A 323,991-nucleotide genomic window follows, 5' to 3' on the forward strand; every position below is an offset into this window, starting at 1 on the left:
GCCGGAGCCGGCTTCGCGGCCGGCTCCGGCGGCGCAGCCGCGTCCGCCGGCGCCTCACCGGGCGCGGCGGGCTGCATGCCCGGCTGCGCCATCGCGAGGCTCGCGAGCTGGTTGAACTGCGACTGCAGCAGGTTCCACCAGCCCGATGGGTCGAAGGCCTGCTGCGCGGCGTCGCCCGCCGCCGCATCCGACGCGTCGGCATCCGCGGCCGGCGGTGCGTCGCCCGATGCCTGTTTCGCCGCATGCGCGGCCGCGACGGCCGCTTCCTCGGCCGCTGACATCGAGCTCTGCGCAAACGCGCCGAACGCACGCAGCGTCGCGAGCGTCGCGCGCTGCACCTCGAGCGCCTGGATCGCGGACTGCAGCATCCCGAGATTGAGCTTCAGCCACTGCTCGACCGCGCGCAGGTCGGTGATCCGCTTGTCGAGCTCCTCGACGCTCGTGAGCGGCGCCATCATGTCGGACATGCTCGACAGCGACGGCGGCAACCCGTGCGTGGCGCCCGGAAACGACGTCATCCCGCCGAACGGCGACATCCGCATCATGTCCCACATGCGGTCCATCATGTCGGCGGGCTTGAAGCCGGCAAAGCCGGCGAAAGGGTTGGAGCCGGGGGCATCGGTCGTCATACGGGCATCCTGGTTGACTGGGTGAGGGCAAGGCGGCCGCCATGCATCGCGCGAGCCGCGCCTGGGTCGATCATAGCGCCGGCGCGCATCAGAACGGCGCGTCGCCGGGAAACTCGGGCGGGCGCCGCTCGCGCAGCGAGCGGATGCCTTCCTGCACGTCGGGCCCCGAGAAGCCCATGAATTCGAGCGCAAGCGACGTATCGAAAGTCGGCCCGGCCGTGCGCAGCCAGTTGTTCAACGCGTACTTGGTCCAGCGGATCGCCGACTGCGAACCGTGCGCGAGCCGCTCGGCCACTTCGTACGCCTTCGGCAGCAGGTCGGCCGGCTCGACCGCGAGCGAGACCAGCCCGATCCGCTCGGCCTCCTCGCCGCTCACGGGCTCGCACAGCATCAGGTAGTACTTCGCCTTCGCCATCCCGCACAGCAGCGGCCACACGATCGCCGCGTGGTCGCCCGCCGCGACGCCGAGCCGCGTGTGGCCGTCGATAATGCGCGCATCCTTCGCGGCGATCGAGATGTCCGCGAGCAGCCCCGCGACGAGCCCGGCGCCGACGGCCGGGCCATGCATCGCCGACACGATCGGCTTGCTGCAGTTGATCACGTTGTAGACGAGGTCGCGCGCCTCGCGCCACACGCGGGCGCGCACGTCGAAGTCGTTCGCCATGTCCTCGACGAGCGCGAGATCGCCGCCTGCCGAGAAGCCCTTGCCTTCGCCGCGGATCACCGCGACGCGCGTGTCGGGATCACGGTCGACGTCGCGCCAGATGTCGGCGAGCTCGCGATGCATGCGTGCGTTCGCGGTCGCGAGGCCGCTGCGGTTCGCGCCCTCGCCGCTCATCACGACGTCGAGCACGCCATGGTCGCGGCGCGTCACCTTCAGTGCTTCGTAACCGCTGTACGCGGCGAGATTGGCCATGCCAGCTCCTTGCTCGAGGCTCTCGAGCCCCTGAATCGAGTGTAGCCAAGCCCGCGCGGGCAAACATCAGGCGAAACCCGGCGCGCGGGCCGGGCCCGGGTTTCGCGACGGCGGAGCTGCGTGCCCCGCGTGACTTACGCCGCGCCGTCGGGCGGGGCGACCGACTGCTCGATCGCGCCGAAGATCGACTTGCCGGCCGTGTCGAACATCTCGATGCGCACGGTATCGCCGTAGCGCATGAACCCGGTCTGCGGCGCGCCGTGCTCGATCGTCTCGAGGCAGCGTTTCTCGGCGATGCAGCAGTAGCCGCGCTTCGCGTCCTTGTTCGACACCGTGCCCGAGCCGACGATCGAGCCGGCGCGCAGGTTGCGCGTCTTCGCCGCGTGCGCGATCAGCTGGCCGAAGTGGAACACCATGTCGGTGCCCGCATCGGGCTGGCCGACCTTCTTGCCGTTCCAGTGGACGATCATCGGCCGGTGCACGCGGCCTTCGCGCCATTCGTCGCCGAGCTCGTCGGGCGTCACGGCGACCGGTGCAAATGCGGTGGCCGGCTTGCTCTGGAAGAAGCCGAAACCCTTCGCGAGCTCGGCCGGAATCAGGTTGCGCAGCGACACGTCGTTCACGAGCGTGACGAGCCGCACGGCCTTCAGCGCTTCGTCGGGCGTCGCGCTCATCCGCACGTCGCCGGTGATCACCGCGACTTCCGCCTCGAAATCGATACCCCATTCCTCGGACGGGCACACGACGTCGTCGCGCGGCCCCAGAAAATCGTCGCTGCCGCCCTGGTACATCAGCGGGTCGGTCCAGCATTCGGGCGGCATCTCCGCGCCGCGCGCGCGGCGCACGAGCTCGACATGGTTCACGTAGGCGGAGCCGTCGGCCCACTGGAACGCGCGCGGCAACGGCGCCATGCAGTTGGCCGGATCGAACGCGAACGCATTGCGCGCGCGGCCGTGGTTCAGCGCGTCGTACAGGTCGCGCAGCTGCGGCGCGTAGAACGCCCAGTCGTCGAGAACGCGCTGCAGCGTCGGCGCGATCGCATCGGCGATCGCCGCGGTGTGCAGGTCGCGCGACACGACGATCAGCTGGCCGTCGCGCGTGCCGTCCTTCAGCGAAGCAAGTTTCATAAGGGGGACTCAGCCGTTGTAGTGACGATGGAGGGAATCTATTTTACGATGGTGAATCCCTGCGGCGCGCCGCGATTGTGCGCGCCGTTTTCGCCCCGATTTTCCAGCCCGACTCCTGCCGCACTTTCGCGCACCTGCCGCCCATGCCTGCCAGCCCGCTTCCCGACGACGATCTCGCCGACTCCGACGACGCCGCTTCCGGCGAGCACGGCGAGAAGGTCCGTTCCGGCATCCAGTCGATCGAGGTCGGCTTCCGCCTGCTCGATGTGCTGACGAGCGAGCCGCGCGCGATGATGCTGCGCGACCTCGCTCAGCGCGCGGGCATGAGTCCTGCGAAGGCACACCGCTACCTGGTCAGCTTCGCGCGGCTCGGCGTGGTGTCGCAGGATCCCGTCTCGGGCCGTTACGAGCTCGGCGGCTTCGCGCTGCAGATGGGGCTCGCGCGGCTCGCGCGCGTCGACGGCGTGAAGCTCGCGCGGATCGCGCTGACCGAATTCCGCGACCGGCTCGACCAGACGGTCGGCATCGCCGTGTGGGGCAACCAGGGGCCGACGATCGTCCACTGGATGGAATCGAGCCACCCGGCGAAGGCGTCGCTGAAGCTCGGCGACGTGATGCCGCTGCTCGGCTCCGCGACGGGGCTGCTGTTCGCCGCGTACCTGCCGCGCAGCAAGACCGCCGCGATGCTCGAGCGCGAACTCGCCGATACCCGCCGCTCGCCGAACCACGGCGGCCCGCGCACGCTCGACGAGGTCGACGCGGTGCTCGCCGACGTGCGCAAGCACGAGGCCGCGCGCGTCGAGGGAATGCTGCTGCCGACGATCCACGCGTTCTGCATGCCCGTGTTCGATGCGGTCGGCGAACTCGCGCTCGCGATCGTCGCGCTCGGCCAGGAAGGCTCGTTCGACATTGCATGGGGCGGCGAGATCGACACCGCGCTGCGCGCCTGCGCGCGGAAACTGTCTTACGAACTCGGCTATAGTCCCGACGCACGCGACGCCTGACGCATCCTGCACCCGCCCCGTCACGCAGCGCGAACGCGCGGCGCATTCGACAGTCCGATTCCTGTGGCGCGCGCGGCGCGCCCGACGCCATGCGAACGCTCCGATCCTGTTCCGATGCCCATGCAGCCTGCCGACACCCGCCCGAGTCACGCTTTGCCCCGCCACTGGCTGCGCGTGGGCATTGCGCTCGTCGTCGTGCTGGTGCTGCACGCGCTCGCCGCGTTCTGGCTGATGCGCAACCGCGACGCATTCACGCCGCCCGCGCCCGCCGAAGTCCCCGTGCAGATCGAGCTGCTGAAACCGCAACCGATCGAGCGCCAGCCCGCGCCGCCTGCACCGAAGCCGGTCGAGCGTCCGGCCGCGCCCGCACCGGCTGCCCCGAAGGCCGCCGCACCGAAACCCGCGCCTGAGCCGGTCCTCACGTCGACGCAAACGGCCGAGCACGGCGAGCCGCCGGCCGCCGCGTCCGCGGCGAGTGGCGTGCCGGGCGCATCGGGCGCCGATGCCGCGTCGGCTGCCGGCGCCGCCAGCGCCGCGACGCCGGGCCCCGCGACGAACGGCGTGAAATTCGCCGCGCCGCCGTCCGGCGACCTGCAGTACGACACGTTCTACAACGGCATGCAGAACATGATCGGCACGATCCACTGGCGCACCGACGGGCACACCTACGACCTGTCGGTGTCGATGCCCGTGCCGTTCGTCGGCCCGTTCACCTACCGCAGCGAAGGCCGCATCGACGCGTTCGGCGTCGCGCCCGACCGCTACGTCGAGAAGCGCGGCAAGCGGCCGGAAGACATCGCGATCTTCAACCGCGAAATCCGCCAGGTCGTGTTTACGCGCACGCCGAACAACGCGCCGCTGCCCGACGGCGTGCAGGACCGCTTCAGCATGCTGATGCAGTTGTCGGGGCTCGTGCGCGGCAATCCGTCTGCCTACAAGCCGGGCGTCACGCAGCAATTCTTCGTGATCGACAACAACAGCGGCGAGACCTGGCCGATCACCGTGATCGGCGACGAGCAGGTGCAGACGCAAACCGGTATCATCAGCGCGCGGCACTTCATGCGCCTGCCGCGGCGCGACGGCGACACGCGCCGCATCGACATGTGGCTCGCGCCGTCGCTCGGCTGGCTGCCCGCGCGACTCGTGCAGACCGAACCGAACGGCGCGCAGATCGAGCTGTTGTGGCATGGCCGGCTCGCGGCGCCGGGCGCGCCGTCCGACGAAGAACCCGCAGGCGGTGCAATACATGCGCCCGCCGGTGCACCGACGCCCGACGCATCGGCTGCTCCCGCCGCGGAACCGGCACAACCCGCGCCGCCGGCCGCCGCGCAACCACCGGCACAACCGGCTGCGCCGCCCGCGTCCTCGCCTGTCACATCGCCTGTCACACAGTGAACTCGCGCGTGGACGCGCGCGATTCGGCAATTTCGACCGATTACAGATTTCCGCGAAATGGCCGATGACACTCTTTAACAACTATTTCCGTCCACCGGTCGACAATGGGAAACGTTTCATAGACATCGGCTTCTAACCGATACACCCTACACAACGGGAACAGGGTGTGCAGCGCAAGCCCCTTGAATCCGGCAAGGCTCGCCCCACCTAGGGGACAACAAGGCCAGATGCCACTGCGAAGAGGAGTGCCGCCATGCAAATGATCTACAACAGCCCCAACTACTGCGTCGTCGAATTCGCGCCGCAGGCCGGCCACCACCTGATGAACGCCGGCGGATATGAAATCGTCGACAAGAACGCGCAGCGCGAAATCTTCATCGACGGCGAACTTGCCGAACGATTCCGCGCGCACGTGAAGCAGTTGATCGAGGATGAACCGTCGCTCGACGAAGTCGACGAATTCCTCGGACAATTCGACAGCCTGATGATGATGCCCGTCGTGCTGCACTGACGACCCGCGGCCCGGCGCCTCGCGCGGCCGGGCCATTCGCCGCGCATCGACGCGGCACCCGCGAGCACTCCGATCATGCCCCCGTCCGGTTCGCCGGCGGGGGTTTTCATTTGGCGGCCCGGCCGGCGCGGCGCGAGGCCGGGCGGCGCCCATGCGCACCGGCTACAATGACGGTTTTCCCGTCTTCGCCGGTCTTTCGCCCATGTCTGCGACTCCTCTCGCCGCTTCCGTCCCGCTCGACGCGCCCTACACGCGCGGCGCCGCACTGCCTGCGCTGCTCAAATCGCGCATCCTGATCCTCGACGGCGCGATGGGCACGATGATCCAGCGCTACAAGCTCGACGAAGCCGCGTATCGCGGCGAGCGCTTCAAGGATTTCCCGCGCGACATCAAGGGCAACAACGAGTTGCTGTCGATCACGCAGCCGCAGATCATCCGCGAGATCCACGACCAGTACTTCGCGGCCGGCGCCGACATCGTCGAGACCAACACGTTCGGCGCGACGACCGTCGCGCAATCCGACTACGAGATGGAGGATCTCGTCGTCGAGATGAACATCGAATCGGCGAAGCTCGCACGCGAAGCGGCCGAAAAATACGCGACGCCCGACAAGCCGCGCTTCGTCGCGGGCGCGATCGGACCAACGCCGAAGACGGCCAGCATCTCGCCGGACGTCAACGACCCGGGCGCACGCAACGTCACGTTCGACGAGCTGCGCGCGTCGTACTACCAGCAGGCGAAGGCGCTGCTCGACGGCGGCGTCGACCTGTTCCTCGTCGAGACGATCTTCGACACGCTGAACGCAAAGGCCGCGCTGTTCGCGCTCGACGAGCTGTTCGAGGACACCGGCGAACGCCTGCCGATCATGATCTCGGGCACCGTCACCGATGCGTCGGGCCGGATCCTGTCGGGCCAGACGGTCGAGGCGTTCTGGAATTCGCTGCGCCATGCGAAGCCGCTCACGTTCGGCCTGAACTGCGCGCTCGGCGCGGCGCTGATGCGCCCGTACATCGCCGAGCTCGCGAAGCTGTGCGACACGTACGTGTCGTGCTACCCGAACGCGGGCCTGCCGAACCCGATGGCCGAGACGGGCTTCGACGAGACGCCGGACGTCACGTCGGGGCTCCTGAAGGAATTCGCGCAAGCCGGGCTCGTGAACCTCGCCGGCGGCTGCTGCGGCACGACGCCCGAACACATCGCCGAGATCGCGAAGGCGCTCGCCAACGTGAAGCCGCGCCGCTGGCCGAACCAGTACAGTGACAACGCCTGACCCGACCGCCCTACGTCCTTCATCACCAGAATTCGCACCGCCATGACCGATCACACGATGCGCCTCGCCGGCCTCGAGCCTTTCAACGTCACGCCCGGGACGCTCTTCATCAACGTCGGTGAGCGCACCAACGTCACCGGCTCGAAGGCGTTCGCACGGATGATCCTCAACGGCCAGTTCGACGAGGCGCTCGCGGTCGCGCGCCAGCAGGTCGAGAACGGCGCGCAGGTGATCGACATCAACATGGACGAGGCGATGCTCGATTCGAAAGCGGCGATGGTGCGCTTCCTGAATCTCATCGCATCGGAGCCGGACATCGCGCGCGTGCCGATCATGATCGACTCGTCGAAGTGGGAGGTGATCGAGGCGGGCCTGAAGTGCGTGCAGGGCAAGGCGATCGTGAACTCGATCTCGCTGAAGGAAGGCGAGGACGCGTTCCGCCACCACGCGCACCTGATCCGCCGCTACGGCGCGGCGGCCGTCGTGATGGCGTTCGACGAAACCGGCCAGGCCGACACCTACGCGCGCAAGATCGAGATCTGCACACGCTCGTACAACTTCCTCGTGAACGAAGTCGGCTTCCCGCCGGAAGACATCATCTTCGACCCGAACATCTTCGCCGTCGCGACCGGCATCGAGGAGCACAACAACTACGCGGTCGACTTCATCGAGGCGACCCGCTGGATCAAGCAGAACCTGCCGTACGCGAAGGTGAGCGGCGGCGTGTCGAACGTGTCGTTCTCGTTCCGCGGCAACGACCCGGTGCGCGAGGCGATCCACACTGTGTTCCTGTACCACGCGATCCAGGCGGGGATGGACATGGGCATCGTCAACGCGGGCCAGCTCGGCGTGTACGCCGACCTCGACCCGGAGCTGCGCGAGCGCGTCGAGGACGTGATCCTGAACCGCCGTGACGATTCGACCGACCGCCTGCTCGAGATCGCCGACAAGTTCAAGACCGGCGCCGCGAAGAAGGAAGAGAACCTCGAGTGGCGCAACCAGCCGGTCGAGAAGCGGCTCGCGCACGCACTCGTGCACGGCATCACGAACTTCATCGTCGAGGATACCGAAGAAGCGCGCGCGAAGATCGCCGCGGCCGGCGGCCGGCCGATCAACGTGATCGAAGGGCCGCTGATGGACGGGATGAACGTCGTCGGCGACCTGTTCGGCCAGGGCAAGATGTTCCTGCCGCAGGTCGTGAAATCGGCGCGCGTGATGAAGCAGGCCGTCGCGCACCTGATTCCGTTCATCGAGGAAGAAAAGCGCCTGCTCGCGGAAGCGGGCGGCGACGTGCGCGCGAAGGGCAAGATCGTCATCGCGACCGTGAAGGGCGACGTGCACGACATCGGCAAGAACATCGTGTCGGTCGTGCTCCAGTGCAACAACTTCGAAGTCGTCAACATGGGCGTGATGGTCCCGTGCAACGAGATCCTCGCGAAGGCGAAGGTCGAGGGCGCGGACATCATCGGGCTGTCGGGCCTCATCACGCCGAGCCTCGAGGAAATGGCGTACGTCGCGTCCGAAATGCAGCGCGACGACTACTTCCGCGTGAAGAAGATCCCGCTGCTGATCGGCGGCGCGACCACCTCGCGCGTGCACACGGCCGTGAAGATCGCACCGCACTACGAAGGCCCGGTGGTCTACGTGCCGGACGCGTCGCGCTCGGTGTCGGTCGCCTCCAGCCTGCTGTCCGACGAAGGCGCGGCGAAATACCTCGACGAGCTGAAGTCCGACTACGAACGCATCCGCGACCAGCACGCGAACCGCAAGGCGCAGCCGATGGTCACGCTCGCCGAAGCGCGCGCGAACAAGACCAGGATCGACTGGGCGGGCTACCAGCCGGTCAAGCCGAAGTTCATCGGCCGCCGCGTGTTCAAGAACTACGATCTGAACGAGCTCGCGCAGTACATCGACTGGGGCCCGTTCTTCCAGACCTGGGATCTCGCGGGCCCGTACCCGGCGATCCTGAACGACGAGATCGTCGGCGAATCGGCGCGACGCGTGTTCTCCGACGCGAAATCGATGCTCGCGCGCCTGATTCAGGGCCGCTGGCTGACCGCGAGCGGCGTGATCTCGCTGCTGCCGGCGAATACCGTCAACGACGACGACATCGAGATCTACAGCGACGAGTCGCGCTCGGAAGTGCTGCTCACGTGGCGCAACCTGCGCCAGCAGAGCGTGCGCCCGGTGGTCGACGGCGTGATGCGGCCGAACCGCTCGCTCGCCGACTTCATCGCGCCGAAGGAATCGGGCGTCGCCGACTACATCGGGATGTTCGCGGTGACGGCCGGCCTCGGCGTCGACGCGAAGGAAAAGCAGTTCGAAGCCGACCACGACGACTACAGCGCGATCATGCTGAAGGCGCTCGCCGACCGCTTCGCGGAAGCCTTCGCGGAAGCGATGCACGCACGCGTGCGGCGCGAGCTGTGGGGCTACGCGAGCGGCGAAACGCTCGACAACGAGGCGCTGATCGCGGAAAAGTACGCGGGCATCCGCCCGGCGCCCGGCTACCCGGCCTGCCCGGATCACCTCGTGAAGCGCGACATGTTCGACGTGCTGCGCGCGGACGAGATCGGCATGAGCGTGACCGACTCGCTGGCGATGCTGCCGGCCGCGAGCGTATCGGGCTTCTATCTCGCGCATCCGGACAGCCGCTATTTCTCGGTCGGCAAAATCGGGCAGGATCAGCTCGAGGACTACGCGCGGCGCATGGCGCTGTCGCTCGACGACGCGCGCCGCGCGCTCGCGCCGCAGCTCTGATCGAAGCGAACGGGCCACCGGCCGCCCGTTTGGTCAGACAAAACGAAAAAGCCCGCTCGGAAGCGGGCTTTTTCTTGTCTTACTTGACCTTTCTTACTGCCGGGCAAGGAAGCTCAGAAGCCCCAGTGCACGTCGGCTTCGCCGGCTTTCGCCTCGCGCAGCATCGTGAGGAACGGCGCGACGCGCTGGGCCAGGCTCGGCGGCACTTCGTGGTGCGCGTGGTCGGCTTCGTCCTCGTGGAAATGGCCGGCGTGCTCGGCGCGCTCCTGCTTCGCCTGCGCGACTGCGCCTTCCAGCTTCGCGATCGCGTGGTCCAGTTCGTCGTGCGTAATCACACCGCGCTCGCCCAGCTGCTTGCCGACGAGACCCAGCACATACACGGCGAAATCCTTCAGCACGTCGAGATCCTGTGCCGCCTTGCTCTTGAACGTAATCATGACAATTCCCTTTTCATCTTGTTGTGCCTGCGCGGCGAGGTTGGGGAACGCCGGCAGACCGGCGTCCGGCCTCGCGGACGCGGGCCGCCTGAGCGGCATATTAGCACCTGTTAAAATTCTGCGATCCCTGAAACGCGCGCTTAAAAAGCGCGCCGGCGGGCCGGCGTTTCCGGCCGCCACCAACGAAGCCTTCTACCAGCATGCTGCCAGCACACAAACAGACCCTCGAAGCCCTGCTCGCGGATAGCGTCAAGCAGGTCGCACACGCGCTGAAAGGCGCCGACGCAGCGTTCGTCGCCCCGACCATCACGCTGGAGCGCCCGAAGGTCGCCGCGCACGGCGACGTCGCGTGCAACGTCGCGATGCAGCTCGCGAAGCCGCTCGGCACGAATCCGCGCCAGCTCGCCGAGCAGATCGTCGCCGCACTCACCGCCCAGCCGGGCGCGCAAGGCCTCGTCGAAGCCGCCGAGATCGCCGGCCCCGGCTTCATCAACCTGCGCCTGTCGGCCGCCGCGAAGCAGGCGGTGATCGCCGCCGTGTTCGACCAGGGCCGCGCGTTCGGCACGTCGGATCGCGAGAAAGGCAAGCAGGTGCTGCTCGAATTCGTGTCGGCGAACCCGACCGGCCCGCTGCACGTCGGCCACGGCCGCCAGGCCGCGCTCGGCGACGTGCTCGCGAACGTGATCGCGAGCCAGGGCTATGCGGTGCACCGCGAGTTCTACTACAACGACGCGGGCGTGCAGATCGGCAACCTCGCGATCTCGACGCAGGCGCGCGCGCGCGGCCTGAAGCCGGGCGACGCGGGCTGGCCGGAAGCCGCGTACAACGGCGAATACATCGCCGACATCGCACGCGACTACCTGAACGGCGAAACGGTCGCCGCGTCGGATGGCGAGCCGGTCAAGGGCGCGGGCGACGTCGAGGATCTCGACGCGATCCGCAAGTTCGCGGTCACGTACCTGCGTCGCGAGCAGGACATGGACCTGCAGGCGTTCGGCGTGAAGTTCGACCAGTACTACCTCGAGTCGTCGCTGTACAGCGAAGGCCGTGTCGAGAAGACGGTCGACGCGCTGATCAAGGCCGGCATGACCTACGAGCAGGACGGCGCGCTGTGGCTGCGCACGACCGACGAAGGCGACGACAAGGATCGCGTGATGCGCAAGTCGGACGGCACGTACACGTACTTCGTGCCGGACGTCGCGTACCACGTGACGAAGTGGGAGCGCGGCTTCACGAAGGTGATCAACATCCAGGGTTCGGACCACCACGGCACGATCGCGCGCGTGCGCGCCGGCCTGCAGGGCCTGCACATCGGGATTCCGAAGGGCTACCCCGACTACGTGCTGCACAAGATGGTCACCGTGATGCGCGACGGCCAGGAAGTGAAGATCTCGAAGCGCGCGGGCAGCTACGTGACGGTGCGCGACCTGATCGAATGGTCGGGTGGCGCGGCGGCGGGCCAGGAAGCGGCGCCCGACCTGATCGACGAGGCGACCATCACGCGCGGCCGCGACGCGGTGCGGTTCTTCCTGATCTCGCGCAAGGCCGATACCGAGTTCGTGTTCGACATCGACCTCGCGCTGAAACAGAACGACGAAAACCCGGTCTATTACGTCCAGTACGCGCATGCACGGATCTGCTCGGTGCTCAATGAGCTGAAATCGCGCTACAACGTCGACGTTGCGCAGTTGCCGGGCGCCGACCTGTCACAGCTGACGAGCGCGCAAGCGGCGTCGCTGATGCAGAAGCTGGCCGAATACCCGGACATGCTCACGCACGCGGCGAACGAGCTGGCGCCGCACGCGGTCGCGTTCTACCTGCGCGATCTCGCTGGCGAATTCCACTCGTTCTACAATGCGGAGCGCGTGCTGGTCGACGACGAAGCGCCCCGCAATGCGCGCGCCGCGCTGCTCGCCGCGACCCGGCAGGTGCTCGAAAACGGTCTGGCGGTGCTCGGCGTGTCCGCGCCCGCCAAGATGTAAGGACGCAAGCGGCCCGAACCGGGCAGCGAATGGCCGCGGCAGCGCCCGCCGTCGGATAGCCCGCCGTCGGATAGCCCGCCGCGGCCTTTTCACGATTCTTTTTGCAGGTGACTCAAGCAATGGCACAACCACGCCGCACTTCGAAACAATCGAAACAAGCCGGAGGAACATTTCTTGGAATCGTGCTGGGCCTGATCGTCGGCCTCGCGATCGCGGTGGTGGTGGCGCTCTACATCACGCGTTCGCCGTCGCCGTTCGTGTCGAAGGTCGCGCCGCCGCCGGCCGACAACGGCGCGAGCCAGCCGCAGCAGTTCGATCCGAACCGCGCGCTGCAGGGCAAGACGCCGGGCCAGCCGGTGCCGCAGGCCGCGCAGTCGGCGCCGCCGAACACCGCGCCGGGCCAGGCCGCGAACCAGACCCAGGGCGGCCTGCTGCCCGAACCGCAGATCGTCGAAGTGCCGCCGCAGGCCAACGGGTCGAGCGGCTCGAACAGCACCGGCAGCGCGAACAACAAGACCGCGTCGAACACTACGTCGTCGAGCAATGGCGTCGCCGTCGCGCCGAAGCCGGCCGACACCACGCCGCCGCCGAAGAAGACGCAGCAAGCGCAGCAGCAACAGCAGCAAGGCGGCGAGGACGACCTCGCACGCTTCGCCGCGCAGAAGCAGGCGCAGCAAGCCGCCGCGCAAAAGCAGCAACAACAGCAACTGGCCGCGAACACGCCGAAGCCGACCTCGTCGGCCACGGCCGCCGCCGCAGCGAAGCCGCCGACCGCGAACGACGCGAATACCGGCTACTTCCTGCAGGTTGGCGCGTACAAGACGGAAGGCGACGCCGAGCAGCAGCGCGCGCGCCTCGGCTTCCAGGGCTTCGAGTCGAAGGTGTCGAAGCGCGATGTCAGCGGCGTGACGTATTTCCGCGTGCGGGTCGGCCCGTTCTCGAAGTTCGAGGATATGAACTCGGCCCGCCAGCGCCTGTCCGATGCAGGTGTCGACACGGCGGTGATCCGTTTCACGAAGCAGTAAGCAACCGGCCGAGCCCACCCAGAACCCGTTACGTCCCGTAACCCGAGCAACTGATTCGACGTTCACAACATGAAAAAACTGCTTAGCACGCTCCTTCTGTCCCTGGGCCTGGCCGCCGGCCTCGCGCAGGCTTCGCCCGCCGCGCCGGTCGCCGGCAAGGACTTCGAGGTGATGAAGTCGCCGCAGCCGGTGTCCGCGCCGGCCGGCAAGGTCGAGGTGATCGAGTTCTTCTGGTACGGCTGCCCGCACTGCTACGAATTCGAGCCGACGATCGAGGCCTGGGTGAAGAAGCAAGGCAACAACATCGACTTCAAGCGCGTCCCGGTCGCATTCCGTGACGATTTCGTCCCGCACTCGAAGCTGTTCTACGCGGTGTCCGCGCTCGGCATCTCCGAGAAGGTCACGCCGGCGATCTTCAACGCGATCCACAAGCAGAAGAACTACCTGCTGACGCCGCAGGCGCAGGCCGATTTCCTGGCCACGCAAGGCGTCGACAAGAAGCAGTTCATGGACGCGTACAACTCGTTCAGCGTGCAGGGCGAAGTGAACCAGTCGGCCAAGCTGCTGAAGGACTACGCGATCGACGGCGTGCCGACGGTCGTCGTCCAGGGCAAGTACAAGACGGGCCCCGCTTACGCGAACAGCATCCCGGGCACGGCCCAGGTGCTCGACTTCCTCGTGAAGCAGGTTCAGGACAAGAAGCTCTGATCCCCGCCCGCGCGCCGGCATGACTACTCCGCTGAAGGTCTTCATCACCGGCGCATCGAGCGGCCTCGGCCTCGCGATGGCCGAGGAATACGCCCGCCAGGGCGCCACGCTTGCACTCGTCGCGCGACGCACCGATGCCCTCGATGCGTTCGCGCGGCGCTTCCCGAAGCTGCCCATCTCCGTCTATTCCGCCGACGTGCGCGACGCCGACGCGCTCGCGACGGCCGCCGCGTCGTTCATCGCAACGCACGGCTGCCCCGACGTCGTGATCGCGAACGCGGGTATCAGCCAGGGCGCCGTCACGGGCCAGGGCGATCTCGCGACGTTCCGCGACGTGATGGACATCAACTACTACGGGATGGTCGCGACGTTCGAGCCGTTCGTCGGCCCGATGACGGCCACGCGCCACGGAACGCTGGTCGGGGTCGCAAGCGTCGCCGGCGTGCGCGGCCTGCCCGGTTCCGGCGCGTACAGCGCGTCGAAATCGGCCGCGATCAAGTACCTCGAAGCGCTGCGCGTCGAGCTGCGGCCGGCCGGTGTCGGCGTCGTGACGATCGCGCCCGGCTACATCCGCACGCCGATGACCGCGCACAACCCGTACCGGATGCCGTTCCTGATGGACGCCGACCGCTTCGCCGCACGGGCGGCCCAGGCGATCGCGCGGCAGCACGCGTTCCGCGTGATTCCGTGGCAGATGGGCGTCGTCGCGAAGGTGCTGCACGTGCTGCCGCGCTGGCTGTACGACCGCCTGTTCGAGAAGGCGCCGCGCAAGCCGAAGGCCGGGGCGCACTGACACTCCGGCGAGCGCCGGCCCGCGCGAAGCATCGCGGGCCGTCTCTCCGTCTCTCCGTCTCTCCGTCTCTCCGTCTCTCCGCCTCCCTGCCTCTCCGCCTTCCGCACCGACGTCGACACCTGGCCGCTTCGACACTTCGATTGGCAGACCGCTCCCCCGCCGCACCGCTGTCCATTGCCCCCAGCGCCAGCTCTCCCCTTCCCGCCGCCCGAACACCCGTTCCGTCGCGAACGCAGCCGTTTTTCGGTCAATTCGCCGCGTTCAGGCGCTTTTTTCACGCGTCGCGCGCTTTGACGGTATGCTATTCGCCAGCCGCGCCGGCCCTGCCCGCTTCCGGGCCGCGCCCGCATCCCGTCACCCAGCAAAAAACACAAGCCACGTGGGAGATCCTATGCAGGTCAAGCTGTTCGCCGCGGCCACGCTCGCCGCCGCCCTCGCCGCCCCCGGCCTCGCCGCCGCCAAGCCGCTCACCGTGTGCACGGAATCGAGCCCGGACGGCTTCGACGTCGTGCAGTACAACTCGCTCGTCACGACCAACGCGTCGGCCGACGTAATCTTCAACACGCTCGTGTCGTACGACGAAGCCGCGAAGAAGGTCGTGCCCGCGCTCGCCGACAAATGGGAGGCGAGCGCCGACGGCCTCACGTACACGTTCCACCTGCGCCCGAACGTCGCGTTCCAGACCACCGACTACTTCAAGCCGAGCCGCGCGCTCGACGCGGACGACGTCGTGTTCACGTTCTCGCGGATGCTCGACGACTCGAACCCGTGGCACAAGGTGGCGGGTGCGAGCGGCTTCCCGCACGCGCAGTCGATGGGCCTCGTGAAGCTCGTGAAATCGGTCACGAAGGTCGACGACAGCACCGTGAAGTTCGTGCTGAACGAACCGAACGCGACGTTCGTGCCGATCCTGACGATGGGCTTCGCGTCGATCTACTCGGCCGAATACGCGGACCAGTTGCTGAAGGCCGGCAAGCAGGCCGACCTGAACGCGAAGCCGGTCGGCACCGGCCCGTTCGTGCTGAAGAGCTACACGAAGGACGCACTGATCCGCTACGACGTGAATCCGACCTACTGGGGCACGAAGCCGAAGGTCGACCGGCTGATCTACGCGATCACGCCCGACCCGTCGGTGCGCCTGCAGAAGGTAAAGGCCGGCGAATGCCAGATCGCGCTGTCGCCGAAGCCGCAGGACGTGCTCGCCGCGAAGGGCGAAAGCGCGCTGAAGGTCGTGCAGACGCCCGCGTTCATGACCGCGTTCGTTGCACTGAACACGCAGAAGAAGCCGCTCGACAACGACAAGGTGCGCGAAGCGCTGAACCTCGCGTTCGACCGCGCGACCTACCTGAAGGTCGTGTTCGACAACACCGCGACGGCCGCGAACAACCCGTATCCGCCGAACACGTGGAGCTATGCGAAGGACGTCGCGCCGTATCCGTACGATCCGGCGAAGGCGAAGCAGCTGCTCGCGCAGGCCGGCTTCCCGAACGGCTTCTCGACGACGATCTGGACGCGCCCGACCGGCAGCGTGCTGAACCCGAACCCGAAGGTCGGCGCGGAGCTGCTGCAGGCCGACCTCGCGAAGATCGGCGTGAAGGCCGAGGTCAAGGTGATCGAATGGGGCGAGCTGATCAAGCAGGCGAAGCTCGGCCAGCATGACATGCTGTTCATGGGCTGGGCCGGCGACAACGGCGATCCGGACAACTACCTGACGCCGCAGTTCAGCTGCAATGCGGTGAAATCGGGCATCAACTTCGCGCGCTTCTGCGACGCGCAGCTCGACAAGCTGATCACCGACGGCAAGTCGACCGCCGACCAGGCCAAGCGCGCGAAGCTGTACGAAGCCGCGCAGAAGATCATCCACGACCAGGCGCTGTGGATCCCGCTCGGTTACCCCACCGCGGCCGCGCTGACGCGCACGAACGTGAGCGGCTATCGCGTGAGCCCGTTCGGACGGCAGAACTTCACGACGGTCGCCGTGCAGTAACGCGTCCGCCCCGAACGGGCGTCACGCCGCCGCCGTGTTGCCTGCATCGCGTTACGCGGTGGTGTTGATCAGGCTGCCGAGCGCGTCGCCGGCGAGCGAATAGGTCGACGCCGTGCCGTTCGCGGTGCCCGTCGACGACGTCGTGCTGTCGGTCGAGCTCGACGACACGGCCTCGGCGCCATGATGATGGCCGTGCATGTGCTTCGTCCGCTCCGGGGACGACGTGGACGTGGTGTTGCCGGTGCGCTGCGCGGCATTGCCCTGAAACGTCGGGGACGTGATGCCGCTGGTCGAGACGCTGGAAATGGACATGGAATTCCTCTGGGTTGAATGAACGGACGCCCGCCGCGATGCGTTGCTTTGCGAGCGCCATCGCAGCGTGCCGCAAGCACACGCCGTTCAATCGGTCGATTAGAGGCGGAAACGACGCGGTCGGGCGGTGCCGCGTTACGACCCATTACGTCGGCGGCTTGCGGTAATCGCCGGTAAATTTCCGGAGTGAGGGAGCGATCGGAACGGATCGGCGCGCTGCTATCTTCCGGGCGTTCGTTCCGTCCGGCCGGGGTCTTCCCGGCTTTCGCCCAACCGCACCGCAAGCGTCGTGTCATCCGGCCGCGTGCGGCATGCCGCCATCATGTCCATCGATCACGCCCTTTCACTCGCGTCCTCTTGCCGGCAGGCGGGCCATCTCGACCAGGCCAAACACCATTACCGCGATGCGCTCGCGCTCGAGCCCGGCCACTGGGACGCGTGCTTCGGCCTCGCGCTGGTGCTGATCCGGCAGGACCGCTTCGACGAAGCCATCGGCTGGCTGACGCCGCTGCTGGAGCGCCCCGGCGATCACGCCGCCGTCAGCCGCCAGCTCGGCCTCGCCGAGACCTGCGCGGGCCGCCACGCACGCGGGCTCGCATATTTCCGGCGCGCGCTCGAACACGATCCCGACGATCCCTCGCTCGCGCATACCGTCGCGAATCTCGAGCAGGCGCTGGGGCTCGCGCGCGAAGCCGACGCGAGCTTCCGCCGCGCGCTGAAACTGAAGCCGCTTGTCACGATCCCGGCCGCCGTCGCGCCGGCGGACTTCCGCGTATTGTTCGTGTTCGCGCCCGGCGCCGGCAACACACCGTTCGAATTCCTGATCGATCGGGCGCGCTTCGAAAGCAACATCATCACGCTGCTGCCCGACATGGAGTACGACGTCGACCGGTTGCGCATCCATGCGGACGTGGTCGTCAATCTGGTGTCCGACGTCGATCGCGGGCGGGCGCTGCTCGCGCCGGCACAGGCGCTCGTCACGAGCGTCGGCCGGCCCGTCGTGAATGCGCCGGCCGTGATCGCGCAAACGAGCCGGGACGCGGTGGCGCGGCAACTGGCGGAGATGCCGGGCTGCCGTGTGCCGCAGACGTCGCTTCACCGGAAAGCCGCGCTGCTCGCGAGGCCGGCCGGCGCGCACGGCGGCGATGATTTCGAACGGATGGAACACGCGGCGCAACTGCTGGCGTTCGTCGACAGGTTCGATACGGACGATTTCTATCTGACGCCGTACGTCGACTACCGGTCCGCCGACGGCTATTTCCGCAAGTACCGTTTCGTCTATGTCGACGGCGAGATCCTGCCGTATCACCTCGCGATCGACAGCCAGTGGAAGGTCCATCACGCGACGACCGACATGGCGCACCACGCGTGGATGCAGGACGAGGAGCGCGCGTTCCTCGACGATCCGTGGCAAGCGTTCGGCGCCGCGCAGCGCAACGGACTGCAGGCGATCCGCGACGCGATCGGGCTGGACTATTTCGGCATCGACTGCGGGCTCGACCGCGACGGAGCGGTCGTCGTGTTCGAGGTCAATGCGAGCATGCTGGTGCACGGGAACAACGAACGATTCCCGTACAAGACAGCCGCCGTCGAGCGCATCCGGCAAACGTTCCACGCGCTGCTCGAGCGGCGCGCAACGACGGCGCCGCGCGCTGCGGGCTGACCCAGGCACGCGCACGAACGAACGCGATGCTCGATGCCATCGCGCTCACCCGCACGAACGCGGGCCGCTGTCGCGTGAGCCCGTGCGGACGGCAGACCTTCTCGATCGCCGCGGTGCGGTACGCGGCCGCCGCGCGTCGCGCGCAAGCGACGACGCGTCGGGCCGTCGCTTGCGGCCCGCGCGCCGCGCTTGCTACACTGCGCGCTCATTCCTCATACCGGACGCCAGCCAAAGTGAACAACTAAGCCTTCCCGAAATGTTTTCGCCGCCGTGCCACGCACGCCGCGCGCGAAGGTCTTCACGCATTTTCGGAGGTGCTTATGGCTGCCGCCACGCCCACCGGCGCGCTTGTCGCGCTTCATCACGTTTCCTTCCGCTTCGACGACGGCGTCACGCTGTTCGATTCGCTCGACCTTTCGATCGACCGCACGCCGACCGGCATCGTCGGCCGCAACGGCGTCGGCAAGAGCCAGCTCGCGCAACTGATCGCGGGCCGCTGCGCGCCGAGTGCGGGGACGATCGACCGGCGCACGCCAGTCGTCTACGTCGCGCAGCAGCATGACGACGCAGCAGCCGGCCCGCGAACCGTCGCGCAGGTTGCCGCGCTCGATGCGCCGCTCGACGCGCTCGCGCGTCTCGCCGACGGCCGCGCGGAACCGCACGACTTCGACCTGATCGGCGATCGCTGGGATCTCGCGGAGCGGTTGCGCACCGCGCTCGACGCGGCCGGCCTGCACGACGTGCGCGCCGAAACGCCGGCGCAGGCGCTGAGCGGCGGGCAACTCGCGCGCGTCGCACTGATCGGTGCCCTGCTGTCCGGCGCCGGCCTTCTGGTGCTCGACGAACCGACCAACCATCTCGACGCGCAGGGCCGCGCATGGCTGCGGGCGGCGCTCGACGGCTGGCGCGGCGGCCTCGTCATCGTGAGCCACGACCGTGCGCTGCTCGCCGACGTGCAGCGCATCGTCGAGCTGACGCCGCAAGGCGTGCGCTCGTATGGTGGCAACTTCGCGCTCTACCGTGCGCAGCGCGACGCTGAACAGGATGCCGCGCAGTCCGCACTCGACAACGCGCGTACCGAGCGCGGACGCGTCAGGCGCAGGCTCCAACAGGAGCACGACACGATCCAGCGTCACGCGGCCGCGTCGCTGCGCGAGGCGAAGACAGCCAACCTGTCGTCGGGCGCGCGCCAGAGCCGCAAGGGCGCGGCGCGCAACATCATGGGGCAGGTCCGGCGCCACCAGAGCGAATTCAAGACGACGCTCGACGAACGCGTGCAGGAGACGGCCGCGCGCGTCGCAGCCGATGCGCCCGTGCTTGTGTCGCTGCCGGGCACCGGGGTCAGCGCGCGCCGCCAGCTGTTCACGCTCGACCGCGCGCAACCGCCGTGGCGCATCGCCTGCGATGCCGACGCGATCACATGGTCGGCAAGCGGCCCGGTGCGCATCGCGCTGACCGGCCCGAACGGCTGCGGCAAATCGACGTTGCTGCGCATGCTCGCCGGCGAGCTTTCGCCGCGTTCAGGCGCATGCACGACGCACGTCAGCGCCGCGTATCTCGACCAGCGGCTCGCGCTGCTCGATCCCGATCGTTCGATCGTCGAGCAACTGGGGCTGCTCGATACGCCGCTCGCCGAAGGCGACCTGCGCAGCCGGCTCGCGCTGTTGCAGCTCGACGCGGCGCGCGCGACGCAGCCGGCACGGCAGCTGAGCGGCGGCGAACGGCTGAAGGCCGCACTCGCGTGCGCGTTGTGGCGCGGCACGCCCGCGCAACTGCTGCTGCTCGACGAGCCGACCAACCACCTCGATCTCGAATCGGTGCGTGCGATCGAGGCCGCACTGGCCGGCTTCCCAGGCGCGATCGTGGTCGCGTCGCACGACACCGCATTTCTCGCGGCGCTCGACCCGACGCACACGATGCAATGGCATCGCGACGGGTGGCGCTACGAACCCGTCGCGTGAGGAAACCGCAGCGGTGTCAGCCGGCGGTACGGAACCGCAGCACGCCGTCGTCGCCCTGCTCGCGCACGAGTTCGCCCGCGAGCCACAGCAGGTTCAGGTGGGCGAGCGCCTCGCCGAGCGCGAACGTCATCTGGTGGATGTCAAGCTCGCGGCGGCGGAACATGATCGGCACGATGTCGGCCGCGCTCATCGGCTTTTCCGTGCACGCGACGCGCACTTCGGCCAGGCGCGCGTCGTGGTGTTCGCGCAGTTGCGTGATGCGCGTGCGCACGCCACGGAACGGCTTGCCGTGCGACGGCAGCACCAGCGTATCGGGCGCCATCGTCTCGTAGCGGCCGAGCGACTGCAGGTACAGCGCGAGCGGATTCGCTTCCGGTTCGAGGTCGAACACGGACACGTTCGTCGAGATGCGCGGCAGCACCATGTCGCCGGAGATCAGCACGGCGTCCGCTTCGCTGTGCAGCGCGCAATGTTCAGGCGAATGGCCGAAGCCGGTCACGACGCGCCAGGTGCGTGCGCCGATCGTCACCGCGTCGCCTTCGCGCAGGCGCCGGTAGCGCGGCGGCACGGCCGGCACGAGATCCGAGTAGTAGTGGCGGCGGTTGCGCAGCTTGTCGAGCGCGGCCGGATCGGTCAGCCCGTGGCGCGCGAAGTGATCGGCGGCAGCCGCGCCGCCCGCGTTCGAGCCATTGCCGGCCGCCATCAGGCAGCCGAACATGTACTCGCCGAGCGTCATCCACAGCCGCACGTTCCAGCGCCCCTTGTCGCCGCCTTCGCACAGCCAGTTCGCGAGGCCGAAGTGATCGGGGTGGCAGTGCGTGACCAGCACGCGCAGCACGGGCAGGCCGTCGAGATGCGAGTCGAAGATCTGCTCCCAGTGCGTGCGGATCGCATCCGACGAGATCCCGCAATCGACGATCGTCCAGCCGGCCTGCCCGTCGATCTCGTCACGCAGCAGCCACAGGTTGATGTGATCGAGCGAGAACGGCAGCGGCATGCGCAGCCAGCGCACGCCGGGCGCGACCTCGAACGTGTCGCCCGCGGCGGGCAGCGTGTCGGCGAAGGGATAGTCGAGTTGGTGTTCCAGTGCGTTCATCGGTGGGGCGTCTCGTCGTTATCGGTACGAATGCGCGCCGGCGGCAGGCCGCGGCGGGCGGTGCGTCGATTCTATCGCCGTCGCGCGGAACACGCGCCCGGCGGCTTGCCGCCCGTCAAAAAAAGTTCGTGCCAGAATCGGCTCCGTACCCGTATCTTTACGCGAAGATGCACCGAACGGCATCCAACGGCGGACAACCTGCCGCCTGCCTGCCGGCCGCTCATTGCCGCAAAGCCCTTGAACCGCCCGCTTGGGCGCTAAAATGGCGAGTGCTTACAGCCCCTCCCGAACGAGCCTGCACGCGATGAATCACTTCCCCAAACTGCTGTCTTCGCAGATCGGTTTCGACGTCGCGCAGACGATGCTCGAGAACTTCGACCGCCACTACCGGATCTTCCGCGAGGCGGCCGTCGAAGCGAAGACGCTGTTCGAGCGCGGCGACTGGCACGGGCTGCAGCGGCTCGCGCGCGAGCGGATCACGTCGTACGACGATCGCGTGAAGGAATGCGTCGAGGTGCTGGAAGACGAATACGACGCGGAGAACATCGACGACGAAGTGTGGCAGCAGATCAAGCTGCACTACATCGGCCTGCTCACGTCGCACCGCCAGCCCGAGTGCGCGGAGACCTTCTTCAATTCGGTGTGCTGCAAGATCCTGCATCGCTCGTACTTCAGCAACGATTTCATCTTCGTGCGCCCGGCGATCTCGACCGAGTATCTCGAGAACGACGAGCCGGCCGCGAAGCCGACCTACCGCGCGTACTATCCGGGCACCGACGGGCTCGCGGCCACGCTCGAGCGGATCGTCACGAACTTCCAGCTCGAGCCTGCGTTCGACGATCTCCCGCGCGACATCGCATGCGTGATGCAGGCGATCCATGACGAGTTCGGCCACTTCGACGAAGCGCCGAATTTCCAGATCCACGTGCTGTCGTCGCTGTTCTTCCGCAACAAGAGCGCGTACATCGTCGGCCGCATCATCAACGCCGACCGCGTGCTGCCGTTCGCGGTGCCGATCCGCCACGTGCGCCCGGGCGTGCTCTCGCTCGACACCGTGCTGCTGCGCCGCGACCAGCTGATGATCATCTTCGGCTTCTCGCATTCGTATTTCCTCGTCGACATGGGCGTGCCTTCCGCGTACGTCGACTTCCTGTGCACGATCATGCCCGGCAAGCCGAAGGCGGAGATCTACACGTCGGTCGGCCTGCAGAAGCAGGGCAAGAACCTGTTCTATCGCGACCTGCTGCACCACCTGTCGCATTCGAGCGACCGCTTCATCATCGCGCCCGGGATCAAGGGCCTCGTGATGCTGGTGTTCACGCTGCCGTCGTTCCCGTACGTGTTCAAGATCATCAAGGATCAGTTCCCGCCGCCGAAGGAAACGACGCGCGCGCAGATCATGGAGAAGTACCAGCTCGTGAAGCGCCACGACCGCCTCGGGCGGATGGCCGACACGCTCGAGTATTCGAGCGTCGCGCTGCCGCTCGCGCGGCTCGACCATGCGCTCGTGCGCGAGCTCGAGAAGGAAGTGCCGTCGCTGCTCGAATACGAGGACGACAATCTCGTGATCAAGCACCTGTACATCGAGCGCCGGATGACACCGCTGAACCTGTATCTGCAGAACGGCACCGACACGGACATCGAGCACGGCGTGAAGGAATACGGCAACGCGGTGAAGGAGCTGATGAAGGCGAACATCTTCCCCGGCGACATGCTGTACAAGAACTTCGGCGTCACGCGCCACGGCCGCGTCGTGTTCTACGACTACGACGAGATCGAGTACCTGACCGACTGCAACGTGCGCCGCGTGCCGCCGCCGCGCAACGAGGAAGACGAGCTGTCCGGCGAACCGTGGTATACCGTCGGCCCGCACGACATCTTTCCGGAGACCTACGGGCCGTTCCTGCTCGGCGACCCGCGCGTGCGCGACGTCTTCATGAAGCATCACGCGGACTTTTTCGATCCCGCGCTGTGGCAGGCCAGCAAGGACAAGCTGATGCAGGGCGAATTGCCCGATTTTTACCCGTACGACGCCGCGCTGCGCTTCAGCGTGCGCTACCCGGCGCGCTTCGGCGCGACGGACCAGAACGACGGCGAAGGCGACGCGCAGCGCGCCGCCTGACGCCGGTCACACCGAACCCGCTATCGACCTGATTGCCGAAAACGGAATCCAACCCGATGAACACCCCAGTCAACCCGCTCTCGCACCTGTTCGACAACAACGACGCCTGGGTCAAGCGCCAGCTCGCCGACGATCCCGAGTTCTTCACGCGCCTCGCCGACCAGCAGGCGCCGGAATACCTGTGGATCGGCTGCTCGGATTCGCGCGTGCCCGCGAACCAGATCATCGGCCTGCCGCCGGGCGAAGTGTTCGTCCACCGCAATATCGCGAACGTGGTCGTGCACAGCGACCTGAACTGCCTGTCGGTGATCCAGTTCGCGGTCGACATCCTGCGCGTGAAGCACATCATGGTCGTCGGCCACTACGGCTGCTCGGGCGTCAACGCCGCGCTGCTCAACCGCCGCGTCGGTCTCGCCGACAACTGGCTGCATCACGTGCAGGACGTGCGCGAGCGCCACGCGGCGCTGCTCGACGGATGGCCGGTGGGCGAAGCGCGCTATCGCCGCCTGATCGAGCTGAACGCGATCGAGCAGGTCGTCAACGTCTGCCGCACGACGATCGTCAACGACGCGTGGGCGCGCGGCCAGTCGCTCACCGTGCACGGGCTCGTGTACGGCGTGCACGACGGCCGGATGCGCAACCTCGGGATGGCCGTGTCGAACTTCGACGCGCTCGACGAGACCTACAAACGTTGCGTGGCCGCGCTCACCGCCGGCGGCAAGCATGCGCCGGACAACGACATGGTCGCCGCCGATGCCGCGCAAATGAACGAAGTCGCGCAGGCGGTGGTCGATACCCTGAAGCCCTGCCCGGACGCCGGGTAAGCACGCGAGCCGCGCCGGCTGCGACGCAACGGCGGCAACCTCCATCGAACTGACCTGACGCCGTCACCACGGCACTGCAAAGGAGCGGCGAACATGAAAACCGTATTGATCGTCGGTGCATCGCGCGGCCTCGGCCGCGAATTCGTCCGCCAATACCGGCGCGACGGCTGGAACGTGATCGCCACCGCGCGCGACGACGCGTCGCTCGACGCGCTGCGCGCGCTCGGCGCGCATGCGCATGCGCTCGACATCACGCAGCCCGAGCAGATCGCGGCGCTCGGCTGGAAGCTCGACGGCGAGCGGCTCGATGCGGCCGTGCTGGTGTCGGGTGTGTACGGGCCGCGCACCGAGGGCGTCGAGACGGTCACCGCCGAGGATTTCGACGCGGTGATGCACACGAACGTGCGCGGGCCGATGCAGCTGCTGCCGATCGTGCTGCCGCTCGTCGAGGACGCGCGCGGCGTACTGGCCGTCGTGTCGAGCCGGATGGGCAGCATCGCCGAGGCAACCGGCACGACCGGCTGGCTGTACCGCGCGAGCAAGGCCGCGCTGAACGACGCGCTGCGCATCGCGTCGCTGCAGACGCGCCACGCCGCGTGCATCTCGCTGCATCCCGGCTGGGTGCGCACCGACATGGGCGGCGCGCAGGCCGCGATCGATCCGGAAACCAGCGTGACCGGCATGCGCCGCGTGATCGCCGAATCCGGCGCCGACGTGTCGCAGGCAAACGGCCGTTTCTTCCAGTACGACGGTATCGAGCTGAGCTGGTAGGCAGCCGACAACCTTGCGTCGTTAATTCCCGTTTCGCATGATTTTGAACCGACCTGACGCGTGCCCGTGCGGCGGCGCGTCCCCCGCTCCCGCCGACAAAGCGCCGGCGCCCCGCTATGCGGCCTGCTGCGGCCGCTTCATCGACGACGGCGAAGCCGCGCCGACCGCGCTCGAGTTGATGCGCTCGCGGTACAGCGCCTACGTGCTCGGCGCGACCGACTACCTGCGCGCGACCTGGGCCGCGCGCACCTGCCCGCCGGATCTCGACACCGACCCCGAAGCGCCCGACGCGCCGCGCTGGCTCGGGCTGGCGGTCAAACGCCACGCGCCGCTCGACGAACGGCACGCGGAGGTCGAATTCGTGGCCCGCTACAAGGTCGGCGGACGCGCTTACCGGCTTCACGAGACGAGCCGTTTCGAGCGCGACGAGCATGGTTTCTGGCGCTACGTCGACGGCGAAGTAAGTGAACGCTGACAAATAGTTGCCATGTCAGACGCCGGGTAATTCCCGCATTGCACAACCCCATTTTGTCCGGCTACGATGACCTCGAATTGGTCATGTTGCATGGCAGGGCTTACGAATGGCGTTCAGCAAGGGTTTGGTGGGATGGATGGCGGCCTGCGCGCTGTCGGCCGCTCAGGCCGGTACGCTGCCGAACGCCGATACGGGGACGGGTGCCGGCGCCAGCGGGTCGCTCGCCCACGCCGAACGCTTCGACTACGGCGATTCGAACCTGCCGCAGGTCGCCGCCGACCTGAACGAACAGATCCTCCGCATTCCGGCCGACGCATCGGGCTCCGTCACGCTCGAGGCCACGCTCTTCAAGCCGAACGGCCCCGGCCCGTTCCCGCTCGTCGTCTTCAACCACGGCAAGAACACCGGCGATCTCCACCTGCAGCCGCGCAGCCGGCCGCTCGCGTTCGCGCGCGAATTCGTGCGCCGCGGCTATGCGGTGATCGCGCCGAACCGCCAGGGCTTCGCGGGCTCGGACGGCACGTACCAGCAGGAAGGCTGCAACGTCGGCAAGAACGGCCTCGCGCAGGCGGCCGACGTCGACGCGACGGTGCGCTACATGTCGCGCCAGCCGTATGTCGATGCGTCGCGCATCGTCGTCGCCGGCACGTCGCACGGCGGCCTCGTATCGGTCGCGTACGGCACCGAAGCCGCACCGGGCGTGCGCGGCATCATCAACTTCTCCGGCGGGCTGCGCCAGGATCTCTGCGACGGCTGGCAGAAAAACCTCGTCGACGCGTTCGACCAGTACGGCGCGCATACGGCCGTGCGGTCGCTGTGGCTGTATGGCGACAACGACTCGGTGTGGACGCCCGGGCTCGTCTCGCAAATGCACGACGCGTACGTTTCGCACGGCACGCAGGCCCAGTTCATCGATTTCGGCCGCTACAAGGACGACGCGCACCGGCTGATCGTCGACCGCGACGGCGTGCCCGTGTGGTGGCCGGCCGTCAACGCGTTCCTCGCGCAGCTGAACCTGCCGACTTCCGTGCGCTACGCGGTCGCGAACCCGCACGAGCCGAAGGCGAGCGGCTATGCGTCGATCGACTCGGTCGACGCGGTGCCGTATGTCGACGAAGCCGGCCGCGAAGGCTATCGCCGCTTCCTGAACCAGCATCCGAGCCGTGCGTTCGCGGTGTCGTCGGAAGGCGCATGGTCGTGGGCCGAAGGCGGCGACGACCCGATGGCGCTCGCGCTCGACAACTGCGCGAAGCAGGGCGCCGGTTCGTGCCGGCTGTACGCGGTCAACGACCGCGTCGTGTGGAACACGACGCAGACGGCCGACAACGACGACAGCAACGCACGCGACACCGGTACGCCGGCGCTGGCTTCGCGTTGACGAGCGGCGGCCTTCGCCGCCGTTTTTCGTTCTCCTCCCCGCCTCCCGTTCGTCGCTGCGCGCAGCGTTCGCGGCGGATGTCGCACACGTGGCACGGCACGCACGCCGGCATGAATGCGCCGTGTCGCAACCCCACGCTCGCGTTCTCTCCGTCCCCGCTTGCCGTCAAACGCGATCCGCTCACGTGGGGGCCACATCATTCCCCGCCACCCGCCTTCGCCCTCCGATTTTTCACCCCGCCGCCCCGCCCGGCCCACGATTTTTTTCGGTTGGGGGGGCTCACTCGAACGTCGTCATCTGCGGTCATTTCGGGACATCTGAACCGTACCGTCACGAGCCGCCCCGATCTGCGCCGAACTCCCGCCCGGCAAGGCTTTGCGGCGTTTGTAACCGGTAGTGCAACGGGTCGCGGAACACGCTAATCTCAGCGCGTTTCGTGTCTCGCCGCGCGGCATCCCATCGATGCCGCGCGGCCGTTTTATCCCCCGGAGCCGCCTTGAGTACGCCAGCCACCGACGACTGGGTCGCGCGCAGCCTGCGCGCGGTCTGGCATCCCTGCACCCAGATGAAGCATCACGAGCGCCTGCCGCTCATCCCCGTCGCGCGTGGCGCGGGCCTGTGGCTGTACGACCGTGACGGCCGCCGCTACTTCGACGCGATCAGCTCGTGGTGGGTCAACCTGTTCGGTCATGCGAACCCGGACATCAACGCGGCGCTGAAGGACCAGCTCGACACGCTCGAGCACGCGATGCTCGCCGGCTGCACGCACGAGCCCGCGATCGAGCTCGCGGAGCGGCTGCACGCACTCACCGCGCGCACGCTCGGCCATGCGTTCTTCGCGTCGGATGGGGCGTCGGCGGTCGAGATCGCGCTGAAGATGAGCTTCCACGCGTGGCGCAACCGCGGCCGCGCGAACAAGCAGGAATTCGTCTGCGTCGCGAACAGCTATCACGGCGAGACGATCGGCGCGCTCGGCGTGACCGACGTCGCGCTGTTCAAGGACGCGTACGACCCGCTGATCCGCCACGCGCATGTCGTCGCATCACCCGACGCACGCGGCGCGCTGGCCGGCGAAACGGCCGCCGACGTCGCGGGCCGCGCGCTTGCGGACGTGCGGCGCCTGTTCGTCGAACGCGGCGAGCGGATCGCCGCGCTGATCGTCGAGCCGCTCGTGCAATGCGCGGCCGGCATGGCGATGCACGATCCGTCGTACGTACGCGGGCTGCGCGCGCTGTGCGACGAATTCGGCGTGCACCTGATCGCCGACGAGATCGCGGTCGGCTGCGGCCGCACCGGCACCTTCTTCGCGTGCGAGCAGGCCGGTGTCTGGCCCGATTTCCTTTGCCTGTCGAAAGGCATCAGCGGCGGCTACCTGCCGCTGTCGCTCGTGCTCACGCGCGACGACGTGTTCGCCGCGTTCTACGACGACGACACGACGCGCGGCTTCCTGCACTCGCATTCGTACACCGGCAACCCGCTCGCGTGCCGCGCGGCGGTCGCGACGCTCGACCTGTTCGCCCGCGACGACGTGCTCGCGGCCAACGCCCGCAAGTCGGCCACGATGCGCGCGGCGCTCGCGCCGCTCGATGCGCACCCGCAGGTGCGCCACCTGCGCGAGCGCGGCACGCTGTTCGCGTTCGACGTCGCGCTCGACGGCGACGCGGCGCGCGGCTTCTCGCGGCGCTTTTTCGAACGCGCGCTGGAACGCGAGCTGCTGCTGCGCCCGATCGGCACGACCGTGTACCTGATGCCGCCGTACGTGATGAGCGACGACGACATCGCGTGGCTCGCGCAACGCACGCGCGACACGCTCGATGCAACGCTCGCGGAGATCATTGGATGACGAACCCTCTGCTCGATCACCTGCGGCGCGGCCTCGCCGATCTCGACGCGCAAGGGCTGCGCCGCGTGCGCCGCACCGCCGACACCGCGTGCGATGCGCGCATGACCGTCGACGGTCGCAAGATCATCGGCTTCGCGAGCAACGACTATCTCGGCCTCGCCGCGCACCCGGCGCTCGTCGCCGCGTTCGCCGAAGGCGCGCGGCGCTACGGCGCCGGCAGCGGCGGCTCGCACCTGCTCGGCGGCCATTCGCGTGCGCACGCGACGCTCGAGGAAGAACTCGCAGCCTTCTCGGGCGGCTTCTCCGACGCGCCGCGCGCGCTGTACTTCAGCACCGGCTACATGGCGAACCTTGCCGCGATGATGGCGCTCGCCGGCAAGGGCGCCACGATCTTCTCCGACGCGCTGAACCACGCGTCGCTGATCGACGGCATGCGGCTGTCGCGCGCGAACGTCCAGGTCTATCCGCATGCGGACACGGCCGCGCTCGCCGCGCTGCTCGATGCATCGGAGGCCGAAACGAAGCTGATCGTCAGCGACACCGTGTTCAGCATGGACGGCGATCTCGCGCCGCTCGCCGAACTCGTCGCACTGGCCGAACGCCACGGCGCATGGCTCGTCGTCGACGATGCGCACGGCTTCGGCGTGCTCGGCCCGCAGGGCCGCGGCGCACTCGCGGCCGCCGCGCTGCGCTCCCCGCATCTCGTGTACGTCGGCACGCTCGGCAAGGCCGCCGGCGTCGCGGGCGCATTCGTGATCGCGCACGAGACCGTGATCGAATGGATGATCCAGCGCGCGCGCAGCTACATCTTCACGACGGCCGCGCCGCCGGCCGTCGCGCACGCGGTATCGGCCAGCCTGAAAGTGATCGCGGGCGACGAAGGCGACGCGCGACGCGCGCATCTCGCCGCGCTGATCGAACGCACGCGCGCGCTGCTGCGCAACACGCGCTGGCAACCGGTCGATTCGCACACGGCCGTGCAACCGCTCGTGATCGGCAGCAACGACGCGACGCTCGCGGCAATGCGCGCGCTCGACGCGCACGGCCTGTGGGTGCCCGCGATCCGTCCGCCGACGGTGCCCGCCGGCACGTCGCGGCTGCGCGTGTCGCTGTCGGCCGCGCATTCGTTCGACGATCTCGCGCGGCTCGAAGCGGCGCTGATCGAAGCCGGCGAGGGCGCTGCCGCCTCCGTTGACGCGGTTCCGCAGGAGGCCGCGGCATGACCGCCCCGCTCTCGCTGTTCGTCACCGGCACCGACACCGAAATCGGCAAGACCTTCGTGTCGGCCGCGATGCTGCACGGCTTCGCGCGGCACGGCCTGCGCGCGGCCGCGCTGAAGCCCGTCGCGGCCGGCGCGTATGAGCGCGACGGCGTGTGGCGCAACGAGGACGCCGACCAGCTCGACGCGGCCGCGAACGTCGTGCTGCCGCCCGAGCTGCGCACGCCGTTCCTGCTGAAAGCACCGGCCGCGCCGCATATCGTCGCCGCGCAGGAAGGCGTGACGCTCGACATCGACACGATCGTCGCGTGCCATCGCGAAGCGCTGGCGCGCGCGGATATCGTCGTCGTCGAAGGCGCCGGCGGCTTTCGCGTGCCGATGAACGACACGCAGGACATGGCCGATCTCGCGGTTTCGCTCGGCGTGCCGGTCGTGCTCGTGGTCGGCGTGCGGCTCGGCTGCATCAACCACGCGCTGTTGACCGCCGACGCGATTGCCGCGCGCGGCCTTAAGCTCGCCGGCTGGGTCGCGAACCACGTCGACCCGGCCATGTCGTTCCCCGACGAAAACATCGCGACGATGCGCGACTGGCTCGCCCGCGAGCACGGCGCGCCGCTGCTCGGCCGCATTCCGCACCTGCGTCCGGCCGCCCCCGAATCCGCCGCGGCGATGCTCGACATCGCCGCGCTCGTCGAGACGCTGCGCGCCGCGCAGCCTTGACCCAATCGAAAACAGATCCTCCGATCCCTCATCCCCGACCAGGACAGGAAAACGATATGACCCAAGCCCAGACTGCCGCCACCGTGCAACCCGACGCGATTCCCGTGGCCGCTCCGGCCTCGCCGCGCTGGCGCGTCGCCGACGTCGTCGCGCTGTTCGAGCTGCCGTTCAACGACCTGATCTTCCGCGCGCAGCAGGTGCACCGCGAACACTTCGACGCGAATGCGGTGCAGTTGTCGACGCTGCTGTCGATCAAGACGGGCGGCTGCGAGGAAGATTGCGGCTACTGCTCGCAGTCGTCGCACCACGACACGGGCCTGAAGGCCGAGAAGCTGATGGACGTCGACGTGGTGCTCGACGCCGCACGCGCGGCGAAGGCGAACGGCGCGAGCCGCTTCTGCATGGGCGCCGCATGGCGCAACCCGAAGGAGCGCCACATGCCGGCGCTGACCGAGATGGTGCGCGGCGTGAAGGAACTCGGCCTCGAGACCTGCATGACGCTCGGCATGCTGGAGGACGAGCAGGCGCAGGAACTCGCGAACGCGGGCCTCGACTACTACAACCACAACCTCGACACGTCGCCGGAGTTCTACGGCCAGGTCATCTCGACGCGCACCTACCAGGATCGCCTCGACACGCTCGATCGCGTGCGTGACGCGGGCATCAACGTGTGCTGCGGCGGCATCATCGGGATGGGCGAATCGCGCCGCGAACGCGCGGGCCTGATCTCGCAGCTCGCGAACCTGAACCCGTATCCGGATTCGGTGCCGATCAACAACCTCGTCGCGATCGAAGGCACGCCGCTCGAAGGCACCGCACCGCTCGACCCGTTCGAATTCGTGCGCACGATCGCGGTCGCGCGGATCACGATGCCGAAGGCCGTCGTGCGCCTGTCGGCCGGCCGCGAGCAGCTCGACGACGGGCTGCAGGCGCTGTGCTTCCTCGCCGGCGCGAACTCGATGTTCTACGGCGACCAGCTGCTGACGACGAGCAACCCGCAGTCGCAGAAGGACCGGGCGCTGTTCGAGCGCCTCGGCATCCGTTCGAGCGATGCAGACGCGATGTCGGCGAACGCGTAAGCTCAACGCACGGCGGATTCGTTCCGCCGCATGAAAAAGCCGGGATAGGTCCCGGCTTTTTTACCTGGTTCGTACGCAATACGCGACGGGCCGCCCGCGCGCCGACGCGCGTCATCCGATCGTCTGCACCGCGTTGCCCTGTGCATCGCGGATCACGGTCTTCTCCACGCGCCAGCGCACGCCGTCGAGACCGTCGAGCGCATACTCGCCGGCGCGCGGCTGCAGTGTGCGCGCCAGCGCCTGCACGGTCGCATCCGTGAGCCGCAGCGTCAGCGTGCCGTCCTCGTCGGTCACGCCATTCGCATCGCCGCGCACGAACCGCACCGCGCCGTCATGGCCGACCAGGCCGAACGGCCGGTCGAACGGCAACCGCAGCGGCAGCAGCGTGACGAGTTCGTCGACCTGTCGTGCGCCGACGGTAATCTCGATCACGGGCGCACGCAGCAGCCGCTTGCGGGTTTCCCATCGGAGCACGTCGGTGAACAGGTAGCCGCTCGACGAGCCGTCGCGCTGCGTACCGGCGTCGACCTCGGCGCGCACGTCCGCGCGCTCGAGCAGCGATGCGCGGCCGAGATCGGTCACCCATAGCGGCATGTGCGGCAGCAGCGTGTCGAGCAGTGCGCGCGTGCGCCAGCGCTTCGCGGCGCGCTCCTCGTCGAGCGTCAGCCCGACGATCTGCAGGAACGCCAGGCTGCCGTGCGGCGTATCGATCGCCGGCAGTTCCGGATCGAACGCGAAACCCATCGAGCAGAGCTGCGTACCGGTATCGAGCGCAATCGGGCCGTTGGCCGTCATCCAGTGGCCGTCGTCGAACGCGTTGCCGCTCTGGAATACGTAGCGCGCGAGGTTCTGCAGGAAGCTGAACACCCAGTTCGGCGGTGCTTCGTCGGCGCCGCCGCGGGCGACTCGCATCGTCAGCTCGAATCCGAAGCCGCTGACGGCCGGATCCTCCGATTCCTTCGCATACAGTTCGGAGAGCCCGTACGTGACGAAATGCCAGTGCGGCACGGGTTCCGCGCGCCTCCACACGCTGATCCCGTCGAGCGGATCGCGGCCGCCGAGCCGCCACTTGAGCAGCGTGGCGTAGTGCTTCGGCGCCTGCCCCGGATAGACGCGCGCGAGCGCGCCGTCGATCGCGTCCCAGCCCGGCGCGCTGTCATCGGTTGCGCGGTCCTGCGGATCGTGCGTCGCGTCCGTCATTGGGCCCTCTCTCCCGGCTGGTGTCCCGGTGGGTGGTGTCGGTGCGTGCGGCGGCGGCCTGCAGGCCGCCGAGTGCGTCACACGTGTGCCGCCGCGCCGTCGATCGCCGCGCGCACGCGCTCGACGAGTTGCTGATCGACCGGCGCGAGCACCTCGCCGCGCGGCCGCACGCCCGAACCGAAATGCACCGCGCGCACGCCCGTGGCGCGGACAAAATCGCCGACCGCATCGATCGTGAGCCCCGAGCCGGCCAGCACCGTGCAGGTCGAGCCCGCCGCCTGCCGCACCAGCCGCGTGATCGTCGCGGCCGCGTCGAGCACCGACGGATGGCCGCCCGACGTCAGCACCGACGTGACGGCCGGCACGCGCAACAGCGCGTCGAATGCGGCGTTGAGGTCGCGCGACACGTCGAAGGCGCGGTGGAACGTCAGCGCGCGGCCGTCCGCCGCGGCCGCGATGCGGGCCAGTGCGTCGAGATCGACGTCGCCGCGCGCGTCGAGTGCGCCGAACACGACGCCGTTCGCCCCGGCCGCGACGGCTGCACGCACGTCGCGCTCGATCACGCGCAAGTCGTCGGCGTCGTACACGAACGACCGGCTGTGCGATCGCACGATCACGTTGACGGGAATCGGCACGGCGGCCACGACGGCTTCGATCAGGCCGACACTCGGCGTCAGCCCGCCTTCGGTGATGGCGGTCACGAGTTCGAGGCGGTCGGCGCCCGCCCGGGCGGCGGCCCTGGCATCGCCGACGGTCGTGGCGATCACTTCGAGGAGAATGGAAGAGGCGGCGTTTCGGTTCATGGGCGGCCCGCGAATCGTCAGGACAATTCGCGCATCCTAGCCGAGCCGCGTGACGGACGCCAGCGTGCCGGCCGCGGCGCCGTCGGTCGCACCGTCAGCCGCGGCGCGCGAGCCACACGCCGACGAGCGCGGACAGGCCGGTCACCGCGGCGCCGGGCACGACCCGGAACATCCGCACGTTCATGTCCACGCCTTGCTGCTGCAATACGTCGACGATCCCCGGCGCCATCAGCATCGTCGCCCAGCCGATCATCCCGAACGCGGTGGTCGCGGTCGCGATGAGGAGCGCGATGCCCGCGCCGCGCGCGCGTGGCCGGAACGCGCCGGCGAACGCGCCCACGGCCAGGAGCACGGCCGACAACACGCACAGCACGGTGACGAACACGAACATCGCCCCCGTATGGCCGAGCTTCATGAACGCCATCATCTGCGCAGTGATCACGCACATGCCCGCGAGCGCGAACAGCCCGATCGCGATGGCGTTGCGCGCGAAGCTCATGCGTTCGCCTGGAAATACGCGGTCGCGGGGCGCCGGAACATCAGGTAGACGAACAGCGCGAACAGCAGGACGCCCGGAATCAGCACCGCATACATCGACGCCGGCATGTTGACGAACGAGAACGCGAAGCTGAACACGGAGATCGCGATGTAGGTCTTGCGGGACCATTCGCGGCCCTTGAGGATCGCGATGCCGATCACGACGTTCACGACTTCGAGAATCACGCTGATGCCGAGCGTCGCCCAGACGGGCAGCAGGTAGTGCGACAGCAGCGCCTGGGTGGTCGGCATGCCGATCGTGAATGGCGTATAGACGCACGTTATCGCGTTGGTCACGATGATGATCCACGCGAGAATGGTCAGCGAAATCGGTCTTTTCATTGTGTTTTCCTTGTTATTCGCCGCCATGGTGGCCCCCGGGACGGCGCGCTCGCGGTCACGATGGCCGCGGTCGGGCCATTGTCGGGGAAGCTCGCGGCGAACGCAACGGCCGGCCCGCCCCACTCGCCCCACTCGCCGTCTGCCGTCTGCCGTCTGCCGTCTGCCGCTTGCGGCGCTAGCCGGCGTCCGCTTCGTCGTCACCCCAGTCGATATCGCCGCACAGCACGCGCTGCGCATCGCCGACGCGCACGGCCACCGACAGCGTCACGCATGGCTGCGCCTCGTTGATCGACAGGTACGGCCGCGTGACCTGCACGCGCCCCGGCTCGGCGATCGCCGAGCGGAAATACGGCCGGCGCAGCCAGTTCGCGCCCTGCGCGTCCGCCAGCGGCGAAAAGCGCGCCTCGGCGAGCGCACGGTCGGCGCGCAGCACGACGTTGCGGCCCGACTGGCGGCCGTGCGCGTCGAGCAGGAAGCAGCGCGCGGCCGAGTCGAGCGCAAGGAAGTTCCAGCACACCTCGTCGAGCGGCTCGCCGGCCGCGAGACGCTCGGCCGCACGCTCGAACGCGCGCAGGTAAGGCGCGAGCCGCTGCGCATCGCGCCGCTCGCGCGCGTCGGTCTGCTGCCGGAAACGCTCGGTCAGCTCGCCGATGCAGCCCGTCGCGGCCGCGCTGTCGGGCAGCCCCGGCGCCGGCCGGCCGAAGTAGTAGCCCTGCACGAAATCGGCCTCGCATGACAGCGCGATCTGCGCCTCGTGTTCGGTCTCGATGCCCTCGACGAGCACCAGCTTGCCGGCCTCGTGCAGCAGCGTCACGAGCCCGTGCAGGATCGCGGTGAGCCCGGTACGGTGCGCCGCGTGCGACAGCATGATCCGGTCGAGCTTCACGATGTCGGGGTTCAGTTGCCAGATCCGCTCGAGATTCGAATGGCCCGCGCCGAAATCGTCGAGCGCGATCAGGAAACCGTGCGTGCGGAATTCACGCACGGCCTCGGCGAGCCGCTCGACGTCTTCCGCGCGCTGTTCGAGCACTTCGAGCACGATGCGGCGCGGCGGCATGCCGAGCCGCTTCAGGTTCGCGAGCAGCGCGGCCGCCTGGAACGGGTCGGTAAGCACGCCCGGATGGACGTTGAGGAACAGCCACTCGCGCTCGGCGCCGAGCAGCATGAAGTTCTCGAGATGCAGCGCCTGCGCGAGCCGGTCGAGCTGCAGCAGCTCGCCCTGGCGCGCGGCTTCGCCGAACACGTCGAGCGGCGACACGGCGCGGTCGAGTGCATCGTGCGCGCGCAGCAGCGCCTCGTAGCCCACCGCGCGCTGGTGCGACAGGCTGAAAATCGGCTGGAACACGGTCGTGAGCGTCAGGTCGCGGTGCTGCGTCGCCAGACGTTCGAGGCCGGAACTCACTTCCCGCTCGAAGCGGTACGGCGACGCGGCGGCCGGACGCTCCTGTTGCACGATCGTCATGCCTTCCTCCTGGTAGTGCCTTCGAACGCGGCGTCCGACGAAGCGAACGGCGCGTGCAATGTCATGGTTGGACCCTCGGTTGCCCGGTCGACGCCGGACGGCTGGCCAACATCAAGCAAGCTCCGTGCAAGGCGCGGGCAACCCGTGCGCAGCACCGCTTGCGCCGTGCTGCCGCACCAACGCGGCGCATGTCTCGCGCACCATTTTCGTGCGCGCGCACCGGCCGCTCGAACGCACCCGTCACGCTGTCACGCTACACTCCGTACGATCGTTTCATTCCCCGTATTCGCCGTATCGATGGAAATCGTCTTCACCGTCCTGATCCTGCTGCTGACCGTTGCGCTGTCCGGCGCCGTCACGCGCATCCTGCCGTTCCAGCTGCCGTTGCCGCTGATGCAGATCGCGTTCGGCGCGATGCTCGCGTGGCCGAAGCTGAACCTGCACGTCACGTTCGATCCCGAAATCTTCATGCTGCTGTTCATTCCGCCGCTGCTGTTCGCGGACGGCTGGCGGATTCCGAAGCGCGAGCTGTACCTGCAGCGCCGCGCGATCCTGATGCTCGCATTCGGGCTCGTGTTCATGACGGTACTCGCAGTGGGCTACTTCGCGCACTGGCTGATACCCGAGTTGCCGCTGCCGATCGCGTTCGCGCTCGCGGCCGTGCTGTCGCCGACCGACGCGGTCGCGCTGTCGGGCATCGCCGGCAAGGGTCGAATCCCGCCGCAGCTGATGCACATCCTCGAAGGCGAGGCGCTGATGAACGACGCGTCGGGCCTCGTCGCACTGAAATTCGCGATCGCGGCCGCGCTGACGGGCATGTTCTCGCTGCGCGACGCCTCGGTCACGTTCGTGATCGTCGCGGCCGGCGGGCTCGCGACGGGCGCGATCGTATCGTGGGCCTTCAGTGCGCTGTCGACGCGCTTCCTGAACGCCGAGCAGGAAGGCGATCCGGCCCCCGGCATCGTGATGACGCTGCTCGTGCCGTTCGCGGCCTACCTGTTCGCCGAGCACCTCGACCTGTCGGGCGTGCTGGCGGCCGTGTCGGCCGGGATGATGATGAATTACACGAGCTTCTCGCGCAAAAGCACCGTCGCGTCGCGCGTGCGCGCCGAAAGCACGTGGGCGATGATCGAGTTCGTGTTCAACGGCATGGTGTTCATCATGCTCGGGCTGCAGTTGCCGCACATCATCGGCCGCACGCTCGTCGACGCGCACCACACGAGCGACGCACTCGTCGGCCGGATGATCTTCAACGTCTGCGCGATGATGCTCGCGCTGTATGCGATCCGCTTCCTGTGGGTCTGGCTGCTGCGCTGGTTCGCAAGCCGTCGCGCCGCGCGCCAGGGCCTCGCGGGCACGATGGCCGGCGTGCGCACGATCGCGGTGATGACGGTCGGCGGCGTGCGCGGCGCGGTCACGCTCGCCGGCGTGCTGTCGATTCCGGTCGCGCTGTCCGACGGCGTGCCGCTGCCGGGCCGCGACACGGCGATCTTCGTGGCATCGGCCGTGATCCTCGGCTCGCTCGTCGTCGCGGTGATCGGCCTGCCGCTGCTGCTGCGCGGCGTGCGTTCGTCGCGCAGCCCGCTCGGCGACGAGGAACGCGCCGCACGCGCGGCCGCCGCGCAGGCCGCGATCCGTGCGATCGACTCGTCGCACGACGCGATCTCGGCCGATCTCGACGAATCGGGCGCCGCGCGCTGCGCGGATATCTCCGCACGCGTGATGGACCAGTACCGCCGCCGCCTCGCGACGCTCGCCGAGGACGGCCCCACGCCGCGCGCGGAAGCGAAGCAGGCCGAAACGATGGAACTGCAGATGCGGATCGCGGCCGTGCGCGCGGAACGCTCCGCGCTTTATCGGCTGCGCAGCGAAAGCAGGATTTCCGACGAGACGCTGACGAAGCTGCTCCGCGAGATCGACCTGTCGGAGACCGCGCTGTCGACGCGCAAGAAAGGCATTCTCTAAACGGCCGGCCACTGCCTTTGCGCAGCCGCCGCCCCATCAAAAACGGCGACGCACACGCGTCGCCGTTTTCACTTCCGCCCGCGTTCGCGTCACTTCGCGACGACGACCGGAATCCCCTTCAGCATCCCCGCGCCCTTCATCTCGTCGAGCGCGTGCTGCACGGCCGCGCTCGTCGCCGCTTCGATGCCGAGCTGCAGTGCAAGCTCGCGCTCCGCGCGCTTCACGCCGGCCAGGTTGCGCACCTTCACGTGCCCGAAGCCGCGCACGCGGGCGTGCAGGTCGGCCAGTTGCGTGACCTGCGCCGCATTGCCGGCGGTCGTCGCGGCGAGCGCACGCGTGAGCGTCGTCTCGTAGTCGTCGGCGAGCGCACGCTCCATCTTGCGCTCGACGGTACGGCCGAACGGATCGAGCCACGTACCGCGCAGGCTGCGCACGCGCGCCAGCATGCCGAACACCGGCCACATCCACTGGCCGAACACGCGCTTCTTCGGCGCGCTGCCGTCGCGGCCGGCCTTCGCGACCGTCGGCGGCGCCAGGTTGAACTTCACGCGATAAGCCTGCCCCGGCACGCCTTCGAACTGCGCTTCAAGCGCGGTGCGGAATGCCTCGTCCGTGTAAAGCCGCGCGACCTCGTATTCGTCCTTCACCGCGAGCAGCCGGTAGAACGTCGTCGCGACCGCACGCGTCAGCGCATCGTCGCCCTTCGCGCGCGCCGCGTTCACGAGCGCACGGTAGCGTTCGACATAGCGTGCGCCGCCGTACGCATCGAGACGCGCCTCGCGATCGGCGATCAGTTCGGCAAGCGTTTCCGGTGCGGCGTGTGTGGCCACCGCGTGACGCGCGTTCCACAACGCATCGAGGCCCGCCGCGTCGCCGGCCGCCATCCGGCCGATCGAGAACGCGAGCTTGTTCATCGGCACCGCGACGTTGTTCAGCTCGATCGCGCGCATCATCGCGGCGAGCGACACCGGCACGAGGCCGAGCTGCCACGCGTAGCCGAGCATCAGGATGTTCGCGCCGATCGAGTCGCCGAGGAACTTCGCGGCGAGCGCCTGCGCGTCGCAGCTCGACAGGTAGCCGTCGCCGGCCGCGTGACGCATCTTCTCGAGCAGCGCATCCGCATGCAGGTTCGCGTCGGGGTTCTGCACGAACGACGCGTTCGGGATCCGGTGCGTGTTGACGACGATCCGCGAACGCTCGTGACGCACCGTCTGCAGCGCCTCGGCGCTCGCGCCGACCACCATGTCGCACGCGAGCAGCACGTCGGCCTGCTGCGTGTCGATACGCACCTGGTTCAGCCACCGGTCGCTCGATGCGATCCGCACGAACGACAGCACCGAGCCGCCCTTCTGCGCGAAGCCCATGAAGTCGAGCACCGACGCGCTCTTGCCTTCGAGGTGCGCGGCCATGCTGATCAGCGCGCCGACCGTCACGACGCCCGTGCCGCCGACGCCCGTCACGAGCATGTCGAACGGCGCCGCGTCGAGATGCGTGGCCGGCACCGGCAGCGCGTCGACGCGCGCGGCGAGCGCGGCTTCGTCGAACGCGGCGCCGGCGGCCTTCTTCAGCGCCGCGCCTTCGACCGTCACGAAGCTCGGGCAGAAGCCGTTCACGCACGAATAGTCCTTGTTGCACGACGACTGGTCGATGCGGCGCTTGCGGCCGAGCGGCGTCTCCAGCGGCTCGACCGACAGGCAGTTCGACTGCACGCCGCAATCGCCACAGCCTTCGCACACCGCGTCGTTGATGAACAGGCGCTTGTCCGGATCGGGGAATTCGCCCTTCTTGCGGCGGCGGCGCTTCTCGGCCGCGCAGGTCTGGTCGTAGATCAGCACGGTGACGCCCGGCGTCTCGCGCAGCTCGCGCTGCACCGCGTCGAGCTCGCTGCGGTGATGGAACGTCGTGCCCTTCGGGAACAGCCCGTGATGGCCGTCGTACTTCTCCGGTTCGTCGGACACGACGACGAAGCGCGACACGCCTTCCGCCTCGACCTGCCGCGCGATCTGCGGCACCGAGATGCTGCCGTCGACCGGCTGGCCGCCCGTCATCGCGACCGCGTCGTTGTAGAGGATCTTGTACGTGATGTTCGCTTTCGCGGCCACGGCCTGGCGGATCGCGAGGATGCCCGAGTGGAAGTAGGTGCCGTCGCCGAGGTTCTGGAACACGTGCTTCGTGTTGGTGAACATCGCGTGCGCGGCCCAGTCGACGCCCTCGCCGCCCATCTGGATCAGCCCGGTCGTGTCGCGCTCCATCCACGACGCCATGAAGTGGCAGCCGATGCCGGCCTGCGCGATCGAGCCTTCCGGCACCTTCGTCGACGTGTTGTGCGGGCAGCCCGAGCAGAAGTACGGCGTGCGCTTCACCGCGTCCGCCTCGTTCGACAGGATCTGCGGCGCGACGAGATCGACGACGCGCTCGCGGCGGTCGAGCGCCGGCTTGTGGCGCGCGAGCCAGTCGGCGAACACCGGCAGGATGCGCGACGGGCGCAGCTCACCAAGCTCGGACAGCAGGCAGGCGCCGGCGGCGTCATGCTTGCCGAGCACGCGCGGGCGCGCGCCTTCCGTGCGGTTGTACAGGTAGTCCTTGATCTGCTGCTCGATCACCGGGCCCTTCTCCTCGATGACGAGCACTTCCGACAAGCCTTCGACGAAGGTTTCGATGCGCGTCATCTCGAGCGGATACGACAGGCCGACCTTGTAGATCCGCACGCCGGCCGCGTCGAGGTCGGCCACCGTCAGGTCGAGGCGGCGCAGCGCCTCCATCAGGTCGAGGTGCGCCTTGCCGCAGGTCACGATGCCGACGTTTGCCCGCGCGCTCGGCGCGATCCACTTGTCGATGCTGTTGGTGCGCGCGAAATGACGCACCGCGTCGAGCTTCGCGGCGAGGCGCGCCTCGATCGTGAGGCTCGGCAGGTCGGGCCAGCGATTGTGCAGGCCGCCCGCCGGCGGCGTGTAGCCTTCCGGCGCCGGCCACTGCGTCTGCAATGCGTCGAGGTCGACGGTCGAGCCCGATTCGACCGTTTCGGAAATCGCCTTGAAACCGACCCACGCGCCCGAGTAGCGCGACAGCGCCCAGCCGTACAGGCCGAATTCGAGCATGTCGGCGATGTTCGCCGGGTTCACGACCGGCATGTGCCACGCGATCATCGCGAAGTCGCTCTGGTGCGGCATCGACGACGACACGCAGCCGTGGTCGTCGCCCGCGACGACCAGCACGCCGCCATGCGGCGACGAACCGTACGCGTTGCCGTGCTTCAGCGCGTCGCCCGCGCGATCGACGCCCGGGCCCTTGCCGTACCACATCGCATACACGCCCTCGACCGTGCGCTCGGGATCGGCCTCGACCCGCTGCGTGCCGAGCACGGCCGTGCCGCCGAGTTCCTCGTTGATCGCGGGCAGGAAGCGCACGCCGCCGGCGTCGAGCAGTTTCTTCGCCTTCCACAGCTGCTGGTCGACCATGCCGAGCGGCGAACCGCGATAGCCGCTGACGAAGCCGGCCGTGTTGAGCCCCTGTTCGGTGTCGACCGTGCGCTGCATCAGCAGCAGGCGGACCAGCGCCTGCGTGCCGGTCAGGAAGATCCGGCCGCGCGTCGCGGTCAGGTTGTCGGTCAGGCGGTAGTCGGACAGGGCAGGCGTGCCGTCGATGGGCAAGCGGGCGGTCATGGGGGATGTCTCCGGATCGTGTTGTTCTGGGCTGCTCGGTGGGGCGTCGGACGACGCGTGACCGGCGGCAGCGAATGGCTCTATTTTTTCGCGCGCAGCCGAGAATGTTTTTTCTCATCTTGCTCGGGCGGGCCCTCAGTGAGAAAAACTGCGCAGCTTTTTGCCAGGATTTGAGAGAGTTTTCGCGCACGGCGGCCGGGCGGGATGGGCGACGTGTCGGGACCGGTGGGTCGTCTGCCGGGGAAACACGTGGCTGCCCGACGGTGGCCCGGGCAGGTGGCGGATGGCGCTCGCGCTCCGTGTGACAAGGGTTTCAGCGGCTCGATGCGGTGAGCCTCACCGATGAAATGCACAGCATTGCGATTGGTCGGTGGGGCGGGATGTCCACAATGCCGCGCCCCTCGGCCGACGGGGCTCGCGCGCTCACCGTTCGATTGCACAGCGTTTCGAGTGGCGTGGAAGCCGGGATGTCCACACCGTTGACGGCATGCGTCCCGCGCTTGCCTCGACGCTCACCGTTGAAATGCACAGCGCGGCGAGTGGGTTTGAACCGTGGATATCCACATCGATGGGGAGGTATTGCATCGATCCACGGCTCGCCTTCGGTGCTCGAATACTCAGGGCCGCAAGCGGGTTTGTCGGCCGGAAAGGCGTGCCGGAACACGCATGCCGGGCAATCGCCGGATCGCATTCACCGTTGAAACACGCGAGGTTGATCGTCCGGACAGGCGCGCGGTTACTCGCGTGCGCCACGATCGCGGGCCCGCACTCACCGCGGAAATACGCCGGGACGCGAGTGGTTTAGGGGCCGGGCATACACACCCGAACGCGCATGCGGCACAATCGCGGGCTCACGCTCACCATTGAAATACACAGGGCTTCGAGTGTCTGCAACGGCGGTTATCCACGCCCGTTCCGGCATTGCCGTGCGGCCACGCGGGCACCCTCACCGTCGAAAACCACAGCCCTTCGAGTGCTTCCGCGCGCAGGATATCCACATGGACGAGCATCCGCCGAGGCGATGACGGATGCGCGCCGCGGCAGGTGCGGCAGGCCGGCGATTCATGCTGCACGCGGCTCATCGGCCGATCGGGCACGGACACTCACCGTCGAAATGCACAGTGTCGCGAGTCGTTTCCGCGGCCGGATATCCACACGGGGGCCCGTGTGCTCCTCGTTCGCATGCTCGCGCACGAGCCCGAGATACACGATGCGCCAGACGCCGCCGGCGGCCGAATGATCGTATCTTGGTGCGCTGAGCGCCGATCTCGTGTTCACGCTCGCCCTTGCATCGCGCAGCGCTTCGAATCGCTTGCGAACGCGGCGATGCGCAACGAAATCCGCGGATTGCAGACCACGCACCCGTGCTCGCCGTTAAAATGCACGGCCTTTCGAGCGACAGCCGGAACCGGATCTCCCCGTCGCGGCACCCGCGCGGTTGCGCCGCGCACGCGCGCGTTCGGCTAGAATGCGCGACGCTTCGAACCACGGCAACGATCGGAAAACCTCGCCAGGACAGGCGTATCGCCCGATCGGGCGCCGACCCTCACCGCTGAATTTCACAGCATTTCGCGTCGTTTCGCGGGCGAGTTGTCCACACCCTGCTTCACGCATACCGCATCATCCGGTGACCCTCACCTGTGAAATGCACAGGGCGCCGAGTCGTTTCGGCGTGAGGATATCCACAACCGACCGCGCGGCGCGACCTTCGTCGGACCATCGCCAGGTGCGGCTCACGCATCTGCCGGCGGCTATCGGGCAGTCACCGGAAAGCCCCGCCCGGACGGCCTCGGCGGCACCCTCACCGATCAAATGCACAGCATTTCGAGTCGCCTCGATGGCGGGTTATCCACATCCGTCCCGCCCGGCTGCATCGAGCGGGCACGCACCCGCGGGTCGCGTTACGGGGCAATCGACCGGATGACCGATGCCGGATTACCCCCGACCAGCACATTCGGCGGGACATCGCGCGTGACGACGGCCCCGGCCGCGACCACCGAGTTCTCGCCCACCGTCACACCGCCGACGATCGTCGCGCCGGCGCCGATCCACACGTTCCGTTCGATCACGATCGGCTTCGCGACGACGAAGTCGCGCCGCCGCGAAGGTTCGACGGGATGGCCCGACGTGATGAGGCTGACGTTCGGCCCGATCATCGCGTCGTCGCCGATTTCGAGCCCGCCGAGATCGTAGAACGTGCAGTTCTGGTTGATGAACACGTTGCGCCCGAGCTTCATGCCGGTGCCGCCCGTCGCATGGAACGGCGGGATCAATACGAAGGCGTCGTCCACCTGCGTGCCGATCAGTTCTCCGAACAATGCGCGAACCTCGGCGGCATCGTCGAACGTCAGGCGATTGATCCGCGCGGCGATCGACATCGCCCGCTTGACCTCGGCCACCATCGCCGCAGATTCCGGCGTTCTTCTCGGAATGATCGTGGTGCGATCGTCGTTTGCCATGCGTGAGTTGTCTCCCATGATTTCCCTGTTTCGTGATGCATCGGCGATTGCGGAAGGATGCCAGTGCTGCCGTGTGTGCAGGCGCCGCGGACTCCGTGATGCCGTGCGCGGCATGCCGGTTCACGACGGGATTTCGATGCTTTTTATAACTAGTATTGATATGACTAGTCATTAGCCTACAACCTTGTTCCATAAGACTTTTCCGGCTTTGTGCCTGATTCACGCACGGCACACGACGTATCCGGCCATCATATGCAGATAGCCGCCCCTAGCCGGGCGCCCCTGTCCGATCCTGCGGCGCTCGGGTACGCTTGAGCATCCACCGGACCGACGGCTGCACCCAAACGCGGAGGCACGATGAAGCTCTACTACTGGCCGAAGACCCGGGCATTCCGGGCGTTGTGGATGCTCGAGGAGCTCGGCGTGGTGTACGAACTCGTGCCGATCGACTTGCGCTCGCACGAACAGGGCAGCGACGCGTTCGTGCAGGTCAACCCGATGGCCAAGCTACCCGCGCTCGACGACGGCAGCGTGCCGTTCGCCGAATCGGGCGCCGTGCTGCTCTATCTTGCCGACCGCTGCCCGGGCGCCGGGCTCGGCGTCGCGCCCGACCATCCGCTGCGTGGCCGCTTCCTCCAATGGATGTTCTTCACGCCGACCTGCCTCGAACCGGCGATGGCCGAAAAATTCACCGGCGCGTCGGGCAATCCGGTCGCGTTCGGCTGGGGCAACATCACACGCGTGCAGCGCGCCCTTGCGCAAGCGCTCGCCCACAGCCCATGGCTCGTCGGCGATCGCTTCACCGCGGCCGACCTGCTGCTCGCCAGCACGCTGAAGATCGCGCTCGACGCGCATCTGCTGCCGCACGAAGGCGTGCTCGGCGACTACGTCGCCCGCGCCGAGGATCGCGACGCCTTCCGCCGCGCGGTCGCGATCGAACAGCGCGAAGCGGCGCGCCTGCTGCATGCGTGACGTGTAGACGCGTAGCACGTGGGCGGCGCGACCCGCCGCCCGCGAGCGCACCTACGCGGCCGGGCCCGGCGTCGCGGCGCCGGCAGCGACCACCACACCCGGCGAGCCGCGCTCGTCGGTATCGGCGTCGACCGGCACCACGTCGTGAAAATGCGTGTAGTCGATGTGCGTGACGCCGCCTTCGTCGTGCATCAGGTCGACATAGCGGTGACGCCAGCGGATCTCGCCATGCACCCACGAGTGACGCGCCTGCATCACCTGCGCGGTCGTCTCGTCCGAGCCTTCGATCGTGATCAGCAACGACGCGTCGCGCGCGGCAAGCGATTCGGGCGTCTCGCCGAACAGCGCGCTCGATTCGTCGATCACGTGCATCAGGTTCCAGCCGAGCAGGAAAATCGGATGCTCGCTGCGCACGAGCGGCAGGTCGTGGATCTTGCGCAGCGTGTAGCCCTCGTGCGTCCCTTCGACGCGCATCAGCCGCAGCTTCGCCTGCGCCTCGGCAATCACGTTCTGGCGCGCATTCGCGGCGCGCACCATCAGCGTCATCCGGCCGTTCAACGGCCGGACGATCGCGTAGCGCGCGAACAGGATCTTCGCCTGCGGCCGCGAAAACCGCGCGAATACGAGCCCGGTGGCCAGCGCGATGCCCGACATCCCGATGAAGATCTCGAACGTCGCGACCAGGTGCGCATAGACGGTCTGCGGATGCATGTCGCCATAGCCGACGGTCGCGAGCGTCTCGACGCTGAAGAAGAACGCGCCGCCGAATCCTGCGGGCGACTGGTTCGCGATCGACGCATGGCCAAGCAGGTAGAGGGTCGCAAAAGCGCCGTTGAGCAGCAGGAACAGCACGGCGAGCGACAGGAAGAACACGGGCCAGCTCACCGTCAGCGCGCGATGATAGAGATCGCGCCAGCCGAGCGGCGGCATTCCGTACGCGATGACCGGGCGCGTGCCCGACCAGATCTTGCGGCCACGGCCGCGGGAGGATGGGGAGGACGAATCGACGTTCATCGCGCGGCGCCGGAAGCAGGGAGGCGATGAGCGTAGCACGCGCGGCGACCGCCGGGTATGCGTGCCGGTTCGGAACGGGAATCCGCCGCGCCGCCGGCCGCGCGGCGCAAAAAAACGGCCGCGGAAGCGGCCGGCTGCGTCGTCAGCGCGTGGGCAAGCGCGCGATGCGCGCGGCGCTCACTTGCGGTCGACGATCACCTGGTCGAACGTGCCGCCGTCCGCGAAATGCGTCTTCTGCGCGTTCGCCCAACTGCCGAAAACCTGCTCGACGCTGAACGTCTTCAGCGGCTTGAATTCGGCCGCATGCTTCTTCAGCACGTTCGCGTCGCGCGGGCGCAGATGGTGCTGCGCGATGATCTCCTGCGCTTGTGGCGTGTACAGGTAGTCGAGATACGCCTGCGCGACCTTGCGCGTGCCCTTCTTGTCGACGACCTTGTCGACCACGGCGACGGGCGGCTCCGCGAGGATGCTGGCCGACGGATACACCGCGTCGAACTGCGCGCCCGATGCGCCGGTGTCCATCAGCGCGACTTCGTTCTCGAACGTGACCAGCACGTCGCCGATGCCGCGCTGCGTGAACGTCGTCGTCGCGCCGCGACCGCCGGAGTCGAGCACCGGCACGTTGCGGAAAATCGCCTTCTCGAAGTCGATCGCCTGCTGATCGGTCGCGCCCTTCTGCTTCTGGAAGCCCCACGCGGCGAGATACGCATAGCGGCCGTTGCCTGAAGTCTTCGGGTTCGCGATGATCACCTGGACACCCGGCTTCGCGAGATCGCTCCAGTCCTTGATCGCCTTCGGGTTGCCCTTGCGGACCAGGAACACCATCGTGGTCGAGTACGGCGAACTGTTGTCCGGGAAGCGCGCGCGCCAGTCCTTCGGCAGCAACTGGCCACGCTCGGCGAGCAGGTCGATGTCGTTCGGCTGGTTCATCGTCACGACATCGGCCTGCAGCCCTTGCAGCACCGACAGCGCCTGCGCGCTCGACGCGCCGTGCGACTGCTTGATCGCGATCGTCTCGCCGGTTTTCTGCTTGTAGGCCGCGGCAAAACCCGCGTTGATGTCCTTGTACAGTTCGCGCGTCACGTCGTACGACACGTTCAGGATCGACGTATCCGCGTGCGCGGCCGTTGCCGCCACGACCAGCGCCGCCGCCGCGCCCGTGTGCAGCCAGCGGCCGATCCCCTTCATGCTTGCCATCGTGATATGCCCCGTTTCCAGTGTGGGTGAATGTGCATGACGGCACGCATACGCGCTGTCATCGAAACGTAAGCGGGCATTCTAGCGGCCGGGCGCGGCGCGCTTTCCAATCAGTCGTGGAAAGCAAATCTCGAATCCTGCTAAACGGCGGCGCGCACTCGCGCACGGATCGGGTCCGGTGTTAAGATCGCCGCTCAGCCCAATCACGGTTTCTCCATGTCCGCTCCCCTGCGCTCGCTTCCGATCCTCGCCGCCGTCGCGGCAGGTGCGCGCGCGGCCGGGCTGAAACTGAAAAAACGACTCCTCGACTGACGGGGATGTCGCGTCCCGTCAGGCGAATGCCGGACGGGATGCCCGCAGGTCGTTTCTTTCTCCTTGCTCGCACGCCTCGCTCCGGCTCTCCGCCGGCGGAACGGTTCTTTCCCACTCCGTTTCCACCATGAGGCTTTGCATGAACACACGTTTCGAAGGTATCTGGCTGCCGATCATCACGCCGTTCCACGACGGCGAAGTCGACCATGCCGCGCTCGCGCGGCTCGCGCGCCACTATGCGGCCGCGGGCATCGCGGGCTTCGTCGCGGGCGCGACGACCGGTGAAGGCGTGCTGCTCGACGCGCGCGAACAGGACGCGGTGTTCGCGACGCTGCGCGACGCGGCGCCCGGGCTGCCGATCGTCGTCGGGCTGACCGCGAGCGCGACGCATGTCGCGGCCGCCCGCGCGCGCGAACTCGCGGCATTGCGGCCCGACGGGCTGCTCGTCACGCCGCCCGTCTATGTGCGGCCGACGCAGGACGGCATCCGCCGCCACGTCGAGGCGATCGTCGACGCGGCCGACCTGCCGGTGCTCGTCTACAACATCCCGTACCGCACCGGCGTGAACGTCGAACTGGACACGCTGCAGGCGCTGGCCCGCGACCCGCGCGTCGCGGGCATCAAGGAATGCGGCGGCACGCTCGACCGGATGAGCCGGCTCGTGCACGACACGCCGCTCGCGATCCTGTCCGGCGACGACAACCAGAACTTCGCGGCGATGTGCGCCGGCGCGCACGGCGCGATCGCGAGCAGCGCGCACGTGCTGCCCGAATGGCATGTGCGCATCCATGCGCTGCTGCGCGACAGCCGGCTCGCCGATGCGCGGCGCGTGTCGGTTGCGCTGCAGCCGCTCGTCGCGGCGCTGTTCGCGGAGCCGAACCCGGCGCCAGTGAAGGCCCTGCTGGCCGCGCAAGGGTGGTGCGAGGACGGGTTGCGGCTGCCGTTCGTGCCGGCGAGCGAAGGGTTGCGGGCGCGACTGGCGGCGATCCGTGCGGCACTGAGCGAGGTCGAGCCGGACATCGCCGCGATATAAATCCCGACGTCACATGTCACGGGGGCAACCGACGGATAGCGCGCCGAGAGATTGCTTCAAACTGTCAGAACAGGTGGTCGGCCATACCGCACAAGAAGGGTATCGGCCGTCATGAGCTGAAGCGGCTCGAGCCGGGCCTGTGCAACCAGCAAGCGATCGAATGGATCACGATGGTGATGCGGCAAATCATGGACCGCGGCCCCATGCACGGCCCGCACCGGTAGTTCACGAATCCCGCTTGAACCGATCGAGCCGATCAGCTTGCCGACGTCGATATCGAGCTTCCCCAGGCCGACCTTGATCGCCGCCTCCCAGATACTCGCGCTGCTGACGAAACGTTCGTCGGCGGCCGAGATCAACCTGCGCGCCCGCGCGCTGAGCCTGGGGTCGTTGGTCACGATCCACAAAAAGATGTGCGTATCGAGCAACAGCCGCATCAGCGCCCTTCGAAAGCATCCAGCAGGTAATCGGGCAGCGGGGCGTCAAAATCGTCCGCGATCCAAGCCTGCCCTTGCAGCACGCCGAACCGAACGGGCGGATCGGCTGAAGCCCTGTCACTGCGAATCGCGGCATCTGTCCTTTGGGGCGGATCGACCTCACTACCGCCGGGTGTATGGGCGTTTTGCACGATGACCTCCATTTCAAGTGATCACCACTGTAGTCAGGTTCACCCGATCGATCCATTCGACCGATCGGCAGAGGGATTGCCGAACCGCCCCCCGCACGGCGGCGATCGAACGTTTCGTCACGCCGCCAGCGCCGCCCCCTCCGTCGCATCCCGCACCGCCTGCGTCACGATCCGCGCAAGCCGATCGACGGTCGGCGTCGCCGACGACGTGCGTCGCAGCAAGATCAGCGGCAGGCTCGGCAGTGCCGGCAGCCCGCACGAAGCCGCGTCGAGCACGCGCACCGACGCGGGCAGCCCGTAGTGCGAGCGCACCGTCAGCCCGAGGCCGGCCGCCGCCGCGGCCCATAGCCCGGCAAGACTCGGTGTCGTGAACGCGACGCGCCACGGCACGCCCGCGCGGTCGAGCGCATCGGTCGCCGCACCGAAGAACCGGCATGGCCGGTCGAACACGACGAGCGGCAGCGGCTCGCCCGGCGCGGCCACCGCGCCGATGCCCGTTGCGCCGCGCGGCACTTCCGTGTCGTCGGCCTCCGTGCCGCCCCCGCCCAGCGTGCCGAAACCGCCCGCGCCCGGGCTCGCCGCCCCGACCCACTGCATCGGCACCTGCGCGATCGCTTCGCCGTCGATTCCCGCGCGCGCCACCAGCGCCGCCGACGCCGGATCGCCCCACACCAGCGCGAGATCGAGCTGGTTCGCGTCGAGCCGGTCGAGCAGATCGGCATTGCGCGCCACGCGCGCCTCGATCCGCACCTTCGGATGCGCGCGCGCGAACCGCCCGAGCACGTCGGGCAGGATCGCCTCGCCGAAATCCTCCTGCAGCCCGACACGCACCCAGCCGTCGAGATTCATGCCGCGCACGGCCGCGGCCGCCTCGTCGTTCAGCTCGATCATCCGCCGCGCATAGCGCAGCATCGCTTCGCCGGCATCGGTCAGCGCGAGCCCGCGCCCGGCCTTCATGAACAGCGGCGTGCCGGCCTGCTCCTCGAGCTTGCGGATCTGCGCGCTCACCGCCGACGACGAGCGCGCGACGCGGTCGGCCGCCTTCGCGAAACTGCCGAGATCCACGCCCGCGACGAGGCTGCGCAGCGCCGCCACGTCGAAGTTGGGCCGGGCCTGCGCGGCATCGGCCATTGCAAGCGGCTCGCCGTCGCCACGGGGAATATCGTGTTCGGACACGTCAATCATCCTGTTTTATCGAACGATTCATCAAAAACTTTCCGATTTTCAGGATGAATGTAGGCGGCCAGACTGTCGATGTCAATTTCCAACCGGGCCTGCCGCCATGGATACCACCTGCATCGATTCCCCCACCTCGCCCGCCCGCGACGCGTGCGGCCCGGCCCATCGCTGGCGCGTGCTCGCGGCCGGCGTCGCCGCGAACATGAGCTTTTCGGCCGCCGCGGCCGGCATTCCGACCACGGCCGTGTGGATGCGTGCGGCCTATCATCTCGACAACGGCGCGCTCGGCCTCGTGCTCGGCGCGCTCGGCTTCGGCGTCGCGTTGTCCGAGCTGCCGTGGGGCATGGCCGCCGACCGCTTCGGCGATCGCCGCGTGCTGCTGACCGGGCTCGTCGCGACGGCCGCGATGCTCGCGCTGATGGTGTGCACGATCGTCCCGACCGCGCACGCGGTGCCGCCGCTGATGCGCGTCGTCGCGGCGATGAGCTGTGTCGGCCTGCTTGGCGGCAGCGTGAACGGGTCAAGCGGGCGCGCGGTGATGCGCTGGTTCGGCGAGCGCGAACGCGGGCTCGCGATGAGCATCCGCCAGACGGCCGTGCCGCTCGGCGGCGGCGGCGGCGCGGCGCTGCTGCCGTCGCTCGCGTCGCATCTGGGCTTTGCCGCAGTGTTCGGTGCGCTGATGCTGTTGTGCGCGGGATCGGCCGCGCTGACCTGGCGCTGGCTGCACGAGCCGCCCGCCGCGCCGGCCCCCGAGCACGGCATCGTGCATCGCTCCGTCGAGCAGCAGCAACCCGCCCGGCATGCGCGCGGCCCGCTCGCGAGCGGCCGCGTATGGCGCATCGTGCTCGGCATGGGCCTGCTGTGCGCGCCGCAGTTCGCGGTGCTCACGTTCGCGACGGTGTTCCTGCACGACTTCGGCCGGCTCGGCCTCGCCGGCATCAGCGCGGCGATGGTCGCGCTGCAGCTCGGCGCGATGGTGATGCGCGTCTGGAGCGGCCGTCATACCGACCGGCACGGCAACCGGCGCGCGTACCTGCGCGGTTCGGTGCTCGTCGCGGCCGGGTCGTTCGCGCTGCTTGCAGCCGCGACGGCAGGCAGCCCGCACGTGCCGCTCGCGGCGATCGTCGCGATTCTCGTGTTCGCGGGCGTCTGCGTATCGGCGTGGCACGGCGTCGCGTACACGGAGCTCGCGACGCTCGCGGGCGCGAACCACGCGGGCACCGCGCTCGGGATGGCGAACACGATCGTCTACCTCGGGCTGTTCGCGACGCCGCTCGCGATTCCGCCGCTGCTCGCCGTCAGTTCGTGGAGCGTGGTCTGGCTCGCGACTGCGCTGATCGCGGGCGCGACCTATCCGTTGTTCGCCGTGCGATAGCGGCCACGCGTCGCGCGCGGGCGTCGTCCGCGGGCGTCGTTGTCTGCGCCGCGACGCCCGCGCATCCGTCAGCCCGCCTCGCGCGCCAGCGCACGCTGCGCAGCCGGTCGTTCGGCCTCGCGCTGAGCATGGGCCGTCCACGCAGGATGCCGCGTCATGTCGAGTCCGATCGCGACGCCCCAGCGATAGAGCACGAACAGGAACGGATCGACGATCGAATGCGCGCCCGGCTCGGCCCACGGGCGGCCGTCGGCGAGCGCGGCTTCGATCGCCTCGTTCGCTGCATCGATCGTGCCGCGCCCGTGCGTGCTGACCGCACCGTGCAGGGCCGGATCGTCGATGAAGCGGCCCGGCCGCCACAGCGCGCCGTAGCCGACGCCATGCACCCAGCCGACCAGCCAGGCGAGCCATTCGTGGCACCGCGCCTCGCGCAACGGATCGTCGAGCGGCAGCAATCGCGCATCCGGATAACGGCGCGCGAGATACGTGAGGATCGCCGGCGTTTCGGTGAGCACGCGCGGCTCGCCCGGAATCGCGAGCACCGGCACGCGCGCCTTCGCGTTGATCGCGAGATAGCGCGCTTCGAGGTTCTGCCGCTTCTGCACGGAGACGATCTCGACCTCGAACGGCGCGCCGGTTTCCTCCAGCGCGATGTGGGCGGCAAGCGAGCAGGCGCCCGGCGAAAGATAGAGACGATAGGCGTTCATGGTGGTGTGGCCCGACGGGGCTGTGGAAGACGGAACCGAGTGTAGGAACGCGTGCCTGCCCGCCGCAAACGATGAATTGTCGTGCCTGGACATTAGTGTTACTAATACCCGAATGCGACGCATCCACCTTCCTCCGCTGCAGACGCTGCGTGCGTTCGAGACCGCCGTGCGGCTGCAGAGCTTCACGCGTGCGGCCGACGCACTCGCACTCACGCAAGGCGCCGTCAGCCAGCACATCCGCGCGCTCGAGGCGCAGCTCGGCTATCCGCTCTTCACGCGCGAGCGCAACGGCGCGACGCCGACGCACGCCGCGCACGCGCTCGCGCTGCAGGTGCGCCAGGGCCTCAGCGTGCTCGAACGCGCATTCGAGCCGGCACTCGCCGTGCGCAGCCGCCCGCGCACGTGCGACGTCACGCTGAACGTCAGCGTGCTGCCGAGCGTCGCCGAGCGCTGGCTCGCACCGCGCCTGCCGCGCTTCACGGCCGCGCATCCCCACATCGCGATCGCGCTGCACCCGGACGTCGCGCTCGCGCCGCTGCGCAAGCGCGACCGCATCGACGTCGCGCTGCGCTACGGGCCCGGCACGTGGCCGGGCGTCGTCGCCGAGAAGCTGATGAACGAGACGATCTTTCCGGTCGCGAGCCCCGCGTACCGCAATCGCGACGGCGTCGCACCGCGTGCGCCGGCCGATCTCGTGCGCGCGACGCTGCTGCGCCATCCCGCGCAGCCGTGGGAACCGTGGTTCCAGGCCGCGCGGCTCGACCTCACCGAATCCGCACGCGCGCCGCGCTTTACCGATGCGAATGCGCTGATCGACGCGACGCTGAAGGGGCGCGGCGTTGCACTCGCGCGCCGCTCGCTGATCGAGCGAGAACTCGCGGACGGCACGCTCGTGCGCGTATCGACGGTGCGCGTGACCGACGTGTACGCGCACTACGTCGTGTGGCGCCCGGGCCATCCGCACGAAGCGGCGATCCGCACCTGGCTCGACTGGCTGCGCAGCGAGGTCCGGCGACGCACGCCGCGCCGCTGAAGCAACGCGATCGGCTGCACGCGTTCGTCATGAACGGCCACGCGGCCATCGACGCGCTCGTGCATCGCGTCGCGTGCCCGGGTAAAAGTGCCCGGCCCGCATCACCCACCGGGAAATATTGCATCCCCTCGATCGCACGAAAGCACTTGGTCAGGATATCGAAAGCATTTCGCGATCATGCTCCGGTCGCAAACGATTCACCGAAACGTCGCATCGCGTCGGCATACTCGAAAACGTTTCCCGATCAGCCAGCCAGGAGAGAAGTCATGCGTCGCGTTTCCGTCGCCGTTCTTTGTGCCGCCGCTTTCGTCGCCGCCTGCAGTGACGACGCGCCGCACGACGCACACGCGACCGACGCTTCGCAGCAGGCCGGCGCATCGGCCGGCTCCGCGAGCGCATTCAACAACGATGCAGTCGCCAGCACCGCCGCGTCCGATGCCGCGCCGCTCGCGCCGCCCGTCGTGCACTACCCGCCCGATGACGACGACGATGCGAAGCCCACGGCAAATGCGGCCGCGTCGAGTGCGGCAGCGTCGTCACCCGGCTGATCCCGCCGCTTCCGTCCCCTGACCGCAGCAGAACCGAGGTGAAATAACATGACGTCATCGAGCCGCCGCCGTTTCCTGCATACCGTCGCACAATCCGCGGGCGCCGCCGTCGCGCTCAACGCCTTCCCCGAATCGATCCGGCGCGCGCTCGCGATTCCCGCCGCGCGCGGCACCGGCACGATCCGCGATGTCGAGCACATCGTCGTGTTCATGCAGGAAAACCGCTCGTTCGATCATTACTTCGGACACCTGCGCGGCGTGCGCGGCTACAACGACCGCTTCCCGATCCCGCTGCCGAACGGCAAGCCGGTGTGGTACCAGCCGTCGAAGGCCGATCCGACAAAGCCTGTATTGCCGTTCCGGCTGAACACGCTGACGACGAGCGCGCAGTGCGTCGGCGACCTCGACCACTCGTGGTACAAGACGCACGCGGCGATCGACGGCGGCCGCTACGACCAGTGGCCCGCGAACAAGACCGACATGACGATGGGCTATCACGTGCGCGAGGACATCCCGTTCCACTACGCGCTCGCCGATGCGTTCACCGTGTGCGACCACTACTTCTGCTCGCTGCCGGGGCCGACGCACCCGAACCGCTCGTACCTGATGACGGGCACCGTCGACCCGACCGGCAAGTTCGGCGGCCCGCTGCTCGACAACAGCGACTATGTCGACGGCGACGGGCCGCCCGCCTATCAGCTGCTGTCGTGGACGACCTTTCCGGAGCGACTCGAAGCGCACGGCGTGTCGTGGCAGATCTACCAGCAGGGCACGACGGGCAACGATCCGTACAACGGCAACTACGGCACGAACGTGCTGCAGAACTTCGCGAACTTCATCAACGCGAAACCCGGTTCGTCGCTGTACCAGCGCGCGCAGACGGTGCGCACGCTCGACAACCTGAAGGACGACGTGATCAACGACCGGCTGCCGCAGGTGTCGTGGCTGTGCCCGCCCGCGGCGTTCTCCGAGCATCCGAAATACACGCCCGCGTACGGTGCGAACTACACGTCGCAGATCCTCGATGCGCTCACGTCGAACCCGGACGTATGGCGCAAGACCGTGCTGTTCATCATGTACGACGAGAACGACGGCTTCTTCGACCACATCGTGCCGCCGCAGCCGCCGACGTCGGCCGCGCAGGGCGCGTCGACCGTGACGACCGACGGCGAGCTGCACACCGTCGTGAACCCCGGCCGAGGCGGCAGCTACACGGCCGACGGCCTGCCGTACGGCCTCGGGCCGCGCGTGCCGATGACGGTCGTGTCGCCGTGGACGAAAGGCGGCTTCGTGTGCTCGCAGGTGTTCGACCACACGTCGGTGATCCGCTTCATCGGCGAGCGCTTCGGCATCGACGAACCGAACATCACGCCGTGGCGCCGCACGGTGTGCGGCGACCTCACCGCCGCATTCGACTTCCGCTCGTCCGACGCGTCGTTCCCGCCGCTGCCCGACACGAGCCAGTACCGCTCGATCGCCGACCAGCAATGCACGTCGCAGCCCGCGCCGACCGTGCCCGCGACGCCGTCGCCGGTCGACCCGCAGGAGCCCGGCGTGCGGCCGGCACGTGCGCTGCCGTACGAACTGCACGTGAACGCGAGCATCGATGGCGGGACCAGGCTGCGCATCGAGTTCGCGAACCGCGGCAACCAGGGCGCGCACTTCCACGTGTACGCGACGAACCGCACCGACGGCCCGTGGCGCTATACGGTCGGCGCGCGCCGCGTGCTGCATGCGGATTTCGACCTGACGGTGACAAACGGGGCGTACACGTTCGCGGTGTACGGGCCGAACGGCTTCGTGCGCGTGTTCTCGGGCAACGTGTCGGCCCCGGCCGCGCCGCACCGCAACCCCGCGCGACCGGAAGTGAAGGCCGGCTACGACGTCGCGAACGGGAACCTGTACCTGAAGCTGCGCAACCATGGCGGAGCGCACGTCACGCTGACGCTGACCGACAACGCATACGGCGCGCCGTCGCGGCAGGTGACGCTGCATGGCGGTGACGAGCGCGTCGAGCAGTGGGCGCTCGCATCGAGCCACCAATGGTATGACGTGACGGTGAGCGACGGCGCGAACGGCACCTTCTCGCGCCGTTTCGCGGGCCACGTCGAGAACGGCCGGCCGAGCTATTCGGATCCGGCGGCGGTGCGGCCCGTCTCCGCGGCGTAAGCGCGACGGCGCGGCGTGGCACGGCACTCGCCGTGCCGCCCGCCCCGCTCGTCAGATCGCGTGCGCGAGCGCGCGGTCGACGCGTGCGGCGTCGAAGCCGTCGTCCGCGTCGCGAAAGCGCAGCGGCGCCGCGCAGTGGACGAGCGTGTCGACGAAGTACTTCGCGCGCGGCCACGGCCCGAAGCCGGCTGCGGTGTTGATGTGCCCGGCGTCGCCGAGGTTCACGAACGCGCTGCCCAGGTGCTGCGCGAGCGTGCGTGCGTCGGCGAGCGGCATCCACGGATCGGTCTCGCTGCCGATCACGATCGACGGCACGGCGAGCCGACGCGCGTCGAACGGCCCGGCAAACGTGAATTTCTTCGGACTGGCGGGCGCGACGAGCAACACGCCCGCGACATCGCCCGGATGCGGCCACTGCGCGAGCGCATGCGCGGCCGCGAGGCAGCCGAAGCTGTGCGCGGCCAGCACGAACGGGCCGCGTTCGCGGTCGAGCAAGGTGCGCACCGATTGCGCCCAGCGCGCGAGATCGGGCGCGTCCCAGTCGTCCTGCTCGACGCGCAGCGAGCGCGGGAACTGCCGTTCGAGCCAGGTCTGCCAGTGAGCGCCTTCGCTGCCGTGCAGGCCCGGAACGGTCACGAGCCGCGGCGGCCACGCCGATTTGCTGCATGCGCGCATGATTGCCCTCGCTTGCCTGAAGACGGGATTCGATTGTGGCGCGGCGTCCCCGGCGGACGAACCAATATTTTGTGCTTTGCATTTGCGGCGGACGGCGCGCCGGGGGTCGGCTATCCGGCGAACCGCGCCCGGGGGCCGGCGCCCCGGAGCGGCCCCTCCACGCCGATCACCCGCCCCGCGCACCGGCGCGCGATGCGCCGCGAGACCGTAGAATGTGGGCTTCCCGTCAGCTTCACACGGAACCGGGGCCGGGCGCCGACGCGCCGGGCGCCCGGTCGTCAGGAGACGCCCGATGTCCGCTACGCCCGCCGGCGCGCTGCGCCCGGCCCTGCTCGCCGTGCCCGTGACGCGCCTCGCCGGCGCGCGCGCCGTCATCCAATGAAGATCCTGTTCCATTCCCCGCACCAGGAAGCCGGCGCGTGGCGCGACGAGATCGCGCATGCGTTGCCGGAGGCCGAACTGCGCGCGTGGCAGCCGGGCGACACGGCCGCCGCCGATTACGCGCTCGTGTGGCGCGCGCCGCGCGAATTCTTCACCCCGCGCGACGGCCTGCGCGCGATCTTCAACCTCGGCGCCGGCGTCGACGCGCTACTCGCGCTCGAGCGCGCGCATCCGGGCACGCTGCCGCGGCACGTGCCGCTCGTGCGGCTGGAAGATTCGGGCATGGCGCGGCAGATGGTCGAATACGTGACGCACGCGGTGCTGCGCTACCTGCGCCGCTTCGACGAATACGAAGCGTTGCAGCGCGAGCGCCGCTGGCGGCCGCTCGAACCGCATGCGCGCGCAAGCTTCACCGTCGCCGTGCTCGGCCTCGGCGTGCTCGGCGCGCAGGTCGCGCTCGCGCTCGCCGCGCTCGGCCTGCCCGTGCGCGGCTACAGCCGCAGCGCGAAGCAGCTCGACGGCATTGCGACCTTCGCCGGTGACGGCGCGTTCGATGCGTGCATCGACGGCGCGAAGGTGCTCGTCAACCTGCTGCCGAGCACGCCCGACACCGACGGCATCCTGTCGTCGCGCACCTTCGCGCGGCTCGCGCCCGGTGCGTATGTCGTCAACGTCGCGCGCGGCGCGCATCTTGTCGAGGCCGATCTGCTCGACGCGCTCTCGAGCGGCCAGGTGGCCGCCGCGACGCTCGACGTATTCCAGCGCGAGCCGCTGCCCGAAGACCATCCGTTCTGGCACGCGCCGCGCATCACGATCACGCCGCACAGCTCGGCCGAGACGCTGCGCGACGAAGCCGTCGCGCAGATCGCCGGCAAGATCCGCGCGCTCGAGCGCGGCGAGCGCGTCGGCGGCATCGTCGACTACGCACGCGGCTACTGAACCTACAAGCAAACCAGGAGACAACCATGACGTTCCCCTCCGCCGTCAAGATCGTCGAAGTCGGCCCGCGCGACGGGCTGCAGAACGAGAAGACCTTCGTGCCGACCGACGTGAAAATCGCGCTCGTCGACCGGCTGTCGCGCGCCGGCTTCCGCAACGTCGAGGCCGCGTCGTTCGTGTCGCCGAAATGGGTGCCGCAGATGGCCGACGGCGCCGACGTGATGGCCGGCATCGAGCGCCGCGCGGGCACCGTGTACTCGGTGCTCACGCCGAACCTGAAGGGCTTCGAGAATGCGCTCGCCGCGCGCGCCGACGAAGTCGTGATCTTCGGCGCGGCGAGCGAGGCGTTCTCGCAGCGCAACATCAACTGCAGCATCGCCGAGAGCATCGCGCGCTTCGAGCCCGTCGCGAAGGCGGCGAAGGACGCGGGCCTACGGCTGCGCGGCAGCGTGTCGTGCACGCTCGGCTGCCCGTACCAGGGCGAGGTGCCGGTCGCGTCTGTCGTCGATGTCGTCGAGCGCTTCGCGGCACTCGGCTGCGACGAGATCGACATCGCCGACACGATCGGCGTCGGCACGCCGAAGCGCACGCGCGAAGTGCTCGCGGCCGTCACGCGCGTGTTCCCGCGCGAACGCCTGTCGGGCCACTTCCACGACACCTACGGACAGGCGCTCGCGAACATCTACGCGGCGCTGTTCGAGGGGATCGAGATTTTCCACGCGTCGGTCGCGGGCCTCGGCGGTTGCCCATACGCGAAGGGCGCGACCGGCAACGTCGCGACCGAGGACGTGCTGTACCTGATGCAGGGCCTCGGCATCAACACCGGTATCGATCTCGCGCAAGTGGTCGCCGCCGGCGACTTCATCTCGAACGCGATCGGCCGCGCGAACGTGTCGCGCGCCGGTCGCGCACTGCTCGCCAAGGCGCAGAGCGCGGCCGACGCCGCGAACTGCGTGTGACCCCGGTATTCCATGGATTCCTCAACATGACGACACCCGCTTCATTCGATTCCCTCCCCGATTCCGCGCGACGCGTCGCGCTGCTGCTGCGCGAGCGCGGCCATGCGAAAGGCATCGTGATGCTCGCCGAAACCGGCAAGACTTCGGCCGAAGCCGCAGCCGGGCTCGGCTGCTCGGTCGCGCAGATCGCGAAGTCGATCCTGTTTCGCCGCCAGTCGGACGGCGCGCCGGTGCTCGTGGTCGCGAGCGGCGTCAATCGCGTCGACGAGAAGAAGGTGGCCGCGCAAGTCGGCGCGGTCGGCCGCGCGGACGCGAAGTTCGTGCGCGACAATACCGGCTATGCGATCGGCGGCGTCTGCCCGATCGGCCATCTCGTCGAACCCGTCACGCTGATCGACGCCGACCTGCTCGAGCTCGACAGCCTGTGGGCGGCCGCCGGCCATCCGCACGCGGTGTTCAACCTGTCGCCGAACGAACTCGTATCGCTGACGGGCGCGCCGGTGGCGGACATCGCATTGCGGGAGCCCGCATGAGCGACGTGCCGGTGACGGCGCCGGGCGCCACGGTCGCGTCGCCGTGCACCGACGTATGCCGGATCGATCCGCGCACCGACTGGTGCGCGGGTTGCCTGCGCACGCGCGACGAGATCAAGGGGTGGCGTGCGTCGGACGACGACGCGAGGCGCGCGTTGCTCGCGCGGCTCGATGCGCGGCGGCGTCTGCTGGCGAGAAGCGGCGCATAAAAAAAAGCCGTTCAGCCTGACAGGCGAACGGCATGAGATCGGAATCCTGTGAACGTGATCAACGTCACAGCCCGCATCATACGAGCGACGCGGCCGCATCGCATCGGGTGTTTCCCTACAACTTCTTACAGCGTCTTCCACGCGTGCGCGCGCAGCGCTTTCGCTCGCCATGGACACGCCATCCGCGCGCCATGCTCGCTCCTGAAATGCGCATTCGACGCGCCGCTGCGCTGCCCGCGGCGGCGCCGAATCGCACGACCGTTTCAGTTGCCGACAGCCGCGCGACGGGCGGGCACGATGCGCCAGCCGAGATTCACGCCGGCCGCCGCGAGCAGGATCAGCAGCGCGCCGAACACCTGCGTCCACGCGAGCGTCTGCCCGAACGCAACGTGATCGACGACGATCGCGACGACCGGATAGACGAACGACAGCGCACCGGTCATCGCGGTCGGCAACTTCTGGATCGCGCCGTACAGCAGCACATACATCAGACCGGTGTTCACGACGCCGAGCACGACGAGGTCGAGCCACTGCCCGGCGGTCGCCGGCAATGTGCCGAAGTGCGCGAACGGCGCGAGCAGCAGGACCCCGAGGCCGGCCTGCAGCAGCGCGAGCAGATGCGGCGGCGTGCCCTTCAGGTGCTTCGTGACGATCGACGAGATCGCATACAGAAAGGCTGCGCCGAGCGACAGCGCGACGCCTTCCAGATATTCGCCCGGCACCGCGAGCACGGCCGGCTCGACGCGCACCACGGCGACGAGCCCGACGAATGCGAGCGCGAGCCACGCGAGCGTCGACGCGGTGATCCGCTCGCGGAACACGATCGCGCCGAGCGCGACGAGCATGAACGGCTGCGTGTTGTAGACGGCGGTCGCCATCGAGATCGACGCGCGCGAGTAGGCGGCGAACAGCAGCAGCCAGTTCGCGACGATCGCGACGCTGCCGAGCATCGCAAGCGCAAGCATCCGCGGCGAGAACAGCGCGCGGCGCAGGAACCCGAACGCCGCGCAGACGATCGCGAGCGTCGCGGCGCCGAACAGGCAGCGAAAGAACACGACGTTCGTCAGCGGCTGACGCGACGACATTACGAGCCAGCCGATCGTGCCGGACATCATCATTGCGACGACCATCTCGGCGGCGCCGCGGCGAATTTCATTCGAAGCCATGGTGAACTCCGTTCAGAAGCGTGGATGACTTCGATTCTAGAAACTTGCTTTCGCGACAACCACGGCTAAACTGAAGTGAATCGACCGATTTACCTTCGAAAGCAAAGCGATCATGCCGAAACGCCTTCCCCCGCCTGCCGTCGCGTCGCTCGACGCGACCGACCGCGCGATCGTCGCGGCGCTGGCCGACGACGCGCGCATCGCGACCAGCGAGCTCGCCCGGCAGATCGGGCTGTCGGCGCCCGCGACCGCGGACCGCGTGCGGCGGCTCGAAGCGCAGGGCGTGATTGCCGCGTTCACCGTCGAGCTCGACCCGCGCGCGCTCGGCTACACGCTGCAGGCAATCGTCCGCGTGAAGCCGCTGCCCGGCCAGTTGCATCTCGTCGAGGAGATGCTGCGGCGGATTCCCGAATTCGTCGAGTGCGACAAGGTCACCGGCGACGACTGCTTCATCTGCCGGCTCTACCTGCGCACGATCGAGCACCTCGACGACATCCTGTCGAAAGTGACTGAGCGCGCCGAGACGAGCACCGCGATCGTCAAATCGACGCCGGTGCCGCGCCGGCTGCCGCCGCTCATCGAGGACGACGGCGCGCACCGCTGAGCAGCCGGGTCGCGCGCCGCCCGCGCATCGTCAGGCAGCCGCGTCGCGCGCGTCGAAGAACGCCAGCAGTTCGTCGATCAGCGCGACGGGCGCCTCTTCCGGAATGTAGTGCCCGCACTCGAGCGCGCGGCCGCTGACGTCGCGCGCCACGCGGCGCCATTCCTCGAGCGGTTCGAAGCAGCGGCCGACGATCCCGTGCTCGCCCCACAGCACGCGCAGCGGACACGCAACCTTGTTGCCGCGCTCGAGATCCGCACGATCGTGCTCGAGATCGATCGTCGCGGATGCGCGGTAGTCCTCGCACATCGCATGCACGGCGCCCGGCTGCGCGAGCGCGGCCCGGTACGCGGCGAGCGCCTCGGGCGCGAACGGTGCGAGCCCGGCGGACCGGTTGCCCATCACGCGCTCGATGTACGCATCGGTATGCGCGCCGACCAGCGTCTCGGGCAGCGGCTCCGGCTGGATCAGGAAGAACCAGTGGAAATACGCGGTCGCGAACGCGCGATCGGTTTTCTCGTACATCGCGAGCGTCGGTGCGATGTCGAGCAGCATCATCCGCTCGACGGCGTCTGCATGATCGAGCGCAAGCCGGTGGGCGACCCGCGCGCCGCGATCGTGCGCGCACACGTGGAAGTGCTCGAAGCCGAAATGCCGCATCACGGCGACCTGGTCGGCCGCCATCGCACGTTTCGAATACGGCGCATGCCGCGCGTCGCTCGGCGGCTTGCCCGACGCGCCGTAACCGCGCAGGTCGGTGGCGATCACCGTGAAATGATCCGCGAGCGTCGCGGCAACGCGATGCCAGATCATGTGGGTTTGCGGATGTCCGTGCAGCAACAGGAGCGGCGGACCCGCGCCTCCTTTGACACCGAAGATGTCGGTGTCCTGCACCGTCACGCGAAACGGTGCAAACGCCTCAAACGACATGGTTTGTTTCTCGTTGGTTTGTTATGGCGGCTATTTTAGGAGCGCTTGCCCATCTCCACAGCGGGGCGACAGCCGGAATCCGTAGAAAGAGAACACTCACTCGATTGCCGGCACACCGCGCATTTTGTTAAGCTCGCGTAGAATCGCACGATCGTTCGTATTAATATGAACGACCTCGTTTCGCAGCTACACTCGAATCATCATCACCGTTCGACCGCAAAGCATGGCGGCGTCGGCGCGACCGCGCGGCCGCCCCCTGGAGACTGGAGACATCACATGGCCTTGCCCACCGTCCTGCAGAACTTGACGCTGCCCGTCATCGCGTCGCCGATGTTCATCGTCAGCTACCCCGAACTCGTGCTCGCGCAATGCAAGGCGGGCATCGTCGGTTCGTTCCCCGCGCTCAACGCCCGTCCGGCCGAACTGCTCGACGAGTGGCTCACGCAGATCCAGTCCGAGCTCGCCGACCACCAGGCAAAAAATCCCGACGCGGTGATCGGCCCGATCGCGGTCAACCAGATCGTCCACCAGTCGAATGCGCGGCTCGAACACGACGTGCGCGTGTGCGTCGAGCACAAGGTGCCGATCTTCATCACGAGCCTGCGCGCTCCGGCGCGCGAGATCGTCGACGCGGTGCACAGCTACGGCGGCATCGTGCTGCACGACGTGATCAATCTGCGTCATGCGCAGAAGGCGCTCGAAGCCGGTGTCGACGGGCTGATCCTCGTCGCGGCCGGCGCAGGCGGCCACGCGGGCACGACGTCGCCGTTCGCGCTCGTCGGCGAAGTCCGCAAGATCTTCGACGGCCCGATCGTGCTGTCCGGCGCGATCGCGAACGGCGGCTCGATCCTCGCGGCGCAGGCGATGGGCGCCGACTTCGCGTACATGGGCACGCGCTTCATCGCGACGCAGGAAGCGCACGCGATCGACGACTACAAGCACGCGATCGTGAACGCGAAATCGTCGGACATCATCTACACGAACCTCTTCACGGGCGTGCACGGCAACTACATCCGCGAGAGCATCGAGAAGGCCGGCCTCGATCCGGAAGCGCTGCCGGAATCCGACAAGACCAAGATGAATTTCGGCAGCGACAAGACGAAGGCGTGGAAGGACATCTGGGGTGCCGGCCAGGGCGTCGGCCTGATGGACGACCTGCCGAGCGTGGGCGCGCTCGTCGAGCGCCTGAAGCGCGAGTACGACGACGCGAAGGCGCGGCTCGGCATCCCGCGCTGACGGATGCGGCGGCCATGGCGGCCGCCGCCGGCGCGAGTTCCATCCGACAAAACAAAAAGCGCGAACCGCTTCGGTTCGCGCTTTTTAATTGCCCCGCTTCCGCGGGAAAGACGGCTCAGACCGCGCGCTTCATCCGCGTCATCGGCAGCACGCGCAGGCGCGATTCGATCGACGGGCACAGCGACTGCCCTTCGAAACGCGCCGCCAGGAAGTCGACGAACGAACGCACCTTCGCGGACACGTGACGACGGCTCGCGTAGACCGCATAGATCGGCGCCTCGTGCGGCGGCACCGCATCGAGCAGCACCGGCACGAGCCGGCCGGACTCGATGTCGTCGCCGACCACCTCGGTGCCGAGCAGCGCGATGCCCGCGCCCGCGAGCACGGCCGCACGCAGCCCTTCGAGATGATTCACGATCAGGTTGCCGTTGAGGTTCACGCGCGACGCGGCGGCCGCATCGATCACCAGCGAATCGAGCATCGTCGAATTCGAGTCGCGCCGCAGATAGTTGTGGTGCGCGAGATCGGCGATCGTCGCGGGCGTGCCGTGCTTCTCGAGATACTCGGGCGACGCGACCAGCAGGATGTGCGCGGTCGCGATCTGCCGCGCGACCAGCGACGACGATTTCAATCCGTTCGGCGCCGCACGCACCGCGACGTCGTAGCCTTCCTCGATCAGGTCGACCACGCGATCGGACAGCGTCATGTCGACGGTCACGTCCGGAAACCGGCCCGCATAATCGGTGACGGCCTGCATCACGTGCCGCAGCCCGAACGCCGATAGCGACGTCACGCGCAGCCTGCCTTGCGGCACCACGCTCGCGGCGCCGACGGCCTGCCCGGCTTCGTCGAGTTCAGACAGCGCCTGCACGAGGCGCTCATAGTATTCGCGTCCCGCCTCGGTAGGGGCGACGCGTCGTGTCGTGCGATGCAGCAGCCGCGCACCGAGCTGCTGCTCGAGATGCATCACGTGCTTGCTCGCCATCGCAGCCGACATCTGCATGCGCTCGGCCGCGCCGACGAAGCTGCCCACTTCGACGACGTAGCGAAACACATTCATGCTGACGAGGGTATCCATCGAACTCGCTCGTAATGACGGGGGAATGGTCCAATTACGAGATAGGGTAACAAAGGCGGGGAAACAGAAAGGTCAAGAAAGGCAAAACGGCGCCGCGGGGTCGCGGCGCCGTTTTGGCGGGAAAACATGCAGTCCGGCCGCGCTTTTGGCGCGCGGCCGGCGCACCGGTCGCGCGTGCGCGTCAGAACTTCGCGCGGATGCCGGCGCCGAACGTGTTGCCGGTCGACAGGCCGCTGATGTGGTCGTTCATGTACGCAGCGTAGACGTCCGTGCGCTTGGAGAGCGGATAGTCGTAGCCGACGGCCCAGGTCTGGCGCGTCTGATCGAGGCCGCCCGCATCGCGCGAGTACGCGTACGACGCCATCGCGCTGCCGACGCCGAGCGGCACCGACACGCCGCCCTGCGCGGTATTCACGTGCCAGCTGCCCGCGACCTGGTCGTTCTTCGTATACATGTACTGGCCGAACAGCTTCACGTACTTCAGGTCGTAGGTCGCGCCGACTTGCGCGATGCCCTGGCTCTTCATGCCGGCCACCAGCGCGCTCAGGTCACGCGGGCCGTTGTTGAAGTTCACGTACTGGTAGACCGCGGTCGCCGCGAACGGGCCGTTCGCATAGTTGAACTGCGCGCTCCACTTCTTCGAGCCGTTGTCGCCGGCCTGGTTGCCGAGCGCGTACATCGCGCCGAAATTCAGGCCACCGAACGATGGCGACGTGTACGACAGCGCGTTGTTCCAGCCCGAATCGCCGACGGCACCCTGATCGCTCGGGTAGGTCGGGAACGTGCCGAGGCCGAGGAACACGTGGTACACCATCGGCGAGAAGGTGTACGAGTCGTAGAACGGGTTGAACAGGATCGTCGACAGGAACAGGTGCGTCGTCAGGCGGCCGGCCGTCACCGTGCCGTACGGCGAATCGATGCCGACGTAGGCGTTGCGTGCGAAGAACGTGTCACCCTGGAAGCGGCCGAACTGGCCGTTCTGCGCGCGGAAGAAGCTTTCCAGCGTAAAGATCGCCTTGTAGCCGTTGCCGAGATCCTCGGCGCCGTGCAAGCCCCAGTACGACGTCGACATCCCGCCGCCGCTCACGTTCCACGCGCGGTCGCCGCCCGGGAACTTGGTTGCGCCGACCCATTCGTCGACCTGACCGTAGAGCGACACGCTCGACTGTGCATGGACGGGAGCGGCAGCCGCCACGCAGGCGGCCGCGGCGATCAGCTTGACGGACGTGCGCGACGCACGGCGAGCGAGTGCTTTCATGGGATCTCCAGGTTTTGTCGAATAGTCGATAAGTGGCGCCAGCGTTGTTTTTGGGAGCCGAGTGCTTGCGTCGTATGGGGCGCAGCCATCTTTACGGATCATTCGTCCGGTCAAAATTGCGCACACTTATTGCGGGTATAGCGGCGGCATTAACTTCGCGGAATGGATGCATGGCCGGGCAGCCCGGCGTGAACGCGATCACACGGCGGGACGGCAGCGTGGCGCACGCGAACCGGGCGCGAAAGATAGCGCAATGCGACGGGAAAATCAGCGGAAATCTGTGCGCGACTGTGGCGAATTCGCATCAGCCGGCGGAGGGACGAGCGTGCAGGCGCTCAGTTTCGGTAGAACGGGGAGAAAAACGGCGAGTGCGCAGGCTCTTCCTGCGAGCGGGGCGGCGGCATCGGACGTCCGCCGCGCTCCTCGTTATAGCGCGCGACATCGGCGCGGATCGACCCGGCGCGCAGCGGCACGTTGCCGCCGCCCGGCGGGCGCGGCATCTGGCGCACGTCGGTGCTGATCGGGCGATACGGGCTTTGCGCGGCGTAATGGCCATACGATGGCGTCGGCCGCAGCCCCCAGCGGGAGCCGTAGCCGTTCACGCCGCCGACGCGTGCACCGGCGGGCGGCGCAGCGCGGCGCCAGACCGCCCCCCCGCCAGCCGGCTGACCGTACGCGCGCATGTCGCCGCCGCCGAAGCCGTGGCCACCGAACGCATGACCACCGTGGGGCGGTTGCGCGAGCGCGAGCGGCATCAGCAGCGCGCCGAGCACGCCTGCCACCCATCGTCCGATCTTCCGTTTCACCCGTTCCGTCATCGTTCAGTGCCTGTCCATGCCCGTTGCCGGCCGCTTTTTGGCCGACGCAAGGCTTTCAGCAGTAATTTATGAGCGGGCCGAAAGCGTGTCGAGCCAAAAAGTGTTATGTCGCCGGCATCGGTGTAACACCATGTTACTGCTAGGTTTTTTCACTTCTGCAAGGGACCGGGACAGAACATTCTTCTGCCGTTTTGCGCATGGCCGGGCCGGTGCGGTGAGCACTATTACATGAGACTGGCTCATCAATCGATTCCCACAATGAATTTGTGTAGTGAATCGCCAACCGGGACAATGGCGCCATCCGCGCGCGCGACGCGCGCCTCCGTCGTTTCCGAATCGAGTTCCCGATGGCCCGTCCCCGTTTTCTTCCCGACAACTTCACGCTCGCGCTCGTCGGCACCGTCGTGCTCGCGAGCCTCCTGCCGTGCCGCGGCCCGGCCGCCCACGCGTTCAACTGGGCGACCAACATCGCCGTCGGCCTGCTGTTCTTCCTGCACGGCGCGAAGCTGTCGCGCGAAGCCGTCGTCGCGGGCGCGACCCACTGGCGGCTGCACGCAGTCGTGCTGCTCAGCACGTTCGCGCTGTTCCCGCTGCTCGGTCTCGCGCTGAAACCCGTGCTGCAACCGCTCGTCACGCCGACGTTGTATGCGGGCGTGCTGTTCCTGTGCACGCTGCCGTCGACGGTCCAGTCGTCGATCGCGTTCACGTCGATCGCGAAGGGCAACGTGCCTGCCGCCGTGTGCGCGGCATCCGCGTCGAGCCTGCTCGGAATCTTCGTCACGCCGGCGCTCGTCGGGCTGATGATCACGTCGCAGTCGGCAGCCGCCGCGTCGCCGTGGAGCACCGTCGGCAGCATCGTGATGCAGTTGCTCGTGCCGTTCATCGCCGGCCAGTTGCTGCGGCCGGTGATCGGCGGCTGGATCGACCGCAACCGCGGCGTACTGCGCTTCGTCGACCAGGGTTCGATCCTGCTCGTCGTCTACGTCGCCTTCAGCGAGGCCGTCAACGAAGGCCTGTGGCACCAGATCCCGCCGCGCGCGCTCGGCGGCCTGCTCGTCGTCAATCTCGTGCTGCTCGCGATCGCGCTGCTGCTGACCGCGTTCGTCAGCAAACGGCTCGGCTTCAACCGCGCCGACCAGATCACGATCATCTTCTGCGGATCGAAGAAGAGCCTCGCGGCCGGCGTGCCGATGGCGAAGGTGATCTTCTCGGCAAACGCGGTCGGCGCGATCGTGCTGCCGTTGATGCTGTTCCACCAGATTCAGCTGATGGCCTGCGCGGCACTCGCGCAGCGTTGGGGCGCGCGCGACATGAGCGGCGAGCACGACGAGGGCGACGCGACATCGGCGCCGGGCGCGCTGAGCGCGGGCAAGCGCTGACGATCCGCGCGGCGGGACGGTCATCGAGGGGGGCCGTCCCGACGTTCTCGCGTTCTCGCGTTCTCGCGTTCTCGCGTTCTCGCGTTCTCGCGTTCTCGCGTTCTCGCGTTCTCGCGTTCTCGCGTTCCGGGTTCCGGGTTCCGGGTTCCGGGTTCCGCGTCCCGCCTTCCCGCCTCCCCGCCACACCGCCCTCCCCAACGCACACCGATGCGCCCCAAGCGCGATGCACCGGCAGCGCCCATCGCGTCACGAAATCTTCATTCAATTATCCGCGAGCGGTGCCGTTAAATCGGGCGTCCCGTCGATTCGGCTGTCCTCGCCCATGCCCGCGCCCCACTCCGACTCCGCTGCCGCCAGCATCACGCGCCTGATCGCGGATCGCGCGCTCGCCGCCGTGTTCCAGCCGATCGTCGATCTCGGGTCGGGAACGGTCGTCGGATACGAGGGCCTGATCCGCGGCCCAAGGGGCACCGATCTCGAGCCGCCCGTCGCGCTGTTCGCGCAGGCCGCGCGCGAAGGCGAAACCATCGCGCTCGAACAGGCGGCCGCGCTCACCTGCCTCGACGCGTTCGCGGCGCTCGGCTGCGACGGCAAGCTGTTCCTCAATTTCAGCGCCGGGACGATCCTGAAGCTCGCCAGCGAACGCGAGCGCGTACGCCAGCACCTCGACCGCGCGCGGATCGGCGCCGAGCGCATCGTGATCGAGCTGACCGAACAGAACGCGACGACGGACATTGCCCAGATCGGGCCAGCGGTCGCGTCGCTGCGCGACGCCGGCGTCCAGTTCGCGCTCGACGACTACGGCACCGCGAACGCGAGCATGAATCTGTGGCTGCGCCTGCAGCCGGACGTCGTGAAGATCGACCGCTTCTTCATCCACGACATCGCCCGCGACCCGCTGAAGTTCGAGGCCGTGAAGGCGATGCAGCACTTCGCGCGGGCGAGCGGCGCGCAACTGATCGCGGAAGGCATCGAGAACGAATGCGACCTGATCGTCGTGCGCGACATGGGCATCTGCTGCGTGCAGGGCTTCCTGCTCGGCCGGCCGAACGCGCAGCCGTCGCGGGTCGTCGCGCCGGCCGCGCGCGATGCGATCCGCGCGCCGCACATCGCGGTGTTTCCCGGCGCGACGCGCTCGGTGCGGCCGGCCGGCACGATCGCCGGAAAGATGCTGGTGCCGGCGCCGGCGCTGCCGCGCGACGCGACCAGCAACGACGTGCTCGACCTGTTCAACCGCATGCCCGACCTGCATGCGGTCGCGCTCGTCGAACGCGGGCGGCCCGTCGCGCTCGTGAATCGCCGCGGCTTCATCGACCGCTTCGCGCTGCCGTACCACCGCGAGGTGTTCGGGAAGAAGCCGTGCCTCCAGTTCGCGAACGATGCGCCGCTGATGATCGACAACGCGACGACGCTCGAGCAGCTCGCGACGCTGCTCGCGAGCCACGACCAGCGCTATCTCGCGGACGGCTTCGTGATCACCGAACACGGCCGCTACGTCGGGCTCGGCACCGGCGAGAGCCTCGTTCGCACGGTGACCGAGATGCGCATCGAGGCCGCGCGCTACGCGAATCCGCTGACGTTCCTGCCCGGCAACATCCCGATCAGCGCGCACATCGACCGCCTGCTCCAGCGCGACGCGGGCTTTCATGCGTGCTACGTCGACCTGAACCTGTTCAAGCCGTTCAACGACCAGTACGGCTACTGGCAGGGCGACGAGGTGCTGAAGTTCGCGGCGACGGTGCTGGCCGGCGTGTGCGACCCGCAGCGCGACTTTCTCGGGCACGTCGGCGGCGACGATTTCCTCGTGCTGTTCCAGCGCGCCGACTGGCGCGAGCGCGCCGCGGACGCGATCGCCCGCTTCAACGACGGCGCGCAGCTGTTCTACACGCAGGCCGACCGGCAGGCAGGCGGGCTGCGTGGCGAGGACCGCCACGGCAACCCGGCGTTCTTCGGCTTCGTGACGATGGCGATCGGCGCGGTCGGCGTGCCGGCCGGCGCGCACGGCGCGAAGCGCTACGGCAGCGACGAGATCGCGTCGGTCGCAGCGCTCGCGAAGCGGCGCGCGAAACAGCAGCCGGACGGGCTCGCGGTCGTCGACCTCGACGCGGGGCGCGCCGCGCTGCGCCATCGCGGCGAACCGCCGGCCGTGGCGATACGCTGAGCGGCGGGCGGCCGGCGGCTGGCGCTTGCAGACATGGCGACGCCCGGTGCGGCGGCGGCGCGCAAGCGCCCGACAGGCAGCCGGACCGTTAGTTGCACACCGACCTCCCGGTGGTCGGCGGAGGCAGTCGGGCACGGTTCGCGCTGACGCGTGAAGCCAGTCCGTTTGCCCCCATTTCCTGCTCGCCAGGCGCCCGCACGTCCACCTTGCCTTTTTCGCGTTTTGTTTAGTATTTTTAGTAACGGCGTTTTCGCAGATTAGCGCTTAAAAACCGGGATTTCACGGGTATTCCCCGGTTATCCGACCCGAATTCCGCGACACGTTTTACTATACAATCGCTTTCACCCTAAACAAACCGGACCCCGAACGATGGGTACGACCATTCGCGATGTGGCGCGGGCGGCAGAGGTTTCGATCGGCACCGTCTCCCGCGCGCTGAAAAACCAGCCGGGCCTGTCCGAAGCGACGCGTGCGCGCATCGTCGAGATCGCGCAGCGGCTCGGCTACGATCCCGCGCAGTTGCGGCCGCGCATCCGCCGGCTCACCTTCCTGCTGCACCGCCAGCACAACCGCTTTCCGGCCAGCCCGTTCTTCTCGCACGTGCTGCACGGCGTCGAGGACGCGTGCCGGGAGCGCGGCATCGTGCCGACGCTGCTCACGGTCGGGCCGAACGACGACGTGCTGCGCCAGATGCGCCCGCACGCGCCCGACGCGATCGCGGTGGCCGGCTTCATCGAGCCGGAAACGATCGAGGCGCTCGCCGCGACCGGCCGGCCGCTCGTGCTGATCGACCTGTGGGCGCCCGGGTTGCGCTCGGTGAACATCGACAACGCGACGGGCGCGGCGCTCGCGATGCGCCACCTGCTCGCCACCGGCCGCACGCGGATCGCGTTCATCGGCGGCTCGCCCGCGCACTACAGCATCGCGCAGCGCGCGATCGGCTACCGGCGCGCGTTCTTCGAGGCCGGGCGGCTGTTCGATCCCGCGTACGAAGTAACGATCGATGCAGGGCTCGATCCCGACACCGGCGCCGCGCGTGCGATGGAGCAGCTGCTCGACGCGCCGGGCCCGCGCCCGGAAGCCGTCTTCGCGTACAACGACGCAGCCGCGCTCGCCGCGCAGCGCGTCTGCACCGCGCGCGGGCTGCGCATTCCCGACGACATCGCGATCGTCGGCTTCGACAACATCCCGGCTGCCGCACACGCAAGCCCGCCGCTCACGACGCTCGCGGTCGACAAGGAAGCGCTCGGCCGCCGCGGCGTCGAGCTGCTGCTCGCGGAAGCACCCGAGCGCACCGAGATTTCCCTGCCCGTCGAGCTGATCGTGCGGGCCAGCAGTCAGCCCGCCGGCTCCCCGGCACTCGATACCGCCACGGTCACCGAATCATCATGAACATGCCCCCGGTCCAACCCTGCACGGCCGCGCCGGCCGCCCACACGCAAGCCGCGCCGTTCGTCGCGAGTTTCCGCGATCCGTCGTTCCTGCTGTCGCACATCGAGGACACGCTGCGCTTCTACGCAACGAATGCGTTCGACCCGACGGGTGGCTTCCATCACTACTTCCGCGACGACGGCAGCCTCTACAACCGCACGTCGCGCCACCTCGTCAGCAGTTGCCGATTCGTCTTCAACTACGCGATGGCGTACCGGCATTTCGGCGATCCGCGCCACCTGGAATATGCGCGCCACGGGCTGCGCTTCCTGCGCGACGCGCACTGGGACGACGAACTGCAGGGCTACGACTGGGAACTCGACTGGCGCGACGGCGCGAAGCGCGCGACGCTCGACGGCACGCGCCACTGCTACGGGCTCGCGTTCGTGCTGCTCGCGGCCGCGCACGCGACGATGGCCGGCATCGACGAGGCGCGAGCGCTGATCGCGGCGACTTACGAGCTCGCCGAGCACCGCTTCTGGGATGCGGCCGCGGGCCTCTATGCGGACGACGCGACGCCGAACTGGGTCGTGTCGTCGTACCGCGGCCAGAACGCGAACATGCACATGACGGAGGCACTGCTCGCGGCCTACGAGGCGACCGGCCACCTCACGTACCTCGATCGCGCAGAGAAAATCGCGAGCCACGTCACGCAGCGCCAGGCCGCGCTGTCGGGCGGCCTCGTGTGGGAGCACTACCATGCGGACTGGTCGGTCGACTGGGACTACAACAAGGAAGACAGCTCGAACATCTTCCGTCCGTGGGGCTTCCAGCCCGGGCACCAGACCGAATGGGCGAAGCTGCTGCTGATCCTCGAGCGGCACCGCCCGCTCGACTGGCTCGTGCCGCGCGCGACCGAACTGTTCGACGCGGCGCTCGCGCACGCGTGGGACGCCGATCACGGCGGCCTGTGCTACGGCTTCGGCCCCGACTTCACGATCTGCGACCACAACAAGTATTTCTGGGTGCAGGCGGAAACCTTCGCGGCGGCCGCGATGCTCGGCGCGCGCACCGGCAGCGAGCGCTTCTGGGACTGGTACGACGAGATCTGGCGCTATAGCTGGGCGCATTTCGTCGATCACCGCTACGGCGCGTGGTACCGCATCCTCACCTGCGACAACCGCAAGTACGGCGACGAGAAGAGCCCGGCCGGCAAGACCGACTACCACACGATGGGCGCATGCTACGACGTGCTCGCGACCCTTGCGCGCGCGCAGCGCAGCGAGCCGACGCAATGAGCGGCGGCACGTTTCCGGCTTTCGTGTCGGCGGGCGACATCCTGACCGACATGGTGCGTGCGGGCGACGCGCAATGGACCTCGGTGCCGGGTGGCGCCGGCTGGAACGTCGCGCGCGCGGTCGCGCGGCTCGGCGTGCCGAGCGCGCTCGCGGGCTCGATTGGCGAAGACTGCTTCTCCGACGTGCTGTGGCGCACGAGCGAAGCGGCCGGGCTCGACCTGCGCTTCCTGCAGCGCGTCGCGCGGCCGCCGCTGCTCGCGATCGTCCACGAGACCCGCCCGCCCGCGTACTTCTTCATCGGCGAAGCGAGCGCCGACCTCGCGTTCGATCCGGCGCAACTGCCGGCCGGCTGGACCGACCATGTGAAATGGGCGCATTTCGGCTGCATCAGCCTCGTGCGCGAACCGCTCGCCGGCACGCTGGCTGCGCTCGCGGCCGACCTGCACGCGCGTGGCGTGAAGATCAGCTTCGACCCGAACGTCCGGAACCTGATGACGGCCGCATACCGGCCGACGCTGGAAAAGATGGCCGCGCTCGCCGACCTGATCAAGGTGTCCGACGAGGACCTGCGGCACCTGTTCGGCGGCGACGGCCCCGACGCGATTGGCGCGGTGCGCGCGCTGAACCCGCACGCGGCGGTGCTCGTCACGCGCGGCGCGCAGGCGGCGACGCTCTACGCGGACGGCGACGTGCATGAAGCCAGCCCGCCGCGCGTCGAAGTGGCCGACACGGTTGGCGCGGGCGACGCGTCGATCGGCGGCATGCTGTTCAGCCTGATGGCCGCGCCGCAGCGATCGTGGCGCGAGCATCTCGCGTTCGCGCTGGCGGCGGGCGCCGCGGCGTGCCGGCATACGGGCGCGCACGCGCCGACGCTCGACGAGGTCGTCGCGCTGATCGAAGGCTGACCGAGGGTCGATCGAACGCGGCCGGGCGCGCGCCGGCCGCCGTTCGGTCACCGATAAGCCGCGCTGTACATGCTGCGCCGCAGTGCTACGATGAGGTGTCCTTTTGCGGGAGAGGCACGATGGACACGAACACGTTCACGAAGGGCATCTACACGGCCAAGGCGCATACCCAGCATTCGGCCAACGGTCAGTTCCAGGGTTACGTGATCCTCTCGCGGGACGACGGAGACGACACCGAGAACACGCGCTACGACGTCCACTCGACGAGCCCCAGCGAGGAAGAAGCGTTCGACGAGGCGAAGGCGCTCGCGCACCGGATCCTCGGCGAGATCGAGCTGTAACGCGCCGCCGTTCAGGCGCGGCTCAGAGGAGCCGCGCCACCATCGATACCAGCATCGTCAGCACCAGCGTCGACATGAACGGGAACGGGTAGCGCCGCCCGCCGAGCGTCAGCGTGACGTCGCCCGGCATCCGCCCGATGCCGAGCTTGCCGAGCCACGGCCAGCAGCGCGTCAGGATCATCACCGCGACGAACGACGTCATCAGCCAGCGCAGCATGTCGGCTCCCGTCAGAGTGCGTGCGAGCGGTCGCCGCGCGCGAACGCGTCGAGCGTGCCGTCGATGCCGCGCGAGAACGCGATCACCTTGAACAGCTCGCCCATCTCGGCTTCCGAGATCAGCTTCTGCACCGCGTTCGCGGCCGGCAGGAACGCGTGGATGTCCGACGGATCGATCGCGGCCAGCGCGTCGGTAATGCCTGCGTTCAGCAGGAAGCGCGCCTGCGACGTGTAGCCGAGCAGGTCGGCGCCGGCGGCAATGGCCGCGTCGTAGATGCCGGTGAATTCGACGTGCGCGGTGATGTCCTGCAGCCCCGGGTACAGGAACGGATCGTCGTGCGCGTGATGGCGATAGTGGCACATCAGCGTGCCGCGGTCGCGCTGCGGATGGTAGTACTCGTGCGCGGGAAAGCCGTAGTCGACCAGCAGCACCGCGCCGCGCCCGAGCATCGCGCAGACGGTGCGCGTGAACGCCAGCGCGGCCTCGTGCGTCTCGGTCACGTAGCCGTCGGCGACATCGGCGGTGAGCCGCGCGAGCACCGGCGGCTGGCTGTTAGGCGCGGCGGGCCGATCCTCGAACACGAACGCCTGTCGCGCGTCGAGCGCGACGCCGCGCTCGTGCCACGCGCCGCCCGCCTTCGCGAACAGCCGCACGGGCATCGCATCGAGCACCTCGTTGCCGACGACGACGCCGTCGAACCGCTCGGGCAGCGCGTCGAGCCAGCGCACCTTCGCGGCAAGCGCCGGTGCGGCGGCCGTGATCGTGTCGCGCTGCCGTTCGCGCAGCTCGCCGGACAGGTCGACGATCAGGTATTCGTCGAGCCCGGCGCCGAGCGCGTCGAGCGCCGCGAGCAGCCCGGCCGCGAGCTTGCCCGTGCCAGCGCCGAATTCCATCACGCGACGCGTGCCGCTCGCCGCGAGCGCTTGCGCGACCGGTTGCGCGAGCGTCTGCGCGAACAGCGGCGACAGCTCGGGCGCGGTGACGAAGTCGCTGCCGTCGTCGGCGCGACGCCCGAACTTGCGCGCGCCGCCGCTGTAGTAGCCGAGGCCGGGCGCATACAGCGCGCGCTCCATGAAGCGGTCGAACGGCAGCCAGCCGCCGGCAGCCGCGATCTCGTCGCGCAGTTGCGCGGCAAGGGTTTCGGACTGCGCGAGCGCGTCAGGGCCGGGAGCGGGTAAACTAGCGGGTTCGTGAGCTTTCGGGTTCATCCCGGCATTGTAAATGCTCCCTCAGGATTTGCCGGGACAGTAGAGAATTGCTGACGACAACAAATTCAACGGGTTACGTCAGCAGAGCTTCAGCTCTTTATCGCCGAGTTTCTTGAATTTACAGCGCCGTTGTGCCGCCAGTGTGCCAGGGCGCCCGTCGTCGTACAAGAACGTCGTTGCAGCATATTTGAGTCTATCTTTTCTCGGGAAGCGCGGCGTTTCGCGGACGTTTTCGCGTGCCTGACCAAAGTTAAATGGCCGTTGAGGGCCTGATTTGGCCCTGATAAAATGACGATACGGCCGAAAAACCGCTCACACACCGGTTTTCGGCTCGCCGCTCGCGCCGCAGCGCATGCCTGAGCGAATCCGCAAGAATTTTTGCCGGATTTTCGCCTCACTTTCTCCCTCTGATCTGCCCGAAATGTCCGATGCCGCTTGGCAGGCGTTGCTGCGCGCTTTTTTTTGCCCTCTGAGGAGTTGAATCCATGCCTGTCCTTCCGACTGGAGTCGAGAGCACGCCGACGACTTTCACGCCTGCGTTTCCGTTTGTGGCGCAGACTAACGATTTTGATGACGTCTTCGCGTGTGCCGCAATGCTCTCGGGCAAGACGATCGAGGAGGTGAGGGATCTCGCCATCGCCAAGACGAAACATCCTGCTCGGGGACCGTATTACCTTGGGGAAACGCGTATTGCGCTACTCATGGCACAACTAGGGCTCGTGGCGACCGTGTACAAGGAGGTTTCCCGTGTATCGGATATCCCCGACGTCGCGCTGATCTTGGTCGACTACAACGAGGACATGGAGGTCGGGCGGCACATCCTGTTTCACAGAGCGAAGGCGAGCCACGCTTCGGGCACCATCATTGAGTACGCCCTCGATCCTGCGCCGTGGTGTAAGCCGGCCGACCGCGTCCGCACCAACTTCAAGAACATAGCCGGTCATTGGGTGATTGGCCTCCATGCGACGAACGGCAAGAACGGCGCGGGCAAGTAATCCCGCGCGTCAGACCCAAAGCTATCCGTCGCCAAAGCATCAAGAGCCAGTGTTTGCAGCACTGGCTTTTGTGCGTTTACGACCCGCGACGGTTGTCACCCGAACGGAGTTTCCATGACCTGTATTTACCCGAACGCGGTTCCACGCAACCAGTCGACCACACCGCTGTTTGCCTTGGGCCAGATCGTCGCGACACCCGGCGCGCTCGATCTGCTCGACCGTCACGGCATCGCCGCCGACCAGTTTCTCCGTCGGCATATGACGGGCGACTGGGGCGACGTACCACCCGAAGACGCGAAATCGAACTGGCTGGCTGTGCGCCACGGCTCGCGCATCTTGTCGAGCTTCAGCGTTGGCGGCGAACGCTGCTGGATCATCACCGAGGCCGACCGTAGCGTAACCACCTTACTGCTGCCCTCGGAGTATTGACGATGCCGAGCACCCCAACTACCGTCCGCGTGACCAAAACCGGCTTCGAACCCGCGTTCCGGCGCGTGCAGCAGATCGGCGACTTCGACTGCGCGTTTGCCGTGGTTGCCATGATCGCAAATACCACTCTCGAGGCGGTGCGCGGCGTGGCTATCGCGCGGTTTCATCATCCGGCGCATGGCCCATACCGGATCACCGGCGAGTTTATCGCGAATCTTCTCGAACACTACGGATATGAAACGGGCATGTACGAGGAGCCCGCGTCGGTCGCCGATATCCCCGATCTGGCTATTGCCCTCGTGGACTACGACGATCACATTAATCTCGGCCGGCATGTGCTCTTCCACCGCGCCCGCGCCGGTCACGACCCAGGCAGCACGGTTGAGTACGTGATCGACCCGGCTTACTGGGTGCCGCCACAGGAGCATGTGCGTACCTGTTTGCCGACGATCCAATGGTTTCTTGAGGTTCGCCCAATGCGCGGAGCATGATGCCCCGCCCGGGTCAATCTTCCCGGTCGATGCGACCTTTCTTTTTTCTGGGCGACTTCGGCGGCGGCGCGCCGAAGTCGAGCAGTGCCGAGGGCGCGACGCCGAGCGTATCGGCCAACTCACAGATGTTGATGAGCGCGATGTTGCGCTTGCCGCGTTCAACCTCGCCCAAGTAGGAGCGGGCGAGGCCGCTTTCGAGCGAAAGGTGCTCCTGCGACCAGTTGAGTTCCTTGCGAAGCTCAATCAGACGCTTTCCAAATAGCACACGCGGGTCGTAATCCATCGGGGTTTCATATCGAAAGATGCCCTAGCGTATGGGTTTGACCTGTTTGATGACACGCTCTATAGTTACCCGCGATATAAGTGACAATCGCGGCAACTGGAGTGAGCACATTGATGGTTGTGCCGACGCGATCCGTGCGGGCCAGTCGCGACCATGCCGTCGGCGCATTAACGGGGAACCACTATGAAAATGGACAGGGAATCGCACGATTTCCCGGGGGAAGACTTGCCGTACACCATGGAGAAGCTGAAAAGGCGCGGCATCGTGGCCCGGCTGTACTATGGCGCGGGGTTAAGGAAGCTTGAGGACGATTATCTGAACCCGAAACGCGGCGACGTGCTTGCCTCGCAACGGAGGTATCGCCGCTACCTCGCAGGGGATAAGCGCGTAGTGAAAGAGGCGAGTCTGGCGGTATGGTCACCGGTGATCCTCGCTGCCGTGACGCCGGTTCTGATTGGCGTGACCATGATCGGCGCGTTTGCTTGGCAGCAGGTTTCGCCCTATCTCAAGGCGGCAAGCCAATCGGTATCAAGCCGGGACTCCGCTCGCGACACCGGTGCTGGTTCGTCGCCGGCGACAACCGCCGCAAGCCCGGACAGTGCGGCAGGGAGTGCAGCCCAATCCGCCGTTGTGGCAGCTCCGGCAGACAGCCCGGCAAGCGATGCCGTAGCGTCCCAGCAATCGCCGGGTCAGACGCCGGTAGCTGCGCCGACCGCAGACGCGGGCGGTCCGACGAATGGCAATGACCAGGACGCGCAGGTCGGGCAGGATTCATCCTCGAAGCTGGAGGCGCAGCTGGCACAAGCAGAGCAGCAGTTTGACGCCGGCCAATACGAGAATGCCGCAGCCACAACCGCAGCGATACTGGCAGTCGAGCCGGGCAATGTCAGCGCCCAGCGGTTGCACGCTGCTTCGCTTCGCAACCTTGCCACCGTGACGGCGGTTGATTCGGCCGAAGCGCGGGGCGTCCGGCCTGTGCCGTCAGGCCCGACGACGCAAGCCACTTTGTTCCCAGCGCAAATACCGCATCACCAGGCAATGGCCGCATATGGAAACTCACCATACGGTCGGCGTGGGGGCGGCCGATAACACGGTCGACTGGCGCAAACACATGGAACAATAAATTAGCCCATGGAGAGTCACATGAAACGCCTTTGCTGCGCAGTGACAGCCTTCCTCATTGCCTCCTATGGGCACGCGGCCCCGCTCGATCATGGCGACCTCGTGACATTCCCGACGCGGGATGGTGTGACGCAAAGCCTCTTCATCGAATCGCCGTCGCCGAATCCGCCACTGGTCGTCATCCTGTACAGCGGTGGCGACGGAACCACCCGGCTCGATCAGAATGGCGCGACGAGTCAGCACGGAAACTTTATCGTACGGACCGCCCACTTCTGGGTTCAGCACGGTTACGCTGCGGTTCTAACTGACGCGCCGTCCGACATGCAACGGGATGGCATGAACGACTACTGGCGGCGCAGCAAGGATACGCTCGTCGATCAGCGGGCGATCATCGCACAGGTGCGCCAGCGTTTTCCCAACTCGAAAATCGCTCTGGTCAGTACGAGTCGCGGGACCGTCACGGTTGGCAACGTGCTGGAGCACGCACCAGAGCTGGCTGACGGGTACGTGCTGACCTCGCCCGAGTCGGTTGCCATCAAGCATCCCGGCATCTCCGACCTCGACGTGCCGGAGCACGACCGCGGCAAGGTGCTGATCGTCTCCAACAAGAATGACGTCTGCCCCGTCGCCAGCTATGCTGGCGGCAAGCGCCTAGCCTCGCGCAACAACGTTGCGTTCATCACCGAGGAATCGAACGACGGAGGCGGCGATAGGCAATCTGACTGCGGCGGTCACTCTCCGCACGGCTTTCTCGGCATCGAAGGCGACACGCTAAAAGACATCAACAACTGGATCGGCCAGAAGCTGGAAGGCGCGATCGCCACAGATTAGATCCCGCTACAAACCCACACGCGACGCCACAGCCTATCCGCATTGAAGCGTATCGGCTACGAGAAGCTTCCCGCCTGATGTAACCGCCGACGCACAACGCGCCGCTCCGCCAAACACCGATCAACGAAACCGAAGCCAGGACATCGCGCCCTGGCTTTTTGCATTTCAAGGAGAATTCATGACCGCTGGCCGATTTCCCGTTTCACCTGCCATGGCCCGGCCCGAACAGAGGATTTGCCGCCCGCTCCGCGATCTCATCGAGGGGCTAACGCTACTGCCAGTCGGGCCGTACGGTGAACCCGACTACGCCGAAGCCGATTCCGATGTGTTGGTCAAACTGGCGGAGGCGGCAGGAATGGCGATCCAGATTGTCCATGACGGGCTGGCCTCCGTCGGGATACTGCACGCGCACTCGACTCAGCAGATCAACGACGGACATCCTCGTATCGTGCATGCCGTGGCACTGGGTCGATTGCAGATTGAACTGTGCGAGCTGCTTTCACATGCGTACGGGCTGGGGATTGATTGTCGCCGATATACCGCCGACTACGTTGCACCGGAGGGCGGGCAGCCATGAGCGTCATTTCGTATCTGCGTGTGTCGACTGCTGGGCAGACGGTCGAGAATCAGCGGCAGGCCATCATTGCCGCTGGCTGGAGGATCGAGAAAGAATTCCGCGATGAGGCGACGAGCGGCACCACAACGGCCGACAGCCGTCCGGGTTGGGCCGAATGCGCCAAGTATCTGCGAGACGGCGACACCCTCGTTGTCTACGCGCTCGACCGGCTCGGCCGTAGCACCGTTGACGTGCTATCGACCATCAATGTACTTGATGCGCGTGGCGTGCGGCTGGTGATCCTGCAGCAACAGTTCGATACCGGCACGCCAGCGGGTAAGCTGGCGTTGACCATGTTCGCGGCGTTCGCCGAATTCGAGAACGGTATCAGGAAGGCGCGTCAGCGGGAGGGTATCGCCCGCGCGCGAATGGAGGGCGAAAAGTATCAGGGGCGCAAGCCAAAGCTTACGGCTGAGCAACAGGCCGAGTTAAGGCAACGGTTCGAGGCGGGCGAGAACCGCAGCGCGCTCGCGCGGGCATTCGGCATCGACCGTGTAACTGTCCACAGATACTGCTCGGACACTGGCCGCTACCGACGCGATCTTCCGGCTCAGCCGTAAGCGAACGTTGCGCCCAACATGAGCGCTCCTGTATCCCTCCGTGGCCTGTACTAACCTATCCACGACGGCGCCCCGTTTAATCACACGCTGCGAGGTGTATCGTGGCCGGCGTTAGAATGCCGTGTTAGAAGGATGCGATGACTACACAATAGGACGGGAGAAGGGGCATGGCGGCGAAACAGTACGCGGTTGAAGTCCAGCCGGATTTCCTTGAAAAGATCACGCGTGCAAAGCCCGTCCCGGCGCTGTCTGAGCTGATCTGGAACGCTTTCGACGCCGACGCAAAAACGGTTGAAGTGTCGTTCGAGTACAACGACCTTGAATCGCTCGATGCGATCGTTGTGAAGGACGATGGCGAGGGCCTTCCGCGTTCCGAAGCGGAAGCCTGTTTCACGTCGCTCGGCGGGTCCTGGAAGAAGTCCAAATCGCAGACGGCCTTGGGTCGATTTCTACATGGGCAGGAAGGCCGAGGGCGCTTCAAGGCGTTCGCGCTGGGCCGTGTGGCGGAGTGGGCTGTCGTCTACAAGCGGGACGACAAGCTCTGGACGTACACCATCCGCATGTCAGCGATCGACATCCGTCACGTCAACATAAGCGACGAGACCGAAGTGAAAGGCCCGGAGAGCACCGGCATAACGCTCACGATTGCCGAGCCCATTAAGGATTTCCGAACGTTCACGACCGAGGACGGGCGACAGGAACTAACTGAGGTGTTCGCTCTGTACCTGGCCGATTACGAAGATGCGAAGATCGTGCTCGACGGTACACCGATCGACCCAAGCGCGGCCATTGCCGGGCGCAAGTTTTTCAACCTCACCGACATGGTGATCGATAACAAGCACCACAGCGTGCGTTTGGAGGTGGTGGAGTGGAAAGCGGCCGGGAACCGCGCGCTGTACCTTTGCAACCAGCAGCGTTTTCCGTTGTTGCAGGTCGATCGTCGGTTTCATATCCTCGGGCAGTTCCAGTTCTCCGGTTACATCGCGTCGCCTTACCTTGACCAGGCACAGAAGGAAGGCACGGTCGATCTCGCAGAAATGCAGCCTGGCGTCATCACGGCTATCAGCGAAGCTCAGCAGACGATTAAGGACCATTTCCGGGCACGTGCGGCCGAGGAGGCGCGCACCGTAGTTGAGGAATGGAAAGATCAGGCGGTCTACCCCTTCAGCGGCGAGCCTGCGACTCCAGTGGAGAAGGCCGAGCGCCAAGTTTTCGACATTGTGGCGGTCAACGTAGCGCGCCACCTGCCGGATTTCAGTACCAGCCAACCGAAGAATCGCAAGTTTCAACTCCGCATGTTGCGCCAGGCGATCGAGAGCAGCCCCGAGGACTTGCAGGTGATCCTGGACGAGGTATTGCTTTTGCCCAAGAGGCAGCGCGAGGAGCTGGCACAACTACTGCGGGACACGTCGCTGTCGTCGATCATCAGCGCCGCGAAGGTGGTGTCCGACCGGTTGAAGTTCCTGACCGGCCTCGAAGCCGTGCTTTTCGATCCCGAGCCGAAGAAACGGTTGAAGGAGCGGTCGCAGTTGCATCAGATCATCGCGCAAAACTGCTGGCTTTTCGGCGAGGAGTTCAGTCTATCGGTCAATGACCAGTCCCTGACGACGGCCCTGATCGAGCACAAGCGCGAACTGGGCACCGATGTTGTGATCGACGAGCCGGTCAAACACATCTATCAGACACGAGGCATCGTGGATCTCATGTTGTCGCGGGCGACGAAGCGCCACGTTGCCAACCAGTTGACGCATCTCGTGGTCGAACTCAAAGCACCGAAGGTGAAGATCGGTCCAGAGGAAGTCACGCAGATCCAAGGCTACGCGTTCAGCGTTATCAAGGACCCGCGTTTTTCGAAGGTCGGGGTGACGTGGAACTTCTGGATCATCAGCGATGAACTGACGCCCTATGTCGAGGAGTTGGTTGGCGAGGCGGGCTTGCTGCACTCGAAGCCGAACGTCAACATCTATGCGAAGACATGGGCGCAGGTCCTAGACGAGAATCGCGCGCGATTGAAGTTCTTCCAGGACAGCCTGCAAGTGCAGGTTGACAAGCCGTCGTCGTTGAAATACCTCCAAGAGCGCTACGCGACCTACCTCGAAGGTGTGTTCGAGGTGAACGACGCGGATGCCGATGCCGAGGAAGAGGCGGAAACTGAAACCGACGCGGAAGGTACCGCATAGCCCTGGCCGTTGCGGATTGGTTTGCACGATCCCGTGCTGCCTCCCCTTCCCGACAGTCGGACTCAGCGCCTCACGCCGTGTATCGCCCGGACACCGCGACAGTAAGAGCGATCACCTGCTGACCAGCTTGCCGGTCTCTCGGTCATAGACCTTGTTCAGGATCGTGCCGTTCAGGATGCTTTGCACCGCTTCATCGATAATCGGTAGCGGAACCAGGAACCACTCGCAAGGTCTGACTGGCTTGCCGAAGCGGTCGAGGATTTCCAGGTCGAGCTGGGCGCTCGCGAAAATCTTATGAATCAGGTTCTCCACCTTGGTCCGATTGACGCCCGCGAGCTTGTAGGTGGTCACGACTTCCACCTTGGCGAGCAGGTACGTCGCATCGTTCTCGGCATCGGCGATCCTAGTCTCGACCTTACCGCCCGTCACGCCAATCTTGTGAATGACCTGCCGGTACGGGGCGATGCGTGGATCGTTGGACAGGGAGCGCAGCACGTAGATGGTGCCGCTCTGAATGTCGTCGTCTTGCCATTCGTCGCTGAAGAGTGATCCCACGTCTTTCTTGCGCAGACGACGCGGTGTGTCGTCGCGGTAGAGCGCCTTCTGGAACGAACGCTGCAACAGATCGCTTTCGGTTTCGTTGTCGTAAATGACACGAAGCCGCGCATCTGGCCGGTCGGTGACGGACGTTTTGATTTCCTCGCCCATGCCGGCGATGTAGGCAATCTGCCCGTTCAGGATGTAGAAGTCGCCTTGCTGGATGCTTTCCAGCTTGATTTCAGCATCGTGAGCAAACGGCAACGCTTCCCAAGTGCCATCCTTCAGTCCGGTCTTGGCTTCGTCGAACAGATGCTTGAACTTGTCGAAGTCGACGCAAGGCGTGCGGTCGGCGATTTGCTCGGCCGCTGCCTTTTCCGCAGCGGATCGGACGTGCCGAAGCACCGTGATGTCGTCGTCACCTTTGGCTTCAACCCCGAGTTCGGCGAGCAGGTCGTCGTCGCCCAGTTGATCCAGATCGACCGGAGCCTCGGTCGCCGACTGCGTAAGCAGACCTTGGGTGTCCAAGGGAGCCAGCAACGCCAGCGCGGCCGTGTTGCGGCGCAGTTGGTCCAGGCGAACAGCGTAAAGGCGCTCGAAGATGTCGAAACCCTCGCCGTGACGAGGCGCGTAACCGTGCTGCTCGACGAAGCGCTGGATTTCCTCGAAGCCCGCAATGATGCGCTCTTCCTGGGCCGTGCGACCTCCCGTTACCTCGACATCGACCGAGATACCCAACTGCTCAAGCAGGTCGTCGTCGGACACGTCGTCCAGCACTTGGCTTTTTTTACGCGTTGCCATTGCCTTCCTTCCTCTTCTCGGCGGCCTTGAAGCGGGCGAGGACGGCGATGCCTTCGGCCATGCGTTTCTCCCAGGGATCTGCAGCGTTGATGTCCGGCAGGCGACCTCGATCATGCTTGAACGCCAGCGCACGTTTCGCCAGTTCGCGCGCTTCTTCGATCGGGATGTTGACCTTGCGCGCCGCGATCACGGCTTGCACCTGTTTCAGGGTCTTCTCATCCATGGCCTTCGCAAGAATCGCGTAGGCGGTATCGAACGGGTTGATCCGGTCGATCAGGTCGATGTCCAGTTCCTTGACGCTCATCGCAAACTGCTTCACGCCCTGGAGGAGGACCAGGTTCGGTTTCGGCGTATCGTCGTCGGTGCCGCCAGTTGCGCCGTCGGTACCTGGCATTTCGACTTGCTTGGCCTGTTGCGTGAAGGCGAGCGCCGCGACCGCATACTGTCGCACGGCCTCCTGGTCGTCCTCCTCGAGGTGCGGGTATTTCTCGCGCACGATCTTTCCCATTTGGAGGATCGTCAGTTCCTCGGGGATCGTGTTGTCGTGGTCGAACAAGCCGCGTTCGAGCGTTTTGTTGTTCTGCACGAAGGAGGCGAGCACTTCGTTGATGTCCTCGCGGCAGATACGCGCCGCTTCCTCGGACTTCGGCTCAACCAATCCCTTGACCTCGACGTGTACGCGCCCGTCGTCATGGTTCACACCGATGTTCAGTTGGCCTTCCTTGTAGCCGTCGGGGCCGTAATCGAAGCCAGGTTGCTCGCCGGCATTCTTGGGCGTGAACTCGAAGCGCGGTGCTAAGACTTGCTCCATGAGCAGGCTCGCGGCGATCGCCTTCAGGGTGTCGTTGATCGCGTCGGCCACCATGTCCTCGGACGCGTCCGGTTCAGCGATCAGATTCGTAAAGCGCGCGCTTTCCTTGCCCGGAGCGTCGCGGGTGGCACGACCGATGATCTGAACGATTTCGGTCAAGCTGTTGCGGTAGCCGATGGTCAACGCGTGCTCGCACCAAATCCAGTCGAACCCTTCCTTCGCCATGCCTAGTGCGATGATGATGTCAACGTGATCGCGGTTGTTCTTCTGCTTGGGGTCCTTCAATGCGGACAGAACAGCGGAACGGCGCTCACCGTCGTCCACAAGATCGGCCACCTTGACCACGCGACCCTCGGACAACTCGACAAGTTGAAAACCGGTTTGGGGATCGGTGCCCTTCCAGGTGCCGAGGCTGTCCATGATCTCCTCGACCTCCTTGTGCTTCTCCTTGACGTTTTCCCGGGAGTTCACGTTAGGGATGTGAACGATTGTCTTCAACGACGGATCAAGCACTCGTATGACCGAATCGAGGTACTTGCCGGTGTAGAAGTAATAGCCGATTTCAAGCGACTTCAGATACTCGTACCCGTTTAACTGTTCGTAGTAGGTGTACGTCACCGTTTCGAAGCGCGCTTCGTCGTCTGGCGCCAGCACGGCTTCGGCATCACCGCGGAAATAAGAGCCGGTCATCGCGACCATGTGCACCTTGTCCCGCTGAATCAACTCGGTCAACTGACGACCCAGGATGTTGTCCTGGTCGCTGCTGACGTGGTGGAACTCGTCCACCGCGATCAACCGGTCGTCGAAAGCGGCCGGCCCAAGTTCCTGGTAAGCGAAGCGGAACGTGGCGTGCGTGCAAACCAGCACCCTGTCGTCGCTGGCAAGGAACTCGCCAACGGCCTTGACCTTGGACGGTGCCACCTTCACGTCGTCCGCGCCCGGCGCGTTGCACAAGTTCCACTGCGGCTTCACCACCCAATCGGCGAAGAAGCCATACTTGGACAGCGGTTCGTCGGCAAAACTACCGCCGATCGAGCGCTCTGGCACCACAATCAGCGCCTGCTTGATGCCCTGGTTTGCCAGTTTGTCGAGCGCGATGAACATCAACGCACGCGACTTGCCGGAGGCCGGCGGCGACTTGATCAGCAGGTATTGCTCGCCCCGTTTGGCATAAGCGCGTTCCTGCATGGGACGCATGCCCAATGCGTTCGACTTGCTGGACGCTCCGGTCCGATTCGTCTTGATCGAGACGGTCGGTATGGAATAGGAGGTCTTGGCAGACTTGTCGTTCATTTTAATTTATGGTCCTTTCCGTAAGCCTTTTCAAACCAGTCTGGCACGTTTACTTCATCTGCCAACGGGATGATCGCGGGAACCGATATCCAAAAATTGGAAATCGCGTCGACGAACCGTTTTATTTGGTCATCTGTAACCTGCAAATCCGCGTAGCCAAAAAAATCAAGTGGCCAGTCGATCTGGCGACGAGTCTCGGGGGCCAAATATTCTGGATGCAGTGACTTGAGGTCTTCCAAAGATTTACCATCGCCATGCTTGAAGACGTTGACTACCAAACGCATGGCGTTCAAGTTACTAAACGTTTCTAAGGACCGAGGATTCCACCCAAACGAGGCCAAGAGATCCATGATCCGAGGAAAATCTTGCTGCCAGATCGCCTTCTTTACGTGTTCTCCATGATGCCAATGGCGCATCTCGCTGACGATCCAGTCACGGAGTTGTTTATCCCATTGATGGAACATGTCTGCAATAACACTTAGTCGCGTGGCTGTGCGCATTTCATTCAGCATCTGGTAAAACTCTATGCCCTTTTCATGGGCTGACTCGTAAAAATCTCCTACATCATGACAGTCGGGGTCAAAGTGCATACCAATTCTTTCCAGGTATGCTTCTGCCGCTGCGTCAGCCTCTTCTTCCATTCGGTCAAACTGTGAAAGGAGACGCGTTCTTGCCTGCTCAACGTAAAAGCCGTGTTTCGCCAAGAGCGACTGACGGAAGGGTTCCCACATTTGGAATGCAACGTCGGTCACTTTGATCTTCCTTTCGTTCTCGGCTTGGCGATCGTCTTGCCTGCCTCTCCCGTCATCTTCGTATACAAATCGAACAGTTTTTCCAGTCGCTCGGTGTCGTTGCGAAACCGGCGCCCGATGTAGATGCGTTCGAGCACTTCGTCGTTTCGCTCGTGGGCACGACGTAGATCCTCAGGCATGGCGTTGGGATCGTACAGATCAGCAAGCGTCGCCGGAAAATGGGACTCACGTGCGAGCAGGATGTCTTCGGCACATCGGGTCAACTCTGCTTTGTTCTGCTCGGTGAGTAGCGGCACCGGGAAGGTATTCCAGCACAACGTGTTCGAGTAGCGATAGTCCGTCTTGATTCGTCCACCAACAGTAGCAACCCAAGCGAGGTGCAGTTTTGACGACAAGATCGCCAAATCCCAAATCGACGACCCATAAATCGCTGCCGCCGAATCAGCGATAATCACCCGCTCACCGTCAACCAAACCGGCTGTAATGTACTCTCTAGACTCCGAAAAGTGCCGAGGGACAATGATGTTCCACGCATCGCGGTGAGGGGCGTAAACGAACTGGTGCGGGACGTCGATATAAGCTTTAGCTTGCACGCCACCACCGTTTACCCTTGCCTCTCGAACTTTATTAAACCTTTCCTGTAGATCCTCGAAACTACTTGCGTGTTTGATCTCGTCATCGGTAATCCAGAGGCACCAACGGCTATACCCCTGTATAAACTCCCTCGATCCAACGTATTCACGGACATACCTCTCAGCCCCGCGATTTCTGGCGAGTAGACGCTCCTTTTCGTCAAACGTACTGATAAGGAGATTCCCGCCGTCCGTCGGCATGTTTCCTTTTGACATCAAAGGCAGGTCCGATATAGGCTTCGATACCTTGGAAACGATGATTTCATCACCTTCGATGAGATATGGAGAAATTTTAGAAACCTTTCTCTCGGTATCACCGTCAAAAATGCGTCGCTGCTCGGCAGGTGCGGTGCTGAGCCCAATAATGACGCAGGTGACGACAGCCTTGTTGGTGGCAAGATTGGACCACTTGAATGATCTATGTGCGAAAGATATGTGATTGTCTTGGCCGAAGATAAGCGGCCAGAGCATCGCTACTTGCTCACCTTGCGTAACTGAGTTGGTAGATACGAAGGCACTTTTTGAGCCGGCAATCTTGTTGTGGCATGCAGCCTTATAAATGAAGGCGGCGGCATAATCCAGATCTTTATATTTTGGTTGGACGCGCGCAAACACCCTCAACATGTCTTGCTTCTGTTCTTTCGTTTGCTGGACACTGCCCGAAAACGGAGGGTTTCCGCAGATGTATGTTTCCCCCCCTTCGCTCTCGAAATCGATCTCAGCCTGATCCTGTGAGGTGCCAAACAAGTCACTTGTCCGCACTTTCACGCCCGTTTTCTTTGGCGGGAAAATACCTAACCAGTCGAGTTCAAGCGCGTTATGGCACGTAATCCAGTTCTCTGCTTCAAGAGGAAGAAAGTCCTGAACGGCCTGCATTTGACCGCGATAGAGAACATCGCACTGATACTCAGCGATGATGAGCGCGAGACGCGCAATCTCGGCCGGAAAGCTACGAAGCTCGATTCCACGGAAGTTGGTTAGTGGGATAACGGACCGTAGATCAAGCTCTTCGCGACGCCGATTGACTTCGGCTTCGATTTCGCGCATCTGCTTGTACGCGATGACCAGGAAGTTGCCCGAACCACACGCCGGATCGAACACGCGGATCCGAGCCATGCGCTTTCGCAGGTTCAGCAACTTGGCCTTATTGTCTCCGGCGGCTTCCAGTTGGGCACGAAGATCGTCGAGGAACAGCGGATTGAGCACCTTCAGGATGTTCGGCACGCTCGTGTAGTGCATGCCGAGCGCGCCACGCTCTTCGTCGTCGGCGACCGCCTGGATCATCGAGCCGAAGATATCGGGATTGATTTCGTGCCAGTCGAGATTTCCAGCATGAAGCAAATACTGCCTTGCCATGCGGGTGAAGCGCGGTACCTCGTTGCTGCCGCCGAACAAGCCACCGTTCACATACGGGAACACATCAGCCCACCCCGGGATTTTCGCTTTCGCACGGGCGCTGCCATCCTTGGTCGGGACGTTCATCGCGTGGAAAATCGTGCTGATCACATCGTGGGTATTGCCCGATGCCGCATCGCTCATGCGATCGACGGTCTTTGTGAATAGACCTCTACCGTCGAAGATCCCGGTGTCTTCGGCGAAGAAACAGAAGATCAGGCGGGCCATGAAGTGATTCATATCCTGTCGGCGCTCGTCCGTCGCCCAATCAGGGTTCTCGCGCAGCAGTTCCAAATAGAGCTTGTTCAGCCGGCCGGTTGCCCGGACATCAACCGCGCTGTCCTTGATTTCCTTGATCGTCGAGATGCCGGCGAGCGGCAGGAAGAAGCCGAAGTGGCCGGCAAACTTTGCGTACTCGCAGGCAATCGTTTCGCCGCTTGCCATTTCCTCGGCTTCGAGCGTGTCGCCGTCCGTCGCCAAGATGAACTTGACCTTGCCTTTCGCGGTCTCCAGGCTCGCGCGTAGCGCGTTCAACGTGGCATTGACCTGACCGGGCGAGCAGGTGGCGAGATGGATGTTGTTGCGCTGCAGGACGCCGCCAGGGACATCCGATTTGTTCGTGTCGCCCTTGCGGAGGCGAGCGATCGTCGTATCTTTGTTCCCGAAGGCCGCAAGGAAGGCGTAAGGAAAGTCCTCAGGGTCAAACGGTGCTTCGGCCAGGTCGGAGACGGCGGCCTCGATTTCGACTGCGTTCATGTGTGTGGCAGGTGGGGTGTTTGCCCGAGATTATGCCAAGGCCCGAGGACATCTTGGGGCCGGCATCGGCCACAACTTGAAGTTCGCGCGAGAAGCATCGGCATCACGGCACATGTCGCCCCCAAGCCACCGCCATCGGGGCTACGGAGAACCAGTCGGCTATTGTGGTCCTTCACCCACACAGAGGCGCCACCGAAAAATGACGCGACCGTTGCCAATTGGACAAGGTTTACCCGACGAACGCCGCTGCTTTTGGCTGGGCGATTGTTGCAATAGGATTGTGCACCGTTTTGCTACTGTATCGTGGCGATATGCAACAGCCAGCGACATACTTTCGTACCGTGTTTTGAACGCCGGGGGACGCTGCGCACGGGTTTAGCCAAATGCAACCGCTACCGGAGAGGCGGTTCGTTTTCGATTAGACAACTGTTGCAAGAGTAAGCGGACAAGCCGTCGTTCAGACGAACTCGACCTTGAGCACCTGCCCCGGCGGCACTGGTGTGTTCTCTCCATCAAAGCACCATACGGCACCGTGTCCAGGGATGCCTTCTCGAACGCAGGATTGCAGGTAACACAGCGCCACTCGCACAGCGAACTCCGCTGAGTTTTCCGCTGGCGCCACGAACTTCACGATGGCCGGTCGCCAACGTTCCTGGAAGACTGGCAACAAATTAAGGCCGCTGGCAAGCTCCACCTCTTCGCACAGGTCTTCGATAATCTCCGGCATTGCCAGATAGTCATGCTGCCCCAAGCTGTTTGCATATGAGGCGACCTCTCGTACCAAGATAGCGTATGGCCCCCAGTGCAGTGAATCCGTGAGCTTGTTGCCGAAGTGAAAGGCGAGACCACCGTCGCGGGCAAAAGCCTGCTCGACTTCGCGTTTCGCCGAAGAATCATCAAGTGAATCCAGCAGCGCACGCTGCAGCAGGGAACGTACTTGTCCTAGCGGAAGGATGCCCGCGTCAAACGTCGTGCCTTCGGGAACTCTGGTGCAGTGAAACCAGCAAAGCCTAGTGGGCAGCCGAGGATTACCTAGCACCTCGCAGGCGCGTTCATACAGAAATCGGTCATACTCGGGCAGAGAGTTCCAGTGCTCGTTAAAGTACGCTTCGTGACGAGGGTCGGCCAGAAAGCGCTGAAGGCTCACCGAAGAGCAGCCAAATATTTCGAGCAGCGAAGATTCGGCCGACATACGAGTCTCGCAATCGAGCAGAAGGTTTGTCATTTCGTCGAAAACTATTCCAAGTCATCGACCTACGAATTCATTCCAGTTGAAACCTGCCGCCGCTGGCAGGTACGGTCGCCAGTCCACGCCGACCTTCTTCCGTCATCCTCTGAATATATGCTCACGATGCCATGCCAGAAATGGCTTCAAGTCGTCAAACTCTCTGAGCCTCAACCGGGTATTCTGGTTGATACCAAGATGATGCCTTTGCGCAACTGATAGCATCGGACTGATCAGAATCTTAAAGCTGTTGTCGAAGGTAATGTAGCCGCGGTCAAACAGGCGGTCGAGCGTGGGCACAAGCAACAGGCCATTCGAGACGCTGATGCGCTCCTTCGCGGTTTCGCATTGGCTCCACGGCTTGATGTGGCTCGCGACAAGAACCTCCTTCATGCTCACATCGGTTACTGAGCAGCCCTTCCACCGCTCAAAAAGGGCATCGCGATACGGACCCTGACCCACGCGAGCCTTTATAACTGCATCGCGCTCCGTTTGGTCGAGATTTTCCACAAACGACTGCAGAATCGGGTCATCACCAAGGTCCGGGATGCCAGCATCTTCGTTATCTTCGCGCTTTTCCGGTGGCTCGACACCTTGCACAATGCGATACACGCCGGTGGAGAAGTCGTAACTATGGACCCACCACGTCTCCGCGTCCAAAGATCTCGCCGAAACGGTCGAAGCCAGATCTGCCTGCGCCTCGTCCTTCTGATCGCCATCGACGAGAATCAGGCGTACCGGCTGGCGACGTCTGAATGCCGCTTGAATGGCAAAATCCAATTCTCGCGAGCGTCTCGTCCATGCCCGGAGGCGGTTGCGTACGTCGTTGCGTATCTCGCCTTTGTCAAGGTCGAGTAGCCGTTGCCGATAAGCCCGGTCGTTCCCGTCGTAGAACGCCAGCTGCTCCGTAATCGTTAATCCGCTGAACCAAATACAAGCGACAAGTGGCTCGTCCCCTGTACCTGGGAACGACCACGCGGTATTTCGCGAGATGTTGTCGTTCGGGTTGAGCAGTTTTGTGCCGTCGCTCTTTATCTCCCAGTCGGACACGTCATGGCCGGCCTCTATCAGCAGTAGGCGTACAGGACGCTTAGCAATGGGGCGCGTTGGCAGAGGCATATTATATTGACGGGCTTTTGTTTGCTTCGGTTGGATTGACTAACATAACATACTGGCTGTTGTGAACTAGCTCAACAAAATCCTGTTTCGTGGAACCTAGGCGTAAGCACTCTGCGTCGCTGCAAGTGTCTGAGCGATCCACCGCTATGCTGCACGTGCCGAATTAGTAACCTGATCTGCAATGTCTATGGAAAGATAATATGCCGGTCATCAGAATTGCTTGCAACGCGAACGACCCGAACTCAGGCGTTGCTGCAGCCGCCGTCTTCGCTAGGACACTGGGCATGCTGTCCCAGCCCGTCGCCGAGCTGTCAGTGAAGGGCAGCCGGCCGGAAAAGACACAGCCGAAGAATCCGAACAAGCTGACGATCAAGCAACATGTCTTTCCCGTGCGCTGCATAGAGCCCTTTGCCGGACAGCGCCGCCAAGTGGCCGTGTTCGACATGCTCAGGGGCAAGCCTCGCCATGCGAAGCCCGGTGACCACATCTTCTGTGCGATGCGAGCTTGGGATCAGCCGACCGAAACGCACATGAAGCATATCGAGGACAGGTTTCAGGCGATCGTCCGGCCGATTCTTCACGGCAAGGTCAACTCAGTCACTGCCTCGCAAAAGCGCGACATCGATAGCATGTTCGCGCTTTGGTATATGCGGGCGCGCTACCGACGGCTCGACGTGCAGGAAGTCCAGTTGAACGGAGTTGAGGGCAACGAGCTAACGCTGGCCGAGGAGGAAAATCTCGAGAAAAACGGTTACCTGTTCGCGCGCGCGGGAGGAAAAATGCCGGCCCGTCAACTCAATGGCGTGCAACTCCGCAAGCGTATGGCCGACTATGCGCGCGACCTTGCCGCCGTCGACGTATGGGGCGTCATTCACGCGCAGAGCGGAGAGTTCATTGTGCCGGACATTCCTGTGCGCACGATTATCCCCCTCTCCCCGCGCCTAGCCCTCGTAGCGCCTGCCCCGGATGGGACCATCCGTAAAGCGAACGTCGCCGAGATTAACAGCGCTGTAAGGGCGGGATGTCTTGAGTATTATTTCGCCCGCGATCTGTCGGTGTGCCCGTTTGCAAATTGATTACGCGGATATCTATTCGAGACCATCCATGGTGCAGCGAAGGGCCGCTCCAGCCTCACCGAAAGCAGCCCCCGTCACTAGGTTCATTCGGACGACCGGAGAGGGTCGTCGATCTCCGGCCGCGTCGAACGGGTGGCAGTTGCATTTGGCTAAACGCCAGCGCTACGGCTGAAATCCAGACAAGTCACGTGTCGAAAACTGTAGCGTAATTCGACATAGCCGTAACGAAACGATGGCTTAGCCAAATGCAACGGCTACTTCCTCCCGACGCGGCCAACAGTAGATGACCCTCGTCGGCAGTTCAATGTTCTTCGAAGCCGGCATTACGGCTATGCTGGCGTAACCAGAAGCGTTAGCGAACGATGACGGTCGACGGAAACATCCCCGGAAGCACGTCGTCTCCGTAGTCGGGGATGAAACTCATCGAACTCTCTATGAAATCGGGTGCGCCGTGTTCGAGCGGTCGGGGATAGAGCCTGATGATTCGCCCGAGAGGCACGCGTATGTTCGCCGGATGGCTGCACCCTTTCAACCACTCTGTGAAGTTGAACGTCCGCATGTCGGCGATCGTGCTGCGCGCTCCCTCTTGATACGCGATAAAGGGAATTCCAAATTCCCCTGGCGGGATCTGTTCGATAGCTTCGTTTAGCGTCGACATCGGTCCCCATGACCGCTTCTTAATCGCTTGTTCGCTGCTATTAACCCACAGAAGTCCAACGGGCTCCTCGGCAATATTGACGATAGACTCTGCGTGGTTTCCAACGCGGCAGACAAGACCGTCCCATTCGGCGAGATCAGAATTCCATGCGAAAAGTGCGTTGAGCAACACCGGCGAATACATTCGCGTGGGGCCGCCAATATCGACGAGACGAGCTGATTCTTCATAGGCTGCCGATCCCCATCGTTTGGTGACTGCCTCGTCGCTATAGGGTGCGAAGCGCAATTGCAATAAGGTGGTGACGATTTCATCGATCGGGGCGTTCTTCGACTCGATCGATAGGTGTAGCGAGAACGTTCCCCACATCCCAGCCTTTCTCGCCCCTATCTCTAACTTGCTGAAGAGTTCCCGCATGACGCGCTCTTCGGTGATCTCATATTCCGTGAGAACCCGCTTGCGTTTGCATTCAATGACAAGAGGGTAAGGATCATGACACCGTAAATCAGGTGTCTTCCCTCCTAGCGGCTCCAAAAATTCTACTGACCGGCCCGCTACCGCACACCCAGTGGCGACCAGCAGTTCAAACATTGTCGAATCTACGTCCTTGGATGGCCCCCGCCAGAGCGAACGGAGGCGCTTCGTAGCCCCGGGAATTTGCGACAACAAATCAAGTCGATCAGCTAGTCTAGCAATCTGAGGTATCAGGCTTGCACCGGCAAACATATCGTAGCCGGGGTCGTTTTCCAGCAGAGCACGGCACACGCCGATGCATTGTGCAAAACGATGTATGGGCGGATATTCACTTTCCGGAACAACCCCTTTGACGATAGAGAGCAGGCCGTCAGTTCTCTCGCGCCAAGGCGCACCCGACTGCGCAGCAGGGTATTCCTCCAATGTTGACGCTGGCATCAACCTAAGCAGGCTCTCGTACGATCGCGCAAGTAGGTCATCCACTTGCCCGTCTGATGCCACCTGATCAACGGTCAATTCCTCACGCCGATACCGGGGAGAAGCGTCTCCGGTCTTCCCTGCGCTGTCGATAATTTGGATTTCGTCGTCAGTTAGCTCAAGCAGAGCCGCCATTCGGCCCACGATATCGTGAAGTCGCCCATGAGCCAGTGCAGCCTGTTGTTCGATTTGCTCTAAATCCCGACGGGTCTCGTCCGAAGGGTTTCGGGCGAAGTTACGCCTTGCTTCGGCGATGCGTGGCACGATGGAAGATAGTTCCCCCTTCGCGATATCTGCGGCTGCGGTCAGAGCTTGGAATGCATCTCTATCACGATCATTCAGCGATTTCATTGTTCGTCTCAGTTTTCGCCAAGGCATTGCTTCAAAATGTCATCGACTTGCCGAATGCGGTCGAATGACCTTTCGAGGCCGGTCACCGCTTTGTGCAAACAGCATACTGTCGGCTTTGGTGGCTGGCAGAACGCGACTCACAACGGCTAGGCAGTCGCGTAGCTCTTAGTTGTTACAGAGCCTTTGCCCTCTTCCTATATTCGTGTTTCAGAACGAAGTCTTCGCCGTGAACAAGCACTGCAACTCCCGGCACCTTTTGAAAGACGCCCGTGATTCGAAGAATGGGCACGCCTTCGATCTCCAGCAAGTTACCAGAATCCTTGCTTGAAGCCACGATGTTGGGGATAGCAACCGAATTCCCCGAAGTCCCCTTCACCTCAAAGTCCATCTGATCTTCGACGTTGATGTAAGGGTCACGAATAGCCAAGTCCGCACCAGGCGCTTGCGGGACGAAGGTACAACCAGGATACAGGTCTTCGAGGAAAAGCCTTGCGATATACGCCGCACGGTCTCCTGTTGTGTGGTTGCTGGCTTTGGCTCCTGACGACGGGTACTTCTCGTTCAAGTAGGCAAACTGTTCGTCGGTCAGGAAAATCGGTTCAGGCACAATGCGTCGCCCCATATGTCACCTCATAGTTCTTAGCGTTGATAGGTATAGTCTGTGGCTACGCGCACGTAACTATTGGAGGCGCTGTCATTTATGACTAGAAGCTCCGGCGATGACTGAGCGCGATCCCGGACACGGAGCCCAATACACGCTGAGGCCGCTCACACCCTTGTTCCCCCCCTTCTTCGATGCAAGACATTCGCTGTTAGGCAAACGTCTTCTTGATGAGGATTCCGCCGTCTTCGAATACTTTCAGTGAGCGCGGTTCGTCATCGAGGATTTCACGAACAAAGGTCTCCGCGCACGATACGGCGATCGTAGCTCCCGTCAACAGCATTGCGTACGTCAGTGCCGTAGTGGAGGACGACCCTACTTCATACCCGCTGATGTTTCGCAAATTCATTAGACCTAGATCTCCGTGAGCAAGCGAGTCGAGCACATGTGCGTTTTCGGTATCTATACCGAGACGGCTCTGTTCCCCTTTCTTCGCCGCATGAATGCGTTTTAACAACGGCTTCAGGGTTAGGGCCAGGCGCTCGACGCTCCCCCCGCGTTTCGGAGCTACAAACCTGTCGATTTCATGTGGAGTTGCGACGCACGCCAACCAGAACCCGCGAGCGTAATTTTCGACGACGCTTCTGGCCAACACATGGATCGCAGATCTGCTACCAATTGCTGCAAGCGCACACATACTATCGTGCAGATCGAGAGCGAGAGCAAGCGAAGAGCCGGCGAGGCGTTTCCGAAGATTGGGCTTTGGTACCTCGATGCCGTGAATAAACGATCGTGCCCATACGGCAATCTCCGGTGCTCTTGCCGCCGCATTGCGATATTTGATCTCATCAGCTTCATGCTGCTGCTTAATGTTGACGGGCATCGCTAGGTCGAAACGTTTTTTGGATATTACGAGTGAGACGCTCAGTTTTCACACTTGGGAAGTACGGCGAGCGAGACGCCAACAAATTGGACAAAAACAAATGGTGGGGGCGCGCTTGGGTGTGATTGTCGGCGATCTGGCCGCCTCTGTCGAATGTCTCAAATTGGCCTGCTATCTCAGGTTGATTCGAGCGTAGCCGTTGCATTTCAGTGACGACATACGAAATGCCTAGGGCGAGCGCATCAAATGTGTTCCCAAGCAACGCGTGGCAGATGAATTTCCGCCCGGTTCACCGGCGCGTCCAGTTCGTGTCTTTCTAGGTAGCATTTGCCAAGCCAAGGTTCGACCGCCACAACGTCGGGGTGGATGCACACGGGCCCTCGTCGGATGCGGCTTGAGGCCACTGGTCTCGCTCCAACGAAGCGTTTCGCACTAGCCGCGGTCGACTCTTGGTTCCTCGTGGCTTTCATTCACGCTAATCCGCGCGGGGGGCGACGTGCACACTGCCAATTCCGCGGGGGGTGATGGCTCGTACCTTCTGTTTCAGCAGCGGAAGCACACGCGCTACGCTCTTCGGTGAATAAACGTGATCCGCCAGATGAGGCGGCGGGGTGTACCGGTTTGCAAATTGCAGGAGTTCGGCGAGGCGATGCGAGTACGCCGTACTCTGCGCGGCCCATGGTATCGAGATGTCCACGCGGCACTTCCCATAGACGCGAGCCTTGACGTCGGCAAAGAACCGGTTCCGGGCATCGCCGTCCGTGTAGCTAAGCACTCGTGGATGCCGGCGCGGATTATTGCCTTCGAGGTGCCAGCGCAGTATTTTCTGGTCTTCAACATATAGCTTCGCGATATCGGTCTCCTTCGGGCGTCGCTGGCGCAGCCCTTCATCGAGACGAAGCTTCTTGCGAATCATCGTCATCCCGATTTCGTAGGGGTCAGACTTGCCTGGTCGCGTTACCCATGAATCGACGCGATCAAGGTTCTTTTCCCGCAGCCAGCCCCCTTTGAAACGCTGTTCCACGCGCAGACATTTTTCAGCTACAGGGCGGATCAGTTGCTCGATTTCGGGCGATGGGAATCGGACGAATGCATCGGAATTTTCCCCGTCCTTTACATATGCCGAAGCCTCTCCGTCACGGTCCTCAACGTACGTGTTGACGTTTCCGGCTCCAATCCAGCGGACGGGTTTTTTGCTGGCGCGGGGGCGGGCGAGGTAACGCTGGTTCAACATGCCGTCCGCGTGCATGGCGAATTCCCAGCGTGCCTCCTGTGCTTCTTCGAGGCTACGCAGCATGAATAGATAGGTGAGGGTGACGGATTTGATGCTCGCGGTGGCAAGTCGCAAGGAGAATGCGCCATGACGGCGGCCCCCTTGCGAGAGCAGCCAGTGCTGGAGCAGCAACAGGGCAAGTTCTGCGGCCCTCGGAACGCCGTTAACGAGCAGCAGATTATTACCGACAGTGCAGGCGGGAACGTTGATGTCAACGAGGTAACCCGCGATGCGAAGCTCGGAGTCTGCCCCTGGCATGCCGACTGGTTTGACAGCGAAACCAGCTCCCGTGAGGACGGACTTCGGATACATCCAGTCGTACTTGGTCTTCCTGTCTTTGACGCCATCCTGATTGAACGGCAGCAGGCCATTTAGGCGAAGACTGGCGTGCTCATACTCGTGATCCGTGAGGGGATCGAGCGGAAAGTAGATTAATAGTGAATCTGCCATGATTAAGCTTCGTTATTTCCCAGTTCCATGATTTGTTTGCCGCCCTCCGCCAGCCCCCGAGTAGCATCGGCATACGATCCGGGATCGGGCGAGAACACGCGGAGCTTTAAAGGTCTGATCCGGGCGCTGACTAGCAACGACCATGTAGAGGCCTGATTACGACTGAGCTACGATTGGCGGTGAAGCGTATGAGTTATATAAGTGCATTTTTCGGTGCGTTTGCCTATTTCTGCATTCGGCGTGAAGCCGCTTTTGCTTAGGGGCTACCGGTTCGTAAGCCTGCTCGGGGGCCGTGCTCGACATTCAATCTGTGCGACGTAACCTGCAGACTTATGTGCGGCCTTGGCGACCGAAAAAAACGTGATTTGTCGTTTCTAAGGCGCTGCGACTGCTGCTGATCTGCGTGCGAAATTGACTCCACACTGCTGCTGCCGTCACGAGCGACCGGTGAGCCACTGGAGTTGATCGACCATGCATGGCACCCCGGTCGGGGCGACAGTGTTATCGGATCAGCCTTGCGCAGATCCCTTCCCTTGCAACCAACGTTCGAATTGCTCCGCGTCGATCAGTACGCGCCGCGCGCCTTGCGGGCGAACGATGCAAGCCAGAAAGCCATTAGATTTCAGCCCGTCTTTGGGGTACTTCGCATACTGCTCGGCCTGAAAGACAAGATGACGCAACGCGCCCTCCGTGTACGGATAGCGTTTGGCGGTTTCCGTGATCGTGAGCCAGCGGCGGTCTTCGAGCGGGATCGGCGCAGTCTCCGCCTTAGGCGTGCTGTGGCGGCGCTGGCGCGGTTTCTCGAGGGGCGTGGTCCCTGCCGCTGACACTGCCGCGGGGACCGTCGTAGGAGCCAGGGCCGCGCGATTGTGCGCTGGCGTGTCGGCTTTGGCCTGTTCGCCCTTTGTTTCGGGGGCGAGCGGGCTCGGACGGCGTTGGCCGGGATGCAACATCTGTCCGGTCATCACGTCCCACGCCGGGCCAGTCCAGTACCTCGCGGCTTCTCGCGTAGCCGTCCGGTGAAAGTCGCCTTTTACGGTGAGGACTGCGCCGGGGGTAGGCGGCGTGTTCGTCTCGGTCCTTTGCATACTGATACTCCGTGCCCATGAAAAGCCAGAAATTTGGCCTCGCAAGGAGTATCGCGGCTTATCAACGGTGCTCCTACCGTGCTAGAGAGGCGATTTTGATGGTGCGGATGAAGGGGAAATACAGCCCTTGGCTGGCTTGCGTGCTGCGCATTTTTGTGTTTGTTTCGGCGTGTCTGGCTTCTGGGTGTAGATCAGCCAGCGATAATCTCCGCCAACAAAGCGCTGGGCACGGTCGATATAGCCGGTGATTCGATCGATCCGCTTGGCAAGCCACTCGTCCAACGATTCCGGGAGTTCGTCCCGTTGCTCGTTGTTTGCAGGGTAAGAGCGTTCCTTGATGACGTGCTCGATTTCGGCAGGTATGAGATCGCGCCCAGCGATTTGCCGGAGTTCTGCAATGACGGCATACGCTTTCAGACTATGCCCGTCGGTAAGCACAACGTCGTCGGTCTTCCTTGGCGCAGACAATTCATGACGGAAACGCTCCCAGGGCGAATTGATCGCAACGCCATCGGCTACCAGTTTTTCATGCTTCTTGGTCAACTGTTCCCGGATGACGCCGATGTTTTCTTTGAGCGGTACCCGAAAATCGAGTTTTACGACGCTCCAGGTCGAGCCAGCATTGCACGGCTTCGCACCTGGGGCTAGGGGCGGTACCATTCGGCGCAAAGACGGAAAGGCAAGAGCGTGCCTCTCGTTGAGCGCTTCAACGGTCGCCTGTGTCCTACGCCCCCGGAAGGGAGGTGGTGCGGTGCAGACCGAGTTGACCATCCGTTTGCGGATATAGCCGACGAATTTTTCGATTTCAAGCAGTTGCCCGGTAGGCGGTATGCTGGAATCGACCAAAAAAAAGAGATGCGGACGCTGGTATCGTAGCGGGTCACCGGTTATGTTTTCGACGTTGTGTTTTTCCGGACGGCCGAACACCCCGCTGGTGACGACATAGAACGCCATTTCGGTGTGCGCGGGATCGATGCGTAGAGCACTAAGGTGCGGGGGGATGTGCGAGGGAACTAAGCTCACATGCGTGGATGTGATGTCTATCGGGCTGAGCGGGGAAAACCAGGATTCGCCCCGATCAAGCTCCGGCAACCGGATCTGATTCGGGTCAAGCCATGTACTCAACCCGAAGCTAGCTCGGCAAATGTCCTCGTCGGCGAGAATACTTCGGCAAGCGTGTTGCATGACGATGCGCCCTGGTTGGCGTGTTTCGCTGTCTGTCGCATGTTGTTGTTTTTCCTGGGCTGTCCTGTATGCCGTCCGGTAATCGTCGTTTAGACGCAGAAACTGCCATGCCCAGTCTTCGGGGCGGAGCCGAGTTTCCTTCCCGAGCAGATCGAACGGCACATCGCCACGTGCGATCGTCAGGCTCAACGGTTCTTTTAGCAGGCGCTCATCGAGGTTCATCTTTCTTTTGATCGTTGGCGTTATCTAGCGGTGTGACCAGGCTGCCCGAACCACCGAGACGGGCAGTATTAACGCGCGTCAGTACGCTCGCAATGTGATCCTTGCCGAAGTGGGCGTAGCGTTTCACCATATTGAGCGTCTTGTGTCCAAGAATCTCGGCGATCTCTGGCGCTGTCGCGCCTCCCATCGCGAGATAACTTGCGGTCGTGTGTCGGAGGTCGTGAAACCGAAAATCTTCGATGCCAGCCCGCCGAAGCGCCGCATACCACGCCGGACGTATATTTATCGGTAGGTCGGGCTCTCGGTCGCTCGGAAAGAGTAGCGCGCCCGGATCAACGCTTCCCGTGCCGATTCTTGCGAATCTGCCATTCAGATGCTTGATTTCCTGCAGCGCCACGCCGGTCAGGGGCACGCTGCGTCGCTCACCATTCTTGGTGCGGTTCAGCAGGACAAGGCCGTAGTCGCCGTCTTTCTCGGGCAACGTTATGTCACGCCAGCGCAGGTGCATGATTTCGCCGTACCGCATGCCGGTCGAGATCGCGGTGACGACAACGACGTATAGATAGCGGTTGGTGGAAACTGCCGCAGCAGCGAGCAGCCGGTCGCGCTCGTCGTCGCTCAGATGGCGTACGCGTTCGTTGTTGACGCGTGGCTTGGCCACCCTGGTCATCGGCGAGGTTTCGAGCCACGCCCATTCCTTCACAGCCACGCTCAGCACGTGCGAAAATGTTGCGAGAGCGCGGACGACAGTGGCGGCAGCGCGCGGCCTGCCGCTGGGAGTGGGCGTGCTGGCCAGTTCGTCGCGGCAGGAGCCGATCAACGCAGGTGTCAGCTCGGCAAGGCTGTAGACGCCGAGGCGGGATGACCACCAGTCGAGAACCCGGCCTTGATCTGCCTCACGTTGCGGCTTGCGGGTCAACAGGACCTCGTTGCGATACCTGTCGATCATCTCATGCACGGTATGGCGCTCGGCCTCGATGCGCTGCATGTAGCGTCCCGCGCGCAAATCGGTCTCCACTTGCGCGGCCCACTGTTTGGCGAGGGTCTTGCTATCGAAAGTTCGGGTCTGCGGCGGGAAGCCTCGTAGCCGGATCTGCACGTGGTACGACTTGTTCCCCTGGGCATCCTTGCGTTCACGGATCGTTGCCATATTGTTCTTACCCCGCCACTGTCAGGTTAGGAGCCGTGTGGCGAGCGGAATCGATTATCGCTGGTTGTCGTGGCTCTTTATACCAGTTGTGCCACGCGTGTGCCAAACGGCGAAAATCGCGCTCGGAGATTCGGTTAAAATGCTGATTTTTATGGATTTTGCTGTGCGTAGTGGACTGCATTGTAAATGACCGCTTCAGCCGATACGTCGACCCAGCGCGTGGCGCTCGTCACAGGTGCCTTGGGCAGCGCGGCCGACGCCGCGTCGATCGGTCGCGCGCTCGCGACGGGATTCGCCCGGCGCGGCTGGGACGTCGCGCTGCAGCGCAGCCACGGCACGCCGCATGCGGCCGCCGACGCACTCGTCGCCGAAGTCGCGGCGCTCGGCCGCCGCGCGGTCGTGCTCGACGCCGATCTGGCCCTGGAAGCCGACGCCGCCGGACTCGTCGCCGCGTGCGGCGCGGCGCTCGGCCGGCCCGCGTGCGCGGTGTTCGTGAGCGCCAGCGCAGGCGCCGACGATGCCCACACGGTGGACGGCGCGTCGCTCGCCGGCGCACTCGCGCGCAACGTGACGGCCCCGCTCGCGCTGGCCCGCGCGCTCGCCGATGCGACGCCCGACGCCGCGCGCGAGCACGAAGCGCTGCGCGCCTGCGCGATCCACGTGCTGGATCAGGCACTGTTTCACCCTGCGCCGGCGCAGATGTCGCACGCGCTGATGCAGGCCGCGCTGAACCGCGCGACGGCGGCGCTGGCGCTGGCGCTCGCGCCGAAGGTGCGGGTCGCGGCGCTCGTGCGCGGCCACGCGCCGCACGCGGACGACATCGCGGCGGCCGCCTGCTATCTCGCGAGCGCACCGGGCGTCACCGGCGCGACGCTGACCGTCGACGGCGGCGAGCACCTCGTGCCGCCCGCCGCCGGCCCGAATGAATGAACTGCGCGGATCGCGCGGCCTGACTGCCGCCACCCGCGCCGCTTTGCGTGTGCGCACGCCAATTTGACTGGGACGACCATGTTTTCCGCTCTCCTGCACCCCCGCCTCGCGGACTGCCGCAGGCTCTACCTGCGCGACTACGAAGTGCACATCAACATCGGTGCCTTCGAACACGAGAAGCGCGGCGAGCAGCGCGTCGTCATCAATGTCGACCTGTTCGTGCCGCTCGCGCTGTCCACCCCCGTCGACGACCGGCTGCATGAAATCGTCGACTACGATCTGATGAAGCAGAGCGTCACGCAATGCCTGGCGCGCGGCCACATCCACCTGCAGGAAACGCTGTGCGACGCGATCGCCGCGCGCCTGCTGGCGCACGATGCCGTGCGCGCGGTACGCGTCTGTACCGAGAAACCGGACGCTTATCCGGACTGCGACGCCGTCGGCGTCGAAGTCTTTCGCATCAAGGACGAGGAGCGCGCATGAACGCCCCCCACATGAATGACACGGCGGCCGATGCCGCCACCCTCGACGCGACCGCCGCCCCGGCCGCCCGCCCGGTGCTGACGCGCCGCGAACAGAAGGACGCGTACGAGAACAACAAGCTGTTCAAGCGGATCGTGCGTCAGGTCGGCCAGGCGATCGGCGACTTCAACATGATCGAGCAAGGCGACAAGGTGATGGTCTGCCTGTCGGGCGGCAAGGACAGCTACGCGATGCTCGACGTGCTGCTGCGCCTGCGCGAGCGTGCGCCGATCGACTTCGACATCGTCGCGGTGAACCTCGACCAGAAGCAGCCGGGCTTCCCCGAGCACGTGCTGCCGGAATACCTGAAGCAGGTCGGCGTGCCGTTCCACATCGAGAACCAGGACACCTACAGCATCGTCAAGCGGCTCGTGCCCGAGGGCAAGACGACCTGCTCGCTGTGCTCGCGGCTGCGCCGCGGGATCCTGTACCGCGTGGCCGGCGAGCTCGGCGCGACCAAGATCGCGCTCGGCCACCACCGCGACGACATCGTGCAGACGCTGCTGCTGAACATGTTCTACGGCGGCAAGCTGAAGGGAATGCCACCGAAGCTGCAGTCGGACGACGGCAGGAACATCGTGATCCGCCCGCTCGCCTACGTGAAGGAAACCGATCTGGAGAAATACGCGGAACTGCGCGAATTCCCGATCATCCCGTGCAACCTGTGCGGCAGCCAGCCGAACCTGAAGCGCGCGGAAATGAAGGCGCTGATCCGCGAATGGGACAAACGCTTCCCGGGCCGCGTCGACAACATGTTCAACGCGCTCGCGAAGGTCGTGCCGTCGCACCTGATGGACACGACGCTGTACCCGTTCCAGTCGCTGCGCGCGACCGGCGTTGCCGATCCGCAGGGCGACATCGCGTTCGACGAGGAACCGTGCGCGTCGGGCGACGACAGCGCCGCACCGGATGGCGCCCGGCCGATCTCGATCGTCCAGTTCGACGACCTGTAAGCAGGGCCCGAACACCTGCCGGAACGGGGCCGCAACGCCTCTTTCCGGCGCTGTCGCCCCGCCGCGACAGGCCCGGAACGGCGGGGGCCGCATGCTAAAATGGACGGCTTCGAACTCCTCTGACAAGCTGGCGCCATGAATATCGTGATTTTGGCGGCAGGCACCGGCAAGCGCATGCGTTCCGCGCTGCCGAAAGTGCTTCATCCCCTGGCCGGCAGGCCGCTCCTCTCCCACGTCATCGACACCGCGCGCACGCTGCAGCCGTCCCGGCTCGTCGTCGTCGTCGGTCATGGCGGCGAGCAGGTCCAGGCCGCCGTCGCCGCACCCGACGTCCAGTTCGCGGTGCAGGCCGAGCAGCTCGGCACCGGCCACGCGGTGCGCCAGGCGCTGCCGCTCCTCGATCCCGCGCAACCGACGCTCGTGCTGTACGGCGACGTGCCGCTCACCCGCGCATCGACGCTGCAACGCCTCGTCGACGCCGCGCGCGAAGGCCGCTACGGGATCCTGACGGTCACGCTCGACGATCCGACCGGCTACGGCCGCATCGTGCGCGACGCGGCCGGCTTCGTCACGCGCATCGTCGAACAGAAGGACGCGTCGCCCGAACAGCTGAAGATCGCCGAGATCAACACCGGCATCATCGTCACGCCCACGGCCCAGCTGTCGATGTGGCTCGGCGCGCTGAAGAACGAGAACGCACAGGGCGAGTACTACCTGACCGACGTCGTCGAACTCGCGATCGAGGCCGGTTTCGAGGTCGTCACCGCGCAGCCCGACGAGGAATGGGAAACGCTCGGCGTGAACAGCAAGGCGCAGCTCGCCGAGCTCGAACGCATCCACCAGCGCAATATCGCCGACGCGCTGCTCGTCGACGGCGTCACGCTCGCCGATCCGGCGCGCGTCGACGTGCGCGGCACGCTGCGCTGCGGCCGCGACGTGTCGATCGACGTGAACTGCGTGTTCGAAGGCAACGTGACGCTCGCCGACAACGTGACGATCGGCGCGAACTGCGTGATCCGCAACGCGTCGGTCGGCCCCGGCACGCGCATCGACGCATTCACGCACATCGAGGGCGCCGAGCTCGGCGCGCACACCGTGATCGGCCCGTACGCGCGGCTGCGCCCCGGCACGCAACTCGCGGACGAAGCGCACGTCGGCAACTTCGTCGAGGTGAAGAACGCGGTGATCGGCCACGGCTCGAAGGCAAACCACCTCACGTACATCGGCGACGCCGACATCGGCGCGCGCGTGAACATCGGCGCGGGCACGATCACCTGCAACTACGACGGCGCGAACAAGTTCCGCACCGTGATCGAGGACGACGTGTTCGTCGGCTCCGATACGCAGCTCGTCGCGCCCGTGCGGGTCGGCCGCGGCGTGACGATCGCCGCCGGCACGACGATCTGGAAGGACGTGGCCGACGGCCTGCTCGCGTTGAACGAGAAGACCCAGACCGCGAAGAGCGGCTATGTCCGCCCGGTCAAGAAGAAAACTTAACATCACGCGGGTGCCATGAGGCGCCCGCTTCCATATAGAAGGTAGATTTCATGTGCGGCATTGTCGGCGCAGTTGCGCAGCGTAATATCGTTCCGGTGCTGATCGAAGGATTGCGGCGCCTCGAATACCGTGGCTACGATTCGTGCGGCGTCGCCGTGCTCGAGCCGGGCGCACCGAAGCGCGCGCGCAGCGTCGCGCGCGTCGCCGATCTCGACGCGCAGGTGCGCGAATCGCACCTCGAAGGCACCACCGGCGTCGCGCATACGCGCTGGGCGACGCACGGCGCGCCCGTCACGCACAACGCGCACCCGATCTTCTCGTCGAACGCGCTGGCGCTCGTCCACAACGGCATCATCGAGAACTTCGAATCGCTGCGCGAAGCGCTGCGCGCGAAGGGCTACGAATTCGTGTCGCAGACCGACACCGAAGTGATCGCCCACCTCGTGCACAGCCTGTATCGCGGCAACCTGTTCGACGCGGTGCGCGAAGCGGTGGGGCAGCTGCACGGCGCGTATGCGATCGCCGTGATCCACAAGGACCAGCCGCACACCGTCGTCGGCGCGCGCCAGGGTTCGCCGCTCGTGGTCGGCCACGGCGACGGCGAGAACTTCCTCGCGTCCGACGCGCTCGCGCTCGCGGGCAGCACCGACCGCTTCACGTTCCTCGAGGAAGGCGACGTGTGCGAGCTGTCGCTCGGCGGCGTGAAGATCGTCGACCGGAACGGCGCGCTCGCGCAGCGCGAGATCCGCGTGGTGAGCGCCTACGGCGGCGCGGTCGAACTCGGGCCGTATCGCCACTTCATGCAGAAGGAAATCTTCGAGCAGCCGCGCGCGATCAGCGACACCGTGCCGCAAACCGAAGCCTTCGACGCAACGCTGTTCGGCGACGCCGCGCCCGCCGCCTTCGCGGAAATCGACAGCCTGCTGATCCTCGCGTGCGGCACGAGCTACTACTCGGGCCTGACCGCGAAATACTGGCTCGAATCGATCGCGAAGATCCCGACGCAGGTCGAGATCGCGAGCGAATACCGCTACCGCGAATCGGTGCCGAACCCGCGGCAGCTCGTGCTGGTGATCTCGCAGTCGGGCGAGACGGCCGACACGCTCGCCGCGCTCAAGCACGCGCAGTCGCTCGGCCATACGCATACGCTCGCGGTCTGCAACGTCGCGACGAGCGCGATGGTGCGCCTCACCGAAATGCAGTTCCTGACGCACGCGGGCACCGAGATCGGCGTCGCGTCGACGAAGGCGTTCACGACGCAACTCGTCGCGCTGTTCGTACTCGCGGCCACGCTCGGCAAGCTGCGCGGGCACGTCGATGCCGCTCAGGAAGCCGAATTCCTGAAGCAGTTGCGCCACCTGCCGGCCGCGCTGAACAGCGTGCTCGCGCTGGAGCCGCAGATCATCGCGTGGTCGGAGGAATTCGCACGCAAGGAAAACGCGCTGTTCCTCGGCCGCGGGCTGCACTACCCGATCGCGCTCGAAGGCGCGCTGAAGCTGAAGGAAATCTCGTACATCCACGCCGAGGCCTATCCGGCCGGCGAACTGAAGCACGGGCCGCTCGCGCTCGTCACGGAAGCGATGCCGGTCGTCACGGTCGCGCCGAACGACACGCTGCTCGAGAAGCTGAAGTCGAACATGCAGGAAGTGCGTGCGCGCGGCGGCGAACTGTACGTGTTCGCCGATGCGGACACGCAGATCGTCAACGACGACGGCCTGCACGTGATCCGGATGCCGGAACACTACGGGCAGCTGTCGCCGATCCTGCACGTCGTGCCGCTGCAATTGCTCGCGTATCACACCGCGTGTGCGCGCGGCACCGACGTCGACAAGCCGCGGAATCTCGCGAAATCGGTGACGGTGGAGTAACGCGGGACGACCGGGATGGTCCTTGCCGGGCCGTCCCGACCGCGTATCGGCGGGCAGCGGGCCATTCGGCCAGGTCGAAATATGTACCACGTAGTGGTATATAATCCTGTGCTAACTCGACCGGTCCGACATGCCTGCCTCCGTACGACGCGTCTTCAAGACGAAGTGGTTTCACAAGGCAGCCAGAAAAGCAGGAATCGCCGATGCCGAACTCTGCCGCGCCGCGCGGGAACTGGCGCGCGGCCAGGCAACGTCTGGAAAAAGCGCCTGGACGGGAATCGGCAGCGCGGGATCGTGCTGAGCAAGGTCGGGCAGGCGTGGGTTTTCGTGTTCCTGTTCGCAAAACGCGACAGGGACGACATCGACGAACGCGAACTGCGCGCCTTCAGAAAGCTCGCCGCGGATGTCGGGCGCCGCACCGACGCCGATATCGCGACGCTGATCGCACTGAAAGAGCTGGTGGAGATTTGCAATGGCTAAGAGTCGATTCAAGAGCGACGCAACGGAGGCGATCCACAGCGCCGCGTCGGGCCTCTATCGCGCAAACCTGATCGACAAGAAAACGATGCGCGAATACGACAATCTCTGCATCGAAGCCGCCCCGCAGTTCGATCCGCAAGCGATCGCCCGCATCCGCAAATCCGTCAACGTCAGCCAGAGCGTGTTCGCGCTCTACCTGAACACGACGACGTCGACGATCCGCCAATGGGAACAGGGCGACAAGCGGCCGAGCGGCATCGCGGCCCGGATGCTCCAGATCGTCGAGAAGCATGGGCTCGAGGTGTTCTCCTGAGCCGCTGCCCCGAATGCGCATGCACGGCCGGCCGAACGCGGGTCGCAAGGAATATGACGGAGAGACAATGGTAAGACTGATTGGATGCGGTGTGCTGGCGCTGACGTTCGCGTCGACGGGCTGGGCCGCCGAGCATTACGTCGAGGTCTGGAACCCGCCCGAGGCGCGGCAGCCGGCGGCCCACGCGCCGGAAGCCCGTACCCCGGCCGCGCACACGGGCGCCGACGCGCGCGCCGTCAAGAGCGCGGAGAAGCACGCGAATGCCACGCCCAAAGCCGCGGTGAAGCCGCACAAGCGCCGCGTCGCGCAGGCCGTGAAAACCGGTTCGCATCGTTCGCCCGCGACCGCCGCCGAGAGGCCGGCCGCTCCGCGCCCCGTCGCGCAGCCCGCGCCGGGACGCCTGACGGTGATGCAGCCGGCTGCGCCCGATGCGCAGCACGCCCTGAATGACTCCAACATCCCGCGGCAATACACGCCGGACGGCAACGTGCTGCAGGTCGGCACGCACGGCCGCTCCGCGGAGGTGACTCGATAATGGAAGCGCAAACCTACCACGGCTACCAGATCTGGGGCCACGCGATCCTGCAGCAGGACGAAATCCTGCAGCCCGAGCGCTTCGCGGCAAGCGGCACGATCACGCAGAACAACAAGCTGGTCGAGGCATCCGGCGTACTCGGCGTGTTCGACACCGAGGACGACGCACGTGAAGCGGGGCTCGAATGGGCTCGCGCCTGGATCGACAGCCACCGCTGACCGCCCTCGGCCGCCCGGCCCGCCTGCCGCCCCTTCTCACCCGTTCGCACGGCGGCATGCGGCCCGCCCGCTGCCTGCCCGGCACCGCGCCGCCCGATCGCTCATCCCGCAACCGCACGAGCACACATGACGGCGCTTGACCTTCCCACCGTGGCAAGCTTCATGCTGTCGATGCTTGTCAATCGTCAACCCAGGAGAACACGATGGAATTCGAAGTCCAGGACATGACCTGCGGCGGCTGCGCCAACGCCATCACGCGCGCGGTGACGGCCGCCGATCCCGCCGCGAAGCTCGACATCGACGTCGCGGCGAAGATCGTCAAGGTCGAATCGGCACAAGGCGCGCAGCGCGTGCAGTCGATCATCGAAGCCGCCGGCTTCCACCCCGCGCTGCGCGCCGCATAACGCACACGCACCGCGACCCGCGGGCACACCGCCGTACGGCGCTGCGCCCGCGGCCGATTTCGCGTCAGCGCAGCCTGATCAGCGTCGACTTCAGCTCGGTGTACTTCTCGAGCGCGTGCAGCGACTTGTCGCGGCCGTTGCCCGACTGCTTGTAGCCGCCGAACGGGAAGTTCATGTCGCCGCCCTCGTCGTAGCAGTTCACCCAGACGGTGCCCGCACGCAGCCGGCGCGACACGTCGTGCGCGGTCGTCAGGTTCGATGTCCACACGGCCGCGGCCAACCCGTATTCGGTGTCGTTCGCGATCCGCACGGCCTCGTCGACGTCGTCGAACACGATCACCGACAGCACGGGCCCGAAGATCTCCTCACGCGCGATCCTCGCATCGGGCTTCACCTCGAACACCGTCGGCTCCACGTAGAAGCCGCCCGTTTCCTCCTTCACGCGCGCCCCGCCCGTGACGAGCCTGCCTTCGCCGCGCCCGGCCTCGATATAGCCGAGCACGCGCTCGAGCTGGATGCCGTCGACGATCGCGCCCATCGACACCGACGGATCGAGCGGGTTGCCGGGCACGTATGCGCGCGCGGCCGCGACGAGTTTCTCGATGAACGCGTCCTTGATGTCGCCATGCACGAGCAGCCGCGAACCCGCCGTGCACATCTCGCCCATGTTGTAGAAGATCGCGCCGGCGGCGGCCTGCGCCGCGCGGTCGAGATCGGGACAATCGGGCAGCACGATGTTCGGCGACTTGCCGCCGAGTTCGAGCCACGCGCGCTTCAGGTTCGACTGCGCGGCGTATTGCATGATCAGCTTGCCGACCGCCGTCGAGCCCGTGAACGCGATGCAGTCGACGTCGCGATGCAGCGCGAGCAGCTTGCCCGGCTCGCCCGCGCCCGGCACGACGTTGAACACGCCGGCCGGAATGCCGGCCTCGTGCGCGAGCTGCGCGACACGGATCGCGGTCAACGGCGATTTCTCCGACGGCTTCAGCACCACGCTGTTGCCGGCCGCGAGCGCCGGCCCGAATTTCCACGCGGCCATCAGGATCGGGAAGTTCCACGGCACGACCGCCGCCACCACGCCGACCGGCTCGCGCGTGACGAGACCGACAAGATGATGATCGGCCGGCGCGACCTCGCCGCCGACCTTGTCGATCGCTTCCGCGAACCATTCGACGCAGTACGCGGCGCCCGGCACGTCGACCGTCGTCGTGTCGCCGATCGGCTTGCCGGCGTCGAGCGTCTCGAGCAGCGACAGCTCGTCGAGATGCTCGCGCATCAGCGCGGCCCAGCGCAGCAGCACGGCCTTGCGCGCACGCGGGTTCAGCCCCGCCCACACGCCCGCGTCGAACGCGCGGCGCGCGGCGGCGACGGCCGCGTTCACGTCGGCTTCGCCGCAATCGGCGACCTTCGCGAGCACGCGGCCGTCGATCGGGCTCACGCAGTCGAACGTCTTGCCGCCGTGCGCATCGCGCGATGCGCCGTCGATGAATGCGCGCCCTTCGATCTTGAGCGACGCCGCCTTGTCCTGCCAGTCAGCCAAAGTCAACTTGTTCATCAGGATGCCTCAGTTTTTTGGCATTCGCGATGCGGCACGCCGCTGCGCATGACGCGCAGCCGGCCGGCAGCGAATGCAGTGACGCGCGGTGCGAAGGTCAGAAGGTCGCCGGCGAATTGGCCGAGACGACCTCGCAGATCTGTTCCGCGCTGGGATTGCGAAAACGGTGCGGCAAACGGCTTTCGAAGTAGTAGCCGTCTCCGGGGTCGAGCAGCCATGTCGCGCCGTCGACGGTCAGCTCGAGCCGGCCCGACACGACGACCCCGCCCTCGTGCCCTGCGTGCACGAGCATCTCGGGCCCTGTGTCGGCCTGCGGCTGGTAGACCTCGCGCAGGATGCACATATTGCGGTCCTTCATGCTCGCGCCGACCAGGTGAAACGCGAGCGTGTCGTTGCCGAGGTTCGGCATCTCGTCGCGACGCGACACGACCGAACGCGATTCGACGAGCTCGAACGTGAAGAACTCCGCGAGACTCATCGGGATGCATTCGAGCAGCTTCTTCAGCGAGCCGACCGACGGGCTCACGCGGCCCTGTTCGATCAGCGAGATCGTGCCGTTGGTCACGCCGGCCCGCTTCGCGAGTTCGCGCTGCGACAGGCCTTGCTTGTTGCGCACGAAACGCAGGCGCTCGGCGACTTCGGTGGACATCGATTCGGTTTCGGACACGGTAAGTGCGATGGCAAAGTGAAACGACGCGGTGGACAGCCGTTGAATATTCTAATCACTTTATGCCGAGCATTAGCGGGGAAAACCCTGAAAGGCGTTCGAAATAATGAACACCTCGCACATTATTCCGTTTGCGAATCTTTTGTTCGCACTGCTCGGGAAAGCCCTGATGCAGCACCGTTAAAAAACATTTGACGCCGTTTTTGGCTCGTATATGCTGGCTCTCAGGTTAGCGTCATCACGCTTTCATGGGCAGCAAAAAACGTTATTGCAACGCAAAAATTGATGCCCATCAATGTAAATAACGTGTAACCGGCACCTCGATTATTTTAAACGCCCAGCGCGTCGAAACGGTCAGGTGTTCAATACTTTCAACAACCCAGTCGAGTGTAATCGTGAGAGTCCGTGGCCCTCTGGTGAGGTGGGATCGAGGCGATGTGCGAAGTTTGCGCAGCGCGGCGTCCGCTTCCGACGACGGCAGTTGCGGCTGGCATAGTCCTCGCCTGCTTCACCTGTCGATCTACACCATCCTGTCCCGTCGTTCCGTTCGGCGTCACAACGCCGTTTCCGCACGCGCATTCGTCGCCGTCGATACGGACGAAGTGGCGTCGCTGTTGCCGTAGCGCCTCTCCCTTCTTTACGTCGTTCGTTTCGTCTGCTGATTCGTCAACCGCATCGTCCGTGCGGTGACGGAACGCGTTCGCGCATTCGTTGCCGCGTCGCGTCTCGCAATGAAACGAACGACGGCCTGATCGTCGCGCGCAGCGCGGATCGCCACGCCATCCCGTTGCGCCCATTCACCAGCGGCCCTGCGTCTCACGCAAGGCTGCGGGGCTGTTGCACGCCGGCGTTTCGCCCCATCCGGCAAGCAAGACGCAACAACCCTCCGGATAACTGATTGACGTCATGGATAGAAGGAAACCCCTCGTCGGCCTCACCGCCGACCACACGCAAATCGGCGCACACGCATCGCACACGGTCGGCGACAAGTATGTCGCCGCGATCGTCGACGGCGCGCAGGCGTTCGCCATGGTGCTGCCCGCGCTCGGCGAGCGCCAGTCGGTCGACGACGTACTCGACGCGGTCGACGGCCTGCTGTTTACCGGCAGCTACTCGAACGTCGAGCCACACCTGTACGGCGGCGAACCGAGCGCACCGGGCACGAAGCACGACCCGGCCCGCGACGCGACCACGCTGCCGCTGCTGCGCGCGGCGATCGCCGCGGGCGTGCCCGTGCTGGCCGTCTGCCGCGGCTTCCAGGAACTGAACGTCGCCTGCGGCGGCACGCTGCACCAGCGCGTGCATGAAGTGCCGGGCCTCGCCGATCACCGCGAGGACGACGATGCGCCGATGGACACGCAATACGGCCCCGCGCACGTCGTGCGCCTGACGCCCGGCGGCAAGCTGCACGCGCTCGCCGGCGGCCGCGACGACGTGCAGGTGAACTCGCTGCACAAGCAGGGCATCGCCCAGCTCGGCGCCGGCCTCGCCGTCGAGGCCGTCGCGCCGGACGGGCTGATCGAAGCCGTGAGCGTCGTCGATGCACCGGCTTTCGCCCTCGCCGTGCAGTGGCATCCGGAATGGCGCCATGCGCAGGACCCGCTGTCGAGCGCGATCTTCCGCGCCTTCGGCGATGCCTGCCGCGCCCGCCGCGCTGCCCGCACGCGTGCCATGGCCGCCGCCGCGCTCGCCTGAGCGCGCCGACCAAACCAACGAGAACAGACATGCAAGACATCGAAAGTTTTCTGAAGCAACACCGGATCACCGAAGTCGAGGCGATCATTCCCGACATGGCCGGCATCGCGCGCGGCAAGATCACGCCGCGCAACAAGTTCACGTCCGGCGAATCGATGCGGCTGCCGCAGGCCGTGATGGTGCAGACCGTCACCGGCGAATATCCGGAAGACGGCTCGCTGACCGGCGTGACCGACCCCGACATGGTGTGCGTGCCCGACGAGTCGACGATCCGCCTGATCCCGTGGGCCGTCGACCCGACCGCTCAGGTGATCCACGACTGCGTGCACTTCGACGGCTCGCCGGTCGAGATCTCGCCGCGCTACGTGCTGCGCCGCGTGCTCGAGCTGTACAAGGCGAAGGGCTGGAAGCCCGTCGTCGCACCGGAGCTCGAGTTTTACCTGGTCGACATGAACAAGGACCCCGACCTGCCGCTGCGCCCGCCGGTCGGCCGCACGGGCCGCCCCGAAACGGGCCGCCAGTCGTATTCGATCGAGGCCGTCAACGAGTTCGATCCGCTGTTCGAGGACATCTACGAGTACTGCGAAGCACAGAACCTCGACATCGACACGCTGATCCACGAGGTCGGCGCCGCGCAGATGGAGATCAACTTCATGCACGGCGACGCGCTGTCGCTGGCCGACCAGGTGTTCCTGTTCAAGCGCACCGTGCGCGAGGCCGCGCTGCGTCACAACATGTACGCGACGTTCATGGCCAAGCCGATGGAAGACGAGCCGGGTTCGGCGATGCACGTGCACCAGAGCATCGTCGACGAGGAAACGGGCCAGAACCTGTTCACGTCGCCGGAAACCGGCGGCGCGACGTCGATGTTCTACAACTACCTCGCGGGGCTGCAGAAGTACACGCCGGCACTGATGCCGATCTTCGCGCCGTACATCAACTCGTATCGCCGCCTGTCGCGCTTCATGGCCGCGCCGATCAACGTGCAGTGGGGCTACGACAACCGTACGGTCGGCTTCCGCATCCCGCACTCGGGCCCGTCCGCGCGCCGGATCGAGAACCGCATTCCGGGCGTCGACTGCAACCCGTACCTCGCGCTCGCCGCGACGCTCGCGGCCGGCTATCTCGGCATGACGCAGCGCCTGGAGCCGACCGAGCCGCTCGTCAGCGACGGCTACGAACTGCCGTACCAGTTGCCGCGCAACCTCGAGGAAGGGCTGACGCTGATGGCCGCCTGCGAGCCGCTCGGCGAGATCCTCGGCCACAAGTTCCTGAAGGCGTATTTCGCGCTGAAGGAAACCGAATACGAAGCGTTCTTCCGCGTGATCAGCTCGTGGGAACGCCGCCATCTGCTGCTGCACGTCTGAGCGTGCACACAACCGAATACGGAATCACGGAGGAAACATGACTTACCGCAACGACTCTGCCTGGATCCAGCCGGCCGCGCCGAGCGCCACGGCCGCAGCGCCCCGCGCGACGCAGGCGCGTACGACCGCCGAATACCGCGCGCTCGATGCCGCGCACCACATTCACCCGTTCTCCGACATGGGCGCGCTGAACCGCGCGGGCAGCCGCGTGATCGTGAAGGCCGATGGCGTCTACCTGTGGGACTCAGACGGCAACAAGATCATCGACGGGATGGCCGGCCTCTGGTGCGTGAACGTCGGCTACGGCCGCAAGGAACTCGCCGATGCCGCGTATCGCCAGTTGCAGGAACTGCCGTTCTACAACACGTTCTTCAAGACGACGCACCCGCCGGTGATCGAGCTTTCCGCGATGCTCGCGGAAGTCACGCCCGCCGGCTTCAACCACTTCTTCTATTGCAACAGCGGCTCGGAAGGCAACGATACCGTGCTGCGCCTCGTGCATCAGTACTGGCGCGTGCAGGGCCAGCCGCAGAAGAAATATGTGATCTCGCGCAAGAACGGCTATCACGGCTCGACGATCGCCGGCGGCACGCTCGGCGGGATGGGCTACATGCACGAGCAGATGCCGTCGAAGGTCGAGCACATCGTGCATATCGACCAGCCGTATTTCTTCGGCGAGGCAGCGGCCGGTGAAACGCCGGAAGCGTTCGGCCTGGCCCGCGCGCAGCAGCTCGAAGCGAAGATCCTCGAACTCGGCGCGGAGAACGTCGCCGCGTTCATCGGCGAGCCGTTCCAGGGCGCGGGCGGCGTGATCTTCCCGCCATCGACGTACTGGCCGGAAATCCAGCGGATCTGCCGCAAGTACGACATCTTGCTGGTGGCCGACGAAGTGATCGGCGGCTTCGGCCGCACCGGCGAATGGTTCGCACACCAGCATTTCGGCTTCGAGCCCGATCTGATCACGATGGCGAAGGGCCTCACGTCGGGCTACGTGCCGATGGGCGCCGTCGGCATTCACGAGCGCGTGGCGCGACCGATCATCGACAACGGCGAATTCAACCACGGCCTCACGTACTCGGGCCACCCGGTGGCAGCGGCCGTCGCGGTCGCGAACCTGAAGCTGCTGCGCGACGAAGGGATCGTCGAGCGCGTGAAGAACGACACGGGCCCGTACTTCCAGGCGCTGATGCGCGAAACCTTCGCGCGTCACCCGATCGTCGGCGAAGTGCACGGCCACGGCCTCGTCGCGAGCCTGCAACTCGCCGAGGCGCCGGCCGAACGCCGCCGCTTCGCGAACGGCGGCGACGTCGGCACGATCTGCCGCGACTTCTGCTTCAACGGCAACCTGATCATGCGTGCGACCGGCGACCGGATGCTGCTGTCGCCGCCGCTCGTGATCTCGCGTCCGGAAATTGATGAACTCGTATCGAAGGCGAAAAAAGCAGTCGATGCAACCGCCCAGCAATTGGGTATTTCGTAACGGTTTTGCCTACAGGCGTGCGGCGGGCGCCGCACGTCGCCATAACCAGGGGAACTCCACCATGCGTGCCTGCTTTCTTCGCCAAGCCTGCTCCGTTGCCGCCCTTGCCGCCGCGGCAGCATTCACGTCGGTCGCCAGCCCGTCGGCGCATGCCGAAGAGCTGAATGTCTACAACTGGTCCGACTACATCGCACCGGACACGATCCCGAACTTCCAGAAGCAGACGGGCATCCACGTCAAGTACGACAACTACGACAGCGACGACACGCTTCAGGCGAAGCTGCTTGCCGGCAGTTCGGGCTACGACATCGTCGTGCCGACGTCGAACTACATGGCCAAGCAGATCCAGGCCGGCGTGTACCAGAAGCTCGACAAGTCGAAGCTGCCGAACCTCGCGAACCTCGACCCGCTGCTGATGAAGATGATCTCGGATGCCGATCCGGGCAACCAGTACGGCGTGCCCTGGGCCTACGGCACGGACGGCATCGGCTACAACGCGCAGGCGGTGAAGAAGGCGCTCGGCGACAAGGCGCCGGTCGACAGCTGGGCGCTGGTATTCGACCCGGCGAACATGGAGAAGCTGAAGGGCTGCGGCGTGTCGTTCCTCGACCAGGCCGTCGACGTGTTCGCCGCCACGCTGCAGTACATGGGCAAGGATCCGAACAGCAAGAACCCCGGCGACTACCAGGCTGCATTCGAAGTCCTGAAGAAAGTCCGCCCGTACATCACCCAGTTCAACTCGTCCGGCTACATCAACGACCTCGCGAACAACGACGTGTGCGTCGCGCTCGGCTGGTCGGGCGACGTCGGCATCGCGCATCGCCGCTCGGCCGAAGCGAAGCGTTCGTACGACATCAAGTTCTCGAACCCGAAGGAAGGCGGCCTGCTGTGGTTCGACGTGATGGTGATCCCGAAGGATGCACCGCACCCCGAGGCCGCGCTGAAGTGGATCAACTACATTTCCGATCCGAAGGTCAACGCGGCGATCACCAACACGGTGTTCTACCCGACCGCGAACAAGGCCGCGCACCAGTTCGTCACGCCGTCCGTCGCGCAGGACCCGACCGTCTACCCGCCCGAAGACGTGCTGAAGAAGATGGTGCTGATGAAGCCGATGCCGGCCGACATCCTGCGCCTCCAGAACCGCCTGTGGGCGCAATTGAAGACCGGCCACTGATCGCCCTGCATTCCGGCGGCGCAGGCATCGCTCGACGCCTGCCCGCCTGAGATCCGCGGACCTCCGTCCGCCCGCGCGCGTCGCGCGCACTGTTCCATCCGGCACGAGCCGTCGTCCGTGAGTCGCATTTGCGCCTCGCGCGGGGACGCTCACGCCTGCAATCCGTGAAGAACGAATGGTGAATCCCATGCAATCGATACCCCCTTCCGCTGCTGCACGACAGACCCAACCGGCCTCCGCGGCCCGTACGCAAAACGACGCCTTCGTGCGCATCGAGAACGTCGTGAAGAAATTCGGCGACAGCACGGCCGTCGACAACGTGAACCTGACGATCGCGAAAAACGAACTGTTCGCGCTGCTCGGCAGCTCGGGCTGCGGCAAGTCGACGCTGCTGCGCATGCTCGCCGGGCTGGAAACGGCCACCTCCGGCAAGATCTTCGTCGACGGCGAGGATCTCGCCGCGCTGCCGCCGTACCGCCGCCCGGTGAACATGATGTTCCAGTCGTACGCGCTGTTCCCGCACATGACGGTCGAATCGAACGTCGCGTTCGGCCTGAAGCAGGAAGGCACGCCGAAAAACGAGATCAAGGAGCGCGTGGCCGACGCGCTCGCGCTCGTGCAGATGAGCAAGTACGCGAAGCGCAAGCCGCACCAGCTCTCCGGCGGCCAGCAGCAGCGCGTCGCGCTGGCCCGCTCGCTGGTCAAGCGCCCGAAGCTGCTGCTGCTCGACGAGCCGATGTCCGCGCTCGACAAGAAGATCCGCCAGAAGACCCAGCTCGAACTCGTGAACATCATCGAGAAGGTCGACGTGACCTGCGTGATGGTCACGCACGACCAGGAAGAGGCGATGACGATGGCGAGCCGCCTCGCGGTGATGAGCGAAGGCAAGATCGTGCAGATCGGCTCGCCCGGCGAAGTCTACGAATACCCGAACAGCCGCTTCTCGGCCGAATTCATCGGCTCGACCAACCTGTTCGAGGGGCGCGTGGTCGAGGACGAGCCCGATCACATCTTCGTCGAGAGCGACGACCTCGAGGCGCGCATGTACGTGAGCCACGGCGTGACGGGCCCGCTCGGGATGCCGGTGGGCATCTCGGTGCGCCCGGAGCGCGTGCACGTGTCGCGCGAGAAGCCGGGTTCGAAACACAACTGGGCGCGCGGCGTCGTGACCGACATCGCGTACATGGGCAGCTACTCGCTGTATCACGTGCGCCTGCCGAGCGGCAAGACGGTGGTGTCGAACCTGTCGAGCTCGCACCTGATGAACGACGGTGCGCCGGCGTGGAACGACGACGTGTTCGTGTCGTGGTCGCCGGCCAGCGGCGTCGTGCTGACGCAGTGAGGACGCCATAATGAGAACCTCCGCTTCCACGCCTTCCGCGCCGGTGTCTGCCGGCGCCGCGGGCGCCGGCGCCGGCCGCGCCCGCCCGGGCCGCTTCGCCGCGCTGTCGCGCTTGTTGCCGTCGGGTCGCAGCGTCGCGATCGGCGTGCCGTTCATGTGGCTCGCCGTATTCTTCGCGCTGCCGTTCGTGCTGGTGCTGAAGATCAGCTTCGCCGACCAGGTGATGGGCATTCCGCCGTACACGTCGCTCGTCGAGATCAAGGACGGCGTCGTGCACTTCGCGTTACAGCTGTCGCACTACGCGTTCCTGCTGCAGGACGACCTGTACATCGCGACCTACCTTAGCTCGCTGAAGATGGCCGCCGTGTCGACAGTGCTGTGCCTGCTGATCGGCTATCCGATGGCGTACTACATCGCGCGCTCGGAACCGAATCGCCGCAACGTGCTGATGATGGCCGTGATGCTGCCGTTCTGGACGTCGTTCCTGATCCGCGTGTACGCATGGATCGGCATCCTGAAGGACGACGGCCTGCTGAACCACACGCTGATCGCGCTCGGCATCATCCACACACCGCTGCGGCTGTATCACAGCGACGCGGGCGTCTACATCGGGATGGTCTATTCGTACCTGCCGTTCATGGTGATGCCGCTGTACGCACACCTGGTGAAGATGGACCTGACACTGCTCGAAGCCGCGTACGACCTCGGCGCGAAACCGTGGGTCGCGTTCACGCGCATCACGCTGCCGCTGTCGAAGAACGGGATCATCGCCGGCAGCCTGCTGGTGTTCATCCCGGCGGTGGGCGAGTACGTGATTCCGGAGCTGCTCGGCGGCGCCGACACGCTGATGATCGGCCGCGTGATGTGGGATGAATTCTTCAACAACATGGACTGGCCGATGGCGTCCGCGGTGACGGTCGCGATGGTGATGCTGCTGCTGGTGCCGATGGCGCTGTTCCAGTACTACCAGGTCAAGGAACTGGAGGACGCGAAATGATCAAGCCGAGCAAACCGCTGTCGACGGGCGTCCTCGCCTTCGGCTTCCTGTTCCTGTACATCCCGATCATCAGCCTGGTCGTGTACTCGTTCAACGAGTCGAAGCTGGTGACGGTGTGGTCGGGCTTCTCGCTGAAGTGGTACGCGGCGCTGCTGGACGACGACGAGCTGCTGAGCGCGGCGTGGCTGTCGCTGAAGATCGGCCTGCTGACCGCGACCGCGTCGGTCGTGATCGGCACGTGGGCGGGCTTCGTGCTCGCGCGCTTCGGCCGCTTCAGGGGCTTCACGCTGTACACGGGGATGATCAACGCGCCGCTGGTGATTCCGGAAGTGATCCAGGGCATCTCGCTGCTGCTGCTGTTCGTCGCGCTGGAACAGATGTTCGGCTGGCCGAAGGGCCGCGGGATGGTGACGATCTGGATCGGTCACGTGATGCTGTGCGTGTCGTACGTGGCGATCATCGTGCAGTCGCGCGTGAAGGAGATGAACAAGTCGCTGGAAGAGGCGGCGCTGGACCTGGGTGCGACGCCGCTGAAGGTGTTCTTCGTGGTGACGCTGCCGCTGATCTCGCAGGCGCTGCTGTCGGGCTGGCTGCTGTCGTTCACGCTGTCGATCGACGACCTGGTGCTGTCGGCGTTCCTGTCCGGGCCGGGCTCGACGACGCTGCCGCTGGTGGTGTTCTCTCGCGTGCGGCTGGGGCTGAACCCGGAGATGAACGCACTGGCGACGCTGTTCATCACGGCGGTGACGATCGGCGTGATCGTCGTGAACCGGATGATGATCGCGCGCGAACGGCGCCGCGTGGCGGACATGAAGGCGGCGTTCGCGGTGGCGTGACGCCCCGCCTGCTTCAAGGATAACAAGCACTGCAGACAAGCACGATGCGCTGCCCCAGGGGGGGCGCGCGATTCGATTCCGATTTGACAGGCCCACGACAAGGAGAATCCGCAATGAAGAAGAAACTGATCTGCCTGCTGGTGGCCGGCGCGTTGCCGGGCATCGCGCTGGCCGGTTCGACATCCGCCGAGATCAAGGCGCTGCAGGCGCAGGTCGCGGCGTTGCAGAAACAGATGAAGGCGATGCAGGCGCAGCTGTCGGCGAAGGGCGGCGCCGCGCCCCTCCAGGCCGGCACGAAGGCGGGGGCGGGCGCCGGTGCGGCGCCGGTCGCCGTGGCCGTCGATCCGAGCTCGCCGGACTACGGCAAGGCGCAGGCCACGCTGACCAACGACGAGGTCGGCGAGATGAAGCAGCAGATCGCGAACCAGCAGCTGAAGGTCGACTCGCTGACGGACGCGGCCAATACGGGCCCGCTCGCCGGCCTGTCGGTGACGGGCTACATCGACCCGACCTACATCTACAACCGCGCGGCCGGCACGTCGTCGTTCCTGTTCGCGAACCACGAGAACGCGTACAACTACTTCAACAGCACGTTCGGCGACCTGTACCTCGACATCAAGAAGACGTTCGGCGTCGGCCCGATGGCGCCGTCGGCGGAAATCACGCTGATGCCGAACCGCGGCAACGGCATCACGCTGCTGCAGAACTCGCGCGGCTCGATCACCGACAACCTGCTGAACACCGCGGTCGTCAACGTGCCCATCACCGCCGAAACGACGCTGGTCGCCGGCCTGATCCCGAGCTTCGGCGGCTACGAGGTGCAGCAGTCGAACCAGATGCTCACGCTCACGCACAACCTGCTGTACGACTTCTCGGATCCGGGCAGCTACGTGGGTGCCGGGGCGAACTACACGAAGGGCAACTGGGCGTGGAAGTTCTTCGTCGGCAACGAGCAGTACCGCACGTACGGGTCGGTCACGCAGACGGGCACCAATGCGCTCGGCGATCCGATCACGACCAGCAACAAGGTGCCGACCTTCACCGCGCGAGCCGACTACACGTGGTCGAGCGCGCTCGACATCGGCGGATCGTTCAACATCGGCCGCCAGACGCTCTCGAGCTCGATCGATTCGAACGGCGTCGTGCACTACGGCCCGGGCGCCAACGCACCGAGCGGCTATGGCACGTTCTTCTTCGCGGAAGCCGATGCGACCTATACGCTCGCCGACGTCCAGTACAACGCCGAACTCGACTACGGCCAGCAGCAGCATGCGGCGTACAACGGCGGGCTCGCGCAGTGGTACGGCCTGTCGCTGCTCGCGCACCGCAAGTTCAACGCGCCGGTGGTCGGCCGCATGGGCGTGACGCTGCGCTACGATGCGCTCGTGAACAGCAAGAACGGCGGCGGCGGCGGCGGCATCGCACTGAACGGCAACGGGATGGATCCGAACAATGGCTTCGGCATCGATTCGGACTGCCTCGCGACGTCGAAGGCCGGCGGTGGCCTCGGCTTCGAGTGCAAGGGCGCGATCCGTCAGGACGTTGCGCTCGACCTGCTGTTCTATCCGACCCAACAGATCACCGTGAAGGTCGAATACCGCCACGACTGGGCGAACAACAAGGTGTTCCTGCGCAACGACGGGTCGTACGGCAAGTCCAACGACCTGCTCGCGACGCAGTTCATCTATTCGTTCTGACGCAGCGCGCGCGGGACGCCGTGCCGCGCGCACGGCGTCCCGCGCCGTTTTTACCGGCCGGATGACGGTGCGCGACGCGCCGCCGCCGGCTGCAACGAGGGAGTCGGATTCATGACGCAGTCTTTCACCCGCCGCGCCGATGCGCTCGCGCGAGACTCGTACTACGAAGCGACGGCCGTGCGGCCCGTGGATGACGATCCCGGGCTCGACGCCACGATCGATGTCGACGTCTGCGTGATCGGCGCCGGCTTCGCGGGCCTGTCGACCGCGCTCGACTGCCGCGCTCGCGGGCTGTCCGTCGCGGTGATCGACGCGCACCGGCCCGGCTGGGGCGCATCGGGCCGCAATGGCGGCCAGGCGATCACCGGCTTCGCGAAGGACGAAGAGATCGAGCGGCAGCTCGGCGCCGACGGCGCGCGTGCCGCGTGGTCGCTGTCGCTCGACGGCGTCGCACTGATCGCCGAGCGGATCGCGCGCTACGGGATCGACTGCGACTTCACACGCGGCTACCTGACGGTCGCGACGAAGCCGCGCCGCGTCGACGACCTGCACGCCTGGATGGACGCCGCGACCCGGCGCTGGGGCCATCCGTCGCTGTCATGGCTCGACACCGGCGAGATCCGCGCGCGCATCGCGTCGACCCGCTATCTCGCAGGGGTCTACGATCCGCTGTCGGGCCACCTGCATCCGCTCAAGTACTGCCTCGGCCTCGCCGACGCCGCCCGGCGCGAAGGCGTCGCGCTGTATGCGCATACGCCGGCGCTCGACATCGTGCGCGGCGCGCGGCCCGTCGTGCGCACGCCGTCGGGCGAGGTGCGCTGCCGCTTCGTCGTGTCGTGCTGCAACGCGGGCCCCGGCGGTGTGCTGCCAGCCGCGACGGCCGCGCGCATCGCGCCGGTCGCGTCGACCATCATCGCGACCGAACCGCTCGGCCAGGCGCGCGCCGACGCGCTGATCGCGCGGCGCGAAGCCGTGTGCGACAACAACTTCTTCCTCGACTATTTCCGGCTGTCGGCCGACCACCGGATGCTGTTCGGCGGCCGCGCGAATTCGGCCGGTGCATCGCCCGCCACGCTCGCCGAAACGATCCGGCGGCGCATGGTCGGCGTGTTTCCGCAGCTCGACGACGTGCGCGTCGACCACGCGTGGGGCGGCTTCGTCGACGTCACACGCAATCGCGCGCCGGATTTCGGCGCACTCGACCCGAACTTCTTCTACGTCCAGGGCTTCAGCGGCCACGGCGTCGCACTCACCGGCATCGCCGGACGCGCGGTCGCCGGCGCGATCGCGGGCGACACGCGCGCGTTCGACCTGTTCGCGCGCATACGTCACCGGCGCTTCCCCGGCGGCGACGCATGGCGGCAACCCGCGCTCGAACTCGGGATGCTGTACCACCGCGTGCGCGAGCTGTTCTGAGCCCACTTTCTCCGTTCTCCTGATCATGCAGACATTCGCCAACCAGCCGCACGTCGCGTCCTACTACGCGGCGACCGCCAACGATACGACCCGCCACGCGCCGCTCGCCGGCACGATCGATGCCGACGTGTGCGTGATCGGCGCGGGCCTCACGGGCCTGTCCGCCGCGCTCAACCTCGCCGAGCGCGGCCATTCGGTGACCGTGCTCGAAGCGTCGCGGGTCGGATGGGCGGCGAGCGGCCGCAACGGCGGCCAGTTGATCGGCGGGTTTGCATGCGACATCGACACGTTCGGGCAATTCATGCCTGAAAGCGACGTGAAGCGCATCTGGGACATGGGGCTCGAAACGCTGTCGCTCGTGAAGTCGCGCATCGCACGGCACCACATCGACTGCGCGCTGGTGCCCGGCTACCTGACCGCCGCGAACACCGAACGCGATGCCGACGCGCTGAAACGCTGGCGCGACGAAGCCGCGAAGCGCTTCGGCTACGACCGCTTCCACTTCGTCGAAGCCGACGAACTCGGCGACTACGTACAGTCCGAGCGCTATTGCGGCGGCCTGTACGACCCGGACAGCGGCCACCTCCATCCGCTCAACTACACGCTCGGCCTCGCCCGCGCGGCGATCGACGCGGGCGTGCGCATTCACGAGGACAGCTGCGTGACGCGCGTGCGCGACGTCGCGGGCGGCCATGTCGTCGAGACGAGCGGCGGCAACGTGCGCGCCCGCTTCGTCGTGCTCGCCTGCAATACCTTCGTCGGCACGCTGGCGCCCGCGCTGTCGAAGAAGATCATGCCGGTCGGCACGTATGTGATCGCGACCGAGCCGCTCGGCGACGCGCGCGCCGCCGCGCTGATGCCCGCACGCGCGGCGATCTGCGACAGCCGCTTCGTGCTCGACTATTTCCGGCCGGCGCCCGACACGCGGCTCGTGTGGGGCGGCAAGGTCAGCTATTCGACGCGGGAGCCGCGCGATCTCGCAGCGGCGATGCGCGCGGACATGTTGAAGACGTTCCCGCAGCTCGCGGACGTGAAGGTCGACTACGCATGGGGCGGCTTCGTCGACATCACGATGAATCGCGCGCCGCACTTCGGCCGCATCGCGCCGACGATGTATTTCGCGCAGGGGTTCTCGGGGCACGGCGTGAACACGACCGCGCTCGCAGGCAAGCTGATCGCCGAGGCGATCGATGGACAGGCGAGCCGCTTCGACCTGTTCGACAAGATCCGCCATCGCGACTTCCCGGGCGGCGAGGCATTGCGCACGCCGGCGCTCGTGCTCGCGATGAGCTGGTACCGGCTCCTCGACGCGTTCGGCGTGCATTGAACCGTCACGCGTGCGCCGGCTTCCCGGCGCCGTATCCATGCAAAACGGCTGCGCATCGACGCAGCCGTTTTGCGTTGATGGCGCGCGCGACGCGCGTCAGTCGGTGCCGTACTTCGGCGAGTGCGGCCCGTACAGCAGGCCGGTCGGCGGCCCCGCCGTCAGCAGCCGGCCGCTCGTGAACGCCGCTACGTCGTGGCTCTGGTCCATCAGCGTGTTCGCAACCTGCTTGACCGCGGCCATCACGAGCATGCCGATCAGGCTGCCGCCGTTGTTGCCGCCCTCGTCGCTGGCCGCGCTGGCCTGGCCTTGCCACAGCACGTCGCCGGTACGCAGGTCGACGAGCTTGGTCGACGCGGACACGACCGTCGCGCTCGCGATGATCCGGTATACGGTGCCGTACTGCGAAACCTTCGTGTACAGCGCGGCATCCGCGCCGAAGATTTCGCGCAGTTTCGCGGGCGGCGTCTCCTGGATCTCGGCCGCGTTGGTCAGGCCGTTCTGCTTGAAGGTCTCGTCCATCACCGCGACCGGCACGACGTAATAGCCGGATTCGGCGAGCGGCAACGTCATCTGCGACAGCATCCCGTAGGTCGCGCCGACCTCGGACGTTTCGTTGACCGGCGGCAGCACGAGGATCGAGCGCGGCTGGCTCTTCTTGAACGCCGTGTAGTCAGGGCGTTTCACCGGCTGCGCGCACGCGCTCAGCAGCGCGACGAGCGACAGCACGGACATCAGCTTGAATGAGAGGGTCTTGAACATGGCGGGCGCGTCACTGTTTGGCGGAGGTCGGATCGGCATTCTTCTGGCCGGCGATCGTCTGGCCGGCGCCCTGCTGCGCGGCGGCCTTCGGATCCGCCGCCTTCGGCGCACCGGTTTTCTTCTTCAGCAGGAAATCCATGTAGGTCGCGGATTCCGGGAACAGCTGCTTCTCGGCCTGCAATTCCTGCTCGGCCTGCTGCTCGTTGCCGACGCTCGCGTACAGCATCCCCAGATGCGCATGGAAACCCGGCGGCGGCGTATGGCCCTTGCCGCGGATGTCCTGCAGCGCCTTTTCGAGCGCGTCGATCTGTTCCTGCGGCGACTTCTGCCCCTTGAAGTACTCGTACACCTGCGGCTGATAGCCCGTCCACTGATACAGCGGCGGCGTGGAGCTCGCGCAACCGGCGAGCAGCAATGCGGCGGCCGTCGCCGGCAGCCAGTTACCCCGTTTCATGGTCTTGTCTCGTTTGATGTCGTGGTGAATCGATCGGCCCGTGCGCCGGCCCCGGCGCACGCGGCACTCACTGCGCCGCCTTCAGCGCACCGGCGTCGACCTGGTCGACAAGGTGATTCACGGCTTCCTGGATCGCGAGGTCCAGTACCTTGCCGTTCAGCGTCGAGTCGTAGCCGGCCGTGCCGCCGAAACCGATCACTTCGCGGTTCGACAGGCTGAATTCGCCCGCGCCCTGGCTCGATGCGATGACTTCCGACGTCGTCGTGTCGACGATGTTCAGGTTGACCTTCGCGTATGCGACCTGCGTCTTGCCGCGGCCGAGAATGCCGAACAGCTGGTGATCGCCGACGTCCTTGCGGCCGAACTCGGTCACGTCGCCCGTCACTACGTAGTTCGCGCCCTTCACGGCCTGCGCCTTCTTCATGAAGCCGGCTTCCTGCTTGATCTCGTCGAGATTCTCGCGATCGAGCACGTTGAAGCGCCGGCTCTGCTGCAGGCGCGTGACGAGGATCGTCTTCGCCTGCCCGCCCAGGCGGTCGATGCCGTCCGAGAAGATGCCGCGCATGTAGCTCGAGCGGTTGTCGAACTTGCCGACGGCGATCGCGACAGGCTTGCCCGCATACGGCTTCTGCGCGCTGCTGACGGGCGGCACGTCGAGCGTGCGCGACGATTCGGTCGCGCAGCCGGACAGCGCTGCGACGACCGCTGCCGCCACGAGAACGGTGCGTCGTGTCTGAATGTTCACTGCTGGTCTCCTTGCATGGAAAGATGGCCCTGAGCGGGCGCGCCGGCTCGCGGACGATCCGGCGGTCGAAACGGCTACGGTGCGAACGGGCATGCGCGCATCGGTGCGACGCGCGCGCGCATTCATCGCCGGGTTGGCGATCGTGTCAGGTGACAGGCAGGTGCGTGCAACGGACGTGTTGCGGCACAAAGCGGATGGGCGACGCGATACGCGACTGATTCGCGTACGTGCGCCATGTCTTGATTCTGGTTACTGCGCTGTTGATCGCGCATGGCCGGCCCCGGATATGATTTTTCGCGATCATATCAAGCCTTGTTATCGAGACGAGGTGTCTTGATAATAATTGACGATTTTCTTACATTTATATGAATAACGCCTGCAACTCCGCCCTGAGACCCTGCCGGACAATGCCTTTCCGACATCGGAACGGAGCATCTTGATTACTCGCTTTTGCCACGGCGCATCGCGCGCCGGCCCGCCAATATCGACGCATATTGCCGGCGACGCTCGTCCGAATTGCGAATGCATTGAAAACAATCGTCGAGAATGATCCGGCTTTATTGCGCCAGCAAAGGGCTCGTCGGCGCATTCCCGATCCGGCAATCCCGCGCACATTCGACGCGCATCCGGCGCACGCGCGCGCAAACGCGCGCGTGCCCGCTCCTGCTAGCCGGCCACCTTCTGCCGCATCGTCACGAACTCCTCGGCCGCGGTCGGGTGAATGCCGATCGTGTCGTCGAACTGCGCCTTCGTCGCGCCCGCGCGAATCGCGATCGCGATCCCCTGGATGATCTCGCCCGCGTCGCGGCCGACCATGTGCGCGCCGACCACGCGCTGGCTGTCGCGCGCGACGACGAGCTTCATCAGCGTGCGCTCGTCGCGGCCCGACAGCGTATGACGCAGCGCCTTGAACGACGTGCGGTAGATGTCGACGTCGCCATCGTACAGGTCGCGCGCGGTCGACTCGGTGAGGCCGACCGTCGCGACCTCGGGCTGGCTGAACACCGCCGACGGCACCCATTCGTGATCGGCCGCGACGCGCGACCCGCCGAACAACGTGCGCGCGAGCAACCCGCCGTCGCGCGTCGCGACAGGCGTGAGCTGCGGCCGCGACGTGACGTCGCCGATCGCATGGATCGAAGGCACCGACGTCGCCGAATACGCATCGACGGCGATCGCGCCGCGCGCATCGAGCGCCACCCCCGCCTGTTCAAGCCCGAGCCCGTCGACGTTCGGCACGCGGCCGGTCGCATAGAGCACTGCGTCGTACGGCCCGTGCCGCGCAGCGCCGACGCGCACGCTCAGCGTGCCGTCGTCCGCGCGCTCGATCGACTCGACCACCGCGCGCGCGTGGATCGTGACGCCCTGCTTCGTCATCTCGTCGGTCAGGAACTGGCGCACGTCGTCGTCGAAGCCGCGCAGGATCTTCTCGCCGCGATAGAACAGGTCGACGTGGCTGCCGAAGCCGTTGAAGATGCCCGCGAACTCGACCGCGATATAACCGCCGCCGACCACCGCGATGCGTTTGGGCAACGCGGCAAGCGACAGCGCCTCGCGCGACGTGATCGCATGCTCGATGCCGGGCCGCGCCGGCAGCGACGGACGCGAACCGGTCGCGATCGCGATGTGGCGCGCGCGGATCGTGCGTTCGCCGATCGCGACCGTATGCGCATCGACGAGCGTCGCGCGCCCCGCGTGCATCTCGACGCCCGATTGCCGCAGCAGGTTGATGTAGATGTCGCTGAGCCGGTTGATCTCGCGATCCTTCGCGGCGATCAGCGCGGGCCAGTCGAGCGCGCCGGCGCCGAAGGTCCAGCCGAAGCCCTTCGCGTCCTCGACTTCATGCGGGTAGTGCGATGCGTAGACGAGCAGCTTCTTCGGAATGCAGCCGCGCAGCACGCAGGTGCCGCCGATCTGCTCTTGTTCCGCTATGCCGACGCGCGCGCCGTAAGACGCGGACATGCGCGCAAGCCGCACGCCGCCCGAGCCGGCGCCGATGACGAACAGGTCGTAATCGAAATCCATCGCATCCCCTCATCGCAGTTCGGATGAAGGCACGATAGCAAGATTCCGGAATTCCTGCGGCGCACGGCGCCGCCACGCGTGCCCAATAAAAAACGGCGAGAGACGTCGCCTCTCGCCGGTCAAACCGGTTGCCGGGTGTGCCATGCGTCACCGATCGACCGCATGCCCGACCTGCCGGCCGCGCGGCACCGATCCGCCCGGGCGCGCGAAGGGCGCGCCCACGGCCGGACCAGCCGCCATGCTCATGCCTGCGACGTGTCGCTGCCGTCCGTCGCCTGCGTGTCGTCTGCCTGCTGCGGCTGCTCTTCCTTCTTCTCGAGCATGCCTTCGACTGCTTCCGCACCCTTGAAGCCGGCGACGGCGGCTGCCGCCTTGGTCAGCAGGCCCGCATCCGGATCCAGCTTTTCCGCGCCTTCGACAGCCGCGACTGCGCCAGCGATTTCACCCACGGTGTTCAGGATACCCATCGTCATCCCCTTTCAAGAAAATCGTGAGACCGATCGTCCCACGAAAAAAACCGGCAGACCGTGTCTGTCATCACCGGATACACAAGTTACGCACCAGGCCGGCCACGCTCGACGAGCGCCACCGGAACGACGCACGCGCGTGCGCGACGGCACGCAGCGGGCAATGCACGCAGCGTAGCGGAAAGCCTTCGCGCGTACTGTAAAAGTATGTTCTGGAATGCCGACGGATCGCTTACGGCGCGGGGATTCCGTGATGAAGCGATTGCCGAATAGTCGTGTGCGCGTATGAAGGTCGCGTGACGAAAAAAAGAGGCGCCTGGCGGCGCCCCTTCGATGCCTGCCGGACGACTGCCGGCGCATGCGTTCCGACGTTCGTCAGAAGATATTGCGCAGGCCGATCGCGATGCCGGTCTGGTTGCTGCGGCCCGGCAGCTCGACGTTCGCCGCGCCGTTCGTCTTGTTGAAGTCGACGGTGCCGTAGACTTCCGTGCGCTTGCTGAGTGCGTACTCGGCGATGCCGACGACCGCGTAGCGGTTGCCGCTCGCGAGCGTGCCGTTCGTGGTCATCGCATTGCGCATGTGGTCGTAGTAGAACGCGCCCGTCAGCGTCAGCGGCGCGCTGACCTGCCAGCTCACGCCCGCGAACGGACCGTCATCGATCCGGCCGGTGCCCTTCGCGACCGGAATCGTCTGCTGCGCGAGCAGGCTGTCGACGAAGCCCGTATCGTCCTTCGAGCGCAGGTAGCCCGCGTAGATCTTCGCCTTGCTGAACGCATACACGACGTTCGCGTGGTAGATCGTCTGCTTGCGCGCCGAGTTGTCGCTGTTCTGCTGCGCGCCGGCCGCGATGCTGAGCGGACCCATCACGTACGACAGCGACACGCCCCACGCATTGCCCTTGCCGAGCGAACCCGGGATCTGGCCCGAGAAGCCGCCGGCGCCGGTCGATTCGTAGTTGGTGCCGGTCGAGTACATCGCCTTCGCGGTCAGCCCGTCGAACTTGCCCGTGTACTTGATCTGGTTGTCCGCATACAGGCCGCCGCCGAGTGCGACCGGCAGCCACGCGTTTTCGAGGTAGTTGCCGACCGTCAGCGGATCGTAGGTGTCCGACAGCAGGTCGAACAGCGGCGTCTTCTGGCGGCCGAGGGTCACCGTGCCGTACGGGCTCTGCAGGCCGACGTACGCTGCGCGGTTGAACAGGCGGCCGCTGTCGGCGAAGGCGCCGTTCTGCAGGTTCACGCCGCTCTCGAGGTTGAACACGGCCTTCAGGCCGCCGCCGAGGTCTTCCGTGCCGTAGATGCCGAAGCGGCTGTTCGTGATCGCGCCGTTGGTCATCGACAGCAGGCCGTCGTTCTTGGCGTTGGCGTTGGTCAGGTAGCGGATGCTGGCGTCAGCGACGCCCCAGAGCGTCACGGAACTTTGTGCGGCCGCGTACTGGCTGGCAAATGCGAGCGCGGCGCCCCCTGCGATGGCTGCGAGTCGGGTGGTCTGCTTCACGAGCTTTCCTTTTTGTAGGTGTCTCCGTTCATGGCCGGCCGCGTGCGCAGCCGGGTGGCGATCGCTCACGCTCCTGGCGCGCGCGATGTGGGCTGAATCATATGACGAGTGCAATCGCTGAAAGAAATTGAAATGCGCGGTAACGGCGGAACTGTCGCCCGCGCACAACGCCGCGCGCGCGAGGCTTGCCCGGCGGGCGTCAGGCACCGCACGGCAGCGACCGCTCGCGCGGCTTACGGCATGTCGGATCTGTAAGGATCGCGCGGCAGGCGCCGCGGATCGGACGCAGGCCCGGGGCGCACGCAACGGTGCGTCCGCGGGATACGCGGCTACGCCGCCGCCGGGCCGCCGTCGGCCGTGTGCCGGCGCCATGCGCGCCGCACGATTTCCGCGAACGCGCCAACCAGCAGCAGCACGGCGCCCCACAGCGCGCCTTCCGGCACGAGCCGCGTCACGAGGCCGCCCGCCACCGCGCCGGCCAGGAAGCAGAAGCTGATCGTCGCGAGCAGCGCCGAGTCGTGCAGCGCGCCCGCGTCGTAGCGCGGGATCAGCCCGACGAACAGCTTCTGCGCGGCGCGCCGCAGGTTGCCGGTGGTCATCACCGACGTGTACGACAGTTCCTCGAGATGGGTGAACGACAGCGTCTGCAGCGTCGCGACGAACGAAATGCCCGGAATCAGCCACGCGCTCGACGCGCCGACGAGGCCGCTCGCGGCGACGCCGAGAAAGGCGATCTCGACGAGCAGGCACGCGAACGCCGTGTGCTTCATCCAGCCGCGCTGCGCGGCGAGGCCGAGCAGGTGCGCGACGAATACCGCGATCACGAAGCCGACGAGCGGCGGCACGTGATGCAGCGCGGCGGCCCAGTCGCCGGCCGACAGGTTGATGCCGAGCAGCGCGACGTTGCCGGTCATCGTGTTCGCGAACACGTGGCCATGGCCGACATACGTGTACGCGTCGAGATAGCCGCCGGACAGCGTCAGCAACGCGGCGACAGTGAGATTGCGGCTGGCGCCGTCGAGATCCATCGAGCCTCCCGTGAAGATTCGCGCCAGTATGGCGCACGGGCGGTCAGTGTGCGCGGGTCACTGCCCGATGCCCGTGAGCCCGATCAGCGCGCCGCCCGCGAGCAGCCACAGCGGATGGATGCGCGTGCGCCACGCGAGCACCGCGCACGCGGCCGTGATGCCCCACTGGATCGCCGTGCGGTTCGACGCCTCGGAGATCAGCACCGCGCTTGCCGCAACGAGCCCGGCGGTGACGGGCATCATCCCCTGCTGCACGTAGCGGCGCCACGGCCGGTCGCGAAAGCGCTCCCACGCATGCAGCGCGAGCACGGTGACGATCGACGACGGCCCGAACTTCGCGAGCGACGCGACCAGCAGCCCGCTCCAGCCGGCCACATGCCAGCCGACCAGCGACACGATCATCATGTTCGGCCCGGGCGCCGCCTGCGCCAGCGCGAACAGCGCGGTGAACTCGTGCGCGCTCATCCAGTGATGGACGTCGACGACCTGCCGCTGCATCTCCGGCAGGATCGTGTTGCCGCCGCCGAACGCGAGCAGCGACAACTGGCTGAAGATCGTCGCGATGGCGATCAGCGTGTCGTTCATGGCCGGCCCCCTGGCTGCGTGTCGCGCGCCGCGGCAGGCGCCGGCTGCGGCGAGTCCGCGTCGCGGCGCCGCGACGCGAGCCAGATGCTGAGCGGCGTCAGCACGAGCATCGCGGTCAGCAGCGGGATGCGCAGCACCGCGATCGCGACGAACGCGAGCGCCGCGATGCCGGCCGCCGCACGCGCGTGCCGCAGCGGCTTCAAGACCTTCACGGCCATCGCGACGAGCAGCCCGGCCGCCGCCGCGGCGAGCCCCGCGAACAGGTGCTGCACGCGCGGATCGTTCTGCGTCTTCGCGTACAGCACGCCGAGCGCGACGACGACGAGCGTCGGCCCCGCGATCAGCCCGAGAATGCCGGCGAACGCGCCGGCGACACCGCGAAAGCGCATGCCGACGGCCACCGACAGGTTGATCACGTTGCCCCCCGGCAGGAACTGGCACAGCCCGAGCAGATCGGTGAATTCGTCGGCGGAAAGCCACTTGCGCTCTTCCACGATGGTGCGCCGCGCGAACGGCAGCGCACCGCCGAACGACATGAGGCCAAGCGACAGGAAACCGGTGAACAGCTCGGCGAGGCCGATGCTGCGGGGGGAAGCGGCCGGCGGCGGTGCGGCAGGCGGAGAAGCGGATTGCATGGGGTTCCTTATCAAACGGTGACCCGAGGTTACCGCCGTTCGGCATGCCGGCAAAACGATTTTATCGGCGCGCCTTTGTGATCTAGAATCACAAGCATGGCACGCGACCTCCCGCCCTTTTCCGCGCTTCGGGCCTTTGAAGCCGCGGCACGACATGAAAGCTTCAGCGCCGCCGGCGACGAGCTGCATGTGACTCACGGTGCCATCAGCCGGCAGATTGCCGGGTTCGAGGCCTGGCTCGGCAAGCCGGTGTTCCACCGCTACGGCAAGCGCGTGAAGCTCACCGACGAAGGCCGCCGCTACCTGGATACCGTGCGCGCGGCGTTCGACAGCATCGCGCTCGCGACCGAGCAGCTGCGCAACACGGGCGCGGCACGCGTGCTGCGCATCAATGCGCTGCCGACCTTCGCGATGAAATGGCTGCTGCCGCGCCTGTCGCGGTTCCAGCGCGACGTGCCGAACGTCGAGCTGAAGCTGTCGACGTCGAATGCGCCGCTCGACACGCTCGACGGCTTCGATGTCGCGATCCGCCGCGGCCCCGGCCACTGGCCGAACTGCACGAGCGGCCACTTCCTCGACGAAAGCGTGATTCCCGTCTGCAGCCCCGCGCTGCTCAAGCGCGTGCCGATCGCGCGCGCGGACGATCTCGCGCGCCATGTGCTGCTGCATTCGGATACGCGGCCGGAAGGCTGGCGCGACTGGTTCGCGGCGGCCGGCGTGGCGATGAAGGGGCGCAAGCGGCAGTCGTTCGACCACTTCTACCTGGCGCTGCAGGCGGCCGTCGACGGGCTCGGCGTCGCGCTCGGCCCGTTGCCGCTGATCGACGACGAGCTCGCGAGCGGCCGGCTCGTGATGCCGCTGGAGGGGCCGCGCATCGCGACGCGCAGCTACTGGTGGATCGCGCCGCGCGCGCCGGCCGACGATCCGCTCGTCGCGCAGTTCTGCGCGTGGCTGCAAACGCAGTCGAACGTCGGCGCGTAGCGCGTCGACGTTCGACGCAAAAGATGACGCGGGCGGCAGGGCGCCGCCCGCCGGAAGCTCAGACCACCGGGCCCGGTTCCTTTTCCTTGCGCAGGATCGCGTACAGGATGATCGCGCCGAACGTCGCGGTGCCGATCCCGCCGAGCCCGAAGCCGCCGATCTTCAGCGAGAAGTCGCCGGCGCCGAGCACCAGCGTGACGGCCGCGACGATCAGGTTGCGGTTGTCGGAGAAGTCGACCTTGTTGACGACCCAGATCCGCGCGCCCGTCACCGCGATCAGCCCGAACACGACGATCGACACGCCGCCGAGCACGGGGCCCGGAATCGTCTGGATCACCGCACCGAACTTCGGCGAGAAGCCGAGCACGATCGCGATCAGCGCGGCGACCGCGAACACGAGCGTCGAGTAGATCCGCGTGACGGCCATCACGCCGATGTTCTCCGCGTAGGTCGTCACGCCCGTGCCGCCGACGCTGCCCGACACGATCGTCGCGAGCCCGTCGCCGATGAACGCGCGGCCCACGTAGCGATCGAGGTTCGCGCCCGTCATCGCGCTGACGGCCTTGATGTGGCCGAGGTTTTCCGCAACCAGGATCACCGCGATCGGCGCCAGCATCAGCATCGCGTGCGGATCGAACACCGGCGCGCGGAAGCTCGGCACCCCGAACCAGGCCGCATGCTCGACGATCGAGAAATCGATCGGCTTGCCGAGCCCCATCCCGTTGGTCGCGACCGCGTAGATCGCGTAGGCGATCACCAGCCCGACCAGGATCAGCAGGCGCTGCACCATCCCGCGCGAGAACACCGCGACGCCGCCGACGCACAGCACCGTGACGAGCGCCATCACCGATTCGAAGGTCGACCCGGACACGCCCTTGACCGCGATCGGCGCCAGGTTCAGCCCGATCACCGCGACCACCGCGCCGGTCACGACGGGCGGCATCAGCGTCTCGATCCAGTTCGTGCCGATCGCCTGCACCAGCGCGCCGATCGCGACGTACACGACGCCGCACGCGACGATCCCGCCGAGCGCGACCGGGATGTTCGGGTTCGGGCCGCTGCCGCCGTAGCCGGTCACCGCGATCACGAGGCCGATGAACGCGAAGCTCGAGCCGAGGTAGCTCGGCACGCGGCCGCCGACCAGCACGAAGAACAGCAGCGTGCCGATCCCCGACATGAAGATGCAAAGGTTCGGGTCGAAGCCCATCAGCAGCGGCGCGAGCACGGTCGAGCCGAACATCGCGACGACGTGCTGCACGCCCATCGCGACCATCTGCGGCCACGCGAGGCGCTCGTCGGGGCCGACCACGCGCGACGCCGCGCCGGTCGATTGCACCCGCCAGCGCGGGAAGTAGGAATCGGACATGGGGAAAAGGGCTCCTGTCGGTCGCCGGCTGCGGAGGATGCGCCGGTCTGGAATCTGGCGCGAGTTTACGGAGCGGAAATGGGGCTGGCAAGCGGACTGGCAAGCGGACTGGCGAGCGGGCCGATGCGCGGGCCGGCGAGCGGGGCCGGCAAGGCCGAAGCGCGGCTTGCCGCGTGGGTGAAACGGGGCCGGATGAATGGGGCGCGATGGCGCGACCCGGTGCAGCGCCCGTCCGCGCGGGGCCATGCGCGGGCGGTGATCGACGCCGGCCGCGACGCCGAGCGTGCGCTCACGTCGCGGCCGGCGCGTCGTGCATCAGGGATTGATGTACTGGAACAGCGACAGGTTCTGCAACTGCGCGTAAGCCTTCTGCGAGCCCGTCAGCGCGTTCTGCATCTGCAGGAACTGGCTGATCGTCGACACCATGTCGGTGCTCGTCAGGTCGGCCAGGTTGCTGCTGACCTGCAGCGTGTTGGTCTGGTTCACCGTCTGCATCGCCTTGATTTCCTGCGTGCGGCCGCCGACCGACGCCTGCACGGTGAGGACGTTCGTCATCATGTTGTTCAGCTTCGTCGTGCCGGTGGTCATCGCGTTCTGGAGCGCGGCGGCGGCGGTCGTGTTGCTGCTGACCGGCACCTTCAGCGCGGCGATCATCGAGTCGAGCGCGGCGAACACGTCGGTGCCGGCCTGCGGCGCCGGCGTGACCGTGAACGTGTCGCCAGCGGCCGGCGTTCCCGACACCGGCACCGACAGGCCGTTGCCGAGCGCAATCCCGGCGCCGGCCGAATACGGCTGCGCGGCGGTCGTGGTCGGCGGCACGACGGTGTTGTCGGTGACGGTATAGGTCGGCGCGGCGGCCGTGCCGCCGAACGTGATCGTGAACTGGTGCGTGTTGGTCGCGGCCGACGGGCTCGTGATCGACACCGAGCCGATCGTGCCCGTGCCCGTGTTGCCCGCGCCGGCGACCGGCACCGGCTGGCTGCCGAGCATCGGCACCGACAGGAACACGCTCACGCCGTTGTCGCCCTGCGAGATCGAGCGCGTATCGGCGATCTGCACCTGCCGCGAACCGGTGTCGCCGCTGTAGGTCACGCCGCCGCCCGGCGCGTTCGAAAACGGCGCCGTGGCCGTCTGGAAACCCGCGAACAGGTAGTTGCCCGCGCCGTCCGTCGAGTTCGCGAGCGTCAGCAGCTGGTTGCGATAGCCCTGCAGCTGCGTCGACAGCGCCGAGCGGTCGCTGTCGGACAGCGAGCCGTCGCCGGCCTGGATCACGACCGTATGAATGCTGTTCAGCAGGTTGTTGACGCTGATGAGCGACTGGTCTTCCGCCTGCAGCGACGACAGCGCGGTGTTCTGGTTCGCCGAATACTGCGACAGCGTCGCCGACGTCATCGACAACTGCACGGCCTGCGCCGCGCCGAGCGGGTTGTCGGCCGGGGTCGACAGGCTCACGCCGCTCGAGATCTGCTGGTACAGCTGCGAGAGCTGCGCCTGCTGATCGTTCATCTGCGCGACATTCATCTGGTAGAACTGGGCAGTGGAAATCCGCATCGCTTCTATCCCCGAAATCAGTTGAACAGGCCGAGCACGGTCTGGAACAGCGTCGACGCGGTCTGGATCACCTTCGCGTTCGCCTGGTAGAGCTGCTGGTACTGCATCAGGTTGGCCGCTTCCTCGTTCTGGTTCACGCCCGACACCGACTGCTGCGCTTGTGTGATCTGGCCGATCAGCGAGGTCTGCGCGGCGCTCGACGACTTCAGCTGGCTCGTCGTGTTGCCGATGTTGTTCACGTAGTTCGCATACGCGCCCGTCAGCGTGGTCGTGCCGTTGCCGAACGATTTCGCGCTGACGAGCTTCGACAGCGCGAGCGCGTTGCTGCCGTCGTTCGTGCCGCCCGTGTTCGGCGCGACCGTGAACGTGTCGCCCGCTGACGGCGCGCCCGACACCGTGACCGTGACGCCGGCCGTCAGCGTGATCGGCGAGCCGGACTGGTAATTCTGCGGCGCGCTCGTGGTCACCGGGTTGGCGGAGTTGTCGGTGACCGTGTACTGCAGATTGCCGGCGGTGCCGGTCATCGTGATCGTGTAGTTGTGCGGGTTGGCCGCGGCCGCCGCGCTCGTGACCGACAGGCCGCCGATCGTGCCGGTGCCGGTGTTCGTCGTGGTCGCCGACGGCACGAACGGCGCCGCCGCCGCGATCGCCGAGCCGTTCGACGTGGTGAGACCGAAGCCGTTCAGCGCGCCGCGCGTCGGCTGCACGGTGAACTTGTCGCCGGCGTTCATCGTGCCGGACAGCGAGAAGTTGAGGCCGCCGATCTGGCCCGGCATCTGGTTTTGTTGCAGCGGCGTGCCGACCACCGCACCGGTGGCGTTGTCGGTCAACGTGTATTGCGTGCCGTCGAACGAAAGCGTGTAGTCGCTCGTGGTCGGCTGCGACGCGTTCGCGAACGACACGGACAGCGCCGCGTTGCCGGTATTGCCCTGGTTCGCGTACGTGATCGGGCTACCGGTCGTGAACAGGTTGCCGCCGACGTTGCCCGACAGGTCGATGCCGAGCGCGTTCTGCGCGTTGACCTGCGCGGCGAAGCTGGTCGCGATCGCGCCGAGCTGCGCTTCGGCCGGGTCGAGCGTCTGGCTGCGGAACGCGAGCAGGCCGCCGAGCGTGCCGCCCGACAGCGACGCGTCCGACAGGAACTGGTTCGGCCCCTGCGGGTTCGCGCCGGCGATGCCCTGCGACACGACGGTCAGCTCGCTCGGGTCGGACGGCGACGCGACGGTCGCGAGCTGGTAGCTGGTGTTCGAGACGACGAGCGGCGTGCCGCCCGCCAGAAACACGCTGTAGCCGTCGCTGTTGCGCACGACCTGCACGCCGGCGAGGTTCGACAGGTTCGACACCGCGAGGTCGCGCTGGTCCATCAGCTGGTTAGGCGGCTGCCCCTGGCTGCTCGCGGATGCGATCTGCTGGTTCAGCTGCGCGATCTGCGCGGTGTACGCGTTGATCTGCGTGACGGTGCTCGTCAGCTGCGTGTTCACGCTCTGGCGCAGCGCGTCGTACTGCTGGCCGGCCGCCGTGATCTGGTTCGCGAGCGTCTGCGCATTGCTCATCGCGGTCTGCCGCACCGACGAGTCGGCCGCGCTGTTCGCGACGTTCTGCAGCCCGGTGAAGTAGCTCGTGATCGCGGTCGAGATGCCCGACGTCGGGCTGCCGACGTAGTTGTTCAGCTGCGTGACGAGCGAATACCACGTCGACAGCGCGCCGCTCTGCGTCTGCGCGCCGTTCAGCTGGTCGCTCAGGTACTGGCTGTACTGCCGCTGCACGGTGACGGTGTTCACGCCCTGCGGCATGTAGCCGCTGCTCGTGTACTGGCCGCTCGCCTCGGCATAGACCGGGCGTTCGACCGAATAGCCCGGCGTCGCCGAGTTGCTGATGTTCTGGCCGGTCGTCGTGAGGCCCCAGAGCGCGGCATTCAGGCCGCTGACGCCGAGGTTCATGAGTGTGTTGGACATGCGCGATCCTGATGAGCCGGCCGCGCTGCGGCCGCCGGGTTGCGTGACTCCCGGTATAACGGCCGCGATTTCAGAAAATTGAGGAAAAAATGCACGCGCGACGCGCATGCGCGCGACGCCGGTTCGAGCGTGCGGCCGAGGGTGCCGCGAACGCCGCGCGGGCCGCCCCGGGCGGGGCCGGCCGGCGCTTGCGCGTCAGGCCCGCGCGAGCGAACGGCGCTTCATTTCGAGCTGCGTGATCAGCCGCTGCAGCGTGTTCTCCGCGCTGCCCGGCAGCGACATGTAGCGGAAGCCGAGCTGGTAGCGCCGCGACCCGTTCGGCATCTGCGTCGAACGCTGCGACACGAGCTGCAGGTCGAGCGACAGCTTGCCATGGCCGGTCAGGTCGAGCTCGACGTCGGGCAGCAGCGTGCCGACCTCGAGCGCCTCGACGCGTTCGTCGGCCGTGCGCAGCCCCACGCCGCCGAGCGACAGGTTGTGCACCTCGAACAGGAAGCTCTCGCCGTCCGGCAGCTTGCCGCGGCACAGGAACGGATCGACGATCGGCGCATCGACGCGGAAATATTCGCGGCGCTGGATGCACATCAGCACGTCGGGGAAATCGGCGACGAACGCGGGCAGCCCCTCGAAGCGCGTCTCGCGCGGCGTGCCCGTGGTGAATTCGACGCGCACGCCCTCCGGCGCGGCCGCGAACGTGCAGTGCGACGCACCGAGGATGCCGGCGTTCTGCTCGGCCAGCGCACCCCAGTCGAACGTGAACGTCCGCGCGCCGACATCCACCTCGAGCAGGCGCGTGACGAGCTGGCCACCCGGATACTGGACGGTCAGGAAATCGCCGCGATTGACGAGGTTGCGCAGCTGCACGCCGATTTCCAGCGGATTGCGGCGGGCGTAGTCGGGCCCGGAGTGGCCTGCATCCAGGCTGGGGTCCGTCGACGTTTCGATATTCATGGCTAGCCGGTCTGTCTTTTCATGGGCGCCCGGGCAACCGGTGCGCAATAAAACCGGGCCAGAACGGGGGCCCGGTCGCAGGTCTCTCACACTTAGCGGCAGTGCTGACCGAAAGTTTAGATCGAATTGGGGATTTTTTTCGCGCAAACGTTGAAACCGCGCGCGGCGGGCTGCCGGGCGCGGTCCAGAGGGTACGACGGCGGTCGCCGACGGGTCGTCAGCCGATCTGCTGCATGATCGAAATCAGCTTCTTCGCGTAGTTCGGGTCGGTCGCGTAGCCGGCCTTCTGCATCCCGTGCGCGAAGCCTTCGACGCTGCGGCTCGCGCTCAGCACGCCCGCGTAGCGCGGATTGTTCTTCAGCAGGTTCGCGTAATCGGTCATCGCGTGCTCGTACGAATCGTACGCGCGGAACTTCGCGACCACGCGGCGCGGCGCGCCGTTCACGTATTCCGTCGTCAGCGCGGACACCGTGCGGCCGGTCCAGCCCTTGGTCGCCTTGATGCCGAACACGTTGTAGCTCGTCGAGCCGTCGCCCGCGCGGATCTCGCGCTTGCCCCAGCCCGATTCGAGCGCGGCCTGGCCGACGATGAAGCGCGCCGGGATGCCGGTCGACGCGCTGGCCGCCTGCGCGGGGCCCGCGAGCCGGTCGACGAACGCGTCGGCGTCCTGCACGCCGCTCGCGCCCTTCAACGGCGGCGTCAGCGCGCTGCCGGCCGAATAGCCGCGCGTGCCGGCGAGCCCGCCGTTGTTCGCCGCGTTCGCGTAGGCCTTCGCCATCGCGTTCATCGCGGCGAGGCCGCCTTCGTTGCCGGACGCGCCGAAGCCGTCCGCGCCCAGCCCGGCCGCGCCGACGTCGGCCGCCGTGTCGCTGCCCGCGCCCTGCCCCGCGTTGCGCAGCAGCTGCTTCATCAGTGCGTCGGCGACGCCGATCCCGCGCGTCGACATCTGCTGCGCGAGCTGCTGGTCGAGCATCGACGTGTACATCTTCGACGTATGCGAATCGAACAGCCCGCCGTCGGGCGACGCGTCGCGCATGCTCTTGAGCATCATCTGCGTGAACATCGCGTCGAACTGGCCGGCGACCGCCTTCGCGCCGGCCTGCGGCGACTGCCTCGCCTGCGCGCGCAGTGCATCGAAACCCTGCACGTCGAGCGCAAAGCGCTGCGTGAGGTCGTTCGCGTTCGGGAGACTGGCTGCCATTTAGATGATCTCCAGGTCGGCGCGCAGCGCGCCGGCGGCCTTCATCGCCTGCAGGATCGACATCAGGTCCGCGGGCGTTGCGCCGAGCGTGTTCAGCGCCTTCACGACGTCGGCGAGATTCGCGCCGGCCGTCACCATCTTCAGCGCGCCGTTGTCCTGCTTCAGCTGGATCTGCGACTGCTGCGCCACCACCGTCTGCCCGTTCGAGAACGGGCCCGGCTGCGACACGACCGGCTGCGTGTTGACGACGACCGACAGGTTGCCGTGCGCGACCGCGCAGCTCTGCAGCGTCACCATCTGGTTCATCACGATCGAGCCGGTGCGCGCGTTCAGGATCACCTTCGCCGCGGCCTTGTCCGGGCTGACGTCGAGGTTCTGCAGCCGCGCCATGAACGCGACCTGCTGCGCCGAGTCGGCCGGCGCGGCAAGCTGGATCGTGCGGCCGTCGAGCGCCGTCGCGGTGCCCGGGCCGAAGCTCGAATTGACCGCGGACACGATCCGCTGCGCGGTGCCGTAGTCCATGTCGTTCAGTTGCAGCTGCAGCACGCCGTTCATCTGCGCGATCGCGTTCGGCACCGAACGCTCGACGATCGCGCCGCCGACGATCCGGCCGGCCGCGAGCTGGTTCACCTGCACGCGGCTGCCGTTCGCGCTGGCGCCGGCGCCGCCGACCGCCATGTTGCCCTGCGCGAGCGCATAGACCTGGCCGTCCGCGCCTTTCAGCGGCGTCAGCAGCAGCGTGCCGCCGCGCAGGCTCTTCGCGTTGCCGAGCGACGACACGGTGACGTCGAGCGCCTCGCCCGGCCGCGCGAACGGCGGCAGCGTGGCGGTCACCATCACGGCCGCGACGTTCTTCAGCTGCATGTTGCTCAGCTGCGACGCGCCGCCGTTGGCCGAGCCGTTGTTGATCGAGATGCCGAGGTTCGCGAGCATGTTCGCGAGCGTCTGCGTCGTGAACGGGGTCTGCATCGTCTGGTCGCCCGTGCCGTCGAGGCCGACGACGAGGCCATAGCCGATCAGCGGGTTGTCGCGCACGCCCTGGATCTGCGCGAGATCCTTCAGGCGTTCCGCGTGCGCGGGCGCCGCGCCGAACCCGCAGGCCAAGGCCACGAACGCGACGGCGAGCCGCACGAAGGCTTGCGCGTGGAACGACGGGCGGTTGAACGGGGGCTTCTGCATCGTCATCACCACGGCGCGATGTTGAGGAAGAAGCGCTGCAGCCAGCCCATCGTCTCGGCTTCGTTGATGTAGCCCTTCGACGAGTATTCGATCTTCGCGTCGGCAACCTGCGTCGAGTAGACGGAGTTCGCGCCCGAGATCGTGTTCGGGTTGACGACCCCCGAGAAGCGCACGAATTCGTTGCCCTGGTTGATCAGCATCTGCTTCTCGCCGCTGACCACGAGATTGCCGTTCGGCAGCACGTTGGTGACGGTCACCGTGATCGTGCCGTTGAACGTGTTCGCCGCGCTCGCGCCGCCGGTCGCCGCGAACTTGTTGTTGCCGGTCGCCGACAGGTTCGCCTTCGCGAACAGGCCGCCGAGGAAGCCGGCCGTCGGCACGTTGAAGTCGGTGTTGCCCTGCCGGTTCGTGTTCGCGCCCGACGACTTGGTCGCGTTGATGTTCTCCGCGATCATGATCGTCAGGATGTCGCCGATGTTGCGCGGACGCTGATCCTCGAACAGCGGCCGCCCCGCGTAGCCGGGGTTGTAGATCGAGCCGGGCGCCTGCATCGACATCGGCATCGGCGGCTGCGCCGTCATCGGCTGCTGGATGATCGGATCGCGCGGAATCTGCGCGCAACCGGCGGCGAACGCCGCCACCGCGACCGCGCATGCGGCGCGGACGGTGGCTGACGGGAGGAGGCGAACCTGCTTCATGGCGACGACGGGTATTCCGGTTAGCTCTTCATCTGCGTGACGGTCTGCAGCATCTGGTCGGACGTCGTCACGGCCTTGCTGTTGATCTCGTAGGCACGCTGCGTCTGGATCATGTTCACGAGCTCCTGCACGACGTTCACGTTCGACGCCTCGACATAGCCCTGGTTGAGCGAGCCCGCGCCGTTCAGGCCCGGCTGCGACACGTTCGGCGCGCCCGACGACGTCGTCTCGGAGAACAGGTTCTCGCCGCGCGCTTCGAGACCGGCCGGGTTGATGAAGGTCGCGACCTGCAGCGAGCCGATCTGCACCGAATTGGTCGAGCCCGCCTGCGTGATCGTCACGACGCCGTCCTTGCCGATCGTCAGCGACGTCGCGTTCTGCGGGATCGTGATCGCCGGCAGGACCTGGTAGCCGCTCGACGTGACGAGCTGGCCCTGCGCGTTGGTCTGGAACGAGCCGTCGCGCGTGTATGCATTCGTGCCGTCCGGCATCAGCACCTGGAAGAAGCCCGCGCCGTTGATCGCGACGTCCTTCGAGTTGCCGGTCTGCGTGAGGCCGCCCTGCGTGTACAGGCGCTCGGTGGCGACCTGCTGCACGCCGGTGCCGAGCTGCAGGCCCGACGGCAGCTCGGTCTGCTGCGTCGAGTTCGCGCCGGGCTGGCGGATGGTCTGGTACAGCAGATCCTCGAACACCGCGCGCGACGCCTTGAAGCCGTTCGTGCTGGTGTTCGCGAGGTTGTTCGAAATCACGTCCATCTGCGCCTGCTGCGCATTCATGCCGGTGGCGGCGATGTAGAGAGAACGGTTCACTTGTAAGGTCTCCTGCGTAGGCTGGCGCGGGCGCTCAGCTGAAGTTGAGCAGCTGGTTCGCCGACTGCTCGTTCTGGTCGGCCGTCTGGATCAGCTTCGACTGAAGCTGGAACGCGCGCGCGTTGTCGATCATCGCGACCATCGCGGTCACCGGGTTGACGTTGCTGCCTTCGAGCGAATTCGGCGTGACGACCACGTTCGGGTCGGCATCGGCCGGATTACCGTCGGCGGTGCGGAACAACCCGTCGTTGCCGCGCGTAAGCGTGGCCGGATCGGGATTGACGAGCTTCATCTGGTCGACGATCGCGACCGCCGTCGGCGGGTCGCCCGGCATCAGCGCGGAAATCGTGCCGTCCTTGCCGATCGTCACTTCCGCGTTCGGCGGCACCGAGATCGGGCCGCCATTGCCGACCACCGGCAGGTTGCTCGCGTTGACCAGCTGGCCGTTCTCGTCGACGTGCAGGTTGCCGGCGCGCGTGTACGCCTCGCTGCCGTCGGCCGCCTGCACCGCCAGCCAGCCCGCGCCCTGCACGGCGACGTCGAGCGGGTTGCCGGTGCGCGTGATCGGACCCGGCGCGTAATCGGCGCCGGGCGTCGACGCGAGCACGTAGGTGCGCGTCGTCGTCGGGTCGATCGTGCTGCCGTCGCCGAAATTCATCGGCACCGCGCGATACGTCGCGAGTTGCGCGCGAAAGCCCGTCGTCGACGCGTTCGCGAGGTTGTTCGCGACGATCGCCTGCTGGTCGAGCGACTGCGACGCACCCGTCATCGCCGTGTAGATCAGTCGGTCCATGGCTGCCCGTTATCCGCGCTTACAGGTTGATGAGCGTCTGGTCGACGGTCTGCTGCGTCTTGATCGTCTGCGCGTTCGCCTGGTAGTTGCGCTGCGCGGTGATCAGGTTCACGAGCTCCGACGTGAGGTCGACGTTCGAGTTTTCCAGCGCGCTGCCCTGCAGCGTGCCGTGGTTCGTGCTGCCCGGCGCCGAGATCTGCGGCACGCCCGATGCGGAGCTTTCCGCATACTGGTTGCCGCCGAGGTTCACCAGCCCGTTCGGGTTGTTGAAGTTCGCGAGCGCGATCTGGCCGAGCACGGCGGTCTGGCCGTTCGAGTAGTTGCCGGTCAGCTTGCCGTCGGTGCCGATCGTGTAGGTCGTCAGCGTGCCGCTCGCGTAGCCGTCCTGCGCGAGGTTGTTCACGCCGTCCTTGCCGCCGTACTGCGTCGTGCCGGTCAGGTCGAGCGTGAGGCTCTGCGGCGTCGCCGAGCCGTCGGTGTTCGGCACCGTGAACTGGAACTGGCCGACCGACGCGGTCGGCACGGGCGGCGTGCCCGTCGTCGTGCTCTGGATCGCGCCCGACGAATTGAAGTTGACCGTGCCGAGATCCGTCGTGGCGCCGCCCTGCACGCCCGCGTACGCTTCCCACGTGCCGGCCGCCGACTTCACGAAGTACATGTTGACCGCCTGCGAACCGCCGAGCGAGTCGTACACCTGGATCGACGTCGAGTAGTTGTAGGTCGTGTTGTCGGTCGCGCTGAACGGCGTCTTGGCCGGCACCGTGTCCTGCGAGTTCAGGTTGAACTGGGCCGAGATCTTGGTCGTCGCGGTCGGCGCGATGTTGGTCGTCGGCGCCTGCAGCGGCACGGTCTGCGCGGTGTTGATCACGCCGCCCGCGTTGGCTGCGTAGCCCATCAGGTTGCGGCCTTGCGAGTCGACGATGTAGCCGTTCTTGTCGCGCTGGAACGTGCCGTCGCGCGAGTACGTCGTCACGCCGTTGTTCGACATCTGGAAGAAGCCGTTGCCGTTGATCGCGACGTCGAGCGACGAGTTCGTCGTGTTGATCGTGCCCTGGCCGAAGTTCTGCTCGACCGCGTTCAGCGCGGTGCCGATGCCGATCTGCGTGTTGGTCGACGTCGCGACCGAGTTCGCGTACATGTCGGCGAACTGCGCGGTGCTCGACTTGAAGCCGACCGTGTTCGCGTTCGCGATGTTGTTGCCGATCACGTCGAGCGCGTTCGATGCACCCGAGAGGCCGCTCAGACCCTGTTGATAACCCATTTCGGTCTCCGTTTCGAGATTGCTCGATCAGTATCAGTTGGAGGGGGTGCCGCTGCCGGACGAAGCCGATGCGGTCGACGTCGTGTTCGGGAAAATCGACGCGACCTGGGTCAGCCCCACCGTCGTGCCGTTCGACAGCACCAGCCCCGCCGTGCCGTCCGCCTGCTTGATCACGCTCTGCACGGTCGACGCCGCAAGCGTCGTGGCCGGCTGCGGCGTGCCGTTGCTGTCGGTGTACGACGCGCTGACGGTGTACTGGCCGTCCGGCAGTGCGTTGCCCGCCGAGTCGGTCGGCGTCCAGTTGAACGGCACGGTGCCGGCCGACTGCGCGCCCGCGTTGATCGTGTTCACCACGGTGCCCGCCGAGTTCTTCACGGTGATCGTCAGGTTCGACACCGCGCTCGACAGCGACACGCCGAACGGCGATGCCGCGCCGCTCTTCACCGCGACCGCGTTGCCCGGCGCGAGCACGTTGGTGCCGATCAGCAGCGCGGCCTGCGTCTGCTGGCCGGCCGTGAGCTGCGTCGACAGCGACGTGAGCGACGTGTTCAGCTGCGCGATGCCGCTCACCGTGTTGATCTGCGCGAGCTGCGACGTCATCTGCGAGCTGTCGACCGGGCTGGTCGGGTCCTGGTTCTGCAGTTGCGTGACGAGCAGCTTCAGGAACGTCGCCTGCAGGTCGCTCGCCGACGTGCCGTTGGTGTTCGACACGTTGTTGGTGTTCATCGTGTCGGTCGGCAGGTTCGACACGGTGGTGCCGTTGCTGCCGATCGTGGTGCTGGAGGAAGTCATCCTGGGTGGCCTTCTGTCGGAACTGTCGAGTCTGTAAGGTCGGTCGGCGCGCGGCTTACGAGCCGATCGTCAGCGTCTTGAGCATCAGCGTCTTCGCGGTGTTCAGCGTCTCGACGTTGGCTTGGTACGAGCGCGACGCCGAGATCATGTTCACCATCTCCTGCACCGGATCGACGTTCGGCATCTGCACGTAGCCGTTCGCGTCGGCGGCCGGGTTCGACGGGTCGTAGGTCGACTTCATCGGCGACGGGTCGTCCATCACCTTCGTCACGCGCACGCCGCCCACGCCCTGGCCGGACGCGGTGCGCGCGCCGCCGATCGGGTCGGTCGCGAACACGACCTGCTTGGCCTTGTACGGCTTGCCGTCGGGGCCGGTCGCGCTGTCGGCGTTCGCGAGGTTCGACGCGGTGACGTTCAGGCGCTGCGACTGTGCGGACAGCGCCGAGCCGGCGACGCCGAAGATGTTCATCAACGAAGGCATGGAAGCTCCTTTTGCTCGGATTCGGAGGCGGCGCGCGCCGTCACTGGTTCGTCGTGATCGCGGCGATCATCGCCTTGATCTGCTGGGTCATCACGGTCATCCCGGTCTGGTAGTGCAGCGCGTTGTCCGCGAACTGCACGCGCTCGACGTCGAGATCGACCGTGTTGCCGTCGAGCGCCGGCTGCAGCGGCATCCGGTATTGCGCACGGCCGTAGTCGTCCGACGGGCCGCCCGTCGGGATCAGCTTCGCGGTGCCGGCCATGTGGCCCGCCGCCGTCGACACCATCGACATCCCGCTCGTCACGCCGGCCGGCTGCGTCATCGGCAGTTGCGCCGCGTTGCTCGGCGCGAGGCCGCCGCCCGCCTGCTTCAGCGAGCGTGCGAGCGTCGACGCGAAATCGACGTCGCGGGCCTGGTAGCCGGGCGTGTCGGAGTTCGCGATGTTCGACGACAGCAGTTCCTGCCGGTAGGCGCGCACGTCCAGCGCCTGGCGGCCGAACGCGAATTCCGCATCGAGTTTGTCCAGCATGTGTGCGTCTCTCCGTATGAAGCGCTGCACGCCCCTCGCGCCGGATGGCGACCCGAGAGGCTTTTTTCCATGACAGCGATGGTAGGCGTCGGACGCAACCGGCAATCGGGCGAATAACGCGGCAAAGGCCCCCTCTATTCATCGTTTGCGCGACGGCCCGGCTCCCTAGAATGCGAAGCGGGGCAACGGATCGGGGATACGGCGATGACTGGCAGCGCACTTCGCGGAAGGAACGGGCGGCTCACGCACGTCCGGCGTGCGTTTGCGCTCGCCGCGGCGCTGTGGATCGCCGCCCCGGCCGCGCACGCGGACGACGCGATGATCGTGATTCCGGGGCGCGGCGAGACGGCCGAAACCGCGCTCGCGCATGCCAATGCGGCAAGCGGCGGGCAGCTCGGCGGGAATGCGGCGATGGCGCCGGGTTCGGGCCTCGCGCCGGACACGGGGCGCGCAGCGAGCAGCACAGGCGCCGCCGGCGCGTCCGGCCCCGGCTACGCGGCGCAACCGGCGGGCACGATGGTCGTGACGACCGTCCCGCCGCCGGCTCCCGCACCGGCCCCCGCGCCTCGCCCCGTCTACGCAGCCGCCCGCATGAATGCCGGAACCGGATATGGCGCGCCGCGCGCCGCCGATCCGAACGCGATCGCGACGGTCGTCGCCGGCACGGCCGAACCCGCGTCGAATCCCGTACGGCCGGCCCCGCAGCCGGCCATGGCCGCGCGCCTGGCGGCGGCCCGCGCCGCGTCTGCCGCGCCGGCGCCGCGCGCCGTCCCGGTTTCCGCGAACCCGGCCGCGGCGGTCAATGCCGCCAATGCGGCCCAACCCGCGACGCCGCCCGGCCAGCAGGATCCCGAGTCGATCCGCCGCACGGCCCTCTCGTTCCTGCAGCAGCAGATCGCGGGGCTGCCCGGCAAGACCACCGCCACGGTCACGACCGCGTTTCCGCGCGGGCTCGCCGCGTGCACGACGCTCGAACCGTTCATGCCGACGGGCGCGCGCCTGTGGGGCCGCACGACGGTCGGCGTGCGCTGCGCAGGCGAGCGCCCGTGGACCGTCTACCTGCAGGCGAAAGTCACCGTGCAGGCCACCTATTACGTCGCCGCGCGCCAGATCGCGCCCGGCGAGCCGCTCTCCGCGGCCGACCTGGTCGCCCGCGACGGCGACCTGACGGTGCTGCCGCTCGCGGTGGTCACCGATCCGGCGCAGGCGATCGGCGCGACCGCGCTCGCGCGCATCTCGGCCGGGCTGCCGCTGCGGCAGGACATGCTGAAGAGCGCGGCGTCGGTGTCGGCCGGCCAGACGGTGCGGGTGGTCGCGGCCGGGCCCGGTTTCACGATTTCGGCCGAGGGCAGCGCGCTGGCGAACGCGGCGCCCGGCCAGTCGGTGCGGGTGCGGATGGCGGCGGGCCAGATCGTCACGGCGATCGTCAAGGACGCCGGCACCGTGGAAATTCCGCTGTAGGGCCGGATCACTCGGCAAGAATGTAAAGAATTGTTTATTCGGAGCATTTCGGGCTCGCGATGCTAAAGTTCGGGCCGACCCGGCCGTTATCTGGGTCAAACCGAACAGGAAACCCATCGTGAAGATCGATTCCACTCCGAACCCGAGCCCCCTGGCGCCGACCGGCAACGGCGCGACCCGTGCGCAATCCGGCGCGGCCTCGTCCTCGTCCGCGCAGGCGGCCGACGCGGGGTCGACCGGCGGCGACACGACCGTGAACCTGTCGGGTCTGTCCGGCCAGTTGCGTTCGGTCTCCGCGTCCGCGAACGGCGATATCGACACGGGCCTGGTCCAGTCGATCAAGGACGCGCTGAACAACGGCACGCTGACGATCGATGCGAACAAGATCGCCGACGGCGTATTGAATACCGCCCGCGAGCTGCTGCAGCAGCAGCGCCCGGGCAACTGAAGCCGGCCCTGGCCGGTCCCCCGGTTTGCCGGCGCGTCCACCCGCGCCGGCGCGACGAGCATGACGCGATGAGAGAAGAGCTGCTGGCCACGGTCAACGACGAACACGCGACGGTCGAAGCGTTCGCGTCCCTGCTCGCCTACGAGGAAAAGGCGCTGACGATGGCCCAGCCGCTCGAGATGCTGCCCGGGATCGTCGAAAGGAAAAGCGAGCTGATCGACCGGCTCGCGCAGCTCGAACGCACGCGCGACACGCAGCTTTCCGCACTCGGCTTTCCGGCCGGCAAGAAGGGGATGGACCAGGCCGCCGAGCGCGATGCCCGCCTCGCCGGCCGCTGGCAGTTGCTGCAGCAGTCCGCCGAACGCGCGCGCCAGGCCAATGCGAACAACGGGATGCTGATCCGGATCCGGATGGACTACAACGAGCGCGCGCTCGCGGTACTGCGCTCGGCCCCCGCACCGGCCGGCGTCTACGGCCCCGACGGGCGCGTGTCGGCACTCATGCGCTGAAGCACTGACTGACCGGCGGCCGCGCCGCCACCGTACGTTCCGCCTCTCGCCGCCATGCGCGGCATCTCTCGTTTCGACAGACCGGGCCCGAGCCCGGCACTCACGGTCCCTTCCGATACACGGCCGCGCAGCCGCGCCGCCGTCCCGTCACGACAATCAGAAGAGGGCCGCATGCCAGTTTTCCGCATTCCGTTTTCATCCCGCGTCACCGCCGCTTCCGCCATCGCGGCACTCGGCGCCGCATTGACGCTCCCCGCGGCGCAGGCCGCCGACCCCGCGCCGCTGCCCACGCCGACGGGCGACATGTCGCTGTCGCCGGCCGGCCCCGACATCGTGCCGCCGGCCGCATCGACCCCGCCGGGCGCCGCGCCGCGCGCCTCGCGCCGCGGCTCCGACACCTACACGTACTTGCGCTGCTGGTACCGGATCGACGCCGATCCGCTGAAGCCGGCCGCGACCTACGAATGGGCGCGCAACCCCGCCGGCGGCGACTGGTATCGCGTGTCCGGCTACTGGTGGGCGGACGGCATCACGCAGTGGAAGAACATGTTCTACAGCACGACGACGCAGGACACGCTCGCCGACGTGTGCCGCAAGACGCTCTCCGCGAAAGGCATCAGGACCGAGCTCGTGCAGGCGGTCGCGGCCAACAACGCGCTGTCGTTCAACTACACGGTGTGGACCATCGACGCCGCGCAGCAGGACGCGCGCGTCAACAAGCTGATCGTGTTCGGCGACAGCCTGTCCGACACGCAGAACATGTTCAACGCGAGCCAGTGGAAGCTGCCGAACGGCACGAGCTGGCAGGCGGGACGCTTCAGCAACGGCCCGGTGTGGGCCGAATATCTCGCGAACGCGCTGCGGCTGCCGTTCTACAACTGGGCGATCGGCGGCGCGGCGACCGACCAGTACCTCGTCGTGCCGGGCCTCGTGCAGCAGGTCGATTCGTGGCGCGAATACATGGATCGCGCGCCGGACTACCGGCCCGCCAACACGCTATTCGCGGTGTTCGCGGGCGGCAACGACCTGGTGAACTACGGGCGCTCCCCCGAGCAGGCGGCGAATGCGGTGCGCGACAGCCTCGAGCGGCTCGCCGCGGCCGGCGCGACGCGGATCATGCTCGTCACGCTGCCGGACGTGTCGCGCGCGCCGGTGTTCGCGACCCGCACCGACACCGCGAGCGTCGCCGCGCAGGTCAAGGACTACAACCGGCGCCTCACCGACGCGGCCGCCGCGCTGCGCGCCCGCTACGGCGCGACGCTGCGGCTCGAGGTCTTCGATGCGTCCGCGCTGTTCGACGACCTGCTGAGCCATCCGGCCCAGTACGGCTTCGACGACGCGAAGCGTTCGTGCCTCGACATCCCGAAGCCGTCCTCGCTCACCTACCTGAGCGCCCAGACACCGCGTGCGGACTGCCGCGATCCGGCGCGCTTCGTGTTCTGGGACACGCTGCACCCGACCACGCGCACGCACGCGTGGCTCGCCGAGCGGATCGCGCCGTTCGTGCGCGCACGCCTGCTGAACTGACCGGTGCGGGCGGCGGCGCTTACAGCAGCGGACACGCGGTGACCTGCGTGCCGCGCGCCACGCACAGCCGCTCGTAGTCGCGCAGGTACGCGCGCTCGTCGTCGTCGAGCAGGTCGAGATCGATCAGGTCCCAGTCGTAGCCGACCGTCACGATGTTCTCGAACGTGACGGTATCCGGCTGCGCGTCGTCCTGGCGGATGATCACGATGTTCTCGATCCGCACGCCGCCCTTGCCCGGCACGTAGATGCCCGGCTCGATCGAAATCACCGCATTCGGCACGAGCCCGTATTTCGCGCCCGGCGCGAACCGCACGCCGCCTTCGTGCACGTGAATTCCGACACCGTGCCCGGTGCCGTGGCCGAAATCGTGGCCGTGGTCGCGGCACACCTGCCGCACGAGCGCATCGACGTCGCCGCCCTTTGCGGTGCTCGGGAAGCGCGTGACGAGCCCCTTGATGCAGGCCTTCAGCGCGACCGTGTAGATCTCGCGCTGCCACGGCTGCGCGACCGTATCCGGCCGGGTCCGGCGCAGCACCACGCGCGTGCAGTCCGTCGCGAAGCCGGCTTCGTAGTAGGCGCCGCTGTCGAGCAGCACGAGTTCGCCCTCCGTCAGCTCGACGTCGGCGCTCGCCGCCGTGTAATGCGCGAACGCGCTGTTCGCGCCGTTCGCCGCGATCGACGGAAACGTCAGCGCAACCGCCGAACGCGCGCCGTACGCGTCGTTGATCGTGCGCGCCAGGTCGTATTCGGTGTGGCGCGTGCCCGGCTCGCCGGTCTTCGCCCAGCGCATCGTCTCGGCGATCGCCGCGGAACTGCGCGCGAACGCGTCGCGGAACCGGTCGAGCACCGCCGGCGTCTTGCCGGCCCGCATCGCCTCGACCGGGTTGAAGTCGGCATGCCGCGCGTGCGGCCACACCCGCTTCACCGCGTCGACGAGCGCGCAGTTCACCGATTCGAAGCCGTAGCACACGTGCTCGACGTCGAACTGGGCAAGGAAGCGCTCGAGCGCCGCGACATCGCGCCGGATCACGTGCAGCGCCGGATACGACTCGAGCGTGACCTCGCAGCGGTCGCAGCCTTCCGGCAGGAACAACGCCACCTCGGCGCCGACCGCGAACAGGAAACCGAGGTGCGACGACGCATTCGGGATGTGATAGCCGCGGCTGTTCAGCAGATACGCAAGATCGTCCGACGCGCAGGTGAAGAACGCGGTCTTGCCGTCCGGCGCGCCGGTATGCGCGGCGAGCTTGCGGTTCAGCGTGTCGAGGTTCTGCGCGACGCTCAGGCCGGTCGCCGATTCCGGCACCTCGAAGATCGGCCGCTCGACGACCCAGCCCGGCAACGCGATCGCACGATCGATTTCCCGGTCGGCGAGGCTCGTCCAGTCGAGCGACGCGGCCTGCGTCTGTTCGAACAGACGATCGCGCTGCGCGACGCTGATCCGCCGCGCGTCGTAGCCGACCCGGGCGAGCCGGCTGCCGTGCGCGAGCAGCCAGTCGGCCATCGCCTGCCAGATCGTCACGTTCATCCCGAGCTTCTCGATACGCACGCGCGCCGGATCGCACTGCTGTTCGGCCTGCAGGTGATAGCGGCCGTCGACGAACAGCACGAACGGGGGCAGATCGAGCGCCTGCGCGGTCGCCGCGCTCAGGAAGATCCCGCAACCGGCCGAGCCGTCGAAGCCCGATACCGCGTAGCGCGGATTGTTGGCGAGCGGCAGGTACTCGGTCACGTATTCGTCCTGCGACGTGACCAGCACCGCGTCGAGCCGCGCGGCATCGAGCAGGCGCGACAGGCCCGCCTGCGTGTCGACGACGGATGCGTCGTACGGTGGCAGGCCGGAGAAGCTGTATTTCAGTCGATCGATCATCGGAAGCCCGTTATGCATTGTTGTCGGCGGCCGGCGGTGACGCGGCGGGGTGCAGGCCCGAGGCAGGCCTGACGCGGCACGGCGCCGCTGCGGGTGGACGCTCGGCCCGGCGCGGTGCGGTGCCGCAATGCCGTTCCGGCAGCAGGCCTTTAAAAAAATTTCGTCTCACTTAACTTTTTTTGATACTCGCGACAGAATCTAGAGCACGCCGAAATTGAGGTCAAGCTGAAATTTTCGTAGGGCTAAAATCAGCGCGGCGCATGCGCATCCCGGCACAACGAGCCTTCCCCCGGCGACACCGCGCGGTACAATTCGTCGGCATCGCCGTCCCGACGGCCATGCTTCGTGCGATGCGCGGAAATCACCGCCCAGCGACTGCACCGCCCGTCCGCCCGCCTCCCGACTCGTTGCCACGAAAGAGATTCATGGATTCAGACATGATGCGTATCGGCCAGCGCATTCGCCGCCTGCGCCGGGAAGCGAAGAAGACGCTGCTGGAAGTCGCGACCGAAGCGAAACTCTCGGTCGGGTTCCTGTCCCAGGTCGAGCGCCACCTCACGGGCATCTCGCTGACGTCGCTCGTCAACGTCGCGAAGGCACTCGACGTGCCGCTCGGCGCGCTGATCGACCAGCCGCGCCAGGCCCAGCCCGATTCGCGCGCGGGCCGCCGCAGGCCGTACGCGCTCGACGCGTCGTCGCAGTGGTACGAACGCCTCTCCACCACGTTCGACGGCAGCCAGATCAACGCGCTCAAGGTGCAGATGATGGAAGGCTACCGATCGGAATGGGTCGCGCACGGCGGCGACGAATTCGTGTACGTGCTGGCCGGCCGGATCTGCTACACGGTCGGCAAGAAGGATTACCCGCTGTCGCCCGGCGACTCGCTGCACTTCGACGCGCGCAAGCGGCACCGGGTCGCCAACGTGGGCGACGGGCCGGCCGAGGTGATCGCGGTCGGCACGCTGCCGCTGTTCGACGACGGTGGCGCCGGGTTCGTGTCCGCGACGATGGATCTCGGGAAACCGGCGCCCGTCGCGCGCGCGACGCCGGGCGAGCCGCGCACGAGCCGCCGCGGGCCGGCGCCCAAGCGGGCGGAGCGCGATCGCGACGCCGGCGCGGCAGGAAAAGACAAGAAGGCAGCGGCCAAGCCGCGCGCATCCGCCGGCAAACGTCCGGCGGCCGCCAAGCCGGCGAGCAAGAAGAAGTCGAAACGGTCGGCGTGAGGAAGGCGCGCGACGCGCCCCCTTCCCGTCCCCCCTATTCGCCGATCTCGAGCACCTGCGCGACGGCCTCGATCCGCGCGCGATGCACGGCGTCCCGGATCTTCTCCGTGTCATTGCCGATGCCGCGCGCGATTGCGCCGGCATCGACGCTGCGCGCGGCCGCGAGCGCGACGCGCAGCCGCTCGGCCTGCGGATACGGCTGGGCTTCGAGCCCGAGCCGCCCGCGCGCATCCGATTCGCATGCCTGCAGCATCTCGGCGAAACGCGCCGGCTTGCGCAGTGCGTCGCTGCGCTCGAACAGCCGCACCAGCGCGGCCGCGCCCATCTCCATCACGCGATGCAGGTTGCCGTGCTCGCGCGCGACCACGAGCGCGAGATCGCGGCATTCGTTCGGCACGCGCAGCCGCTCGCACAACGGCTTGAGCAGGTCGACACTGCGGCCCTCGTGGCCGATGTGGCGCGGCAGCACGTCGGCGGGCGTCGTCGCCTTGCCGAGATCGTGCGTGAGCGCCGCGAAGCGCACCGGCAGCGAATAACCCTGCTTCGCCGCATGGTCCACCACCATCATCACGTGCACGCCGGTGTCGACCTCCGGGTGGTAGTCGGCGCGCTGCGGCACGCCCCACAACGCATCGACTTCGGGCAGCACGCGCGCGAGCGCGCCGCATTCGCGCAGCACCGCGAACATCCGCGACGGCTTCGCCTCCATCAGCCCGCGCGCGATTTCCTGCCACACGCGCTCGGGCACGAGCGCGTCGACCTCGCCCGCGTCGACCATCCGCCGCATCAGCGCGAGCGTTTCATCCGCGACCGTGAAATCCGCGAACCGCGCGGCGAAGCGCGCGATGCGCAGGATCCGCACCGGATCCTCGACGAACGCATCGCTCACATGCCGGAACACGCGCGCGCGCAGGTCGGCCTGCCCGTCGAACGGATCGATCACGGGCCCGACCAGTTCGCCCTCCGGGCTCACCTCGCGCGCCATCGCGTTGATCGTCAGGTCGCGCCGCGCGAGATCCTCGTCGAGCGTCACGTCCGGCGCGTAGTGGAACTGGAAGCCGTGATAGCCGGCCGCCGTCTTGCGCTCGGTGCGCGCGAGCGCGTACTCCTCCTGCGTCCGCGGATGCAGGAATACCGGGAAATCCTTGCCGACCGGCCGGAAACCCTGCGCGGCCATCTGCTCGGGGGTCGCGCCCACCACCACGTAGTCGCGGTCCTGCACGGGCATGCCGAGCAATGCGTCGCGGATGGCGCCGCCTACAGCGTAGATATTCATGGCGTCGGCTCGTACTCGGCAATCACGTTCGTTTCGCGGCGCGCGGCGTCGATCCAGCGCTGGACGGCCGGCAGCGCCGTCACGCGGGCCGCATAACCGGCCGCTTCCGGCGACAGGCCCGGCGCGTACGTATTGAAGCGCATCACGACGGGCGCGTACATGGCATCGGCGATCCCGAATTCGCCGAACAGGAACGGGCCGCCCGACGCCTCGAGACACGCGCTCCACAGCGCATCGATGCGTGCGACATCGGCGAGCGCGTCGGGCGTCGCACCGCGCCCCGGCATCGACGCGCGCACGTTCATGCCCATCTGCGTGCGCAGCGCCGCGAAACCCGAATGCATCTCGGCCGCGACGCAGCGCGCATGCGCGCGCTCGAGCGGGTCGGCCGGCCACATCGGAAACTGCGGATAGCGTTCGGCGAGCGTCTCGGCGATCGCGAGCGAATCCCAGATCGCGACGCCGTGGTCGTCGACCAGGCACGGCACCTTGCCGGACGGCGAATACTCGCGGATGCGTGCGGCCGTGTCATCGCGGCGCAGCTCGATCGCGATCTCGTCGAACGGGATGCCGAAATGCGCGAGCAGCAGCCACGGGCGCATCGACCACGACGAGTAGTTCTTGTCTCCAATGACGAGTTTCATGACGGTGTTCCGGATAACGCGAAGGTGGAAAGGAAGACGCTGCCGGGCTAGCGGCGCGAGCGGAACCAGTCGAACCGGGAGCGCTGCGCGGCCTGGCCGAGATACGCGGGCGCGATGCTTTCGAGACTCGCGGGCGAGATCCCGAGCTCCGGCGCGAGCGGCCCCGACAGCACGTTCGGCACCGACATCGTCGCGAGGTTGTCGCGCGTGAGCACCGGCTCGCCGGGCAGGCATTCGAACACGCTCGCCTGCAGCCGCGCGAGCGCGTCTGGCAGCCGTACGATGCGTGCCTGCCGGCCGACCAGCGTGCCGCAATAGCGCACCAGCTGCTCGAGCGTGTAGACGGTCGGGCCGCCGAGTTCGTAGGTCTTGCCGTGTGCGGCCGCGAGATCGAGCGTGTTGACGAACGCGCGCACGACATCGCCGACGAAGACGGGCTGGAAGCGTGCGTCGGGCATCGCGAGCGGCAGCACGGGCACGGTGCGCTGCAGGTTCGCGAACGTGTTGAGGAACGTATCGCCGGGGCCGAACACGACCGACGGGCGGAAGATGGTCAGCGCGAGCGAGTCGGTCGCCGCGATCGCATGCAGCGCGGCCTCGCCGTCGCCCTTCGAGCGCTGGTACATGCTCGCGCCGCGCGAATCGGCGCCGAGCGCGCTCATGTGCAGTACGCGCTGCACGCCCACCTCGGTGCAGGCGGTCGCGAGCGCGGCCGGCAGCGTGACATGCGCGCGCTCGAAGCCGGGCCCGTACGGCGTACCGCGGCCGCCGTGCAGCACGCCGACCAGGTTGATCGCCGCGTGCGCACCGGCGACGAAGCGTGCGAGCGTGCGCGTGTCGAGCGCTTCGAGCTCGACGATTTCGACCGGCAGCATCTGCAGGTGGCGCGCGTGGTCGCGCCGGCGCGTGCCGATCCGTACCTGCTTGCCGGATTCGATCAGCGCATTGACGAGCCGGCTGCCGATGAAGCCGGTGCCGCCCAGCAGCGCGACGGTCTGGCGATCCATGTTCGAGGCCTCGAAAGAACACTGCCGCGTCTCGCGCGGCAGTGTGAAGTTGCGTATCAGGGCGAGATCATGCCTAGACGTTTCTTCAACGACTGCGGCTTGCCCTCGAAGAGCGCCGCGTAATAGACGGTGTTCGACAGCACGTTCTTCACGTAGTCGCGCGTCTCGTTGAACGGAATCGTTTCTGCGAAGATCGCGCCTTCGACCGGCTGCGTCAACACCTGGCGCCACTGGCGCGGCCGGCCCGGGCCCGCGTTGTAGCCGGCCGTGGCGAGCACCGGCGAGCTGTCGAAGTTGTTGTAGATGTCCGCCAGGTACCAGGTGCCGAGCTGGATGTTGGTATCGATGTCGTGCATCTGCGTGCGCGAGATCGTGCCCAGGCCGAGCTTTTTCGCGACCATCTGCGCGGTGGCCGGCATCAGCTGCATCAGGCCGCCCGCGCCCACCGACGAACGCGCGCTCGTGATGAAGCGCGACTCCTGGCGGATCAGCCCGTACGCCCATTCGGTGTCGAGGCCCGTCGACTGCGCGTAGCGTTCGACGATATTGCGGTACGGCGACGGGTAGCGCAGCGTGAAGTCGTGCTCGGCTTTCGTGCGGTCGGCCGTGTTGACCGTGCGGTCGAGCAGGTCGACGCGCTTGCCGTATTCGGCCGCGGCCAGCAACTGGCGATCGGTCATCCCGCGCAGCGGCCAGTTCCATTCGCGGTTGCCTTCGAGGCGCAGGTTCAGCGCATAGAAACGCTGCGCAAGCGCGAAGCCCGGAATCTTGCTCATCGCGTCGATCTCGGCGTCGCTCACCTTCGTGCGCGGCGGGATCGTCGTGCGCTGGCCGAGCTCTTCGCCGGCGAGCTGCCCGTAGAAGTTGAACTGGCCCGCCACCTGCTCGAATTCCTGGTTCGCCTGCAGCGTGTCGCCGCTCTGCTTGAGCGCGCGCGCGTGCCAGTAGATCCAGGCCGGATCGTCGCGCAGCGACGGCGGCATCTGCTCGATCGACCAGCGCACCATCGGCCAGTTGCCGGCGAGCAGCGCGGCGCGCGTGCGCCATTCGTAGCCCGGGTTCGACAGCGGCGCATTCGCGGATTTCGCATACCAGACCGATGCGAGCGGCGAGCGCTTGATCGCGCCCTGGTAGCCGATCGCGCCCCACGCGATCGCCTGCTCCTGCTTGGTCAGCGACGCGGCGACCGACGTCAGCATCCCGGCTGCCGCGTCCGGATCGTTGCGCGCCATGCGGCCGAGCGCGATCAGCGCGAGCTGGTGCGAGGCCGCGTCGGGGCCGACGCCGCGCGCGAGGTACAGCGGCGGCGCGCTCGTCGCCTGGTCGAAGCCGACCGGGCGCGGGCCGAGCGCATCGACGATCTTGCCGCCGAGCGTCGTGTAGTTCTGCTCGTACGCGAGGCGCGCCTGCTGCCACACGTCGTCGCTCGTGAACTGCTGGTTGACCGTCAGCGCGGTGATCAGGTCGACGCACGCGTCGCCGTAATTCTTCGGCTCGACGAGCAGCGCGCGTGCCGCATCGGCGACGTTCTCGCCGCGCGCCGCGCGCGATTCGAGCGCATAGCACTTGACCTGCGTGTCGTCGTCGAGCACGAAGCGCTTGTATTGCTCGTCGAAGTTGCGCCAGTCGTGGCGCGCGCCGAGCACGAGCAGGTAGTCGTTGCGCAGGCGGTCGGCGATCGCCTGGCCGTCGTAGCGCTGCAGGAACGACTGCACGGGCGCGTCCGGCGCGTCCACGCGCGCGCGGCCCGTCGAATCGAACAGCTGCGGCTTGATCTGGAAATACTCGACGTAGGACGGTACCGGATAGTTCGGGATCATCGACGCGAGCTGCGCGGCTTTCGCAGCGTCGTTGCGACGCGCGGCTTCACGAAGCTGCACGAAGGTCTGGTCGTCCCCGGCGACCGTATCGTCGTTCGGCGCGGCGCACGCGGCCGTGCCCGCGACGAGCGCGGCGGCCGAAAGCGTCAGCGCGACCGCGCGATATACTCGGAAAAGGCTGTTCGACATCGATTTGAATGGAGCACGAAGTGAGCGAAAGCATAGCACGCAACCCTGTGCCAAACCCGAAGGTTGCGCTACGCAAAACGCTGTCCGGCGCACGGCGCGACGCCGCGTCGCAACCCGCCGCGAACGGCGCGCTCGACGCGCGGCTGCGCACGCTGCTCGAGCGGCTCGCGCCGCGCACGGTCGGGTTCTACTGGCCGCTGCCGGGCGAATTCGATGCGCGCGATGCGGTGCTCGCCTGGTGTGCGGCCGGCGCCGGCAGGCAGGCCGCGCTGCCCGTGATCGACGAGCGGCACACGCCGCTCGAGTTCCATGCGTGGGACGCGCACACGCCGATGCGCGAAGGTCATCACCGGATTCCGGAACCGGCGTCGGGAATCGTCGTCGTGCCCGACCTTTTGCTGATTCCCTGCGTGGGATTCGATCTGCAGCGCTACCGGCTCGGCTATGGCGGCGGCTACTACGACCGCACGCTCGCCGCATGGCCGGGCAGCGAGCCGCCCGTGACGGTCGGCATCGCCTATGAAGCGTGCCGGGTCGAGGCGCTGCCGGCCGAAGCGCACGATCTCGCGCTGCGCTGGATCGTGACCGACGGCGCGCTGTACCCGGCCGCCGGATGATACGGCGGGCGGCGCCGCATCGGTCGTCGCCCCGCCCGTCCGCGCACCGCCGCGCGCCCCCGACGCAACCGTTTACAGCGACGCCGCCGCGCGCGCGGCCGTGTCGTAGAGGCCCGATGCGTGGCGCAGCAACTGCGCCGCGTCGCCGATCTGCTCGTTGGTGAGCCCGCTGTCCTTCAGCGTCTCGATCAGGCAGTGCTCGCGCACCTCGCGGTACTTCAGGCACAGGTCGCGGCCCGCGTCGGTCGCGAAGAAGAACACTTCCTTGCCGCTCTTCTCACTCTTCACATAGCCGCGGGCGATCAGTTTTTTCAGCGCATAGGTCGCGACGTGCGTATCCTCGATGTTGAGCACGAAGCAAATGTCGGCGAGCTTCTTCTTGCGTTCGCGATGGCTGACGTGATGCAGCAGCGACACCTCGACCGCCGTCATGTCCTTCGCGCCGGCCGCCGACATGCAGCGCACCATCCACCGGTTGAACGCGTTGCCTGCCATGATGAGCCCGTATTCGAGTTCCGACAGCTCCGCGCTCGAATCGGAAACGAGGTGTTCGGATGACACGATCTTGGTCGCAGGACGCTTCATGGAAAGGCGGAGCAAGCCGGTTGACAGGGTGTGCCGAGTGTACGCCAGAAGCCCCGGCATACGGGCTAGGCGAAAACGCTTATTGGGAAGTTGTCGATATTTTATTGACAATGTGCGCTAACATTGCCGTCCGAACCGTGCCAGTCCGATGACGCAACCCCGCATTTATCCGCTCGGCGATGCCGCCCTCGTCTGCGAGGTGCCGCCGCCCGCCACGCTCGATTGCCAGCGCCGCGTCTGGGCCGTTGCCGCGGTCGCGCGCGCGTGGCCCGACGTGATCGACGTCGTGCCCGGCATGAACAACCTGACGATCGTATTCGACCCGCTCGCCACGACGGCCGAGTCGCTCACGCCGGCGCTGCGCGACGCGTGGGAGACCGCCGACGTCGAACACGCGGACGGCCGCGAGGTCGAGATCCCGGTCGAGTACGGCGGCGCCGCCGGCCCCGATCTGCCGGCCGTCGCCGCCCATACCGGCCTGTCGGCCGACGAGGTCGTCGCGCGCCACGCGGCCGGCGCCTACGTCGTGTTCTTCGTCGGGTTCCAGCCGGGCTTCGCGTATCTCGGCGGGCTCGACGCCGCGCTGCACATGCCGCGCCGCGCGGCGCCGCGCCTCGAGGTGCCGGCCGGCTCGGTCGGCATCGGCGGTGCGCAGACGGGCATCTACCCGACCACGTCGCCCGGCGGCTGGCAACTGATCGGCCGCACGTCGCACGTGCTGTTCGATCCGGCGCGGCCGCAGCCGACGCTGCTGCTGCCCGGCGACCGAGTCCGCTTCACCATCGCGGGAGTCGACGCACGATGACCCAGAGCAACGCACCGGGCACCATCGAGGTGGTGCGAGCCGGCCCGCTGACCACCGTGCAGGATCTCGGGCGCCGCGGCGCGCGCCATCTCGGCGTCGCGCAGGGTGGCGCGCTCGACGGCCTCGCGCTCGAAGTCGGCAACCGGCTGGTCGGCAACCGCCCCGATGCGGCGGCCATCGAGATCACGATCGGTCCGGCCGCCTTCCGCTTCACACGCGCGACCCGCATCGCGATCACCGGCACCGAGTTCGGTGCAACACTCGACGGCCGGCGCGTATATTCATGGTGGAGCCTGCCGGTCGAGGCCGGGCAGACGCTCGTGCTGCCCGCCGCGAAACGCGGGATGCGCGGCTACCTGTGCATCGCCGGCGGCATCGACGTGCTGCCGATGCTCGGCTCGCGCAGCACCGATCTCGCATCGCGCTTCGGGGGCCTCGGCGGCCGCGCGCTGCGCGACGGCGATCGCCTCCCGGTCGGCGTGCTTCCGGCCGGGATGGGTTGCCTCGCGGCCGACGCACCCGAATTCGGCGTCAAGGCGCCGGCATGGTGCGCGTTCGTGCGCGTCGACGAGCCGCCGCGCCGTCACCGCCCTGCGCATGCGCCGTGGGCGATGCCGGTGCGCGTGCTGCCGGGCCCCGACTACGCGTCGTTCGCCGCCGATTCGCAGCAGGCGTTCTGGGACGAGGAATGGCTTGTCACGGCAAACAGCAACCGCATGGGCTATCGGCTTGCCGGCGTCGAACTCGTGCGCGAGCGGCCGGCCGAGTTGCTGTCGCACGCGGTGCTGCCCGGCACGATCCAGGTGCCGCCGAACGGCCAGCCGATCGTGCTGATGCACGATGCGCAGACCACCGGCGGCTACCCGAAGATCGGCACGGTGATCCGTGCGGACCTGTGGAAACTCGCGCAGGCGCGGCTCAACCTGCCGATCCGCTTCGTGCGCACGACACCCGACGCCGCGCGCGCCGCGCTGGCCGCGGAACGTGCCTATCTGCGGCAGATCGACGTCGCGATCGACATGCGCGAGGAAGCGCGCCGCCGCGCCCAGTCGCGTGCGGCGTGACAATAGCGGTAGCAATACCGAACGCAGTTGCAGTAGAGAGGACGGGCCACGCAATCCGTGGACGAGGAACATCATGGAAATCGATCTGAATGCCGATCTCGGCGAAGGATGCGGTTCGGACGAGGCGCTGCTCGACCTCGTGACGTCCGCGAACATCGCATGCGGGTGGCATGCGGGCGGGGCGAACGCGATGCGCGATTGCGTGCGCTGGGCCGTGCAGAAAGGCGTGGCGATCGGCGCGCACCCGAGCTTTCACGATCCGGAGAATTTCGGCCGCAAGGAAATGCAGCTGCCGGCCAGCGACATTTACACGGGCGTGCTGTACCAGCTCGGCGCGCTGTCGGCGATCACGCAGGCCGAAGGCGGGCGCATCGCGCACGTGAAACCGCACGGCGCGCTGTACAACCAGGCCGCGCGCGACCCGATGATCGCCGATGCGGTGGTGTCCGCGATCCGCGATTTCGATCCGTCGCTCGCGGTGTTCGGGCTCGCGAACAGCGTGTTCGTCGCGGCCGCGCGGCACGCGGGGCTCGCCGCGGTGGAGGAAGTGTTCGCCGATCGCGGCTACCGCGCGGACGGCTCGCTCGTGCCGCGCAACCAGCCCGGCGCACTGATCGACGACGAGGACACGATGATCGCGCGCACGCTGGACATGGTGCGCAGCCGGCAGGTGCGTGCGATCGACGGCGAATGGGTGATGCTCAATGCGCAGACCGTCTGCCTGCACGGTGACGGGCCGCATGCGCTGGTATTCGCGAAACGGATTCGCGCCGCGCTCGAGGCGGTGGGCGTCGACGTGGTCGCGCCCGGCATGCTGCAGGCCGACGAACGGGCGTGATCCGGCCGATCGCGCAAGCGGGCGCACCATCCGTCGTACAAAAGAAAAAAGCGCCCTCGTGGCGCTTTTCCGTTGGCGCAATCGCTGCGGCTTCGCCGTCTGTCGATTCGCCCCCCGAAACCGTCTTGCGACGGTGACCGGAAATATATTCCGGATTAAAAAACGTCCGCCGCCGCCCGATTACTGCCTTTCCCCGGTGGGACGACGGAACGTCGATTATCCCGCAAGTCGGCCTGCATGCCTTGTTGTTGTCCGACGATGATTGGCCCCGCCGTGCATGCAGACACTTCCGCGGCCGGCACGTGCATCACGTGCCGGCAACGCGCTAACCCCGCGCTTTATTTTCTGCTACCCCGTAGAACTTTTTCTATTCTTTTCATTTTTTCAACTTGTGGATCGAAGGATAGATATTGGCAGATCGGGATGTCAATCGTTTGAAACGCTATTTTCTGACGATTTGAGGGTTTTCCTTATCGAACGGCGTGCCCATACAGGCGTTTGAGCCGGGCGCACGACGTCAATCAAACAGGGGAAGATCGGTTCGGGCGCGGCGGCGGCGATCAGTTCGCGTCGACGCTGTAACCTTGTTGACGCAACAATTCGAGCACGCCGCGCGGGCCGCCCAGATGCAGCGCGCCGATCGCGACGAACAGCGGCCGGTTCGGTGCGGCGATTGCCGTCATGCGTGCAACGAAGCGGCGGTTGCGCTCGTACACGATCTTGTTGTCGATCGACGCCGACAACGCCTTCGAACGCGCGAGCCGCTCGCCCTTCGCGACCGCCCACGCCGAGATCGCATCGGCGTCGCCAATTCGCCACAGTCGGTGCAGCGCCTTGATGTCGTCGGCGTTCTGCGCGGGCGTCTGCACCATGTCCTGCGCGAGCATCTCGCGCTGCTCGGCAAGCGTCAGCCCGGTGAACGCGCGCATCTGTTCGGCGAGCGTCTCGAGCCCGATCACGCGGCCGCCCTTCTTCTTCAGGAACACGTTCTGCAACTGCGCCTCGGTGCCGTATTCGGTCTGCAGGCCGGCCGACAGCGAATCGTAGGTCTCGACGACGAGCGCCGCGAGCCATGGCCGCATCTTGCGGATCTCGGCGAGCGCGGCCGGATTGCCGCGCAGGCGCGCCGCGAGCCGCTGCCACAGCGGCTCGGGCAGCAGGCGCTGCAGGCACGGGTAGCGGCATACGCCGTACTTCGACACGTCGTCCTGCGATTCGAGCAGGTCGTCGGGCGACAGTTCGAGCGCGAGCGTCGGCGACGCGGCGAGCGCGGCGAGGATGCGCGGCCGGAACGGCTGCGCGCTCGGGTAATCGGATGGGTCGCCCGTGTGCAGCGTGCCGAGCACGTAGAGCGTGACCTTGCCCTTGGTCGCCACGTAAAACGGCATGCGCGCGGGCTGCACGCGCACGGTGCCGCGCGACACCGTGCCGTCCGATACGGCGGGCGCGTGGAAGCCCGGCAGGCTCATGCCGGGCGGCGGGACTTGCGACGGATGGATCGGTGAAGTGGCCGGCGCGCGCCCTTCGGCGCGCGCGGATTCGACGGGAACCACGAGGCTGGCCGCCACGCACGCGCCGGCCAGCGCCGCGCCCGTGACGGTACGCACGCTCCAGCGCCGCGCGTAGCGGTACGCGCGCATCACGCGTGCGCTGCTTGCCCCCGCACGGCGCACGCCGGACGCGCGCGCCGCCAACGCTTCAGGCATTCGCCTCCCCTACCTCCTCGGCCCGATGGCAGGCTACGCGCCGGCCGTCGACCTCGCGCAACTGCGGCTCCTCCGCACGGCAGCGCTCGACCGCATACGGGCAGCGCTGGTGGAACGCGCAGCCTGACGGCGGATTGAGCGGCGACGGCAGTTCGCCCTGCAGCTTGATCTGCACGCGGCGGTCTTCCTCGAAGATCGCCGGCGTCGCCGACATCAGCGCGCGTGTGTACGGATGACGCGGCCGGGCGTAGATCGTTGCCTTGTCGCCCAGCTCCGCGACGCTGCCGAAGTACATCACCATCACGTCGTCCGCAACGTGCTCGACCACCGACAGGTTGTGCGAGATGAACACGTAGCTCGTCTTGAACTGCTCCTGCAGATCCATGAACAGGTTCAGGATCTGCGCCTGGATCGACACGTCGAGCGCGGACACCGGCTCGTCGGCGACGACGATGCGCGGATCGAGGATCATCGCGCGCGCGATCGCGACACGCTGGCGCTGGCCGCCCGAGAACATGTGCGGATAACGCTTCGCGTGCTCGGGCCGCAGGCCGACCGTGCGCATGATCTGCGCGATGCGCTGCGCGCGTTCGGCGGCCGTCAGGTTCGCGTTGATCTCGAGCGGCTCGGAAAGCGTCTGTTCGACGGTCTTGCGCGGGTTGAGCGACGCGAACGGGTTCTGGAACACCATCTGCACGCGGCGGCGCAGGTCGGCGACCGTCTCGCGGCTTGCGCCGGCCACGTTCTTGCCGTCGATCGTCAGGCTGCCCGACGTCGGCGTTTCGATCATCGTCAGCTGGCGGGCGAGCGTCGACTTCCCGCAGCCCGATTCGCCGACGACGGCGAGCGTCTTGCCGCGCTTGAGCGAGAACGACACGCCGTTCAGCGCCTTCACCGTGCCCTGCCCGAACATCCCGCGCTTCACCGAATAGTGTTTCGCGAGTCCGTCGGCCACCAGCACGGCTTCCTCGTCGTGCGGCGTGGCACGCGTTTGATTGACTGCATTCATCGTGCGCCTCCCGTCAGGTCGAGGTTGGAAACGTTGAGCGGCTTGATGCAGCGTGCGCGCATCGCATCGTTGCCGGACACCAGCGTGTCGAGCGCCGGCCGCGCCTTGCGGCAGTCGTCGACGACGTACTTGCAGCGCGGCGCGAACAGGCACCCGGACGGGCGATCATCGCGGCCCGGCACCATGCCGGGCAATGCGGCAAGGCGACGCGCCCCCTTATTGTGCTCGGGAATCGCCGCGAGCAGCGCTTCGGTGTACGGATGATGCGGCGCGCGGAAGATGTCGGGCACGCTGTTCGTCTCGATCACCTCGCCCGCGTACATCACCGCCACGCGCTGCGCGACCTCCGACACCACGGCCAGGTCGTGCGAGATCAGCACGAGCGCCATCCCGCGCTCCTTCTGCAGCTTCACGAGCAGGTCCATGATCTGCGCCTGGATCGTCACGTCGAGCGCGGTGGTCGGCTCGTCGGCGATCAGGAGCTTCGGGTTGCACGCCACCGCCATCGCGATCATCACGCGCTGGTTCATCCCGCCCGACATCTGGTGCGGGAACGACGCGATGCGGTTCTTCGCATCGGGAATGCCGACCTGGTCGAGCAGCTCGAGCGCGCGCCGGTGCAGCGCGTCGCCGCGCAGGCCCTCGTGCAGCTTCAGCACTTCCTTGATCTGGTAGCCGACCGTATAGCTCGGGTTCAGGCTCGTCAGCGCGTCCTGGAACACCATCGCGATGTCCTTGCCGACGATCTTGCGGCGCGCTTTCGGCGACGCCTTCAGCAGGTCGACACCGTTGAAGGTGACCTCGTCGGCCGTCACCTTGCCCGGCGCGTCGATCAGGCCCATCAGCGCCATCATCGTCACGCTCTTGCCCGAGCCCGATTCGCCGACGACGCCCACCACCTCGCCCGGCGCGATCGACAGGTTGATCCGGTCGACCGCGGGCAGGCCGTTGAAGTTCACCGCGAGATTGCGGATCGTCAGAAGATTGTTCATGGTCACGCCATCCGTTTCAGCTTGGGGTCGAGCGCGTCACGCAGCCCGTCGCCGAGCAGGTTGATCGCGAGCACCGAAATCAGGATCGACAGGCCCGGCATCGTCACGATCCACCATGCGTTGTCGATGTAGTCGCGCGCGGAAGCCAGCATCGCGCCCCACTCCGCGGTCGGCGGTTGCACGCCGAGGCCGAGGAAGCCGAGCGCGGCCGCGTCGAGGATCGCCGACGAGAAGCCGAGCGTCGCCTGCACGATCAGCGGCGCCGTGCAGTTCGGCAGCACCTGCGAGAACATCAGGCGCAGCGTGCCGGCACCGGCCACGCGCGACGCCGTCACGTACTCCTTCTGCAGCTCGCCGAGCGCCGACGCGCGCGTCAGACGCACGTAGGCCGGCAGCGCGACGATCGCGATCGCGAACATCGTGTTGGTGAGGCCCGGGCCGATGATCGCGACGACCGCGACCGCGAGCAGCAGCGACGGCAGCGCGAGCAGCACGTCCATGATGCGCATCACCGGCGTGTCGGCCCACTTCTGGAAGAACGCGGCGACGAGCCCGAGCACGATGCCGGGGATCAGCGCGAGCACGACCGACACGAAGCCGATCCAGAACGACATCCGCGCGCCGAACATCAGCCGCGAAAGAATGTCGCGGCCCGCTTCGTCGGTGCCTAGGATGAATTTCCAGTTGCCGCCTTCGAGCCACGCGGGCGGGATCTTCACGAAGTCGCGGTATTGCTCGACCGGGCTGTGCGGCGCGAGCAGCGGGGCAAGCAGCGCGACCAGGATCAGCACGAGCACGACGATGCCGGCGCCGACGGCGCCGCGGTTGCGAGAGAAGTTGGCCCAGAACTCGCGCAGCGCGAGCGCACGGCCGCCGGCCGGCGCGGATTCGGTCGGCAGGGTATTTTGCAGATTGCTCATGGGATTACCTCGTGTGGCGGATGCGCGGATTCAGCACGCCGTACAGCAGGTCGACGACCAGGTTCACGACGATCACGAGCGTCGCGATCAGCAGGATGCCGCCCTGCACGACCGGATAGTCGCGGCGGCCGATCGCATCGATCAGCCACTTGCCGACACCGGGCCACGAAAAGAGCGTCTCGGTCAGCACGGCGCCCGCGAGCAGCGTGCCGATCTGCAGGCCGATCACGGTGACGACCGGGATCAGCGCATTGCGCAGCGCATGCACGACGACCACGCGCGCGGGCGACAGCCCCTTCGCGCGCGCGGTGCGGATGTAGTCCTCGCGCAGCACTTCGAGCATCGACGAGCGCGTCATCCGCGCGATCACCGCGAGCGGGATCGTGCCGAGCACGATCGCGGGCAGGATCAGGTGACTGACCGCCGACTTGAACGAGCCTTCGTCCGGCGCGAGCAGCGCGTCGATCAGCATGAAACCCGTCGGGTGCGGGAAGTCGTATTCGACGGCGATGCGCCCCGACACGGGCGTCCAGCCGAGGTATGACGAAAACACCATGATGAGGATCAGCCCCCACCAGAAGATCGGCATCGAGTAGCCGGTGAGCGCGGTGCCCATCACGCCATGGTCGACGACCGAGCCGCGCCGCAATGCGGCGATCACGCCGGCCGGCAGCCCGACCGCGAGCGCGAACACGAGTGCGCACAGCGACAGCTCGACGGTCGCCGGGAAGCGCGCGAAGAACTCGCCCGCCACGCTCGTGTTGGTGATGATCGACGTGCCGAGGTCGCCATGCAGCGCCCGGCCGATGTAGTGGAGGTACTGCATGGGCAGCGGCTGGTCGAGCCCGAGGCGTTTCATCGCCTCCGCGTGCATCGCGGGATCGACGCCGCGCTCGCCCATCATCACTTCGATGGGGTCGCCCGGTATCAGGTGAATCAGCGCAAACGCCAGGATGGTGATACCGATGAAGGTCGGGATCACCATCCCCACGCGGCGCAACACGAATGTGAACATGATGCGTCTCGTATTTTCTTGTGGGAAATGTGCGACCGGCGACGGGAAGCTTTTGGCCTCCCGCCGCCGGATGAATTAGCCGGTCTTCGCGACAGCTTACGACAGGCGTGTTACTTCACGCTAACACCGTCGAAGCGAGCATAGCCAAGCGGCTCGATACGCATGTCGACCACGTTCTTGCGAACCGGCTGGTAGACCGTCGAGTTCGCGATCGGCGAGAACGGCAGCTGTTGCGCGAAGATCTGCTGAGCCTGCGTGTAGAGCTTCGTCCGCGCATCCTGGCCCGTCGTCGTGCGACCCTTCTGGATCAGCTCGTCGAACGGCTTGTAGCACCAGTGCGAGAAGTTGTTGCCCTTGATCGCCTCGCAGCCGAGCAGCGTGCCGAGCCAGTTGTCCGGATCGCCGTTGTCGCCGGTCCAGCCGATCAGCATCGTGTCCTGCTCGCCCGAGTGCGCGCGCTTGATGTACTCGCCCCACTCGTACGTGACGATCTTCGCCTTCACGCCGATCTTCGCCCAGTCGGCCTGGATCATCTCGGCCATCAGGCGGGCGTTCGGGTTGTACGCGCGCTGCACGGGCATCGCCCACAGCGTGATCTCGAAACCGTTCGGGAAGCCGGCCTTCGCGAGCAGCGCCTTCGCCTTCGCGGTGTCGTACGCGGGCATCTTCAGGTTCTTGTCGTACGACCATTGGGTCGGCGGCATCGGCGCGGAAGCAGCCTGACCGGCGCCCTGGTAGACGGACTCGAGGATCGCCTTCTTGTTGATCGCCATGTCGAGTGCCTGACGCACCTCGAGCTTGTCGACCGGCTTGTGCTCGACGTTGTACGCGAGATAGCCGAGGTTGAAGCCTGCCTGCGACGGCATGTCGACGCCCGTATCGGCCTTCAGCGTCGCGATGTCGGCCGGACGCGGATAGCTCATCACCTGGCATTCGTTGCGCTTGATCTTCTGCACGCGCACGCCCGGATCAGGCGTGATCGAGAAGATCAGCTTCGAGATCTTCACTTCGCCCTTCTTCCAGTAATCAGGATTGCCATCGAATCGGATCGTCGCGTCCTTCGTGTAGCTGCGGAAGATGAACGGGCCCGTGCCGATCGGCTTCTGGTTGATGTCGGCGGCCTTGCCGGCCTTCATCAGCTGGTCGCCGTATTCGGCCGACAGGATCGACGCGAATTCCATCGCCATGTTCTGGATGAACGGCGCATTCGGCTCGGCGAGCGTGAACTTCACGGTGTACGGATCGACCTTCTCGACCTTCGTGATCAGCTTGTCGAGGCCCATGTCGGTGAAGTACGGGAACGACACCGGGTACGCCTTGCGGAACGCCTGGTTCGGATCGAGCATGCGCTGGAACGTGAACAGCACGTCGTCAGCGTTGAATTCACGCGTCGGCTTGAAGAAGTCGGTCGTGTGAAACTTCACGCCATGGCGCAGGTGGAACGTGTACACCTTGCCGTCCGGCGACACATCCCACTTCTCGGCAAGACCCGGCTCGACCTTCGTGCCGCCGCGCTCGAATTCGACGAGGCGGTTGTAGACGGTGAACGTGGCGGCGGTGAAATCGACGCCGGTCGTGAATTGCGCGGAATCGAAACCCGCCGGGCTGCCTTCTGAGCAGTAGACGAGCGTTTTGTTCGGGATCTGTGCGAATGCAGAACCCGCGACGCCGAGCGATGCCGCTGCCACGCCTGCCATGGCGGTAACACGCAGGGTGTGCAACAGACGGTTGTATTCCATGTTTCCTCCAGGTCTCCAGATCGGAACCGGCCGCCCGGGGCCGGTGTACGCGGATATTACTTGAGCTAACGATGTGGCAACAAGCTGGAGAAAAAACTCTTCTAGATGCCCGCGCGGGTTTTTGCGGATGTTTAGTGTGGGTAAAAAATGCGACAACGCGCGCGAACGACAATTCCGTTCATCTCGCGCAAGTTTCGTTCGACAACTAAACAATTCGGGCGCGAACACGAAGGCTCGATGCCCCGTTTTCCCGTGTCCCGCAGCACATCATTGCGTTTTACGAAACGATCCGTTGATCGTCTTCAAATCGTCATGTCGTCACGCCGGCGCGTCGAGATCGGCGCTGCGCGCGGGCACGAACGCGACCGCGACGATCGACAGCGCGATCCCGGCCATCACATAGTAGGTCGGCGCGAGCGGCGTGCCGGTGACCTTGATCAGCCACGTGACGATGAACTGCCCGAAGCCGCCGAACAGCATCACCGCGACGTTGTATGCGATCGACAGCCCGGTCGAGCGCACGTTGGCCGGAAACAGCTCGGCGATCATCGCGCCGAACGGCCCGTAGTAGCCCGCGAGCGTGACCGACAGCACGGCCTGCACCGCGATCAGCCGCGCGATGCTCGGCGCCGCGTCGAGCCATGCGAACAGCGGATACATCAGCGCGAGCGTCAGCACCAGCGACCACAGCGACAGCCCCTTGCGGCCGATGCGATCCGACCACGCGCCTGCGATCGGCGACAGCACCATCAGCAGCAGGTTGCCGACGATCACCGCGTAGAACGATTCCGCGTAGGGCAGCTTCAGCTGCTTCACCGCGAAGGTCGGCAGATAGCTGATCAGCACGTAGATCGTCACCGTCAGCGCGATCACGGAGCCGAGCCCGCACAGCACTTCGCGCGGGTGGCGCGTGAACACTTCGCCGAGCGTCGCGCGGCGCGCGCTTTGCTGCGCATGCAGGAACGCTTCGGAATCGGCGAGATGGCGGCGGATGTAGAAACCGATCGGGCCGATCACGAGCCCGAGGATGAACGGCACGCGCCAGCCCCAGCTGCGCAGCGCGTCGTGCGACAGCCCGCGCGTGACGGCCGCGCCGACGAGCGCGCCGATCAGCAGCGCGGCCGCCTGGCTCGCCATCTGCCAGCTGCCGTAGAAGCCGCGTTTCGAGAATGGCGCCGCCTCGATCAGCAGCGCCGTCGCGCTGCCGAATTCGCCGCCCGCGGAGAAGCCTTGCAGCAGACGGCCGAGCACGATCAGGATCGGGCCGCCGATGCCGATCGCCGCATACGGCGGCGCGACCGCGAGCAGGAAGATGCCGGCCGTCATCAGCAGGATCACGAGCGACAGCGCGGCCTTGCGGCCGGCGCGATCCGCGTACAGCCCGAACACGATGCCGCCGATCGGGCGCATGAAGAACGCGACGCCGAACGTCGCGGTGGTCAGCAGCAGCGACGAATATTCGCTGGAGGTCGGGAAGAACAGCTCGGCGATCACGACCGTCATGAAGCCGAACACCGTGAAGTCGTACCACTCGAGCGCGTTGCCGATCACGGCGGCCGCGACCGCTCGCCGGTTCAGCGCACGCTCGGGCCGCGTCGTTTTCGTTGAATTCGCAATCGTCGCCATGCGTGCCTCGTTCTCGTCAGTTCGCCGTGTCGGGCTGCGCGGCGCGCAGGGTGCCCGCGGCGCGCTGGTTTGCAGCGAGTGTAGAAAGCGACGGAACCGTTTTCAAGCAATAAAAAACGCCCGCCATCCATCGACGGCGGGCGTTTTGCGGTTTTCGCCACAATGCGGCATCGCACGATGCCGCATGGCCCTCAACCCATCTTCGAGAAGGCGCTGCACCAGCCCTTCGCCGACACCTGCTTGCCGGGGAAGGCGCCGCACGGGCCCGAGGCCGAGCCCTTCTTGCCCTGGTACAGCATGCAGGCCGCGCAATCCTGGCCTGCCGCGTATTTCGGGTACTTCGCCTTGTCGACCTTCGTGGCATCGGCCTTGTAGCCGAGTGCCGTCGCGGTCGGGTCGCTCTCCGTGAGCATCGGCGCATCGGCCAGCGCTTCGCGCGACAGCGCCAGCGCGGACACGGCACCAATGCTCGTGATCAGGAAACTCCGACGGGATGTTTTCATGGGGGACTCGCTCCAACGTTATCGGTTTGAAAGCTGTTCTGGCGACAGCCGTTCGACAGAATAACGCTCAAGCGAATGGTTGTGCGCGCCGAAATGTCATAGATAAGAAATTCGACACGCCGGGCGAGTGCGCGCCGCGTCAGCGGTAGGCCGCCATGTCGCCCACGCGCTGTGCAAGCGCGAGCGACGCGGTGAGCCCCGGCGACTCGATGCCGAACAGGTTCACGAGACCGCGCACGCCATGCTGCGCGGCGCCCTGCACGATGAAATCGGCCGGCGGCTCGCCGGGCCCCGCGACTTTCGGCCGGATGCCCGCGTATGCCGGCTGCAGCGCGTCGTCGGGCAAGCCCGGCCAGAATGCGCGAATCGACGCGTAGAACGCGGTCGCGCGCGCGGGATCGACTTCGTAGCACAGCGTATCGACCCATTCGACGTCCGGGCCGAAGCGCGCCTGCCCGCCGAGATCGAGCGTCAGGTGCACGCCGAGCCCCGCGCGGTCGGGCATCGGGTAGATCAGGTGCGAAAACGGTGCGCGCCCCGACAGGCTGAAGTAGTTGCCGCGCGCGAGATAGAGCGGCGGCACCCAGCGCGGGTCGAGGCCGCGCGTGCGGCGCGCCAGCGCCTGGGCGCCGAGGCCCGCGCTGTTGATCACGCAGGCGGCCTCGATCTCGGTCGGCGCGTCGCCGCCCGTGCGCACGACGAAGCGCCCGCCGCGCAGCACGTCGATCGATTCGACCGGGGATTTCAGCGCACACACCGCGCCGTCGCGCTCCGCGTCGCCGAGCAGCGCGAGCATCAGCTGGTGGCTGTCGACGATGCCGGTGGACGGCGAGAACAGCGCCTCGACGCATTCGAGCGCGGGCTCGAGCGTCTGCGCCTCGGCGCGCGTGAGCGGCATCAGGTCGAGCACGCCGTTTTCGGCCGCGCGTGCGGCGATTGCCTTCAACTGCTTCACCTGCGCGGCGCTCGTGGCGACGAGCAGCTTGCCGGCACGCCGGTGCGGCACGTGATGCGTCTCGCAGAATTCGTACAGCAGGTCGCGCCCGTGCACGCACGACGTCGCCTTCAGCGACCCGCGCGGATAGTAGAGCCCCGCATGGATCACTTCGCTGTTGCGCGAACTCGTACCGGTGCCGATTGCATCGGCAGCCTCGAGCACGAGCGTTTCGCGCCCGCGCGCGGCCAGTTCGCGCGCAATCGCAAGACCGACGACACCCGCGCCGATCACGACACAATCCATCTGCTCCATGACGTTTCGCGCCGCTAGCGCGTCGAGGGGAGAGAAGAGAATTGTACGTCCCGGTTCATCCGCTTGCCGAAGGTCGTGCGGCGTATCGCGACGACGCCGTGCATGACGTACGACGCACGGCACGGCGCGCGCCGGCTGCCACCGTGCGCGCGCCGCTCGCTCAGAAGCCGATCGGCCGGCGCTTCGCGGCCCCCTCGTCGGCGCGGATGTCACGCGGCCCGATTGCATCGCGGCCGTCGAGCCGCGCGGCGCCGAATGCGTGCAACAGCGCGCGGCGCATCGTGCGCGGCGGGGTCGCGGCCAGCACGTCGAGCGCATCGTCGCCGAGGGTGTCCGGGAAGCGCCGCCCCCACGCATGCGACGTGCGGATCTCGTCGTAGATCGTCTGCGCGATCCGGCGCGCGCCGGCCGCATCGGGCGGCTCGATCTCGTACACGTTCATCCGGTTCAGCAGCGGCTCCGGAATCGCGTGTGCGTCGTTCGCGGTCGCGACCCAGATCACGTTGCCCGCATCGATCGGCACTTCCGCGAATTCGTCGATGAACGCACGCGCGGTGTCGTGCTCGAGCAACGCGTACAGCGCGCCGAGCGGATCGTACTGCGCATCGCTGCCGGCCTTGTCGATCTCGTCGACCGCGATCACCGGGTTCGCGTAGCTGCCGTTCACGAGCGCATCGAACACCTTGCCGGGCTTCGCGTTCTTCCATTGCGACGATGCCCCCGACAGGATCCAGCCGGCCGTCAGCGAACTCATCGGTACGTAGTGGTACGCGGTGCCGAGCAGTTGCGCGAGCGCCTTCGCGAAGTGCGTCTTGCCGATGCCCGGGGGCCCGAGCAACAGGATCGGCATCAGTTCGAGCCGGTCGTCCGTTTCGAGGCACAGCGCGACCTGCTTGCGCACGTCGTCGAGCGGCTCGGCGAAATTGGGCAATGTCTCGCCGAGCGCGTCGAACGACGGCATCCGGTTCGGCTTCACACAGAAGCGCAGGTTGCCCGTCTTGAGCATCTTTTCGTAGGTCGCGCGCAGTGCGTCGCTCGCGCTCTCGTTCAGGTCGCTCAGCGCCGTCTCGACCTGTTCGAGGTCGTACACCGTGCTGAAGGACGCCACCGCCAGTTCCTGTTTCACCATCGCCGTCGTCATACCAACCTCGCTGCCGCTTGCTGTCACATGACCATCAGACCCTTACGATTTCAGTGTAGCGATCCCGCATCCCCGCGCAAGCAAGCAGCCGCGCGCGTCTGCTGCTAACACCCGCGCGCGCTGCATGCCGGCGCGCCGCGGCGTATCATCGTCGGTTCACCCACCCGCCGCACCGGCCTCGCCGACGGCGCCCGCGCGGCGCATCGGCCCGTCCCGAAGGTATGCCGATGTCCGTCCCCACTGCTTTCCCGCGCGTCGATGCCGATACGATCGACGCCGTCGACGCGGCGCTCACGTCGCGCCGCGCGATCCGTGCATTCCTGCCGACACCCGTGCCGCGCGACACGATCGAGGCGATCCTCGAAACCGCGAGTCGCGCGCCGTCGGGCACCAACATCCAGCCGTGGCGCGTGTACGTCGCGACCGGCGCCACGCGCGATGCACTCGCCGCCGCGCTTACCGCGGCCCACGACGATCCCGCGCGCGACGAAAAATATGTCGCCGAGTACGACTACTACCCGCGCGAATGGGTGTCGCCCTATATCGACCGGCGCCGCAAGGTCGGCTGGGACCTGTACGGCCTGTTGAACATCGGCCGCGACGAGAAGGCGCGCATGCATGCGCAGCACGCACGCAACTTCCGCTTCTTCGATGCACCGGTCGCACTGTTCTTCACGCTCGACCGCGTGATGACCTACGGCGCATGGCTCGACTGCGGGATGTTCCTGCAGGGCGTGATGACGGCCGCACGTGCACGCGGGCTCGATACCTGCCCGCAAGCCGCGTTCGTGCCGTTTCACCGGATCGTCACCGAACACCTCGGCATTCCCGCCAACGAACAGCTGGTCTGCGGGATGTCGCTCGGCCATGCGGACCCCGACGCGATCGAGAACCGCCTCGTCACCGAGCGCGCGCCGGTCGCCGAGTTCACGCGCTTTTTCGCTTGAAAACGCATGACGCGCCCCTACCTTTCGAACAGGACCGCATCGTGCGGCGAACCTGCCGCGGCGCGTCCTGTCACATCGCGATCGAAATCGATCGGGCGTAAGATGTGCGTCCGTTCCCCGCTATTCCGCGTTTCCGGAGACGTTTCATGCTGAAACACGGCCTGGCCATCCTGCTCGCGAGCGTCGCGCTCGCCGCCCATGCGCAGAGCCCCGCGCCGGCTTCCGTCGCGTGGGAGATCCAGGTCGTGCGCGACGGTCAGACCATCGACACATTCCAGCAGCGCACCACCGTGGGTCAGGCCCGTACCGATACCCATCGCTATCCGTCCGCCGTGCCGGTCGGCTGCGGCAATGCCGCGCGCGTCGTGCCGACCGAGCGCTCGCGCTCGGTGACGGTCGCGCCGCTCGCCGTCGATGCCGGCGCGAACACGGTGTCGCTCGCGCTCGACGTGCAGGAAACGATCGACGACGAAGGCGCGAAGCCGGCCGATCCGTGCGTGCCCGCTTCGCCGCGGCAAATCGTCGCGAGTCACCCGGGCCTGACGGTCGGCGGCGACGCGTGGACCGACTGGACGCTCGTCGAACAGCATCCGCACCTCGTGTACCGCGTGCGTGCGCACGTCGCGAAGGATTGAGCGTCATGTCCGCCGATGCCCTGTCCCTGCCGTTCGCCGAACCGCACGCCGCACCCGACGAAATCACCGCGGTGAGCTGGAACCTGCACAAGGGTCGCTCGCCGCTCGGCTTCACCGCGTGGAACGCGATGCGCAACTGGATGCAGTCGACGCACGCCGACGTGTATTTCCTGCAGGAAGCGATGGCGCGCCGCATGCCGCGCCCGATGCTCGCGCCCGGCTTCGGCGCGCCGATGGACGACGCGGTCGACGACGTCTGGCACTGCCAGGCCACCGAGATCGCGCATGCGCTCGACTGGCAGATCGCGCTCGGGCCGAACGTGTTCAAGCCGTCGTGGCGGCACGGCAATGCGATCCTGTCGCCGCACCCGCTCGATCTCGGCGGCCGCTGGGACATCTCCGCGCACCGCTTCGAGCGGCGCGGGCTGCTGGTCGCGCGCGCGACGCTCGCGGGCGCGCGCCCGGTCACGCTGCTGTGCGCGCACCTCGCGCTCACCCGCGCCGCGCGGCTGCGCCAGATGCACTGGATCGCGCACTGGATCGTGCGCAACGCAGGCGACGGCCCGCTGATGCTCGCCGGCGACTTCAACGACTGGCGCAACGACTCGGTCGCACTGTTCGGCGAGATCGGGCTGTCCGAGGTCGCGACGCTGCTCGGCGAATCGGGCCGCACGTTCCCCGCGTTCTCGCCGGCGCTCGCGCTCGACAAGATGTTCGTGCGCGGGCTGACGCCGCTCGAATGGCGCGCCCCGTCCGGCGAGGCCGCGTGGCTGTCGGACCACCTGCCGTACATCGCGCGGCTGCGCCTCGATCCGCAATAACGTTCCCGGCCTCGGCCCGCGATCAGCCGGATTGCGCACCGCCAAAGCGCGGCGGCACGGCGCGCGCTACATTGACGCGTTGCCCATTCCGCCAAGCCCCGCCGCCGCGCCGCCATGACCTACCTGCCGATCCTGCTGCAAATCGCCGCCGTCTATCTCGTCGCGGCGATCACCCCCGGCCCGAATTTCTTCATGATTTCGCAACTGTCGCTCGCAGGTCGGCGCAGCCTCGGCGCCGCATCGGCGCTCGGCGTCGGCACCGCGTCGGTCGCGTGGGCGACGCTCGCGATGCTCGGACTCGCGGCTGTGCTGCACCAGGTCGAATGGCTATACGAGGCGATCCGGATCGGCGGCGCCGTGTACCTCGTGTATTTCGGCTTCAAGCTGCTGCGCTCGGGCGTGCGCCGCGATCCGGCGCCGGCCGACGCGCCCGACGAACGCGCGCCGCTGGCCGCGCCGCACGCGCGCGACTATCTGCGCGCCTATCGCAGCGGGCTGTTCACGTGCCTGACGAACCCGAAATCGTGCGCGTTCTGGACCAGCGTGTTCGCGGCGATGCTGCCCGCGCACGTGCCGCTGTGGTTCAACGGTGCGGTGCTGGTGACGATCGGCGGGCTGTCGGCCGGCTGGTATTCGTGCGTCGCCTACCTGTTCGCGAGCCCGCGCGCGCAACGCGGCTACCGGCGCGTGCGGCGCCCGCTCGACGCGCTGTGCGGCGTGGCGCTCGTCGGCCTGGGCGCGAAACTCGCGGCCGAGCGCTGACAAACCGAAAGCTGATTGAAATGATTCGTTGCGCCAAATCCGCGCGGCCACGGGGGTCAAGCCCGCGATCCGCGTCAACAGGGTAAAATAACGAGTTCCTCAATCGTCTGTCATCGAGAAGGCGCGTGTCCGACGCGCCGGCCGGCCGATCCGTGATCGGGCCGTCGCACTCGGTTTTTTGCCCGTTTTTGGGCCCGTTACTCGCGTTCGCTACGCGCGTCCGTTTTCAAAGCCATGAGCAAATACGACACCGCCACCGTCCAATCCGTCCATCACTGGACCGACACGCTGTTCAGCTTCACCTGCACCCGTGAGGCGAGCCTGCGCTTCAACAACGGCGAATTCACGATGGTCGGCCTCGAGGTCGACGGCAAGCCGCTCGCGCGTGCCTACTCGATCGTCAGCCCGAACTACGAAGAGCATCTCGAATTCTTCAGCATCAAGGTGCAGAACGGCCCGCTGACGTCGCGCCTGCAGCACCTGAAGGTGGGCGACACGGTGCTGATCGGCAAGAAGCCGACGGGCACGCTGGTCGCCGACAACCTGCTGCCGGGCAAGACGCTGTGGATGCTGTCGACGGGCACGGGCCTCGCGCCGTTCATGTCGATCATCCGCGATCCGGACATCTACGAGCGCTTCGACAAGGTGATCCTGACGCACACGTGCCGCCTGAAGGGCGAACTCGCGTACATGGACTACATCAAGCATGACCTGCCGGGCCACGAGTACCTTGGCGACATCATCAAGGAAAAGCTCGTCTACTACCCGACGGTCACGCGCGAAGCGTTCGACAACGAAGGCCGGATCACCGACCTGATCGCAACGGGCAAGCTGTTCACGGATCTCGGCGTCCCGCCGTTCTCGCCGGAAAACGACCGCGTGATGCTGTGCGGCAGCACCGCGATGCTGAAGGATACGACCGACCTGCTGAAGCAGGCCGGCCTCGTCGAAGGCAAGAACAGCGCGCCGGGCCACTACGTGATCGAGCGCGCGTTCGTGGACTGATCGATCCCCAAATTTGCGCACCATCAAGAACCGGAGCGAAAGCTCCGGTTTTTTTTCGTCCCTACTTGGCGAATTCGTAACAAGTTGGGATCATCTCATCTCAAATAGTTACATTTGGATACGTCATCGTCCGGTGCTCGGGTGTCAGTGTTTTTCCTACAACACGTTCATTCCGATTGTTCACATTTACCCTTAAATGTCCGCCCGACATGACCTTTTCAGAAATTTTGAGATATTATTCGCCGCGCGTGGTTGCCGTTCGGATGACAGTGAAAGGGTCGGATGCAAGTGTTACAAGACGTAACTTTTGTTACCTCGGCAGGGGGCAATTCTCTGGCGGCGACCGTCATCGAAACGGCAGCCGATCCACGCAGCCAGCCGGTGTCTGAACCGCTTCTGACAGCAGGGAGAGTCATGGATACGTCGCTTAACGCGCCCTTGGGCGCCCACGCCCCGTTCCCGTCGCAACAGCGCATGCCAGGCTGCGTCGCGACTCCGCCCATTACCGACGCCGCGTCGAAACGCGACGCCCGCGCCGCGCGGATCGCAGCGCTGTCTGCCCAGTTGCTCGCCGCCGACGAAGCGGCCCGCCGTCATCTGGCCGGCGAGTTGCACGACGGGCTCGGCGCCGAACTCACCGCCGCGCGTTTCGCGCTCGCAAACGTTCAAGCGTGGCTGCCGGCCGATGCGCCGGAGGGTTGCCTGCGCGCGCTGGCGCTTGCGCAGCAGGCGCTCGACGCCGCGACCGACGCGAATCGCCGGCTGATCGACGAGCGCGACACGCCGGCGCTCGACGCAGGCTTGGTCGGCGCGCTCTCGTCGTGGGCCGACACCCACGCGGCACGCACGGGCCTGCACACCAGCTTCGTCTGTGCGGCCGACGCGCGCCTGACGCAAATCGCCGGCGCCAGCGCGCTCGCGGTGTTCCGCGTCGCGCAGGAAGCGTTGTCGAACGTCGCGAAGCACGCACGCGCGACGTCGGTCGACGTGCGGATCGCCACCGACGGCACGCACCTGTCACTGATTGTCTCCGACGATGGGACCGGTTTCTCCCGGCGCCGCCGCCCCGGCTACGGTCTCGCCGGCATGCGCGCCCGCTGCGAGGCGTTCGGCGGCAGCTTCGAGACGGCCACGCCGGAAACCGGCCACGGCACGCGCGTCACCGCGCGCTTCGCTTGGGATTCGCTGCTCGCGGTGCCCGTCGCGGCCCGCCGCGCGTCGCTTTCGTGAGGTCGTCATGAGCCTGAACATCCTGCTCGTGGACGATCACGCGATCGTCCGGCAAGGGATCCGCCAGTTGCTGATCGACCGTGGCGTCGCTCGCGACGTCACCGAGGCCGAGAACGGCGGCGACGCCATGGCCGCCGTCGACAAGCAGGAATTCGACGTGATCCTGCTCGACATCTCGCTGCCGGACACGAACGGCATCGAAGTGCTCAAGCGCCTCAAGCGCAAGCTGCCGCGCACGCCGGTGCTGATGTTCTCGATGTACCGCGAGGATCAGTACGCGGTACGCGCGCTGAAGGCCGGCGCCGCCGGCTATCTGTCGAAGACGGTCAACGCCGCGCAGATGATCTGCGCGATCCAGCAGGTCGCGGCCGGCCGCAAGTACGTGAGCCCCGCGATGGCCGAGGCGCTCGCCGAATACGTGTCGTTCGAGAACGAGCCGCTTCCGCACGAGAAGCTGTCCGACCGCGAATACCAGACGCTGTGCATGCTCGCGTCGGGCAAGCGGCTCACCGACATCGCGAACACGCTGTCGCTGTCCGTGAAGACGGTGAGCGTGTACCGGTCGCGGCTGCTCGAGAAGATGCGGCTGTCGAACAATGCGGAACTCACGTTCTACGTGATGAGCAACCGGCTCGTCGACATGGCGCCCACGGCCGGCGCCTGATTTCGCCGCCCTGCCCGATTCGTCCGGCCCGGCGACGCGGCGCATGCCGCGCCGCCGCCCGCTGCCGCCCGTCTGGCGCGCAAGCGCTTGTTTTATCGGACGATTTCTCGAGGCGCCGCTGCGCCGCAACGGGTTTTGCGCGCCAAATCGGCTAAAATCGCGGGTTTTCACTCAGTCAGCGCTATCGCGCCCGCGCGCGCTGGCGATTCATCCGCAATGTCACTCTTCCGCAAGAAAAACGTCGATCGCATGATCGCCGGCGCGCATGCCGCCGGGCTCAAGAAAGCGCTCGGCGCGATCGACCTCACCTTCCTCGGCATCGGCGCGATCATCGGCACCGGCATCTTCGTGCTGACCGGTACCGGCGCCGTGCAGGCCGGCCCCGCGCTGATGCTGTCGTTCGTGATCGCCGCGATCGCGTGCGGCCTCGCGGCGCTGTCGTACGCGGAATTCGCGTCGACGATCCCCGTCGCCGGTTCGATCTACACGTATTCGTATGCCACCCTCGGCGAACTCGTCGCGTGGATCATCGGCTGGGACCTGATGCTCGAATACGGCCTCGCGTCGTCGGCCGTGTCGGTCGGCTGGTCGGGCTACCTGCAGTCGCTGCTGCAGGGCTTCGGGCTGTCGCTGCCCACCGTGCTGACGGCGGCGCCCGGCGCGGTGCCGGGCGTCGTCACGTGGTTCAACCTGCCCGCGTTCCTCGTGATGATCGTGATCACGACGCTGCTGTCGATCGGCATCCGCGAGTCGACCCGCATCAACAACATCATGGTGTTCATCAAGGTGTCGGTCGTGCTGCTCGTGATCGCGGTCGGCCTGTTCCACGTGACGCCCGCGAACTGGAAGCCGTTCATGCCGCACGGCTGGAACGGCGTGTTCGGCGCGGCGGCCGTGATGTTCTTCGCGTTCATCGGCTTCGACGCGGTGTCGTCCGCCGCCGAGGAAGTGAAGAATCCGAAACGCGACCTGCCGATCGGCATCATCGCGTCGCTCGCGGTGTGCGCGGTGCTGTACGTAACGGTCGCCGCGGTCGCGACCGGCATCGTGCCATCGGCCCAGTACGCGAACATCTCGCACCCGATCTCGTACGCGCTGCAGATGGCCGGCGAGACGTGGGTCGCGGGCTTCATCGATCTCGGCGCCGTGCTCGGCATGCTGACCGTGATCCTCGTGATGAGCTACGGCCAGACGCGCGTGATCTTCGCGATGTCGCGCGACGGGCTGCTGCCCGCGGCGCTGTCGCGCGTGCACCCGCGCTACGCGACGCCGTTCCTGACGACCTGGCTCGTCGGCCTGTTCTTCGGGCTGATCGCCGCGCTCGTGCCGCTCAACGTGCTCGCCGAACTGATCAACATCGGCACGCTCGCGGCGTTCTCGATGGTGTCGATCGCCGTGCTCGTGCTGCGTCGCACGCACCCCGACCTGCCGCGTGCGTTCCGCTGCCCCGGCGTGCCCGTGGTGCCGATCCTCGCGGTCGCGTCGTGCCTGTTCCTGATGCTGAACCTGCGACCCGTCACGTGGGCCGCGTTCGGCATCTGGCTCGTGATCGGCCTCGTGATCTACTTCGTGTACTCCCGCCACCACTCGAAGCTCGCGCACGGTCACCACGACGCGCACTGAGCGCCGCCGTGCCGCACGCGGCACGGTGCGCAGCCGCGGGGCCGGATACCGGCCCCGCCCCCTCCCCGCCCTTCCTTCACGCGTCACGCCGCCACGTTGCCTTTCCTGCAACGATCCGCGCGTCAATTCCCGTTCCCATTGGCTGTTTTTCGAATGCCGGCATATTCGATTCAGATCAGAGAATTAATCGATTAAAAACGTAATGCGATTGAATTGAATATGAATAGCACAAAATAATCGCGCGACCGACATTGAACTCTTGCATCCGCCAAACTAGTATTCAGGTCGGCTGACCGCACGAATCCGCCCAGCCCACGCCAGACGGGGATTGCGCCGCAGCACGAGCGCTGCGCGATGCACTCGATTTCATCTAAGCGCATTTCCATTAAATATAAATTCACCGTGCATTCATAAACGAATTTTCAGCATCTCATTAATTAATAAAAATCAAAACCGGATAATCCGGTCGCCGGTATTGTATTGCCTCCGTCCGGAGGCATGTCGCTGCACCTGTCCGAAGTTCAACAAGAACCAGAGAGGTCTGTCATGAGCAATACATTGGTCAACGTCACGGCGAAGGTCGAAATCAACGCGGCCAACCAGACGATCGCGGGGCTCAGGGATTATCAAAGCAAGAACTGGGCGATCGGGCTGAACGGGGATACGCTGGCGCCGGACGGTTTCCTGACGTTCTTCACCGAACGCAACCTGCCGTTCAGCTACTACGTCCGCGCACGTGGCGTCTCGGTCGGCGAGCCGAGCGCATACCAGGCGAACATCGAGACGCTGACGCAGCGCATCGCCGCGATTCGCGCGTCGGAGACGAACCTGGTCCAGGCGACGATCCGCGAGCTCGAGCTGTACAAGTCGAGGAACTGGGCGATCGGCCTGAACGGCACGACGCTGCAACCGGACAATTTCCTGCCGTTCTTCGGCACCCGCTCCGTGCCGTTCGAGTACTACGTGCGCAGCGGCGGCGTCGAGCTTGGCACGTCGAACGCGTATGACAACAACATCCGCGCCCTGACGCAGTACCTGGGCTCGCTCTGACGGAGCGCCCCGCCGGGCGGATCTGTCCGCCCGGCGACCTGCCGGCGGCCCGTCCCGGGCCGCCCTGCCCGCCTTCCTCGCCGCTGCGTCTCCCCCTGTCCCGTTTTGCGCGTTCCCCGTCGCCTGCACGCTTGCCGCGGCCGGTTCATAATCGCGCCATCGAACGGCGGCCCGCATCGGCGGTGTCGCCCGGCAACAGGAAGAAGATGATGGAAAGCGTCGATCTCGATGTATTGAAATCCAGCGCGCGCTGGCTCGAAGAAGGGCGCCGCGTGCTGCTGGTGACGGTCGTGAAGACGTGGGGCTCGTCGCCCCGCCCCGAAGGCGCGATGCTCGCGGTGCGCGAGGACGGGCTCGTGGTCGGCTCCGTGTCTGGCGGGTGTATCGAGGACGACCTGATCGCCCGCGTGCACGCGAGCGGGATCGCGGCCGACGCGCGCCCGGAAGCGCTCAAGTACGGCGTGACGGCCGAGGAGGCGCACCGCTTCGGGCTGCCGTGCGGCGGCACGATCCAGCTCGTGCTCGAGCCGCTCACGCGCGACAGCGGGATTGCCGCGCTGTGTGCGGAAGTCGAGGCCGGCCGCCTCGTCACGCGCACGATGACGCTCGCGACGGGCCGCGCATCGCTGTCGCCCGCGCAGGCGGCCGACGGGCTCGCGTTCGACGGAGAGCGGCTCGTGACGATCCACGGGCCGCGCTATCGAATGCTCGTGATCGGCGCCGGCCAGTTGTCGCGGTATCTGTGCCAGATCGCGGTCGGGCTCGACTACCAGGTGACGGTGTGCGATCCGCGCGAGGAATACACGGATGCGTGGGATGTGCCGGGTACGCGTGTCGTGCATACGATGCCCGACGATACGGTGCTCGACATGAATCTCGATGCACGTTCGGCCGTGATCGCGCTCACGCACGATCCGAAGCTCGACGATCTCGCGCTGATGGAGGCGCTGAAGACGCCCGCGTTCTACGTGGGCGCGCTCGGTTCGCGGCGCAACAACGCGGCGCGGCGCGAGCGGTTGCGCGAATTCGACCTGAGCGAAGCGGAACTGGGCCGGCTGCACGGGCCGGCCGGCATTTATATCGGCAGCCGGACGCCGCCGGAAATCGCGATCTCGATCCTCGCCGAGATCACCGCCGCGAAGAACAACGTGTCGCTGCCGACGATCCTGCAGGTCGAGGGTGCGAAGGCCGCGCGCGAAATCGCGGCGAACAGCGGCGCGGCCTGCGGCCTCTGATCGCTAACGGCTCCGGCACGCGGTCGCGCCGGGCACGCCTTCCCGACGAGCGAAGCGGACGAAACCAATGAAACGGCACGCGCCGGCGCCAGGCCGACGCGTGCCGCCGATCAGGTCAGGCCCGCGGCCAGCGCCGCGGCGACCGAACCGACCACCAGCACGACGCCCACCGTGCGGCGCTTGTTCAGCTCGGTCCACAGCAGCACGCCGGTCAGCGACAGCAGGATCAGCGAGCCTGCAATCGTGTCCATCAGCAGCACCCAGCCGAGATTCATCCCGACGCCGCGATGCAGGTTGTTCAGCGTGGTCAGGAACGTGTTGCCCGTGCGCTTCACCGCGACGTAGCCGTTGCCGACCCAGTATTCGGCCTGCAGGTTCTGGTGCGGGCCGAACAGGCCCATCTGCCAGTGCTCCGGCTGCATCACGCGTTTGTCGCCCCACGCGACGGGCTGCGCGGGTTCCTTGCGCATGCGGCCCGGCTTGCCGTCGAAATGCAGTTCGTGCTGCAGCCACTTCGTCATCGCGGCGGGCGTCTTCGGCGCCGGATCGGGCAGCGCGATCTGCATCTCCTCGACCTGCGGCTCGCCGGTCGAAATCTTCAGCGGCGGCGCGCGGTGGTTGAGCAGCACGCCCGTCACGCCGAACAGCAGCCCGAGCACCGCGCCCCACAGGCCGACCCAGCCATGCACTTTGCGCAGCCACTTGATGAAGGTTGCGCGACGCGAACGCTGGCGGCGCGCGGCCAGTTCGTCGTCAGTCAGCGGGCGGGCCGCCGGGTGCAGCACGGTGACACCCGCGCGGGCAGTACCCGTCTGGGGCGGATTGATCGTTTCGGGCGCGTTCACGCGAAAGGGTCCATTCGTTCAAAACAACGGGCGGCGCGCAGAGCCTGCGCGCCGCCCGAGCGGCATGAAAATGAGAATGGATATCATTACACAAATCGAAAGCCGGCTCAATCCGCCCGGTTACATGGCGGCGAGCCCCGCGACAGGGCGAATTCCGACGAAGCGGACACACTGCCTCATGATGCAGGAAGATAGGAGAGGAATATCGACAAAATGACCTTGCAAGGCCAAGACGGCATTTCGTAAGAAATCGCGCGATGCCGAGCCGTTCAACGCAGCGGCGGCAGCGGAAAGCGCGGTGCGGCGTCGTCCGGCGCGGGTTCGGTACGGTCGAGCGCGTACAGCCACGCGAGCAGATCCGCGACTGCCTGGTAGAGCTGCGGCGGAATCCGGTCGTCGAGGTCGACCTGCATCAGCAGGGACACCATCTCCGGCGCCGTATGCACGTACAACCCCGCATCGTGCGCGCGCGCGACGATCATCTCGGCGAGCGCGCCGTAGCCCTTCGCGACCACGCGCGGCGCGGCATCACCGCCCTTCGGATCGTAGACGAGCGCGGCTGCGCGCTTGCGGGACGCCATGCTCATTGCAACGTCTCCTCGTCGGTATCGGGCGCACGTGTCGTCGGGCCGCCGGCCGAGGCTGAACCGCGTGCATACGCGGCCGCCGCCGCCTGGGCCGCAAACAGGTCGAAGCCGTCCGGGCCGTCGTCGACCGCGCGGATCGACAGCCCGCCCACCTTGAGCCCCGACACTTCGAGCCGCTGCCGCAGTGCCGCCTCGTGCCGGGTGAGACGGTCGGCCCCTGTCTGGTTCGCACGCAGCCGCGCGACGAGTTGCGTGCCGTTCAGCACCAGCTCCGCGTCGACCGTGCCGAGCGACGGCAACGTCAGCGTGAGGCGCGTGCGCCAGGCGATGCCGTCGCCCGAGTCGCCGTCGCCGCGCGGCGCGCGGCTGCCCGGATCGTCGGGCTCGATCGTCCAGTCGAGCCGCGCGCCGGGCCATGCCTCGCCGGCCCAGCGAAACTGGTCGGTCGCGAGCGCGTCGAGCTGCTGCCTGACGAGCGGCACCGCGGCCGGATGCACGGGCGCAAGCGTCTGCGCCTGGGAATCGGACGATGCGGCGGCCAGTTCGGCTCGCGCGGGCGTCCAGCGTGCATCGGGCCGATCGCCGAGCAGATCGGCCGTATCGGGCGGCAGCGACGCCCCTTGCCGCGCGCCCGACGGCAGGGCCGGTGCGGGATCGCGAGCCGCCGCGCCGCCCTGGGCGGGCGTGCCCGGCTGCGCCGCTGCGCGCGCGGTCGCCGGCAACGGCGGGCGCTGCGCGAGCAGCTCGTCGAGCGGGTCGGTCGAGCCGTGCTGTGCGGCATCCGGGTCAGCCGGCGCGAGCGCGTCCGCGAGGCGTGCCTGCGGCTCTCGCATCAGCGCCGCGAGCGGACGCTGGCCGGCCAGCCACTGCGCGAGATGGGATTCATAGAAGAGGCCGCTTTCGCTCACCGCCTGCGCGAGCGCTGCGCGCAGCGCGGCAACCGGCAAAGTCGCAGTCGCTTCGCGCGCCGCGGCAGCCGGCGACGCCGCGGCGGAAGCCGGCGTGGAAGACACAGCCGGATCGGGGGCGGCCGGCGCGGCCGCGTCGGTCAGCAGCACGGTGGGGTCAGCCAGCAGCGGCGCGCGCCCGGCAATGGCCGGCGTCGAGTCGCCGCCCGCGCGCGAGATCGCGTCGAGCACGCGCCCGACATCGGACAGCGCAGTCTGGGTGGAAGCGGGCGGCGCGGCAGGCGGACTGCCGGGCGAAGGCGTGGACGGCGCGCCGGTGCCCGGCGTGCCGACCTGTGAGGTCGCGCCGCCGCCGGCGGGCGCCGACACGGTGCCGGTCAGCAAGCTGTCGAGGCGACTCGCCAGCAGTGCGGCCGCAACGGGGTCGATACCGGTCATGATCGGAGCCTGGTCACCTCAGCCACATCGTGGCGAATCCGGGAACGACACACCGGTGCCGTCCGCGGGAACTGCGCGTCTGCCGCAACGGGCTCGTGCGCCCCGCGCCCGTTTCCCCGGAAACGGGCCCTACCCGCGCGCGCGGTAGAGATCGGTCAATACCTGGGTCGAGCGCCGCGCCTCGAACAGCGCGGACAGCCGCGCGACGTCCGGGCTCGCGAGATCGCGGATCGCGGCGTCGTCGGCCAGGATGCGGCGGATCAGGTCAAGCTTGCGGCCGAGATCCGATTCGTCGAGCACGACGCCCGGGTCGGCTTCCTTCAGCCCGTCGACCAGCTGCATGAATTCGGCCTGCAACCCCGGCAACGCGCTCCAGTCGGCGCTGCGGGCGGCGCCCAGCATCCGGCCCGACACGGCGGCAAGCGCCTCGTAACGTTCGAAGTATTCGGCCTTGCGATTCATCTCGATGCTTCCACTGCCTGTTGCGCGGCCATCCGCGCGACTTCCGGGGCGATTCCCGTCCATGCTTCCTCGAGCGTCGCGAGCAGCCCGTCGACCTCGACCAGCATCGCGTCGCTCGCCTGCGCATTGGCCTCGAGCAGACGCCGGCTGATATACGCATACAGCGCGTCCAGCCGCTCCGCGATCTCGCCGCCCGCGTCGCGGTTCAGCGACGCCTTCAGCCCGCTGTCGACGATCCGGATCGCCTTGCCGATCGCTTCACCGCGCGCGGATACATTGCCCTGCTGCAAATGCATGCGCGCCAGCGCAACCGCCTGCCGCGCGCCCTGGTACAGCATCGCGATCAACCGGTGCGGGGAGGCGCCCATCACCCCCGTCTCGACGCCGACACGCGCGTATGCACTGGCTCCAGCGTGTCCTGGGGAAAACATGCGCTTCTCCTTGTTGTGCGTTGGCTATACGGGAACCGCCGCCGTGCATTGCACGACGCGGCCTTCACCGGAGTTATCGGAAGGGATTTGGAAAGCTTTAGGCAAGCGGAGCATGCCGCCTGGCGCGGCAAGGCCGGCCCGCAGGCCCGCCCGGATGGCCGTGCGCGGAGCGCTTTCCCCGGATAGCCGTCCTGTCAGACCGACATCTGCATGATGTCGTTGTAAGCGCTCACTAGCTTGTTGCGGACCTGGAGCCCGAACTGGAAGCCGATGTTGGCTTTCTGCATGTCGACCATCACGTCGTTCAGCGACACGTTCGGCGCGCCGACCTCGAACGCCTGCGCCTCGCCGAGCGCGTGCTGCTGGTCGCCGCTGATCTTGTCGAGCGACGCCTTCATCGCGCTCGCGAAGGTGCTGGCCGTCGCCGCGCCCGAGCCGGCCAGCGCCGCCGTCGGGCTCGCGACGCCGCCGGACGCCTGCGCGGCCATCGACTGCATCTGTTGCAACACCGAACCGATTCCGCTGACGTTCGCAGTCATGCTGTCCCCAAAACTGAGAGAAGAGACCCGGACGCACCGGGAGATCCGCCGGCGCCGCACCACGCGCACCATGCCGGATTCCGAAAAAGGATAGCAGCGCGCCGCGCGTCAAAGCCGAGAAAGTACGGGGGAAACCCCGCTCTTTTCGGTCGATCGGAATACGGCCCGGATCACGATAATCGCATCGTGTCATTGTCCGCCCGCTCGTCCGAGCGAGCTCAGTCGTCCCGCTCCGGAGAAACTCGACGCATGGATTCGCAGGCCAACTCGCTGATCAACCCAGACGCCCGCGCGGGCCTCGCCAGCCCGGCGCCCGGCGCCGCCGCGGCCGCCGCGTTGCCGGGCGCGGGTGGCGCAGGCGCGGACTTCGGGCTTGGCGGCTTCGCGGAACGCATCCCCGGCATCTCGCGGATGAAGGGCAACCCGAAGCTGCCGTTCCTGATCGCCGTCGCGTTCGCGGTCGCCGTCATCACCGCGCTCGTGCTGTGGAGCCGCGCGCCCGACTACCGCGTGCTGTACAGCAACCTGTCGGATCGCGACGGCGGTGCCATCATCGCCGCGCTCCAGCAAGCAAACGTTCCCTACAAGTTCGCCGATGCCGGCGGCGCGATCCTCGTGCCGTCGAACCAGGTGCATGAAACGCGCCTGAAGCTCGCCGCGATGGGGCTGCCCAAGGGCGGCTCGGTCGGCTTCGAGCTGATGGACAACCAGAAATTCGGCATCAGCCAGTTCGCCGAACAGATCAACTACCAGCGCGCGCTCGAAGGCGAGCTGCAGCGCACCATCGAATCGATCAACGCCGTGCGCGGCGCGCGCGTGCATCTCGCGATCCCGAAGCCGTCGGTGTTCGTGCGTGACAAGGAAGCGCCGAGCGCGTCGGTGTTCGTCGACCTCTACCCGGGCCGCGTGCTCGACGAGGGCCAGGTTCAGGCCATCACGCGAATGGTGTCGTCCGGCGTGCCCGACATGCCCGCGAAAAACGTGACGATCGTCGACCAGGACGGCAACCTGCTGACCCAGACTGCGTCGGCATCCGGCCTCGACGCGAGCCAGCTCAAGTACGTGCAGCAGGTCGAGCACAACACGCAGAAGCGCATCGACGCGATCCTCGGGCCGATCTTCGGCGCCGGCAACGCGCGCTCGCAGGTCAGCGCGGACCTCGATTTCTCGAAGGTCGAGCAGACGTCGGAAAGCTACGGCCCGAACGGCGTGCCGCAGCAGGCCGCGATCCGCAGCCAGCAGACCAGCAGCTCGACCGAGCTCGCGCAGGGCGGCGCGTCGGGCGTGCCGGGCGCGCTGTCGAACACGCCGCCGCAGCCGGCTTCCGCGCCGATCGTCGCCGGCAACGGCCCGAACGCGCCGCAGGCGACGCCGGTGAGCGACCGCAAGGACCAGACGACCAACTACGAGCTCGACAAGACGATCCGCCATCTCGAGCAGCCGATGGGCAGCGTGAAGCGGCTGTCGGTCGCGGTCGTCGTCAACTACCAGCCGGTCGCCGACGCGAAGGGCCACGTGACGATGCAGCCGCTGCCGCCCGCGAAGCTCGCGCAGGTCGAACAGCTCGTGAAGGACGCGATGGGCTACGACGAGAAGCGCGGCGACTCGGTGAACGTCGTGAACAGCGCGTTCTCGACCGCGAGCGACCCGTACGCCGACCTGCCGTGGTGGCGCCAGCCGGACATGATCGCGATGGCGAAGGAAGCGGCGAAGTGGCTCGGCATCGCGGCGGCCGCGGCGGCGCTCTACTTCATGTTCGTGCGCCCGGCGATGCGCCGCGCGTTCCCGCCGCCCGAGCCGGTCGCCCCGGCGCTCGCCGCGCCGGAAGATCCGGTCGCGCTCGACGGCCTGCCGGCGCCGGAAAAGGCCGAGGAACCCGACGCGCTGCTGCTCGGGTTCGAGAGCGAGAAGAACCGTTACGAACGCAACCTCGACTACGCGCGCACGATCGCCCGCCAGGATCCGAAGATCGTCGCCACCGTCGTGAAGAACTGGGTGTCCGATGAACGCTGAAGGCTTGACCAAGAGCGCGCTCCTGCTGATGTCGATCGGCGAGGAAGAGGCCGCGCAGGTATTCAAGTTCCTCGCGCCGCGCGAGGTCCAGAAGATCGGCGCCGCGATGGCCGCGCTGAAGAACGTCACGCGCGAGCAGGTCGAGGACGTGCTGCACGAATTCGCGAAGGAAGCGGAGCAGCACACCGCGCTGTCGCTCGATTCGAGCGACTACATCCGCTCGGTGCTGACCAAGGCGCTCGGCGAGGACAAGGCCGGCGTGCTGATCGACCGCATCCTGCAGGGCAGCGACACGAGCGGCATCGAGGGCCTGAAGTGGATGGATTCCGGCGCCGTGGCCGAGCTGATCAAGAACGAGCATCCGCAGATCATCGCGACGATCCTCGTGCACCTCGACCGCGACCAGGCGTCGGAAATCGCGTCGTGCTTCACCGAGCGGCTGCGTAACGACGTGATCCTGCGGATCGCGACGCTCGACGGCATCCAGCCGGCCGCGCTGCGCGAGCTCGACGACGTGCTGACGGGCCTGCTGTCCGGCAGCGACAACCTGAAGCGCAGCCCGATGGGCGGCATCCGCACCGCGGCCGAGATCCTGAACTTCATGACGAGCGTGCATGAGGAAGGCGTGCTCGAAAGCGTGCGCCAGTACGACGCCGAGCTCGCGCAGAAGATCATCGACCAGATGTTCGTGTTCGAGAACCTGCTCGACCTCGAGGACCGCGCGATCCAGATGGTGCTCAAGGAAGTCGAGTCGGAAACGCTGATCATCGCGCTGAAGGGCGCGCCGCCGGCGCTGCGCCAGAAGTTCCTCGCGAACATGTCGCAGCGCGCGGCCGAACTGCTCGCCGAGGATCTCGACGCGCGCGGCCCGGTACGCGTGTCCGACGTCGAGACGCAGCAGCGCCGCATCCTGCAGATCGTGCGTAACCTGGCCGAGAGCGGCGCGATCGCGATCGGCGGCAAGGCGGAAGACGCGTATGTCTGATTCGGCGAGCGATCGCGCGGGCACCCTCACCGCGTACCAGCGGTGGGAGATGGCGTCGTTCGACCCGCCGCCGCCCCCGCCGCCGCCCGACGACGCGGCGGCGGCCGCCGCCGCGCTCGCCGAGGAACTGCAGCGCGTGCGCGACGCCGCACATGCCGAAGGCCATGCTGCCGGCCACGTCGAAGGCCAGGCGCTCGGCTACCAGGCCGGTTTCGAGCAGGGTCGCGCACAGGGTTTCGAGGCCGGCCAGGCCGACGCACGCGAACAGGCCGCGCAGCTCGCGGCGCTCGCCGCGTCGTTCCGCGAGGCCGTGTCGGCCGTCGAACACGATCTTGCCGCCGACATCGCGCAGCTCGCGCTCGACATCGCGCAGCAGGTCGTGCGCCAGCACGTGAAGCACGACCCGGCCGCGCTGGTTGCCGCCGTGCGCGACGTGCTCGCCGCCGAACCCGCGCTGTCCGGCGCGCCGCATCTCGCGGTGAACCCGGCCGACCTGCCCGTCGTCGAAGCCTACCTGCAGGACGATCTCGATGCGCTCGGCTGGAACGTGCGCACCGACGCGTCGATCGAGCGCGGCGGCTGCCGCGCGCACGCCGCGACCGGCGAGGTCGACGCGACGCTGCCCACGCGCTGGCAGCGCGTCGCCGCCGCGATCGGCAAGGTGAGCACGTGGTGACGCGGCCGCCCGAGGCGCTCGCGCACGACGGCATGACGCCGCTGGAGCGCGAACTCGCGCTCGCGTCGTTCGGCCCGCACGCGCACGACGCCGCGCCGGACACCGCACAACACCCCACCCCGCACGCCACCGCTGCAGCGGCCGATGCCCCCGGCGCCGCACCGCGCGCACCGCACAACCCGCATCTCGCGCACTGGCGCAGCCACCTGAACGGGCTCGCCGCGCGCAGCCACCGCGCGTTGCCGCTGCGGCCGTGCGGGCGCCTGACGCGCGCGGCCGGCCTCGTGCTCGAGGCGATCGGGCTGCGCCTGTCGGTCGGCGCCGAATGCACGATCGAACTGCCGCCCGGCAGCACGCTGCCGCACGCGCAAGCCGAAGTCGTCGGCTTCGCCGGCGATCGCCTGTTCCTGATGCCGACCACCGACGTCGCGGGCGTGCTGCCCGGCGCGCGCGTGTGGCCGCTCGAAAGCGCGCCCGTCGCCGATCCGCTCGCGGGCGCGAAGCGGCTGCCGGTCGGCTGGGAAATGCTCGGGCGCGTCGTCGACGCGTCGGGCCGCCCGCTCGACGGCCTCGGCCCGCTCGCATCGAAGGTCGACGCGCCGCTGTCGGCGCCGTCGATCAACCCGCTCGAGCGCGAACCGATCCACCACGTGCTCGACGTCGGCGTGCGCGCGATCAACGCGCTGCTCACCGTCGGTCGCGGGCAGCGGATGGGCCTGTTCGCGGGCTCGGGCGTCGGCAAGTCGGTGCTGCTCGGCACGATGGCGCGCTACACGAGCGCGGAAGTGATCGTGATCGGGCTGATCGGCGAACGCGGCCGCGAAGTGAAGGAATTCATCGAACAGATCCTCGGCGAGGACGGGCTCGCGCGCTCGGTCGTCGTCGCGGCGCCGGCCGACGTGTCGCCGCTGCTGCGGATGCAGGGCGCGGCCTACGCGACGTCGCTCGCCGAGTATTTCCGCGACCAGGGCAAGCACGTGCTGCTGCTGATGGATTCGCTCACGCGCTACGCGATGGCGCAGCGCGAGATCGCGCTGGCGATCGGCGAGCCGCCCGCGACGAAGGGCTACCCGCCGTCGGTGTTCGCGAAGCTGCCCGCGCTCGTCGAGCGCACCGGCAACGGGCCGGAAGGCGGCGGCTCGATCACCGCGTTCTACACGGTGCTGACCGAAGGCGACGACCAGCAGGACCCGATCGCCGATTCGGCGCGCGCGATCCTCGACGGCCACATCGTGCTGTCACGCACGCTCGCCGAGGCCGGCCACTACCCGGCGATCGACATCGAGGCGTCGATCAGCCGCGCGATGACCGCGCTGATCGACGAAACGCATCTCGACCACGTCCGGCAGTTCAAGCAGATGCTGTCGCGCTACCAGCGCAATCGCGACCTGATCGCGGTCGGCGCGTATGCGCCCGGCCGCGACGCGCAGCTCGACCGCGCGATCGCGCTCTATCCGCGCATCGAGGCGTTCCTGCAGCAGGGCTTTCGCGAATGCGCGCCGTTCGCGTCGAGCCTTGCCGGACTCGATGCCCTGTTCGACGCTTACGGAGGCTGATCCAGATGGCACACGGCTTTCCCCTTCAGTTGCTGCTCGACCGCGCGCAGGAGGATCTCGACTCCGCCGCGAAGCAGCTCGGCACCGCGCAACGCGACCGCACCGCGGCCGCCGAGCAGCTCGACGCGCTGCTGCGCTACCGCGACGAATACCATGCGCGCTTCTCGCAATCCGCGCAGCACGGGATGCCGGCCGGCAACTGGCGCAATTTCCAGGCGTTCATCGACACGCTCGAGGCCGCGATCGCGCAGCAGCGCAGCGTGCTGGCCGCGGCCGAAGTCCGCATCGACGAGGCACGCCCGAACTGGCAACAGAAGAAACGCACCGTCGGTTCGTTTGAAATCCTGCAGGCGCGCGGCGTCGCGCAGGAAGCGAAGCGCGACGCCCGGCGCGAACAGCGCGACGCCGACGAACACGCCGCGAAGATCCTGCGCATGCGGGCCGATGCGGCCCGTTCGTCGTAACCGACCACCGCATTCGAACGAGAGAACCGACATGCCTCCCCTGCCCCTGCTCGGCGCGCTGCTCGACACCGCCGGCGCCGCACTCAAGGCCGCCCGCGGCTCGGGTCCGTCCGGCGCCGCCGGCAACGATGCCGCGAACGCCGCGACCGCCGCGCCGTTCGCACAGACGCTGAAGCAAAGCGTCACCGCCCGTCGCGATGCGTCGGATTCCGGCGTGCCGGACGCTTCGGCGAACCCGGCTTCGTCGAAGCTGGCCGCCGGCACGAAGCCGTCCGCTAACGATGACGACGACGCGACCGACGATACGACCACGAACGCCGCCACCAACCCTGACGCCGCCGCGCTCGCGGCTGCCGTGGCCGTGCAGGCGCAACTGCAGGCGCGCACGGACAACGCGACGCCGGCCGATGCGGCAGCCGCCGCGGCCGCCGCGCAAAAGACGGCCGTGTCCGGCCAACCCGATGCCACGGCTACGCTGGCGGATCACGCGGCCACCCAGCCGGCCACGCCGGCATCGAGCCGCGATGCGCTGCAGGAAGCGCTCGCCAAGCTGACGGGCGGCTCGGTTGCGATCGCCATGCCCGCGACCGGCACGACGGCGTCGACACCCGCCTCGACCGCAGCGACCGGCACCGCCGCGCCGCTGACACCGAAGGTGCCGACCTTCGACCGCACGCTCGCCGACGCGAAGGGCGCGCTCGCCCCCCAGCAAACGCCGGTGCAAGCCACCGCGCAAGCGCTGCAGGCCAACGCGAACGCGCAGTCGGGTGAGCAGCACGCGCTCGCGGCAGCCGGCGACGCGGCGGACCCGGCCGCCAGCGCGACGCTCGCGGCCGGCGCCACGGCTGCGGCCGCGGCCCAGGCGAACCTGCAGCTGTCGCCGGCCGCGAGTGCGATCGCCGCCGCAAACGCGCACGTGCTCGCGCCGCACGTCGGCACGCCGGACTGGACGGACGCGCTGAGCCAGAAGGTCGTGTTCCTGTCGAATGCGCACCAGCAGAGCGCCGAGCTGACGCTCAATCCGGCCGATCTCGGGCCGCTGCAGGTCGTGCTGCGCGTCGCGGACAACAACGCGCACGCGCTGTTCGTGTCGCAGCACGCGCAGGTGCGCGAAGCGGTCGAAGCCGCGCTGCCGAAGCTGCGCGAGGCAATGGAAGCGGGCGGGCTCGGGCTCGGCAGCGCAACCGTCAGCGACGGCGGCTTCGCCTCGCAGCAGCAGAACCCGCAACAAACCTTCGCCGGCGGCCAGTCGTCCCGGCGCGGGAGCGGCGGATCGTCAGCCGCCGATGCACCGGTCGACGTTGTGCAATCCGCACCGGGCGCAGCGAGCGTGAGCCGCGCCGGCCTCGTCGATACGTTTGCCTGAGCATGACCCGGTGCACGCCGCTCAGCGGCCGTGCACCGCCGCGGCTGCCTCGCCGCGCGGCGCCGCGCCCTTGCGCGCGGCGACGATGAAGTCCGCCGCGCGTTCGCCGATCATCACCGACGGCGCATTCGTGTTCCCGCCGACCAGCGTCGGCATCACCGACGCATCCACCACGCGCAACCCTTCGACGCCGCGCACGCGCAATTGCGGATCGACGACCGCGCGCGCGTCCGAACCCATCCGGCAGGTGCCGACAGGGTGGTAGATCGTGTCCGCATGCTCGACGATCGTCTTGCGCAGCTCCGCCTCGCTCTGGTCGGCCCGCGTGTACAGCTCGCGCCCGCCCTGCGACGCGAGCGGCGCCTGCGACAGGATCTTGCGCATCGCCTGCGTGCCGCGCACGAGCAGGTCGAGATCGCGCGAATCGCTGAAGAAGCGCGGATCGATCAGCGGCGCGTCGCGCGCATCGCCGCTCGCGAGCGCCACCGTGCCGCGGCTGAACGGCCGCAGCGCGCACACGTGCAGCGAATAGCCGAAGCCCCAGTGCATCTTGCGGTTGTGGTCGTCCACGAGCGCCGTGCAGAAATGCAGTTGCAGGTCGGGACGCTCGAGCGACGGATCGCTCTTGATGAAGCCGCCGGCCTCCGCGACGTTGCTCGTCATCATCCCCGTGCGGCTCGAGAAATAGCGCGCGAGCGCGGGGGTCATCTTCGCGATCCCGCGCAGGCAGATGCCGACCAGCTCCGACGAATTCACCCGCGTGTTGATGATGAAGTCGATGTGGTCGATCAGGTTCGCGCCGACGTCCGGCGCATCCTGCACGACCGCGATCCCGTGCCGGCGCAGTTGCTCCGCCGGGCCGATCCCCGAACACATCAGCAGTTGCGGCGAATTGAACGCACCGGCCGACAGGATCACTTCCGCGCGCGCGTCGAGCGTCTCGACCCGCCCGTTGCGCGCCACCGCGACGCCGGCCGCGCGCTTGCCGTCGAACGTGACGCGCAGCACCGTCGCATCGGTGATCACGTGCAGGTTCGGCCGGTTGCGGCCGTAGATATACGCGCGGGCGACGCTGCAGCGCGAGCCGTCGCGATGCGTGACCTGATAGAAGCCGACGCCTTCCTGCGTCGCGCCGTTGAAGTCGTCGTTCAGCGGATAGCCGGCCGCATGCGCGGCCTGGATGAATCGTTCGGAGAACGGATTGCGAAAGCGCAGATCCGACACCGTGAGCGGGCCGTCCGCGCCGTGCCACGCATCGGCGCCGCGCTGATTGCCTTCCGCGCGGCGGAAATACGGCAGCACGTCCTGCCAGCCCCAGCCCGTCGCGCCGAGCTGCGCCCATTCGTCGTAGTCGCCCGGGTGGCCGCGCGTGTAGATCATCGCGTTGATCGCGCTCGAGCCGCCCATCCCGCGCCCGCGCGGCTGGTAGCCGCGCCGCCCGCCGAGGCCCGGCTGCGGCACCGTCTCGTAGCCGTAGTTCGTGCCGAGCTTGAACGGCACCAGCGCCGCGATGCCGACCGGCATGTTGACGAGCAGGTTGCGCTCGGTATGCGAGCCGGCCTCGATCAGCGCGATCGTCGCATCGGGGCAGGCATCGGCGAGACGGCCTGCCAGGCTCGACCCGCCCGAACCGCCGCCGACGATGATGTAGTCGTATTGCATGTCACGTCTCCGTCGTGTCATGGAAGCCGCCCGGCATCGCCGCGCGACCGCGTCTCCTCTTATAGGGTCTGTTTACATGTGGAACGCACATGCGAATACGTCAGTATTCGCGGCGTCGCACGCGGCCCTTCTCGGTGCAACGCATACGCGTTCCATACGTATACAGACCCTGGTGTCCGGGCATTGTAGGAATGGCCGTCGCGCGCGCGGCGTGCGGATTCAAGAGCGATTCCTCTAAACGCCCGCGTGAACTAAATTTAAGATGTATCGATTCGCTTTGCGCGATGCGCCGGCCGCCAGAAGCCGATCCACCGCGAAACGGGAGTGACGACGATGCAGCGCCAGGTTCTGCAGGCTACGTGCCGACCGGGTTGTCCGGATGCGCTGCGCGCAGCCCGCATTTCATTTCAAACGGCTGCCCGCGCGGAGAGGCTCGGCGTCGTGCGCGCAGTCGACCGGAATCGAACGGCACGTGTCGTCGCCGACCGTTTGGACGGTTTGTCGCCGCAGCGGCACGATGCGCTGCGGCACGCTTTGGCGTACACGTCGCGCCGCCCTGCTTCGGTCCACCGGCCGGCGCTCGTGGCGCAGCGACGCGTGCCTGTCGGCGGCCACATCGTGCCGTATGCGCATGCGCCGCAAAGCGGTTTCCGGATGCGCACACCGTCGCGTGGATGCGACGCCCGCTGCACGCTTCAACCGGTTTACGAGCACACGTCGCATCCGGCCCGCGCCGCGCGACACGCACCACCCCGATCCGCGTCGCCGCGCTCGCCGAGCGTGCGCGTGCGGCGTGACGGCCGGCCGACCAGCCGGGCCCAACTGGAGGAGACGACATGAAAAACGACCTGCCCGAACTAACCCCGCAAGCCCTGCCGTCGGTGGATGCGCTGACGTCGCTGCTGCGCGACCAGCGCGCGGCCTACCTGCGCGCGCCGTATCCGGCATGGGAAACGCGCGTGCAGCACCTGCGCGCGCTACGCACGATGCTGATCGACCATGCGGATGCACTCGCCGAAGCGATCAGCGCCGATTTCGGTCATCGCGCGAAGCAGGAAGTGCTGCTGTCGGAAATCTGGATGGCGAAGGAAGAGATCGACGACGCGCTCAAGCACGGCAAGCGCTGGATGAAACCGATCCGCAAACCGATGAACAAGTGGCTGCGCCCGGCGCGCGCGAAGGTGATTCCGCAGCCGCTCGGCGTGGTCGGCATCGTCGTGCCGTGGAACTACCCGGTACTGCTCGCGGCCGGCCCGCTGATCTGCGCGCTCGCGGCCGGCAATCGCGCGATCATCAAGATGTCCGAACTGACGCCGCGCACGTCGGCACTGTTCGAGCAGCTCATTGCCAGGACCTTCACACGCGACCACGTCGCGGTCGTGAACGGCGATGCCGAAGTGGGCGCCGCGTTCAGCGGGCTGCCGTTCGATCATCTGCTGTTCACCGGCTCGACGCACGTCGGCCGCCACGTGATGCGCGCGGCCGCCGACAACCTCACGCCCGTCACGCTCGAACTCGGCGGCAAGTCGCCGGCGATCGTCGGCCCGAACGCGCGCTTCGATGCAGCCGTCGACGCGATCGTCGCGGGCAAGACGCTGAACGCAGGCCAGACCTGCATCGCGCCCGACTACGTGCTGCTGCCGCGCGGGATGGAAGCCGCGTTCATCGAGCGCGCGCGCGCACGATTCGCGAAGATGTATCCCGACCTGTCGGCCAACGGCGACTACACGACGATCGTGTCGCCGCGCCACTACGCGCGGCTCCAGCAGCTCGCGAGCGACGCGCAGGCGGCCGGCGCGCAGCTGCATCCGCTGTCCGACGCGCAATCGGATCCTGTATCGCGCCGCTTCGTGCCGTGCGCGGTCACGCAGGTGCCGGCCGCATCGCAACTGATGCAGGAGGAAATCTTCGGGCCGCTGCTGCCGCTCGTGCCGTACGAACGGCTCGACGAAGCGATCGCCTACGTGAATGCACGCCCGCGTCCGCTCGCGCTCTACCTGTTCGACGAGGACGGCGGCACGATCGACCGCGTGATGCACGAAACGATCTCGGGCGGCGTGTCGATCAACGAAACGCTGATGCACATCGCGTGCGGCAGTTTGCCGTTCGGGGGGGTCGGTGCGAGCGGCATGGGCGCCTATCACGGCTACGACGGCTTCGTGACGTTCTCGAAGATGAAGCCGGTGCTCACGCAGGCGCGCCTGAACGCGCGCAACCTGCTCGCGCCGCCGTACGGCAAGCGCTTCGCCGCGCTGATCAAGCTGATGCTGAAGTTCTGAGTGGAACGGGCCGCGCGCATCGCGCCGCGGCCCGCGCAAGCCTGCCGCGCGGCGAGGGTGCCGCGCGCGCCATCACACGGGCCAGAGCGGCCCTTCCTGCATCGCGCCGATCTGCTCGCGCAACTCGAGCACGCGTGCTTCCCAGTAACGATGCGTGTTGAACCACGGGAACGCGGCCGGAAATGCGGGATCGTCCCAGCGTCGCGCGAGCCATGCCGCGTAGTGGATCAGGCGCAACGTGCGCAGCGCTTCGACGAGATGCAGCTCGCGCGGCTCGAATTCGCAGAAATCCTCGTAGCCGGCCAGCAGGTCCGCGAGCGCACGCGACGCGCCTTCGCGATCGCCCGGCAGCAACAGCCACAGATCCTGGATCGCGGGCGCCATCCGGCTGTCGTCGAAGTCGACGAAGTGCGGGCCGGCATCGGTCCACAGCACGTTGCTCGGATGGCAGTCGCCGTGCGTGCGCAGCAGGCGGAGTTCGCCCGCCCGCTCGAACGCCGCCTCGACGCCTTCGAGCGCGAGCGTCACGGCCGTCTCGTACGCGGGCCGCACATCGTCCGGAATGAAATCGTGCGCCAGCAGGTAGTCGCGGGGCTCGTAGCCGAACGTATTGATGTCGAGCACGGGGCGCGCGACATACGGCTGCGTCGCGCCGACCGCATGGATCCGGCCGATGAAGCGGCCGAGCCATTCGAGCGTGTCGCTGCGATCGAGATCGGGCGCGCGGCCGCCGCGCCGCTCGAAGATCGACAAGCGGAAGCCGTCGAACGCGTGCAGCGTGCGGCCATCGAATGCGCGCGCCGGCACCACCGGAATCTCGCGTGCGGCGAGTTCGGCGACGAACGCGTGCTCTTCGAGGATCGCTTCGTCCGACCAGCGAGCCGGACGGTAGAACTTCGCGACGACCGGCGGGCCGTCTTCGATGCCGACCTGATAGACGCGGTTTTCGTAGCTGTTGAGCGCGAGCAGGCGCCCGTCGGTGCGCAGGCCGGCCGGTATCAGCACGCTGTCGAGCGCGTCGAGCACGCACTCGGGCGTGAGTCCGGCGAACGGCGGGCCGGCGGGAGAAGCGGGAGCTGAAGTGACGTCTTTCATGCCCCGCATTGTGCCGCCAGCCGGGCCGAAAGACGAGCGCCCGGTGTGATGGATGCGCTCAGTGAAGCGCCGCGCCGGCCGGCAGCACGGATTCGCCGGTGTCGATCAGATCCTCGAGAAAGAACGGCTCGGTGTTGAGTTCCTTCGACTCGCCCGGTACGCCCGCGTACCAGGTCACCATGGCCATGTCGCCCAGGATGCGCTGGACGATGCCGCGCGCGCCCTTCGGCACCGCGATATGGGTAGTGCAGACAATCGACCCGACATGCATGATGGTTCCCCACTCTTGAATCTTGAAACCCGGCTCGCTGGCGAGCCGGCAAATGCACGATCCGCGCGCTCTCGTCGGAGCGTGGCGCGTGATCCCATTGTTCACGGTTTATCGAAGCGCGAAAAGAAGAAGAAGCAGGCGAAGTGCCGCGAATTCGTCGAATGTCTCCAATCAACCACTGCGCCGGGCAAGCGCTTGCCCGCCCGGTTACCCCCATCATACCCTGTCGAATGTGACTGCCCGCCGAATCCCCGGCATCACCGCGGCGCGCGCGTGACGCCCACGCTGCGCGCATCGCGGGTCCGGTGCCGCGCCACCTGGCAATGTCGTGCGACTGCGGTTGCCGAATCACGCGTCGCCGTCATCGTGTTCCCCCTGCCTCGAACGCAGCCAGCGCGGCGACCGTTGCGCACGCACCGCCTTCCGCCCTTCGTCATCCGATGCCGCCGACAGGTGTTGCGTCCGATACCGGCCTTGCGGTACCTTGAATGCTCATTCGCGTTCAAACGCATTCCGACACGATGCATCCGCTCACGTCCGCCCTCGCAAAATCCCGGCCGCAGTTCGACTCGCGGCCGCAGGCGTGCGCGCATCCGTCGGTCCTTCCGCCTCCTGTCGCACCGCCGCGCGTCGGCGCCGCGCCGCCCCCTCCGGTGGCACGCGCCGGCTGACCGGCCGGCTTCCATTTCGTCTTCCGTTCGCCCTCGGGCCTGCATTCGTGCGTCGTGACGCACGGCGTGTTGCCGCGTGCGCGGATGGAACGTTCCGATCCGTTCGACAGGTGGATTCATATGCTTTCGTTCAAACGCGCGCTCGCCGCGCATGGAGCGACGTCGCTCTTCGTGCTGCTGTGGAGCAGCGGCGCGATCTTCGCTGAACTCGGTCTGCGTCACGCATCCGCGTTCGTCTTTCTCACCGCGCGTTTCGCACTGGCATCGCTCGTGCTGGTCGGGCTGGCCTTCCTGCGCAAACGCTGGCTGCCGCCGCGCGGCGAGCGGCGCATGGTCGTGCTGACCGGCGTACTGATGATGGGCGGCTATTCGATCTTCTACCTGCTCGCGCTCGAACGCGGGATCGCGCCGGGCGTGCTCGCGACGATCCTCGGCGTCCAGCCGATCCTCACGCTCGCGATCGTCGAGCGGCGCTGGCAGCCCGTACGTGTCGCGGGGCTCGCGCTGTCGCTGGCCGGCCTCGCGCTCGTCGTGTTCCGCGGCGCAGGTGACGGCGGCCTGTCGCTCGCGGGCATCGCGTGCGCGCTGACCGCGCTCGTCGCGCTGACCGCCGGCTCGCTGCTGCAAAAGCGCATCCGTGCGGCGCCCGCCGACGTGCTGCCGCTGCAGAATGCGATCGGCCTCGCGCTGTGCGTGGCGATCGCGCCGTTCCGGCCGGTGTCGTTCGACATCAGCTGGACACTCGCGATCTCGCTGCTGTGGCTCGGCATCGTGATTTCGGTGATCGCGCAACTGCTGTTCTACCGGTTGATGCAGCGCGGCGATCTCGTCAACGTGACGAGCCTGTTCTATCTCGTGCCTGTCGTCACCACGTTGATGGATGCCGTGTGGCTCGGCAACCGGCCCGAGCCGCTCGCGCTCGCCGGCATGGGCGCGATCATCGCGGGGCTCGCGCTCGTGTTCCGCGCGCCGGCCGCCCGCGTGCAACCCGACCGCGCTTGAGCGTGCGTGCCGCCGCGCCCGCAGGTGCGGCGGCACGCACCGGACACATACGACGATTCCGCGGAAATCGAAAGACATAGGAAAGATACGCGCAAGGTGTTCGTCGAACTTACGGGAAAAATGCGCGATTCCCGGAGCTTTCCGCCGATTTTTAATGGTTCGGATAGCGAAAAGCGCTGCCGGTTGCCTATACTCGAATTGACCGCCCCGCTCGCAATCGGGTCGGATCCATACTAGAAACACCCGGCATGGGGCCGGAGCAAGCGCCCAGGCGCCCACTCCGGCCGACCTTGGAGACACGCATGACGACCTACTTCACGATCGGCGACTTCATCCTGTTGATTCCGATGGCGCTGGCCGGAGCGCTGTTTCTCGGCGCGGTGCCGTGCGCAACCGAATTCCGCCACAACCTGCTGCGCGTGCTGGGCGTCATCCTCGGCGTCGGTGTCGCGGTATTGCTCGTCGAAGGCCTGCCTGCGCTGATCTAGCGGCGCATCACCCATGCGCGGCGTGCATCGCTGCATAGCAGCGATGCGATGGGCCGCGAGCAAGCCATTGATACGGCACGCGATGTTTCGCATGCCGTATCGACTGCCGGTCAGATCGCCTGATCGGTGGACGGCTTTTCCCACAGATTGATGCCGCCTTCCGTCGCGTAACGATCGATCTCGGCGAGTTCCTCCGCCGAGAATTCGAGGTTCTTCAGTGCGCCGACGTTTTCACGCACCTGCTCCGCACGGCTCGCGCCGATCAGCGCGGACGTCACGCGGCCGTTGCGCAATACCCATGCAAGCGCCATCTGCGCGAGGCTCTGCCCGCGCCGTTCGGCGATCGCGTTGAGCTTGCGCACATGGTCGAGGTTGTCCGCGCTCAGGTGATCCTGCTTCAGCGAGCCGCCGCCCGGCTTGTTCACGCGCGCATCGGCCGGCACGCCGTTCAGGTACTTCGACGTGAGCAGCCCCTGCGCGAGCGGCGTGAACGCAATGCTGCCCGTGCCGATCTCGTCGAGCGTGCCGAGCAGTTCGGTTTCGACCCAGCGGTTCAGCAGGTTGTACGACGGCTGGTGGATCAGCAGCGGCACCTTGTACTGCGCGAGCAGCTCGGCCATCTCGCGCGTCTTCGCCGCCGAGTATGACGAAATGCCGATGTACAGCGCCTTGCCCTGCTGCACGGCCGACGCAAGCGCGCCCGCCGTTTCCTCGAGCGGCGTATGCGCGTCGAAGCGATGCGAATAGAAGATGTCGACATAGTCGAGCCCCATTCGCTGCAGGCTCTGGTCGAGGCTCGCGAGCACGTACTTGCGCGACCCGCCGCCGCTGCCGTACGGCCCCGGCCACATGTCCCAGCCGGCCTTCGTCGAGATCAGCAGCTCGTCGCGATACGGCCGGAAATCCTCCTTCAGCAGCCGGCCGAAGTTGGTTTCCGCGCTGCCGTACGGCGGCCCGTAGTTGTTCGCGAGATCGAAGTGGTTGATGCCGAGGTCGAACGCGCTGCGCAGGATCTCGCGCTGCGTCGAGATCGGCGTCGTGTCGCCGAAGTTGTGCCACAGGCCGAGCGACAGCGCGGGCAGTTTGAGCCCGGATTTGCCGCAGGTGCGGTATTGCATGTCGGCATAACGTTCGGAAGCTGCTTCGTAGGCCATGAGTCGGTTCCGTCAGGACATCGGGAGAGGGGACGCGCGCGCGCCGCGCACACGGCGCGGCGGCGGCGAAGGAGTCATACGACGACTATGGTAGCGAAAGCGGCCGGAACGTGCTCGGCGGCACGGCGATGGACGCGGCCACGGCCGTCGCCTACACTGCGGCGTCTCGAATCACCGTTTCAGCGAGGTTGGTATGTCCCGGGTCATCTCGGTTGCGCTGCTCGTCGGCGGCGTCGTGCTGCTGTATTTCGGCGGCCAGTCGTTCCATTCGATCAACGACAACGTGTCACGCTTCTTCACCGGTTCGCCCGCGACGAAGACGATCCTGCTGATCGTGGGCGGCGCCGTCGCATCGTTCATCGGCCTGATCGGCCTCGCGATGCCGGGCGGCAAGCGCTGAACGCGCAGCCGCGCGCTGCACGCATGGCCCGCGTTCACGATCGGGCACATCAAACGAAACGGGCGGCCAGGCCGCCCGTTGCTTCAAACGCCCGCGATGCACCGTATCGCGCGACCGCGGCGGTGTCGCCGCCCGTCCGATCCGAACCTAGAACTGTACTTCCGACTTCGACGCCGAACGCGTGCCCGGCACCGGCCGGTTGCTTGCACCGTGGTACGTATACACGAGCGAAAACTTCACCTGGTCGGAACGGTTCTGCCCGGCCGAATGCAGCGTGTTGCAGTGGAAGAACACGACGTCGCCCGTCTGCAGTGACGGGCACGTGGCCGCGTCGATCATCTTCCGGTTCTCCGGCAGGTCGCCGCGGAAGAACTTCGCATCGTCGAACGCTTCAGGCCCGAATTCGGCCGTATGCGACCCCGGTACGAGCCACAGTGCGCCGTTCTCGTTCGTTTCCGGCCCGAGCGCGAGCCACACCGACACCATGTCCGGGCGCTCGAACGACCAGTAGCGGAAATCGCGATGCCAGCCGGTCAGGCTGCCGTACGCGGGATGCTTCGTCATCATGCAGTTGTGATGCGCGCGCGACAGCACCGGCTCTTCACCGAAATACGCCCGCATCCACGCACCGATTTCGGGTGCGATCGCGCGCTCGGCGAAGGCCGGATCGCGTGAATACGCATCGAGCAGCCGCCGCACCGTATGCCCGCCCGGCGCATGCTTGGACTCGGGTGCGCCCGGGTAGCGCAGGTCCGCCTCGAACTCGATCGGTTCGGCCGCCTCCCTCAGTTGGCGCTCCGCGACCTGCCTGAGCGCCGCGCACTGCGCCTCGCCGACGAGGCCACGCGCGACGACGAAGCCGCGCTCGCGCAATTCCGCGACTTGTGCGCGGATCGATTCCGACTGCAATGGAGACGACATGGGATGCCAGACGTTTATTGTGTGAATGTGACGATTGTAAATCGGCGCCGGATGCGGCGAACAGCGCCATTGTCGTGCGCAGGGGCATGCCAATCGTAGATTTGATCCGGCTCAAGGGAACTGTGCGGCGCGGCGCCGGCCTCACCGACAGGCGGTATGCAGCACACGCCTTGCGCCACAAGGGTTTATCGCGACTTTTTCCCGTCATGAATCCCCTGTAGCCTGTCGCGGCCTGTCAATTCTGGCGGGCGCGGCGCGCAGCGAGTTTCGGTAAGATCCGTTGCGCCATCCGAGGCCGTTCATACCAGTGCGCTCTCAAGGGCGCCATCCATACAAGCGAAGCATCGTTCACATGCCATTCCGTCTGACTTCCCGTCTCAGCCGCGCTGCGAAGCGCGTTGTGCCGCCCGCTCCTGCCCGCTCGCTGCGCCATCACCGCGCACGCACGCGGGCGCTGGCCGAGCGTACGCCCGCACATAGCCGGCTGGACGGTATCCGTGCGTGGTTCCACGCATTTTTCTCGATGATGAGCGCGCAGGCGTTCTCGCGCCGCGCCGGCCTGCGCTCGCTGCTGCAGAAGCCGTCGTCGCTGCGCGCGCTCGCGCTGCGCCGCACGCTCGGCCCGCAGCGCCGCATCAACCGACCGCGCCGCCTCGCGGCCAGCAACGGCTGGTTCGGGTTCGGCGCGCGCTGAGCGCACGCCGGCGGCCACCGTGCGCGACGCTCGCCGTCGCGCTGCTGCCCGATTGTCCGATTGCCCCGGCGATCGGAACCCATAAAAAAACCCGGCTATGCCGGGTTTTTTCATTTGAGGCGAACGACGCTTACGCGACGCGTGCCGTCGGCTCGACACCGGCCGCTTCGGCCAGGGCGAGCGCCTTGTCGGTCGCTTCCCACGAGAATTCCGGCTCTTCGCGGCCGAAGTGGCCGTAAGCAGCGGTCTTCTCGTAGATCGGGCGCAGCAGGTCGAGCATCTTGATGATGCCCTTCGGACGCAGGTCGAAATGCTCGCGCACGAGCTTCGTGATCACCGCATCCGACACGCGGCCCGTGCCGAACGTGTTGACCATCACCGAGGTCGGCTCGGCGACGCCGATCGCGTACGACACCTGGATCAGCGCGCGCGACGCGAGGCCGGCGGCGACGATGTTCTTCGCGACGTAGCGGCCTGCGTACGCAGCCGAACGGTCGACCTTCGACGGATCCTTGCCCGAGAACGCGCCGCCGCCGTGCGGTGCGGCACCGCCGTACGTGTCGACGATGATCTTGCGGCCGGTCAGGCCGCAGTCGCCCTGCGGGCCGCCGATCACGAACCGGCCGGTCGGGTTCACCAGGAACTTGATATCGCCCTTGATCAGGTCGGCCGGCAGCGTCGGCTTGATGATTTCCTCGATCACGGCTTCGCGCAGCGCGGGCAACTCGATGTCCGGTGCGTGCTGCGTCGACAGCACGACGGTGTCGATCGAATGCGGCTTGCCGTCGACGTAGCGGACCGTCACCTGCGACTTCGCGTCCGGGCGCAGCCATTGCAGGCGGCCGTCGCGGCGCAGGCTGGCCTGACGCTCGACGAGGCGGTGCGACAGGTAGATCGGCAGCGGCATCAGTTCCGGCGTTTCATCGCACGCGTAACCGAACATCAGGCCCTGGTCGCCCGCGCCTTGGTCGAGGTTGTCGTCGTGTGCACGATCGACGCCCTGGGCGATGTCCGGCGACTGCTTGTCGTACGCGACGAGCACCGCGCAACCCTTGTAGTCGATGCCGTAGTCGGTGTTGTCGTAGCCGATGCGCTTGATCGTGTCGCGCGCGATCTGGATGTAGTCGATGTTGGCCGTCGTGGTGATTTCACCGGCCAGGACGACGAGACCCGTGTTGCACAGCGTTTCCGCCGCGACGCGGGAATACTTGTCTTGCTCGAGGATGGCGTCGAGGATCGCGTCCGAGATTTGGTCCGCGACTTTGTCCGGATGGCCTTCGGAGACGGATTCGGACGTGAAGAGATAATCGTTTGCCACTTTTTCAGGCTCCTGTGTGGTTACGGTTGGTTTCACGTAGCCAGCTTCGTTGGGCCTGAAGCGGCGACGCTTTAGCGGATTACCAGGACCGGACAGCGCGTATAACGCTAACCGGCTTCGCCCCGCAAGTTGTCAGTTAACTCGGCGAAGCCCGTATTATAGCGGCTTTCCTGAATTGTCACAGAGCGCCGCCCGTGCTGCATCTTCCGCTGTTTCACCACCCTGTTCGCAAAGCGCCGGCCAGCCGGTCCCACGGAGGTTTCGCATGCTAGGTCGTCTAGCCACGCACCTCGCCATTGGCTTGCTGAAACTGCTCGCCCTGTTGCCGTACGGCCTGACCGCACGGTTCGGCGATGGTCTCGGCTGGCTGCTCTACAAGATCCCCAGCCGGCGAAAACGCATCGTACACACCAATCTGAAACTCTGCTTCCCTGATTGGAGCGACGAGCGCCGCGAGGAAGTCGCGGGGCAGCATTTCCGCCATGCGATCCGCAGCTATGTCGAGCGCAGCGTGCAGTGGTTCGGCTCGGAGAAAAAACTCGCGAAGCTGATCCAGGTCGACAGCGCGGTCGACCTCGACGATCCGGACCTTCCGCCGACGCTGTTCCTCGGCCTGCATTTCGTCGGCATCGAGGCCGGCTCGATCTGGCTGAACCGCTCGCTGCACCGCCGCTGCGGGTCGCTCTACCAGCCGTTCTCGAACGCGGTGCTCGAGGAAGCGGCGAAGCAGGCGCGCGGGCGTTTCGATGCCGAGATGGTCGGGCGCGCGGACAGCGCGCGCGTCGTGCTGCGCTGGCTGCGCGACCGCAAGCCGGTGATGCTCGGCGCCGACATGGACTACGGGCTGCGCAACTCGACGTTCGTCCCGTTCTTCGGCGTGCCTGCCTGCACGCTGACGGCGGTCGGCCGGCTCGCGAAGACGGGCCGCGCGCAGGTCGTGCCGTTCATCGGCGAGGTGCTGCCGAACTACAAGGGCTACCGTCTGAAGGTATTCAAGCCGTGGGATCACTACCCGACCGGCGACGACGATCTCGACGCGCGGCGGATGAACGCATTCCTCGAGGAACAGATCCCGCTGATGCCCGAACAGTATTACTGGGTCCACAAGCGCTTCAAGACGCGCCCGCCCGGCGAACCGAGCCTCTACTGACCCCGCCGCACGCAACCCGCGGGCGCGCCGTCGCGCGCGCCCGCGCGCCCGGCACCTTCGGCTCGCCTTTCGCGCGTGCCCGCCACCGGTCGAACGCAACCGGCCGCGCGAGCCATCGATCGCCCGCGCCCGCGCGGGACGCCCCTGTCAGCTGCATGTATCATTTGCGGTTGAGATCAGCACGACGAACGAGGCCGCCCGGCATGGCGCGGCGTCGCGCGCGCCGCGCTGACCGCCTTGTTCGCCATGGAAATCCGGACCCAGTGAAACTCTCGTTCACCAAGATGCACGGCGCGGGCAACGACTTCGTCGTGCTCGACGGCTATTCGCGCGCGTTGCCGCCGCTCACCGAAGCGCAGGTGCGTGCGCTCGCCAACCGCCACTTCGGCATCGGCGCCGACCAGCTGCTGCTCGTCGAAAAACCGACCGTCGACGGCGTGGATTTCAAGTACCGGATCTTCAATTGCGACGGCGGCGAGGTCGAACACTGCGGCAACGGCGCGCGCTGCTTCGTGAAATTCGTCAGCGACCGCGGCCTGACCGACAAGCGCAGCGTGCGCGTGCAGGTGATGAAGGGCCTGATCACGCTGACGATGCAGGACAACGGCGAAGTCGTCGTCGACATGGGCGCGCCCGTGTTCGTGCCGGCGCAGGTGCCGTTCGACGCGGCGGGCCTCGACGGCCGCACCGAGGGCCGCGACACGCTGTGGCCGCTCGACGTCGGCGGTGCGACGCGCTGGATCTCGACGGTGACGATGGGCAACCCGCACGCGGTGCAGGTCGTCGACGACGCCGAAGCGTATCCCGTGCTCGAAGAAGGCCCGCTGATCGAGCGCCACTCGCGCTTCCCGGAGCGCGTGAACGCCGGCTTCATGCAGATCGTGTCGCGCAGCGAAGTGAGGCTGCGCGTGTACGAACGCGCGGCGGGCGAGACGCTCGCGTGCGGCACCGGCGCATGCGCGGCGGTCGCGGCCGGGATCCGGCGCGGCCTGCTCGATTCGCCCGTGACCGTGCACACGCACGGCGGCACGCTGACGATCAGCTGGGACGGCGCGCGCGACGAAACCGCCGCGCTGATGATGGCCGGGCCCGCCACGACCGTGTTCGAAGGCGAGATCGACCTGCCCGCCTGACCCTGCAACGTCCTTGATAACTGAACGCGCCAGCCACATGAACGATCGCGAAGTCGCCGACTACCTGCTCGCCAATCCCGAATTCTTCGCGCAGCACGCCGAACTGCTCGCGACGATCCGCCTCGCGAACCCGCACGGCAAGGCCGCGATCTCGCTGCAGGAGCGGCAGATGGAGATGCTGCGCGACAAGAACAAGCATCTCGAGCGGCGGCTCGCCGAACTCGTGCGCTATGGCCACGAGAACGACAGCCTGTCCGCGAAGTTCAGCCGCTGGACCGCGCGCGTGATCGCGGAACGCGATCCGTACGCGCTGCCGCGCACGATCGCCGACGGCATCGCCGAAGTATTCGACGTGCCGCAGACGGCGCTGCGCGTATGGGACGTCGCCGACACCTACTCGCAGGCCGATTTCGCGCGCCAGGTCGGCGAGGAAGTGCGCCTGTTCACGAGCGGGCTGTCGACGCCGTACTGCGGTGCGAACACGGGCTTCGAAGCCGCGCAGTGGCTGGCGCCCGCGGTCGCCGCCGCGGCCGCGAATGCGGCGGAAGCCACGGAAGCCGCACCGCCGGCCGGCGACAGTTCGGCCGCGTCGATCGCGCTGCTCGCACTGCGCGCGCCGCTCGCCGGCGCCGATGCGCCCGCGTTCGGCCTGCTCGTACTCGGCTCGCCCGACCCGCGCCGCTTCCACGACGGGATGGCCACCGACTTCCTCGCGCAGATCGCGACGCTCGCGAGCGCCGCGCTCACGCGCCTGCTGCCGCACTGATCCTTCCGCACGCGATGACAGACGATCCGATCGCCGCCTACCTGTCGAACCTGAAGCACGTCAGGCAGCTGTCGGAACACACGCTGCGCGCATACACGCACGAACTCGACGAGCTGAAGAAGCTCGCGAACGGCCGGCCGCTCGAAGCGCTGACGGCCGCCGACATGCGCGGCGCGGTTGCGCGCGCGCATGCGGGCGGGCTGTCCGCACGGTCGATCTCGCACCGGCTGTCCGCATGGCGCGCGTTCTACCGCTGGCTCGCGCAGCGCATCGAGATGCCCGCGAACCCGGTCGCCGCGGTGCGCGCGCCGAAACGCGCGAAGACCTTGCCGAAAGCGCTGTCGGTCGACGATGCATCGGCGCTGATGGACGCGCCGCTCGCCAACACGACCGAAGGCATCCGCGATCACGCGATCCTCGAGCTGTTCTATTCGTCGGGGCTGCGCCTCGCCGAGCTGATCGGGCTCGACGTGATGTACACGCAGGCCGACGGCTACCGCTCGGCCGGCTGGCTCGACCTCGCGGAAGCCGAAGTCACCGTGCGCGGCAAGGGCAACAAGGAGCGCAAGGTGCCGGTCGGCCGCAAGGCGATCGATGCGCTGAACGCGTGGCTCGCGGTGCGCGGCGAATTCGTGAAGCACGATCCGCATCCGCTGTTCGTGTCCGTGCGCGGCAACCGGATGTCGCCGGGCGTCGTGCGCGAGCGCGTGAAACGCGCGGCGCTCACCGCGGGCATCCCCGCCAACGTCCATCCGCACGTGCTGCGCCACTCGTTCGCGACGCACGTGCTGCAGTCGAGCGGCGACCTGCGCGCCGTGCAGGAACTGCTCGGCCACGCGAGCGTCTCCGCGACGCAGGTCTATACGTCGCTCGACTTCCAGCATCTCGCGAAGATTTACGACAGCGCGCATCCGCGCGCGAAGAAGCGCGACTGACGCACTTCCCGTGTTACCCGCCGCGCGCGGCGACCGGCTACGGCCGGCATCGCGCACGGCCCATTTCGATCTCATCATGCAAACCGTCACCCTCAAGCCGTCCAAGGAAAAATCGCTGCTGCGCCGCCATCCGTGGATCTACGCCAATGCGATCGACCGCGTCGACGGCAAGCCCGCGCCCGGCGCGACCGTCATCGTGCGCTCGCACGACGGCCGCTTCCTCGCGCGCGGCGCGTACAGCCCGCAATCGCAGATCCGCGTGCGCGTGTGGAGCTTCGACGAGAACGAGCCGATCGACCACGCGTTCTTCAAGCGCCGCGTGCAGCGCGCGGTCGCGCACCGCACGACGATGGTGTCGGGCACGGGCGCGGTGCGGCTCGTGTTCGGCGAAGCCGACGGGCTGCCGGGGCTGATCGTCGACTACTACGTCGCGGACACCGCCGAAGCCGGTGCCGCACCGCGCGGCCAGCTCGTCTGCCAGTTCATGGCCGCGGGCGTCGACGCATGGAAGGACGCGATCGTGAAGGCGCTCGTCGGCGCCACGGGCTGCCCGAACGTCTACGAGCGCTCGGACGTATCGATCCGCGACAAGGAAGGGCTCGAACAGACGACCGGCGTGCTGGCCGGCGACGCACCGCCCGCGACGCTGATCGCGAACGAAAACGGCGTGCGCTATCACGTCGACGTGCCGAACGGCCACAAGACGGGCTTCTACGTCGACCAGCGCGACAACCGCGCGCTGGTTGCGCAGTACGCGGCCGATCGCGACGTGCTGAACTGCTTCTGCTACACGGGCGGCTTCTCGCTCGCGGCGCTCAAGGGCGGCGCGAAGCGCGTCGTGTCGATCGACTCGTCGGGCGACGCGCTCGCGCTCGCGCAGCAGAACGTCGTCGCCAACGGCTTCGACGCCGAACGCGCGACCTGGCTCGACGCCGACGCATTCAAGACGCTGCGCCGCCTCGTCGACGAAGGCGAGCGATTCGACCTGATCGTGCTCGATCCGCCGAAGTTCGCGCCGACGCGCGACAGCGTCGATCGCGCGGCGCGTGCGTACAAGGACATCAACCTGAGCGGCTTCAAGCTGCTGCGTCCGGGCGGCCTGCTGTTCACGTACTCGTGCTCGGGCGCGATCGACATGGACCTGTTCCAGAAGATCGTCGCGGGTGCGGCCGCCGACGCGAAGGTCGACGCGCGCATCCTGAAGCGCCTCGGCGCGGGTGTCGATCACCCGCTGCTCGCGGCCTTCCCGGAAGGCGAATATCTGAAGGGCCTGCTGTTGCAAATCGTCTGATCGCCCCGATCTACGCGCGCAACCGTCCGCCGGCCGCGACCCCGCGCCCGGCGGATCCGCTCTCCCGCCTGTCGTTCGGACGACGGGCGAGAGCTTGACAGGTATGTTTCAATGGATGGTTGTGCGCCCCGGCTGGCAACGCCCCGGGCGCGACGCACATCCTGGCTTTGACCCCGATTCACGAACCACAGGCGATTGACATGGCCACTCCCGTCACCATCCTCACCGGCTTCCTCGGCAGCGGCAAGACGACGCTGCTCAAGCGCATCCTGAACGAACAGCACGGCATGAAGATCGCCGTGATCGAGAACGAGTTCGGCGAAGAGAACATCGACAACGAAATCCTGGTGCAGGATTCGAACGAGCAGATCATCCAGATGAGCAACGGCTGCATCTGCTGCACGATCCGCGGCGACCTCGCTCGCGCGCTCGGCGATCTCGCCGCGAAGAAGCGCGAAGGCAAGCTCGACTTCGACCGCATCGTGATCGAAACGACCGGCCTCGCGAACCCGGGCCCGGTCGCGCAAACCTTCTTCATCGACAGCGAAATCGCCGACGACTTCCTGCTCGACGCGGTCATCACGCTGGTCGACGCGAAGCACGCGAACGCGCAGCTCGACGAGCACGAAGTCGTGCAGCGTCAGGTCGGCTTCGCCGATCGCCTGTTCATCACGAAGTCGGACCTGGTCGACGACCAGACGGTGGCCGGCCTCAAGCATCGCCTGATGCACATGAACCCGAAGGCCGCGATCAAGGTCGTGAACTTCGGCGAAGCGGACATCAAGGAAATCTTCGACCTGCGCGGCTTCAACCTGAACGCGAAGCTCGAGATCGACCCCGACTTCCTCGCCGAGGACGATCACGCGCACCACCACCACGATCACGGCCATGATCACGATCACGCCAATTGCGACCACGATCACGGTCAATGCGCGCACGATCACGACCACGGCCACCACCATCACCACCACGCGCACCACGACGACAAGATCAAGTCGTTCGTGTACCGCAACGATCGCCCGTTCGACCCGAACAAGCTGGAAGACTTCCTCGGCGGCATCCTGCAGATCTACGGCGAGCGGATGCTGCGCTACAAGGGCGTGCTGTACATGAAGGGCGTCGACCGCAAGGTCGTGTTCCAGGGCGTGCACCAGATGATGGGCAGCGACCTCGCCGCGAAGTGGCTGCCGGTCGAGAAGAAGACCAACAAGATGGTGTTCATCGGCGTCGATCTGCCGCAGGACCTGATCACCGACGGCCTCGACGCCTGCCTCGCCTGACGCGCGCGGGCAACCGCCGCACACGCCGCCGCGCGGCCGCCTCGCAGGCTGCTGCGGCGGCCGCGGAGCGCCCTTTTCGGGCAGGGTTTCGCCGTCATCGCTTTTTCGCGATTTGCGCGTTATATTTTCTAGATATTGGCGCAGCCGACGGGGATCGACCCGATACGGCGCCCGCTTGCGATTCAGTTACAATACGTGCCCGCTGGAGTACGGCAACAAACAGGCCCGGTTCTTGCTGAACCAGTTTTCCGGGCATCGCAACCGCGCCGGATCGCCAATCCGCCTCCCGGCCGCGGCCGATGCGATGTGCCGCGCAGCACACCGGTTCGCAGCGCGCACAACTCCGCGCCAGGCCTATCCTGGTATTTGAGAACCGGTTTTCCAGAGGCTTTCGGCCCCGCGGCGGCAAATCGCAAATGAATGCAAACGCGGTTGCGGGTAATCCCAAAGTGCAGGCAATATCTCTTGATTTGCCGCACATTGAAGAAGCAAGCAGATGACGAAGAAACTCTTGACCGAAGCCGAAATCCTGAAGATGAGCGACAAGGATTACATGAATGAGGATCAGCTCGCCTTCTTCAAAAATCGGCTCGAACAGTTGCAGGCGGACATCCTCAAGAATGCAGGCCAGACGACCGAGAACCTGCGCGAGACGGTGATCGTGCCCGACCCCGCCGATCGCGCGACGATCGAGGAAGAGCACGCGCTCGAGCTGCGCACGCGCGATCGCGAACGCAAGCTCCTCAAGAAGGTTCAACAGTCGCTCGCCCGCATCGATTCCGGCGATTACGGCTGGTGCGAGGAAACCGGCGAGCCGATCGGCATTCCGCGCTTGCTCGCGCGTCCGACCGCCACGCTGTCGCTCGAGGCGCAAGAGCGCCGCGAGCTGCGCCAGAAGCTGTTCGGCGACTGATCGAGCGGGCGTTCCGCTCAGACACGCTGCTTCCCGAAAGCGCGCGGCCTGCCGCGCGCTTTTTGTTTTTCCGGCACCGGTTCCCGGCCCGCCGATTTGCCTCCCGCCTCTTGATATACCGGCGCCCGCCCTAAAATGAACCGGACGCGCGCCGGGCCGCTTCCCGGCGCACTGCGAGTTACGCAGCGGCGCCTCGCGCCGCCTGACTCTTCCCCGTTTTTCTCAAGGAACGCAGATGGAGCAATTTCACGGCACGACCATCGTTTCGGTCCGGCGCGGCGACAAGGTCGCGCTCGGCGGCGACGGCCAGGTAACCCTCGGCAACATCGTCATGAAGGGTGGCGCGCGGAAAGTGCGGCGGATCTACAACAACCAGGTGCTGGTCGGATTCGCGGGCGGCACCGCCGATGCGTTCTCGCTGCTCGACCGCTTCGAGGCGAAGCTCGAGAAGCACCAGGGCAACCTGACCCGCGCGGCCGTCGAGCTCGCGAAGGACTGGCGCACCGACCGGATGCTGCGCCGCCTCGAGGCGATGCTGATTACGGCCGATGCCGCCACCACGCTCGTGATCACCGGCAACGGCGACGTGCTCGACCCCGAGGGCGGCATCTGCGCGATCGGCTCGGGCGGCGCCTATGCGCAGGCCGCGGCCCGCGCACTCGCGGAGAACACCGAGCTGTCGCCGCGCGAGATCGTCGAGAAGTCGCTCGAGATTGCCGGCGACATGTGCATCTATACGAACCACAACCGCATCATCGAAACGATCGAGTAAGGACCGCACCATGAGCACCATGACCCCTGCCGAGATCGTCTCGGAACTCGACAAGCACATCATCGGCCAGGCGAAGGCGAAGAAAGCCGTCGCGGTCGCGCTGCGCAACCGCTGGCGCCGCCAGCAGGTCGCCGACCCGCTGCGCCAGGAAATCACGCCGAAGAACATCCTGATGATCGGGCCGACGGGTGTCGGCAAGACCGAAATCGCGCGCCGCCTCGCGAAGCTCGCGGACGCGCCGTTCATCAAGATCGAAGCGACCAAGTTCACCGAAGTCGGCTACGTCGGCCGCGACGTCGACAGCATCGTGCGCGACCTGATCGAGATCTCGGTCAAGCAGACGCGCGAATCCGAGATGCGCAAGGTGCGCAGCAAGGCGACCGACCAGGCGGAAGACCGCATCCTCGACATCCTGCTGCCGCAGCCGCGCGCGGTGGGCTTCGGCGGCAACGCCGAACACGCGAACGACGACAACAACGCGACGCGCCAGACGTTCCGCAAGCGCCTGCGCGAAGGCCAGCTCGACGACAAGGAAGTCGAGCTCGACCTCGAGCAGCCGTCGGCCGGCATGGACATCATGGCGCCGCCGGGCATGGAAGAGATGACCGAGCAGATCCGCTCGATGTTCTCGAACCTCGGCAGCGGCAAGAAGCAGCGCCGCAAGGTGAAGATCAAGGAAGCGCTGAAGCTGCTGACCGACGAGGAAGCGGCGAAGATGCTCAACGACGAGGAAGTGAAGACGAAGGCCGTGCAGAACGTCGAGCAGAACGGCATCGTGTTCCTCGACGAGATCGACAAGATCACGTCGCGCAACAACGAAGGCAGCGGCGGCGAAGTGTCGCGCCAGGGCGTGCAGCGCGACCTGCTGCCGCTCGTCGAAGGCACGACGGTCAACACGAAGTACGGGATGGTGAAGACCGATCACATCCTGTTCATCGCAAGCGGCGCGTTCCACCTCGCGAAGCCGAGCGACCTGATTCCCGAACTGCAGGGGCGCTTTCCGATCCGCGTCGAGCTCGACTCGCTGTCGGTGGAAGACTTCGAGGCGATCCTCGACGCGACCGACGCAAGCCTCGTCAAGCAGTACCAGGCGCTGCTCGCGACCGAGGACGTGCAGCTCGAATTCGCCCAGGACGGCATCCGCCGTCTCGCGGAGATCGCGTATGCGGTCAACGAGAAGACCGAGAACATCGGTGCACGCCGGTTGTACACGGTGATCGAGAAACTGCTCGAGGAAGTGTCGTTCTCGGCCGGCAATCACGCCGGCGAGCGCGTGACGATCGACGCGAAGTATGTCGACCGGGCGCTCGGCGAAGTGTCGCAGGACGAAGACCTGTCGCGCTACGTGCTGTAACGCGCGCGGCGGCGAATGCGAAACGGGCGGCCCGGCGGGTCTTTTCGTGGGTGCGGCCGGCGGACAGCCGGGCACGGCCTGTCCGCATACCGATCACTCCTCGCCACCCGCAACGCCCGTCGTGCGGCGTCGACACCCGCCGCGACGACCGCGCCGCGCCGCTTACTGACGCACCGGCTTCTTCGCGAGCTTGCGCTGCAGCGTGCGGCGGTGCATGTTCAGCGCGCGCGCCGTCGCCGAAATATTGTTGTTGTTCTCGGCCAGCACGCGCTGGATGTGCTCCCATTCGAGCCGGTCGACCGACAGCACGACCGGATTCTCCAGCGCTTCGTCGGCCTGCACTTCGGTCGCGTTGGTCTGGAGCGCGGCCAGGATCGACTCGACGTTCGCGGGCTTCGCGAGATAGTTGTCGGCGCCTTCCTTCACCGCCTGCACAGCCGTCGCGATGCTCGCATAGCCGGTCAGCACCAGGATCCGCGCGTCGGGCTGCAGGTCGCACAGCGGCGCGATCAGGCTCAGGCCCGAGTCCTCGCCGAGATGCAGGTCGACGGTGATGAACTGGAACTTGCCGCCTGCGGCGAGCCGGAGCGCCGACTCCTTGTCGTGCGCCTGCTGGACCGCATAACCGCGGCGCTCGAGGCCGCGCGCGAGCGTGCCCGCGAACACCTCGTTGTCGTCGATCACCAGGAAATTGTTCTCGCTCATGTGGTTTCTCCGTCTACGTGTTGGTTGAGGCGGCCGACGCCGCGACGCGCACGGCCGGCAGCCGCAGCACGGCCCGCGTGCCGCGCGCGACGGTCGTGCCGGCCGGGCGGCTGTCCGGCGCGCCGGTTGTCCGTTCGGCCAGGCGCTGGCCCGTGCGCGGCGCCGATCCTGCCGCGGCGTGACCATTCGCCGCACCGCCGGCCCGTCCGTTGCCGCCCGCCGCGCGCGGCGTAACATCGGACAATTCGATCTCGCCGCCGAGCCGCGCGGCCGCGCTGAACGCGAGATACAGGCCGACCCCGTGCCCGCCCTGCGTGCTGTCGACCGGCATCGCGCCGAGCGATTCACGTAACGAGGCCGGAATACCGGGCCCGTCGTCGCATACCTCGAATTCGATCTCGTCGGCCGCGCCGGCGTGCGCGACCTTCGCGGCCAGCGTCACGCGCTGCGGGCTCGCGCGCGCGGCGTTGTCGAGCAGGATCGTCAGGATCTGGCCGGCCGCGACCGTGTCGTCGAGCGCGACGCCGGCCGGGCGCGCGCCGAGCAGCTCGAACTGCACGTGCGGATGCCGCAGGCGCCAGTGCTCGACGAACGTATCGAGCCAGTCGTCCACCGGCTGGCGGCTCGCGGGCGCGCTCGCACGGCTGCGCAGGCGCGCGAGCGCCGACGTGCAGAGCGTCATCTGTTCCTCGAGCACCTTCAGGTCGGCTTCATAGCGGGCCAGCCCGGGATCGGCGCGCGCCGCGTCGCGCAGCTCCTCGGCGAGCATCGCGATCGTCGACAGCGGCGTGCCCATCTCGTGCGCGACGGTGGCGGCCTGCACGCCGAGCGCGACCGCCCGCTCGTCGCGCAACAGGTGCTGCTGCGCTTCGCCGAGCGCCGCATCGCGCTGGCGCAGCGCATTCGACATGCGCGCGACGAACCACGCGATCAGCCCGACGCTGACCATGAAGTTCGCCCACATCCCGGTACGGTAGTAGTCGAACAGGTTCGCGGGATTGTCCATGTTGAGCGGCACCGAGTCGAAACCGAGCGCCGCGTAGCACGCGACCGCGAACGCCGCGAGCCAGACCATCAGGTGCCACGGCAACACGGCCGCCGCGATCGCGAGCGAAGGCAGGTACAGCGACACGAACGGATTGGTCGTGCCGCCCGACAGGAACAGCAGCGCGGACAGCGCACCGAGGTCGACCCACAGCTGGCCGAGCAGCTCGAAATTGGTCTCGGGCCGCGCACGCAGCACGCGCACCCAGGTCAACGCGTTGAAAACGATTTCGAGCGCGATGACCATCAGCATCGCCGGCAACGGCAGATGCACGCCGAAATAAGTCTGCACGACGCCGATCGTCACCAGCTGGCCGATGATCGCGAGATTGCGGAGCCAGAACAGGTGACTGAGGTTGACGCGCCCGGTGGTGGTGATTCGTTGCATCCAAGCAGTTTACCCGTTTAGCGGGCGGCGCCTCTAGCGGGGCCGGATCGGCGGGCGGCGAACGGGACGCCCCGCGTGTACGGCCGATGCCGTCAGCCGGCCGCGCCGGCCATCCGCTGCGCGATTTCGTCGGCCAGGCACTCGGGGCACCGGCAACGCGCGCCGACGGCGGGCGGTGTGCCGCCGGGCAAGACCGGCATCGACGCGCACCAGCATTCGAACGGCTGCGTACGGGCGCCGCAGTCGAAGCTGCGCCCGCAGTGCGGGCACCGCGCACGGTGCGGGGCGGAACAGGCGTCGGCGGCAGAATCGGTCATGGCGAAAGCGCTCGAGCGGGCGGGAAGCCGCCCTACGCGACAAGCATAGCGCGGCGAACGGATTTTGCACGCCGGCCGTTCGGCCGATGGCCATCGCGAATGTTCGCGAACCACCCCGCCGCCACTGCCGTCGCACCGCTGCCAGCACCGCTGCCCGTACCGCGGCGCACATCGCGCCGCGCCATAGCCGGCGGGCCGCCGCGTGCGGCGCCCGGGCCGCGCCGCCAGTGTTCCGGCCCGCCCAAAAACCCGATGCTGCGCTGCGCCACTCCTGTACAATTCGCCGTGTTTCAACCGTTCCCAGCCTGAGCCGCCGCCATGTCCGAGCCCATCGACCTCTCGCAGATCGCCCCCACGCTGAAAGCAGAAATCCTCGCCGAGGCGCTGCCGTACATCCGCCGTTACCACGGCAAGACCGTGGTCATCAAATACGGCGGCAACGCGATGACGGAAGAGCGGCTCAAGCAAGGCTTCGCGCGCGACGTGATCCTGCTGAAACTGGTCGGCATCAACCCGGTGATCGTCCACGGCGGCGGTCCGCAGATCGATCAGGCGCTGAAGAAGATCGGCAAGGCCGGCACCTTCATCCAGGGCATGCGCGTCACCGACGAAGAGACGATGGAAGTCGTCGAATGGGTGCTGGGCGGGGAAGTGCAGCAGGACATCGTGACGCTGATCAACCACTTCGGCGGCCACGCGGTGGGCCTGACGGGCAAGGACGGCGGCCTGATCCACGCACGCAAGCTGCTGATGCCGGACCGCGACAACCCGGGCCAGACCATCGACATCGGCCAGGTCGGCGAAGTCGAGGCGATCAACCCGGCGGTCGTGAAGGCGCTGCAGGACGATGCGTTCATCCCGGTGATCTCGCCGATCGGCTTCGGCGAAGACGGCCTGTCGTACAACATCAACGCCGACCTCGTCGCGGGCAAGCTCGCCACCGTGCTGAACGCCGAGAAGCTGCTGATGATGACCAACATCCCGGGCGTGATGGACAAGGACGGCAACCTGCTGACCGATTTGTCCGCGCGCGAGATCGACGCGCTGTTCGAGGACGGCACGATCTCCGGCGGCATGCTGCCGAAGATCTCGTCGGCGCTCGACGCGGCGAAGAGCGGCGTGAAGTCGGTGCACATCGTCGACGGCCGGATCGAGCACTCGGTGCTGCTGGAAATCCTGACCGAGCAGCCGTTCGGCACGATGATCCGCTCGCATTGAGCGCGCGCCGCAAGACCGCCAGCCCCGACCTGCCGGCCCCGCTGCGGCGCCGGCGCATCTCGCGCAGCCGGCCGCGTGCCGGCGCGCCCGTCTGGCTGTTCGATCTCGACAACACGCTCCACCACGCGTCGCACGCGATCTTTCCCGAGATCAACCGTGCGATGACGCAATACATCATCGATGCGCTCAAGGTCGAGCGCGCCGAAGCCGACCGCCTGCGCAACGGCTATACCGAGCGCTACGGCGCCGCGCTCCTCGGCCTCACGCGCCATCATCCGATCGATCCGCACGACTTCCTGCGCGCGGTCCATACGTTCGCCGATCTCCCCGCGATGGTACGCGCCGAGCGCGGCCTCGCGCACATCATCGCCGCGCTGCCGGGCCGCAAGTTCGTGCTGACCAACGCGCCGGAGAACTATGCGCGCGCGGTGCTGCGCGAGTTGCGCATCGAGCGGCTGTTCGAGCGCGTGATCGCGATCGAGCACATGCGCGACCGCCGCACGTGGCGCGCGAAACCTGACCACATGATGCTGCGCCGAACGCTGCGCGCCGTGCATGCGCGGATGACCGACGCGATCCTCGTCGAGGACACGCGCGGCCACCTGAAGCGCTACAAGCGCCTCGGCATCGGCACGGTCTGGATTACCGGCCATCTTCCCGGCCACCTGCCGGGTACCGGCCGCCCGCATTATGTCGACCAGCGGATTCGTTCGTTAAAATCGCTTCGACTGGGCACTCGATCGGGGCGACAGAAATGCAGCCGACTCACCCGCAGGACCACGCCGTAACGGAAGACCAGGCCACGCCGTCCCGCCCGCGCCCGAAGCCGGGCGAGCGCCGCGTGATGATCCTGCAGACGCTCGCGACGATGCTCGAGGCGCCGAAACGCGAGAAGATCACGACGGCCGCGCTCGCGGCCCGGCTCGACGTGTCGGAAGCGGCGCTGTACCGCCATTTCCCGAGCAAGGCGAAGATGTACGAAGGGCTGATCGAGTTCATCGAGCAGTCGCTGTTCGGGCTCGTCAACCAGATCGTCGAGAAGGAGCCGAACGGCGTGCTGCAGGCCCGCACGATCGCGCTCACGATGCTCAATTTCGCCGCGAAGAACCCGGGAATGACGCGCGTGCTGACCGGCGAAGCGCTGGTCGGCGAGGACGAACGGCTCACCGAGCGCGTGAACCAGTTGCTCGATCGCATCGAGGCAACGGTCAAGCAATGCCTGCGGGTCGCGCGCACGGAGGCGAACGCGCCGCGGGACGGCGCGACACCGCTCGTGCTGCCTGCCGACTACGATCCGGCCGCCCGCGCGAGCCTGCTCGTCAGCTACGTGATCGGCCGGTGGCACCGCTTCGCAAAGGGCGGGTTCCAGAAATCGCCCGGCGAGCAGGCCGACGCGCATTTGCGGCTGATCCTGCAGTGAGATGGCGCCGGCGCGGCGCCCTGCCCGCGCGCCCGAATCCGCACTCCGCGATTTCCGCTATACTTTGCCGACTTGCCGCCTCGTTGGCGGCAGGTCGGAAGCGCGCCGATTTGCTGACTCGATTGCGGGCGCGCGAACCGGCCGGGGTGTGGAGGTTGTGTCCTTGTCCCGGCGGTTCACTACAAATGCGGCTAAAGAGGTCGTCAGCCGCGCATCTCCGACTCCGCGCCTCGCCGACACCATTTAGCTGCCCAGTCATAAGGCGGAACGAATGGAATCGATCGGCATCGTCGCTCCACAGACCATGCACTTCGCCGAACCGCTGCGCTTGCAAAGCGGCAGCGCGCTCGGCAACTATCAGCTCGTCGTCGAGACGTACGGCGAACTCAACGCCGCGCGCTCGAACGCGGTGCTCGTCTGCCACGCGCTCAACGCGTCGCACCACGTCGCCGGCGTCTACGCGGACGATCCGCGCAGCACCGGCTGGTGGGACAACATGGTCGGCCCCGGCAAGCCGCTCGACACCAACCGCTTCTTCGTGATCGGCGTGAACAACCTCGGCTCATGCTTCGGCTCGACCGGCCCGATGAGCATCGACCCGTCGACCGGCAAGCCGTACGGCGCGAGCTTCCCGGTCGTCACCGTCGAGGACTGGGTGCACGCGCAGGCGCGCGTCGCCGACGCATTCGGCATCGAGCGCTTCGCCGCGGTGATGGGCGGCAGCCTCGGCGGGATGCAGGCGCTCGCGTGGAGCCTGATGTATCCGGAGCGCGTCGCACACTGCATCGACATCGCGTCGACCCCGAAGCTGTCCGCGCAGAACATCGCGTTCAACGAAGTCGCGCGCTCGGCGATCCTGTCCGATCCCGATTTCCACGGCGGCGACTACTACGCGCACGGCGTGAAGCCGAAGCGCGGCTTGCGCGTCGCGCGGATGATCGGCCACATCACGTACCTGTCCGACGACGACATGGCCGAGAAATTCGGCCGTGCGCTGCGCCGCGCCGACGGCGCGCTCGACGCGTACAACTTCAGCTTCGACGTCGAATTCGAGGTCGAGTCGTACCTGCGCTACCAGGGCGACAAGTTCGCCGACTACTTCGACGCGAACACCTATCTGCTGATCACGCGCGCGCTCGACTATTTCGACCCGGCCAAGGCGTTCGACGGCAACCTGACGGCCGCGCTCGCGCACACGCAGGCGAAATACCTGATCGCGAGCTTCTCGACCGACTGGCGCTTCGCGCCGGCCCGCTCGCGCGAGATCGTGAAGGCGCTGCTCGACAACAAGCGCACGGTCAGCTACGCGGAAATCGATGCGCCGCACGGTCACGACGCGTTCCTGCTCGACGACGCGCGCTATCACAACCTGATCCGTGCGTATTACGAACGAATCGCCAACGAGGTGGGTGCATGAACCAGCAAGCGCTGAATTCCCTGTCCGCACGCGCGGACTTCCGCACGATCGCGCGCTGGGTCGAGCCGCGCTCGACGGTGCTCGACCTCGGCTGCGGCGACGGCTCGCTGCTCGCGCTGCTGATGGAAGAACTGGACGTCACCGGCTACGGGATCGAGCTGAACGACGCGGGCGTGCTCGCGAGCGCGAAGAACGGCATCAACGTGATCCAGCAGAACCTGGAGGACGGCCTGCGCCTGTTCGAGGACCACAGCTTCGACATCGCGATCCTGTCGCAAACGCTTCAGACGATTCACCAGACGGCCGCGATCCTGCGCGAAACCGCGCGGGTCGGGCGCGAATGCATCGTGTCGTTCCCGAATTTCGGCTACTGGCCGCACCGGCTGTCGGTGCTGAACGGCCGGATGCCGGTGTCGAAGTCGCTGCCTTATCAGTGGCACAACACGCCGAACGTCCGGGTGCTGACGATCGAGGATTTCGAGGCGCTCGCGCCCGAAGTCGGCGTGACGATCCTCGACCGCGTGGTGCTGCACGAAGGCCAGCCGATTCGATGGGGTGCGAACTGGCGTGGTAGTCTTGCTGTCTACCGCGTCAAGCGCAGCTGAGCCGGGAAGCCGTTGACGAACGCCGACGGCCCGCACGCATGTGCGGCCGCGCCGCTGCACTACCCGCGCCGCCGCCTGCGCTGTCGCCGCAATCAGTCAACGCTATCCAGTTCCAGTCCATGTCGAAAACGCCACACGAGGCGCCCGCACTCACCGCTCACGAGGATCACCCCGGCTGGCGAGCCTACCTGAACACGCACATGCTGATCTGCGTGTTCCTGGGTTTCACGTCGGGTCTGCCCCTCTTCACGCTCGTCTACCTCGTGCAGGCATGGCTGCGCTCCGAAGGCGTGAACCTGAAGGAAATCGGCCTGTTTGCGCTGATCCAGTTCCCGTACACGTGGAAGTTCCTGTGGGCGCCGCTGATGGACCGCTACATCCCGCGCCTGCCCGGCTGGCGGCCGGGGCGCCGACGCGGCTGGCTGCTGCTCACGCAGGTGCTGGTCGCGGGCGCGATCGCCGCGCTCGGCTTCGTGTCGCCGCGCGATTCGATCTGGACGGTCGCCGCGCTCACCACGCTCGTCGCGTTCTTCGGCGCGAGCGCCGACATCGTGATCGACGCCTACCGGCGCGAGCTGCTGCGCGATACCGAACAGGGGCTCGGCAACGCCATCCACGTGAACGCGTACAAGCTCGCCGCGCTGATCCCCGGCTCGCTGGCACTGATCCTGTCCGACCACCTGCCGTGGGACGTCGTGTTCGCGATCACCGGAGCGTTCATGCTGCCGGGCATCCTGATGACGCTCGTGGTACGCGAGCCCGAAGTGGTCGGCGCGCCGCCGCGCAACCTGCGCGACGCGATCGTGCTGCCGTTCCGCGAATTCATCCAGCGCGACGGCTGGGCCGGCGCGCTGCTCGTCATCGCGTTCATCTTCCTGTTCAAGATCGGCGACACGATGGCCACCACGCTGTCGACGTCGTTCTTCCTCGACATCGGCTTCTCGCGCACCGAGATCGGCATCGTCGCGAAAACCACCGCGCTCGTCGCGAGCGTCGCCGGCGGCATCATCGGCGGCGTCTGGCTCGTGAAGATCGGCATCGGCCGCGGGCTGTGGATCTTCGGCGCGCTGCAGATGGTGTCGACGCTCGGCTTCGCGTGGCTCGCGCAGCTCGGCCCCGGTTCGCCCGTGCTCGCGATGCTCTACGACTTCACCGTGTCGACGAGCCATGCGATCGCCGCGGCGCTGTCGGTGTTCGGCATTGCGGTCGCACCGCAATTCAGCCCGATGACCGTCGCGCTCGCAATCGTCTATGGCGCCGAAACGTTCACCACCGGCCTGACGATGGCCGCGTTCGTCGCGTATATCGCCAGCACGACCGACCCGCGCTATACGGCTACGCAGTTCGCGCTGTTCACGAGCCTCGCGTCGGTGCCGCGCACGCTCGCGTCGGCCGCGAGCGGTTTCATCGTCGCGAAGATCGGCTGGTTCGACTACTTCATCGTGTGCACCGCGCTCGCGATTCCCGGCATGCTGCTGCTGTTCAAGATCGCGCCGTGGAACGGCACCGCACGCAACGGCGAGGCCAGCCGTGCGCAGTAACGGCCTGCACCGCCTCGCGCGCGTTGCGGCTTCGTTGAGCGTCGGCGCCGCGGCGCTCGCCGCGGGGTTCGCCCATGCGGCCGACGCCGGCGCGCCCGCTGCCACCGCCGCGGGTTCCGCGCCGGCCGCTGCGCCGGCTTCGCCGCCGGCGACTTCGGCTCCCGCCGCCCCCGCCCAGCCGGCAGCCGCCGCCGAACCCGCGCAACCGACCGGCGCCGCCGCGTCGACGAAGGCTTACGCGCAGACGCCGCAGCAGGTCCGTTACGGCGACGCCATTGCCTTCCGCACGCTGATTCCGTCGCCGCTGCTCGAGCAGCTCACCGCGAACGAATACGCGCAGATCGTGCAGGCGGCCGCCGACAGCAACCGCCTGCTGCCGGCGAACCAGCCGCGCGTGAAGCGCCTGCGCGCGATCGTCGCGAAGCTCGCGCCGTATTCGGTGAAATGGAACGACCGCGTGAAGAGTTGGGCGTGGGACGTCAACGCGATCCGCTCGCGCGACATTCGCCTGACCTGCCTGCCGGGCGGCAAGGTGCTCGTGTACGGCGGCCTGCTCGATCGCGTCCGCCTGAACGACGACGAGCTCGGCGTGCTGCTCGCGCACTGCATTGCGCATGCGCTGCGCGAACACGCGCGCAGCAACTTCAGCGCGACCTCGCAGACGTCGCTGCGCGCGGCCGCGCTGCCGCCGCTGTTCGGCGTCGGTGACCCGCTGCCGCAGGCACTGAACCTCGGCGAACGCCTGCAGGCGCTCCACTACAACGCGACCGACGAGACCGAAGCCGACGTGATCGGCGGCGACATCGCCGCACGCGCGGGCTTCGATCCGCGCGCGGCGATCACGCTGTGGGACAAGCTCGCGGTCGCGACACGCGGGAACAAGGCAACCGGCTTCATCTATACGCATCCGTACAGCAACGCCCGCCGCCAGGATCTGCTGAACCGCCTGCCGGATCTCATGCCGCTCTACGCGAAGGCGGTGGGCAAGCGCGTCGACGCGCTGCCCGACTACGCGGGCATCAGCGCGCAGCGTCGCAAGGTCGTGCGGCGCTGAGCCCCACGCACGGCCGATCGCCATGCAGCGCTACGCATCCACGTCCGCCGCGACCGGCCGCGCGCCGCTTTCGCGCATCCAGCGCACCTCGTCACTTGGGCTGCGGCCGAACAGCCGCTTGAACTCGCGGCTGAACTGCGACGCGCTCGCATAGCCGACGCGCGCGGCCGCCGCGCCGGCGCCGACCCCGTCCTGCACCATCATCAGCCGCGCCTGGTGCAGCCGCGCGGCCTTCACGTACTGCATCGGCGACGTCGCCGTCACGTGCTTGAACTGCGCATGGAACACCGCGAGGCTCATCCCGGCCTCGCGCGCGAGCGTCTCGACGTCGAGATCGGCCTTCAGGTCCGCGTGGATGCGCCGCAGCGCCTTCGCGATGCGGCCGAAGTGATGCTGCTGGACGAGCGCCGCGCGGATCGCGTCGCCCCGCTCGCCCGTCAGCACCCGATACGCGATCTCGCGCATGATCGCGGGGCCCAGCACGCGCGTGTCGTGCGGCGACGCGAGCGCTTCGAGCAGCCGCACGACCGCGTCGGCCAGCGGCGCGTCGAGCGGCGTCGAATCCACGCCGACCGGTTCGCCGACGGCCGCGCCGAGCGTCTCGTCGAGCAGGATCGCGAGCTCGGCGATCACCGCGAGATCGACGCGGATCGAGATCGCGAGAAACGGTTCGTCCCGGCTCGCGAAGGTCTCGCATTCGAACGGCAGCGGCACCGACAGCACGAGATACTGCCGCGCGTCGTACACGAACGAGCGCTCGCCGAGATAGCCGAGCTTGCGTCCCTGGCACACGACGACGATGCTCGGTTCGTACAACACGGGCATGCGCGGCCCCGGACGGCTCACGCGGATGAAGCGCACGCCGTCGAGCGCCGCGAACGTTTCGCCCTCGTTCGGCGCGAGGCGCGCATGCAGCTCGACCATGCGGCGCTGCACGCGGTCGCCCGTGTCGGCGAAAAGGGGCTCGAAGCTCATCTGCGTGGTCCTGTCCGGCAAGAGAATCCGGCTCGCAATGTAGCACCTGGCAGCCGTTTTGACGGCTGTTGGCACGCAGTTAGAGAGGAATAGGCAAATCTTCCAGACCTTCGTGTATTTCGCCGCGGCGCCGCGCTCCTTACGATGACGTCCTGCCTCGCCGCATCGCCACATGACGCGGCGGCAGTCTGTTTCGCCGGATGCTTTCCGGACAAGGAGCCCATCGCATGAGCACTACCTATGCCTACGCGGCGACCGATTCGCAGTCGCCGCTCGCCCCGTTCGAATTCCAGCGTCGCGCGCTGCGCGACCTCGACGTCCAGATCGACGTCCTCTACTGCGGCGTCTGCCACTCGGACCTGCACCAGGCCCGCAACGAATGGCGCAACACGATCTATCCGGTCGTGCCGGGCCATGAAATCGTCGGCCGCGTGACCGCGACCGGCCCGCAGGTCTCGCGCTTCAAGGTCGGCGAGCTGGTCGGCGTCGGCTGTCTCGTCGATTCGTGCCGCACCTGCCCGAGCTGCGCCGACGGCCTCGAGCAATATTGCGAGAACGGCTTCGTCGGCACCTACAACGGCCAGGACCGCGTGACGGGCGACATCACGTTCGGCGGCTATTCGACGCAGCTCGTCGTCGACGAGGCGTTCGTGCTGCGCGTGCCCGAGACGCTCGATCCGGCCGGCGCCGCGCCGCTCCTGTGCGCGGGAATCACGACCTACTCGCCGCTGCGGCAGTGGAACGTCGGCCCCGGCAAGAAGGTCGGCATCGTCGGGCTCGGCGGCCTCGGCCACATGGGCGTGAAGCTGGCGCGCGCGATGGGGGCGCACGTCGTGCTGTTCACCTCGTCGCCGTCGAAGATCGAGGACGGCAAGCGTGTCGGTGCGCACGAAGTCGTGATCTCGAAGGACGAAGCGCAGATGAACGCGCACCTGAACAGCTTCGACTTCATCCTGAACACGGTCGCCGCGCAGCACGACCTGAACCCGTTCCTGCACCTGCTGAAGCGCGACGGCACGATGACGCTGGTCGGCGCGCCGGAGCACGATCATCCGTCGCCGCAGGTGTTCAACCTGATCTTCAAGCGCCGCCGTCTCGCGGGATCGCTGATCGGCGGGATCGCGGAAACGCAGGAAATGCTCGACTTCTGCGCGGAGCACGGGATCACGTCGGATATCGAAACGATTCCGATGCAGCAGATCAATGCGGCCTACGAGCGGATGCTGAAGAGCGACGTGAAGTACCGGTTCGTGATCGACATGGCGTCGATCAAGCATTGAGCGCCGCCGGGCGGCACGCACGATCGCCGCCCCTAACGAAACGGGCCGCATGTTCGACATGCGGCCCGTATCTGCATCCGGCGGCCGGATGATCCGACGGCTACGCGCGCGGCGTGGCGCGGGACGTCACTTGTAGTCGTAGTCCACCGTCAGCGGCGCATGGTCGCTGAACTTGATGTCCTTGAAGATCGACGTGCTTTTCGCGGTGCCGGCCACGCCTGGCGTCGCGATCTGGTAATCGATCCGCCACCCGACGTTCTTCGCATATGCCTGGCCGCGGTTGCTCCACCACGTGTACTGCTCGGCGCGCGGGTCGAGCGTGCGGAACACGTCGACATAGCCGACATCGTCGAACAGCTTCGTGAGCCACTCGCGTTCTTCCGGCAGGCAGCCCGAGTTCTTCTGGTTGCTCTTCCAGTTCTTGATGTCGATTTCCTTGTGGACGATGTTCACGTCGCCGCACAGGATCACTTCGCGCTTCTTCTTCAGCGCGGCGAGGTGCGGCATGAACTCGTCCATGAAGCGGTACTTCGCCTGCTGGCGTTCTTCACCGCTCGAGCCGGACGGCACGTACACCGACACGACCGACAGCTTGCCGTAGCGCGCCTCGACGTAGCGACCTTCGGCATCGAATTCGCTGCTGCCGAAGCCGATGATCACGTCGTCGGGCTCGCGGCGGCTGTACACGCCCGCGCCGCTGTAGCCCTTCTTCTCGGCGTGGTGGAAATAACTCTTGAAGCCGTGCGGCTCGACGAATTCGGCCGGCAGGTCGTCGGCCGAGACCTTGATTTCCTGCACGCACACGCAATCGGCGTTCTGTTCGCCGAGCCATTCGAAGAAGCCCTTCTTCGCGGCGGAGCGGATGCCGTTCAGGTTGGCGGTAATCACTCGCATCATGTCGGATTCCGTTCAGTTCGATGTTTTTCAGGGGGCAGCTTAGCGGATCTTCACGCCTTCGAGCTCGGGCTTCGGCGGCGGGAACTCCAGCTTCATGTCGGTCATCGTGCGCAGCAGCAGCTCAGCGATCATCACGTTGCGGTGCGTCTTCGAGTTCGCCGGGATCACGTACCACGGCGCATGCTCGGCGGATGTCGCGGCGAGCGCGTCGCGGTAGGCGCTCTGGTACGCGTCCCAGTGCTTGCGCGCGTCGAGATCGGAGATGTCGAACTTCCAGTGCTTGGTCGGATCGTCGATGCGCGCCTGCAGCCGCTCGCGCTGCTCGTCCTTCGAGATGTGCAGGAAGCACTTGACGATCGTCGTGCCGTTCTCGACCAGCATCGTCTCGAAATCGCGGATCTGCCGGTAGCGGCGCTCGCACTCCTTCGCGTCGATCAGGTCGAGCACGCGCGGCACCAGCACGTCTTCATAGTGGCTGCGGTTGAAGATCGCGAGCTCGCCCGCGGCCGGCACCTGCGCATGCACGCGCCACAGGAAGTCGTGCGCGGCCTCGATCGGCGTGGGCGCCTTGAACGACACGACGCGCAGGCCAAGCGGATCGACCTCGCGGAACACCGCGCGCACGGTGCCGTCCTTGCCGCTGGTGTCCATCCCCTGCAGCACCAGCAGCACGCGCTTCTTCTGCTGCGTGTGCAGGCGCTCCTGCTGCACGTCGAGCTCGGTCGACACGGCCGACAGCCGTGCGCGATCGTCGTCCTTCGAACCGGACGAGAACGGCTTCGCGGCCGGGTCGAACGCATCGAGCTTGAATGCTGCGGCTTCCTTCTCGCGCGTGCTGTACGGCACGCGGAAATCGTCGAGCGACGGTTGTTTCGCCATTCGTTCCTCCGTTGGACGCAATGATGCATACGATAACGCATCCACCAAACGCAACGGGCCGCCCCGAACTGGTTCGGAGCGGCCCGTCGTCAAGCGCGGTTCAGGCGCGCGGTCATGCTCAGCCGAGCTTCTTCTTCAGCAGTTCGTTGACCTGCTGCGGATTGGCCTTGCCCTTGGTCGCCTTCATCGCCTGGCCGATCAGCGCGTTGAACGCCTTCTCCTTGCCCGCGCGGAATTCCTCGACCGACTTCGCGTTCGCCGCGAGCACCTCGTCGATGATCGCTTCCAGCGCGCCGGTGTCGGAGATCTGCTTCAGCCCCTTCGCGTCGATGATGCGGTCGGCCGCACCTTCGTCGGTCGCCTTCTCGTCCCAGATCGTCGCGAAGATTTCCTTCGCGATCTTGTTCGAGATCGTGCCGTCGGCGATGCGCTGCAGCACGAGTGCAAGCTGGGCCGCCGATACCGGAATCGCGTCGATCTCGATGCCGTCGCGGTTCAGTTGAGACGACACGTCGCCCATCAGCCAGTTCGCGGCGATCTTCGCGTTCGCGGCGCCCGCCTTCGCGACCACGGCCTCGAAATACGCGGCCATCGCCTTGCTCGACGTCAGCACGCCCGCGTCGTACGCGGACACGCCGTACTGCTCGACGAAGCGCTGCTGCATCGCGGCCGGCAGCTCGGGCATCCCGGACTGCACGCGCTCGATCCAGTCCTGGCCGATCACGAGCGGCATCAGGTCGGGGTCGGGGAAGTAGCGGTAGTCGTGCGCGTCTTCCTTGCTGCGCATCGACTCAGTCTTGCGCTTGTCCGGATCGTAAAGACGCGTTTCCTGCACGACTTCGCCGCCATCCTCGATCAGTTCGATCTGACGCTGCACTTCGTAGTTGATCGCCTCTTCGAGGAACCGGAATGAGTTCAGGTTCTTGATTTCCGCGCGCGTGCCGAACTTCTCCTGGCCGACCGGGCGCACCGACACGTTCGCGTCGCAGCGGAACGAGCCTTCCTGCATGTTGCCGTCACAGATGCCGAGCCATACGACGAGTGCGTGCAACGCTTTCGCATAGGCCACGGCCTCCGCCGCGCTGCGCATTTCCGGCTCGGTGACGATCTCGAGCAGCGGCGTGCCAGCGCGGTTCAAGTCGATCCCCGTCATCCCTGCATAGTCCTCGTGCAGCGACTTGCCGGCATCCTCCTCGAGGTGCGCGCGGGTCAGGTTGATCGTCTTCTCGTACGCGGCCTTGCCAGCTTTCTCGTTAGCCGGGACCTGGATCGTAAGCGTGCCGCCCTGCACGACCGGAATCTCGTACTGGCTGATCTGATAGCCCTTCGGCAGATCGGGGTAGAAATAATTCTTGCGCGCGAAGATGCTGCGCGGCGCGATGGTCGAGCCGATCGCGAGGCCGAAGCGGATTGCGCGCTCGACCGCGCCGCGGTTCAGCACCGGCAGCACGCCCGGCAGCGCCAGGTCGACCGGGCAGGCCTGCGTGTTCGGCTCGGCGCCGAACTGCGTCGACGCGCCCGAGAAAATCTTCGAGACGGTCGACAGCTGCGCGTGCGTCTCCAGACCGATAACGACTTCCCATTGAGTAGTCATGTGCTTACACCCCTGCCGGAACTTGCTTGTGCCAGTCGGTCGCGCGCTGGAACGCGTCAGCGACCTGCAGCATCCGGGCTTCGTTGAAATAGTTGCCGATGATCTGCAGGCCGACCGGGCGCTTTGCGTTCGCGCCCGCGCCGAAGCCGCACGGCACGCTCATGCCGGGCAGGCCGGCCAGGCTCACCGACAGCGTGTAGATATCCGCGAGATACATCTGCACCGGATCGTCGCCCTTCGAGCCGAGATCCCATGCGACCGTCGGCGAAGCCGGGCCCATGATCACGTCGCAGGACTTGAACGCTTCCTGGAAATCGTTCGCGATGATGCGGCGGATCTTCTGCGCCTGCAGGTAGTACGCGTCGTAGTAGCCGTGCGACAGCACGTACGTGCCGACCAGAATCCGGCGCTTCACCTCGGGGCCGAAGCCTTCCGCGCGCGACTTCTTGTACATGTCGAGCAGGTCGCCGTACTGCGCGGCGCGGTGACCGAAGCGCACGCCGTCGAAACGCGACAGGTTCGACGACGCCTCGGCCGGCGCGATCACGTAGTACACGGGGATCGACAGTTCCGTCTTCGGCAGCGACACGGGCACGAGCGTCGCGCCGAGCGCTTCATATGCCTTGAGCGCCGCGTCGATCGCCGCGCGCACGTCGTCGGCGAGACCGTCGCCGAAATACTCGTTCGGCAGGCCGATGCGCAGGCCCGCGAGCGGCTTGCCCGCATCGTTGCCGGCCGCCCACGGCTGGCCGAGGTGGCGCGTGAAGTCTTCATCGTCGCGCTCGAGGCTCGTCGAGTCGCGCTCGTCGAAGCCGGCCATCGCGTTCAGCAGCAGCGCGCAGTCGGACGCGCTCTGCGCCATCGGGCCGCCCTGGTCGAGCGACGACGCGAACGCGATCATCCCGTAGCGCGAAACGCGGCCGTAGGTCGGCTTGATGCCCGTCACGCCCGCGAACGACGCGGGCTGGCGGATCGAGCCGCCGGTGTCGGTGCCGGTCGCGGCCGGCGCGAGGCGCGCGGCGACCGCGGCCGAGCTGCCGCCCGAGCTGCCGCCCGGCACCGCGTTCGTGTCCCACGGGTTCTTCACCGCGCCGAACGCCGAATTCTCGTTCGACGAGCCCATCGCGAACTCGTCCATGTTGGTCTTGCCGAGCGTGACCATGCCGGCCGCCTGCAGGCGGGCGACGACGGTCGCGTCGAACGGGCTTTCATAATTCGCGAGCATCTTCGAGCCGGCGGTCGAGCGCCAGCCGCGCGTGACGAAGACATCCTTGTGCGCGATCGGCAGGCCGGTGAGCGCGCCGCCCGCGCCGCGGGCGAGTTCCGCGTCGGCGGCTTTGGCCTGCGCGAGGGTCAGATCGGCGTCGACATGGACGAACGCGTTCAGGTCGCGCGCGGCGTCGATCCGTTTCAGGTAGAGCTGCGCGAGCTCGACGGCCGAGCATTCCTTGGCGGCAAGCGCGGCGCGCAGTTCGGTCAGGCTTTTTGCGTGCATTGAGTGGTTTTCCTGGGAATTCTGGGTCGCGCGCGGCGCAAGGCGGCCGGCGCGCTTGTCATCGAATGCTTACTCGATCACCTTCGGCACGAGATAGAGGCCGTCCTGGACGGCCGGCGCCGGACGCTGGTTGTCGTCGCGATTGACAACTTCCGTCACGGCGTCGTCGCGCAGGCGCTGCGCGACTTCCTGGATCTGTTCGATCGGGTGGGCGAGCGGCGCGATGCCGGCGGTGTCGACCGCCTGCATCTGCTCGACGAGGCCGAAGAATTCATTGAGCTGGCCGAGCATGTGCTCGGCGTCGGCGTCGGCCATTTCGAGTCGCGCCAGGTGCGCGATGCGTTTCACATCGGTCAGGGTCAGGGCCATGCGATCACCGGAAAAACAAGGCTGCGCAGCGCATCGAAAGCAGCACTGCGGCGGGGGGTTGGAGGGTGCGATCCCACCCTCAAAAATCGGGACCGAAGCGGCAAAAATACCGCCCGTTTCGATTCAAATACCGTGAAATTATAAGGTATCATTACGCGTTCGACCCAAACCCGGCAGCCTTTTCCCGCACCGTTTCGCCCCGCCTCGGCAAGCCGTGCGTGCTTCGTGCGATCCCCGGTAGACATCACTCGCAGCTTCGTGCGCCGCGGCGGCCGCTTCCGCCACGCTTCCCGAGGCTGTTATTTTTTCCGCTGCCGCCCTCAGCGTTGCACGCCACGCAGGGCCGGCTCAGAGCGAAACAGGATTCTGAATGTTCGGTTTTTTGCGCAGCTACTTCTCCAACGATCTCGCGATCGACCTCGGCACCGCAAACACCCTGATCTACATGCGCGGCAAGGGCATCGTGCTCGATGAGCCTTCCGTCGTGTCGATTCGCCAGGAAGGCGGCCCCAACGGCAAGAAGACGATCCAGGCGGTCGGCAAGGAAGCCAAGCAGATGCTCGGCAAGGTGCCGGGCAACATCGAGGCGATCCGCCCGATGAAGGACGGCGTGATCGCCGACTTCACCGTCACCGAGCAGATGATCAAGCAGTTCATCAAGACGGCCCACGAGTCGCGCATGTTCTCGCCGTCGCCGCGCATCATCATCTGCGTGCCGTGCGGCTCGACCCAGGTCGAGCGCCGCGCGATCAAGGAAGCCGCGCACGGCGCCGGCGCATCGCAGGTCTACCTGATCGAAGAGCCGATGGCGGCCGCGATCGGCGCAGGCCTGCCGGTGTCGGAAGCCACCGGCTCGATGGTCGTCGACATCGGCGGCGGCACGACGGAAGTCGGCGTGATCTCGCTCGGCGGCATCGTGTACAAGGGTTCGGTGCGCGTCGGCGGCGACAAGTTCGACGAGGCGATCGTCAACTACATCCGCCGCAACTACGGGATGCTGATCGGCGAACAGACCGCCGAAGCGATCAAGAAGGAAATCGGCTCCGCGTTCCCGGGCTCCGAAGTCAAGGAAATGGAAGTGAAGGGCCGCAACCTGTCGGAAGGCATTCCGCGCAGCTTCACGATCTCCAGCAACGAAATCCTCGAAGCGTTGACCGATCCGCTGAACCAGATCGTGTCGTCGGTGAAGATCGCGCTCGAACAGACGCCGCCGGAACTCGGCGCCGACATCGCCGAACGCGGGATGATGCTGACGGGCGGCGGCGCACTGCTGCGCGACCTCGATCGCCTGCTGGCGGAAGAAACCGGCCTGCCGGTGCTCGTCGCGGAAGATCCGCTCACCTGCGTCGTGCGCGGTTCGGGCATGGCGCTCGAGCGCATGGACAAGCTGGGCAGCATCTTCTCGTACGAGTGATCGTCCAGGCAGTCTTCCTGACATGACGCAACCGCGGCGTGGCCGGCTCGCTCGTTTAGAACGAACCGCCGCGCCGTTTGCGCGTCTGAGCATCATTTAACCGATCGTTCGCGCCCGGCGCCGACCATGGAATACAGTCCGCCGCCCCTCTTCAAGCAAGGTCCGCCCGCGCTCGCGCGGCTCATCTTCTTCGTTGCCCTCGCCATCGCGCTCCTCGTATCGGACGCGCGCTTCAGCACGCTCGAAATCGTCCGCGGCGCGCTCGGCACCGTGCTCTATCCGCTGCAGCGCGTCGCGCTCGTGCCGCGCGACCTGTTCATGGGCGCGGCCGACATCGCCGTCACCGGCGCGTCGCTGCGCCACGAGAACGACGACCTCCGCAAGCGCAACCTGCAGTTGTCCACGCAGGCCAACCAGGCCGCCGTGCTCGCGCAGGAGAACGCGCACCTGCGCGCGGTGCTCGAGCTGCGCCAGCACATCGCGACGCAATCGACGCCGGCCGAGATCCAGTACGACACGAGCGATCCGTTCACGCAGAAGATCGTGATCGGCCAGGGGTCGCAGCAGGGCATCCAGAACGGCGCGCCCGTCGTCAGCGAGAACGGCGTGGTCGGCCAGGTCACGCGCGTGTTCCCGCTGCAATCCGAAGTCACGCTGGTCACCGACCGCGATCTCGCGATTCCCGTGCAGGTGCTGCGCACCGGCCTGCGCAGCGTGATCTACGGCACGCCGAAGGGCGATTCGCTCGACCTGCGCTTCGTGCCGACGAGCGCGGATCTCGTCGTCGGCGACGAACTCGTCACGAGCGGCCTCGACGGCGTCTACCCGCCCGGCCTGCCGGTCGCGAAGGTCGCGCGCGTCGACAAGCTCGCCGATACGGCATTCGCGCGCGTGACCTGCGCGCCGATCGCCGCCGTGCGCGGCGCGCGCCAGATGCTCGTGCTGCATTACCAGAACGACATCCCGCCGCGTCCGGCCGAGCCCGATCCGGCCGCCGACAAGAACGCGAAGGGCAAGAAGGGCGCGAAAGCCGCCGCCAAGGGCGAGAAGGCCGACAAGGCTGACGCGAATGCGAAGCCGGCCGCCGCGGCCCAGCCCGGCGCGAAGCCTGCGGCACCGGCCGCTCCGGCCAAGCCCGCCGCCGCGCCCGCGAAGCCCGCGGCGGGGCAGTCAGGAGCCCAGCGATGAATCGCCCGCAATACATCCTGCAGCCGGTCAACCCGTACTTCATCGTCTTCAGCCTCGCCGCCGCGTTCCTGCTGAACCTGATGCCGTGGGGCCGCCTGCCCGGCGTGCCCGACTTCGTCGCGCTCGTGCTGCTGTTCTGGAACATCCACCAGCCGCGCAAGGTCGGAATGGGCGTCGCATTCGCACTCGGCATCCTGATGGACGTGCATGACGCAGGGCTGCTCGGCGAGCACGCGCTCGCCTATACGCTGCTGTCGTACGGCGCGATCACGATCCACCGCCGCGTGCTGTGGATGCCGATCGGCGTGCAGGTGCTGTACGTCACGCCGCTGCTGGTCGTCGCGCAGCTCGTGCCGTTCGTGATCCGCCTCGTGATGGGCGCCGCGTTCCCGGGCTGGCGCTACCTGGTCGACGGCTTCGTCGAGGCCGCGCTGTGGCCGATCGCGAGCCACCTGCTGCTGATGCCGCAACGCCGCCCGGTCGATCCGGACGATACGCGCCCCATCTGAGCCGGACCGACCTTTGAATACCCGCCGCCCCCAAACCCGCCGCGCGCCGCGCTCCGGGGCGGCACCTCGCCCGCCCGCACGCGGGCCAGACCGATCCTAGCCGCATGACCGAATTCAACGACACCCAACAGCAGCTCTCGAAGTTCCGCCTGCGCGTCGCGGCGGCGGGCGTGTTCGTGTTCGTCTGCTTCGGGCTGCTCGCGAGCCGCTTCTTCTACCTGCAGTTGATGCAGCACGGCAAATACGCGCTGCAGGCCGAGGAAAACCGCATCTCCGTCGCGCCGATCGTGCCGAACCGCGGGATCATCACCGACCGCAACGGCGTGATCCTCGCGAAGAACTATTCGGCCTATACGCTCGAGATCACACCGTCGAAGCTCGACGACACGCTCGAGAACACGATCGACAAGCTGTCCGAGATCATCCCGATCGACGCGCGCGATCGCCGCCGCTTCAAGAAGCTGCAGGAAGACTCGAAGAACTTCGAGAGCCTGCCGATCCGCACCCGGCTCACCGACGAGGAAGTCGCGCGCTTCACCGCGCAGCGCTTCCGCTTCCCCGGCGTCGACGTGCGCGCGCGGCTGTTCCGGCAATATCCGCTCGGCACGACGGCCGCGCACGTGATCGGCTATATCGGCCGGATCTCGAAGCGCGACCAGGATCGCATCGACGCGATGAGCGACGACAACGACAGCGATCAGGAAAACTACGATCCGCGCCGCGACGCGAACAACTACAAGGGCACCGACTACATCGGCAAGATCGGCGTCGAGCAGAGCTACGAGACCGAGCTGCATGGGCTGACGGGCTTCGAGGAAGTCGAGGTGACGGCCGGCGGCCGGCCGGTGCGCACGCTGTCGCGCACGCAGGCGACGCCCGGCAACAACCTCGTGCTGTCGCTCGACATCGGGCTGCAGCAGGTCGCCGAGCAGGCGTTCGCCGGCAAGCGCGGCGCGCTGGTCGCGATCGAGCCGAAGACGGGCGACGTGCTCGCGTTCGTGTCGTCGCCAAGCTTCGACCCGAACTCGTTCGTCGACGGCATCGACCAGCAGACCTGGGACGAGCTGAACAACTCGACCGACAAGCCGCTGCTGAACCGCCCGCTGCACGGCACCTACCCACCCGGCTCGACGTACAAGCCGTTCATGGCGCTCGCCGGCCTGACGCTCGGCAAGCGCACGCCGGGCTGGGGCTTCCAGGATCCCGGCTACTTCACGTTCGGCGGCCACACGTTCCGCAACGACGTGCGCTCGGGCCAGGGCTGGGTCGACATGAACAAGGCGATCATGGTGTCGAACGACACCTACTTCTACATGCTCGCGCGCGATCTCGGCGTGAACGCGATCGCGAACTTCATGAAGCCGTTCGGCTTCGGCCAGATCACCGGGATCGACATCCAGGGCGAGGCGCGCGGGATCCTGCCGTCGACCGACTGGAAGAAGAAGGCGTTCAAGAAGGCCGCGCAGCAGAAGTGGTTCGACGGCGAGACGATCAGCCTCGGGATCGGCCAGGGCTACAACTCGTTCACGATCCTGCAGCTCGCGCACGCGACCGCGACGCTCGCGAACAACGGCGTCGTGATGAAACCCCACCTCGTGAAGGAAATCGAGGATCCGATCACGCGCGGGCGCCGCCTGACCGTGCCGAAGGAAAGCGAAGTGATCCCGCTCAAGCAGGCCGACATCGACGTCGTGAAGCGCGGGATGGAAAACGTGATCGAGAATCCGTCCGGCACCGCGTACAAGGTGTTCCGCGGCGCGCCGTACCTCGCCGCCGGCAAGACCGGTACCGCGCAGGTGTTCTCGCTGCAAGGCTCCAACTACAAGGGCCACCTGCTCGCCGAGCACCTGCGCGACCACGCGCTGTTCATCGCGTACGCGCCGGTCGACCATCCGCAGATCGCCGTCGCGCTGGTCGTCGAGAACGGCGGCTGGGGGGCGCAGGCCGCCGGCCCGATCGCGCGCCGCGTGCTCGACTTCTACCTCGTCGATCGCCAGAACCCGAAGAACGAAGCCGCGGCCGTGGCTGCCGCGGCGTCGGCGACCGAACCCGTCAACGCGCCGGTGATCGGTGACGCGAACAAGCCCGCCGCCGTCGCGGCCGGCTTCACCGCGCTGCCGCAGCCGGTCGTGCCGACCGCGGCCAGCGCGGCGGAAGCGGCATCGGCGGCAGCCGCCTCCGAAGCGTCGGCTGCCGCCGGCGCGAGCGCCGCCCCGCCGGCCAGCGCCGCTGCGCCGATGGCCGCGAGCCTGCCGCCGATCCGGCGCCCGCACCGGCCACGCCGGCCCGCCAGCGACGCGCAGCCGTTCGTCGCCACGCCGCGCGACGACAATCACCGTGCAACGGCCCCCGCGAAGGCGGCGGACGCCGGCACCGCTCATTAACGGAGAAAGGCATGCAATTCGACAAGCGCGCCTGGCTCGACAAGATCAAGCAGATGTTCGCGGGCTTCGACCGCCCGCTCGCCCTCATCGTGTTCCTGCTGCTGTGCGTCGGCATCGTCACGCTGTACAGCGCGGCGATCGACATGCCGGGCCGCGTCGAGGACCAGTTGCGCAACATCCTGCTGACGTTCGTGCTGATGTGGGTGATCGCCAACATCCCGCCAACGACGCTGATGCGCTTCGCGGTCCCGCTCTACACGTTCGGGGTCGCGCTATTGGTTGCGGTCGCGCTGTTCGGGATGACCAAGAAGGGCGCGAAGCGCTGGCTGAACGTCGGCGTCGTGATCCAGCCGTCGGAAATCCTCAAGATCGCGACACCGCTGATGCTCGCGTGGTACTACCAGCGCCGTGAAGGCGGGCTGCGCTGGTACGACTTCGTCGCCGCGTTCGGGATCCTGCTGGTGCCGGTCGGGCTGATCGCGAAACAGCCCGACCTCGGCACGGGCCTGCTCGTGTTCGCGGCCGGCTTCTTCGTGATCTACCTCGCCGGCCTGTCGTTCAAGCTGATCGTGCCGGTGCTCGTCGCGGGCGTGATCGCGGTCGGCTCGATCGCCGTGTTCGAAGAGCGCATCTGCCAGCCCGAAGTGCAGTGGCCGCTGATGCACGATTACCAGAAGCACCGCGTGTGTACGCTGCTCGACCCGACTTCCGACCCGCTCGGCAAGGGCTTCCACACGATCCAGGCCGTGATCGCGATCGGCTCGGGCGGCGTGCTCGGCAAGGGTTACCTGAAAGGCACGCAGGCGCACCTCGAATTCATTCCCGAAAAGCACACCGATTTCATCTTCGCGGTGTTCTCGGAGGAGTGGGGGCTCGTCGGCGGGCTCGTGCTGCTGACGCTGTACATGGCGCTGATCGCGCGCGGGCTCTATATCGCCGCGCAGGGCGCGACACTGTTCGGCCGCCTGCTCGCGGGCTCGCTCACGCTCGCGTTCTTCGTCTATGCGTTCGTCAACATCGGAATGGTGAGCGGCGTGCTGCCGGTCGTCGGCGTGCCGCTGCCGTTCATGAGTTACGGCGGCACCGCGCTCACGACGCTCGGCATCGCGATCGGGATGATCATGAGCGTCGGGCGGCAGCGGCGGTTGATGAAGAGTTGACCGCGCGACACGCACCGCACGAAGCAAAACGGCGCCTCGGCGCCGTTTTTTTCGACCGTGCAGAGCGAACGCGGCCGCACTTCGCCGCGCCGCCCCCGCTCACGGCGGCGGTGCGTGCGCCCCGCCCGGCCCCGCGCCGGCACCCGATGCCGGCCCCTGCGCCTTCAGCCGCGCGCTCAGCTCCTTGAATTTCAGCCCGGCCGTCTCGTCGCCCTGCGCGGCCGCCGCCGCGTAATACGCCCGCGCGATGTTGAGGTTCTGCTCGACGCCGTCGCCGCCGCGCTCGTAGAACGACGCGGTTACGTACTGCGCGGTCGGCTCGCCGGCGTCGGCGGCCTGCTTGTACCACGTGAACGCCTGCCGGTTGTCGCGCGGCGTGCCGCGCCCGTCGAGGAACTGGTTCGCGAGCGACAGCTCGGCCTGCACATGCCCCTGCTTCGCCGCCCGCAGGAACCAGCGGTGCGCTTCGGCCGGATCGCGCGTGACGAACTCGCCGTCGTCGAACATCCGGCCGTACACGTACTGCGCATGCGACATGTTCGCGTCGGCCGCGCGCTTCAGCCAGCGCAGCCCTTCGTCGACGTTCGCGGTCACGCCTTCGCCCGTCAGCAGCATCATCGCGTAGTTGAATTGGGCGAGACGGTCGCCGCGCTCGGCCGCGTCGTGGAACTGCACCAGCGCCGCACGATAGTCGCCGGCGTTGTAGTCGGCGACCGCCGATTGCGTCTCGCGCGACGGATCGGGCTTCGCTTGCGGCGCGCCCTGTGCGGCGGCCGCGATACACACGGCCCACAGGCCGAGCAGCGCGCCGACCTGCCCGCGCCTCCCGATCACACCCTGCGCGCGCCCGCGGCACGCGCCATCGCCACCGTTCATGACCGTACCTCCTGCAGCGCCTGCCGCGTTGCGCGCAACAGCCAGCTTACGTCGGCCGACAGCGTGATCATCCGGTAGCCGGCCTCGCGATACTGGCGCGCGACCGTCGTATCGCCCGCGAAGATGCCGACCGCGACGCCGGCCTGCCGGCCGGCCGCGAGCACGCGCGCCGTCGCGGTTTCGACGTCCGGGTGACGGATGTCGCCAAGGTGCCCGAGGCTTGCCGCGAGGTCCGCCGGACCGACGAACAGGCAATCGACGCCGGGCAGCGCCGCAATCCGCTCGACTTCATCGACGCCGCGCGCCGATTCGATCTGCACGATCACCGCGACCTGCGCGTTCGCCGTCTGCACGTAATCGCGGCGCATGCCGAACGCCGCCGCGCGCACCATGCCCGCGACGCCGCGCAGCCCGTCCGGCGAATCGCGCGACGGATAGCGCGTCAGCCGCACCGCATGCGCGGCATCGTCCGGCGTCTCGATACCTGGAAACATCAGCGTGCGTGCGCCCGCATCGAGCGCACGCTTCACGAGCCACGGCTCGCGCGCCGGCACACGCACGACGGGCTCGCTCGGCAGATGGGCGGCGGCGATCGCGCGCAACTGCGATGCAACATCGCGGCTGTCGTTCGGCGCGTGCTCCATGTCGATGCAGAGCCAGTCGTAGCCGGCATGCGCGAGCGCTTCCGCGGCCGAGTCGCTGCCGAGCGACAGCCACAGGCCGTACAGCGGCTCGTCGCCGTCGCGCAAGCGTTGTTTGAGGGAATTGGTGAGCGTGCTCATCGATACGGCCTCCAGGACGGAACGGCAATCGAACGGGACAAGCAACGGGCAAAGCGGAGCGCCGCACGCCGGGCAGCAATGCACGGCGGCGCCAGGACCGGGCCCTGGAACGTTGGTCGGGCGTAGGCGGCCGATCTGACAGCGCCGGCCGCACGATCGCGCACGGCAGCGTTTTCGGCGCCACGCAACGATCATAGCGCGGCGTCACGCGGAATGTGGGAACAGACGGGAAGCGTGGCGGGACAAGGCCGCGAGGTGCGGCGCCAGGCAGCCCGCGCCGGCTGGCGGGGCTGCCGCGAAGGCAGGATCAGCGGCCGGACTGGCGCTCGACGTCGGCCCAGCAGTTCGGCGTTTCGTACAGGCGCACGCGCTCGAGCCGCAGGTTCACGCCGTAGTGCGCGTCGTAGACGTTCGCGAGGATGTCGAACGCGATCGCCGCGAGATTCTCGACGGTCGGGATCCGGTCGATCACGACGGTCTTGTGGTCGGCCATCTGCTCGAGGAACGAGCGCACGACCTCATCGCGCGCGTAGACCAGGAACGCGTGGTCCCACTTGCCGACCAGGTGCTCCATCGCGAGCGCCTTCACGTCGGCGAAATCCATCACCATGCCGCGGTCGGGCGCCCCCTCGGTATCGACGAGATCGCCGCGCAGCGTGACTTCGAGCACGTAGCGATGACCATGCAGGTTCCGGCACTGGCTGCGGTGATCGGGAATGCGGTGGCCCGCGTCGAATTCGAGTTTTCGGGTAATCAGCACGATGTCAAAAGCCGGAGCTCAGGGAATGTTCAGATATTTGTGGGTCTGCATCGACAACCGCCACTGCGGATGACGCTTGCACCAGTCGATCGCGAGCTTCGTATTGAGGTCGCGCGACGGGCCGTCCATCGGCTGGACGAGGAAATACGCGAAGTCGAGCTTCGCGTAGTCGGCCAGCCGCTGGTTGTCCTGCGGGATCACGACCTTCAGCTCGTCGCCCTTCGTGACGACGAGCGGCGCGTCGGCCTTCGGGCTCACGCAGATCCAGTCGATCGATTCGAGCACCGGCAGCGAGCCGTTGGTCTCGATCGCGATCTCGAAGCCGGCCGCGTGCAGCGCATCGACGAGCGCCTGGTCGAGCTGCAGCATCGGTTCACCGCCCGTGCAGACGACGAAGCGGTGCGCCTCGCCCTCCGGCCACAGGCCGGCGATCGTCGCGACGAGCGCTTCGGCGTCCTTGAACTTGCCGCCGTTCTCGCCGTCGGTGCCGACGAAGTCGGTATCGCAGAAGCGGCACACGGCCTCCGCACGATCCTCTTCGCGGCCCGACCACAGGTTGCAGCCGGCGAACCGGCAGAACACGGCCGGCCGGCCCGCGTTCGCGCCCTCGCCCTGCAACGTGTAGAAAATTTCCTTGACCGCGTAAGTCATCGTCCTTGGTCCGGCTCGCGCCGCTCGTTGTCGATCAGAATCCGTTATCCATCCAGCGCTGCCGGCGCACCCGCGTCACAGCGGCGCTTCGGTCACCCGCTCGCCCTTCAGGTAGGCCTCGTAGCCGCGCTTGCGCAGCTTGCAGGCCGGGCATTCGCCGCAGCCGAAGCCCCAGTCGTGCAGTTCCGCACGCTCGCCCACGTAGCACGTGTGCGTCTCGACGCGGATCAGTTCGACGAGCGCCTCGCCGCCGAGCTGCTCGGCGAGCTGCCACGTTTGCGCCTTGTCGAGCCACATCAGCGGCGTCTCGAGCACGATGCGCGTGTCCATCCCGAGGTTCAGCGCGACCTGCAGCGCCTTCATCGTGTCGTCGCGGCAGTCGGGATAGCCCGAGAAATCCGTCTCGCACATCCCGCCGACCAGCACGCGCAGCCCGCGGCGATAGGCGATCGCCGCGGCGATCGTCATGAACATCAGGTTGCGGCCCGGCACGAACGTGTTCGGCAGGCCGTTCGCCGCCGTCTCGATCTCGATCGTGCGTGTCATCGCGGTATCGCTGATCGCGCCGAGCACCGACAGGTCGATCATGTGATCGTCGCCGAGCCGGTCCGACCATGCGGGAAACTTACGCTTGAGCGCTTCGCGCACGCCTTCTCGACATTCGAGCTCGACGCGGTGGCGCTGGCCGTAATCGAAGCCGAGCGTCTCGACCGTCTGGTAGCGTTCGAGAGCCCATGCCACGCACGTGGCCGAGTCCTGGCCGCCGGAAAACAACACGAGCGCGCCGTCTTTAGCGTCTGTCCGAATCACCGTGAAACTCCGTGAATGTGTAGGCTCGCGTCGCGCTGCGCCCCGGGGCCGGCTGCCGCCGGACGGCCCGACGCGTGCCGGCCTGAGCCGGCTCGACCAGTATAGGCAGCGCAATCGGCCGCGAACGCGGCGGAGCGCTTATACCGCCCATCGCGCGGCATCGTTGCCGCGCGCCACGGCGGCGCCACGCTGGCAGCCTGCCGTGCGCATGAAGCGATGCGCTAAGTTATTGAGCGGACAAGGATTTTATCATGCCCTCACGAATACTGCCGGGCACGCCAACTGCCGGGCACGCCACGCCATCCCTCTCATCACGCAAACCCCACCACAAACGAAAAACCCCAAGAACCTTCCGATTCTTGGGGTTTTAATTCTGGTGGCCTGGGACGGAATCGAACCATCGACACGCGGATTTTCAATCCGCTGCTCTACCAACTGAGCTACCGGGCCAACGAAGAAGAGAAAGTATATCGGCCCTTCTTCACTTGCGCAAGTACTTTCGCAAAATATTTTAAACGGCGCCTTCGGACGGCTTCTTGCCGAGCTCGACGCCGAGTTGCTTGAGCTTGCGATACAGGTGCGTGCGCTCGAGGCCCGTCTTCTCCGCGACGCGCGTCATGCTGCCGTTTTCGCGCGCGAGGTGATATTCGAAGTACGCGCGCTCGAACGCATCGCGCGCCTCGCGCAACGGGATGTCGAACGGAATCGCGGCCGTCTGGCCTGCGAGGCCGAGTGCCGAAGCCATGTCGTCGCCGAGCGTCGGCAGCGCAGCCGCGGACGCAACCGCCGCCGGCCCCGCTGCCTGCCCCGCACCGGCCCTCGCTGCCGCGTTCGCGGACACCGGCGCCGCACCGCGTGCGAGACCGTGCTCGACGGACTTCAGCAGCTTCTGCAGCGCGATGGGCTTCTCGAGGAAATCGAGCGCGCCGATCTTCGTCGCCTCGACGGCCGTATCGATCGTCGCGTGCCCGGACATCATGATCACGGGCATCGTCAGCAGCCCCTGCGCTGCCCACTCCTTGAGCAACGTCACACCGTCGGTATCGGGCATCCAGATATCGAGCAGCACGAGATCGGGCGCCTGATTCAACCGGTATTCCCGCGCGGCCTGCGCGTTCTCCGCCGCCTCGACGACATGTCCTTCGTCGCTGAGGATCTCCGAGAGCAATTCCCGGATGCCCATTTCATCATCTACCACCAGGATGGTTGCCATTTACGCTGCCTTTGTCTGCTCACTTGCTTTTGTCTTGGCGGGTGTCGTCCCGTCCTGCACGCCTGATTCGGCGCCTGGCGCATCGCTCGCCATCTGCAGGAACAGGATCGACACCTGCGCACCCTCGACGGTCTCGCCGTGCATGCGATTGCGCAGATCGATCCGCGCACCGTGCTCATCGACGATTTTCTTGACCGTGGCCAACCCCAGACCCGTGCCCTTCGCCTTCGTCGTCACATAAGGCTCGAACGCGCGGGTCAGGATGCGCGCCGGAAAACCGGGCCCGTTGTCGGACACGGTGAGACGTACCGCGACGCGCGTTTTACCCTCGGCGTCGGGATCGCCATATTCTACTGTCTTGGTTTCAATCAACACACGCGGATGCGCCGACTCCGCGACCGAATCCTGCGCATTCTGCAGCAGGTTGTGAATCACCTGACGCAGTTGCGTCGCGTCACCGCGTATCACCGGCAGCGACGGCGCGAGCTCGGCGACGATCGCGCTCTTGCCTTCGCCCACACCGTACAGCCCGAGCACCTCGCTCGCCAGTTCGTTCAACTGCAGATTCGCGAGCACCGCCGGCGGCGTCCGTGCGTATTCGCGGAAATCGTCGACCATCCGCTTCATCGCGGCCACCTGATTGACGATCATCGTCGCGCCGCGCTTGAGCACATCGGCGTCGGACGGCGCGAGCTTGTCCGACAGCTTCATCTGCAGCCGCTCCGCCGACAGCTGAATCGGCGTCAGCGGATTCTTGATCTCGTGCGCGAGCCGGCGTGCGACCTCGCCCCACGCGACCGAACGCTGCGCGGAAATCACGTCGGAGATGTCGTCGAACACGACGACGTAACCCGACGTCTGCGGATCGTCGGCCTGCCCCTCGACCGTCGACACGAGGCGCGTGCCGCGCACGAGCAGCGTCAGCGGATCGGCTTCGCCGGGCAGCTCGATCGCGAACTGCTGCTGCCAGTGGCCGCCGTCGCCGCTCGCGCCGTCGGACGCCGCCTCGCGATCGGCGAACGCCTTGCGCACCATCGCGCCGAACCCGGCGGCCACGCCGATCCGGTCGAGCGTCGTGCCGATCAGCGCGTTGAACGGCTGCCGGAAGATCCGCTCGGCGCCGCGATTGGCCGTCGTGAGCCGGAACTGGCGGTCGAGCACGAACACGCCGGCCGTCAGGTTCGCGAGGATGCTCTCGAGATATGTCTTCGAATGCTCGAGCGCGACCCGGTTCTTCTCGACCGCGAGCCGCGCCTCGGACAACTGGCGCGTCATCGCGTTGAACGACTGCGTGAGGAAGCCAAGCTCGTCGCGCGTCTTGATCTCGCGCTTCGGCGTGTAGTCGCCTTCCGTGATCTCCTTGGTGCCCTGCGCGAGCAGGAACAGCGGCCGCGCGAGCTGCTGGCCGAGCGCGAGCGCGAGCATCATCGCAATGAAGGTCGCGAGGAACAGTGCAAGCGTCAGCGTGCCGATGTACATCTTGCGCAGCCCCGTGCGGCCGAGCGACTTTTCCTGGTACTCGCGATACGCGCGCTGCACGGCATCCGCGTTGTGGGCAAGCGTGGGCGGCACCGGCTGCGTGAGCTGCAGGAAGCGCTCGGCCGGCTGCAGCAGCGACGTCGATGCATCGGGAATCGGCCGCACGACGCGCAACCGCAGCGCCCCCTTCGCGCCGTGTGCGCGCGGGTCGCCGTCGACTTCACCCTCGATCGCCGCGTACGCGCCGTGTTCGCGCGCCTGGTTCAGCATCAGCGGCGTCGGCAGGTCGTCCGGAATCAGCGCGGCGAAATTGCCCGACGCCTGCGCAACGATGTGCAGGTCGGGGGCCGCCCCCGAGCCGCCGCGGCTCGGCTCGACGATCGTCGCGTCCTGCACGCCGAACTGGTCGCGCATCCGCAGCAGCGTGAGCGTCGTGCCGTTCGTGTTCGCATCGACGCTCGCGAGCTGGTCGGACATCAGCCGCGCCTTCGTCTGCAGATCGGACAGCGAAGCATCGAGCATCCCGCGGCCGAGGTTCAGGCCGGCCGTCAGCGCCGTCTCGACGTTCACGTCGAACCACGACTCGATGCTGCGCGACACGAACTGGTACGACACGATGTAGATGATCCCGCCGGGCACCACGCCGACGAGCGCGAAGAACACCGCGAGCTTCGCGAGCAGCCGCGTGCCGAACTTGCCCTTCCTCAGGCGCACGACGATCATCCCGATCAGCCCGAGCACCACGAGCAGGAACACGAGCGCGACGACGATGTTCGTCGCGTACAGCCACGAGTAGTAGCGATCGAAGAATTCGGTATTCGCGCTCGCGGCCGCGAGCAGCACGAGCAGCAACAGCGCGGTGAGCGCGACGGTCGAGACGATCACGCGAACGAGGAAGCTCTTCCCGCTGGCCGCGCGGCGCACTTTATTTAGCACGTTCGGTCACCGTGAAGTTGAAGCGCTTCCAGTCCGACCCGAGCGTCCAGTCGCGGTTGTTCACGGCATCGACCTGGAACGGCTTCGGCATCAGCGCCGTATCGAGCTGCATCCGCACCGATGCCGTGTAGGTTTCACCGGCGCGCACCTGGTTGCGGTCGATCACGTGCCAGGACGTGATGTGCCTGACGACCGCGAGCGCGTCCTTCAGCGACGGGAAGCCGAGCTGCAGGCCGCCCGTCGACACGCGATACTCGCGCGTGAGCGGCTGGAAGGACAGGCGGATCGTCTGCGTCACCGCCACCGGCTGCTCGTCGAACCAGTACCAGCGCGCACGGCTCAACTCGAAGTCGGTCGTGAAATAAAGCGGAATGCCTTTGTTGACGGCATCCTCGAGGCTCGGGTTCAGTTCGAAATCGAAGCGGGCGTCGAGGGCCCAGCCGCTTCCGTCGGACTGGAGCGACGCGCGCTGCACGGCGATCGACTCGGCCTGCGCCGGCCGGACGACGGCCAGGCACAGCGTCAACGCGACCATCAGGGCGGCCGCGAGCCGAAGTGGAAAAAGGTGTTTGATCGTCACCGTTTCTGAAACCGCGCGTAGAAAAATCCGTCGTGATCGGTGTTCTGGTCGAGCGCGCCGGCGGCCGCCCCTCCCTGCACTCCGCCCGGCAGCAGCTGGCCGGGGGCGTCCAATCGTACCGCATCTTCACAGGCCGCTTCAAACCAGCGGGCCTGCAATTCGCCTTCTTCGGGAAAGACTGAACAGGTCACGTAAAGCAGTTCGCCGCCCGGCTTCACGAGCGGCCACAACGCCGACAGGATGCGGCGCTGTTCCGCGACGAGCGCCGGGATGTCAGCCTCGCGGCGCAGCCAGCGAATGTCGGGGTGCCGACGCACGATGCCGGACGCCGAGCATGGCACATCGGCGAGGATGCGGTCGAACGGGCGCCCGTCGTACCACGCGCCGGGTGCGCCCGCATCGCCGACACGCACGTCCGCTTCGAGCGACAGCCGCACGAGGTTCTCGCCGATCCGTGCCGCGCGCGTGGCATCGCTTTCCAGCGCGACGACTTCCGCATCGGCCAGTTCGAGAATATGGCCGGTCTTGCCGCCGGGCGCCGCGCATGCGTCGAGCACACGCATGCCGTCGCGCGCACCGAGCCATTCGGCTGCGAGTTGCGCGCCGGCGTCCTGCACGGACACGACGCCGTCGGCAAACCCCGGAATGCGATCGACCGGTCGCGCCGACGCGAGCCGCACCGCATGCCGGCCGATCGCGGTCGCTTCGATCCCGTTGGCGCGCAACGTATCGAGATACGCGTCGACGCTCGCGCGGCGCGCGTTCACGCGCAGCGTCAGCGGCCCCTGCTGCTCGCCGGCCGCAAGGATCGCCTGCCATGCATCGGGCCATGCGCGCTTCACCGAATCGACCCACCACGCGCGGTAGTTCCAGCGCGCGACGACATCGTCCTGCAGCGCCGCGACGAGCGCGTCGCGCTCACGCAGGAAACGGCGCAGCACCGCGTTGACCATCCCCTTCGCGAACGCGCATTCGCGGCGCGCACCGATCACGGTCACGGCCTGGTCGACCACCGTGAACGCCGAATACGCGGCCTCGTCCGCCGGGTCGAGCAGCAGCGCCAACGCGCCGGCGAGCACCGCGTGAACGTGTGCGGGCGGCGCCTTGCTGATGAGCCGGCCGATCAGCCAGTCCGCACTGCCGAGGCGGCGCATCGTCCGGTATGCGACGTCCTGCGTCGCCCCGCGCGCGAGTGCCTGCGCATCGGACGGCATCTGCGCAAATACCGCCGAGAGTGCCGCCGGCAGCGCGGTGCCGCGCCGCACCGCATCGACCGCCTGCGCGGCCGCATCGAGGGCGAAGCCGAGCGAATCGGGCGCGAGATGCAGCGCGGACAGGCGCGCCGGGCGGCCGGAAGAAGACGGAGCGGTAGAACGGGTTCGTGTCATCAGAGCAAATTCGGCAAACAAGCGCGGCAAACGGCGGGATCGCGGGCCCTGCGATCCCAAACCGGGCATTGTAGCGTGCGATGCTGCAGGCCCTTTGGCCCCTTTACCGCACGCACAAATGAAACACCCCGCAGCGCGAGGCGTGCGGGGTGGTGTGGCGGCCCTCGCGCGACAACTGCCGCACGGTGTGCCGTGGCTTAGTCGAAGCGGCCGGTACGCGCCATCTCCATCAGGCGCGCGATGCGCTCCTCGGTGGCCGGGTGCGTCGAGAACAGATTCTGCAGGCCGCCGCCGTGCAGCGGATTCATGATCATCATCTGCGCGGTGGCCGGATGCTGCTCGGCGGCCTGGAACGGGATGCCCGCCGCATAGCGATGGATCTTGTCGAGCGCAGTCGCGAGCGACTGCGGATCACCGGAAATCTGCGCGCCGCCGCGATCGGCCTCGAACTCGCGTGCCCGCGAAATCGCCATCTGGATCAGCGCGCCGGCGATCGGCGCGAGCAATGCGACCGCGATACCCGCGATCGGGTTGGCCGGCCGGCCATTCTCGTCGCGCCCGCCGAAAAACATCGCGAAGTTCGCAATTGCCGAGATCGCGCCCGCCATCGTCGCGGTAATCGTCGAGATCAGGATGTCGCGGTGCTTCACGTGGGCGAGCTCGTGCGCCATCACCCCGCGCATCTCGCGCTCCGACAGCACGCGCAGGATGCCCGTCGTCGCGGCGACTGCCGCGTGCTCGGGGTTGCGGCCCGTCGCGAACGCGTTCGGCGCGTCCTCGTTGATCAGGTAGACGCGCGGCATCGGCAGGTTCGCGCGCGTGGCCAGCTCGCGCACCATCCGGTAGAACTGCGGCGCCGTGTTCTCGTCGACTTCCTGCGCGTTGTACATGCGCAGCACCATCTTGTCCGAGAACCAGTAAGAGAAGAAATTCATGCCGAGCGCGAACAGCAGCGCGATCGTCATGCCACGCGAGCCGCCGATCATCCCGCCGATCACGATGAACAGGGCCGTGATCGCGGCCATCAGCATCGCCGTTTTGACCCAATTGAACATACCCACTCCTTATCCGTCAGGGGACCCGCCGCGCATCAAAGGGCGCGACGGAAAATTGTAAGCGATTTGTTAGATAAGGTCTTGCCGGAAAAATTCAATCTCAGCGTTGCGATGTTGCAAGACGAAGGCCGAGGCCGACGAAAGCGCTGCCGACCGTGCGGTCGAGCCACTTCTTGACGCCCGGCTTGCCGGAGAAGCGCTCCGTGACACTGCCCGCGACCCAAGCGACGAGACTGGTCCACACCGTGCTCATCGCGACGAACACGCCGCCGAGGGTCAGGAACGCCCATGCTTTGTGCGGGCTGTCGGCCGACACGAACTGCGGAAAGAACGACACGAAGAACAGCACGACCTTCGGGTTCAGCACGTTGGTCCAGAAGCCCTGCATGAACAGCTGGCGCAGCGGCTTCGCGGCCTGTGGGGCCGCGTTGCCCGACGGCTCGGCCGCCTGCTTCGCGACGAACATTCTCACGCCGAGGTAGATCAGGTAGGCGGCGCCGACCAGCTTGATTACCGTGAATGCGGCAGCAGATGCCGCGAGCAGCGCGGTCAGGCCGAATGCGCAGGCGAGCGCGTGAACGCAGCAGCCGGCCGAAATGCCGAACGCCGACATCAGCCCCGCGCCGCGGCCCTGCGCGACGCTGCGGCCGACGATATAGGCCGTATCGGGGCCGGGCGTGACGTTCAGCAGGAAGACTGCCAGCACGAAGAAGCCGAAATGGGTGATGCCGAACATGAAAACCTCGAAACCGGAGAGCGCAGGGAAATTCTACGCGCGCCTGCCGCGCCGCGCGACTCGGCCATCCGGCCGATTGCGCACGCGCGGCAGGCCGTGTCGAATGGCGGTCAGGCCGCTTCAGGCAACGTCGGTCAGCGTGAAACGCTGGCCTGCGGCGAGCGGCGAGCCGGCCAGGAATTCGCGCGCGGGCAGCCGCTTGCCGCCCGGCTTCTGCAACTGCGTGACGCGCAGCGCCCCGCTGCCGCACGCGATGACCACGCCTTCCGGCGCGACTTCGACGATCGTGCCGGGCGCCGCATCGCCGCACGCCGCCACGGGCTCGGCCGCCCACAGCTTGATCGCCGCGCCGTCGAGCGTCGCGACGCCGCCCGGGAACGGATCGAACGCACGCACCTGGCGCGCGAGCACGTCGGCCGGCTTGCGCCAATCGAGCGCCGCTTCGTGCTTGCCGATCTTTTCCGCATAGGTCACGCCGTCGGCCGGTTGCGGCGTCGCCGGCAGCACGCCGTCGCGCTCGAGCTGCACGAGCGCGTCGACGATCAGTCGCGCGCCTTCGGCGGCGAGCCGGTCGTGCAGCGTCGCGGTCGTCTCGTCGGGGGCGATCGCGATGCGCGCTTCCTCGATCATCGCGCCGGTGTCGAGGCCGATGTCCATCTGCATCAGCGTGACGCCCGTCTCGGCGTCGCCGGCCTCGATCGCGCGGTGGATCGGCGCGGCACCGCGCCAGCGCGGCAGCAGCGACGCGTGAATGTTGATGCAGCCGTGGCGCGGAATGTCGAGCACTTCCTGCGGCAGCAGCAGGCCGTATGCGGCGACCACCATCACGTCGTGCGGGGTCGAGCGCAGCAACTCGATCGCGTCGGCCGCCTCGGCCGGGTACTTGCCCGCGCGGCGCAGCGACGGCGGTTGCGCGACGGGCATCCCGTGCTCGACGGCGTAGCGCTTCACCGCGCTCGCCTGCAGTTTCATCCCGCGCCCGGCAGGGCGATCGGGCTGGGTGAGCACGAGCGGCACCGGAAAACCGGCCTCGTGGATCGCGGCAAGGGCAGCCGCGGCGAATTCCGGCGTGCCGGCAAAAACTACGCGCAACGTTTGGGTCATGACAGCGTTCGGGTTCGAGCTGGGCGAACGCGCGTTACATCGCGCGTTCGAGTTTCTTCATCTTCGTCTTGATGCGCGTCTGCTTGAGCGGCGACAGGTATTCGACGAATACGCGCCCCATCAGGTGATCCATCTCGTGCTGGACGCACACGGCCAGCAGGCCCTCGCAGTCGAGTTCGAAGGTCTCGCCCTGCTCGTTGAGCGCGCGCACGCGCACGTGATCGGGACGCTCGACTTCGTCGTAGATGCCGGGCACCGACAGGCAGCCCTCTTCATAGATCTGCTTCGCGTCGCTCGACCACACGATCTCGGGATTGATGAACGCGCGCAGCTCGTTCTTCTCCTCGGAGATGTCGATCACGATCACGCGCTCGTGCACGTCGACCTGCGTGGCCGCAAGGCCGATGCCCGGCGCCGCATACATGGTCTCGGCCATGTCGGCGACGAGCTTGCGGATCCGGTCGTCGACCTTGTCGACGGGCTTCGCGACCTTGTGCAGCCGCTTGTCGGGGTAATGAAGAATATTGAGTAAAGCCATGGCGTTCGGTATTCGGTGGGGCGGCGTGCCGCATCGGCCATCCGGCCGGCTGGCGCTGCCGCCGGGATGCAATGAAGATGAGGCGGACGCGCGGCGAATCAATGCCGCGGATCATGCCTCCTGCAATTGGCCGGGCGCCTGCGCGCGCGGCCCTGTCGAGTATTTCGGATGATGAAAATTTTATCATGGCGCCACGCGGTTCGCTGGCCGCCGCATTCGAGGGGCGCCTCATGTCGCCGCAAGCGCTGACCACCTCCGCCGTGCGCGCGTGGCTGCAGCTCGCGCATGCGCCCGGCCTCGCCCCCGCCGTGCTGCAGGCACTGCTCGATGCGTTCGGCTCGCCGGACGCGCTGCTGCGTGCGTCCGACCACGCCATCGCCGCCGTCACCAGCGCCGCCGCCGCCCTGGCCGTGCGCGCAAGCGAGCGGGACGATCTCGACGCGCGCACCGACGCCGCGCTCGCGTGGCTCGATGCGCCGGGCAATGCGCTCGTCACGCTGAACGACCCGGCCTACCCGCCGCGGCTGCGCGACCTGCACGATCCGCCGCTGCTGCTATATGTAAAGGGCCGGCTCGACCTGCTGCACGCGCGCAGTCTCGCCGTGGTCGGCAGCCGTCACGCAACGCCGCAAGGTCTCGCCGACGCGACGCGCTTCGCACGCGATCTGTCCGACGCCGGGCTGCCGATCGTGTCGGGCCTCGCGCTCGGGATCGACGGCGCCGCGCATCGTGGCGGGCTCGACGGCCGGTCGGGCACGGTCGCGGTGATCGCGACCGGCGCCGATCTCGTCTATCCGGCGCGGCACCGCGCGCTCGCCCACGAGATCGCCGCGCACGGCGCGATCGTGTCGGAATGGCCGCTCGGCACGCCTGCCCGCGCCGCACATTTCCCGCAGCGCAACCGGCTGATCGCCGCGCTCGCGATCGGCGCACTCGTCGTCGAGGCCGCGCCGCGCTCGGGCTCGCTGATCACCGCCCGGCTCGCGAATGAACTGGGGCGCGATGTGTTCGCGATGCCGGGCTCGATCCATGCGCCGCTCGCGCAAGGCTGTCACGCACTGATCCGCGACGGCGCGAAGCTGACGGCTGCGCCGCTCGACGTGCTCGAGGAATACGGGCTGGGCGAATCGAAATCCGGCGTGGCGGGCGGTGCGGCGTGTTCCGGGCATCCGTGCGCGGACACCGGCGACCTCCGCGAGACCGACGCCGCCCCTCGGCGTGCCGCTACCGGGCTTATGCAAATTGGCGCCCCCGTTCCGGCCGCCACGCCCGCCCGGGACGAAGCACCATCGCCGGCGCCACCGCTGCCCGGCACCCCGTCCGAACAGGCCGTGCTTGCCGCATTGGGATACGGCCCCGTCACCTACGAATGGCTCGCCGAGCATAGCGGCCTGTCCGACGACGTGCTGCACCGCGCGCTGCTCGCGCTGGAACTGGCCGGCCGCATCGCCAGCCTGCCCGGCGGACGCTTCGCACGGCTTGACGCGGCGCGCACTTCGCCCGCGCACGGCATGCTACATTCCCCCGCATAGGGGCGGCCAGGCCGCCAACGATATCCAAGGAAACCCATGCCTGCGCTGAATCTCGACACCGATGCGGATCGGATCGCCGAGCGCCTCGCCGATCCCGGCACGTTGCTCGTCGCCTGCCTGTGCGCCGAGTGGTGCGGCACGTGCCGCGACTACCGGACGGCCTTCGACCAGCTCGCCGACGCGCATCCGGACGCCTGCTTCGCCTGGATCGACATCGAAACGCATGCCGACCAGCTCGACGATCTCGACGTCGAGAACTTCCCGACGATCCTGATCGAAGACACCCACACCGCCCGCTTCTTCGGCACGGTGCTGCCGCATGCGGCGATCGTCGAGCGGATGCTGTCCGACCTGAGCGCGGTACCCGGTGCGCCGCACGCGCCGAAATTGCGCAACGTCCTGACCGTCGAAGCCTGAATTCGCGAGCCGGTCCGGTGGTTTCACGCGTATTTGCGCACCCCGCCGCGCCGGGCGCTTGCCGCCGTTGCGCCCCCCCTCTATGATGAGCCGCTTTTTGCACGCCGAGCCGCCATCGCTGCGGCGTGTGCTATAAAGCGGTCGTAAAAGGGACCCACAACCGGCGAACCCGGTCTACCAACACACACCTGTCATGTCCAAAGCACTGATCATTGCGGAAAAGCCTTCTGTCGCGAACGACATCGCACGCGCTTTGGGCGGCTTTACCAAGCATGACGAGTATTACGAGAGCGACGATTTCGTCCTTTCGTCCGCTGTCGGCCACCTGCTGGAAATCGCCGCCCCGGAAGAGTACGAGGTCAAGCGCGGGAAATGGAGCTTCGCGCATCTGCCCGTCATCCCCCCGCATTTCGACCTGAACCCGATCGCAAAAAGCGAGTCGCGCCTCAAGGTGCTCACCAAGCTATTGAAGCGCAAGGATGTCGACCGCCTGATCAACGCATGCGACGCAGGGCGCGAGGGCGAGCTGATTTTCCGCCTGATCGCGCAGCACGCGAAGGCGAAGCAGCCGGTCCAGCGCCTGTGGCTGCAGTCGATGACCCCGCAAGCGATCCGCGACGGCTTCGCGAACCTGCGCAGCGACGCGGACATGCTGCCGCTCGCCGACGCCGCACGCTGCCGCTCGGAAGCCGACTGGCTCGTCGGGATCAACGGCACCCGCGCGATGACCGCGTTCAACAGCAAGGGCGGCGGCTTCTTCCTGACGACAGTTGGCCGCGTTCAGACGCCAACGTTGTCGATCGTCGTCGAACGCGAAGAGAAAATCCGCCGCTTCATCCCGCGCGACTACTGGGAAGTGAAGGCCGAATTCGCCTGCGCGGGCGGCTTCTACGAGGGCAAGTGGTTCGACCCGAAATTCAAGCGAGACGAATTCGATCCGGAAAAGCGCGACTCCCGCCTGTGGAGCCTGCCGGCTGCCGAAACGATCGTCGCCGCGTGTCGCGACCAGGTCGGCACGGTCTCCGAGGAATCGAAGCCGTCGACGCAACTGTCGCCGCTGCTGTTCGACCTGACGAGCTTGCAGCGCGAAGCGAACAGCCGATTCGGCTTCTCCGCGAAGAACACGCTCGGCCTCGCGCAGGCACTGTATGAAAAGCACAAGGTGCTGACCTACCCGCGTACCGACGCGCGCGCACTGCCGGAAGACTATCTTTCGACCGTCCAGTCCACGCTCGAGATGCTCAAGGAGAGCAACAACTACCTGCCGCATGCGAAGCAGGTGCTCGACAAGGGCTGGGTGAAGCCGAACAAGCGGATCTTCGACAATTCGAAGATCAGCGACCACTTTGCAATCATCCCGACGCTGCAGGCGCCGAAGTCGCTGTCCGAGCCGGAGCAGAAGCTGTACGACATGGTCGTGAAGCGCTTCCTCGCGGTGTTCTTCCCGGCCGCCGAGTTCCGCGTCACGACGCGGATCACCGAAGTCGCGGGCCATCACTTCAAGACCGAGGGCAAGGTGCTCGTCGAGCCGGGCTGGCTGCAGGTATACGGCCGCGACGCCGAAGGCGCGGATGCGAACCTGGTGCCGGTGCAGAAGGACGAGAAGGTGAAGACGGACGAAATCGCCGCCGTCGCCCTCGTCACGAAGCCGCCCGCACGCTATTCGGAAGCGACGCTGCTGTCCGCGATGGAAGGTGCGGGCAAGCTCGTCGAGGACGACGAACTGCGCGAGGCAATGGCCGCGAAGGGGCTCGGCACGCCGGCCACGCGCGCGGCGATCATCGAAGGCCTGCTCGGCGAGAAGTACCTCGTGCGCGAAGGACGCGAGCTGATCCCGACCGCGAAGGCATTCCAGTTGATGACGCTGCTGCGCGGGCTCGGCGTGAAGGAACTCACCGCGCCCGAACTCACCGGCGAATGGGAATACAAGCTGTCGCAGATGGAGCGCGGCAACCTCGGGCGCGAAGCGTTCATGCAGGAAATCGCCCGCATGACGCAGCAGATCGTCAAGCGCGCGAAGGAATACGATTCCGACACGATCCCCGGCGATTACGCGACGCTCGAGACACCGTGCCCGAACTGCGGCGGCCAGGTAAAGGAGAACTACCGCCGTTTCGCGTGCACGAAGTGCGAGTTCTCGATCTCGAAGATCCCGGGCAGCCGGCAGTTCGAGATCGCGGAAGTCGAGGAACTGCTGCGCGAGAAGACGATCGGCCCGCTGTCCGGCTTCCGCAGCAAGATGGGCCGCCCGTTCTCGGCGATCCTCAAGCTGTCCTTCGACGACGAGACGAAGAACTACAAGCTCGAGTTCGACTTCGGCCAGGACACTGGCGGGGAGGAAGGCGAGACGCCCGACTTCTCCGGGCAGGAGCCGGTCGGCGCGTGCCCGAAATGCAAGGGCCGCGTGTTCGAGCACGGGATGAGCTACGTGTGCGAGCACTCGGTGGCCAACCCGAAGACCTGCGACTTCCGCTCGGGCAAGGTGATCCTGCAGCAGGAAATCGCGCGCGAGCAGATGGGCAAGCTGCTTGCCGACGGCCGCACGGATCTGCTGCCGAACTTCAAGTCGTCACGCACGGGCCGCAACTTCAAGGCATTCCTCGTGAAGCAGCCCGACGGCAAGATCGGCTTCGAGTTCGAGAAGAAGGAACCAAAAGCCGCTGCCGCGAAGAAGACTGCAAAATCGGCGACGAAAGATGCCGAAACCGTGACGGAAGGCGCCGAAGAGAAACCGGCACCGGCTCGCAAGACCGCCGCCCGCAAGACGACGGCGCGCAAGACGGGCTCGTAACGGCCTGACGGCCGGGGTTCTCCCGGCCATGCCGAACTTCGGCAGGCAGCCATAAAAAACGCGGATCGATTGCTCGATCCGCGTTTTTCTTTTTTCCGGCGGCAACCGCCGCCCGGCCGTCGCGCCGTTACAGCGGCGACGGCACCGCGACGCGCGTACGCGGCGAACGCGGCAGGCGCGGCGACAGGTTCGGGTCGGCCGATTCCGGCTGCTCCGCACGCGTCTCGACCCCGATCGGCGCGAGCACCGAACCCTGCGCGGCCCATTGCTCGCCCATCGTTGCGTCGGTCGAGTGGCTGAAATGCTCGACGAGGTGGTCGATGAACGTGCGCACCTTCGCCGGCAGATGGCGCCGGCTCGGGTAAGCGATGTTGATCTCGACCTGCGGCAGCCGGAAATCCGGCAGCAGCCGCACGAGCGCGCCACGCGCGATGTCGCCACCGATCAGGTAGCTCGGCAGGATCGCGACACCCATCCCGAGCAGCGCGAACTGGCGCAGCATCGCGGTGTTGTTCGCGACGATCACGTTGGTCGGGCGCACGCGCACTTCGCCGTCCGGCCCCGTGAACACACGCTCGTCGCCCCAGTATTCGGTCGGCAGGCTCAGGCTCGGATGCTCGGCGAGATGCTCCGGATGGGTCGGCACGCCGTGCTTCTCCAGATAGCTCGGCGTCGCGCACACGGTCATGCAACCCGTGGTCAGGCGCCGCGTGACGATGCTCGCGCTGCGCATCTGGCGCGTGACGACGATGCCGACGTCGAAGCCCTCCTCGACGAGATCGACCTGCCGGTCGACCAGCGTGAGATCCGGCACCACTTTCGGGAAATTCTCCGTGTACGACTGCAACACGGGCGCGAGGTTATGCAGGCCGAACACGACCGGCGCGACGATGCGCAGCGTGCCGACCGGCTCGTGATTGCGCGCGACGACCATCTGCTCGACGTCCTCGAGCTCATCGAGGATCTGGCGGGCACGCTCCAGATAGACCTGGCCCGACTCCGTCAGGGAGAGACTGCGCGTGGTGCGGTTCAGCAAGCGCGTGCCGAGCCGACCTTCGAGGTCGGCGACGTGACGCGTCGCGACCGCGTTGGAGATATCCATTGCGCTCGCGGCCCGCGCGAAACTGCCGAGATCTGCAACCTTGACGAACACGCGCATCGACTGCAAGTGATCCATAAACGACTCCTGCCGCTAGTACAACTTCAAAAAGATGAAGCAAATGCGTAATTCTCCTACGACAGCGGAAATGATGCAGAGTTGCTCAACAAGGCCCCTGTTGACGATAAAAATAGTCAAAAATCCTCGCCCTCTGCGGATAGTTGATCCAATTATTCTGATTGGAGCAACAATTGGGTGAACCTCGTCGAGTAAGCGGCCGAATCAGGAAGGACGTGTTTGATGCGACACAACAGCGCACCCTTCCGCCCGTCGCGCGAGCGGCTCCGGGTCAGGCTGACGCCGATTGCGGCGGAGCGTAACAACCTGTTAAAAAGACACCATGAAGGCAGCCGACGTAGCATCATGTCGGCCCCGGCCGGGCGGAACGGGTGCGCGACGTGCGCCGCCGCCACCGCCGCTTTCAACGCGCGACACCCGCTCACCATGAAAATTGCCATCCTCGACGACTACCAGGACGCCGTCCGCAAGCTGAACTGCTTCGAGCTGCTTGCCGACCACGACGTGAAGGTCTTCAACAATACGGTGCGCGGATTGGGACAACTCGCGAGCCGCCTGGCGGAAGTCGAGGCGCTCGTGCTGATTCGCGAACGGACCCCGATTTCGTCGCAACTGCTCGCCAAGCTGCCGAACCTGCGCATGATCAGCCAGACCGGCCGCATTTCGAGCCACATCGATCTCGAAGCCTGTACCGACCGCGGCATCGCGGTGCTCGAAGGCACGGGTTCGCCGGTTGCGCCCGCCGAGCTGACCTGGGCGCTCGTGATGGCCGCCCAGCGCCGCATTCCGCAGTACGTCGCGAACCTGAAGCAGGGCGCCTGGCAGCAGTCGGGCCTGAAGACGTCGGCCATGCCGCCGAACTTCGGCCTCGGTCAGGTGCTGCGCGGCCAGACGCTCGGCATCTGGGGCTACGGCAAGATTGGCCGGCTCGTCGCCGGCTACGGCAAGGCATTCGGGATGAACGTGCTGATCTGGGGCCGCGAGCATTCGCTCGAGGCCGCGCGGGCCGACGGCTATACGGCCGCCGAAAGCCGTGAAGCGCTGTTCGAGCAGAGCGACGTGCTGTCGCTGCACCTGCGCATGCATGACGACACGCGCGGGATCGTGAAGCAGGAAGACCTGATGCGGATGAAGCCGACGTCGCTGCTCGTCAACACGAGCCGCGCCGAACTGCTCGAGGAAAATGCACTGGTCAACGCGCTGTCGCACAACCGTCCGGGGATGGTCGCGATCGATGTGTTCGAGAGCGAGCCGATCCTGCAGGGCTACAGCCTGCTGCGGATGGAAAACGTGATCTGCACGCCGCACATCGGCTATGTCGAGCGCGAGAGCTACGAGCTCTACTTCAGCGCGGCGTTCAGGAACATCCTGGCGTTCGACCAGGGCGACATGTCGAGCGTCGTCAATCCGGAAGCACTGACGCCGCGCCGCGTGCGCTGAGCACGGCCCCGCTTCCTGCCTCCCGTCTTCAGGCGGCCGCGCGGCCGCCCGTCATCGCGCCGACGCGCGTGAGGAAATGCTCGCCGTCGCGCCGCCCGAGGTCGTACGCATGCCGCATCTGCGACGGGCTCGTGTAATCCCAACTCGAAATCGGCACCTTGCTCGACGGCTGGACGTACAGCCGCCGCTGCTCGCCGTGCGCGACCGTGAACATCTGCGGGCGCGGGTACAGCCGCGTGACGAGCACCAGCACATCGCCCGGTGTCGGGTCGAGCGCGTCGACCGGCACGTTGTCGACCATCCCGCCGTCGAGCACGGGCCGGCCATCGCGACGCAGCACCGGCGTGAACGGCGGCGTACAGGATGACTGCAGGATCAGGTCGGCGAGTTCGTCGACTCGCGTGCAGGCCTGCGCGCGCACGAATTCGGGCCGAAAGCCGAGCGTGCGCCCGAGCGTCGGGTGCAGCGTCTTGCGCACGTACTTCTCGATGTTGTACGCGACGAGGCCGGCGGCCACTGCGCTGCGCGCGCCGAGCCAGCGCGGCACGTGCGACACCCCGATGCGGATCTCCGGCGCCACGGCAAGCTTCGCGAACGGCTCGCCGTAGATGTCGAGCAGCGCCTGACGGTAAATCCGGTAATGCGGAAACACGGGCTCGCGCCCGAACAGGTTGCCCCAGTACGCGTTCTTCCGGTTGTGGCGCAGCGCCTCTTCGTAATAACGCATCACCCATGCGGCGTCGCGCGTATACAGCATGCACGCGGTCGCCGCGCCGGCCGAGATGCCGGTGATCACGCGCGGGCGCAGGCCGAGCGCCGGCTGGGCGACGTCCCAGAAGCCGGCCTGCCACCAGCAGCGATTGCCGCCGCCCGCAAAGACGATCTGGTCGAACATCGCGCCGCTCAGCTGACGAGCGCGTAAGTCGACGTCGCGTGGACGGCCATCTTGCCGTCTTCGTCGAACAGCTCGACTTCGCCGAATACGAGGTTGCGGCCCATCCGCAGCACGCGCGCGGTGACGAGCACGTCGCCCTTGCGCACGGGCCGCATGAAGTTCGTGTTCAACGACACGGTCGTCATCGGCCGGAACTCGCCGAGCGCGGCCGAGATCGCGACCACCATCGCGGTGTCGGCGGCCGCCGTGAACACCTGGCCGCAGATCACGCCGCCTGAATGACGGAATTCGCCGGAAAACGGCAGGCGCAGCGTGACGCTGTCGTCGCCGATCGACATGGGGACCAGACCGAGCGAGCGGACCCAGGGGGCCAGCAGGCGATCCAGCAATTCGCGGACTGCGTTTTCGTCCATCTTCGAAAGCCCAGAAAGCGTTGCGCGACCGCCGCGCAACACGTGTGGCGTCATCATACCGGGAGCGCGGAATCTCCGATCGCTCGTTATCGGACCGACAGCCGCGGTTGTCGTGACGAAATATTTTCAGGAAATTCGCAGAAAGGGCTTGCAAGGTCCGAAATACCCAGGCATAATCTTTCTTCTGTTGGGGGCGTTAGCTCAGTTGGTAGAGCAGCGGACTCTTAATCCGTAGGTCGAGTGTTCGAGTCACTCACGCCCCACCAGGAATTCCGAAGCCCGGTTAGCGAAAGCTAACCGGGCTTTTTCCTTTTCCGCCCGCCGCACTCGTCGCGCGCCCTGTCGCAGTACGCCACCGCCCGCCTGTTCCGCATCGTTTCCGCTAGAATCGTCCGACAAATATCACACGACCGGCGCAGGCACTGCCGTTTGCCCGCCGGCACTGAGAGAACATGGGACGTCAGACATGGAAGCATGGAACCGAGACGCGACCATTCAGAGAGCCTGGTTGCGCCGATATCGGCGAGTCCGTCGGGACACGCCACCGCCACGATCACGCCGGCATCCGCAGTGCGACGCACGAACCGGATCCGGTCATGGCGGGTAAGGACGCGCTCGTCGCCATGGCGCTCGGCGTCGTGCTGCTCGTGCTGGCCGGCATGCTCGCCGTCACGGCGGGCCAAGCGACCGGCCAGCTGGTCCGTACACCGGGCACGGTCGTGCGCATCGTCCAGGACAGCGACGCGATGCGCGCGTACCGGCCGATCGTCGCGTACCTCGCGAACGACGGCCAGCGTCGCGAAATCGCCGGCAATACCGCCTCGACCGTCCCCGCCTACGACATCGGCGAGAACGTCGAGGTATGGCTCGACCCCAGCCATCCCGAACGCCCCGCACTGATCGACGATTTCGCGCAACGCTGGTTTCCGGCCGCCGTGGCGGCGCTGCTCGCCGTCGCATCGTTTGCGATCGGCGGCCTCCTGATCGTCGGCGGGCGCCGCCGCCGGTCATCCGAACCACCACCGGCCCGCGCCGCCCGCAAGCACGCGCGAAGACGCTGGGATATCGCAATCGCGCTGATTCCGATCGCGATCGGCACGGGCTTCGTCGCCGGCGCCGGTGCGGCCGGCCTGCGTCAGTGGCAGATCGCCCATCACTACGCGCGTTCGACCGGCCATGTCGTCGAGATCGCGGAAAACGCGCGCGCGTCCCGATCGCGCACGTCGCTGTATTCGGCGATCGTCGCGTTCACGACCGACAGCGGACGCCAGATCACGTTCGCCCAGGGTTCGGCGTCATCGCATCCGGGCCTGCGCGAAGGCGAAGCGGTCAACGTGCTGTACGACCCCGTCACACCCGAACGCGCGGTCGTCGACCGCTTCTGGGATCGCTGGGGCCTCGCGGCCATCCTGTTCGCGATCGGCGCACCATTCCTCGCGGCCGGGCTGTTCATCGCCGTGACGCTGTGGCCGGAACACCCCGCGCACGAAGCCGCCCCATGACGCTCGCGCGCCGGCCGCGCATCGTGTGGCGCGACCACCGTCACGACGCGCGCGTCACCGCTCCCTGAACGCCTCTACCTTCGCGCGGTTCCCGCACGTGCGCATGTCGCACCAGCGGCGCCCGACGCCGCGGCCGCGATCGACGAAGAACCACGTGCACCGGCCGCACTGCCGCACGCGCGCGAAGTCGTCGCTGCGCAGCAGCTGCTCGAAGCCGAGTGCGGCCGCATCGACCCAGCGCGACGAAGCGCGCGCGTCGGGCCGCCACGCGAACCGGTCGTCGACCGCCTCGAACGCGCTGCGCCCGATCGCGTCGCGAATCGCGACAGCGAGCCGGTCCGCCGCGCGCGCGCCGGCCATGCCGCCGCCTCCGGCCGTCTGGTGCGCGATCGCGGTGTAAGCATCCTCGCGAAAGCGATGCAGCGCCGCCAGCGCATCCGCGTCGTCCTGCCGTGCATGACGCAGAAACCGCGACAGATCGGCTGGCGCCACCAGCCCCGATCGTTGCGCCCACGCATGCACGGCCGGCCAGTCGACGAGCTTGTCCGCGTCGCGGGTCTTGCCCGTGTCGGCCACCGTGTTGAGGAAGTCGAGCGCCGGATGGCCGCCGACGAAATCGGCCGCACCCCATTCGTGCGCGGGTCGCGCGGGTTCGTTTCGAGTAACCATTTATTTGCACCTGTCGGTTTCACGTCCGGGCAATCCTGAGTAACCTGTTAACAACCAAAACAGGTTAGCACGGAGAGGCCGATGCTCGAACTCGCCAATCGCTTCATTTTCGAAGGACACCGGATTGCCTGGGGAACGCTCGGCGAAGGCCCGCCGCTCGTGCTCGTGCACGGCACGCCGTTTTCGTCGCAGGTGTGGCGCCGGATCGCACCGTGGCTCGCGCGACGTCATCGCGTGTTCTTCTACGACCTGCTCGGCTACGGTCAATCCGACATGCCGGACGCGGACGTGTCGCTCGGCCGCCAGAACAGGCTGTTCGCCTCGATGCTCGACGCGTGGAAAATCTCACGCCCGCGCGTGCTCGCGCACGACTACGGCGGCGCAACCGTGCTGCGTGCGCACTTCCTCGACGGCGTCGCGTATGCGGACCTCACGCTCGTGAATCCGGTCGCGATCGCGCCGCAGGGTTCGCCGTTCGTGCGCCACGTCGCGCAGCACGAAGCCGCCTTCACCGGATTGCCTGCGTATGCGCATCACGCGCTCGTGTCGGCCTATCTCGGCCATGCGGTCGCCCGGCCGCTGAGCGACGAAGCGCTGTCGATCTACCGTGCGCCGTGGCTCACGCCTGCCGGTCAGGCCGCGTTCTATCGCCAGATCGCGCAGATGCGCCAGTGCTACATCGAGGAAGCCGAGGCTCGTTACGCGCCGCCGGACTTTCCGGTGCGCATCGTGTGGGGCGAGGACGACGCGTGGATTCCGCTTGAACAGGGGCAGGCGCTGGCTGATCGCATCGCAAGCGGCACGCTGATCCGGGTGCCCCGCGCAGGCCACCTGGTGCAGGAAGATGCGCCGGAGGCAATCGTCGCGGCGGTGCTCGACGGGCCAGGGCAAGGTTGACGCCCGCTGTACCGCGTGCTGTTTTTTGCCTGTCGCGTCAGAACACCGGCACGCCCTGCGCAAGCGTCGAGATGAACTTCGCGGTGCGCGGATCGCGCGGGTCGCCGAACAGGTCGCGCGATGCACCGGCTTCGACGACGCGCCCCTCCGCGAGAAACACCGCGTCGTGCGCGATCGACGCGGCCAGGCGCAGGTCGTGGGTGGCCATCAGCATCGTCGTGCCTTCGCGTGCAAGCTGGCGCAGCACCTCGACCACTTCGACGGACAACTCCGGATCGAGTGCCGACGTCGGCTCGTCGCACAACAGCACCTGCGGCGACGGCGCGAGCGCACGTGCGATCGCAACGCGCTGCTGCTGGCCGCCCGACAGCGTGCCGGGCCACGCGTCGGCCTTGTCCGCGATGCCGACCTTCTCGAGCAGCGCGAGCGCGCGTTCGCGGGCCCGCTCACGCGGCCAGCGCTGCACGGTGACGAGCCCTTCCATCACGTTCTGCACGACACTCAGGTGCGGAAACAGCTGGAAGTTCTGAAACACCATGCCGGTCTGGCGGCGCACGGCGAACACGGCGTCGCGCGCCGGCCGGTACAACGGCGAGAAGTCGATGCGTGCGTCGCCGACCGTCAGCGCGCCAGCCTCGGGCACTTCGAGCAGGTTCACGCAACGCAGCAGCGTGCTCTTGCCGCTACCGGATGGCCCGATCAGCGCCGTCACGCTGCCGGGCTGCAACGCGAGGTCGATCCCGTGCAACACACGATGCGCGCCAAACGACTTGTCGATGCGCTCGAGCCGGATCATCGCCACTCCGCCTGGAACAGCGCGTGACGACCGAAGCGAATTTCGAGGCGACGCTGCAGCGTCGACAGCACCGAGCTGAGCAGCAGGTAGATCAGCGCGGCTTCCGTATAGAGAATCATCGGCTCGTAGGTCACGGCCGCGATCCGCTGCGCGGCCTGGAAGATCTCCGGCACGGTCAGCACGGCCGCGAGCGATGTGTCCTTCACGAGCGAAATGAACGAATTCGACAGTGCCGGCAGCGCGACGCGCGCCGCCTGCGGCAGGATCGCGCGGCGCAGCGCCTGCGGCCGCGTCATCGCCATCGAGTACGCGGCTTCCCACTGCCCCTTCGGAATCGATTCGATCACGCCGCGGATCACCTCGGCGTTGTACGCGCCGACGTTCAGCGAGAAGCCGATCACGGCGGCCGTCAGCGGATCGAGCACGATACCGACGCTCGGCAAGCCGTAGAAGATCACGAACAGCTGCACGAGCAGCGGCGAACCGCGAAACAGCCAGATGTAGAAACGCACGGCGGCTTGCGCCCAGCGCGGCCCGAACAGCCGCGTGAGCGCCGCGCCGAATGCGAGCAGCAGGCCGATCGCGAACGACGCGAGCGTGAGCGGCACCGTGAACACGAGCCCCGCGAAGAGCAGGGGCCGCAGCGATTCCGCCATCAGGTGAAGCCAGGCCGGCATCGTTCAGCCTCGCGTCACGGCTGCGACACGTCGCGGCCGAAATACTTCTGCGAGATCTTCGCGTAGGTGCCGTCGGCCTTGATGTCCGCGAGCGCCTTGTCGATCGCGGCCACCAGCGCCGGGCTGCCCTTGCGCAGCAGCACGCCCGACGCGTCGCTCGCGCCCCCCGTGTCGGTCGCCGCGATCTTCAGTTTCGCGTCGGGCTTGTGCTTGCGGAAATCGAGGTACGACAGTGAATCGTTGATCGTCGCGTCGACGCGCCCCGAGCTCAGCAGGTCGATCGATTCGTTGAAGCCCTGCACGGGCACGACGTCCGCGCCGTGCGCGGCCGCGAGCTTGCCGAAATTGCTGGTCAGCGTGTTCGCGGATTTCTTGCCCTTGAGATCGTCGAACGAGCGGATCGTCGTGTTGTCCGCGCGCACGATCAGCACCGCCCGCGACGTGATGTATGGCGTCGAGAAATCGTATTTCGCCCTGCGCGCATCGGTGATCGACACCTCATTGACGACCGCGTCGTAGCGGTTCACGTCGAGGCCCGCGATCAGCCCGTCCCACTTTCCTTCGACGAACTGCGGCTTCACGCCGAGGCGCTGCGCGATCGCGGTCGCGATGTCGACGTCGAAGCCCGTCAGCTTGCCGGTTTCGTCGTGGTACGTGAACGGCGCGTACGTGCCTTCGGTACCGACCCGGAACACGCCGGACGACTTGATCTGCGACAGGTCGTCGGCAGCCAGTGCGCTCGTGACCGAAACGGCCTGCAGCATGGCAACGACCAGGATGGAGCGAAGGAATTTCATGGTGCGGACCCCGAATGATTGGAGGGAATTTTCCCGCGGCACATGCATGCCGTTCGAGAGGTCCGCGAATTCTACCGACGCGCCGGGGCCCGGCAAAAACGCAAATCGGCTATCGATATGAGCCGATCGAATAACGCGCGCACCGGCTGCGAAACCGGTGCGCGCGGCTGACACGCCACTTACCACGGCAACGAATACGTCTTCGTGTTCGTGAAGCTCTTCATCGCTTCCTGCACGCCCTCCTTGTAGCCGAGCCCCGAATCCTTCACGCCGCCGAACGGCGTCAGTTCGAGCCGGTAACCCGGCACTTCGCGCACGTTCACGCTGCCGACTTCCAGCTCGGTGATGAAGCGCGTGATGGTGTCGAAGCGGTTCGTGCAGACCGACGACGACAGCGCATAGTCGGTGCTGTTCGACATCCGGATCGCTTCGTCGATGTTGCTGAAGCGCATGATCGGCGACACCGGGCCGAAGGTTTCGTGTTTCACGAGCGGCATGTCGGGCGTCACGCGGTCGATCACCGTCGGCGAATACAGTGCGCCGTCGCGCACGTTGCCGACCAGGAGCCGTGCACCGCGCGCGATCGCATCGTTCACCTGCTGCTCGCAGAACTTCGCGGCCGCCTCGTCGATCACCGTGCCCATGTCGACCGACGGATCGGCGGGATTGCCGTACGACCACGCACGCGTTTTCTCGACCACGAGCGCCGTGAAGCGATCGGCCACCGACTCGTGCACGAGCATCCGCTTGATCGCCGTGCAGCGCTGGCCCGAGTTTTTATACGAACCCGACACCGCGAGCGTGCTCGCTTCGTCGAGATCGGCGTCTTCCATCACGATGATCGGATCGTTGCCGCCGAGTTCGAGCACCGCCCGCCGGTAGCCCATCCGCGACGCAATCGACTTGCCGATCGATACGCCGCCCGTGAACGTGATCAGGTCGATCGCCGGGTTCGTGATCAGCTCGTCGGCAATCTCCTGCGGGTCGCCGGTGACGACCTGCAGCATCTGCGGCGGCAGGCCGGCTTCATACAGGATGTCCGCGAACAGGTAGCACGACAGCGGCACCTTTTCCGACGGCTTCACGACGATCCGGTTGTTGGTCGCGACCGACGGCACGATCTTGTGCGCGACCTGGTTCATCGGGTGGTTGAACGGCGTGATCGCCGAAATCACGCCGAGCAGCGGGTCGCGCTGCGTGTACACGCGGCGCTTCTTGCCGTGCGGGGTCAGGTCGCACGAGAAGATCTGCCCGTCGTCCTTCAGCACTTCACCGGCGCCGAACGTCAGCACGTCGGCCACGCGGCCGGCTTCGTACGTCGTGTCCTTGACGCACAGCCCGGATTCGGCCGTGATCAGCGCCGCAATTTCGGCGGTGCGCGAGCGCACGATGTCGGCCGCGCGCCGCAGGATCGCGGCCCGATCGTGGCGCGTGAGCGTCGGCCGGTATGCACGCGCGGCCGCGAAGGCACGCCGCACGTCGTCCAGTGTCGCCTTCGGCACGGTGCCGACCAGCGAGCCGTCGTACGGGTTGCGCACGTCGATGACCGCATCCCGATGAATCCGTTCGCCGTCGATTCGCAGTGCTTCGCGACGAATCTCGCGGACGTCCGTCGATGCCGCAATGGCGTTCATGAGTGTGTCCCCTTGCGGATGCGTGCGCATCACTGCAGATGGTTGAGCGCGATGTCGATGATGTCGAAGTTGCGCAGCCGCGCGCGGCCCGAGACGTCGCCGGCGACCGGCTTGCTGAAGATCAGCGGCACGATCTGCTCGGAGATCCCGCCGTGCGAGCGCAGCGGCACGTCGAGCCCCGACAGGTCGTGCCTGATACGGCGCGTGCCGAGCACGACATCCTGCTTCGAGATCACGATCAGGTCGCCCATCCGCGCCGGCGGCAGCTCGAAGCGCGCGCAACCCTCGGCGCCCGTCAGCACGACCTCGATGCCGTCGACCGCGGCGAGCCGTGCGCGCAGCGCGTCGGCATCAGCCGTCGCCGGCACGTAGACGGTCGCAAAAGAACCGAGCGCGCCGTGATGCACGACGTACGGATCGGTGATCGGCAGGATCACGCGCGCCGCCTCCTCGCCGAGCCACTCGTCGAACAGCTCCTGCAGGTAGATCACGTTCGGCTCGCCGGTTTCGTCGTCGTGCTTCGCGTTCATCCCGTGGTCGGCCGTGATCGCGACGATTGCACCGAGTGCGTCGAGGCGCTGCAGGTACGTGTCCATCATCGCGTAGAACGCGTTCGCGCCTTCCGTGCCGGGCGCGCACTTGTGCTGCACGTAGTCGGTCGTCGACAGGTACATCAGGTCGATCGGGCGCGTCTCGAGCAGGCGCACGCCGGCCGCGAACACGAATTCCGACAGATCCGCGCTGTACACGCTCGGCACCGGCTTGCCGACCAGTTCGAGCACGTTGTCGATGCCGTTTTCCTCGACGCTCGCCTCGTCGGCCTTTTCCGACGAGAAGCAGATGCCCTTCAGCCCCTTGCCGAGCAGGCGGCGCAGCTTGTCCTTCGCGGTGACGACCGCGACACGCGCGCCTTGCTCCGCGAAGGTCGCGAGCACGGTGGGCGCGACCAGGTACTTCGGATCGTTCATCAGCACCTCGGCACCGGTGTCGCGATCGTAGAAGTAGTTGCCGCTTATCCCGTGGATCGACGGCGGCACGCCCGTCACGATCGACAGGTTGTTCGGGTTCGTGAAGCTCGGCACCACGCACTCGCCCTTGAACGCCGTCCCCGGCTTCAGCAGCGTGCGCAGGAACGGCGCGACGCCGGCCTCCGCCGCTTCTTCCAGATATTCGTATGCGCAGCCATCGACGCAGACCACCACCACGGGCCGGCTCATCCAGTTGTAGCGGCGGCCGTTCACTTCCACGGATACAGGCGTTTCATTCATGACGTTCATTCCTTTCGGTTCGAAGGGTAGAGCCGCCGGCGCCCGCGTCGCGCCGAAGGGAGGTGCTTTCCATGTTTGACATTACAATGGATGACTTGTAGATTGTCAACAACATGCAGAGAACAGAAAGCAAAGTACCGTAGCATCAAGAGGGCTGGTCTCCACTCATCCGCCGTGTGCCGCGCCGTCACGGACAAGGGGCGAAGATGATTCGAACGACGACTTCAAGCGGTTTTATCGGGAGGTCGGAAAGCGCGGCTACATTCCGCATCCAGGCAAGCGCACCGAAACCGGGACGTTGCCCGCCGGGGGCATCGGCCATGTCGGCGACGCCGGCATCCCGGGCGCCGTCCCGGCAATCGCCGACACGTTGCAGGCGATGGGCGTACGTCGCGTGATGTTGGCCGAAGCGTCAGCCCGATCGTGCGCGGCCCGCTCGGGGCTTTCCCGCCGGAGCCGATCCGCTATGTCGGTGCGCACGTCGTGCGCAATGCGATCCGCCGCAAGGAACGCGCGGAGGACGGGAGCCGGCGGCCGTCGTCGGTCGATACGTGGCTCGCGAAATTCGCGAGCGCGGCCGGGAAGGCCGACAAGGCGTGACGATGCAATAACAAAGGGACGCCGAAAAGCGTCCCTTTGCTTTGTGTCGTGCGCGGCGACCCGCGCGGGCATTGCCGGGCGCTTACGCGCGCACGGTTTTCTCCCGCGCCGCCTTGCCTGCTGCCGGCAGCCCCTGTTCATGCGTGCGGCGCATCCGCGCGAGTCCGTGCGCGACGTGCTCGCGCACCAGCGCGACGGCCTGCTCTTCGTCGCCACCCGCGAGCGCCTGCACGATCTTGTCGTGCTCGGCCGCGGACACCGCGATCGCATCCTCCTCGGCCTCGATCGCAGCCTGGCGCAGCAGGCCGAGCTGGCGCACGAGCCGGCGGTAGGTATCGGTGAGGTGCGTATTGCCGACACCGACGACCATCGCGTCGTGGAACTGCACGTTCAACTCGGTGTAGCGCGTGACGTTGTGCGTCTTCGCGGCGCCCTTCATCGCCTGGACGATACCCTTCAGCACCTTCAGCGTGTCGGGCGAGATGCGCTTTGCGAGTGCCCGCGCGACCGACTCGTCGAGCATCGCGCGCACTTCGTAGATCTCCTCGGCCTCGCGCAGCGGCACGATGCGCACGGTCACGCCGCGGTTCTTCTCGTTGTGCAGCAGGCCGGCCTGTTCGAGCGCGCGGAATGCTTCGCGCACGGGGCCGCGCGACACGTTCAGCTTGGTCGCGATCTCGACTTCGTTGAGCTTCTCGCCGGGGGCGTATTCGCCGGAGACGATCGCGCGCTCGAGCATGTCCTGGACGATCATCGCGAGCGACTGGCTTTGCAGGAGTTCGATGGCGCTGAGCGCGTTCGGGGCTGTCATGGTCGGGCAGGCAGCAAGGCTGCGGTAGAGAACGAGGGCGCCATGTCGGCGAATGGTCCTTCTATACCCCTCGGCCCGGCACATTGTCAACAGTTTTCAGTTTCCAAAAGCCAATTCCGCCTGCCGGAATGCACCTGAACGCAGCCGGCGCGCGGCGGGCCAACCTCGCCCGCCTCGCGCGACGCGTGGCAGGCGTCAGGCCGTCACGTGCTTCACCGGCCCCGGATCGCTGTGGCTCGGCCGGCCCGTCTCGACGTGGCCCGCGAAGCGGCGCACGACCTTGTCGTCGCCGCCGCGCAGCGTCGTCGCGGTGATCGTCAGATCGTACCAGCCGTGGCTCGACGACAGCTCGAAGTGATCCTCGACGCGCTCGCCCGGTTCCAGCGTGTAGGTCCGCGCATGCTTGTGGCTGTATGCGTTGTCGACCGTCACGCGGCACGTCGCGCGCCCGCTGTTGCGCAGTTGCAGGTACACGTGGCGGTTGCGCACGTCGTAACCGATCCGAGCTTCGGGGTTCGCGTGGCGGCCGTCCGCCGCGAGCCGCGTGTTGCCCTGGAACTCGCACAGATAGCCGTTCGGGCCGTACGCCGCGAGATGGTAGTCGCCGCGCGCGGCCGACGTGTTCCACGTGTCGACGAAGCGGTCGTGCGCGGACACCGCATAGCGGCGCGGCGGCGTCGTCGGGTTGCGGCGGTCGTACACGTAGAACGCGGCGCCTGCGTCACCGGTGTTCGCAAAGTCGAGCGACACGGTGTCGTCGTGCCCGCTCACGCGGCTGTGCACGAACAGCTCGTACGGCAGCGCGCGTGCCGGACGCGTGCCGGGCTCCTGCGCCGGCATCGACTGCTGCGCGGGCACCTGGTACGCCTGGCCGGCCGTCGCGATGTGCTGCGGCACCGTGAAGCTCACCGTGCGCGTGTCGGGGCGTGCGGAGAAGTCGAACGCCGACGTGAGGTCGCCGCAGATCGAGCGGCGCCATGCGCTGATGTTCGGCTCCTTCACGCCGAAACGCGCTTCGAGGAAACGCAGCACCGACGTATGGTCGAACGTCTCCGAGCACACCCAGCCGCCCTTCGTCCACGGCGAGATGATGATCAGCGGCACGCGCGGCCCGAGGCCGATCGGCTGGATGCCGCCCGGGTCCGCGCCCGGCACGAGCGGGCTCATTTCGCCCGGGTACTTGTTCAGGTCGAGCAGTTCATCACCGAGGTTCGACAGCAGGTTCGACGACACGATGCCCTGGCCGCCCACGCCGCTCGTGACCGGCGGCACCGGCGGCACGACGTGGTCGAACAGCCCGTCGTTCTCGTCGTAGTTGAGGATGAACACCGTCTTCGCCCACACTTCGGGGTTCGACGTCAGCGCCTCGAGCACCATGTTGATGTAGAACGCGCCGTCGGTCGGCGATGCCTGCGGGTGCTCGCTGTACTTGTACGGCGCGACGATCCACGACACCTGCGGCAGCCGGTTCGCCTGCACGTCGGCCTTCAGCTCAGCGAGCGTGTGGTCCGATGCGCCCTTGTCGACCAGCGGGCCGCTCGCGCCTTCCTTCACCTGGAAGCGCTTGAAGAACATCAGCGAGTTGTCGGTGTAGTTGTCGGTCGGGTCGCCCGGGATGCCGGTGCCGCCCTGGTACACCTTCCAGCTGATCTTCGCGTTCTCGAGGCGTTCCGCGTAGGTCGTCCACGTGTAGCCGTTCACGTCGTCGCGCTCGCCGATGCCCGGGCCGTTCGGCGGGTTGCCGTAGATGTTGCGCGAGTCGACCGTGCCGGTCCACAGGTAGATGCGGTTCGGCGCGGTGTCGGCGTGCGCGGAGCAGAAGTACGAATCGCAGATCGTGAACGCGTCGGCCAATGCGTAGTGGTACGCAAGATCCTGGCGCTTCAGGTAGCCCATCGTCAGCACGTCCTGCTTCTGGTTCACCCACTGGTCCCACTGACCGTTGTTCCAGGACAGGTGGCCGCTGCTCCAGCCGTGGTTGGTGCCCGGCTGGAATTCGGTCGTCTGCTTCGGATCGAGGTAGAACGGCAGTACGTACGGCGCCGACGGATCGAGGCCGCGCGAATGGTAGTTCTTCGTGAACACCGACGCCGGCGGCTGCTGCCACACCGGTGCGCCGCTCGGCAGCAGGTGCGGGCGCGGGTCGTTGAAGCCGCGCACGCCGCGCAGCCCGCCGAAGTAATGGTCGAACGAACGGTTTTCCTGCATGAAGATCACGACGTGTTCGACGTCGCGGATCGTGCCCGTGCGATAGGCAGCCGGCATCGCCAGCGCATTGCGGATCGCGGGCGGGAAGCCCGCGTAGGCGGCCATCGCGCCGGCCGACTGCGCGGCGAGGCGCAGGAAATCGCGTCGATTGTTCGAGGACATGAAGGGAACCCTGTTGTCGGTAGGAGTGGGGCGCCGGTCGAGCGGGGCCGGCGCTGGTGCGATGCCGTTATTACCCCGCACCGGCGTGTCCCGGACGTGACCGGTTACCGCAGGTTTCTTTGGGTGACCCACAAGTTTTTTTCGAAGCGGCGCACGATACGCCTTTCATCCGGCCGACATACGCATGCGCTACGCTGACGCGCGATACCGAGGGGAGAAGCCGAGTCGTGTTCGATCAGCTGAAGGCGTTCCACGCGACCGTCCGGCAGGGCAGCATCACGCGCGCCGCGCGCCACCTGGGCGTGAGCCAGCCGACGATTGCCGCGCAGATCCGGCAGGTCGAGCAGGTATACGGCGTCGAGCTGTTCTATCGCAGCGGCCGCAAGCTCGAAGTCACCGAGACGGGCATCGAGCTGCTGCCGCTCGTCGAGCAGATGATCGCGCTCGAGGCGCAGGCCGACATCATGCTGCGCAACGTCGGCGGCCTGTTCGAAGGCCATTTGCGGATCGGTGCGACGGGGCCGTACTACATCATGGACGCAGTCGGCCGCTTCTCGAACGCGCATCCGTCGATCGCGCTCACGTGCCGGATCGGCAACTCCGAGGAAATCCTGCAGGCGCTGCAGGAATTCCGCATCGACCTCGCCGTCTCGTCGCAGCGCAACGATGCCGACGGCCTCGAACGCCAGGTGATCTCGACCGACCCGCTCGTGCTCGTCGTCCATCGCACGCATCCGCTCGCGCGTTTCGACGCGATCGATCCGGCGCAGCTTGCCGACGTGCGGCTGCTGATTCGCGAAGCAGGATCCGTCACGCGCCGCTGCACGGAGACGATCCTCGAAACGGCAGGTGTCGCGGCCGTCTCGGTTGCCGAGATCGGCAGCCGCGAAGCGATTCGCGAGGCGATCCTGCATGGCGTGGGCGGCAGCCTGTTTCCGCGCGGCGAGGCCGAACGTCATCCGGATTTGCGCGTGATCGCGCTGCGCGGCGTCGACACGACGATCGACGAATACGTGTACTACCTGAAGGCGCGCCGCCAGAGCCCGGCGATCGACGCGTTCCTCGCATGCATCCTGCCGGCCGGCGGCCACGCGGCCGGGACGGATGAAGCAGGACACACGGCGCGGCGGGCGAACGCGCGCTGAACTGCCGCGCGTTCGCCGGTTCCGCACTTTAGCGACGCTTTTCCCGCGCCTTCCCTCGTTTTTCCTCGTGCCTTCCTTCTGTCGTTGCGCTCACATCATTTCGGCAGTGCCGGAATCATCCATGTCAGCACGTGCTGCTGCAGGAACACCAGCACACCGAGCAGCAGCGTGAGGATCACGCTGTGCCAGAACGTGCGCGCGAACACGACCCCTTCCCGCCCTTTCAGATCCGTCGTCGACACGCCCGTCGCGATGTTCTGCGGCGAGATCATCTTGCCCATCACGCCGCCCGACGAGTTGGTCGCGGCCATCAGCACCGGATCGAAGCCGAGCTGCCTGGCGGCGACCACCTGCAGGTTGCCGAACAGCGCGTTGCCCGACGTGTCGCTGCCGGACAGGAACACGGCGATCCAGCCGAGCGACGCGGACACCAGCGGGAACAACGCACCCGTCGACGCGACGCCGGTGCCGAGCGTGTAGCTGATTCCCGAGTAATTCAGCAGGTACGCGAGCCCGACGATCATCATCACCGTGACGATCGCGATCCACGTCTGCCGCCAGGTCTTGACCACGCATTCGAGGAATGCGCCGACGCCGGTGCGCGTCAACGCGGCCGTGATGATCGCCGAGACCAGGATCGCGGTGCCCGTGCCGAGCGGCTGGAAATCCCAGATCGCCGCATAGGGCTTGTGGTACAGCGACACGAACACGGCGTTGTGCAGGCCCGGCCACTTGATCTTCACGTCGCCGATCGCCGCGATGTTCGCGTGCACCCACACGATCACGACCACCGACACGACGAGCCACGGCAGCCAGCCGCCGAAGCCCGCACGCGCCGCGCCGGCCGTAGCCGGCACGCTGCGCGCGAGCGCGTATTGCGGATCGGGCTGCGGCTTCCACACCTGCAGGAAGCCGATCGTGACGATCAGCGACGTGAGCGACGACAGCACGTCGGTGAGCTGGTAGCCGAGGAAGTTCGACGTGACGAACTGCGCGATCGCGAAGCTGCCGCCCGACACGAGCAGTGCGGGCCACAGCTTCGAGATCGAGCGCAGCCCGCCATACGCGCCGACCACGTAGAACGGCAGCAGCAGCGCGAAGAACGGCAGCTGGCGGCCGACCATCTGCGCGAGGGTCGCGGGCGGCAGCGACGTCACCGCGCCGAGCACGGTGATCGGCACGCCGAGCGCGCCGAACGCGACCGGCGCCGTGTTGAACAGCAGCGTATAGGTGAGCGCTTCGAGCGCGGGGAAGCCGAGCGCGATCAGCAGCGCGCTCGTGATCGCGACCGGCGTGCCGAATCCCGAGATCCCTTCGAGCAGGCAGCCGAACGAGAAAGCGACGACAAGCAGCACGAGGCGGCGATCGTCGGGCAGGTTGTCGAGCATCCATTGGCGGAACTGGTCGAAGCGGCCCGACTTCACCGCGATGTTGTACAGCAGCAGCGCGTTGAAGACGATCCACATCACCGGCACGACCGCGAGCGCCATGCCCGCGCCGACCGCATTGAACGCGAGCCCGGCCGGCATGCCCCACGCGCCGATCGCGACCGCGAGGCCGGCGACGAGCCCGGCGAGCGAGGCCTGCCACGCGGGGCGGCGCAACACGCCGAGTGCGATCAGCGCGACCGCGATCGGGATCGCGGCGACGAGGAAGGACAGCAGCAGCGAGTGGGCGACTGGCGTCAACGGCTGTGCGAAGACGATGCCGGGCGGTAGGGCGTCGGTGGGATTCATCGTGTCTCCAGAGTCGACCCGAGCTGGCATCGGGATGCCCCGGGTTCGGTACAAGGCGATGTCCTGCGGTCATGACCGCGATCAGGCGCTTGCGCACGCAACGACGTCGCAGGCCCAACCGATCGGTTGCTTAAAAGAGGTTAGGAGGCGCACGCCGCTTGTACAAGGGGGACAAGCCCGATGCGTGCCGACCCGATACGAACCAGCCGCCGCACGCTGACCGGCAGCGGGCGATCCGCTGTCGCGTTCGACAGAAAGCCCGTCACGCGCGGCTCACCGGCGCAGCGCGGCGGCACCATCCGCGCAATGTTGCACATGCGGCAAAGGTGCCTGACGGCAGGCGGGATGTTTCGTTTGGCATCCGAAGCCTAGACTGGCCGCATCGGTTCCGCCCGCGCCGGTCACGGCATGGCACCGGAACCTCACGGAGTAAACACGATGAAGACGATGAAACAGGCGGCATGCGCATGCGTGCTGATCGGCGCGGCCTTCGCCGCTCATGCGCAGGCCGCGTCGACGCTGACGCGCGCCGAGGTCCGCCAGGAACTCGTGGAGCTGCAGGCCGCCGGCTACCGGACGAGCCTCGCCAGCAGTCCCGACTTTCCGGGCAACATGCAGGCGATCATGCACCGTGCCGCACAGGCACGCGGCGGCGACGCCGGCTACGGCAGCGAGGGCGGGGCAAACGTGAAATCGGGCAAGCCGGCGCTGCCGCATGCAATCGATCACGGCACATACGCACACCATTGACGGCTGATCGAACCGGATCGAGCGCACCACGGCGCGCCCCGACCGGCGACGGAGATACGCATCGCGCACCGCGCCGGCCGACGCGGCGCACGTGCGCCGGCATCACACGCTGAAGCGGTTCAGCGTATAGGCGCGATAGGCCGCGACGAACGCGTCGAACGATCCGGCCTCCTTCGCTTCGAGCTCGGCCTGCTCGGCCAGCGATTTCGCAGCAAGGGTCTGCTCGGCGCGCAGCGTATCCGCCGACGGCGGACGCGCGCGGAAATGCGCGGCATGCGCTTCGCTCTGCGCCAGCGCGAACCCGAGGAACGACTGACCGCGTTCGCGCATCGTGCGCAGCACGCGCGCGGACGGCGTGCGCTCCGGATCGGCGAGCTTCTCGCGTTGCGCGGCGATCGCGCGCATGTGCTCGTCGCCACCGCGGATCTCGTCGAGACGGCGGCCGACGGTTTCGATATCGGCCATCAGCGCGTCCGCCCACGCCTGCAGCGTGACCGGCTGGCCGTCGCGTTGCAGGGTGAGCCCCGGCTTGCGCCCTTCCATCGTCACACTGCCGAAGTTCGCGTTCGCTTCCTGGTACGCGGGACAGTCGAGCGCCGGGCTCTCGTCGAGCGCGCACGCGAGCAGGAAGGCGTCGATGAAGCGCGCGGTTTCCAGTGCGATGCCGGTCGGCTCGAACGGATCGATGTCGAGACAGCGCACCTCGATGTACTGCACGCCGCGCGACGCGAGCGCATGCAGCGGCCGCTCGCCCGAATACGTGACGCGCTTCGGCCGGATCGTCGAGTAGAACTCGTTCTCGATCTGCAGCACGTTCGTGTTGATCTGGATCCACTCGCCGTCGCGATGCGTGCCGATTGCCTCATAAGCCGGATACGGCTCGCTCACGGCCTTCGACAGCGCGTCGAGATAGCCGGGCAGCGTGTTGTAGTCGACGTGCAGCGCGGCCTGCGCGGTCGTGTTCGAGTAGCCGAGATCGCTCATCCGCAGGCTCGTCGCATGCGGCAGGTACAGCGTATCGGCGTCGAACGTGTCGAGCTTGTGCGGCTTGCCGCGCAGGAACTTCGTATCGAGCGCGGGCGACGCGCCGAACAGGTACATCAGCAGCCAGCTGCGGCGGCGGAAGTTGCGGATCTGCGCAAGATAGCGCTCCGACTGGAAATCGACGAGCGTGGCCGTCGAGCCTTCTTCCGCATGCAGGCGCCGCCACACTTCCTCGTGCAGCGAGTAGTTGTAGTGGATGCCGGCGATGCACTGCATCGTGCGGCCGTAGCGATACGCGAGGCCGCGCCGGTACACCGTCTTCAGGCGGCCGATGTTCGACGTGCCGTAGTTCGCGATCGGAATCTGGTCGTCGGCCGGCAGCAGGCCGGGCATCGAGTCGTTCCACAGCATCTCGTCGCCGAGCGATGCATACACGTAGCGATGCAGATCGTCGAGACGTTCGAGCGTGATCGCAGCGTCGCCTTCCGCCGGCGTGATCAGTTCGATCAGCGCTTCGGAATAGTCGGTCGTCAGCGACGGATGCGTGAGTGCCGAACCGAGCGCGCGCGGATGCGGCGTGAACGCGATCATCCCGTCGCGCGTCACGCGCAGGCTTTCCTTTTCGATGCCGCGCAGGCCGTCGGGCAGACGCTGCCGCGTCGGGCCCGAGCTCAGCGCTTCGAGGCGATTCAGCAGCAGTTCGGACTGGCGGTGAGTCATGGTGTTCGACATGGAGACGCAAGTGCGTGACGGCCGCGCGCAGAACGCCGCGCGCGGCCGGCTGGATTGTTGGTCGCTTCGTTGGTAGCGGGCACTTTAACATCTCGCCGAAACACGCGCTTGAGGTGGCTCCGGGCACGGTGCGCGGGCCGGAGCGGGCCGCCGGGCGGGCCGGTCGCGGCGGTCGCCGCCTCTGCGACCGGTTCCAGGCGGCGGCAACGCGCGCGCCGGTTACGCGAATTCGTCCGACGGAACGTGACACGCGGACGGGTGGCGGCAGGTGCAACCCTGCCGCCGAACCGACTGCGGAAAGCGGAACAAGTGTGCGTCGCGCAGCCGGCATCCGGCGGGCGACGGATTGACGGAATGGCCGTGATGGCCGCCCTCCGGCAGGCAACCGATGAGCGTCAGCACGATCGGCGCAACGGGTTGTATCGCGGCCTCGTCAGGTCGCACGCGCCCGCGGGCCGCCGCCCTCACCCGCCGCGCGCGCCGCCCGCCCGGTCGGCCACTTCGTTCCACAAATGCAGCGCCGCGTACGCGCGCCACGGCCGCCAGCCTTCGGTGCGGTGCTTCTGGGTCGCGAGCCGGTCGAGCGCCGGATCGCGCGCGACGATCGACTGCATCAGCACGAGATCGGACGCCGGCCACGCGTCCGGATCGCGCCACGCGCGCATCGCGATGTATTCGACGGTCCACGGGCCGATGCCGGGCAGATCGAGCCACGCACTGCGCAGCGTCGCGAGATCGGCGTGCTCGCGATCAACCGGCACGTCGCCGGCCGCCACCGCGCGTGCCACGCCCGTCAGCGCCGCCACCCGCTTGCCGGGCATCCCGATCTTGTCGAGATTGCAGGCGGCCAGCGCATCGGGCGTCGGGAAACGCCATGCGGGCGCGCCGTCGTCTTCATGAACCACACGCTCTCCGGCCCGCTCGACGAGCCGGCCGACGATCGTCGTCGCAGCCTTCACGCTCACCTGCTGGCCGACGATCGCGCGCACGGCCAGCTCGAACCCCGACCAGGCGCCCGGCACGCGCAGCCCCGGCGCGGCCTCGACGAGCGGTGCGAACCACGGATCACGCGCCAGCCCGCTGCCGATTGCGGCCGGATCCGCGCCGAGGTCGAACATCGTCGCGACGCGCGTGGCGAACGCGTCATCGACATGACGCACGACCGCGCCTTCGACCGTCGCGACCAGGCAATGCTTGCGCGGATGTTTCGCGACCGTGAGCCGGCCGGCGTCGCCGTGCAGGTCGACGATGCGGCGATACACGCCGTCCGCCACCTGCTCGACGCCCGGAATCGCGCGTCCGCTGAAGAAGCGCAGTACGCGCGCCCAGTCGTAAGGCGCATTGAAGCGCAGTTCCATTTGCGCGGACGGCGACACATGGCCGCCGTTCACGATGGATGTGATCGTTGTTTTTGCGATGCTCAAACGGCGCTGCCCTCCGCAACGGATTCGGTTTGATCGTCGTGCACATGACGCGCTTCAGACGCGAGCAGCGTCGCCTTGCGGCGCACCCCCCAACGATACCCGGAAAGCGCGCCGCCCTTTTGCACGACACGGTGGCACGGGATCGCGAGCGCGACCGGGTTCGACGCGCACGCGGATGCGACGGCACGCACCGCGCGCGGCGAGCCCAGCGCCTCGGCGATCTCCGAGTAGCTGCGCGTTTCGCCGTACGGAATATGCGTCAGCGCCTCCCACACGCGCTGCTGGAATGCGGTCGGCGCGATGTCCAGCGGCAGGTCGAACGCGTGCCGTGTGCCGTCCAGGTACGCGCGAATCTGCGCGACGAACGGCGCGAGTCGTCCCGGCGCTTCGGCCAGCTCGGCGCGCGCGAACGCGTCCTTCAGCTCGCCGACGAGCGCGGCCGGTTCGTCACCGAACGCGATCCGGCAGATGCCCTGCCCGGTTGCCGCGACGAGCACCGTGCCGAGCGACGTCGATGCGGTCGCATAGTCGATCCGCAGACCGGCACCCTGGCGGCGGAACGCCGACGGCGCCATCCCGAGCTCGCGCGGCACCGACGCATAGAGCCGCGACGGCGAGTTGAAGCCCGCGTCGACGGCCGCCTGCGTGACCGGCTGTCCGCTTTGCAGCGCCTGCCGCAGCGCGGCGCCGCGCTGCGCGGCCTGGTACTGCCGCGGCGACACGCCGACCACGCGCTTGAAGAGCCGCTGAAGATGAAACGGGCTGACGTGCACGGCATCGCTCAGTTGCTGCAGCGTGAGCCGCTCGGCATGCGCATCGAGCACCGCACACGCGCGATTGACGATCTCGAGTTCGCGCGGCAGCCCCTCCGGCTGGCAGCGCTTGCAGGGCCGGAAGCCGGCCGCACGCGCGGCGGCCGGATCGGCGAAGAAGGACACATTTTCGCGACGCGGCAGCCGCGACGCGCAGGTCGGGCGGCAGAACACGCCGGTCGTGCTCACGGCGTAGAAGAACGCACCGTCCGCATGCGGATCGCGCGCGGTGACGGCGCCCCAGCGGGCATCATCGGTCGGATAGGCGGTTTTAATCTGAACCTCGCACTCTCTAGTGTAGATGGTGCCTACTCTAGACATCGGCACGTGCCGTCGCGCCCTGAATCTTGCTCTGTGATTCGCCCCGGATAATCGGGGGCGCATCGATTGAAAATAGATTCGGCAAACCGCGCGCCGGCTGTTCCAGCGCGGTTTTCGTCATCGCCCTGTCACCATTTTGCTGCACTGCGGATGCGACAAATCGCCGTCCTGACGTTTTTTTGCATTCGGAATATTGCGTCGCACCATCGCCGTGTGTATAGTTGGAACTGTCTCCTCCATGTCTCCTCCTGATATGGATTAAGCCCGTTCCGCTCTGCGTGAACGGGCTTTTTTTCGTCCGTCGATTGTGCCGCGTTCCAGCCGGCGGCGCAGGCGCGATGCGTCTACACTCGATGCTCGTGGACCGCGAAGGAGTGCCTGCCCATGAAACCGATCATCCGCGCGATCGATCACGTGGTACTGCGCGTGACGGACATGGCCGCGATGACGCGCTTTTACTGCGACGTCGTCGGCTGCCATGTGGAGAAGGAGCAGCCCGATCTGGGCCTCGTGCAGCTGCGCGCCGGCGACGCGCTGATCGACCTGCTGTCGGTCGGCGGCCCGATCGACCGTCCCGACAGCGGCCCGCCCGGCACCGGACGCAATCTCGATCACCTGTGCCTGCGCGTCGAGCCGTTCGATCCCGACGCTTTGACCGCCCATTTCGCCGCACATGGCGCACGGCCGGGCGCGCCCGCGGAGCGCTACGGCGCCGGCGGCTACGGGCCGTCGATCTACCTGTTCGACCCGGAAGGCAACATGCTCGAATTCAAGGGGCCGCCGGCCGCGATCGGCTGAGCGCAGCCGGCGCGCAGGCCGTCACGCGTCCGCGCGCGCCTTCAGCACCGTCCATTCGACCGCCACCGGATCGTGGTCGGCGCTCGAAATCCACGCGGCGCCGTCCTGCACCGTGCATTGCAGGCGCATCGTGCGCTCCGCGAGTTTCCCGAGCGCGGCCGCGACACCGTCGTTCAGCGACAGCACCTGCACGTTGCGCAGCCGTTCGACCTTGCTGCGCACACCCTGCCACCAGATATCCGACGTCTTGCCGCCGTACGCGATCACCGTGACCTGCCCGGCGCGGCCGGCCGCCTTCGAGATGCGCCGCTCGTCGGGCTGGCCGGCTTCGATCCAGACGTCGATCGCACCGGTCAGATCCTTCTGCCACAGATCGGGTTCGTCGACGTCCGACAATCCCTTGCAGAATTCGAGCCGCTCGTGCGCGAACAGCGCGAACGCGACGATGCGCACCATCATCCGGTCGTCGGTTTCGGACGGATGGCGCGCCACCGTCAGCGCGTGATCGGCGTAGTAATGCCGATCCATGTCGGCGATTTGAAGTTCGGCTTTGTAGATCGTGGATTTCAGCGCCATGCGGATACGGCCCGGGCGGGCATTCGGTTCGGTCGGGCCGTGATGATACCGAATGCGCGCCGTCCGGCGCGCGTCATGCGCCACCCACAGCGCAACGGCCCGGCATGGGCCGGGCCGTGTTCGGTTCCCGCCGCCGGCTTATCGGGCCGGCGCGCTCGCGCGTCGTGTGACAGCGCGGTGAATGGACGGTTACTGCTTGACGAAGCGCGAATCGGTCCAGAGACCCTGCTGGTCGCTGTTGTCGGCACTGACGAACTGCACGTCGCCCTGGTCGACCGACACCACGCGGAAGCGCTGGCCTTCCGGCACCGACAGGCAACGATAGTCGTCGAAGTATTGCTGCTTCGCCTGCGACTTGCCGTCACGCTCGTGACTCAGTACGGAGTCCAGATTGTCTTTCGACAGGCAGCCCCATGCGTTCTTCGTCAACTGGATTTCCTGCTTCGGCTTGACGGCCGAATCGCCGCCGGCTTGGGCAATCGACACCGCGCAACATGCGCCGACGAGGGCAAAGAGGATACCGGTACGCTTCATCATGTTCTGTCTCCAGGCTTGCGGGCACCAGGCTTGGGTTAGCTATGTGTTTAAAGGTGATCGTGAACCCGCGTTTTTTACTTTAGAAGACCGGCAAGCGATATCAAGCACATTTGTTGTGCGACCGCAATAGCGGCGGATTGTCGCACCCCATGCGCAGCCCGTTTTTTGCGCGATGCGCAGGCACGACGACGCGCACCGCCCTGAGAACAGGCCCGCGCCGCCAGGCGGAAAGCGTTACGCAGCAAGACTTTCATCAAAGTTACAAGGCGGCGATTGAACGGTTTGGATAATCCATTTCGCTATCCGGATCATTTTGATGCGCCGCACATAAAGTCATCCGAAACGATTCGACTTTACCGCAACGCGGAATCGCATTTACCTGATACAAGAAAAATGCCAGGTATAAGCAAATCCGTATTTATCCGTACTTCTCCGCATGTATTCGGCGCTGCGGAAGCCTCGCCGCAAGCGCCTTTCGCCAGCGCGTTTACCCTGCCTTATTCGGGGTGGATTGCTGGCGCTCGAAATAATCCCGCTGAAAAATGCACATGCGATAAGCGTTGTGATACGCGCCGTTTCCGAAAAATTCTTCCTTCAATTCGGCCTCGTGCTGGAATCCGCATTTTTCGTATACATGAATCGCCGCCGCATTCGACGTATCGACGATCAGGTACAGCTTGCGCATGTTCAGCACCTTGAACGCGTACTCGATCGCGAGGCGCGTCGCCTGCCCCGCATAGCCGCGCCCCTGGCATTGCGGCGCGATGATGATCTGGAACTCGCCGCGGCGATGGATGTAGTCGAGCTCGATCAGCTCGACGAGGCCGACCAGTTCGCCTTGCGCATCGACCGCGACGAAACGGCGCTCGCGCTGGTCGTGCACGTGGCGGTCGTACAGTTGTGACAGTTCCGAGAAGGTTTCGTACGGCTCCTCGAACCAGTAGCGCATGATCTTTGCGTCGTTGTTCAGTTCGTGGACGAAGCGCAGGTCCTGGCGCTCCAGCGGCCGCAGGGCGAGCGTGTTGGTATCATTCTGGAGTTGCATGTTCATGTCCTTTTTGATGCCGACGCACGTGCGGCAAGGCCACATCCGGGCCTGTCCCGCACTGTAAGAAATTGAACGCGGGCGAAGTTCAGAGCCTAGAATGGGAGCAAGGGTTCCTGCCACCGCAAGGAGGCTATCGTGTTCGAGCAAGTCATACTCGGAATTTTCCTCGTGCTGCCGCTCGTCATCGTGGCGGCGCTGTTTTCCGACGAACTTTGGCAGGAACATCGGCGCCAGCATCCGCGCGACGAAAACGCACCGCACATCGACTGGAAGCATCCGTGGCGCCGCGTGCGACGCGAGCATTGAGTCGATCGCCGTTCATCCGCGGGGCGCGCCGACCCGGCCGCCCTGGCATGTGAACGCGTGACGCGCCCCACGACGCGCCCCGTCAAGCACCCGAATTCCGCCTCGATCCGAATACCGCTCAAGCCGCCCAACCCGCTCACTCCGCGAGACGCCGCCGTGAACGACCAGCCCGCCCAGCCTCCGCACGACATTCCCAACGAAACGATCGACCTGCAGATCGCCGACGTGCTGGCAGCCGTCCGCTACCCGGCCAACAAGGACGCGATCGTCGATGCCGCGCGCGACGCCGGCGCCAGCAACGAGGTGCTGTCGATGCTCGACGGCCTTCCCGAACAGGACTACGCGGACATCAACGCCGTCACGCAGTGGGTCGCCGGCAACTTCGGTCCGGGCCTCGGGATTTGAGCGCGCATCCATAACGCGATAGCATCTGGCCGCACCGGTCGCGTAGCGGCTGGCTGCCTGTCGTCCGGCGCAAGACCGGGCGTTTCCGCCTACGTGCCCGGGGAATTCCATGGAAGGCATCCTGATCCAGCACACGACACGCCGTCAGCTCTGGTTCGGCGCACTGACGGCACTCGTCATCGTGCTCGCGCTCGGGATCGCCGCACCGCACGCGAACGTCGCGCTGCCGGCCGTCGAGCCGTTCATGCCGATGTGCGCGCTCACCGTGTTCACCACCGCGAGCATCGCGGCGTTCTTTCTTGGCGCGCAGTTCACCGTGACACGCCAGCCGGTGCTCGGTGCGCTCGGCGGCGCCTACGCGTTCACCGCGCTCGCCGTCGCATTGCAGCTGCTCACCTTTCCCGGCGTGTTTGCGCCACACGGGCTGTTCGGTGCGCAACCGCAAAGCGCCGCGTGGATGTGGATCTTCTGGCATGCCGGCTTCCCGGGTTTCGTGATGGTTGCGCTGCTCGCGCGCGAGCGGCTGGCGCGCGCACCGATCGGCGCGCAGCAGACACGCTGGTGGACGCTCGTGCTGATCGGCGGGCCGGCTGTCGTCGCCGGACTGCTCTGTCTGTTCGCGCTGAACGTGTCGCTGCCGCCCGCGTTTCATCCGCCGGGCGACGCGGCCGTGCTGCCCGTCAACGCGGTCGCGCTGGTCGTGTGGCTGCTCAACGCGCTGGCGCTCGTTACCGTGCTGGCCACCGGCCGGCTGCGCACGACGCTCGACCTGTGGCTCGCGATCGCGGTGCTCGCGTGCCTCACCGACACGACGCTGAACCTGATGAGCACCCATCGCTTCACGGTCGGCTGGTATCTCGCGCGCGTGTTCAGCATGTTCACGCCGGGCGTGCTTGTGTGCGTGCTCGCGTGGGAAGTGACGATGCTGTACCAGCGGCTGTTCGAAGCGCACACGACGCTGATCCGTTCGTCCGCGCGCGACGGCCTGACGGGCGCGTTCAACCGCAGCCACTTCAACGATCATTTCCACACGCTGTTCCTGCAGGCGCGGCGCCAAGGCGAACCGCTGTCGCTGCTGATGGTCGACGTCGACCACTTCAAGGCATACAACGACGCGTTCGGCCACGTGAAGGGCGATGCATGCCTGATCGCGGTCGCGAATGCGCTAGCCGGCGCGGTACGGCGGCCGGCGGACATCGTCGCGCGCTATGGCGGTGAGGAGTTCGCGATCGTGCTGCCGAACACGGGCGCGCGCGGCGCGCGGGTGGTCGCCGAGGAAGCGCGCGAAGCGGTGCTGCGGCTCGATCTCGCGATGCCGACGTCACCTGCCGGGCGCGTGAGCGTGAGCGTCGGCTGCGCGACCGTGTCGGCCGACGATCTGTCGACACCCGATGCGTTGATCGAAGCCGCCGATGCCGCGCTGTATCGTGCAAAGGATACGGGGCGAAACAGGGTCGTCGCCGCCTGAAACGTCTGCTGTTTGGCTATTTGTTACGGTCATTGTGACCGGAATAATCCGCCGTTACGCATTCCGGAACAGGGAAACGATCGCTTACAGCCGGTGTTGCGGGCGCTCGCTATGCTGGGTTTCACATTGAACCCGAGCAGGTGGACGCGATGAAGAAAACCCTTTTGCTGATTGCCAGCGTCGCCGTGCTGTTGAGCGGCTGTATCGTGGTGCCGGACGGTGGGTACTACGGTGGTGGCGGGTATTACCATCACCATCATTGGGATTGAGGCGGGTGGGGGTCCGGATGGGTTGATCGGCATGCTCGCCCATGCTGGATCGATGATCCCGACCGCAACTCAATCAGGCCAGCGTAGTCACTCTGCACGCCAGCAGCTACATTCGCATGGCACGCTGTCGATCGTATTTGCATCGACCGTCGCCCAATCGGCGTCCCCTCCCTTGAGCGCGATGTGCTTGCGAAGCATGGGCGTCGAACGTGATCTGCTAGGGAAGCCGCGCCATCATCCGGTCAAGAAGAGTCGGTGGCAAACTGATTTCGCCAAATGTTTCGCCGAACTCGAGCCCTTGGGGGTACATCAATGCCTCCTTCGCCCAATGAAGCTCAACGGGTATGCGAGACCCGTCCCGATACGTTCGCTCGGCAACGAGACGCTCGCCCTCCCTGTCGTAAAGCCTGAGAACGATCGTATCTCCAAAATAGCAGTATCGTGCCCAATAGCCTCCGTGCGGGGAGTGTTCGATTTTTTGCGTGCGTGAATCGCAAATCGTGCGCAGCTGTACGTCTTTCCAGTAGCTCCAGCCAAACCCGAGGACAGTGACGACGGCAGCCGAAACGAATGCGCGTCGAATGAAAATCCAAACCTCCTTCGCAACAACATCAGCCCAACTTCTTGAGCCAGACAAGAAAGAGTTTAGCAACCGCACTATCGAAGCAAGCACGATAACGGGCAATACTATCGCCAGGAGAGCGAGCGCCAACCATATGCCCGACTCATTAATATTCAAATTAATACGAATCGAAGCCTAATGGGTTCTCGCAACGTTATATAGCGGTGATCTGAAAAAATAACGAAATCGCCACCTCGACGATGACGTTGCTGCCACTCGCGAAATGAACTATTCCGAACCGGGTAATAGACATTCCCCACGACTCGCACATCACCCACCGCAACGGGATATTCTACCCATGGAATATCCGCTGCACCGTCCACCGTTGGCACCGGGACAATGATAGCTAACGCCCGATCTGCCACCTTGGCGAGAAAAATAAAAAGTCACAACTCCTTTGAGTATCTGCACACCTATCGACGGCCTCAAGATCCCGGTGCGCTTAGACGACTAATAAAACCCCAGGAATATTTGACCCAAAACTCAGTCACATTAGCAACGATTTCGAACTAGTCCGATTGATTTTACGGGTGCGATCACGCTAGCGTAACAGGCATCGCGCATACCACCCAACATCACCGGATCCCAAATAGAAATGGCATCGAACAATGAAAAAATCCCCTATTTCACGATAAATAAAATTTTCTGGAAGTGGAAACTTCACGATGGCGCCGATGGATGCAAGATTGTTCCAAACATCTCGTTATCCATGGATAAACCTGCGTCGCCGCTTCCGATGCAACAAAAATCGAACGCAACCGAACTCAAACATTCCTCCGCCACGCCCAAGCGCGACTCGCTTGACAAAATGGTCGATGACTTGGAAAAGGCCGGCAAGGCGCTGGCACGCTTTCAAGTTTGGCTAAATGCCTCCGCCCCTCCCAAACCCGCCATCGTGAAACTAAAAAAGAGCGATTCTGTACCAGCGCTCGATATTCAAGAGATTCCCGCAGCAATGCGTAAAATGCACCTCCCGACATCTGCCAAACTTATGGAGCGATGGTTCTCTGGAAAGTTAAATTATTCACGGACTTCCTCGGATGAATCGCTAGCAATCAATCAAGATGGAAAACCATATCCATCCGACATGCATGACATGTCCACCATTAAATTGGATTGGATTATGCGCTTCCCCCGAGCGAAGCGGCAATTCGACCACCTTATTAATAAAATGATTCGCTCACCCAAATCCAGAGTCGAGCTTTACAAACTGTTGATCCCGCATAAAGACTGCGCAGCGCGACTCTACACCGACGACATATGTGGCAATGATCTTCGCGATTTGCATCGAAGATTCCAATTTCAATACTCAAAAGTAGACAGCACGTTTGGGCAAAAAATTGAAACTCAATTAGATGCACAACTTCGCAACAATGGTGTGCCTGACGACCTATCCGGAGCACTCGGATCCTTCAATATCTATGCGGCGCTCGGAAGCGCGCGCTTCTCGTGGGACGTGGATTCACACAGAACAATAGCTGAAGTGACCGGAGTGTGGGTGTATGTAAAAGACAACTATACATTCACCGACAAATCTAATGAGCGATCCCAATACTTAGGGCATTGGAGTAGCGACGGCGTCATCATTGTTCCATATAGTGGAATCGCTGCATTCTCGAACTCCGAGCATATCCCATATGTCAAATATGCCGTCGCCAGAGGTGATTCACTCGTCAAGGGGAACGTCCACTATCCGGTAGAAAATATCGATTTTAGAAAATGGTCCAAGATACATGGCAGAGGCGGAGACTTTATCATCTACTCTGACAAAAAATTCATCCCAATCTCCCCTCCCATAGAAATTTCACTATGATCAAATTCAACAATAAATCATGACAATTTCTTTGAAAATTACTTATACATTGCTCGTCACGGCACTGATTGGCACCTTTGCCTTTGACAGAACGCCTCGAGGGGAAGAGTGCAGAACGTCGATATCTCCGGATGGAATGTATCTTGCCGACCTGTGCCTTTTAGATTGGGTTCCGGGTGGAGATTCACGGTATGTTGGCCGCGTATACATCGCACAAACTGGGAGGTTAATAGCCCAGCACACATTCAGCACACCGACTCCCGCAATTTCCTGGAATAGTTATAGCGAGGCCTACGTCTCATTTTCAAAAGGTGACGGCGGAGATGATTCTGTATATGTATCGCTGCCGCCATCGTTTATCGATCGGGTGCTAGCGGCCCGTCCGCATCTGTAAAACCACAGTGTCAATCTGACTGGCAGTCGTCACGCGGATGCAGGCACGTTCTATTGCCGGGCGATGGCTGTGCCATTCCCGCCCCGCAATCCTTTTCGCTTCCGATACAGAACCTAGCAATTTCCATCAAACCCATATACGACAATGCCCCGAAGACATGGCGGGGCCTTTGTGTACCGTAGTGTGTACCAAAAAAGCTGACTGTCTAGGGACGCTACGGTAACATTCCGGCATGGGCGCACTATTGAACGAGGGACGGATTCGGAAGCTGCTTAGCAAGCATCTGCGGGACGCGGGGCTTGCTAAGGGCGCAGCATTGATTTCCGAATTGTGCATAGCAGACTTCGGTCGTAGAGCTGACTTGGTGCTCGCCAACGGCAAACTTTCCGCCTTCGAGATCAAAAGTGACATCGATGATCTGTCTCGCTTGGACGGTCAGATTGACACGTTCGTCAAATATTTCGAGTCCGTGACGATCGTTTGCGCCCCAAGGCATACCGCCAAAGTGCTCACTCGCGTGCCTTCCACGGTTGGAGTTTGGGAGGTGACGAATGCCGCGCTCGTTGAAGTCCAGCACGCAGGCATCAATGAGATCACCGACAAGGCAGTGTGGCTAAGTTATCTTCCCGTAACCGAGCTACGAGCCGTTCTTAAGCAGCACGCGATCCGCCCTGTCGGTCTCCGCCCCGATTTGGTAGAGCAAGCTCAACAGATCTCTGTGTCTGACTTGCGATCCTACGTGCTGAACTATTTCAAGCGTCGCAAAAAGGTCATAGCGAAGCGAGTAGATCAGCGCGCTCTTAGGCCGATGGCCGAGAACCCAATCGAGACGCATCGTCGGCAAGTCGACATGTTCATTGCCGGTTGTGGCTTCGTTCCAGGCACGCCAGCCATTCCGAGGCGCACCTGATCGAGCGTATGGCTACTCGGACTGATCCTCGTAGTCGTCGTCTGCGCCACCAGCAATACGTTCCGAGAAGTCGATCTGCCTCGTTAAGTGGAGATTCACACGAACCGCGATCCACGATTGTGGCGCCGCGCCATGCGGTGTCCCGGATGCCGCGTCGACAATCATTCGATCGCCCCACACGTCTGATGCACGCACCTCTGGCATCAAATCCACCATTGCATTGGCAATGGCCACGTAGCCCTGAGTCGCGTCTTGCACACCTGGGCGCCGCTCAAAGTACCACTCGAGCTCCAACGGATAGTCGATTCGAGGCGACCACCGCATGATCGGCTGATCATCGTAGACGACAGCATGGATCGAGCTGTAATCGCCATATGTGCTGACCGCGGAGCCACCAAGGGACTGATGGAATGTACGCTCAAGAATATCGATGCGGCCGCGCTGCTGACTCGAGTCAGCAAACGTCGTAGGGGATGCGGGGAAGCTACTCGCGAGTACTGAGATGAATGACGCCGGATGCTGTTCGCGGATAGCGTTGATGGTTGCCGTTGCAGCAGCTTCATAGGCACTGACGGCCGGACGAATGTACTGCGTATCGACGAAGACGATAGCGTTGTTGATGTCATCCAGGCTGCTCAGTGCAGCAATCACCAGACCTGTCTCTGCATTAAAGTCGCGAATCCGGAAAGCAAGCTTACCTCGCGTGCGCTCGAAATGGCGAGCTTGTTGAATGACATCTCGCTGTGGTGCCCGATCTCCGAATTGCACAACGGGAACTGCCAGCGGACGCTCGTCCAGAAATGCGCGCCAAGAACCAAATGCATCGGCCGGATTTGTCAGCGCCCTGCTAGATTCGGTGTGATGGCGCCCGTCGCTGGGCAGATCCAGGAAATAGTATCTGCCGCCCATAGCTTCCGCTGCCTTTTCGGCAGAACGAGAAAAATCCTCTGCACGAGGCCACTTCCCCAATGTGATCAATGGAAGAATCCTGGCCTTTCGTGCGTCGTCCAGCATCGAAAGCCCTTTTAGTTCCGCGACACGGGTTCGCAGCGTCGGGAAATAGTTGAAGCTGCCAAAATCTACTTGAATCATTTGTATTAACCCTCTTGGTCGTCATCGCGGTCTTGAGGAGCTTGCTGTGGCTGTGCCGCTTGCCTCGGTGTAACCCGTGTCCCGATTAATAACCCCGATAAGTAATCGAGAGTAGCGTGTCGTCGCTCGATCTCGACGTGCAAATCTTCAACGCGCGTTTCTAACCGCCCGATAGTTAGGCCGTCCACCCGGGCCCGACTCCTCGACGCCCCAACCTCTCTTGAGAACTGCTTCGACATATGGTAAGGAACACAGCCAGAAAAATTGCTGCGACCCAACCACTGGCAAGCAAGAGCCACTGGGCAACGTCGGCGGATTGCTTTATGGCAACCACGATCCCGATAAAGCTGGGAATGACGCTTAATACGCCATAGGTATGCGTCAGTGAGTTTGCGTGATTTGGTGTCGCCTGATCCCCGTCAGATTCTGATTCTTGTCTTTTCATGGGCTTGCCTACCCGGTAAAGATTATCTAGTGTCGTATAAAGCGGTCTCAACACAACCATAGCATAGGTGCCCGAGAAGGCCCGACAGAGATTCGTCGCATGAACGTCTACTTCGACAACAACACCTTGGCCAATCTGGCCCAAGCCGGCGTCGATCCAGTCGCCGCACTGGCAGGCAGCGAGTTCACTCTTGCGGTGACGCCGGACCTTGCCACCGAGTATCGGCAGGGCATCGACAGCGACAATGCAACGGTAGCCGAGAAGGATCTGTGCCGGCGACTTCTCGCCGCTGCGACTGAGCGCGGCATCTTCGGCTTTGCCGGTCCGGATGGATCAAGCAATGGCTACTCGGGCTTCAATCACGGCTACTGGGCAGATGAAGGCACGGTCCAGACGCTACAGTCGATCAAGGTCACCGAGCGGCCCGGCAAAGCAATCCCGAAGAACCGCACTGATGCATTCCTCGTGGCCCTGGCTGCGGGCGCCGTGGTCATCACGAACGACACTGGAAAGCACTTTCGGCACGCGCGGGAAAATGGCCATCACGTCTACTCGTGGGCGGAACTTGTCGACGTCGACAACGCACCCTCAGCGATTGCCAATCGACTCGGAACGTTGCTCGCCAAATGAACCTCAAACGCGCCACTGAGATCGCCGACCTTTCCCTAAAAGGCCTGTCATGCCTCGCGATCATCGTGGCGGGTGCATGGGCGCTCTGGATCTTCGGTCTGGGCGGCTCACGAGACTGGCAGCTCAACCTCACGATAGATGCAAGCGTGCTGCCCTACCGGGACGACCTTCGGATTGTCGTCGTCCATGTCCACGCAAAAAATCCACGCCCCGTCACGTTCCAACTGAGCAGCAAAGCTGGCGACACGTACGAACTGCGTGTCCGTCAAGTTACCCCAGACAAAGGAGCTAACGCGGTAATTGACGAAGACAGCGGTACCATCCTAGCGACGGCGGATTTGATGACAGGTACCGGTGGTCTTTACGAGTTCCTACCAGGTGCCGAGATGGACGACATGCGAATGTTCATTCTCCCAGCCGGCACAACCGTAGCGATTACTGCAGCAGTCACACAGCACAAGAGCAGGCCCGACGAAGACACGAACGCCGTGTCTACCGTAGTCCATGTAGTAGATGGATCGCGTTGAATCTCGACAATTCGTCAGCAACGGCGCCGAACAAATTCAGCACGAACATTCTTTCTACAGCGGCGCCTCACCGGAGCCATGTTCGCCACCCGCGGTTGACCTACAACATTCGAATTCCGTACCGGCTTTCCAATCAATTCGCCCACGCCCCGCCACCGTCGTTTGCTATGTGGACAACTGGACTGGAACCACGATGTCAGCAGATTGACGCCAAACGCACCTACGATCGCAGGATAGATCAGGAGCCACAAGTTGGCGGCGCGATCACTTTGATCCAACGTGTGTTTGCTAAGCATATGCTTCGCATCCAACATCTTTGCGAGATAGTTCAGGTTTGAGAATGTTGACGCAGTCATTGTGGCACTGAACACGAGGAAACACCCCAGGAACAACGTCATATGCTGATACGGCTTACAGCCCTTGTTGCAAATCAGTGCAGCCACAACGGGGATGAGTGAAACAACTCCAAATGCGTGTCCCAGACTTACCATGTCCATAAAGTAAATCCTCCTTGATAGGTCATATCGGTTACGAGCGATCGAACTTGAGCCGAACGTTTTCCACGGCCTCGCATAACCCGCGATTTACCTGTCCCGGTACTGCAAGGGATCGGAGAGATAGCGATGAATCTCCGTGTTCTTCCATACCGTGCACCGCGGAGATAGTTGAATAGGCCGAGGTGCCCGTCCGGCCAAACAGAGCTTTCGCCATGTCTCCCGGCACACGCCCACGAACGGCGCGATTTGCCTCCACCGCGAGTGGCCGACCTCTGGCAGCGTGTCGACGTGCTTATGCATGCTTCACCTCTGCATCGACCAACACCTCGCGCCCATAGACCCGCTCCACCCACGTCCCGCGTCCATCCCCGTGGCCCAGCCACGTTGACACACCAGCGGCCGCTTCTCGGCGCGAGACGCCGGCGGCCTTCTGCCGCTCCAGGTGCTCGGTCGCGTATGCGTACCGGAGGCTATGCGGCGCGCACTCATCGGTCATACCGACCTTGCGCACGACGTAGTGGTAACGCTCCATCGCGCGCTTCAGATCCGGCTTGCGGACCAGCTTCCCGCCGTACTCGTTCGACAGTCCAATCGCACGCTCCACCAGCTCGGCGGCGCGCTGCCGATCCAATGGCGGGCTCCGTCGCGTCTTGCCTCCCTTCGTCCCGTGGATGATGGTCACGAAGCCATCCCCGATCGAACTCGAAAGCGCGCGCCGCCATTCGGCCAGCGATTTGATGCTTTGAACCGCCTCCCTGGCCCGCAACCCAAGTTCGAGCTGCAGTTCGAGCACAATCGCAATACCCGGGTCGATCGCAGCAACGGCGGCGCGGTACGGCTCCAGCTCGTCGCGCATCATCGGCCGCTTCGTGCCGGCCCGGCTCGCACCCGACAGACTGAGCGCTGCATTGCTCATCTTGTCGGCAAACGGCCGGCGACCGATCCCTTCGAGCGCCGTTCGAATGTGCGTCATGTTGTTGACCGCCGTCCGCTTCGAGCGCCCTCGGGCCGTCATTTCGTTCGACCAGGCGATCAGGTGCTTCTCTTTGAGCTGACCGGTCGTGTGAACCTGAAAGCCCAAATCCCACAGAAACCGCGCGAAGCGCGCGAGCGACTTCTCCCGACCGTTGGAGGTCGAGTTTGCCTGTTTGCCACGCGCCCCGCGCGCGGCACGGCACAGGTCGGCCGTGAGTGATTTGTGCGACATGCGTACCCCGCATCCATGACGTGAGGCTCGACCCCCAGTCGTCTCCCTGTCCGCTGGACGGGGCTGCGAAAACGCAGCTGGGAGACAACAAACGGGGGCACGAGCCTCGGCCTGGTGAGATTGGGAGCGTTCTACGCCAGCAAGCTGACGCAGCCCGGCACGCATGAACCCGATGAGGTTCGACGCGTGGCGGGAAGACGCTTCCCCCGTTTGATCCGTGTTTTGGCTTTGCGACCGATCGGGGGCGCCAATGCCCCGACCGCGCGAATTGATGCGTGCCGAGCGAGTCGACACGAGATTCCAAACACCGAGGCCCAGCGCGCCGCCAATCGTCGTGAGGGCGATTGAAACGGACGCAGCAAGGCATGGCGTTAGCGCTGGGGGCGCACGTCACGGATTGATTGCCGCGGGAGCGGCATACGGGGATTGCACATCGCGCCCTTCGCATGAAGCAAAAGGCGATGGAGGGCTTCACCTAGCGGCGAAGCAGTCACGGCCCATCAGGAAACGATGGACGGATTTTGGGCGTAGGCCCTACTCAGTGAATTCGGTGATCGAGTCACCGTGCCCGCAGAGCGAGCTTTCCAAACAATTGCCGATCAGTTTCGGCGCACTTCAGTCGATGCCTTACCCAGGCGGGGTGTGAAGCAAGATTAGCGACGCCTGCACCGCTTGGCAACAGTTTTTCGACGGTCCCCGTCTCGCGCTGAAGAATGGCGGTCACGTTTACAGAGTGACGCACGCAACGTTTTCGGATGCGCGTCGCTTTACCCGCCGATTCGCAAAGTGACGCCACGGTCGACGACGAAATTGCACGTTGCAGTTTCAACACAGTGTGGCTCGCGGCGACCGCGACTTCCCCCCGCTCGCGCTGGCCCCATCGCTTTCGAAGACAGCCACTGGGCACCGGGGGAGCGTGTACTCTCTAGGAGCCCCCTCTTCTTGGAGCACAACCATGTTCTACCGGAACATCAACGGTTACGACGTCTATCTCTATGTCGAAGTGAAGAACCACGGGTTCGCCGGCACGAACGGCCGACCGGAGATCTTCGGCTTTCGAATCACGGCTGTTCCGACGGGATTGCCGGAAAACTCACTCGAGGCGCAGCGCAAAACTTGCGAACCGGACGAAGGGTATAGGCGCTACGACTTGGCGCTGGCAATCGCCGAGGAGGTTGCTGGTCAGTTCGTCCTGTCGTTACCGCAGGTTGGACGATAGCCGGCACTATCCCGGCCCCAATGACATCGCCTTCGATCCATTCGAGGTGCGTGGCGAGCGTGTAGATGCCCACGAACAGCCCGCGTGTGCCATATCCCCGTGGTGCCGGATAGTTGGGACTTCACCGGTCACACTTCCCCATTCCTTCGACTCGGTAACCCGCGTTAAGGGTGTTGTACGCGGCATCGAAGCCTTCCTCCGCGAGCGCGGCAAGAGATGCAACTTCTAGCGCAAATCTCTGCTGCGCCACGTTTTTGGCATCGTCGTTTACTCGGGTTGCTTGATCACGCAATTCGCTGGCGATTCTGAGCCTTTGGTCGTCTGATAGTACGTGGCAAATCGCATGCAAGACGGCAGACACAAAAATGAGCGGGTCGTCGTTGGGTGAATAGGATTTGGGGTGCATAGCGACCTCACATCAGGGTCGTTTCGGGGGAGTACCGCCCGATCAGGGTGAGTAGGAATTGGTCGAGTTCCGAAAGCGGTACCGTGGTGTGCACCGGAACGCCAGTCGCCGGTTCGATCATACAGATCCACACCGCCCGATCGTCCCATTTTTCCCTGAACAGGCTCGCGACAACATCTGGCCCAATCGGGAGATTGCAGATAAACAGATCCAGCACATCCTGTTCAGAGATCGGCCGCTCGGGGTGTGCGAACTCAGCCATTGACGTTCGATCCGTTCAGTATCAGTTGCACCGGTGCGTTCGGCTCACCTTTGATGGTCAGCGGCAACACCTTGCCGATCAGCGAGAGAAAGGCTGATGCCGTCCGAGGGTTCTTCGCGCGCTCAACGAGATATTTGACTCCGCCCGCCTCTTCGAGTGCCTGTCGGATCATTTCCTTGACCTCGACCGTCATCTTGTTCGGCACGCCTTTCTTGCGACCAGGCCCTGGCGTTCCGTCACCGACGACGCGTTTCTTGCCAGTTTGTTTAACAGGGGAAGTCATTTTTAGCGTGCCCTCGGATCGTGTGATTCCCGGGAGTACCAGCGGCTGACGAAGCCCTGACACAGCCCGAGATTCGTAAAGCGCAGTGCACGCTCCGGATGCTCTTCGTCGAACTCTTCGGGATAGAGCGTGATGACATACGCGTCGCCGCGATTGCGCACGTTCAGGAGCGCGCCTTTGCGCCAGTCGGCCGGCGGCTCGATATCCTTCTCCGCGTGTTCGCCCGGATCGCCGCTCACATCGACCTGTATCGGGCTTCCGCGCGGCTTCTTCGTCTTCTCGCTAATTTCGGTCATGTTTGCTCCTACAATGTCCCGGAACCTACTGTCCGGAGAATCTTGGTGCTGACACAGATCGGATCTATTGCCGTCGTCCTGGCGGCGGGGATCGTCCTGTACATCGCCGGGGCGCTCCTCGCCGACCTCCGAGCCCGCACTTACATGATCGGCCGCCTTATCGGGAGGGCTGTTCGTCGTCGCGCTTTGCGTTGGCTGGGATTCCAACAAGATCCGAAAGCCTCACCCCAGCCGCCGGAAACAATCGACGCCCCAACCCGCTGGCTTGATTAGATGCAGGCGTCGCAACCTGAGGCGTGACTACGCTCGCCGCCATCTTCTGGCGGTTCATAACGTTCCCGATACCTCGCGCCGCCGCGAGTCCGAGGTCCACAAGCGGGCCAAGGCGGGCTGCCCGTCCGAGTGCTGTCAAACTGCTTAGCGCGACTCCTTGCGCCCCGTTCTGAGCCATATCCACCAAGGCCCCGGCCGTACCCGAGTGGTTGACATTTGCGCCGGGTGGCGCGGTTTTAATGTTGCGCGCGACGTTATTGATCGATTGGATCGTGTCGAAACCCTGCGGACCGAATACAGCGTGCAATCGCTGCGCATTGTTCGGGTCGGTCACGAACCGATCAAAGGTGGCGTGGTTGAACGCGGGAATCTCGTCCGCCGTCGCCCGTGGCGCTGCCTTGCTTTTTAGAAATGCGGCGGTCGCGTTCTGCACGCTCTGCGCAAGATCCGGATTGGCTTTTTGCAACCCCTGCATCATGTTCGTCAGCGGCTGCGCATCTGCCTGCAAAACGTTGCGCTTGAAGAAGTTGTCGGGCTGCACACCGTTGATCGCATCCCCGTACCATGGATTCGCGTCGATATAGTCAAACCGTTGCTTGGCAGCCGCCTTTGCATGGTTGTACGCAGCAACGGCGTCTTGCCCCGCGCTGCCGTCGACCTGAGCGTTGCTAAGCCCATTGCGAATCTGTCCGATGGCATATCGCACGTTTCCGTCCGACGCCCCCTGTTGCGCGCGCGAAAGCATCTTGTCGACCGACATCATCTCTCCGGCAGTTAGCGGAAGCGTGCCGTTTCTCATTCCCTGATAGATCCGCTGCACGTCACCAGGCAGAGAGTCAGCCGAAATGAAGGAATCCCGGAGGTTCTGTGCGACCGGTTTCATAGCTTCCACGGTGTTCACGGCTGCAGAGGTTCCCCCGGTGTTCTTTACCGCGTCGTACAGGCGACTGATGTGGTTCGACCAATTGTTGTCGAAGCTATTCGCAGCACCGATGATCTGCCGCCCCACATCGATCGGCGCCGGCGCCTTATTTGCGCCCAGCGCATCCAGGTTCCCAGCCAGTTGCGCGTTCTGTCGTGCCTCGAGCGCCTGCACCGTTTCGCCAACACCCGATACCCCGCGCCAGTTGCGCTCCCTCGCGAATTGCATCGGATCGCGACCGGCCTGTCCTGCCGACAGCTCGACAGGAACCGGGAGCGAGGCCGCTTCGCCAATACGGGCGATTGTCGCCGCAGCATTCGGAGAAGGCGCTCCACCGGACTTCAGCGCATCGGCAATCTGAGATACCGGCGCTGCCATCGCATCAGGAGATACCTTGGACGAATCGACACCGGCCCGCTGCAGGACGTCATTCACAATGCCCGCCGCCGCGGTCGAAGCATTCGCCGAGGACATGACCGGATTGAGCCGCCCGCGGATCGCATTTACAGCGCTCGAGAGATATGGCGTCGCAAACTGAGCGACCTTCGCCCCAATTCCACCAAACAATCCGCCGGCGACTGCATCAAGGCCTTTCTGAGACAGAAAGTCGGCGTCCGGATTGGAAGCATGTGCCGTTACTCCATAGGCGGCCCCCTTGGCAGCATTCGCAAGAAAGCCTGTCCCCTGTAGCGCCTTCACTTCGGGAGCCATCGCCATTCCACCGATCCCGCCGACAATGTCCCCCGCGCCAGTCGCCACGCCGTGGGCCTGTTGATATGGCGCCACCTCCGCGTCAAGCTTCCGCTGCCCCTGCTGTGCATCGTTCGCGAGCCACGGGCCGATCGTGTGAGCGCCGGCGGCATCGAGCCCGCGGCCGACAAGCTCTTGGGCACCCATCGCCATTGATCCGAGACCATGCCCCGCCCCGGCAGCCATTGAAGCCAACATGCCCGGTTGCGGACCTGCGGGTGCAGCGTGACCCTGCGTCGGCACAGAAGGAAGTGAATCAAACTGATCGGCCAACGAAGTGGGCTGCGCCGCTCCTGGCGCGCTTGCCGCAGTCGTGGCCGGTGCCGACGCTCCCGTTTGAGGCGCCAAATGCTGGTAATTCGCAAGCACCTTCGCCGGGTACGCGTGTGTGTTGACACCCCACTTGGACTGATCATCACCGCCCGTGTAATGCAGAAGCGCAGTCGGTACGTCGCCGTACTTGTCGAGCAGCGTAGACATCAGCTGCGCGCCACCCATGATGTTCTGCTCCGGGTTCGTGGGATCAGTAATGCCTAGCGCCTTGTAGTTCGAGGGCATGATCTGCATTAGGCCCACTGCACCCTTGTTCGACACCGCGCCTGGACGACCGGTAGATTCGGTCTGAATCATCGCGCCCAACAATCGCGGATCGACGTTGTACCGGCGCCCGGCGGCCTCGATGATCTGGTTGTAACCCGATGCATCGCCCGGCAGTTGGTTATTGGGACCAGTGTTCGCGACCGGTTGCCCTCCACTCGAACTCGTCGGTGTCGAATCGAATTGGTCGGCAAGGCTCATTGCACCACCCCAAGGTGTTCGGCGGCGCGGATCTTCGCGCCAAATTCTTTCTGCTGTGCCGGTGTCATGCTGGCTTTGAACGCGGAGCGCTGGGCCGGACTCATATCGGCAAACTGCCAGATGCGCGGATCGGAGACGTTGTTAAGTGAGGAAAGCGCCGTCTGATAGCCTTGCGCGTCGTTGGCCTGACGATACGGCTGCAGATACTTTTGCGCGGCGAGCGTCATCTTCTGGTTCGCGATGATCTGGTCCGCGGCCTCATTGATTGCGTCCCTGCTCATATGGCCGTTCGGGGTGGCAGCCGAAATGAGCGCGCGTTGCGCATCCGTACCGCCCCCAGATGAATTGACCAGCATCGCAGAATTCTTGTTAAGGAGGTCGGTAGCGGTCTTGATATCGGCCGCTGCCGGCTTGCCGAACGCAGCCAAAATTCCGTTCAAACGATCGAGATCGCTCGCCGCACCAGTAAGGGCGCCGTTCGCATACGACTTGATGTTGTTCGCAATGCCGATGTTTCTGGAGGCGTTGTTGGAGTCGTTGCCGAGTCTTGTCCAGTGATCGCTCATTTGGCCGAACATCTCAGGTGTGCCCATCGATGCTCCACTCGGCGCGAAGCTTGGATTGGCGCCAGGTTGACTGCCGTACCGGCCGGACCCGAAAGGCATGTTGCCGCCGAAGCCCGGGGCACCAGGCGTGATCGAACCCAGCGACACAGTGCCGGGCTGGTTGTTCTGCATAACCTGAACGCGAGTTGCAGCCTCGCTAGGTGACAACCCCTGCGGGGTTTCCGGCCCGTTCGGCCCCATCGGGACAGCGGAGTACGGATTGGCGTTGTATGCCTGCACGCCACCGCCGGGCCCTGTCGTCGTACGCATGTCCGGCGCCTGCTCTTTAACCGTTGTATCTGCCGGCTGGAACTCCATCGCAAGGTGCTGGAGAGCCTTATCTCGCTGCGCCTGGGGCATATTGGGAGGAGCCAGCGAAATCAACGATCGTGCGCGCGCGATGGCTGGAGCGGCATCGGGATTTTGCTTCGCATAGACGTCCAGCGCCGCACCGAGATCCTGCGGCGTCTGCTGCGTCCCGATCGCCGACCGGACGATGCCGGAGATGTCGTTGCGGAAGTTCTGACCGAGACCGCGCACCGAATTGCTCAGTTGGATGCGGTCATTCTGCGTCTTGATGATCGACTGCATGACACCCTGTCCGAGCAGCGGCATGTACTTGTTCGCGAACCCGGCTATCGCGACTGGATCGACCTCCCCATCTGAGCCTTTGATCGCGTTCCCATCCGGATCTTTTCCGGAGAGCATGGTCTGCTGCAGCAACTGACGTTCGCGCATCTGCTGCTGGGCACTCTGCGCTTCGCCTGCGCCGACCTGCAATTGCTGCTGCCCGATCTGCATCGCTTGCTGCTGACGCGCGACGCCAAGAATGCCGGACAATGTCTGGAGACCTTGATTGGGATTGGGTGGCGTAATCTGATCAGCTACGGGACTTCCGAAATCTGGAGGCATGGGCTAACTCCTGGATGTGAAGTAAATCGGATTGCATGCGGCCGTTTGGCCGTAGAGTGAATTCGCAGCGCCGTCGCTCTGACTGGACAGACTGTTGAGCTTCAGCGTCCAACACTCAGAACACGATGTCGTCATCGGCAAACCCCGGCTCGCTCGATCGCCGGCCTTCTGTCTGTGCCGGCGCCGATGCGTCCGCCACCGCCTTCCGTTTTCGAGCAACGTGATAGGTCGTCAGGACCTTCGACGCGACCATACTGATGCTCGGCTTCACCGAGCCATCGCGGGCCTCGTACGTGCCGATCTTGAGCGTCCCAGCCAGCGATATGCTGTCGCCATCCTCAAGCGCAAGCAGGGCCGCCTTCGCCGAATCACTGAACGCCACGACGTTCACAAACAGGCCTTCACCTTCGCCGTCGGCCGCGCGTACGTTCGCGGTGACAAACGTCTTGCCGGAGCTCGAGCAGCGCTCCTCCGGCGTCTTGAACAGCTTCCCGCCTACCAGGGCGTCAATCATTTGCCACCTCCGTTTGAAATCGGACCTGTCGAATCGGCCGCCTTGCGCTTTTGCGCTCCCTCGCGCGCGCGGGCGTAGTGGATGCGGTCGCCTCCGTATCGACGCACTAGAGCGCCGACGCACCCGCTGTTTCCGCCAGATAGGGATTCGTGCTTTGGCGCATATTCCGAGTCGCGAGTCTCGTGTCTCGCGTGTCTCTCCCCTATAGGGAGAGAGAGACTCACGAGACTAGTTGGCATGTCTCTCCAGACATCCGAGAGACCTTCGCGAGACTCGCGAGACTCCCTTGTGCCGCAATGGTTTGCGGTCGGTTCGAGTCTCGCGAAGCTTCCCGGCACAACCCCAAAGACGAAGCTTCTGGAGTCGGGGATAGCGTGTCTCGTGAATCGCGTTTCGCGAGACCAAACCGACGTTTTGCTTACGCTTTCCGTGGTCATTTCGCCCCCGTTGCAACGCACGCCATACCCGCTGCCTCATGGATGGCCCCGGCGTCTGCAAGTGCCTTCATGGCGCGATAGATCGACGTTTTGCGGTACCGGTCTTCGAAGTGCTTAACCACCTCGGTCTTTTTGATGCCTGACTTGTGGGCCGTCAGAAACTCAAGCACCGCACCCTCTACGTCGCCCATGCGCTTGCTGCGGGGCGCCTTGTCAGGTGCATCAGTCGGTACGACTACGCAGGTTGTCGCCGGCACGCCCCATTTCGTCGTGCCAAGCTCGATGACATCGAGTCGGAAGCCGATGCGCTCGCCCTTCGTGCCCAGATCGCGAACCTTGGTGATCTCGGCGCACCTGCCGGTCGGCGAATCGGTGATTTCGATCTCGGCGTCGACGGCGGCGCGGACGCCCGACCATCCCCGCGACCCTGCGGCCGCGTTTTTGCCGGAATGGTGGATGAGCAAGAAGTGCGCGCTGCACTCGGTGCGAATGCGGTCAAAGCGCTCGATGACGCGGCTCATGTCCTGCCCCGCGTTTTCATTGGCGCCGGCGCTCAGTCGGGCGAGCGTATCGCCGACGATCAGCCGAACCTTTCGGCCGCGCTGAGCCTCGAGCCGCTGGACGGTGGCAATGATCGCGGAGGCATCGGCATCGTTTTCAAACAGGTTGACCGGGTTCTGAACGATCGCGAAATTGGGCACGCGCACACCGTGGTGCCGTTGGTAGGCCTGCAGGCGGCTGCGCACCGACGCGGGCGACTCGGCGGCCAGGTAGACGATCATGCCGGGCTCCGTGCGCTTGCCCATCCACTCCACGCCTCGCGCAATTGCTGCAGCTAGGTCGATCACAAGGAAGGTCTTGCCGCTGTTCGAATCGCCGTATAGGACGCTGCCGCCTCCAATCGTCAGCAGCCCTTGCACCAGCTCGTCGGGCGGCGTGAATGTGTCAGGTAGCTCATCGGCGAACGTGACCGAGAGCGGAATATCGTCGGGAAGAGCTTCCGCATGCCCTGGCACTGCTGCACGCTCCGACGCCTTCGCGACTCGCCGGCCGTTCGCCACGGCAAGACGGACCGCATCCGCGCCGCCCTCACACGCCAAGTCGTTGAGGTCACGCCCCACGAGGCACCTCCACGAGCGTGACTTCCCGATCGGATAGCGCCCAGTGATCGCCGCACGTATTCGCGGCCAGCACACCGGCCGGATCTTCATCCACGGCAATGGTAAGGGCGTCGATCCCTGGCAATGGCGGCAGCTTCGCGAGATTACCGGCATCGATCAATGCCCATGCGGGCTGAAGCACTCGCGCAAGACTGAGCGCCGTCTCAATGCCTTCGGCGATCGCAAGCCCTTGTGTTAGCGCTTCATCCGGCCACAGCCGGATCACGCCGCCCGCTTTGCGATGGCCACCGAGGAGCATCCGCGGCGGATCGACATCGGCCTTGGTGCCGTCAGAGTTGATCCAAGTGCGATGTAGGCTGATCGGCGCCCCGACCGCCACGTCCGTAACCAGAGCGACGAGGCAAGGGCCGATGTAGCCGGCCGGGTGACGCGCCGCCGGATCGAACCGTAGATCTCCATCGGCGGGCGGGAGCGCGCACTCGCGGGCTTCGAGGTAAGCACGGCCGACACCGCCCAGCGGATGGAGGGATTGCCAATAGCGTAGCCACCGCGGGTCGAGCGTCTCGCGCGCTCGGCGCGCGGGTTCGCCTATATTTCGCTCTATTTTATTGGCGCTCAGATCGTTGATTTGGCGTCGATTCTCCGGTCTGTCTTGCCAGCCGGCCTCGATCGCTGCACGGAACAACGTTGCGGCGCTGATGCCGCCGCTCGTTTTGAACGAGCGCCACACGGCGCGCGCCTCGCGCTCACCGCCGAAGTTCGCTCCGGTCGCGCACCAGCCGAGCCACGTGTCGAGATCGCCGCCGGCTGCCTTGAAAGCCATGCCGAGCGCAACCCACGTCCCCCGATCGCAGCCGGCATCGAGGTGGACGAGCGCAGAGCGGGCGCGGTCGAGTTCGTTCAGCATGTGGCCGCCTCGTCTGCGCGCTGCCGGCTCGCCGCGTCCAGCAGCATCAATAGGACCGAATCCAAATGAATGCGCTTGATGCGCACGGGCTGCTTGCGTTCTGGATTCGGGCTGGCACTCGTGCGCAGCAGCACAAATGCGGGATCGTCAGCTGGCTCGAGGTGGACATAGAGCGCACTCATGCTGCCACCTCGTGCATCAAGTGGTAGCGGGCGACGCGGTGCTCGCCGCCTTCGGGCGTCGTTTCGTGCGACCACACGGTGGCAATTTCATGCCCGAACCGACGCAACTCCATTACGCGGGCTGCAGGGTGAAGCACGTCGATCAGGTAGCGCGCATCGAGCGTCGAGAGCGAGCCATGCTGGCGAAGGAAATCGAGAACGCGCGCGCGTTGAGCCGCTGCATCGTTTCCGCTAGACTGCGTCCGGAAGATCTTTTTGGCCGCGCTCGCTCGAGCCGCGGCTTTTTTGTTTTGGGCCATGACAAGCCCTTACGCAGCAACAGCCTGGCGCGATTCGGCAATGCACTTCTCGATGTAGGCATCGAGCTCGTGCTCAAGGAAAACCGTTGTGGCTGGGCCAAGCTTTACCGGCTGCGGAAAGCCGGATTCGCTCTTCGCTTTGGCCCACAGGCTGGACAAACCGATACCGAGTTTTTCCGCGGCTTGGGAAGGACGCAGGCCCTTGTAATTGATGGACATTAGACGCTCCTGTGAGTTTGTCTAACCGCGTCGCTATGAATGCGCTGCGGTGTCCAATCAATTTATTGCTCTCGGCTTTCCGGAACCGAGCGGTCCCGGAAACTATTTCTTGATAGTCATGCCGAGCGCCTCCAAATGATCGCGGACGGCGGTCTTTCCTAAGCCGGTTTCTTTCACGATGTCCTGGACTAGCTGATTAGTGCTGTCGTAGGGACGCGTTCTTCGTTCTGTAAGTGCGCCGGCAGCATTTTTGACCGCCATACGATTTTCCTCGTTGGCTTTCTTTTGCGCGTCTACGCCCTTTTCACGGAAGCTCTCCGATCTCCTTGCCGCAGCGATGCCGCGTGCGACGAGAGGCGCGGCTGCAATCTTGGCCCCCTTATCCATTATGTGATACCGAATCGAGCGTCCGGCCACTGAAAACTCCCCTAACGCAGCCTTGTGAATCGCCTTCTCAACGGAGTTGTTTGCCGGGTTGTCGGCCTCGAGCACTGTCGCCAAGCGCCGGAGCTGTTCCGAAATCGCTTCGATTGGCGCGTAGCAGTGAGTCTCCTTGCGCCAAGCTCCAAGGTACACATCCCACAAATACCGTCCTAGATCCTCATCCGAACGATCGAGAGCAGTGGGATCGAAGACGCCATCAAGAGCAGCAATATCAAGGATGACGGGCGCGGCCGTGCCCTTTGTTGATTGACCCATAAGCGCCCCTTAGCGCGCCCTTTTATTGGGAGCCGCGCCGGCCGGGTAAGGGTCCCCGGTTTTCGCCCCGTCGAGCTAGGCGCGACTGTTCGATAGTGGCGCGCCTACTGGCAGATACGCTGCCACTGGTATTGCTGCACGTACGGATTCCACACCTGATGCATCTGGCATCTCGAGGTACCAAGCGGTGGCAACTGCGGCGCCATGAGAGGCTGAATCGACGGCGGTTCAATCGGACATACGGCCGGCGGACAGATCGGCGGGAGTTCCATTGAGCTGGTGCAAATCGATCGATTTTGGCCCCCCACGCATCGGCATTCGCACTCGGCATGCACGACGTCAATACAGGCTACCAATGTGATGAATGCCAGTACCCAGCGTGTCATGAATGCCTCCTAGTAAACATCATCGTTCGCCGCTTCTCGAGCCTCGAACCGTCGCATCTGCCAGCCGCGAATCTGAACGAGTGCGTGAGCCCATTGGCCCGGCGTGAGCACGCGCCACCCCGGCTCCGGCCGCGGCCACATGCGCCGCACGCGAAAACTCTCGATGTCGTCCCAGTTTGGGTTGCTCGGATTCGCCGCGTGCGCCGCCGTATAGAGAGCAACGTATGCCGGCACGTTCGCAAGCCGCGCGAGGTGCTGCATGACTCCCGCCGGCTTTTCCTGTCCGATGTCACGGGCGACCTCGACGAGCGCCAACGGAACCTTCGCCCCGTTGTCGTACTCGGCAAACAACACCGAGTCCAGGTCAACCATCGTCAGTGCTTCAGCTTGGTCGGTACGCAGGTAACGACTGATCGATGGGGCGCGATGCCAAACGCCATAGGCGCGATCGCGAATTTCATATTGTTCGAGCCTCATAGTCGGCTCCTTCGTAAAAGCGGCCGCCGGCGCAGGCAACCGCAAGGGTAATTGTTTTTGCGATTAAGCGTCCGGGTCACCACACAGCCAATCCATGAAGTCGCCCACCTTGGTTGGCAAGCAACGCGCGAAAGCCTCCCGATTGATCGCCGTCGGAATTACTTCGATCATCATCACATCGTCGATCGGCATGCTCAGCGACACCGCATCGCCATCACAACCGCCGGAAATGGATAGATCCCCATCTTCTCGTGCGGCTTCGATATGCGACTCAAGGCGCTCGTACTCGCTCATCAGCCGATAGCTAAATCTCTCGAACAGCGCATCTCGGTCGTACTTCGCGAGCTCGAATTTGGAAAGATCAAGCAAGAGCGCGTATCTGAAGTTACTGTCCTCGTCATATAGCATCGACATGCCAGGAATACGTGCAGGCAACACGGACACGATAGGATTTACGTTAGCCATGGCTAACCTCCTCGTCGGTAGCGTCGATATCGTCGAGTGGTTTCCACCGATCGAGACAGGGGCTACCACACTCAATAGATACCCACAGATAGGCGGCGATGGTTTCAGAGAAGCCGACACGCTCGTCACCGTTCCGAGCGAAAACTCCGGCTTCCCACTGCCGAGCAAGCTCAGGAGGCTTCGGCAGGCTCAGCTCCGTCCACGCCCGCAACTTGTCGAGTGCAGCGACAACGCCTTCCCGATATTCGGGAGTAAAGCGCGGGTTCTCGGATGCACCGAGGTCAGAATTGATGTTAGCCATGGCGCACCTTCCACGGCAAGTCGCCCAAGGTCGTCGCCAGCTTGCCCAAGTCCGTCTGCAATTCACGAAGCAAACACGCCGTGGGCAAACTTCCTTCAGTATCCTCCGGGAGCGCCTCCACCATAAACGCGAGCGTGTTATGAATCTTCCATGCGATGCATGTCTCATGGTTCAATGCGCGCTCGAAGCGATCCAGCAAGGAATCGCTGCTCGCATCCAATGGCGCAGCGGGTGGCGACGCGAGATTGCTACAATCGGAAACAGCTTCCATGATCAAGCTCCTTATCAGCTTGGTTGGGGGAGTTAGGCGGTCTCGGTGCGCCAACACCTTGACTGCCGCTTCGCCTGATTCCCGTCAGGCAACGGTCATGCAATCTATGCGGCCGTGCCAACAAAGCTGCCGATCACGACCTTCCTATCTCCGCCGACCTGGGCCTCGACAAACTCGGCCCACAGCTGGAGGATCTTCCGCCGCTCGTCTGCATACTCGGCCCGGTTGTACACGCCCTTGATGCCCTTGATCGAATGCGCCAGCGCCTTTTCGATCGCGTCTGACGACATGCCCATTTCATGCAGGTGCGTCGACGCGGTACGGCGGAAGTCGTGCAGGACGAAGTGCTGAACGTCGAGGCTGAGCGAGCGCACCGCCTGATTGAGCGTGCTCTTGGCAATCGGTTTGTCACCGCGGCCACGCGTCGACGGGAAGACGTGCTCGTGATTTCCGGTCTGCTCGTACAGTTCGCGGAGCATCGCAACGGCCTGCGAGGACAGATAGACCCAATGCTCCTTGTCCTTCTTCATCCGGTCAGCAGGAATGCGCCAGATGCCCGCGTCGAGATCGAACTCCGACCACCGCGCCTCGATCAGCTCGGACTTCCGAACCATCGTCAGGATCAGGAGGTGAATCGCCAGCTTGAGCGCGCGGCGAATGTCTGAGGCGTAGACGGCGCGCAACACCATGCCAATCTCGTCAGGGGAGAGGACTCGCGTGCGGCTGTCCTGGGTGGCGACGAAGCGCGCGACGACGGCATGAGCCGGATTCGTCGGGGCAAGCTGGCGCGCGATCGCGTATTCGAACAGTCGTTTGATGACGTTCCGGGTCGAGAGCGCCATCTTCGGCGCGCCGCGGGCCTTGATCCGGTCACAGATGGCCAGCACATCGCCAGGCGTCACGTCCGGCAGCGGCTTGTTGCCGATCGCCGGATAGATGTCCTTCTCGAGCGCGCGCTTGATCGTCCGAGCGTACTCGGGCGACATTCCCGCGATCTGGGTTGTGTACCAATCCTCACCGAACTCGCGAACCGTATCGAAGCGCTTCACGGCGCCACGATCCTTCTTGGCATCAGCGATAGGGGAAACGCCTTTGGCGACGATCTCGGCGTATCGGCGGGCCTTCTCGCGTGCCTCCTGCAACGTGACCGCGGGATAGTCCCCGATCGTCACCATCGGCTGTCGTTCGCCGTGCAGTGTGTACCGGTAGCGCCAGACCTTAGAACCCGACGTCATGACTTCCAGCACGAGGCCGCCACCGTCCGAGATGCGGTAGCGCGCCGCCCTCGGCTTCAGCGCCTTGATGCGGGTGTCATTCAGCGGGACGACGGTTTTCGGCATGGTTGGTACACATCGATTGGGACACAACGTCCTTGTGTACCTAAATGTGTACCATCAAAGGGTGGATGTCAATAGACAACCTTGGGCAACGCTAGGCGATCAATCCTAGTATTCACAAGGGTTTCAGCGGGAAGGATAGACGACCTTGGACAACCTTGGGCGACTGGTTATTTTCCGATACAAAACCTGCTGAAAATCACCCCCAGCAGATCATCCGAAGTGAACTCCCCGGTAATCGCATTGAGCTGCTCCTGCGCAAGCCGAAGCTCCTCGGCAAACAGATCCAACGACTGCGCCCTTTGCTCCGCATGATCCGCGGCCTGCGCCAGATGCTCCTGCGCGGCCCGCAACGCGATCAAATGCCGCTCGCGCGCGAGATACACGCCTTCCGCTCCGGCTTGCCACCCCGCGATCCGCAGCAGCTCCGCACGCAGCATGTCGATCCCGTCGCCGCGCTTCGCCGACAGATGCACTTCGGTCAAGTCACCTTCCGCCGCCGGATGCTCGACGCATGCCGCCACACCGGTCAGATCCGTCTTGTTCAGCACGCGCACCACCGGCACGCCGGCCGGAAACCGTGCCGCGATCGTCCCGTCATCCGCCGTCATCCCGTTGCGCGAATCCAGCAGATGCAGCACAACATCCGCGCGCTCGATCTCGCTCCACGTCCGCGCGATACCGATCCGCTCGACCTCATCCTCCGTCTCGCGCAACCCGGCCGTATCGATGATGTGCAGCGGAATTCCTTCGACCTGGATCGTCTGAGCGACCTTGTCGCGCGTCGTGCCCGCGATCGGCGTGACGATCGCCAGCTCCGCGCCGGCCAGCGCATTCAGCAGCGACGACTTGCCGACGTTCGGCTGCCCGGCGAGCACGACCGACAACCCCTCGCGCAACAGCGCACCCTGCCGCGCATCGCCCAGCACGTGCGCAAGCTGCGCGCGAATCTTCGCGAGCTTGCCGCGCGCGTCGGCCGCTTCGAGGAAATCGATCTCCTCTTCCGGAAAATCGAGCGTCGCCTCGACCAGCATCCGCAGCGTGATCACGTCGTCGACGAGCGCATGGATCTGCCGCGAGAACGCACCGTCGAGCGAACGCCCGGCCGAACGCGCGGCGGCTTCGGTGCTCGCCTCGATCAGGTCGGCAACGGCCTCGGCCTGCGCGAGATCGAGCTTGTCGTTCAGGAACGCGCGTCGCGTGAATTCACCGGGCTCCGCGAGCCGCAGCCCGAAACCGCGCCCCGCATCGAGGCAGCGCTGCAGCAGCAACTGCATCACGATCGGCCCGCCGTGCCCTTGCAGCTCGAGCACGTGCTCGCCGGTGTACGAATGCGGTGCCGGGAAGTACAGCGCGATCCCGCGGTCGAGCGGCGCGCCGTGCTCGTCGAGGAACGGCACGTAGCTCGCGTGGCGCGGTGCGAGCTTCTGCCCGCACAACGCGTCGATCAGCGGCAACGCGGCCGCCTCGCCGCCGCGCCCGAACGACACGCGCACGACCCCGATGCCCCCCCGGCCGGCAGCAGTGGCAATGGCGACGATCGGATCGGAATCGGTAGCGAGCATGGGAATCGGATGAATGGGATGAATCGGGTGATCGGTGAATATGGTGCGCCCGCGCAACAGTTCGGGCATCGGAACGCCGGCATTGTAGCGTGCCGGCTCACACGTCACCGGCCGCGGCGCACGATTAGGACACGCTCGAATTTATCCCGCTGGGGATAAGCCGAGTATCATTCCGGCGCAATGTTATAGCCACCGTTTCGGACGAGTATGCCTGCTGGAGCGGCTCAATGCTATGGCCCTCAATTCCGTTACGCACCTCGGCCAAGACCGGGATTCGTCCGAATGAGATATGTTTATCCTGAACGGTTGTCTGAAATGCGGCGGTGGAATTGCACAATCTCCCCCATGCCGACATCCGAAGAAAAAGCCGCGTTCTCGGAACGCCTGAAATTCGCCCTGCGGCGCAGCCCGGAGAAGATCGCGGGTGCGACGGAGCTGGCGAACCGATTCAATCTGCGCCATCGCGGAGCGCAGCCCGTTTCGCCGCAAACCGCGCATAAATGGCTGACGGGCCGCACGATCCCGACGTCGGACAAGCTCGCCACGCTCGCCGAATGGCTGCGCGTCGACGTCCACTGGCTGCACTACGGCCCGTCGCCGAGCGTGATCGAACACCCGACGCCGCAACCGCTGCCGCGTGACGAGCGCTATCCGCTGACGCCCGAGACGATCGAACTCGCGTCGAAGATCGAAGCGTTGGCGCCGCATCGTCGCTACCTCGTGCAAGAACTGGTCGAGCAGTTCTACGGCGACTCGGGCGAATCGAAGAAGGGCTGAGCCCGCACCACCGGATCCGGAGAAAGCAAAAAGCCGCATGGGCGAACCATGCGGCTTTTTTTCGTGCCGCGCGGGGCGAACGCGCCGCCCCGCGTGTGCAACGGGCGTCAGGCCGGTTTCTTCTTGGCCCCGCCGAACTTGCGCGTGATGTAGTACTGCTGCGTGATCGACAGCACGTTGTTCACGACGTAGTACAGCACGAGGCCGGCCGGGAAGAAGAAGAACATCACCGAGAACGCGATCGGCATGAACTTCATCATCTTCGCCTGGACCGGGTCCGGCGGGGTCGGGTTCAGGCTCGTCTGCACGTACATCGACACGGCCATCAGCACCGGCAGGATGAAGAACGGATCGCGCTGCGACAGGTCGTGAATCCACAGAACCCACGGCGCGCCGCGCATTTCGACCGACGCGAGCAGCACCCAGTACAGCGAGATGAACACCGGGATCTGGATCACGACCGGCAGGCAGCCGCCGAACGGATTGACCTTCTCGGTCTTGTACAGCTCCATCAGCGCGGCGTTCATCTTCTGCGGATCGCTCTTGAAGCGTTCGCGCAGCGCCTGCATGCGCGGCGTGATTTCCTTCATGCGCGCCATCGACTTGTAGCTCGCAGCCGACAGCGGGAAGAACACGGCCTTGATCAGGATCGTCAGCAGCACGATCGACCAGCCCCAGTTGCCGATGTAGCTGTGGATCTTCTCGAGCAGCCAGAACAGCGGCTTCGCGATGATCGTCACCCAGCCGTAGTCCTTCACGAGTTCCAGGCCCGGCGCGATGCCTTCGAGCATGCGCTCTTCTTCCGGACCGGCGAACAGGCGTGCCTGCACGTCGGCCGACTGGCCCGGCGCGATCGCGGCGACCGGCTGCTTCACGCCGACGCGATACAGCGTCGGATCGATCTTCTCGGCGTAGATGTCGCGCTTCACGCCCTGCTGCGGAATCCAGGCCGACGCGAAGTAGTGCTGCACCATCGCGACCCAGCCGTTGTCGGCGGAGGTCACGTAGTCGGCCTTGTTCTTGTCGAGGTCGCTGAAGTTGATCTTCTGGAAGTGCTTCGCGTCCGTGTAGACCGCCGGCCCAAGGAACGTGTGCGAGAACATCGGCGTTTCGACGGCCGTGTTGTCGCGGACGAGTTCCATGTAGACCGTCGGCGTGACAGGCGCGGTGCCGACGTTGTCGATCTTGGTGTCGACGCCGATCACGTAGCTGCCGCGCGTGAACGTGTAGGTCTTCACGACCTTCACGCCGCCCTTCACCGGCGATTCGAACGACAGCTTCAGCGTGTTCTGGTCGCCCGTCAGCGACGTCGAGCCGGGGTTCAGCTGCGTGTAGACGTCGTTGTGGTTCGGGAAATCGCCGCCGAGCAGGCCCGAGCGTGCGAGATACGTGTGGCCGGCCGTGTGGTCGAACAGCGTGATGTACAGGTCGGGCTGCTTGCCGTCGCCCTGCTTCTTCAGCGTCAGCTTCGCGAGCGTGCCGCCGCGCGTGTCGATTTCGCCGTCATACACGTCGGTCGAGAACTTCACGAGCTGCGCCTGGGCGGCCGGTGCCGTCGTCGACGGTGCGGCGCCGGCTGCGGCGGCAGGCACTTCACCTGCGGTCGTCGTCGCGCCCGTGCCCGATGCTCCGCCGGCAGCGGCCGCGGGGGCCGTCTGCGTGGCGCTCGGGAAGAACATCGACGGGCGTCCATGGGAACGCTGCCAGTTGTCGTACAGCATGACAGCTGACATGAAGAAGATCACCCATAGGACGGTGCGTTTGATATCCATGCGTTGTCTCAGAGTCGATGGGACCGCGCGTCGGCTTCGCCGCGAGCGCGAGTGTCGGAGTTGGGCGGCGGGACGAGGTCGATGCCGCCCGCGGAAAACGGATGGCATCGGCACACGCGCCTGACGGCGAGATACGTGCCGCGCGCGGCGCCATGATACTGGATTGCCTCGCGCGCGTAATCCGAACAGGAAGGATAAAAACGGCAACGGTTGCCGAGCATCGGGCTCACGGCAACCTTGTAGAAGCGCAGCAACGCGATCAAGACCGTTTTCATACCTTGGGCGGCGCCGTTCGGCACCGCGTCAAAACCGGCCGGGCGGGCGCGAACGCCGCGCCGAGCACGGATGCGTCACTCGGACGCGGGCTTCGACGCACGGCGGGCGATTTCCCGGACTGCCCTGTCGAGCAGCTCGCGGATCTCGGCCGCGCACATCGCCGCGAGCGGGGCGGAAGCCGCGCTCGGCAGCGCTTTCTTGTCGAAGCGCGTGTGCTGCCGCAGCAGCAGGTCGTAACCGGCGAATTCGGCCCGGCGCAAGCGAAACGCGTCGCGCGCCAGCCGCTTCACGAGATTACGCGTGACTGCACGCGGCGCATACTTCTTGCCGACGACGAGCCCCAGACGCGCGGGCTGACCGGTCGGCTTGCCGTAAATCACGAAGTGCGCGGAGCGCCGCCAAGGACGCAAACGAAAAACGGATGAAAATTCATCCGTTTTCAGAAGTCGCGCAGCTTTCGGGAAGGCGGCTTTCGTCTGCGACGGATTCGCACCCGGCTCGACGGCACCTTCCGCAGGACTGCGGACGGCGGACACAGCGCGCAACCTGCCTTAGATGGCGAGGCGCTTGCGGCCCTTCGCGCGGCGAGCGTTGATGACCTTGCGGCCACCTGCCGTCTTCATGCGGACACGGAAGCCATGGGTGCGCTTGCGGCGCGTCACGGACGGTTGGTAAGTACGTTTCATGATGTTCTCACTTGTTCGAGAATGTCGAAATTCAGGGGACCGCGTGCCCTTAACCGGAGGCATTCGGGCGAACGCAATCGCCGGGAATACAGGATTGGTTTTCGCGGAACCCGCTATTTAAACCGTTTTTCTCTTGACGGTCAATACTTTACGCGTCACGCGCCTGTGCCGGCCCGCGCCGATCCGGCCCCGCGACCCACCAACCCAGCCTGTGGATAAGTCCCGCTGTGGCCGCGTTTGGCGGTAGAATCTCGCCTTATCTCCAAGAATCCCGCACGCCGCTTCGGCTCCCGCCTGCCTCTGCACGACTGTGACGCAGGCGTCCGAGGCACGCTCGCACGACCGCTTCGGGCCTTGTCGCGCCATCGCGACAAGGGCGCCGGCGAGCCGCGCTGTGCATGCAAAAAACGACAGCTACTTGATGAACGATTTCTGGCAACACTGTTCCGCACTGCTGGAGCGCGAGCTGACGCCCCAGCAGTACGTGACGTGGATCAAACCCTTGGCCCCGGTGGCCTTCGATGCGTCGGCGAACACGCTGTCCATCGCCGCGCCGAACCGCTTCAAGCTGGACTGGGTCAAGAGCCAGTTTTCGGGCCGGATCTCCGATCTGGCCCGGGATTTCTGGAACGCGCCGATCGAAGTCCAGTTCGTCCTCGATCCGAAGGCCGGCATGCGCAGCGCCGCCACGGGCGCCACGTCGGCCGCTGCCCCGCGCGCGCCGCTGCAACCGGGCGGCCCGGCCGCCGCGGTGGCTGCAATCGCCGCGAACCTGAGCGCGAATGCCGCCGCTGCACCCGCCGCGCCGGCCGACGTGCCGATGACGCCGTCGGCGGCCGCCGCGCACCAACTGAACGCCGACGACGCCGATATCGACCTGCCGAGCCTGCCCGCGCACGAGGCGGCCGCCGGCCGCCGCACGTGGCGCCCGGGCCCCGGTGCGGCCCCCGCCAACGGCGAAGCCGATTCGATGTACGAGCGCTCGAAGCTGAACCCCGTGCTCACGTTCGACAACTTCGTGACCGGCAAGGCGAACCAGTTGGCGCGCGCCGCCGCGATCCAGGTCGCGGACAACCCCGGCATCTCGTACAACCCGCTGTTCCTGTACGGCGGCGTCGGCCTCGGCAAGACCCACCTGATCCACGCGATCGGCAACCAGCTGCTGCTCGACAAGGCCGGCGCGCGGATCCGCTACATCCACGCCGAGCAGTACGTGTCCGACGTGGTGAAGGCGTACCAGCGCAAGGCGTTCGACGACTTCAAGCGCTACTACCACTCGCTCGACCTGCTGCTGATCGACGATATCCAGTTCTTCTCCGGCAAGTCGCGCACGCAAGAGGAATTCTTCTACGCGTTCGAGGCGCTGGTCGCGAACAAGGCGCAGGTGATCATCACCAGCGACACGTATCCGAAGGAGATCTCGGGCATCGACGATCGCCTGATCTCGCGCTTCGACTCGGGCCTCACCGTCGCGATCGAGCCGCCCGAGCTGGAAATGCGCGTCGCGATCCTGATGCGCAAGGCGCAGTCGGAAGGCGTGAACCTGTCGGAGGACGTCGCGTTCTTCGTCGCGAAGCACCTGCGCTCGAACGTGCGCGAGCTCGAGGGCGCGCTGCGCAAGATCCTCGCGTATTCGAAGTTCCACGGCCGCGAGATCTCGATCGAGCTGACCAAGGAAGCGCTGAAGGACCTGCTGACCGTGCAGAACCGGCAGATTTCGGTCGAGAACATCCAGAAGACCGTCGCCGACTTCTACAACATCAAGGTCGCCGACATGTATTCGAAGAAGCGTCCCGCGAACATCGCGCGGCCGCGGCAGATCGCGATGTACCTGGCGAAGGAACTCACGCAGAAGAGCCTGCCGGAAATCGGCGAGCTGTTCGGCGGGCGCGATCACACCACCGTGCTGCACGCCGTGCGCAAGATCGCCGACGAGCGCAGCAAGGACGCGCAGCTCAACCACGAGCTGCACGTGCTGGAACAGACGCTGAAGGGCTGAGCGCGCGGGCGCGCTTGATCATTCGGCCTCCGCCCCAATTTAAGGGGGGCGGTTCGGTTTTGAGGCACAATACTGGTTTGACCGCTCCGGCGGTGGCGGGCCAAGAGCCCGGCCGGCGGGGCGCTGCGTGGCTGCTGCGCTGCAGGCCGTTACTCAACGAAGGAACTCTATGCAACTGGTCAAGACCGAACGAGACACACTCCTCAGGCCGCTGCAAACGGTCAGCGGCATCGTCGAACGCCGCCATACGTTGCCGATCCTCGCCAACCTGCTGATCACCAAGAACGGCCCGGACGTTTCATTCCTGTCGACCGACCTGGAGCTGCAGATCACCACGCGCGCCGATTTCGGCGTCGGCGGCGACCAGGTGGCCACCACCGTCGCGGCCCGCAAGCTGCTCGACATCCTGCGTGCGATGCCTGACGGCCAGGTCACGCTGTCGCTCGCCGACAAGCGCCTCACCGTTCAATCGGGCAAGAGCCGTTTCGCACTGCAGACGCTGGCGGCCGACGAGTTCCCGACCGTCGCGCAGGCGAAGGATTTCGGCGCCACCCTCACCGTCCCGCAGAAGTCGTTCCGCCAGCTGCTCGGCATGGTGCACTTCGCGATGGCGCAGCAGGACATCCGCTACTACCTGAACGGCATGCTGCTCGTCGTCGACGGCGACCAGCTGATGGCCGTGGCCACCGACGGCCACCGCCTCGCGTTCTCGTCGATGAAGCTCGAAGGCGGCACGTTCGGCCGCCAGGAAGTCATCGTGCCGCGCAAGACGATTCTCGAGCTGCAACGCCTGCTCGAAGACATCGACGACACCGTCACCATCGACATCGCGCAAACCCAGGCCAAGTTCACGTTCGGCCAGGTCGAGCTCGTGTCGAAACTCGTCGAGGGCAAGTTCCCCGACTTCCAGCGCGTGATCCCGAAGGCGCACAAGAACACGTTCGAGATCGGCCGTGAAGAACTGCAGCGTTCGCTGCAACGCGCGGCGATCCTGACCTCGGACAAATTCAAGGGCGTGCGCTGCATCATCGCACCGGGCCAGTTGAAGATCATGTCGACCAACGCCGATCAGGAAGAGGCGCAGGAAGAACTGGAAATCGCCTACCAGGGCGATACCGTCGACATCGGCTTCAACGTCACGTATCTGCTCGACGTGCTCGCGAACCTGAAGGTCGACACCGTGCAGGTGAGCCTCGGCGACGCTAGCTCGAGCGCGCTGATTACCGTGCCCGAGAACGACGAGTTCAAGTATGTCGTGATGCCGATGCGCATCTGACGCGCTCGACATCGCGACACACACCAGGGGGCGGCAAGCCCCTTTGGCGTTTTTATGGCGAACCGACAACCCGTCCCTTTGGTGCCCTAACGGCACCTCGGACGGGCCAGGAAACTGGAGCGGCCCGGCGATTTCTCGCTGAAACGCACCGCGCCGCCACGAGAGTGGCCCCGCAGAACCGGAAGATATCCATGAGTGAACAGCACAATTCGCAACCCGATAACAGCAGCTACGGCGCCTCGTCGATCCAGATCCTCGAAGGTCTGGAAGCGGTGCGCAAGCGCCCCGGGATGTACATCGGCGACACGTCGGACGGCACCGGTCTGCATCACCTCGTGTTCGAGGTGCTCGACAACTCGATCGACGAAGCGCTGGCCGGGTACTGCAACGACATCCAGGTGACGATTCACGTCGACAACTCGATTACCGTGACCGACAACGGCCGCGGGATTCCGACCGACGTGAAGATGAACGACAAGCACGAACCGAAGCGCAGCGCCGCCGAGATCGTGATGACCGAGCTGCACGCCGGCGGCAAGTTCGACCAGAACAGCTACAAGGTGTCCGGCGGCCTGCACGGCGTGGGCGTGTCGTGCGTGAACGCGCTGTCGAGCTGGCTGCGCCTCACCGTGCGCCGCAACGGCAAGAAGCATTTCATGGAGTTCCATCGCGGCATCGCGCAGGAGCGCGTGATCGAGAAGGTGGACGGCGTGGAAGTGTCGCCGATGCTGGTGACCGGTGACACCGAGAACCGCGGCACCGAAGTGCACTTCATGGCCGATCCGACCATTTTCGGCACGGTCGAATATCACTACGACATCCTCGCGAAGCGCATGCGCGAGCTTTCGTTCCTGAACAACGGCGTGCGGATTCGTCTCACCGATCTGCGCTCGGGCAAGGAAGACGATTTCGCGTTCGCCGGCGGTGTGAAGGGCTTCGTCGAGTACATCAACAAGACGAAGACCAACCTGCACCCGACGGTTTTCCACGCGATCGGCGAGAAGGACGGCGTGGGTGTGGAAGTCGCGATGCAGTGGAACGACAGCTACAACGAGAACGTGCTGTGCTTCACGAACAACATTCCGCAGCGCGACGGCGGCACGCACCTGACCGGCCTGCGGGCCGCGATGACGCGCGTCATCAACAAGTACATCACCGACAACGAAATCGCGAAGAAGGCCAAGGTCGAGACGACCGGCGACGACATGCGCGAAGGCCTGTCATGCGTGCTTTCCGTGAAGGTGCCGGAGCCGAAGTTCAGCTCGCAGACGAAGGACAAGCTGGTGTCGTCCGAAGTGCGGGCGCCGGTTGAGGAAGTCGTCGCGAAGGCACTGGAAGAGTTCCTGCTGGAAACGCCGATCGACGCGAAGATCATCTGCGGGAAGATCGTCGAAGCCGCGCGCGCGCGCGATGCCGCACGGAAGGCGCGCGAGATGACGCGCCGCAAGGGGGTGCTCGACGGCGTCGGCCTGCCGGGCAAGCTCGCGGACTGCCAGGAGAAAGACCCGGCGAAGTGCGAAATCTACATCGTCGAGGGCGACTCGGCAGGCGGCTCGGCCAAGCAAGGGCGCGACCGCAAGTTCCAGGCGATCCTGCCGCTGCGCGGCAAGGTGCTGAACGTCGAGAAGGCGCGCTACGACAAGCTGCTGTCGTCGGAGCAGATCGTGACGCTGGTCACGGCGCTCGGGTGCGGGATCGGCAAGGACGATTACAACCTCGAGAAGCTTCGGTATCACCGCATCATCATCATGACCGACGCGGACGTCGACGGTGCGCACATCCGGACGCTGCTGCTCACGTTCCTCTATCGCCAGATGCCGGACATGATCGAGCGCGGGTATGTGTATATCGCGCAGCCACCGCTTTACAAGATCAAGGCGGGCAAGGACGAGCGGTATCTGAAGGATGACGTGGAGTTGAACGCGCATATGCTGCGGTTGGCGCTGCAAGGGTCGGAGCTGGTGCCGGGCGAGAATGCGGCGGCGATTTCCGGCGATGCGCTCGGCGAGTTGGCGCGGTCGTATCTGCTGTCGCAGAGCGTGATCGATCGGTTGAGCCGGTTGTATGACCCGGCGGCGCTCGAGGCGATCATGGACGGCGTGTCGATCGATCTTTCCAACGAGGCTTCGACGGAGGCTTCGGCGAAGGCTCTTCACGCTGCGTTGCATGACGAGGCGTTGAAGAACGAAGTGCGTGTGGTGCCTGCGTATGACGCGGTTCGGGAACAGCGGTCGCTGCATGTCGAACGTACCCATCACGGGAATGTGCGGGTTTCGGTTATCGACCAGGAGTTCCAGCACACGGCGGATTATCAGCAGCTTGTGGCTACTGCGAATACGTTCACGGGGCTTATTGGGGAAGGGGCGGTTATCAAGCGTGGTGAGCGCAGTATGGCCGTGACGGACTTCAAGAGCGCGATGAAGTGGTTGCTTGCCGATGCCGAGCGGAATGTGTCGAAGCAGCGGTATAAGGGGCTCGGGGAGATGAACCCCGGGCAGCTGTGGGAAACGACGATGGATCCGGCGGTGCGGCGACTCCTGCGTGTGCAGATCGAGGACGCTATTGCTGCGGATGGGATCTTTACTACGCTCATGGGGGACGATGTTGAGCCGCGGAGAGCGTTTATTGAGAGCAATGCGTTGCGGGCGGGGAATATTGACGTTTGATTTGCCTTGTCGACCATAGGGCGCCAGTGTAAGTGTAGCGGGCCTGTCAGGAATTTTGTGTTTAAGGCATAACATGCTCCCAAGGAGAATTTATGCCTCGCAAACCGAAAGCCCAGCCGGCGGCTCTGCCGGCGATTCCGGCCGAGTTGCTTGAGCAGTTCGGCAA

Annotated in this window: 301 protein-coding genes, 2 tRNA genes and 3 pseudogenes; 147 read left to right on the top strand and 159 right to left on the bottom strand. The window is 66.2% G+C overall.

What is annotated here, in order from left to right:
• From LGN17_RS20985 to LGN17_RS20995, 3 genes are all read right to left on the bottom strand, one after another.
• The coding region (locus LGN17_RS20985) for a PhaM family polyhydroxyalkanoate granule multifunctional regulatory protein (RefSeq protein ID WP_226198491.1) at nt 1-629 on the bottom strand (629 nt) is incomplete at its 3' end.
• An 88-nt stretch (nt 630-717) separates the two neighbouring features.
• A complete protein-coding gene (locus LGN17_RS20990) occupies nt 718-1,545 on the bottom strand; it encodes an enoyl-CoA hydratase/isomerase family protein (RefSeq protein ID WP_226198492.1) in 828 nt (275 codons plus the stop codon).
• A 134-nt stretch (nt 1,546-1,679) separates the two neighbouring features.
• Entirely contained in the window at nt 1,680-2,672 is a 993-nt protein-coding gene (locus tag LGN17_RS20995; RefSeq protein ID WP_226198493.1) for a fumarylacetoacetate hydrolase family protein, read from the bottom strand.
• 143 nt (nt 2,673-2,815) lie between these two features.
• Between LGN17_RS20995 and LGN17_RS21000 the strand changes: the two genes are divergently transcribed.
• From LGN17_RS21000 to metH, 5 genes are all read left to right on the top strand, one after another.
• Complete coding sequence (locus tag LGN17_RS21000; RefSeq protein WP_226198494.1) at nt 2,816-3,676, top strand: IclR family transcriptional regulator; 861 nt, start codon at nt 2,816-2,818, stop codon at nt 3,674-3,676.
• A gap of 114 nt (nt 3,677-3,790) precedes the next feature.
• Nucleotides 3,791-5,071, top strand: a complete 1,281-nt coding sequence (locus tag LGN17_RS21005) for a DUF3108 domain-containing protein (RefSeq protein ID WP_226198495.1) — start codon at nt 3,791-3,793, stop codon at nt 5,069-5,071.
• A 253-nt stretch (nt 5,072-5,324) separates the two neighbouring features.
• Nucleotides 5,325-5,582, top strand: a complete 258-nt coding sequence (locus LGN17_RS21010; RefSeq protein ID WP_006477667.1) for a DUF3567 domain-containing protein — start codon at nt 5,325-5,327, stop codon at nt 5,580-5,582.
• A gap of 202 nt (nt 5,583-5,784) precedes the next feature.
• On the top strand, nt 5,785-6,852 hold the full coding sequence (locus LGN17_RS21015) for a homocysteine S-methyltransferase family protein (protein WP_226198496.1): 1,068 nt from the start codon (nt 5,785-5,787) through the stop codon (nt 6,850-6,852).
• Nucleotides 6,853-6,894: 42 nt separating this feature from the next.
• Nucleotides 6,895-9,612 carry a methionine synthase gene (gene metH / locus LGN17_RS21020; RefSeq protein WP_226198497.1) on the top strand — a complete coding sequence of 906 codons (2,718 nt, stop codon included), beginning with the start codon at nt 6,895-6,897 and terminating at the stop codon, nt 9,610-9,612.
• Nucleotides 9,613-9,725: 113 nt separating this feature from the next.
• On the opposite strand, the gene LGN17_RS21025 is transcribed toward metH, so the two are convergent.
• Entirely contained in the window at nt 9,726-10,049 is a 324-nt protein-coding gene (locus LGN17_RS21025; RefSeq protein ID WP_011353361.1) for a DUF1840 domain-containing protein, read from the bottom strand.
• Nucleotides 10,050-10,249: 200 nt separating this feature from the next.
• Here LGN17_RS21025 and argS point away from each other — a divergent pair, with 200 nt between their 5' ends.
• The 5 genes from argS (at nt 10,250) to LGN17_RS21050 (ending at nt 16,544) form a co-directional block, all read left to right on the top strand.
• Nucleotides 10,250-12,031 (top strand): arginine--tRNA ligase, encoded by a 1,782-nt coding sequence (gene argS / locus LGN17_RS21030; protein ID WP_226198498.1) that lies wholly within the window; start codon nt 10,250-10,252, stop codon nt 12,029-12,031.
• A gap of 119 nt (nt 12,032-12,150) precedes the next feature.
• On the top strand, nt 12,151-13,056 hold the full coding sequence (locus LGN17_RS21035; protein ID WP_226198499.1) for an SPOR domain-containing protein: 906 nt from the start codon (nt 12,151-12,153) through the stop codon (nt 13,054-13,056).
• Between the two features lie 69 nt (nt 13,057-13,125).
• Nucleotides 13,126-13,764 carry a thiol:disulfide interchange protein DsbA/DsbL gene (locus LGN17_RS21040; protein WP_011353364.1) on the top strand — a complete coding sequence of 213 codons (639 nt, stop codon included), beginning with the start codon at nt 13,126-13,128 and terminating at the stop codon, nt 13,762-13,764.
• A gap of 19 nt (nt 13,765-13,783) precedes the next feature.
• A complete protein-coding gene (locus tag LGN17_RS21045; RefSeq protein WP_226198500.1) occupies nt 13,784-14,557 on the top strand; it encodes an SDR family oxidoreductase in 774 nt (257 codons plus the stop codon).
• A 391-nt stretch (nt 14,558-14,948) separates the two neighbouring features.
• On the top strand, nt 14,949-16,544 hold the full coding sequence (locus LGN17_RS21050; protein WP_226198501.1) for an ABC transporter substrate-binding protein: 1,596 nt from the start codon (nt 14,949-14,951) through the stop codon (nt 16,542-16,544).
• 51 nt (nt 16,545-16,595) lie between these two features.
• Here the strand turns inward: LGN17_RS21050 and LGN17_RS21055 are convergent, their stop codons facing one another.
• On the bottom strand, nt 16,596-16,856 hold the full coding sequence (locus LGN17_RS21055; protein ID WP_226198502.1) for a hypothetical protein: 261 nt from the start codon (nt 16,854-16,856) through the stop codon (nt 16,596-16,598).
• A 322-nt stretch (nt 16,857-17,178) separates the two neighbouring features.
• Here LGN17_RS21055 and LGN17_RS21060 point away from each other — a divergent pair, with 322 nt between their 5' ends.
• Both LGN17_RS21060 and LGN17_RS21065 read left to right on the top strand, forming a co-directional pair.
• Nucleotides 17,179-18,519, top strand: a complete 1,341-nt coding sequence (locus LGN17_RS21060) for a tetratricopeptide repeat protein (RefSeq protein WP_226198503.1) — start codon at nt 17,179-17,181, stop codon at nt 18,517-18,519.
• A 320-nt stretch (nt 18,520-18,839) separates the two neighbouring features.
• Nucleotides 18,840-20,480 (top strand): ABC-F family ATP-binding cassette domain-containing protein, encoded by a 1,641-nt coding sequence (locus LGN17_RS21065; RefSeq protein WP_226198504.1) that lies wholly within the window; start codon nt 18,840-18,842, stop codon nt 20,478-20,480.
• Nucleotides 20,481-20,496: 16 nt separating this feature from the next.
• Here the strand turns inward: LGN17_RS21065 and LGN17_RS21070 are convergent, their stop codons facing one another.
• Complete coding sequence (locus tag LGN17_RS21070) at nt 20,497-21,576, bottom strand: MBL fold metallo-hydrolase (protein ID WP_226198505.1); 1,080 nt, start codon at nt 21,574-21,576, stop codon at nt 20,497-20,499.
• A gap of 304 nt (nt 21,577-21,880) precedes the next feature.
• Between LGN17_RS21070 and aceK the strand changes: the two genes are divergently transcribed.
• The 9 genes from aceK to bioB all read left to right on the top strand — a co-directional run bounded on the left by aceK (nt 21,881) and on the right by bioB (nt 32,007).
• Nucleotides 21,881-23,698 carry a bifunctional isocitrate dehydrogenase kinase/phosphatase gene (gene aceK / locus LGN17_RS21075; protein ID WP_226198506.1) on the top strand — a complete coding sequence of 606 codons (1,818 nt, stop codon included), beginning with the start codon at nt 21,881-21,883 and terminating at the stop codon, nt 23,696-23,698.
• A 56-nt stretch (nt 23,699-23,754) separates the two neighbouring features.
• On the top strand, nt 23,755-24,522 hold the full coding sequence (can, locus tag LGN17_RS21080; RefSeq protein WP_175951391.1) for a carbonate dehydratase: 768 nt from the start codon (nt 23,755-23,757) through the stop codon (nt 24,520-24,522).
• Nucleotides 24,523-24,615: 93 nt separating this feature from the next.
• Entirely contained in the window at nt 24,616-25,293 is a 678-nt protein-coding gene (locus LGN17_RS21085; protein ID WP_175970754.1) for an SDR family oxidoreductase, read from the top strand.
• Between the two features lie 37 nt (nt 25,294-25,330).
• A complete protein-coding gene (locus LGN17_RS21090) occupies nt 25,331-25,768 on the top strand; it encodes a YchJ family protein (RefSeq protein WP_226198507.1) in 438 nt (145 codons plus the stop codon).
• 106 nt (nt 25,769-25,874) lie between these two features.
• Nucleotides 25,875-27,146, top strand: a complete 1,272-nt coding sequence (locus LGN17_RS21095; RefSeq protein ID WP_226198508.1) for a dienelactone hydrolase family protein — start codon at nt 25,875-25,877, stop codon at nt 27,144-27,146.
• Nucleotides 27,147-27,642: 496 nt separating this feature from the next.
• Entirely contained in the window at nt 27,643-28,989 is a 1,347-nt protein-coding gene (bioA, locus tag LGN17_RS21100; RefSeq protein ID WP_175970757.1) for an adenosylmethionine--8-amino-7-oxononanoate transaminase, read from the top strand.
• Entirely contained in the window at nt 28,986-30,212 is a 1,227-nt protein-coding gene (gene bioF, locus LGN17_RS21105) for an 8-amino-7-oxononanoate synthase (RefSeq protein ID WP_226198509.1), read from the top strand. The genes bioA and bioF overlap by 4 nt, the downstream gene beginning before the upstream one ends.
• Nucleotides 30,209-30,928, top strand: coding sequence for a dethiobiotin synthase (gene bioD, locus LGN17_RS21110; protein WP_226198510.1), 720 nt, complete (start codon nt 30,209-30,211; stop codon nt 30,926-30,928). Before bioF ends, bioD begins: the two co-directional genes overlap by 4 nt.
• Nucleotides 30,929-30,984: 56 nt before the next feature.
• Nucleotides 30,985-32,007 (top strand): biotin synthase BioB, encoded by a 1,023-nt coding sequence (bioB, locus tag LGN17_RS21115; protein WP_226198511.1) that lies wholly within the window; start codon nt 30,985-30,987, stop codon nt 32,005-32,007.
• Nucleotides 32,008-32,118: 111 nt separating this feature from the next.
• Here the strand turns inward: bioB and LGN17_RS21120 are convergent, their stop codons facing one another.
• The 5 genes from LGN17_RS21120 to LGN17_RS21140 all read right to left on the bottom strand — a co-directional run bounded on the left by LGN17_RS21120 (nt 32,119) and on the right by LGN17_RS21140 (nt 36,351).
• Nucleotides 32,119-33,207, bottom strand: a complete 1,089-nt coding sequence (locus LGN17_RS21120) for a suppressor of fused domain protein (protein ID WP_226198512.1) — start codon at nt 33,205-33,207, stop codon at nt 32,119-32,121.
• A 77-nt stretch (nt 33,208-33,284) separates the two neighbouring features.
• The gene (locus LGN17_RS21125) at nt 33,285-34,010 is read right to left on the bottom strand and encodes a copper homeostasis protein CutC (RefSeq protein ID WP_226198513.1); all 726 of its coding nucleotides are present in this window, start codon (nt 34,008-34,010) and stop codon (nt 33,285-33,287) included.
• A 94-nt stretch (nt 34,011-34,104) separates the two neighbouring features.
• Nucleotides 34,105-34,509 carry a hypothetical protein gene (locus LGN17_RS21130; protein ID WP_226198514.1) on the bottom strand — a complete coding sequence of 135 codons (405 nt, stop codon included), beginning with the start codon at nt 34,507-34,509 and terminating at the stop codon, nt 34,105-34,107.
• Entirely contained in the window at nt 34,506-34,889 is a 384-nt protein-coding gene (locus tag LGN17_RS21135; protein WP_226198515.1) for a hypothetical protein, read from the bottom strand. The genes LGN17_RS21130 and LGN17_RS21135 overlap by 4 nt, the downstream gene beginning before the upstream one ends.
• A 175-nt stretch (nt 34,890-35,064) precedes the next feature.
• Nucleotides 35,065-36,351: an EAL domain-containing protein gene (locus LGN17_RS21140; RefSeq protein WP_226198516.1), complete on the bottom strand. Its 1,287-nt coding sequence runs from the start codon at nt 36,349-36,351 to the stop codon at nt 35,065-35,067.
• Between the two features lie 297 nt (nt 36,352-36,648).
• Here LGN17_RS21140 and LGN17_RS21145 point away from each other — a divergent pair, with 297 nt between their 5' ends.
• Nucleotides 36,649-38,316, top strand: coding sequence for a Na+/H+ antiporter (locus LGN17_RS21145; RefSeq protein ID WP_226198517.1), 1,668 nt, complete (start codon nt 36,649-36,651; stop codon nt 38,314-38,316).
• 89 nt (nt 38,317-38,405) lie between these two features.
• Here the strand turns inward: LGN17_RS21145 and LGN17_RS21150 are convergent, their stop codons facing one another.
• Nucleotides 38,406-41,978, bottom strand: a complete 3,573-nt coding sequence (locus LGN17_RS21150; RefSeq protein ID WP_226198518.1) for an indolepyruvate ferredoxin oxidoreductase family protein — start codon at nt 41,976-41,978, stop codon at nt 38,406-38,408.
• Between the two features lie 1,901 nt (nt 41,979-43,879).
• Complete coding sequence (locus LGN17_RS21155) at nt 43,880-44,437, bottom strand: sugar O-acetyltransferase (protein WP_226198519.1); 558 nt, start codon at nt 44,435-44,437, stop codon at nt 43,880-43,882.
• Between the two features lie 357 nt (nt 44,438-44,794).
• Here LGN17_RS21155 and LGN17_RS21160 point away from each other — a divergent pair, with 357 nt between their 5' ends.
• Entirely contained in the window at nt 44,795-45,409 is a 615-nt protein-coding gene (locus LGN17_RS21160; protein WP_226198520.1) for a glutathione S-transferase family protein, read from the top strand.
• Between the two features lie 51 nt (nt 45,410-45,460).
• Here the strand turns inward: LGN17_RS21160 and LGN17_RS21165 are convergent, their stop codons facing one another.
• The gene (locus LGN17_RS21165) at nt 45,461-46,423 is read right to left on the bottom strand and encodes an ion channel (RefSeq protein WP_226198521.1); all 963 of its coding nucleotides are present in this window, start codon (nt 46,421-46,423) and stop codon (nt 45,461-45,463) included.
• 177 nt (nt 46,424-46,600) lie between these two features.
• Complete coding sequence (locus tag LGN17_RS21170; protein ID WP_226198522.1) at nt 46,601-47,620, bottom strand: sulfate ABC transporter substrate-binding protein; 1,020 nt, start codon at nt 47,618-47,620, stop codon at nt 46,601-46,603.
• A gap of 451 nt (nt 47,621-48,071) precedes the next feature.
• On the opposite strand from LGN17_RS21170, the gene dapA reads away from it, so the two are divergent.
• Nucleotides 48,072-48,965: a 4-hydroxy-tetrahydrodipicolinate synthase gene (gene dapA / locus LGN17_RS21175; protein WP_226198523.1), complete on the top strand. Its 894-nt coding sequence runs from the start codon at nt 48,072-48,074 to the stop codon at nt 48,963-48,965.
• Between the two features lie 56 nt (nt 48,966-49,021).
• Here the strand turns inward: dapA and LGN17_RS21180 are convergent, their stop codons facing one another.
• From LGN17_RS21180 to LGN17_RS21190, 3 genes are all read right to left on the bottom strand, one after another.
• Nucleotides 49,022-49,402 (bottom strand): type II toxin-antitoxin system VapC family toxin, encoded by a 381-nt coding sequence (locus LGN17_RS21180; protein WP_226198524.1) that lies wholly within the window; start codon nt 49,400-49,402, stop codon nt 49,022-49,024.
• On the bottom strand, nt 49,402-49,605 hold the full coding sequence (locus LGN17_RS21185; RefSeq protein ID WP_226198525.1) for a hypothetical protein: 204 nt from the start codon (nt 49,603-49,605) through the stop codon (nt 49,402-49,404). Before LGN17_RS21185 ends, LGN17_RS21180 begins: the two co-directional genes overlap by 1 nt.
• 105 nt (nt 49,606-49,710) lie before the next feature.
• Nucleotides 49,711-50,769 (bottom strand): LysR substrate-binding domain-containing protein, encoded by a 1,059-nt coding sequence (locus LGN17_RS21190; protein ID WP_413227041.1) that lies wholly within the window; start codon nt 50,767-50,769, stop codon nt 49,711-49,713.
• Nucleotides 50,770-50,875: 106 nt separating this feature from the next.
• Here LGN17_RS21190 and LGN17_RS21195 point away from each other — a divergent pair, with 106 nt between their 5' ends.
• Entirely contained in the window at nt 50,876-52,147 is a 1,272-nt protein-coding gene (locus LGN17_RS21195) for an MFS transporter (protein ID WP_226198527.1), read from the top strand.
• A gap of 68 nt (nt 52,148-52,215) precedes the next feature.
• Here the strand turns inward: LGN17_RS21195 and LGN17_RS21200 are convergent, their stop codons facing one another.
• On the bottom strand, nt 52,216-52,854 hold the full coding sequence (locus LGN17_RS21200; RefSeq protein WP_226198528.1) for a glutathione S-transferase family protein: 639 nt from the start codon (nt 52,852-52,854) through the stop codon (nt 52,216-52,218).
• Nucleotides 52,855-52,966: 112 nt separating this feature from the next.
• Here LGN17_RS21200 and LGN17_RS21205 point away from each other — a divergent pair, with 112 nt between their 5' ends.
• The 3 genes from LGN17_RS21205 (at nt 52,967) to LGN17_RS21215 (ending at nt 56,604) form a co-directional block, all read left to right on the top strand.
• Nucleotides 52,967-53,887 carry a LysR substrate-binding domain-containing protein gene (locus tag LGN17_RS21205; protein WP_226198529.1) on the top strand — a complete coding sequence of 307 codons (921 nt, stop codon included), beginning with the start codon at nt 52,967-52,969 and terminating at the stop codon, nt 53,885-53,887.
• Between the two features lie 266 nt (nt 53,888-54,153).
• Nucleotides 54,154-54,435 carry a hypothetical protein gene (locus LGN17_RS36750; protein WP_319000850.1) on the top strand — a complete coding sequence of 94 codons (282 nt, stop codon included), beginning with the start codon at nt 54,154-54,156 and terminating at the stop codon, nt 54,433-54,435.
• Nucleotides 54,436-54,483: 48 nt separating this feature from the next.
• The gene (locus LGN17_RS21215) at nt 54,484-56,604 is read left to right on the top strand and encodes a phosphocholine-specific phospholipase C (RefSeq protein WP_226198531.1); all 2,121 of its coding nucleotides are present in this window, start codon (nt 54,484-54,486) and stop codon (nt 56,602-56,604) included.
• A gap of 51 nt (nt 56,605-56,655) precedes the next feature.
• On the opposite strand, the gene LGN17_RS21220 is transcribed toward LGN17_RS21215, so the two are convergent.
• On the bottom strand, nt 56,656-57,279 hold the full coding sequence (locus LGN17_RS21220; protein WP_226198532.1) for an RBBP9/YdeN family alpha/beta hydrolase: 624 nt from the start codon (nt 57,277-57,279) through the stop codon (nt 56,656-56,658).
• Nucleotides 57,280-57,657: 378 nt separating this feature from the next.
• Here LGN17_RS21220 and LGN17_RS21225 point away from each other — a divergent pair, with 378 nt between their 5' ends.
• Genes LGN17_RS21225 through LGN17_RS21240 form a run of 4 tightly spaced genes read left to right on the top strand, consistent with a single transcriptional unit; the run spans nt 57,658 to nt 60,300 of the window.
• Nucleotides 57,658-58,599, top strand: a complete 942-nt coding sequence (locus tag LGN17_RS21225) for a 2-hydroxyacid dehydrogenase (protein ID WP_226198533.1) — start codon at nt 57,658-57,660, stop codon at nt 58,597-58,599.
• Between the two features lie 26 nt (nt 58,600-58,625).
• The gene (locus LGN17_RS21230) at nt 58,626-59,558 is read left to right on the top strand and encodes a hydroxymethylglutaryl-CoA lyase (protein WP_226198534.1); all 933 of its coding nucleotides are present in this window, start codon (nt 58,626-58,628) and stop codon (nt 59,556-59,558) included.
• A gap of 26 nt (nt 59,559-59,584) precedes the next feature.
• A complete protein-coding gene (locus LGN17_RS21235; protein ID WP_089473662.1) occupies nt 59,585-60,091 on the top strand; it encodes a YbaK/EbsC family protein in 507 nt (168 codons plus the stop codon).
• Entirely contained in the window at nt 60,088-60,300 is a 213-nt protein-coding gene (locus tag LGN17_RS21240; protein ID WP_226198535.1) for a DUF1289 domain-containing protein, read from the top strand. Before LGN17_RS21235 ends, LGN17_RS21240 begins: the two co-directional genes overlap by 4 nt.
• 263 nt (nt 60,301-60,563) lie before the next feature.
• On the opposite strand, the gene LGN17_RS21245 is transcribed toward LGN17_RS21240, so the two are convergent.
• Nucleotides 60,564-61,466: a DMT family transporter gene (locus LGN17_RS21245; protein WP_175951359.1), complete on the bottom strand. Its 903-nt coding sequence runs from the start codon at nt 61,464-61,466 to the stop codon at nt 60,564-60,566.
• Nucleotides 61,467-61,578: 112 nt separating this feature from the next.
• Between LGN17_RS21245 and LGN17_RS21250 the strand changes: the two genes are divergently transcribed.
• Nucleotides 61,579-62,070 carry an Lrp/AsnC family transcriptional regulator gene (locus LGN17_RS21250; protein ID WP_226198536.1) on the top strand — a complete coding sequence of 164 codons (492 nt, stop codon included), beginning with the start codon at nt 61,579-61,581 and terminating at the stop codon, nt 62,068-62,070.
• Nucleotides 62,071-62,100: 30 nt separating this feature from the next.
• Here the strand turns inward: LGN17_RS21250 and LGN17_RS21255 are convergent, their stop codons facing one another.
• Entirely contained in the window at nt 62,101-62,997 is an 897-nt protein-coding gene (locus tag LGN17_RS21255) for an alpha/beta fold hydrolase (protein ID WP_226198537.1), read from the bottom strand.
• 276 nt (nt 62,998-63,273) lie between these two features.
• Between LGN17_RS21255 and LGN17_RS21260 the strand changes: the two genes are divergently transcribed.
• Nucleotides 63,274-64,233: an NAD(P)H-dependent flavin oxidoreductase gene (locus tag LGN17_RS21260; protein WP_047852303.1), complete on the top strand. Its 960-nt coding sequence runs from the start codon at nt 63,274-63,276 to the stop codon at nt 64,231-64,233.
• Nucleotides 64,234-64,348: 115 nt separating this feature from the next.
• Here LGN17_RS21260 and LGN17_RS21265 read toward each other — a convergent pair whose 3' ends face one another.
• The 3 genes from LGN17_RS21265 to LGN17_RS21275 all read right to left on the bottom strand — a co-directional run bounded on the left by LGN17_RS21265 (nt 64,349) and on the right by LGN17_RS21275 (nt 67,387).
• Nucleotides 64,349-65,311 (bottom strand): LysR family transcriptional regulator, encoded by a 963-nt coding sequence (locus tag LGN17_RS21265; protein ID WP_175951356.1) that lies wholly within the window; start codon nt 65,309-65,311, stop codon nt 64,349-64,351.
• A 181-nt stretch (nt 65,312-65,492) separates the two neighbouring features.
• A complete protein-coding gene (locus tag LGN17_RS21270; RefSeq protein WP_175951355.1) occupies nt 65,493-66,569 on the bottom strand; it encodes a porin in 1,077 nt (358 codons plus the stop codon).
• 335 nt (nt 66,570-66,904) lie between these two features.
• Entirely contained in the window at nt 66,905-67,387 is a 483-nt protein-coding gene (locus LGN17_RS21275; RefSeq protein WP_226198538.1) for a peptide-binding protein, read from the bottom strand.
• A 347-nt stretch (nt 67,388-67,734) separates the two neighbouring features.
• On the opposite strand from LGN17_RS21275, the gene LGN17_RS21280 reads away from it, so the two are divergent.
• The 6 genes from LGN17_RS21280 to LGN17_RS21305 all read left to right on the top strand — a co-directional run bounded on the left by LGN17_RS21280 (nt 67,735) and on the right by LGN17_RS21305 (nt 74,842).
• Entirely contained in the window at nt 67,735-68,766 is a 1,032-nt protein-coding gene (locus tag LGN17_RS21280) for a bile acid:sodium symporter family protein (protein ID WP_011353419.1), read from the top strand.
• A gap of 322 nt (nt 68,767-69,088) precedes the next feature.
• Nucleotides 69,089-70,927 carry an EAL domain-containing protein gene (locus LGN17_RS21285; protein ID WP_226198539.1) on the top strand — a complete coding sequence of 613 codons (1,839 nt, stop codon included), beginning with the start codon at nt 69,089-69,091 and terminating at the stop codon, nt 70,925-70,927.
• 369 nt (nt 70,928-71,296) lie between these two features.
• Nucleotides 71,297-72,319 (top strand): LacI family DNA-binding transcriptional regulator, encoded by a 1,023-nt coding sequence (locus LGN17_RS21290; RefSeq protein WP_046544274.1) that lies wholly within the window; start codon nt 71,297-71,299, stop codon nt 72,317-72,319.
• Nucleotides 72,316-73,596 carry an AGE family epimerase/isomerase gene (locus LGN17_RS21295; protein WP_226198540.1) on the top strand — a complete coding sequence of 427 codons (1,281 nt, stop codon included), beginning with the start codon at nt 72,316-72,318 and terminating at the stop codon, nt 73,594-73,596. Before LGN17_RS21290 ends, LGN17_RS21295 begins: the two co-directional genes overlap by 4 nt.
• Complete coding sequence (locus LGN17_RS21300; RefSeq protein ID WP_226198541.1) at nt 73,593-74,501, top strand: carbohydrate kinase family protein; 909 nt, start codon at nt 73,593-73,595, stop codon at nt 74,499-74,501. The genes LGN17_RS21295 and LGN17_RS21300 overlap by 4 nt, the downstream gene beginning before the upstream one ends.
• Nucleotides 74,502-74,620: 119 nt before the next feature.
• Entirely contained in the window at nt 74,621-74,842 is a 222-nt protein-coding gene (locus LGN17_RS21305; RefSeq protein WP_129513135.1) for a hypothetical protein, read from the top strand.
• 22 nt (nt 74,843-74,864) lie between these two features.
• Here LGN17_RS21305 and LGN17_RS21310 read toward each other — a convergent pair whose 3' ends face one another.
• Nucleotides 74,865-75,059: a DUF2905 domain-containing protein gene (locus LGN17_RS21310; protein WP_031399528.1), complete on the bottom strand. Its 195-nt coding sequence runs from the start codon at nt 75,057-75,059 to the stop codon at nt 74,865-74,867.
• 11 nt (nt 75,060-75,070) lie between these two features.
• Nucleotides 75,071-76,267, bottom strand: coding sequence for a class I SAM-dependent methyltransferase (locus LGN17_RS21315; protein WP_226198542.1), 1,197 nt, complete (start codon nt 76,265-76,267; stop codon nt 75,071-75,073).
• A gap of 485 nt (nt 76,268-76,752) precedes the next feature.
• Between LGN17_RS21315 and LGN17_RS21320 the strand changes: the two genes are divergently transcribed.
• The 3 genes from LGN17_RS21320 (at nt 76,753) to LGN17_RS21330 (ending at nt 78,182) form a co-directional block, all read left to right on the top strand.
• Nucleotides 76,753-77,262 carry a hypothetical protein gene (locus tag LGN17_RS21320; RefSeq protein ID WP_226198543.1) on the top strand — a complete coding sequence of 170 codons (510 nt, stop codon included), beginning with the start codon at nt 76,753-76,755 and terminating at the stop codon, nt 77,260-77,262.
• Between the two features lie 114 nt (nt 77,263-77,376).
• Nucleotides 77,377-77,691, top strand: a complete 315-nt coding sequence (locus tag LGN17_RS21325) for a hypothetical protein (RefSeq protein ID WP_226198544.1) — start codon at nt 77,377-77,379, stop codon at nt 77,689-77,691.
• A gap of 2 nt (nt 77,692-77,693) precedes the next feature.
• A complete protein-coding gene (locus tag LGN17_RS21330; protein ID WP_226198545.1) occupies nt 77,694-78,182 on the top strand; it encodes a hypothetical protein in 489 nt (162 codons plus the stop codon).
• A 13-nt stretch (nt 78,183-78,195) separates the two neighbouring features.
• Here the strand turns inward: LGN17_RS21330 and LGN17_RS21335 are convergent, their stop codons facing one another.
• Entirely contained in the window at nt 78,196-78,465 is a 270-nt protein-coding gene (locus tag LGN17_RS21335) for a helix-turn-helix domain-containing protein (RefSeq protein ID WP_226198546.1), read from the bottom strand.
• A 183-nt stretch (nt 78,466-78,648) separates the two neighbouring features.
• Here LGN17_RS21335 and LGN17_RS21340 point away from each other — a divergent pair, with 183 nt between their 5' ends.
• The 5 genes from LGN17_RS21340 (at nt 78,649) to LGN17_RS21360 (ending at nt 83,774) form a co-directional block, all read left to right on the top strand.
• Nucleotides 78,649-79,554, top strand: a complete 906-nt coding sequence (locus LGN17_RS21340; protein ID WP_226198547.1) for a hypothetical protein — start codon at nt 78,649-78,651, stop codon at nt 79,552-79,554.
• A 54-nt stretch (nt 79,555-79,608) separates the two neighbouring features.
• Nucleotides 79,609-80,418, top strand: a complete 810-nt coding sequence (locus LGN17_RS21345) for an alpha/beta hydrolase family protein (protein ID WP_226198548.1) — start codon at nt 79,609-79,611, stop codon at nt 80,416-80,418.
• Nucleotides 80,419-80,596: 178 nt separating this feature from the next.
• Nucleotides 80,597-80,995, top strand: a complete 399-nt coding sequence (locus tag LGN17_RS21350; RefSeq protein ID WP_226198549.1) for a hypothetical protein — start codon at nt 80,597-80,599, stop codon at nt 80,993-80,995.
• Nucleotides 80,992-81,594, top strand: a complete 603-nt coding sequence (locus LGN17_RS21355; protein WP_226198550.1) for a recombinase family protein — start codon at nt 80,992-80,994, stop codon at nt 81,592-81,594. Before LGN17_RS21350 ends, LGN17_RS21355 begins: the two co-directional genes overlap by 4 nt.
• 167 nt (nt 81,595-81,761) lie before the next feature.
• Nucleotides 81,762-83,774, top strand: a complete 2,013-nt coding sequence (locus LGN17_RS21360; protein ID WP_226198551.1) for an ATP-binding protein — start codon at nt 81,762-81,764, stop codon at nt 83,772-83,774.
• A 111-nt stretch (nt 83,775-83,885) separates the two neighbouring features.
• On the opposite strand, the gene LGN17_RS21365 is transcribed toward LGN17_RS21360, so the two are convergent.
• The 6 genes from LGN17_RS21365 to LGN17_RS21390 all read right to left on the bottom strand — a co-directional run bounded on the left by LGN17_RS21365 (nt 83,886) and on the right by LGN17_RS21390 (nt 93,026).
• The gene (locus tag LGN17_RS21365) at nt 83,886-85,112 is read right to left on the bottom strand and encodes a GIY-YIG nuclease family protein (RefSeq protein WP_226198552.1); all 1,227 of its coding nucleotides are present in this window, start codon (nt 85,110-85,112) and stop codon (nt 83,886-83,888) included.
• A complete protein-coding gene (locus LGN17_RS21370; RefSeq protein ID WP_226198553.1) occupies nt 85,099-87,216 on the bottom strand; it encodes a DEAD/DEAH box helicase in 2,118 nt (705 codons plus the stop codon). The genes LGN17_RS21365 and LGN17_RS21370 overlap by 14 nt, the downstream gene beginning before the upstream one ends.
• The gene (locus LGN17_RS21375) at nt 87,213-87,968 is read right to left on the bottom strand and encodes a hypothetical protein (protein WP_226198554.1); all 756 of its coding nucleotides are present in this window, start codon (nt 87,966-87,968) and stop codon (nt 87,213-87,215) included. The genes LGN17_RS21370 and LGN17_RS21375 overlap by 4 nt, the downstream gene beginning before the upstream one ends.
• A complete protein-coding gene (locus LGN17_RS21380) occupies nt 87,965-90,751 on the bottom strand; it encodes a class I SAM-dependent DNA methyltransferase (protein WP_226198555.1) in 2,787 nt (928 codons plus the stop codon). Before LGN17_RS21380 ends, LGN17_RS21375 begins: the two co-directional genes overlap by 4 nt.
• 457 nt (nt 90,752-91,208) lie before the next feature.
• The gene (locus LGN17_RS21385) at nt 91,209-91,943 is read right to left on the bottom strand and encodes a hypothetical protein (protein ID WP_226198556.1); all 735 of its coding nucleotides are present in this window, start codon (nt 91,941-91,943) and stop codon (nt 91,209-91,211) included.
• Nucleotides 91,944-92,078: 135 nt separating this feature from the next.
• Entirely contained in the window at nt 92,079-93,026 is a 948-nt protein-coding gene (locus tag LGN17_RS21390) for an HNH endonuclease (RefSeq protein ID WP_226198557.1), read from the bottom strand.
• A 353-nt stretch (nt 93,027-93,379) separates the two neighbouring features.
• Between LGN17_RS21390 and LGN17_RS21395 the strand changes: the two genes are divergently transcribed.
• On the top strand, nt 93,380-94,171 hold the full coding sequence (locus tag LGN17_RS21395) for a DUF4238 domain-containing protein (protein ID WP_226198558.1): 792 nt from the start codon (nt 93,380-93,382) through the stop codon (nt 94,169-94,171).
• 352 nt (nt 94,172-94,523) lie between these two features.
• On the opposite strand, the gene LGN17_RS21400 is transcribed toward LGN17_RS21395, so the two are convergent.
• The 7 genes from LGN17_RS21400 to LGN17_RS21430 all read right to left on the bottom strand — a co-directional run bounded on the left by LGN17_RS21400 (nt 94,524) and on the right by LGN17_RS21430 (nt 102,980).
• A complete protein-coding gene (locus tag LGN17_RS21400) occupies nt 94,524-96,128 on the bottom strand; it encodes a hypothetical protein (protein ID WP_226198559.1) in 1,605 nt (534 codons plus the stop codon).
• 172 nt (nt 96,129-96,300) lie between these two features.
• A complete protein-coding gene (locus tag LGN17_RS21405; protein WP_226198560.1) occupies nt 96,301-96,750 on the bottom strand; it encodes a hypothetical protein in 450 nt (149 codons plus the stop codon).
• Nucleotides 96,751-96,940: 190 nt separating this feature from the next.
• Entirely contained in the window at nt 96,941-97,612 is a 672-nt protein-coding gene (locus tag LGN17_RS21410) for a hypothetical protein (RefSeq protein WP_226198561.1), read from the bottom strand.
• 475 nt (nt 97,613-98,087) lie between these two features.
• On the bottom strand, nt 98,088-99,335 hold the full coding sequence (locus LGN17_RS21415; protein WP_226198562.1) for a hypothetical protein: 1,248 nt from the start codon (nt 99,333-99,335) through the stop codon (nt 98,088-98,090).
• 509 nt (nt 99,336-99,844) lie between these two features.
• Nucleotides 99,845-100,300 (bottom strand): hypothetical protein, encoded by a 456-nt coding sequence (locus LGN17_RS21420; protein WP_226198563.1) that lies wholly within the window; start codon nt 100,298-100,300, stop codon nt 99,845-99,847.
• Between the two features lie 204 nt (nt 100,301-100,504).
• Nucleotides 100,505-101,830 carry a transcriptional regulator domain-containing protein gene (locus tag LGN17_RS21425; protein WP_226198564.1) on the bottom strand — a complete coding sequence of 442 codons (1,326 nt, stop codon included), beginning with the start codon at nt 101,828-101,830 and terminating at the stop codon, nt 100,505-100,507.
• Nucleotides 101,817-102,980, bottom strand: coding sequence for a tyrosine-type recombinase/integrase (locus LGN17_RS21430; RefSeq protein WP_226198565.1), 1,164 nt, complete (start codon nt 102,978-102,980; stop codon nt 101,817-101,819). Before LGN17_RS21430 ends, LGN17_RS21425 begins: the two co-directional genes overlap by 14 nt.
• A gap of 186 nt (nt 102,981-103,166) precedes the next feature.
• Here LGN17_RS21430 and LGN17_RS21435 point away from each other — a divergent pair, with 186 nt between their 5' ends.
• The 10 genes and pseudogenes from LGN17_RS21435 to LGN17_RS21480 all read left to right on the top strand — a co-directional run bounded on the left by LGN17_RS21435 (nt 103,167) and on the right by LGN17_RS21480 (nt 110,700).
• Nucleotides 103,167-103,910: an SDR family oxidoreductase gene (locus LGN17_RS21435; RefSeq protein WP_226198566.1), complete on the top strand. Its 744-nt coding sequence runs from the start codon at nt 103,167-103,169 to the stop codon at nt 103,908-103,910.
• A 78-nt stretch (nt 103,911-103,988) separates the two neighbouring features.
• Nucleotides 103,989-104,393, top strand: a complete 405-nt coding sequence (locus LGN17_RS21440) for a dihydroneopterin aldolase (RefSeq protein WP_043186999.1) — start codon at nt 103,989-103,991, stop codon at nt 104,391-104,393.
• Complete coding sequence (gene ttcA / locus LGN17_RS21445; RefSeq protein ID WP_226198567.1) at nt 104,390-105,385, top strand: tRNA 2-thiocytidine(32) synthetase TtcA; 996 nt, start codon at nt 104,390-104,392, stop codon at nt 105,383-105,385. The genes LGN17_RS21440 and ttcA overlap by 4 nt, the downstream gene beginning before the upstream one ends.
• Nucleotides 105,386-105,520: 135 nt before the next feature.
• On the top strand, nt 105,521-106,882 hold the full coding sequence (glmU, locus tag LGN17_RS21450; protein ID WP_226198568.1) for a bifunctional UDP-N-acetylglucosamine diphosphorylase/glucosamine-1-phosphate N-acetyltransferase GlmU: 1,362 nt from the start codon (nt 105,521-105,523) through the stop codon (nt 106,880-106,882).
• A 50-nt stretch (nt 106,883-106,932) separates the two neighbouring features.
• Nucleotides 106,933-108,750, top strand: a complete 1,818-nt coding sequence (glmS, locus tag LGN17_RS21455) for a glutamine--fructose-6-phosphate transaminase (isomerizing) (protein ID WP_226198569.1) — start codon at nt 106,933-106,935, stop codon at nt 108,748-108,750.
• Between the two features lie 130 nt (nt 108,751-108,880).
• A pseudogene (locus tag LGN17_RS21460) lies at nt 108,881-109,230 on the top strand (type II toxin-antitoxin system RelE/ParE family toxin).
• Entirely contained in the window at nt 109,223-109,543 is a 321-nt protein-coding gene (locus tag LGN17_RS21465) for a helix-turn-helix domain-containing protein (RefSeq protein ID WP_175951344.1), read from the top strand. Before LGN17_RS21460 ends, LGN17_RS21465 begins: the two are co-directional and overlap by 8 nt.
• Before the next feature lie 67 nt (nt 109,544-109,610).
• Nucleotides 109,611-110,078 (top strand): hypothetical protein, encoded by a 468-nt coding sequence (locus LGN17_RS21470; RefSeq protein ID WP_226198570.1) that lies wholly within the window; start codon nt 109,611-109,613, stop codon nt 110,076-110,078.
• Nucleotides 110,078-110,296 (top strand): hypothetical protein, encoded by a 219-nt coding sequence (locus tag LGN17_RS21475; protein WP_021162109.1) that lies wholly within the window; start codon nt 110,078-110,080, stop codon nt 110,294-110,296. Before LGN17_RS21470 ends, LGN17_RS21475 begins: the two co-directional genes overlap by 1 nt.
• Nucleotides 110,297-110,499: 203 nt before the next feature.
• A complete protein-coding gene (locus LGN17_RS21480) occupies nt 110,500-110,700 on the top strand; it encodes a heavy-metal-associated domain-containing protein (RefSeq protein ID WP_113194742.1) in 201 nt (66 codons plus the stop codon).
• Between the two features lie 64 nt (nt 110,701-110,764).
• Here the strand turns inward: LGN17_RS21480 and LGN17_RS21485 are convergent, their stop codons facing one another.
• Together LGN17_RS21485 and LGN17_RS21490 are read right to left on the bottom strand one after the other, a co-directional pair.
• Nucleotides 110,765-112,255: an aldehyde dehydrogenase gene (locus LGN17_RS21485; protein ID WP_226198571.1), complete on the bottom strand. Its 1,491-nt coding sequence runs from the start codon at nt 112,253-112,255 to the stop codon at nt 110,765-110,767.
• 97 nt (nt 112,256-112,352) lie between these two features.
• Entirely contained in the window at nt 112,353-112,904 is a 552-nt protein-coding gene (locus LGN17_RS21490) for a cupin domain-containing protein (protein WP_226198572.1), read from the bottom strand.
• A 455-nt stretch (nt 112,905-113,359) separates the two neighbouring features.
• Between LGN17_RS21490 and LGN17_RS21495 the strand changes: the two genes are divergently transcribed.
• From LGN17_RS21495 to LGN17_RS21545, 11 genes are all read left to right on the top strand, one after another.
• Nucleotides 113,360-113,545, top strand: a complete 186-nt coding sequence (locus tag LGN17_RS21495; protein ID WP_043184603.1) for a hypothetical protein — start codon at nt 113,360-113,362, stop codon at nt 113,543-113,545.
• Between the two features lie 283 nt (nt 113,546-113,828).
• Nucleotides 113,829-114,617, top strand: coding sequence for a gamma-glutamyl-gamma-aminobutyrate hydrolase family protein (locus LGN17_RS21500; protein ID WP_226198573.1), 789 nt, complete (start codon nt 113,829-113,831; stop codon nt 114,615-114,617).
• Between the two features lie 29 nt (nt 114,618-114,646).
• Entirely contained in the window at nt 114,647-115,984 is a 1,338-nt protein-coding gene (locus LGN17_RS21505) for a glutamine synthetase family protein (protein ID WP_175951338.1), read from the top strand.
• Between the two features lie 37 nt (nt 115,985-116,021).
• Nucleotides 116,022-117,464: an aspartate aminotransferase family protein gene (locus tag LGN17_RS21510; protein ID WP_226198574.1), complete on the top strand. Its 1,443-nt coding sequence runs from the start codon at nt 116,022-116,024 to the stop codon at nt 117,462-117,464.
• 61 nt (nt 117,465-117,525) lie between these two features.
• Nucleotides 117,526-118,641 carry a polyamine ABC transporter substrate-binding protein gene (locus LGN17_RS21515; RefSeq protein WP_226198575.1) on the top strand — a complete coding sequence of 372 codons (1,116 nt, stop codon included), beginning with the start codon at nt 117,526-117,528 and terminating at the stop codon, nt 118,639-118,641.
• A gap of 187 nt (nt 118,642-118,828) precedes the next feature.
• A complete protein-coding gene (locus LGN17_RS21520; RefSeq protein WP_226198576.1) occupies nt 118,829-119,983 on the top strand; it encodes an ABC transporter ATP-binding protein in 1,155 nt (384 codons plus the stop codon).
• Nucleotides 119,984-119,993: 10 nt separating this feature from the next.
• The gene (locus LGN17_RS21525; protein WP_226198577.1) at nt 119,994-120,980 is read left to right on the top strand and encodes an ABC transporter permease subunit; all 987 of its coding nucleotides are present in this window, start codon (nt 119,994-119,996) and stop codon (nt 120,978-120,980) included.
• Nucleotides 120,977-121,816 (top strand): ABC transporter permease subunit, encoded by an 840-nt coding sequence (locus LGN17_RS21530; protein WP_226198578.1) that lies wholly within the window; start codon nt 120,977-120,979, stop codon nt 121,814-121,816. Before LGN17_RS21525 ends, LGN17_RS21530 begins: the two co-directional genes overlap by 4 nt.
• 113 nt (nt 121,817-121,929) lie before the next feature.
• Nucleotides 121,930-123,513, top strand: coding sequence for a DUF3138 family protein (locus LGN17_RS21535; RefSeq protein WP_226198579.1), 1,584 nt, complete (start codon nt 121,930-121,932; stop codon nt 123,511-123,513).
• Nucleotides 123,514-123,624: 111 nt separating this feature from the next.
• Nucleotides 123,625-124,929, top strand: coding sequence for an NAD(P)/FAD-dependent oxidoreductase (locus LGN17_RS21540; RefSeq protein ID WP_226198580.1), 1,305 nt, complete (start codon nt 123,625-123,627; stop codon nt 124,927-124,929).
• Nucleotides 124,930-124,954: 25 nt separating this feature from the next.
• Complete coding sequence (locus LGN17_RS21545; RefSeq protein ID WP_226198581.1) at nt 124,955-126,256, top strand: NAD(P)/FAD-dependent oxidoreductase; 1,302 nt, start codon at nt 124,955-124,957, stop codon at nt 126,254-126,256.
• Nucleotides 126,257-126,352: 96 nt separating this feature from the next.
• Here LGN17_RS21545 and LGN17_RS21550 read toward each other — a convergent pair whose 3' ends face one another.
• The 9 genes from LGN17_RS21550 to LGN17_RS21590 all read right to left on the bottom strand — a co-directional run bounded on the left by LGN17_RS21550 (nt 126,353) and on the right by LGN17_RS21590 (nt 134,451).
• The gene (locus LGN17_RS21550; protein ID WP_175970987.1) at nt 126,353-127,015 is read right to left on the bottom strand and encodes a DUF799 domain-containing protein; all 663 of its coding nucleotides are present in this window, start codon (nt 127,013-127,015) and stop codon (nt 126,353-126,355) included.
• 10 nt (nt 127,016-127,025) lie between these two features.
• A complete protein-coding gene (locus LGN17_RS21555; RefSeq protein ID WP_226198582.1) occupies nt 127,026-127,469 on the bottom strand; it encodes a DUF4810 domain-containing protein in 444 nt (147 codons plus the stop codon).
• A gap of 67 nt (nt 127,470-127,536) precedes the next feature.
• Nucleotides 127,537-128,214 carry a CsgG/HfaB family protein gene (locus LGN17_RS21560; protein ID WP_175951328.1) on the bottom strand — a complete coding sequence of 226 codons (678 nt, stop codon included), beginning with the start codon at nt 128,212-128,214 and terminating at the stop codon, nt 127,537-127,539.
• Between the two features lie 666 nt (nt 128,215-128,880).
• On the bottom strand, nt 128,881-130,239 hold the full coding sequence (gor, locus tag LGN17_RS21565) for a glutathione-disulfide reductase (RefSeq protein ID WP_226198583.1): 1,359 nt from the start codon (nt 130,237-130,239) through the stop codon (nt 128,881-128,883).
• A gap of 242 nt (nt 130,240-130,481) precedes the next feature.
• Nucleotides 130,482-130,706 (bottom strand): hypothetical protein, encoded by a 225-nt coding sequence (locus tag LGN17_RS21570; RefSeq protein WP_175951326.1) that lies wholly within the window; start codon nt 130,704-130,706, stop codon nt 130,482-130,484.
• A gap of 375 nt (nt 130,707-131,081) precedes the next feature.
• Nucleotides 131,082-132,203: a porin gene (locus LGN17_RS21575; RefSeq protein WP_107314348.1), complete on the bottom strand. Its 1,122-nt coding sequence runs from the start codon at nt 132,201-132,203 to the stop codon at nt 131,082-131,084.
• Between the two features lie 329 nt (nt 132,204-132,532).
• On the bottom strand, nt 132,533-133,231 hold the full coding sequence (locus LGN17_RS21580; RefSeq protein WP_226198584.1) for a YoaK family protein: 699 nt from the start codon (nt 133,229-133,231) through the stop codon (nt 132,533-132,535).
• Between the two features lie 57 nt (nt 133,232-133,288).
• Nucleotides 133,289-133,816 (bottom strand): chromate transporter, encoded by a 528-nt coding sequence (locus tag LGN17_RS21585; RefSeq protein WP_043184629.1) that lies wholly within the window; start codon nt 133,814-133,816, stop codon nt 133,289-133,291.
• A complete protein-coding gene (locus LGN17_RS21590; RefSeq protein ID WP_226198585.1) occupies nt 133,813-134,451 on the bottom strand; it encodes a chromate transporter in 639 nt (212 codons plus the stop codon). Before LGN17_RS21590 ends, LGN17_RS21585 begins: the two co-directional genes overlap by 4 nt.
• A 96-nt stretch (nt 134,452-134,547) precedes the next feature.
• On the opposite strand from LGN17_RS21590, the gene LGN17_RS21595 reads away from it, so the two are divergent.
• Entirely contained in the window at nt 134,548-135,432 is an 885-nt protein-coding gene (locus tag LGN17_RS21595) for a transcriptional regulator GcvA (RefSeq protein WP_089457063.1), read from the top strand.
• 58 nt (nt 135,433-135,490) lie between these two features.
• Here LGN17_RS21595 and LGN17_RS21600 read toward each other — a convergent pair whose 3' ends face one another.
• The 13 genes from LGN17_RS21600 to LGN17_RS21660 form a co-directional block, all read right to left on the bottom strand.
• Complete coding sequence (locus LGN17_RS21600; protein ID WP_226198586.1) at nt 135,491-136,798, bottom strand: solute carrier family 23 protein; 1,308 nt, start codon at nt 136,796-136,798, stop codon at nt 135,491-135,493.
• Between the two features lie 315 nt (nt 136,799-137,113).
• The gene (flgL, locus tag LGN17_RS21605) at nt 137,114-138,349 is read right to left on the bottom strand and encodes a flagellar hook-associated protein FlgL (RefSeq protein WP_226198587.1); all 1,236 of its coding nucleotides are present in this window, start codon (nt 138,347-138,349) and stop codon (nt 137,114-137,116) included.
• Nucleotides 138,350-138,366: 17 nt separating this feature from the next.
• On the bottom strand, nt 138,367-140,304 hold the full coding sequence (flgK, locus tag LGN17_RS21610) for a flagellar hook-associated protein FlgK (protein WP_226198588.1): 1,938 nt from the start codon (nt 140,302-140,304) through the stop codon (nt 138,367-138,369).
• A gap of 195 nt (nt 140,305-140,499) precedes the next feature.
• Nucleotides 140,500-141,255 carry a flagellar brake protein gene (locus LGN17_RS21615; protein ID WP_175951319.1) on the bottom strand — a complete coding sequence of 252 codons (756 nt, stop codon included), beginning with the start codon at nt 141,253-141,255 and terminating at the stop codon, nt 140,500-140,502.
• 217 nt (nt 141,256-141,472) lie between these two features.
• On the bottom strand, nt 141,473-142,456 hold the full coding sequence (gene flgJ, locus LGN17_RS21620) for a flagellar assembly peptidoglycan hydrolase FlgJ (RefSeq protein WP_226198589.1): 984 nt from the start codon (nt 142,454-142,456) through the stop codon (nt 141,473-141,475).
• A complete protein-coding gene (locus LGN17_RS21625; RefSeq protein ID WP_226198590.1) occupies nt 142,457-143,635 on the bottom strand; it encodes a flagellar basal body P-ring protein FlgI in 1,179 nt (392 codons plus the stop codon).
• Nucleotides 143,636-143,640: 5 nt separating this feature from the next.
• A complete protein-coding gene (gene flgH, locus LGN17_RS21630) occupies nt 143,641-144,333 on the bottom strand; it encodes a flagellar basal body L-ring protein FlgH (RefSeq protein ID WP_226198591.1) in 693 nt (230 codons plus the stop codon).
• A gap of 20 nt (nt 144,334-144,353) precedes the next feature.
• Nucleotides 144,354-145,142 carry a flagellar basal-body rod protein FlgG gene (gene flgG / locus LGN17_RS21635; protein ID WP_226198592.1) on the bottom strand — a complete coding sequence of 263 codons (789 nt, stop codon included), beginning with the start codon at nt 145,140-145,142 and terminating at the stop codon, nt 144,354-144,356.
• A 34-nt stretch (nt 145,143-145,176) separates the two neighbouring features.
• Nucleotides 145,177-145,935, bottom strand: a complete 759-nt coding sequence (gene flgF / locus LGN17_RS21640) for a flagellar basal-body rod protein FlgF (protein WP_226198593.1) — start codon at nt 145,933-145,935, stop codon at nt 145,177-145,179.
• Between the two features lie 19 nt (nt 145,936-145,954).
• Nucleotides 145,955-147,196, bottom strand: coding sequence for a flagellar hook protein FlgE (gene flgE, locus LGN17_RS21645; protein WP_226198594.1), 1,242 nt, complete (start codon nt 147,194-147,196; stop codon nt 145,955-145,957).
• Nucleotides 147,197-147,229: 33 nt separating this feature from the next.
• Nucleotides 147,230-147,988 carry a flagellar hook assembly protein FlgD gene (locus tag LGN17_RS21650; protein ID WP_226198595.1) on the bottom strand — a complete coding sequence of 253 codons (759 nt, stop codon included), beginning with the start codon at nt 147,986-147,988 and terminating at the stop codon, nt 147,230-147,232.
• 55 nt (nt 147,989-148,043) lie between these two features.
• Nucleotides 148,044-148,469: a flagellar basal body rod protein FlgC gene (gene flgC / locus LGN17_RS21655; RefSeq protein WP_021164156.1), complete on the bottom strand. Its 426-nt coding sequence runs from the start codon at nt 148,467-148,469 to the stop codon at nt 148,044-148,046.
• Between the two features lie 40 nt (nt 148,470-148,509).
• A complete protein-coding gene (locus tag LGN17_RS21660) occupies nt 148,510-148,998 on the bottom strand; it encodes a flagellar basal body rod protein FlgB (protein ID WP_175951311.1) in 489 nt (162 codons plus the stop codon).
• Nucleotides 148,999-149,202: 204 nt separating this feature from the next.
• Here LGN17_RS21660 and flgA point away from each other — a divergent pair, with 204 nt between their 5' ends.
• The 4 genes from flgA (at nt 149,203) to LGN17_RS21680 (ending at nt 152,943) form a co-directional block, all read left to right on the top strand.
• Nucleotides 149,203-150,459 (top strand): flagellar basal body P-ring formation chaperone FlgA, encoded by a 1,257-nt coding sequence (gene flgA, locus LGN17_RS21665; RefSeq protein WP_226198596.1) that lies wholly within the window; start codon nt 149,203-149,205, stop codon nt 150,457-150,459.
• A 118-nt stretch (nt 150,460-150,577) separates the two neighbouring features.
• Complete coding sequence (gene flgM, locus LGN17_RS21670; RefSeq protein ID WP_226198597.1) at nt 150,578-150,907, top strand: flagellar biosynthesis anti-sigma factor FlgM; 330 nt, start codon at nt 150,578-150,580, stop codon at nt 150,905-150,907.
• A 68-nt stretch (nt 150,908-150,975) separates the two neighbouring features.
• Nucleotides 150,976-151,416 carry a flagella synthesis protein FlgN gene (locus tag LGN17_RS21675; RefSeq protein WP_226198598.1) on the top strand — a complete coding sequence of 147 codons (441 nt, stop codon included), beginning with the start codon at nt 150,976-150,978 and terminating at the stop codon, nt 151,414-151,416.
• 171 nt (nt 151,417-151,587) lie between these two features.
• Nucleotides 151,588-152,943: an SGNH/GDSL hydrolase family protein gene (locus LGN17_RS21680; protein ID WP_226198599.1), complete on the top strand. Its 1,356-nt coding sequence runs from the start codon at nt 151,588-151,590 to the stop codon at nt 152,941-152,943.
• A 19-nt stretch (nt 152,944-152,962) separates the two neighbouring features.
• Here LGN17_RS21680 and LGN17_RS21685 read toward each other — a convergent pair whose 3' ends face one another.
• Complete coding sequence (locus LGN17_RS21685) at nt 152,963-154,813, bottom strand: M24 family metallopeptidase (protein ID WP_226198600.1); 1,851 nt, start codon at nt 154,811-154,813, stop codon at nt 152,963-152,965.
• Between the two features lie 425 nt (nt 154,814-155,238).
• Between LGN17_RS21685 and LGN17_RS21690 the strand changes: the two genes are divergently transcribed.
• Nucleotides 155,239-156,036, top strand: coding sequence for a helix-turn-helix domain-containing protein (locus LGN17_RS21690; protein WP_226198601.1), 798 nt, complete (start codon nt 155,239-155,241; stop codon nt 156,034-156,036).
• A gap of 34 nt (nt 156,037-156,070) precedes the next feature.
• Here LGN17_RS21690 and LGN17_RS21695 read toward each other — a convergent pair whose 3' ends face one another.
• The 4 genes from LGN17_RS21695 to LGN17_RS21710 are packed head-to-tail and all read right to left on the bottom strand — an operon-like array spanning nt 156,071 to nt 160,972.
• Nucleotides 156,071-157,312 (bottom strand): multifunctional CCA addition/repair protein, encoded by a 1,242-nt coding sequence (locus tag LGN17_RS21695; protein ID WP_226198602.1) that lies wholly within the window; start codon nt 157,310-157,312, stop codon nt 156,071-156,073.
• Nucleotides 157,309-157,956, bottom strand: coding sequence for a glutathione S-transferase family protein (locus LGN17_RS21700; RefSeq protein WP_226198603.1), 648 nt, complete (start codon nt 157,954-157,956; stop codon nt 157,309-157,311). The genes LGN17_RS21695 and LGN17_RS21700 overlap by 4 nt, the downstream gene beginning before the upstream one ends.
• Before the next feature lie 47 nt (nt 157,957-158,003).
• Nucleotides 158,004-158,963, bottom strand: coding sequence for a complex I NDUFA9 subunit family protein (locus LGN17_RS21705; RefSeq protein WP_226198604.1), 960 nt, complete (start codon nt 158,961-158,963; stop codon nt 158,004-158,006).
• A gap of 56 nt (nt 158,964-159,019) precedes the next feature.
• The gene (locus LGN17_RS21710) at nt 159,020-160,972 is read right to left on the bottom strand and encodes a lytic transglycosylase domain-containing protein (RefSeq protein ID WP_175951301.1); all 1,953 of its coding nucleotides are present in this window, start codon (nt 160,970-160,972) and stop codon (nt 159,020-159,022) included.
• 8 nt (nt 160,973-160,980) lie between these two features.
• On the opposite strand from LGN17_RS21710, the gene LGN17_RS21715 reads away from it, so the two are divergent.
• A complete protein-coding gene (locus tag LGN17_RS21715; RefSeq protein ID WP_226198605.1) occupies nt 160,981-161,589 on the top strand; it encodes a 5-formyltetrahydrofolate cyclo-ligase in 609 nt (202 codons plus the stop codon).
• A 72-nt stretch (nt 161,590-161,661) separates the two neighbouring features.
• On the opposite strand, the gene LGN17_RS21720 is transcribed toward LGN17_RS21715, so the two are convergent.
• The gene (locus tag LGN17_RS21720) at nt 161,662-162,174 is read right to left on the bottom strand and encodes a winged helix DNA-binding protein (protein ID WP_011546427.1); all 513 of its coding nucleotides are present in this window, start codon (nt 162,172-162,174) and stop codon (nt 161,662-161,664) included.
• A gap of 148 nt (nt 162,175-162,322) precedes the next feature.
• Between LGN17_RS21720 and pxpB the strand changes: the two genes are divergently transcribed.
• The 3 genes from pxpB (at nt 162,323) to pxpA (ending at nt 164,881) form a co-directional block, all read left to right on the top strand.
• Nucleotides 162,323-162,979 (top strand): 5-oxoprolinase subunit PxpB, encoded by a 657-nt coding sequence (pxpB, locus tag LGN17_RS21725; RefSeq protein ID WP_226198606.1) that lies wholly within the window; start codon nt 162,323-162,325, stop codon nt 162,977-162,979.
• The gene (locus LGN17_RS21730) at nt 162,976-164,043 is read left to right on the top strand and encodes a biotin-dependent carboxyltransferase family protein (protein WP_226198607.1); all 1,068 of its coding nucleotides are present in this window, start codon (nt 162,976-162,978) and stop codon (nt 164,041-164,043) included. Before pxpB ends, LGN17_RS21730 begins: the two co-directional genes overlap by 4 nt.
• A 73-nt stretch (nt 164,044-164,116) precedes the next feature.
• Complete coding sequence (gene pxpA, locus LGN17_RS21735; RefSeq protein ID WP_226198608.1) at nt 164,117-164,881, top strand: 5-oxoprolinase subunit PxpA; 765 nt, start codon at nt 164,117-164,119, stop codon at nt 164,879-164,881.
• A 560-nt stretch (nt 164,882-165,441) separates the two neighbouring features.
• Here the strand turns inward: pxpA and LGN17_RS21740 are convergent.
• The 10 genes from LGN17_RS21740 to LGN17_RS21785 all read right to left on the bottom strand — a co-directional run bounded on the left by LGN17_RS21740 (nt 165,442) and on the right by LGN17_RS21785 (nt 176,781).
• A complete protein-coding gene (locus LGN17_RS21740) occupies nt 165,442-166,587 on the bottom strand; it encodes a TraB/GumN family protein (protein WP_226198609.1) in 1,146 nt (381 codons plus the stop codon).
• Nucleotides 166,580-167,596 carry a peptide ABC transporter ATP-binding protein gene (locus LGN17_RS21745; protein WP_226198610.1) on the bottom strand — a complete coding sequence of 339 codons (1,017 nt, stop codon included), beginning with the start codon at nt 167,594-167,596 and terminating at the stop codon, nt 166,580-166,582. The genes LGN17_RS21740 and LGN17_RS21745 overlap by 8 nt, the downstream gene beginning before the upstream one ends.
• Nucleotides 167,593-168,588 (bottom strand): ABC transporter ATP-binding protein, encoded by a 996-nt coding sequence (locus LGN17_RS21750; protein WP_226198611.1) that lies wholly within the window; start codon nt 168,586-168,588, stop codon nt 167,593-167,595. Before LGN17_RS21750 ends, LGN17_RS21745 begins: the two co-directional genes overlap by 4 nt.
• 2 nt (nt 168,589-168,590) lie before the next feature.
• Complete coding sequence (locus LGN17_RS21755; RefSeq protein WP_226198612.1) at nt 168,591-169,508, bottom strand: ABC transporter permease subunit; 918 nt, start codon at nt 169,506-169,508, stop codon at nt 168,591-168,593.
• 4 nt (nt 169,509-169,512) lie between these two features.
• Entirely contained in the window at nt 169,513-170,523 is a 1,011-nt protein-coding gene (locus tag LGN17_RS21760) for an ABC transporter permease subunit (RefSeq protein ID WP_011353491.1), read from the bottom strand.
• A 110-nt stretch (nt 170,524-170,633) separates the two neighbouring features.
• The gene (locus tag LGN17_RS21765) at nt 170,634-172,262 is read right to left on the bottom strand and encodes an ABC transporter substrate-binding protein (RefSeq protein WP_226198613.1); all 1,629 of its coding nucleotides are present in this window, start codon (nt 172,260-172,262) and stop codon (nt 170,634-170,636) included.
• 318 nt (nt 172,263-172,580) lie between these two features.
• A complete protein-coding gene (locus LGN17_RS21770) occupies nt 172,581-173,888 on the bottom strand; it encodes an MFS transporter (RefSeq protein ID WP_175951291.1) in 1,308 nt (435 codons plus the stop codon).
• Nucleotides 173,889-174,079: 191 nt separating this feature from the next.
• Entirely contained in the window at nt 174,080-174,391 is a 312-nt protein-coding gene (locus tag LGN17_RS21775; RefSeq protein WP_175015387.1) for a high-potential iron-sulfur protein, read from the bottom strand.
• Between the two features lie 139 nt (nt 174,392-174,530).
• The gene (locus LGN17_RS21780) at nt 174,531-175,640 is read right to left on the bottom strand and encodes an NAD(P)/FAD-dependent oxidoreductase (RefSeq protein ID WP_226198614.1); all 1,110 of its coding nucleotides are present in this window, start codon (nt 175,638-175,640) and stop codon (nt 174,531-174,533) included.
• Nucleotides 175,641-175,800: 160 nt separating this feature from the next.
• Complete coding sequence (locus LGN17_RS21785) at nt 175,801-176,781, bottom strand: AAA family ATPase (RefSeq protein WP_226198615.1); 981 nt, start codon at nt 176,779-176,781, stop codon at nt 175,801-175,803.
• Nucleotides 176,782-177,008: 227 nt separating this feature from the next.
• Here LGN17_RS21785 and LGN17_RS21790 point away from each other — a divergent pair, with 227 nt between their 5' ends.
• The 10 genes from LGN17_RS21790 (at nt 177,009) to LGN17_RS21835 (ending at nt 186,753) form a co-directional block, all read left to right on the top strand.
• Nucleotides 177,009-177,728: a nitroreductase gene (locus LGN17_RS21790; protein ID WP_226198616.1), complete on the top strand. Its 720-nt coding sequence runs from the start codon at nt 177,009-177,011 to the stop codon at nt 177,726-177,728.
• 146 nt (nt 177,729-177,874) lie between these two features.
• A complete protein-coding gene (locus LGN17_RS21795) occupies nt 177,875-178,363 on the top strand; it encodes a hypothetical protein (RefSeq protein ID WP_226198617.1) in 489 nt (162 codons plus the stop codon).
• Between the two features lie 5 nt (nt 178,364-178,368).
• Complete coding sequence (locus tag LGN17_RS21800; RefSeq protein ID WP_175971029.1) at nt 178,369-179,184, top strand: endonuclease/exonuclease/phosphatase family protein; 816 nt, start codon at nt 178,369-178,371, stop codon at nt 179,182-179,184.
• A gap of 114 nt (nt 179,185-179,298) precedes the next feature.
• A complete protein-coding gene (locus tag LGN17_RS21805; protein WP_226198618.1) occupies nt 179,299-179,946 on the top strand; it encodes a LysE family translocator in 648 nt (215 codons plus the stop codon).
• A 234-nt stretch (nt 179,947-180,180) separates the two neighbouring features.
• The gene (locus tag LGN17_RS21810; protein WP_059812432.1) at nt 180,181-180,951 is read left to right on the top strand and encodes a ferredoxin--NADP reductase; all 771 of its coding nucleotides are present in this window, start codon (nt 180,181-180,183) and stop codon (nt 180,949-180,951) included.
• Nucleotides 180,952-181,365: 414 nt separating this feature from the next.
• Nucleotides 181,366-182,181, top strand: a complete 816-nt coding sequence (gene rqpS, locus LGN17_RS21815; protein ID WP_226198704.1) for a quorum system sensor histidine kinase RqpS — start codon at nt 181,366-181,368, stop codon at nt 182,179-182,181.
• A gap of 7 nt (nt 182,182-182,188) precedes the next feature.
• Complete coding sequence (gene rqpR / locus LGN17_RS21820) at nt 182,189-182,845, top strand: response regulator transcription factor RqpR (protein WP_175951282.1); 657 nt, start codon at nt 182,189-182,191, stop codon at nt 182,843-182,845.
• 216 nt (nt 182,846-183,061) lie between these two features.
• A complete protein-coding gene (locus LGN17_RS21825) occupies nt 183,062-184,468 on the top strand; it encodes an amino acid permease (protein WP_226198619.1) in 1,407 nt (468 codons plus the stop codon).
• 546 nt (nt 184,469-185,014) lie between these two features.
• Nucleotides 185,015-185,518, top strand: a complete 504-nt coding sequence (locus tag LGN17_RS21830; protein WP_175951280.1) for a hypothetical protein — start codon at nt 185,015-185,017, stop codon at nt 185,516-185,518.
• A gap of 209 nt (nt 185,519-185,727) precedes the next feature.
• Nucleotides 185,728-186,753, top strand: a complete 1,026-nt coding sequence (locus LGN17_RS21835) for an XdhC family protein (RefSeq protein ID WP_085041961.1) — start codon at nt 185,728-185,730, stop codon at nt 186,751-186,753.
• Nucleotides 186,754-186,863: 110 nt separating this feature from the next.
• Here the strand turns inward: LGN17_RS21835 and LGN17_RS21840 are convergent, their stop codons facing one another.
• The 6 genes from LGN17_RS21840 to fliE all read right to left on the bottom strand — a co-directional run bounded on the left by LGN17_RS21840 (nt 186,864) and on the right by fliE (nt 190,963).
• The gene (locus LGN17_RS21840; RefSeq protein WP_226198620.1) at nt 186,864-187,598 is read right to left on the bottom strand and encodes a PepSY-associated TM helix domain-containing protein; all 735 of its coding nucleotides are present in this window, start codon (nt 187,596-187,598) and stop codon (nt 186,864-186,866) included.
• Nucleotides 187,599-187,867: 269 nt separating this feature from the next.
• The gene (locus LGN17_RS21845) at nt 187,868-188,185 is read right to left on the bottom strand and encodes an EscU/YscU/HrcU family type III secretion system export apparatus switch protein (RefSeq protein ID WP_226198621.1); all 318 of its coding nucleotides are present in this window, start codon (nt 188,183-188,185) and stop codon (nt 187,868-187,870) included.
• Nucleotides 188,182-189,531, bottom strand: a complete 1,350-nt coding sequence (locus LGN17_RS21850; RefSeq protein WP_226198622.1) for a flagellar hook-length control protein FliK — start codon at nt 189,529-189,531, stop codon at nt 188,182-188,184. Before LGN17_RS21850 ends, LGN17_RS21845 begins: the two co-directional genes overlap by 4 nt.
• Before the next feature lie 129 nt (nt 189,532-189,660).
• Nucleotides 189,661-189,993, bottom strand: coding sequence for a flagellar protein FliT (locus LGN17_RS21855; protein WP_226198623.1), 333 nt, complete (start codon nt 189,991-189,993; stop codon nt 189,661-189,663).
• Nucleotides 189,990-190,424, bottom strand: a complete 435-nt coding sequence (fliS, locus tag LGN17_RS21860; protein WP_205788887.1) for a flagellar export chaperone FliS — start codon at nt 190,422-190,424, stop codon at nt 189,990-189,992. The genes LGN17_RS21855 and fliS overlap by 4 nt, the downstream gene beginning before the upstream one ends.
• A 194-nt stretch (nt 190,425-190,618) precedes the next feature.
• Nucleotides 190,619-190,963 (bottom strand): flagellar hook-basal body complex protein FliE, encoded by a 345-nt coding sequence (gene fliE, locus LGN17_RS21865; protein ID WP_011353512.1) that lies wholly within the window; start codon nt 190,961-190,963, stop codon nt 190,619-190,621.
• Between the two features lie 249 nt (nt 190,964-191,212).
• Here fliE and fliF point away from each other — a divergent pair, with 249 nt between their 5' ends.
• The 6 genes from fliF to LGN17_RS21895 are packed head-to-tail and all read left to right on the top strand — an operon-like array spanning nt 191,213 to nt 198,023.
• Nucleotides 191,213-192,976 carry a flagellar basal-body MS-ring/collar protein FliF gene (gene fliF / locus LGN17_RS21870; protein WP_226198624.1) on the top strand — a complete coding sequence of 588 codons (1,764 nt, stop codon included), beginning with the start codon at nt 191,213-191,215 and terminating at the stop codon, nt 192,974-192,976.
• Nucleotides 192,966-193,961, top strand: coding sequence for a flagellar motor switch protein FliG (gene fliG, locus LGN17_RS21875; protein WP_011353514.1), 996 nt, complete (start codon nt 192,966-192,968; stop codon nt 193,959-193,961). Before fliF ends, fliG begins: the two co-directional genes overlap by 11 nt.
• Nucleotides 193,954-194,637 (top strand): flagellar assembly protein FliH, encoded by a 684-nt coding sequence (gene fliH / locus LGN17_RS21880; protein ID WP_226198625.1) that lies wholly within the window; start codon nt 193,954-193,956, stop codon nt 194,635-194,637. The genes fliG and fliH overlap by 8 nt, the downstream gene beginning before the upstream one ends.
• A gap of 32 nt (nt 194,638-194,669) precedes the next feature.
• Nucleotides 194,670-196,193 carry a flagellar protein export ATPase FliI gene (gene fliI, locus LGN17_RS21885; protein WP_264166028.1) on the top strand — a complete coding sequence of 508 codons (1,524 nt, stop codon included), beginning with the start codon at nt 194,670-194,672 and terminating at the stop codon, nt 196,191-196,193.
• 5 nt (nt 196,194-196,198) lie between these two features.
• Nucleotides 196,199-196,657, top strand: a complete 459-nt coding sequence (fliJ, locus tag LGN17_RS21890; protein ID WP_175951269.1) for a flagellar export protein FliJ — start codon at nt 196,199-196,201, stop codon at nt 196,655-196,657.
• A gap of 31 nt (nt 196,658-196,688) precedes the next feature.
• Nucleotides 196,689-198,023, top strand: coding sequence for a flagellar hook-length control protein FliK (locus tag LGN17_RS21895; protein WP_226198627.1), 1,335 nt, complete (start codon nt 196,689-196,691; stop codon nt 198,021-198,023).
• Nucleotides 198,024-198,044: 21 nt separating this feature from the next.
• Here LGN17_RS21895 and LGN17_RS21900 read toward each other — a convergent pair whose 3' ends face one another.
• Entirely contained in the window at nt 198,045-199,685 is a 1,641-nt protein-coding gene (locus LGN17_RS21900; protein ID WP_175951267.1) for a GMC family oxidoreductase, read from the bottom strand.
• An 836-nt stretch (nt 199,686-200,521) separates the two neighbouring features.
• On the opposite strand from LGN17_RS21900, the gene LGN17_RS21905 reads away from it, so the two are divergent.
• The gene (locus tag LGN17_RS21905; RefSeq protein WP_226198628.1) at nt 200,522-201,964 is read left to right on the top strand and encodes a coniferyl aldehyde dehydrogenase; all 1,443 of its coding nucleotides are present in this window, start codon (nt 200,522-200,524) and stop codon (nt 201,962-201,964) included.
• 72 nt (nt 201,965-202,036) lie between these two features.
• Here the strand turns inward: LGN17_RS21905 and LGN17_RS21910 are convergent, their stop codons facing one another.
• Together LGN17_RS21910 and LGN17_RS21915 are read right to left on the bottom strand one after the other, a co-directional pair.
• Complete coding sequence (locus LGN17_RS21910; protein ID WP_413227042.1) at nt 202,037-203,059, bottom strand: serine/threonine protein kinase; 1,023 nt, start codon at nt 203,057-203,059, stop codon at nt 202,037-202,039.
• A gap of 58 nt (nt 203,060-203,117) precedes the next feature.
• Nucleotides 203,118-203,330 (bottom strand): hypothetical protein, encoded by a 213-nt coding sequence (locus LGN17_RS21915; RefSeq protein WP_004198969.1) that lies wholly within the window; start codon nt 203,328-203,330, stop codon nt 203,118-203,120.
• A gap of 791 nt (nt 203,331-204,121) precedes the next feature.
• Here LGN17_RS21915 and LGN17_RS21920 point away from each other — a divergent pair.
• Together LGN17_RS21920 and LGN17_RS21925 are read left to right on the top strand one after the other, a co-directional pair.
• Entirely contained in the window at nt 204,122-205,003 is an 882-nt protein-coding gene (locus LGN17_RS21920) for a DMT family transporter (protein ID WP_226198630.1), read from the top strand.
• A gap of 302 nt (nt 205,004-205,305) precedes the next feature.
• Entirely contained in the window at nt 205,306-205,491 is a 186-nt protein-coding gene (locus LGN17_RS21925; RefSeq protein WP_011353526.1) for a hypothetical protein, read from the top strand.
• Between the two features lie 110 nt (nt 205,492-205,601).
• Here the strand turns inward: LGN17_RS21925 and mgrA are convergent, their stop codons facing one another.
• A complete protein-coding gene (gene mgrA / locus LGN17_RS21930; protein ID WP_226198631.1) occupies nt 205,602-206,645 on the bottom strand; it encodes an L-glyceraldehyde 3-phosphate reductase in 1,044 nt (347 codons plus the stop codon).
• 193 nt (nt 206,646-206,838) lie between these two features.
• Here mgrA and LGN17_RS21935 point away from each other — a divergent pair, with 193 nt between their 5' ends.
• A complete protein-coding gene (locus LGN17_RS21935; protein ID WP_011353528.1) occupies nt 206,839-207,045 on the top strand; it encodes a DUF3185 family protein in 207 nt (68 codons plus the stop codon).
• 147 nt (nt 207,046-207,192) lie between these two features.
• Here the strand turns inward: LGN17_RS21935 and LGN17_RS21940 are convergent, their stop codons facing one another.
• Nucleotides 207,193-207,966 carry a phytanoyl-CoA dioxygenase family protein gene (locus LGN17_RS21940; RefSeq protein ID WP_226198632.1) on the bottom strand — a complete coding sequence of 258 codons (774 nt, stop codon included), beginning with the start codon at nt 207,964-207,966 and terminating at the stop codon, nt 207,193-207,195.
• Between the two features lie 352 nt (nt 207,967-208,318).
• Between LGN17_RS21940 and LGN17_RS21945 the strand changes: the two genes are divergently transcribed.
• Nucleotides 208,319-208,660 (top strand): hypothetical protein, encoded by a 342-nt coding sequence (locus LGN17_RS21945; RefSeq protein WP_226198633.1) that lies wholly within the window; start codon nt 208,319-208,321, stop codon nt 208,658-208,660.
• 130 nt (nt 208,661-208,790) lie between these two features.
• Here the strand turns inward: LGN17_RS21945 and metK are convergent, their stop codons facing one another.
• Complete coding sequence (gene metK / locus LGN17_RS21950) at nt 208,791-209,978, bottom strand: methionine adenosyltransferase (RefSeq protein WP_011353531.1); 1,188 nt, start codon at nt 209,976-209,978, stop codon at nt 208,791-208,793.
• 265 nt (nt 209,979-210,243) lie between these two features.
• Between metK and lpxL the strand changes: the two genes are divergently transcribed.
• The 9 genes from lpxL (at nt 210,244) to hslU (ending at nt 219,572) form a co-directional block, all read left to right on the top strand.
• Nucleotides 210,244-211,128 carry a lauroyl acyltransferase LpxL gene (lpxL, locus tag LGN17_RS21955; protein ID WP_175951260.1) on the top strand — a complete coding sequence of 295 codons (885 nt, stop codon included), beginning with the start codon at nt 210,244-210,246 and terminating at the stop codon, nt 211,126-211,128.
• A gap of 263 nt (nt 211,129-211,391) precedes the next feature.
• Complete coding sequence (dapF, locus tag LGN17_RS21960) at nt 211,392-212,261, top strand: diaminopimelate epimerase (protein WP_226198634.1); 870 nt, start codon at nt 211,392-211,394, stop codon at nt 212,259-212,261.
• A gap of 37 nt (nt 212,262-212,298) precedes the next feature.
• Nucleotides 212,299-213,027, top strand: a complete 729-nt coding sequence (locus LGN17_RS21965) for a DUF484 family protein (RefSeq protein WP_226198635.1) — start codon at nt 212,299-212,301, stop codon at nt 213,025-213,027.
• Nucleotides 213,028-213,041: 14 nt separating this feature from the next.
• Nucleotides 213,042-213,962, top strand: a complete 921-nt coding sequence (xerC, locus tag LGN17_RS21970) for a tyrosine recombinase XerC (RefSeq protein WP_175951257.1) — start codon at nt 213,042-213,044, stop codon at nt 213,960-213,962.
• A gap of 76 nt (nt 213,963-214,038) precedes the next feature.
• Nucleotides 214,039-215,253 (top strand): class I SAM-dependent rRNA methyltransferase, encoded by a 1,215-nt coding sequence (locus LGN17_RS21975; protein WP_226198636.1) that lies wholly within the window; start codon nt 214,039-214,041, stop codon nt 215,251-215,253.
• A gap of 200 nt (nt 215,254-215,453) precedes the next feature.
• Nucleotides 215,454-216,533 (top strand): CobW family GTP-binding protein, encoded by a 1,080-nt coding sequence (locus LGN17_RS21980; protein WP_175951255.1) that lies wholly within the window; start codon nt 215,454-215,456, stop codon nt 216,531-216,533.
• A gap of 496 nt (nt 216,534-217,029) precedes the next feature.
• Nucleotides 217,030-217,446: an RNA polymerase-binding protein DksA gene (gene dksA / locus LGN17_RS21985; RefSeq protein WP_006477498.1), complete on the top strand. Its 417-nt coding sequence runs from the start codon at nt 217,030-217,032 to the stop codon at nt 217,444-217,446.
• A gap of 235 nt (nt 217,447-217,681) precedes the next feature.
• Nucleotides 217,682-218,218 (top strand): ATP-dependent protease subunit HslV, encoded by a 537-nt coding sequence (gene hslV / locus LGN17_RS21990; RefSeq protein ID WP_226198637.1) that lies wholly within the window; start codon nt 217,682-217,684, stop codon nt 218,216-218,218.
• A 10-nt stretch (nt 218,219-218,228) separates the two neighbouring features.
• The gene (gene hslU, locus LGN17_RS21995) at nt 218,229-219,572 is read left to right on the top strand and encodes an ATP-dependent protease ATPase subunit HslU (RefSeq protein ID WP_175951254.1); all 1,344 of its coding nucleotides are present in this window, start codon (nt 218,229-218,231) and stop codon (nt 219,570-219,572) included.
• 162 nt (nt 219,573-219,734) lie between these two features.
• On the opposite strand, the gene LGN17_RS22000 is transcribed toward hslU, so the two are convergent.
• The 3 genes from LGN17_RS22000 to LGN17_RS22010 form a co-directional block, all read right to left on the bottom strand.
• Complete coding sequence (locus LGN17_RS22000; RefSeq protein ID WP_011353543.1) at nt 219,735-220,277, bottom strand: response regulator transcription factor; 543 nt, start codon at nt 220,275-220,277, stop codon at nt 219,735-219,737.
• 13 nt (nt 220,278-220,290) lie between these two features.
• Nucleotides 220,291-221,709: an ATP-binding protein gene (locus LGN17_RS22005; RefSeq protein ID WP_226198638.1), complete on the bottom strand. Its 1,419-nt coding sequence runs from the start codon at nt 221,707-221,709 to the stop codon at nt 220,291-220,293.
• Between the two features lie 92 nt (nt 221,710-221,801).
• Entirely contained in the window at nt 221,802-222,026 is a 225-nt protein-coding gene (locus LGN17_RS22010) for a cysteine-rich CWC family protein (RefSeq protein ID WP_226198639.1), read from the bottom strand.
• A 318-nt stretch (nt 222,027-222,344) separates the two neighbouring features.
• On the opposite strand from LGN17_RS22010, the gene argB reads away from it, so the two are divergent.
• From argB to LGN17_RS22045, 7 genes are all read left to right on the top strand, one after another.
• Nucleotides 222,345-223,244 carry an acetylglutamate kinase gene (gene argB, locus LGN17_RS22015; protein ID WP_069257839.1) on the top strand — a complete coding sequence of 300 codons (900 nt, stop codon included), beginning with the start codon at nt 222,345-222,347 and terminating at the stop codon, nt 223,242-223,244.
• Nucleotides 223,241-224,032 carry a pyrimidine 5'-nucleotidase gene (locus LGN17_RS22020; RefSeq protein WP_069257840.1) on the top strand — a complete coding sequence of 264 codons (792 nt, stop codon included), beginning with the start codon at nt 223,241-223,243 and terminating at the stop codon, nt 224,030-224,032. Before argB ends, LGN17_RS22020 begins: the two co-directional genes overlap by 4 nt.
• Complete coding sequence (slmA, locus tag LGN17_RS22025; RefSeq protein WP_174921879.1) at nt 223,999-224,664, top strand: nucleoid occlusion factor SlmA; 666 nt, start codon at nt 223,999-224,001, stop codon at nt 224,662-224,664. The genes LGN17_RS22020 and slmA overlap by 34 nt, the downstream gene beginning before the upstream one ends.
• A 271-nt stretch (nt 224,665-224,935) precedes the next feature.
• A complete protein-coding gene (gene metX / locus LGN17_RS22030) occupies nt 224,936-226,081 on the top strand; it encodes a homoserine O-succinyltransferase MetX (protein WP_175951244.1) in 1,146 nt (381 codons plus the stop codon).
• Nucleotides 226,078-226,686, top strand: a complete 609-nt coding sequence (gene metW, locus LGN17_RS22035; protein WP_006755281.1) for a methionine biosynthesis protein MetW — start codon at nt 226,078-226,080, stop codon at nt 226,684-226,686. The genes metX and metW overlap by 4 nt, the downstream gene beginning before the upstream one ends.
• A 119-nt stretch (nt 226,687-226,805) precedes the next feature.
• Nucleotides 226,806-228,227: an AmpG family muropeptide MFS transporter gene (locus LGN17_RS22040; RefSeq protein WP_226198640.1), complete on the top strand. Its 1,422-nt coding sequence runs from the start codon at nt 226,806-226,808 to the stop codon at nt 228,225-228,227.
• Nucleotides 228,217-229,281 carry a M48 family metallopeptidase gene (locus tag LGN17_RS22045; protein ID WP_226198641.1) on the top strand — a complete coding sequence of 355 codons (1,065 nt, stop codon included), beginning with the start codon at nt 228,217-228,219 and terminating at the stop codon, nt 229,279-229,281. Before LGN17_RS22040 ends, LGN17_RS22045 begins: the two co-directional genes overlap by 11 nt.
• A 30-nt stretch (nt 229,282-229,311) precedes the next feature.
• On the opposite strand, the gene LGN17_RS22050 is transcribed toward LGN17_RS22045, so the two are convergent.
• Nucleotides 229,312-230,256 (bottom strand): AraC family transcriptional regulator, encoded by a 945-nt coding sequence (locus LGN17_RS22050; protein ID WP_226198642.1) that lies wholly within the window; start codon nt 230,254-230,256, stop codon nt 229,312-229,314.
• 227 nt (nt 230,257-230,483) lie between these two features.
• Here LGN17_RS22050 and LGN17_RS22055 point away from each other — a divergent pair, with 227 nt between their 5' ends.
• Nucleotides 230,484-231,536 (top strand): NAD(P)-dependent alcohol dehydrogenase, encoded by a 1,053-nt coding sequence (locus tag LGN17_RS22055; RefSeq protein WP_226198643.1) that lies wholly within the window; start codon nt 230,484-230,486, stop codon nt 231,534-231,536.
• 126 nt (nt 231,537-231,662) lie between these two features.
• Here the strand turns inward: LGN17_RS22055 and LGN17_RS22060 are convergent, their stop codons facing one another.
• From LGN17_RS22060 to gatC, 5 genes are all read right to left on the bottom strand, one after another.
• Nucleotides 231,663-232,433, bottom strand: coding sequence for an exodeoxyribonuclease III (locus LGN17_RS22060; protein WP_175951239.1), 771 nt, complete (start codon nt 232,431-232,433; stop codon nt 231,663-231,665).
• A gap of 39 nt (nt 232,434-232,472) precedes the next feature.
• Nucleotides 232,473-233,312 (bottom strand): polyphosphate kinase 2 family protein, encoded by an 840-nt coding sequence (locus LGN17_RS22065; protein ID WP_175951238.1) that lies wholly within the window; start codon nt 233,310-233,312, stop codon nt 232,473-232,475.
• 118 nt (nt 233,313-233,430) lie between these two features.
• Complete coding sequence (gene gatB, locus LGN17_RS22070) at nt 233,431-234,906, bottom strand: Asp-tRNA(Asn)/Glu-tRNA(Gln) amidotransferase subunit GatB (RefSeq protein WP_175951495.1); 1,476 nt, start codon at nt 234,904-234,906, stop codon at nt 233,431-233,433.
• Nucleotides 234,907-234,910: 4 nt separating this feature from the next.
• The gene (gene gatA / locus LGN17_RS22075) at nt 234,911-236,401 is read right to left on the bottom strand and encodes an Asp-tRNA(Asn)/Glu-tRNA(Gln) amidotransferase subunit GatA (RefSeq protein WP_226198644.1); all 1,491 of its coding nucleotides are present in this window, start codon (nt 236,399-236,401) and stop codon (nt 234,911-234,913) included.
• A 69-nt stretch (nt 236,402-236,470) separates the two neighbouring features.
• Entirely contained in the window at nt 236,471-236,770 is a 300-nt protein-coding gene (gene gatC / locus LGN17_RS22080) for an Asp-tRNA(Asn)/Glu-tRNA(Gln) amidotransferase subunit GatC (protein ID WP_006477478.1), read from the bottom strand.
• A gap of 370 nt (nt 236,771-237,140) precedes the next feature.
• Between gatC and LGN17_RS22085 the strand changes: the two genes are divergently transcribed.
• The 5 genes from LGN17_RS22085 to rodA all read left to right on the top strand — a co-directional run bounded on the left by LGN17_RS22085 (nt 237,141) and on the right by rodA (nt 243,425).
• Nucleotides 237,141-238,184 (top strand): rod shape-determining protein, encoded by a 1,044-nt coding sequence (locus LGN17_RS22085; RefSeq protein ID WP_004189550.1) that lies wholly within the window; start codon nt 237,141-237,143, stop codon nt 238,182-238,184.
• 126 nt (nt 238,185-238,310) lie between these two features.
• Nucleotides 238,311-239,372, top strand: coding sequence for a rod shape-determining protein MreC (mreC, locus tag LGN17_RS22090; protein ID WP_226198645.1), 1,062 nt, complete (start codon nt 238,311-238,313; stop codon nt 239,370-239,372).
• A complete protein-coding gene (gene mreD, locus LGN17_RS22095) occupies nt 239,369-239,881 on the top strand; it encodes a rod shape-determining protein MreD (RefSeq protein WP_009687274.1) in 513 nt (170 codons plus the stop codon). The genes mreC and mreD overlap by 4 nt, the downstream gene beginning before the upstream one ends.
• 104 nt (nt 239,882-239,985) lie before the next feature.
• On the top strand, nt 239,986-242,265 hold the full coding sequence (mrdA, locus tag LGN17_RS22100) for a penicillin-binding protein 2 (protein WP_226198646.1): 2,280 nt from the start codon (nt 239,986-239,988) through the stop codon (nt 242,263-242,265).
• A gap of 11 nt (nt 242,266-242,276) precedes the next feature.
• On the top strand, nt 242,277-243,425 hold the full coding sequence (gene rodA, locus LGN17_RS22105) for a rod shape-determining protein RodA (protein ID WP_175951234.1): 1,149 nt from the start codon (nt 242,277-242,279) through the stop codon (nt 243,423-243,425).
• Between the two features lie 99 nt (nt 243,426-243,524).
• Here rodA and LGN17_RS22110 read toward each other — a convergent pair whose 3' ends face one another.
• The 14 genes from LGN17_RS22110 to def all read right to left on the bottom strand — a co-directional run bounded on the left by LGN17_RS22110 (nt 243,525) and on the right by def (nt 256,333).
• The gene (locus LGN17_RS22110; RefSeq protein WP_226198647.1) at nt 243,525-244,301 is read right to left on the bottom strand and encodes a tetratricopeptide repeat protein; all 777 of its coding nucleotides are present in this window, start codon (nt 244,299-244,301) and stop codon (nt 243,525-243,527) included.
• Complete coding sequence (locus LGN17_RS22115) at nt 244,298-245,083, bottom strand: HpcH/HpaI aldolase family protein (protein WP_226198648.1); 786 nt, start codon at nt 245,081-245,083, stop codon at nt 244,298-244,300. The genes LGN17_RS22110 and LGN17_RS22115 overlap by 4 nt, the downstream gene beginning before the upstream one ends.
• A 307-nt stretch (nt 245,084-245,390) precedes the next feature.
• Nucleotides 245,391-245,843, bottom strand: a complete 453-nt coding sequence (gene queD, locus LGN17_RS22120; protein ID WP_175951231.1) for a 6-carboxytetrahydropterin synthase QueD — start codon at nt 245,841-245,843, stop codon at nt 245,391-245,393.
• Between the two features lie 18 nt (nt 245,844-245,861).
• On the bottom strand, nt 245,862-246,494 hold the full coding sequence (queE, locus tag LGN17_RS22125) for a 7-carboxy-7-deazaguanine synthase (RefSeq protein ID WP_175951230.1): 633 nt from the start codon (nt 246,492-246,494) through the stop codon (nt 245,862-245,864).
• A 75-nt stretch (nt 246,495-246,569) separates the two neighbouring features.
• Nucleotides 246,570-247,304, bottom strand: coding sequence for a 7-cyano-7-deazaguanine synthase QueC (queC, locus tag LGN17_RS22130; protein ID WP_107310506.1), 735 nt, complete (start codon nt 247,302-247,304; stop codon nt 246,570-246,572).
• 374 nt (nt 247,305-247,678) lie between these two features.
• Nucleotides 247,679-247,754: transfer RNA gene (locus tag LGN17_RS22135), tRNA-Phe, on the bottom strand.
• 61 nt (nt 247,755-247,815) lie between these two features.
• A complete protein-coding gene (esaR, locus tag LGN17_RS22140; protein ID WP_175971081.1) occupies nt 247,816-248,517 on the bottom strand; it encodes a response regulator transcription factor EsaR in 702 nt (233 codons plus the stop codon).
• Entirely contained in the window at nt 248,518-250,932 is a 2,415-nt protein-coding gene (gene esaS / locus LGN17_RS22145; protein WP_226198649.1) for a sensor histidine kinase EsaS, read from the bottom strand. It lies immediately after the preceding gene.
• Entirely contained in the window at nt 250,922-251,512 is a 591-nt protein-coding gene (locus tag LGN17_RS22150) for a DUF4390 domain-containing protein (RefSeq protein ID WP_175971083.1), read from the bottom strand. Before LGN17_RS22150 ends, esaS begins: the two co-directional genes overlap by 11 nt.
• A complete protein-coding gene (gene rsmB, locus LGN17_RS22155; protein WP_226198650.1) occupies nt 251,509-252,900 on the bottom strand; it encodes a 16S rRNA (cytosine(967)-C(5))-methyltransferase RsmB in 1,392 nt (463 codons plus the stop codon). The genes LGN17_RS22150 and rsmB overlap by 4 nt, the downstream gene beginning before the upstream one ends.
• Nucleotides 252,901-253,097: 197 nt before the next feature.
• Nucleotides 253,098-253,955: a zinc metalloprotease HtpX gene (gene htpX, locus LGN17_RS22160; RefSeq protein WP_011353570.1), complete on the bottom strand. Its 858-nt coding sequence runs from the start codon at nt 253,953-253,955 to the stop codon at nt 253,098-253,100.
• 100 nt (nt 253,956-254,055) lie between these two features.
• On the bottom strand, nt 254,056-254,691 hold the full coding sequence (locus LGN17_RS22165; protein WP_226198651.1) for a LysE family translocator: 636 nt from the start codon (nt 254,689-254,691) through the stop codon (nt 254,056-254,058).
• Nucleotides 254,692-254,811: 120 nt separating this feature from the next.
• The gene (gene fmt, locus LGN17_RS22170; protein ID WP_226198652.1) at nt 254,812-255,795 is read right to left on the bottom strand and encodes a methionyl-tRNA formyltransferase; all 984 of its coding nucleotides are present in this window, start codon (nt 255,793-255,795) and stop codon (nt 254,812-254,814) included.
• 34 nt (nt 255,796-255,829) lie between these two features.
• Nucleotides 255,830-256,333, bottom strand: a complete 504-nt coding sequence (gene def / locus LGN17_RS22175; protein ID WP_174388625.1) for a peptide deformylase — start codon at nt 256,331-256,333, stop codon at nt 255,830-255,832.
• A gap of 185 nt (nt 256,334-256,518) precedes the next feature.
• Between def and dprA the strand changes: the two genes are divergently transcribed.
• The 3 genes from dprA to LGN17_RS22190 all read left to right on the top strand — a co-directional run bounded on the left by dprA (nt 256,519) and on the right by LGN17_RS22190 (nt 261,073).
• Nucleotides 256,519-257,865, top strand: a complete 1,347-nt coding sequence (gene dprA, locus LGN17_RS22180) for a DNA-processing protein DprA (RefSeq protein WP_226198653.1) — start codon at nt 256,519-256,521, stop codon at nt 257,863-257,865.
• A 36-nt stretch (nt 257,866-257,901) separates the two neighbouring features.
• Nucleotides 257,902-258,282, top strand: coding sequence for a thioredoxin family protein (locus LGN17_RS22185; RefSeq protein ID WP_021159864.1), 381 nt, complete (start codon nt 257,902-257,904; stop codon nt 258,280-258,282).
• 193 nt (nt 258,283-258,475) lie between these two features.
• On the top strand, nt 258,476-261,073 hold the full coding sequence (locus LGN17_RS22190; RefSeq protein ID WP_226198654.1) for a DNA topoisomerase III: 2,598 nt from the start codon (nt 258,476-258,478) through the stop codon (nt 261,071-261,073).
• 127 nt (nt 261,074-261,200) lie between these two features.
• Here the strand turns inward: LGN17_RS22190 and LGN17_RS22195 are convergent, their stop codons facing one another.
• Nucleotides 261,201-262,250: a LysR family transcriptional regulator gene (locus tag LGN17_RS22195; RefSeq protein ID WP_226198655.1), complete on the bottom strand. Its 1,050-nt coding sequence runs from the start codon at nt 262,248-262,250 to the stop codon at nt 261,201-261,203.
• 426 nt (nt 262,251-262,676) lie between these two features.
• Between LGN17_RS22195 and LGN17_RS22200 the strand changes: the two genes are divergently transcribed.
• Nucleotides 262,677-263,690, top strand: coding sequence for a D-2-hydroxyacid dehydrogenase family protein (locus tag LGN17_RS22200; protein ID WP_226198656.1), 1,014 nt, complete (start codon nt 262,677-262,679; stop codon nt 263,688-263,690).
• 28 nt (nt 263,691-263,718) lie between these two features.
• On the opposite strand, the gene LGN17_RS22205 is transcribed toward LGN17_RS22200, so the two are convergent.
• Both LGN17_RS22205 and LGN17_RS22210 read right to left on the bottom strand, forming a co-directional pair.
• A complete protein-coding gene (locus tag LGN17_RS22205) occupies nt 263,719-264,585 on the bottom strand; it encodes a patatin-like phospholipase family protein (RefSeq protein ID WP_226198657.1) in 867 nt (288 codons plus the stop codon).
• A gap of 8 nt (nt 264,586-264,593) precedes the next feature.
• The gene (locus tag LGN17_RS22210) at nt 264,594-264,998 is read right to left on the bottom strand and encodes a PaaI family thioesterase (protein ID WP_226198658.1); all 405 of its coding nucleotides are present in this window, start codon (nt 264,996-264,998) and stop codon (nt 264,594-264,596) included.
• Nucleotides 264,999-265,188: 190 nt separating this feature from the next.
• Here LGN17_RS22210 and LGN17_RS22215 point away from each other — a divergent pair.
• Both LGN17_RS22215 and LGN17_RS22220 read left to right on the top strand, forming a co-directional pair.
• Nucleotides 265,189-265,264 (top strand) — tRNA-Lys (locus tag LGN17_RS22215).
• A 186-nt stretch (nt 265,265-265,450) separates the two neighbouring features.
• A complete protein-coding gene (locus LGN17_RS22220; protein ID WP_226198659.1) occupies nt 265,451-266,500 on the top strand; it encodes a DUF3592 domain-containing protein in 1,050 nt (349 codons plus the stop codon).
• Between the two features lie 54 nt (nt 266,501-266,554).
• On the opposite strand, the gene LGN17_RS22225 is transcribed toward LGN17_RS22220, so the two are convergent.
• Nucleotides 266,555-267,169, bottom strand: coding sequence for a CGNR zinc finger domain-containing protein (locus LGN17_RS22225; RefSeq protein WP_226198660.1), 615 nt, complete (start codon nt 267,167-267,169; stop codon nt 266,555-266,557).
• An 81-nt stretch (nt 267,170-267,250) separates the two neighbouring features.
• On the opposite strand from LGN17_RS22225, the gene LGN17_RS22230 reads away from it, so the two are divergent.
• Entirely contained in the window at nt 267,251-268,066 is an 816-nt protein-coding gene (locus tag LGN17_RS22230; RefSeq protein ID WP_226198661.1) for an alpha/beta fold hydrolase, read from the top strand.
• Between the two features lie 37 nt (nt 268,067-268,103).
• Here LGN17_RS22230 and LGN17_RS22235 read toward each other — a convergent pair whose 3' ends face one another.
• From LGN17_RS22235 to phnA, 5 genes are all read right to left on the bottom strand, one after another.
• Nucleotides 268,104-268,862 (bottom strand): amino acid ABC transporter ATP-binding protein, encoded by a 759-nt coding sequence (locus LGN17_RS22235; protein WP_226198662.1) that lies wholly within the window; start codon nt 268,860-268,862, stop codon nt 268,104-268,106.
• Entirely contained in the window at nt 268,859-269,539 is a 681-nt protein-coding gene (locus LGN17_RS22240; protein ID WP_226198663.1) for an amino acid ABC transporter permease, read from the bottom strand. The genes LGN17_RS22235 and LGN17_RS22240 overlap by 4 nt, the downstream gene beginning before the upstream one ends.
• Before the next feature lie 14 nt (nt 269,540-269,553).
• Nucleotides 269,554-270,336: an amino acid ABC transporter substrate-binding protein gene (locus LGN17_RS22245; RefSeq protein WP_226198664.1), complete on the bottom strand. Its 783-nt coding sequence runs from the start codon at nt 270,334-270,336 to the stop codon at nt 269,554-269,556.
• Between the two features lie 179 nt (nt 270,337-270,515).
• A complete protein-coding gene (phnY, locus tag LGN17_RS22250) occupies nt 270,516-271,970 on the bottom strand; it encodes a phosphonoacetaldehyde dehydrogenase (protein ID WP_226198665.1) in 1,455 nt (484 codons plus the stop codon).
• A gap of 29 nt (nt 271,971-271,999) precedes the next feature.
• Nucleotides 272,000-273,238 (bottom strand): phosphonoacetate hydrolase, encoded by a 1,239-nt coding sequence (gene phnA, locus LGN17_RS22255; protein ID WP_226198666.1) that lies wholly within the window; start codon nt 273,236-273,238, stop codon nt 272,000-272,002.
• Nucleotides 273,239-273,443: 205 nt separating this feature from the next.
• Here phnA and LGN17_RS36755 point away from each other — a divergent pair.
• Both LGN17_RS36755 and LGN17_RS22260 read left to right on the top strand, forming a co-directional pair.
• A pseudogene (locus LGN17_RS36755) lies at nt 273,444-273,656 on the top strand (2-aminoethylphosphonate--pyruvate transaminase); the annotation flags it as partial.
• Nucleotides 273,653-273,838, top strand: a pseudogene (locus LGN17_RS22260) (FAD-dependent oxidoreductase); the annotation flags it as partial. The pseudogenes LGN17_RS36755 and LGN17_RS22260, both read left to right, overlap by 4 nt.
• Nucleotides 273,839-273,920: 82 nt before the next feature.
• Here LGN17_RS22260 and LGN17_RS22265 read toward each other — a convergent pair.
• Both LGN17_RS22265 and LGN17_RS22270 read right to left on the bottom strand, forming a co-directional pair.
• The gene (locus tag LGN17_RS22265; protein WP_226198667.1) at nt 273,921-274,649 is read right to left on the bottom strand and encodes a phosphonate utilization associated transcriptional regulator; all 729 of its coding nucleotides are present in this window, start codon (nt 274,647-274,649) and stop codon (nt 273,921-273,923) included.
• Nucleotides 274,650-274,844: 195 nt separating this feature from the next.
• Entirely contained in the window at nt 274,845-277,019 is a 2,175-nt protein-coding gene (locus LGN17_RS22270; protein WP_226198668.1) for a phosphocholine-specific phospholipase C, read from the bottom strand.
• Nucleotides 277,020-277,246: 227 nt separating this feature from the next.
• Between LGN17_RS22270 and LGN17_RS22275 the strand changes: the two genes are divergently transcribed.
• Nucleotides 277,247-278,164, top strand: a complete 918-nt coding sequence (locus tag LGN17_RS22275; RefSeq protein WP_226198669.1) for a LysR family transcriptional regulator — start codon at nt 277,247-277,249, stop codon at nt 278,162-278,164.
• Between the two features lie 95 nt (nt 278,165-278,259).
• Here LGN17_RS22275 and LGN17_RS22280 read toward each other — a convergent pair whose 3' ends face one another.
• Nucleotides 278,260-279,900, bottom strand: coding sequence for an L-lactate permease (locus LGN17_RS22280; RefSeq protein WP_226198670.1), 1,641 nt, complete (start codon nt 279,898-279,900; stop codon nt 278,260-278,262).
• Nucleotides 279,901-280,338: 438 nt separating this feature from the next.
• Between LGN17_RS22280 and LGN17_RS22285 the strand changes: the two genes are divergently transcribed.
• On the top strand, nt 280,339-280,650 hold the full coding sequence (locus LGN17_RS22285; protein ID WP_226198671.1) for a DUF4148 domain-containing protein: 312 nt from the start codon (nt 280,339-280,341) through the stop codon (nt 280,648-280,650).
• A 102-nt stretch (nt 280,651-280,752) separates the two neighbouring features.
• Here LGN17_RS22285 and gshA read toward each other — a convergent pair whose 3' ends face one another.
• From gshA to ada, 3 genes are all read right to left on the bottom strand, one after another.
• The gene (gene gshA / locus LGN17_RS22290; RefSeq protein WP_226198672.1) at nt 280,753-282,366 is read right to left on the bottom strand and encodes a glutamate--cysteine ligase; all 1,614 of its coding nucleotides are present in this window, start codon (nt 282,364-282,366) and stop codon (nt 280,753-280,755) included.
• A gap of 464 nt (nt 282,367-282,830) precedes the next feature.
• Complete coding sequence (locus LGN17_RS22295; RefSeq protein WP_226198673.1) at nt 282,831-283,790, bottom strand: DNA-3-methyladenine glycosylase family protein; 960 nt, start codon at nt 283,788-283,790, stop codon at nt 282,831-282,833.
• Entirely contained in the window at nt 283,787-284,878 is a 1,092-nt protein-coding gene (gene ada / locus LGN17_RS22300) for a bifunctional DNA-binding transcriptional regulator/O6-methylguanine-DNA methyltransferase Ada (protein WP_226198705.1), read from the bottom strand. The genes LGN17_RS22295 and ada overlap by 4 nt, the downstream gene beginning before the upstream one ends.
• Nucleotides 284,879-285,307: 429 nt before the next feature.
• On the opposite strand from ada, the gene LGN17_RS22305 reads away from it, so the two are divergent.
• The gene (locus tag LGN17_RS22305) at nt 285,308-285,721 is read left to right on the top strand and encodes a VOC family protein (protein ID WP_175971118.1); all 414 of its coding nucleotides are present in this window, start codon (nt 285,308-285,310) and stop codon (nt 285,719-285,721) included.
• Nucleotides 285,722-285,742: 21 nt separating this feature from the next.
• Here LGN17_RS22305 and LGN17_RS22310 read toward each other — a convergent pair whose 3' ends face one another.
• The 3 genes from LGN17_RS22310 to speG form a co-directional block, all read right to left on the bottom strand.
• A complete protein-coding gene (locus LGN17_RS22310) occupies nt 285,743-286,297 on the bottom strand; it encodes a YaeQ family protein (RefSeq protein ID WP_039364653.1) in 555 nt (184 codons plus the stop codon).
• Nucleotides 286,298-286,486: 189 nt separating this feature from the next.
• Nucleotides 286,487-286,834 carry a surface attachment protein Sap1 gene (sap1, locus tag LGN17_RS22315; RefSeq protein ID WP_175951200.1) on the bottom strand — a complete coding sequence of 116 codons (348 nt, stop codon included), beginning with the start codon at nt 286,832-286,834 and terminating at the stop codon, nt 286,487-286,489.
• Nucleotides 286,835-287,321: 487 nt separating this feature from the next.
• Nucleotides 287,322-287,879: a spermidine N1-acetyltransferase gene (speG, locus tag LGN17_RS22320; protein ID WP_175971119.1), complete on the bottom strand. Its 558-nt coding sequence runs from the start codon at nt 287,877-287,879 to the stop codon at nt 287,322-287,324.
• 171 nt (nt 287,880-288,050) lie between these two features.
• Between speG and LGN17_RS22325 the strand changes: the two genes are divergently transcribed.
• The 3 genes from LGN17_RS22325 to LGN17_RS22335 all read left to right on the top strand — a co-directional run bounded on the left by LGN17_RS22325 (nt 288,051) and on the right by LGN17_RS22335 (nt 290,061).
• On the top strand, nt 288,051-288,188 hold the full coding sequence (locus tag LGN17_RS22325) for a hypothetical protein (protein ID WP_174916598.1): 138 nt from the start codon (nt 288,051-288,053) through the stop codon (nt 288,186-288,188).
• A 156-nt stretch (nt 288,189-288,344) separates the two neighbouring features.
• Nucleotides 288,345-288,593, top strand: coding sequence for a DUF2795 domain-containing protein (locus LGN17_RS22330; protein ID WP_175951199.1), 249 nt, complete (start codon nt 288,345-288,347; stop codon nt 288,591-288,593).
• A gap of 109 nt (nt 288,594-288,702) precedes the next feature.
• Complete coding sequence (locus tag LGN17_RS22335; RefSeq protein ID WP_226198674.1) at nt 288,703-290,061, top strand: sensor domain-containing diguanylate cyclase; 1,359 nt, start codon at nt 288,703-288,705, stop codon at nt 290,059-290,061.
• A gap of 1,004 nt (nt 290,062-291,065) precedes the next feature.
• Here LGN17_RS22335 and LGN17_RS36760 read toward each other — a convergent pair.
• Nucleotides 291,066-291,317, bottom strand: a complete 252-nt coding sequence (locus tag LGN17_RS36760; RefSeq protein ID WP_319000849.1) for a DUF6402 family protein — start codon at nt 291,315-291,317, stop codon at nt 291,066-291,068.
• Between the two features lie 230 nt (nt 291,318-291,547).
• Between LGN17_RS36760 and LGN17_RS22345 the strand changes: the two genes are divergently transcribed.
• Together LGN17_RS22345 and LGN17_RS22350 are read left to right on the top strand one after the other, a co-directional pair.
• The gene (locus LGN17_RS22345) at nt 291,548-292,765 is read left to right on the top strand and encodes a DUF6402 family protein (protein WP_226198675.1); all 1,218 of its coding nucleotides are present in this window, start codon (nt 291,548-291,550) and stop codon (nt 292,763-292,765) included.
• Nucleotides 292,766-293,391: 626 nt separating this feature from the next.
• Nucleotides 293,392-294,069, top strand: a complete 678-nt coding sequence (locus LGN17_RS22350) for a sce7726 family protein (protein ID WP_226198676.1) — start codon at nt 293,392-293,394, stop codon at nt 294,067-294,069.
• Between the two features lie 12 nt (nt 294,070-294,081).
• Here LGN17_RS22350 and LGN17_RS22355 read toward each other — a convergent pair whose 3' ends face one another.
• A complete protein-coding gene (locus LGN17_RS22355) occupies nt 294,082-295,161 on the bottom strand; it encodes a beta family protein (RefSeq protein WP_226198677.1) in 1,080 nt (359 codons plus the stop codon).
• Nucleotides 295,162-295,705: 544 nt separating this feature from the next.
• Here LGN17_RS22355 and LGN17_RS22360 point away from each other — a divergent pair.
• Entirely contained in the window at nt 295,706-296,236 is a 531-nt protein-coding gene (locus LGN17_RS22360; RefSeq protein ID WP_226198678.1) for a hypothetical protein, read from the top strand.
• On the top strand, nt 296,233-296,763 hold the full coding sequence (locus tag LGN17_RS22365; RefSeq protein WP_226198679.1) for a hypothetical protein: 531 nt from the start codon (nt 296,233-296,235) through the stop codon (nt 296,761-296,763). The genes LGN17_RS22360 and LGN17_RS22365 overlap by 4 nt, the downstream gene beginning before the upstream one ends.
• A gap of 789 nt (nt 296,764-297,552) precedes the next feature.
• Here LGN17_RS22365 and LGN17_RS22375 read toward each other — a convergent pair.
• Entirely contained in the window at nt 297,553-298,467 is a 915-nt protein-coding gene (locus LGN17_RS22375) for an integrase domain-containing protein (protein ID WP_226198681.1), read from the bottom strand.
• A 955-nt stretch (nt 298,468-299,422) separates the two neighbouring features.
• Here LGN17_RS22375 and LGN17_RS22380 point away from each other — a divergent pair.
• Entirely contained in the window at nt 299,423-299,686 is a 264-nt protein-coding gene (locus tag LGN17_RS22380; protein WP_226198682.1) for a hypothetical protein, read from the top strand.
• 413 nt (nt 299,687-300,099) lie between these two features.
• On the opposite strand, the gene LGN17_RS22385 is transcribed toward LGN17_RS22380, so the two are convergent.
• The 18 genes from LGN17_RS22385 to mnmE all read right to left on the bottom strand — a co-directional run bounded on the left by LGN17_RS22385 (nt 300,100) and on the right by mnmE (nt 314,373).
• Nucleotides 300,100-300,354 (bottom strand): hypothetical protein, encoded by a 255-nt coding sequence (locus LGN17_RS22385; RefSeq protein WP_226198683.1) that lies wholly within the window; start codon nt 300,352-300,354, stop codon nt 300,100-300,102.
• Entirely contained in the window at nt 300,347-300,637 is a 291-nt protein-coding gene (locus LGN17_RS22390) for a hypothetical protein (protein WP_226198684.1), read from the bottom strand. The genes LGN17_RS22385 and LGN17_RS22390 overlap by 8 nt, the downstream gene beginning before the upstream one ends.
• A 2-nt stretch (nt 300,638-300,639) precedes the next feature.
• On the bottom strand, nt 300,640-300,933 hold the full coding sequence (locus LGN17_RS22395) for a hypothetical protein (protein WP_226198685.1): 294 nt from the start codon (nt 300,931-300,933) through the stop codon (nt 300,640-300,642).
• 157 nt (nt 300,934-301,090) lie between these two features.
• Nucleotides 301,091-303,676 carry a transglycosylase SLT domain-containing protein gene (locus LGN17_RS22400; protein ID WP_226198686.1) on the bottom strand — a complete coding sequence of 862 codons (2,586 nt, stop codon included), beginning with the start codon at nt 303,674-303,676 and terminating at the stop codon, nt 301,091-301,093.
• Nucleotides 303,673-305,193 (bottom strand): hypothetical protein, encoded by a 1,521-nt coding sequence (locus LGN17_RS22405; RefSeq protein WP_226198687.1) that lies wholly within the window; start codon nt 305,191-305,193, stop codon nt 303,673-303,675. Before LGN17_RS22405 ends, LGN17_RS22400 begins: the two co-directional genes overlap by 4 nt.
• Nucleotides 305,194-305,308: 115 nt before the next feature.
• On the bottom strand, nt 305,309-305,707 hold the full coding sequence (locus tag LGN17_RS22410; RefSeq protein ID WP_226198688.1) for a single-stranded DNA-binding protein: 399 nt from the start codon (nt 305,705-305,707) through the stop codon (nt 305,309-305,311).
• Nucleotides 305,708-306,140: 433 nt separating this feature from the next.
• Nucleotides 306,141-307,265, bottom strand: coding sequence for a helicase RepA family protein (locus LGN17_RS22415; protein ID WP_226198689.1), 1,125 nt, complete (start codon nt 307,263-307,265; stop codon nt 306,141-306,143).
• Nucleotides 307,255-308,172, bottom strand: coding sequence for a PriCT-2 domain-containing protein (locus tag LGN17_RS22420; RefSeq protein WP_226198690.1), 918 nt, complete (start codon nt 308,170-308,172; stop codon nt 307,255-307,257). The genes LGN17_RS22415 and LGN17_RS22420 overlap by 11 nt, the downstream gene beginning before the upstream one ends.
• Nucleotides 308,166-308,354, bottom strand: a complete 189-nt coding sequence (locus LGN17_RS22425; RefSeq protein ID WP_226198691.1) for a hypothetical protein — start codon at nt 308,352-308,354, stop codon at nt 308,166-308,168. Before LGN17_RS22425 ends, LGN17_RS22420 begins: the two co-directional genes overlap by 7 nt.
• Nucleotides 308,351-308,653, bottom strand: a complete 303-nt coding sequence (locus tag LGN17_RS22430; protein ID WP_226198692.1) for a helix-turn-helix domain-containing protein — start codon at nt 308,651-308,653, stop codon at nt 308,351-308,353. The genes LGN17_RS22425 and LGN17_RS22430 overlap by 4 nt, the downstream gene beginning before the upstream one ends.
• 9 nt (nt 308,654-308,662) lie before the next feature.
• Complete coding sequence (locus LGN17_RS22435; RefSeq protein WP_226198693.1) at nt 308,663-308,872, bottom strand: helix-turn-helix transcriptional regulator; 210 nt, start codon at nt 308,870-308,872, stop codon at nt 308,663-308,665.
• Nucleotides 308,873-308,974: 102 nt separating this feature from the next.
• Nucleotides 308,975-309,571 (bottom strand): hypothetical protein, encoded by a 597-nt coding sequence (locus LGN17_RS22440; protein WP_226198694.1) that lies wholly within the window; start codon nt 309,569-309,571, stop codon nt 308,975-308,977.
• Between the two features lie 395 nt (nt 309,572-309,966).
• Nucleotides 309,967-310,434, bottom strand: a complete 468-nt coding sequence (locus LGN17_RS22445; protein ID WP_226198695.1) for a hypothetical protein — start codon at nt 310,432-310,434, stop codon at nt 309,967-309,969.
• Between the two features lie 63 nt (nt 310,435-310,497).
• The gene (locus LGN17_RS22450) at nt 310,498-310,899 is read right to left on the bottom strand and encodes a hypothetical protein (RefSeq protein ID WP_226198696.1); all 402 of its coding nucleotides are present in this window, start codon (nt 310,897-310,899) and stop codon (nt 310,498-310,500) included.
• Nucleotides 310,892-311,200 carry a hypothetical protein gene (locus LGN17_RS22455; protein WP_226198697.1) on the bottom strand — a complete coding sequence of 103 codons (309 nt, stop codon included), beginning with the start codon at nt 311,198-311,200 and terminating at the stop codon, nt 310,892-310,894. The genes LGN17_RS22450 and LGN17_RS22455 overlap by 8 nt, the downstream gene beginning before the upstream one ends.
• Nucleotides 311,193-311,471, bottom strand: a complete 279-nt coding sequence (locus tag LGN17_RS22460; protein ID WP_226198698.1) for a hypothetical protein — start codon at nt 311,469-311,471, stop codon at nt 311,193-311,195. Before LGN17_RS22460 ends, LGN17_RS22455 begins: the two co-directional genes overlap by 8 nt.
• A gap of 104 nt (nt 311,472-311,575) precedes the next feature.
• Nucleotides 311,576-312,811, bottom strand: coding sequence for a tyrosine-type recombinase/integrase (locus tag LGN17_RS22465; protein ID WP_226198699.1), 1,236 nt, complete (start codon nt 312,809-312,811; stop codon nt 311,576-311,578).
• Nucleotides 312,812-312,978: 167 nt separating this feature from the next.
• Nucleotides 312,979-314,373 (bottom strand): tRNA uridine-5-carboxymethylaminomethyl(34) synthesis GTPase MnmE, encoded by a 1,395-nt coding sequence (gene mnmE / locus LGN17_RS22470; RefSeq protein WP_226198700.1) that lies wholly within the window; start codon nt 314,371-314,373, stop codon nt 312,979-312,981.
• Nucleotides 314,374-314,718: 345 nt separating this feature from the next.
• Here mnmE and LGN17_RS22475 point away from each other — a divergent pair, with 345 nt between their 5' ends.
• Entirely contained in the window at nt 314,719-315,150 is a 432-nt protein-coding gene (locus LGN17_RS22475) for a transcriptional regulator (protein WP_175951189.1), read from the top strand.
• 107 nt (nt 315,151-315,257) lie between these two features.
• Here the strand turns inward: LGN17_RS22475 and yidC are convergent, their stop codons facing one another.
• The 4 genes from yidC to rpmH all read right to left on the bottom strand — a co-directional run bounded on the left by yidC (nt 315,258) and on the right by rpmH (nt 317,884).
• The gene (yidC, locus tag LGN17_RS22480) at nt 315,258-316,922 is read right to left on the bottom strand and encodes a membrane protein insertase YidC (protein ID WP_226198701.1); all 1,665 of its coding nucleotides are present in this window, start codon (nt 316,920-316,922) and stop codon (nt 315,258-315,260) included.
• 8 nt (nt 316,923-316,930) lie between these two features.
• A complete protein-coding gene (gene yidD / locus LGN17_RS22485; protein WP_006489939.1) occupies nt 316,931-317,197 on the bottom strand; it encodes a membrane protein insertion efficiency factor YidD in 267 nt (88 codons plus the stop codon).
• Between the two features lie 75 nt (nt 317,198-317,272).
• Nucleotides 317,273-317,734 carry a ribonuclease P protein component gene (gene rnpA, locus LGN17_RS22490; RefSeq protein ID WP_021157986.1) on the bottom strand — a complete coding sequence of 154 codons (462 nt, stop codon included), beginning with the start codon at nt 317,732-317,734 and terminating at the stop codon, nt 317,273-317,275.
• Between the two features lie 15 nt (nt 317,735-317,749).
• Entirely contained in the window at nt 317,750-317,884 is a 135-nt protein-coding gene (gene rpmH, locus LGN17_RS22495) for a 50S ribosomal protein L34 (protein WP_004198824.1), read from the bottom strand.
• 421 nt (nt 317,885-318,305) lie between these two features.
• Here rpmH and dnaA point away from each other — a divergent pair, with 421 nt between their 5' ends.
• The 3 genes from dnaA (at nt 318,306) to gyrB (ending at nt 323,825) form a co-directional block, all read left to right on the top strand.
• The gene (dnaA, locus tag LGN17_RS22500) at nt 318,306-319,883 is read left to right on the top strand and encodes a chromosomal replication initiator protein DnaA (protein ID WP_226198702.1); all 1,578 of its coding nucleotides are present in this window, start codon (nt 318,306-318,308) and stop codon (nt 319,881-319,883) included.
• Nucleotides 319,884-320,052: 169 nt separating this feature from the next.
• Nucleotides 320,053-321,159, top strand: coding sequence for a DNA polymerase III subunit beta (dnaN, locus tag LGN17_RS22505; RefSeq protein WP_006756934.1), 1,107 nt, complete (start codon nt 320,053-320,055; stop codon nt 321,157-321,159).
• Nucleotides 321,160-321,350: 191 nt separating this feature from the next.
• The gene (gene gyrB / locus LGN17_RS22510) at nt 321,351-323,825 is read left to right on the top strand and encodes a DNA topoisomerase (ATP-hydrolyzing) subunit B (RefSeq protein ID WP_226198703.1); all 2,475 of its coding nucleotides are present in this window, start codon (nt 321,351-321,353) and stop codon (nt 323,823-323,825) included.
• Nucleotides 323,826-323,991: the final 166 nt, after the last annotated feature.

Source organism: Burkholderia sp. AU30280, from assembly GCF_020420125.1.
Lineage (GTDB): Bacteria > Pseudomonadota > Gammaproteobacteria > Burkholderiales > Burkholderiaceae > Burkholderia.

What these genes read in the sequence shown, in the direction of transcription:
- LGN17_RS20990 (WP_226198492.1), bottom strand. Translation starts at nt 1,545, where the DNA reads ATGGCCAATCTCGCCGCGTACAGCGGTTACGAAGCACTGAAGGTGACG.
- LGN17_RS20995 (WP_226198493.1), bottom strand. Translation starts at nt 2,672, where the DNA reads ATGAAACTTGCTTCGCTGAAGGACGGCACGCGCGACGGCCAGCTGATC.
- LGN17_RS21000 (WP_226198494.1), top strand. Translation starts at nt 2,816, where the DNA reads ATGCCTGCCAGCCCGCTTCCCGACGACGATCTCGCCGACTCCGACGAC.
- LGN17_RS21005 (WP_226198495.1), top strand. Translation starts at nt 3,791, where the DNA reads ATGCCCATGCAGCCTGCCGACACCCGCCCGAGTCACGCTTTGCCCCGC.
- LGN17_RS21010 (WP_006477667.1), top strand. Translation starts at nt 5,325, where the DNA reads ATGCAAATGATCTACAACAGCCCCAACTACTGCGTCGTCGAATTCGCG.
- LGN17_RS21015 (WP_226198496.1), top strand. Translation starts at nt 5,785, where the DNA reads ATGTCTGCGACTCCTCTCGCCGCTTCCGTCCCGCTCGACGCGCCCTAC.
- metH (WP_226198497.1), top strand. Translation starts at nt 6,895, where the DNA reads ATGACCGATCACACGATGCGCCTCGCCGGCCTCGAGCCTTTCAACGTC.
- LGN17_RS21025 (WP_011353361.1), bottom strand. Translation starts at nt 10,049, where the DNA reads ATGATTACGTTCAAGAGCAAGGCGGCACAGGATCTCGACGTGCTGAAG.
- argS (WP_226198498.1), top strand. Translation starts at nt 10,250, where the DNA reads ATGCTGCCAGCACACAAACAGACCCTCGAAGCCCTGCTCGCGGATAGC.
- LGN17_RS21035 (WP_226198499.1), top strand. Translation starts at nt 12,151, where the DNA reads ATGGCACAACCACGCCGCACTTCGAAACAATCGAAACAAGCCGGAGGA.
- LGN17_RS21040 (WP_011353364.1), top strand. Translation starts at nt 13,126, where the DNA reads ATGAAAAAACTGCTTAGCACGCTCCTTCTGTCCCTGGGCCTGGCCGCC.
- LGN17_RS21045 (WP_226198500.1), top strand. Translation starts at nt 13,784, where the DNA reads ATGACTACTCCGCTGAAGGTCTTCATCACCGGCGCATCGAGCGGCCTC.
- LGN17_RS21050 (WP_226198501.1), top strand. Translation starts at nt 14,949, where the DNA reads ATGCAGGTCAAGCTGTTCGCCGCGGCCACGCTCGCCGCCGCCCTCGCC.
- LGN17_RS21055 (WP_226198502.1), bottom strand. Translation starts at nt 16,856, where the DNA reads ATGTCCATTTCCAGCGTCTCGACCAGCGGCATCACGTCCCCGACGTTT.
- LGN17_RS21060 (WP_226198503.1), top strand. Translation starts at nt 17,179, where the DNA reads ATGTCCATCGATCACGCCCTTTCACTCGCGTCCTCTTGCCGGCAGGCG.
- LGN17_RS21065 (WP_226198504.1), top strand. Translation starts at nt 18,840, where the DNA reads ATGGCTGCCGCCACGCCCACCGGCGCGCTTGTCGCGCTTCATCACGTT.
- LGN17_RS21070 (WP_226198505.1), bottom strand. Translation starts at nt 21,576, where the DNA reads ATGAACGCACTGGAACACCAACTCGACTATCCCTTCGCCGACACGCTG.
- aceK (WP_226198506.1), top strand. Translation starts at nt 21,881, where the DNA reads ATGAATCACTTCCCCAAACTGCTGTCTTCGCAGATCGGTTTCGACGTC.
- can (WP_175951391.1), top strand. Translation starts at nt 23,755, where the DNA reads ATGAACACCCCAGTCAACCCGCTCTCGCACCTGTTCGACAACAACGAC.
- LGN17_RS21085 (WP_175970754.1), top strand. Translation starts at nt 24,616, where the DNA reads ATGAAAACCGTATTGATCGTCGGTGCATCGCGCGGCCTCGGCCGCGAA.
- LGN17_RS21090 (WP_226198507.1), top strand. Translation starts at nt 25,331, where the DNA reads ATGATTTTGAACCGACCTGACGCGTGCCCGTGCGGCGGCGCGTCCCCC.
- LGN17_RS21095 (WP_226198508.1), top strand. Translation starts at nt 25,875, where the DNA reads ATGGCGTTCAGCAAGGGTTTGGTGGGATGGATGGCGGCCTGCGCGCTG.
- bioF (WP_226198509.1), top strand. Translation starts at nt 28,986, where the DNA reads ATGACGAACCCTCTGCTCGATCACCTGCGGCGCGGCCTCGCCGATCTC.
- bioD (WP_226198510.1), top strand. Translation starts at nt 30,209, where the DNA reads ATGACCGCCCCGCTCTCGCTGTTCGTCACCGGCACCGACACCGAAATC.
- bioB (WP_226198511.1), top strand. Translation starts at nt 30,985, where the DNA reads ATGACCCAAGCCCAGACTGCCGCCACCGTGCAACCCGACGCGATTCCC.
- LGN17_RS21120 (WP_226198512.1), bottom strand. Translation starts at nt 33,207, where the DNA reads ATGACGGACGCGACGCACGATCCGCAGGACCGCGCAACCGATGACAGC.
- LGN17_RS21125 (WP_226198513.1), bottom strand. Translation starts at nt 34,010, where the DNA reads ATGAACCGAAACGCCGCCTCTTCCATTCTCCTCGAAGTGATCGCCACG.
- LGN17_RS21130 (WP_226198514.1), bottom strand. Translation starts at nt 34,509, where the DNA reads ATGAGCTTCGCGCGCAACGCCATCGCGATCGGGCTGTTCGCGCTCGCG.
- LGN17_RS21135 (WP_226198515.1), bottom strand. Translation starts at nt 34,889, where the DNA reads ATGAAAAGACCGATTTCGCTGACCATTCTCGCGTGGATCATCATCGTG.
- LGN17_RS21140 (WP_226198516.1), bottom strand. Translation starts at nt 36,351, where the DNA reads ATGACGATCGTGCAACAGGAGCGTCCGGCCGCCGCGTCGCCGTACCGC.
- LGN17_RS21145 (WP_226198517.1), top strand. Translation starts at nt 36,649, where the DNA reads ATGGAAATCGTCTTCACCGTCCTGATCCTGCTGCTGACCGTTGCGCTG.
- LGN17_RS21150 (WP_226198518.1), bottom strand. Translation starts at nt 41,978, where the DNA reads ATGACCGCCCGCTTGCCCATCGACGGCACGCCTGCCCTGTCCGACTAC.
- LGN17_RS21155 (WP_226198519.1), bottom strand. Translation starts at nt 44,437, where the DNA reads ATGGCAAACGACGATCGCACCACGATCATTCCGAGAAGAACGCCGGAA.
- LGN17_RS21160 (WP_226198520.1), top strand. Translation starts at nt 44,795, where the DNA reads ATGAAGCTCTACTACTGGCCGAAGACCCGGGCATTCCGGGCGTTGTGG.
- LGN17_RS21165 (WP_226198521.1), bottom strand. Translation starts at nt 46,423, where the DNA reads ATGAACGTCGATTCGTCCTCCCCATCCTCCCGCGGCCGTGGCCGCAAG.
- LGN17_RS21170 (WP_226198522.1), bottom strand. Translation starts at nt 47,620, where the DNA reads ATGGCAAGCATGAAGGGGATCGGCCGCTGGCTGCACACGGGCGCGGCG.
- dapA (WP_226198523.1), top strand. Translation starts at nt 48,072, where the DNA reads ATGAACACACGTTTCGAAGGTATCTGGCTGCCGATCATCACGCCGTTC.
- LGN17_RS21180 (WP_226198524.1), bottom strand. Translation starts at nt 49,402, where the DNA reads ATGCGGCTGTTGCTCGATACGCACATCTTTTTGTGGATCGTGACCAAC.
- LGN17_RS21185 (WP_226198525.1), bottom strand. Translation starts at nt 49,605, where the DNA reads ATGGAGGTCATCGTGCAAAACGCCCATACACCCGGCGGTAGTGAGGTC.
- LGN17_RS21195 (WP_226198527.1), top strand. Translation starts at nt 50,876, where the DNA reads ATGGATACCACCTGCATCGATTCCCCCACCTCGCCCGCCCGCGACGCG.
- LGN17_RS21200 (WP_226198528.1), bottom strand. Translation starts at nt 52,854, where the DNA reads ATGAACGCCTATCGTCTCTATCTTTCGCCGGGCGCCTGCTCGCTTGCC.
- LGN17_RS21205 (WP_226198529.1), top strand. Translation starts at nt 52,967, where the DNA reads ATGCGACGCATCCACCTTCCTCCGCTGCAGACGCTGCGTGCGTTCGAG.
- LGN17_RS36750 (WP_319000850.1), top strand. Translation starts at nt 54,154, where the DNA reads ATGCGTCGCGTTTCCGTCGCCGTTCTTTGTGCCGCCGCTTTCGTCGCC.
- LGN17_RS21215 (WP_226198531.1), top strand. Translation starts at nt 54,484, where the DNA reads ATGACGTCATCGAGCCGCCGCCGTTTCCTGCATACCGTCGCACAATCC.
- LGN17_RS21220 (WP_226198532.1), bottom strand. Translation starts at nt 57,279, where the DNA reads ATGCGCGCATGCAGCAAATCGGCGTGGCCGCCGCGGCTCGTGACCGTT.
- LGN17_RS21225 (WP_226198533.1), top strand. Translation starts at nt 57,658, where the DNA reads ATGAAGATCCTGTTCCATTCCCCGCACCAGGAAGCCGGCGCGTGGCGC.
- LGN17_RS21230 (WP_226198534.1), top strand. Translation starts at nt 58,626, where the DNA reads ATGACGTTCCCCTCCGCCGTCAAGATCGTCGAAGTCGGCCCGCGCGAC.
- LGN17_RS21235 (WP_089473662.1), top strand. Translation starts at nt 59,585, where the DNA reads ATGACGACACCCGCTTCATTCGATTCCCTCCCCGATTCCGCGCGACGC.
- LGN17_RS21240 (WP_226198535.1), top strand. Translation starts at nt 60,088, where the DNA reads ATGAGCGACGTGCCGGTGACGGCGCCGGGCGCCACGGTCGCGTCGCCG.
- LGN17_RS21245 (WP_175951359.1), bottom strand. Translation starts at nt 61,466, where the DNA reads ATGGCTTCGAATGAAATTCGCCGCGGCGCCGCCGAGATGGTCGTCGCA.
- LGN17_RS21250 (WP_226198536.1), top strand. Translation starts at nt 61,579, where the DNA reads ATGCCGAAACGCCTTCCCCCGCCTGCCGTCGCGTCGCTCGACGCGACC.
- LGN17_RS21255 (WP_226198537.1), bottom strand. Translation starts at nt 62,997, where the DNA reads ATGTCGTTTGAGGCGTTTGCACCGTTTCGCGTGACGGTGCAGGACACC.
- LGN17_RS21260 (WP_047852303.1), top strand. Translation starts at nt 63,274, where the DNA reads ATGGCCTTGCCCACCGTCCTGCAGAACTTGACGCTGCCCGTCATCGCG.
- LGN17_RS21265 (WP_175951356.1), bottom strand. Translation starts at nt 65,311, where the DNA reads ATGGATACCCTCGTCAGCATGAATGTGTTTCGCTACGTCGTCGAAGTG.
- LGN17_RS21270 (WP_175951355.1), bottom strand. Translation starts at nt 66,569, where the DNA reads ATGAAAGCACTCGCTCGCCGTGCGTCGCGCACGTCCGTCAAGCTGATC.
- LGN17_RS21275 (WP_226198538.1), bottom strand. Translation starts at nt 67,387, where the DNA reads ATGACGGAACGGGTGAAACGGAAGATCGGACGATGGGTGGCAGGCGTG.
- LGN17_RS21280 (WP_011353419.1), top strand. Translation starts at nt 67,735, where the DNA reads ATGGCCCGTCCCCGTTTTCTTCCCGACAACTTCACGCTCGCGCTCGTC.
- LGN17_RS21285 (WP_226198539.1), top strand. Translation starts at nt 69,089, where the DNA reads ATGCCCGCGCCCCACTCCGACTCCGCTGCCGCCAGCATCACGCGCCTG.
- LGN17_RS21290 (WP_046544274.1), top strand. Translation starts at nt 71,297, where the DNA reads ATGGGTACGACCATTCGCGATGTGGCGCGGGCGGCAGAGGTTTCGATC.
- LGN17_RS21295 (WP_226198540.1), top strand. Translation starts at nt 72,316, where the DNA reads ATGAACATGCCCCCGGTCCAACCCTGCACGGCCGCGCCGGCCGCCCAC.
- LGN17_RS21300 (WP_226198541.1), top strand. Translation starts at nt 73,593, where the DNA reads ATGAGCGGCGGCACGTTTCCGGCTTTCGTGTCGGCGGGCGACATCCTG.
- LGN17_RS21305 (WP_129513135.1), top strand. Translation starts at nt 74,621, where the DNA reads ATGGACACGAACACGTTCACGAAGGGCATCTACACGGCCAAGGCGCAT.
- LGN17_RS21310 (WP_031399528.1), bottom strand. Translation starts at nt 75,059, where the DNA reads ATGCTGCGCTGGCTGATGACGTCGTTCGTCGCGGTGATGATCCTGACG.
- LGN17_RS21315 (WP_226198542.1), bottom strand. Translation starts at nt 76,267, where the DNA reads ATGAACCCGAAAGCTCACGAACCCGCTAGTTTACCCGCTCCCGGCCCT.
- LGN17_RS21320 (WP_226198543.1), top strand. Translation starts at nt 76,753, where the DNA reads ATGCCTGTCCTTCCGACTGGAGTCGAGAGCACGCCGACGACTTTCACG.
- LGN17_RS21325 (WP_226198544.1), top strand. Translation starts at nt 77,377, where the DNA reads ATGACCTGTATTTACCCGAACGCGGTTCCACGCAACCAGTCGACCACA.
- LGN17_RS21330 (WP_226198545.1), top strand. Translation starts at nt 77,694, where the DNA reads ATGCCGAGCACCCCAACTACCGTCCGCGTGACCAAAACCGGCTTCGAA.
- LGN17_RS21335 (WP_226198546.1), bottom strand. Translation starts at nt 78,465, where the DNA reads ATGGATTACGACCCGCGTGTGCTATTTGGAAAGCGTCTGATTGAGCTT.
- LGN17_RS21340 (WP_226198547.1), top strand. Translation starts at nt 78,649, where the DNA reads ATGAAAATGGACAGGGAATCGCACGATTTCCCGGGGGAAGACTTGCCG.
- LGN17_RS21345 (WP_226198548.1), top strand. Translation starts at nt 79,609, where the DNA reads ATGAAACGCCTTTGCTGCGCAGTGACAGCCTTCCTCATTGCCTCCTAT.
- LGN17_RS21350 (WP_226198549.1), top strand. Translation starts at nt 80,597, where the DNA reads ATGACCGCTGGCCGATTTCCCGTTTCACCTGCCATGGCCCGGCCCGAA.
- LGN17_RS21355 (WP_226198550.1), top strand. Translation starts at nt 80,992, where the DNA reads ATGAGCGTCATTTCGTATCTGCGTGTGTCGACTGCTGGGCAGACGGTC.
- LGN17_RS21360 (WP_226198551.1), top strand. Translation starts at nt 81,762, where the DNA reads ATGGCGGCGAAACAGTACGCGGTTGAAGTCCAGCCGGATTTCCTTGAA.
- LGN17_RS21365 (WP_226198552.1), bottom strand. Translation starts at nt 85,112, where the DNA reads ATGGCAACGCGTAAAAAAAGCCAAGTGCTGGACGACGTGTCCGACGAC.
- LGN17_RS21370 (WP_226198553.1), bottom strand. Translation starts at nt 87,216, where the DNA reads ATGAACGACAAGTCTGCCAAGACCTCCTATTCCATACCGACCGTCTCG.
- LGN17_RS21380 (WP_226198555.1), bottom strand. Translation starts at nt 90,751, where the DNA reads ATGAACGCAGTCGAAATCGAGGCCGCCGTCTCCGACCTGGCCGAAGCA.
- LGN17_RS21385 (WP_226198556.1), bottom strand. Translation starts at nt 91,943, where the DNA reads ATGTCGGCCGAATCTTCGCTGCTCGAAATATTTGGCTGCTCTTCGGTG.
- LGN17_RS21395 (WP_226198558.1), top strand. Translation starts at nt 93,380, where the DNA reads ATGCTGTCCCAGCCCGTCGCCGAGCTGTCAGTGAAGGGCAGCCGGCCG.
- LGN17_RS21400 (WP_226198559.1), bottom strand. Translation starts at nt 96,128, where the DNA reads ATGAAATCGCTGAATGATCGTGATAGAGATGCATTCCAAGCTCTGACC.
- LGN17_RS21405 (WP_226198560.1), bottom strand. Translation starts at nt 96,750, where the DNA reads ATGGGGCGACGCATTGTGCCTGAACCGATTTTCCTGACCGACGAACAG.
- LGN17_RS21410 (WP_226198561.1), bottom strand. Translation starts at nt 97,612, where the DNA reads ATGCCCGTCAACATTAAGCAGCAGCATGAAGCTGATGAGATCAAATAT.
- LGN17_RS21415 (WP_226198562.1), bottom strand. Translation starts at nt 99,335, where the DNA reads ATGGCAGATTCACTATTAATCTACTTTCCGCTCGATCCCCTCACGGAT.
- LGN17_RS21420 (WP_226198563.1), bottom strand. Translation starts at nt 100,300, where the DNA reads ATGACCGGACAGATGTTGCATCCCGGCCAACGCCGTCCGAGCCCGCTC.
- LGN17_RS21425 (WP_226198564.1), bottom strand. Translation starts at nt 101,830, where the DNA reads ATGAACCTCGATGAGCGCCTGCTAAAAGAACCGTTGAGCCTGACGATC.
- LGN17_RS21430 (WP_226198565.1), bottom strand. Translation starts at nt 102,980, where the DNA reads ATGGCAACGATCCGTGAACGCAAGGATGCCCAGGGGAACAAGTCGTAC.
- LGN17_RS21435 (WP_226198566.1), top strand. Translation starts at nt 103,167, where the DNA reads ATGACCGCTTCAGCCGATACGTCGACCCAGCGCGTGGCGCTCGTCACA.
- LGN17_RS21440 (WP_043186999.1), top strand. Translation starts at nt 103,989, where the DNA reads ATGTTTTCCGCTCTCCTGCACCCCCGCCTCGCGGACTGCCGCAGGCTC.
- ttcA (WP_226198567.1), top strand. Translation starts at nt 104,390, where the DNA reads ATGAACGCCCCCCACATGAATGACACGGCGGCCGATGCCGCCACCCTC.
- glmU (WP_226198568.1), top strand. Translation starts at nt 105,521, where the DNA reads ATGAATATCGTGATTTTGGCGGCAGGCACCGGCAAGCGCATGCGTTCC.
- glmS (WP_226198569.1), top strand. Translation starts at nt 106,933, where the DNA reads ATGTGCGGCATTGTCGGCGCAGTTGCGCAGCGTAATATCGTTCCGGTG.
- LGN17_RS21465 (WP_175951344.1), top strand. Translation starts at nt 109,223, where the DNA reads ATGGCTAAGAGTCGATTCAAGAGCGACGCAACGGAGGCGATCCACAGC.
- LGN17_RS21470 (WP_226198570.1), top strand. Translation starts at nt 109,611, where the DNA reads ATGGTAAGACTGATTGGATGCGGTGTGCTGGCGCTGACGTTCGCGTCG.
- LGN17_RS21475 (WP_021162109.1), top strand. Translation starts at nt 110,078, where the DNA reads ATGGAAGCGCAAACCTACCACGGCTACCAGATCTGGGGCCACGCGATC.
- LGN17_RS21480 (WP_113194742.1), top strand. Translation starts at nt 110,500, where the DNA reads ATGGAATTCGAAGTCCAGGACATGACCTGCGGCGGCTGCGCCAACGCC.
- LGN17_RS21485 (WP_226198571.1), bottom strand. Translation starts at nt 112,255, where the DNA reads ATGAACAAGTTGACTTTGGCTGACTGGCAGGACAAGGCGGCGTCGCTC.
- LGN17_RS21490 (WP_226198572.1), bottom strand. Translation starts at nt 112,904, where the DNA reads ATGTCCACCGAAGTCGCCGAGCGCCTGCGTTTCGTGCGCAACAAGCAA.
- LGN17_RS21500 (WP_226198573.1), top strand. Translation starts at nt 113,829, where the DNA reads ATGGATAGAAGGAAACCCCTCGTCGGCCTCACCGCCGACCACACGCAA.
- LGN17_RS21505 (WP_175951338.1), top strand. Translation starts at nt 114,647, where the DNA reads ATGCAAGACATCGAAAGTTTTCTGAAGCAACACCGGATCACCGAAGTC.
- LGN17_RS21510 (WP_226198574.1), top strand. Translation starts at nt 116,022, where the DNA reads ATGACTTACCGCAACGACTCTGCCTGGATCCAGCCGGCCGCGCCGAGC.
- LGN17_RS21515 (WP_226198575.1), top strand. Translation starts at nt 117,526, where the DNA reads ATGCGTGCCTGCTTTCTTCGCCAAGCCTGCTCCGTTGCCGCCCTTGCC.
- LGN17_RS21520 (WP_226198576.1), top strand. Translation starts at nt 118,829, where the DNA reads ATGCAATCGATACCCCCTTCCGCTGCTGCACGACAGACCCAACCGGCC.
- LGN17_RS21525 (WP_226198577.1), top strand. Translation starts at nt 119,994, where the DNA reads ATGAGAACCTCCGCTTCCACGCCTTCCGCGCCGGTGTCTGCCGGCGCC.
- LGN17_RS21530 (WP_226198578.1), top strand. Translation starts at nt 120,977, where the DNA reads ATGATCAAGCCGAGCAAACCGCTGTCGACGGGCGTCCTCGCCTTCGGC.
- LGN17_RS21535 (WP_226198579.1), top strand. Translation starts at nt 121,930, where the DNA reads ATGAAGAAGAAACTGATCTGCCTGCTGGTGGCCGGCGCGTTGCCGGGC.
- LGN17_RS21540 (WP_226198580.1), top strand. Translation starts at nt 123,625, where the DNA reads ATGACGCAGTCTTTCACCCGCCGCGCCGATGCGCTCGCGCGAGACTCG.
- LGN17_RS21545 (WP_226198581.1), top strand. Translation starts at nt 124,955, where the DNA reads ATGCAGACATTCGCCAACCAGCCGCACGTCGCGTCCTACTACGCGGCG.
- LGN17_RS21550 (WP_175970987.1), bottom strand. Translation starts at nt 127,015, where the DNA reads ATGTTCAAGACCCTCTCATTCAAGCTGATGTCCGTGCTGTCGCTCGTC.
- LGN17_RS21555 (WP_226198582.1), bottom strand. Translation starts at nt 127,469, where the DNA reads ATGAAACGGGGTAACTGGCTGCCGGCGACGGCCGCCGCATTGCTGCTC.
- gor (WP_226198583.1), bottom strand. Translation starts at nt 130,239, where the DNA reads ATGGATTTCGATTACGACCTGTTCGTCATCGGCGCCGGCTCGGGCGGC.
- LGN17_RS21570 (WP_175951326.1), bottom strand. Translation starts at nt 130,706, where the DNA reads ATGGGTATCCTGAACACCGTGGGTGAAATCGCTGGCGCAGTCGCGGCT.
- LGN17_RS21580 (WP_226198584.1), bottom strand. Translation starts at nt 133,231, where the DNA reads ATGGATCTCGACGGCGCCAGCCGCAATCTCACTGTCGCCGCGTTGCTG.
- LGN17_RS21585 (WP_043184629.1), bottom strand. Translation starts at nt 133,816, where the DNA reads ATGAACGACACGCTGATCGCCATCGCGACGATCTTCAGCCAGTTGTCG.
- LGN17_RS21590 (WP_226198585.1), bottom strand. Translation starts at nt 134,451, where the DNA reads ATGCAATCCGCTTCTCCGCCTGCCGCACCGCCGCCGGCCGCTTCCCCC.
- LGN17_RS21595 (WP_089457063.1), top strand. Translation starts at nt 134,548, where the DNA reads ATGGCACGCGACCTCCCGCCCTTTTCCGCGCTTCGGGCCTTTGAAGCC.
- LGN17_RS21600 (WP_226198586.1), bottom strand. Translation starts at nt 136,798, where the DNA reads ATGTCCGATTCCTACTTCCCGCGCTGGCGGGTGCAATCGACCGGCGCG.
- flgL (WP_226198587.1), bottom strand. Translation starts at nt 138,349, where the DNA reads ATGCGGATTTCCACTGCCCAGTTCTACCAGATGAATGTCGCGCAGATG.
- flgK (WP_226198588.1), bottom strand. Translation starts at nt 140,304, where the DNA reads ATGTCCAACACACTCATGAACCTCGGCGTCAGCGGCCTGAATGCCGCG.
- LGN17_RS21615 (WP_175951319.1), bottom strand. Translation starts at nt 141,255, where the DNA reads ATGAATATCGAAACGTCGACGGACCCCAGCCTGGATGCAGGCCACTCC.
- flgJ (WP_226198589.1), bottom strand. Translation starts at nt 142,456, where the DNA reads ATGGCAGCCAGTCTCCCGAACGCGAACGACCTCACGCAGCGCTTTGCG.
- LGN17_RS21625 (WP_226198590.1), bottom strand. Translation starts at nt 143,635, where the DNA reads ATGCAGAAGCCCCCGTTCAACCGCCCGTCGTTCCACGCGCAAGCCTTC.
- flgH (WP_226198591.1), bottom strand. Translation starts at nt 144,333, where the DNA reads ATGAAGCAGGTTCGCCTCCTCCCGTCAGCCACCGTCCGCGCCGCATGC.
- flgF (WP_226198593.1), bottom strand. Translation starts at nt 145,935, where the DNA reads ATGGACCGACTGATCTACACGGCGATGACGGGTGCGTCGCAGTCGCTC.
- flgE (WP_226198594.1), bottom strand. Translation starts at nt 147,196, where the DNA reads ATGGGTTATCAACAGGGTCTGAGCGGCCTCTCGGGTGCATCGAACGCG.
- LGN17_RS21650 (WP_226198595.1), bottom strand. Translation starts at nt 147,988, where the DNA reads ATGACTTCCTCCAGCACCACGATCGGCAGCAACGGCACCACCGTGTCG.
- flgC (WP_021164156.1), bottom strand. Translation starts at nt 148,469, where the DNA reads ATGCCTTCGTTGATGAACATCTTCGGCGTCGCCGGCTCGGCGCTGTCC.
- LGN17_RS21660 (WP_175951311.1), bottom strand. Translation starts at nt 148,998, where the DNA reads ATGCTGGACAAACTCGATGCGGAATTCGCGTTCGGCCGCCAGGCGCTG.
- flgA (WP_226198596.1), top strand. Translation starts at nt 149,203, where the DNA reads ATGACTGGCAGCGCACTTCGCGGAAGGAACGGGCGGCTCACGCACGTC.
- LGN17_RS21675 (WP_226198598.1), top strand. Translation starts at nt 150,976, where the DNA reads ATGAGAGAAGAGCTGCTGGCCACGGTCAACGACGAACACGCGACGGTC.
- LGN17_RS21680 (WP_226198599.1), top strand. Translation starts at nt 151,588, where the DNA reads ATGCCAGTTTTCCGCATTCCGTTTTCATCCCGCGTCACCGCCGCTTCC.
- LGN17_RS21685 (WP_226198600.1), bottom strand. Translation starts at nt 154,813, where the DNA reads ATGATCGATCGACTGAAATACAGCTTCTCCGGCCTGCCACCGTACGAC.
- LGN17_RS21690 (WP_226198601.1), top strand. Translation starts at nt 155,239, where the DNA reads ATGGATTCAGACATGATGCGTATCGGCCAGCGCATTCGCCGCCTGCGC.
- LGN17_RS21695 (WP_226198602.1), bottom strand. Translation starts at nt 157,312, where the DNA reads ATGAATATCTACGCTGTAGGCGGCGCCATCCGCGACGCATTGCTCGGC.
- LGN17_RS21700 (WP_226198603.1), bottom strand. Translation starts at nt 157,956, where the DNA reads ATGAAACTCGTCATTGGAGACAAGAACTACTCGTCGTGGTCGATGCGC.
- LGN17_RS21705 (WP_226198604.1), bottom strand. Translation starts at nt 158,963, where the DNA reads ATGGATCGCCAGACCGTCGCGCTGCTGGGCGGCACCGGCTTCATCGGC.
- LGN17_RS21710 (WP_175951301.1), bottom strand. Translation starts at nt 160,972, where the DNA reads ATGTCGAACAGCCTTTTCCGAGTATATCGCGCGGTCGCGCTGACGCTT.
- LGN17_RS21715 (WP_226198605.1), top strand. Translation starts at nt 160,981, where the DNA reads ATGGAGCACGAAGTGAGCGAAAGCATAGCACGCAACCCTGTGCCAAAC.
- LGN17_RS21720 (WP_011546427.1), bottom strand. Translation starts at nt 162,174, where the DNA reads ATGAAGCGTCCTGCGACCAAGATCGTGTCATCCGAACACCTCGTTTCC.
- pxpB (WP_226198606.1), top strand. Translation starts at nt 162,323, where the DNA reads ATGACGCAACCCCGCATTTATCCGCTCGGCGATGCCGCCCTCGTCTGC.
- LGN17_RS21730 (WP_226198607.1), top strand. Translation starts at nt 162,976, where the DNA reads ATGACCCAGAGCAACGCACCGGGCACCATCGAGGTGGTGCGAGCCGGC.
- pxpA (WP_226198608.1), top strand. Translation starts at nt 164,117, where the DNA reads ATGGAAATCGATCTGAATGCCGATCTCGGCGAAGGATGCGGTTCGGAC.
- LGN17_RS21740 (WP_226198609.1), bottom strand. Translation starts at nt 166,587, where the DNA reads ATGCCTGAAGCGTTGGCGGCGCGCGCGTCCGGCGTGCGCCGTGCGGGG.
- LGN17_RS21745 (WP_226198610.1), bottom strand. Translation starts at nt 167,596, where the DNA reads ATGAATGCAGTCAATCAAACGCGTGCCACGCCGCACGACGAGGAAGCC.
- LGN17_RS21750 (WP_226198611.1), bottom strand. Translation starts at nt 168,588, where the DNA reads ATGAACAATCTTCTGACGATCCGCAATCTCGCGGTGAACTTCAACGGC.
- LGN17_RS21755 (WP_226198612.1), bottom strand. Translation starts at nt 169,508, where the DNA reads ATGAGCAATCTGCAAAATACCCTGCCGACCGAATCCGCGCCGGCCGGC.
- LGN17_RS21760 (WP_011353491.1), bottom strand. Translation starts at nt 170,523, where the DNA reads ATGTTCACATTCGTGTTGCGCCGCGTGGGGATGGTGATCCCGACCTTC.
- LGN17_RS21765 (WP_226198613.1), bottom strand. Translation starts at nt 172,262, where the DNA reads ATGGAATACAACCGTCTGTTGCACACCCTGCGTGTTACCGCCATGGCA.
- LGN17_RS21770 (WP_175951291.1), bottom strand. Translation starts at nt 173,888, where the DNA reads ATGGCGACGATTGCGAATTCAACGAAAACGACGCGGCCCGAGCGTGCG.
- LGN17_RS21775 (WP_175015387.1), bottom strand. Translation starts at nt 174,391, where the DNA reads ATGAAAACATCCCGTCGGAGTTTCCTGATCACGAGCATTGGTGCCGTG.
- LGN17_RS21780 (WP_226198614.1), bottom strand. Translation starts at nt 175,640, where the DNA reads ATGGAGCAGATGGATTGTGTCGTGATCGGCGCGGGTGTCGTCGGTCTT.
- LGN17_RS21785 (WP_226198615.1), bottom strand. Translation starts at nt 176,781, where the DNA reads ATGACGACGGCGATGGTGAAACAGGAACTGGCGGTGGCGTCCTTCAGC.
- LGN17_RS21790 (WP_226198616.1), top strand. Translation starts at nt 177,009, where the DNA reads ATGTCCGTCCCCACTGCTTTCCCGCGCGTCGATGCCGATACGATCGAC.
- LGN17_RS21795 (WP_226198617.1), top strand. Translation starts at nt 177,875, where the DNA reads ATGCTGAAACACGGCCTGGCCATCCTGCTCGCGAGCGTCGCGCTCGCC.
- LGN17_RS21800 (WP_175971029.1), top strand. Translation starts at nt 178,369, where the DNA reads ATGTCCGCCGATGCCCTGTCCCTGCCGTTCGCCGAACCGCACGCCGCA.
- LGN17_RS21805 (WP_226198618.1), top strand. Translation starts at nt 179,299, where the DNA reads ATGACCTACCTGCCGATCCTGCTGCAAATCGCCGCCGTCTATCTCGTC.
- LGN17_RS21810 (WP_059812432.1), top strand. Translation starts at nt 180,181, where the DNA reads ATGAGCAAATACGACACCGCCACCGTCCAATCCGTCCATCACTGGACC.
- rqpS (WP_226198704.1), top strand. Translation starts at nt 181,366, where the DNA reads ATGGATACGTCGCTTAACGCGCCCTTGGGCGCCCACGCCCCGTTCCCG.
- rqpR (WP_175951282.1), top strand. Translation starts at nt 182,189, where the DNA reads ATGAGCCTGAACATCCTGCTCGTGGACGATCACGCGATCGTCCGGCAA.
- LGN17_RS21825 (WP_226198619.1), top strand. Translation starts at nt 183,062, where the DNA reads ATGTCACTCTTCCGCAAGAAAAACGTCGATCGCATGATCGCCGGCGCG.
- LGN17_RS21830 (WP_175951280.1), top strand. Translation starts at nt 185,015, where the DNA reads ATGAGCAATACATTGGTCAACGTCACGGCGAAGGTCGAAATCAACGCG.
- LGN17_RS21835 (WP_085041961.1), top strand. Translation starts at nt 185,728, where the DNA reads ATGGAAAGCGTCGATCTCGATGTATTGAAATCCAGCGCGCGCTGGCTC.
- LGN17_RS21845 (WP_226198621.1), bottom strand. Translation starts at nt 188,185, where the DNA reads ATGAGCATGGCGTCCCGCAAGCGCGCAGCCGCGCTCGTCTACGATCCG.
- LGN17_RS21850 (WP_226198622.1), bottom strand. Translation starts at nt 189,531, where the DNA reads ATGACCGGTATCGACCCCGTTGCGGCCGCACTGCTGGCGAGTCGCCTC.
- LGN17_RS21855 (WP_226198623.1), bottom strand. Translation starts at nt 189,993, where the DNA reads ATGAATCGCAAGGCCGAATACTTCGAACGTTACGAGGCGCTTGCCGCC.
- fliS (WP_205788887.1), bottom strand. Translation starts at nt 190,424, where the DNA reads ATGTTTTCCCCAGGACACGCTGGAGCCAGTGCATACGCGCGTGTCGGC.
- fliE (WP_011353512.1), bottom strand. Translation starts at nt 190,963, where the DNA reads ATGACTGCGAACGTCAGCGGAATCGGTTCGGTGTTGCAACAGATGCAG.
- fliF (WP_226198624.1), top strand. Translation starts at nt 191,213, where the DNA reads ATGGATTCGCAGGCCAACTCGCTGATCAACCCAGACGCCCGCGCGGGC.
- fliG (WP_011353514.1), top strand. Translation starts at nt 192,966, where the DNA reads ATGAACGCTGAAGGCTTGACCAAGAGCGCGCTCCTGCTGATGTCGATC.
- fliH (WP_226198625.1), top strand. Translation starts at nt 193,954, where the DNA reads ATGTCTGATTCGGCGAGCGATCGCGCGGGCACCCTCACCGCGTACCAG.
- fliI (WP_264166028.1), top strand. Translation starts at nt 194,670, where the DNA reads ATGACGCCGCTGGAGCGCGAACTCGCGCTCGCGTCGTTCGGCCCGCAC.
- fliJ (WP_175951269.1), top strand. Translation starts at nt 196,199, where the DNA reads ATGGCACACGGCTTTCCCCTTCAGTTGCTGCTCGACCGCGCGCAGGAG.
- LGN17_RS21895 (WP_226198627.1), top strand. Translation starts at nt 196,689, where the DNA reads ATGCCTCCCCTGCCCCTGCTCGGCGCGCTGCTCGACACCGCCGGCGCC.
- LGN17_RS21900 (WP_175951267.1), bottom strand. Translation starts at nt 199,685, where the DNA reads ATGCAATACGACTACATCATCGTCGGCGGCGGTTCGGGCGGGTCGAGC.
- LGN17_RS21905 (WP_226198628.1), top strand. Translation starts at nt 200,522, where the DNA reads ATGAAAAACGACCTGCCCGAACTAACCCCGCAAGCCCTGCCGTCGGTG.
- LGN17_RS21910 (WP_413227042.1), bottom strand. Translation starts at nt 203,059, where the DNA reads ATGAAAGACGTCACTTCAGCTCCCGCTTCTCCCGCCGGCCCGCCGTTC.
- LGN17_RS21915 (WP_004198969.1), bottom strand. Translation starts at nt 203,330, where the DNA reads ATGCATGTCGGGTCGATTGTCTGCACTACCCATATCGCGGTGCCGAAG.
- LGN17_RS21920 (WP_226198630.1), top strand. Translation starts at nt 204,122, where the DNA reads ATGCTTTCGTTCAAACGCGCGCTCGCCGCGCATGGAGCGACGTCGCTC.
- LGN17_RS21925 (WP_011353526.1), top strand. Translation starts at nt 205,306, where the DNA reads ATGACGACCTACTTCACGATCGGCGACTTCATCCTGTTGATTCCGATG.
- mgrA (WP_226198631.1), bottom strand. Translation starts at nt 206,645, where the DNA reads ATGGCCTACGAAGCAGCTTCCGAACGTTATGCCGACATGCAATACCGC.
- LGN17_RS21935 (WP_011353528.1), top strand. Translation starts at nt 206,839, where the DNA reads ATGTCCCGGGTCATCTCGGTTGCGCTGCTCGTCGGCGGCGTCGTGCTG.
- LGN17_RS21940 (WP_226198632.1), bottom strand. Translation starts at nt 207,966, where the DNA reads ATGTCGTCTCCATTGCAGTCGGAATCGATCCGCGCACAAGTCGCGGAA.
- LGN17_RS21945 (WP_226198633.1), top strand. Translation starts at nt 208,319, where the DNA reads ATGCCATTCCGTCTGACTTCCCGTCTCAGCCGCGCTGCGAAGCGCGTT.
- lpxL (WP_175951260.1), top strand. Translation starts at nt 210,244, where the DNA reads ATGCTAGGTCGTCTAGCCACGCACCTCGCCATTGGCTTGCTGAAACTG.
- LGN17_RS21965 (WP_226198635.1), top strand. Translation starts at nt 212,299, where the DNA reads ATGAACGATCGCGAAGTCGCCGACTACCTGCTCGCCAATCCCGAATTC.
- xerC (WP_175951257.1), top strand. Translation starts at nt 213,042, where the DNA reads ATGACAGACGATCCGATCGCCGCCTACCTGTCGAACCTGAAGCACGTC.
- LGN17_RS21975 (WP_226198636.1), top strand. Translation starts at nt 214,039, where the DNA reads ATGCAAACCGTCACCCTCAAGCCGTCCAAGGAAAAATCGCTGCTGCGC.
- LGN17_RS21980 (WP_175951255.1), top strand. Translation starts at nt 215,454, where the DNA reads ATGGCCACTCCCGTCACCATCCTCACCGGCTTCCTCGGCAGCGGCAAG.
- dksA (WP_006477498.1), top strand. Translation starts at nt 217,030, where the DNA reads ATGACGAAGAAACTCTTGACCGAAGCCGAAATCCTGAAGATGAGCGAC.
- hslV (WP_226198637.1), top strand. Translation starts at nt 217,682, where the DNA reads ATGGAGCAATTTCACGGCACGACCATCGTTTCGGTCCGGCGCGGCGAC.
- hslU (WP_175951254.1), top strand. Translation starts at nt 218,229, where the DNA reads ATGAGCACCATGACCCCTGCCGAGATCGTCTCGGAACTCGACAAGCAC.
- LGN17_RS22000 (WP_011353543.1), bottom strand. Translation starts at nt 220,277, where the DNA reads ATGAGCGAGAACAATTTCCTGGTGATCGACGACAACGAGGTGTTCGCG.
- LGN17_RS22005 (WP_226198638.1), bottom strand. Translation starts at nt 221,709, where the DNA reads ATGCAACGAATCACCACCACCGGGCGCGTCAACCTCAGTCACCTGTTC.
- LGN17_RS22010 (WP_226198639.1), bottom strand. Translation starts at nt 222,026, where the DNA reads ATGACCGATTCTGCCGCCGACGCCTGTTCCGCCCCGCACCGTGCGCGG.
- argB (WP_069257839.1), top strand. Translation starts at nt 222,345, where the DNA reads ATGTCCGAGCCCATCGACCTCTCGCAGATCGCCCCCACGCTGAAAGCA.
- slmA (WP_174921879.1), top strand. Translation starts at nt 223,999, where the DNA reads ATGCAGCCGACTCACCCGCAGGACCACGCCGTAACGGAAGACCAGGCC.
- metX (WP_175951244.1), top strand. Translation starts at nt 224,936, where the DNA reads ATGGAATCGATCGGCATCGTCGCTCCACAGACCATGCACTTCGCCGAA.
- metW (WP_006755281.1), top strand. Translation starts at nt 226,078, where the DNA reads ATGAACCAGCAAGCGCTGAATTCCCTGTCCGCACGCGCGGACTTCCGC.
- LGN17_RS22040 (WP_226198640.1), top strand. Translation starts at nt 226,806, where the DNA reads ATGTCGAAAACGCCACACGAGGCGCCCGCACTCACCGCTCACGAGGAT.
- LGN17_RS22050 (WP_226198642.1), bottom strand. Translation starts at nt 230,256, where the DNA reads ATGAGCTTCGAGCCCCTTTTCGCCGACACGGGCGACCGCGTGCAGCGC.
- LGN17_RS22055 (WP_226198643.1), top strand. Translation starts at nt 230,484, where the DNA reads ATGAGCACTACCTATGCCTACGCGGCGACCGATTCGCAGTCGCCGCTC.
- LGN17_RS22060 (WP_175951239.1), bottom strand. Translation starts at nt 232,433, where the DNA reads ATGATGCGAGTGATTACCGCCAACCTGAACGGCATCCGCTCCGCCGCG.
- LGN17_RS22065 (WP_175951238.1), bottom strand. Translation starts at nt 233,312, where the DNA reads ATGGCGAAACAACCGTCGCTCGACGATTTCCGCGTGCCGTACAGCACG.
- gatB (WP_175951495.1), bottom strand. Translation starts at nt 234,906, where the DNA reads ATGACTACTCAATGGGAAGTCGTTATCGGTCTGGAGACGCACGCGCAG.
- gatA (WP_226198644.1), bottom strand. Translation starts at nt 236,401, where the DNA reads ATGCACGCAAAAAGCCTGACCGAACTGCGCGCCGCGCTTGCCGCCAAG.
- gatC (WP_006477478.1), bottom strand. Translation starts at nt 236,770, where the DNA reads ATGGCCCTGACCCTGACCGATGTGAAACGCATCGCGCACCTGGCGCGA.
- LGN17_RS22085 (WP_004189550.1), top strand. Translation starts at nt 237,141, where the DNA reads ATGTTCGGTTTTTTGCGCAGCTACTTCTCCAACGATCTCGCGATCGAC.
- mreC (WP_226198645.1), top strand. Translation starts at nt 238,311, where the DNA reads ATGGAATACAGTCCGCCGCCCCTCTTCAAGCAAGGTCCGCCCGCGCTC.
- mreD (WP_009687274.1), top strand. Translation starts at nt 239,369, where the DNA reads ATGAATCGCCCGCAATACATCCTGCAGCCGGTCAACCCGTACTTCATC.
- mrdA (WP_226198646.1), top strand. Translation starts at nt 239,986, where the DNA reads ATGACCGAATTCAACGACACCCAACAGCAGCTCTCGAAGTTCCGCCTG.
- rodA (WP_175951234.1), top strand. Translation starts at nt 242,277, where the DNA reads ATGCAATTCGACAAGCGCGCCTGGCTCGACAAGATCAAGCAGATGTTC.
- LGN17_RS22110 (WP_226198647.1), bottom strand. Translation starts at nt 244,301, where the DNA reads ATGAACGGTGGCGATGGCGCGTGCCGCGGGCGCGCGCAGGGTGTGATC.
- LGN17_RS22115 (WP_226198648.1), bottom strand. Translation starts at nt 245,083, where the DNA reads ATGAGCACGCTCACCAATTCCCTCAAACAACGCTTGCGCGACGGCGAC.
- queE (WP_175951230.1), bottom strand. Translation starts at nt 246,494, where the DNA reads ATGACTTACGCGGTCAAGGAAATTTTCTACACGTTGCAGGGCGAGGGC.
- esaR (WP_175971081.1), bottom strand. Translation starts at nt 248,517, where the DNA reads ATGGCAACCATCCTGGTGGTAGATGATGAAATGGGCATCCGGGAATTG.
- rsmB (WP_226198650.1), bottom strand. Translation starts at nt 252,900, where the DNA reads ATGACACGAACCCGTTCTACCGCTCCGTCTTCTTCCGGCCGCCCGGCG.
- htpX (WP_011353570.1), bottom strand. Translation starts at nt 253,955, where the DNA reads ATGTTCAATTGGGTCAAAACGGCGATGCTGATGGCCGCGATCACGGCC.
- LGN17_RS22165 (WP_226198651.1), bottom strand. Translation starts at nt 254,691, where the DNA reads ATGTTCGGCATCACCCATTTCGGCTTCTTCGTGCTGGCAGTCTTCCTG.
- fmt (WP_226198652.1), bottom strand. Translation starts at nt 255,795, where the DNA reads ATGACCCAAACGTTGCGCGTAGTTTTTGCCGGCACGCCGGAATTCGCC.
- def (WP_174388625.1), bottom strand. Translation starts at nt 256,333, where the DNA reads ATGGCTTTACTCAATATTCTTCATTACCCCGACAAGCGGCTGCACAAG.
- dprA (WP_226198653.1), top strand. Translation starts at nt 256,519, where the DNA reads ATGGCGCCACGCGGTTCGCTGGCCGCCGCATTCGAGGGGCGCCTCATG.
- LGN17_RS22185 (WP_021159864.1), top strand. Translation starts at nt 257,902, where the DNA reads ATGCCTGCGCTGAATCTCGACACCGATGCGGATCGGATCGCCGAGCGC.
- LGN17_RS22190 (WP_226198654.1), top strand. Translation starts at nt 258,476, where the DNA reads ATGTCCAAAGCACTGATCATTGCGGAAAAGCCTTCTGTCGCGAACGAC.
- LGN17_RS22195 (WP_226198655.1), bottom strand. Translation starts at nt 262,250, where the DNA reads ATGGATCACTTGCAGTCGATGCGCGTGTTCGTCAAGGTTGCAGATCTC.
- LGN17_RS22200 (WP_226198656.1), top strand. Translation starts at nt 262,677, where the DNA reads ATGAAAATTGCCATCCTCGACGACTACCAGGACGCCGTCCGCAAGCTG.
- LGN17_RS22205 (WP_226198657.1), bottom strand. Translation starts at nt 264,585, where the DNA reads ATGTTCGACCAGATCGTCTTTGCGGGCGGCGGCAATCGCTGCTGGTGG.
- LGN17_RS22210 (WP_226198658.1), bottom strand. Translation starts at nt 264,998, where the DNA reads ATGGACGAAAACGCAGTCCGCGAATTGCTGGATCGCCTGCTGGCCCCC.
- LGN17_RS22220 (WP_226198659.1), top strand. Translation starts at nt 265,451, where the DNA reads ATGGGACGTCAGACATGGAAGCATGGAACCGAGACGCGACCATTCAGA.
- LGN17_RS22225 (WP_226198660.1), bottom strand. Translation starts at nt 267,169, where the DNA reads ATGGTTACTCGAAACGAACCCGCGCGACCCGCGCACGAATGGGGTGCG.
- LGN17_RS22230 (WP_226198661.1), top strand. Translation starts at nt 267,251, where the DNA reads ATGCTCGAACTCGCCAATCGCTTCATTTTCGAAGGACACCGGATTGCC.
- LGN17_RS22235 (WP_226198662.1), bottom strand. Translation starts at nt 268,862, where the DNA reads ATGATCCGGCTCGAGCGCATCGACAAGTCGTTTGGCGCGCATCGTGTG.
- LGN17_RS22240 (WP_226198663.1), bottom strand. Translation starts at nt 269,539, where the DNA reads ATGCCGGCCTGGCTTCACCTGATGGCGGAATCGCTGCGGCCCCTGCTC.
- LGN17_RS22245 (WP_226198664.1), bottom strand. Translation starts at nt 270,336, where the DNA reads ATGAAATTCCTTCGCTCCATCCTGGTCGTTGCCATGCTGCAGGCCGTT.
- phnY (WP_226198665.1), bottom strand. Translation starts at nt 271,970, where the DNA reads ATGAACGCCATTGCGGCATCGACGGACGTCCGCGAGATTCGTCGCGAA.
- phnA (WP_226198666.1), bottom strand. Translation starts at nt 273,238, where the DNA reads ATGAATGAAACGCCTGTATCCGTGGAAGTGAACGGCCGCCGCTACAAC.
- LGN17_RS22265 (WP_226198667.1), bottom strand. Translation starts at nt 274,649, where the DNA reads ATGACAGCCCCGAACGCGCTCAGCGCCATCGAACTCCTGCAAAGCCAG.
- LGN17_RS22270 (WP_226198668.1), bottom strand. Translation starts at nt 277,019, where the DNA reads ATGTCCTCGAACAATCGACGCGATTTCCTGCGCCTCGCCGCGCAGTCG.
- LGN17_RS22280 (WP_226198670.1), bottom strand. Translation starts at nt 279,900, where the DNA reads ATGAATCCCACCGACGCCCTACCGCCCGGCATCGTCTTCGCACAGCCG.
- LGN17_RS22285 (WP_226198671.1), top strand. Translation starts at nt 280,339, where the DNA reads ATGAAGACGATGAAACAGGCGGCATGCGCATGCGTGCTGATCGGCGCG.
- gshA (WP_226198672.1), bottom strand. Translation starts at nt 282,366, where the DNA reads ATGTCGAACACCATGACTCACCGCCAGTCCGAACTGCTGCTGAATCGC.
- LGN17_RS22305 (WP_175971118.1), top strand. Translation starts at nt 285,308, where the DNA reads ATGAAACCGATCATCCGCGCGATCGATCACGTGGTACTGCGCGTGACG.
- LGN17_RS22310 (WP_039364653.1), bottom strand. Translation starts at nt 286,297, where the DNA reads ATGGCGCTGAAATCCACGATCTACAAAGCCGAACTTCAAATCGCCGAC.
- sap1 (WP_175951200.1), bottom strand. Translation starts at nt 286,834, where the DNA reads ATGATGAAGCGTACCGGTATCCTCTTTGCCCTCGTCGGCGCATGTTGC.
- speG (WP_175971119.1), bottom strand. Translation starts at nt 287,879, where the DNA reads ATGCAACTCCAGAATGATACCAACACGCTCGCCCTGCGGCCGCTGGAG.
- LGN17_RS22335 (WP_226198674.1), top strand. Translation starts at nt 288,703, where the DNA reads ATGGAAGGCATCCTGATCCAGCACACGACACGCCGTCAGCTCTGGTTC.
- LGN17_RS22345 (WP_226198675.1), top strand. Translation starts at nt 291,548, where the DNA reads ATGGCATCGAACAATGAAAAAATCCCCTATTTCACGATAAATAAAATT.
- LGN17_RS22350 (WP_226198676.1), top strand. Translation starts at nt 293,392, where the DNA reads ATGGGCGCACTATTGAACGAGGGACGGATTCGGAAGCTGCTTAGCAAG.
- LGN17_RS22355 (WP_226198677.1), bottom strand. Translation starts at nt 295,161, where the DNA reads ATGATTCAAGTAGATTTTGGCAGCTTCAACTATTTCCCGACGCTGCGA.
- LGN17_RS22360 (WP_226198678.1), top strand. Translation starts at nt 295,706, where the DNA reads ATGAACGTCTACTTCGACAACAACACCTTGGCCAATCTGGCCCAAGCC.
- LGN17_RS22365 (WP_226198679.1), top strand. Translation starts at nt 296,233, where the DNA reads ATGAACCTCAAACGCGCCACTGAGATCGCCGACCTTTCCCTAAAAGGC.
- LGN17_RS22375 (WP_226198681.1), bottom strand. Translation starts at nt 298,467, where the DNA reads ATGTCGCACAAATCACTCACGGCCGACCTGTGCCGTGCCGCGCGCGGG.
- LGN17_RS22380 (WP_226198682.1), top strand. Translation starts at nt 299,423, where the DNA reads ATGTTCTACCGGAACATCAACGGTTACGACGTCTATCTCTATGTCGAA.
- LGN17_RS22385 (WP_226198683.1), bottom strand. Translation starts at nt 300,354, where the DNA reads ATGGCTGAGTTCGCACACCCCGAGCGGCCGATCTCTGAACAGGATGTG.
- LGN17_RS22390 (WP_226198684.1), bottom strand. Translation starts at nt 300,637, where the DNA reads ATGACTTCCCCTGTTAAACAAACTGGCAAGAAACGCGTCGTCGGTGAC.
- LGN17_RS22395 (WP_226198685.1), bottom strand. Translation starts at nt 300,933, where the DNA reads ATGACCGAAATTAGCGAGAAGACGAAGAAGCCGCGCGGAAGCCCGATA.
- LGN17_RS22400 (WP_226198686.1), bottom strand. Translation starts at nt 303,676, where the DNA reads ATGAGCCTTGCCGACCAATTCGATTCGACACCGACGAGTTCGAGTGGA.
- LGN17_RS22405 (WP_226198687.1), bottom strand. Translation starts at nt 305,193, where the DNA reads ATGCCTCCAGATTTCGGAAGTCCCGTAGCTGATCAGATTACGCCACCC.
- LGN17_RS22410 (WP_226198688.1), bottom strand. Translation starts at nt 305,707, where the DNA reads ATGATTGACGCCCTGGTAGGCGGGAAGCTGTTCAAGACGCCGGAGGAG.
- LGN17_RS22420 (WP_226198690.1), bottom strand. Translation starts at nt 308,172, where the DNA reads ATGCTGAACGAACTCGACCGCGCCCGCTCTGCGCTCGTCCACCTCGAT.
- LGN17_RS22425 (WP_226198691.1), bottom strand. Translation starts at nt 308,354, where the DNA reads ATGAGTGCGCTCTATGTCCACCTCGAGCCAGCTGACGATCCCGCATTT.
- LGN17_RS22430 (WP_226198692.1), bottom strand. Translation starts at nt 308,653, where the DNA reads ATGGCCCAAAACAAAAAAGCCGCGGCTCGAGCGAGCGCGGCCAAAAAG.
- LGN17_RS22435 (WP_226198693.1), bottom strand. Translation starts at nt 308,872, where the DNA reads ATGTCCATCAATTACAAGGGCCTGCGTCCTTCCCAAGCCGCGGAAAAA.
- LGN17_RS22440 (WP_226198694.1), bottom strand. Translation starts at nt 309,571, where the DNA reads ATGGGTCAATCAACAAAGGGCACGGCCGCGCCCGTCATCCTTGATATT.
- LGN17_RS22445 (WP_226198695.1), bottom strand. Translation starts at nt 310,434, where the DNA reads ATGAGGCTCGAACAATATGAAATTCGCGATCGCGCCTATGGCGTTTGG.
- LGN17_RS22450 (WP_226198696.1), bottom strand. Translation starts at nt 310,899, where the DNA reads ATGGCTAACGTAAATCCTATCGTGTCCGTGTTGCCTGCACGTATTCCT.
- LGN17_RS22455 (WP_226198697.1), bottom strand. Translation starts at nt 311,200, where the DNA reads ATGGCTAACATCAATTCTGACCTCGGTGCATCCGAGAACCCGCGCTTT.
- LGN17_RS22460 (WP_226198698.1), bottom strand. Translation starts at nt 311,471, where the DNA reads ATGGAAGCTGTTTCCGATTGTAGCAATCTCGCGTCGCCACCCGCTGCG.
- LGN17_RS22465 (WP_226198699.1), bottom strand. Translation starts at nt 312,811, where the DNA reads ATGCCGAAAACCGTCGTCCCGCTGAATGACACCCGCATCAAGGCGCTG.
- mnmE (WP_226198700.1), bottom strand. Translation starts at nt 314,373, where the DNA reads ATGCTCGCTACCGATTCCGATCCGATCGTCGCCATTGCCACTGCTGCC.
- LGN17_RS22475 (WP_175951189.1), top strand. Translation starts at nt 314,719, where the DNA reads ATGCCGACATCCGAAGAAAAAGCCGCGTTCTCGGAACGCCTGAAATTC.
- yidC (WP_226198701.1), bottom strand. Translation starts at nt 316,922, where the DNA reads ATGGATATCAAACGCACCGTCCTATGGGTGATCTTCTTCATGTCAGCT.
- yidD (WP_006489939.1), bottom strand. Translation starts at nt 317,197, where the DNA reads ATGAAAACGGTCTTGATCGCGTTGCTGCGCTTCTACAAGGTTGCCGTG.
- rpmH (WP_004198824.1), bottom strand. Translation starts at nt 317,884, where the DNA reads ATGAAACGTACTTACCAACCGTCCGTGACGCGCCGCAAGCGCACCCAT.
- dnaA (WP_226198702.1), top strand. Translation starts at nt 318,306, where the DNA reads ATGAACGATTTCTGGCAACACTGTTCCGCACTGCTGGAGCGCGAGCTG.
- dnaN (WP_006756934.1), top strand. Translation starts at nt 320,053, where the DNA reads ATGCAACTGGTCAAGACCGAACGAGACACACTCCTCAGGCCGCTGCAA.
- gyrB (WP_226198703.1), top strand. Translation starts at nt 321,351, where the DNA reads ATGAGTGAACAGCACAATTCGCAACCCGATAACAGCAGCTACGGCGCC.